General features: G+C 40.2%; 367 protein-coding genes, 8 tRNA genes, 2 other RNA genes and 8 pseudogenes (1 of these 385 cut by a window edge). 174 read left to right on the top strand and 211 right to left on the bottom strand.

The annotated features are described in order from the left end of the window. Positions 1-155: 155 nt before the first annotated feature. The 20 genes from C1A09_RS09675 to C1A09_RS09580 form a co-directional block, all read right to left on the bottom strand. Positions 156-1,133, bottom strand: a complete 978-nt coding sequence (locus C1A09_RS09675; RefSeq protein WP_101543420.1) for an MraY family glycosyltransferase — start codon at positions 1,131-1,133, stop codon at positions 156-158. Positions 1,134-1,146: 13 nt separating this feature from the next. Continuing rightward, positions 1,147-2,049 (bottom strand): NAD-dependent epimerase/dehydratase family protein, encoded by a 903-nt coding sequence (locus C1A09_RS09670; RefSeq protein ID WP_101543417.1) that lies wholly within the window; start codon positions 2,047-2,049, stop codon positions 1,147-1,149. Between the two features lie 3 nt (positions 2,050-2,052). After that, positions 2,053-3,231, bottom strand: coding sequence for a CDP-glycerol glycerophosphotransferase family protein (locus tag C1A09_RS09665; protein WP_101543414.1), 1,179 nt, complete (start codon positions 3,229-3,231; stop codon positions 2,053-2,055). 2 nt (positions 3,232-3,233) lie between these two features. Then, on the bottom strand, positions 3,234-5,051 hold the full coding sequence (locus tag C1A09_RS09660) for an aminotransferase class I/II-fold pyridoxal phosphate-dependent enzyme (RefSeq protein ID WP_101543411.1): 1,818 nt from the start codon (positions 5,049-5,051) through the stop codon (positions 3,234-3,236). Beyond that, on the bottom strand, positions 5,039-6,301 hold the full coding sequence (locus C1A09_RS09655; RefSeq protein WP_101543409.1) for a glycosyltransferase family 4 protein: 1,263 nt from the start codon (positions 6,299-6,301) through the stop codon (positions 5,039-5,041). Before C1A09_RS09655 ends, C1A09_RS09660 begins: the two co-directional genes overlap by 13 nt. Positions 6,302-6,850: 549 nt before the next feature. Next, positions 6,851-7,483, bottom strand: a complete 633-nt coding sequence (locus tag C1A09_RS16640) for a CatB-related O-acetyltransferase (protein WP_101543407.1) — start codon at positions 7,481-7,483, stop codon at positions 6,851-6,853. Between the two features lie 11 nt (positions 7,484-7,494). Next, positions 7,495-8,328 carry a motility associated factor glycosyltransferase family protein gene (locus tag C1A09_RS09645; RefSeq protein WP_101543405.1) on the bottom strand — a complete coding sequence of 278 codons (834 nt, stop codon included), beginning with the start codon at positions 8,326-8,328 and terminating at the stop codon, positions 7,495-7,497. 9 nt (positions 8,329-8,337) lie between these two features. Then, positions 8,338-9,531: a glycosyltransferase family 4 protein gene (locus C1A09_RS09640; protein ID WP_101543403.1), complete on the bottom strand. Its 1,194-nt coding sequence runs from the start codon at positions 9,529-9,531 to the stop codon at positions 8,338-8,340. 52 nt (positions 9,532-9,583) lie between these two features. Continuing rightward, complete coding sequence (locus C1A09_RS09635) at positions 9,584-10,828, bottom strand: O-antigen polymerase (protein ID WP_145998981.1); 1,245 nt, start codon at positions 10,826-10,828, stop codon at positions 9,584-9,586. A 264-nt stretch (positions 10,829-11,092) separates the two neighbouring features. Then, the gene (wzx, locus tag C1A09_RS09630; protein WP_101543399.1) at positions 11,093-12,466 is read right to left on the bottom strand and encodes an O-unit flippase-like protein; all 1,374 of its coding nucleotides are present in this window, start codon (positions 12,464-12,466) and stop codon (positions 11,093-11,095) included. Beyond that, positions 12,436-14,313: a hypothetical protein gene (locus tag C1A09_RS09625; protein WP_101543398.1), complete on the bottom strand. Its 1,878-nt coding sequence runs from the start codon at positions 14,311-14,313 to the stop codon at positions 12,436-12,438. The genes wzx and C1A09_RS09625 overlap by 31 nt, the downstream gene beginning before the upstream one ends. 155 nt (positions 14,314-14,468) lie before the next feature. Continuing rightward, positions 14,469-15,098, bottom strand: a complete 630-nt coding sequence (locus C1A09_RS09620; RefSeq protein ID WP_101543396.1) for a hypothetical protein — start codon at positions 15,096-15,098, stop codon at positions 14,469-14,471. After that, entirely contained in the window at positions 15,080-15,664 is a 585-nt protein-coding gene (locus C1A09_RS09615) for a YdcF family protein (protein ID WP_101543394.1), read from the bottom strand. Before C1A09_RS09615 ends, C1A09_RS09620 begins: the two co-directional genes overlap by 19 nt. Next, positions 15,664-16,725, bottom strand: a complete 1,062-nt coding sequence (locus tag C1A09_RS09610; RefSeq protein ID WP_101543392.1) for an N-acetylneuraminate synthase family protein — start codon at positions 16,723-16,725, stop codon at positions 15,664-15,666. The genes C1A09_RS09615 and C1A09_RS09610 overlap by 1 nt, the downstream gene beginning before the upstream one ends. Before the next feature lie 5 nt (positions 16,726-16,730). After that, positions 16,731-17,909 (bottom strand): DegT/DnrJ/EryC1/StrS family aminotransferase, encoded by a 1,179-nt coding sequence (locus tag C1A09_RS09605; protein WP_101543390.1) that lies wholly within the window; start codon positions 17,907-17,909, stop codon positions 16,731-16,733. Between the two features lie 2 nt (positions 17,910-17,911). Beyond that, positions 17,912-18,655, bottom strand: a complete 744-nt coding sequence (locus C1A09_RS09600) for a cytidylyltransferase domain-containing protein (RefSeq protein ID WP_101543388.1) — start codon at positions 18,653-18,655, stop codon at positions 17,912-17,914. After that, positions 18,652-19,674 carry a UDP-N-acetylglucosamine 4,6-dehydratase (inverting) gene (gene pseB / locus C1A09_RS09595; RefSeq protein ID WP_101543386.1) on the bottom strand — a complete coding sequence of 341 codons (1,023 nt, stop codon included), beginning with the start codon at positions 19,672-19,674 and terminating at the stop codon, positions 18,652-18,654. The genes C1A09_RS09600 and pseB overlap by 4 nt, the downstream gene beginning before the upstream one ends. A 164-nt stretch (positions 19,675-19,838) precedes the next feature. Then, a complete protein-coding gene (gmd, locus tag C1A09_RS09590; protein ID WP_101543484.1) occupies positions 19,839-20,915 on the bottom strand; it encodes a GDP-mannose 4,6-dehydratase in 1,077 nt (358 codons plus the stop codon). 22 nt (positions 20,916-20,937) lie between these two features. Next, positions 20,938-21,426, bottom strand: coding sequence for a UpxZ family transcription anti-terminator antagonist (locus C1A09_RS09585; protein WP_101543384.1), 489 nt, complete (start codon positions 21,424-21,426; stop codon positions 20,938-20,940). Between the two features lie 70 nt (positions 21,427-21,496). Continuing rightward, a complete protein-coding gene (locus C1A09_RS09580) occupies positions 21,497-22,033 on the bottom strand; it encodes a UpxY family transcription antiterminator (RefSeq protein WP_101543382.1) in 537 nt (178 codons plus the stop codon). A gap of 721 nt (positions 22,034-22,754) precedes the next feature. On the opposite strand from C1A09_RS09580, the gene C1A09_RS09575 reads away from it, so the two are divergent. The 4 genes from C1A09_RS09575 (at position 22,755) to rlmH (ending at position 25,202) form a co-directional block, all read left to right on the top strand. Beyond that, on the top strand, positions 22,755-22,970 hold the full coding sequence (locus C1A09_RS09575) for a hypothetical protein (protein WP_180949203.1): 216 nt from the start codon (positions 22,755-22,757) through the stop codon (positions 22,968-22,970). Positions 22,971-23,211: 241 nt separating this feature from the next. Continuing rightward, positions 23,212-23,562, top strand: a complete 351-nt coding sequence (locus tag C1A09_RS09570) for an SH3 beta-barrel fold-containing protein (RefSeq protein ID WP_101543378.1) — start codon at positions 23,212-23,214, stop codon at positions 23,560-23,562. A gap of 65 nt (positions 23,563-23,627) precedes the next feature. Beyond that, positions 23,628-24,518 (top strand): DUF4373 domain-containing protein, encoded by an 891-nt coding sequence (locus C1A09_RS09565; protein WP_101543376.1) that lies wholly within the window; start codon positions 23,628-23,630, stop codon positions 24,516-24,518. 210 nt (positions 24,519-24,728) lie between these two features. Then, the gene (rlmH, locus tag C1A09_RS09560; RefSeq protein WP_101543374.1) at positions 24,729-25,202 is read left to right on the top strand and encodes a 23S rRNA (pseudouridine(1915)-N(3))-methyltransferase RlmH; all 474 of its coding nucleotides are present in this window, start codon (positions 24,729-24,731) and stop codon (positions 25,200-25,202) included. A gap of 9 nt (positions 25,203-25,211) precedes the next feature. Here rlmH and C1A09_RS09555 read toward each other — a convergent pair whose 3' ends face one another. The 8 genes from C1A09_RS09555 to C1A09_RS09520 all read right to left on the bottom strand — a co-directional run bounded on the left by C1A09_RS09555 (position 25,212) and on the right by C1A09_RS09520 (position 35,322). Beyond that, positions 25,212-25,562 (bottom strand): MarR family winged helix-turn-helix transcriptional regulator, encoded by a 351-nt coding sequence (locus C1A09_RS09555; RefSeq protein WP_101543372.1) that lies wholly within the window; start codon positions 25,560-25,562, stop codon positions 25,212-25,214. Positions 25,563-25,569: 7 nt separating this feature from the next. Then, entirely contained in the window at positions 25,570-28,005 is a 2,436-nt protein-coding gene (locus C1A09_RS09550) for an FAD-dependent oxidoreductase (RefSeq protein WP_101543369.1), read from the bottom strand. Between the two features lie 110 nt (positions 28,006-28,115). Beyond that, a complete protein-coding gene (locus tag C1A09_RS09545) occupies positions 28,116-29,324 on the bottom strand; it encodes a clostripain-related cysteine peptidase (RefSeq protein ID WP_101543367.1) in 1,209 nt (402 codons plus the stop codon). A 21-nt stretch (positions 29,325-29,345) separates the two neighbouring features. After that, positions 29,346-29,741 carry a hypothetical protein gene (locus tag C1A09_RS09540; protein WP_101543365.1) on the bottom strand — a complete coding sequence of 132 codons (396 nt, stop codon included), beginning with the start codon at positions 29,739-29,741 and terminating at the stop codon, positions 29,346-29,348. A 187-nt stretch (positions 29,742-29,928) separates the two neighbouring features. Further along, a complete protein-coding gene (locus C1A09_RS09535) occupies positions 29,929-30,789 on the bottom strand; it encodes a sigma-70 family RNA polymerase sigma factor (RefSeq protein WP_002561589.1) in 861 nt (286 codons plus the stop codon). A gap of 328 nt (positions 30,790-31,117) precedes the next feature. Next, a complete protein-coding gene (locus C1A09_RS09530) occupies positions 31,118-32,665 on the bottom strand; it encodes a trypsin-like peptidase domain-containing protein (protein WP_101543363.1) in 1,548 nt (515 codons plus the stop codon). Positions 32,666-32,890: 225 nt separating this feature from the next. Then, complete coding sequence (locus tag C1A09_RS09525; protein WP_101543482.1) at positions 32,891-34,066, bottom strand: dipeptide epimerase; 1,176 nt, start codon at positions 34,064-34,066, stop codon at positions 32,891-32,893. Positions 34,067-34,119: 53 nt separating this feature from the next. Further along, the gene (locus C1A09_RS09520; protein ID WP_101543361.1) at positions 34,120-35,322 is read right to left on the bottom strand and encodes a C40 family peptidase; all 1,203 of its coding nucleotides are present in this window, start codon (positions 35,320-35,322) and stop codon (positions 34,120-34,122) included. A 194-nt stretch (positions 35,323-35,516) separates the two neighbouring features. Here C1A09_RS09520 and rnpB point away from each other — a divergent pair. Next, positions 35,517-35,932: RNase P RNA component class A (gene rnpB / locus C1A09_RS09515), an RNA gene on the top strand. A 30-nt stretch (positions 35,933-35,962) separates the two neighbouring features. Continuing rightward, entirely contained in the window at positions 35,963-37,282 is a 1,320-nt protein-coding gene (locus C1A09_RS09510; RefSeq protein WP_101543360.1) for a YihY/virulence factor BrkB family protein, read from the top strand. Positions 37,283-37,286: 4 nt separating this feature from the next. Here the strand turns inward: C1A09_RS09510 and C1A09_RS09505 are convergent, their stop codons facing one another. The 6 genes from C1A09_RS09505 to pstC all read right to left on the bottom strand — a co-directional run bounded on the left by C1A09_RS09505 (position 37,287) and on the right by pstC (position 42,349). Then, on the bottom strand, positions 37,287-37,826 hold the full coding sequence (locus tag C1A09_RS09505) for a nitroreductase family protein (protein WP_101543358.1): 540 nt from the start codon (positions 37,824-37,826) through the stop codon (positions 37,287-37,289). Between the two features lie 13 nt (positions 37,827-37,839). Further along, the gene (locus C1A09_RS09500; RefSeq protein WP_101543355.1) at positions 37,840-38,442 is read right to left on the bottom strand and encodes a riboflavin synthase; all 603 of its coding nucleotides are present in this window, start codon (positions 38,440-38,442) and stop codon (positions 37,840-37,842) included. Between the two features lie 353 nt (positions 38,443-38,795). Then, on the bottom strand, positions 38,796-39,491 hold the full coding sequence (gene phoU, locus C1A09_RS09495) for a phosphate signaling complex protein PhoU (RefSeq protein WP_101543353.1): 696 nt from the start codon (positions 39,489-39,491) through the stop codon (positions 38,796-38,798). Between the two features lie 48 nt (positions 39,492-39,539). Continuing rightward, entirely contained in the window at positions 39,540-40,295 is a 756-nt protein-coding gene (gene pstB, locus C1A09_RS09490; RefSeq protein ID WP_101543351.1) for a phosphate ABC transporter ATP-binding protein PstB, read from the bottom strand. 1 nt (position 40,296) lies between these two features. Further along, positions 40,297-41,157, bottom strand: coding sequence for a phosphate ABC transporter permease PstA (gene pstA, locus C1A09_RS09485; protein ID WP_101543349.1), 861 nt, complete (start codon positions 41,155-41,157; stop codon positions 40,297-40,299). A gap of 4 nt (positions 41,158-41,161) precedes the next feature. Continuing rightward, positions 41,162-42,349, bottom strand: coding sequence for a phosphate ABC transporter permease subunit PstC (pstC, locus tag C1A09_RS09480; protein WP_101543347.1), 1,188 nt, complete (start codon positions 42,347-42,349; stop codon positions 41,162-41,164). Between the two features lie 267 nt (positions 42,350-42,616). Between pstC and C1A09_RS09475 the strand changes: the two genes are divergently transcribed. From C1A09_RS09475 to C1A09_RS09460, 4 genes are all read left to right on the top strand, one after another. After that, positions 42,617-43,432, top strand: a complete 816-nt coding sequence (locus C1A09_RS09475; RefSeq protein WP_101543343.1) for a PstS family phosphate ABC transporter substrate-binding protein — start codon at positions 42,617-42,619, stop codon at positions 43,430-43,432. A 76-nt stretch (positions 43,433-43,508) separates the two neighbouring features. Next, a complete protein-coding gene (locus C1A09_RS09470) occupies positions 43,509-45,248 on the top strand; it encodes a glutamine--tRNA ligase/YqeY domain fusion protein (protein ID WP_101543340.1) in 1,740 nt (579 codons plus the stop codon). Positions 45,249-45,271: 23 nt separating this feature from the next. Further along, the gene (locus C1A09_RS09465) at positions 45,272-46,687 is read left to right on the top strand and encodes a tetratricopeptide repeat protein (protein WP_101543337.1); all 1,416 of its coding nucleotides are present in this window, start codon (positions 45,272-45,274) and stop codon (positions 46,685-46,687) included. Positions 46,688-46,705: 18 nt separating this feature from the next. Continuing rightward, positions 46,706-47,350 carry a DedA family protein gene (locus C1A09_RS09460; RefSeq protein ID WP_101543334.1) on the top strand — a complete coding sequence of 215 codons (645 nt, stop codon included), beginning with the start codon at positions 46,706-46,708 and terminating at the stop codon, positions 47,348-47,350. An 83-nt stretch (positions 47,351-47,433) separates the two neighbouring features. On the opposite strand, the gene tpx is transcribed toward C1A09_RS09460, so the two are convergent. Next, positions 47,434-47,937 (bottom strand): thiol peroxidase, encoded by a 504-nt coding sequence (gene tpx / locus C1A09_RS09455; protein WP_101543330.1) that lies wholly within the window; start codon positions 47,935-47,937, stop codon positions 47,434-47,436. Positions 47,938-48,064: 127 nt separating this feature from the next. On the opposite strand from tpx, the gene C1A09_RS09450 reads away from it, so the two are divergent. Next, positions 48,065-48,676 carry an HdeD family acid-resistance protein gene (locus C1A09_RS09450; protein WP_101543328.1) on the top strand — a complete coding sequence of 204 codons (612 nt, stop codon included), beginning with the start codon at positions 48,065-48,067 and terminating at the stop codon, positions 48,674-48,676. A 41-nt stretch (positions 48,677-48,717) separates the two neighbouring features. Here C1A09_RS09450 and C1A09_RS09445 read toward each other — a convergent pair whose 3' ends face one another. Then, positions 48,718-49,311, bottom strand: a complete 594-nt coding sequence (locus C1A09_RS09445) for a master DNA invertase Mpi family serine-type recombinase (protein WP_101543326.1) — start codon at positions 49,309-49,311, stop codon at positions 48,718-48,720. Between the two features lie 420 nt (positions 49,312-49,731). Between C1A09_RS09445 and C1A09_RS09440 the strand changes: the two genes are divergently transcribed. The 3 genes from C1A09_RS09440 to C1A09_RS09430 all read left to right on the top strand — a co-directional run bounded on the left by C1A09_RS09440 (position 49,732) and on the right by C1A09_RS09430 (position 51,980). Then, a complete protein-coding gene (locus tag C1A09_RS09440; RefSeq protein WP_018668061.1) occupies positions 49,732-50,196 on the top strand; it encodes a DUF4494 domain-containing protein in 465 nt (154 codons plus the stop codon). Between the two features lie 127 nt (positions 50,197-50,323). Next, positions 50,324-50,989 (top strand): YggS family pyridoxal phosphate-dependent enzyme, encoded by a 666-nt coding sequence (locus C1A09_RS09435; RefSeq protein WP_101543322.1) that lies wholly within the window; start codon positions 50,324-50,326, stop codon positions 50,987-50,989. A 13-nt stretch (positions 50,990-51,002) separates the two neighbouring features. Continuing rightward, a complete protein-coding gene (locus tag C1A09_RS09430; protein ID WP_101543318.1) occupies positions 51,003-51,980 on the top strand; it encodes a dihydroorotate dehydrogenase-like protein in 978 nt (325 codons plus the stop codon). A 91-nt stretch (positions 51,981-52,071) separates the two neighbouring features. Here the strand turns inward: C1A09_RS09430 and C1A09_RS09425 are convergent, their stop codons facing one another. Beyond that, complete coding sequence (locus C1A09_RS09425; protein ID WP_101543315.1) at positions 52,072-53,976, bottom strand: polysaccharide biosynthesis protein; 1,905 nt, start codon at positions 53,974-53,976, stop codon at positions 52,072-52,074. A gap of 77 nt (positions 53,977-54,053) precedes the next feature. Continuing rightward, complete coding sequence (locus C1A09_RS09420; protein WP_101543312.1) at positions 54,054-55,379, bottom strand: PhoH family protein; 1,326 nt, start codon at positions 55,377-55,379, stop codon at positions 54,054-54,056. A 94-nt stretch (positions 55,380-55,473) separates the two neighbouring features. Here C1A09_RS09420 and C1A09_RS09415 point away from each other — a divergent pair, with 94 nt between their 5' ends. Then, positions 55,474-56,727: a bifunctional folylpolyglutamate synthase/dihydrofolate synthase gene (locus tag C1A09_RS09415; RefSeq protein WP_101543310.1), complete on the top strand. Its 1,254-nt coding sequence runs from the start codon at positions 55,474-55,476 to the stop codon at positions 56,725-56,727. Here C1A09_RS09415 and C1A09_RS09410 read toward each other — a convergent pair. From C1A09_RS09410 to dnaN, 7 genes are all read right to left on the bottom strand, one after another. Continuing rightward, entirely contained in the window at positions 56,695-57,069 is a 375-nt protein-coding gene (locus C1A09_RS09410) for a RidA family protein (protein WP_101543308.1), read from the bottom strand. The genes C1A09_RS09415 and C1A09_RS09410 overlap by 33 nt on opposite strands. Positions 57,070-57,359: 290 nt before the next feature. Further along, positions 57,360-59,063, bottom strand: a complete 1,704-nt coding sequence (locus C1A09_RS09405) for a tetratricopeptide repeat protein (RefSeq protein ID WP_101543306.1) — start codon at positions 59,061-59,063, stop codon at positions 57,360-57,362. Positions 59,064-59,124: 61 nt separating this feature from the next. Then, positions 59,125-59,877, bottom strand: a complete 753-nt coding sequence (gene rlmB / locus C1A09_RS09400) for a 23S rRNA (guanosine(2251)-2'-O)-methyltransferase RlmB (RefSeq protein ID WP_101543304.1) — start codon at positions 59,875-59,877, stop codon at positions 59,125-59,127. 86 nt (positions 59,878-59,963) lie between these two features. Further along, positions 59,964-61,628: a DNA repair protein RecN gene (gene recN / locus C1A09_RS09395; protein WP_101543302.1), complete on the bottom strand. Its 1,665-nt coding sequence runs from the start codon at positions 61,626-61,628 to the stop codon at positions 59,964-59,966. Between the two features lie 34 nt (positions 61,629-61,662). Continuing rightward, complete coding sequence (gene coaBC / locus C1A09_RS09390) at positions 61,663-62,886, bottom strand: bifunctional phosphopantothenoylcysteine decarboxylase/phosphopantothenate--cysteine ligase CoaBC (RefSeq protein WP_101543300.1); 1,224 nt, start codon at positions 62,884-62,886, stop codon at positions 61,663-61,665. Positions 62,887-62,965: 79 nt separating this feature from the next. Beyond that, the gene (locus C1A09_RS09385; RefSeq protein WP_101543298.1) at positions 62,966-63,736 is read right to left on the bottom strand and encodes a 3'-5' exonuclease; all 771 of its coding nucleotides are present in this window, start codon (positions 63,734-63,736) and stop codon (positions 62,966-62,968) included. 161 nt (positions 63,737-63,897) lie between these two features. After that, positions 63,898-65,022: a DNA polymerase III subunit beta gene (gene dnaN, locus C1A09_RS09380; RefSeq protein WP_101543297.1), complete on the bottom strand. Its 1,125-nt coding sequence runs from the start codon at positions 65,020-65,022 to the stop codon at positions 63,898-63,900. 164 nt (positions 65,023-65,186) lie between these two features. Here dnaN and C1A09_RS09375 point away from each other — a divergent pair, with 164 nt between their 5' ends. Further along, positions 65,187-65,555: a DUF3127 domain-containing protein gene (locus C1A09_RS09375; RefSeq protein ID WP_101543295.1), complete on the top strand. Its 369-nt coding sequence runs from the start codon at positions 65,187-65,189 to the stop codon at positions 65,553-65,555. 42 nt (positions 65,556-65,597) lie between these two features. Here the strand turns inward: C1A09_RS09375 and C1A09_RS09370 are convergent, their stop codons facing one another. The 5 genes from C1A09_RS09370 to C1A09_RS09350 form a co-directional block, all read right to left on the bottom strand. Continuing rightward, positions 65,598-67,229, bottom strand: coding sequence for a DUF3352 domain-containing protein (locus C1A09_RS09370; RefSeq protein ID WP_101543479.1), 1,632 nt, complete (start codon positions 67,227-67,229; stop codon positions 65,598-65,600). A gap of 73 nt (positions 67,230-67,302) precedes the next feature. Beyond that, a complete protein-coding gene (locus tag C1A09_RS09365) occupies positions 67,303-68,067 on the bottom strand; it encodes an MBL fold metallo-hydrolase (protein WP_101543292.1) in 765 nt (254 codons plus the stop codon). Between the two features lie 23 nt (positions 68,068-68,090). Continuing rightward, positions 68,091-69,092 carry a UDP-N-acetylmuramate dehydrogenase gene (gene murB, locus C1A09_RS09360; protein WP_101543290.1) on the bottom strand — a complete coding sequence of 334 codons (1,002 nt, stop codon included), beginning with the start codon at positions 69,090-69,092 and terminating at the stop codon, positions 68,091-68,093. A gap of 24 nt (positions 69,093-69,116) precedes the next feature. After that, positions 69,117-69,965 carry a DUF4348 domain-containing protein gene (locus C1A09_RS09355; protein WP_101543288.1) on the bottom strand — a complete coding sequence of 283 codons (849 nt, stop codon included), beginning with the start codon at positions 69,963-69,965 and terminating at the stop codon, positions 69,117-69,119. Positions 69,966-69,984: 19 nt separating this feature from the next. Beyond that, positions 69,985-70,941: an NAD-dependent epimerase/dehydratase family protein gene (locus C1A09_RS09350; RefSeq protein ID WP_101543287.1), complete on the bottom strand. Its 957-nt coding sequence runs from the start codon at positions 70,939-70,941 to the stop codon at positions 69,985-69,987. 154 nt (positions 70,942-71,095) lie between these two features. Between C1A09_RS09350 and kbl the strand changes: the two genes are divergently transcribed. After that, complete coding sequence (kbl, locus tag C1A09_RS09340) at positions 71,096-72,283, top strand: glycine C-acetyltransferase (RefSeq protein WP_101543283.1); 1,188 nt, start codon at positions 71,096-71,098, stop codon at positions 72,281-72,283. Between the two features lie 91 nt (positions 72,284-72,374). Here the strand turns inward: kbl and C1A09_RS09335 are convergent, their stop codons facing one another. The 9 genes from C1A09_RS09335 to purU all read right to left on the bottom strand — a co-directional run bounded on the left by C1A09_RS09335 (position 72,375) and on the right by purU (position 80,638). Next, positions 72,375-72,857 carry a ferritin gene (locus C1A09_RS09335; protein ID WP_101543281.1) on the bottom strand — a complete coding sequence of 161 codons (483 nt, stop codon included), beginning with the start codon at positions 72,855-72,857 and terminating at the stop codon, positions 72,375-72,377. 706 nt (positions 72,858-73,563) lie between these two features. Beyond that, entirely contained in the window at positions 73,564-74,724 is a 1,161-nt protein-coding gene (lysA, locus tag C1A09_RS09330; protein WP_101543279.1) for a diaminopimelate decarboxylase, read from the bottom strand. Between the two features lie 158 nt (positions 74,725-74,882). Next, entirely contained in the window at positions 74,883-76,202 is a 1,320-nt protein-coding gene (locus tag C1A09_RS09325; protein ID WP_101543277.1) for an aspartate kinase, read from the bottom strand. Positions 76,203-76,237: 35 nt separating this feature from the next. Next, the gene (locus C1A09_RS09320) at positions 76,238-76,948 is read right to left on the bottom strand and encodes a cell division ATP-binding protein FtsE (protein ID WP_180949202.1); all 711 of its coding nucleotides are present in this window, start codon (positions 76,946-76,948) and stop codon (positions 76,238-76,240) included. Between the two features lie 19 nt (positions 76,949-76,967). Beyond that, positions 76,968-77,573 (bottom strand): bifunctional phosphoribosyl-AMP cyclohydrolase/phosphoribosyl-ATP diphosphatase HisIE, encoded by a 606-nt coding sequence (hisIE, locus tag C1A09_RS09315; protein WP_101543274.1) that lies wholly within the window; start codon positions 77,571-77,573, stop codon positions 76,968-76,970. A gap of 35 nt (positions 77,574-77,608) precedes the next feature. Beyond that, positions 77,609-78,364 (bottom strand): imidazole glycerol phosphate synthase subunit HisF, encoded by a 756-nt coding sequence (gene hisF / locus C1A09_RS09310; RefSeq protein ID WP_101543272.1) that lies wholly within the window; start codon positions 78,362-78,364, stop codon positions 77,609-77,611. A 38-nt stretch (positions 78,365-78,402) separates the two neighbouring features. Then, positions 78,403-79,122: a 1-(5-phosphoribosyl)-5-[(5-phosphoribosylamino)methylideneamino]imidazole-4-carboxamide isomerase gene (gene hisA, locus C1A09_RS09305; protein WP_101543270.1), complete on the bottom strand. Its 720-nt coding sequence runs from the start codon at positions 79,120-79,122 to the stop codon at positions 78,403-78,405. After that, positions 79,119-79,709 carry an imidazole glycerol phosphate synthase subunit HisH gene (gene hisH / locus C1A09_RS09300; RefSeq protein WP_101543268.1) on the bottom strand — a complete coding sequence of 197 codons (591 nt, stop codon included), beginning with the start codon at positions 79,707-79,709 and terminating at the stop codon, positions 79,119-79,121. The genes hisA and hisH overlap by 4 nt, the downstream gene beginning before the upstream one ends. 71 nt (positions 79,710-79,780) lie before the next feature. Further along, positions 79,781-80,638 (bottom strand): formyltetrahydrofolate deformylase, encoded by an 858-nt coding sequence (gene purU / locus C1A09_RS09295; protein WP_101543264.1) that lies wholly within the window; start codon positions 80,636-80,638, stop codon positions 79,781-79,783. A 358-nt stretch (positions 80,639-80,996) separates the two neighbouring features. Between purU and C1A09_RS09290 the strand changes: the two genes are divergently transcribed. Further along, positions 80,997-81,070: transfer RNA gene (locus C1A09_RS09290), tRNA-Asp, on the top strand. A gap of 42 nt (positions 81,071-81,112) precedes the next feature. Here the strand turns inward: C1A09_RS09290 and C1A09_RS09285 are convergent. Beyond that, positions 81,113-81,634: a hypothetical protein gene (locus C1A09_RS09285; protein WP_101543261.1), complete on the bottom strand. Its 522-nt coding sequence runs from the start codon at positions 81,632-81,634 to the stop codon at positions 81,113-81,115. Positions 81,635-81,866: 232 nt separating this feature from the next. Here C1A09_RS09285 and C1A09_RS09280 point away from each other — a divergent pair, with 232 nt between their 5' ends. Beyond that, positions 81,867-82,442, top strand: a complete 576-nt coding sequence (locus tag C1A09_RS09280) for a DUF4251 domain-containing protein (protein WP_101543257.1) — start codon at positions 81,867-81,869, stop codon at positions 82,440-82,442. A 188-nt stretch (positions 82,443-82,630) separates the two neighbouring features. Here C1A09_RS09280 and C1A09_RS09275 read toward each other — a convergent pair. Further along, positions 82,631-83,202 (bottom strand): annotated as a pseudogene (locus C1A09_RS09275) (MBL fold metallo-hydrolase); the annotation flags it as partial. A 121-nt stretch (positions 83,203-83,323) separates the two neighbouring features. On the opposite strand from C1A09_RS09275, the gene C1A09_RS09270 reads away from it, so the two are divergent. Further along, positions 83,324-84,235: a PfkB family carbohydrate kinase gene (locus C1A09_RS09270; RefSeq protein WP_245874995.1), complete on the top strand. Its 912-nt coding sequence runs from the start codon at positions 83,324-83,326 to the stop codon at positions 84,233-84,235. 316 nt (positions 84,236-84,551) lie between these two features. On the opposite strand, the gene C1A09_RS09265 is transcribed toward C1A09_RS09270, so the two are convergent. The 6 genes from C1A09_RS09265 to C1A09_RS09240 all read right to left on the bottom strand — a co-directional run bounded on the left by C1A09_RS09265 (position 84,552) and on the right by C1A09_RS09240 (position 91,525). Beyond that, a complete protein-coding gene (locus C1A09_RS09265) occupies positions 84,552-85,706 on the bottom strand; it encodes a PepSY-associated TM helix domain-containing protein (RefSeq protein WP_101543473.1) in 1,155 nt (384 codons plus the stop codon). Continuing rightward, entirely contained in the window at positions 85,706-87,112 is a 1,407-nt protein-coding gene (locus C1A09_RS09260) for a DUF4374 domain-containing protein (RefSeq protein WP_101543253.1), read from the bottom strand. The genes C1A09_RS09265 and C1A09_RS09260 overlap by 1 nt, the downstream gene beginning before the upstream one ends. 41 nt (positions 87,113-87,153) lie before the next feature. Further along, a complete protein-coding gene (locus C1A09_RS09255) occupies positions 87,154-89,445 on the bottom strand; it encodes a TonB-dependent receptor (protein WP_180949204.1) in 2,292 nt (763 codons plus the stop codon). Between the two features lie 233 nt (positions 89,446-89,678). Continuing rightward, entirely contained in the window at positions 89,679-90,134 is a 456-nt protein-coding gene (gene queF / locus C1A09_RS09250) for a preQ(1) synthase (RefSeq protein ID WP_101543470.1), read from the bottom strand. Positions 90,135-90,138: 4 nt separating this feature from the next. Next, positions 90,139-90,804: a 7-cyano-7-deazaguanine synthase QueC gene (queC, locus tag C1A09_RS09245; RefSeq protein ID WP_101543468.1), complete on the bottom strand. Its 666-nt coding sequence runs from the start codon at positions 90,802-90,804 to the stop codon at positions 90,139-90,141. A gap of 40 nt (positions 90,805-90,844) precedes the next feature. Then, the gene (locus tag C1A09_RS09240) at positions 90,845-91,525 is read right to left on the bottom strand and encodes a queuosine precursor transporter (protein ID WP_101543249.1); all 681 of its coding nucleotides are present in this window, start codon (positions 91,523-91,525) and stop codon (positions 90,845-90,847) included. A 234-nt stretch (positions 91,526-91,759) separates the two neighbouring features. Between C1A09_RS09240 and C1A09_RS09235 the strand changes: the two genes are divergently transcribed. Beyond that, positions 91,760-93,043: a porin gene (locus C1A09_RS09235; RefSeq protein ID WP_101543248.1), complete on the top strand. Its 1,284-nt coding sequence runs from the start codon at positions 91,760-91,762 to the stop codon at positions 93,041-93,043. 85 nt (positions 93,044-93,128) lie between these two features. Here C1A09_RS09235 and C1A09_RS09230 read toward each other — a convergent pair whose 3' ends face one another. After that, positions 93,129-94,454 carry an OmpP1/FadL family transporter gene (locus tag C1A09_RS09230; protein WP_101543247.1) on the bottom strand — a complete coding sequence of 442 codons (1,326 nt, stop codon included), beginning with the start codon at positions 94,452-94,454 and terminating at the stop codon, positions 93,129-93,131. 227 nt (positions 94,455-94,681) lie between these two features. On the opposite strand from C1A09_RS09230, the gene C1A09_RS09225 reads away from it, so the two are divergent. The 15 genes from C1A09_RS09225 (at position 94,682) to C1A09_RS09155 (ending at position 112,547) form a co-directional block, all read left to right on the top strand. Further along, a complete protein-coding gene (locus tag C1A09_RS09225; protein WP_101543246.1) occupies positions 94,682-95,683 on the top strand; it encodes a 2-hydroxyacid dehydrogenase in 1,002 nt (333 codons plus the stop codon). Positions 95,684-95,754: 71 nt separating this feature from the next. Continuing rightward, a complete protein-coding gene (locus C1A09_RS09220) occupies positions 95,755-96,459 on the top strand; it encodes a pirin family protein (protein WP_101543245.1) in 705 nt (234 codons plus the stop codon). A gap of 80 nt (positions 96,460-96,539) precedes the next feature. After that, on the top strand, positions 96,540-97,277 hold the full coding sequence (locus C1A09_RS09215) for an MBL fold metallo-hydrolase (protein WP_101543244.1): 738 nt from the start codon (positions 96,540-96,542) through the stop codon (positions 97,275-97,277). Between the two features lie 41 nt (positions 97,278-97,318). After that, positions 97,319-98,386, top strand: a complete 1,068-nt coding sequence (locus C1A09_RS09210) for a DUF4468 domain-containing protein (RefSeq protein ID WP_101543243.1) — start codon at positions 97,319-97,321, stop codon at positions 98,384-98,386. A 14-nt stretch (positions 98,387-98,400) separates the two neighbouring features. Further along, positions 98,401-98,778 (top strand): VOC family protein, encoded by a 378-nt coding sequence (locus C1A09_RS09205; protein WP_101543242.1) that lies wholly within the window; start codon positions 98,401-98,403, stop codon positions 98,776-98,778. 42 nt (positions 98,779-98,820) lie between these two features. After that, the gene (locus tag C1A09_RS09200) at positions 98,821-99,009 is read left to right on the top strand and encodes a hypothetical protein (protein WP_101543241.1); all 189 of its coding nucleotides are present in this window, start codon (positions 98,821-98,823) and stop codon (positions 99,007-99,009) included. Positions 99,010-99,250: 241 nt separating this feature from the next. Beyond that, positions 99,251-100,630: a DUF3575 domain-containing protein gene (locus C1A09_RS09195; RefSeq protein ID WP_101543240.1), complete on the top strand. Its 1,380-nt coding sequence runs from the start codon at positions 99,251-99,253 to the stop codon at positions 100,628-100,630. Further along, positions 100,627-101,967, top strand: a complete 1,341-nt coding sequence (locus C1A09_RS09190; RefSeq protein ID WP_101543239.1) for a hypothetical protein — start codon at positions 100,627-100,629, stop codon at positions 101,965-101,967. The genes C1A09_RS09195 and C1A09_RS09190 overlap by 4 nt, the downstream gene beginning before the upstream one ends. Continuing rightward, positions 101,964-103,460, top strand: a complete 1,497-nt coding sequence (locus C1A09_RS09185) for a hypothetical protein (protein WP_233519942.1) — start codon at positions 101,964-101,966, stop codon at positions 103,458-103,460. The genes C1A09_RS09190 and C1A09_RS09185 overlap by 4 nt, the downstream gene beginning before the upstream one ends. Before the next feature lie 36 nt (positions 103,461-103,496). Beyond that, positions 103,497-104,900 carry a fimbrillin family protein gene (locus tag C1A09_RS09180; RefSeq protein ID WP_101543237.1) on the top strand — a complete coding sequence of 468 codons (1,404 nt, stop codon included), beginning with the start codon at positions 103,497-103,499 and terminating at the stop codon, positions 104,898-104,900. A 380-nt stretch (positions 104,901-105,280) separates the two neighbouring features. After that, positions 105,281-106,561 carry a fimbrillin family protein gene (locus tag C1A09_RS09175; protein ID WP_101543236.1) on the top strand — a complete coding sequence of 427 codons (1,281 nt, stop codon included), beginning with the start codon at positions 105,281-105,283 and terminating at the stop codon, positions 106,559-106,561. A gap of 21 nt (positions 106,562-106,582) precedes the next feature. After that, positions 106,583-107,620: a fimbrillin family protein gene (locus C1A09_RS09170; protein WP_101543235.1), complete on the top strand. Its 1,038-nt coding sequence runs from the start codon at positions 106,583-106,585 to the stop codon at positions 107,618-107,620. A gap of 6 nt (positions 107,621-107,626) precedes the next feature. Beyond that, entirely contained in the window at positions 107,627-108,208 is a 582-nt protein-coding gene (locus tag C1A09_RS09165; RefSeq protein ID WP_233519940.1) for a DUF3575 domain-containing protein, read from the top strand. Between the two features lie 77 nt (positions 108,209-108,285). Next, entirely contained in the window at positions 108,286-110,559 is a 2,274-nt protein-coding gene (locus tag C1A09_RS09160; protein ID WP_245874993.1) for a hypothetical protein, read from the top strand. A gap of 23 nt (positions 110,560-110,582) precedes the next feature. Then, positions 110,583-112,547, top strand: coding sequence for an outer membrane insertion protein (locus C1A09_RS09155; RefSeq protein ID WP_245874991.1), 1,965 nt, complete (start codon positions 110,583-110,585; stop codon positions 112,545-112,547). A 12-nt stretch (positions 112,548-112,559) separates the two neighbouring features. On the opposite strand, the gene C1A09_RS09150 is transcribed toward C1A09_RS09155, so the two are convergent. Next, complete coding sequence (locus tag C1A09_RS09150) at positions 112,560-113,087, bottom strand: TlpA family protein disulfide reductase (protein ID WP_101543234.1); 528 nt, start codon at positions 113,085-113,087, stop codon at positions 112,560-112,562. A 190-nt stretch (positions 113,088-113,277) separates the two neighbouring features. Continuing rightward, positions 113,278-114,711: an aspartate ammonia-lyase gene (locus tag C1A09_RS09145; protein WP_101543233.1), complete on the bottom strand. Its 1,434-nt coding sequence runs from the start codon at positions 114,709-114,711 to the stop codon at positions 113,278-113,280. Positions 114,712-115,047: 336 nt separating this feature from the next. Here C1A09_RS09145 and C1A09_RS09140 point away from each other — a divergent pair, with 336 nt between their 5' ends. Genes C1A09_RS09140 through C1A09_RS09130 form a run of 3 tightly spaced genes read left to right on the top strand, consistent with a single transcriptional unit; the run spans position 115,048 to position 118,665 of the window. Then, on the top strand, positions 115,048-116,358 hold the full coding sequence (locus C1A09_RS09140) for an anaerobic C4-dicarboxylate transporter family protein (RefSeq protein WP_101543232.1): 1,311 nt from the start codon (positions 115,048-115,050) through the stop codon (positions 116,356-116,358). A gap of 42 nt (positions 116,359-116,400) precedes the next feature. After that, positions 116,401-117,462 carry an L-asparaginase 2 gene (gene ansB / locus C1A09_RS09135; protein WP_101543231.1) on the top strand — a complete coding sequence of 354 codons (1,062 nt, stop codon included), beginning with the start codon at positions 116,401-116,403 and terminating at the stop codon, positions 117,460-117,462. Between the two features lie 18 nt (positions 117,463-117,480). Continuing rightward, positions 117,481-118,665, top strand: a complete 1,185-nt coding sequence (locus C1A09_RS09130) for a porin (protein ID WP_101543462.1) — start codon at positions 117,481-117,483, stop codon at positions 118,663-118,665. Positions 118,666-118,745: 80 nt separating this feature from the next. Here C1A09_RS09130 and C1A09_RS09125 read toward each other — a convergent pair. From C1A09_RS09125 to feoB, 3 genes are all read right to left on the bottom strand, one after another. Beyond that, a tRNA-Cys gene (locus C1A09_RS09125) sits at positions 118,746-118,817 on the bottom strand. A 51-nt stretch (positions 118,818-118,868) separates the two neighbouring features. Further along, positions 118,869-119,084, bottom strand: coding sequence for a hypothetical protein (locus C1A09_RS16525; protein ID WP_101543230.1), 216 nt, complete (start codon positions 119,082-119,084; stop codon positions 118,869-118,871). Beyond that, the gene (gene feoB, locus C1A09_RS09115; RefSeq protein ID WP_101543229.1) at positions 119,081-121,552 is read right to left on the bottom strand and encodes a ferrous iron transport protein B; all 2,472 of its coding nucleotides are present in this window, start codon (positions 121,550-121,552) and stop codon (positions 119,081-119,083) included. Before feoB ends, C1A09_RS16525 begins: the two co-directional genes overlap by 4 nt. 147 nt (positions 121,553-121,699) lie before the next feature. On the opposite strand from feoB, the gene tilS reads away from it, so the two are divergent. Next, a complete protein-coding gene (gene tilS, locus C1A09_RS09110; RefSeq protein WP_101543228.1) occupies positions 121,700-122,980 on the top strand; it encodes a tRNA lysidine(34) synthetase TilS in 1,281 nt (426 codons plus the stop codon). Between the two features lie 164 nt (positions 122,981-123,144). Here the strand turns inward: tilS and C1A09_RS09105 are convergent, their stop codons facing one another. Beyond that, positions 123,145-123,978 carry a 4Fe-4S binding protein gene (locus C1A09_RS09105; protein WP_101543227.1) on the bottom strand — a complete coding sequence of 278 codons (834 nt, stop codon included), beginning with the start codon at positions 123,976-123,978 and terminating at the stop codon, positions 123,145-123,147. A 234-nt stretch (positions 123,979-124,212) separates the two neighbouring features. Between C1A09_RS09105 and rho the strand changes: the two genes are divergently transcribed. The 8 genes from rho (at position 124,213) to C1A09_RS09065 (ending at position 136,015) form a co-directional block, all read left to right on the top strand. After that, on the top strand, positions 124,213-126,180 hold the full coding sequence (gene rho, locus C1A09_RS09100; protein WP_101543226.1) for a transcription termination factor Rho: 1,968 nt from the start codon (positions 124,213-124,215) through the stop codon (positions 126,178-126,180). Positions 126,181-126,331: 151 nt separating this feature from the next. Then, entirely contained in the window at positions 126,332-128,149 is a 1,818-nt protein-coding gene (locus C1A09_RS09095) for a tetratricopeptide repeat-containing sensor histidine kinase (protein ID WP_233519946.1), read from the top strand. Further along, positions 128,146-130,101, top strand: coding sequence for a tetratricopeptide repeat-containing sensor histidine kinase (locus C1A09_RS09090; protein WP_101543224.1), 1,956 nt, complete (start codon positions 128,146-128,148; stop codon positions 130,099-130,101). The genes C1A09_RS09095 and C1A09_RS09090 overlap by 4 nt, the downstream gene beginning before the upstream one ends. 94 nt (positions 130,102-130,195) lie before the next feature. After that, complete coding sequence (ffh, locus tag C1A09_RS09085) at positions 130,196-131,518, top strand: signal recognition particle protein (protein ID WP_101543223.1); 1,323 nt, start codon at positions 130,196-130,198, stop codon at positions 131,516-131,518. Positions 131,519-131,927: 409 nt separating this feature from the next. Then, positions 131,928-132,821 (top strand): bifunctional methylenetetrahydrofolate dehydrogenase/methenyltetrahydrofolate cyclohydrolase FolD, encoded by an 894-nt coding sequence (gene folD / locus C1A09_RS09080; RefSeq protein ID WP_101543222.1) that lies wholly within the window; start codon positions 131,928-131,930, stop codon positions 132,819-132,821. Continuing rightward, positions 132,818-133,960: a CapA family protein gene (locus tag C1A09_RS09075; RefSeq protein WP_101543221.1), complete on the top strand. Its 1,143-nt coding sequence runs from the start codon at positions 132,818-132,820 to the stop codon at positions 133,958-133,960. Before folD ends, C1A09_RS09075 begins: the two co-directional genes overlap by 4 nt. Positions 133,961-134,050: 90 nt before the next feature. Continuing rightward, positions 134,051-134,124, top strand: a tRNA-His gene (locus C1A09_RS09070). 247 nt (positions 134,125-134,371) lie between these two features. Next, positions 134,372-136,015 (top strand): B12-binding domain-containing radical SAM protein, encoded by a 1,644-nt coding sequence (locus C1A09_RS09065; protein ID WP_101543220.1) that lies wholly within the window; start codon positions 134,372-134,374, stop codon positions 136,013-136,015. A gap of 306 nt (positions 136,016-136,321) precedes the next feature. On the opposite strand, the pseudogene rhuM reads toward C1A09_RS09065, so the two are convergent. From rhuM to C1A09_RS09010, 12 genes and pseudogenes are all read right to left on the bottom strand, one after another. After that, positions 136,322-136,542, bottom strand: a pseudogene (rhuM, locus tag C1A09_RS09060) (RhuM family protein); the annotation flags it as partial. A 50-nt stretch (positions 136,543-136,592) separates the two neighbouring features. Next, a complete protein-coding gene (locus tag C1A09_RS09055) occupies positions 136,593-137,588 on the bottom strand; it encodes an alpha/beta hydrolase (RefSeq protein WP_158557852.1) in 996 nt (331 codons plus the stop codon). Between the two features lie 106 nt (positions 137,589-137,694). Beyond that, positions 137,695-138,042, bottom strand: a complete 348-nt coding sequence (locus C1A09_RS09050; RefSeq protein WP_101543218.1) for a Spy/CpxP family protein refolding chaperone — start codon at positions 138,040-138,042, stop codon at positions 137,695-137,697. Positions 138,043-138,078: 36 nt separating this feature from the next. After that, complete coding sequence (locus C1A09_RS09045; protein ID WP_101543217.1) at positions 138,079-139,443, bottom strand: formylglycine-generating enzyme family protein; 1,365 nt, start codon at positions 139,441-139,443, stop codon at positions 138,079-138,081. A 22-nt stretch (positions 139,444-139,465) separates the two neighbouring features. Beyond that, on the bottom strand, positions 139,466-140,887 hold the full coding sequence (locus C1A09_RS09040) for a formylglycine-generating enzyme family protein (RefSeq protein WP_233519935.1): 1,422 nt from the start codon (positions 140,885-140,887) through the stop codon (positions 139,466-139,468). 9 nt (positions 140,888-140,896) lie between these two features. After that, positions 140,897-141,340: a hypothetical protein gene (locus C1A09_RS09035; RefSeq protein ID WP_101543215.1), complete on the bottom strand. Its 444-nt coding sequence runs from the start codon at positions 141,338-141,340 to the stop codon at positions 140,897-140,899. 21 nt (positions 141,341-141,361) lie between these two features. Next, complete coding sequence (locus C1A09_RS09030) at positions 141,362-141,691, bottom strand: hypothetical protein (RefSeq protein WP_101543214.1); 330 nt, start codon at positions 141,689-141,691, stop codon at positions 141,362-141,364. Positions 141,692-141,695: 4 nt separating this feature from the next. Further along, positions 141,696-142,241, bottom strand: a complete 546-nt coding sequence (locus C1A09_RS09025) for an RNA polymerase sigma factor (RefSeq protein ID WP_101543213.1) — start codon at positions 142,239-142,241, stop codon at positions 141,696-141,698. After that, a complete protein-coding gene (locus tag C1A09_RS16230; RefSeq protein WP_145998979.1) occupies positions 142,225-142,437 on the bottom strand; it encodes a hypothetical protein in 213 nt (70 codons plus the stop codon). The genes C1A09_RS09025 and C1A09_RS16230 overlap by 17 nt, the downstream gene beginning before the upstream one ends. A gap of 3 nt (positions 142,438-142,440) precedes the next feature. Then, positions 142,441-142,800, bottom strand: coding sequence for a hypothetical protein (locus tag C1A09_RS09020; protein ID WP_101543212.1), 360 nt, complete (start codon positions 142,798-142,800; stop codon positions 142,441-142,443). A 621-nt stretch (positions 142,801-143,421) separates the two neighbouring features. Continuing rightward, a pseudogene (locus tag C1A09_RS09015) lies at positions 143,422-144,177 on the bottom strand (phage integrase SAM-like domain and Arm DNA-binding domain-containing protein); the annotation flags it as partial. 274 nt (positions 144,178-144,451) lie between these two features. After that, positions 144,452-144,536, bottom strand: a tRNA-Ser gene (locus tag C1A09_RS09010). Positions 144,537-144,957: 421 nt separating this feature from the next. On the opposite strand from C1A09_RS09010, the gene pflB reads away from it, so the two are divergent. Then, a complete protein-coding gene (pflB, locus tag C1A09_RS09005; RefSeq protein ID WP_101543211.1) occupies positions 144,958-147,186 on the top strand; it encodes a formate C-acetyltransferase in 2,229 nt (742 codons plus the stop codon). A 129-nt stretch (positions 147,187-147,315) separates the two neighbouring features. Then, positions 147,316-148,041 (top strand): pyruvate formate-lyase-activating protein, encoded by a 726-nt coding sequence (gene pflA / locus C1A09_RS09000; protein WP_101543210.1) that lies wholly within the window; start codon positions 147,316-147,318, stop codon positions 148,039-148,041. 70 nt (positions 148,042-148,111) lie between these two features. Here the strand turns inward: pflA and C1A09_RS08995 are convergent, their stop codons facing one another. Both C1A09_RS08995 and C1A09_RS08990 read right to left on the bottom strand, forming a co-directional pair. Next, a complete protein-coding gene (locus tag C1A09_RS08995) occupies positions 148,112-149,431 on the bottom strand; it encodes an outer membrane beta-barrel protein (protein ID WP_101543209.1) in 1,320 nt (439 codons plus the stop codon). After that, a complete protein-coding gene (locus tag C1A09_RS08990) occupies positions 149,432-149,980 on the bottom strand; it encodes an RNA polymerase sigma factor (RefSeq protein ID WP_101543208.1) in 549 nt (182 codons plus the stop codon). A 176-nt stretch (positions 149,981-150,156) separates the two neighbouring features. Between C1A09_RS08990 and C1A09_RS08985 the strand changes: the two genes are divergently transcribed. The 8 genes from C1A09_RS08985 (at position 150,157) to C1A09_RS08950 (ending at position 162,449) form a co-directional block, all read left to right on the top strand. Continuing rightward, positions 150,157-150,861 (top strand): NigD1/NigD2 family lipoprotein, encoded by a 705-nt coding sequence (locus C1A09_RS08985; RefSeq protein WP_101543207.1) that lies wholly within the window; start codon positions 150,157-150,159, stop codon positions 150,859-150,861. A gap of 153 nt (positions 150,862-151,014) precedes the next feature. Next, positions 151,015-154,134 (top strand): ATP-binding protein, encoded by a 3,120-nt coding sequence (locus C1A09_RS08980; RefSeq protein ID WP_101543206.1) that lies wholly within the window; start codon positions 151,015-151,017, stop codon positions 154,132-154,134. 117 nt (positions 154,135-154,251) lie between these two features. Next, the gene (locus C1A09_RS08975; protein ID WP_101543205.1) at positions 154,252-155,304 is read left to right on the top strand and encodes an efflux RND transporter periplasmic adaptor subunit; all 1,053 of its coding nucleotides are present in this window, start codon (positions 154,252-154,254) and stop codon (positions 155,302-155,304) included. Next, entirely contained in the window at positions 155,301-158,333 is a 3,033-nt protein-coding gene (locus C1A09_RS08970; protein WP_101543204.1) for an efflux RND transporter permease subunit, read from the top strand. Before C1A09_RS08975 ends, C1A09_RS08970 begins: the two co-directional genes overlap by 4 nt. A gap of 2 nt (positions 158,334-158,335) precedes the next feature. Next, positions 158,336-159,622: a TolC family protein gene (locus C1A09_RS08965; RefSeq protein ID WP_101543203.1), complete on the top strand. Its 1,287-nt coding sequence runs from the start codon at positions 158,336-158,338 to the stop codon at positions 159,620-159,622. A gap of 46 nt (positions 159,623-159,668) precedes the next feature. After that, positions 159,669-160,694 carry a sensor histidine kinase gene (locus C1A09_RS08960; RefSeq protein WP_101543460.1) on the top strand — a complete coding sequence of 342 codons (1,026 nt, stop codon included), beginning with the start codon at positions 159,669-159,671 and terminating at the stop codon, positions 160,692-160,694. Continuing rightward, positions 160,687-161,460, top strand: coding sequence for a LytR/AlgR family response regulator transcription factor (locus C1A09_RS08955; RefSeq protein WP_101543202.1), 774 nt, complete (start codon positions 160,687-160,689; stop codon positions 161,458-161,460). The genes C1A09_RS08960 and C1A09_RS08955 overlap by 8 nt, the downstream gene beginning before the upstream one ends. A gap of 77 nt (positions 161,461-161,537) precedes the next feature. Beyond that, positions 161,538-162,449, top strand: a complete 912-nt coding sequence (locus C1A09_RS08950) for a DMT family transporter (RefSeq protein WP_101543201.1) — start codon at positions 161,538-161,540, stop codon at positions 162,447-162,449. 66 nt (positions 162,450-162,515) lie between these two features. Here the strand turns inward: C1A09_RS08950 and C1A09_RS08945 are convergent, their stop codons facing one another. The 3 genes from C1A09_RS08945 to C1A09_RS08935 all read right to left on the bottom strand — a co-directional run bounded on the left by C1A09_RS08945 (position 162,516) and on the right by C1A09_RS08935 (position 164,886). Continuing rightward, complete coding sequence (locus C1A09_RS08945) at positions 162,516-163,202, bottom strand: MIP family channel protein (RefSeq protein WP_101543200.1); 687 nt, start codon at positions 163,200-163,202, stop codon at positions 162,516-162,518. A gap of 81 nt (positions 163,203-163,283) precedes the next feature. Beyond that, positions 163,284-164,621 (bottom strand): hypothetical protein, encoded by a 1,338-nt coding sequence (locus C1A09_RS08940; protein ID WP_145998978.1) that lies wholly within the window; start codon positions 164,619-164,621, stop codon positions 163,284-163,286. Between the two features lie 177 nt (positions 164,622-164,798). Further along, positions 164,799-164,886, bottom strand: a tRNA-Ser gene (locus tag C1A09_RS08935). Between the two features lie 550 nt (positions 164,887-165,436). Between C1A09_RS08935 and C1A09_RS08930 the strand changes: the two genes are divergently transcribed. Together C1A09_RS08930 and C1A09_RS08925 are read left to right on the top strand one after the other, a co-directional pair. Further along, the gene (locus C1A09_RS08930; protein ID WP_245874989.1) at positions 165,437-168,472 is read left to right on the top strand and encodes a SusC/RagA family TonB-linked outer membrane protein; all 3,036 of its coding nucleotides are present in this window, start codon (positions 165,437-165,439) and stop codon (positions 168,470-168,472) included. A 22-nt stretch (positions 168,473-168,494) separates the two neighbouring features. Then, positions 168,495-170,099 (top strand): RagB/SusD family nutrient uptake outer membrane protein, encoded by a 1,605-nt coding sequence (locus C1A09_RS08925; protein WP_101543197.1) that lies wholly within the window; start codon positions 168,495-168,497, stop codon positions 170,097-170,099. A gap of 539 nt (positions 170,100-170,638) precedes the next feature. Here C1A09_RS08925 and C1A09_RS08920 read toward each other — a convergent pair. Further along, a tRNA-Ser gene (locus tag C1A09_RS08920) sits at positions 170,639-170,723 on the bottom strand. Positions 170,724-170,856: 133 nt separating this feature from the next. Between C1A09_RS08920 and C1A09_RS08915 the strand changes: the two genes are divergently transcribed. Together C1A09_RS08915 and C1A09_RS08910 are read left to right on the top strand one after the other, a co-directional pair. Then, positions 170,857-173,388: an endonuclease MutS2 gene (locus C1A09_RS08915; RefSeq protein ID WP_101543196.1), complete on the top strand. Its 2,532-nt coding sequence runs from the start codon at positions 170,857-170,859 to the stop codon at positions 173,386-173,388. 74 nt (positions 173,389-173,462) lie between these two features. Further along, positions 173,463-174,674 carry an L-serine ammonia-lyase gene (locus C1A09_RS08910; RefSeq protein WP_101543195.1) on the top strand — a complete coding sequence of 404 codons (1,212 nt, stop codon included), beginning with the start codon at positions 173,463-173,465 and terminating at the stop codon, positions 174,672-174,674. Between the two features lie 78 nt (positions 174,675-174,752). On the opposite strand, the gene C1A09_RS08905 is transcribed toward C1A09_RS08910, so the two are convergent. The 10 genes and pseudogenes from C1A09_RS08905 to C1A09_RS08865 form a co-directional block, all read right to left on the bottom strand. Further along, positions 174,753-175,250, bottom strand: a complete 498-nt coding sequence (locus C1A09_RS08905; RefSeq protein ID WP_101543194.1) for a PepSY-like domain-containing protein — start codon at positions 175,248-175,250, stop codon at positions 174,753-174,755. Positions 175,251-175,291: 41 nt separating this feature from the next. Continuing rightward, positions 175,292-175,732, bottom strand: coding sequence for a PepSY-like domain-containing protein (locus C1A09_RS08900; RefSeq protein ID WP_101543193.1), 441 nt, complete (start codon positions 175,730-175,732; stop codon positions 175,292-175,294). A gap of 89 nt (positions 175,733-175,821) precedes the next feature. Continuing rightward, positions 175,822-177,117, bottom strand: coding sequence for a sensor histidine kinase (locus C1A09_RS08895; protein WP_101543192.1), 1,296 nt, complete (start codon positions 177,115-177,117; stop codon positions 175,822-175,824). Next, positions 177,114-177,791, bottom strand: coding sequence for a response regulator transcription factor (locus tag C1A09_RS08890; protein WP_101543191.1), 678 nt, complete (start codon positions 177,789-177,791; stop codon positions 177,114-177,116). Before C1A09_RS08890 ends, C1A09_RS08895 begins: the two co-directional genes overlap by 4 nt. Positions 177,792-177,855: 64 nt before the next feature. Further along, the gene (locus C1A09_RS08885; RefSeq protein WP_101543190.1) at positions 177,856-178,407 is read right to left on the bottom strand and encodes a DUF4738 domain-containing protein; all 552 of its coding nucleotides are present in this window, start codon (positions 178,405-178,407) and stop codon (positions 177,856-177,858) included. 153 nt (positions 178,408-178,560) lie between these two features. Then, the gene (locus C1A09_RS08880) at positions 178,561-179,043 is read right to left on the bottom strand and encodes a DUF4890 domain-containing protein (protein WP_101543189.1); all 483 of its coding nucleotides are present in this window, start codon (positions 179,041-179,043) and stop codon (positions 178,561-178,563) included. 136 nt (positions 179,044-179,179) lie between these two features. Continuing rightward, complete coding sequence (locus tag C1A09_RS16225; protein WP_233519944.1) at positions 179,180-179,281, bottom strand: DUF4248 domain-containing protein; 102 nt, start codon at positions 179,279-179,281, stop codon at positions 179,180-179,182. Positions 179,282-179,634: 353 nt separating this feature from the next. After that, positions 179,635-179,791 (bottom strand): annotated as a pseudogene (locus C1A09_RS08875) (HU family DNA-binding protein); the annotation flags it as partial. Positions 179,792-179,992: 201 nt separating this feature from the next. After that, on the bottom strand, positions 179,993-180,679 hold the full coding sequence (locus tag C1A09_RS08870) for a potassium channel family protein (RefSeq protein ID WP_101543188.1): 687 nt from the start codon (positions 180,677-180,679) through the stop codon (positions 179,993-179,995). Positions 180,680-180,723: 44 nt separating this feature from the next. Next, complete coding sequence (locus C1A09_RS08865; protein ID WP_101543187.1) at positions 180,724-182,553, bottom strand: TrkH family potassium uptake protein; 1,830 nt, start codon at positions 182,551-182,553, stop codon at positions 180,724-180,726. A 137-nt stretch (positions 182,554-182,690) separates the two neighbouring features. Here C1A09_RS08865 and C1A09_RS08860 point away from each other — a divergent pair, with 137 nt between their 5' ends. Continuing rightward, positions 182,691-184,058 (top strand): TrpB-like pyridoxal phosphate-dependent enzyme, encoded by a 1,368-nt coding sequence (locus C1A09_RS08860; RefSeq protein ID WP_101543186.1) that lies wholly within the window; start codon positions 182,691-182,693, stop codon positions 184,056-184,058. Here C1A09_RS08860 and C1A09_RS08855 read toward each other — a convergent pair. The 8 genes and pseudogenes from C1A09_RS08855 to C1A09_RS08820 all read right to left on the bottom strand — a co-directional run bounded on the left by C1A09_RS08855 (position 184,055) and on the right by C1A09_RS08820 (position 191,748). After that, the gene (locus C1A09_RS08855; protein WP_101543185.1) at positions 184,055-185,632 is read right to left on the bottom strand and encodes a ClC family H(+)/Cl(-) exchange transporter; all 1,578 of its coding nucleotides are present in this window, start codon (positions 185,630-185,632) and stop codon (positions 184,055-184,057) included. The genes C1A09_RS08860 and C1A09_RS08855 overlap by 4 nt on opposite strands. A 68-nt stretch (positions 185,633-185,700) precedes the next feature. Beyond that, complete coding sequence (locus C1A09_RS08850) at positions 185,701-188,376, bottom strand: outer membrane beta-barrel protein (protein WP_101543184.1); 2,676 nt, start codon at positions 188,374-188,376, stop codon at positions 185,701-185,703. Between the two features lie 84 nt (positions 188,377-188,460). After that, the gene (locus C1A09_RS08845; protein WP_101543183.1) at positions 188,461-189,006 is read right to left on the bottom strand and encodes a hypothetical protein; all 546 of its coding nucleotides are present in this window, start codon (positions 189,004-189,006) and stop codon (positions 188,461-188,463) included. A 23-nt stretch (positions 189,007-189,029) separates the two neighbouring features. After that, positions 189,030-189,386 carry a hypothetical protein gene (locus C1A09_RS08840; protein WP_101543182.1) on the bottom strand — a complete coding sequence of 119 codons (357 nt, stop codon included), beginning with the start codon at positions 189,384-189,386 and terminating at the stop codon, positions 189,030-189,032. A 4-nt stretch (positions 189,387-189,390) separates the two neighbouring features. After that, positions 189,391-189,930 (bottom strand): RNA polymerase sigma factor, encoded by a 540-nt coding sequence (locus C1A09_RS08835; RefSeq protein WP_101543181.1) that lies wholly within the window; start codon positions 189,928-189,930, stop codon positions 189,391-189,393. 145 nt (positions 189,931-190,075) lie between these two features. Next, positions 190,076-190,252, bottom strand: a complete 177-nt coding sequence (locus C1A09_RS08830; protein WP_101543180.1) for a DUF4250 domain-containing protein — start codon at positions 190,250-190,252, stop codon at positions 190,076-190,078. A gap of 104 nt (positions 190,253-190,356) precedes the next feature. Then, positions 190,357-191,074 (bottom strand): annotated as a pseudogene (locus C1A09_RS16740) (hypothetical protein); the annotation flags it as partial. Positions 191,075-191,424: 350 nt separating this feature from the next. Next, entirely contained in the window at positions 191,425-191,748 is a 324-nt protein-coding gene (locus C1A09_RS08820) for a carboxypeptidase-like regulatory domain-containing protein (protein ID WP_180949201.1), read from the bottom strand. A gap of 215 nt (positions 191,749-191,963) precedes the next feature. Here C1A09_RS08820 and C1A09_RS08815 point away from each other — a divergent pair, with 215 nt between their 5' ends. The 6 genes from C1A09_RS08815 to C1A09_RS08785 all read left to right on the top strand — a co-directional run bounded on the left by C1A09_RS08815 (position 191,964) and on the right by C1A09_RS08785 (position 206,015). Further along, positions 191,964-193,196 (top strand): Cof-type HAD-IIB family hydrolase, encoded by a 1,233-nt coding sequence (locus C1A09_RS08815; protein WP_101543179.1) that lies wholly within the window; start codon positions 191,964-191,966, stop codon positions 193,194-193,196. 384 nt (positions 193,197-193,580) lie between these two features. Beyond that, positions 193,581-194,744 (top strand): IS4 family transposase, encoded by a 1,164-nt coding sequence (locus tag C1A09_RS08810; RefSeq protein ID WP_101543178.1) that lies wholly within the window; start codon positions 193,581-193,583, stop codon positions 194,742-194,744. 1,306 nt (positions 194,745-196,050) lie between these two features. Then, the gene (locus C1A09_RS08800; RefSeq protein ID WP_101543176.1) at positions 196,051-196,260 is read left to right on the top strand and encodes a helix-turn-helix domain-containing protein; all 210 of its coding nucleotides are present in this window, start codon (positions 196,051-196,053) and stop codon (positions 196,258-196,260) included. A gap of 73 nt (positions 196,261-196,333) precedes the next feature. Then, positions 196,334-199,672, top strand: coding sequence for a helicase-related protein (locus tag C1A09_RS08795; RefSeq protein WP_245874987.1), 3,339 nt, complete (start codon positions 196,334-196,336; stop codon positions 199,670-199,672). A gap of 12 nt (positions 199,673-199,684) precedes the next feature. Next, on the top strand, positions 199,685-202,708 hold the full coding sequence (locus C1A09_RS08790) for a DUF1156 domain-containing protein (protein WP_101543174.1): 3,024 nt from the start codon (positions 199,685-199,687) through the stop codon (positions 202,706-202,708). 16 nt (positions 202,709-202,724) lie between these two features. Continuing rightward, positions 202,725-206,015, top strand: coding sequence for a DUF499 family protein (locus C1A09_RS08785; protein WP_101543458.1), 3,291 nt, complete (start codon positions 202,725-202,727; stop codon positions 206,013-206,015). A 403-nt stretch (positions 206,016-206,418) separates the two neighbouring features. Here C1A09_RS08785 and dnaK read toward each other — a convergent pair whose 3' ends face one another. Continuing rightward, positions 206,419-208,338 carry a molecular chaperone DnaK gene (gene dnaK, locus C1A09_RS08780; RefSeq protein ID WP_101543173.1) on the bottom strand — a complete coding sequence of 640 codons (1,920 nt, stop codon included), beginning with the start codon at positions 208,336-208,338 and terminating at the stop codon, positions 206,419-206,421. Positions 208,339-208,665: 327 nt separating this feature from the next. Between dnaK and C1A09_RS08775 the strand changes: the two genes are divergently transcribed. Together C1A09_RS08775 and C1A09_RS08770 are read left to right on the top strand one after the other, a co-directional pair. Further along, positions 208,666-210,081, top strand: coding sequence for an MATE family efflux transporter (locus tag C1A09_RS08775; protein ID WP_101543456.1), 1,416 nt, complete (start codon positions 208,666-208,668; stop codon positions 210,079-210,081). Continuing rightward, entirely contained in the window at positions 210,044-210,619 is a 576-nt protein-coding gene (locus C1A09_RS08770; protein WP_101543172.1) for a Crp/Fnr family transcriptional regulator, read from the top strand. The genes C1A09_RS08775 and C1A09_RS08770 overlap by 38 nt, the downstream gene beginning before the upstream one ends. 84 nt (positions 210,620-210,703) lie before the next feature. On the opposite strand, the gene C1A09_RS08765 is transcribed toward C1A09_RS08770, so the two are convergent. Further along, on the bottom strand, positions 210,704-211,495 hold the full coding sequence (locus C1A09_RS08765) for an META domain-containing protein (RefSeq protein ID WP_101543171.1): 792 nt from the start codon (positions 211,493-211,495) through the stop codon (positions 210,704-210,706). Between the two features lie 268 nt (positions 211,496-211,763). Here C1A09_RS08765 and C1A09_RS08760 point away from each other — a divergent pair, with 268 nt between their 5' ends. From C1A09_RS08760 to recA, 3 genes are read left to right on the top strand one after another with little or no spacing between them, the layout of a single operon-like run. Next, complete coding sequence (locus tag C1A09_RS08760; RefSeq protein ID WP_101543170.1) at positions 211,764-212,957, top strand: saccharopine dehydrogenase family protein; 1,194 nt, start codon at positions 211,764-211,766, stop codon at positions 212,955-212,957. Next, complete coding sequence (gene bcp, locus C1A09_RS08755) at positions 212,954-213,403, top strand: thioredoxin-dependent thiol peroxidase (protein WP_180949200.1); 450 nt, start codon at positions 212,954-212,956, stop codon at positions 213,401-213,403. Before C1A09_RS08760 ends, bcp begins: the two co-directional genes overlap by 4 nt. Before the next feature lie 30 nt (positions 213,404-213,433). Continuing rightward, positions 213,434-214,471, top strand: coding sequence for a recombinase RecA (gene recA / locus C1A09_RS08750; protein WP_101543169.1), 1,038 nt, complete (start codon positions 213,434-213,436; stop codon positions 214,469-214,471). Positions 214,472-214,586: 115 nt separating this feature from the next. Here the strand turns inward: recA and C1A09_RS08745 are convergent. Continuing rightward, positions 214,587-215,108, bottom strand: a pseudogene (locus C1A09_RS08745) (DUF4252 domain-containing protein); the annotation flags it as partial. Between the two features lie 203 nt (positions 215,109-215,311). Then, a pseudogene (locus C1A09_RS08740) lies at positions 215,312-215,679 on the bottom strand (RNA polymerase sigma factor); the annotation flags it as partial. 328 nt (positions 215,680-216,007) lie between these two features. Between C1A09_RS08740 and C1A09_RS08735 the strand changes: the two are divergent. Continuing rightward, complete coding sequence (locus C1A09_RS08735) at positions 216,008-216,289, top strand: transcription termination/antitermination NusG family protein (protein ID WP_101543167.1); 282 nt, start codon at positions 216,008-216,010, stop codon at positions 216,287-216,289. A 9-nt stretch (positions 216,290-216,298) separates the two neighbouring features. On the opposite strand, the gene C1A09_RS08730 is transcribed toward C1A09_RS08735, so the two are convergent. The 3 genes from C1A09_RS08730 to C1A09_RS08720 form a co-directional block, all read right to left on the bottom strand. Beyond that, positions 216,299-217,375 carry a YeiH family protein gene (locus tag C1A09_RS08730; protein WP_101543166.1) on the bottom strand — a complete coding sequence of 359 codons (1,077 nt, stop codon included), beginning with the start codon at positions 217,373-217,375 and terminating at the stop codon, positions 216,299-216,301. Positions 217,376-217,492: 117 nt separating this feature from the next. Then, positions 217,493-218,389 (bottom strand): LysR substrate-binding domain-containing protein, encoded by an 897-nt coding sequence (locus C1A09_RS08725; protein ID WP_101543165.1) that lies wholly within the window; start codon positions 218,387-218,389, stop codon positions 217,493-217,495. Between the two features lie 32 nt (positions 218,390-218,421). After that, on the bottom strand, positions 218,422-219,030 hold the full coding sequence (locus tag C1A09_RS08720; protein WP_180949199.1) for a DUF6621 family protein: 609 nt from the start codon (positions 219,028-219,030) through the stop codon (positions 218,422-218,424). A gap of 191 nt (positions 219,031-219,221) precedes the next feature. Between C1A09_RS08720 and clpB the strand changes: the two genes are divergently transcribed. Continuing rightward, a complete protein-coding gene (gene clpB, locus C1A09_RS08715) occupies positions 219,222-221,816 on the top strand; it encodes an ATP-dependent chaperone ClpB (protein WP_101543163.1) in 2,595 nt (864 codons plus the stop codon). Between the two features lie 431 nt (positions 221,817-222,247). Here clpB and C1A09_RS08710 read toward each other — a convergent pair whose 3' ends face one another. Further along, positions 222,248-223,171, bottom strand: a complete 924-nt coding sequence (locus tag C1A09_RS08710; RefSeq protein ID WP_101543162.1) for a beta-propeller domain-containing protein — start codon at positions 223,169-223,171, stop codon at positions 222,248-222,250. Positions 223,172-223,175: 4 nt separating this feature from the next. After that, on the bottom strand, positions 223,176-226,466 hold the full coding sequence (locus C1A09_RS08705) for an SUMF1/EgtB/PvdO family nonheme iron enzyme (RefSeq protein ID WP_101543161.1): 3,291 nt from the start codon (positions 226,464-226,466) through the stop codon (positions 223,176-223,178). 151 nt (positions 226,467-226,617) lie between these two features. Here C1A09_RS08705 and C1A09_RS08700 point away from each other — a divergent pair, with 151 nt between their 5' ends. After that, complete coding sequence (locus C1A09_RS08700; protein ID WP_233519881.1) at positions 226,618-227,487, top strand: AraC family transcriptional regulator; 870 nt, start codon at positions 226,618-226,620, stop codon at positions 227,485-227,487. A 205-nt stretch (positions 227,488-227,692) separates the two neighbouring features. Here the strand turns inward: C1A09_RS08700 and C1A09_RS08695 are convergent, their stop codons facing one another. From C1A09_RS08695 to nusB, 5 genes are all read right to left on the bottom strand, one after another. Further along, positions 227,693-228,115, bottom strand: a complete 423-nt coding sequence (locus tag C1A09_RS08695) for a DUF5606 family protein (protein WP_101543450.1) — start codon at positions 228,113-228,115, stop codon at positions 227,693-227,695. A gap of 122 nt (positions 228,116-228,237) precedes the next feature. Continuing rightward, positions 228,238-228,831, bottom strand: a complete 594-nt coding sequence (coaE, locus tag C1A09_RS08690) for a dephospho-CoA kinase (protein WP_101543160.1) — start codon at positions 228,829-228,831, stop codon at positions 228,238-228,240. Continuing rightward, on the bottom strand, positions 228,821-229,837 hold the full coding sequence (locus C1A09_RS08685) for a CdaR family protein (protein WP_101543159.1): 1,017 nt from the start codon (positions 229,835-229,837) through the stop codon (positions 228,821-228,823). The genes coaE and C1A09_RS08685 overlap by 11 nt, the downstream gene beginning before the upstream one ends. A 16-nt stretch (positions 229,838-229,853) precedes the next feature. Continuing rightward, entirely contained in the window at positions 229,854-230,198 is a 345-nt protein-coding gene (gene yajC / locus C1A09_RS08680) for a preprotein translocase subunit YajC (RefSeq protein WP_101543158.1), read from the bottom strand. 38 nt (positions 230,199-230,236) lie between these two features. Beyond that, positions 230,237-231,163, bottom strand: coding sequence for a transcription antitermination factor NusB (nusB, locus tag C1A09_RS08675; protein ID WP_101543157.1), 927 nt, complete (start codon positions 231,161-231,163; stop codon positions 230,237-230,239). 209 nt (positions 231,164-231,372) lie between these two features. Here nusB and C1A09_RS08670 point away from each other — a divergent pair, with 209 nt between their 5' ends. The 5 genes from C1A09_RS08670 to C1A09_RS08650 all read left to right on the top strand — a co-directional run bounded on the left by C1A09_RS08670 (position 231,373) and on the right by C1A09_RS08650 (position 234,607). Then, entirely contained in the window at positions 231,373-231,777 is a 405-nt protein-coding gene (locus C1A09_RS08670; RefSeq protein ID WP_101543156.1) for a PUR family DNA/RNA-binding protein, read from the top strand. A gap of 136 nt (positions 231,778-231,913) precedes the next feature. Continuing rightward, on the top strand, positions 231,914-232,504 hold the full coding sequence (locus tag C1A09_RS08665; RefSeq protein ID WP_101543155.1) for a 50S ribosomal protein L25/general stress protein Ctc: 591 nt from the start codon (positions 231,914-231,916) through the stop codon (positions 232,502-232,504). A 119-nt stretch (positions 232,505-232,623) separates the two neighbouring features. Then, on the top strand, positions 232,624-233,187 hold the full coding sequence (gene pth / locus C1A09_RS08660) for an aminoacyl-tRNA hydrolase (protein ID WP_101543154.1): 564 nt from the start codon (positions 232,624-232,626) through the stop codon (positions 233,185-233,187). Next, complete coding sequence (locus tag C1A09_RS08655; protein WP_101543153.1) at positions 233,184-233,600, top strand: RNA-binding S4 domain-containing protein; 417 nt, start codon at positions 233,184-233,186, stop codon at positions 233,598-233,600. Before pth ends, C1A09_RS08655 begins: the two co-directional genes overlap by 4 nt. Before the next feature lie 20 nt (positions 233,601-233,620). Further along, positions 233,621-234,607: a Gfo/Idh/MocA family protein gene (locus tag C1A09_RS08650; RefSeq protein ID WP_101543152.1), complete on the top strand. Its 987-nt coding sequence runs from the start codon at positions 233,621-233,623 to the stop codon at positions 234,605-234,607. A gap of 101 nt (positions 234,608-234,708) precedes the next feature. Here C1A09_RS08650 and C1A09_RS08645 read toward each other — a convergent pair whose 3' ends face one another. The 3 genes from C1A09_RS08645 to C1A09_RS16340 all read right to left on the bottom strand — a co-directional run bounded on the left by C1A09_RS08645 (position 234,709) and on the right by C1A09_RS16340 (position 237,804). After that, complete coding sequence (locus C1A09_RS08645; RefSeq protein ID WP_101543151.1) at positions 234,709-235,134, bottom strand: HIT family protein; 426 nt, start codon at positions 235,132-235,134, stop codon at positions 234,709-234,711. Between the two features lie 57 nt (positions 235,135-235,191). After that, a complete protein-coding gene (locus tag C1A09_RS08640; RefSeq protein WP_101543150.1) occupies positions 235,192-237,459 on the bottom strand; it encodes a monovalent cation:proton antiporter family protein in 2,268 nt (755 codons plus the stop codon). A 207-nt stretch (positions 237,460-237,666) separates the two neighbouring features. After that, positions 237,667-237,804: a hypothetical protein gene (locus tag C1A09_RS16340; protein ID WP_180949198.1), complete on the bottom strand. Its 138-nt coding sequence runs from the start codon at positions 237,802-237,804 to the stop codon at positions 237,667-237,669. Between the two features lie 174 nt (positions 237,805-237,978). On the opposite strand from C1A09_RS16340, the gene mce reads away from it, so the two are divergent. The 7 genes from mce (at position 237,979) to C1A09_RS08605 (ending at position 246,037) form a co-directional block, all read left to right on the top strand. Then, complete coding sequence (gene mce / locus C1A09_RS08635; protein WP_101543149.1) at positions 237,979-238,392, top strand: methylmalonyl-CoA epimerase; 414 nt, start codon at positions 237,979-237,981, stop codon at positions 238,390-238,392. Between the two features lie 52 nt (positions 238,393-238,444). Beyond that, positions 238,445-239,998 carry an acyl-CoA carboxylase subunit beta gene (locus C1A09_RS08630; protein ID WP_101543148.1) on the top strand — a complete coding sequence of 518 codons (1,554 nt, stop codon included), beginning with the start codon at positions 238,445-238,447 and terminating at the stop codon, positions 239,996-239,998. Positions 239,999-240,015: 17 nt separating this feature from the next. Then, complete coding sequence (locus tag C1A09_RS08625; protein ID WP_101543147.1) at positions 240,016-240,948, top strand: OadG family transporter subunit; 933 nt, start codon at positions 240,016-240,018, stop codon at positions 240,946-240,948. A gap of 24 nt (positions 240,949-240,972) precedes the next feature. Further along, entirely contained in the window at positions 240,973-241,404 is a 432-nt protein-coding gene (locus C1A09_RS08620) for an acetyl-CoA carboxylase biotin carboxyl carrier protein (protein ID WP_101543448.1), read from the top strand. A gap of 1 nt (position 241,405) precedes the next feature. Continuing rightward, positions 241,406-242,566: a sodium ion-translocating decarboxylase subunit beta gene (locus C1A09_RS08615; protein ID WP_101543146.1), complete on the top strand. Its 1,161-nt coding sequence runs from the start codon at positions 241,406-241,408 to the stop codon at positions 242,564-242,566. 160 nt (positions 242,567-242,726) lie between these two features. After that, positions 242,727-244,079: a tetratricopeptide repeat protein gene (locus tag C1A09_RS08610; protein ID WP_101543145.1), complete on the top strand. Its 1,353-nt coding sequence runs from the start codon at positions 242,727-242,729 to the stop codon at positions 244,077-244,079. Positions 244,080-244,186: 107 nt separating this feature from the next. Beyond that, positions 244,187-246,037 carry a glycoside hydrolase family 13 protein gene (locus C1A09_RS08605; protein WP_101543144.1) on the top strand — a complete coding sequence of 617 codons (1,851 nt, stop codon included), beginning with the start codon at positions 244,187-244,189 and terminating at the stop codon, positions 246,035-246,037. An 80-nt stretch (positions 246,038-246,117) separates the two neighbouring features. Here the strand turns inward: C1A09_RS08605 and C1A09_RS08600 are convergent, their stop codons facing one another. Both C1A09_RS08600 and C1A09_RS08595 read right to left on the bottom strand, forming a co-directional pair. Then, positions 246,118-247,122: a class II fructose-bisphosphate aldolase gene (locus C1A09_RS08600; RefSeq protein WP_101543143.1), complete on the bottom strand. Its 1,005-nt coding sequence runs from the start codon at positions 247,120-247,122 to the stop codon at positions 246,118-246,120. A 302-nt stretch (positions 247,123-247,424) separates the two neighbouring features. After that, positions 247,425-248,432 (bottom strand): endonuclease/exonuclease/phosphatase family protein, encoded by a 1,008-nt coding sequence (locus C1A09_RS08595; RefSeq protein ID WP_101543142.1) that lies wholly within the window; start codon positions 248,430-248,432, stop codon positions 247,425-247,427. A 174-nt stretch (positions 248,433-248,606) separates the two neighbouring features. Between C1A09_RS08595 and C1A09_RS08590 the strand changes: the two genes are divergently transcribed. Beyond that, a complete protein-coding gene (locus C1A09_RS08590) occupies positions 248,607-248,858 on the top strand; it encodes a type B 50S ribosomal protein L31 (protein WP_005835945.1) in 252 nt (83 codons plus the stop codon). Between the two features lie 94 nt (positions 248,859-248,952). Here C1A09_RS08590 and gcvT read toward each other — a convergent pair whose 3' ends face one another. From gcvT to C1A09_RS08570, 4 genes are all read right to left on the bottom strand, one after another. Further along, positions 248,953-250,047 (bottom strand): glycine cleavage system aminomethyltransferase GcvT, encoded by a 1,095-nt coding sequence (gene gcvT, locus C1A09_RS08585; RefSeq protein WP_101543141.1) that lies wholly within the window; start codon positions 250,045-250,047, stop codon positions 248,953-248,955. A 25-nt stretch (positions 250,048-250,072) separates the two neighbouring features. Continuing rightward, a complete protein-coding gene (pepT, locus tag C1A09_RS08580) occupies positions 250,073-251,305 on the bottom strand; it encodes a peptidase T (RefSeq protein WP_101543140.1) in 1,233 nt (410 codons plus the stop codon). Positions 251,306-251,433: 128 nt separating this feature from the next. Continuing rightward, on the bottom strand, positions 251,434-252,843 hold the full coding sequence (locus C1A09_RS08575) for an amidophosphoribosyltransferase (RefSeq protein WP_101543139.1): 1,410 nt from the start codon (positions 252,841-252,843) through the stop codon (positions 251,434-251,436). Positions 252,844-252,975: 132 nt separating this feature from the next. Continuing rightward, the gene (locus C1A09_RS08570) at positions 252,976-255,138 is read right to left on the bottom strand and encodes a glycoside hydrolase family 97 protein (protein ID WP_101543138.1); all 2,163 of its coding nucleotides are present in this window, start codon (positions 255,136-255,138) and stop codon (positions 252,976-252,978) included. Positions 255,139-255,801: 663 nt separating this feature from the next. On the opposite strand from C1A09_RS08570, the gene crcB reads away from it, so the two are divergent. The 3 genes from crcB to eno all read left to right on the top strand — a co-directional run bounded on the left by crcB (position 255,802) and on the right by eno (position 258,238). Then, positions 255,802-256,173, top strand: a complete 372-nt coding sequence (crcB, locus tag C1A09_RS08565) for a fluoride efflux transporter CrcB (RefSeq protein WP_101543137.1) — start codon at positions 255,802-255,804, stop codon at positions 256,171-256,173. 73 nt (positions 256,174-256,246) lie between these two features. After that, complete coding sequence (locus C1A09_RS08560; protein WP_180949197.1) at positions 256,247-256,891, top strand: pentapeptide repeat-containing protein; 645 nt, start codon at positions 256,247-256,249, stop codon at positions 256,889-256,891. A gap of 66 nt (positions 256,892-256,957) precedes the next feature. Continuing rightward, positions 256,958-258,238: a phosphopyruvate hydratase gene (eno, locus tag C1A09_RS08555; RefSeq protein ID WP_101543135.1), complete on the top strand. Its 1,281-nt coding sequence runs from the start codon at positions 256,958-256,960 to the stop codon at positions 258,236-258,238. A 129-nt stretch (positions 258,239-258,367) separates the two neighbouring features. On the opposite strand, the gene C1A09_RS08550 is transcribed toward eno, so the two are convergent. Then, positions 258,368-258,441 (bottom strand) — tRNA-Thr (locus C1A09_RS08550). Positions 258,442-258,676: 235 nt separating this feature from the next. On the opposite strand from C1A09_RS08550, the gene C1A09_RS08545 reads away from it, so the two are divergent. From C1A09_RS08545 to C1A09_RS08520, 6 genes are read left to right on the top strand one after another with little or no spacing between them, the layout of a single operon-like run. Beyond that, positions 258,677-259,249, top strand: a complete 573-nt coding sequence (locus C1A09_RS08545) for a DUF4199 domain-containing protein (protein WP_101543134.1) — start codon at positions 258,677-258,679, stop codon at positions 259,247-259,249. Between the two features lie 23 nt (positions 259,250-259,272). Beyond that, positions 259,273-260,223 carry a glycosyltransferase family 2 protein gene (locus C1A09_RS08540; protein WP_101543133.1) on the top strand — a complete coding sequence of 317 codons (951 nt, stop codon included), beginning with the start codon at positions 259,273-259,275 and terminating at the stop codon, positions 260,221-260,223. A gap of 2 nt (positions 260,224-260,225) precedes the next feature. After that, on the top strand, positions 260,226-260,711 hold the full coding sequence (locus C1A09_RS08535) for a DUF6452 family protein (protein WP_101543132.1): 486 nt from the start codon (positions 260,226-260,228) through the stop codon (positions 260,709-260,711). Beyond that, positions 260,680-261,447, top strand: a complete 768-nt coding sequence (locus C1A09_RS08530; protein WP_101543131.1) for a DUF6048 family protein — start codon at positions 260,680-260,682, stop codon at positions 261,445-261,447. The genes C1A09_RS08535 and C1A09_RS08530 overlap by 32 nt, the downstream gene beginning before the upstream one ends. A 13-nt stretch (positions 261,448-261,460) precedes the next feature. Then, positions 261,461-262,042: a manganese efflux pump MntP gene (locus C1A09_RS08525; protein ID WP_101543130.1), complete on the top strand. Its 582-nt coding sequence runs from the start codon at positions 261,461-261,463 to the stop codon at positions 262,040-262,042. A gap of 22 nt (positions 262,043-262,064) precedes the next feature. Next, a complete protein-coding gene (locus tag C1A09_RS08520; RefSeq protein WP_101543129.1) occupies positions 262,065-263,087 on the top strand; it encodes an FAD:protein FMN transferase in 1,023 nt (340 codons plus the stop codon). A gap of 78 nt (positions 263,088-263,165) precedes the next feature. Here the strand turns inward: C1A09_RS08520 and C1A09_RS08515 are convergent, their stop codons facing one another. Next, the gene (locus C1A09_RS08515) at positions 263,166-263,534 is read right to left on the bottom strand and encodes a DMT family protein (RefSeq protein ID WP_101543128.1); all 369 of its coding nucleotides are present in this window, start codon (positions 263,532-263,534) and stop codon (positions 263,166-263,168) included. A 42-nt stretch (positions 263,535-263,576) separates the two neighbouring features. Next, complete coding sequence (locus tag C1A09_RS08510; RefSeq protein WP_101543127.1) at positions 263,577-264,341, bottom strand: PP-loop family protein; 765 nt, start codon at positions 264,339-264,341, stop codon at positions 263,577-263,579. Between the two features lie 169 nt (positions 264,342-264,510). Here C1A09_RS08510 and C1A09_RS08505 point away from each other — a divergent pair, with 169 nt between their 5' ends. From C1A09_RS08505 to C1A09_RS08445, 13 genes are all read left to right on the top strand, one after another. Next, positions 264,511-265,941, top strand: a complete 1,431-nt coding sequence (locus tag C1A09_RS08505) for a tetratricopeptide repeat protein (RefSeq protein WP_101543126.1) — start codon at positions 264,511-264,513, stop codon at positions 265,939-265,941. Positions 265,942-265,948: 7 nt separating this feature from the next. Beyond that, a complete protein-coding gene (locus tag C1A09_RS08500) occupies positions 265,949-266,419 on the top strand; it encodes an NfeD family protein (protein WP_101543125.1) in 471 nt (156 codons plus the stop codon). A gap of 41 nt (positions 266,420-266,460) precedes the next feature. After that, a complete protein-coding gene (gene floA, locus C1A09_RS08495; RefSeq protein ID WP_101543124.1) occupies positions 266,461-267,462 on the top strand; it encodes a flotillin-like protein FloA in 1,002 nt (333 codons plus the stop codon). A gap of 92 nt (positions 267,463-267,554) precedes the next feature. Then, the gene (locus C1A09_RS08490; protein WP_101543446.1) at positions 267,555-268,433 is read left to right on the top strand and encodes a nucleoside phosphorylase; all 879 of its coding nucleotides are present in this window, start codon (positions 267,555-267,557) and stop codon (positions 268,431-268,433) included. Between the two features lie 195 nt (positions 268,434-268,628). Then, on the top strand, positions 268,629-270,014 hold the full coding sequence (gene mnmE, locus C1A09_RS08485) for a tRNA uridine-5-carboxymethylaminomethyl(34) synthesis GTPase MnmE (protein ID WP_101543123.1): 1,386 nt from the start codon (positions 268,629-268,631) through the stop codon (positions 270,012-270,014). Between the two features lie 261 nt (positions 270,015-270,275). Continuing rightward, entirely contained in the window at positions 270,276-271,154 is an 879-nt protein-coding gene (locus tag C1A09_RS08480; RefSeq protein ID WP_010992345.1) for a helix-turn-helix domain-containing protein, read from the top strand. Between the two features lie 117 nt (positions 271,155-271,271). Beyond that, the gene (locus tag C1A09_RS08475) at positions 271,272-272,387 is read left to right on the top strand and encodes a tyrosine-type recombinase/integrase (RefSeq protein ID WP_022276607.1); all 1,116 of its coding nucleotides are present in this window, start codon (positions 271,272-271,274) and stop codon (positions 272,385-272,387) included. 169 nt (positions 272,388-272,556) lie between these two features. Further along, complete coding sequence (locus C1A09_RS08470) at positions 272,557-273,402, top strand: hypothetical protein (RefSeq protein ID WP_057097645.1); 846 nt, start codon at positions 272,557-272,559, stop codon at positions 273,400-273,402. Positions 273,403-273,501: 99 nt separating this feature from the next. Continuing rightward, a complete protein-coding gene (locus tag C1A09_RS08465; protein ID WP_032587042.1) occupies positions 273,502-273,876 on the top strand; it encodes a helix-turn-helix domain-containing protein in 375 nt (124 codons plus the stop codon). A 2-nt stretch (positions 273,877-273,878) separates the two neighbouring features. Further along, complete coding sequence (locus tag C1A09_RS08460; RefSeq protein ID WP_057097644.1) at positions 273,879-274,949, top strand: AAA family ATPase; 1,071 nt, start codon at positions 273,879-273,881, stop codon at positions 274,947-274,949. Between the two features lie 313 nt (positions 274,950-275,262). Continuing rightward, positions 275,263-275,682, top strand: a complete 420-nt coding sequence (locus C1A09_RS08455) for a plasmid mobilization protein (protein WP_057097643.1) — start codon at positions 275,263-275,265, stop codon at positions 275,680-275,682. Next, positions 275,679-276,890 (top strand): hypothetical protein, encoded by a 1,212-nt coding sequence (locus C1A09_RS08450; protein ID WP_057097642.1) that lies wholly within the window; start codon positions 275,679-275,681, stop codon positions 276,888-276,890. Before C1A09_RS08455 ends, C1A09_RS08450 begins: the two co-directional genes overlap by 4 nt. A gap of 4 nt (positions 276,891-276,894) precedes the next feature. Further along, positions 276,895-277,434 (top strand): hypothetical protein, encoded by a 540-nt coding sequence (locus C1A09_RS08445; protein ID WP_171030127.1) that lies wholly within the window; start codon positions 276,895-276,897, stop codon positions 277,432-277,434. Positions 277,435-277,554: 120 nt separating this feature from the next. On the opposite strand, the gene C1A09_RS08440 is transcribed toward C1A09_RS08445, so the two are convergent. From C1A09_RS08440 to C1A09_RS08365, 17 genes are all read right to left on the bottom strand, one after another. After that, positions 277,555-281,175, bottom strand: a complete 3,621-nt coding sequence (locus C1A09_RS08440; RefSeq protein ID WP_057097641.1) for a YobI family P-loop NTPase — start codon at positions 281,173-281,175, stop codon at positions 277,555-277,557. A gap of 53 nt (positions 281,176-281,228) precedes the next feature. Next, on the bottom strand, positions 281,229-283,049 hold the full coding sequence (locus C1A09_RS08435; protein WP_004300582.1) for a GmrSD restriction endonuclease domain-containing protein: 1,821 nt from the start codon (positions 283,047-283,049) through the stop codon (positions 281,229-281,231). A gap of 23 nt (positions 283,050-283,072) precedes the next feature. After that, positions 283,073-286,003: a type I restriction endonuclease subunit R gene (locus tag C1A09_RS08430; protein WP_057097710.1), complete on the bottom strand. Its 2,931-nt coding sequence runs from the start codon at positions 286,001-286,003 to the stop codon at positions 283,073-283,075. A 32-nt stretch (positions 286,004-286,035) separates the two neighbouring features. Beyond that, on the bottom strand, positions 286,036-287,127 hold the full coding sequence (locus C1A09_RS08425) for a restriction endonuclease subunit S (protein ID WP_101543122.1): 1,092 nt from the start codon (positions 287,125-287,127) through the stop codon (positions 286,036-286,038). Between the two features lies 1 nt (position 287,128). Continuing rightward, positions 287,129-288,112: a site-specific tyrosine recombinase/integron integrase gene (xerA, locus tag C1A09_RS08420; protein WP_057097640.1), complete on the bottom strand. Its 984-nt coding sequence runs from the start codon at positions 288,110-288,112 to the stop codon at positions 287,129-287,131. 58 nt (positions 288,113-288,170) lie between these two features. Next, on the bottom strand, positions 288,171-289,316 hold the full coding sequence (locus C1A09_RS08415; protein ID WP_057097639.1) for a restriction endonuclease subunit S: 1,146 nt from the start codon (positions 289,314-289,316) through the stop codon (positions 288,171-288,173). Further along, complete coding sequence (locus C1A09_RS08410; protein WP_057097638.1) at positions 289,309-290,841, bottom strand: type I restriction-modification system subunit M; 1,533 nt, start codon at positions 290,839-290,841, stop codon at positions 289,309-289,311. Before C1A09_RS08410 ends, C1A09_RS08415 begins: the two co-directional genes overlap by 8 nt. A gap of 5 nt (positions 290,842-290,846) precedes the next feature. Continuing rightward, positions 290,847-292,340, bottom strand: a complete 1,494-nt coding sequence (locus C1A09_RS08405; RefSeq protein ID WP_057097637.1) for a type I restriction-modification system subunit M — start codon at positions 292,338-292,340, stop codon at positions 290,847-290,849. Positions 292,341-292,376: 36 nt separating this feature from the next. Further along, on the bottom strand, positions 292,377-293,750 hold the full coding sequence (locus C1A09_RS08400; RefSeq protein WP_057097636.1) for an ATP-binding protein: 1,374 nt from the start codon (positions 293,748-293,750) through the stop codon (positions 292,377-292,379). A 119-nt stretch (positions 293,751-293,869) separates the two neighbouring features. Further along, the gene (locus C1A09_RS08395; protein ID WP_101543121.1) at positions 293,870-294,190 is read right to left on the bottom strand and encodes a helix-turn-helix domain-containing protein; all 321 of its coding nucleotides are present in this window, start codon (positions 294,188-294,190) and stop codon (positions 293,870-293,872) included. Between the two features lie 130 nt (positions 294,191-294,320). Continuing rightward, a complete protein-coding gene (locus C1A09_RS16515) occupies positions 294,321-294,614 on the bottom strand; it encodes a hypothetical protein (protein ID WP_245874985.1) in 294 nt (97 codons plus the stop codon). Between the two features lie 32 nt (positions 294,615-294,646). Beyond that, a complete protein-coding gene (locus C1A09_RS16510; protein ID WP_245874983.1) occupies positions 294,647-294,907 on the bottom strand; it encodes a hypothetical protein in 261 nt (86 codons plus the stop codon). Between the two features lie 241 nt (positions 294,908-295,148). Next, on the bottom strand, positions 295,149-297,572 hold the full coding sequence (locus C1A09_RS08385; RefSeq protein WP_057097634.1) for a GmrSD restriction endonuclease domain-containing protein: 2,424 nt from the start codon (positions 297,570-297,572) through the stop codon (positions 295,149-295,151). A gap of 8 nt (positions 297,573-297,580) precedes the next feature. Beyond that, a complete protein-coding gene (locus tag C1A09_RS08380; protein ID WP_057097633.1) occupies positions 297,581-299,578 on the bottom strand; it encodes a DUF262 domain-containing protein in 1,998 nt (665 codons plus the stop codon). Positions 299,579-299,600: 22 nt separating this feature from the next. Beyond that, entirely contained in the window at positions 299,601-300,680 is a 1,080-nt protein-coding gene (locus C1A09_RS08375; protein ID WP_049100254.1) for a type II toxin-antitoxin system HipA family toxin, read from the bottom strand. Between the two features lie 21 nt (positions 300,681-300,701). Continuing rightward, positions 300,702-304,976 carry an AAA family ATPase gene (locus C1A09_RS08370; RefSeq protein WP_101543120.1) on the bottom strand — a complete coding sequence of 1,425 codons (4,275 nt, stop codon included), beginning with the start codon at positions 304,974-304,976 and terminating at the stop codon, positions 300,702-300,704. Positions 304,977-305,084: 108 nt separating this feature from the next. After that, positions 305,085-305,402, bottom strand: coding sequence for a helix-turn-helix domain-containing protein (locus C1A09_RS08365; protein ID WP_008764677.1), 318 nt, complete (start codon positions 305,400-305,402; stop codon positions 305,085-305,087). A gap of 1,375 nt (positions 305,403-306,777) precedes the next feature. Here C1A09_RS08365 and C1A09_RS08355 point away from each other — a divergent pair. After that, a complete protein-coding gene (locus tag C1A09_RS08355; RefSeq protein WP_101543118.1) occupies positions 306,778-307,590 on the top strand; it encodes a TrmH family RNA methyltransferase in 813 nt (270 codons plus the stop codon). Here the strand turns inward: C1A09_RS08355 and C1A09_RS08350 are convergent. Beyond that, a complete protein-coding gene (locus C1A09_RS08350; protein WP_101543117.1) occupies positions 307,579-308,622 on the bottom strand; it encodes an alcohol dehydrogenase in 1,044 nt (347 codons plus the stop codon). The genes C1A09_RS08355 and C1A09_RS08350 overlap by 12 nt on opposite strands. Before the next feature lie 147 nt (positions 308,623-308,769). On the opposite strand from C1A09_RS08350, the gene C1A09_RS08345 reads away from it, so the two are divergent. Genes C1A09_RS08345 through C1A09_RS08330 form a run of 4 tightly spaced genes read left to right on the top strand, consistent with a single transcriptional unit; the run spans position 308,770 to position 311,466 of the window. After that, positions 308,770-308,991: a hypothetical protein gene (locus C1A09_RS08345; RefSeq protein ID WP_101543116.1), complete on the top strand. Its 222-nt coding sequence runs from the start codon at positions 308,770-308,772 to the stop codon at positions 308,989-308,991. A 6-nt stretch (positions 308,992-308,997) separates the two neighbouring features. Next, positions 308,998-310,623 carry an RluA family pseudouridine synthase gene (locus C1A09_RS08340; RefSeq protein ID WP_101543115.1) on the top strand — a complete coding sequence of 542 codons (1,626 nt, stop codon included), beginning with the start codon at positions 308,998-309,000 and terminating at the stop codon, positions 310,621-310,623. A gap of 11 nt (positions 310,624-310,634) precedes the next feature. Then, positions 310,635-311,069: a GNAT family N-acetyltransferase gene (locus C1A09_RS08335; RefSeq protein ID WP_101543114.1), complete on the top strand. Its 435-nt coding sequence runs from the start codon at positions 310,635-310,637 to the stop codon at positions 311,067-311,069. A gap of 7 nt (positions 311,070-311,076) precedes the next feature. Further along, positions 311,077-311,466, top strand: a complete 390-nt coding sequence (locus C1A09_RS08330; protein ID WP_101543113.1) for a VOC family protein — start codon at positions 311,077-311,079, stop codon at positions 311,464-311,466. A 30-nt stretch (positions 311,467-311,496) separates the two neighbouring features. Here C1A09_RS08330 and C1A09_RS08325 read toward each other — a convergent pair whose 3' ends face one another. From C1A09_RS08325 to C1A09_RS08310, 4 genes are all read right to left on the bottom strand, one after another. Further along, complete coding sequence (locus C1A09_RS08325) at positions 311,497-312,792, bottom strand: TIGR01777 family oxidoreductase (RefSeq protein WP_101543112.1); 1,296 nt, start codon at positions 312,790-312,792, stop codon at positions 311,497-311,499. Positions 312,793-312,874: 82 nt separating this feature from the next. Then, on the bottom strand, positions 312,875-313,708 hold the full coding sequence (gene nfo / locus C1A09_RS08320; protein WP_101543444.1) for a deoxyribonuclease IV: 834 nt from the start codon (positions 313,706-313,708) through the stop codon (positions 312,875-312,877). Between the two features lie 26 nt (positions 313,709-313,734). Continuing rightward, complete coding sequence (locus C1A09_RS08315) at positions 313,735-314,043, bottom strand: MGMT family protein (protein ID WP_101543111.1); 309 nt, start codon at positions 314,041-314,043, stop codon at positions 313,735-313,737. Positions 314,044-314,099: 56 nt separating this feature from the next. Further along, positions 314,100-314,582 (bottom strand): PepSY-like domain-containing protein, encoded by a 483-nt coding sequence (locus tag C1A09_RS08310; RefSeq protein ID WP_101543110.1) that lies wholly within the window; start codon positions 314,580-314,582, stop codon positions 314,100-314,102. A gap of 176 nt (positions 314,583-314,758) precedes the next feature. On the opposite strand from C1A09_RS08310, the gene C1A09_RS08305 reads away from it, so the two are divergent. Beyond that, positions 314,759-315,067, top strand: a complete 309-nt coding sequence (locus C1A09_RS08305; protein ID WP_101543442.1) for a nitrous oxide-stimulated promoter family protein — start codon at positions 314,759-314,761, stop codon at positions 315,065-315,067. Here C1A09_RS08305 and C1A09_RS08300 read toward each other — a convergent pair. Then, the gene (locus C1A09_RS08300) at positions 315,055-315,519 is read right to left on the bottom strand and encodes a MaoC family dehydratase (RefSeq protein ID WP_101543109.1); all 465 of its coding nucleotides are present in this window, start codon (positions 315,517-315,519) and stop codon (positions 315,055-315,057) included. The two genes, C1A09_RS08305 and C1A09_RS08300, sit on opposite strands and share 13 nt — an antisense overlap. A gap of 142 nt (positions 315,520-315,661) precedes the next feature. Here C1A09_RS08300 and C1A09_RS08295 point away from each other — a divergent pair, with 142 nt between their 5' ends. The 3 genes from C1A09_RS08295 (at position 315,662) to C1A09_RS08285 (ending at position 319,343) form a co-directional block, all read left to right on the top strand. Then, complete coding sequence (locus C1A09_RS08295) at positions 315,662-317,557, top strand: PAS domain-containing sensor histidine kinase (protein WP_101543108.1); 1,896 nt, start codon at positions 315,662-315,664, stop codon at positions 317,555-317,557. A 1-nt stretch (position 317,558) separates the two neighbouring features. After that, positions 317,559-318,281: an SDR family NAD(P)-dependent oxidoreductase gene (locus tag C1A09_RS08290; protein ID WP_101543107.1), complete on the top strand. Its 723-nt coding sequence runs from the start codon at positions 317,559-317,561 to the stop codon at positions 318,279-318,281. A gap of 84 nt (positions 318,282-318,365) precedes the next feature. Then, positions 318,366-319,343: a lytic transglycosylase domain-containing protein gene (locus C1A09_RS08285; RefSeq protein ID WP_101543106.1), complete on the top strand. Its 978-nt coding sequence runs from the start codon at positions 318,366-318,368 to the stop codon at positions 319,341-319,343. Between the two features lie 29 nt (positions 319,344-319,372). On the opposite strand, the gene C1A09_RS08280 is transcribed toward C1A09_RS08285, so the two are convergent. From C1A09_RS08280 to C1A09_RS08270, 3 genes are all read right to left on the bottom strand, one after another. After that, complete coding sequence (locus C1A09_RS08280) at positions 319,373-320,146, bottom strand: TIGR03915 family putative DNA repair protein (protein ID WP_101543105.1); 774 nt, start codon at positions 320,144-320,146, stop codon at positions 319,373-319,375. 173 nt (positions 320,147-320,319) lie between these two features. Then, entirely contained in the window at positions 320,320-321,585 is a 1,266-nt protein-coding gene (locus C1A09_RS08275; protein ID WP_101543104.1) for a putative DNA modification/repair radical SAM protein, read from the bottom strand. A 99-nt stretch (positions 321,586-321,684) separates the two neighbouring features. Then, positions 321,685-321,858 (bottom strand): BF3379 family histone-like protein, encoded by a 174-nt coding sequence (locus C1A09_RS08270; protein ID WP_101543103.1) that lies wholly within the window; start codon positions 321,856-321,858, stop codon positions 321,685-321,687. Between the two features lie 149 nt (positions 321,859-322,007). Between C1A09_RS08270 and C1A09_RS08265 the strand changes: the two genes are divergently transcribed. From C1A09_RS08265 to C1A09_RS08245, 5 genes are all read left to right on the top strand, one after another. Further along, positions 322,008-322,649, top strand: a complete 642-nt coding sequence (locus C1A09_RS08265; RefSeq protein WP_101543102.1) for an AlbA family DNA-binding domain-containing protein — start codon at positions 322,008-322,010, stop codon at positions 322,647-322,649. 102 nt (positions 322,650-322,751) lie between these two features. Beyond that, on the top strand, positions 322,752-323,378 hold the full coding sequence (locus tag C1A09_RS08260; protein WP_101543101.1) for a DUF8491 family protein: 627 nt from the start codon (positions 322,752-322,754) through the stop codon (positions 323,376-323,378). A gap of 126 nt (positions 323,379-323,504) precedes the next feature. Then, a complete protein-coding gene (locus C1A09_RS08255) occupies positions 323,505-325,601 on the top strand; it encodes a KamA family radical SAM protein (protein WP_101543100.1) in 2,097 nt (698 codons plus the stop codon). A 52-nt stretch (positions 325,602-325,653) separates the two neighbouring features. Continuing rightward, positions 325,654-326,229 (top strand): uracil-DNA glycosylase family protein, encoded by a 576-nt coding sequence (locus tag C1A09_RS08250; protein WP_101543099.1) that lies wholly within the window; start codon positions 325,654-325,656, stop codon positions 326,227-326,229. A gap of 75 nt (positions 326,230-326,304) precedes the next feature. Further along, positions 326,305-326,377: transfer RNA gene (locus C1A09_RS08245), tRNA-Trp, on the top strand. A gap of 39 nt (positions 326,378-326,416) precedes the next feature. Here C1A09_RS08245 and C1A09_RS08240 read toward each other — a convergent pair. Next, a complete protein-coding gene (locus C1A09_RS08240) occupies positions 326,417-326,962 on the bottom strand; it encodes a 7-carboxy-7-deazaguanine synthase QueE (RefSeq protein WP_101543098.1) in 546 nt (181 codons plus the stop codon). Further along, on the bottom strand, positions 326,949-327,281 hold the full coding sequence (gene queD, locus C1A09_RS08235; RefSeq protein WP_101543097.1) for a 6-carboxytetrahydropterin synthase QueD: 333 nt from the start codon (positions 327,279-327,281) through the stop codon (positions 326,949-326,951). The genes C1A09_RS08240 and queD overlap by 14 nt, the downstream gene beginning before the upstream one ends. 187 nt (positions 327,282-327,468) lie before the next feature. Between queD and C1A09_RS08230 the strand changes: the two genes are divergently transcribed. Next, entirely contained in the window at positions 327,469-327,828 is a 360-nt protein-coding gene (locus C1A09_RS08230; protein ID WP_101543096.1) for a YbaN family protein, read from the top strand. 11 nt (positions 327,829-327,839) lie between these two features. On the opposite strand, the gene C1A09_RS08225 is transcribed toward C1A09_RS08230, so the two are convergent. The 3 genes from C1A09_RS08225 to C1A09_RS08215 are packed head-to-tail and all read right to left on the bottom strand — an operon-like array spanning position 327,840 to position 329,364. After that, entirely contained in the window at positions 327,840-328,427 is a 588-nt protein-coding gene (locus C1A09_RS08225; RefSeq protein ID WP_101543095.1) for a phosphorylase family protein, read from the bottom strand. Between the two features lie 36 nt (positions 328,428-328,463). Continuing rightward, complete coding sequence (locus C1A09_RS08220; protein WP_101543094.1) at positions 328,464-328,748, bottom strand: winged helix-turn-helix domain-containing protein; 285 nt, start codon at positions 328,746-328,748, stop codon at positions 328,464-328,466. A 31-nt stretch (positions 328,749-328,779) separates the two neighbouring features. Continuing rightward, complete coding sequence (locus C1A09_RS08215; RefSeq protein ID WP_101543093.1) at positions 328,780-329,364, bottom strand: hypothetical protein; 585 nt, start codon at positions 329,362-329,364, stop codon at positions 328,780-328,782. A 1,348-nt stretch (positions 329,365-330,712) separates the two neighbouring features. On the opposite strand from C1A09_RS08215, the gene C1A09_RS08210 reads away from it, so the two are divergent. From C1A09_RS08210 to C1A09_RS08195, 4 genes are all read left to right on the top strand, one after another. After that, positions 330,713-331,006, top strand: coding sequence for a coiled-coil domain-containing protein (locus C1A09_RS08210; RefSeq protein ID WP_101543092.1), 294 nt, complete (start codon positions 330,713-330,715; stop codon positions 331,004-331,006). A 14-nt stretch (positions 331,007-331,020) separates the two neighbouring features. Continuing rightward, positions 331,021-331,308, top strand: a complete 288-nt coding sequence (locus tag C1A09_RS08205; protein WP_101543091.1) for a cell division protein ZapA — start codon at positions 331,021-331,023, stop codon at positions 331,306-331,308. Positions 331,309-331,441: 133 nt separating this feature from the next. After that, positions 331,442-332,980, top strand: coding sequence for a ribonuclease Y (gene rny / locus C1A09_RS08200; protein ID WP_101543090.1), 1,539 nt, complete (start codon positions 331,442-331,444; stop codon positions 332,978-332,980). 119 nt (positions 332,981-333,099) lie between these two features. After that, complete coding sequence (locus C1A09_RS08195) at positions 333,100-333,852, top strand: copper homeostasis protein CutC (protein WP_101543089.1); 753 nt, start codon at positions 333,100-333,102, stop codon at positions 333,850-333,852. A 33-nt stretch (positions 333,853-333,885) separates the two neighbouring features. On the opposite strand, the gene C1A09_RS08190 is transcribed toward C1A09_RS08195, so the two are convergent. Then, on the bottom strand, positions 333,886-336,570 hold the full coding sequence (locus C1A09_RS08190) for a transglutaminase family protein (RefSeq protein WP_101543088.1): 2,685 nt from the start codon (positions 336,568-336,570) through the stop codon (positions 333,886-333,888). A gap of 357 nt (positions 336,571-336,927) precedes the next feature. Between C1A09_RS08190 and C1A09_RS16335 the strand changes: the two genes are divergently transcribed. Next, positions 336,928-337,068, top strand: a complete 141-nt coding sequence (locus C1A09_RS16335; protein ID WP_180949196.1) for a hypothetical protein — start codon at positions 336,928-336,930, stop codon at positions 337,066-337,068. Positions 337,069-337,155: 87 nt separating this feature from the next. Here the strand turns inward: C1A09_RS16335 and C1A09_RS08185 are convergent, their stop codons facing one another. The 5 genes from C1A09_RS08185 to C1A09_RS08165 form a co-directional block, all read right to left on the bottom strand. Next, positions 337,156-337,530, bottom strand: coding sequence for a YccF domain-containing protein (locus C1A09_RS08185; protein WP_101543087.1), 375 nt, complete (start codon positions 337,528-337,530; stop codon positions 337,156-337,158). Positions 337,531-337,571: 41 nt separating this feature from the next. After that, positions 337,572-339,503 (bottom strand): heparinase II/III domain-containing protein, encoded by a 1,932-nt coding sequence (locus C1A09_RS08180; protein ID WP_180949195.1) that lies wholly within the window; start codon positions 339,501-339,503, stop codon positions 337,572-337,574. Positions 339,504-339,608: 105 nt separating this feature from the next. Then, the gene (dinB, locus tag C1A09_RS08175) at positions 339,609-340,700 is read right to left on the bottom strand and encodes a DNA polymerase IV (RefSeq protein ID WP_101543085.1); all 1,092 of its coding nucleotides are present in this window, start codon (positions 340,698-340,700) and stop codon (positions 339,609-339,611) included. Beyond that, positions 340,672-341,397, bottom strand: a complete 726-nt coding sequence (locus C1A09_RS08170; RefSeq protein WP_101543440.1) for a murein L,D-transpeptidase catalytic domain family protein — start codon at positions 341,395-341,397, stop codon at positions 340,672-340,674. Before C1A09_RS08170 ends, dinB begins: the two co-directional genes overlap by 29 nt. A gap of 83 nt (positions 341,398-341,480) precedes the next feature. Next, positions 341,481-342,533, bottom strand: a complete 1,053-nt coding sequence (locus tag C1A09_RS08165) for a L,D-transpeptidase (protein WP_101543084.1) — start codon at positions 342,531-342,533, stop codon at positions 341,481-341,483. A 199-nt stretch (positions 342,534-342,732) separates the two neighbouring features. On the opposite strand from C1A09_RS08165, the gene C1A09_RS08160 reads away from it, so the two are divergent. Both C1A09_RS08160 and C1A09_RS08155 read left to right on the top strand, forming a co-directional pair. Beyond that, positions 342,733-344,688 (top strand): heavy metal translocating P-type ATPase, encoded by a 1,956-nt coding sequence (locus C1A09_RS08160; protein WP_101543083.1) that lies wholly within the window; start codon positions 342,733-342,735, stop codon positions 344,686-344,688. 11 nt (positions 344,689-344,699) lie between these two features. Continuing rightward, complete coding sequence (locus C1A09_RS08155; protein WP_101543082.1) at positions 344,700-345,137, top strand: Fur family transcriptional regulator; 438 nt, start codon at positions 344,700-344,702, stop codon at positions 345,135-345,137. A gap of 628 nt (positions 345,138-345,765) precedes the next feature. Here the strand turns inward: C1A09_RS08155 and ssrA are convergent. After that, positions 345,766-346,164: a transfer-messenger RNA gene (ssrA, locus tag C1A09_RS08150) on the bottom strand. 274 nt (positions 346,165-346,438) lie between these two features. Here ssrA and C1A09_RS08145 point away from each other — a divergent pair. From C1A09_RS08145 to C1A09_RS08130, 4 genes are all read left to right on the top strand, one after another. Next, the gene (locus C1A09_RS08145; RefSeq protein WP_101543081.1) at positions 346,439-347,695 is read left to right on the top strand and encodes an energy transducer TonB; all 1,257 of its coding nucleotides are present in this window, start codon (positions 346,439-346,441) and stop codon (positions 347,693-347,695) included. A 100-nt stretch (positions 347,696-347,795) separates the two neighbouring features. After that, on the top strand, positions 347,796-350,630 hold the full coding sequence (locus C1A09_RS08140; RefSeq protein ID WP_101543438.1) for a beta-glucosidase: 2,835 nt from the start codon (positions 347,796-347,798) through the stop codon (positions 350,628-350,630). Between the two features lie 71 nt (positions 350,631-350,701). Beyond that, a complete protein-coding gene (locus tag C1A09_RS08135; RefSeq protein ID WP_101543080.1) occupies positions 350,702-351,823 on the top strand; it encodes a lactonase family protein in 1,122 nt (373 codons plus the stop codon). Between the two features lie 87 nt (positions 351,824-351,910). After that, entirely contained in the window at positions 351,911-352,978 is a 1,068-nt protein-coding gene (locus C1A09_RS08130; protein ID WP_101543079.1) for a DUF4831 family protein, read from the top strand. A gap of 79 nt (positions 352,979-353,057) precedes the next feature. On the opposite strand, the gene C1A09_RS08125 is transcribed toward C1A09_RS08130, so the two are convergent. The 15 genes from C1A09_RS08125 to C1A09_RS08055 form a co-directional block, all read right to left on the bottom strand. Further along, positions 353,058-353,408 carry a PqqD family protein gene (locus C1A09_RS08125; RefSeq protein ID WP_101543078.1) on the bottom strand — a complete coding sequence of 117 codons (351 nt, stop codon included), beginning with the start codon at positions 353,406-353,408 and terminating at the stop codon, positions 353,058-353,060. A 2-nt stretch (positions 353,409-353,410) separates the two neighbouring features. Then, positions 353,411-355,075 carry an MFS transporter gene (locus tag C1A09_RS08120; protein WP_101543077.1) on the bottom strand — a complete coding sequence of 555 codons (1,665 nt, stop codon included), beginning with the start codon at positions 355,073-355,075 and terminating at the stop codon, positions 353,411-353,413. 155 nt (positions 355,076-355,230) lie between these two features. After that, entirely contained in the window at positions 355,231-355,611 is a 381-nt protein-coding gene (gene secG / locus C1A09_RS08115; RefSeq protein WP_101543076.1) for a preprotein translocase subunit SecG, read from the bottom strand. A gap of 4 nt (positions 355,612-355,615) precedes the next feature. Further along, on the bottom strand, positions 355,616-356,431 hold the full coding sequence (locus tag C1A09_RS08110; RefSeq protein ID WP_101543075.1) for a DUF8458 domain-containing protein: 816 nt from the start codon (positions 356,429-356,431) through the stop codon (positions 355,616-355,618). Between the two features lie 9 nt (positions 356,432-356,440). Next, complete coding sequence (locus tag C1A09_RS08105) at positions 356,441-356,965, bottom strand: LptE family protein (RefSeq protein WP_101543074.1); 525 nt, start codon at positions 356,963-356,965, stop codon at positions 356,441-356,443. Further along, positions 356,952-358,202 carry a sigma-54 interaction domain-containing protein gene (locus C1A09_RS08100; protein WP_101543073.1) on the bottom strand — a complete coding sequence of 417 codons (1,251 nt, stop codon included), beginning with the start codon at positions 358,200-358,202 and terminating at the stop codon, positions 356,952-356,954. Before C1A09_RS08100 ends, C1A09_RS08105 begins: the two co-directional genes overlap by 14 nt. Position 358,203: 1 nt before the next feature. Further along, a complete protein-coding gene (pdxA, locus tag C1A09_RS08095) occupies positions 358,204-359,301 on the bottom strand; it encodes a 4-hydroxythreonine-4-phosphate dehydrogenase PdxA (protein ID WP_101543072.1) in 1,098 nt (365 codons plus the stop codon). Between the two features lie 2 nt (positions 359,302-359,303). Next, a complete protein-coding gene (locus C1A09_RS08090) occupies positions 359,304-360,362 on the bottom strand; it encodes a DUF4837 family protein (protein WP_101543071.1) in 1,059 nt (352 codons plus the stop codon). 70 nt (positions 360,363-360,432) lie between these two features. Further along, the gene (gene rlmN / locus C1A09_RS08085) at positions 360,433-361,473 is read right to left on the bottom strand and encodes a dual-specificity RNA methyltransferase RlmN (RefSeq protein ID WP_101543070.1); all 1,041 of its coding nucleotides are present in this window, start codon (positions 361,471-361,473) and stop codon (positions 360,433-360,435) included. Between the two features lie 269 nt (positions 361,474-361,742). Then, the gene (locus C1A09_RS08080) at positions 361,743-363,881 is read right to left on the bottom strand and encodes a peptidylprolyl isomerase (protein WP_101543069.1); all 2,139 of its coding nucleotides are present in this window, start codon (positions 363,879-363,881) and stop codon (positions 361,743-361,745) included. 122 nt (positions 363,882-364,003) lie between these two features. Further along, entirely contained in the window at positions 364,004-365,260 is a 1,257-nt protein-coding gene (locus C1A09_RS08075; protein WP_101543068.1) for a hemolysin family protein, read from the bottom strand. 4 nt (positions 365,261-365,264) lie between these two features. Then, the gene (lptC, locus tag C1A09_RS08070; RefSeq protein WP_101543067.1) at positions 365,265-365,894 is read right to left on the bottom strand and encodes an LPS export ABC transporter periplasmic protein LptC; all 630 of its coding nucleotides are present in this window, start codon (positions 365,892-365,894) and stop codon (positions 365,265-365,267) included. Between the two features lie 5 nt (positions 365,895-365,899). After that, a complete protein-coding gene (locus C1A09_RS08065) occupies positions 365,900-367,222 on the bottom strand; it encodes a tetratricopeptide repeat protein (protein ID WP_101543066.1) in 1,323 nt (440 codons plus the stop codon). Between the two features lie 38 nt (positions 367,223-367,260). Beyond that, the gene (bamG, locus tag C1A09_RS08060) at positions 367,261-368,523 is read right to left on the bottom strand and encodes a BamG family beta-barrel-assembly machinery protein (protein ID WP_101543065.1); all 1,263 of its coding nucleotides are present in this window, start codon (positions 368,521-368,523) and stop codon (positions 367,261-367,263) included. Then, on the bottom strand, positions 368,510-369,241 hold the full coding sequence (locus tag C1A09_RS08055) for a type III pantothenate kinase (RefSeq protein WP_101543064.1): 732 nt from the start codon (positions 369,239-369,241) through the stop codon (positions 368,510-368,512). Before C1A09_RS08055 ends, bamG begins: the two co-directional genes overlap by 14 nt. 308 nt (positions 369,242-369,549) lie before the next feature. On the opposite strand from C1A09_RS08055, the gene lnb reads away from it, so the two are divergent. From lnb to C1A09_RS08030, 5 genes are all read left to right on the top strand, one after another. Next, positions 369,550-370,782 (top strand): lipoprotein N-acyltransferase Lnb, encoded by a 1,233-nt coding sequence (lnb, locus tag C1A09_RS08050; RefSeq protein ID WP_101543063.1) that lies wholly within the window; start codon positions 369,550-369,552, stop codon positions 370,780-370,782. An 18-nt stretch (positions 370,783-370,800) separates the two neighbouring features. Further along, positions 370,801-372,369: an alkaline phosphatase family protein gene (locus C1A09_RS08045; RefSeq protein WP_101543062.1), complete on the top strand. Its 1,569-nt coding sequence runs from the start codon at positions 370,801-370,803 to the stop codon at positions 372,367-372,369. Between the two features lie 143 nt (positions 372,370-372,512). Next, positions 372,513-375,809 (top strand): preprotein translocase subunit SecA, encoded by a 3,297-nt coding sequence (gene secA, locus C1A09_RS08040; RefSeq protein ID WP_101543061.1) that lies wholly within the window; start codon positions 372,513-372,515, stop codon positions 375,807-375,809. Between the two features lie 113 nt (positions 375,810-375,922). Beyond that, positions 375,923-377,023 (top strand): DUF6340 family protein, encoded by a 1,101-nt coding sequence (locus C1A09_RS08035; RefSeq protein WP_101543436.1) that lies wholly within the window; start codon positions 375,923-375,925, stop codon positions 377,021-377,023. A 116-nt stretch (positions 377,024-377,139) separates the two neighbouring features. Continuing rightward, positions 377,140-377,586, top strand: a complete 447-nt coding sequence (locus C1A09_RS08030; RefSeq protein WP_101543060.1) for a hypothetical protein — start codon at positions 377,140-377,142, stop codon at positions 377,584-377,586. A 164-nt stretch (positions 377,587-377,750) separates the two neighbouring features. Here the strand turns inward: C1A09_RS08030 and C1A09_RS08025 are convergent, their stop codons facing one another. Continuing rightward, positions 377,751-380,384, bottom strand: a complete 2,634-nt coding sequence (locus C1A09_RS08025; protein ID WP_101543059.1) for a valine--tRNA ligase — start codon at positions 380,382-380,384, stop codon at positions 377,751-377,753. Positions 380,385-380,873: 489 nt separating this feature from the next. Here C1A09_RS08025 and C1A09_RS08020 point away from each other — a divergent pair, with 489 nt between their 5' ends. After that, positions 380,874-381,920, top strand: a complete 1,047-nt coding sequence (locus C1A09_RS08020) for a DUF3810 domain-containing protein (RefSeq protein WP_101543058.1) — start codon at positions 380,874-380,876, stop codon at positions 381,918-381,920. Positions 381,921-381,961: 41 nt separating this feature from the next. After that, entirely contained in the window at positions 381,962-382,756 is a 795-nt protein-coding gene (mazG, locus tag C1A09_RS08015; protein WP_101543433.1) for a nucleoside triphosphate pyrophosphohydrolase, read from the top strand. Positions 382,757-382,847: 91 nt separating this feature from the next. On the opposite strand, the gene C1A09_RS08010 is transcribed toward mazG, so the two are convergent. The 7 genes from C1A09_RS08010 to coaW all read right to left on the bottom strand — a co-directional run bounded on the left by C1A09_RS08010 (position 382,848) and on the right by coaW (position 389,052). Further along, complete coding sequence (locus C1A09_RS08010) at positions 382,848-383,312, bottom strand: hypothetical protein (protein WP_101543057.1); 465 nt, start codon at positions 383,310-383,312, stop codon at positions 382,848-382,850. A 30-nt stretch (positions 383,313-383,342) separates the two neighbouring features. Beyond that, positions 383,343-383,717, bottom strand: coding sequence for a hypothetical protein (locus C1A09_RS08005; RefSeq protein WP_101543056.1), 375 nt, complete (start codon positions 383,715-383,717; stop codon positions 383,343-383,345). Positions 383,718-383,765: 48 nt separating this feature from the next. Beyond that, positions 383,766-384,320 (bottom strand): RNA polymerase sigma factor, encoded by a 555-nt coding sequence (locus C1A09_RS08000; RefSeq protein ID WP_101543055.1) that lies wholly within the window; start codon positions 384,318-384,320, stop codon positions 383,766-383,768. A gap of 56 nt (positions 384,321-384,376) precedes the next feature. Beyond that, on the bottom strand, positions 384,377-385,291 hold the full coding sequence (locus tag C1A09_RS07995; RefSeq protein WP_101543054.1) for a ribonuclease Z: 915 nt from the start codon (positions 385,289-385,291) through the stop codon (positions 384,377-384,379). 30 nt (positions 385,292-385,321) lie between these two features. Next, positions 385,322-386,080, bottom strand: a complete 759-nt coding sequence (locus C1A09_RS07990) for a DUF8479 domain-containing protein (RefSeq protein WP_233519880.1) — start codon at positions 386,078-386,080, stop codon at positions 385,322-385,324. A 232-nt stretch (positions 386,081-386,312) separates the two neighbouring features. Further along, a complete protein-coding gene (gene rpsA, locus C1A09_RS07985) occupies positions 386,313-388,109 on the bottom strand; it encodes a 30S ribosomal protein S1 (RefSeq protein WP_101543052.1) in 1,797 nt (598 codons plus the stop codon). Between the two features lie 112 nt (positions 388,110-388,221). Continuing rightward, on the bottom strand, positions 388,222-389,052 hold the full coding sequence (gene coaW, locus C1A09_RS07980) for a type II pantothenate kinase (protein WP_101543051.1): 831 nt from the start codon (positions 389,050-389,052) through the stop codon (positions 388,222-388,224). A 123-nt stretch (positions 389,053-389,175) separates the two neighbouring features. On the opposite strand from coaW, the gene C1A09_RS07975 reads away from it, so the two are divergent. Further along, positions 389,176-389,616: a DUF6078 family protein gene (locus C1A09_RS07975; protein WP_101543050.1), complete on the top strand. Its 441-nt coding sequence runs from the start codon at positions 389,176-389,178 to the stop codon at positions 389,614-389,616. Positions 389,617-389,740: 124 nt separating this feature from the next. Here the strand turns inward: C1A09_RS07975 and C1A09_RS07970 are convergent, their stop codons facing one another. Beyond that, positions 389,741-391,984: a DUF5686 family protein gene (locus tag C1A09_RS07970; RefSeq protein WP_219618397.1), complete on the bottom strand. Its 2,244-nt coding sequence runs from the start codon at positions 391,982-391,984 to the stop codon at positions 389,741-389,743. Between the two features lie 248 nt (positions 391,985-392,232). Here C1A09_RS07970 and C1A09_RS07965 point away from each other — a divergent pair, with 248 nt between their 5' ends. Together C1A09_RS07965 and C1A09_RS07960 are read left to right on the top strand one after the other, a co-directional pair. Next, on the top strand, positions 392,233-394,422 hold the full coding sequence (locus C1A09_RS07965; RefSeq protein ID WP_101543049.1) for a glutamine synthetase III family protein: 2,190 nt from the start codon (positions 392,233-392,235) through the stop codon (positions 394,420-394,422). Positions 394,423-394,695: 273 nt separating this feature from the next. Further along, a complete protein-coding gene (locus C1A09_RS07960) occupies positions 394,696-395,397 on the top strand; it encodes a Crp/Fnr family transcriptional regulator (protein WP_101543048.1) in 702 nt (233 codons plus the stop codon). Positions 395,398-395,480: 83 nt separating this feature from the next. Here the strand turns inward: C1A09_RS07960 and trxB are convergent, their stop codons facing one another. Genes trxB through C1A09_RS07945 form a run of 3 tightly spaced genes read right to left on the bottom strand, consistent with a single transcriptional unit; the run spans position 395,481 to position 399,583 of the window. Further along, positions 395,481-396,416 (bottom strand): thioredoxin-disulfide reductase, encoded by a 936-nt coding sequence (trxB, locus tag C1A09_RS07955; RefSeq protein ID WP_101543047.1) that lies wholly within the window; start codon positions 396,414-396,416, stop codon positions 395,481-395,483. 29 nt (positions 396,417-396,445) lie between these two features. Further along, positions 396,446-397,078, bottom strand: a complete 633-nt coding sequence (gene lolA1 / locus C1A09_RS07950) for an outer membrane lipoprotein periplasmic chaperone LolA1 (protein WP_101543046.1) — start codon at positions 397,076-397,078, stop codon at positions 396,446-396,448. 21 nt (positions 397,079-397,099) lie between these two features. Continuing rightward, positions 397,100-399,583: a DNA translocase FtsK gene (locus C1A09_RS07945; RefSeq protein ID WP_101543045.1), complete on the bottom strand. Its 2,484-nt coding sequence runs from the start codon at positions 399,581-399,583 to the stop codon at positions 397,100-397,102. 183 nt (positions 399,584-399,766) lie between these two features. Here C1A09_RS07945 and C1A09_RS07940 point away from each other — a divergent pair, with 183 nt between their 5' ends. The 23 genes and pseudogenes from C1A09_RS07940 to C1A09_RS07830 all read left to right on the top strand — a co-directional run bounded on the left by C1A09_RS07940 (position 399,767) and on the right by C1A09_RS07830 (position 425,276). Then, a complete protein-coding gene (locus C1A09_RS07940; protein ID WP_101543044.1) occupies positions 399,767-400,399 on the top strand; it encodes a DUF5063 domain-containing protein in 633 nt (210 codons plus the stop codon). A gap of 10 nt (positions 400,400-400,409) precedes the next feature. After that, on the top strand, positions 400,410-401,054 hold the full coding sequence (locus C1A09_RS07935) for a 3'-5' exonuclease (protein WP_101543043.1): 645 nt from the start codon (positions 400,410-400,412) through the stop codon (positions 401,052-401,054). 16 nt (positions 401,055-401,070) lie between these two features. Beyond that, positions 401,071-402,252 carry a class I SAM-dependent rRNA methyltransferase gene (locus C1A09_RS07930; protein ID WP_101543042.1) on the top strand — a complete coding sequence of 394 codons (1,182 nt, stop codon included), beginning with the start codon at positions 401,071-401,073 and terminating at the stop codon, positions 402,250-402,252. 407 nt (positions 402,253-402,659) lie between these two features. Further along, positions 402,660-403,925, top strand: a complete 1,266-nt coding sequence (locus C1A09_RS07925) for an MFS transporter (RefSeq protein WP_101543041.1) — start codon at positions 402,660-402,662, stop codon at positions 403,923-403,925. Positions 403,926-403,932: 7 nt separating this feature from the next. After that, the gene (locus C1A09_RS07920; RefSeq protein WP_101543040.1) at positions 403,933-404,502 is read left to right on the top strand and encodes a bifunctional nuclease family protein; all 570 of its coding nucleotides are present in this window, start codon (positions 403,933-403,935) and stop codon (positions 404,500-404,502) included. Positions 404,503-404,514: 12 nt separating this feature from the next. Further along, entirely contained in the window at positions 404,515-405,213 is a 699-nt protein-coding gene (locus tag C1A09_RS07915; RefSeq protein ID WP_101543039.1) for a 16S rRNA (uracil(1498)-N(3))-methyltransferase, read from the top strand. Positions 405,214-405,236: 23 nt separating this feature from the next. Next, positions 405,237-406,790: a DUF4836 family protein gene (locus C1A09_RS07910; protein ID WP_101543038.1), complete on the top strand. Its 1,554-nt coding sequence runs from the start codon at positions 405,237-405,239 to the stop codon at positions 406,788-406,790. A 24-nt stretch (positions 406,791-406,814) separates the two neighbouring features. Beyond that, positions 406,815-407,459 carry an ATP-binding cassette domain-containing protein gene (locus C1A09_RS07905; RefSeq protein ID WP_101543037.1) on the top strand — a complete coding sequence of 215 codons (645 nt, stop codon included), beginning with the start codon at positions 406,815-406,817 and terminating at the stop codon, positions 407,457-407,459. A gap of 35 nt (positions 407,460-407,494) precedes the next feature. After that, a complete protein-coding gene (locus tag C1A09_RS07900; protein WP_101543036.1) occupies positions 407,495-408,709 on the top strand; it encodes a transporter in 1,215 nt (404 codons plus the stop codon). Positions 408,710-408,845: 136 nt separating this feature from the next. Then, the gene (locus C1A09_RS07895) at positions 408,846-409,742 is read left to right on the top strand and encodes a helix-turn-helix domain-containing protein (RefSeq protein WP_101543035.1); all 897 of its coding nucleotides are present in this window, start codon (positions 408,846-408,848) and stop codon (positions 409,740-409,742) included. 268 nt (positions 409,743-410,010) lie between these two features. Then, positions 410,011-410,931, top strand: a complete 921-nt coding sequence (gene miaA / locus C1A09_RS07890; RefSeq protein ID WP_101543034.1) for a tRNA (adenosine(37)-N6)-dimethylallyltransferase MiaA — start codon at positions 410,011-410,013, stop codon at positions 410,929-410,931. A 79-nt stretch (positions 410,932-411,010) separates the two neighbouring features. After that, positions 411,011-411,937, top strand: coding sequence for a diacylglycerol/lipid kinase family protein (locus tag C1A09_RS07885; protein ID WP_101543033.1), 927 nt, complete (start codon positions 411,011-411,013; stop codon positions 411,935-411,937). A gap of 88 nt (positions 411,938-412,025) precedes the next feature. Further along, a complete protein-coding gene (gene kdsA, locus C1A09_RS07880; protein WP_101543032.1) occupies positions 412,026-412,829 on the top strand; it encodes a 3-deoxy-8-phosphooctulonate synthase in 804 nt (267 codons plus the stop codon). A gap of 75 nt (positions 412,830-412,904) precedes the next feature. Then, entirely contained in the window at positions 412,905-415,730 is a 2,826-nt protein-coding gene (locus tag C1A09_RS07875) for a M16 family metallopeptidase (RefSeq protein WP_101543031.1), read from the top strand. An 81-nt stretch (positions 415,731-415,811) separates the two neighbouring features. Further along, positions 415,812-417,299 carry a DUF5687 family protein gene (locus C1A09_RS07870; RefSeq protein WP_101543030.1) on the top strand — a complete coding sequence of 496 codons (1,488 nt, stop codon included), beginning with the start codon at positions 415,812-415,814 and terminating at the stop codon, positions 417,297-417,299. 35 nt (positions 417,300-417,334) lie between these two features. After that, positions 417,335-418,144 (top strand): ABC transporter ATP-binding protein, encoded by an 810-nt coding sequence (locus tag C1A09_RS07865; protein WP_233519879.1) that lies wholly within the window; start codon positions 417,335-417,337, stop codon positions 418,142-418,144. Further along, positions 418,141-418,656, top strand: coding sequence for a C40 family peptidase (locus C1A09_RS07860; RefSeq protein WP_101543029.1), 516 nt, complete (start codon positions 418,141-418,143; stop codon positions 418,654-418,656). Before C1A09_RS07865 ends, C1A09_RS07860 begins: the two co-directional genes overlap by 4 nt. Before the next feature lie 84 nt (positions 418,657-418,740). Then, positions 418,741-419,625: a TraB/GumN family protein gene (locus C1A09_RS07855; RefSeq protein ID WP_101543028.1), complete on the top strand. Its 885-nt coding sequence runs from the start codon at positions 418,741-418,743 to the stop codon at positions 419,623-419,625. Between the two features lie 60 nt (positions 419,626-419,685). Beyond that, positions 419,686-420,318: pseudogene (locus tag C1A09_RS07850) on the top strand (HAD family hydrolase); the annotation flags it as partial. Between the two features lie 302 nt (positions 420,319-420,620). After that, positions 420,621-420,938 (top strand): 50S ribosomal protein L21, encoded by a 318-nt coding sequence (rplU, locus tag C1A09_RS07845; RefSeq protein WP_101543026.1) that lies wholly within the window; start codon positions 420,621-420,623, stop codon positions 420,936-420,938. A gap of 22 nt (positions 420,939-420,960) precedes the next feature. Then, complete coding sequence (gene rpmA / locus C1A09_RS07840; RefSeq protein ID WP_101543025.1) at positions 420,961-421,230, top strand: 50S ribosomal protein L27; 270 nt, start codon at positions 420,961-420,963, stop codon at positions 421,228-421,230. Positions 421,231-421,457: 227 nt separating this feature from the next. Then, complete coding sequence (gene serS, locus C1A09_RS07835; RefSeq protein WP_101543024.1) at positions 421,458-422,732, top strand: serine--tRNA ligase; 1,275 nt, start codon at positions 421,458-421,460, stop codon at positions 422,730-422,732. 231 nt (positions 422,733-422,963) lie between these two features. After that, complete coding sequence (locus tag C1A09_RS07830) at positions 422,964-425,276, top strand: bifunctional dihydroorotate dehydrogenase B NAD binding subunit/NADPH-dependent glutamate synthase (RefSeq protein WP_101543023.1); 2,313 nt, start codon at positions 422,964-422,966, stop codon at positions 425,274-425,276. 96 nt (positions 425,277-425,372) lie between these two features. Here C1A09_RS07830 and panD read toward each other — a convergent pair whose 3' ends face one another. Continuing rightward, positions 425,373-425,726, bottom strand: a complete 354-nt coding sequence (gene panD, locus C1A09_RS07825) for an aspartate 1-decarboxylase (RefSeq protein ID WP_101543022.1) — start codon at positions 425,724-425,726, stop codon at positions 425,373-425,375. Positions 425,727-425,750: 24 nt separating this feature from the next. Next, complete coding sequence (panC, locus tag C1A09_RS07820; RefSeq protein WP_101543021.1) at positions 425,751-426,596, bottom strand: pantoate--beta-alanine ligase; 846 nt, start codon at positions 426,594-426,596, stop codon at positions 425,751-425,753. A 247-nt stretch (positions 426,597-426,843) separates the two neighbouring features. On the opposite strand from panC, the gene C1A09_RS07815 reads away from it, so the two are divergent. Both C1A09_RS07815 and bamH read left to right on the top strand, forming a co-directional pair. Then, the gene (locus C1A09_RS07815) at positions 426,844-427,665 is read left to right on the top strand and encodes a glycogen/starch synthase (protein WP_101543020.1); all 822 of its coding nucleotides are present in this window, start codon (positions 426,844-426,846) and stop codon (positions 427,663-427,665) included. Positions 427,666-427,689: 24 nt separating this feature from the next. Continuing rightward, the gene (gene bamH / locus C1A09_RS07810; protein ID WP_101543019.1) at positions 427,690-429,249 is read left to right on the top strand and encodes a BamH family beta-barrel-assembly machinery protein; all 1,560 of its coding nucleotides are present in this window, start codon (positions 427,690-427,692) and stop codon (positions 429,247-429,249) included. Between the two features lie 85 nt (positions 429,250-429,334). On the opposite strand, the gene C1A09_RS07805 is transcribed toward bamH, so the two are convergent. From C1A09_RS07805 to C1A09_RS07795, 3 genes are read right to left on the bottom strand one after another with little or no spacing between them, the layout of a single operon-like run. Then, positions 429,335-430,741: a glycoside hydrolase family 57 protein gene (locus tag C1A09_RS07805; protein ID WP_101543018.1), complete on the bottom strand. Its 1,407-nt coding sequence runs from the start codon at positions 430,739-430,741 to the stop codon at positions 429,335-429,337. 17 nt (positions 430,742-430,758) lie between these two features. Further along, entirely contained in the window at positions 430,759-432,027 is a 1,269-nt protein-coding gene (locus C1A09_RS07800) for a glycosyltransferase family 4 protein (RefSeq protein WP_101543428.1), read from the bottom strand. A gap of 17 nt (positions 432,028-432,044) precedes the next feature. After that, positions 432,045-433,988 carry a glycogen debranching enzyme N-terminal domain-containing protein gene (locus C1A09_RS07795; protein WP_101543017.1) on the bottom strand — a complete coding sequence of 648 codons (1,944 nt, stop codon included), beginning with the start codon at positions 433,986-433,988 and terminating at the stop codon, positions 432,045-432,047. Positions 433,989-434,162: 174 nt separating this feature from the next. On the opposite strand from C1A09_RS07795, the gene C1A09_RS07790 reads away from it, so the two are divergent. Beyond that, entirely contained in the window at positions 434,163-434,837 is a 675-nt protein-coding gene (locus C1A09_RS07790; RefSeq protein WP_101543016.1) for a rhomboid family intramembrane serine protease, read from the top strand. Positions 434,838-435,176: 339 nt separating this feature from the next. Here the strand turns inward: C1A09_RS07790 and C1A09_RS16435 are convergent, their stop codons facing one another. The 5 genes from C1A09_RS16435 to C1A09_RS07765 form a co-directional block, all read right to left on the bottom strand. Further along, complete coding sequence (locus tag C1A09_RS16435; protein ID WP_145998977.1) at positions 435,177-435,854, bottom strand: hypothetical protein; 678 nt, start codon at positions 435,852-435,854, stop codon at positions 435,177-435,179. 53 nt (positions 435,855-435,907) lie between these two features. Then, positions 435,908-437,146 (bottom strand): glycoside hydrolase family 88 protein, encoded by a 1,239-nt coding sequence (locus C1A09_RS07780; RefSeq protein WP_180949194.1) that lies wholly within the window; start codon positions 437,144-437,146, stop codon positions 435,908-435,910. A gap of 11 nt (positions 437,147-437,157) precedes the next feature. After that, on the bottom strand, positions 437,158-438,015 hold the full coding sequence (locus C1A09_RS07775; RefSeq protein WP_101543014.1) for a glycoside hydrolase family 16 protein: 858 nt from the start codon (positions 438,013-438,015) through the stop codon (positions 437,158-437,160). An 81-nt stretch (positions 438,016-438,096) separates the two neighbouring features. Beyond that, positions 438,097-439,770 carry a RagB/SusD family nutrient uptake outer membrane protein gene (locus C1A09_RS07770; protein WP_101543013.1) on the bottom strand — a complete coding sequence of 558 codons (1,674 nt, stop codon included), beginning with the start codon at positions 439,768-439,770 and terminating at the stop codon, positions 438,097-438,099. A gap of 13 nt (positions 439,771-439,783) precedes the next feature. Then, positions 439,784-442,053, bottom strand: the 3' portion of a protein-coding gene (locus C1A09_RS07765; RefSeq protein WP_180949193.1) for a SusC/RagA family TonB-linked outer membrane protein. It continues 508 nt past the right edge of the window; only the last 2,270 of its 2,778 coding nucleotides appear in the window; the start codon falls outside the window, past its right edge; the stop codon is at positions 439,784-439,786.

The raw sequence follows: 442,053 nt of genomic DNA, 5'->3' as shown, positions 1-442,053 counted from the left end.
CATTTTTAATTAAACTACTTTTTCAATTCTCGTTTCGTTGATCAACGATGCAAAGGTGAGAAGATAGAAGGGCATAAACAAAGAAAACAGCCCAAAGAAGGCTGTTTTCTGAAAATGATTTATAATAGACTGATAAACTGCAAATTATCAGATTACTACTTTAAACATTTAAGATACTCCTCATGCAAATAGTAATATTTCCTCTTAAACCATACATACACAACACACAATACCGGCAATACCATCATAAAATAAATCCAATGATTCATCGGCAATAAAAGCAACCCGAACGAAACCACCGACTGTAAACACATATATATGATAGAAACCACCACATGCGGTATCTTCAACTCATTTGCCATCAACTGGTAGACATGCTTACGATGAGCCTCACCGATATTTTCATGCAATAAAATACGATGGATAATTGTCAGCACACTATCCACTCCATACACAGCCAACAGCAGGATATAAGTAAAGTCCCTCGTCAGCAAAATCAACTTGCCCAAAGCAAACAGGATAATGAATGCGATACCAACACTGCCCACATCACCGGCAAAGCACTTCGCTTTCTTACGGAAATTAAAGAAATTAAAAACCAGTACACCCAGCAATACCACTATCAAAAAGCTGTTCTCCACAAAACACAACTTTGAGTTCAAGTAGATCAATGGAAAAAGTACCGCCAAACTATATCCTCCTGTGATACCATTGATGCCATCCATAAAGTTGTACGCATTGATGATACCCACACACAAAATCAACGCAACCACAATCATCCACCAACTCTCAGGGTTCAGAATGCCAAAATCCTGGAACATCAACAACATGGCGACAAACTGTACCACCAGCCTGATCCGGTTCGACACACTATGGATATCATCTACGAAACTGATACCCGTAATGCCTGTCAAACCTGTCAAAAACCAAGGATAAACCACTCCAAAGAAAGCAGCCCAAATCCATACACTTGCCAAGAAGATGATACCCCCGCCACGGAGGGTGATACTCGTATGCGAACTTCTGAGATTCGGCTTGTCAATGATGTTACACTTATCGGCAATCTTAAAATAAAAAAGTTCCACCCCGAAGAGCAGAACTAAGATTATTAAATAGGTAATACAAATGTTCATAATTAGTAAATTCTTATATCTTATAATTCTCCAATACGTCCAATGGTTCCCAATTAAGTTCCTTACGTGCTTTCTCATTACTAAAAGTAAGAGATGTCGTTATTTTCTTCAGTTTTAAAGAATTGAAAGGAGCCCATTTCCCAAAGCAATCACCTACTAAAGCCATTAGTCTAGCAATCCCAAAAGGAATAGAAACAGGCAATCTTTTTTTACCAAGTTGACGACAAATGATCCATTCAAGCTGTCTGAATGAAGGCTGATTACTATCACAAACATTATATATACCTCCTTTTTCCACAAGTAGTGGAATCAAATTTGCAATATCCTGCACCATTAACACACTTTTTTTAGCTTTACCACCGGCAATACTCAGATATTTACCTGTTTTAATACCATCCACCATAGCACCAAGATTACCAGGAGCATTTGGTCCTGCTATGAGGGAAGGACGAATAATACTTAATATTACATTATTCTTTCCACACCAATCTTGAAGATATTCTTCAGCCATAAGTTTACTTATAGCATAAGGTGTATAACCATTAACAGGATGGTTTTCTGTAATATTTTCACCAAAATCACAACCATATACAGCTACAGTTGAGATAAATATCAATGCCCTTGGAATAGTATTAGCTTTCTCTAAGGAAGTGCAGAGATTTTTAGTACCTTGCAAATTTACATCATAAAATAACTTTTTATCAGTCTCCTTCTTAGGTATCACATGCGCTTTACCAGCAGCATGTAATACAACATCATATGTTGAGTTTAATATTGGTATTTCTTTAGCTAAATTTATTTTAATATCATCAATATCTGTCAGTCCTACCGTTGTAACCTCATATATTTTTTCTAAAAAAGGCTTCACATTCTTTCCCAAGAAGCCAGAAGCTCCTGTAAATAATAATTTTTCCATAACTTATTTACCAAACATATAATGCACACAAGCCTCTGTTGCATGTCCACCGATATTAGTAAATACATTCTTTACCATATCTCTTGTTTTCTTACTCTGCTCTTCATAGTTCATATTTTTAATGAGTTCAACTACATCATGTTCATCCTTTTGTACACCATTAGGCATATCTCTGCCCGGATCAAAGTAGAGACCACGCTTCTTACGATATATCTCAAGATCATAGGCAAAACATATAATGGGACGTTCAAGAATAGAGAAGTCACCGATACAAGCTGAATAGTCAGAAATCAAAATATCACTCACCTTATATATATCATTAATGTCAGGATAACTACTGAAATCCAAAATGAAATCGTTAAATTCAATACCAAGTAATTTATTGGTATAGGCATGAGTGCGTAACAGTAATATATAATTTTCTTTTAGTTCTTTCTCCCAATATTCTACATTGATAGGAGGCTTAATTTCATATGTAGTACCCATATCTGTACTATCACGCCAAGTAGGAGCATACATAACAATCTTCTTATCAAGAGATAACCCCATCTTCTTTTTCAGTTCAATAATTTCAGCTTTAGTTGTCGTATACAAGGTGTCGTTACGAGGTAAACCTGTAGGAATAAATGCTTCATCTCTAACCCCTAGTGCCTGTTTCAAAATTGAGCGATGATAATTGCTCTCATAACAACAAAAGTCCACATTACTCCAGTCATAATCCTTACGTCCCCCTGCATCATTACCTATACAGTTAAACGACACACCATGCCAAGTATTCATATACAACTGTTCCTTCTTTTTGAAGTGTAAACTACGCTCAATGTTCACACAAGCAATCCAATATTTAGCCTTCAACGCCATCTTAAAATAGGCCCATGTATCTGATTTTACCCTAATAGGATTACCGCGTAATTTTGTATGTTCCGGATCCTCCAGAACCCATACCATTTTCAGATGTTTAAGTTCAGAATGATTAATCATATATTCATAAATTGCCCGAGGACTATCATTATATTTACGAGTATGCCCACTAAATAACACCATATCATTATCAATAGAAATAAACTTACCACAAATACGTAAAATAAAACTGGCGACAATATTAAATATTCTATTAACGATATAATTATGTTTTAACCAATAATCTAGTCTGGCTCTTATCTTCCGCATTTTCCGTTCCATAATTATAGAGATTTAAATGCATTTACCAATGCATCATTATCTTTAGCATCACGTACAGCGATACGAATCATATTTTTACCTTTTAAGGCCTTCTTTGTACTACAATCCTTTATAAGAATATTGAAGCGATTTAAGAGTATTTGGGTTAACTCGCGAGAAGTAAATTTTTTTATATCCACCTCACACATTAGAAAATTAGCCTGACTTGGTATCACACGTAAATAAGTTACCCCCCTCAAACGTTCCACAAAACGTGTACGTTCAATGATAAATTTATTACAAGCCTTCTTATAGTCCTTTTCATATTTATTAAAAATTTGCATATAAAACTCTGCAAACGAATTGATATTCCAAATAGAAACATCTTTTTTTATACAATTGATAAGTTTCACATTGCTTGAAGCAAGTATACCAAGACGTAATCCAGGTACACCATAACTTTTTGAAATACTTTTCACAACAACAAGATTACTATATTTAGCAAGAATACTATTATGTAACAAACTACTATTCTCCCAATCTTCACTAAAATCTACAAAACTTTCATCAAGGATAAGCATTATGTTCTGTGTTTGGCACCATTCTACAAGTCTTAATACATCCACAAATGGAATAAAGTTACCAGATGGATTATCGGGGTTGATCACGAGCAATTGTTTAATAGCCTTATCACCATAAAACTCAATAAGATCTTGTACAGTATAACTGTAATCCCAACTCATCGGAACATACTGAACAATATCTTCTGTTTTCTTACGATGTGGATATTCTTCAAAAGTTGGATAAATTATACCGATTTTACCATCTTCACGTTCCATCAGACTCTTAATTAGTTCTGCAGCTCCATTACCAACAACAACATAATCCTGCCTAATATTAAAACATTTACTTGCCAACAGACAATTAACAAACATACCAGAGGGGTATCCAGTTAGTAAACGATCAAAGTTAGCCTGTAATTCGTCACGCATTCTAGATGGTGGAAAAAAAGGATTGACTAGATAACAAAAATCAAGCATATTTTCAAAACGCCAGTAACCACCATAACGTTTCATGTACTTACCAAGCTTTTCACTTTCATTTGCAAAAATGGTTTCCGCAATATCCTTATCCTGTATATCGTCAATCTCATACCAAGGCAAATTTCCAATAGGTTTTGCTTTTAGTTCATCAATATTATTGATAAGGGTAATTACACGAAGCACCTGTTCGTAATACTCATTATTTCCAAGGGCTTTTACGTATGCATCGAGAAAAGGTATGTACCTTTGTCGACAGAATTCCTTTGAGAACTTATATATGTTAACTGTTTTGTAATAGGAAGCAATATCTCCATAGCGAAACGCTTGCTTAGGAATGAAGTTCACAATATTGTTATCTTGATCTATTCGTACCATCGTACCATCCATCCAAGCCTCATACTTAGCTACCAATGCTAGATTTGGATATGAATCCTCTACCAACAAATCAAACATTTTGTCATCTACGATAAGATCGGACTCAATCAACAATGTGTCATCTTCCACCATTTGTTCCTTAGCAAGTGACAACGAATAGATATTATTAGTTTTATCATACACAGGATTATTGATGAATTCAATTTTTATTTTATCATTATAGCGCTCACCAATATAGTTAATCACATTTTGCCCTCTGTAACCAACCACAATAATTACCCTTGTTAAGTTCATCTTAGAGAGTTTCATCAAGAATCTATCAATCAGTTTTACACCATTTATGGAAAGCATACACTTCGTGTTATCTTTGGTATATTCACCAAGTCTACGCCCCATTCCAGCAGCTAAAATTATTGCTTGCATAAATTATTATTTCGTTTATTATATTCCTCTATCACTTCCACACAGGTATTCACTAAAATAGGAAGATTTACTTTTCTAGAAAAATACTGCATTGAATATTTAAAACCTCGTTTACCCATCTCTTGTAATTGTTTTTCTGAAAGAATATAAGCCATCTTCATACAACGAGCCACATCATTAGCATCTTCGGGCAGAGCGACCCATCCTGCCTTCGCATTAATCACACACTCGGCAGTATCACTCTCCTTGTCCACACTAGCCAATATAGGCTTGGCAGAGAACATATAGGCAGGTAACTTACTTGGAATGGATGATATCGCAAATCCCTTCTTCACTGGTAAACACAAAACATCTGCCTTATCTTGAATACTAGGTACCATACCAGCCGGCACATCCCAAAACTCAATGTTACAATTAGTATATCGCTTAGCCTTATCTATTAACGCCTCCTTTGCAGAACCAGAACCAGCTACCACCAGACGTGCATTAGACAATTGCGCAATCTTTAGTGCATCAAATAACACCTCAATACCTGCCAAAGGTCCCACATTACCTAAATACATAAAAGTAAAAGGAGCACAACAATTTAAATCTTCATTTAATGTTGCTTTCGCCTCTGTAAATGCAATAAACTCATCCTCGTTTTGCCAATTTCTGACTACTACAAACTTCTTTTTCGGTAGACAGCGTGTTACACTCAGTTGCTCTACCATCTTATCAGAAATAGTGTGAATTTTTGCAGCATGAACCAATGTATAACGGTCTATTGGTCCCAACAGTTTCATAACTAACCACTGTAACAACTTTATCTTTGGTAACTTTGAAGCTAAAGATTCAGGATATATGTCCTGAACAGGAGTGATGTATGGAATTCCATAACGACAAGCAACTTTCGCCACCATATTTACCCCCCATAGATGCCAAGCGTCATTAAATACAAAATCAATTTCATAATGATGCTTATCTATATAGTCTGCACAAATCTTTCCCATACTAATCGTCTCCTTATATCTTCCAAACAAAGAAGACTCTGCACAAATATATGAATCTATTTCAACCACCTTAAAAGGGAATTGACTATAGTTATAAATCGGCATCTTAAACCCTTTGGGACGTGTTGGCTTTGGACGCATTACCATCACATCATACCTTTTAGCTAATTCTGTTGCCAGTTGTGTCAATAAATTTGCTGAAACAATAGGTTCTGGATAAAATACTCCAGCAACCATTAATATTTTTTTTCTATTCATTTTATTTTTCCTCTAATACACGTTTCTTAAGGAATTTTGCAGGATACCGCGCCACTACCGTCCATGATCTAACATCTTTCAATACTAGCGAACGTATACCAACCACAACATAATCACCAATTGTCATTCCATATTTACAAAAACCTCAGCAGCACCCCAAGCGTATCCGCCGATTGTAATAGGAGCTGTAACTAATAATCTGAAATATAGCGGCTTGCCGTACAAAGTATCGTACCCTGTGAAATTGTAGTATAAGCCTTCATTGTTATTATGGCTACATTGTAACAATCCACTCTATGTACAATACATGCATATTTCTCCACTATGAGATTAACGGGATAATATATATATTCGCACCCGAATATATTTTAGTAGTTTTATCTACTTTAGCACTAAATAACCTTAACTAAAAGTGTATCCATCTCTACCCAATTCTACATGGTATCAGTTTTATTAGAGTCAAATTTACCACTTTCCACAACATCCTTAAAATCCGATGCTTATACGAGAAATAAGAAGTTCTATAATTATTATTAGACAGCATTAAATTTATATCCTTTCCAAAATATCATCTGAAATAGGTTTTTGAAATAACTCTATTACATCTTTAAGTTGTTCATCCGAACGATTCCACCACTTAGATGCAAGCAATATTTCTATTGTTCTTTCGTCAAACCGATATTTTATAACTCTTGCTGGAACACCTCCCACTATTGCATAAGGAGGAACATCTTTAGTAACAACAGCACCTGCGGCAACTATTGCTCCATCACCTATAATCACCCCCCCCATTACCATTACTCGACTACCAATCCAAACGTCATTACCTATTATAATCTTCTTATATGGATTACTAATAACATTTTCACTAATCCAACTATGCTTCGTACCATTATACTTCTCTGTAAACAAAGAAGAAGTTGATAAAAAGCTAAGGGTGTGAGTTCCCATTCCGATGGCAGTTTGTTCACCAGATATTGAGCAAAAATTACCGATTTCAGCACATATAATTCTCGCGTTTCTTCCAACATAAGAATATTTTCCAATCTTAGAACGAAAAATTTTTGTAAAACTGTAAATTTGTGCTCGTTTATCTATTTCCGATACATTATCAATCTGAACCAATAATGAAACAGCAGGATTAAAAATATTTTTTAAAAAACCAATCAAGTAAGCAATCATAAATAATCAATTTAGGCCCAAGGAAGCTCAACTCTTAAGTAAGCATCTATCAAACTTCCTTTGGTAGCATTATAGATTATCGCGCCTTTTCTATTAGCGAGGATTTGCAGCTTTTCATGATAATAAGCCGCGTGTGCATAACATAAGAGATCTTGTGAAAGACTTAAAGTTTTTTCTTCATCACTATCATTATAACAATGAAGAGGTTTTTGAGTGGTAAACGAATTAAAATCACAACCTAAAAGATATATCTCTTTATATCCAGCTAATATTGATATCAATATAGCAAAAGATACAACATTTCCTGAAACAGGCATTATTTTCGAAAGATCATAATCCTTATTCGGATGGAATTCACCTCTAAAAGTAGACATGAAATAAATTCTTTTCATATCATATTTCTTTAAGAATTCAGCATGATTAACCTTGGAATTGAAAATAAATATTGTACCTTTCTTCTGATATATATCCATTGCAGACATAACATTTTCCTGTTCTTTAGTAGTTTTTTCAACATCATCATCAATCCAAAGATAATAGGTAGGAATAAACGATGGATATTCATCAGCAAGTTTATAAAAATTATTTACAACCAACGAATCACCATCAATACTTGTCAAATCTACATTCTTTAAAGAAGGCCCCAAAGCGCAAATATACATTCTCTTACCCCCATTCTCTTTTTTGACTAATTCATTATTTTTCTTAATCACAGTATATAACGAATGATCCTTAAAAAAATAACTAACTCTTTTCCACAAGCCTAAAATATCTATTCCGAATGAAAGATAATTAAATTGTAAGTTTACCTTTCTAAATCTTTGATCATTATTTACATAAATCATATTTTATCTTTATTTATTATTTAACACCTTATTATAAAAAGCAGCATATTTATCTGTTACAAATTTCCAATCTACATCTTTACGTGACTTACGATCAGGATTTCCTCTTTGTATCCATTTGATCAAATCCTCTGAATCAAGATGATCTATATCCAAAATATAATACACATCAATATTATTAACATTTGTCGACACAGTGTTTTTAATTTTTTTATTTACAATAGTTCTTATTCCCGTAGAATAAGCTTCCATTTCACTTAATGCTTGTCCTTCCATTGAACTTAGATGAGCATAAATATCCGCAGCAGAATAAAATTTGAATAATTCATCACTATTGATACTACCAAAACATTTCACTTTCGACGATAAACCATGATTCTTAATGTAAGTCTCAATTAATACCCTATCAGGACCTTCTCCCAATAGCCAATATTGATAATCAAAATCTATATTCTCCAAAATCTTAATGAAATCCAACTGTCCCTTTCTTTTTTGTAAACTCGCAACAGTTATAAATACAACAGTACTCTCTTTTACATCCAATCGTTTACGCATCATAGCTCTTTGTTTAGAATCATAATGATACAGATTTGTATTAGTTCCATTAGGTATTATAGCAATTCTATTATTGGGAATATGTAACAACTTCTTCATATAATATTCACATTCTTGCGAAAGCCCTGTAAAATAATCACATTGCCTTACAGATGTCCTTAGAAAATCACCATATTTTTCATCTTTCGAATTAGGCCTATAAAATATACCATGCATGGTATTAATTATCGGGATATGTGTATTATTTGCAAAAAAAACTGCCGGAACTTCTGTTGTATGAACATGAATTATATCAGGCTTAATATTGGTTATATGTCGCCTAATATTTACTTTAAAAAATTCATATCGTAAAGGAGATACATGACATTCATTTATATACACCTTAAATTCCTTATATACTTTAAATGGATGAAATATAATATCTACAATAATATCAAAAAAGAGCCACTTAAAACCATTATATTGATTCAAAAAAGAAGACAACTTCTTCGCTTTTTTATTTGATATATTTGTGGAACTTATATATAAAATAATATCTTTAGTCATGTGTTGCATCATTTCATACGCAACTTTACAGACTCCTGTTGTATAAGATCCTCCAACTTCTTTGGGCAAAGGTGCAATCATTAAAACTTTAATTTTTCCCATAATAACTAAGTATTTATAGAAATATTAAGAATGTGAATACAGACAACTATTTTTACTTTTTTGTAACAAAAGATGAAATCATAAGCCAAATAATAATATCGAATACAGAAGAATATGACATGTAATAATATCCAAATAACCCATTAGTCGGAATTAAAACTACAATAAAAAAAAGCGTTAATTGCCTAAAAGAAATAGAATTTAGATTCTTCCTTTTTAGTAATATGTTCGATATGTTATAATAAACAAAAACAAAAAAGAACATAACTAATTTACCACTCATTGATAAAATCATTCCTAAGAATGTAGAAAAATTAGAAACCCCATGCCTATAATAGGACTCAACAACTTCACATTGTTCAAAATAGCCAGGCATCCCTAAAATCCAATAGGTAAAAGGGAATAAAGGAGAAAGAGAAAATGGAGCATCTGAATCTAATACATTGAAAAAATTACAAAATTGAATATAACTTGATCCTGCATAATATACCAAAGCGTCATATACACTACTTCCTGCTTCTTCTCCAAATCTAGATATTGAAACTGCAGCTAAATATATGATCAATAAAGTAAAAATAATACATCCATATAATACAAATTGTCTATATACTTTTATTGACATATGTCTTCTAAAGATAACAAAACTTAAGCAGAAAATCAAAAGCCATTGTATAAAACTACTACGATCTGCTATATATAAAGATTGTATTAGAGGTATTGAAGACCCCAAAAGAGTTATTATATTAAATCCCAAAGATTTATGTAATATAGCAACATTAAAAAAAAAGAATAAAATTAGTATAAAACTACTTTTGGCCAACAACGACATAATAGCAATAAAATATCTAAACCAACCTGTATAGTTACTCCAAATTGATTCAGCATTCCCATGATAAAAATCATCCCTTATTGCAGATAATGTCTGTGTAGTTATTATTTCAGATAATCTGTTATAAGAAACGACCAGCATCAAAATAAATATTCCAAAAAAAATCCAAACTATTAAATTATACCATTTTTCATTAATTGACTTAAATTCTTTTATTTTATTACTATTAAATTTTTTAAATGGATAAAAACAAATTGCTAAAAGAAAACAATAAACAAATGGAGCAAATAACCCTAATGGATATTTAAATATATCAAAATATCTATACAAGTTTAAGCTATCTACAAAGATGGAAAATAAAGACGACACTACATATAATAATATTAAAAAAGAGTATACATCTAAACCTCTTTTGATATAGTTTTTAATAAACAATATTCCAAAAAATATGAAAGGAAAATATATCATTATATTATAAGAGTCGTTAACATCTAATTTGACCTCTTGCCTAGGAAAAACAGTCTTAAGGCAATTTTCCTATAAATGAGGTCAATATATAAGCTAGTTTTATATTTATTACTACTTATTACCACAAACTTTATCACTTTTACAAAAAGGTTCTATTGAACCTCTTACTAGAAAAATTTCTACTTTATACCAGATTATAGTCATTTTTATAAAATAGTTACGAAAATCAGTTCTCCAGTAAAGGTAATACGCCAAAATTGGAAACTAATGATAAACTTTCGACAGACCATTTGTTTTTAGTATCTTATATACTATATAAGGCCATTTCCATGAATTATAAGGTAAAGATCCACAACAGAGAGCAAGTGGAAAAGAGATTATTCCTAAACCTGCTAAAGCAAAACTAATAGTTAATATTACAGAGATAATACCAGCAAATATTGATGCTTTAGTAAAAGGTATTCTATTGGATGTACTTATTAAAGTACAACAATTACCATGAGTAATTTCCATGAAATAAAACAACATATATAACAACAAGACGCTCAAAGAAGGCAACAGTACACTTGAATGTATAATGTAAGTAAGTATAAAATCACCCACAATTAATAACAAGAGACAACTCGGTATATAAATAAAATATCCAACTAGTTGTGATTTGATAAATAATTTCTTTATCCCTCTAATATCATAATTAATCCACATTGAACTAATCTTAGGAATATTTGTAGTGAGATATACTCTAGATAGTATTACAATAACCCCAAAAATTTGTAATGTTATACCCAATTGAGCCACTTCTGATAATGGAAGAAAGAAATTTGATAAAAAAACCCCAGCCTGAGACAATAAAAAAACTCCTATAGAAACTATTCCACTATTACGAGCATTCTTCCATATAATATTAAAATAGTTAACTGGTTTCTTATCAACAGTTTGCAAAATAGATTTCACATAATCGTCATAAAAATAATGATAACCCATCAAAATCATCACCAAAATATTGACAAGGTTTGCTACTACCAAGGACATCAAAGCAAAATCAAATATTATCAAGACAAATAATACTACAATATAACATGATTTACTGATAATTACTATATAATTAAATTCATGCATTTGCCCCCTACCGCGAACAAAAGAAAGAATCCAGCTATAATAAAAATAAAAAGCCGTTGTAGTCGCATACAATAACCAAGTTATCGCAAATTTAAAAGTTAACAGTTCTTTTGAAACTGCAAATCTGAAATAAAGACTTCCTATAACTATCATTATTATAAAAATAACAATTGAAAGTCGTTTATATATAGATTTACTGGTATATATTAAAGAGTACAATATATTACCATCAATTTCATTATTATTAGTCTTGGAGAAACCTTCCTTCAAAAGTTCATTTGCACCAGAAAAGACATAGGAGGCAAAACGCTGAAAAGATGAAGAAAATCCAAAATCCAACAAAGAAACTAAAGAAAAGATTGATAAAAATGTATACCATATACCTATCGTTTCTGTAGCCAATTTATTCAAGATAATCGGCAGTATCAACACCCCAGTACCATACTGAAAAAACTGTGTTAAATAGCTTAAGAATATGGTCGTTCTGCTTACAATAAATTGCGAAGTAACGGAATGCATCTTCTAAATATAAATTTAAATATGATAAATGGAATTTTACCAAAAGTCAACATCACAGCTCCATCAAACCAGGACAAATCTCTTTGTCGTATATGCTTTAACGATAATCTATCAATAAGTATCTTAGGGGTTAATTGAGACTCGGATGTATCAATACCAATCAAAGCCTTTAAATAATGTCTGTCAGGGGACTGTACGAAATTTACAAGGCTTTTTGTTGCATATTGAAACAAACTACCACTATTAATCAAAGCTATATTAGTAATAAATCTTTCTGCATATTTTTGACATATTCTTATATTAACATTACTAATAAAAGTAGATGCAGGCTCAACCTTATCATTATCATAATTTACAGCATATTTCTCCTCTGAAACTTTACAATATGAAGAAACCCTCGAAAACCCTGTCAATGAAAAGTAATGTTCCAATAGATACAATGTGTAAGAATAATACTTATAATTAGATTTATCCAAAAGATGATCTCCATAAATCAAAGCATCATAGTCAATATTGCCTTTCGGTATTATTCTATTATATGTCACTTCCATATAATAAGCAAAGCAGCTAGGATAGCCCGATGTATTAAGAATGTTATTAATCATACATTGGCATTTTCTTGTACCTCTCAAATCTACAATAGCAGATTTTACCGTTTTGTCTGCAAGTCCTTCCTGAATAAAATAATTCAGACACAGCTCCTTCTGTTTAGCAATTTCTTCATTTATATAATGTAATGTGTATCCATACTGCTGAAGTAAAGGAACAACCTGTTCGGCTGTCTGTATTTTACATATTAATTCCTTATTATCAATATGAAGATTATCTAGTTCCTCAAGAATTCCATTTTTACTTTTTCCTGCAAACAATAACATTAAGGATTCACTATTCAGTTGGTCTAAACCAGGATAATACAAAGATTTCCTAGAAACATGTAAATACTTAAGTTCTATATTCGGAAAATGACGATAAAATATCTTGGCAATTTGATACAATATATAACCATCTCTAGACAAAAAGTACAACTTTCTTATACCCCTTTTACTAGCATCTTGTAACACATGATATACGAATGGGACATAAAGCGGCGCTATCAAATCTGCGGCAAATTGAACATAAATACTGTCTTTTTCTTCAACCTGAATTGCATGTGAGATTGCAGCATTACAACTTAATGTATCATCATTCAGCCCTATGTCATTTTTACGATAGAAGGACTGTATTTTCGTATAACCAACTTTACGCCAATGACTTTTGATGCCCAATTTGATAGGCATTAAAACATCTGAAAAGAAATTATCACCAAAATGTTCCCAATGCTTAAATGAGATATTCTCTTTATCTGCTATATATTTGAAAAGTGATGCTTTTGCCTTGCTTTTACCAATCTCTCCTGATACAAATAATGTATCTCCTTCTTTAAATATATTGTATTTATACAATACTCTCTTCAAAAATGAGGAAGGTAAATACATATCTGAGATGAAAAGAATCCTACTTCCTTCTTGTCTTGCTTGAGAAATAATATTTTGTGCCTTTTTTATTGGAAATAAAACAGATTCTTCTATCTCCATTTCCAATTGTATTAAATCATCTTTCAACAAATTAGGAAAAACAGAAAAATCACATTTTTCATATATTTCTTGAATAGTGATATCATCCTTTCTTGAACATTTACGTGCTTCAATCTCACCTTGTATTCTTATATATCTGAAGTCTGAAATTTCAGATATAGAAGAATTACTCCCCAATGCTTTATATGCGAGTAAGGTAAAAACATTCTGAGGAGATCCACAAGAACGGCATAAACAAGTATCAAAAATATCAAAAGACACAAAATCTCTCATAAATAATAATCAAGTTCGCATATTAAAGAATCAGATAATAAATACTCACTAATATTCATAATATATTATAATTACAAGCAGAAAGATAAGACACCAACAAGTAAGAAGCGATAGCCATATGATGAATATTAACCAAATTCTATATAAGTTTATTATTAAATTTGTTCTATTGCTGCATAACAGCTCCTTAATGCCAAATGCCTATGAATACTAAAACCATTTTTATTCACCCCGTCCACATCATGATATTTTCCTACATAAATACGGTCACCATTATGATCTGTATCATGGCACCAAATAAAATCATGATGCCACAACAGTTCCTTGCGGGCATAGTAATAAGCAAAAAAGGTATAGACACACAAGATTACCCCTGGAAAGTTTATATGTTCTTTCAACAACTCTGAAGGCTGAACTGCACGGGAACTCTCGATAGCGTCTTTTTTCAATAAATACCAACGCAGATCCAAAGTATCATGAATAAACTTTTCATTCATATACCAGTCCTGATTATAAAAACAGGGCTCTGAGACATCAGGATTCATCCCAAAACATCTACGAAAATTAGCAATGGAAAGTTTTTTATCACCTAATTCAGGAATACCCAATATTAGAATATAGTGTTTCGAACAATTTTTCAAATCATCCAATGAGTAATGTACATCCGGAATTTGAATGGAGGATGACGGAAGTCCCATCCTTTCAAAAAGAGGCTTTAATTCATCCCAACCAATGAAATTTGAGCCAAACAGCTCTTGTGCCTGCTCTATTGTAGTTCTTTCCATTTTTGATAATCTATTGCTTCCGTATACGTCGCCAAATGACCTAAATGAGAATATTTTTCAATACGGACAAATTCTTGTTCTAAACGTTCAAACCGTACACCCCACTCAGTTTTTTTGAACCATCCCAAATTTCTTACAGGGGCATTGTAAAGGATAATACCGTTCTTTTTATCCAACACCTCACGCAAAAAAGTCAGATAAGCACGATACTGATGCTCATGACTAGCAACCAGAACCAAACGTTTCCACTTATTTGTTATCGCCATTCGCACCACTTCAACAGCCTGTTCTCTTGTATTCAATGATTTGTCTTCATGTATAACTACATCCACAGGAACACCTTCCTTCAATATATAAGGCAACACATCCGAGAAAGGGAAACTCCCGTATTCATAATCAGTAATATTACCACTAAACACTATTTTGGTGGCAATATTCTGATTATAAAGTTCTACAGCTTTCCGATAACGATTTAAACCGTCTCCTTCCAATAAAATAATTGCATCGGAGAATCTCAAAATATCATTATCAACGACTGCTATAAATCTTTCACGTTCGGTCATCATCAGAAATTATTCCAAAACAATGGTTGATCTTTTGCTATGTCCTCTTTACATTCTTTACCAATAATCATCGGTTTAAATTTTGGGGGTATACCTAAAGCGGGACGAAGTACATCTATATCTTCAGAGGTCATTATATGTCCCCTTTTAATATCCTGTTTTGCATACAAACAACGACGTTGGACATATACCGTCTCTCCTTCCTCAGCAACTACCTCTTTACGGGTACTCCCCATAGCGCATTCTACCTCACGAATAGAATCAACCATAAATCTAAACTCCTGAGGTTCCATCGAATGTGGATGATCTGGTCCCTTATCAGTCTTGTTTAAAGTAAAATGCTTTTCAATGACACGACCGCCGATAACTACAGACGCCAAAGCGACCACATGTCCAGGTGCATGATCCGAATATCCTGTCAAAACATTAAAGGCAGACTGATAGGTTTTCAAAACATTGACATTGGCACTTTCGATTTTGGACGGATAATTGGTTATGCATTGCATTAGTACCAAATCCTTATTCCCTGTAGCCTCAATCGTACGAACAGCTTCATCTATTTCAGACATGGTAGCATCACCCGTAGCTAACATCACAGGTTTTCCTTTACGGGCAATATAATCCAGCATTTCGAGCCAAGTGATATCACCTGAACCAATCTTAATAAAAGGTACATCCAAATCAACGCACAAATCAACTGCCTCCTTAAAGTAAGGAGAGGTGGAAAAATCGATGCCCACAGCCTTACAATAATCTGCTATTTCCTTATGCCATGCTACAGGAAACTCCGCATCCTTAAACACTTCACTGACAGTACGCCCCCAGGAGCCGTGTACACCTTTCAACTTCATGTGGGAAAAACCGCCCTCAGACACAATACGAGGAGTGGAAAAAGTTTGAAACTTTGCACAATCAGCCCCTGCTTCTTTAGCCGCATCAATCAATCGTTTAGCTTTTTCAATACTGCCGTCAAAATTCGCTCCTATTTCTGCGATGAAATAAGTGGGATAAGTATCACCTATAATCTTATTTCCAATCTTTATCTCTTTATTAAAAAATCCCATAGTTTTTATCTTGTAAATTGCTCAATAGTTTTATGAAGAATTTCCGCTTGTTTTTTAGCTTCATCCAAATTCCAATAGTTAGTTTTCAACTGCACCATACGTTTCTGTAGATATTCTGCATTCGGACATAGGTCAGCCTCGTACTTCTGCCAAACTCCAGGCATATGCTGTATCTGGTTCTGAAACAAAGGTTCATTATACGAGAGTTTCCAAGCAGCATAGTAGCCATCACCTCCGTTTGCCTGAAATAGGTCACGAAAGACATACCAATCCTTTTCCGGACAATCGGTATCCAATACCATACTATATGACCAGTATGAGTTAACACACCCTTCCGGCTCCGCCTGCCTTTTCAACAGCTTTTGGTTTTTAATAGCTTCATCATATATCCTGGCCACTTTAATACGATTATCGACCAATTCATCCACACGTTCCAACTGCCCCAGTGCACAAGCTGCCTGTAACTCTGACATACGATAATTGAATCCCAATGAAATATGCCGACTATACTGAGGATCTTGAATATTATTCCTCGTAATCTTCCCTTGTCTAGCACTTACACCAGCATAACCCAAACAATTAAAGCGACGGGCGTTGTCTGCCAATTCCTCTTTGTTGCAAAGAAGCATACCACCCTCACCGGCTGTCAAATGTTTGCTTGCCTGAAAACTAAAACTGGAAAAGTCACCAAATTCACCTACATATTTACCCTTATACTTCCCTAAATAACATTCCGCATTATCTTCAATAAGATACAAATTATAACGTTTACAAATATCCAGAATCTTATCATAGTCTGGAGCCAAACCAAAAAGAGAGACTGTCATAACAGCCTTAGTTTTGGAAGTGATTACTTTTTCTATACTTTCGGCAGAAATCTCAAACGTATCCAAATCACTGTCTGCAAACACTGGTATTGATCCGTTATGCAATACTCCAAAAGAAGTACTAGTCATGGTCAAAGCTGGTACAATCACTTCGTCACCAGACTTGATACCTAAAGCAGCTACTGCTGTATGTAAGGTGGCAGTACCGTTACAATGTCCAATTGCATAAGCCTGATTAAACTTTCTAGCAAAAGCAGCTTCCAACTTATTATTGAATACAGAATTTAAAGAAGTTGCAAAAGCGTTATCTAAAACCTGATTTACATAATCACGTTCCAATTGACTGATTCTTTCCATAATTATACTGATTTATACATTTCACTTCGAGCCACACCAGAATTCATTTTTTCTATTTCGGGATGTTCTTTAAGCAACTGAAGAATATCGTTCATGTGAAATATCTCTGTATCATTCTTGTACAAAGATGAATATATACGAGTTACCATCTGGAAATCTTTTTCTGTATCAACTGTCCAGCGCAAACAGGACAAATCCCCCCCTACATTAGAAAGATTTAACATTTTAAAGTCTTTCGGATGATGATAAATATACTGGGTCACATGCTCCCTTTCAAAGTCACTTGTAGAAAGTTTCTCCTCTTTTTCCAAAGTTATCTTAGTAAGCACTTCTATATCCAACCCTTCTGGATAAGAGGGAGGACAGTTGTTGCAAACAAAATCATATCCTCCTTCCTGCAACGTATTTACCGCTTCATCAATCAAATCTGGTTCTTTAAAGGGATCATCAGCTGTTATTCTGACAATTACGTCTGCCTTTGAATAAATAGCAGCTTCATAATAACGGTTCAGAACATCGTTCTCACTTCCTCGATAAACATCCACTCTATTTTCCTTAGCCCAATAGTATAGTTTATCGTCTAATGGACTATCAGTCGTTGCCAACACAATATGATCAAGTGAACGAGCATGTTTCAGGCGATTAACCACATGCCAAATAAACGGTTTGCCACATAAATCTGCAAACACTTTATTAGGGAAACGGGTTGAGCCACAACGTGCTTGAATAATAGCCACAACTTTCATTTTACTTCGAAATTCGGATCTACATATTTACGTATATTTTCACGCATGGACTCAACGGTTTCCCATTCAGTGTTATTATCAGAACTATAATGAAAACCTTCAGGTACAAGCATAGCATGATGGTGTTGAATATATTCTTCCCGATTATGCTTATCAGATACGGAGGGAAGAATCACATAATATCTACCCAAATCAATAGTATCAAGAGCATCGGTTACAGTAATCATCTCCTCGTGAAGTTTCTCTCCCGGGCGAATACCCACTTCCACTTGCGGCAAATTCGGAGCAATAGCAGTTGCCACATCTTTGATATGATAGGAAGGAATTTTAGGAATGAAAATTTCACCGCCCAAATGATGACCTATAGCATACATGACCAAAGCAACACCGGCTTCCAATGAGATATTGAAGCGGGTCATACGCATATCAGTAATGGGAATTTCTTTTGCACCATTGTCACGCTTATTGATAAAGAAAGGGATTACGGAACCGCGAGAACCCATAACATTACCATAACGCACCACAGAAAACTTTATATCTTTGGAACCACTGATATTATTAGCTGCCGTAAACAACTTATCAGATGTCAACTTCGTTGCTCCATAAAGATTGATAGGAGCACAAGCCTTGTCCGTAGATAACGCCACCACATGATGAACACCTGTTGTCAAAGCAGCTTTGATAACATTTTGCGCACCATGTACATTGGTTTTGATGCATTCTTCAGGATTATACTCAGCTGTATCTACCTGCTTGATAGCAGCGGCATGGATAATTACATCTACTCCTTCACAAGCACGGGTCAGGCGTTCGAGATCACGTACATCACCAATGAAATATCTCATCTGAGGATACTTATTCTCCGGATACTTCTGCTTTAGTTCGAACTGTTTTAGTTCATCACGAGAATAAATAATGATTTTCTTTACTTGCGGATAATCACACAGAATGGTTTCCACAAACTTCTTACCGAAGGAACCTGTTCCCCCTGTAATCAAGACGGATTTGTTATTAAGCATAATAATAAAATAATTTATTCTTAAAGCATATTTACACCTATCTCATACACATCTCCTGACATAAGTCCTCCTTTGTGACGGTTTATACTAAATAACTCAGTGTATGAAATTAAAGAGTAAAAGGGAGTTATTACTTCATCTGAGAATTTAAAAAATTCGAATTATCATTCTTTTGAATGAAGATATAATTGCTTCACAAACTCCATGTCATATTTTACCATAATTCGCACCAAATCTTGGAAACAAGTCTTTGTGGGATTCCAACCTAACAAAGTCCTTGCTTTCGTCGGATCGCCCAATAGCTGTTCTACTTCACAAGGTCGGAAGTATTTAGGATCAACCTCTACTATAACCTTACCAGATTTCGCATCAAGTCCTTTTTCATTCACACCTTCACCTTTCCATATAATGTCTACACCAACTTCTTTAAAAGCCAATGTAGTAAACTCACGTACAGTATGCATTTCACCTGTCGCTATTACAAAATCTTCCGGAACATTATACTGAAGCATCATCCACATACATTCTACATAATCTTTGGCATATCCCCAATCACGACGAGCATCCAAATTACCCAAATATAACTTATCTTGCATACCTTGAACTATACGAGCCACAGCAATAGTAATTTTTCTAGTTACAAAATTTTCACCTCTTCGTTCACTTTCATGATTGAATAATATTCCATTTACTGCGAACATATTATAACTTTCACGATAATTCTTAGTTATCCAAAAACCATATTGTTTGGCTACACCATAGGGACTACGAGGATAAAAAGGAGTTGTTTCTTTCTGAGGCACTTCCTGAACCTTTCCAAACAATTCAGAAGTAGAAGCTTGATAAAGCTTTGTCTTCTTCTCCAAATCGAGAATACGAACAGCTTCCAACATGCGGAGCGTACCCACGGCATCCGATTCTGCCGTATATTCGGGAACATCAAACGAAACTTTCACATGACTCTGTGCTGCCAAATTATAAATTTCATCAGGTTGAACTAACTGAATAATTCGGATGAGTGAACTACTGTCTGTCATATCTCCATAATGAAGATTTATCAAACGGTCTTTTTTCATGTCACGTACCCATTCATCCAAATAAAGATGTTCGATACGACCTGTATTGAAAGATGAGGAACGGCGAAGAATACCATGAACTTCATAACCTTTTTCGATTAAGAATTCAGCCAAAAATGAACCATCTTGACCAGTAATACCAGTAATTAATGCTACTTTTTTCATATTGTTGCTAAATTGCATTTTCCTATTCGTCAACATATTCCCACGGATAAGGATTATCCACCACATTCTGAAATTCCTCAACAGCTTCCTGCTGTTCGGGAGTGAGTGATTTCCCATCCCAACCGGCAATGATTTTACGGGCTTCATCGGCCAAGGGCTCATCATAGACCTCACCATAACAGGCGGTGAGAAGACGGAGTTTCAAGAGTGAAGCGGGAAGAGCCTCAAGAAGGTCCCAACAACGGTTCAGGACTGCCTGGACATGTCCCTGCTTTTCACCATGGTCGATGAAGGAAGCGTTGTAGCCCATCAGAAGGGCGAGACAGACATTAGCCTGTTCCTCGACAGTGGAACCTTGGAATACGGAATTGTACAAAGAGGTGGTCAGGCGATAAACCTCACCGTTACGACGGGAAAGGTCATCGCTGTAGACGGGACTGCCGTCCATACCCAAATACATCAGATCGTGCGCGGCACGCTGAAGCGTAAGTGTTTCTTCAGAAAGAGACATATTGTTTATGATTGATGTTTATTTATTAATTCCGGCTTGTTGGATGACCTGACCCGCAGTAGAATGCATGTCATGACACGACTTCTATCAGGTCGGGATGGACAGTGGCCATGGCAACGGCAATGACACCTTGTATTGCAATGACCACACGACGATCACGAGCGCCACGCACTTTCACATAAATTCCTTCCTGTCCCGCAAAATCTCCCCCAGTGATACGAACCCGTGTCCCTTTGGATAAATTCAACTCTTCAGGCTGAAAGTATAATAAATGATCATTGTAAGTGCCGGCCACTGCAATAAAACGTTGCATCTGGACATCGGGAACGATAATTTTCTGACCACTGCGGGTGTCGGTGATATATTGCAGGTATGCTACCTGGGACTTGACACGCTTCAAATCGGAAGGGCGAGCATGCACAAAAAGAAGATTGTGGATGACGGGCACTAGTACACGGATTTTCTTACCTTTCTTGATACATACCTTATATTGCATAGGAACAAAACATCCCAAATGTTCCTTCTCGAGCAGGCGAACGGCGTCCAACTCACGGCGGTAGGTGGCACGCATGGCATACCATAGTGCGGTCTCTTTATCTGCGTCCATTATAATGACCAATACGGATTATTTCAGAAAAGGGTATTCTCCTGGGGCTTTGAAACACTTGCATAAGCTTGAATTTCAATCACTTGCGGGCACTTTATGTAAAATACGGCAAGTATTGAGCCCCTCTTGCCAACTGAGTTTCTGTAACTGTACATTACCACATGGGTAAATTACTGTAAACAAACGAGTTGGAACGGAAAAACGTTTTTTAATCGTTCATTTAAAAAACGTCAGGATATTTCAATAAAAAGAGAGAAAAAAAACTGATAAAGAAATGGAAACCGGGGAGAATATTTTTAGATACATATATTGTTATATATCAATCATTTACAACGAAATATTAATTGCGATAAAAATATTTTTATTAAACATTTTGCACAGTTCGGAAATACCCCGTATCTTTGTGGACATTAAATGAACGTTTAAAAGACACCCCTGCATTTAGCACATACCATCCTATAATACAACATCTTACAAGATTTTTACAATAAAACAATCCCCCTTTTGTTGCGTATTCCGGCCATTAGCCGTAATTTCGTTATTAATGACACTTTATCCAACGGTAAATACCGGCATAAAGACTTTAAAAATGAAACAGAAAATCAAGAAAACAGCAAGTAAAAAAAACGGCTGTAAACAAAAAGAACAAGAGTAATGGAACTGTCAAACAAAAAGTTAGCGCAAGACCCGGACCCACACCGGGAGGGAATATCACAGGAGTATGCGGAGAACGGACGAGGATAGAGAGGGAATTCCTGGCCTCATTCCTTGCGGGGGACATGGGAGTGGACCCAAGTTATGGGACGGCAACGCTATGCAGGTTCCTCACCGGATTGAAAATTCTGGAAACCAGGAACGGGAAACCCTTGTCGTACAACACCATAAAGCAGGACATCACGGAAATAAGGAAGGAATTACTGCGGGAAAAAACCGGTAAGAAACCAAAGGAAAACAATAAAAAGAAATAACAAAAACAACCTATAGAACCGCCCGTAAATATCGGTGGACAACCTGTCACGAAAGGGACGTATCTTTGCAGCACTGTTGCAGGGATAAGGCCAAACCAAGAAAAGATGCCGCTTCTTCCAAAACAAGGCGGCATCTTTTTTTGTGTACTGCCAAACACCTGTTAAACAAGTATTAATTGACCGATTTATAAACAACTAAAAATTGAGAGAATGGCAATGAGTAAAAAGAAAGCCTCACTTCACGGGGCAAAGAGAAAACTCTGGAAAATACGTATCATGACGGAAAAGGGATACACGGAGAACTGTGCGGGATGGATGGTGCAGAGGGTCGAGGAACTCATCGACTACATGCAATACGGGTGCGCGTTGGTGGCGTACCACAGGCAGGACGGCACGTTCAAGTTGGTGAAGGCGACGCTGCTGCCCTACAGGGAAGCGTTCAGGAAAGAGTATGACATACTGAACGTGACGGGAACGGTGGTATACTGGGACATAGACTTGCAGGCATGGAGGAGCTTCCTGATAGAGAACTTCCTGGAGTGGAGACAGGTAGCCGGTTGAAAATGGAAAGACGAAAGTAACGGACCGGATTATAGAATGGAAAACAAAAAATAAAGAGTTGAAGTATGGCAATGAATTATGGGGGAATCATGTATTTCCCGTTGAATGTGAATTTCTTTGAGGACGGCCCCATCGAGTTGGTGGAAGCCAAATACGGGCTCGAGGGGGAAGCAGCGGTGATGAAGCTGCTGTGCAAGATGTACAAGGAAAAGGGATATTACCTCCCGTGGGGGGAAGAGCAATGCACGCTCTTCTCACATAAGACGGGGATTGAGGAAAAACGCATGGGGAGTATTGTAAATATCCTGGTGGAGAAAGGGTTCTTCGACAGGGAATGCTATGAGGAACAGCATGTACTGACTTCGGCGGGGATACAGAAGATATGGATGGAGGCCACCAAGCGGAGGAAAAGGGAGACGGGTTCCCTACCCTATCTGCTGGTTGAAAAGGACAACGGAGATAAAGGGGAGGATAATAACGCCAAGACCGAAAAGGAAGGCAACCAAACGGGAGAAGAAAACAAGCAGACCGGAGGGGGGAATAAACAGGGAAAAGGAAACGGATGCGCGCAAAATCAGAAAAATTGCATGCAGCATGAAGACAATACACCCGCAAATGAAGACAATCCGGGACAAAATAAAGTAAAGCAAAGTAAAGTAGAGGAAAGCATAGCAGTCAGGGAAGGAGGAAGTCCTGCAGGGAGTCCTTTCCTGACACCGCCGGGATATGCATACAACAGGCAGACCCATAACTATGACGGGCTGATGTTCACTCTGCAGCAAATGCGTATTACCAACCCGGAAGAGGTTAATGCAATACTCAGGCTGTCTGATTACGGAAGGCTGAGAGGGTATGTATGGCAGGTGATACACTCCACAAGATGGGGAGAAGTGATTGCCAAAGGGAAATACATGGTATCGGCACTCGTGAAGGAAAGGAAGAAAACGGGAAGTTAACATCATTACGGGAAGGAAGTTAACTTAATAAGTGTAAGGAAGTTAACTTAATAAATACTATCAAGTTAACTTAATAGACAGTAAGGAGTTAACTAATTACACATAGATAAGTTAACTTCATTCCGGTAATAGGATGGAGCAATTGAATATGCTTAAAAATGAAATTATCACAAGAAAGAACTATTTTTGCAGAAAAATAAGCAAAATCACATGAAAACGATCTTACTCGTCGTAGGACGAACCGTAGAGCAACACTTTATTACAGCTATCAATGACTATGTACAACGTACCAAACGATATCTTTCGTTTGAGATGGAGGTTATTCCTGAACTGAAAAATACTAAAAGCCTTTCTATGGAAGTACAGAAAGAAAAGGAAGGTGAATTGATATTGAAGGCGCTTCAGCCGGGAGATGTAGTGGTGTTGCTGGACGAGGGAGGAAAAGAAATGCGCTCCATAGAGTTTGCAGACTATATGAAGCGCAAGATGAATACCGTAAACAAACGGCTCGTTTTCGTCATTGGAGGGCCATACGGCTTCTCCCCCAAAGTATATGAAGCCGCACACGAGAAGATGTCTCTTTCACGTATGACGTTTTCACATCAGATGGTGCGGCTCATTTTCGTAGAACAGTTATACCGCGTCATGACGATACTGAATGGGGGGCCCTATCACCATGAATGAACCCAGATATCAAGAGACTATGGATTGCAATAAAGGAGGTATCGCAGGAGTATCACTCTTTATTGCCATAATACGCTCCTTGCCTTCGGGTGTCAACGCAAAATGCATCTGACGCTTGTCAATCTTACCTACTAAACGAGCGACCAGTTTCTTTTCCTCTACCGAACGAATAACTTTGGAAGTATTGGATGCCGATAAGCCCAACGCTTCCGCTATTTCACTGGAAGTCAGTTTGGGATGGTCGAGTAAAGTACAAAGTAACATTCCCTCGTTCAACGAAAGATCATAGCTATGCATAAATTGCGTTTCAAACTCAGCAATAGCCCGATAAATATCACGTATCCTACATAAAGTTTCCATATCATTCTTATATAAATAAATTTACGTTCGCTTTGTCCGCACGTTCCATATAGGTAGCTACCCCACCGATAGTAACATCATCAAGGAGCTCTTCGCGCCGGATGCCCATCATATCCATAGACATTTGACATGCTATAAATTCTACCCCTTGAGCCAATGCCTGTGAACGTAACGCTTCCAAAGAATCTATACCTTTCCTTTTCATCAGGAAACGCATCATCCGGCTACCCATGCCGAACATATTCATCTGCGACAGTTTCAACTTCAGAGAACTCGACGGAAGCATCATACCGAACATCTTTCCAAAAAAATCTTTCGCTACTTTGGGTTTCTGTACTTTTTTCAACACATTCAATCCCCAAAATGTGAAAAAGACCGTGACTTTCTGTCCCGTTGCGGCTGCACCGTTGGCAAGTACAAAAGTTGCCAATGCTTTATCCAAATCGTCACTGAACAAAATCAACGTTTTTCCCCGTCCTCCTGCAGAAGGCATACCGGATGAACAGACACAAGAGCTATCTCCTTTTTCGAGCAACACCGTGTAACGTCCTTTTTCCTCATATTTCTCTATCAGCTTATTTCCGGTGGTATCACACCAAGCAGAAGCATCACGGGCAAAACCGGCATCGGTTGCAACAATTTCCACACGTTCTCCTACAGATATAGAGTCCATTGCCTTTTTCACCTGCATAATGGGACCCGGACATTGCAGGCCACATGCATTAATCTTCAACGGTTCTTTAGTGGAGTTATTCGGAATTTTCGGCATAGAAACAGGAGAAACCTCAACTGTCTCCACCGGTGCCACTGCTGTGGAATAGGTTTTATAACCACCAATCAAATTCAGAGTGTTTTTATAGCCTCGTCCAATCAAAATCCGTTGTGCCAGATAGCCACGCAAACCGACAGCGCAAAACAATACAACCGGTCTATCTGCAGGTATTTCCGATAGGTGTTCACGCATCTCGTCCAGGGGAATATTGATCGCCCCTGGAATTGTACCGAATGAGAACTCCTCAGGAGTACGGGTATCGATCAACATCACTTCATTCTTTTTTGCTACCAGTTCGCGCCAGGAGATAACAGGCATGGCACCACTGATTATATTAGAAGCTACATATCCGGCAATGGCAATAGGATCCTTGGCAGATGAGAAAGGAGGTGCATAGGCATGTTCCGTTTCCATCAGATCATAAACTGTTCCACCATGTTTGATGAGCATGGCAATCTGGTCAATACGCTTATCAACCCCATCGTATCCTACACATTGCGCACCATAGATTTTACCGGTTTTGGGATGGAAAGTAAGTTTCAATGTCAATGGTAACGCATCGGGATAGTAACCGGCATGAGCGGCAGAATGAGTGACAGAACTTTGATATTCCATCCCCCATTGCTTGAGCCGCTTGGCGGCAAGTCCCGTTGATGCCACAGTCATATCAAAAACTTTAGCAATGGAGGTCCCAACAGCACCTTCGTATGAAACAGTATTACCGAATGCCATGTTATCGGCAACAATACGCCCCTGACGGTTAGCGGGGTTGGCCAGATAATTGAGCCATGGTTTTCCGGTCAACGGATGAGGGTATTCAATGGCATCACCTACGGCATAGATATCCTTTACAGAGGTTTCCAAATGTTCGTCTACCCAAATTCCGCCTGTTTCACCGAGTTTCAAACCGGCTTGTTGCGCTAATGCCGTCGCCGGACGTACACCGATAGAGAGTAATACCATATCGGCAGGAATTGTCTTGCCACTTTTCAGGAAAACAGTTATTCCTTTTTCTGTACGCTCGAAGTGTGTGACACCTTCTTCCAGATAAAGGGAAACGCCTTTTTGCGTCAAATGCTGATGGATATAGGTGGCCATGGAAAAATCGATAGGCGCCATGACCTGATTTCCCATTTCGACGACAGAGACGGTAACACCGGCATGGTGCAGGTTTTCAGCCATTTCCAATCCGATAAAACCTGCACCTACCACTACAGCACGTTTTACTTGCTTGTTTGTGATATAAGCCTTGATATGATCGGTATCTTCTACATTACGAAGAGTAAAAATACCCTCGGAATCAATACCTTCTAAAGGAGGTTTCACAGGATTGGCACCCGGAGAAAGCAAAAGCTTATCATAAGTCTCTTCATATTCTTGTCCGTCGGACTTACGAATAACCAAAGTTCTGTTTTCCGGATGAATAGCAATTACTTCGTTCTGTACACGTACATCAATACGAAAACGTTTGCCAAAGGATTCAGGGGTTTGTACCAACAATTTTTCCCGCTCGGTTATAACACCACCTATATAGTAAGGTAAACCACAATTGGCATAAGAAATGTACCTCCCCTTTTCTAATAAAAGGATTTCAGCCTGCTCATCCGCTCTTCTTAATCGGGCAGCAGCCGTTGCACCACCTGCCACACCACCAATAATTACATATTTCATACTTCTTTGTTTTAAATTTGATGATACAAAGGAAACAATATTTTCCAATATATAATAATTTCCATTGGAAAATAATGTTAAACAAGTAATTTACAATGAAATCAGGGATATTACCAATTCAGTTTGGAAAGGCCGGCAGCTTCATACCATGCAGTGGAGCGATAAGCAGTAGTGGCGGCAGATGTGGGGAAAACAGGAATATAATGAGACATACCACAGGTAGCTTCTTGGGGAAGGGGGAACATAGATTGTATGATACCGGAAAAATTTTTGGGGGTAGACCTCCAATAGATAATAACATCATCAGCAACAGAAGTCCATGCATTCATATCAGCCGAAAGGTATTGCATCAACTGCTTCATATCATAGTATCCTACGTACCCCGAACTATATTTGCTACGTTTATCATAATCAAACAAGTTGCCGTTTAAAAGCGTATTCCGCTCCACTTCGGTAAGGGTTTGTTTCGTCACGGACGCTAATTCTTCCAAAGCGGCACAATTTATTACAGAAACTGAAACCCCACCAGTCCAGTTGGAATTATCACTCGGAATAGCTCCTGTATATTTAGCTTCATAAGGTTCATAATAGGCTTTTCCTATCTCTATACCGACATTCGCTTCCTTAAACATAGCAGGTACAACCTTATCATAGGAGGCACCCGGTCCCGGTATCTCTGTTGGTGAACCAATGATATAATCAGTATACTTACGCAGTTCGTAAGCAACTTCTATTGACTGACCGAAACAGGCATCAAATAATATAAAATCCAGGTGAGGTACTGTTTCGAATACAGAAGCCATATCGGTTATATTCAGATAGTGAGTGCCATCTGTGGTATCTTGCCCTATCCAACGCGTAGAGACATTCTTCTTTACAGGCAGAGGACTGGGTATCCAACCTTCGCCATGCGACCAAATTATCAACCCGTAACTGTCAGCCGGATATTCCGAGAACGCACGTTGTATAACTTCCTGCATCACCGCGGCATCTGTAGATATCTGCTCTTCATATTCCCTGATCGCTTCTTTCTGTACTATTCCTTTCTTATTCTTGTAGATATGATAAAGCGCCGGAGTAGAATATTGTTCATCTGTATATATCAGAAGATTACAACCGGATGCATTGACCTGTTTCATCCCTTCCATCATTTCATTGATATCATCAGCAGAAAACTTCGATAAATTGTTATCCGCCATGATATACGCCAAAACAGTTCGCGTACCTTTCCCCTTTCCCGGTTCAGGATCATCATTATCACACGCGGACAGAAAAAATGTCAGCCCTAACAACAAAAAGAAACAGATACGCAACTTCATGGGAACAGGAGGAATAAAGAATTATTCTTCAGGTTTCTTAAAGGTGAATGACGCCGGATCAATAGCTTGTAGAGACAAGGTAGTCTTTTTATATTTTGCCTTTACTTTCGCGGCTTCTTTCTCTAGTTTAGTTTTGCTTTCGGCAAAATAAATCATACAAGTATAATCAGGTTTATTCAAATCATATTCCAGATAGTTCTTCAGCTGATAGCTGTACATCTCACGTCTAGGTAAAAAATTATTCTTATCCAAAGAAACACTGTCCAACTGCTGGATTTCAGTATAATACACTACTGTATCATTGAAAGATGCCGCTACCCCGAAAGCATAGACCGGTTTATGACCTCCTTTCATAGTGAAAGCCGAACACAAAGTGAATACAAGCGCTACTGCAAATACTATTTTTACGTACTTCATAATAATAATGTGTTAATGTGATGATGCGATAATGTGCTAATTGCTACGCCACAATACAGAATTACCAACCGAGCATTGACATATCAGCATATTAACTCGTTGCAAAGATAGAAAAAAAACCGGCTATCTTTAAAAGACAGACCGGTTTTTAGATTTCTTCTATTTGTCGAAAACTGATATTTCTTATTTATCCCAAATAAGATTTGAGCAATTTACTACGATTACTTTGTCTTAATCTTCTGATTGCTTTTTCCTTAATCTGGCGGACACGCTCACGTGTGAGACCGAATTTGTCGCCGATTTCTTCTAATGTCATTTCTTGTTGTCCGATACCGAAAAACATCTGTATGATTTCTTTTTCCCTATCGGTTAACGTAGAAAGAGCTCTATCAATTTCCCTCGCAAGAGACTCGTTCACCAAAGAGCGATCAGCCATAGGAGAATCGTCGTTGACCAACACATCCAAAAGACTGTTGTCTTCTCCTTCAACGAAAGGTGCGTCCACCGAAATATGACGTCCGGAAACCTTCAACGTATCAGAGATTTTGTCAACAGGGATTTCCAGTTCATCGGCAAGTTCCTCGGGAGACGGGCGACGCTCGTTTTCCTGCTCGAACTTAGAGAAGGCCTTGCTGATTTTGTTCAGCGAACCTACCTGGTTCAACGGAAGACGCACAATACGCGACTGCTCTGCCAAAGCTTGCAGAATGGACTGACGTATCCACCACACTGCATAACTGATGAACTTGAAACCACGTGTTTCATCGAATTTCTCAGCAGCCTTAATCAATCCTAAATTACCCTCATTAATCAAGTCGGGCAAACTCAAACCTTGATTCTGATACTGTTTGGCTACAGATACAACGAAACGCAGATTGGCACGTGTCAATTTCTCCAGTGCAACACGATCACCTTTACGGATGCGTTGAGCAAGCTCTACCTCTTCTTCAACCGTAATGAGGTCTTCACGTCCGATTTCCTGCAAATACTTGTCAAGAGAAGCGCTCTCTCTGTTAGTGATACTTTTTGTAATTTTTAATTGTCTCATTCTTCTAAAACAGATTTGGGTGACAAAGTTACGACAATTTATTTTGATACGAACAATCCTAGCCTAACTTTTTCACCTTATTTATATCTTAATCACCCATAACAAAAAGGATGCCGGCAAATGTTTTACCGGCATCCTCTCTTTTCGTCTTTGTTTGCGATTATTACAACCCTTTGGATTTACAATTGAATAATTTACAATTTGACGATGTACGATTTACGATTAAAGTTACCACATTATATTTTATACTAATACCTAATACTTTACACTTCATAAATCAAAACGAACTTCAATCATCAAATCGTAAATCATCAAATCGTAAAACTTTTTATTCCTGAGTCAAATCAACCGCAAAGTTACCACGTTTACCTGAAGGGAATATACCCGTGAGGAAGAGTACCTGATCGGGAGACTTCACAGCTGCCTTCATCACATTCTCCAAATCTTCTACGGTACGCATTTGCTGGCCGTTAGCTTTCAGGATAATAAACCCTTTACGGATACCGGCATCTGCCATTTTACCATTGGAAACACCGGTAACTTGCAAGCCATAACCTAAATTGAGTTGTTTTTTCAAATCATCGGATACGGGTTTGAATGCTGCACCAAGAATATCCATACCGGCATCTTTCACAACTTTCGTCGTACCTTGTTCGTTCTTCAATGTAACTTCTACAGTCTTTTCCTTCTTGTCACGCATCAGTTTAACTTTCACCTTGTCACCCGGACGATATTTAGCCAAAGCTTCCTGCAAATCGGCGAATTTATGGATAGCTTTATTGTCTATACCGATGATAACATCGTCTACCTTGATATCCGAACCGGCAGCAGAACCACCGTCAACAATTTCACGCACCCAAAGACCATCTACTACACCAAATCTCTTACGGGCATCGCTCTTTATCTCGCTCCATTTCTTACCATCTTTATCGGCAACCTGAGTATCACCCGGTTCTTCGGTAAGGGTAGTGACACTTACACCTAACTTAACACGTTGCACAGTACCGAATTGCTTGATATCGGCAACTACTTTTTTCATGATACTGGTAGGGATAGCAAATCCATAACCGGTATTAGAACCCGTCGGAGAAAACAAAGCTGCATTGATACCAATCAGCTCACCGGCTGCATTTACCAATGCACCGCCACTATTACCCTGATTGATGGCAGCATCTGTCTGAATATAAGATTCGATACTCTTGTCTCCCATACCCAAGGCACGTGCCTTTGCACTGACGATACCGGCAGTTACAGTAGAGGTCAAATTAAAAGGGTTACCTACTGCAAGTACCCACTCTCCTACTTTCAGAGCATCCGAATCACCAACCGGAATTGTCGGGAAATCATCACCTTCAATCTTAATCAAAGCCAAATCCGTTTCTTCATCCGTACCTATGATACGCCCTTTGAACTGACGGTTATCGTTCAAGGTTACACTGATTTCATCTGCACCGGCAATCACGTGATTGTTCGTTACGATATATCCGTCTTTAGAGATAATGACACCTGAACCGAAACCGGTACGTTCCGGAGTCTGTATCTGACGCTTCTGTGTACCGCCACGCCCGCCGAAGAAATCACCGAAGATATCTGCAAAAGGGTCTCTTACCTCTACTTCCTGTACTTTGGAAGCCTGAGTGGAGCGTATATGTACAACAGCATGAACTGAATTTTCTGCCGCTTGTGTCAAATCCACCGGTTGGGCATCGCTCGCACTATAAGAAGCCAAACGCACACTGGGGTTTTGCTCAAACATTTCGCTGAAAGCAGCGGGGCTTTCCTTTTGCAGCATCTTATAGGTGGTGACACCTGCTACCCCCGAACTGAGGATTACGATTGCTGCAACTCCAAGGATGTTTTTTGTTGTCTGTTTCATACTACTTCTATTCTTTTTAAACTGTTAATATTCGAGTTTTATTTAACATTTCGACGTTAAAATAACGACAAAAATCATTCAGTTATTCAGCTTGTCACTCTTTTTTGTTCTCTTTTAACAGTGGATATTTAGAGCTTAACAGCGATTAACGGCAGGGACTGACAAATTAGCATTTATGTACGATTACTGACATGTTAAAAGACTGACATTGAAGACATAAAAAAACTACTGTAATTTCACAACCCCAATACCCGGCAAATCGGGTAACGTTATTTTTCCTCTTACCACCTCCATACCTTTGAAACGATCATTGGCAATCAACAGACTACCATCCAAATCAGCAAAGTCTACAGCCGGAGAGAATTGTGAAGCCGCAGAAATGGCACAGGATGTTTCCGTCATACACCCCACCATCACTTTCATATCCAATGCACGTGCCAGAGTCACCATCTTCCAAGCTTCACGCATACCCGTACATTTCATCAGTTTGATATTGATGCCTGTAAAAGCACCTCTCAGAGCGACAATATCTTTCAACCGTTGGATAGACTCATCGGCAAACACCGGCAACGGGCTTTGCTGTGTCACCCAAGCAATATCATCCAGCTGTTCTTTCGGCATCGGCTGTTCTATCATGACAATACCTTTTTCTTTCAACCAATAAATCATGTCGAGAGCATGACGCTTATCTTTCCAGCCTTGGTTGGCATCAATGGCAATGGGTAGATCGGTGACCGAACGAATGGTTTCGATCATTTCCTTATCATTCTCCTGCCCCAACTTCACTTTGAGAATATTGAATTGTCCGGCGCATTCTTTTGTTTTTTCACGTACCACATCAGTGGTATCTATACCGATAGTAAAGGTAGTGGAAGGAGCTTTATCTTTATCCAACCCCCAGATTTTGTACCACGGCGCTTGCAATAGCTTACCCACAAGATCGTGCAGAGCAATATCTACCGCCGTTTTTGCGGCGGTATCACCCGGTGAAAGACTATCTATATAAGTAAGGATATCTTCCAGTTGAAAAGGATCTGAAAATTGTCCGATAAGATTCTGTACTCTTTTCAGGAAGGCCATCACGCTATCCATCGTACCCAATTCGCGTTGCAGATAGGGAGGCATGGAAGCTTCACCATACCCAATAATACCGTCATATTCTATTTCTACCTGCACATCGGGAGTAGTAGTTCGTGAGTAAGTGGCAACGGTAAATACATGGCGTAACTTCAATTCATAAGGGAAGAAACGTAATTTCATCTTGGGTATCACACCGGATTTACGGTTGATATTGAACCAAGCGGAACCTTTATTCTCTCCGGCAAAGATATTATGAATAACCATGCCGGAACCAAGTGCGGCAAAGACAGTGGTCTTCAGGAAATCTCTTCTGTTTTGCATAACATACATGTTCTTGATTGAATTATAAATAATAAATTAGGGACATAGCGTCCTCATTTATAATATTCATTAGTATCCGTTGTATTAAGCTCCACTTCCTTATTTATAAACGGCAATACGCGTGTTGCAAACAAAAGGCGATTGAGGTTGTATCCATCAAACAACTCATCAGCCGGGTCAAAACTACTAATATGCACATCACCTTGAGAATGAATGAAGCGTTTATTACCGATATACATTCCGACATGTATGATGCGTTCTTTGCGTTCAGGGGTTGCCTCACTTCCAAAGAAAACTAAATCTCCCGGTTGGAGGTTACTAAAATCGGAGGTTATATCGATATGTTCACCCACATATGCCTGCTGGGAAGCGTCACGGGGAATAATAATATCATGCATGAAAAGAATGGTACGTATGAAACCACTACAATCTACACCTTTGGAAGAAGTGCCCGCCCAAAGATAAGGTATCCCCATCAGGGTATGAGATGTACGAATGATGCTACCGGCATCCTGCTTCAAGCTAGCACGCCATTTGTTTTCGGGCATGGAAACAGATTTGGGGATATATCCTTCACGACCATCAGGATAAGCCACTTTATAGAAAGCACCTTTTGTTCCTTTCCATCTCAGTCGATTACCGGCTACCACATCAGAAACGGTTTGGGAGTCCCGATTGGGTTGGGAATATACAAAACCGTAATGCGAAGTTACTACGATTTTTTCCGCACTGTTCCAGACAGCCAGTTCCGCTTTGGTTACAGGATGAACTCCAACGCGATGAATCCACGCGATGTAATTGTCCGGTGTTTGAATACGATACCAACCATCACGTTGCAAGATACGTACCGGCATACCCATCAATCCCTGAGTCACCATTTCTGAAGAGAAGTCAGGCTTAATATGAAGATTGGAGACTGATATATTGAGAATACCATAGGTTTTGCTTTCTAATTCTTTTTCATCAGGAAGTAGTTGTAAACAATCCATCACTTTGTAATTTGCTTTCGCCAATCCATCAAGTAAAGCCGCTTTCGCCTCAGGAGAGGTTGTAACACCACGCAACATCACATTCTTTCCCGAAAAAGAATAGTCTACATCAAACAAAGCTACACGTTTGTCCGGTGCGAATTTATGTTTTAAACTGTCAGAAAGTTGAGCTACTTCCACAGGAATTATACGATCACCAACTTCTGATGCGACAGCAAAAAGGGAAATAAACAGTGATACAGTGAAAAAAAAGGATAGTTTTTTCATTAATTCAATTGATTTGGAGTTATTAGTATTAGCAAAGCTACAAATATACTCCGGAAGATATACATATTTTCAAGTATTTTAAACAATTAATAAAATCTAGACAACGATAACTCAGCAGGTAAGGAATTAACTCACGAATTATCCGAAAGTTTTTCGTCCTCTAATCTAAAATTGCTATCTTTGCATCCCATAAAGCAGTTGGTCGGTCTGTCGCTTGCGTCTCGTACGTATGAGGAAAGTCCGGGCAACATAGAGCATCCTACTTCCTAACAGAAAGCTGTCCGTGAGGGCAGAGTAACATAGAAGAAAATAACCGCCAGAGCTTTCGAGCCATGGTAAGGGTGAGAAGGTAGGGTAAGAGCCTACCAGTCTTGTGGTGACACAAGGGCTGTATGTCTTAGGAGTTGTAAGGTCATGTAAACCGGCGTAATGAGAGTTGCTCGCTCCATGTCGGAGGGTAGACCGCTAAAGCCTGTATGGTGACATGCGGCTCAGATAAATGACAGACACTTCTTTAATGAAGAATGTAATAATTAAGAATGAATAATTCCAAAGAAAGACATCTTTATGAACAGAAGAACAGAACCCGGCTTACAGACCGACTGCTTTTTCTTTTAAAGTAATTTGAATTTGCTTCACTATGAACCAGCGTATTGCAGCCCTTTGGAAGTTCCTGACTTACGACATTTGGCGTATCACGGAAGATGAAGTCAACAAAACGACCTTCTCCTTATATAATATTATCAAGACTGTTTATCTCTGCATCAACCGTTTCACGAAAGACCGGATTGTAAACAAAGCCTCTGCTTTGACCTACAGTACACTACTTGCCATTGTCCCTATTTTAGCCATCCTATTTGCCATTGCGCGTGGTTTCGGTTTTGATAATTTGATGGAAAATCAAATCATTATCGGCTTTGGCGGGCCGTCGGAAACAACGGAGATAATTTTCCAGTTCGTCAACTCTTATTTGTCGCAAACAAAAAGCGGAGTATTCATCGGAGTGGGTTTAATCATGTTGTTTTGGACAGTACTCAATCTGATTAACAACATGGAAATCACCTTTAACCGTATCTGGCAAGTAAAGAAAGCACGTAGCATGTATCGCAAAATTACCGACTATTCGTCCATGCTTCTGTTGATACCTATTCTATTGGTAGTATCCGGAGGTCTTTCCATATTCATGAGTACGATGTTGAAGAATGTAGAAGACTTTACCCTACTCGCCCCTATCGGAAAGTTCTTAATCCGCCTCATTCCTTTTGTGTTGACCTGGTTAATGTTTACTGCCCTGTACGTCTTTATGCCTAATACAAAAGTAAAACTGAAACATGCACTTATATCGGGTATCCTCGCCGGTACGGCACATCAGGCTTTCCAGTTCCTTTATATCAGTAGCCAGTTGTGGGTATCGCGTTATAACGCCATTTACGGTAGTTTCGCAGCTCTCCCCATGTTTCTGCTGTGGATGCAAATTTCCTGGACAATCTGTCTTTTCGGTGCAGAACTGACGTATGCCGGACAGAACATCAAGAACTTCAGTTTCGACAAAGATACACGTAATATCAGCCGTCGTTATCGCGATTTTATCTCCGTACTCATCATGTCACTCATAGCTAAACGCTTTGGAAAAGATAAACCACCCTATACCGCCGAAGAAATATCCGAAGAATGCCAGATACCTATACGCCTGACTAATCAAACTCTCTATGAGTTGCAGGAAATCAACCTGATACACGAAGTGGTAACTGATGAAAAGAGCGAAGATATTGCTTATCAACCATCTATGGATATCAATAAACTGAATGTGGCACTCCTTATAGACAGGCTGGATACACACGGTTCGGAAGACTTCAAGATCGATATAGATGAAGAATTCCACGGTCAATGGAATATTTTAATGAAAGCGCGGGAAGAATATTACAAAAGCGCCAGTCAGGTATTACTGAAGGACTTATAAAACCCTAATAGTGGTTATATGAAATAACTTTGTCTTTCGGTTTCCGTGACTTTTTCCGTTTTTCCTTCAACGGATATCCGATAGCTATATCGAGTAACAAACGTTTATGGACTGGAATGCCGGTGAGTTTCTTTATCTCTTTCTCATCGAACCAACCCATGATACAAGATCCTAACCCTTCATCCTCCGCCGCCAATGTAATATGCGCAGCAGCAATACCTATATCTATTAATGGAAAATATTTATCCTTGATTTTAGCACCCAGAAAAGCTGTGACGTTCATCGATTCTTCTACTACTAAAATATGGATAGGAGCCTCTTTGGCAAACTTATTCATTCCCAAACCAGCACTAGCCTTACCCACTTTGACAGAAAGTTCCGGATCTGTAATTACCACAAACCGCCAAGGTTGGGCATTACAAGCAGAAGGTGACAAACGGGCAGCCTCCAATATGCGTTCCAATTTCTCCATTTCTACAGAGCGAGACATATCGTAAGCACGATCGCTCTGCCGGGAGACGGCTAATTGCAAAAAATCGGTCATGAGACAAGTTTTTTTATTTATATTGAATCATCCGGCTGATATACTTACCAATAATATCGAACTCCAGATTTACCACACTACCTATCTTAAAAGTATGGAAATTAGTATGTTCAAAGGTATAGGGAATAATAGCGACCTGGAAAGTATCGTCCGTAGGATTACATACCGTCAGACTGACACCGTTTACCGTTACAGAGCCTTTGTCTACAGTTATATAACCTCGCGTTGCCATTTCCTTATCAAAAGCGTAACGGAAAGTAAAGTAATAACTACCTTCTGCATCCTTTATATCAATACATGTTGCAGTCTGGTCTACGTGTCCTTGTACGATATGCCCATCCAAACGACCGTTCATCATCATACTACGTTCAACATTCACTTTATCCCCTACTTTCAATAAGCCGAGATTGGAACGGTCTAAAGTCTCTTTCATGGCCGTCACTGTATAAGTGTCATCCGTCATGCTGACAACAGTCAGACATACACCATTATGAGAAACACTCTGGTCGATTTTTAATTCATTTACGAATGAGCACTTGAAAGTGAAGTGCACATTTTCCTGGTCTTTAACCATCGCCACCAACGTAGCACATTCTTCTACTATTCCGGAAAACATAACTTTATCTATGATTGAACTGTATTACAATTGAGAAAATCTTTTGGCAAAGATACGAAAAAGGGAATTACATATAAAGAAAAAAAGGAAGCTTTTCACAAAGCCTCCTTTTTCAGTTTTCAATAGGTATTAGTTTTTTTTTAAGGTAAAAAGATTGTTTTCAGGATAACGTTGCAAATATAGGCGCTTTTCGTGATACTAACCAAATTAAAAAACATGTCATATAACATCTTTTTGAAATTTCTTTTGATTTTATTATCATTTCAAAGCACTTTTCTACATCCGCAATCGTTTTCAGTGGACAAATATAGAGTTATTTTCCATGAAACACTAAAATTATCCTAAAAATCCACTTATTTTTCCTCATTCAAATAGCGTTCTTCTGTACGTCCACTATGTTTTAACACTTTTGCGTCAATAAAGAAGACTATTTCCTCTGCTATATTGGTGATATGGTCACCGGAACGCTCCAATTTACGGAATACACTCACTAAATTCAGGCAAGAGAGGGCACTTTCGGGATGCCTGTTAATATAATCAGCAAGGATAACAGTAGCATCAGCATTAATCTCATCCAACAGATTGTCTTTGGCAAATACTGATGTCGCTAATTCTTGACTCTCGTCCTGAAGTGACTTTTTAGCCAATTCGAGCATTGAAAGTACTTCGGCTATCATTTCTCCCAAACGGAGCTTCTGAACCAATTCACCATCCAACACAGGTTCTTTGCAGTTGAGAGCAAACCTGGCAATACCTTCCGCAAAGTCGCCTAAACGCTCCAAATTCGTATTAATCTTCAACATGGCGAGTACAAAACGCAGGTCGATGGCAACAGGATTATAGAGTGCTATGATGTCTTCCACATCACTATCTATCTTCAACTCGAAAGCGTTGACGCGACGTTCGCGTACCAATACTTGTTGCGCCAGTTCCCGGTCAAGAGTAAGTACGGCTTCTCCGGCACGATCAAGCTGATTATAAACCAAAGTCCACATTTCGTCTATTTCTTTTTTCAACAAGACGAGTTCCGATTCGATAAACTTTACCATAATTTTATATTTTAAGTTTGAATAATCACTATATCTTTTTCGGTGAATTTATCCAAAGCGTCCCGTGATATAATTCTGTGTTTCTACCTTTTCGGGATTTGTAAATATCTTCTTCGTATCACCAAATTCTACCATTTCTCCCATATAGAAAAAAGCAGTGCTGTCACTGACACGAGCCGCTTGTTGCATATTATGAGTGACAATGACAATGGTATATTTCTTTTTAAGCTCATGAATAAGTTCCTCCACTTTCGCTGTAGAGATAGGATCGAGTGCTGAAGCCGGTTCATCCATCAACAAGACAGAAGGAGCCACTGCCATGGCACGGGCTATACAAAGACGCTGCTGTTGTCCGCCGGACAAGGCGTATGCAGAAACTTTCAATTTATCTTTTACCTCATCCCACAGGGCGGCACCTCTCAAAGTTTCTTCTACCCGCTGACGGATAAAGGCTTTGTCAGTAATACCATTTACACGAAGCCCGTATGCCACATTTTCAAAAATACTTTTAGGAAAAGGATTTGGGCGTTGAAACACCATACCTACTTTTCTGCGTAGCTCGTCAACTTGTATCCCCTTCCCATAAATATTTCGTCCGTCAATACGGATCTCACCGGTCAAACGGGTATCAGGAATCAAGTCATTCATCCGATTGAGCAAACGAAGAAAGGTAGACTTACCACATCCTGAAGGACCGATAAAGGCAACCACGGATTTCTCTTCAATATCCATACTGATGCCCTTCAATGCATGAAAATCGCCATACCAGAAGTTTACATCACGTGTTTCTATTTTATTTATCATATCAGTTTGTTTTTATTTTCTTCTCAAAGTATTTTCGCAAAATATTGGCCAGAAGATTTACCAAAAGGATAATAACTATCAATACCAGAGCTGTGCCATATGCTATTGGAAGTTGGGCTTCCATATCCGTACCACTTGTAGAAATGACATACAAATGATAGGGTAATGCCATACACTGGTCAAAAACACTAGTGGGAAGTTGTGGTAAAAAATAGGCAGCACAAGTGAAAAGGATTGGTGCCGTTTCACCAGACACACGTCCTAAGGCCAAAATCAATCCAGTGATAATATTAGGCATACCCATAGGAAGAATGACGTGCCAGATAGTTTGTAATTTGGTAGCTCCCAAAGCACGGCTACCTTCACGCAAACTATCGGGAATAGCTTTCAAAGCTTCTTCTGTAGTACGGATAACCAATGGCAAACTTAACAAACCTAAAGTCAGCGAACCGGCCAAAATGCTATCCCCAAAATCCATATAATTGACGAACAGCGCCATACCGAACAAACCAAAAACAATAGAAGGAATACCACTCAGATTATTCGTCATCATGTGGATAAACCGTACTATCCATCCTTTGGGAGCATATTCGTTCATATAAATGCCACTCATCACTCCTACCGGAAAAGCAAATAGCGCACTCCCTATCATCAGGCAGAAAGTACCTACAATGGCTGGTAGAATACCTCCTCCAGTCATCCCATCTGCAGGGGCGGTAGTAAGGAAGTCCCAACTGACAACTCTGATACCCTTATACACTATGAAACCAAGAATAGCAAAGAGTATCAGCACTACACTCAGACTCAGCAAACGAAACAAGCCGAATGCTATGTTTTGTGAAAGATGTTTTCTATTTATCATACGCTTACTTTCTCTTGCCCGAAGATACAGCTTCTACCGTGAAGTTTATCAACAGACTGATAAAAAACAATACAACTCCCAAAAGGAACAATGCCTCGTAGTGCGCGCCACCGGCAGGGGCCTCACCCAGTTCGGCGGCAATCGTTGCAGGAATAGTTCGTAAAGGTTCCAAAATAGTATGAGGAATGACTGCTGCATTTCCCGTCACCATGAGTACTGCCATGGTTTCACCAACAGCACGCCCGATTCCAAGTACAACTCCTGATGTAATACCAGATATGGAATAAGGTATCACCACCTTATATATAGTCTGCCACTGTGAGGCTCCGAGAGCCAAACTGGCTTCACGCATGGCGCGGGGACAATTACGCATGGCATCTTCCGTCACCGTGATGATAGTTGGCAATGCCATTATCGCCAGTACGATACTCCCCGCCAATCCGCTCTCGCCTACCGGCAAGTTGAACACTTTCTGCAAAATAGGAACTATAACAATCAGCCCGAAGAAGCCATAAACAACGGAAGGTATACCGCTCAATAGTTCAATGATGGGTTTCATCATATTACGTATCTTCGAATTTGCCACTTCGGACATATAGATAGATACTGACAAACCAAAAGGCAATGCAAACAGAATAGCAAAGAAACTTACCCACAATGTACCCGTAATTAACGGCAGAAAGCCAAACAAAGGTGCAGGGGTTGCTGTAGGAAACCACTCGGCACCGGCAAAAACATCTTTCACCGAAATGGTATTATCTTTTAACAAATGAACAGAGTCGGGATGAATTATAAATTGCCCGGGAACAAAGGCTATGATTTCCGGAGTCTTTTCTACGAGTTCCGTGATGCAGGAGCCTGCATTCTCGTAGGATGCCCCTAACTGTTCTTCTGTATAATATTGTGTAATGTTTTCCAAACGAAAAAGCCGGATAGGGAGATCCTCCCCACCGACTTCCTTCCAGTTTGTTATCTCTTCGTCGAAAATATTTTTTATCTGGACAGGAGTTAGTTCAGAAACCTTATTCCCCTTATTTAAAGCCAACACATAACCTTCTTCAATAATACGGCTACTAAACAAACCCAACGCCTCTGAAAAAAGGAATAAGACGATAAGTACGATGGTAAGACTTGTTACAAAACCGCTACAAGCCAGAATACCTTCTATTATCTTCTCAAAAAGCTTTTTCATAATTACTTAATTGATTTTCTGATGCAAAGAAAACCGCTTGATGTTAAGGCGATGTGACTACCGTTTGAAAGAAACATTTCAAAAATGTTACATTTTCATTACAAGATCACATTGTTATGTTTTGTAAAACAAATGTAACATCAATTTGTTTTCTTTGCAAAACAAATACTGTTCAGGTTGTTAAGTATGAATAGAAACCAATCATTGAATTGAGATTTTATAAAAAAGCAAAAGAAATAGAATTATCAAATAGAAACGTTGAACATAATGAAAACTAAAATTATCATCCTCACTTTCATATTAGGAATAGTTTCTGCCGATATACAAGCGCAACGTATCAAAGGTAGCGACACAGTACTTCCCATCGCCCAACAGACAGCCGAACGGTTTATGATATTAAATCCTGATGCACGTGTCACTGTCACAGGTGGAGGAACAGGAGTAGGACTCTCTGCCCTACTGGACGGAACGACTGATATCGCCATGGCTTCACGGGGGATTAAGTTCAGTGAAAAGATGAAAGCCAAAACTGCCGGCGAAGAATTGGAGGAAGTACCCATAGCCTACGATGCCCTTGCAGTAGTGGTTCATCCTTCCAATCCGGTGAATCAGCTCACACGACAACAATTGGAAGATATATTCCGAGGGAAAATCACGAATTGGAAACAAGTAGGTGGTGATGACCGGAAAATTGTAGTTTATTCGCGAGAGACTTCTTCCGGTACTTACGAATTTTTTAAAGAAAGTGTACTGAAAAACAAGAACTATATGAGTAGCAGCCTTTCCATGCCGGCAACGGGTGCCATCATACAGTCAGTCAGCCAAACGATAGGCGCCATCGGATATGTGGGACTTGCATATATTTCTCCCCGCATCAAGACACTTGCCATTTCATACGACGGCAAACTTTATGCCACCCCTACCCTTGAAAATGCGATCAATAAATCATACCCTATCGTACGACCGCTGTACTATTATTATAACAAAAAAAATATCGAAAATATTACTCCGCTTTTACAGTTTGTACTATCTCCCGCAGGACAAGCAATCATCAAAAAGAGCGGATATATCCCCGTGAATTGAAAAATGAAGGATTTCATTTTGTCCTGCCCTCTATTTGCACTATCTTTGCCCCCACGTACGAATAATTGATAGCACTATGGCAGAAATTAAGAACGAAGAAACAGGTGAAAAGAAGAGCCTGAACTTCATTGAACAAATAGTAGAAAACGACTTGAAAGAAGGTAAAAACGGAGGTAAAGTACAGACACGTTTCCCGCCGGAACCTAATGGTTACCTTCACATAGGACACGCCAAGGCCATCTGCCTTGATTTTGGCATTGCAGCTGCACATGGTGGCATCTGTAATCTACGTTTCGATGATACTAACCCCACCAAGGAAGATGTGGAATATGTAGAAGCCATCAAAGAAGATATCCAATGGTTAGGCTATCAATGGGGTAACGAGTATTACGCTTCTGACTATTTTCAACAATTATGGGACTTTGCCATCCGTCTTATCAAAGAGGGTAAAGCCTATATAGACGAGCAGACATCCGAACAAATTGCCGCTCAAAAAGGTACTCCTACCCAACCGGGTGTGGAAAGCCCTTACCGCAACCGCCCTATCGAGGAAAACCTTGAACTGTTCCAAAAGATGAACAGCGGAGAAATTGAAGAAGGTGCCATGGTATTACGGGCCAAGATTGATATGGCAAGTCCTAATATGCACTTCCGTGACCCGATTATCTATCGTGTGGTAAATCATCCGCATCATCGTACGGGTACCACTTGGAAAGCATATCCGATGTATGATTTTGCCCACGGACAGAGTGACTTCTTTGAAGGTGTGACACACTCATTGTGCACGCTGGAGTTTGTCCCCCACCGTCCGCTATACGATCTTTTTGTAGATTGGGTAAAGGAAGGCAAGGATTTGAATGACAACCGCCCCCACCAGTATGAGTTCAATAAGTTAAACCTCAGTTATACGCTGATGAGTAAACGTAATCTATTGACACTGGTAAAAGAAGGTTTGGTAAAGGGTTGGGATGATCCCCGTATGCCGACTATCTGCGGTTTCCGACGTCGTGGCTATTCACCAGAGTCTATACATAAATTTATCGATAAAATAGGTTACACCACCTACGATGCCCTCAACGAATTTGCGTTGTTGGAAAGTGCAGTTCGCGAAGACTTAAATACCCGTGCCACCCGTATATCCGCCGTACTAAATCCGGTGAAGCTTATCATCACCAACTATCCCGAGGGACAGGTTGAGGAATTGGAAGCTATCAATAATCCGGAGCGTCCGGAAGAAGGTAACCACATCATAGAATTCAGCCGTGAATTGTGGATGGAACGCGATGATTTCATGGAAGATGCACCGAAGAAATATTTCCGTATGACTCCAGGGCAGGAAGTACGCCTTAAGAATGCTTATATCGTAAAATGTACAGGTTGCAAGAAGAACGACGCAGGAGAGATTGAAGAAGTGTATTGTGAATACGATGCAAATACCAAGAGTGGCATGCCAGAAGCTAACCGTAAGGTAAAAGGTACGCTTCACTGGGTAAGTTGCGCTCACTGCCTACAGGCCGAAGTACGTCTTTACGACCGTCTGTGGAAAGTGGAAAATCCACGCGATGAACTTGCTGCCATCCGTGAAGAAAAGAATTGTGATGCACTGACTGCCATGAAGGAAATGATTAACCCCGACTCTCTTCATGTATTACCTTGTTGCTACATAGAAAAATATGCTGCCGGTATGAAACCTCTTACCTACCTGCAATTTCAGCGTATCGGTTACTTCAATGTGGACCGCGAGTCTACACCGGAGAAAATGGTATTCAATCGTACAGTAAGTTTGAAAGATACTTGGGGCAAAATCAACAAATAAAGCATAAGGAGTAAAAAAAATAAATGAGTAAAAAAAACCTGCTGTCCGGTAGAGACAGGGAATTGCAAGAACTGGCGGAAAACTATGAAGCTGCCTGTGAAAACAATCAGCCTTTCTATGCGGATGCAGATGATTTTGCAGACTTGGCAGATTGGTATGCTGTCCATAATAAAGTACAACAAGCCAATGAAGTCGTAGAATACGGTTTAAACTTGCACCCTGGCAATACGGCATTGTTGGTAGAACAAGCTTATCTTTTAATGGATTCGCATAACAAAGATAAAGCTCAGGAAGTCATTGACCAGATTTCTGATAATTATTCACCTGAAGTAAAGGTTTTGAAAGCTAACCTCATGCTGAACGAAGGTAAAATAGATGATGCCGAGCAACTTCTTGACACGATAGAGGATAAGGAAGATTTGGCTAATATCGTGGACGTGGCCTATATGTACCTTGATATGGGATATCCTGAAAAAGCGTTGGAGTGGCTAAACCGTGGACTCGATAAATATGCGGAAAATGAAGCATTTACCGCTGTCACCGCTGACTGTTTCTATGCACAAGGATTGACAGAAAAAGCTGCTATCTTTTATAATAAGCTGATTGACAAGGATCCTTATTCGGCTTCTTATTGGCTGGGGCTGGCACGTTGTTACTTTGACCAGCAAATGTTCGACAAAGCTATTGAAGCATGCGACTATGCCATTGTCGCGGATGAAGAATTCGCAGATGCCTACATGATGAGAGGACATGCCTTTTACCAACTCGGAAATGAAGAAAGTGCATATGAGAATTATACTCTGGCAGAAAAACATCACGCTCTTTCTTCAGATTTCCTACATATGTTCATGGGGCTTAGTAAATTGGCTACCAATCAATGGGAAGAAGCATACAGTCACTTGGAACAAGCCCTAGAAATTCAGGAAGAAGATTCTCCTATTATGCCTTCACTCTATGCTCATACAGCACTCTGCCTTTTTAAATTAGGGAAAAAACGCAAGGCATCCCAGTACTTCAAAAAAGCTCATGAGTTAGGTCCGGAAGAGGTTGATCCTTATCTGCTGGAAGGCCGTGCTTTTATGGAAAATGGTGATTACGAAAAAGCTGTGAAGAAATGGGCTAAAGCCTTGAAAATTGCACCATACGCTGATACTTGGAATGAAATAGGGATGTACAGCATGGAAATGGGACAATTAAGCTACGCCAAACTAGCGTTTGAACGTGTCAAAGAGATGGAACCGGGTTTTGAAAAAATTAATGAAAGACTGGCTTCACTCTACGTACTCCTCAGAGATAAAGAGAACTTTATGAAGTACAACCAGCTTTGTAAACATCCGCTCGACCAGGAAGAGTTGAAAAAGATTGAGAAAGTACTGGAAGGGGAAGACAAAGATGAATTGGCAAAAATGATGAAGAATATTATAAGTGCAATACAATAAAAAAAGTAAATTCAAAAAATGGAATCATCAGCAGAACTCATCAAATGGGTATTAGAAAACCTGAACTATTGGGTAGTCACGCTTTTTATGGCTATTGAGAGCTCATTCATCCCATTTCCTTCAGAGGTAATTGTTCCACCAGCCGCATGGAAGTCTATGGCAGACGAGAGTATGAATATATTTCTGGTTATCATTTTTGCCACTATCGGTGCAGACTTGGGGGCATTGATTAATTATTATCTAGCCCGTTGGTTAGGTCGTCCTATTGTTTACAAATTTGCCAACAGCCGTTTGGGGCACATGTGTCTCATTGATGAAGAAAAGGTACACCATGCCGAGGAATACTTCAGAAAACACGGTGCGGCATCTACATTTTTGGGGCGTCTCATTCCGGCAGTACGCCAACTTATCAGTATTCCGGCAGGACTGGCCGGTATGAAGTTAGGTCCTTTCTTGCTATACACAACACTTGGTGCAGGAATATGGAATTCGATACTTGCACTGCTTGGTTATCTTATTTATCGTTTTACAGACCTAAAAACGACTAATGATGTCTACATCATGGCAACTAAATACAGCCATGAAATCGGTTATGCCATCATAATAATCGTAGTGTTGGTTATAACCTTTCTGGTGTATAAAGGGATGAAGAAAAAGAAATAAACTAGCGATGATATCAATACGAAAAAACGGTGAGCAGATTTATTTCTTACTCACCGTTTTTCATTATCGCATTAAGTCTAGTGTTATTTCTTTACCGCTTCAATAGCTTTATCATAATCAGGTTCCTGTGTAATTTCGGGAACAAGTTCCGTATAGGCAATCTTCCCATCTTTACCGATTACCACAACTGAACGTGCCAACAGACCTTTCAATGGACCATCGGCCATAAGTACCCCATAATTCTCATCAAAATCAGAGAAACGGAAATCGGACAATGGAATCACATTCTCAATGCCCTCTGTAGTACAAAAACGGGCATGTGCAAAAGGCAAATCTTTGGAGATAGCCAATACTACCGTATCGGATAAACCAGCAGCCAGTTTATTAAACTTACGTACTGAAGTTGCACATACGCCAGTATCCAAACTCGGAAAAATATTTAGGATTACATTTTTTCCGTTGAGTTCTTTCAGTGAAAACGAAGATAAATCCGTCTTTACCAATTCAAAGTCGGGCGCTGCTTTACCCACCTTTATAAATTCACCGATAACCTTTACCGGTTGACCTTTAAATTTTGTTGTAGCCATAGTTTTATCAAATTATATACCAATATAACAAATTAAACATAGGAAAAGTTCAACAAAAACTTTTTCTATAAATGAGTTGTTACTTCACTAATCAATTTATAACAATCATTTAAAATTAAAAATTCACATGAAAACTATTTTTGATGAAATGAAACAGGAAGTGAAAAATTGGTGGATTTCACTTATTCTCGGTATCCTGTATATCGTAGTGGCCTTGTGCCTAATGTTCGCCCCGCTCAGCGGGTATGCAATCCTGAGCGTTCTGTTCAGCATTTCCATGTTGTTCAGCGGTTTGCTGGAGATTTCCTTTGCTGTGAGCAACCGGCAACGGATATCAAGTTGGGGATGGTATCTGGCAGGAGGTATCATAGACATGATCTTGGGCTTCTATCTAATAGCTTATCCTCTATTGAGTATGGAAGTAATTCCATTTATCATCGCTTTCTGGTTAATGTTCCGGGGGTTCTCTTCTGTAGGTTATGCTATGGATTTAAAAAGATATGGAACCAAAGACTGGGGATGGTATATCGCATTCGGTATCCTTGCCATCATCTGTTCATTCATTATCCTGTGGCAACCGGCAGTAGGCGCTATCTATGCAGTTTATATGATTTCGTTTGCTTTCCTGATTATCGGTTTCTTCCGCATCATGCTCTCCTTTGAACTGAAAAACCTTCATAAACGAGTAACAGAAAAATACAAAATGGGAAAAGATGACAAAGAAATACCGGTTGTATAAAATTCAGGCGAATAATAATTCGCCCGAATAACAATCACGTTTTACCTTTTGTGCAGAAAGCGGAACATCGTTGTTCTAGACACTCCCATTTGTTTGGCGAGAGCAGAACAGGATGCTCCCCTTCTTCGTTCCATCATCACCAAACGCCGGTTATCGATGAGCATATTCATCTTTGGCGCATCCCCCTTTCTACGTCCCAGACATACCCCCTCTTTCTTTCTGCGTGCCAAAGCTTCTTTTGTACGCATAGAAATCAGATTACGTTCAATCTCCGCCATTAATCCAAAAGCAAATCCAAGTACTTTACTATTGATATCATTTTGAAAGATGTATCCTTCTTTGGTACTATACAATACCACTCTTTTCTTAATACAAGAATTAAGGATAGTCATAATCTCAAGTAATGTACGACTCAAACGCGAAATTTCAGTTACAATCAACGAATCACCGGGTTTCATACGATCCAGTACTCCCGACAATTTTCGATTCTTACTACTCACACTTCCACTGACTGTCTCAGTGTACCATTTGTCGATAATCAAACCGTTTCTATCTGCGAAACGTAAAATCTCTGCACGTTGGTTTTCCAGGAACTGTTTTTCCGTGCTCACTCTTAAATAAGCGACTACTGCCATAATTTTGTTGTTTTATTGGTTTTACGCCGCCAAAGAACGGTTATTCCGACAAAAACGCCAACGTATAGTCCCGTCGGATTATTCAGAACTAAGGATGTGTTTTTCGTTTACTCAATTTTGAATTAGGAAATATAATAAAAAAATAGGAATGATAGGTAATGCCTATCAGTATCAATTATGAATTAAACTTTAATACCCGGCACCCAACAAAAAGTTCTTCAAAAACATAATCTTCTTTTATACAGAAAAAGTATTTTTTCCTCTTTTTCATTTATCTTTGTACATTCATTCTTGATTTAAGAAAGAAGAAGATGCTTCGACAAGTTCAGCATGATAGATGGAACTGTCATTTTCAAGCAAGGAGAAGTAATCTTATATGTCAAAAAACAACAAACATTATTAATTAAAAATCAGAAGATTATGGCAATGCATACTTGGTTTGAGTGTAAAATCCGTTATGAGAAAACAATGGAAAACGGAATGAACAAGAAAGTTACCGAACCATATTTAGTAGATGCACTCAGCTTTACAGAAGCAGAAGCACGTATTATAGAAGAAATGACACCGTTTATCTCCGGTGAATTTACGGTATCGGATATCAAACGGGCTAATTACAGTGAGTTGTTCCCTTCAGAAGAAGATGCTGCCGACCGCTGGTTTAAATGCAAACTGGTGTTCATCACTTTGGACGAGAAGAGTGGGGCTGAAAAGAAAACATCTACCCAAGTACTTGTACAAGCTGCCGACTTGCGGGATGCAGTGAAGAAACTGGATGAGGGTATGAAGGGTACAATGGCTGATTATCAGATTGCATCGGTAGCTGAAACAGCCATCATGGATGTATACCCGTATAGTGCGGAACCTAATGACAAACCGGAAGTTTAAGAGCAGATATGAGGTATAAAGTATGAATTGCGATGTAGTGTATATGTATACCACACAATTTATGACTTAATACATCTTCACAACTTATACTTTATACTTCATCCCTCATGCTTTATACCTTAATAAGATGATCGCAGAGAATTTAAAACAAGTATTGAGCGAATTGCCTGAAGGGGTACGATTGGTTGCTGTTTCCAAATTTCACCCTAACGAGGCGATAGAGGAAGCCTATCGTGCCGGGCAACGTGTGTTCGGAGAGAGTAAGGTGCAGGAAATGACTGCCAAGTATGAGAGTCTGCCCAAAGATATTGAATGGCATTTCATAGGGCATCTGCAAACCAACAAGATTAAATATATCGTGCCATATGTAAGTCTGATTCATGGTATTGATTCCTATAAACTACTCACAGAAGTTAATAAACAGGCTGCGAAAGTAAACAGAACTATAAACTGTCTGTTACAACTACATATCGCTCAGGAAGAAACTAAATTCGGTTTCAGCTTTGACGAATGCAGGAAAATGCTGACAACCGGAGAGTGGAAAGAGCTCAAAAACATTCGGATATGTGGATTGATGGGTATGGCTACAAATACGGATAATACAGAACAAATCAAAGCTGAATTTTGTTCTATAAGTAACTTCTTCAATGAAGTAAAGTCCACGTGGTTCATCAACGAAAAGACTTTTTGTGAATTATCTATGGGAATGTCGCACGACTACCATGAAGCTATTGCCGCCGGAAGTACATTGGTACGCGTAGGAAGTAAGATTTTTGGAGAAAGAAACTATTAATAACCTAATTATCATGGCAACATTAGAAACTACTTTTGCCGGGTTAAAACTTAGAAACCCGATTATTATCAGCAGTTCCGGACTGACCGACAGTGCTGCGAAGAATCAAAGACTTTATGAGTCAGGTGCAGGAGCTATCGTACTAAAATCTCTTTTTGAAGAGCAAATCATGTTGGAAGCCGATTGGCTTGGTGATCCCAATATGTATCCGGAAGGCAGTGATTATCTGGTGGGATACATCCGTGAACATAAGCTGGGCGAATATCTGGAACTGATTAAGGAAAGCAAAAAGGTTTGCGATATTCCTATTATTGCCAGTATCAACTGCTATCAGAATAATGACTGGATTGAATTTGCCAAGAAAATAGAAGAAGCCGGTGCAGATGCCCTGGAAGTTAATATACTTGCCTTGCAAACTGACATACAATATGCATACGGTACTTTTGAACAACGCCATATTGATATACTCAGTCATATCAAAAAAACAATCAATATCCCCGTTATCATGAAATTGGGTGACAACCTGACTAATCCGATTGCGCTCATTGACCAGTTATACGCTAATGGAGCTGCAGCAGTGGTCATGTTCAACCGTTTTTACCAACCTGATATCGATATTGAAAAAATAGTTCAGACTTCAGGTAATGTATTCAGCAATGAAAGTGATTTAGCTAAATCTTTGCGCTGGATAGGTATTGCCTCAGCCGCTGTGGATAAACTGGACTATGCAGCATCAGGGGGTATACACAGCCCTGAAGGTGTTGTAAAAGCTATACTTGCAGGTGCATCAGCTGTGGAGATTTGTAGTGTACTATACCAAAATTCATACGGTACTATTAACGAAACTATCCATTTCTTAAATGACTGGATGGAACGTAAAGGCATGAAGAATATCAAACAATTTAAGGGAATGTTGAATGTAAACGACCTGAATGGTATAAATACATTCGAACGTACACAATTCTTGAAATATTTCTCATCACACAAATAAGAAGCAGACTAAAAAATAAAGCAACGCCCCGTAACATAATATTGTTACGGGGCGTTATATTTATAAGTGATTTCCTTATAATAACATCTTATCAATTCTTTTTATCCAACGCCTCGAAACAAGAATTTTTACTAATAAATTCGGGAACGATATCTTTCATAGCAGCCACAATCTTCATCTGATCATAAGTATAGCTGACATCAATCAATTTTTGGATACGTTCCTTCACTTCATCATAATCATACTCACGCACGGTGGCAATCATAATCTTCTCATGGTAGGTGGGTTTCGTAAGTTCCTTTACGTTAAGCAATTCTTCATACAACTTTTCACCATGGCGCAAACCTGTAAATTCAATCTTCACATCCATACGTCCCGAAAGACTAATCATCCGTTTAGCAAGTTCTACAATCTTCACCGGTTTACCCATATCAAAAATATAAATCTCTCCCCCATTCCCCATACTTCCGGCTTCAAGTACCAAGCGACAAGCCTCAGGAATAGTCATAAAATACCTTATAATTTCGGGATGAGTCACGGTCACAGGACCACCACGTTGTATCTGATCACGAAAACGAGGAATAACAGAACCATTAGAACCCAATACATTCCCAAAACGCGTAGTGATGAACTGAGTAGCATGTCTTCCCTCCTGTTGTAACTTCTTTGCCAATGACTGCACGTAGATTTCACAGATACGTTTGGAGCACCCCATCACATTGGTAGGATTTACCGCTTTATCCGTAGAAATCATTACAAATTTTTCCGCACCGTATTTCACAGCTAAATCAGCCACTGTACGTGTTCCAAAAACATTCACCTGAATGGATTCCGATACATTATCCTCCATCATCGGTACGTGCTTGTAGGCCGCGGCATGGAAAATATATTGCGGCTTAAACTCCTTGAAAATATCTTCCATACGAGTTGCATTGGAAATATCAGCAATGATAGTCGCAGCATCTATATCCCTCCAGCGATCTTGCAACTCCAAACGTATATCATGCAAAGGAGTTTCTGCCTGATCCACCAGAATTAGCTTATAAGGATTGAAAGAAGCTACCTGACGCATGATTTCGCTACCAATGGAACCGGCAGCACCGGTAATCATCACACGCTTACCTTCCAAATGGGAAGCAACTTTATGAATATCTATTTCAATGGGATTACGCTGCAAAAGATCTTCAATCTGTATTTCCTTCAACTGGGTACGATTCAACAACTGACCGTTCCACTCACTTAATGAAGGAGCGGTCAGCAGTTTAATATTGTGTGCCAACAAGCGGTCTGCCATATCAGACTTTTTCAACGCTTCCATCTTGGCAGGAGATACGATTATAGTATGAACATCACGATCTTCCAGATTGTCAATCAATGTATCGTCATTAGGATAGACCTTGACACCCATCATCACTTTATTAACCAGTTCCGACTCATCTGCTATAAAACCGCGTAAACGATAGTGGTTACGCAAATTGACACGCAATGACTTTGCAATATTTACTCCGGCTTCTTTAGCTCCATAAATAAAAACATTGGCACTATGTGAACCATCAAAATTCAAAGCTTCGAAAAATATCTTTACGACAACGCGAGAACATGCCATCATAGCAAAGCTGATAATATAGGACATAAACAATACCGTAGCAGGTGCAAATGTTATTCCCATAAAACTCTTAACCAGCACACTTGATATCAACAGCAAAGCGTAAGATACCGTAAGAGATACAAAAATACGCATGATATCGACAAACGATGAGAAGCGCAAAACATTAGAGTATGTACGAAATACCCTAAAAAAGATTAAATTGACAATGACAGTCCATACAATCGTTGTATCTATGGAAGATGATTCCATAAAAAGACTCCTAAAATCATATCGCAGCGCATAGGCCAATAAACTGGATACAACAATAATAAGTACATCAATCAATAGAACAGTCCATATCGGCAATACCTTCGCGGAAAGGTACCGATGAAAAAAGTTTCGCTTCATTTCGTTTGACAGTTTTTGTTTTAGGCATCGCAAAGATACACTATTTTTATCAAAGCGAATAAGAAATAGATAAAATTTTACATTAAATTACTTGCCAATTCACTCAACTGGCTACGTTCTCCTTTTACCAAATTTACATGAGCAAATAAATTTTGATCTCTCATACGGTCTATCATATAGACAAGTCCATTGGACTGGCTATCCAGATAAGGTTGGTCAATCTGCTGGATATCTCCCGTGAATACCATTTTAGTACCCTCTCCCGCACGTGTAATGATGGTTTTGATTTCGTGTGGAGTAAGATTTTGTGCTTCGTCAATAATACAATAAGTTTCGCTCAAACTACGTCCACGAATGAAAGCTAATGCTTCGATAACGAGTTGGTCACTTTTCTGCATATCTTCCAAACGTTTCACTTCACTTGAATTGGATGCAAACTGATGCTTGATGACATTCAAATTATCGAACAATGGTTGCATATAAGGAGCTACTTTTTCATTAGCATCACCGGGCAAGAAGCCTAAATCTTTATTGGAAAGAGCAACAATAGGTCGTGCCAACAAAATTTGTTTATAATCGGTCAATTTACCAAGCGCAGCAGCCAAAGCCAACAAAGTTTTACCAGTTCCCGCTTTCCCCGTAAGAGCAACCAATTTAATATTGGGGTCATTCAACACTTCAAAAGCAAAACTCTGTTCAGCATTACGAGGTTCAATCCCGTAATTCTTTGTCTTATTGACACGGCATACAGAATGAATAAAAGGATTATAACGCGCCAACACACTACTACGGTCACTCTTCAATACAAAACATTCATTAGGATGAAGAATATCTTTAAAGTCAAATTCACTGATATCCAACCCTTCCCTGGATGAATAGATACGATCTATCAAAGAAGGATCCACACCTTCAAACACTTCATTGGATTTTTCGAATATATCTACATTGATTACCTTATCATTTATATAGTCTTCACACAAAAGTCCGATAGAACGTGCTTTCATACGCAGATTGACATCTTTGGTGACAAGGATAGATTTCATTTTCGGTTTCTTTTCAGTGAGCCAATCTACAACCGACAATATCTGATGGTCGGGAATACGCTCAGGGAAAGAGTCGTGTACACGGGGAGAATCTACGGCACCGGCAACAACAAAAAGACGTCCTAACCCTTCACCCAACGGAGCACCTTTCGTAAAAAGACTATCGTCGGTAATCTGGTCGAGTTCACGAACAAACTCACGGGCATTGAAATTGATCTGTTCGTTGCCTTTCTTGAATTTGTCGAGCTCTTCAAGTACTACAATGGGAAGATAAATATCATTCTCCTGAAAATTCTTTAGACAGTTATAGTCGTGAAGGATAACGTTTGTATCAATCACAAAGTTTTTCTTTGTTCCCATACTCGTTAGATTTAAATTGTTTATATCTTTGTTGCTCCTAAGATAACAATTTAAAAGAAAGAAAAGATTGCTTTCTTGTTAATTTTCATAAAACATGGACTATCAGAACACTTTAACTTACTTATATAACAGTGTACCTATGTTCCAGCAAGTGGGTGGCTCTGCTTACAAAGAAGGATTGGAAAATACCAAGGTACTAGATGAACACTTCGGACATCCCCATCGCTCATTCCATAGTATTCACGTGGCAGGCACCAATGGTAAAGGTTCTTGTTCGCACACATTAGCGGCTATACTACAAGAAGCAGGTTACCGTGTAGGACTTTATACTTCTCCTCACCTTATAGATTTCCGCGAACGGATACGCATCAATGGACAACCTGTTCCGGAAGAATACGTCGTACGATTCGTAGAGAATGAACGTAGTTTCTTTGAACCGCTCCATCCTTCCTTCTTCGAACTGACCACCGCTATGGCATTCTGTTATTTCGCTGATGAGAAAGTAGATGTAGCCATCATTGAGGTAGGATTGGGAGGCCGACTGGATTGTACTAATATTATCCGGCCGGACTTGTGTATCATTACCAATATCAGTTTTGACCATACGCAATACTTAGGAAATACATTAGCCAAGATTGCAGGAGAGAAAGCAGGCATCATCAAAAGTGGTATTCCAGTAGTTATCGGAGAAACCACTCCTGAAACCAAACCTGTATTCCTGAACAAAGCGCGAGAGGTAAACGCACCGATTTTCCTCGCTGAAGAAAATGACCGTGAAGATTATCCCGGTGTGGAAAGCGAATTGAAAGGTTTGTATCAGAAGAAAAATACCCGTACTCTCCTCACTGCCCTACCTTTATTAAAAGAAGCAGGTTACCGTATCGATGAACAAATCGTACGCAACGGATTTGCCAGGGTTTGTGAATTGACGGGGTTGATGGGACGCTGGCAAAAGTTACAGGAATTTCCTACCCTGATTTGTGATACCGGTCATAATGTCGGAGGGATTACATATATCGTGGAACAATTGAAACAACAGCCTTACCGTCACTTACATATTATAATAGGTATGGTGAATGATAAAGATATCAGTGGCGTGCTGGCGTTACTGCCTCGGGATGCTACCTACTACTTCACCAAAGCCAGTGTAAAACGTGCGTTACCCGAAAATGAGTTGTATAAACTTGCTTCTTATGTAGGATTACAAGGAGATTGCTATCCGGATGTACCTTCTGCCGTACAGGCTGCACAAGAAAAAAGCCTCCCGGAAGATTTTATCTTTGTAGGAGGCAGCAGTTTTATTGTTGCGGATTTGTTAGCGAACCGCGATACACTCAATCTCCACTAAGGCATCCTTCGGAAGCGTTTTCACAGCAACAGCCGAACGAGCGGGAAAAGCACCGTCAAAATAAGTGGCATATACCTTGTTCATATCTGCAAACAAAGACATATCCGCCAGAAAAACGGTAGTCTTCACGATATTTGCCATGCTCAGTCCTGCTTCTTCCAGAATGTGCTTCACATTCTCTAAAGATTGACGGGCTTGTGCTTCGGCTCCTTCCGCCATCACTCCTGTCACCGCATCAATAGGTAACTGACCGGATACAAACACCATACCATTAGCTTCAATCGCTTGACTGTAGGGGCCTATTGCGCCCGGTGCCTTTTGGCTACAAATTACTTTCTTCATAATCTTTTTATTCTTTTATCGGTTCATATCAGGTATATCATATTTTTTTGACTACAGTAAAAAGCCAATATGCTATACCTCAAAAACATTTTTCACTATATTCAAAAAAAATCTGTCAATAGATGCAGTATTCATGAAATCCGTGCATTTACTATACAAATACACAAAAGAAATTTCACTCATAACCTGTTATACCTAGACTTAACTTTTATTTCAGTAGGGGGGAGTTTCCCCACATAAAGGCTCTGCTTGCGAAAACAGAGCCTTTATCTTTTTTATACTTTCTCTTCTTATTTGCAATGTTTTTGAATCAACTCATCAACATTAGGATCACCCAGTTCTTTCGCTTTGGCAAAATTTTCGCAAGCTTCTTGCTTCTTCTTCATCTGCAAGTGGGCAATTCCCATCAGACGATAAGCTTCGGCATATTTAGGATCTATTGCCAAAGCATCTTGCAAAGCCTTCAAGGCCGCTTCATTACGTCCTACACGCATATTAACTACTGCCAATTCGGCATAGTAGGTCAGTTCCTTCGGATTTAGCTCGATAGCTTTCGCCATATCATCCAACGCACGCTGGAACTGCTTTGCTTTCATAGCAGCTTGTTCGCGATAGTAATAGAATACATCATTCACGTTACCCTTCACGGCTTTATAATAAGCGTCATAATCAAGTATCGCTCCCCGGGCTTGATTTGCATCCATACGAACTCTCGCACGTTCCAATAAATAAGGCGCAGCTTCGGTGGTATACGGTTCTGTGAAACGTGACATGCAGCTATCCATCAGAGCTAACACATCTTGAACGGGAGCTTTCATCAGTTCTTTAGTCTTGGCAGTACTGAAAAAAGTAGCCGGCGATACCAGATTAGTTTGGTTTACCTTCTCATAGCACACAAGTGCTGCAGCATAATTCTGTTTGGCAAATTCGATATCGCCTTCCAACTGAACATAGACCGGAAGTTCCTCAATGGCTATTGCTTTCTTTATTTCCTCCAAAGCCTTATCATAGGACCAATCTTTATATACCTTTTCCGGCTGTCCCAGTATATAATTATAAATCAACTTGGCACGGTTATAATAAACATCATCCTTCTTATTTGCCACGTCCAAAGCCTTGTCCATATCAGCTACCACTTTAGCTATGGAAGCCTCATCTTGGGACACGTATATCTGCTGCGTGGCACGACGGACATAGCCATCCGCACTATTCGGATACTGAGCGACAAAATCATCCAGCAATTGGGAATATTTTTCAGGAGAAAGCTGTGAAGAAGCCATATAAAGGAAAACCAAAGCCGTTTCCTCGGTATCGGGTAAAGCTTTCTTGATGCCGATATTCTTCAAAGACATATCACTGAAGGAGAATGCATTCACAGCCTGTACCATTGCAAAATTAGCATCTACCGCATAACATATTGTGGCAGTATCTTTACCGGAGGATTTCTGAGTTAATGCAAACACCTGCCCTTCTTCAGTCATCACAGGACAACTTACCATCTTATCCTTCAGATGTACATTGAGCGTGTAATAATAGTATTTATCAGAAAACTTATCTTCCGCTTTCACCTGGCCGGAAGTATAAGAACGGTCTTTCTGTGTGGAATATGGAAGTATATACACAGTGGCATCAACAGGAGGATTTACAGTTGCCAAGGCCAGTGCGGGAACTTTTTTGGAAGTAATACCTACACGAAACTTGACAACATCATACATATCATTTGCTCCCATAATAGAAACTACCGGCATTTGCGTACCCTCCGAATTCATTACTATAGCGCGCTGCGCACCTTTGAAAAGTGTATAATCGGACAAAGCGACACCGTCTTCCGTGACGAAAAAACCGTTTCCGGTATTCAGTATTTTATCATTCTCATCGTATGTCACCACCGAAAAAACGGCGCGCTTGGCTTTTTCAACCCATTTGGGCGATTGAGCTACACTCCACTGAGCCAAGAGACAGAGGGCAAGCATCAAGAATACTTTTTTTCTCATATTTCATTCATTGTTATATCGTATATACACTTGAAGTAAATGTATCATGTATTTACATCATCTATTTCTCAGAGACCGTAATACGTTGTTTTACAGCTTCATAAATCAGAATACCAGCTGCAACAGACACATTAAGCGACTCTATGGAACCGAGCATGGGAATTTTCACCCACTCGTCACACAATGCCAGATTGTCGTATGAAACACCTTTATCCTCAGCCCCCATAATGATACACATGGGACCGGTATAATCTGCCTTTGTATAATCGTAATCTCCTTTTTCAGTAGCCGCCACAATATGGAAACCGCTATTTTTGAGATATTGCAAGGTGTCTTTCAGGTTCTGTTCACGACAAACGGGCAATGTATGCAACGCACCTGCCGAGGTCTTCATCGCATCAGCATTCACCGACACACTATTTTTGGCCGGAATTATCACCGCATCCACCGCCGCACATTCACACGTACGGGCAATGGCACCAAAATTACGGACATCCGTTATACCATCCAACATAACAAACAAGGGGTTCTTGCCTTGCTCGAAAAGGAACGGAACCAGATCTTCCGTCTTCTGGTAAGTAACGGCCGAGACAAAGGCTATCACTCCCTGATGGTTCTTACGTGTAATGCGGTTGATACGTTCTACCGGAACGCGTTGCACCGGAATTAAAGTTTCCTTTAAAGCAGCAAACAGCTCTTTGGATAAATCACTTTGGATATCTTTCTTAACCAATATTTTGTCTATCTCTTTCCCTGCTTGAATGGCTTCAATCACAGCGCGAACGCCGAAAATCATTTCACTTTTATCTGTCATCTTTTTACTTATGATTTTACTATTTACAACTTACGATTGGGATTATTTCTTAATACCAACTCCAATCTCTTTTCAACGATGAATTCTTAACTCTTGATTTTCAACAGAGCTTTCGCATTATTCAAAGCCGCTTCGGTCAAAGCAGCACCACTTAGCATGTGGGCTATTTCCTCTATCCGCTCTTCATCGGTCAAACAACGGATGTGACTATTTGTCTCTGTCTCATTATCTTGTTTGTACACTTTATAGTGAGCACGTCCACGCGCAGCAATCTGCGGCAGATGAGTAATACTGATAACCTGACGGTCATGATCACCCATTTCCTGCATGATATCTGCCATACGGTCGGCAATTTCACCGGAGACTCCGGTATCTATTTCATCGAACACAATAGTAGGCAGTTTCACCGCTCCGGCTATCATTGCCTTGACTGACAACATCACACGGGCTATTTCACCACCGGAAGCCACTGAGGAGATACTCTGCAAAGTTCCGTTCTTATTGGCGGAGAACAAAAAGTTCACTGTATCCGCACCATGCACACCCGGTTCTTTACGCACTCCTATTTCTACTTGGAAACGGACATTGGGCATGCCTAACGGCATCAGACGCGCCGCCATTTGCTTCTCAACTTCACAGGCTGCAGCAGTACGGGCTTTTGTCAATACGGCAGCTTGTTTTTTCACTTTATTATATAGAGATTCGCAACGGGCTTTCAGTTCTTCTATCCGCTCATCCGAAGACGTAATGTTAGAAAGTTTGGCTGCATATTCTTCTGACAAAGCCAACAACTCGCCTACCGTAGATACCCGGTGTTTCTGCTGCAACGAATAAATCAAATTAAGCCGGTCATTCACTTCATCCAGACGGACAGGATTAAACTCTATTTCTTCTCCCTTATCGGAAATTTCCTGGGAAATATCTTTTAATTCGATATAAGTACTTTCCAGCCGTTCGGCAAGTTCTTCTGCCGACGGATAGACTTTTTGTAAACCTTGCATCGTGTTCAGACACTCTTTTAAAGCAGAAAGCAATCCTCCTTCGTCCGACATCATAATTTGGTCGGCACGATACAAACCTGCTTTTATTTCTTCTGCATGACTCAAGGTATCGGCTTCCTGTTCCAGTTCCTCTTGCTCACCAGCAGTTAAATGTACCTCTTCCAACTGTTCCAACTGGAAACGGACATAATCTTCATCCGCCCTATCCTGCTCGGCTCGTGCAATCAGTTCTTCCAAATCCTGCTGCGTCTGCTTCCACTCCCGATAGAGAGACTGGTAGGCCGACAAGGCTTCTTCATCGTGCGCCAATATATCCAGCACATTGAGTTGGAAGCCTTCTTTGTTCAGCAACAGATTTTGGTGTTGTGAATGGACATCGATCAGTTGTTCACCCAGTTCCCTCATCTGCACCAATGAAGCGGGAGTATCGTTGATAAAAGCACGGCTCTTGCCCGAAGCATAAACTTCACGACGAAGAATACATTCGTCTTCATACTCCAGTTCATTCTCCTCAAAGAATGAACGCATGCCGTATGCGCCTATCTCGAAACGAGCTTCAATCACACATTTTGAAGCACCCAAACGGATGGATTTTACATCGGCACGTTGTCCCAGCAACAAACCGATGGCACCCAAAATAATAGATTTTCCGGCACCTGTTTCTCCTGTTATCACGGAGAAACCACTACCGAAGTTTATATCGAGTTTCTCGATAAGAGCGTAATTCTGTATGTAAAGTGAACACAACATGGCTACATTTACAATTTAATGATATACTAATTGATCATTTACTCTTCAGTACCTCTACCAGATGGTCTATGATGTCAGCAGCCACTTCAACTTTGGATTTCAAAGGGTAGTCCGTCTTACCTTTCCGGTCTATGATACTTACTTTATTGGTATCACAACGGAAACCCGCCCCCTTATCATTCAAAGAGTTGAGTACGATAAAATCCAGATTTTTCCGGTTCAGTTTATCTTCCGCATTATGCTGTTCATCATTTGTCTCAAGAGCAAAACCTACCAATACTTTCTCCGGATACAACGCTTTAAGATTTCCCAGATAAGCAGCTATATCCTGCGTAGGCTTCAGGTTCAATGTCATTTCACCTGTCTTTTCCCGTTTGATTTTCTGATCTGCCACCTGTTCCGGTGTATAGTCGGCTACAGCCGCGGTCAGGATAGCGGCATCCACATTGCCAAACAATGAAGTGACGGCATTGAACATCTGTTCTGCCGACTCCACATCCTGCCTCATAAAAACCGGATAATGTGTCTGCTGCTGGACAGGACCCGTCACCAATATAACCTTCGCGCCTCTGCCGGTACATTCATCGGCAAGTGCAAACCCCATCTTACCGGAAGAATAATTACCGATGAAACGTACCGGATCAATTTTCTCGTAAGTCGGTCCGGTAGTTATCAAAATGGTCTTTCCTAACAAATCACCTTCTGTCTTTGCGAAGTATTCTTCCAAACGACGGATAATAACCTCCGGTTCCTCCATTCGTCCTTTACCAACCAAGTGGCTTGCCAATTCGCCCGTACCCGGTTCAATGATATGATTTCCGTAAGAACGCAACATATCCAAATTCTTCTGTGTGGAGGGATGGGCATACATATCCAAATCCATGGCGGGAGCAACGAATACAGGAGCCTTTGCCGAAAGATAAGTGGTTATCAACATATTGTCGGCAATGCCATTTGCCATTTTTCCGATAGTAGAAGCGGTTGCAGGAGCTATCAACATGGCATCTGCCCACAGTCCCAAATCCACATGGCTGTTCCAAGTACCGTCACGTTGTGCAAAGAACTCGCTAATAACAGGTTTGCTGGTCAGGGCGGACAGAGTGATAGGTGTAATAAATTCCTTACCGGCAGGGGTTATTACAACTTGCACTTCTGCTCCCCGTTTTATCAGTCCGCGAATAATATAGCAGGCCTTGTATGCGGCGATGCTTCCTGTGATACCCAATACGATTTTCTTTCCTTTCAGAGTATTTGCCATGAAAATTATGTGATTACTAATTACTAATTGCGTGAACTGTCTTCAATTGATGTAAAAATGCTACCAAGATAAAAAATTGTCATTTTTGAGTCATCTCACGCAAACGGATCTTGGTCAGCACAGCTTTGGTGTTCAGTGTAAAGTCACTGTTCTGTATCCAACTATAATAACCGGGATCACGCTTCAACACCTCCGATACGGGTATACCTTTGTACTTGCCGAAGTTAAAGACTTCCACACCCTTTTCATCATAGACCATACGACCGGCAAAATCTACGTTTTTATTAAAACTGGAGTAATCTGCAAGGAAAGCTATATCATTCTGCAATTCCTCATAACGGTCAAGCTGTGACATCAGTACTTCGTAGGTAGCACGGGTATCGGCTTCCGCAGTGTGGGCATCTTCCAGGTTCTTACCGCAATAAAATTTGTAAGCGGCAGACAAAGTACGCTGTTCCATCTTATGGAAAATAACCTGCACATCCACAAATTTACGTTTAGATATATCAATATCCACATCGGCACGCAGAAACTCTTCGACCAGCACAGGGATATCGAAACGGTTGGAATTGAAACCGGCAAGGTCACATCCCTCAATGTCATTCGCTATGTTTCGCGCCACTTCCTTAAAAGTAGGACAATCTGCTATATCCTCGTCATAGATACCGTGAACGGCGGATGCCTCGGCAGGAATATGCATTTCGGGATTGATACGCATAGTCTTGGACTCCTCATTACCGTTGGGATATACCTTAAGATAACAAATTTCTACTATCCGGTCTGTATTGATATTGGTACCCGTAGTTTCCAAATCGAAAAAGACAATAGGGTTCTTCAAGTTTAATTTCATTATGTATTTCTTTATATAAGTTCACTGCAAGTACATGAAAACTTTGAAACCACAGATTACACAGATTAGCACAGATAAATCATATATTTGGAAAATAATCTGTGGAAATCTGTATAATCTGTGGTTCAATGAACTAATGTCCTTGTGATGATAAATTATTATTAATCATTCAGCATCATCGGCATCAACAGCATCAATAAATCTTCATTTTCTTCCTGCTCTACCGGAATGATGACACCGGCACGTGACGGATCGGCCAATTCGATAACAACTTCATCGGCAGAAATATTATTGAGAATATCAATCAGGAAAGTAGATTTAAAACCGATACTCATCGGATTACCCGCATATTGGCACATCAAACTTTCTTCAGCGGATGTAGAGAAATCGATATCCTGTGCCGAAATTACAATCTGGTTCTCTTGCATACGCAACTTGATAAGACTGCTTGCCTGTGAAGAAAAGATAGATACACGGCGCAATGCACCAACCAGTTGTTGGCGGTCTATCGTCACCTTATAAGGATTATTCTGCGGAATTACGGAATTATAGTTCGGATAACGTCCTTCAATCAGGCGGCACACCATTCGGTAGCTTGCCAACGTAAACACCGCATTACGTTCGTCAAACTCAACAACTACCGCACCTTGTTCCTTCGGCAACAGATTCTTCATCAATGAAGCCGGTTTCTTGGGAAGGATAAAAGCAGCACGTTCGTTACCTTTGGCAGCCAACGTTTTACAACGTACCAGCTTATGGCCGTCGGAAGCTACCATCGTAATATCTTCTGTCGTGATGTCAAAATAAATACCATTCATCACCGGACGAAGTTCGTCGTCAGCCGTAGCAAATACGGCGCGGTTGATACCTCCCAACAAAATCTGTGCATCCATTTCCACACGTACGGCATTTTCACCCAACATCGCTGATTGCGGAAATTCATCAGCATTCTGCCCCACCAGACTATATTTACCATTCTGATACTGTACTGTTATTTCCAATGATTCCGGATTAACGTCGAATGCCAACGGTTGCTCAGGAATTTCCTTCAAAGCGTCCAACAATGTCTTGGCAGTTACGGCAAAACGTCCGTCCATATCACTTTCGTTCACTTCAACCGTAGTAACCATGGTCGTTTCACTATCGGAAACAGTTACTGACAAAGTTCCATCCTGTAGTTCAAATAGAAAACAATCCAAAATAGGCAGCGCATTTTTTGAATTAATCACGCGGCTGATAGCCTGCAAATGGCTGGAGAGCGCAGTACTCGAAACGATAAATTTCATATATTCTGTATATTTAAGTTTTAATTTTATCCTTCTTGTTAACTAACGGACAAAGTTAAAAAAAGAATTCCCTATGACAAAGAAATAGCAAGAAAAAACAGTCGTTTATTCGTCTCATATTCCTAAAAAATTGTAACTTCGCCGCATCATTAAAAAAGAGAACAATGGAATTTACAGGAAAGATTATCGCTATACTCCAGCCCAGAGGTGGAGTTTCAAAGACGGGTAACGAATGGAAGGCACAGGAATACGTGATTGAAGATCATGGTCAATATCCCCGCAAAATGTGTTTCGATGTTTTCGGAGCAGACAAAATTGATCAATTCAACATCCAGATGGGTGAAGAATTGACCGTTTCTTTCGACGTAGATGCACGCCAATGGCAAGATCGCTGGTTCAACAGTATCCGTGCATGGAAAGTAGAACGCGTAAACGCCGCCGCACCTGCACCAGGCGCTCCTGTTCCACCGCCGGCACCAACTGCCGCACCGGAATTTCTGGCTGGAGACGTCAAGGACGACCTGCCGTTTTAACTGATAATTGAAAAAGGATAATATAGATTACATTATCCTTTTTCAGTTCTTATAAAGCAACACGATATTCGGATAAACCACTCCTTCCACACACGTAAACTGTACGGCAATCATAAAATGACGAAAGAATTTTGCCTGACGAAAAAAGAAATTAGGCACTAACCGTACATAAGTTTCAGGCTGGTCCATCATTTTCTCCATGTCCACCATCATTGCAAAGTTGTAAACCGGTGAAAGACTCCCTGCACTTTCTTCGTAAACTGAAGTTCCATCCAAAATTTCATTACTTTCTATCGCATCGATATAGGCCGAAAGACTCTGCGCATCTGGCGCCAACAGTAAGTTCCCCCGATAGAAGCAAGCATAAGTGTAAAGAGCGGATTTTGTAATACCTGTGAGTTGTGTCAACATCGTATTCCGAGGTAACAAATACTGCTGAAACCTTCTTGCGTGAGGATACAAGGCATATTTCGGCAAAGATTTAGGTACAGTCGGAGCATCTTCCTCTTTCGGAGTTACATACAATAAATTTTGCAGGCGATGCTCCGCCCTACTCTCATTTTTCACCGGAATACTCATCACCGCACAAGGATGGACATCCGTTGTATCTTTCGATTGAAAAAGACAGGACATGATATTTTCTCCAGCATATTCCTTAAAAAAATGCATCCACTCTTCATCTCTCTGCTTGATATAATCAGAATACGTGGCCTTTGCATATTCCTGCCGCGCAGTGAAGTTAAACATCGATTCCATATCCGAAATAGCCCACTGGTCGTAAAAGAAAGTAGATGCAGGCAACCATTCACCCGGAAAGCCTTCTATTGGTTTTTGTTTACGCAGCGCATTGATAAACGTCTGAGTACTATCCGTCCCATGGCTGACGCCCGAACAATAGATAGCCCCCTCATTAAACTTCATGTCAAATTCCGCCCAACTACCCAGATGAGTTTGAGCACGGATACCATCTGTATCTTTACCCATATCAACCTCCTTCATACGCATATAAACGGTGGCTGCCACATTACTATTCTTGCCGGCATGCATAGTACGAAAAGAAGAAACATCCATTAGTGATTTTTTAGAATGACGGGCATCGATAACCTGTTCTATCAAACGCTTTTGAAAACTGATGGCTAAGAAATCTTCAGTAAAATATGCAGCAAGAAAACGTCCGTCATTCATTGGATAGATACGTATTTCCTCGCCCCCGTAGTCGAAGTATTTAGAAGGGAATGTACTGGAACAATATTTCTGAATAAATGACTCAACCAACCCGTAATCGCCCGATCCCAAACTACAATACAACACTTGGTTCAAAGGTGTATCAGGCTCATGGAAACTTATAAGTACCTTATTCATCTGTTTACTAAGTCCATGCGGAATATCTCCAGCCAACGTATGCAGATAATTCTTCAGATAAACAAAAAGTTCGGATACATATAAGAAATGATTGTCCTTACTGCAATTCAGCTGATTGATATCTTCTACCAAATCTGATACCCGATCGGTTTCGAGTACAGCAACAGCATCCTGCGGAACTAAAGTATAAAGATTGAAATCTTTTTGATTATCTACTGCATTCAAGCGATAAAACGAATACACACCGAAACCCGTACATAATAAAAGTACGGATACAATGACTGCTATTCGTATAAGGAGTCGGAGCTTCATGGTATTCAATTCATCAACATCTGGCAAAAATAAACATTTCTACTAATAAAACAAAACAAATGTTTTAAAAAGTTTAGAAAACTATTTCAAGGCCATCATAAGCAAAATGAACATGAGACGGAAGTTGCTTACTGATTTCAGCATGCAGTCCGGCATGATGGCTCATGTGGATGAAGTAGGTTTCTTTCGCTCCAATCCGTTCCGCAGCTACCAGCGCCTCGGATATACTTTGATGTGTGGGATGCGGCTGAGGACGCAGAGCGTTCATTACGAGAACATCCAATCCTTTCAATTGTTCATAAGCTTCTTCGGGCATCGTGTGCATATCCGTGATATATCCCAAACATCCGCCAATACGATATCCCAATATCGGTAATTTACCATGCATCACACGCAAAGGCATCACCTCCGTATTATGAATATAAAATGATTTACCCGCCTCTACTTCCTGAAGATAAATACGAGGTACTCCCGGATATATTTTATCCACAAAACAATAGGGCATTCTTGCCCGCAAATGAGTAGCCGTATAAGTATCCGAATAAACAGGTATTTCCCCGAAACGGCAGAAAGGGCGCAAATCGTCCAAACCGCCCACATGGTCGTAATGCTCGTGTGTAATGAGCACACCGTCAATCTTCTCATAAGAAGAGGTACGCAACATCTGTTCCCTAAAATCGGGACCACAATCTATCAATATCACCGCATCATCCGTATGCAGCAGAGACGATGCACGCAAACGGTTATCACGAGGATCAGCAGAAGTACAAACAGGACACGTACAACCTATTTCCGGCACCCCGGTAGAAGTTCCGCTCCCTAATATTCTCAGTTTCATTGTTCATTATCAATTATCCATTATCAACTTTCAATCAGACAAACTTCCGGATAAATTTCAATACCAAACTTCGCTTTCACCGACACTCTCACAGCATCCGAAAGGGCTACCACATCTTTTCCTTCCGCCCCACCCAGATTGACCAGTACCAATGCCTGTTTATCATGAACGGCAGCAGATCCCAACGCCTTACCTTTCCAGCCACATTGATCTATCATCCACCCCGCAGGTATTTTCACACGGCCGGCATCCACATCATAATGGGGCATTGCCGGATATTGACGCAACAATTCCTCAAATCGGGCACGAGACACAATAGGATTCATGAAAAAACTCCCGGCATTACCCAGTATCTTCGGGTCGGGCAACTTGCTCTCACGGATATCGATAATCACTTTACGTAAAGTTTTCAGGTCAACTGCAGGATACTTCGCCAACTCCTGACGTATAGTACCGTAGTCCAACGTATACTGTTCTTTTTTACTCAATCGAAAATTGACATGGGTGACAAATACCGACTTCATTTCCGGACGTTTAAAAAGGCTTTTACGGTAAGCATACTCACATTCGTCCACACAATAAACACGTTTATCACCCTGAATGTTCACAGTCTCCACCGAAGCAATCAGGTCTTTCACCTCCACACCGTAAGCTCCGATATTCTGTACCGCACTCGCTCCTACCTCACCAGGTATCAACGAAAGATTTTCGGCACCATACCATCCGTGTTCCACACAGCAAGCCACAAAATCATCCCACACCACACCGGCTCCTACACGCACCGATACGCTGACTTCATCCTCCGCCGTTACTTCCACCCCATGTATACACGAATGTAGCACCGTACCTTTATAGTCGCCAACAAACAACAGATTACTGCCTTGCCCGATATGCAGAAAAGGAGAAGTAACATACCCATTATCAATCAGTTTTTTTAATTCTTCTACTGAACCATACTCCACAAAAGTGGCGGCTTTCACATCAAATCCAAATGTGTTAGGTATATTCTTTCTTCTGCAAATCATTATTAATCAAATTCTTTATTAAAATCAAATGCTTGTATCTTCATATTTATACATTTCCCATTCCCCTCCCCGTTTCCGGAAATAGAAAATGTTGGAATAACCATTGCCGATACCGTTCACTTTCAGGATTTTGGAGGTCGACCGGTCTTCGTTCTTTTGTCCGTAATTGATATTGGAAAGTCTATCAACAGGCATCAACGGGCGGAAAGCATACCACTGGTTTACATCAAGCGTAGTTTCCAGGATAGCAAATTCATCATCAGGATCTATGGTGATAAATTGCAATGGGTCACTAATGTGCCGGCTCTGATACAGGCTATCTGTAGCAAAACGGGTATAAAAGTCTACAAAATCTTCATTTTCCCCCTTTTCTATCCGGCGCAGATTGATTGCTTCAAGCATCCACATTCCTTTGATACGCTGAAAGTAGTACTTCTTCACCATACGGGTTTTGAGGTAAATCCATTCCACCTGTACAGATGTCAACGCCGTATCCCCCACCATATCCATATCGGCTTCCTTATCGAAAAGCAATGTATAATAGTTCTGTTTCGCAAACAGATAATCATGTTTCCAATACTTCTTTTCGATTTTCGATGGGGTATCAACGTTATAATAAGGCAAAGGAAAAACCGTCCTTTGCTTTTGCAAGGTATCGTCCGTAGCGTAGTTGAAGATAAAATCATCAAACAACTCGTCAGCTTCCAGCGGTTTCGGTTCTTCCTTTACCTCTACCTGTTGTAGTGTATCGACCTTATGATTGGCCGAATCCACCATTTCAGTAATAGTAGAGAAGGGATCCATTTTCACTTTACGGTTTCCACAAGAAACGCATAAAGCGAGTAACAAAAATCCCATTACTAATTTTTTCATCCTTTACGGACCTCTATGGTCACTTATTTAGTTTAGCTCTTAACTTCTCAAGCATGTCCACCGTCATAGATTCCAAATCAAACTCGGGTTTCCAATCCCACTCCTCGCGAGCGCAAGAGTCATCCAGACTGTCAGGCCAACTATCAGCAATCGATTGCTTCAGGGGATCGATGTTATATTCCATTTCAAAGCCGGGCACATGCTTCTTGATAGCTTGGTAAATTTCTTCCGGGTCAAAACTCATGGAAGCGATGTTGAATGCATTCCGGTGTTTCAAACGTGCCGGAGCAGCCTCCATCAGCGTAATAGCCGCATTCAGGGCATCAGGCATATACATCATATCCATATAGGTACCTGCCTTCACAGGACACACAAACTTCTCGCCTTTCACAGCCGAATAGAAAATATCCACTGCATAGTCGGTAGTACCGCCACCCGGAGGAGTTACATTGGAAATAATTCCCGGAAAACGCACCGCACGGGTATCCACGCCATATTTCGTATGGTAATAATCGCTCAACAATTCAGTAGTCACTTTTGTTACACCGTACATGGTACGTGGACGTTGAATAGTGTCTTGAGGTGTCTTCACATGTGGCGTAGACTCTCCAAACGAACCGATAGAACTCGGAGTGAACACAGCGCAACCATATTCGCGTGCCACTTCCAGCACATTCCATAGGCCATCTATACCGATTTTCCAAGCCATGGCGGGACGGCTTTCGGCTACAACCGAAAGCAATGCTGCCAGATTGTAAATTGTATCAATCTTGAATTGTCTTGCTACCACTTCAATAGACTGGCGATCCGTCACGTCGGCAATGGCCGAAGGTCCTGATGCTTTTAACTCCCCCTGAGGCATAGCACTCGGAATATATCCGGCTATAACATGATCATTACCATAACGTTTACGCAGTTCCAACGTGAGTTCCGAACCGATCTGTCCGGTGGCTCCAATTACCAAAATATTTTTCATTCGACTTATAAATAAGGTGTTTATAATTACTAAGGCGCAAATATACACACTTTTTTTTCATTTTTCTATCAAAAAGATATTGTTTATTCCAATAAAAATAGTGTCCTTTGCAGAGCATGTTATAAACATGTATCACCATTAAATATTAAATCCTATGTACGGTAAAATGAAAGACTACCTCAGCAACACACTTGCTGAAATTAAAGAGGCCGGACTCTACAAAGAAGAGCGCCTTATCGAGAGTGCACAACAAGCTGCTATCACAGTGAAAGGCAAAGAAGTTCTGAACTTCTGCGCAAACAATTATCTGGGTTTATCCAATCACCCCAACCTGATTGCCGCCGCTCAAAAGATGATGGATCGCCGCGGATACGGAATGTCCTCCGTACGCTTTATCTGCGGAACACAAGATATCCACAAGGAACTGGAAGCTGCCATTTCCGATTACTTCAAAACTGAAGACACTATTCTCTACGCCGCCTGTTTCGATGCCAACGGAGGCGTATTCGAACCGTTGTTCACCGACGAGGATGCCATCATTTCCGATTCATTGAACCACGCTTCCATCATCGACGGTGTACGTCTTTGCAAAGCAAAACGCTACCGTTATGCCAATGCCAACATGGAAGAACTGGAAAAATGCCTGCAAGAGGCCCAGGCACAGCGTTTCCGTATTATCGTAACGGACGGTGTATTCTCTATGGACGGTAATGTTGCCCCAATGGATAAGATATGCGATCTTGCCGAGAAATATGATGCATTGGTTATGGTGGACGAGTCTCACTCTGCCGGTGTGGTAGGTCCTACCGGACACGGCGTAAGCGAGCTGTATAAGACATACGGCCGTGTAGATATCTACACCGGAACTTTAGGAAAAGCCTTTGGCGGCGCCTTGGGTGGATTTACCACCGGTCGTAAGGAAATCATAGACCTTCTGCGTCAACGTAGCCGTCCATACCTGTTCTCCAATTCATTAGCTCCGGGCATCATCGGCGCCAGCCTTGAAGTATTCAGAATGCTGAAGGAGAGCAATGCATTGCACGACAAATTGATGGAGAACGTCAACTATTTCCGTGATAAGATGACTGCTGCCGGCTTCGACATCAAACCTACCCAAAGCGCCATCTGCGCCGTTATGCTATATGATGCCAAACTGTCTCAGATCTATGCCGCCCGCATGCAAGAAGAAGGTATCTACGTTACCGGCTTCTACTACCCCGTGGTTCCCAAAGATCAGGCACGCATCCGTGTACAGATTTCTGCCGGACACGAAAAAGAACATTTGGATAAGTGTATAGCGGCGTTTATCAAGGTAGGAAAAGAATTGGGAGTGCTGAAATAAACAAGAGTAATATAGATACACAAAGTGATAGGGTGATAAAACGATATTACTCTATCACTTTATCACCCTATCATTGTATCACTTTTTATTCTTATTTACGTTCGCCCAGTTTTGCGTCTATAAAGAAAATTCCGGCAGCACCGGCTTTTTTAATCATATCTACGATGCCGGCGGCAGTAGCTTCTTCTTCTACCTGTTCACGAACAAAACCCCACAAGAAATCTTGAGTGGCCTTATCTTTTTCAGCAGCGGCAATATCAACAAGATTATCAATCATTTTTGATACGCGGCATTCGTGCTCGTACACCTGTTCAAATACTTCCAACGGAGTACCGAAGTCGTTAGGAACAACATCAATCTTATCCAATTTGGCCTTGCCGCAACGCTTAATGATGTAAGATGCCATTTCGCAAGCGTGGTCTTTCTCCTCGGATGACTGCTTTCTCAACCAGGAAGCCATACCGCAATAACCTTCTTTCTCCATATAGAAAGACATTGCCAAATAAAGGTTAGATGACCACATCTCAGCCGTAATCTGCTCATTAATTGCATTCTGTAATTTTTCTGTTATCATAATTGTATTTATTAAGTAAATTGAAATGATTACAAATGTAACAAAGATGTCTTTAAATTGTTCGTTCTATAACATTTTTTACAGAAATAAATCTCTTCAATAATTAAGTAAGCACATCTTGTTCAAAACATAAAAAATGCAGTAAATGCAGAAAATGCAGTGTACTCCTTTCCTCACACACACGCGCACGCGTATATATATAATAGCTGCTATTCAACAGGAGTATCTCGGCAGGAGTATTTCATCAACTTTTACAGTAATGGTCTTCGCTTGCCGTTTCATATGTTTCCTCGTGTCCTGACAGGCGGCACAGCCGATCGTTCCCGACCATTTGTCTTCATCCGCATTAATAATGTACGCGCGTGTGTGTGAGGAAAGGAGTACACTGCATTTTCTGCATTTACTGCATTTTTTCGGAAAATAGAGTACTACTTCACGGTTCTAATGTAGAACATTAGAACTGCCAAGTAGAACATTAGAACCGTAGTGCTTAACCATCGTACCCTCTATACTTTCAGTCTTCTTCAGTCATTTATCCAACTATAACGAACCCTAACGAACAAAAACAGACAAAAACAGACAATCTTGCGTTTACCGTGCCGTATCTTCGCAACATGATTACAAAACAGTTGAGAATTCAAGAATTAAAATCCGAATGTACGATTATTCATCACAAATAGCAAGTATAGGGATAATCATTATCCTATTACACCAGTTCTTCCGAAGTATAGCCTTGCGGCAACTGGCGGCAATTATAACCCGAAGCCATAATCTCACCATATGCGCCGGCGGAACGGAGGGCGATAAGATCGCCACGCTGTGCGGCATTCAAGTCGACGGCTTTACCAAAAACGTCGGAGGACTCGCAAATAGGACCTACCACATCATAAGTCTGCACCGGAGCATCGGAGGTGATATTCTCTATCTTATGGAATGCCTGATAAAGAGCAGGACGGATCAGGTCTGTCATGCCGGCATCGAGAATAGCGAATTGCTTATTGGTACCCTGCTTCACATAGAGCACACGCGAAATGAGAGAACCGCATTGCCCCACTACCGCACGCCCCAATTCAAAATGAAGCGTCTGATAAGAGCGGAGTCTCAGATGCTCGGCATAGGTAGAGAAGTATTTTTTGAAATCGGGAACAGGCTGACGGTTGGGATGAGCATAATCTATACCGAGACCACCGCCTACATTGATGTGCCCGATACGGATGCGGCGCGCTTCAAATTTATCCTGCAACTCGTTGACACGATTACACAGGGCTACAAAATCGCCCATATCAAGAATTTGCGAACCGATGTGAAAGTGCAAACCGATGAACTTGATATTTCCCATTTCCTGAGCTACATCGATGACATGATCCATATCTTCCATACTGATACCGAACTTATTCTCCGCCAATCCGGTAGTGATGTTGGCATGGGTATGGGCACCGACATTGGGATTGATACGGAAAGCCACATTGGCAACTTTACCTTTGGCTGCCGCCAGTTCGTTAATGACTTCAAGTTCAGGAATGGACTCTACATTGAAACAAAAGATATCATAATCCAAACCCAAATTAATTTCCCAATCAGCTTTACCTACTCCGGCAAACACTATTTTTCCGGCAGGAAAACCAGCTTTAATAGCAGCACGGATTTCTCCACCACTCACACAATCGGCCCCCAAACCATTTTCGCGAATGATGGTGAGCACTTTAGGATTGGCATTGGCTTTCACCGCATAATGCACCGAATAATTTTCATACTTCGCAACCTCGGTACGAATACAAGAAAGGGTATCACGCAATACCTTTGTATCGTAATAATAGAAAGGGGTACTCAGTTCACGGAATTTATCAATAGGGAATGTTCCTTTCATATAACAGGATGTAATCTTTGTTTAGTAAAAAAGGGTGTGAAAGAAGTTATTTATAATTTCTTTCAGACACGGATTACACGGATTTCACAGTTTCTTTTCATTCTTTATCCATGTGAAATCTGCATACATAATCCGTGCCCGAAAGATCAAAAGATATTTTATTTTCCGTTGAACAACGCATCGCTCAACGACTGCAACGCTATTTTCTTATCACATTCGCGAATTAGGAAAGAAATATTGTAGTTACTACCGCCAAAGGAAATCATACGTACAGGTATGTTACGCATCGCATCGAGTGCTTTAGCCTCAAAACCTACATTTTCCCATTCAAGGTCACCTACCACACAAATGATGCACATATCCTTATCTACTGTCACAGTGCCATATTTCTTCAGATCATCCAAGATTTCATTCAGATGTTTGGTGTTATCGATAGATACGGATACTCCTACCTCGGAAGTACAAATCATGTCGATAGAGGTCTGGTAACTTTCAAAAATCTCGAACACCTTACGCAAAAATCCATGTGCCAGCAACATCCGGCTGGATTTAATTTTGATGGCAGTGATATTATCTTTAGCAGCTACCGCCTTGATTTTGCCCTTCTCCGTATCGTTCGAGATCAGTGTACCCGGAGCTTTAGGATCCATGGTGTTGAGCAAACGTACAGGGATATTGGCGTACTTGGCAGGCTGAATACAAGTGGGATGCAGGATTTTTGCGCCGAAGTATGCCAACTCCGCCGCTTCCTCAAAATGAAGATGACGTACGGGAGCCGTCTTGTCTACAATACGCGGATCATTGTTGTGCATACCATCAATGTCAGTCCAAATCTGAATTTCGGAAGCATTGATAGCCGCACCGATCAGAGAAGCGGTATAGTCGCTGCCACCACGTTGCAGATTATCTATCTCACCGTATGCATTACGGCAGATGTAACCTTGCGTGATGTAGATATCGGCATCGGGATGCAACTCAAGCTGAACCTGAAGTTTCTCCTTGATATATACAGGATCGGGTTCGGCATTCTTATCAGTACGCATGTACTCCAAAGCCGGAAGCAAGATTGACTTCACACCACATTCCTGTAAATAGTAGTTCATCATAGCGGTAGATATCAACTCACCCTGTGCCAATACTACTTTCTCCTCGAACAGTGTGAAGAGGTCTTTGGTATAAGAACGGATATAATCAAAATGAGATTTGATAAGTTCCAGACCTTTCTGTTTATACTCCGGTGTAGCATAGAGTTCGTCAACGTGCTGGCGGTATTTAGTCTCCAGCTTATTGATAATCTCGTTGGCACCCTCCGGATTTTTCTTGTACAGATAGTCCGAAATCTCAACCAATGTGTTTGTGGTACCCGACATGGCAGAGAGAACCACAATCTTACGTTCACCATCGGTAATCAATTTGGCCACTTCCTTCATTCGTTGAGCCGAACCTACTGAAGTACCTCCAAACTTTAAAACTTTCATTTTCGTTCCTGTATTAAAATGTTATATAAATTTATTTATTTTTCTTCTGCTGTTCCCGGTGTGGTATACATATCCGTTACATCCGTTATCTGATGGTCGGCACAACGGTATACCCGACCCGGATATTCCCAAAGCAACTGCATGTTATGGGTAGTCATGATCACCAACGAACCGGCAGCGCTCAAATAGTGCAATAGTTGGGTGATGGCAAATCCGGTTTCCACATCCAGATTTCCCGTAGGCTCATCGGCAAGAATAATCTCCGGAGAGTTGAGCACGGCACGGGCAATCACAATACGTTGCTGTTCTCCACCCGAAAGTTCGTTGGGATACTTATATCCCTTATTACCCATTCCCACCAACTGTAGCACTTCGTCAATACGATCTTTGACTTCCCCTTTGTTCTTCCAACCTGTAGCACGAAGTACAAATTCAAGATTATCGTACACCGTGCGATCGGTAAGCAACTGGAAGTCCTGAAATACGATGCCTAACTTGCGTCGCAACTCGGGAATATGCTTACGCTTGATGTGCAACATATCATAGTGCAACACACAGGCTTCGCCCGAAGCTATATCAAGTTCTCCATAAAAAGTTTTAAGCAAGCTCGTCTTGCCGGAACCAACCTTACCAATGAGATATACGAACTCTCCCTTGTGCAGTTCGAGATTCACACCGTTTAGTACACACAACTCCTGCTGGTGTATATCTACGTCTTTATATCTTATCAGCGTATCGTCCATCATGATAGATCTATACCTTAATTTAGTGTTTCTTCCAGTTTACGCTATGGCGTTCTTCCAACTCACGTGCCAGGTCTTCAATGCGATAACCTTTGGAAGTAAGCAACACAATAAGGTGGTAAAGCAAATCGGCACCTTCGTAAATCAAACGCTCGTCTGTACCATTGCAGGCCTCGATAACAGTCTCAACAGCCTCCTCGCCTACTTTCTGGGCCATCTTGTTGACACCCGACTGAAACAAACTGGTGGTATAAGACCCTTCGGGCATTTCACGGTGACGTTTTTCAATGAAATCCTGAAGAGTTTTCAGGAACATGACGGGTTGCTCGTTCTTCTCACCCCAACAAGTATCTGTACCGGTATGACAGACAGGTCCCACAGGATGTACCTGAATAAGTAATGTATCCTGGTCGCAATCCTCTTTCATGGAAACCACATTCAGAAAGTTGCCACTCTCCTCACCTTTCGTCCAAAGACGGTTTTTCGTACGGCTAAAGAAAGTCACTTTTCCGGTTTCTACCGTCTTATCGTATGCTTCCTGATTCATAAAACCCAACATCAGCACCTTAGCGGTGTCTGCATCTTGTATAATAGCCGGAATGAGTCCGTTCATTTTGTCAAAATCCATTTTATTTACGATTTAACTATTTACGATTTACTCTATTATTTTCTCATCGCAATTCCTTGGGCACAAAGATACGATTTTAAATCGGGAATTTTAATTTCTCCGAAGTGAAAAACACTGGCTGCCAAGGCAGCATCTGCTTTTCCTTGCAGAAAGACATCACGAAAGTGCTCTTTAGTACCTGCTCCACCTGACGCAATGACAGGGATGGAAAGTCTGTCGGCAAGGTTTGCCAGAGCTTCATTGGCATATCCTGTTTTTACACCGTCGTGGTTCATACTGGTAAAAAGAATTTCTCCTGCACCACGTTCCTGGGCTTCTTTTGTCCACGAAAAGAGTTCCTTATCCGTTTCCACACGACCGCCGTTCAGATAACACCACCACCCCTTTTCAGTCTGCATGGCATCTACCGCCAGCACGCAAACCTGAGAGCCGAAGTTCTTGGCTATCTCGTCTATCAACTCCGGACGACGAATAGCGGAAGAATTGACAGAGATTTTATCGGCACCGGCATTTAAAAGACGGTCTACATCGCCCAGTTCATGGATACCGCCCCCTACAGTAAAAGGAATACTTATATTGGCGGCAATACGCTTTACCAGTTCAGCAAAAGTTTTACGGCCTTCAAAACTGGCAGTGATATCCAAAAACACCAACTCATCGGCCCCTTGCTCGCTGTAGGCACGCGCCAATTCCACAGGATCACCTGCCTGACGCAGGTTCACGAAGTTGGTTCCTTTTACGGTCTGCCCATCTTTGATGTCAAGGCAGGGAATAATTCTCTTTGCTAACACTCTTAATTTATTTATCGTTTAAGATTATGATTTGTACATCATAAAAAGTCCTCTAAATCTTTAAAGGTGATACGTCCCTCGTACAAAGCCTTACCGAAGATCACGGCAGGCACTCCTGTATCCTGAAGTTTACGGATATCATCGGCACAACTCACTCCTCCACTGGCAATCAGGTAAAGGTCCGGATGTTTTTCCAATATCTCCTTATACAATGTAAGCGAAGGACCTTGAAGCATACCATCGCAACTGATATCAGTACAGATAACTTTGCGGATACCCTTGTTTACATAGTCTTTCAAAAAAGGGAACAACTCGCAGGGGCTTTCATCTTTCCAGCCATTAACGGCAATCTTATACTCTTTTACATCGGCACCAAGAATGATTTTTCCCGCACCAAAGCAATCGAGCCAATGGCAGAAGAGTCCGGGGTTCTTAACGGCTACACTGCCGCCCGTCACCATCTGCGCTCCGCTCTCAAAAGCTATTACCAAATCCTCATCGCTCTTTACCCCACCACCAAAATCTACTATCAAGGAAGTGCGGGAAGTAATCTGTTCCAACGTACGGTAGTTTACCACATGATGGGAGGCAGCGCCATCAAGATCAACCACATGAAGACGACGGATACCATGGTCTTCAAATTTCTTGGCCACTTCGACAGGGTTTTCATTATACACCTTCTTACTGTCATAATCACCTTGGGAAAGGCGTACACATTTTCCGTCGATGATGTCAATAGCGGGAATAAGTTCTATCATAGGTCCAGAAAGTTTTGTAATATATGTTCGCCTACACTCCCGCTTTTTTCGGGATGGAATTGCGTGGCATAATAATTATCCTTGTGCAAGGCAGCGCTGAACGGTAATATATAATCTGTGACGGCAGCCGTACAGTCATTGACAGGAACATAAAAACTATGGACAAAATAAACAAACTCTTCCTTTGTGAAACCTTCGAACAGTTCACTATTGGTCTTTTTCAATGTATTCCAACCCATATGAGGCACTTTGTCTTCATGCCGTCGGGAAACAAATCGCTTGACATCAACATCAAAAATACCAAGACAATCCACATCCCCTTCTTCTGAATGCCTGCACATCAACTGCATGCCCAAACAAATGCCCAAAACCGGTTGGCGCAATGTCTTTATCAGCACGTCCATACCACTGGAACGAAGAAAATTCATAGTTGTTTCCGCTTCACCCACACCTGGAAAGATTACCTTATCAGCGGCGCACAACACTGCCTCATCCGATGTAATCACAGCTTCTACCCCCAAACGTTTCAAAGCGTAATCGACCGAACGTATATTACCTGCATTATATTTAACGATTGCAACCCTCATTTTAACAATTAATCATCGATAATCAACAACTGATAATAAACAACAATGAATTATCCATTATCAGTTATCCATTAATTAAATATTACGGTTTTGTTCTTATAGGCTAAAACTTTACGTTCAATATGTTTCTGAACGGCACGCGAAAGCACTATTTTCTCCAGATCTTTGCCTTTATTCACCAAATCCTGTACCGTATCCTTATGAGTAATCCGAACTACATCTTGCTCAATGATAGGCCCGGCATCCAGTTCGGTAGTTACATAGTGACTGGTGGCACCGATAATCTTCACACCACGCTCAAAAGCTGCATGATAGGGTTTCGCTCCCACAAATGCAGGAAGGAAAGAGTGATGAATATTGATGATACGGTTGGGATAGGCATTAATCATCTGCCCCGAAATGACTTGCATATATCGCGCCAGCACAATGAAGTTTACTTTGTACTTAGCCAGAAGTTCCATTTCTTTCTGTTCTTGTTCCTCCTTGGTTTCTTTTGTTATCGGGAAAAGATAGAAAGGAATACCAAAACGCTCTGCCACATGTTGCAAATCGGGATGATTACTGATTATAAGAGGAATTTCCACATTCCATTCACCTGCAGTGTAACGCGCCAAAAGGTCGAACAGACAGTGGGACATCTTTGATACAAAGATAGCCATACGTGGTTTTACATCTGAGAAGTAAAGGCGGAAACTCATTCCGTATTTCTGAGCATACAATGTCGCAAAATAATCTTCTATTTTTTCCTGCGGCACCAGAAATTTCTCCAATTCCCACTCAATACGCATGAAAAAGATATTCTCCACATGGTCTACATATTGATCCAGATAGATAATATTACCCTTATTCACCGTTATAAAGTCTGTCACTTCTGCCAATATACCCGGCTTGTCGGGACAGTGAAGCAACAGTTTGGCTGTTTTCATCATCCTAAAATCTCTTTTTATCGTTATCTAATTACAACATTCTCGTTTTGAGTTCGCAAAAATAACGATTTATTGCAAAAGAACGAAGTTTTCGAGCAAGAAGTTTAAAAGAAGGCTTAAAAAGTTTCGTTTTCTTCAAAAAGTATCTTTCAGTTTCTATCGTGGTACACTTACATGCAATAGAAAAGGCAGTTTGCAATCACAAACTTTTTTTATTTTACAATATTCTCAGAATGAGACTATAAAACAAATACAGCTATTTTTCTTGAAAAAAAGTTCATCACAACTATTGCAGATTTCAAAGAAATACCTACCTTTGCAACCGCAATCGAGAGAGATGGCAATGATAAAATGAAATTATGGTGCGTTAGTTCAGTTGGTTAGAATACATGCCTGTCACGCATGGGGTCACGGGTTCGAGTCCCGTACGCACCGCTTAAAGCTCTGAAATTCAAAACAATTTCAGAGCTTTTTGGTTTATTCTTTATCTTTCAACGGAGAAATATAATCTTCCTTAATAAATTCATCATACACTTTTTTAGGATGATCGAACGGAGCAACGCCTATCCTATCCTCGTTAAAGTTCTGACGACGAAACTGTTTTAACTTTACATTATCTTCGGCATATTCCCTTAATTTCTTTTTCTCGCGCCCATACAGAGAACTATCCAATACTTCAGAATCCAACAGGCTTTCTTTAGGGGTAATTGAAGGTAACAGTTTCTGTTCCAACAACCCGCGATAAGCACCATTATACTCACACCAAACACAATCTCCAATCGTAAACAAACGGTACGTATAACTGGACCATGCTGTTTTAATATTAATCTCACGGGCATAAATCTCGACGGATGCTTCCGAGTCGTAATCCCTATCACGGATAACAACCACTTTCCTACCCGAGAGTTCTTCCTTTATAACAGTCGTCCATCTGTCACACTGCAGAATTTCATCAACAATGTCTGACAGCTTTTCTTTGATCTCAAATTGTATTCTCATAATCGTTGCCTGTGGGGCAGGACTTATTTAGTACCCCAATATTATAATTACGTTTCTAAGATAAGAAAAACAATAATAGAAAACAAGTTAAAACTTTTTTTTCCAAAACATTTTGATAGAATTTGATATAGAAGCGTAAACTCTTACATTTATTTAAGAATACTATTGCATACTTTTTACTTCCAGATTGTTAACTATCCAAAGAGTTTGAACCAATAAAAAAAGAACAATTATGAAACAAATTATTACATTATTAACATTTATATTAGTAAGTTTATCGACCGTGAGCTATGCACAAAGCAGTAGTGAAGTAAAACGTATAGAACGTAAAACACAGCGTGATGCTGAGAAGGCGCGTATCCAAGCCCAGGAAGAGCGTGCATATGCAATGGCTTCACAAGCATTGCACGATGGAAAGTTTGTGTTGGAGGCAGACCAGCTGGTTTTCAAAAGAGGACGAAGTGCATTTGTTTCATCAATCACAAATTTCGTAATGATGGATGATAATCACGCATCAATCCAAGTAGCTTCCAATAGTGCTATTGCCGGGCCTAACGGAATAGGTGGAATTACTGTAGACGGTAATGTAAGAGGATTAAAAATATCTACTGACAAAAAAGGAAATATGAACTGTAGTTTTAATGTACAAGGTGTTGGAATATCAGCGCAAGTCCATATTACATTGACTCGTGGCAGTAATAGCGCGTCAGCAAGAATTAGTCCGAACTTTCATTCCAATAATTTAACATTGAACGGTAATTTGGTACCATTATCTCAATCCAGTGTTTTCAAAGGACGTTCGTTTTAAAGGATTTATGTAGACAGAGATACTATAGTAGGCTCGGTGATATAGATAAGAGTATACACCTGAGAATGCTTATACAGCAGCCGAAGAAAAAAGTAAGCGATGAAAAAAAATATAATGAAACAATGAAAAAAAATAGTAGAAAATAATAAATGATAAATTAGCGGGGTAATCCCGCTAATTTTCTAAAATCAATTCCATCGGACCACCTCACCTATCATCGGCATCAGAACATCCAATAAACCTTTCTTTGCCAAGTCTATTACATTTTTTAGTGGTTCATTCCAAGGATGTCTCGCCAATGCATATTTAGAGTGATGAACAGTCAGTACTTTTTCAACATTCAAATCACGGGCAATTTGTCCCAAGTACTTTGGTAATGTATGGATATACTTCCAATCTTCATTATACTGTCCATTCTCCAGAATGGCTAAATTGATACCTGGAAACCTCTCATTCAAGACAGCATAATAATCAAGGTGATCCCAATGATCGTGTGTGATTAACAGATAATCAATGAAACAGGAACAGCTGTACAAAATACAGGATCTACAAGAATTCGCCTACCATCAATCTGAATAAAACAAGAAGAATGCCCAAACCATACGAGAACATTTTCATCCTCAGCAATCTTCTTAAGATCAGTTTTGATAACAGAAATCTCTTTATCAGGACGTATACTTTCCTCCTTCTTGAATAAGAAATCCCACATAGTACCCAAACGTCCTTTTCTCGAAGTCATCATCAAAGTAGGATGCAAATTATGGAGAATTTCATATTTCCAACCACTTTAATTCTGCACAAATGTAGCCTAACTTTTTTAGTTCACAAGTATACAAGATACAGATATTATTACAATAAATCATTATCTTCGCAGCCTAATTATGAGAAAAACAATTATGACAGAAGAAAAAGCAACAAAAGATATACATAGTTTATGTTGTATAGGGTATATCACTAAAGATAAGATTATTACCCCCCATAGTACAGTAGATATGCCAGGCGGTACTTCTTTCTATTTCGCCCATGCCATCAAACATCTAAATGCAGATGATTTTTTATTAGTAACCGCTTTGGCTGATGCTGATATGAATGTCATAGAGGAGATTAAAAAAGAAGGAATTGAAGTAAAAATCTTACCTAGCACTCATTCTGTATGCTTCGAAAATATATATGGAGAAAATCAGAATGAACGTACCCAACGCGTAACGGCCAAAGCCGACCCGTTTACAGTAGAGGGATTACAGAATATTAATGCAAAAATCATTCATTTAGGTAGCTTGTTAGCCGATGACTTTTCATTAGAGCTCATCAAGTTTTTATCAAAGAAAGGACTACTTTCTGTTGATGTACAAGGCTTTCTGCGAAAAGTAGACAATGAAAAAGTATTACCGGTAGACTGGTCTGAAAAAAGAGAAGCCCTTAAATATATTCATATATTGAAAGCCAACGAGTCCGAAATGGAAGTTCTCACGCATTGTTCCGATCCTAGGGAAGCTGCATTATTAATTGCGGATTGGGGAGTGAAAGAAGTATTGATCACATTGGGAGATAAAGGATCACTGATATACACTAAAGGGCAATTCTATGAAATACCTGCCTACCCTGCCATGCAAATAGTAGATGCAACGGGATGTGGTGACACTTATATGGTGGGATATCTATATATGCGTAATAGAGGTACCTCTTGTGAAGAAGCAGGATGTTTTGCAGCTGCCATGTGTACAATCAAACTTCAGTCACACGGACCATTCTGTGGTACAGAAGAAGAGATAAAGAGGATAATCGATAGATAATGGCAATGTACGTTGCATAAAAATATGAATATTTTTCATCATTAAACCCCAACCGCATAGTATGTTCCAAATAGGCAGCCTGTTCCTTTAACCGTTTCTTGACATTGATAGCAAAACATATTCATTTCCATAATCTCTATACATTTTAAAGTTTATACTTGCTTTTTCTTAGATGAAAGTTTTATCTTGCGCAAACGGTAACCTATGTTACATCGAATCACAAAAAAGTAAAAAGAAAATGGAAATTAACCAATAAACCTTGCTTATCTATTCATTTATTGCCATCATTCGGAAGATATCGTTATCATCATTTATTTTATTGTTCTGTTCCTGTCCTTTTATACAACATTTTACCGCGTCTCTGTCTCAACCGACGTAACCATAAATAATATCCGGTCAACGGAAGTGTACAACCTATTAAGGCTGCTATAAATGTTAGTATACGAGTAAACAGGCCTCCCCAATTTCCTACATGAACCGAATATATCCAACCACGAATTTTACTAACTTTATCCGTATCTTCATAGAATGTTGTTCCGATTATTTCTCCGTTATGCGGATTGAAAGTATAACGATCAGCAGCACGTTGATTTCCCAACCGATTGAAAGATACAGTCGCAGTACCTTTAGAGAAGGTGATTTGTTTATAATCTGGATTATGTGTTTTCAATTTGTCATACACTTTTTCCCAATTTGCATACAGTGTCAAACGCTGCCCTTCAGTATGCCCATATACACTGTTTGCCCGACTGTTTTCTTTATTCTTACTGTGGGGTTGCTTGGACAGCTCTACCCCCAATACTTTGTAAAAGCCCGTGCGATACCAAGAAAAAGACCATGTCAATCCTGTAATTGCCATTGCTAAAAGTAGAACAAGAGTATACATTCCCCCTACTACATGTAAGTCATACCAAAAACGTCGCCACCCCTTTCCTACTGTAATCTTTAGACTGTTTTTCAGTACCCTCTTTGTACGAGGCCACCAAATAACAATACCTGATATCAGAACAAACACAAACATCAATGTAGATGTGCCCACAACTACTTTCCCCACAAATATTCCACCATCCGGTTTCATACTATCCAGTAACCAACGATGCAATTTAAACATGGCAAGAAAAAACGGAGTACGTCCAGAACGACCTTTGACCTCACCCGTATATTGATCTACAGATAGGGAAGCTCGGTGTGGCTTCGACAGACTGACTTGATAAGTACGTTCCGGATCGGATGAAATACTAATGCCCGTTATAGAAACACTGTCCGGCAATATACCGGAAACTTTTGCCATCAGTTCATCCATCGGAATAGTCCGGGCTTTTACTTTCCGTACATAGTAAAGGTCACGATGACATAACTCCATTACTTCATTCTCGAATACCAACATGGCACCCGAAAAACATATTAAAGTTATTATCAATCCGAAGGGAACCGATAGCCACAAGTGTATGTTACGAAAAACTTTCTTCATCATTTACCGACCTGTACCAACTTACCTACTCCACTTACTTGAGTCGCCTCTACGCTAAGCCCCTTTGTCGCAGTAGCATTTACCGGATCAATTTTATAAATGGCGGGATTAGCATCTGTAGTAGTCACTGCTATATAAGCACTGCCATTTTCAGCATATAGTGTATTACCAAAAGAAGAAATCCGGTCAGCAGAAGGTAATCCATCCACATAAGTCAGTTTTTTAGAACCGGCTTTAAATATGGCAAGCTGATTGGCTGTAAACCCTGTCTGACTGAATGGACGATCATACATCAGCAACAAGAAATAATCTCCTGTTATATGCCAGCAACGCAAGAAAGATTTTCCATTTGTCTGTTCTTCGAGATTACAATAGTAATCATCAAAATTCTCACTCCCTGCGGGAATACGTACCACACCGGCAGGTAAAGTAGTTTGTTGACGAGGATCACCCATTGTCTTGGCATAGCTTGGAGAGAATACATATATATCTCCATTATCTGCAGCCCAGATAGTTTGATAATACTGAGACTTATAACGTCCGCAGGCATAACTGATTTTATTAGTCCTAATGAGTGATTTCTCTTTTAAAGTTTCATCTTTAAAGATAACCACCCAGCATTCGTCCGGATATTGTGTCCACTGTAGTTCATCCTTATTATAAGCACTGCTACCACTACCTCCAGATTCTGTTTTAACCAAATCTTCATTTCCCTTTTTCACCCATTTACCGTCTTCATACTTCACTCCATACTGGCTCAGCCCCATTGGTACAGCTACACTGAAAATCTTGTTATCGTGTTCCAGCAGACCAGCCAATGTCACATATTCACCATTGCCTAGAAAGTTTTCAGACAAATAAGATTTGTCTTGTGTATCATTCGTCGTAAATGTTTCAGCCATCACGTCCAAATAAGAGAGCAGAAAAACTTTCGGTACATATCCATTATTATCAGCCCATGCAGTAGGTCCGTCTCCTGAAGAAGAAGTCATGATATATTTACTATAAGTACCATAAGTAGTGAATCGTTTCACCGCAAACTCCTTAGAACGGGCCTGTAACTCATTCCGCACATTCATTATATAGGAGCGAGTTGTTCCTGCATTACCCTGATTATACGTTAAAGCATACAGATATTGTTTTTTATAAAACACCCATTGAGTAGCACCATCATTCACCAAACCATTGTTTACAGTAGTAATTGTTCCACCATCCAGTGTCTCGGAAGTCAACAGTACATTGGTACTATTACCTCCCGACGCTTCTACCGAAGATGCTATCACGTATTCTCCTTTACCTTCATTAGCACTACCATTACTTGGGTCATCAACATCTGTACAAGCTGTCAATACTACTCCGGCCATCGCAGTAGCGAAAAGTCCGGTCAATAAGAAATTTTTCTTCATTTGTTTTTACCTTTAAAATTAAACTAATATCACATCTATGATTAAAAAGACACACGTACTTTTCCATAAAAAGCCCGGCCTGCTTTCTGAAGGCTAAAGTTATCATACAACTTCTCGTTTGTCAGATTACGGCATTCCAATGCCACATTGTAGCGTCCGTCCATCAAACTGTAAGAAAGGGCTAAATTGTGTGAAAATTGGTTTGGGACCACATAGTCTCCCTTATTCGAGCCTATTTTAGACGAATAGTATGTGAAACTATGTAAGTATTGATTATCATATGATATCGTCAATACATTTCCTTGTTCCCCCAAATTACGCCAATAAAAAGTCACATCCGAATCGGCAAACATATAAGGTAAGTTCGGCATACGTTCACCATAAACCAAGTTATCCGTATTGCCGGATATGGATTTCTTCATATTATCACGCACATCCATCTGGGTAAAGTTTCCTCCCACACTCAGCCATTTCCCCAAAACATATCGGGCGGAGATACTATACCCTTTCGCCAATACCTTTCCGTAGTTTATATAAGTTGCAGCTTTTTTTCCACCACTCAAACCGGTTATGTTACGTTGGATATAGTCTTTTGTATTCCTATAGATCAATCCTCCTTCCAAATATACGGAGTGCTTGCCGAATACCTGGTTATAACTTAAATTGAAATTCAAATTGTCACTATTCTCTGGTTTGATACCCATATCTCCCATTTCAAGATCTTCATCGCCAAACATTTCTTCGACAGTGGGAAGACGATATGCCTTTTCGTAGGATAGCTTTGCCTGTAATCCCGATATAATGAAATAGGTTCCTGCCGCTCCATATCCCATGGAACTTATATTTCGAGTAGTACGGACATATTCACTCTGATTAGACGAGGTAGCTATAGGACCTGCCACAAACTGTTTATAGTACTTACCAAATACAGATAAATTCCAGTGCTCGGAAGGCATCAGACGATATGACAAACCGGAAATATTCTTACGCGTTTCCTTGGCAATAGACTCTGTCTGCTCTTCTTTGGCCAACAAAGAGGTATTGGTACGCTTAAAAGCATTCAGTACATGGTTGAAAGTCAACGTCTGTATCTTATTAATACGGTAATTTACGGTCATCGTACCACTCCAATTATTATTATCTGCCCGCGAATATAGGTTAGATTGTTCTCCCGGAGAATTCAACGGATATCTCTCTCCATACCAATTATATTTATAAGAAGCTGTATCCACATTGGTCGTCATATTCCTGTTATAGTTGGCAGTCAGTACCACATCAAGTCCTTTTATAAACAGATTACGCTTACTATATTCTAACGAAGGTATCAATGAATGAGCTTTACGATGTTTTTGTCCGTAAACAATATCTTGACGTACACCGGTCTGTATATCCTTATACATATTTGAATAAGTAAATCCCAACATCAACCGATCTGCCCATTTTTTATCTATAAATCCTAATTTTCCAATGATGGCTTCATTGTGATAAGTATCGTTAAAACGTTTCACCCGTAGCTTATTATCCTTGTCAATCGCTCCTGTAGTAAAATCCTCTACCGAAGCATTTATGTAATAATCATTGTCCGAATAATTTTGGAAAACATTAATCTCATACGCAAAACCATTCTTGAGGGTTTGCCCGAAATTAACATAAGATTTATGTGTGTTAAATGAACCATATGAATAAGAAGCATCCAGAAACCAACGACGACGTTTCTTGTTTGTTACAATATTGATAACTCCTCCGATGGCATCTGTTCCAAAACCTACAGGTACGACTCCCTTATAGATTTCAATACGATCTGCAAAGTTCACAGGGATATTATTAAGCCCGAAAGAGCTACCTACCCCTTCTTGAGGCACACCGTCAATAAACACTTTGACATGCTTTCCGCTAAAACCATCCAACATTAATTGCATATCCGAACCTACCCCACCCGATTCACGTAATTTCATACCTGGTGCTTTAGTCAAAGCGTCACTCAAATTTTTTGTTGTATTCTGTAATTCCTTCGTATCAACTGCCACTGCATTGAATGCAGATTTTTTTACCCGACTCACTCCATTAGAAATAACCACTACTTCATCCAATAATTGAGTTTCCGGAGTAATTGTTATATTTTGCTTGATTCTCTGACCAGCTGTCAAAATCACAGAATGTTCTACTGTTTTATAACCAATGGCAGAAATAATTAAGGTATAGTTACCAGCTGGAGCATTCAAATGATAAATACCTTCCTGATTAGTGGTTCCTCCATAATGGGTACCTTTTAAATAGACTGTAGCAAAGTCTACAATTTCTTTTTCTGTAGATATAATCCGCCCCGATATTATCCCATCATTCCGTTGGGCGCACACAGAAAAAGATATCCATAAAAAGAAAAATAAAAGAACGATTTTTAATGTAGCTGTTTTCAATTTACAATGTTTATTATATTGTTAATAATACCACTACAAAGGTCTATATAAAAAGAAAACCACACAATCGCTATATGCAGGTAAAAAAGATGCCGCAAATACTCTGATAAGTATATGCGGCAATCGCTATTTATAGGTAAAAATAAAAGTTATTCCCTACTCATCAAACGTTCTTCAGCCATCTTTTCAAACTTGGTTCCGGGACGTCCATAATTGGAGTATGGATAAATGGAAATTCCTCCACGAGGAGTAAACAGTCCGGTAACTTCGATGTATTTAGGATTCATTAAGCGAATAAGGTCTTTCATTATAATGTTTACGCAATCTTCGTGAAAAGCACCATGGTTACGAAAACTAAACAGATAAAGTTTCAGGCTCTTACTCTCCACCATCTTGACATCAGGAATATAACAAATACGTATTTCCGCAAAATCAGGTTGCCCGGTAATAGGACAAAGACTGGTAAACTCGGGGCAATTGAAGCGTACCCAATAATCGTTATCAGGATGTTTATTATCAAATGCTTCCAATACCTCAGGAGCGTAATTCTGTTTGTATTCTGTTTTTCTTCCCAAAAGGGAAAGTTGTTTTTTCAATTCAGTCATATTCTTATTGTTTTTTTTCATTTATCCCCCAATATCTCTCCAATCCTTCACGTCGCAACTTACATGCCGGACAATGCCCACAACCATCACCCGGAATACCATTATAGCATGTCAAGGTTTCATTACGAATAAGTTCAAGTACTCCCAATTCATCAGCCAGCGCCCAAGTTTCAGCTTTATCAATCCACATTAAAGGGGTATGAAGAACAAACTGTTCATCCATTGCGAGATTCAACGTAACATTCAGTGATTTGATAAAGGTATCACGACAATCAGGATAACCACTGAAATCTGTTTGAGACACTCCAGCCACAATGTGATTAATCCCATGTTCACGAGCATATACAGCAGCAATACTCAGAAAAAAAAGATTACGCCCCGGTACAAATGTATTCGGAAAACTATCAGCAGGCTTTTTCTGATCCATCACTATACTGGTATCTGTCAAAGCATTATGCCCTAACTGGCCGATAAAGGAAACATCCATTACCTTAAGCTCCACTCCTGCCTTACGGGCAATCTCCTTTGCCAATTCCACCTCCTTCTGATGTTTCTGTCCATAGAGAAAACTCAGCGCATATACTTCCTTGAATTCACGTTTCGCCCAGAACAAACAAGTAGTAGAGTCTTGCCCACCACTGAATACAACCAGCGCAGTTTCATTATTCATCTTATTCATTATATCAAATTAAATTCCGATTTTCAATTTCCTAAATATCTCCGATTTTCCATATCTTATAAGATACACCTTCATCGTAAACATCACTTCCATCTATCTTCTTAATTGCCTTTACTACCCGAATAGTCACAGGAAGAATCAACACTTCGTACATAGACTTCAAAACGATTTGGATACACATCATTAGCAGTAATTCACGTCCTGCAATGATACCACCGAAGGCTACCGGAAAAAAAATCAACGAATCAGCTGTTTCTCCCACTACCGTAGACCAAATAGCACGAGCTGAGAAATTACGTCCGCCACTTGCTATCTTCATCCGGCTCATCACGTATGCGTTCAAAAACGAACCTACCAGAAAAGCCGACAAACTGGCAATCACAATACGTGGCGCCATACCAAAAACAAAATTAAAGTGAACTGCTCCATCCCAGAAAGGAGCGGCAGGCAATGCTACAGCAATCAAACCAAGCATCACCACAAAAAAGTTCATGGCAAATCCACTCCAGATGATCAAACGTGCTTTACGAAATCCCCATACCTCAGCTATACAGTCATTGATGATATAGGAAATGGGGAATACCAAAAGACCAGCTGTTACAGTAATACCGAAAACCTGAATAACTTTGGTTTCAAGAAGGTTGGCTGCTATCAAACAGACATTAAACAAAATGCCCAACAGCATGAAAGGTACAGATACTTTTTGCTTCATATTCCTGTTTTTTACGTGGTGTTCTAGAATACACGACCGCTATTCACGGCATCATACTTATTTATGATTTAACTATTAACGATGTACGATCAAAGCTAATCTTTATATAACCTTATCTGCAATGAAGTACTCTCCAATCGTTAAATCGGTTACAAAGATACATTTTCTTTCAGTGACCACAAAACCATTTTAAAATTAAGTTGTTGAAAGCACATTCACCAAAACCTAACTTAAATGAAAACAATCTTAAAAACAGTGTTTCTATTATGCATTGCCGGGTTATCAACGTCCACAACCCATGCACAGAAAAAAGTGATTATCGAAGACGAATCTTCCAAGGGAGTTGTTCTGGTTACCATGGATAAAGCAGGCAACGAAATTATCCGTATCATGAACGAGTCACAATTACCCCACATTCATGAACCACAGGCCCCTCGTTTTCTGTTAATGGACAGAAAAGGAAAATTTGCCCTGGGTATCGGAGGTTATGTACGTGCTACTGCCGAATATGACTTCGGCGGCATTGTCGATGATATTGACTTTATTCCTGCTTTCATCCCCAATAGTAGCAAAATCAAAAATCAGTTCCAAATGGACGCCAATACTTCCACAATTTTCCTGAAATTAGTCGGGCACACCAAACTATTAGGAGATTTTATCGTTTATACTGCAGGTAATTTCCGAAATGGTTCCAACAAGGGTTTCCAACTACAAAATGCATACGTATCTTTCCGTGATATAACAGTAGGTTATACTTACGGCGGTTTTATGGACTTGGGTGCACTACCCTCCACCATTGACTTCCAAGGTCCCAACGGAGCAACATTCTATCGTACTACCCAATTAGCTTATACATACAAAGGTTTGAAAAACTTCCGTTTCAACGCATCAATTGAAATGCCTTCCGTGGATGGTACTACCAACAGTGATCTGAATATTAACCAACAACGCATGCCGGATTTTACCGCCTACGCACAGTATGGTTGGAATAATAGCAGCCACCTGCGTGTAGGTGCCCTTATTCGTAGTATGACATATACCAGTTCATTCTGTGACAAAGCATCTTCCGTTACAGGTTTCGGCGTACAGGCTTCTACTACATTCAATGTTGGCAAGAAATGGCAAGTATTTGGCCAAGCTACGTATGGAAAAGGTATCGGGCAATATCTGAACGATATCAGTAATCTGAATGTAGATATCGTTCCCGATCCTGATAAAGAAGGTAAGATGCAAGCACTGCCGATGTTAGGATGGTATGCGGGTTTACAATATAATGTCTGTCCGAAAGTTTTTCTTTCAAGTACTTATAGTATGTCCCGTCTTTACTCAGATAATGGTTATCCCGATGCAGTAGGTAGTACTTATCATTATGGACAATATTTTGTAGCCAACATGTTCTGGAATGTAACTTCCAACATGCAAGTCGGTGCAGAATACCTCCGTGGTTGGCGTAATAATTTCGACAACTCCACACATCATGCCAATCGCATAAATCTATTGGTACAGTATTCGTTCTAAAACGGATTAACAACGAGAAAGCCGCTTCAAAATAGTGTTTGAAGCGGCTTTCTCTCTATATAAAGGTCGGATTATGAAATAAATATCAGAAACGATAGTCTATACTAAGACCGAAAACTTTGTTAGTACGACTGTATACATTTGTACCGGACAATCCAGTGCCATTGTAATTTGTAGAGACTTTTGTATAATCGTCATAGTTGGTCCACATATAACCTACATTCAAATCAGCTCTTTCCGAAAGTTGCAATTTTGCACCTATACCCAAAGAGTAAGAATCACATGAGAAGCTGGTATCAGACTGATAATTATCAGACAGACCATAATCTGTAAACTGTAGCCCACCGCTCAGAGTCAATCTGCTGATTACATCCCATTCTATACCTGCCAGATACTCATTGGTTCCTTTAGTCAGATATTTTTGTTTACCATCAGCCATACCAGCGTTTTTATCATCGTAAAAGTGGTACTCTACCGATGCACGCAATACAGGAAGAAACTCATAGGCAACTGCTACTGAAAGCATGGCAGGAATATCGTTCGGAGTATTTACACCATGCTTGTAAGCCTCTAATTCACTTTCAGGAGCACCTATCATCCGGAACGAATTCAATTTAGTGTTATTTTCAATGTTCAGGTTAGCTTTGAACTCATATTTTGCACCAATATTCAGTTTGCCCAATTTAGCATCTAAACCGATGACCGGAGTAAATCCCCAACCGGTCTGGCTACAATCCAAATCGATACCAATAAGTTCGGTTCCAACAGGTATGGCTCCTCCGGACAAATCAACTGCAGCGCTGGCATTCAGTGCTCCTTTATAACCGCCACTGAAATAGTTCATACGACCACCAGCAAAAGCAGAAAGCCAATCTGTTATTTTATATGTCAAACCTAACTGTACGGAATAAATGTACTGTTTACCATCCATATAACTATTCAGCGAATAGGTCTTGCTCGGAATATTATTGCCAGCCAATCCTGCTATTACCATAGCATCGAACATAGAAAGACCGTCATCAAACGAAGCCTTTCCCCCACCACCTGTAATACCGAAAAAGCCGGAAATCGTCCAGTCTCCTTTCCTATAAGCAGCAAATACGCTGGGAATAACAGGCGCTGACGCTTTACCCTCATAATACTTATCCAAACCTAAAGCCTCACACGAAGCATCGATATTTCTTGTTTGAAAAGCACTCTGAATGCTCAAAGACGTATAAAAACCGTCTTTCGGTAAAAAGGCCAAACCCGCTGGATTAGACAAAGCAGCATCTACACTGGTAGTATTTGCGCCACGGGATAACATACGAAGAAATGCGGGGTGTTGATTTGTATTCGTCAGGAGGCCTCCTGCAAAAGTTGGAATTGAAACGATTAACATCACAATGCTAATCAAGGAAATTTTTCTCATCTAAATCTTTTTTAATTGTTTCGGGCGCAAAGGTACAATAATATTGCACATAAAAAACTTTTTTGTGCATTTTATTTATAATAGAAAGATAATTAATTGAAAACATCAATTGTTTCAAGAGAAACGTTTCTTCTTTGCGGATTGAAAACCATCTATTATTTCAATGAACTTTATCGTCTTTACATACGTTACTTTAAGAATAAGAAAATTTTAAAAATAAGAAAATCATGGCATATACTATTGCATTTTTCGGTAGCAAACCTTATGATGAGACTTCATTCAATGACAAAAACCAAGAATTCGGTTTTGAACTCCGTTATTATAAAGGACATCTAAATAAACATAACGTCATGTTGACACAAGGCATAGATGCTGTTTGTATCTTCGTAAACGATACTGCCGATACAGAAGTTATCCAGCAGTTGGCGGAAAATGGCGTTAAATTACTCGCCTTACGCTGTGCGGGATATAATAATGTAGATTTAAAAGCAGCTACCGAACATGGCATTACAGTAGTACGTGTACCTGCCTATTCGCCCTATGCAGTAGCAGAATATACCGTTGCCCTGATGTTGTCACTAAATCGCAAAATCCCCCGTGCCACATGGCGCACACGAGATGGAAATTTCTCTTTGCACGGTCTTCTGGGTTTTGATATGTATGGTAAAACGGCAGGTATCATCGGTACGGGTAAGATCGCCAAAAAATTAATCCATATCCTGCGTGGCTTCGGCATGAACATCCTTGCGTACGATTTATATCCTGACTATAACTTCGCCCGAGAAAACCAAGTAGTATATACCACGTTGGATGAGTTATATCATAACTCTGACATCATCTCCCTGCACTGTCCTCTGACGGAACAAACCAAATACCTCATCAACGATTATTCCATCAGTAAAATGAAAGACGGTGTTATGATTATCAACACCGGACGCGGACAATTAATTCATACCAACGCTCTGATTGAAGGATTGAAGAACAAAAAAATCGGTTCGGCAGGACTGGATGTATATGAGGAAGAAAGTGAATACTTCTATGAAGATCAATCAGACAAAATTATTGACGACGATACACTGGCACGCCTGCTTTCATTCAATAATGTCATTGTTACGTCCCATCAGGCCTTCTTCACACGTGAAGCGTTGGCAAACATCGCCTCTACCACTTTGCAGAATATCAAAGACTTTATAAACCATAAAAAGCTAGAGAATGAAGTTAAATTATAAAGCTCCGGCATCTTTTTATATCGGCCGATTGTTACGACTGATATAAAATAACCATTTTAAACCACAGAATTATGAAAAAAGTAATAGACAAGGCTGACAGCCGTGGACGTTCATTATACGACTGGCTTGACAGCCATCATACCTTTAGTTTTGATGAATATTACAACCCACGCCGCATGAACTTCGGAGCCCTGCGTGTATTGAACGATGATAGTGTAGCTCCGGGTAAAGGTTTCGGAACTCATCCTCACAAAAACATGGAAATTATCTCCATTCCGCTAAAAGGGAAACTAAAACATGGAGACAGTAAGCAAAACAGCCGTACCATTACCGTAGGTGACATTCAAACTATGAGTGCAGGCACAGGTATCTATCACAGTGAAGTGAATGGAAGCGAAACCGATCCGGTAGACTTCCTTCAAATTTGGATAATGCCGGAAAAACTGAATACACCTCCGGCTTATCAAGATTATGATATCCGCCCTTACCTACATAAAAATGAACTTACCCTCATCGTATCACCCGATGGCGATGCACCTGCCAAACTGCTTCAACAAACTTGGTTCTCTATCGGAGAAATAGAAGCCGGCAAAAAGTTAGGCTATCACATGCATCAATCCCATGCCGGAGTTTATATCTTCCTGATAGAAGGAGAAATCAAGATAGATGATACGGTGCTTTCCCGTCGCGACGGCATGGGTGTGTACGAGACAAACAGCTTTGAACTGGAAATTTTGAAAGATGCGCATATTCTCCTAATTGAAGTTCCTATGTAAGACTTTTACATAAAATAACAGTCTAAACCAGAAGTATGTGTAGCGTTTTTTGTAATATTGTACTATAATTCAACTCATAAATGAAACTTGATTACATTTATCATAGTGGTTTTGCGATTGAAGCGGAGGGAGTGACAGTCATTATCGATTACTATAAAGACTCGTCGGAAGAGGAGCCCGGCAAAGGAATCGTACATGATTATTTACTGGAGAAACCGGGTGTACTCTATGTACTCTCTTCTCATTTTCATCCTGATCACTTCAACCGCGAAGTTCTTTTATGGAAAACCCAACGACCCGATATTCATTATATCTTCTCTAAAGATATAATGAAGCATCGGCGCGCATCAGCAGAAGATGCTACCTATATCAATAAAGGTGACATCTATGAGGATGACAATATCCGTATTCAAGCTTTTGGTTCTACAGATGTAGGCATTTCTTTCCTGATAGACTTGCAAGATGTCCGCCTGTTTCATGCAGGTGACCTGAATAACTGGCATTGGAGTGAAGAATCTACCCCGCAGGAAATACACAAGGCCGAAAGTGATTTTCTTGCTGAGGTGAAGTTGTTGCAACAAACAGTTTCACAACTAGATGTAACCATGTTTCCGGTAGACGACCGTATGGGAAAAGATTATATGCGTGGCGCAGAACAATTCGTGGAACAAATAAAAAATACTATCTTTGTGCCTATGCATTTTAGCGAGAACTATCAGGGAGGGAACGCATTTCGTGTATTTGCTGAAAATCACGGTTGCCATTTCTTAACAATATCCCACCGGGGACAGGGTTTTGAGCTTCCTTTCCCGAAATAACATAAGTTTATAATTCATCACTAAAATAAAACATATCTATTATGAAAAATTTGACACAACTTCTTTTGGCATTGTTTTGCCTGTGTTTACCCACTATGCTCTATGCAGATCGTGACGACAGTAAATATTTAGCCGGAGCCGTTCCCGAAGTAGATGGTAAAGTAGTATTCAGTAAAGAATTCAGTATCCCTGGAATGTCTCAGGAAGAAATCTACAACCGTATGATGGAATGGCTGACTGGCCGGTTAGCTAAAAATGAAAATACCAGTCGCATCGTTTATACTGATGAGGAGAAAGGATTAATCGTGGGAACTGGCGATGAATGGATTGTATTTAGTTCCAGCGCTCTATCATTAGACCGAACTAAAATTAACTATTTTGCATCTATCATTGCTTTACCGGAAAAATGTATCCTCGAGATAGAAAAAATCCGTTTTAGTTATCGAGACGGAAAAGAGAAATATACAGCTGAAGAATGGATCACCGATAAATATGCTTTAAATAAAGCCAAAACCAAATTAGTACGTGGACTTGCCAAATGGCGTAGAAAAACGGTGGATTTTGTTGATGAGCTTTGTTTAAGTGCAGCTGAAGCTTTAAGTACCTCCACAGAAACAGTTCCGGTAGAAGAAAAAGTAGAAGAAAAGAAAGCAGAAAAAGCGATAGTAAACTCCGGAACAACGGTAATTATTCAAAAGAAAGTTATTCCTGCTACTCCACTTGTACCTGCTACTCCGGCTGCTCCTACCACCTCAGCTGAATATAAGGTTATTGCTCCCAGCAAGTTATCTGCTGACGCTATTCAAACAGGAGCCGGCAAACTGGTAATTGTTATCGGTAATGAACCGTTCAACATGACCATGATGACAGCCAACTCTGGTGGTTCATTGGGCAAAGTCAACGATAAACCTGTTGTCTTCAGTATCTTGTCACCCGACCAACCTTACGAACAAATGGAGAATGCTGAGAAGTATACTATACGTTTCTATCCTACCGGAAAAGACGAGCCATCCGTTATCTTAGAATGCAAGAAACTTCCTTCACCTGCCGCCATGGATGGAATGCCGAGAACCTACGTAGGTGAAATAATAAAAGCAACCATTAAATAAATTCCCATTACAGTATGGAAATAAAAAGTAAATTTGATCATTTCAATATCAACGTCACCAATCTGGAACGTAGCATTGCTTTCTACGAAAAAGCATTGGGGCTCAAGGAACACCACCGAAAAGAGTCGTCCGACGGCTCTTTTACGTTGGTTTATCTAACCGATGGTAACACAGGATTCCTATTAGAACTAACCTACTTGAAAGATCATCCGCAGAACTATGAGCTCGGAGAAAATGAAAGTCATCTCTGTTTCCGTGTAGCCGGTGACTACGAAACCGTGCATCAATATCACAAAGAAAATGGATGGGTATGTTTTGAAAATACTACCATGGGATTGTATTTCATCAATGATCCGGATGATTATTGGATTGAAATCCTCCCGGTAAAGTAACGGTGGCCTAATCATTAATTATCAACGATCAACCAATTCATAATGAGTATAGAAGAAGCAATGATGGGCGGTATTGTTTTCAAAGGTAAGAAAGACAAGCCTAAAGAAGAAAACAAAATAAAAACTAAAGCCAAAAAGAAGACCTACATCACCGGTCTGCACGGCTCTGGAGCCGCAAAGATGAAAGCAGAAATCCGTAAGAAACGTGCAAATCGGCATAAAGGAAAGTAAAAATATTTTTTTAATGGAAAAGTGTAAATTCTTAGAATAGGATTTACACTTTTCTTTTTATTACCTTAATAAATTTGTCACGGAAAACAGTGACAAATTTATTCAATCAACACACTTTTTTGCATATAGAACGTTAAAAAAAGCATTTCCCTCAAAAAAAGTTAATCTAAAGTTTTGCATATACTAATAAAGCATTTATTTTTGATGTCGCAAACGAACAAAAAAACTTATTTTAAAAAAAGTGATTTTATCACAATATAAGAAAAAAAGGCTCTACTTTTTTTTAACTAAAACTATAGTAGTATGCTTTCTTTTATCAATAACTTTGAACGACGTATATGCGCAAGTAACGAGCGGTAAAAAAGAAGATGCAAAAGCCGAAGTCATCTCTTTCAAGAACCGTTGGGGGATTAAAACAAACGCAGTCGACTGGTTATTGACAATACCTAATATTGGCGTAGAGTTTGATTTAGGTAATACCATCAGAAACAAGCGTACCATCAGCACCAATCTGAAATGGAACTGGAACACAAGCCAAAAATATAAACCGGCAATAGTATTCAATCTTTTTGACGTTCGTGTGGAATGGCGACAATATTTCCGCACTCGTCAACGTGGTGGAGTCACGAAAGATACCAACTTGATGACACGTCTCAAAGAGACTGTATTTACCACTCAACGTAAACAGCCCCGTCAAAATCGTGCCTATTATTGGGGAGTATATGCCAATGCTTCAAGCTATAATTTCAAGATAGGCAAGGAAGGTAAACAAGGTACCGCCTATGGTGCAGGTATCAGTGTTGGCTATACCGCTCCGCTTTATGGATACCGCAATCACTACATAGATTTAGAGTTAGGTGGTTCCATCGGTCTGCTCTATACATCATACGATGTTTATATCCATGACGTTGAAAGTAATTGTTATCCACACCTCACCGATAAAAGTAAAGGAGGACACCTTGTACCATTTCCTGTACCGACCGACTTACGTATTGCTTTTGTCTATCGCTTTATATCAGCTGGAGACAAATACAAAGAATCTATTTATCGCCGCATACAGATACGCAGCGAAAAACGCAATGCCATCAATGCTAAAATTAATGCAATGCGTCTACGTATTGACTCCATTGCCGATGCCATACGCAAGCAAGGCGGAAGTAGTCCTGACAGTTTACTTAACAAAGAAGAGTTGAAGCAATGGAAACTTATGCAGGAAGAACGTATACAGCAAGCAGAGAAAGAAGCTGCAGAGAAATTACGTAAACATGTAGCCGACTCATTAGGAATACAACTGTCCGACTCACTGAGTTCCGAACAAGAAAAAGTCCTGCGCAAAACTCTGAAAGAATACGAGGAAACCTTGAAACGGCAGGCCGTATTACAAGATACTGCCAAACAAATAAAACGGGCAGCCAAAGAAGCAGAAAAAGTAAAACGGAGAGCCAATAAGGAAAAAAATAAGAATAAGAATAAGGAAAAGAAAGAGGAAAAGAACAAAAACGGAAAGAATACAAAGCAAGAAGACGATGTATCCACTACAACGAATGAGGCTGTAAAACCAAAAGACGATACCATTTCTCCCATCGAAACAGGAACTAAAGAAAAGGAGGGCATGGAATGAAGCGACAGTATCTTACATATCTCCTGACGCTACTTTTCACGCTATGTGGAATATCAGCCTGTACCTCTGTAGAACTTTGTCCGGAAGTAGAACATCCGCACGTAGCAAATGTGCGTGCACGTTTCAATTGGAATAACGTCAATAAAGCAGATATTCCCGACGAAGTAAACATTGTGGCAAGTCGTATCATCAACACTTGGCGTACTCACGGTATAGCTGATACTTCTAAGGACCCCACTAAAGAAAACAATATCACCTATCAACAGAGCTCCTCCAAACTTTCAGAGAGTGAAGCAAATAGTAACCATACATTTTACTTGCGGGGTGGAGAATACAATATCTTCGCCATCAATAACCAGAAAATATCAGCCAATACTAAGAGAGAAGGTACAGTCCCTATATCTGAACCTGAAACAGCGGAAAGAACTGCTATTGAGATAGACAATTTAGAAAACTACATCAACAATACTCAAACCAGGGTAAACGAACTCTACCTACATATCAAAAGTATGGGGAACAAGAAACCTGACATCGTAAATGACAATGACCTGCCAGACTTCAATCCCAACTATGAATATTTGGAAAATATTACCACACCCATTTATCATGCCGTGAAGAAAGGGGTCAATGTCAATTCGGGACAAGAAACCATCATTGACTTCGATATGCAACGTATCAGTCTGAAGGTAAACATTACTTTCAAAATACAACTAAAAGCAAATAAAAATAGAGAAAAGATAGACATAGACGACATTGACTCCCCTATCGTAGAGTTATCCGGAATATGCGGACGTTTCAACATCAGCGAAGCCTATCTGGACACCACCAAGCTCTACCGCATGGCGTACAAGATAGTGAAACCGGAAAACGAGCAAGACATAGAACCTCGCACCGGAGAAGACGACACACAACAAGACTTTGTGAAAGAGTCAGAAGACACCTACCGTTGTACCGCCCGCTTCAACACACTGGGAGTAATTCCCAGCGGTAGCAAGAACCACCTCAACGGTCCGGGCATCGTACAGGTAGCCGTAAAGGTATGGTCCGACCTGCTGGACGACAAGGGCAACCAGGTATTAGACGAAACAGGAAGTCCCAAAAGAACTGGACGCTATATCTACGCCGGTATCAACATACGGGATGAACTGATAGCGGAACGCCTTGTCGAGATACGCAACGGCAAGACCTATATGCGCTACAGCAAAGATGACGTGAATGTAGAAGTGGATCTCCCACTGATCATAGAGAAAGACCAGATAGTACCCGACGACAATGGTATGGGTTGGATTCCCGCTGACCCAACTAATCCGGATGGAGACATTGACATTGAAATATGATAAACCGATTATCACCTACATATAGCCCACTCAATACAATGAGAATTCGTTTCTTATTGCCATTTGTACTGTTGCTGACCCTTTACAGTTGCGGCAACCTGTACACCGGTGACGAAACACCTGTCCTCCCCGATGAACCGGATTTTCCCGGTGACAAAAACGAGATACCTGTGATGGTGGCCTTCTGCGACCCTGTCTACAATGTATTGACACGTGGTACAGGAGTCATCGATCCCACCGACACCGACAACTACGGCAAACGAATGCAGAAAGGCCTGTTTTTCATCTATGCTTTCCGACGCGACAATGCCGGTGACAATGTCTATACCACCCACCGCCTTGACGACATAAATCAACGTTACTGTTTAGTAGACGGCAGTTGCGACGAACCTATGATGCAAGATGCCGCCAATCCCCAAAGGGACAAGAACGGTTACCCCTACCTCAGTCCCGAACAATGCAAGGAGCACGGCAAGCGTGCCCGTTATGCAGGAAACGGTTCGTTCGTCAACTGGATAAGTACCACCAATGCCCCTTACTACAGTACACAGCAACAACTCGACCCGTTCAATTTCTTCGCCTACTGCTATGACGATGCCCAGATAGGCGATGTGCAACGCACTACCGACCGCATCAGCTTCGACGTCACCGTAGACGGTTCGCAAGACTTGATGTGCGCCTCCGCAACCAACTTGGGCACACTGATCAGTGAGATTGAAAAGACTCCCGACAAGAACTACGGAGACTATCAGGAACTGGTAAACCGCCTGAAACAATTGCACCCCGACGAGTTGAAGACAGTAAAGACTTATTATTACAGTACCTATACCGCCTATTTCAATCTTTGGCCTATCATACGCATGCAACATCAGATGGCATACGTGAAAGTGAAGTTCCGTTCTGTATTGAATGGTGGAACTTCCGACTTTATACGTATTAAATCCGTACGGCTGGAAACAGTACACAAAGGAACTTTCACTGTAGCAGCTTATGATCTCAACCAACTCGGTGCCCACTTTCCCGAAAACGGTGAACGTGCGGAATTACTTGCCCGTGACCCCTCTGAAGGCGAAAACGGTGAAGCGGCCTGGCGGGTAAAGACCTGGACGAACGAAAACGGCACCCTCTACCACCCCAAGCACCCACCTGTGGAAGAGGGAGAAACGAACAAGCCTACCGAACTGGAAGGGGGAACCTTTCTGGCGCCACCGGGAAACAATGCCCGCCTCATCATAGAGACGGAGTACTACCGCGACGGGGATGAAAGCGTACCACCGGTAAAGGCGACTGTGACACATAACCTGAAAGACATCATCATTAACAAAGACAACACCGGTAACTTCCTGAACTACGGATTTATGCGTAGCCGGGAATACACCATCACCGCCAGCGTACACGGTTCGCAGGACATACGGATAGACGTACAACCCGTTTCGTGGGTAAACGGTGGAGATTTCGACATCGACATAGGAGAAGGAGAATTCGAGAATTAGATATCTTTTTTATTATTAATTTTAATTTATGTGATTATGAAAAAGCATTTTTTCTATGCAGCAATGGCTCTCGCAGTATTGAGCAGCTGTTCTAAGGACAATGATCCGGCGGTAGCTCCCAATCCGGATGACAACAACACCAAGCCGGCAGCCATCGAACTGGGCATCAACGCCCCGTCGGTAAGTGTAAACACCCGTTCCAGCGGTACGGTAGGCGGTATGACGGACCAAACCAATCTGTGGAAAGGGCAGACCTTGCATGTCGTGGCTTACGACAAAGGAACGACCAACAAGACAACAAACAGTGAAAGTACAACCGAACCGAAAGAGTATATCTTTAATAATCTGACTTTCAAGGCACCGACCCAGACATGGGATGGAACTCAATCAGGAAATGAACTGCAAGGCGGTAAAAGTATCTATATCCTAAAAGACCAAAGCACCATCCAAGCCGTATATTACAACCCTACCGGCAACATGGACTTCTACGGGTATCATATAGACGATTTATCAGCTAACCTTGACGACGCTACCAAAACTGTAACTGGAATTACCATTACAGGAGCCGAGGACTTGCTGGGTGCAAAAACCAAAGAAGTAAGCGAAGCCAATTATCCCGGTGTACAAGCAGGTGACATCACCGCATTCAATGCAGCCGATCCGGAAAGAGGCTTCAGCGCATGGGCTGCACGTAGAGGCATACAGCCTATTCTGGAGTTCAAGCACTTGCTCACCCGACTGACTTTCTCTGTTACCGCAGCAAAAGCCGACGCAGCAAAATACTATTGGGATGCAACAGCTGGCGGAGGTTCAGGCGCATGGGTAGAGAACAAATCAGCAGAAGCACAAGCTGAAGATCAATCCAGCACTGCCGTTGAAGTTGTAAGTATCGCCATCAAAAACGTCAAGACAGGTATGAATATTGTTCTTGACGGAGTAGAAGGGGGAAAAACATATCCGTATGCAGCCGCTATAACAGAATCAGCTACGTCAGATTTAGCTTTACAAGAACGTAGTGGAGATGCCATGCAAACCTTGACAGCCACCGCTCCCGTTGCTTTCGACGCTTCAGGTACAGACCACTCAAGTTCTTTCCCTGGAGGAGCCGGCACGTATTCAACCAAGACTCCGGTAGGAGAAAGCTTGATGATTCCGGAAGGAGACACTGAATTGACACTGGAAATCAAACTCCGGCAGAAAGTTGTCGATACAGAAGGATATCCCACTGGAGATAACAAAACTTACAAAATTAAAAACGGTACCGTAAATTATACATTGCCATTCAGCAGCGTTCAAAATAAAGTAGGAGAACAAACCGTATTCACAGCCGGATACTCTTACAACGTAAATATCAAAGTATTCTCTTTCGAAAGAATCGATATTACAGCAGAACTTGCTAAATGGGTATCAGGTGGCGACTTCGACATTGACGCCGAATAATCCCTGCCATTTTCCTGCATAGCACGGAAACTATTCATGTCACAACGGGCGTAGCCGGAGTCCCTCTTCTCCCTGCGCAATCAAGGGAGAAGAGAACTTCGTCCGCCCGATATGACAACACCCTTTTTCAAAGATAACAAGTATTCCCTATGGGGAAATGACGTTCTCCACCAACGGCAACTCCGTTCCCCCTAAAGGAAACGACGGTTTCTTACTGTGGGAACGACAGTTTCCCTCTATGGAAACGGAAGTTTCTCCTTAAGGAAACGGGAGTTTCCCTTCGAAGAAACGGGCGTTCCCTGCAAGAGGAAACGCGGGTTTCTATTAACAGAAGATAAAAAACACATGTTTTACGACTAATAAACTCATTACTCAAGATTATGAAAAAGAATATCTGGATATGGGCATTGGCAGCCACCACATTGACGACAGCCTGCTCGCAAGACAATGACCCCGTCGGTGAAGAACCGAAACAAAAAGTCACCGACAACGACTGGATAAGTCCGGACGGACAGGTAGTAATACAACTGGGCGGTACGGACAACACGGCAGCCGATGCAATCATCACACGTGCACCGATAAAGGATGACGGAAGCAACTTCTTCTACGACCTTTCCGGTTCCCTCACAAATCCCAACACCGTAGGTATCCTTGCACTGGCCTCGGACAAGGCAGGATGGAGCGATACAGACAATTACGGCATTTTGCTGAACAACATCGAAGGTATCGGCAGCACCGAGAAGAAATCGAAGGCAGACGGTGCCCAAAAAGACCAACTCAACAAAATCACGCTGAAAGGAAAAACGACATGGGGCGGCGTGTACTACTACCCAATGAAAATAAAATATAACTACGACTTCTACGGATATGCACCTTATGTGACAGGCGAAAGCGTGAGTGCAACAGATTCCAAGATTTCGTATACGAACTTCAATGGTTCACAGGATATCATGTTCTGCAAAGCTTCGGCACAGGACATACCGGCGGGCGCCATCTATACAGACGACTCCCAAACCATGAACACGGAGGTGTTGAAAGGTTATAACGCCAAATACATCCGCCAACTGAAGTACCACAAACAGCTGAACTCGGGTGGCAGTACCGGAAAAGAAGACTACCCCTGGATTCCCAACCTGGCCTTCGAACACCAACTGGTATGGTTGAAATTCTCCGTAGTAGTGGCTAAAAACCAAAGCGATGCCGACAAGGCCGCAGTTGCCGGACAACTAACGGTAAAGGACATCAAGCTGAAGGCCCATCCCACCACTGTGGATTTGGACTTACAGGCAGAAGATGCCAACAGACTGGTATGGGGATCCGGAACCCAAGACTTACCGATACTCAACCCCGACAACGATGCTGTTGTTACCGAAGCTTTTGTACCGGAACAAACAGAAACACCTACCATAAGAGGTTATCTGCTCGTGCAGCCACATACAACCTACACCGTAAGCCTGACCGTAGTTCCCAAAGCAAGCGACAATGGTGTACAGCCCGAAAGCCAGACATTCGATGTGGAACTGAAAAATGTTGGAAAAGGCTTCGAAAAAGGCAAGAGCTACAATATCCGCCTCGGCATCTACGCCCTGCAGGAAGTAGAAGCTACCGCTGAACTGATTCCTTGGGGTGCTGACGAAACAATCGACATTCCCGTAGAATAAAAGAGAACAAACTATCAAGTAATGAGTAAACAAATAGTAAACATATCCTCTCTCTTAAGTTTCATGCTCCTGTTGTCAGGATGCGGACAAGAAACTTCATTGGTTCCCCTCCCCGGTAACGGGGAGCAGGAACCGGTGGAGATTCGCTTGAACGCAAGTCTGGCAGAGATAAGTGTGGAGGTGACGCGCGCCGATGCCACTATGTTGATGCCCAATGGTAGTAGGATAGGTTTATACGGTATGCGAAATTCCGGCGACTTGCCAGGAAACAATCCCTACATCGATAACTGGGAGTTTGTTACAGACGCAGATGGAGCAATGAGTAATCCGGATCACGCCAAAGTCTACTTTCCTGCCGGAAGGGAACAGGCATTTCTCTATGCCTACAGCCCCTATACAACATCGGTAAAGGTGATGGCGGATGGTAAGGTAGGTATCCCCGTAAAAAGCGATCTTGCCGACAACCCTACTGAGAGTCCTTGGAATACCGAGCCTTGGACACATGCAGCCACCGACCTGCTCTATGCTTACGATGACCCTATTCATCACTACAGACTGCCCCTTCCCGATAATCCTCTCAATGAAAATGCCTATTTCATTTTCAAGCATGCTTTGGCAAAGCTGAACATTCTGGTATCTACCTCTTCTGCTACTGAAAGCTATCAGTTGAACTCCATCGCCGTGACCTTCAGTAACGGACAGTATGGCTACATGAACCTGACAGATGGTAAAATAACCCCCGAAGCTTCTTCAACAAAGACTTTTACCGTAGGTTATGATCCGTCACAAACCATAATCAGTAACACCACTGATCAAGCACAGTTTTCTCACATCGTAATTCCACCCGCCACGATTACCGATAATGCCATAGAAGAAATAAAAATAACCGCCAATGGTACGGAATACATCGTGTATGAAGCTACAAGCGGTCCCGTCATCACCTTGACAGCCGGTATGCAAAAAACATTACATATCAAGTTCAACCCTGATAATCAGGCCCATTCTTCATTGATAGATTGGGATAATGATGTAAATCAAGATATTGATTATAATAGATAGAAAGAAATGAAACCGAAACAGATCCTCCTCCGTTCCATGCAACTGGTGTTTGCCACGCTGCTCTTGCTCTGCGCCGCCCCTGCCCTGCATGCCCAGCAAATAGCGATAAAGACCAATGGACTGATGCTTGCCGCTATGGCACCCAATGCGGGTTGTGAATTTGTTGTGGGCGAACGAAGCAGTATCGACCTGTCCGCTTTCGGTTCTGTCAACATCTATGGCAACAAAGCCAAGATACTGGGGTTCCAACCCGAATACCGCTATTGGTTCAACGGTCGTCCCATGACTCGCGAATATGTAGGTATAGCAGCTCTGGGTACCACCTACGACATCACATGGGGAGAACAAGTTTATAAAGGTGACGCCTTTGGCGCAGGTATTACTTTTGGTTATGCACTCAATTTGAACAAACGTCTCAATGTGGAATTTTACGGAGGCTTCGGTGCCGTATACTTCAATCAGAAACAACATTACAAAACCGACAATCTGGACGATTATGTTGAAAACGGCGTGACGCAAGCCAACGCCAACGGATATAAACTGTTGCCAATAAAGCTGGGAGTGTCAATTTCGTACATACTAAAGTAACTGTAAATAGAACAGTGAGAGTTATGAGCTAAAAAATATAAAAGGATATGAAGGAATTGGGTAAAATTCTATTTTGTATGGCTATGGCTTTTGTTACGCTTCAAACAACGGTGGCGCAAGAAATCTCCATTGTTTCAGGTAAAGTACTGAACTTGCCCGAAGGCGAAAAGAAAGCACGGCCATTTCCCGTAACAGAAAAGGTATATGTATTCGCCTTCAATACGGTGGCTGCCGCACGCGACGCCTTGAAACAACTGGAAGGCGGAGGAGGTACTATGATGTCTGATGCTGATGCCGTGGCAGGAGCCGATGGATATTACGAGATACGCGTGGCCGAAACCGGTGCGCTCATCTTCCGCGTAGCGATGAAAAGCGAACTGCGCGAAGTGAACTACAAACAAACGATCGATCTTTCCATTGACGGTGGTATCGCCCTGGACGAGGTAGAAGTTGTAGCTGAAAGCAAGAAACCGCAACCCAAACCTGTAGCAGGCAAAATTGTAGGTAACAAACTCATTGTGGATAATTCCATTGGTATACCCAGCAACTACGGAGCACCCAACCGGCGGCTTATCATGCAACCATACGTAGTGGATTGCACTACGGAGGACACGGTAAGTTATATCGAACCTACCGTGATAGACGGTGAAGAATATGGCCTGACGCAAGACCGACGTATGGCCTATAATATGAAAAACGATAAACTCGCCGCCTTCATCAGCCAACGTCGTACCCTCAACGAAGAACGTTTCGACCTGACTGTGAAAGATTCAGTACCCATACCCGATCCAAGACGCATATACAGCGTACTCACCAAAGTGATCATTGCCGACTACACCCACCCCACCTATATGGACGAATGGAAACTGACGACTTGCAAGATAAAGCGTCCTCTACAATTTCTGGAATTCTCATTCCCCGACTTTGAACTAGACCCCGATAAATATAAAGAAACTCCCCGGCGCGAACGACGCAACACTGCCGGAAACATATCACTTACTTTCCTTGTGGGGAAGGCGGAACTTGATCCTGAAGACTCTACCAATATCGCCCAGATGCAGAAACTGCAAACCGATTTGATGAATATTGTCAATGGAGAAGGAACCACCCTGAAAGAATTCAAGATTACAGGTATATCTTCTCCCGAAGGACGTTATGCCAGTAACCTGGATCTTGCCCGAAGACGTACCGCATACGCCCTGCAGCAAATCACCTCCGTTATTCCACCCGAGAAATGGAAACGGGTATTTAAACATCCCAACGAAACACGCGTAGCCACTTGGGACGAAGTGGCGGACTTGCTGGAACAAGACAGTTTAAAGGCCGAAGCCGCCGACATCAGGGCGATCACTCAAAAATACAAAAATCCGGACGCACAGTTTGCAGCTGTATCACGACTCCCCTACTACGCCACCGTTATCAAAGACCGGTTACCTAAGTTGCGTACCGTCCAATACGAATACAAGCATGAGATCTTCCGTGAACTGAATCCTGACGAAATTCTGGAACGTTACAAAAATGACCCTGACTACCGGGACGGCAAGAAGTCGTTTACCCGCTACGAATACTGGCACCTCTTCCAGATGGTGAAAGATCCGAAAGAAGCGGAAAAGATATTCAGGCGTGCTTACAGGGAGACTATGGCTTACGACCTGAAAGGGCAAGAAAAGCCATGGATACTTGCCGCCAACAATCTTGCCGTGGCGCTTCTGCGGCGCGACACTTTCGACGTGGATGTACTGAAACCGCTGATAGACATCACCCGCAAAGTGAACATGATAGATACTTTCAACGACGGTATCAGTGTGATAAAGACAGAAGTAAACCCCGAAACAATCGTCGCCAACCAATTGGCAATGTACATACGTGCCTACAACTTTGAAGATGCCAGTATCCTGGCCGACAAATTGCCCGACACCGAACGTTTCCAGATGATCAAGGCTTTTGCCAACTGTCTGGGTGGATATTATGATTACCGGGGAGCAGCCAATATAAAAGAATCTGAAGAACGGAAAAAGGTATTCCAACAAGTAAAAAACTCCTCACCCATGAACAATGTCGTAATGTGTATGGCCATGGAGACAGACCCATACAACCGGGAAGCTGAAACAGCTCTGGACTCCATCCCCGACAGTTCACTGAAGCAATACTTGAAACTGGTACTTTTCATAAGAAGCAAGAAACTATACGAATGGAGTTACGACAATGCATTGGATTTTGACGAAGCGTGTAAAATACTGGACGCCATTATCCAGAAAGATAAGAAGTTCCACAAAATAGCTACCAATGACGGTGAAATCAGTAAGGAATTCATGGATTATTTTGAAGAGGGAGGATGGAAACTCTATTAAACGTGAAGATTGAAGTATAAGATATGAAACATAAAAACATATTGGGGAGGATGGGGAAACTAATCGCATTATTTTGCGGAATGTTGTTGACGGGAACAATACCCGCTGTTGCACAACAACCGAAAGAGCCGATATCACCGGAGAAGCAAAAACAACTGGAAACGCAATCCGAACAGCACCGTGACAGCACAAGTACGGACAATACCGGTTTCGACGCCACACAGGAAATATTTTCCAAACGTTACCGCCATCCCGATGCCGTACCTTTTGACACATTATGGAAAAACAATGTCTATATTTCCCTGTTCGGAGGTATGGATAAGATGGTACCGCGCGGTAGCGCCGACTTCAGTACAGGTCCCATCGGCGGCATTGCCGCTAACTGGCAGTTTGCACCCTCACACACTGTGAGAGCATCGCTACTTGCCGGGAATCTCGCCCGGAAAATAGACAACGAGACATTGCGGCGGTTCGGCTTGCAACTGGACTACTTGCTGAATGTAACCACTTATACAAGCGGTTATAATCCCGGACGCCTTTTTGAGTTCCTGACCGTGGCAGGTATCGGCTACCAATATTCCTCACTGGCAGGTAATGCGGAACATGTAGGTGAATTACATCTGGGCATACAACTGAAGCTGCACCCCACAGCGCAAGTAGACTTTTTTATAGAGCCACGTTTCACCGTTTTAAGTGACGGAATAGATCACTCTTTCCAAAAAAACTGGCATAAATATGATATGACCTACGGTGCCATAGTGGGCATGAATTACCGTTTCAAGGCATGGAAACCTTTCGGAAAAATACGTACACTTGAAGGAGATAAATTTCCAGATAACACATTCATCAGTTTCGCTGCCGGCGGACAAATACAGGCATCACGCTTAACTGACGAAATAGGGTTGACGAACTCCATCGGGCCACATTTCAGCCTGTCCGTGGGAAAGTGGCTGATACCTGCTTTTGGCCTAAGGTTATCTGGTTTTAAATCAGCCGATACATGGCATAAAAAGGTACTTGTAGCCACCGAAACCACTCCTCAAGAAGAATTCTATGAAATGTCAACGTATATGGGTGGACGTCTGGAAGGCATGTTGGATGCCACATATTTCTTCAATGGACGCCAAACCGACCCCAAGTTCTCTATAAATCTGCTGGCTGGTGGAGAACTGGGACTTATCAGAAAAGAAAGCGGATATCATCCCGCCAAAGGGGGATATACGGGTATCACGGGTGGCGTGCAGTTGAAGTACAAGCTGTTCAACGATGTATCGTTGTTCATAGAACCGCGTACCACAATGGCTTCATATTCTTTAAAAACCAATGAAAAAGTGGAGAACAGGTATTTGGCAAAGAAATATACGGATAATCTGTTCAATATCAATATAGGTATTGAAATACGCAGGTCGAATGAAGAAAGCCGGATGGCTCGTTCGCTATCTTTAGAAGACTTTAAACCTTCTTTCTTCGTCAGTGGTTCAGCAGGCTTTACCATCCCGGTGGAACCTAAACGTTACGAATTGAAACGTCATTTCAATTATCAGGCAATGTTGGCGGCAGGACGTATCTTCACTCCTATCTCATCGGCACGGGTGGCGGTAGATTTTAGTCCGTTGTCCGTAGACATGAAGGGGGGAGCAGCCAGTTACAATATGGTAAGCGGTAGTGTAGACTATCTGTTGAATTTAAGTAATCTGATGATGGGATTCGATGCCGAACGAAAGTACGACGTACAACTATTGGCGGGCTTGGTAGCTTCCATGAGGTTAGCTCCGTCAGACGAAGTGTCTGACGAAGACATGAATAAAAGCAAGTTATTCATGGGAGGAGAGTTGGGAGTACAGACATCTTACAAGGTCAGTTCCCGTTTCAAAGTCTTTCTGGAACCATTAATACGAATCTATGGTAAAAAACTGTTGAAACAAAGTAGTATCCAAGGTACCGACATCGTAATAGCGCTACGTGCAGGCACATGCTTCTCATTCTAAAGGAAGTATGCTTCATTTCAGCATCTCATCAATCTTCTTAACCAAAGAAGCAAATTCTTCAGGATTATACAGGCGGGTAAGAAAAACAATGCGGCCTTCCTTGTCAATCAGCACATTCCGGGTGATACCCGCTTTACGCAATGCATATTTGGCAAATATATCCGCTCCGGGATCCAGTCCCAAAGGATAAGTAATGCCGGTAGATTTACCAAAGGCAATCACTTTATCCAACGGCTCATCGCGGTCAATCCCGATCAAGGCGAAATTAGGGTTGGACTTATGCTTCTGCCAAATATCTTTTTCAATGAAAGGCATCTCTTTCCGGCAGACGCCACACCAACTGGCAGTAAATTGCAACATCACCACTTTTCCACGAAGCTCGGAGAGTTTCACAGTCTTGCCGTCGGTCAACTTTACGGTAAAATCGGGAGCCATCTGCCCCACTTTTACGATATAACCAGTATCGTCCGCCTCCTGGGCCATAACCGCCATGCTACACAATGCAAACAGGCAGAATACTAATAATCGGATTTGTTTCATTTGCTCAATCTTTAACGGTTTATTTCATAACGCAAAAGAAACGAATTAGGGGTAACAAAACAAATAGGATATAAACACTTTGCGAATATTTAACTTGTATACTTACAAAGAGGATGTCAAAAGTCCGATAACGCTATCAATATAGTAGCCTACTCAAACTTTTGACATCCTCTTTCTCCTTCCCAGATAATCAGATATTAGGTTTGATATCCAGCTTTACAGGCTTAATCATATTTTCTGGTTTCAGAATTGTATCCAGGTCTTCTTTTGAAAGTATATTATGCTCTAAAACCAGTTCGTAAACCCCTCTGCCGGTTTCAAGCGCTTCCTTGGCAATCTTAGTAGAGTTTTTATAACCGATAACAGGATTAAGCGCCGTAACTACACCGATACTGTCATGTACATGCCGGCGGCAAACTTCCTCATTGGCAGTGATGCCGTCAATGCAAAGAGTACGCAAAGTATCGAAACCGTTCATCAACAGATCGGCCGACTCAAAACAACATTGCGCCATAACGGGTTCCATAGCATTCAGCTCCATTTGCGCCGCTTCACCACTCATAGCTACGCAAAGATCATTTCCGATTACTTTGTAGTCTATCTGGTTCATTACTTCAGGGATAACCGGATTTACCTTGCCCGGCATAATGGAAGATCCCGGCTGCATGGCGGGAAGATTGATTTCTCCCAAACCGCAACGCGGGCCGGATGCAAGCAAGCGAAGGTCATTACATATCTTGTTCATCTTCACCGCCACCCTTCGCATCGCCGAAGAATAGCCGACAAGGCAAGACGTATCGGATGTGGCCCCCACCAAATCACCGGATAACTTAATCTTCAGTCCGGTAATCTTCTGCAAAGCCTCCACGCATTTTTCGGCATATCCGGGTTCTGCCGTAATTCCTGTACCGATGGCGGTAGCTCCCATATTAACGGTAAGAAACTCCTCTGCCGCAAAATTGAGGTTCTTTATTTCATCGCGCAAGATACTGGCAAATCCGTTAAATGTCTGTCCGAGAGTCATCGGCACGGCATCTTCCAACTGTGTACGCCCCATTTTGATGATATGCTTGAACTCTTCCGCTTTACGCTGGAATGCGTCGATCAGTTCCTCAAAATGTTTCATCAACTTGAGATGAGTATAATACATTCCTATATGTATAGCAGTGGGATATGCATCATTGGTAGACTGAGAGCGGTTTACATGGTCATTGGGTGAACAATACTGATACTCACCACGTTTATGTCCCATAAGTTCGAGAGCGCGATTGGCAATAACTTCATTGGCATTCATGTTGGTAGTGGTTCCGGCTCCTCCTTGAACCATGTCCACCGGAAACTGTTCGTGATGCTTGCCGTCGAGTATTTCCTTACAAGCTTTAAGAATGGCATCCCTTTGCTCACCGGTAAGCAAGCCAAGGTCGAAGTTTGCCATAGCCGCCCCCATCTTGGTGATGGCAAGAGCGTTGATAAATAATGGATATTCGTTCAGATGAAATTTACTAATACGAAAATTTTCGATACCCCTGAGGGTTTGCACTCCGTACATAGCATCTTCGGGTATTTCACGGCTACCGATTAAGTCACTCTCTGTACGTGTTCCTTTTAATAAGTTCTCTTCCATAATATATATTAATTAACAGTTATTCATTGTGTACTTCTAAATAATAACCAAAGGTAAAACAATTTGTTTTGTAAGCGATACGGCTTATCAATAAGTTAATAAACTTTAACCGTACAACAATCATACACATTATACTATATATATTGTGACAAAATGAAACATACACTCTAAAATTTCCCAAGGTCTTATTTTTGTAAAGAAAGACTTCATTTAGTAAATATACGCTAATTTCAGTAAACACTTTAACTTCTTTTTTTGTTATATAAAAGATAATTTCAGAACTTAGCCACCCGCAAAAACAATGTTGTCTTTGTATAATCTTAATTTGAAGAATATATGATATTACAATTACTATTCGTTCTAACAGCTATTATCATCGGTGCACGTTTGGGAGGTATAGGCCTTGGAGTGATGGGAGGCGTAGGTTTGGGGATACTTACCTTTGTATTCGGCCTGCAACCCACAGCACCGCCAATTGATGTGATGCTGATGATTGCCGCCGTTATTTCCGCGGCTTCCTGCATGCAGGCAGCCGGAGGACTTGACTATATGGTGAAGATAGCCGAAAAGCTGCTACGTAAAAATCCATCCCATGTCACCATCCTCAGCCCCATCGTAACTTACTTGTTTACCTTTGTCGCCGGAACGGGGCATGTAGCTTATTCCGTTCTTCCGGTGATTGCCGAAGTGGCGACGGAAACCAAAATACGCCCCGAACGCCCGTTGGGTATTGCGGTTATCGCTTCGCAGCAAGCCATTACGGCAAGTCCCATTTCTGCCGCTACGGTTGCGTTACTCGGTTTATTGGCAGGCTTCGACATTACATTATTCGATATATTGAAAATCACTATCCCGGCAACTATACTCGGCGTACTGGCAGGTGCATTGTGCTCCATGCGCGTAGGCAAGGAACTGGTAAATGATCCCGAATACCAGAAACGTCTGGCAGAAGGATATTTCGACGGTAAGAAAGTGAAGATTGACGATGTGAAAAACAAACGCCATGCCATGTTATCGGTACTTATATTCATCCTCGCTACCGTCTTTATCGTCCTTTTCGGCTCGCTCGAAGGCATGCGTCCCTCCTTCCTGATTGATGGAAAAGTGGTCACTCTGGGCATGTCTTCCATTATAGAAATTATCATGTTATCGGCGGCAGCCATTATTTTATTGGTAACCAGAACCGATGGTATCAAGGCAACGCAAGGTTCAGTGTTTCCTGCCGGAATGCAAGCCGTCATTGCCATTTTCGGTATCGCCTGGATGGGCGACACGTTTTTGAACGGCAATATGACTCAACTTACCGCATCTATTGAAGGCATTGTACGCCAAATGCCGTGGCTGTTTGGGGTCGCACTGTTTGTGATGTCCATCCTGTTATACAGCCAGGCGGCCACCATACGCGCGTTGGTACCGTTGGGCATTGCCCTGGGCATATCACCATACATGCTCATAGCCATGTTTCCGGCAGTAAACGGATATTTTTTCATCCCGAATTATCCTACTGTAGTGGCTGCCATCAATTTCGACCGTACCGGAACAACCCGGATCGGTAAATACGTACTGAACCACTCCTTTATGATGCCGGGCATGGTCGCTACGGTAGTTGCCATTGTTCTGGGATTGTTATTCATACAAATATTCTAACCAATATACTTCAACCTATTTTTTAATTTAAACAATTAAGTTATGAAAAAATTCAAAAGACTTAGTGTGGTAGCTGTAATGCTACTGTTTTCTGTAGCGGCAGTTTTCGCGCAGCAAAAGCCCAATATCCATATTCTTGCAACCGGTGGAACAATTGCCGGAACAGGAACGTCTGCCACTGCGACTAACTATACAGCCGGTCAGGTAGCCATCGGGACACTGCTGGACGCCGTACCCGAAATAAAGAATATCGCTAACGTTACAGGCGAGCAAATCGTTAAAATCGGTTCTCAAGACATGAATGATGAAGTCTGGCTTATCCTCGCAAAGAAGATTAACCAACTCTTGAAACGTTCGGATATCGATGGTATCGTTATTACTCACGGAACCGATACCATGGAAGAAACCGCTTATTTCCTTAACCTGACGGTCAAGAGTGATAAACCGGTCGTTCTGGTCGGAGCTATGCGTCCCTCTACAGCCCTTAGCGCCGACGGCCCCCTCAACTTATATAATGCCGTTGTGGTGGCGGGAGCAAAAGAGTCTAAAGGCAAAGGAGTTCTGGTAGCTATGAACGGAAGCGTGCTTGGCGCTACAAACGTGGTGAAGATGAATACCGTCGACGTACAAACGTTCCAGGCTCCTAATGCAGGTGCACTCGGTTATGTTTTGAACGGTAAGGTAACGTACAATATGTCATCCGTAAAGAAACATACCACCCAGTCCGTTTTCGATGTAACCAATCTGAACTCACTTCCCAAAGTAGGCATCGTCTATAGCTATTCAAATATTGAAGCCGACATGGTTACACCTATGTTGAGCAACGGCTATAAAGGTATCATTCATGCAGGAGTAGGCAACGGAAACATTCATAAGAATATATTTCCGGTTTTAATGGATGCGCGCAAAAAAGGTATCCTCGTTGTCCGTTCTTCAAGAGTGCCCACAGGACCGACTTCACTGGACGCCGAAGTGGACGACGCGAAATATCAGTTCGTAGCATCCCAGGAATTAAATCCCCAGAAATCACGCGTCCTGTTGATGCTTGCATTGACCAAGACCCATGACTGGAAGCAAATTCAGGAATATTTTAATGAATACTAAAATCGATATCCGGAAATGATGAAGAAACTAACATTCATACTCCTGATGGCAGGCTGCATACAGGGAATACATGCCCAGGATACGGAGAAAAGTGACAGGTTCCTTGGGAATAAAACCCTGTTTGAAGAACTTACTAATGTGGAAAAGAAACAGGATAAGTTTAACTTATTCCTCAACATGCAGGGAAGTTTCGATGCCAATTTCCGCGATGGCTTTGAACAAGGAGCCTTCAAAATGAGACAACTTCGTATCGAGGCGAAAGGTAATATCAACAGTTGGCTCTCGTATCGGTACCGGCAACGCCTGAACCGTTCGAATGACGGTAGCGGAAACATAGACAACCTACCTACCTCTATTGACTATGCAGGTATCGGAATAAAGTTAGGCAAAGGATTTTCCCTCTTTGCCGGTAAACAATGCACCGCCTACGGAGGTATAGAGTTCGATTTAAACCCCATCGACATATACGAGTATAGCGATATGATCGAGAATATGAGTAACTTCATGACCGGTTTGAATATCGGCTACGACATTACTCCCAGCCAACAACTGAACTTACAGATTTTGGATAGCCGCAACGGTTCCTTTAACAGTACCTATGGCATTGAGACGGTAGAAGGTGAAACTCCTCAACTGGAATCGGGCAAACTGCCGCTTGTCTATACCCTGAACTGGAATGGTAACTTTAATGACGTGTTCAAAACACGTTGGTCTGCTTCCGTCATGAACGAGGCAAAAGATAAATACCTCTATTATTATGCGCTGGGTAATGAGTTAAATCTGGACAAATTCAATATGTTCCTCGATTTCATGTATTCCAAAGAAGGGGTCGACCGTAAAGGAATTGTCACAAGGATGACAGGTAAAATGGATGGGCACAATGCTACCGATGCCGGTTATATGTCATTGGTAACCAAATTAAACTATCGCTTTTTACCTAAATGGAATGTCTTTGTAAAAGGAATGTACGAAACCGCCTCTCTTACCAAGAAACATGGAGATTTAGAGAAAGGGAAATACAGTACATCCTGGGGATACCTTGCCGGTGTAGAGTTTTATCCGATGGAAACCAACCTGCATTTCTTCCTGACTTACGTAGGACGTTCATATGACTTTACAGCCCGTGCCAAGGCACTGGGACAAGAGAATTATTCAACAAACAGAGTATCGGTTGGATTTATATACCAGTTACCTGTATTTTAATAGGACAGCTTTTCTTACAAGTTTATGTATATAAAAAAACTCCGGAATAACTTAATAAGCTATTCCGGAGTATTCTTTCGAGGTACCTGGCAGATTCGAACTGCCGTACACGGTTTTGCAGACCGCTGACTAAGCCACTCATCCAAGGTACCAGTATTTCTTGTTTGCGGATGCAAAGGTAGTACATTTTTTTAAACTACCAACTATCCACAGCAATTTTTCTTTGTTTCTTTTGGCTTTCCACTACACTCCGCACGTTTTTTATCGTACAATTGCTTTAATTCACAGCCGGTTACACAATTCTCGCATGGATTACGTTTTTCCTTTACTCGCCGAAAAAAAGAATAAATGCTCTGACCAATCCGAAAAGCGCATAACAGTAGCACCAATACAACTACCCAATTTTGCCAATTGCTCATATAAACAAACCTCCTATCTGATAAATAGTAAAAGATACTCCCCACGCCAATAAAGTAGTATATACGGCTGTAAACAATGCCCACTTCCAACTGCCCGATTCTCCCTTAATAGCCGCCAGCGTGGCAATACATGGAAAATATATCAATACAAACACCATGTAGCAAAAAGCGACCAGAGGGGTAATTGGAATACGTTGTCCCAAACTCACAGTGTCTACCTCAGCATCATCGGCATAAAGTACCCCGAGCGTACTTACCACCAATTCCTTAGCCCCCACACCGGATAGAATGCCAATACCCAGTTTCCAATCGAACCCCAAAGGTTCAATAACCGGCTCCACCGCCTTACCAATCTTACCTATATAGGAATTTTCCTGTTGCTCGGCAACATCTTCATAGGTATCATGATTGGGATAATAACCCAAAGCCCATATCACAACAGAAGCCACCATTATAATCCCTCCCATCTTACGCAGATACTGTGCACCTTTCTCCCATGTATGCCTGAAAATAGACTTAGAAGTCGGTATACGATAAGGAGGCAATTCCATAACAAATGGCGTATCGTCTCCTTTCACCAAAAAACGGCAAAAAAGGCGTGCCATAACCACAGCCAGCAAAATACCGATAGCATAAATTGTTAACAAAACCAGGCTGGCATTGTTCGGGAAAAAAGCTCCTACCAACAACAAGTAAATAGGCAGACGGGCACTGCATGACATCAATGGATTAATGAGCATAGTTACCAGACGACTCTTACGGTTCTCGATAGTCCGTGATGCCATAATTGCCGGAACATTACAACCAAATCCCATAATCAACGGTATGAAAGATTTACCATGTAACCCCATCTTATGCATTATCTTGTCCATAATAAAGGCAGCACGAGCCATATATCCCGAATCTTCCATCAGCGAGATAAAGAAATAGAGAATTAAGATGTTGGGTAAAAAAACAATAACACCACCTACACCACCTACAATACCATCGACCAACAAAGCCTTCAACGGTCCTTCGGACATATTATTACGGATTAAGTCTCCCAACTCTCCAACTAACCATTCAATACCTTGCATAGGATAATCACCTAAAATGAAAGTTCCTTCAAACATCAGATACAGGAAAAGAAAAAAGATAGGATATCCCCACACACGGTGCGTTACAATAGAATCTATAACACGGGTAACATGTGCCGTATCTTTATGATTATCGGTATACGTCTCACGTAATGCACCAGATATAAAACCATATTTGGCATCGGTTATAGCCTGCTCACTCTCTTCATTAATCACATTGCGGAGACGCAGTTCCTCCCGGTCGCGAACTTCAAGAATTTCTTTTCCATTGGAAAATTCCCGTACCACCTTCTCCAAATCTTCATCATTCTCCAAAAGTTTGATAGCCAGAAAACGGGTGGAGTATTTATGACGTATATTCTCGTTGACGCTGATGACACGCTTTACCGTATCGATGCTCCGTTCCAGTTCCGGTCCGTGATTGATATGGATATGGCGATAAAAGCCCCTCGGATGATCTTCTTCCTCTTTGTGAGTACCAAAATCATGGTCGGGAACATATTCTTTATGCCAGTTACGTAAATCGTTTAATATCTCAGCGCGTACCTTCCCTTTCTTGTCAAGGAAGTCGCCCCCTTCGTAAATACCGATAATTGCATGGAACAACTGCTCAATCCCCTTTCCGGTACGACTGACGGTAGGCAACATCGGAACCCCGAACAGTTGTCCCAACTTTACATAATCCAACGTATTGCCACTGGCGGTCAATTCATCGTACATATTAAGGGCAATCACCATACGCACATTCATATCAATCAATTGAGTCGTGAGGTAAAGATTACGTTCCAGATTAGAAGAATCGACTACATTGATGATAATATCCGGCGTCTCGTTAATGATATGCTGGCGAACATATATTTCCTCTGGCGAATAGGCTGAAAGAGAATAGGTACCGGGAAGATCGACAATGCGGAAATGATAACCCTGAAAGTCAAAGTAACCTTCTTTAGCATCTACAGTAACGCCACTATAATTGCCCACATGCTCGTGTGAACCGGAAGCAATATTAAACAGGGATGTTTTACCGCAATTCGGATTTCCAACCAAAGCTACATTAATGGTACGGCGTTTCCCCAGAGCAAGACGTTTCAATTCATCTTCTCCCAAAACCATGTCTTCACTTAATCCTTTATGATAATCCAGTTGCAGGTCCAGTTCCTTTATCTCATGCTCACTTATAATCTCTATCATTTCGGCTTCTTGCCGACGTAGGGATATCTCATATCCCATTACTCTATATTTGATAGGATCTCTTAACGGAGCATTCAACAAAACCTCCACGGTCTTTCCTTTGACAAACCCCATTTCCACAATACGTTTGCGGAAACCACCGTGTCCTAGCACTTTTACAATTACCCCTTTTTCACCGGTTTTCAATTCGGATAAACGCATAGTTTTCTGCCTTTCTATATTTTGGACGCAAAGATAAAAATTATGTTCGCACGCAACAAATAATTTAGAATGTTTTTAAATAAGAGAGTATAAGTGATTATCAGAAAGAATAATTTATCTTTGCAAAATAGAAATACATTTTAGCAAATGGAAATAAGAAAAGTAGCACAATATATTGAGCAAGAACGACTCTTCGACAAGAGAGATAAAATTCTCGTAGCACTAAGTGGAGGAGCAGACTCTGTGGCCTTGTTACGCTTATTACTATCACTAGAATATACCTGTGAAGCCGCCCATTGCAATTTCCATCTTCGTGGTACAGAGTCTGACAGAGATGAAGCATTTGTTCGCCATCTCTGTAAAGAATTGCAGGTAAATTTACACGTCATTCATTTTGATACGAAGAAAATTGCAGAAGAACGACATATCTCCATCGAAATGGCGGCACGCGAATTACGTTACAATTGGTTTGAGAAACTCAGGAAGGAGTGCCACGCGGCGGTTATCGCCGTTGCCCATCATCAAGACGATAGTGTTGAAACTTTCCTCTTGAACTTAATTCGTGGAACAGGTATCAACGGTCTGAAGGGAATACGTCCCCAAAATGGGCGTATTGTCCGACCTTTGCTTTGCACAGACCGCAAAGAAATCATGGGTTATCTGGAACACCTCCAACAAGGTTATGTAACAGACAGCACGAATTTACAAGACGAATACACCCGAAATAAAATCCGCCTGAACATACTGCCGTTAATGCAAGAAATCAATCCTTCAGTAAAAGAAAGTATTCTCACTACGACGGAACACTTGAACGATACCGCTACCATATATAAAAGAGGTATAGAAGAAGGAAAGTTACGGGTACAAAACTTGAAAGGTATCCATATCGAAACCCTAAAACAAGAACCCGCACCGGAAACATTACTGTTCGAAATACTCTATCCTCTCGGATTTAATCCGACCCAAGTGAAAGATATCTACCGTTCATTAGACGGACAACCGGGTAAATCATTCACCATTCCCGGATGGCGTGTAGTCAAAGACCGTGATTATCTACTTATTGAACCTTACAAACCAATCACCCAACCGATTCTTCAGATAGAAGAACATCCCTACACTCTGGATTTTGTAATCCCTCGTGACAAAGACATAGCTTGCTTTGATGCGGAAAAGCTGTTATCTCCTTTTTTGCTCAGATTATGGAAGCAAGGAGACGCCTTTGTCCCTTTCGGCATGAAAGGACGAAAAAAAATAAGCGACTACCTGACCGACCACAAATTCTCTCTCCTGCAAAAAGAACAGCAATGGGTACTTTGTTGTGGTGAAGATATCATCTGGCTGGTAGGCGAACGAACGGATAACCGCTTCCGTATAGATGAAAACACACATAGGGTGATAGTGATAAAAGTAATCAGTTCCGGCACCTGATTTATAATCTTTTATCATTGTATGAAGAAAATGATTTAACCATTGGTAATCAATACACAACGTAGGATATATTCAGTATATAACTAAATAAAATTCAATATACACCCCTATCTGCTACGTCCATTAAACGTAAACATCCTTATACATCTTTTTCAAAATGGTATTTACACGATGATCCGGTTCTCTTTGGGCTTTTTGAAGCAATCGGACAGCAATGCAGCAAACGGAGTATCGTATGTACGTGCCTTTTGCGGACATCCCTTCACACAAGCACAGCACTTGATACATTTCTCGACAAGCGTATTACATTCATCCCCTTTCAAAATAGCACCCGTAGGACAATGCTTCACACAATAACCACAATGTGTACAAAGTTCCGCATCCACTGCCGGAATGCGAGGCAAAGGTACACCGCTTTTTCTTAGTTTGATTACTTTACGCAGAAAACGGAAAAGGGGAAAAAACGGTTGGCGGGGACGTTGAATACGATTCACATCTACCGCATACAATCTCTCCATATCAACCGCAGCTTCTATTTTGATACGGATCTTTTTCCCGAAGTCTTCGGCATATTTCAAATCATCCACATCAGGGCGACCTGCCGCAACCGGATTTTTTCCGGTACTATAAGAATGCTCACCTATAAAAGTCGCTCCCGCTATCACTTTAAAACCACGTTCGGACACAAAAGCATCCAATTCTGCCAATGCTTTCTCGTAAGCACGATTACCATAAACTACCACCACTACGGCAGGAGCACCCGCCGCATGTATCTCTTTCAGACGTTCTAAAGCCAATGGAGCTACCTTTCCGCCATACACAGGAACAGTAATTACAACCAATGTATCCCGAGGGATTTCCAATTTATCAACAGCATGCAGAGTCAAGTCAGTACTTGTAACCTTAGAAAAGCCGATACCGCGAACAATTGTTTCGCCCACTTGTTTAGAAGTATGGGTAGGCGAAAAAGTAATCAAATGAGCTTCGTATATATTCATAATGTATTCTTGATGATGAAGCAAAGATAAACTTTTAAAATTAAAAAAATGACGATTTATTTATGAAAACAAAAATATTTATTACCTTTGCGCCATTGAAACATTCTGTTACTCCCTTACTGAGGTGAGAGGTTGTAGGTCAGATTTCCGGTTCAATAATAAATAATCCCTATTAAATCATATTTATAAGGTAAACTTGCCTAAATAAGTAAAAACCATTCACATATATACTGTATGTATAATATCATCCAATTAAACGACAAGAATTTGTCGGAATTGCAAACTATTGCCCAAGAATTGGGTATCAAAAAAACAGACTCATTGAAAAAAGAAGAACTCGTTTACAAGATACTCGATGAACAAGCTATTGCCGGAGCAACCAAAAAAGTAGCAGCCGACAAACTGAAAGAAGAACGCAAAGGGGAAAGACAAAAGCGTTCTCGTGTAACTGTAAAAAAAGAAGGAGCAGATAAAGTATTCTCAGCCAATAAAAACGGAGACCTCACTAAAGCTACCGAAACACCTGCTCCACAAGAACAACCCAAAGTAGCCGAAGTTAAAGTAGAGCCTGCTACAGTGGCTGTTACTTCTGTAGTAACAGAAACAGAACCGGTAGCTGTTCCTAAACGTAAACCGGGACGTCCACGTAAAGTCAAGCCCGAAGTAGTTGAAACAATAAAAGAGACTCCGACAGTTATAGAAAAAGACCCAAAAACTGAAATCGTAGAAAAAAAAGAAGAAAAAATTATCGTACCGGATGAGAGTCTTATCCTGGCAGAAATAGAAAATGATTTTATTCCTATCGAAGAGCTCCCCACCGAGAAAGTGGAATTACCTTCAGAACTCATCGGTAAATTTGAAGCTACCAAAGCTGAAATACCTGTACCTACAGAAGTACAACCTCAACGTCCCCGCCCTCGTCCTCGCGAAAACAACGCTTCATACAATAACAACAACAATAATAACCGGAACAACAATAACCAGCGTCCGGCTCAACAACGCCCGGTATTGCAAAACAATAACGATACTCACGCGATGCCCGAACGCAGACCGGTAGTGGAACGTGAAAAAGCATACGAATTTGATGATATACTCACTGGAACAGGTGTATTGGAAATTATGCAGGATGGTTACGGTTTTCTCCGTTCTTCCGACTATAACTACCTTTCTTCTCCGGATGATATTTATGTTTCTCAATCACAAATCAAGTTGTTCGGATTGAAAACCGGCGACGTAGTAGAAGGCGTTATCCGTCCGCCCAAGGAAGGTGAGAAATATTTCCCGTTGGTAAAAGTATCCAAAATAAATGGACGTGATCCGGCTTTTGTCCGTGACCGTGTACCCTTTGAACATCTTACGCCGCTTTTCCCGGATGAGAAATTCAAACTCTGTAAAGGTGGATATTCCGATTCACTGTCTGCACGTGTAGTAGATCTCTTTGCTCCTATCGGTAAAGGTCAACGCGCCCTGATTGTGGCCCAACCCAAAACCGGTAAGACTATCCTAATGAAAGATATAGCCAATGCCATCGCAGCTAATCATCCGGAAGTTTATATGATTATGTTGCTTATTGACGAACGTCCAGAAGAAGTTACCGACATGGCACGTACTGTTAATGCAGAAGTTATCGCCTCTACTTTTGACGAGCCTGCTGAACGCCACGTAAAAATTGCCGGTATTGTCTTGGAAAAGGCAAAAAGAATGGTGGAGTGCGGACATGATGTCGTTATATTCCTCGATTCTATCACCCGTCTAGCACGTGCTTACAACACGGTATCACCCGCTTCCGGTAAAGTTCTTTCCGGTGGTGTGGACGCCAATGCATTGCATAAACCCAAACGTTTCTTCGGTGCGGCACGTAACATTGAAGGCGGTGGTTCATTAACGATTCTGGCTACTGCCCTGATTGATACAGGTTCTAAAATGGATGAGGTTATCTTTGAGGAATTTAAAGGTACGGGCAACATGGAATTACAACTCGACCGTAATTTGTCTAACAAGCGTATATTCCCGGCTGTTAATATCGTTGCTTCCAGTACGCGTCGTGACGATTTACTACAAGACAAGCAAACATTAGACCGTATGTGGATTCTCCGCAAGTATCTTGCAGATATGAACCCGATAGAAGCAATGGACTTCGTAAAAGATCGTTTAGAAAAGACAAAAGACAACGACGAGTTCCTGATGAGCATGAACAGTTAAACTATAGAAATAATATCCTAAAAAAGAGCGGAATAGTTAATAACTTTTCGCTCTTTTTTTATTACTTTTGCCACTATTATAATATTTTCCTTTACAGACAAGAAAAGATAGCAAGGTGAAAATAATAAAAACAAATATAATTCTTATCTTAGTGCTACTTGGAACACCCTCATGGATCTTTTCTCAGGAAAAAGCAACGGGTAGCAGTCACCTTAACCTTGTGGCGGAATTAATAGATAATAATCTGGGATATTCACGGAAAGTATCTTCCGATGATATCATTAAATGGGAAAATGAAATAGTATCTATCTTCCAGAAAGAAAAAGATTATGAACGTATGTTCATTATGAAACAAATGGTAGTTTATGCCTACGGTTTCCAAGGTAAAATTACCGAGGCGTTGAAAAAAGCCAATGTCATGATGACAGAATCCAAACTGATGAATTATGATATCGGTATCGCACTTTCCCATTTTGCACTAGGAGATACTTATCTTCATGCCAGTATGGCTCCGGAAGCTGTAGAAGAATATGAAAACGCCATAAATATATTGTATAAAACTCCCCAGTCAGAAAAACTACAGGAAAGAATATTCATCCAACTGATACCTACTCTTATCAAATTAAAACGAATGAATGAAGCGGAAGCGTATCTGCAAAATATGGGAAGATTATATACTGATAAACAGTCAAATCCATTTATACATTATATATATCAGGCATATTATTACCTACAAACAGAAGACTTGAGTAAAGCCCATGAACATATCATAGATGCAAAGAAAGCCAACAACAAAAATCCTTTTTATTTCCATTCGTCCATATTGAAATACATGCAGGCCGAATATGCCCAAAAGACAGGAAATTATGAGAAAGCGATACAACTATATACAAGTTTAGCAGAAAAAACAAATAGTATAAACGTTTATAATAACTATATAAATCTCAGAAAATCAGCTGCTAAAATATACAAAGAATTAGGACATTACAAAGAAGCTTGTGAAATTTATCAAGTTATCAACGCTACACGTGACTCTATCAATGACCACTACTATACTTCACAAATCAACTTGCTACGTACAGTATACCAGGTAGACCGTTTAGGAGTAGCAAACCAAAATCAACGTAACCGCCTGTTATTCTATCTAATCATAGGTAGTATATTGATTTTGGTTGTCTTCATCATATTCGTTATTTATATAAGAAGAGCCAATAACCAGCTTGCCACTTCAAGGTTAAAGTTGAACGAGGCACGAAAGAATGCAGAAAATTCAATACGTACCAAAAGCTTGTTTCTCTCTAATATGAGCCATGAAATACGTACACCGTTAAATGCATTATCAGGTTTTTCATCCATATTGACAGATAATAATATAGATAAAGAGACCCGGCAGCAATGTAATGACATTATTCAGCAAAATTCAGCTTTACTCCTAAAGCTGATAGATGATGTAGTAGACCTATCAAGCCTTGAAAGAGGAAAAATACAATTTCGTCTTGGTATATATGACGCTGTATCGCTCTGCCGTAATGTTATTGATACTGTAGAAAAGATAAAGCAGACTTCCGCCACTGTTGTCTTTCAGACATCGTTAGAAAAGTTAGAACTCCATACAGACGAAGCACGCTTACAACAATTGTTAATTAACCTGCTTATTAATGCCACCAAGTTCACAACAGAAGGTAGTATTACCCTTGCATTGGAAATTGGTAACAATGATATGGCACAGTTCTCCATAACCGATACCGGATGTGGTATAGCCGCTGAAAAACAAGATAAAATCTTCAATCGCTTTGAAAAATTGGATGAGAATGCTCAAGGTAGCGGATTGGGACTGTCTATCTGTCAACTGATAGTGGAACATTTTGGAGGTAAAATTTGGATTGATAAAGAGTACAAAGACGGGGCACGCTTTGTATTTATCCATCCCATCCACCTCAATGAGAAAAAAGAGGAGACTATATCATGAAAAGGATAATATTTATAATTCTCTTTATTCTGCAAACATTGTTCGGATTAGCCGATTATCAGTTGGTTACCGACAGCCTGATCGAATCATTGCCAACAATGTCTCACGATAGCATACGCTTACAGGCGTTGGAGCAATTGACTCTTACTATGCAGAGTACACCGCAATCCTTAAAATTCGCCAGCGAATTATACAAAGAGGCTAAATTGCAGAAGAATAAACATTACCTCTGTAACGGTGCCTATTTTCATATCCTCTATTATTACAATAATAATGAAGAGCAAGACAGTATTGCCAAATGGGTCAGTATCATACAACCGATAGCTCAAAGCATTCAGTATTGGAAAGTTTATTTCAATTCCCAGAAGCTTCTTATAAACACTTATATATACAATAAACAATACGAATATGCGTTTAATGAAGCGTCTAAAATGCTGGAGAAAGCTCAAAATATTAAGAATGTGGATGGAGAAGTAGCTGCCTATCAATGTATGGTAAACATATATCATGAAACTAATCAGTGGACAGAAGAAGGAAAAATACTCAAAAAAATCTATAAACTATTACCTCAGATTACACATTCTGGTACGCAGGTCAACATTCTGTGCCAACTAGTCAACTTCAGTAATCAAAGAAAAAATTATACTGATATGAAAACATATCTGGATGACACAAAGAAAGTATTAGATGAAATGATACGTGTTAATCCTGAAATGCAACAAAGTCTGTATGATCAGTACTTATTTTTGGAAATATTTTATACCCATTTCTATATAGCGACAAACCACCCCACTCTTGCAGAAAAACATTATAAAAAAGCGCAAACTTATGTTACCCCACATACTTTCCTTCCCTACCATGCGACTTTCCAAAATATGTCCATTGATTATTGTCTCTACATGAAAGATTATAATACCGCCCTTGTATTGGCCGACAGTGTTATCCATTTGATGAAACAAAACGGGTTCGAAGAATCTGATTACGCTAAAGAGATTGGCTATAAAGCAAATGTACTAACAGCTATGGGGCGATATACTGAAGCATTACCACTTTATGAAAGAGCCATACAGATTGAAGACTCTATAAATACAGTAATATCCAACAAGCAACTAGAAGAGATCAAAGATAGCTACCATCTGAACCTGTTGATATTAGAGCGAGGAAAACTAAGAAGTTATGTACAGACTATCATCCTTGTAGTGGTAGGTGTGGTTCTTATATTATGCATCATCTATATGTTACGTATCAATCGTATACACAAAGAACTCCGTCTTTCGGAGAAAGAGACTAAAAATGCTACCCGTAAATCGGAAGAAGCAAATGAAATGAAAAGTCGTTTTCTTTCTAATATGAGTCACGCTATTCGTGTTCCTCTTAACAGTGTAGTAGGTTTTTCCCAACTAATGGTTACCGATACAAATATCAGTGAAGAAAACCGTAGAGAATATTCCGGTATTATCCAAGAAAACACAGAGAAGTTGATGTTATTGGTTAATAACGTTTTAGATCTTTCGCGTCTGGAAGCTGATATGATGAAATATCAACTGACAGATTATGATATTGTACAACTCTGCCACGATGTTATAGATAGTGTACAAATGCAAAATCCAAAACTCCATGTCAATTTCCAAAGTAATGTGAAAGAATGTATCATACAGACTGACTGTAATCGGATAATCCAGATGATAATCAGTATACTTACCGGCCCATCGACTACATACAACGAAGAACGGAACATAAACTTTATCTTAGACAAAAATTGCGAAAGGCTTTGTTTCAAAGTAATCAACAGTCCGCTGGCCGACAAGCAATATTCCGGACAGGAGGTTTCTATACGCCATGACATTAATCGATTACTATTAAAACATTTTGGAGGAAGTTATCAGATTATTGCAGACGCATCGGCAGGTCCTACCCTTCTTTTTACTTATCCGGTTCTAAATCTACAATAATATTCTGCTTCAAAAGAAAGCTAATACGGGGATTTTTTGTACTTTTGCGGCTCAATAAGAGTAATTTGTAATTTAGTAATTGTAATTAGATACTATGTTCGATAATTTAAGCGAAAGACTTGAGAGGTCGTTTAAAATTCTTAAAGGTGAAGGTAAAATTACCGAAATCAACGTAGCAGAAACGCTGAAAGATGTACGTAAAGCCCTTTTGGATGCTGACGTAAATTATAAAGTAGCCAAAAGTTTTACAGATACAGTAAAGGAAAAGGCTTTGGGGCAGAACGTACTTACTGCCGTTAAGCCCAGTCAGTTAATGGTGAAAATTGTACATGATGAACTGACTCTACTCATGGGCGGTGAAACTGCTGAAATTAATATTGATACCAAACCTGCAGTCATTTTGATGTCCGGTTTGCAAGGTTCAGGTAAAACAACTTTCTCCGGAAAGTTAGCTCGTATGCTGAAAAGTAAAAAGAACCGGAAGCCTTTATTGGTAGCTTGTGACGTATATCGTCCTGCTGCAATCGAACAATTACGTGTACTGGCCGAACAAATTGAAGTACCTATGTACTCCGAACCTGATAGTAAAGACCCGGTGGCTATTGCACAAAATGCCATCCAGGAGGCAAAAGCTAAAGGTTATGACCTCGTAATCGTCGATACCGCCGGTCGTCTGGCTGTAGATGAAGAGATGATGAACGAAATTGCGGCTATTAAAAAAGCGATCAATCCGAATGAAATTCTATTTGTCGTAGACTCCATGACTGGCCAGGATGCCGTAAATACGGCAAAGGAATTTAATGAACGACTGGATTTCAATGGTGTCGTATTGACAAAGTTGGATGGTGATACGCGTGGTGGTGCTGCTCTTTCCATCCGTTCAGTGGTCAATAAACCCATTAAATTCGTGGGTACTGGTGAAAAGTTAGATGCTATCGATCAGTTCCATCCCTCACGTATGGCCGACCGTATTTTGGGTATGGGTGATATTGTTTCTTTGGTAGAACGTGCACAAGAGCAATATGACGAAGAAGAGGCTAAACGCCTGCAAAAGAAAATTGCTAAAAATCAGTTTGATTTCAACGATTTCTTAAGTCAGATTGCCCAAATCAAAAAAATGGGTAATCTAAAAGAACTTGCTTCAATGATACCGGGTGTGGGTAAAGCGATCAAAGATATTGACATAGACGATAATGCCTTCAAGAGTATTGAAGCCATTATCCACTCTATGACTCCCGAAGAACGTAGTAATCCTGCAATATTAAATGGTTCACGCCGTCAGCGCATCGCCAAAGGTAGTGGAACGAATATTCAGGAAGTGAACCGTCTGCTGAAACAGTTCGACCAAACTCGTAAGATGATGAAGATGGTTACAGGTAGTAAGATGGGAAAAATGATGCCGAAGATGAAGAGATAATATCTTTTTATAGATAATAAAGGAGAAAGCATGTAAACTTTCTCCTTTTTTTATTATGCTACTTGGATGAATTGTATTACATTTGTTATTTCAATCACAAAATAGCATACATTATGAAAATGAGTTTTTTAGCAGTTACTATCAGTCTACTGGTAATATTTTGTGTATGCAATTCTGCATAAACACAACAACAAGCTGGTGCATATATAGTAAAAGAAGAATTAAGTAATTCTTCTGCAAATGTAAAGATGGCTTATATGATGCATTACGATGATAATAAGAATATTAACAACACTCTTATAGGAGACAACCAATTTATATTCGGCATCATCCTTAAACGTAATCTTCGTGGTGACAATATGATTCAAACTGTAACAGAAATAATGACAAATAAATAACAGAAAATAGTATGCAACTAATAGACGGAAAAACAATTTCAGAACAGGTAAAGCAGGAAATCGCTGCTGAAGTTGCCGAAATCGTAGCTAAAGGTGGCAAACGCCCCCATCTGGCCGCAATCCTTGTAGGACACGATGGCGGCAGTGAAACTTATGTTGCAGCCAAAGTAAAGGCTTGCGAAGTATGTGGATTTAAGTCTTCGCTCATTCGTTACGAATCTGATGTGACGGAAGAAGAGCTTTTGTCTAAAGTACGCGAACTTAATGAAGATCCCGACATTGACGGTTTCATTGTGCAATTACCTCTGCCCCAACATATTTCAGAACAGAAAGTGATCGAGACAATTGATTACCGCAAGGATGTTGATGGTTTCCATCCTATCAATGTGGGTCGTATGTCTATCGGACTACCTTGTTATGTATCCGCCACCCCCAATGGTATCCTCGAACTCTTGAAAAGATATAAGATAGAGACCTCCGGCAAAAAATGCGTAGTACTGGGACGTAGTAATATTGTGGGTAAACCTATGGCTGCCTTGATGATGCAAAAAGCTTACCCGGGAGATGCAACCGTAACCGTTTGCCATAGTCGTAGCAAAGATCTGGTAAAAGAGTGCCAAGAAGCAGATATTATTATTGCCGCCTTAGGGCAACCCAACTTCGTAAAGGCAGAAATGGTAAAAGAAGGTGCTGTGGTTATCGATGTTGGTACTACACGTGTACCGGATGCTACAAAAAAGTCTGGCTTTAAGCTGACAGGTGATGTCAAGTTTGATGAAGTCGCTCACAAATGCTCATTCATTACTCCTGTACCGGGTGGTGTAGGACCAATGACTATTGTTTCATTAATGAAAAATACTTTATTGGCAGGTAAGAAAGCAATTTACCAATCACAGAAGCAATGAAAGCGCTTGTCGTTTTTATTACTCTATTATATAGCGTAACCCTTTTTGCGCAGGAAAGGATTACGCTATTATTTGTTGGTGACTTAATGCAACATCAAGCTCAAATAGATGCAGCACGTACTTCTGATGGAAAGTATGACTATTCCCCTTGTTTCTCGCAGGTAAAAGAACAAATTTCAAGAGCAGATATCGCTATTGCCAACCTCGAAGTAACACTTGGAGGGAAACCTTATCATGGATATCCCTCCTTTAGTGCTCCTGATGAGTTTCTAAAGACAGCCAAAGATGCCGGTTTCGATATTTTTCTCACTGCCAATAATCATTGCCTAGACCGTGGTAAGAAAGGACTGGAACGTACTATCCGAATGCTTGATTCCCTTTCTGTACTACATGTTGGAACTTACAAAAACCTATCCGAACGAAAACAACATTATCCCCTTTTCATCTATAAGAAAAATTTCTGTATTGCTTTACTTAATTATACTTATGGTACGAATGGAATAAAAGTCTCCTCCCCGAACATCGTAAACTATATTGATAAAGAAATCATCCAACAGGATATTTCTAGTGCTAAAGCTAGAAAACCAGATGTAATTATTGCCTGTATGCATTGGGGAGAAGAATACCATTCACTCCCCAATAAAGAACAACGAGAACTTGCCGACTGGCTATTACAGCAGGGGGTAACACATATCATAGGTTCACATCCACATGTTATTCAACCCATGGAATTACGTACAAATGGCTTTCAACAACATGCAATAGTCTATTCATTAGGCAATTTCATTTCCAATATGAGCGCGACGAATACAGATGGTGGACTAATCTTTACCTTGGAACTTGAAAAATATCCACTCCCCCCACCTGTATATCCGAGATTTACCGACAAAAGTTATTCTCCATCCTTTGTATCCTCATTTATCTCTTTTCCCTTCCCTCGGGTCATACATTGCGGATATAATTTAGTTTGGACCGCACATCCCAACCTCACTAGGGAAAAAAATTATATTCTTTATCCTGTTAATTTTTCTTCAGACAGTTTACCATCTACGGTTCGTAACCACTTGAATATCTTTTTAAAAAACTCACGAAAACTATTACAACGATACAATATCGGAATTATAGAGAATAGCAAATAGCAAAAAACAAACAAAAATATTTGCCATATTCTTTGCAATATTAAAGATTATCTCTATCTTTGCACCGCATTTAAGAAATGCATAAATATGGTGACTGTAGTTCAGTTGGTTAGAGCGTCAGATTGTGGTTCTGAATGTCGAGGGTTCGAGTCCCTTCAGTCACCCCCCCAAAAAGAGGAAATTCAAAATGAATTTCCTCTTTTTTTTATGTACAAGGCTTTTACGTTATAGAGGTCATAGCCCCAAAAAGAAAAGAAGATATGTAGCGTAACATCTTCCTTACGTTACATATTTTTATTGTGTAATATATTGTTTTTCATTGCACTCGGTAAGTATTTCTTTAGCATCAAAGTGAAAGGAAACAAATCAAGAAAAATACTTTATCTTTGCAAAAATATAACTCAATCGGATATGAAAATTCTCTGGATAGACCTGAATAGTTCCTATGCTCATTCCTCATTAGCTCTCCCCGCATTGCATGCGCAGTTGGTAGACGATTCTTCCATTGAATGGAACGTCGTATCAGCTACAATCAATGAAAATATAGGTAGTATTGTAGAAGAAGCCTATCAATACAAGCCCGACATCCTCGCCGCAACAACTTGGCTTTTTAACCATGAACAACTATTACATATTACCTCAAGACTGAAAGTACTGTTACCCGAATCTTGTTTCGTTTTAGGAGGTCCTGAATTTCTTGGAGATAATGAAGAATTCCTACATAAAAATCCATTTATTAATTGTGTATTCAGAGGAGAAGGAGAAGAATCATTCCCAAAATGGTTGTCCCATTGGAATGAGCCACAACTATGGAACGACATTCCCGGCCTTTGTTATCTTGATTCAGAAAGAAAATACAAAGATAATGGCATAGCCCGTGTGTCGAACTTTTCAAATCTTACCCCCCCCGAAGCAAGTCGTTTTTTCAATTGGAGCAAACCTTTTGTGCAGCTCGAAACTACCCGAGGATGTTTCAACACTTGTGCTTTCTGTGTCAGCGGAGGAGAAAAACCAGTACGTACTTTATCTATTGAAAACATTCGTAAACGGCTCCAAATCATCCATCAACATGGGATAAAAAACGTACGGGTACTTGACCGTACATTTAATTACAACTCACATCGGGCAAAAAAGTTACTTCAGTTATTTCTTGATTTCCCTGATATTTGTTTTCATTTAGAGATACATCCTGCACTTCTCTCCCACGAGCTAAAAGAAGAATTGAGACAACTGCCCAAAGGACTTCTCCATCTTGAAGCCGGTATTCAAAGCCTCCGCGAACCGGTACTTCAACAAAGCCGTCGTATAGGTAAGCTATCTGATGCATTAGAGGGACTGAAATATCTTTGCTCATTACCCAATATGATAACCCATGCTGACCTTATAGCCGGCCTTCCATTGTATCATCTCAATGAAATCTTTGAGGATGTACGTACTCTCGCCAGATATAATGCCGGCGAAATACAACTGGAATCACTAAAACTACTTCCCGGTACAGAAATGAGAAAACGTGCAGAAGAACTTGGCATACAATATTCTCCCCTACCCCCATACGAAGTTTTACAAACACGAGAAATCAGTGTCAGCGAATTGCAAACTGCCCGGCAACTTTCCCGCTTACTAGATGGCTTCTATAATACAGCTGCCTGGCAAACTCTGACTCGCGAATTGATATTACACGATGAGAATTTCTTATATGACTTTCTCAACCATCTGATACGTACAAATCTCATTGATCAGCCTATGAGTCTCGAAAAACGTGGTCTTATTCTTTATGAGTATTGCAAACAGAACTATCCTAGTTACCAAACGATCGCTACTATCGCATGGATAGAAGCCGGTATGTCACTGAAGAAGCTCCCGGCAGAAAAGGTTAAAACCAAACATCAAGTTCCCCCAGAAAATTGGAATGTAATATATGGAGAATACAACAACAGTCTTCGTCTCTGTTTTCTACCCACTGATGAAGAAGCAGAAAATGGCTATTGGTTCGGTTTCGAATCAGAAATACAGAAAGCAAAACCTTCATTCAAAGCTTCAAAATTATCTTTATAAAGTATTAGGGACTATAACTAATTAAGTCATTATCAGGTTATTTATAAACAAATCGTTACCGTTTTTGTCCGGTAAGGAATAGGTAACAATTTAGCTACAATTTTTTTTCTAAAGATATATCCTTATCTTTCAAATATTTAAAAATCCATTTTCTTGGTATAGGTAATGGATTTGTAACGTGCTACCTTCTTCATCTTGCTTCAAATTGAAGTGGAATGATTAGCCAATAACAAAGGTAAGCAAAAATTCAGATTGTCCAATGTTGCCTTGATAAAAACAATTATGTCCATCCCCATACGACACACGTTATTTATTATCTTTCAACTTCTTGATTTCCTTATCAAAATCACTTTCCAATAAATCCATTTCACGTTTGCGATAGATAGCGAACTCTTTTTTGCTTTTTCAATCGCTTGTTTGTGCGAAATGTTTCCCTTGCCAATCAAAACTTTCCATTTATGAGCAATAATCTGATTATCTAAAGCCTCTATCCAGTCTTTCATCGTCATAGGATTTGTAGACAAAGCTATTATTATTTTCATATTGCCTGCCATTGACAGCATAACCTCAAATATTATCAATTGGGGAACAAGAATGGTAGTGCATTATATAAATACTCCGCTAAAGAACGAAACTCATGCCGAGCCCCTTCTTGTTCATGGAAAGTCAGATTGTTGACAGAAAACACGTCCGAGAGTTGTGCCATACCCTGAACTTGTGCCCAAATTCTATCGTATGCGACATCATCCGTTCCGCTGCAAGCCCATATATAAAAATCATTCTTCGATGAAGTGGCGGAACGAACAATGTTGGCAAAATATTCTGCTGTCTCAGTCGGATAATCCATTCCTGCAAAACGTCCTAATGACCAGCTATCAGAACTTATCGGCATAAAGTATTTGAAACAATCCGGCGTGTGTTCCAATGCATACCAAGTTGTTACAGCCCCCATTGAAAAGCCCCCGATAGCCCGATGTTCTCTTGACGCTTTTATTCCGACAATATCGGTGCTTTCAGTATATGTGTGATAACGACTCTCTACAATCGGAATCAAATCGTTTACCAGTTCTTGTGGTAGAGCCTCGCAATAGGGATCTGCATCAGGATAGTAATCAACAGGATTACCATAAACATAGCTTGTTGAGACAACGATAGTCGGAGCCATATCACCATTGCCTATCATGTGATCCAGCAATTTACATAACAACCTATTTTCATTTTGAAAGAAGGAAGCTGCCGTTTCGCCATGGCCGTGTACAAAATAAAATACATTATAACATTGGTCAGATACTTCCTCGTAACCATACGGTAAATAGATGTAGGCAGTATTCTTGCGCATTTCCCCATTTCCTTTCACGTAATTTTGGGTGTCATAATCAATTTGCACAACACTCCCTTTTAATGCAAATTCCTGATTATATTCAGACGGGACGGGTGTTGTTTTGTTCAAGAGTTCTGTATAATCAGATGAAACTCCAACTTCAGGTTCTTGCTCCGAAGGTATTATAGAATCCCCCTTGTCATTATCATTGCAAGCAACCATACATAAGCAAAGCAACAGGACTTTAATCATTATTCTAAATTGATACATTATACTTCGGTTTCAATGAGAATTGTGTCATTAGTCCGGACTCCCTATGCTAAGAAGTCCAGACCTTGAAACACACAATGACTAACTTTTATTCTTTAACCTTGTTACGTCTGTCTTTCTTCATTTCAGCAATCGCCTGTTCCGTCATTTGTTTGTAAATGGTTTGCTGTTCGGCAGTCAAGAGAAGAGAAATGTCTGCTGTCAATTTCTCCATGACTTCCCTACGTTTCTCACGGGGATATTTTTGCTTGTTGAAGTCTGCATACAATTCACGGATTTTTGTTTCCTGTTCATCGGTCAGTTTCAATTTTTCATCCATCTGCTTGATACGCTGTTCTGTCCGCTGCTGTGCGGTCATCTGACGGTTGTTGTCTTGTGCAGACACTTGAAGGACTGTAACAATGGCAATGGCCATAACTAAAAATATTCTTTTCATACTGAATTTTCTTTTACGGGTTGATTATTAAATTGATTATAACTTTGATTTCATGGATTTGGAGACATCTATCCTTACAATTCGAAAACCTACGTTGGCATAACCTTGCGTACCGACTCTTACATCATCCGATTTCTCGCTACGGCAATCGTCACGTTTGGAGTCCCAACTTCCTCCTTTGACGATATACTGCCCATCGGCATCGGTCGAGGTAGTCCATTCCCAGCAGTTTCCCCAAAAGTCAATGCCTCCACACGCTCCTGTGGATTGTTTGTAAGCATCCACTGCCGTCAATCCTGATTCAATATGGTTGGCGTTCATAGCCACATCTTTAGGCATATGTCCGGCACCGAGAATCCATTCTTCTTCGCTTGGCAAACGGTAGATGTGCTTCCGATCCTGCTTCGTAAGCCAATCGCAATAAGCCGTGGCATCGGCAATGGTGATATTTACCACCGGATAGTTTTCTTTACCTGCATCATAGGCAAATCGAGGATTAAATGCGGCATATTCGGCATTGGTTACCGGTACATAGCCGATATAGGCATTGGGAGCCGATGCACCGCGCAGTACCATCCACGCATCCTTCGGGTTCTCGTCCCTGCGAGGGTCTATAAAGCGCAGGAATTGCTGTTGTATGCGGGTATCTCTATTCTGCACCATCTCGTCCACAATACCTTGCATGTGTTCCACTATGCTGTAAGTCCGGGCTTCACGTTCCAGTTCACGGAGTTTATTTTTCTTTCTTGCCACTATTTTGTCGTAGCGCACACACATCTGGTCGAGTAACGCCTGTTTGTTGGCTTCCGTCGGATTCTTCCAGTATTGGACGAACAGGTTATGCGTCTTGGAATCCATTTTGGGACGTCCCTCTTCCACGAGTGGGGCATCGGGCTTGTCGAACTCCAATTCACTTTCCACCCAATCATCGGGACTGATAAATTCTCCCAAGTCCACTTTCTGATGCACACCGAAATAATGGGCCACAAGTCCGTCCCGGTAAATGGAGAGCCTGTATCCTCCGTAAAGGTCGCAAGGCAAGGTGGAAATGTAGTAGTCTTTTCCGGGTATAAATCCAGACTTATTGCTCGCACTATATGTAATGATAGTACTTGTATGTGCCATATCACCGATTGCTGTTTTTCCTTGAACATCCTTACAAATGGTTGCTACACCCGCCAATGGAAGTCCATCCACACTTTCCAGTTCTACCTTTATCACGCCTGTAAGCCGGAAATTGAATTTGATACCGCATCGGTTGGAGGGATCTCCCTCGTATCCATCCGCTTTATCCGTCTGGAGGGTTGAAACCACGATTTTATCTTCCTTGTCGCTGTCTTGTGCGGACACAGCGGTGGCCGTCACAATAGCAACAGCCATTGCTAAAAACAAATTTTTCATATTCGTATATTATTTTGGAGAATTAAATAGAATCAGTTCTTACGACTCTGAAACCGACATTGGCATATCCTTGTGTACCAATTCTTACGACATCGGATTTCTCGCTACGGCAATCGTCACGTTCAGAATCCCAACTGCCGCCTTTAATGATATACTGCCCGTTTGTATCCGTGGATGAAGTCCACTCCCAACAGTTGCCCCAAAAGTCAATGCCTCCACAAGCACCTGTTGTCTGACTGTAAGCATCCACAGGTGTCAGTCCCGTCTCCACACGGTCGGCGTTCATTACAACGTCCTTCGGCATATGCCCTGCACCGAGAATCCATTCCTCGTCGGTAGGCAGACGGTAGCTATGCGAATTATCCTGTGCCGTAAGCCAATCGCAATAAGCCGTGGCATCCGCAATCGTGATATTCACTACCGGATAGTTGTCCTGTCCGGCTTCATAGGTAAAATTTGGTTTGAAGGCTGCATATTCCGCATTGGTTACAGGGGCATAACCGATGTAGGCATTGGGGGCAGACGCACCGCGCAGTACCATCCACGCATCGTTGGGGTTGTCATCATTCCGGGGGTCTATAAGGCGCAGTAACTGCTGTTCGAGACGGATATCACGGTTCTCTACCATCTCATCCACAATCTCCTGCATTTCTTCCACCACATCCAAAGTTAAGGCTTCCCTCTCCAGTTCACGGAGCTTGGCTTTCTTGCGAGCTACTACCTTGTCGTAACGGATACCCATCTGATCCAATAACGCCTGCTTGTTTTCTTCCGTAGGATTTTGCTGATATTGACGGAGAAGTGCCGTTGTCGTGGCATCCAGTTCCGGTCGTTCTTCTTCCACGAGCGGTGCATCCGGATCGTCAAATTCCAGTTCATCCTCCTCCAAATCGACGGGACTTATGAACGAACCTGATTCTACGGTCTGGTGTACACCAAAATAATGTGCCACGAGTCCTTCCCGATAGATTGACAAGCGATAACCTCCATAAAGGTCGCAGGGTAAGGTAAAAATGTAGTAGTCTTTTCCGGCAGTCAGACCGTTTTCATCCGGGGCATTGAACACCAAAATGGAGTTGGCATTTTCCACTTCACCGACAAGTGTTTCCGCTGTTTCTCCCCATTGGATACCGACAGTTCCGGCCAAGGCATAACCATCTACACTTTCCAACTCTATTTTTGTGATTCCGGACAACTGAGAATTCAGTTTCAAGCCACTGGATATGCTGTGCAAATTCTGTGAACTTGGGAAATTCAACGCAGTAACCCCATTTTCATCATACCCGTCACTTCCTGCCACTTGTTCGGCAAGAACGGTCATGGTTGGATTTTCATTGCCGGACACCTCTTCCTGTTGGTCTATAATCTCTTCACTGTCACATGAAGACAAGGCTGACGCCATCAGAAACGACAGGCAAAATATGCCAAATACTTTTATTTTCATAATCTTGTCCTATTTATGGTTTCCTTTGTCTTTGGAACGGTTGAACAGCCTGTTCATCATTCCTCTTTCCAGTTCATATACTCTCTCTATTTGGCTGGGTGTTAAAAATTTGCAGTATTTCAAATAATACTTTTTCCTCAAGTCAAGTATCTTTTGGCTATGAGCAAACCTCTCATTCATTGCCTGTTCAGCCTCTTTATCCGAAAGATGAGAGGTATCTCTTTTAGGACGGGAGCCAAGTGCCCAAATATCTTTCTGGAACTGGCAGAAAGTCTCCACAAACTGCGTGGCTGTCGCGTCATCCATAGCCATCTCTTTGGCTATAAACCGGGCTTGGGTTTCGGCCAACTCTTCTCTGGTCATGCGCTGCCGTTCATTCTTTTGGGCATAAGCACTTGTGCTGATAGTTACCATTGCGATTGCAAGTGCAAGAACTTTAATGATATTCTTCATGTCTTTTTATTTTTTACTCGTTCAAAATTTCATAAATAAGTCATCCTGATAAGTTGCAAACAGGTAATCCTGATCACTACTGCTCAGATTGGAAAAAGCCTTTTCAACATCTTCAAAATCACTTCTTGAATTATCAGGCAATAAATTGAAGACAACCAATAGTGCAATACTTGCTGCCACAAGTCCTCCTGTCAAAGAATACCAAAGACGAAAATGATGTTTGGGTTTGGAAGGTAACATCTCCTGTCTTACAGTTTCCCATACGTTGTTTTCCATATCATCCAGAAAGCCATCGGGCGCGGTATAGGGAAGACGTTTACCTATGCGGTCGAAATCAAAATCTCTTTTCATACATCTAATTGTTAACATTCATATATTTGACAATCTTATCTTTGGCGATATGGTAGTTGGATTTTGCTCCATCTACTGTTGAACCGATGATTCCGGCAATCTCGTCATATCCCAATTCATTATAGTATCGCAGGTTAAAAGCCAGCTGTTGCTTGGTAGGCAAGGACAAAATGGCTTTTTGCAGCTTGACGGTTTCCAAATCACTGTAATCGACATATTCATCAGCCATCAGGCTGCTTAGTTCGCTGAAAGAGTCATCCAATGACACCAGTTCTTCTTTCTTATATTTCCCAAGCAGACGTAAGGCTTCGTTAGTAGCAATCCGATATACCCAAGAGCGAAAAGTACATTCACCTTTGAAATCGGATAAAGACCGGAACACCCTGACGAACGTTTCCTGCGTTGCATCCTGTGCGTCTTCATGAGCTACGACCAGTCTTCGGATATGCCAGTAAACTGCTTCCTTGTATTTCGCCATCAGATAACGGAAGCCTTTCTCCGGATCTTTAGCTGTCAGCCACACAAGTTCCTTGTCATCCTTTACGTTCATAATTTATCGGGTTTTCTATTGCTATATAAGTATCAGGTACATTCAACGAATCCGTACCTGTAGGCTGTTGGTAAAGAAGCATACAATGTCTGTGATGGTGATGATGGTGAGGGCGGGCCTTGCGCACGGTTACACAAGATTGTAGCAAACACATAGCGGTCATTCCCAATATCAGTAGTTTCCAATTCTTCTTCATATCCTATTGCCTTTTGATGTACACTTTCTTTTTTCCTCTGATTACAAGCCGTATGGGCTTTTTCTTATCCATGACAAAAGCGTCAAGTTCAGCTTCCGCCGATGCCATGCTAAGGTGTGTCATTTTTGCATATTGCCTGATAGTAAGGTGTTCATGCGTTTCCAGATAAGCTATAGCCATCGCCAATCGCTCCTTTGGGTTGAAACGGTTACTTACATGGGATATCACGTCAGGTTGAACTACAACAGTGACAACCCGGTTGGGACGATAATGCCGATGCCAATGTTGTGCATTTGCAGCTCCGCAAACCAATATCATCGCGATTAACAGTATTCCTGTTTTCCATTTTCTCGTTGTACACATAGTTATTGTATTATTTCGTTATACATTCATGTTCCACGAACCTTTTTATGAACTCATTCGAATGGGCGTTCTATATAAAAGACCTTGCAAAGAAATAAAAGTAAAATTGAGTCAGTGTTTTTCTTTGAAAAAAATCATAGTTTTGATAAAAACAAATGATATTACTTCTTGTAAAATGAGATTTTTATCGGATTGACTTAAGTTATTTCTTAATTCAGAAATTACTCATGACTTTCAATCATGTCATAGTAAAACATTTTTCACAGCATATTGTAGTTCATTTGCCCTATGTGAAGTTGCTGAACAGGTTCTGTTTGCTCAATGTTTCAGCCAGAGAATAACTCAGACTAGAATCTGTCATTTATTATGATAATTAGTAAAAATAAAATTCGACAACTATAAAGTTTATAGGAACTAACTATTAAAATTACGGCAAGAAAAAATAGCAGACAAACAAAAAACTCTATCTTTGCAGAGTGATAAAGCGTTCTTTAGACTTAATGCAAAACATGGCGAATATGTGCAGTTTGCTCGTTTCTAAATCGTTACCTATTCAAGAATAGGTATTCTCTAATTCTTTGTATATCAATCAGAAAGAAGAAGTCAAATGTCTTGCAACATGAAGCAGGAAAAAATAAACAAGTTCCTGACGTTTTCCAACCGTTCAGAAACCATCTTCTTTTTAAGGATGATTTTTATTTCATCCTCTGACAAGTAACCCCTATCCACTTTTTCCAAACGTATTTTATAACTGGCGAATGGGTCGCCTATCAAGATGCCATTATTACGGGCAATCAGGATAATACGTTTGAAAAACTGCATGAACTTAGCGGTCGTGTTATAACCACATTTACAGGTAGTACGCAAATATAACTCGAAGTCTGTAATGAACATCGGTGTTATTTCATTTATCGCAAAATCCGATACGTTATATTTGCTTTGGATGAACTCGGCAAGATGGCGGCGGGTCACTTCATATTTACGATAGGTAGCAATCGTCTTGGATATACCGACTAACTGCTTAACATCGTCATTGTTCTTTTTGAAAAGGGTAAGGACGGTTTCGTATTTCTCACTGTGTCCCAAAAATTCATTCTTCACCTTTTCGGCTGTTACATAATTGTCACGCCGTTGTTGTTCGTGGTAGATATTGCTTAAGGATGCTTTTATATCATCTAATAAAGCATTGATTTTACCTGTATCCTTACCTTTGGCTTTTCCTGCTGCGATATTCCAGCTATCAGGCAAAATGCTTTGTTTTGTGCTGAACTGGCAAAGTTTACCGTCAATGGTAATTCTTGCCATAATCATAACTTCACCGTTCTTTTTTTCAGAGCCTTTCTTTAAATAGAAAAGGACTTTAAATGTACTCTTCATAACCTCACATTTTTAAGTTGCAAAACCAATGATAACGCTTTAAATGTGAGATATTTAGACGGTGGACAAGTTCGGACTTTCTGCGGTCATTTTCGGACAAATCGTTACCGTTTTTGTCCGGTAGGGAATAGGTAACGATTTAGTAACGAAACTATGTCTTTTCAAGTCCTTTTGTTGTCTTGGAAACAAGACTTATAGGCAATAAAAAAACCTACAAATCGCTGATTTGTAGGTTTTTGTCCACTTACTGTCTTGTTTTGTCCAGTAGGTTCTGCGGAGAGACAGGGATTCGAACCCCGGGTGCCTCGCAGCACAACGGTTTTCAAGACCGCCGCAATCGACCACTCTGCCACCTCTCCAAAACTTCCTTCTCAAGAAGGCTTTCCGTTGAAAGCGGTGCAAAGGTAGTATTTCTTTTTTAATTCACAAATAATTTGGAATAAAATATTCCTGAAGCACCTCGATAAGTAAATTATAGACAAGAAGATATTATTCCTTTTATTACTATAATTTACATTTTCAGCTGTCAGATATTGGAGGAAGAAAAAAACACTTCAAACGAATAAATATTAGTGAGAAAACTATTAATTGTTAGTAATACTATATTAATTGATAACCTCCAGAAAAGTTATCTTTCACAGTATTTGTTACCTAATATTAGTTATTTTATGCTGTTCAACATAAAAATGAGTATTATCACTATGTAATTACGGAAATTTTTCCGTAATTTTGCACCTTCTAAGGATAACATTATCTAACCACCATCAAAAAAAGAATATTATGGAATTGAACAAAACCTTTATCGACGGGCTTTGGAGTAAAGAAATCAACGTCAGTGATTTCGTCAGTAAAAACATCGCACCCTACACTGGCGACGCTTCCTTTTTACAAGGGCCTACTGAGCGTACCAAATGTATTTGGGATCTCTGTGTAAAAGCTTTGGCAGAAGAAACTGCAAACAACGGTGTCCGTTCATTGGACTATACTACTGTATCGACTATCACATCACACAAAGCAGGTTATATAGATAAAGAAAACGAACTCATCGTCGGTTTACAGACTGATGAACTGCTAAAACGTGCTATCAAACCCTTCGGTGGTATCAATGTGGTGATGAAGGCTTGCCGTGAAAACGGAGTAGAAGTAGATGATAAAGTAAAAGAAATCTTTACTCATTATCGCAAGACGCACAATGACGGCGTATTTGATGCATATACTGAAGAAATTCGCTCTTTCCGTTCATTAGGCTTCCTTACAGGACTTCCCGATAATTATGCTCGTGGACGCATTATTGGTGACTATCGCCGTTTGGCTCTTTATGGCATCGACCGCCTTATCGAAGCAAAACAGGAAGATTTACATAACTTGACCGGTCCGATGACTGAAGCCCGTATCCGCTTGCGCGAAGAAGTATCAGAACAAATCAAAGCTTTGAAGGATATCAAAATAATGGGCGAATATTACGGTCTGGACCTCAGCCGTCCTGCTACATCTGCCCAAGAAGCCGTTCAATGGGTATATATGGCATATCTTGCAGCCGTAAAGGAACAAGATGGTGCCGCAATGTCTTTGGGTAACGTTTCTTCCTTCCTCGACATCTTTATCGAATACGACTTAGCTCATGGCAACATTGATGAAACTTTCGCTCAGGAATTGATCGACCAGTTCGTCATCAAACTGCGTATGGTACGCCATCTACGTATGCAATCGTATAACGATATTTTCGCTGGGGATCCGACTTGGGTAACTGAAGCTATCGGTGGACGTTTCAATGACGGACGTGTGAAAGTTACGAAAACTTCTTTCCGTTTCTTGCAGACATTATATAACCTCGGTCCTTCGCCCGAGCCTAACATGACTGTACTATGGAGTCCTGAATTACCGGAAGGGTTCAAAGATTTCTGCGCAAAGGTTTCAGTAGATACCAGCTCCATCCAATACGAAAACGACAACCTGATGCGTGAAGTACGTAACTGTGATGACTATGGCATTGCTTGTTGCGTATCCTACCAAGCTATCGGCAAACAAATACAGTTCTTCGGTGCACGTGCCAACCTTGCCAAAGCACTATTGCTGGCTATCAATGGCGGACGTTGCGAAAACACAGGAACTGTAATGGTGAAGGGTATTCCTGTTTTGACCAGCGATACATTGAAGTTCGAGGAAGTAATGGCCAATTACAAGAAGGTGCTGACAGAAATTGCCCGTGTCTATAACGAAGCAATGAATATTATCCACTATATGCACGATAAGTATTACTATGAAAAGGCTCAGATGGCATTTATAGATACTGATCCACGTATCAATCTGGCATACGGTGTGGCTGGACTTTCTATTGCTATCGATTCACTGTCTGCTATCAAGAATGCCAAAGTTACAGCCCGCCGCAACGAGATCGGTTTGACAGAAGGTTTCGACATCGAAGGTTCGTTCCCTTGTTTCGGTAATAATGATGACCGCGTAGACCATCTCGGTGTAGACTTGGTTTACTATTTCAGCGAAGAACTGAAAAAGTTGCCGGTATACAAGAACGCCCGTCCTACCCTGTCATTGCTGACTATCACTTCCAATGTAATGTACGGCAAGAAAACCGGTGCTACTCCCGACGGTCGTGCCAAAGGCGTGGCTTTTGCACCGGGTGCCAATCCGATGCACGGACGTGACAAGAACGGTGCTATCGCTTCATTGAGTTCAGTAGCCAAACTGCGTTACCGTGATTCACAAGACGGTATCAGCAACACGTTCTCTATCGTCCCGAAATCACTCGGTCCTACGGCAGAAGATCGTGTTGAAAACTTGGTAACGATGATGGACGGTTATTTCACAAAGGGTGCACACCACTTGAATGTAAATGTGTTGAACCGTGAAATGCTGGAAGATGCAATGGAACATCCTGAAAAGTATCCACAACTCACAATCCGTGTTTCTGGTTATGCTGTAAACTTTGTGAAACTGAGTCGCGAACATCAGCTGGAGGTTATCAGCCGCAGCTTCCACGAAAGCATGTAACAATTAAGTTGAGAGTATAATTCATCGGACACGGATCATGCGGATTTCTCGGATTGAATAAACACATCCGGAGTAAGACCGTGTAATCCGTGTCCTCTTTTAATACATTCATATTTATATGATACGATTATGATTAAAGTTCATTCATACGAATCGATGGGTACTTTCGACGGTCCCGGATTGCGACTTGTTGTTTTCCTGCAAGGTTGTCCCTTCCGCTGTCTATATTGTGCCAATCCGGATACGATAGATGTAAAAGGCGGCACCCCGACACCTGCCGATGAAATACTACAAATGGCAATCAGCCAAAAGGCATTTTTCGGAAAGAAGGGAGGGATCACATTTTCCGGTGGTGAGCCGACTTTGCAGGCAGAGGCGCTGATACCTCTATTCAAAGATTTACAATCCAATGGCATACATATTTGCCTGGACACCAATGGGGGGATCTGGAACGAAAAAATTGAAGAATTGCTTAAATTGACAGATCTAGTATTACTTGACATCAAAGAATTCAACCCCGAACGTCATCATATACTGACCGGTCGCAGTAACGAGCAAACGTTACGTACAGCTACTTGGCTGGAAACACACAATCGCCCTTTCTGGATACGTTATGTCTTAGTACCGGGATACAGCGATTTTGAGGAAGACATCCGTGCGTTGGGCGAACAGTTTGGAAAGTATCAAAACATACAACGGATAGAAATACTTCCTTATCATCGTTTAGGAGTACACAAATATGAAGTAATGGGTTGGAAATACCAACTAAAAGAAGTTAAGGAAAACACTCCTGGACAATTGGAAAAAGCAGAGAAACTATTCAAAGAATACTTTGAAAAGGTTATTGTTAACTAAAGGGGGAATTATTTATTACAATCTGTACGTTGTTAAAATCATTTTCCCCCTACAAGAATAACAAAAAGAATCAATACGTCAATCTTATTCCTCCCTGCAACGTAAAGTTACACGGATTGTCTTTTCGTATCGTCTGTACTTGCGAACCGTCATCAAAAAAGTAAGCCACTCCCGGTTCTACATACAAACCCACTCTATTACTTATGTTATATTGCGCACCGACAGCTCCCATCACTGAAAATTGTAGAGGTTTCACTGTTTCATCCTTACTGCCAATTTTTCCATATACGCACTTTTCCATGGCACCACCGGCAGCAACATACATCGTGAAAGACTTTTTATCTATAAAATTCCAATTTGCCCGTAAAGGTATACCGATATAATGTAACTTCTGATTCACCTTTTCCGAACTATCCTCATACTTGATATCCGAAGCAAGATAAGTGTATGTCAAACCTGTTTCCACAGAAAAACCTTTCACCAATCCTTTTCTTACGGAAAAGCCGAAACTCAATGGCTGCTTATGATCAATAGAGGCTATCCGAGTAGCACGTTTCTGTAGATATGGTAGCCCATCCTTAAAAATCAATTCCTCTCCCTCAGGAATAGCCAAAACTCCGTTAGCCGTTGAAGACAAGTCTATTTTTCCACCAAAACCACTACCGGGACTATTCTGTAGCATATTCTCTCCCATTGCATTGTCTCCCAAGGCCAATCCACCTGTATTACCTACTGACAAACCCACAGACCATCCACGCGATTTAGTACCCTTCTTTTCAACTGGTAAGAATAACTTATCTTTTCCATACGGACTACGGTGCATTACTTTTTCTTTTCTTCCCTTCTCCCTTTGCGACATAGCCGTCTCTTCTTTCCGGCCAACAGACTCTTCTACTACCTCTTCTTTATCTGCCTTCACCATATTTTCTACTGCCGGGACCTGTAAATCCATTTCTTCCTCCGTCTCATCCGCCACACTTACTTGCTGTGCCATCAAAGAACGACGCCCCATACCTGCCGATGATTTATTTTCACTGCTGTGGAAAGCTGGTTCCGATGAATTTGCCTGTACATCCGGCAACCGATTTTCCGGCAATTTATCAGGAAGCATAGCCAATGAAGGAACTGCCGCGTTGCGCACCTCATCCCCCACCGGACTTTGCAGTAACCATAAACTGATAGAAGATACAGCCACCAATAATACAGCCGCAGCAGCTACTGCCCACCGACGGAAAGGAATGATACGCCTTTTCTCTGCCAAAGGAGGTTTAGATACAGTCAATTCCTTCTCCAGCCGTTCCCATCCGGAAACAGGTAATGGTTCAGAATAGTCTTCTAACCGTTCTTTTATCTTTCGCATCCACAATTCATCTTCCATACGCTCTTTCATTTATCCATTCTTTTTCATCCACTCTCTCACCTTTACCGCCAAAGCAGCCTTAGCACGTGTCAACTGTGAAGCAGACGATTTCTCATTAATTCCCAACAATCGGGCTATCTCCTTATGAGATTTCTCTTCAAAAATATATAGGTTGAATACGGTACGGTAACCGGCAGGAAGTCCACTGATAAACTGCATCAATACTTTTTGAGGGATACTGTCCATTGACGACGCATCAGGTTCTTCATACACCTCGGGGACATCTTCCAACGCAGCCGACTGATTCATTACATCATTCTTCCGCAAATACTGCAAAACCGTATTCACCATCACACGCTCCATCCATGCCCGCAAAGACCCTTCTCCCCTCCAAGTGAATTTATCAAAGGAATCGTAAAGTTTCAAAAAACCGTCATGCATCAGATCCTGCGCCGTTTCACGATCACCCGCATAACGAAGGCAGACACCGAACATACGCCCTGCATAATGCTCATACAGTTCTTTGCGGGCAAGATTATCTCCTTGCCTACACCGTTCTGCCAGTTCCTGTTCTTCCATTCTTCCTTTTAACACGTGTTTATCCTATAAATGCAACGGGAACAAAAATACTGCATCAAAGAGATAAGAATTTCACACTTTGGTTTCTTTAACAATCTATTGTGCAGTATTTACATTTTGACTGCATTTTCTTCATACAAGAATTAAGACTGAATTAATTAACAAAACCTCTACTTATGAAGAAATTCAAAATAACTCTTAACGCATTTCTACTTTTAGTCATTACAATGCCCTTGTTGCAATCATGTCTGGATGATTGGGATGACAGAGAGCGTTCATCACTCACCATCGGTACAATAAGAATTATTGAAGGGAAGGATTATTATTTCTCCCTGGATGATGGAAGCAAGATGTATCCGAGCGATACTGCGTACATTAACAATTACGCATTGACAGAAGGTCAACGTGCATTTATTTACTTCAACCTGTTAGATGAAAAAATGGACGGTTATGACTATAACGCCCAAATAAACCACATCGAAAATATACTGACTAAAGATATCTACTCCATGCCGGAAGAAAAAGCCGATAGCATCGGTGATGACCGTATCAATGCAACAAACTTGTGGATTACGGGAGACTATCTGAATATTCAGTATCAACTATTTCATAATGACAATCCGGAGAAAAAGCACATGCTGAATTTGGTCATAAATGAAGCCTCTGATGGTAAAAATGATAAAGAGGGTTACATTACCCTTGAATTCCGCCATAATGCATATAAAGACGAACAACGTTTATTGGGTACCGGACTTGTTTCTTTCAAGTTAGACAAGATAGCCAACCAACTGGAAGGCAAAAAAGGACTAAATATCCGTGTCAGAAGCTTATATGATGGCGAGCGCTACATCACAGTAAATTTGAAGGACAAAGAAATGTAAACTGGCGGGAAGCACTCCTCCCTAACATTCCCCCAAAGCAGGACGATAAAACATATCGTCCTGCTTTGGATATATAAACATCCATAACCTTTTGCCTGTTCGACTATTTATATATACCTTTGTTTCAAAACACCAAAATTACCAAAGAACGACATGAAGGTTATCTATAAAGTAGCGTTTCTTATATTCTGCCTATTACTAAATACATCCTTTTCACAGGGGAAAGACACAGACAATAGTATTGATTATATACTCATCATCAATACCTATAATGATTCCAATCCATGGAGTACTCATCTCATCACCCCGATAGTCAACATGGTGGCTCGCAATAACAAGATTGGAATATACACAGCGCATTTAAAAATGCTTACGCAAGATACGAGCAAACTACAATCCTTCGAAGAAAACATATGTAACGAACTTTCCACCCATGTTCCGAGTCTTATCGTATTTATAGGAAGCGCAAGTTTCATTTTATGCGATGACCTGAACAGGGTGTGGCCTGATATCCCGATGGTTTTATGCGGTGAACGCGATTATACAGGTTCCAGAGACATTATCGGTATGGGACACGCTCTCAGCGAAGAACAACGTATCCCCCTTATCAATATGCAGGGAGAACTAAATATGACCATGATACACGCCAATATTTTTCTGGAAGAAAATATAAAGCTCATGAAACAGCTTATTCCCCAAATGAATAAAATTCTATATATTGGAGACGAGACCTATATCTGCCAGCAAAATGATTATGACCTGTCAAAAATAATCCGTGAGAAATATCCTACACTGGAATATAATTTTATTTCAGCCAAGGAAACCAGTACAGACAGCCTTTTCTGTATCCTGAACAAAATAGACACCCAAACTACCGGTGTCTTGTTTTCATCCTGGCTCCGTAAAAAAGACTTTGACGGAAATGCAATAATGACCACCAACTCCCACCGTATCATAGCCACTTCTCCCGTACCCTTATTTTCTTCCAAAACAATAGGAATTGACGAAGAAGGAGGAATAGTAGGTGGATACATTTACAATGAGGAAAATTACATCAATCATCTTCTCAATTCCATCAATGAGATATTACATGGGAAACAAGCCCGTGAAATACCTTTCTATCATGCCACTGATGCAGCCCCGACATTCAATTACCAATCACTGCTTCAACGTAATCTAGACCCCAAACGTTGCCCCCAAAATACGGTTTTCTACAATGCCCCTCCTACTTTTTGGGAAAAATATGAGTATATAATAATAGGAGCCACATGCATCATCATACTTTTGCTGCTTATTTTCCAATATCATCGTCTCCGCGTACTTGAAAGGATGAAGCGTATCCAGCAAAAAGAATTGCAAACTACCACAAAATATTATGGCCTTATCAATAATATGCCCATTCTTTATATATCCGAAGAACTGATAAAAAATGAAGAAGGTAAAATTATTGATACCAAATGTACTGATGTAAACAAACATTTTGAAGAAAAATTCTTCAAACGTAAAGATATCATCGGCAGACGGGGAAGTGAGATGTTCCCCGATTCCATGCCGCAATTCTTGCATTTTATGAATATAGCCCTGCAGGAAAAACGTTCCATCACATTCTCCTATTATTACAAAGATATTGACATCTTCTACGATATAGTAGTCAATGCCAACGGAAACGGGCGTTTTATGGATGTATTTTGTCTGGATAGTACAGAACTCCACAATACTCAAAAGCAACTTCGTTCTATCAACCATAAACTCTCAATGGCCCTCGAAGTAGCCAATATCGTTCCTTGGAAGTGGAATATACAGAACCACACTATTCTTTGCGATGTAAACAAACCGATTGAACTGAGTAATGCCAATGTAGAAATTAATGAAGAACAACTTTCAGTGGATGACAGCCAATATTTCTCCAAAATATACAAAGAAGATCTTCCTAAAGTAAAAAAAGCCTATGCCGACTTGATAGCCGGGCGTATCTCTAAAGTGAAAGAAGAATATCGTGTGATTAACCGCCTCAACGGCATCAAACATGTTGACTGGGTAGAAGCTCAGGCTGCCATAGAAAGCTATGATGAAAAAGGTAACCCTTTGACTTTAGTAGGATCTTCCTTAATCATCAACGAACGGAAGAAAATGGAGACGGACTTGATTTCAGCTAAAACCCGTGCAGAAGAGTCCAATCGGCTCAAATCCGCTTTCCTTGCCAATATGAGCCACGAAATCCGTACACCACTTAATGCTATCGTGGGTTTTTCCGGTATCTTGGCATCCACAGAAGCTGAAGAAGAAAAACAAGAATATATCAGTATCATTGAAAACAACAATACTCTGTTATTGCAACTCATCAGTGACATTCTTGATCTCTCTAAAATAGAGGCAGGTACTATGGAGTTTGTTTATTCTGATTTTGAATTGAACAAAGTAATGATAGAATTGGAAAGTTCACTCCGCCTGAAACTATCTGCCGAAAAAGAAGTAACCCTCTCCTTTGAAACCAAAATACCGGAATTACATATTCATGCCGAGCGAAATCGCTTGTCACAACTCATCATCAACTTAGTAACCAACGCTATCAAGTTTACCGAAAAAGGTAGTATCCGTTTCGGTTACGAAAAACGGGATAACAATACTCTCTTCTTTTATGTCTCCGATACAGGGTGTGGAATACCCGAAGGGAAGCAGGAAGACATCTTCGACCGCTTTGTCAAACTGAATACCTTTGCCCAAGGTACCGGATTGGGACTTTCCATCTGTAAAACCCTTGTCCAAAACATGGGTGGTGATATCGGGGTGAATTCCAAACCTGATGAAGGATCTACCTTCTGGTTTACTCTCCCTTATGTCCCGGTCACCGATTATCAACAGGAAGAGTTAAAAGTCGAACCGATAAAAATAAAGAAACAAAAAATTACTATTCTCGTCGCCGAAGACCATAATAGTAATTATCGCCTGATAGAATCGATTCTAAAGAAAGATTATGATCTGGTACATGCTTGGAATGGACAAGAAGCGGTAGAACTATTCAGAGAATATGATCCACAACTCATCTTAATGGATATCAACATGCCGGTGATGGATGGATATGAAGCAACCAAAGAGATACGTAAGTACTCCACTCAAATACCTATCATCGCCGTCACAGCTTTTGCATATGCTTCAGACGAGCAAAAGGTTATGGAAAATGGTTTTGACGCCTACATGGCAAAACCTATCAATGCCAACCAACTGAAAAATCAAGTAACAAATATGTTGAAACGGCACATCATCTTTATGTAACATTTGTATTTCATATCCCGTTTCACCTTTCTAGGTTTTCTATTTTCCGGGTTCAGAGATTTTTTTCCGATAAGGTTTCGATAGTCTCTCTAATTTTGGCGAAAATCAAAATGGGATATGAAAACAAAAAAACATTTCATTCTACTGTCCAGTCTTGTCCTTGTATTTAGTGCCTGCAATGGTAAGGATACGAAAAATGAACAAGACCTACAAGTTTATACAACAAAAGCCATTGCCTCCGTACAGGAGAGCCAAAAAGAATTTCCATTTATTGCCCAACCGTTCCGAACGTCTGAATTATCATTCAGAGTTAGCGGCCCCATCGACCATTTCGATGTATATGCCGGTAACCAATACCACCGGGGCAGTATTATCGCTGAAATAGACCCACGTGATTTCAAGATCAGAAAAGAACAGGCAGAAGCAGTCTATAATCAAGCCAAAGCTGAATTTGAGCGTATTCAAGTACTCTATCAAAAAGAAAATATCTCAGCCAGTGCCTATGAGAAAGCCAAAGCTGATTATATTTCAGCTAAAATGGCTTTTGAAACGGCAGTCAATGAATTGGAAGATACCCGTCTGACAGCTCCGTTCAACGGATATGTAAGCGAAGTCTACATTGAGAAATTCCAAGACGTCAAAGCCGCTCAACCTATACTTTCCCTAATAGATATCCATCAGTTGAGAATAGAGATTTATGTACCTCAAGAGATTGCTTACGCCACACGGTCACTGGACAACGTACAAATCCGTTTCGATGCTCTGCCCGATAAAATCTACCGTGCAAAAATCATTGAAATATCCAAAGGAACTACCCGTAATAATCTTTCATATCTGCTTACGGCTATGTTACCCAATGAAAACGGTGAACTGCTGGCAGGCATGTCCGGCAAAGCGATGCTGAGCATGCCGCAAACAGAGGGTGCTACCGGGGTCTGCATCCCCCAGGAAGCACTCTGCCACCGTCCTTCAATAGGTAATTACGTTTGGGTAATTACCTCTACCGCACAAGCCGAGCGTAGAAAAGTAACCATCGATAAACTTTTGCCGGAAGGTAAGGCTAAAATTTCAACCGGCCTGAACGAAGGGGAGACTATCGCTACAAGTGGACTCCGCTTCTTATCAGACGGTACAAAAGTAACCATCCTTACTAAACAGAAAAACTCATGAAACCGGTTAAATATTTTCTACAGAAGAAAGCAGTCACCACCCTGCTATTGATATTGGTCTTGGCAGGTGGACTGTTTTCGTACATCAAAATGGGGAAATTGGAAGACGCCCCTTTCACCATCAAGCAAGCATTGGTACTGACTCCATATCCGGGTGCTTCCCCTTCCGAAGTACAGTCACAGGTAACGGATGTAATCGAAGAGTCCATCCAATCTATGGGCGAGCTCTATTATCTCAAAACAGAAAATCGTGCCGGATTGTCAAAGATTACCGTCTTTGTAAAGAAAGAAATCCGTGCCGACGAAATGCAGCAACTGTGGGATAAACTGCGCCGGAAGGTAAACGATGTACAAAGTAAATTACCTGCCGGAGCAGGTCCATCCGTTGTCAATGATGACTTTGGTGACGTATTGGGCGTATTCTACGGGCTGACAGGTAATGGACACACCTATCGTGAACTGGAAGACCATGCTAAAATTATCAAAAACGAACTTCTGAAAATCAAAGATGTTGCGAAAGTTGAAATATATGGAACACAAACCCCTACAATAGATATCTCCATCAGTCCCTCTGTCATGGCACGCAGTGGCATCACTACAGCTGATATCATCCATGCTTTCGAAGCTCAAAACAAAGTGGTGGATGCCGGAGGAATAGATGTGGGTCCTAATCGTGTCCGTATAGAGTCTACGGGAAGTTTCTATTCATTGGATGATATCCGGAACCTGACTATCGTATCACATACAGGCGAACATTTCCGTCTGGCAGACATCACGCAGATTGAAGAAAGTTACCAGATTCCTGCTTCCAACCTGATGCGTATCAACGGACAGCCTGCCATAGGCATAGCAATTTCAACCGTGCCCACCGGTAATGTTGTGGATATGGCAGAAGCCGTCAAAATACGCATCGGCCAATTATCCAAAGATATGCCCGAAGGTTACGAACTGGTTTCCATTTACGATCAGGGTTATGAATCGGCAGTAGCCAACCAAGGTTTTATTCTAAATCTTATCATTTCCGTCCTGACCGTTGTCGCCATTCTTTTATTCTTCATCGGGTTCAAGAACGGGCTTCTGATAGGTAGTGGCCTGGTATTCTCCATCTTTGCCACTTTGATTGTAATGCTTTGTACAGACATTGCTTTACAGCGTATGTCTCTTGCCGCCATAATCATCGCCATGGGTATGTTGGTCGATAATGCGATTGTCGTCTCCGATTCCGCCTTAGTCAATATGCAACGGGGCATGAGGAAGCGTGTCGCCATCATGCGCGCTTGTTCCTCTACGGCACTACCGCTACTGGCAGCAACGGTTATCGCCATACTCACCTTCCTGCCTATTTATTATTCTCCTCACATCACAGGCGAATTATTATCTTCATTAGTAGTAGTTATCGGGGTTTCCCTAATGTTCAGTTGGGTGTTCGCATTGACGCAAACCCCTTTCTTCATTCAGGAGTTTGTACGTCGTCCCCGCCCCGAAGAACTGAAAACCGCACTTTTTGACGGGAAATACTACAATATGTTCCGCCGCACGTTACATAAGGTCATCAAGTATCGCTACGCCACTGTAGGCTGCCTGATACTATTACTGATACTTTCCGCATGGAGTTTCAAATTCATCCCGAAAGTGTTCGTACCGGCGTTGGATAAGCAATATTTCACCTTAGACGTATGGCTTCCCGAGGGTACCAATATCAATGAAACCGACAAGTTGGCCGAAGAGATGGCAGAGTATATCCGTCAACACGGACAAACGGAAATGGTATCTACCTATGTAGGCAGAACCCCTCCCCGTTACTACTTGTCCAATGTCTCATTCGGGCCACAATCCAACTATGCACAACTTTTGGTGAAGTGCCACACTTCCAAACAGTCACGCCAGCTCAATGCGATGTTGCAAGATTCCATCCGTTTGAAATTCCCCGAACCACTCATCAAGGTAAACAAATTCGAATTGAGTCCTTTGACGGAAGCTGTCATCGAAGCCCGTTTCCTGGGACCCGATCCTGCCGTACTGGACTCTCTAGTAGGACAGGCCATTGAGATCATGCGACGTAATCCCAAAGTGGCGGACGCCCGCAATGAATGGGGTAATATGTCATTGATGCTGCGCCCGGTTTACGATCCCGTAAAAGCCGGAGAACTGGGTATCACCAAAGCCCAAATGATGCAGTCCGTCAAATCCATCAGTGACGGAACGGTAATCGGTATTTACCGTGACAACGAGAAGAAAGTACCTGTCCTGTTGAAATCCGAAGGATATGATATCACGGATGCCACTTCCCTCGGCGACTTCTCCGTATGGAACGGTGAACGTTCCGCTCCGTTGTCACAAGTAACGGAACGTCTTGAGACGAGTTGGGAATTTCCACAGATACGTACCTATAACCGCCAGCTCAGTATGGCAGCTATGTGCGGCGTAAAACCCGGACATACCATGGCAGAGGTACATGGAGAAATCCGTAAGGAAATTGAAACCATGGCTTTACCCGAAGGTTATACTTTTTTCTGGGATTCTCAGTTCAAGGACCAAGCAGAAGCAATGCAGGCTATTGCCAAATTTTTTCCGCTGGCATTTCTCATGCTCATCGTAATATTGGTAGCTTTGTTCGGTAACTTCCGAGAACCGGTCATTATCCTGTGCGTCTTGCCGCTGTCACTTATCGGTGTTGCCATAGGCATGCTACTCACCGGTTTTGATTTCGGTTTCTTCCCCATAGCCGGATGGCTAGGATTGCTCGGCATGATTATCAAAAACGTGATTGTACTGATAGACGAAATCAATGTACAACGTCGTGAAGGAATAGTGCCCTATAAAGCAGTGATAGAAGCCACTGTTTCGCGTACGCGTCCGGTATTGATGGCAGCTACCACCACCATTCTGGGCATGATACCTCTACTCTTCGATATCGCCTTCGGTGGTATGGCGGCTACCATCATATTCGGTCTCACATTTGCCACACTACTGACCCTATTCGTCACTCCGGCATTATACGTCTTATTCTATAAAGTAAAAATAAAATAGGTATGAAACATATATATATTTTACTCTTTTTCTTCTTGTGTGTCCCGTCCGTATTTTCCCAGCAAAATTCTTTGCTGGAGAAATATCGGACTATGGCACTGGAGTATAATCACGATTTACAAGCAGCAGACAAGAATATCGCCTCCAGTATGGAGCTGATTAAATCTGCCAAAGCCGACTTAAAGCCTAAGCTTTCCGGTGAGGCCAATTTCCAATATACCGGAAATCCCATAGAATTGACCTTGAATCTCCCTCAAACCGGGCACCCTCTCACTTTTGAAGGGCGCGACATGAAATACGGTGCTTCTCTCTCACTGATGCAACCCCTTTATACCGGTGGACGTATCCTCGAAACGATTCGTCTGGCAAAGTATCAACAGTCCATGAACGTACATCAGGCAGAACTACTCCAATCATCTGTTTGTTACCAAACAGATATGCAATATTGGAATGCCGTAGCCCGCTTTGAGCTAATCCGCATCGCCACAGAATACCGTAATTCCGTAGCTTCACTGGTAAAAACCATCCGCGAACGTGTAGAGGTCGGCCTTGCAGACCCGCAAGACCTGCTTATGGCAGAAGTCAAATTAAATGAAGCCCAATACCAAGTATTACAGGCACAAAGCAATTTCGATACCGGACGCATGGCACTCAACTCACTGATAGGAGTTGAGCTCAAAGCTGAAACCCAGATAGAAGATACTGTTCCCAACATCTCTCTATCCGAGGACTTATTACTTACAGATGGCAGTAACCGTCCCGAAATAAGGATAGCCCATGACCAAATAAGGATAGCTGAAAGCACCGGTAAGCTCACAGACTCCAAATACAAACCTCAACTCTACATCGGTGCGGATGGTACTTATTCCTCCCCGGGTTATAATTTCAAAAGTGATCTCGATCCCAACTATGCCATTTATGCCAAGCTATCTGTTCCTCTTTTCGAATGGGGGAAACGCCGTAATGAGAAACGTGCTTCTTCCTGGAAAGTAGGTATGGCTAATGATTACCTGAATAAAATAACCGATAACGTTAATCTGGAAGTACAAACAGCTCATACTTCCTTATTACAAGCCATATCACAAGTATCTCTTACAGGTAATTCACTGGAAAAAGCCCGTGAAAACGAACGGAAAGCCCTGGAACGTTATGAAGAAGGAAAAACATCCGTCATCGATGTCATCGAGGCGCAAACCTACCGCCAGGCATCACAAATAAACTATGTACAAGCCAAAGTTTCTGCACAAGGATACTATTCCGACCTAATAAAAGCTTTGCATAAGTATTGATATCCCGCAAAATATTATAGATTTGTCAGGAAAAAGAAGAATGAATATGAAATGGAGTAATTTGATATACGGTATTCTGTTTTCAGGATTGGGAGCTTTCTCCTATTTCCTGTTGGTGAACTACACCAACCTGACCCCTCGTATAGCCGATGCACTTTACTCGCGTGGTGCATTCATTTTCTTTATCCTGGCTTTCAATGTATTGGGGTATGCCATGCTCCGTCTCAGTTCATGGGTCAACACACAATATGCCGTAAACCTCCGTTCCCGGTGGAAAATACCCGTTATTTATTTAGTGGTAATGCTATTGTTCCTGTTACTGAATTACAGCCTGCTTGTGTGCGCCAAGATACTGGCCGGAGTATCAGAGCCTTTTCTCTTTCCCAACAACGGGTGGCGACTATTGATAGTAGTCTGGTTGGTAGAGTTGGTTATACTAGGATTATTACTTGCCAACCGTTCCATCCAGAGCACTCTACGATTACAAAAAAAGACAGCCTTGTTACAATCCGAAAACGACACTGCTCGATACACTGCCCTACAAAACCAACTGAACCCGCATTTTTTGTTCAATAGCCTGAACACGCTTATTGCCGAAATAGAATACAATCCCGCTAATGCAGTACATTTCACTAAACACCTGTCCAGTGTTTACCGCTACGTATTGCAATGCCAAGATAAAAATTCAGTTACTCTCACCGAAGAAATGGAATTTATGCGTTCTTACCTTTTTCTGCACGAAGTTCGTTTAGGTAATTGCCTTATTTGTCAAAGCGATATTCCTGCCCAATATACGGATAGCGCATTACCTCCCCTCACTTTACAACTGTTGGTAGAAAATGTCATCAAACATAATTCTATCACACAAAGTAAACCGATGACTATCACTATCCATATCGAAAACAAATACCTGATAGTCAGTAATTCCATACATCCCAAAAAGAGTGTAGTCTCTTCAGGTGTAGGTCTGAAAAACCTTGCCAAGCGATGTAAGTTGATATCTGGTAAAGATATCATAATCGAAAACAAAGACGGAATATTTACCGTAAAAGTACCTTTATTATATGAATAAACAGAATATAGTCATCATTGAAGACGAAATACCCGCAGCACGCCTGTTACACTCCATGATTACCCGTTTGCGTCCGGAGTGGAACATTACCACTTTGCCGGGTAGCGTGGAAGAAGCCATCGACTGGTTTGCCGCTCATCCCCACCCCGACCTTATATTTCTGGATATCCAGCTTGCCGACGGGAATTCGTTTGATTTCCTCTCTGCGGCACATCCTACTTCTGCCATTATTTTCACTACCGCATACGATCTGTATGCCGTCCGTGCTTTTACTGTCAACAGTATCGATTATATACTGAAGCCCGTAGATGAACAACGCCTATCTGATGCCATCTTGAAATACGAAAGTCAGCAAGAAAAAAGCTGCATCCGTCCCGATGAATACCTGCCTATCCTTCTGGAAGCTCTTCAATCCAGAGAGAAACAATACCGTACTCGCTTTCTTATCTATGGCATAGATCGTTTCTGGTCTTTGCAAGTCAGTGACATCGCCTATTTTTATTCGGAAAATAAAGTGACTTTCGCCGTTACCCACAGTAATCAGGAACACATCATCGAGCTTTCACTCAACAAATTGATGGAGCAGCTCGATCCCGACCGCTTTTTCCGTGCCAATCGGCAAATCATCCTTTGTATTGATGCTATAGACCATGCAGAACCATATTTCAATGGAAAACTGTCCGTCACCGTCCGTCCACCATTCAAGGGTAAGATAACCATTAGCGAAGAAAAACTTTCCGCCTTCAAACGGTGGCTTAATTTCTAATTTAATGAGAAAGAGCACCTTTTTCATGAGAAAGACGTATCTTTGCAACTCATTTTGCAAAACTACTATCAATAAATATGAAAAAAGGACTTTTATACGCTATACTGGCGTCTATATTATGGGCTATTGTCAACCCGTTTATCAAGCAAGGACTAAGTTATGATTTTACCCCGATGAACTTCGCAGGTATCCGTTTCATCAGCGTAGGCATTTTGTTGTTCGCCTATACCTGGCACAAAGGGATGTGGCAGGAAATCAAGCAACATAAAAAACTGTTCCTCAACCTGATCTTCATTAACATGTTTATGGGTTACACCGCTTTTTATTTCGGTGTAGATTTCGTCAGTGGAGCCATATCCTCCATCATCATGGGCATGACCCCACTCATCAATGTTCTGTTAGCCCACCTTTTGGCAAGTGATGATAAATTGAACGGTCACAAGATAGTCAGCCTCATCGTCAGTCTCGTAGGGTTACTACTCATCGTAGGAATGGGAAGTGACGGTAAGCCTTTGGATTGGAAAGGTATCACAGGTATTGTCCTGTTACTTCTGAGTATTGTTTTTCAAGGATATTCCGCCATCTCCGTGTCCGAAGAGAAAGGGAAAGTAAATCCCATCTTCCTGAACGCCGTACAAATGTTCTTTGGCGGTGTCCTTATCTATGTTGTCGGACTCAGCACAGAAGGTTATCACACTTTTATCGGAAAACCTATCGGTTTCTATATCAGTCTCGGCATCCTGGTATTTATATCCGTGTTTGCCTTTAGTTTCTGGTTCATGGCACTCCAAAGCAAAGGAGCTAAAGTCAGCGATATCAACATGTGCCGTCTTATCAATCCGATACTCGGCGCTATATTAAGCTGGATGATGCTGGCGGACGAACATCCCACTTTCAGTACCGTGACAGGTATGATAATTATCGTTTGCTCACTGATTATTTATTTCAAAGGAACGGATATAGTGAGACATTTCGCTACAAAAAAATAAAACGTTTCTAATACTTTCATAATTTAGGAGCGGATTTTACTCCTAAATTATGAAAATATACTTTTTCTACTTTTTCTCCACTCCTGCCAGTATTTTCCACACAATAGCGCTTAAGGCAGCACCAACAAACGGAGCTACAATGAATAACCACAATTGAGAAAGAGCTGTACCTCCCTGAAACAATGCCGGGCCAATACTACGTGCAGGATTAACAGAAGTTCCTGTAATAGGAATACAGACTATGTGCACCAATACCAGAGTCAAACCTATCGCTAAACCAGCAAAAGCGCCTGCACCTTTCTTTTCATCCGTTGAACCAAGAACCACTAACACAAAAATAAATGTAAATACAGCCTCCGCAATAAAAGCCTGCAACATCATTCCATCAGTAAAGCCATTAGAACCTGTAGCAGTAGGCCCTCCATGACCTCCGGTTGAAACTAACGCAAAAAGAATGGCCGAACCGATGATTGCTCCAATTACCTGAAATATCATATACATAGCCGCATCTTTTCCTGTCATTCTCCCTGACAAGAAAACGCCCAATGTGATAGCCGGATTAATATGACAACCAGAAATTCCACCAATGGCATACGCCATAGCTACTACAGACAAACCAAAAGCGAAAGCAACTCCCAGAGTACCTACCCCTGCACTTACCGCCCCTGCCGCACTACCTGCAAATACCGCACTACCACATCCCATCAATACCAGAACCATGGTTCCAACCATTTCCGCAATGTACTTTTTCATATTATTAGTATTTTAATTAAACAAGATATTACAAATATAGATAATGAAAAGGATAAAAACAAGAAAACAATCTTGATACCGCTACATACAATTATAAAGCCACCATCCCAAGTATCCCCAGGCTATCTGTGCACCAAACCATTCCTCGCGTGATGCAAAACTATTTTCAGTCTTTTCTTGATAGAACTTTCCGGTAGTACTGCGTTGCATCATTTCCAACATTCGCTGATTTCTGGCCTTAGCCCAATCCATAGCTTTGACTGAAAGACCGGTATCCCAGCTAAAAATATGAGCCATAATATCCATCAACCAGTAATTTTCTTGCCGTCCTGTTCCCCAATCATTACCTTCAGGATAGTACATGAGAGAAGATGCATGCCCATCATCGGTCTTTTGATAGATAGTTTTACCATTGAACAATCGCTCGGTAAGAGTATGATAAAGAAGTTCTCCATTATAAACAGAAGACTGTAAAGGCTTACAACGTGCCAGATTATAAACCCAAGTATTTGTAGCATTGTGCATAAAAGCAACCATATAATCGGGATGAATAATAGAATGGTTGATCACCGTTCCATCAGGATTTACATTACTGCCTTGTAGAAAATCATTCAACTTAATACCATCTATCACTGTATCCCGATGAATATCGTCAGGTGTAGCATAAGCCGAAAGTTGAAGCTCTATATTCTTTTTCATCCACCGATTATAATTTGCCGCTTTAGGCATCATAGCTGTAGCTATAGTAAGTATGTTTGAATTCCACGCGTTTTCTTCTGCTTTTGTATCACCCTTAAAAATAATATTTCCAGCTTTATCGCGATAATAAGGAATATCATAGTTCAAGAAACGATCAGCTTCATGCACCATCATACGGCATACCAATTCACGATCGTCATCAGACAGCTTATCCCAAACCATCCAAGCTGCTTCGGCCACCTGAGAAGCCCATAATGCACTTTGCCATTGATCTCCCCATCCTTTTTCATTAGAATTCGCCTTATGCCTGTAAGCAACAGAACGAACCAGACGACAAAGTATATCCAACGCTCCCTTTTCAGTCACTCCTATTACTTTCGCATCATAAACTTTAAGTTTTATGCATACAGCCAACGTAAAGGCAGCATGAGAGATAGGACGAATGAAATGTTCGGTATTTCCTCCAAAATCCAAATATTGCCCCTTCTGATCGTTGAAATGTTTTACATCATTATACCACATATTCAACAAATACTTATTATTTTGCCGCAAAAGATATTTCACCTCTTTGGAAAAAGTATCTTGAGGTGATTTACATTGCCATACTTCAGGTGCAATAGGTATAACCTGATTTCTCAGAGAAGAATTATCTCCGGCACATACAATTTGTGGAGCCCAAAATGACATGCCCAAAAACAAAAAGAAAAGAATGTTTTTCATTGGATGATTATTTTTATGTGTTTTATTTCCGAAATCCATAAGAGCATTTATGTATATACTCTTCATCTATATACAAAAGTACAATTTTTCTTCATCAAAATCTATCTTAAGCCTAAAAAAAAAGAGACAAGAACCTTTATTACAGTTTCTTGTCTCAATTTTATCAGATTTATTTTGCGGAGAGACGGGGATTCGAACCCCGGATACCCTTTAGGGGTATACACGCTTTCCAGGCGTGCCTCTTCAACCACTCGAGCATCTCTCCTTGTTTTCGGAGCGCGAAAGTAAGACATCTTTTTGAGATATCCAAATCATCACTCCTTTTTTCCTAATAAAAGTCAGGCTTTTCCCATAAAACAGTACAGAAAGAACTAAGCCTCAACAGTCAACTTATTATGATCCGACATTTAAAACACCCGGATGTATTGCCCCAAAACATCCGGATGTTGTTGACGAAAACATCCCCATGTTGTAAGGTAAAACACCCGGATGTTTTAAGTGGCAAGTATAAAGTTTTAAGTTCAGAAAACATAATGATAATCGTTTAAATCTATGAACAACCACACCCCAGCCTTATTTGATACCTATCCGATATCTCTTAAATACGACTTCTATGACCAATTCCACACAAGTCTCCAGATTATTCCACACTCTCTTCCACAACTTCCACACTTTTTTCCACACTTTTCCACAACATCCCTATATGCCCTAACAGGATAAAACACTATTAATCAATATCATATATACATAATACCTACTTTCGGCACAGTTCTTGCTTTTTTCTCATACAGATTTTGTTTTAAAATATTACTAATATGAGAGAAAGAACACAAAGAAAAAGGATATGGGTAACGGGTATCTATATTCTATTATTCTTATCTACCCCCCTATCCGCACAAATGGCGTCACCCTTACAAGGGAATGTAGAAACAACCATCGAAAGTGCTGCTACCATCGATACGGGGGGCGAGTTAACTCCAGATGGTAAAAAAATTGTAAAAGGTTTCGTCAGTGATGAACATGGTGAAAGTATCATTGGTGCCACAGTAGTGGTGAAAGGGCATCCTGAAACAGGTACTGTAACCGATGTAGATGGAAAATTCACACTGGAAGTGGAACCCCGAAGTATTCTTGTCATCTCATACATCGGATACAATCCACAAGAGACGCGTGTAAGCCGTAAAACTCCGTTCTATAATATCATTCTAAAAGAGGATAACCAACTATTGGAAGAAGTGGTAGTGGTGGGTTATGGTACAGTGAAAAAAAGTGACCTGACCGGATCCGTATCCACTGTCGGTACGCGTAGTTTTGAAAGTCAGCCTGTGACCAATGTCTCACAAATCTTACAGGGACGTACATCTGGCGTAGAAGTTACTTCCACCAGCGGCATGCCCGGTTCAGGAGCCAAAGTACGTATCCGTGGTACCACATCTATCAACAAAAGTAGTGATCCGTTGTATGTAATCGACGGAATTATTTCGTCTAGTGGGCTGGACGGACTAAATCCTCAGGACATCCAGTCCATGGAAATCCTGAAAGATGCTTCGTCCACAGCCATTTATGGTTCGCGCGGAGCCAATGGTGTCATCCTCGTCACTACCCGAAGTGGAGAGGAAGGACGGGCCAGAGTGACTTTCGACGCTAAGATAGGATTGTCATCAGTACGGAAAGACTATGATTTACTCAATGCATACGAGTACGCCCAGGCATTAAATGACATCCGTGGTTCGCAGACCATCTCTCCAGAAGATATGGAAGCCTACCGCAATGGTACAAAAGGTATCAACTGGCTAGATTTAATGACCCGTACTGCCTTAAGCCAAGACTATAATGTAGGCATATCCGGTGGAACGGAAAAGGTGAAGTACCTCCTTTCGGGTAATGTGCTGGACCAACAGGCCGTCACCATCAACTCCAAATACAAGCGTTATGGTTTCCGCGCCAATATAAACGCCGACATTCGTCCGTGGCTCTCTTTGTCCGCCCGTCTGAATACAGCCATTATCCATCAAGAAAACGGTGCACCCAGCTGGTTCCACGTACTGAATTTTTCACCCACCATGGAATTACGTGATCCTGAAACAGGTATTTATAACAACGACCCCTACAATATCGGTACGGGAAATAATCCTTACGGTGTGGCAATGGAAAATTACAGCGATTCGTATAGTTATAATGTAAACGCCAACCTAAATCTACTCTTTAAAATTGCTAAAGGATTGACATTCAACATACAGGGAGGTTACGACTACGATCATAGTCCCTCTTACTCTTTCAGTTCCAAGTTGATAGCCCCCGGAGCCATCAACAGTATGAGTAACAGTAGCAGCCTGCACCGTTACTGGCAAAACACCAACAACTTGACTTACCAAGGACAGTGGGGTGACCATTCGCTGACTGCCACGGGAGTGTGGGAGATCAGCCGTACCATAGATACCGGTCTGAGTGCCAGTGGTTCGAACCTGAATAATGAAAGTGTAGGTTACTGGAATATAAGCAATGCCGCTGTACGAAGTGAAAGCAACTCATATACAGAAGCTTCGCTTGCATCGGGTATCATACGTGCCAGTTATGACTATAAGAAACGTTACTTCTTGACCGCCGCTCTCCGTGCCGACGGTTCGTCAAAGTTCCAAAAAGACCACCGCTGGGGATGGTTCCCTTCGGCTGCCGTGGCATGGGATGTAGCCAAAGAAAAATTTATGGCTAATCAAAAAATACTAAAACAACTGAAATTACGCGCCAGTTATGGTGTAACGGGTAACGAGGCCATTTCGGCATATAGTACGTTGGGAATGTTGTCGGGTACTAGCTATGGATGGGGTACCACCACCGGCTATACAGGTTACTGGGGTAACCAGTTTGCCACTCCCGAACTGACATGGGAAAAGACATATCAATATGACATAGGTCTGGACGTAAGCCTACTGGGCATAGACATTACAGTAGACTGGTTTAAAAAGCGCACAGTAGATCTACTTTTCCAAAAACAAGTACCTCGTTACAATGGTGGCGGATCGTATTGGGTGAACCAGGGCAAACTGAACAATACCGGTGTGGAATTTTCGTTCAGCACTTTTCCTGTCAAGAGTACTCTGGTATGGGAGACTTCTTTCAATGCTTCATATATAAAGAACGAAGTAATAGACCTGGCAGGTAACGACTTCGTACTGAGTGCCAATTATAGTGATCTGGGCGGAGCCATGCAAATCATGAAACCGGGTTATCCATTGGGATCATTCTACGTGTACCAATGGAAAGGATTTGATGAAAACGGAGCTAACCTCTATCAGAAAGCGGACGGTTCGTTGACCACAACCCCTACTTCAGCCGACCTTGTTATCAAAGGGCAATCCAGTCCGAAATGGACATTGGGATGGAACAACACTTTATCGTGGAAAAACTGGACACTGAATATATTCTTCAATGCAGCTACAGGATATAACCGATTAAATATAAGCCGTTTCACCACTGCTTCAATGAGTGGTGTGTCACGCTTCATCAGTCTTTGTGACGCTTACTTCCGGGGTTGGGATTATGTAGATAATAAAGCCGAAGCGCTCTACCCCAGTATCAGTAACACTGATAATAAAAGCTATGCCAATTCCGACTTCTGGCTGGAAGATGCCTCATTCGTGAAGCTGAAAAACATCAGCCTGTCTTATAACATCCCGCGCCGCGCGACCAAAATTGCCGGTATCCAACTAACAGTCAGCGCACAGGATGTATTTACCCTGACTAAATATAAGGGTATGGATCCTGAAGTTTATACCGGCTACGATGGCTTGGATTATGGTGCCTACCCTGTACCACGTACTTTTACCTTCGCTGTAAAACTTAGATTTTAATAACCTATAATAGCATACAGACATGAAAACAAATTTTCATCATATTAAAGCCACCCTACTGGCAACTGCTGTAGCTTTTAGTCTGACAGCCTGCGAGGACTTTTTCAACGAAAAGCCATACGGACAGCTTACTACCGAAGGTTTCTTCAGTAATAAAGAAGATTTGGCTGCCTCTCTCAACGCACTCTACTCTGTGGTAGCTACCTCACAAGCCCAGAATAATTATTGTGGCACAAACTTCTTGGCAGGTGACGATCTGTCTACTCATCCCGCCAGTAACAAACAGCCTTTGCGTGAACATGATCAATATAACGTGACGGACAACAATTCATGGCTCGTCAGTATGTGGGAACAGCGATACTTAGTAATCAAAGCTGCTAACTTTATTATTAATAATGCTGACCGTACCCCAGACACCAGTAAGGAAGAAATTACCCGCGCCATTGCCCAGGCACACTATTGGCGCGCCTATTCCTATTTTTATCTGGTAACTACATGGGGAGCCGTACCTGTAATGTTGGAAGAAGAAATCAATTACAATGCCACTCTTACTCCGGTTGAGGAGGTATACAAACTTATTCTGTCCGACCTGAAAATCGCCGAAGCCGGTTGTCCTGTAATGTATGATTCCGAACCTTATGCACGGAACGGAGTGAATATCGCTGTCAGCCAAGCAGCGGTGAAAGCTACTATGGCTTATGTGTATATGTGTATGGCCGGATGGCCACTCAACAAAGGAGCCGAATACTATAAACTGGCAGCGGATAAAGCCGAAGAGGTAATAAATGGTGTAGAGAATGGGACTTACTATTACCGCCTGTTGGACGAATACAACCAAGTATACTCCGTTCAGTGGAGCGCAGCCAATCCTGAAGTATTGCTCGGTATCTACTATAACCGCGACCGTACCCCACAGATGACTCCGTTGGCCGACTTCTTGTTAGACCAGAAACAAGCAGGTTGGGGTGATACTAATGGAGAGATCAAATTCTGGAAAGAGTTCCCCGAAGGTCCCCGCAAAGATGCCACTTATTTTCCTAAAATTATGTTGGCCGATGGTGAACTACACGATTGGTGGTACGACACCGATCCTCCTTCACGCGAAGTAGTGGCGCCGGTATTTATGAAAACCGTGGAAGGTACAGAACGAGGTACAGAGTTTGACTATACCAATCCTACCCCTCTGCCACAGTTTGGCGAAAAGACCATCCAAGTGATCCGCCTTTCACAAGTTTACTGCTGGTATGCCGAAGCTATCGGCCGTTCGGGACAAGTCACCTCTAAGGCGGTAGATGTGTTAAATCATGTGCGTAACCGTGCCGACGGCCAATTATCCAATCTTTACAGTATCTCCATGACTCCCGATGAGCTTGCCGAAGCTGCTTATAACGAACATGGTTGGGAGATAGCAGGATACTACTGGGCCGGACTGGCCACCCGTGCACGTGACATGTTCCGCATGTACCGTTTCAAAGATCATTTTGAATACCGTAAAGAAAACCCGATGATCGAAGTGGCTCCCGGCATTATGCGAAACGAAGCTGTATCTGTCAGTGGTACATGGGATGATAGCCGTATGTATTCACCCTACCCCTACGAAGATTCTATACTGAACCCCAATTTGTAAACCCAACATCCCCACGCCGGAAGAAGAGGCTGTTAAGCCTCTTCTTCCGGTACTTCAAATTATTGAGATCCGGTTATTTACCCATAAAATCAATGCTTCATATCGTATTCCGAAACAGATAGGACAGTATAAAACGGAGAATGGCGGCAAAAATCCGTCCACGGATGACCGTGTTGTGATTGTCTGCCCGAAACCGCTTGTTCCGGAAACCTCAAAAGGTATGAAGTTGGCTTGTAACTGCTATTTAAAAGAGGGTGTAGCTGCTATTTGTATTGGCGGTGGCAATGGATGAAGAATAGATGTGAAATTTTATAAATGCAAAAAATGCAGAGTTTTATTTCTCTCATTTACTTATTTTTGCTTATATTATGACTATTTTCATGGGTTGTTTTTCAGTAACGATTTAGTAACGGAACTTTGTCAAAAGTGGGCATTTTCATGTCTTTCGGTTGTCTGCCGACCAAATAGAAAAAGTCCCGTAAAACATTGATTTTACGGGACTTGTCTTAGATTGGCTACCTAATGTCTTTAGGTTTCAGCGGAGAGACAGGGATTCGAACCCCGGGTGCCTCGCAGCACAACGGTTTTCAAGACCGCCGCAATCGACCACTCTGCCACCTCTCCAAAACTTCCTTCTCAAGAAGGCTTTCCGTTGAAAGCGGTGCAAAGGTACAAATCATTTTTAATTCTGCAAACATACTTTCTCTTTTTTCGCGAATTAATTGTACTTTTGCCACATAATATATAGGCTATGCCCATGATATACCCGCAAAATTTTGAACAAAAGATAGGTTTCGATCAGATACGTCAATTGCTGAAGGAGAAATGTCTCAGCACACTTGGTGAAGAACGTGTGACTGATATGACATTCTCCGATCGTTTTAGTGAAGTAGAGGAACTTCTGGAACAAGTCACGGAGTTCGTTCGTATACTCAGAGAGGAAGACAACTTCCCCGCACAATATTTCTTCGACGTTCGCCCATCATTGAAGCGGATACGAGTAGAAGGAATGTATCTGGACGAACAAGAACTTTTCGATCTGCGACGTTCATTAGAAACGATACGCGACATTGTACGTTTTCTACAAAAGAATGATGACACGGAGGAAGAAAGCGCTTCTCCCTATCCTCGTCTGAAACGTCTGGCAGGAGATATTACTGTATTCCCACAACTCATTGGAAGAGTTAACGGCATCCTGTCTCCATATGGGAAAATTAAGGATAACGCTTCTACCGAATTGGCACGCATCCGTAGAGAACTGGCAAGTACGATGGGAAGTATATCACGTTCTTTGAACAGCATATTACGTAGTGCGCAGTCAGAAGGTGTTGTAGACAAAGACGTCACTCCCACCATGCGTGACGGGCGTCTGGTTATTCCTGTAGCTCCGGCTTTGAAAAGAAAGATAAAAGGTATAGTACACGATGAGTCGGCCAGTGGAAAAACCGTATTCATAGAGCCTGCCGAAGTGGTGGAAGCCAACAATCGTATCCGTGAACTAGAAGGAGACGAACGACGGGAAATAATCCGTATCCTGATGGAATTTTCCAATCAATTGCGTCCATTCATTCCCGATGTATTATTATCTTACGAGTTTCTTGCCGAGATAGATTTTATACGTGCCAAAGCACTGCTTGCCGAACAGATTACAGGCATAAAGCCAGCTTTTGAAAACAGGCAGGTACTGGACTGGACTATGGCCGTACATCCCCTGCTGCAACTCTCCCTAGCCAAACATGGTAAAAAGGTGGTACCACTGGATATAGAATTGCACGGGAAGCAACGTATCCTTATTATCTCCGGCCCTAATGCCGGCGGTAAGTCGGTCTGTCTAAAAACAGTCGGTTTGTTGCAATATATGTTGCAGTGCGGGTTACTCATTCCTATGCACGAACGTAGTCATACCGGCATATTCAGTAGTATCTTTATAGATATAGGCGACGAACAATCCATCGAGGATGATCTCAGTACCTATTCTTCACATCTTACCAATATGAAAATCATGATGAAGAGCTGCAATGAGCGCAGTCTCATCTTGATTGACGAATTTGGCGGTGGAACAGAACCGCAAATCGGTGGTGCCATTGCAGAAGCTGTTCTAAAACGTTTCAACGAAAAACAGACTTTCGGTGTCATCACTACTCACTACCAAAATCTGAAGCATTTTGCCGAAGACCATGAAGGAGTAGTAAACGGTGCCATGTTATACGATCGTCATCTAATGCAAGCTTTATTCCAACTCCAAATAGGTAATCCGGGTAGCTCGTTCGCTGTGGAGATTGCCCGTAAAATCGGTTTGCCGGAAGATGTCATTGCAGATGCTTCTGAAATCGTGGGTAGTGAATACATCAATGCAGACAAATATCTGCAAGATATTGTGCGCGACAAACGCTATTGGGAAGGTAAACGCCAAACAATCCGTCAGCGTGAAAAGCACATGGAAGAAACCATCGCCCGCTATCAGGAAGAAATGGAGGAGCTGCAGAAATCCCGTAAGGAAATTCTGAGAAAAGCCAAAGAAGAAGCCGAACAGCTGATACAGAACGCAAATGCCCGCATTGAAAATACCATCCGTACCATTAAAGAAGCACAAGCTGAAAAGGAAAAGACCCGTCAGGTACGTCAAGAACTGACCGATTTCCGTAAATCTATGGAAGATCTTGCCAGTAAAGAGCAAGAGGAAAAGTTAGCCCGCAAAATGGAGAAACTGAAAGAAAAACAGAACCGGAAAAAAGAAAAGAAAACAAACAAAGAGAAAGAGTTATCAACAGAAGCATTGGCTGAAAAGCAAGCACGTAAGGAAGCCGAACGCTTGGCTGCGATTATCCCCGGTTGTAGTGTCAAAATAAAAGGGCAAACTTCGATTGGTGAGGTAATGGAAATAAATGGGAAAAATGCGATTGTAGCTTTTGGAAGCATCAAGACTACCGTCAAACTGGATAGACTGGAACGTACCAACGCGCAACCTAAACAGGCAAATGCCTCTGCCAAAAACACCTTTATCAGTAGTCAGACGCAAGATAGCATGTACGAAAAGAAACTGCATTTTAAGCAAGATATTGATGTACGTGGCATGCGTGGGGATGAAGCATTACAGGCAATAACCTACTTTATAGATGATGCCATTCTTGTCGGAATGTCCCGCGTTCGTATTCTACACGGAACGGGTACGGGAATTCTACGTACTCTTATCCGCCAATATTTGCAGACTGTTCCCGGAGTGCGCCATTTTGCCGATGAACACATACAATTCGGAGGTGCAGGTATCACAGTAGTAGACTTTAGTTAAAGCGAAAAAGGGGAAAATTTGAAATGAAATAATAAAAACAATTTTAATCGTAAATCTTTAAATCGTAAATATATATGAAATCAATCAAAGAACTTTATCGCATCGGTACAGGTCCATCAAGTAGCCACACGATGGGTCCACGCAAGGCTGCCGAAATATTTTTGGAAAGACATCCTGAGGCCGCAGCATTCAAAGTTACATTATATGGTAGTCTTGCAGCTACCGGAAAAGGGCACATGACGAATATTGCCATCACTGAAACCTTGCAACCGGCAGCTCCGGTGGAAATTATATGGGAACCCAAAATTTTTCTCCCCTTTCATCCTAATGGAATGAAATTTGTTTCAGTAAATTCCGAAGGAAAAGAAACCGACCAATGGACAGTATTCAGCGTTGGTGGTGGTGCATTGGCTGAGGAAAACGACGGAGCTTCCTCCGTCAACACTCCCGATGTATACGATATGAACCACATGACTGAAATCTTACAATGGTGTGAACGTACCGGCAAAAGTTACTGGGAATACGTCAAGGAATGTGAGAACAGTGATATATGGGATTATTTACAAGAAGTATGGAAAACCATGCAATCTGCTGTAAAACGCGGATTGGAACAAGAAGGCGTATTACCCGGTCCGTTGAACCTACGACGCAAAGCTTCTACCTATTATATACGTGCCAGTGGATACAAATCTTCTCTTCAGTCGCGTGGACTGGTCTTTTCTTATGCACTTGCCGTAAGTGAAGAGAATGCTTCGGGAGGTGTCATCGTTACAGCTCCCACTTGTGGTTCGTGTGGTGTAATGCCCGCCGTACTGTACCATCTGGCAAAGAGTCGTGAATTTAGTGACATGCGTATTCTCCGCGCGCTGGCAACTGCCGGATTGGTAGGAAACATAGTAAAAACGAATGCTTCTATATCAGGAGCGGAAGTTGGTTGTCAGGGGGAAGTAGGTGTAGCATGTGCCATGGCCTCAGCAGCAGCCAACCAATTATTCGGTGGTAGTCCGGCACAAATAGAATATGCCGCCGAAATGGGATTGGAACATCATTTAGGTATGACCTGTGATCCTGTGTGCGGATTGGTACAAATACCATGTATCGAACGAAATGCCTACGCCGCCGCACGCGCTCTAGATGCTAACTTATATTCTTCTTTTACAGACGGCATGCACCGCGTATCATTCGATAAAGTAGTCGAAGTAATGAAAGAGACAGGGAATGACCTGCCGTCCCTATATAAAGAAACGAGTGAGGGAGGGTTGGCAAAAGATTATAAACCGATGTAATTATTTAATTGATAATGGATAGTTGATAACTACCATGCGGTGCACAGCACAATCTAACTATCCATTATCATTAAACAACTATTCCGTTACCGGCCAATGTGTATCATCTTTCCCCGTCACATCAATACTTTTCATCAGGTTACCCTCTTCCGAGAAAAATAACTGATATTCAGTTTTACCATTCTCTACCTCGATAACGTACTGAATAGGTTGTAACGGATATTCAAGCATATCAATATCCTCTCGTTTCCAAATAGCAAATTCACTACCATTGAAACCTGTCTGTACAGTTGCCGGAAGATCATTCCACCCAATAGAGATTTCGGTCAACTTCCAAGTGGCATTAACATCAAACCACACATCAAGTTCTTTGCCATCTGCCCAACAATCGGCAACAAAATAAACATCTTTCTTTTCCCAATCTATATCGGTAGCATTGGGATATTTTGCCTTCAGAGCATTCGAAATAGATTCCGGTACAGGAATACCATCATTCTTATCATCATCATCATCGCACGCACTGAATGCCAGTACAGCAACAAACATCATAGCTAATAATTGAATCTTTGTTTTCATTTTCCTTATTTAATTGAGATTAGACATAAAGTTCATTCATATTAGTCGTCCATACTGACGAATTTTCCTTTATTATTAAACTTCAAAGAATAGTCGTTACCCAACTCAACTTCTACACCATTACGTCCACGTTCTATCTTCGTGATAATTTCCTGCGGGAAATTAGTCTTTACGTATTCTTTCACGGAAACAGGAATTAATGCTCCGGGCACAGCAACCTTTTTACAATCAACCTCAGTCCAGTTGCCATTACTGTCAAAATCAATCTCTGTACGGTCAGTCAATAAAACTTCATACTTCTTGGATTGCAGAATATTCGTCTCAATCTTGATATGCGAAACCTGCGGTTTAGAGAAGTACTGGTTGATAAAATTACGTGCAGTCAACGGTAGTTGTTTGACATCCTGTGTGATAACATCTCCTGCAAATGCAAATTGAACAGCCGCAAGAGCCAGTACAATCATAGATAAAATTTTCTTCATAATCGTTATTTTTTAAAGTGTTACTAAATAATATGCGTATCATTCACACTGCAAATAACGACAAAGAATTAGGAAAGATTTGGGAATAATCAGAGTTTACGATATTTTTCAATATCTTTAACAAGAAGGAAACAGTGCATTCCTTCGTTCCATTCATAAGTAAGCTTCAAAGAAGCAGAACAAGCAATAGAACGTGCAATAGCAAGCCCAAGACCGGTAGAATCTTTCTTCCCCTCTGCAACACGATAAAAACGTCTAAACAGTTTCTCACCGTCCAAAGGCACATCTCCTGTATTCTTTATCCACAAAGAATCGGAAGTTGTCAAAATCCGTAATTCTCCCTTCTCACGATTGTGAAGCAACGAATTTTTCACTAAATTGGATACCAAAATCTGAGCCAAAGAATGATTACAACGAACCATAAAAGGTTGCGTTCCTCGTTCGCGTACAAGATGAACTTGTTTATGCTCGTATATATCCACCAAGTCCGGTAACAAGTTATCAAGTATCTCATCAATGGAAACATCCTCCATTTCGGTATATTGTCCGTTTTCGATACGAGAAAGCAACAGCAAAGATTTATTAAGTTTTATTGCCCTACCCAATGTATTATAGATATCATCCAACTCCTTCATCTGTTGTTCTGAAAGCTCTTCATTCTCTGCCAATAATTCTACTTTTCCACGAACAATAGCAAGCGGAGTCTGTAACTCATGCGAAGCATTCTCAATAAATTGCTTTTGCTCCTCATATGCTTTATAACTACGATTACCCATATCCACAGCTGCAACACTCAATTCACGAAACTCCCGTATTTTCGTCGGATTATCTAACAGTGGTACTTCCTTACCCGGCTGAATGCCATGTAACCAATCCAATAATCTGTGCAACGGGCGAAATACACTCTTCAACACCAACTGTATACCAATGGAAGTACAAATCAAAAATAACAGAAAGAGAACTCCGAGATACCATAACATAGCTTCAACCATATCATCCCGTTCCAAAATAGAAATCATCAGTTCCAACTCATAAAACTGCCCTCCGGGCATACGAAAGGCAGTTCTCATGACCCGTACCGGTTCATCTTCATCCTCAAGTTCAACATAAACCGTAGAATCGTAAAAAACTTCTCTATAATGAATACCTTCTTCTTCGGATATAGGACGGAATTTGTAGAAAGACATCAATGTTCCCTGTGTTTCAAGTACTGAAGGATCATTGAGTGCGTTATTTATCAATATCCTGGCATAGTTTTCCAAAGTATCATCGGTTTCATCAACCACTTCGTCCATGATGGTATAATAAAATAATATCCCCCATATCGCCATCAGCAAAAATAAAAGCAACGAAAGTTTACGATACGTGTAATATACCAACTTCATACTTCGGATAGTTTATAGCCGAAACCATAAACAGCTTTCAGTTCCACGGTAGCACCGGCCTGTTTCAGTTTCTTGCGCAAATTTTTCACTTGTGAATAAATAAAATCCAGAGAGTCTGCCTGATCAATATTATCACCCCATACCGTCTCAGCAAGGCTCATTTTATTAATAACCCGGTTGGGATTAACAACGAAATAATATAACAGATCAAACTCTTTGCGATTTAACTGTAAAGGAGTTCCTTTAACTTCAGCCTGACGCTTATCAGGATAAAGCAACAGATTTCCGACAGTCACCGTTAAGTCACCTTGCACTTGCCTACGCCGTATCAGAGACTTCACACGAGCATTCAGTTCTGCCAGATGAAAAGGTTTAGTAAGATAATCGTCAGCTCCCAACTCCAACCCGTCCACTTTGTCATCCAAAGAGTCTTTGGCAGAAATAATAAGCACACTATCACTGCGATGAAGACGTTTCAGTTCACGTAGCAAATCAAGACCGTTTCCACCAGGCAACATAATATCCAACAGAATACAGTCGTAATCGTAGTCGTTTATCTTATCCAATGCCGAAAAATAATCGGCGGCAGTCTCTACGACAAACTTTTCTTTCAAGAGCGAGGTACGGATAGTTTCCCGTAAATCCTGTTCATCTTCTACAATCAAGATTTTCATATTGGCAAAGATAAGTCAAAAAACTGGAAACAATCTGGAAAACAAAAAGAGAGGGAGTATAAATCTAATTAATACTGTCGGTTTCGTATAATTCTTGCATTAACTCCTCCTTTGCCATAGATATTTTACCATCAACAGTAACAGTCAGTCTGAGAGGAACATATAAATCTGACTGCGGATAGCAAATACTAGCCGCATATACAAAGCCTTGTGGAGTAACCTTATCATAAACCAATCCTTCCAAAATGGCATATTTCATAAATTTAGCATCTACCAGCGAAGCAAAACTCTCTTTCGTAAATACCTTATCTACAATCTGCTTACCGGCACAAGTGATACGCAGGGTAATTCGATTATCTATAAACTTCTCACCCTGGTCATTTTTTACAATAGGCAGGTTCTCATCCGGACGGCGCACTACAGAAGAATGATATTCTTTTCCTTTATAGGTAATTGCCACCTTCGTATCAGACACCTGCATACGTTCTGGACCATTAATTTCCGTACTGTCTTGCATCAAGACTTTCATATCGTCTTTTTCATTCTTCTTTTGAGAAGAACAAGCCGCAAACAACACAGCCATCACACAAGCCAACACATAAACCATTGTTCTCATTCGTTCATTTTTAGAAATTAACAGGGACAAAGAAACGAAAAGAGCGTGAAAAATACAAGGGAAAATGAAGCAAAAACGACAAAAGGGGGGTGACAAAAGTCTATACTACTTACCTTCGTCCCCCCCTTTACTTCATTATGTTATCCTAAAAACTCATTTTCTTCTGGAATTTTTTCTTCCAGATTCCATCTTGGCCTGTCTATCCTTCATATTTTTTGTATAAGCAGCATATTGGTCTTTAGTCATTATCTTTTGTAACTGTGTATCATAAGCAGTACGGGCTGTTTCCATTTCTTTACGATTTTTCTCCATTTCCGTCTTCATCTTTGTACGTTCTTCATCGGTCATCTGAGGTCTTCTACCTTCTTTCTTGCCAGACTTGTTGTTGTCCCCCCGTCCCATATCCGGCCTACGAGACATCGACATGTTACCCATTTTCTCCATCAACGCAAGATTGGCTTCCTGTAACTGTTTCTTCTGCGTATCATTTAAAGAATATTCTTTTACCATGCGTTCAGTCATACGTTCGGCACGAGTTTTTGGATCAGGCATTTTGTCACCACGGCGAACTTGCTGTGCCATCGCCATACCACCCATCAAGAAAGCAGTTACCAATAATAAAATTATCTTTTTCATTATTCTATTCCTTTTTAAATTAATACATTATATCAATTATAATTATTATGTTGCAACATATTTATGACAAAAAGAAAAGCGAGAAGTTTAATCAAACTTCCCGCTTTAACATAAAACAACAGAGTAAATTCATTTATTAAGGTTCATCCAAAAAATGCACGATAATTTCCACCTGTTTTGGCATAAAAGTTCGTATCCTGACGTTATATCCTGTATCGATCAAAGCATCTAACACCATCTTCATCACCCCACCCCGCGTGGCGCCATACCTATTTTAGTGACCATTGCATGTTAGCAAAACCTGCTTCCTTGTGATCACAATATAAAAATACAACAGGCAAAAACGACATGGTGCTTTAAATGGAGATTATCGGAGGATAAAAGATAACAGATAAACTGCTGGTAAATAAAAGAATGAAAAAAAGTTTCCTCAGTAATAACGTCCTGCTCAGTTTGTATGATATAGAGTGTGTAAAGTTGAAAAATGATTAGCTTTGGAGGTTAACATCGAAATCAAGAATAACCTGTTTGTAGCTGCACTCCATGATGTGGGAATACTCGATTGATGTAGGGATTTTTCTGTTAATATTCATCGAGTATGCTGCGACTGATTCCGTTAAATAGATAAACACGGTCTATAAATTCTTTTTCACCGATGGTTCCTTCGGTATAAAACGGGCATAAAGGGATTGTTGCCATTGATCTGGAGAATATCAGGTCTCTCAAAAAGGTCGTAATAAGCACTCATTATTTCTGAAGTTTAATTCTGCCACCGTCATTTTCAGTATTCTGCTCCCTGATGGCTAAAGGAAAAGATACCTAACACTAAATAGTTCTGTCATGGAGAAAGTTTCGTTCCACCATGGAAGAACGATTTAGCATTAGGCAACAAAGATATTAATCTTCCACAGGAAAAACAATAAAATCAGCTTAATTCGAAGAAGGTTTATCACAACGCTTTCCAGAACTTCTGGAAGTCCCGGTAACGTCCATAGCACACCAACTGGTCACCGACCTGAATTTGATCATCTTCCGGCAAAACATTCACTACATCATGCTCGGTAAAGGAGATGCCAAGACAGTTTTTCAAGGTTTCGGCTCGTTTCAAGGCAAGTAGTTTCAGATGAAAATCCTGGTCCAAATTCAGTTCATTCACCGTATAGCCCACAAATTTCTCGGGAACATTAAATTTCAAGACGTAATAGGTGGGAGATACACGGAAGGTTTCAATATCCGCACCAAACTCCAGCTTACGCACCAGGCCGCGGGCAGCATCTTCCTCCGGGGTAAGAATGCGCTCCAAACCAAAGGCTTCAAGTACCGAACGGTGTACAGAATCGATGGCGCGGGCATAAATGCGCCTCACATTTTTCTGCTTCAACAGGGCTACCACACGGATAGAAGCACCGAAATTCTCACCGATGGCGACAATCACGATATCCACACCATTCAACGGCAATACAGAAAGAGCTTGTTCGTCGGTAGCATCAATGACAAAGGCAGTAGCTATCTTTTCCTTTACATTGTCTACACGACTTGGGCTATTATCTACACCTATTACTTCATGTCCCAAAGCCGAGAGTTCTTCGGCAAGTACATGACCATAATTTCCTAAACCGATAATGATATATTTCATATAACTACAAATTATAAATTACGATGAGAGAAAGATTTAATAACTTAGTTGATAATGATTTGTCCACTCGGATAACGGTACTTCGTAAGTTTCTTCTGCTTGATGACACCCAGCATCAAAGTCAATAATCCCACACGACCGATAAACATCAGCAAGGCGACAAGCAACTTACTGGTATCGCATAAATAAGGAGTGGCATTCAGGCTGGAACCTACGGTACTGATGGCAGACACACACTCAAAGGTGATAGTCAGCAAAGAGAATTTCGGTTCCAACATGCTGATGATGAATATAAAGATAAAGAGTACACCGAATGACATCACTACTGTGGCATTAGAACGGCGGATAGAGTCGTAAGAAAGTTCTCGACCGAATACTTCCACCCTCTCCGTTCCGCGCAGCACCGCTATCAAATTCAAGACCACAACGGCAAAGGCATTTACTTTGATACCGCCGGCAGTAGACTGCGAGCCACCACCAACCCACATCAGAAATAGATAAATCATCAAGGTCTGTATGCTGAAACCGGCCAAATTGACACTGGAGAAACCTGCCGTACGAGGACAAGCGGCATTAAAAAAGGCTTGTGTCCATTTATCAGCCACAGACATACCGGCAAAAGAAGCATTCCACTCGAACAGTGCAATACTGACCGTACCAAGTACCAACAACAAGAAAGTAACGATCAATACTATGCGTGTATTCAGATTGTATAAATGATAAAAACGACGTCCGTCCCACTGCCAAGTCCGTAGACCTCTCCAGAAACGACGTAGATGATAAAGGATGATATCCTTAAAGTTAACCAATATCGGGAAACCGATGCCGCCCAATATGATAAGGAAAGATATATAAATATAGAATGGATTATGTCCGTTCATCACCAACGGATTGCCCAGATTGCCCGGTAATGTGGAAAATCCGGCGTTACAGAATGCCGATATGGAATGGAAAGCGGAGAACGCCAATTCTTCCTGTACATCCATCCCCATAGTTCCATGAATGTCTCCCCAAATGGCAAGCATACCAATTCCTTCGATAACCAGTGTAAAGCCAAGAATATAAACCAAAGTGGAAAGCAGTGAGTTCAAGGAATTGGAGCTCACCATATCACGCACCACCAACTGATTGTACAACGATGTATTGCCCATGAAGAACATGGCAAAAAAGCTTGTCAACGTCATCACCCCCAAACCGCCAATCTGAATGAGCAGAATAATAATGACAAAACCCGTAGGGGTAAATGTAGAAGCAACATCTACAGACACCAATCCCGTGACACATACCGCACTGGTAGAGACAAACAGAGAATCGACCCAAGAAATGCCATTGAAGGTAGAGCGGGGCAACATCAGCAATGCCGTACCTATAAATATGATTATCAAGAAACTGACCGCCAGAATAAGCGAAGGATTGGTACGTCGTCCCAGCAATCTGACCAGACCGTAAGACAGGTTCAGGAGAGAGAGTAACAATAATAAAACAAGATGATAAGGCTTGCCATTCAGAAAATCCCAGATAAACTGTACCGCCCCCTCCACTTCCGGACGATGAAAAATCACAGGAATCAATGTCAAGTAGAGCATGACAGTCAGTATCCAGGTTAATTTACTGAATGTCTGTCGGGTATCTTTATACTCCAACAAAAGGTGTAAAGATATATCCATCAGGAACACGATCCATACTCCATGATAGAGATGTTGCAATTGATTGGCCTCATCAGCAGAAATCATAAAGCCATGTTCATAAACCAGTCCGACAATCAACAGGATAGAAGCCAAATAAGTCAAAGCGGTAATGACACCCATTGTCAAACGAATGTACGGATATATCCACTTGTTCTTATATAAAAGAAATTTATGATAAATTTTCATTGGATATTTAGATTAATGAGACGCAACAAACTTAGCCAAATCTATCATCATACACAAAAAACAAAAGAAAAAAGAAATTGGTTTAAAAATAATGGTTACATTTGGGCTCAATAATTATTTTAAATGTTTTAACCACTATGAGTAATCAGACAAAAAGATTTATTCTTCCGGAAGACGAAATTCCACATTACTGGTATAATATACAGGCCGATATGGTGAACAAACCCATGCCGCCATTAAATCCCGCTACCAAACAGCCGTTGAAACCCGAAGACATGTATCCTATCTTTGCCGAAGAACTTTGCAGACAGGAATTAAATCAGAAGGATGCATGGATTGAGATACCGGAGGCTGTACGCGAAATGTATAAGTATTATCGCAGTACCCCGTTGGTACGTGCCTACGGACTGGAAAAAGCACTCGGCACGCCGGCACATATTTATTTCAAAAATGAAAGTGTCAGCCCGATGGGTTCACATAAGTTGAATTCGGCCATCCCGCAGGCTTATTACTGTAAACAAGAGGGAGTGACGAACGTTACCACCGAAACCGGAGCCGGCCAATGGGGCGCTTCATTGGCATACGCTGCCCGTCTTTTCGGGTTAGAAGCTGCCGTTTATCAGGTAAAAATCAGTTATGAGCAAAAGCCTTACCGTCGTAGTATCATGCAGACGTTCGGTGCACAAGTTACCCCTTCGCCCTCTATGTCTACCCGCGCGGGAAAAGATATATTGACAGCCCATCCCAATCATCAAGGCTCTTTGGGAACTGCCATTTCAGAAGCTATCGAACTGGCCCAGAATACTCCGAACTGTAAATATACATTAGGGTCAGTTCTGAGTCATGTCACTTTGCATCAAACGGTTATCGGACTGGAAGCAGAAAAGCAAATGGCTATGGCAGGTGAATATCCCGATACGATTATCGCCTGTTTCGGCGGTGGTTCCAATTTTGGCGGCATTGCCTTCCCGTTTATGCGCCACAATATCCTTGAAGGAAAGCAAACTCGTTTCGTAGCTGCCGAACCTGCCTCTTGCCCGAAGCTGACACGTGGTAAATTTCAGTATGATTTCGGGGATGAAGCCGGATATACACCATTGTTACCAATGTTTACACTGGGACATAACTTTGCTCCCGCTAATATCCATGCGGGCGGTTTGCGTTATCATGGTGCCGGTGTCATCGTATCCCAGTTGTTGAAGGATGGATTGATGGAAGCTATGGACATCAAGCAATTGGAATCATTTGACGCAGGTGTCCTGTTTGCACAAGTAGAAGGCATTATTCCGGCTCCGGAATCTTGCCATGCCATTGCGGCGGCTATCCGCGAAGCCAACCAATGCAAGGAGACAGGCGAAGAAAAGGTAATTCTGTTCAATCTCTCCGGACACGGACTCATCGACATGGCATCGTATGACAAGTATCTCTCCGGTGATTTGGTGAACTATTCACTGACCGATGATGATATCCAGAAAAATCTGGATGAAATCGGTAATCTTGCCTAATAGATATTAGCCATACTGACAAGCGGCTCATAGAGTTTCTCTATGTCCTGTGAATCCATTTCAATCTGTACCTGGTCTCCCGGAATTAATTGTGTTCCTGAGGGGACCAGATTTTTTCCATCCCGGTGTACATTGATGATGACACAGCGTTCGGGCAAGGAAAGCTCATCCACCAGTTTGCCATCCAGGTAAGAATCCGTCATTATTTCCACCGAAAGGGTATATCGCGCTTCTTCTTTGAAATCGGGAGCATGGATCATATCTTCGTATAAAATAACATTATAGGGACGCATTTGAAGCAGTTCCGTGAAATAGTAAGTTAACCCTCCCACTACTACCGAAGGATAGAACACTTCAAAATGTCCCGTTATTTCGGTTATCAGTACAATGGCTGTTAAAGGTGTACGTTCAATTGCCACCAGAAAGGCAGACATACTTATCAACATGACGTAACTTATATTTTCATATTGGATAATACCATATTTTACGCCTATCAACCCTATCACTTGTCCCATTAAACCACCCGTCACTAAGGTTGGAATAAAGTTACCGCCCGGAAGGCCCGAAGATTCGGAAAAAACGGAGAAACCAAAGTGTAACAACATTATAGCTATTACCCACATGATATCTGTACTGCCATTCTGTGCCTGCGCCAAGAGAAACTGTTCGCCACCTCCCGTCAGGTTTACCTGCATCAATGAAATGATGTAGGCTACCAATATCAGATAAAGTAACCGGATGTATCCCGGAGTGTTTGTTTTACCATATGCACGTTTGAAGGCAATCATAATCGACGAATAGATTTTCCCTGAAATGGAAACAATGACTGCCAATATCAGAAAATATTTCATCTGCACAAAGAAGGCTATTACAGGTTCGGTGACTTCTATCAGATGATAAGGGTTTACAGGAAAGACCAGACTCGCCACGGCACCTGCCACCACACCTGCAAGTAAAGTGGTTATAGCAGTTTTAGGCGCATCAAAACGTTCAATAGATTCAATGACGATCAATGACGATGCCAGGGGTGCCGAAAAAGCGGCAGCAAGCCCAGCTCCGGCCCCAGCGGCAAGAAGTTGTTTCCGTTCTCCTGTCAAAATGTGTGTCCATCGGGAAACAAGGCTGCCTACATACGAACCAATCTGCACGGAAGGTCCTTCACGTCCCAATGAGAGTCCGGCAGAAACAGCGAGGATACCACCGACAAACTTTGATATCATTTCTATAAACGGGTGTTTATAAGTGACACGTCCATTGATGGCACCACGTGTTTGCGGAATACCTCCACCACTGATAAGAGGCATCCTCTTAACCAGACAGGATACAAATATCAGAATTCCCCAGAAAAACAGGAACAAAGGTATATGCCAATACCAGACAGGATGAGAAGCGAAAAAATCACTGCGAATCTGCAGTAGATAAAATAAGAGATAATGATAGGGTACAGCAATAAGTCCAGTCAGCAATCCCACAATCATGCTGACAAAATACAAACGGGCATCCACTAATTTCAGTTTCCAGATATGCCAGCCACGAACTGTTTTCCAACCTTTTATTTTTTGAAATAACTTCATGAAACCTCTTTGTTTACTGCATAGTGCTTACAACAATTTAGCCCCAGTGAAGTTTTAAGGTAAAAGATTTATTTTCTTTTTCCCATTCTATTTAATCGCCATATTACGTGTAACATTGCATACGATCCTAGTGAATTGTAATCGGCATCACGAATAGCTGTTGCAGTAACAGTACGGACTAAAGAATTTTCCTGTCGCAAGACATCATAAACCTTCAATCGAAGCAAAAGTTGCTTTCGCTTCAGAAAAGACTTGGATAATTGGCAGTTCCAGATGATATTCTCACGACTATTACTTTCATAGCCATACCCCGAACGAATGAAATAAGTGGCCTCGGTAAACAATTCAAATTCCCAAGGCAAGTAAAATTGTATATCCCCACCTATCCGATAGTCGTATGTCTCAGTCCGGGTATCACGCACATTATTATGAGAATTATTACAAACCAATTCTCCCCGTGCAGTCACTTCACACAAAGTAGTACGATAAGTCAATTGTAATCGTTCGCGCATAGTAAGATGCTTGACGGTACTTTTAATAGGAGCTTCTTTGGAAAGATTAGTAAAACCGTTCTGGTTCCGAAAACGTATAAAAGAATAATTACGAAGTAATAAATTCTTACTAAAAACAGGTGTATTCAAAGAGAAAGAACCGGAAATATTCCAGTTCCCATTTTGATTGACAGGCTTTGTAATACGCCCACCAGTCTCATCATCATAGGTCACCATATTAGTGACATTATTCAACACATTCTCTGCCTGAAGAGCAAGTACCATGTTACGCTGATGTTTCACATTATAAGTACGATAATTCAAAGTGAACGTATTAGTATAGGAAGGTTTTAAATTCGGATTTCCCATACGGATATTCAGAGGATTGGATGCATCAGCCACAGGTTGCAGATCGGTAATTCTGGGCTGGCGACTCCTACCCCGATAAATAATTTGTAACTGAGTACGCTTCGAGTGTTTATAACGAAAATTGACTGTCGGAGAGAAATTAAAAACATTCTTCTCTATCTCATACCGTACTTTATTCTCTAGAAACGACTGGCTGACGGACTTTTGCGGTTCGAGATCAATACCGACATTGTAGCTATACTTTTTACGATTGGTACGGACACCAAGATTGAAAAGATGGGTACTATATTGGTTTTCAAAACAATTACTTGACAAGCTATCATAGTCAGCAACAAAGTCTTCCGTCTCATTATCCCAGTTATAGACAAAACGGTCTGAATTAGTAGTACGATTTTGATAGCTATATCGGAATTGCAAAAAATGCATCCAGGGTAATGGCTCGGAATATACCAGTTGCAACCGATAATTAGAGCCATCTTCACCTGTATTGATTTTCTGGTTTACTACTTTCTTTCTGCCATTCTTAAAATAGTGAGTAGTAGAAAAATTTTGACGCTTCACATCCGAAGAATTCAGACCATAATCGAATTTTAAGGCTATATTACGCCCTTTACGACTGAGTTTACGGCTCAGTTGTAACATCATTGTCAGATTATGACGTGAATTATAATTTTCATTAGAAGAATTTCGTTCATTCAACAGGACATCATTCTCCAATCCCCGCTGATGGCCACTTCCGGAACGGTCGTTGGAAGTATAGCGATATTGAGGACGAAAAATCAAGGTGGTCAGAGAATCGATTTTCCATTCCAAAGAGACATTAGCTACTACATTATTATTTTGGGAATAATTATTTCCTGTGCTCTCGGTGACAGAATTATTTTGTTTCAGAATATTATCTGTATGAGTCCGACTATTCTCTACATGATCTTTACCGCTATATTGGATATTTGAACGGAACTTCACATGTTGCCAATCATGACTCATATTCATACCTAAAGAACGAGATTTGGTCAATCCGGTTTGTCCGCGGGCATTACCACTCGCCGAAGCAGATTCCTGTTGTAATTCGGAAAATCCTTGATTGTTAGTGTTATTAAGATTACCGATGACAGTCAACTGAGAGTCATCACGAAAACGGTTCAAGGTATTGGCAACTTCATATCTCTCTTTAGTACCAGCACCTGCCATAAAATTGTTCATCCAACCGGTTTTCATCCCTTTCTTTACGGATAAATCGAGGATCATTTCTTCTTCTCCGTCATCCACTCCCGTTAGACGCTCCAAATCGGACTTACGTTCGTATGCTTTCAGTTTTTCCACCATTTCTACCGGTAGATTTTTCAGGGCTACTTTAGGATCATCAGAAAAGAATTCCTTGCCATCCACCAAAATCTTCTTCACTTCTTTACCATGAATCATCAATTTACCATCCGCATCAATTTCTCCGCCCGGAAGTTGTTTCACAAGTTCTTCGAGCATTGACCCCTCAGGAGTACGATAGGCTGAAGCATTGAAAACGGTAGTGTCCTGTTCGGTAACCGCCATCGGTGCTTTACCGACAATCACTGTTTCGCCTAGCAAAAAGCCGTCGGATGAAAGTGAAACAGTACCAATATCCAATGATGTTTTTTTAGAGAAATAAACTTCTTTATTCCAAGGGGAATATCCCACAAAAGTAACATTCAACAATAAAGATCGGACTTTGGAACGGGTAATAGAAATCTTAAAATATCCGTTATTATCCGTTGCAATACCTGCCACCAATACACTGTCCGGTAAAGACATTAACCGTACTGTAGCATAAGGAACAGGTTCCTGCGTTTCCTGATCAATAACACGTCCGGCAAAAAGAACTTTGCCGGACTGTGCATATACAGCCATTCCAGAGCACAAAACAATGCAAATCAGAATGTTCCGATAAATGAGATAAAAAAACGTGTTTGTGTCCAACTTTAAATCGTCAATTTATCTACGTTCTCTCTTCTTATCTTTCCCCTGTTTCACCATCTGCATTCTTCTACGATCAAACTCCTTTTTAAACTTATTGGCATTACTCTTTTCGGTCTGATAAATCTTCATAATCTGTTTAGGAGACAACATTTTACGAAACTCTTTATAATATCTCTCGCGTATATCCAAAATTTTACGACTCTGAGCAAAACGTGCTTCTATCTGCTGTTCCACCTCAGCATCAGTCAATATAGCATTGGACTTCGGCTTTATTCCTTCTTTTCCGATTTCTTGTATAACAGGCTTCGACTTATGATTTATCATCCGGCAATCTCGTAATTCCTTCAGATAGTTTTCATATACCGGTGCAAATTTAGTTGCAGTAGCATCATCCAACATCAAGGTTCTTATCATTTGATTAGCTTGTTTCTGCATCAACTGTTCTGGTGTAAAATGACGTCTTTTATCCACATTTCCCTGATTAGGGTTCTGAGCAGAAAGAGTGAACTGGCTACCTACTATGAGGAATGTCAAAAATACATAAATAAATCTTGTTTTCATAAGTTCTTACTTTAAATTCATTATTAGTTTAAAAATATATCACTTTCAGAGAAGCTGACGAGCTCTTCCAGCTCCTCGTCCGAGATTTCACGTATCCATTTTTCTGTAGATGTCACCGCTGTACAATTTTCGGTCTCCAGTATGTTCATACCAGAAATATCTCCGGCATCTTGCCAATGCCTGGAAGGAAAAAAGAAAAAGCCGGTCAACATAGCCGCAACAGCAATACTGGTGGAAATTATAGTCCATACACGACGCTTACGCTGATGGTTACCGTATGTATGTTTCCGCACATTACACTGCATTTCTTCAAAAAATCCTTCAGGAACACGATATGGTGTCCTCTTTCCTATATCATCAAAATCAAAATCTTTTTTCATAGTTTCAACCGTTTAATATGTATTCTTTTATTTTCTCTTTAGCATAATGATAATTCACTTTTAACGTATCAACCTTAGTATCCAATATCCGGGCAATCTCCTCATACTCGAGTTCATCATAATAACGAAGGTTAAAAACCACTCTTTGCTTCTCGGGTAACCTTAACAAAGCCTTCTGAAACCTCACCACCAATTCATTTTCATAATCTATATAATCGGAAGCCCTCAAACGATCAATCAGCATTTCCTGAACATCTTCCGTTGAGATGGTTTCCCTGTTTTTTCTATTATTCAATAACCGCAGACTTTCATTGGTTGCAATACGGTATATCCAAGTACTCAATGAACTTTCATTACGAAACTGTTCCCAATGACGATATACCTGAATAAAAACTTCTTGCAGTACATCCTGAGCATCTTCATGCAAAACCACCAAACGACGTATATAATGATAGATAGGCTCCTGAAAGTAATCCATCAACATTTTAAATCCACGTTCGCGATTAGAAATATATGTTTGCCGAACTTTATCTTCATTTATCATCTACTTTCGTATGTTTTATATCTTAGAAAGATAAAAAGACAGAAAGTTAAATACGAAAACGCCTATTTTGTGTTTATTAACAAAAAAAGCAGGAGCCGCATCTACGAAAGACACAGCCCCTGCTTTTTTATCAAAATCAGAATAATTACCAAAATCTATTCCGCCCAGGATTATATTCAAACCCCACGGTTTTCAACTTCCGGATAATTTCTTCTCTTTCTACATTCATATCCTCACAAAGTGCATCCAATGAAGGATAGAAATCACGCAATTTCATGTTAATGAAGCTATACAGCATCATCGGCTCTTCAGGTAATCTCATTATTCCAATCTTTTTAGTTAAACTAATACCAGGCGCAAAAATACAATAAAAAATGAAAATATAATTTGCGATACATCAATTAATAATATTTATAAGTTTGAAATTCAATCGAAAACATCTGTCCGTTCTATCTTCAATATCATCTTTTCAATAATATTATCGAACTCTTCTTCGAGTGGTATTACATTAAAATCTTCTCAAAAAGCTTCATCATACTAAAAATCGGTATCGGCAAGAATTGTACGAGTCGGTAACCGTTCTCCCCGATGGAAACGAAAAAGTACGTAATACCGCTTTGACATATTTAGGTTGTATTTCAAACCGTACTTGTAACAAAGCGCTATTCTCCGTATCAATATATAGCTCACCACAAAACAAGGGTTCTTTTATTCCCTTCCCTTATTCAAAATAAACCACATAAGCAATCTGGTCATCGATGGATACAATATCACCAGAGGTATACACATATAAACCACTATTCGGCTCAAAAGAAAGAAAATCAGGTATATTTTTCACAATATCGAGTTGTAGATAAGTCTCAACGCCTGATTTAATCTTGGCAATCAAGCTATCTGTACTTTCACGATTATCAATCCGACTCATTTTGAGAGGTTTTACCTGGTCTACAGCATCCGATTCCAATACCGGAGATTTATATACTTAAAAAACAGCTTCTGTCAAGCTCTGAAATTTATCCTTCAAACAAACACCTTCCCTATAAAAAGTTGTCAGATAGACCGATACGGATAAGTAGTTTCTCTTCCGAGACTCCATTATTTCACGAAGTAGTTTTTGAGGTTCCACTAGTCGAATGAGAACCTCCTACAAAGGAATGAGACTGCCGAATTCAGATATTTTACCTAATAGAGAATAAACCGTTATTCTCATTTTCGGTAACCGAACAATATATTCCAACATATCATCTCCATCCGCTTTCACGTTACCCGTAATAAAAAGCAATACAAATAAAGTCAGTATAAGTCGATACAGTTTCATATGTCTTTCCTTTACCACAGTTCCAACTATTGAGATAGTATCAATTTATTACCCTGGCGGATACACTTCAGGCCGAATGTCCAACAAACAAGTTCGGCCACCGATTCCGGAGGATTATTAAAAAACTCAACTGTCAGTTTCTTTTTGTTTAAAACTGGAGAAGACGTTTCTATCTGTCAAAAGGAAGATTCCTTATTAATAACACGTAACACATCTTCAAGAGTTTCATCCTTGAAACGAATATTGCTGACATAACGATCGAACATACCGGTTTCTGTAACTTTCAGAGAAAATATTCCATCCGCATTAGTCATTGTACCTATATTGGTTCCTACAACAGATACATTTACATTATCCAACTTCTTCCTATTATCTTTGTCTTTTACAACACCTGTAATAATAAAGTTATTTAACGCAGAATTCTGTGCATATAATAGAGTGGCTCCAACATATAAGAGTATCAGCAAACATCCCAAAGTAAACTCTACCAACTTTTTCATATAGCATAATTTTAAAGGTTTTCTACTACTATGAGCGCTGAAATGGAAAGAACCCTATAAAATCAGCAAAAAAAGTATTTGTTATACAACCGAACTTCGTTGATCAATCCTATTTAAGTAGTTTTTTCAGAAAGAATATTGTTTTTCTCAAAAAGAATTTCGGTCACAACTTTCATTTTAATAACTTTGTTATATAAACCAACAATTGAGTCGTCATGAAATACAAATTATTAGTTCTCGATGTAGACGGAACACTTCTCAATAACGCAAGAGAAATCAGTAACCGAACATTGGCTGCTTTGCTAAAGGTTCAGCAAATGGGTGTACGTATTGTATTAGCTTCCGGCAGACCGACCTACGGATTGATGCCATTGGCCAAAACCCTTGAATTAGGAAATTACGGAGGATTTATTCTTTCTTATAATGGATGTCAAATAATCAAAGCACAAAATGGAGAGATCTTGTTTGAAAGACGTATCAATCCTGAAATGTTACCTTATCTGGAAAAGAAAGCGCGAAAAAACAATTTTGCCATCTTCACCTACCATGATGATATTATCATAACAGATACTCCGGAGAATGAATACATCATCAGTGAAGCAGTACTAAACAACCAAAAAATAATTAAAGAAGACGAATTTTCCACGGCTGTAGACTTCCCCCCCTGCAAATGTATGCTGGTCAGTAATGATGAGGAAGCACTGATTGTCCTGGAAGATCATTGGAGAAGACAGTTGAACGGAACATTAGACGTTTTCCGTTCGGAACCTTATTTTCTGGAAGTAGTACCTTGTGGAATTGACAAAGCAAACACATTAGGAGCTTTAATGGAGAAACTAAATATAAAACGCGAAGAAGTGATCGCCATTGGAGATGGGGTTTGCGATGTGACAATGCTTCAACTGGCAGGTATGGGAATCGCTATGGGACATTCGCAAGATTCTGTAAAAGTTTGCGCCGACTATGTTACCGCATCAAACGAAGAAGACGGCGTTGCACAAGCTGTTGAGAAAATGATTTTAGCAGAAGTACATGCTGCTGAGATTCCCCTTGATGTACTGAATGCACGCGCACGCCATGCATTAATGGGAAACCTGGGTATTCAGTATACATATGCTTCTGAAGACCGTATAGAAGCAACCATGCCTGTTGACCAACGTACCCGCCAACCTTTTGGTATCTTGCATGGAGGTGCCACTTTGGCATTGGCAGAAACCGTTGCAGGACTTGGTTCCATGATAATTTGTCAACCCGATGAAATCGTCGTGGGAATGCAAGTCAGCGGTAATCACATATCCTCTGCACACGAAGGCGATACGGTACGTGCCATAGGAACTATTGTACACAAAGGCCGTTCATCACATGTATGGAATGTGGATGTATTTACCTCAACCAATAAACTGGTATCTTCCATAAGGGTAGTAAACAGTGTATTGAAAAAAGGATAAAATATTGTTTTTAATAGATATGCCTACAAAAAAACCGTCGTAAACATTTGCCTACGACGGTTTTCTTAAATCTATATTTACTTCCTTCCTCAAAAGTAACAATATCTGATTATCAATCACTTATACGACACACGTGACAATAATGGGATAAATATTTGATAAGTATATCGCAATATCGGCAACTGTTCGACTCCTGTAAATTCCAATAAATCAATTTTATAGACTTATTTATTCTATAATGGTTTCTAATATATTACACTACATTGCTGTCCCATTAAAATCTAAAAGAGTTCTTTGAAATATTTGAAATTTAGTTAGTTACAGCGATTTTTCGAGCGAACGGACTTGAATTTATAGCTTTGCATCAGATTAATCCGATAGCATATGTTCCAAGACAAATACGTTTTCGCTCAATTGGCTTCATTTCTGAATCGAAGTAAGTTTAACCGCATAGTCACCAAGTATGTTGGTGATAAATATGTGAAGCACTTCACCTGTTGGAATCAACTACATGCTTTGATGTTTGGTCAACTTTCTAATCGTGAAAGTCTGCGAGATTTGATAGTTGCCCTTGAAGCTCATCATTCCAAATGTTATCATTTAGGAATGGGTAAAAATGTATCAAAATCATCGCTGGCAAGAGCAAATCAAGATAGAGATTATCACATCTTTGAAGAATATGCTTACTACCTGGTTAGCGAAGCACGACAAAAGTGTGCTAATCATATTTTCAAACTTGGCGGTAACGTTTATGCTTTCGATTCGACAACTATTGACCTGTGCCTTTCAGTCTTTTGGTGGACAAAATTCCGCAAAAAGAAAGGTGGTATCAAAGTGCATACATTATATGATGTGGAAACACAGATTCCTGCATTCTTTCATATCACGGAAGCATCCATACATGATTCTAAAGTTATGATTGAAATTCCCTATGAATCAAGTTCTTATTACATCTTTGACCGCGGTTATAACAACTTCAAAATGCTGTATAAAATTCATCAAATTGAAGCCTACTTTGTTGTCAGAGCAAAAAAGAATTTTCAATACAAATCCATCCAATGGAAACGTAGGCTGCCTAAGAATGTGCTTTCAGACGCAAGTGTACTTCTGACTGGATTCTATCCTAAACAATATTACCCAGAGCCACTTAGACTGGTTAAATATTGGGATGAAGAACAAGAACGAGAGTTTACATTCATAACCAATGCGATGCATATATCTGCGCTTCAAGTTGCTGAACTTTATAAAAATCGCTGGCAGGTAGAGCTGTTTTTCAAATGGCTCAAGCAGCACCTTAAAATCAAAAGATTTTGGGGAACTACAGAGAATGCTGTTCGAATACAGATATATGCTGCTATATGCGCTTACTGTTTGGTGGCAATCATTCAACACGATATGCAGCTGGACAGAAGTACATATGAAATATTACAAATACTGAGCATCTCATTGACTGATAAGACTCATCTGAGAGACCTCTTTGATAAAACTAAATTTCAAAAGGACAAAGAACGATTCGGACCAAATGGGCCAAGTTTATTTAATTTTTAATTCGTCCCAATTTTAATGGGACACTAATAATCTTAACTAGCAAATTAGATAAATTTCGTAATTTATTAATTGAAAATGCAATAGGCGAAGTTGCAATAAAAAGTACCAGAGTCTATCGGATGTCTATTTGGCGAGTTCTTGAAAGTTATTTTTCAAAAAAGTTAGAGAATTCATATTTTATCAAACAACTTCCTGGCAGGAAGAGTAACGGGAATTCAGCACCTTTGTCAGTATGACCGTCGGATATTCGACTTAAACAAAAAATTTGTCTATAAATTTACCAAGTTGAATGTCTGTCTACAATGGTGTAATAACAGATTCAAAAAGTTATAAAAAGACATTAGAGTGTATACTTAATGGCGTGACAGATCCCGAAGTATTATTAGAACAGATACATAGACGTACTCTTAACCGTGTTGAACCGGATATTATAAAAGATGCACTAATCGGAATTGTCAATGAAACGGGTGGGGAGGTAATACGGCTGTTGAAGATGGAAATCGATTCAGCAAAGATACACAAGGTAGAATGCCTATTGAAAATTAATAAGCTTAGCAATAAGTACTTTTTAAAATAACTTACAAACAATCCCCTAGGGCAAACATTGGTCAGCTACTACTATTATTGCAGAACGCAAAGTGGATATGAAATTATCTCTCACGGCTTCCGCATTAGTCTCTTAGCAGGGATTTAGGCTCGTAATGAAGAAAGTGCCGATAAAATTAAATCCCGAAAGGTAATACATGGAAATAAATATCTTAGAAAGACACTGATAGGATGCATTTAAGACGCAAGTAACATCCGAGGGTATTTCTTCAATAAATTCTGTTATACCCAAGTTATACAAAATAAAAGTAAATATGGCTATTCTTTGTTCCATTCCCTGATTATAATTCATCTCTACCTATTTCGACACTACAATCTGATTAACTGGCAAAGCCACCCGTCGTTAATTCTCCCTGTCCGTCAGTTTATTGTTTTATTGTTTCATTGTGTCTTTATGTATTCATTTCCTTATTCGTCAGTTCGTGGCTAATTCTCTACTCATCCGTCACAACTTTCAACATCGAAGTGACCCTATCTATTAGATGGATATTACACTTTGCAGCTGAATATATCGTTATTTTCGTATAAAGAGTTTTCTAATCCCAATAGATAGTATATCAGACCTGTGATACCATGAAATAAGGATATTAAGTAGACACTTTACCACCTCTTTTTACCCTCCCAAGAGAAATAATCATCCTCTTTTCTCTTTTTATAGCAGATTGTTTTATATCTTTGTTTAACAATTAAGAATTTTGTGATGGACAAACCTATGAATCGGATAAAAGAAGTGCTTGAAGAAAAAGGTATCAAACAAACCTGGCTGGCAGAAAAACTTGGAAAAAGTTTCTGTATTGTCAATTCTTATGTTTACAATAGAAGACAGCCCAGTTTGGAAGTCTTATTTCAGATAGCAGAAGTCCTTCAAATGGACGTAAAAGATCTTATAAAATCCTCTAACAATGATTGAAGTCGGCAATATAATAAAGAATCTAATACCAACAGAAGCTGTTGTTGTTAACAAAATACAGAAATTAGGAACTATGTATTCGCTCAAATTTACAGGAGTAAATACGAATAAAAGCAGTTCCAAGGTGATTACAGAAGAACAGTTCAGTTCTTTAGAAGTATTGACATCTGATGGAGAGTTCAATTTCAAGGGCGATCCCGATAAATTTGTATTATTTGCAGAAGCAGAAAGAATAAATTCTGCTTATCAATTTGATCCTCTATTTGCCATCAATTGTAGTGTTGTAGATCCACTACCCCACCAAGTAGAAGCCGTATACAAATTTTTGCTTCCCCAACCTAAGATACGTTTTCTGCTGGCAGATGATACAGGTGCAGGAAAAACAATTATGGCAGGCTTATTATTAAAGGAACTATTAATGCGAAAGATCATTGAGCGTATACTTATTATCACCCCAGGCGGCCTGACCAAACAATGGCAAGAAGATGAAATGGGAGTAAAATTTAATATTCCGTTTACGCTTGTCAATAGAAGCATATTTAATGCTGACCCTACCATTTTTCGTTCGGCAAATAAAGTGGTAGCTTCTATTGATTTCATTTGTCGGGAGGATGTGTTGAACATTGTCAGCAATACAAACTGGGATATAGTCATCTTTGATGAAGCTCATAAGCTATCGGCTTATGAATATGGGCAAAAAACATATAAGTCAAAGCGATATGAAGCTGCACACTTACTTTCTCAACAATGTGAACATATCTTGCTGTTGACAGCTACCCCACATAGAGGAAGAACTGATACGTTCAAAAAACTTCTTCAATTATTAGACGAAGATATCTTTGCAACAGAGGATATTGCTGCCGACAGAGTAAAAGAATTAAGTAAAGATGGGCTGAATAAGTTTTTCATACGCCGATTAAAGGAGGACATGAAAGACTGGAATGGCAACAATCTATACAAGGATCGATATACCAGAACAGTATCTTTTCAATTGACACCAGAAGAGAAGCGACTCTATGACAATGTTACCAACTATCTGACCAAGCAGAAAGAAGAAGCAGCCGAAACAAGGAACATTCATGTATCTTTGGCTTTGGCTGTAATGCAACGACGATTAGTCAGTTCTATTTTTGCCATCAAAAACACATTATACAAACGTTGGATTGCGTTACAAGGCATAGTGGATGAAGTAGGCAAGAATCCTAACATATGGAAACAACGTCAGAAGTTAGAAGAACTGGATGTGGATAGCATCGACCAATACGATGACCTGGAAGACGATGAACGGGATGCGTTGGATGGTATCCTATCTGACCCTCGAAAATTCAAACTGTTCACCACTTCAAAAAGTTTAGCAGAGATACAGACCGAAGCTCAAGAAGTGAAACGTCTTTATGAGATGGCGAACAACCTGTACAATCAAAATCAAGAAGAAAAGAAATACATTGAGCTAAAAGAGCTCTTGAAAAGTCAGGGAGTTATCAATGGTGAAAAACTGGTTATTTTCACAGAGCACAAGGACACATTGCTCTATTTGAGAGAACGTTTAAGTAACAACGGCTATAAGGTAGCAGTCATTCATGGAGGCTTATCTGTCGATGAACGCCGCCAGGCACAATGGGATTTCATGTCTCCCGAAACCCAAATACTCATTGCGACCGATGCTGCTGGCGAAGGTATCAATCTTCAATTTTGTAGATTGCTAATAAATTGGGATATCCCTTGGAACCCTAATCGCTTAGAGCAACGCATGGGACGTATCCACCGCTATGGACAGAAGAATGATGTACTGGTCTTCAATATGGTGGCGGACAACACGCGGGAAGGGCAAGTATTGTCCCGTTTACTGATAAAGTTGGATATTATTCGTCAAAGCATGGGTGATGACCGCGTTTATGATGTTATTCAAGATGTACTGAAGGATGTTAGTCTGGATGCTATTATAACTTCCGTTTTTGATGGAAAAGAATCTTCTTTTGATCAGTTTATAGAACAGGATGAAATCATCATTGAGAAAGTATTCCGGAATAAGATAGAAGAACAACAAAAAGTAATCGCTCATAGTGAAGTCGATTATAAAGATGCTCGTATTCTCAAAGAACACTCTGACGAGAAACGATTGCAACCGATTTATATTCGTCTGTTTTTTGAAAGGACTTTCAGCTATTTAGGAGGCAAATATAGGATGATACATGACGGAATTTATCAAATAGAAAATATTCCGGATGTACTTTCCAAACGTCTAAAAGATGATTATAACATCTATGCTGAAAATATCAATAAATTATTGTTCTGTTTCGATAAGCACATATTCCTGGACTATCAGAACACCAATGCCATATTGGGTAAGGTACACTATATCAATCCGGGTAATGCTTTGTTTGATGCACTCATTGATTGTGTGCGCGATTCTTTCAGAGACGAAATGCTGAAAGGTACGATTCTCGTTTCACCGGAAGATACTGAAGACTATTTTGCTTTTTACGTTAAAAATCAAATCACAGATAACCGTCCTAACAAAGGAGACGACAGTATAGCTAATGAGCAGCTTAGTTTTGTCTATCAAACTAATAATGGAGTGTTTCATGCAACTTCACCGGCCAAGTTTCTGGATCTGCATGCACCCCTTCAATTTGCCAAGCAAATCACTCCTCCTGCTGTTATAGGTAATGAAGAAGTCACCGAATGGGCATTCGAGAATATCACCTTACCTCTGTTCACCTCTACGCAAGAGATTGTAGAATCAGATGCTACAAAGCGGAAAGAATATTTGCAGACTGCATTCAGTCAGATTATCATGGATTTGGACATAGAGATTAATGAATTGCAAGGTAAGGTGTTATTGGGAGATGTAAAAATACAGGAAAAGCTACTGCATAAGATGGAACGAAAAGCAGAACTACTTCGCAAAAAAGATGAACGCATACGCGAAATGGAGCAAATGGTTCAAATAAATCCCAAAGCTCCGGAAATATTGGGATGTGCTTATGTCGTCCCCCTCAGCCAAATGGAGTATGAGCAACATTACGGTATGAAAAGAGACGATGAAGTAGAAGCCATAGCTATGAACATGGCTATCGAATATGAAACAGCCAATGAATGGCAAGCGGAAGATGTTTCCAGCCAAAACTTAGGATATGATATCCGGAGCATCAACAAGTTGGATATTAAACGTTATATTGAGGTCAAAGGGCGTTCAGGGATCGATGGAGTTATGCTGTCGGAGAATGAAATGAACCGGTTGGCACAACTAGGAAACAGTGCATGGCTTTATATTGTAGTGAATTGCAAATCTAAACCACAATTGCACCGTATTCAAAACCCAGCCAAGAAGCTAATCTTTGAACGGAAAGATAAAGGAGTACAATACTACCTGCCACTGGATGAATGGAGAAATAAAACTGAAAAATAAGAAAACATAGATATGACAAAAGCAAAAAAACTAATAGAAGTAGCTATGCCGATTAAAGAAATATCGGCTGAGAGTGTACGTGATAAATCTATTCGTCACGGGCACATTTCTACTTTACATTTATGGTGGGCACGCCGTCCACTCCCTGTGTGCAGAGCTGTAATCTTTGCCAGTCTGGTACCAGACCCATTGGATGAACAATGTCCGCAGGCTTTCAAAGATGCTATACAGGAGTTGTTAGGAAACGATCCACTTTATGCACCTTATCCGGATATTCCATATACAGCGATATATGATCCAATGCCGGACAATCTGCGCAATCGTTTGCTAATGTTTATAGGAAAGTTTTCTCCAGTCTGTCAGGCTAATATGTTGAAAGGCAAAAATACAGCTTCGAAAGAGCAATTAAGTGAAGGTTGCCTGATAAAATGGGAAAGTAAGAACGATAAGGCTGTTTTGACAAAAGCAAGAAAGTTAATTTGGGTTGCATACAATGCAGGACAGAATCCTGATGCTTCTTTCATTTCATTAAGTCAATCATTTGATGTTGCCTATCAAGCTATTGAAGAAGCTGAAAACAATCTCTATAGTTGTATAGACCGTCATTTGGTAACTGATATCATAAAAGAAAAGGAGGCTGCGCTACAAACTGCAATTGATTGTTTTCAAAAACAGATGCCAAGTGTGTTTGATCCATTTGCGGGTGGAGGTGCTATACCTTTAGAGGCAGCACGTTTGGGATGTCGCAGCTATGGCAATGATATTAATCCGGTTGCCCATATCATTGAAAAAGGAAGTGTAGAGTTTCCTCAGAAATATGGTAAGCCCATAAGATATACAGAAGAGGAGTTTCGTCGTATTTATGGGAAAGAGGGTATAGATATGCTCATTGCCAAGGGAATTTCTATTAGTAACGGCATTATAAATATTCCCAACAGACTTTCTTTTGATGTGGAATACTATGCCAAACAATTGTTGGCTATGACAGAGAAAGAAGTAGGGTATTTATATCCTGCTGATGAAAATGGGAACAAACCAATCGCCTACTATTGGGCAAGAACTGCTACTTGCTCTAATCCAAGCTGTAAAGCGGAAGTTCCTTTATTAAAGCAATTCTATTTGGCGAATACGAAGTCTAAACAAATATATCTCAATCCAATAATTCATGAAACTGATATACGATTTGAGATTAAAGAAGGAGAATGTTCCATCAAAGAAGTGTGGAATCATAGAGGTAATTTGACTTGTCCCTGCTGTGGGAGTGTAACAACAGCAAACCAGTTGAAACAACAGTTTAAAAACAAGCAAACGGGAGAAAGATTATTGGCTATAATTACGGAATCCAAAGATGGAAAACTGTATAAGTCTCCTATTACTAAAGATACCATATATCTTGATATTAAAGCAAAAAGACCTACTGAGAGTATGCCAACAAAATATACACAGGCCTTTCCATCTTGTACATGGGGGTTTTCTCTTTGGGGAGACTTATTTTCCAATCGTCAACTTTATATGCTTCAGAGCTTCGTAAATAATTTTAGTCTTTTAAAAGACAATATTAAGGAAGGTCTGTATTTTCAAGCTCTTTATACTTATTTAGCGATATGGATAGACAGAATTGCATTAGCTAATACCGCTTTAGGAAGATGGCATACAAGTGGAGAAAAACTAGAACATCCATTTAATAGGCAAGCTATAGCTATGACATTTGACTATCCTGAATCTAATCCTTTTTGTTCAAGTTCTGGAAGCGCATTAAATCAGTTAGAATGGATTATTCGCTACTTAGAATCAGAAAGTAATATTTCATTTTCGGCCCAAGCTGCTAATGCTTCTAGTGGAGAGAAAGAACAATTCAGTGCCAAAACTTTAACAGCAGTAGTGACTGATCCCCCTTATTACGACGCAATTGGCTATGCGGATATATCAGATTTTTTTTATGTATGGCTTAAACAAACATTAAGTGATTTATATCCCATAAATTTTGCGACACCGCAAACTCCAAAATCAGAAGAATGCACAGCACTAAAGCATTACCATCATCACAGTGAAGCCAAAGCAAAATTGCATTTTGAAAATAAACTAACAACAATTTTTGATGCAATAGAGCTACAAACCTCAGATATAGTTAGCATAATGTTTGCTCATCAAAGCACAGAAGCATGGACAACACTGTGTAATTCAATTCTCAGTTCCCGAATGAATATTACAGGAAGCTGGCCTATGGATACAGAGCTAGCAAATCGTAGCCGCGGATTAGATAGTGCCGCACTTGAATCTTCTGTAACCGTTTCCTGTCGTCCTTCCGAACGTTCTGGTTATGGCAGCTTCAAACAAGTGAAACGAGCCATTGAAGAAAAAGTTAATAAAGAGGTAGAAAAACTTTATGGGTTAGGTTTCCGCGGCGCCGATCTATTAACAGCTTGCTTTGGACAAGCAGTAAGTGAATTTGGCAAATATGAAAAAGTAGAGAAAGCTGATGGAAGCGAAGTGACTGTAACAGAACTTTTAGAACTTGCAAAAACAGCAGCCTTCAATGCCTTACTCAGAGGTTTTGAAGGCGATGAATATACCAAATTCTACATTGGCTGGTTGCAAATGAACGGTATGGGAGAAACAGATTTTGATGATGCTGCGAAATTCACACGCATCGGAATGAATATAGATGTTAGCGACATATTCCATCATCATTTGCTTATTAAAGATGGGAATAAGCAACATTTAGCTTCCTACACAGAACGAATCACAGGCGAAATACAAGGCACTAACATCAATGATCCATTGATAGACCAAGTTCAACAAGCTATGATGCTATGGTCTAAAGAAAATCGTCCTAAACTATTGCGTCTTATTAAGCTGGTAGGTTCCGAAGCTAATAATAGTTTTTGGCGTGTATTGGCCTCCTTGAAAGAGTTACTACCCGATGGAGATGATATGGCACAAGTAAATGGTTTGCTTGCTAATAGTGAGGAGTTAATACAGTCTTGCCAGAAGGATATAACTGGTCAGGCTACACAAATGAATTTAGGATTTTAATAAATACAGAATGATTATGAATGATAATTTATCCAAAGCACTCAGTATTTTTATTGAAGCTATGCGTCCGTTCGTCGTGGGTTTCTTACTGGAGAAATTTAAGAATGAGCCTTGGGAAGGCGTACTCTTTGCACGTCTTAAACCGGACAAACAAAATACCTGGAATAAAGCTGTTCAGTCACTATCCGCAGATAGTGACCGTAAGCAACTGGTAGATTATAGCAATCTCTCAAGCTTTGCCATTGCCTTTAAACAAGAGCTAACCGATGAATTGGGAAGTAGCAAGGAGGCAAATAAACTTATCAGCTATCTGCAAGAGATACAGGAAGTACGTAATAAATGCAACCACTATCAGCCATTGGATGAAGACGAGATAGACAGAGCTTTTGGCACAATGAAATTAGTAGCCAAATTACTTCAGATGCCTGATTTAGTGAAAGAAATAGATACAATAAAAAATAGAGGTAATGAACCAACGATTCAAATAGAAACAGCTATCATCACAGAGACTTCTTCTACAGTTTCTTTCTCTGAAAACTCCCCTCTACCGGCCTGGTATACGAATGTATATCCTCATTATGACATCCGCAACGGCTCACTGGATGAGTCTGTTTTTGCAGCAAACCTTAGCGAAGTGGCTATGGGCATCGGACAAGAGGTGTATAGCAATCCGACTATGTTCTTTGAAAAGACCTATATCACAGCCGGATTGCGTGACATAGCCAACCGGGTTGTTCGGGCGTTGAATGGTGAAGAAACCGATAACCGAGTAATCTCCCTGCAGACTGGATTCGGAGGTGGTAAAACGCATACGTTGATCTCTTTATACCACATTACAAAAGCTGGAAAATCTCTACTCTCTTCAACTTATACTCAGCATATTTTAGATAGTAAAGTAGCTCCTCAGTTTGAGAATGCGCAAGTAGCAGTGTTTACCAATAACACCACTGATGTATCACAAGGCAGAACCACCGATAATGGAATCACTATTTATACTTTATGGGGAGAGTTGGCTTATCAATTAGGAGGTTTAGAAGGATACAACTTAATTAAAAAGAATGACATAGAACGAATTTCACCGGCAGCCAACTTATTCCGACCTATCCTGGAAAAGTCAGCTCCTGCTCTTATACTAATTGATGAGTTAGCGGACTATTGTAATAAAGCATCGGCAGTCATGATAGGAAAAGGAAGTCTATCTGACCAGACTATTGGTTTTATGCAAACACTGACTGAAATAGTATCTTCCGTACCTCGCTGCGTATTAATAGCCACATTACCCGGCAGTGCAGCAGAAGTTGCTTCATCAGCCATAGGGCAACAGATACTCACTGCTTTAGAAAACCGTATTGTCCGGGTTGGAACAAGTATTAAACCCGTCGAAGATGAAGAAATATTTGAAGTCGTTCGCCGTCGTTTATTCGACAACATTGGGAATCCACAAGTGATAGAGCTTGTTTTAAACCGTTACAAGAATACATATCATAATCGGCGTTCCGATTTACCCAATCAAGCCGACCGCATGGAATATATTAACAAGATGCGCAAATCTTATCCCTTCCATCCGGAATTGATTGATATGTTTCGTTTAAAATGGGGACAGGATTCTCGTTTCCAGCGTACTCGTGGAGTATTACGATTATTAGCATCCATCGTGAAGGATTTATGGACACGACGGGGATCATTAACCGGTACCCAAGCATTAATCCATACCTCGGATGTCAACCTTAGTAATCTGCCAACATTGACAGGTACTATAACCAGCCTGATGGGAAGTCAGTGGGAAACAGTGATTCATGCCGATGTTATAGGTACCTCAAGCAATGCTTATAAAATAGATAACGAAGATCCTAACAACAATATCGGTAAATATAACTTGACCCAAGGTATAGCCACTACCATATTAATGGCTTCATTGGGCAACTTGCAAAACAAAGGATTGACTATTGAAGAACTAAAACTATGTATTTTGAAACCTAGTGCATTCAATCATAGTGAAATAAATAGTGCATTAAACAAATTGGAACAAGTAGCTCATTATCTCTATTCCACTAATGTTGGTTCACGCAGTTATTGGTTTCAATCCAAACCTAATATCAATATTTTGGTAAATCAGGCTAAAGCTGAAATAAGCCAAGCGGATATTTCGGGGGAAATTATTAATCGACTAAATGTACAAACCCGTAATGTATCAAAAATCAAGGTACTGGTTAATCCAGCCAATGACATTCCTGAACAAAAAAGCCTTACATTGGTGATACTCGGCCCTGAATATGCAACACAACCCGGAAGTATAAATACCAAAACCAAAAAGCAAGTTGAGCAAATAGCCCAAAATAAAGGTAATAGTAGTCGAATATACAGAAATACTATATTATATTTGGCATGCTCTGAAATAGGTTTAGGTATGCTACATAGTAAGCTACTCGAGTATTTGGCTTGTACGAAAATACAAGCTGAATATAGTGGACAGATAGAACCAGAACAGAAGAAAGATATTTTGGAGCGTAAAGCCGAGTACGATAAGCAAGCAAATGCTTTACTTATTTCCGCTTATAATATTGTATGTAAATACTCTGTAAGCGAGGGGCTAGAGAAAATCGAGATTAAAGATTTTGCACAAGATTTTAACACGCAACTAAGTAGCAATCTTTTTAACAATATAAAAGAAGAAGAATGGCTGCTTGAAAAGTCAATTGGCCTCGGAACTTTACGCAGCAGTGGCTTATACCCTACAAAAGAGCAACCCATACAAGTTAACGACTTATATGAATCCTTTTTACGATTTGATGACAAACCCATGATTTGTGGAGTGGAAACTGTCAGTCAAAGTATCCAAAAGTATTGCGAGAATGGTGATTTTAATGTAGCTTGTGGTGAACAAGGAAACTACAATCGCATTTATCATCATGAATCTGTTCCATTCTTAGATGTTACCGATCCGCAATATTGGTTAGTGGATAAATCTATTAATAATCAACCAAAATCTGAAGAAAGTTCTACCGATGAACAGTCAAGTGCTTGGAATTCACCCACAGGAGAAAAATCGGAGCATACCCCCCCCTCCCAACCTGTAGACGAGTTACGGAAATTTAAATCCATTAAAGTCTCTGGAAAAGTACCAGTTGAGCGTTGGACCGATTTATTCTCCAGCTTTGTTGTTCCTCTCAAAAATAATGGTTTGGAAATAGAAATCTCTTTTAAGGCTAAAACCACAAGTTTAAATCCATTAGATGAATCGGCACAAATTTACAAAGTAGTAAAGGAATCGGCAATGCAATTAGGGCTCAATCTGGAAGAAGAATAGAATAAATAAAGTAAGAGCCATGAAATCTGTGACTCTTACTTTATTTTCGCTACTTATTATTGTACCCCTTTGGAATTAAGGGATGAATAATAAAACCGGACAAGCATCTACCAGTCAATCATATTTATTGTAAAAAACGCAAGTAAAGATACAATTCGTGCAGAGATAGATTATTCAATATTACCCAGAAAGACAACAAAGTGAGTATTAGAATTCAATATATATATATATATATGAAGATGTTAATTAAAAATCATATTTTCACATACTAAAGCGCGTGACAAATATAATGCAAACATATATAAATATAACATAATAAACAGAGGAAAAACACAAAATAAAAAGCGGTAAATCGATGATTTACCGCTTTTTATTTTATATACTACTTATTTCTTTATAAATATTACTTCACCTCCTCAAAGTCAGCATCCTGTACATTATCACCATGCTTGCTGTTATCCTGAGCACCACCTTGTTGTCCGGCATTCATATCAGGACCGGCTTGTGCACCACCCTGAGCACCACTCTGAGCATACATTTCAGCACTTGCAGCTTGGAAAGCCGTATTCAATTCTGCCATAGAAGAATCGATAGCAGTCAAATCCTGTGCCTTGTGGGCATCTTTCAACTTCTGCAAAGCAGCCTCAATCGGGGCTTTCTTATCAGCAGGCAACTTATCACCTAAATCCTTCAATTGATTTTCAGTAGTGAAGATCATTGAGTCTGCCTGATTCAACTTATCAATCTTTTCACGTTCTTTCTTATCTGCTTCAGCATTAGCTTCTGCTTCTGCTTTCATCTTTTCAATTTCTTCCTTGCTCAAGCCACTGGAAGCTTCGATACGGATTGCTTGTTCCTTACCGGTAGCTTTATCCTTGGCAGATACTTTCAAGATACCGTTGGCATCGATATCGAATGTTACCTCAATCTGAGGAACACCACGACGTGCCGGAGCGATACCTGTCAGGTTGAACTGACCGATTGACTTATTCTGGGCAGCCATAGGACGTTCACCTTGCAGTACGTGGATGGTAACTTCCGTCTGGTTATCGGCAGCTGTAGAGAATGTTTCACTCTTCTTGCACGGAATGGTTGTGTTAGCTTCAATCAACTTAGTCATTACACCACCCATTGTTTCAATACCCATTGACAACGGAGTAACGTCCAACAAAACAACACCCTTGATTTCATCCGTCAAAACAGCACCCTGTACGGCAGCACCTACAGCTACCACTTCATCAGGATTTACACCCTTGGAAGGAACTTTTCCGAAGAGCTCTTCAACCAATTTCTGTACAGCCGGAATACGGGAAGAACCACCAACAAGAATTACTTCATCAATATCAGCATTAGTCAGTCCCGCATCACTCATAGCTTTCTTGCAAGGTTCAAGACAAGCCTGGATTAAGTTGTGAGACAAAGCTTCGAACTTAGCACGAGTCAATGTCTTAACCAAGTGCTTGGGCACACCCCCTACCGGCATGATGTACGGTAAGTTGATTTCTGTACTGGTAGAAGAAGACAACTCAATCTTAGCCTTTTCTGCAGCTTCCTTCAGACGTTGCATAGCCATCGGATCTTGGGTCAAGTCTGCACCTTCGTCATTCTTGAATTCCTGAACCAACCAGTCAATAATTACCTGATCGAAGTCGTCACCGCCCAAGTGAGTGTCACCATTAGTTGACAAAACCTCGAATACACCACCACCGAATTCGAGAATAGAAATATCGAATGTACCACCACCAAGGTCGAAGACAGCAACCTTCATATCCTTGTGTGCTTTATCGATACCATAAGCCAAAGCGGCGGCAGTTGGTTCGTTCACGATACGTTTTACTTCCAGACCTGCAATCTGACCGGCTTCTTTAGTAGCCTGACGTTGAGAGTCAGAGAAATAAGCAGGAACAGTAATAACAGCTTCTGTCACTTCATGTCCCAGATAATCTTCGGCAGTTTTTTTCATTTTCTGCAAAATCATTGCAGAGAGCTCTTGCGGAGTATAAAGACGTCCGTCGATATCTACACGTGGAGTATTATTATCGCCTTTCACTACTTTGTAGGGCATGCGGGTTACTTCTTTCTGTACCTGATCCCAGTTTTCGCCCATCAGACGTTTGATAGAGGATACTGTACGAGTCGGATTTGTAATAGCCTGACGTTTGGCAGGATCACCTACTTTACGTTCGCCACCGTCAACGAATGCTACTACGGAAGGAGTAGTACGTTTGCCTTCACTGTTTGCAATTACTACAGGTTCGTTACCTTCAAAAACGGCAACACAAGAGTTTGTTGTACCTAAGTCAATACCAATAATTTTTCCCATGATCGTTATTATTTTATTATTATTATTCTTAAATCGGTGTCTGTCCCATCGGCAGACGCCAATAAAAAGACAAACGTCGTGCCAAATTGTTCAGGACACGCTCTAATTTATGTTTATGACAGTTTGTCTGTCAGTTTGGCAGAAGGAAGGCTGCATTTTCTGTCGGAAATTACCATTTGTTAATTTTCATTCCACACAAAAGCTCTACTTTTGCCGACCGATTAGTAAAAGAGAGAACAATACATGGGTAATAAATGTATGCAAGGAACTAGCCTTACCCCTTATAACGGAAATGATTGGTTTTCACATATTAATAAAACAAGAATTATGGAAAAGATGAGAGACAGTATCGACTTCAAGAACACGGACATTGCAACATTATTCCGCAAGTTATTGCTCCCTACTGTTTTGGGAATGATTTTTTCAGCATTGTTCGTCATTACGGACGGTATATTTGTCGGTAAAGGTATCGGGAGTGATGCCTTGGCAGCTGTCAATATCGTGGCACCGTTATGGCTGTTCTCCACGGGTGTCGGATTGATGTTCGGCGTAGGTGCATCCGTAGTGGCATCTATCCATTTGTCGCATGGCAAGGTTAAGGTGGCACGTATCAATATCACACAATCGGTTGTTATATCTTCCTTGCTGCTGATGTGTACTTCCACTATCTTCTGTATTTTTGCCCCGCAAGTAGTACAGCTACTAGGCGGTTCGGAACGGCTTACTCCTCTGGCAGTAGAGTATATGCTTTGGTTTGTCCCTTTCTCACTGTTCACGGCACTGCTCAATTCGGGAATGTTCTTTTTGAGACTCGACGGTTCACCCAATTATGCAATGATGTGTAATGTGGTAGCTGCCATCCTGAACATCATACTGGATTATCTGTTCATTTTCCCCTTTGACTGGGGAATGCTCGGAGCTGCGTTGGCAAGTGCCATAGGTACCACAGTAGGTGCCTTGATGATAGTATTCTATCTGATACGTCCCCAGTGCACACTTCGTTTCTATCCTGTAAAGCTCAGCCATAACAGCATGAAACTGATTGGACGTAATATTGGTTATATGTGCCGTTTGGGTTCTTCGGCTTTCTTGTGCGAGATAGCCATTGCCTGCATGATGTTCGTAGGTAACCAGGTATTCATCCACTATCTGAAAGAGGAAGGGGTGGCCGCATTCAGCATTGCCTGCTATTTTTTTCCTATTATATTCATGGTTTACAACGCTATTGCCCAATCGGCACAACCCATTATCAGTTATAACTACGGCCTACAACGGACACAACGGGTACGTCACACGTATTTGCTTGCCTTGAAAACCGCCATCATTTGCGGTACTTGTTTTGCACTGGTTACAATATTCTGCAGTAGCGACATTGTAGCTATGTTCATTGACCGCAGCTATCCAGCATACGACATTGCCGTAGAAGGATTGCCGCTATACGCTACGGGGTTCGTGTTTTTTGCCGCCAATATCGTTTCCATCGGATATTTCCAAAGTGTGGAACGTGCAAAGTATGCTACCGTGATTACCCTATTGCGCGGTTTCATCTTGCTGACCGCCTGTTTCTACGGCCTGCCTCTTTTGATAGGTAATACGGGTATTTGGCTGGCTACACCGCTGGCAGAATTACTGACTACCTTCTTTATACTGATCATTTATATATATAGCAAAAAGAAAAAGAAGGAAAATTCGCTATCTTTGTCGCATGGAAACCATGATAAAGAAATTCTGCAAGAAGTATAAGTTACCTGAAAAAAGCCTGTTCGAACTTCTGTTTCACATGAAAGAAGTAAATTTTTCCAAAGGGGAACTTATTGTTGAAACGGGAACGCGAAATTCTAACTTTTACCTTATAAAGAAAGGCATATGGCGTGGATACTATCTGGCGGAAGGTACAGAAAATTCCCTTTGGTTTGTCGGCCCGGGAGAAGCAGGGTTCTCCTCGTGGGGTTATGTAAATGGAGAAGTTTCTCAGATCAATATCGAGTCGGTAAATAATAGTACTGCATACTGTATATCCAAGACCGAACTAGAAACACTTTTCTCCCGTTCTATCGAGATGGCAAATATCGGCAGACAAATTTTTGAACGTGAAATTTTGTCTGTAGACATTTCGACACTCGCTTATGGCGCTCCACCAACAGCCAAAGAACGATATCTGACGCTGATGGAAGAAAACCCCGAATTATTGCAGGACGTACCGTTAAAGTATCTGGCATCTTATTTGTACATCACTCCGCAATCACTAAGCCGTATACGAGCCGGGTTAAGAAAAAAATAGTCGCTCGTCACAGAAAAGGCTCTTAACAGATATCATCTGCAAGAGCCTTTATTTAAAAAGAATATTTTTACAAGAAAATAATCCTTATTTTTTCACCAATACCATCACTAAATTATTATCGGCATCATAAAAGCCGATACCACCTCCCGCTAACTTACCAAAGGATTGAACAGAGTTCAAGGCTTGCATCACACGACTTTCTACTGTCATATCAGGGCATGCCATCATAGTACTGATGACCTGCGGGAAAAAGATGGAAGAGGGATTTTCGGCGTTCGTTTGGAAACCACCGTTGATTAAATTACACCCGGCATTGCCATGCAAACTCTTTTCTGAAATATTAAATTCAATAAACGGCTGTTTTTCCATACCTGTAGGAATAGCTACACCACCGGCTTCACTGATCATCCATTTTCCATTCAGTTCGGACAAACCCACTGCTGTTTCCTTTTTCTGTAGCACGATAATGGGGCGCTTTGATGAACCACACAGAGCGATATTCTCTTTGCCTAATTTCTTATACTTCTTTACTTGTCCCAAAGCAGTCAATATATTATTTTCTACCGTCATATCAGGACACGCCATCCGCGTACTGGCCAAAGCGCCAAGATCAATCATCCCAGGTTTTGCATTGACATCAAAAGAGCCCATCATGCGGTTACAGCCACTGTTACCAAACACCTTTCCAGTCTTTGTATCAAAACCTATATAAGGAAATTGTTGTCCCGGAGCGGGAACTACCGCAGTACCATTAATTTCAATAATATTCCATTCTCCACTAATAGAAGAAATCGTAGCGGCATTCTTGGTCGAAGCACAAGATGACAAGCCTAACAATACACTTGCCATACAAAGAGAAACAAATACTTTTTTCATTGTTATTCGTTGTTTAAGTTAATTTTTTCGAGGGCAAATATAGTGTAAACTACTTGCAGAAACAAATTTATTCGCATAATGATGATACGGAGACTATATTTGCAAACCTATATATATGTGAAATAACCAAAATATGAACAGTTTGTTTGAGAGTAGAACTACTTTCTCCAAAGTATTTAGTAAGAATTTAATGTATATCTGAGAATTAAATCCTATATTTGCTCACCAAAAAAATTAATTATATCAAATCTTTTGTAAGTAAGAAGAAATGGGTAAAGTTCTTATTATCGGTGCAGGCGGTGTAGGTACCGTCGTGGCACACAAAGTGGCTCAAAATCCTGATGTGTTTACTGAAATTATGATTGCCAGCCGTACTAAATCCAAATGTGACGCTGTTGTGAAAGCCATTGGTAACCCTGCCATCAAAACTGCCCGGGTAGATGCAGACAATGTGGATGAATTAGTGGCACTCTTCAATAGCTTCAAGCCTGAAATCGTTATAAATGTAGCCCTCCCCTATCAAGATCTCACCATCATGGAGGCCTGTCTGAAAAGTGGCGTTAATTATTTGGATACAGCCAATTATGAGCCTAAAGATGTAGCTCATTTCGAATACAGTTGGCAATGGGCTTATAAAAAGCGTTTTGAAGATGCCGGATTAACAGCTATTCTAGGATGTGGTTTCGATCCAGGAGTCAGTGGCGTTTATACAGCTTATGCAGCTAAACATTATTTTGACGAAATTCAATATTTGGATATTGTAGATTGTAATGCGGGCAATCATCATAAAGCATTTGCTACCAATTTCAATCCGGAAATTAATATTCGTGAGATTACACAAAACGGACGCTATTACGAAAATAACGAATGGATAACGACACAGCCATTAGAAATTCATAAAGATCTGACTTATCCTAATATAGGTCCGCGTGACTCTTATCTACTTTATCATGAAGAATTAGAATCTCTGGTAAAGAATTTTCCGACCATCAAACGCGCCCGTTTTTGGATGACTTTCGGACAAGAATACTTGACACATTTACGTGTTATCCAAAATATTGGTATGGCTCGTATAGACGAAGTAGATTACAACGGAGTAAAAATTGTTCCATTGCAATTCTTGAAGGCTGTTTTACCCAATCCTCAAGATTTAGGAGAAAATTACGAAGGTGAAACTTCCATCGGTTGCCGCATACGTGGGCTAAAAGATGGAAAAGAACGTACATATTACGTATACAATAATTGTAGTCACCAGGAAGCCTACAAAGAAACCGGCATGCAGGGAGTGAGCTACACTACCGGTGTACCTGCTATGATTGGTGCAATGATGTTCCTAAAAGGTATTTGGAAGAAACCGGGGGTGTGGAATGTAGAAGAATTCAATCCCGACCCATTTATGGAACAATTAAACAAACAAGGCTTACCGTGGCACGAAGTTATTGATGGAGATTTAGAGTTATGATAAATATAGGAGATAAAGCCCCTGAAATACTGGGTACTAACGAAAGAAGTAAAGAAATCCGCCTTAGTGACTATAAAGGGAAAAAAGTTGTACTGTACTTCTATCCTAAAGATATGACTTCCGGATGTACGGCTGAGGCATGTAACTTACGCGACAATTATTCAGAACTGCGACAAGCCGGATATGAAGTAATAGGAGTAAGTGTAGACAATGAAAAGTCGCATCAAAAATTTATTGAAAAAAACAATCTTCCTTTTACTTTAATTGCCGATACAGACAAAAAACTCGTAGAGCAATTCGGCGTATGGGGAGAAAAAAGTATGTATGGACGAAAATATATGGGAACCTTCCGTACGACTTTCATCATTAATGAGGAAGGGGTAATAGAACGTATCATTGGTCCGAAAGAAATAAAGACTAAGGAACACGCCTCACAAATTTTGTGACATGTAAATTGTTAAATCGAAAATATAAAGATGGCAAAAAAAGACGAATTGAATTTCGACAACGAAAATAAGGCAGCATCAAGTGAAAAGTTGAAAGCTTTACAAGCTGCCATGGACAAGATAGAAAAAAGCTTTGGTAAAGGTTCTATCATGAAAATGGGTGATGAAAAGATAGAAGATATCGAAGTAATCCCTACCGGTTCTATCGGGCTTAATGTAGCGTTGGGCGTAGGCGGATATCCTCGCGGACGTATCATCGAAATTTATGGTCCTGAATCTTCCGGTAAAACGACATTGGCAATCCACGCCATTGCTGAAGCACAAAAAGCCGGTGGTATAGCTGCATTTATCGATGCAGAACATGCATTCGACCGTTTCTATGCCGCTAAGTTAGGAGTTGACGTAGATAATCTGTTTATTTCACAGCCGGACAATGGTGAACAGGCATTGGAAATCGCTGAACAGCTAATACGTTCATCTGCTATTGATATTATCGTAGTAGACTCTGTAGCTGCTTTGACTCCTAAAGCCGAGATTGAAGGGGATATGGGCGAAAATAAGGTTGGATTGCAAGCTCGACTTATGTCACAAGCTTTACGCAAACTGACCTCAGCTGTCAGCAAAACTCGTACTACCTGTATATTCATCAACCAGTTGCGTGAAAAGATTGGTGTTATGTTTGGTAACCCGGAAACAACAACCGGTGGTAACGCTTTGAAATTTTATGCATCCGTACGACTTGATATCCGTGGAAGTCAGGCTATCAAAAACGGTGAAGAAGTACTGGGCAAACAGACCAAAGTAAAAGTAGTAAAAAACAAAGTAGCCCCCCCCTTCCGTAGAGCAGAATTCGATATTATGTTCGGTGAAGGAATATCCCGGACAGGTGAGATCGTAGATTTGGGTGTTGAAATGGGAATTATCAAGAAAAGTGGTTCTTGGTTCAGCTACAATGATACCAAATTAGCACAAGGACGTGATGCAACCAAACAGGTCATTGCTGATAATCCCGAACTGGCTGAAGAGTTGGAAGGACTTATTTTTGCAGAACTGAAAAAAGATAAATAACCACAAAACACAAATGGTGGACAATAAGCAATGATTGTCCACCATTTATTATTTTTTCTCCCTCATATCTTTTATTTCCAGGTTTTCCAATTGTTTATCAAATTAAACGCTTCCAGACTTTAGTATCAGCTAATTCTATACCTGGAATATGATAGACATTCCCATTCAATCTCGTATTTTGGTAGAGCATGATGTTCTGGATATCCTTTAAAGTCATTTCTCCCTCCAAATATACACATTTCAAAGTAGCGGTGCCATCAATAATTATTATCAACCCTTTTACTTTATCTCCTTTCCGGTTAATATAAAATTCAGAACTGGTAACTGTATTTTTCTGTTTTATCAACAACTCGTATTTGGAGTCGTATACCAATACACGAAATTCTTTCTTCAAATTGAGTTTTAAATTACTATCCATTGTAGAAAGTATGTATACACTATTCAATTGTCCGGCCACCTTACCTATATAGATATCTTTCGTAAAAAGATTTGGATTCATATCTATCATTGCCTACGAAATATATACGAATGATATTCCTTTCACATCATTATATGCATTAAACAAATCTTTCTGTGCCTGACATAATACAGGCAACATTAACAGTAAACCTGCCCAAATCATTTTCATTGTTCTCATACGTATTTCATCTTTTAAATTCTTTGATTACCTCCTTATTTATCTTTCTCACATCTTTCTGCGTTTCATTGACCTACTCTATACCGTTATTCGAGTTCGCAGAAACTTCCAACAGAGTAGCTTGAAGCACTTCGTAAGCATCCTGGATCCTGGGGATCAGAGAATGTATCTTCCGGAGTAGGTGGACACACATCATGTTTCCAGAGTGTAACTATACGTTGCCGCTGTTCTAGCAACTGGGTAATAATATGTCTTATTTGTCTTGCTTCATCTCGAAGTTCCAGATTATCTACCGGTTGAATATCATGTACAGCATTCAGTTCAACAGTCTGTCTATTTAATATATACTTACTCGAACGAAGTAAATCAAAATACATATTTTTTACCAAAGTAACACTGAATGCTTCAGAATTATTAATGACTGTCAGTCCCTCCCGTTTAACCCACAGTTTCAAGTAAGCCTCCTGTACTAAATCTTCCGCATCGGCTGCATTCTCCAATAGCTTATAAGCTACAAAATACAACTTACGATGATTAGGTAGGAACTCTTTTTTAAACTTTCAGCGTCCATGAACCTTTCTAATCTATTTATAATGCTTCTATTTGATAGACGTAAATAAAAGAATTTTGTTACACAAACAACAAAAATAAAGAAAAATATATGCCTTAAATATGAATTAATTATTCAATTTTTTATTTATTATATATTCACCTTTTATTTGTCAAATAAATAATTTTATAATACTTTTGTCTCAATAATCAAATAAGATTTAAAACCATGACACTGGTAACCTACATACTCATTGCAATTCCAGTTTGTATATTGGGAATTGCAATATGGACATATTGTGATTACCAAAAGTTTAAACGAAAAAAAGTATTACGCAAATAAACTAGCTATGACTGCTCAATATATAAAAGAAAACTTGGATAAACTACGTTCGTGGTATATCGTATTAACCAAACCGCATTCCGAACAAAAAACAAAGATTATATTAGAGAAGCAGGGTATAATTACGTATCTTCCATTTACTTCTATTCGTCGCCAATGGAAAGTGTCTACAAAAAAAATACACATCCCAGCTATGGCGAGATGTGTATTTATATATGCAACCAATGAGGAAATACAAATATTGAAAAAGCAATATCCTGTCCTTCCTTCGGAGGTCATTGTGAGATAATATCAATGATTAAACTAAACCAGGTACTAAATACTTAGTCAAAAGATAACCACCTACCACTAACCAAATGTAGAGTAAGAAAGCCAATACGAATGGTTTTGCTCCAGCCTGCTTGAACTTGTCTATACTTGTATCAGTACCTAATGCTGTCATTGCCATTGTAAGCATGAATGTGTCAATATATTCAATTGTTCCATTCAAAGGGATATCTTTCACGGTTTCTGCACCGCACAAATATTGTAAAAAAGAATTAAGACAGATTATACCAATAAATCCAAATGCAAACCATGGAATTGTAATTTTACTCTTAACTACTTTTCCATCAGCATCGTACTTTTTACGCCCAGCCAAAGCAAGACTCATAATAACCAATACAGGTGCCAACATCATAACACGAATCATTTTTGTAATCGTTGCCGGTCCGGCAATACCTAACATATCAGTTGGATCCATTGCATTGCCAGCACCGGCAACGTGAGCCACTTCATGCAATGTACTGCCTGTATAAATGGCTACTCCCATATCGCTCAACCCACTCAACATACCGGCACGATACATAATAGGATAAAGAAACATGGAAATTGTACCAAAAATCACAACGGTAGATACAGCAATAGCTGTTTTATGCCCCTCGCACTTTATGACAGGCTCCGCACCCAATACTGCAGCAGCTCCACAAATAGCACTACCGGTAGAGGTCATCAAAGCCGTATCTTTATCAAGTTTCAATAATTTACCCAATCCGATGCCAATAAAGATAGTACCTGCAACTATAATCGTATCAATTACGACAGCCGGTAAACCAACCTCTGCAACTTGGGTCAAGGTCAAACGGAAACCATATAAAACGATACCCGCACGCAAAATCTGTTTTGTACAAAACTTAATACCTGGTACCCAAGTTTCCGGCAAATGGTTCCGTAAACTGTTGGCATACAACATGCCTAAGATAATACCTACAATCAGAGGACTAAACGACAGACTTTTCACAAATGGAATTTCAGCAATATAGAAAGCTGAAAAAGAGAATAAGGCAATCAGTAAAATACCATGCATAGTATTGCCTCTGTTTCCGCGATTGAACATAGATCTTAATTTAGAGTTATAATATCAATTCTTTTACGGTCGCAAAGGTACGCTTTTCTATTACGTCATCCTATTTAAATCTTATTATGTATTATAACGGAAAGTAATAATACAATCTCACAATTTACTGTTATGATGCATCGCAAACTGCATAAACACCTGTGCTAATCCACTATCTTGTCCTTGTGGCTGTGCAAAACTGAAATCACGAAGCATCGGCATTCCCTTTATCTCAACAACCCGTAATTGCCCTGAATAGAGTTCACGAGTGATGGAACGGACAGAAACAATACCGAGACAATCAGTATGTTCTAAAAATAATTTAATACTTTCCGTACTTCCCAGATAGATCAACACTTGAAGGGAAGCTAACTTGATATTATGTTGAAGTAAAGCACGTTCAAAAACATCCAATGTACCCGAACCTCTTTCGCGAAGCACTAAAGGCAGGTTCAGCAATTCTTCCGGAGTAATCTCGTCTCCTACAGGAAGTTTACTTCCTGTACGAATTACAGCTACCAACTCATCTTCCAGAAACGTTGTATACTTTAGATTAGGCAAACGAAAAACGCCCTCCACCAATCCTAAGTCAATATTATGTTCCTGTAGGGCCGTTTCTATCTCTCTGGTATTACCATTTGTCAGCGACAGGCTGATATGGGGAAATTTCTTTATGAAACTAGCTAATAACGGGGGCAATACATATTGGGAAATTGTACTACTAGCACCTAGTTTCAACCCACCTTTATATTCGTTATGTAACAAATGCATTTCGTACTCCAACCTTTTGTAATCTTCCAAAATTCTCTCACAATGCTCCAGTAATAACTTTCCCGACTCCGTCAGACAAATTTTACTTCCCTGCCGGTCAAATAAACGAGTTTGATAAGTAGACTCTAACTCTTGTATATGTTTGGTTATAGCAGGTTGACTGATAAACAAATCTTGCGAGGCTTTGGTAAAACTCAAATTCTTCGCTACCGATTGAAACACTTTTAAACGGAAATCACTCACAGAAGTAGTAGATTAGAGATAATTAATAAAAATTACAATTCTTCACCCTTAATGCCCAAAGCTGTCATCAATGGATATCCTAACATTTTCCACAGATATCCTACCGGAGACACAGGTTCTTCCATTCTAAACTGAATAATATCTTTTTCAGACTCATTCCCCTCGGTCATCCTATCAATGTACTCTTTCAATATATCCTCAACATCTTCACCATATTCTTCATTAAAAGATACCACAACCATTTTCTCCACATCAGCGGAATTCAAGATTATTCGCAACAAATCAAGAAACAATTCACCCCGAGACACAAACCCCTCTGAAGGAACAGCCATAAAACTAAATTCACCCAATGAACCTCTGAAAGCAACTCCATCCAGCTCCTGTTTCACATCACATGGCATACAATGATATAACTCTTCCGATTCCTTATCATATAGCAACAATATTTGCACATCATTTTCACCCTCTTCTATACCAGCATCCATAGCCAAATACATCGCGAAAAGAGCTAAATCAATCTTCTGTAGCGAACGCTCTAGTTTACGTTCAAAATAATTCTTTAAATCATTTATTACAAAATTCAGATAAGCGACATCTATCACCATCACTGTTTCGGAAAGTTTTATCTTGTTATCTTCCATAACCATACTCTTTATTGAGGGAGTAAAGGTACGAAAAGTTTTTCAGATAAAAACTATTTGCTGTAAATCAGCCATTTTGACATTCATTCTCTTCTCTTAACTGAAATTTTGGCGTAAATCTACCGTTGGCAAATCTTTTGCGCCCATTAAGGTGTTATTGAGAAAGTAAAAAATAGAAAGGAGAACAAAATATGAACTTTAACAATTTTACCATTAAAGCGCAAGAGGCTGTACAAGAAGCAGTAAATTTGGTACAAAGCCGAGGGCAACAAGCTATCGAGCCTGTACATCTGCTTCAAAGCGTAATGAAAGTAGGTGAAAACGTCACCAACTTCATCTTTCAGAAACTAGGCATGAACGGCCAACAGATAGCTCTTATTCTTGACAAGCAGATAGATTCACTACCAAAAGTTACAGGTGGAGAACCGTATTTGAGCCGCGAGACCAACGAAGTCCTTCAAAAGGCTACCCAATACTCGAAAGATATGGGTGACGAATTTGTTTCGTTGGAACCTATAATATTGGCATTACTGAACGTGAAAAGTACCACTTCCACCATTCTGAAAGATGCAGGAATGACGGAGAAAGAGTTACGGGAAGCAATCAATGAGTTACGAAAAGGTGAGAAGGTAACTTCCCAATCCAGTGAGGATACTTATCAGTCTTTAGAAAAATATGCCATCAATTTGAATGAAGCCGCCCGAAACGGTAAACTTGATCCAGTCATTGGACGTGATGAAGAAATCCGTCGTGTATTACAAATTCTAAGTCGACGTACCAAGAATAATCCCATATTAATAGGCGAACCGGGTACAGGTAAGACTGCTATTGTAGAGGGACTAGCACACCGTATTCTACGTGGTGATGTACCCGATAACTTAAAGAATAAACAAGTCTATTCATTGGATATGGGTGCATTGGTAGCAGGAGCCAAATACAAAGGCGAATTTGAGGAACGTCTGAAAGCAGTAGTCAACGAGGTAAAAAAATCGGAGGGAGATATCATCTTATTTATTGATGAAATCCACACGTTAGTGGGTGCAGGTAAGGGTGAAGGCGCCATGGATGCCGCCAATATCTTAAAACCGGCTTTGGCACGTGGTGAACTGAGAAGTATCGGTGCCACTACCCTTGATGAATATCAAAAGTATTTTGAAAAGGACAAAGCACTGGAACGCCGTTTCCAAATCGTGATGGTAAATGAACCGGACACATTGAGTACTATTTCTATTCTGCGTGGTTTGAAAGAACGTTACGAAAACCATCACCATGTACGAATTAAAGATGATGCCATCATTGCTGCCGTAGAGTTAAGTAACCGTTACATTACCGACCGTTTTCTGCCGGATAAAGCCATCGACCTGATGGATGAAGCCGCTGCCAAATTACGTATGGAAGTTGATTCCGTGCCGGAAGAATTGGACGAGATTTCTCGCAAAATTAAGCAGTTGGAAATTGAACGTGAAGCCATCAAGCGCGAAAATGATAAACCGAAATTGGAACAAATCGGTAAAGAACTTGCTGAACTAAAAGAACAAGAAAATTCACATAAAGCCAAATGGCAAAGCGAAAAGACTTTGGTCAACAAGATTCAGCAAAACAAGATTGAAATAGAAAATCTGAAGTTTGAGGCCGAAAAAGCTGAACGTGAAGGCGATTATGGAAAGGTTGCCGAAATCCGTTACGGTAAATTACAAGCATTGAATCAAGAGATTGAGGACACTCAACAGAAACTTCATAAAATGCAGGGTGACAAAGCCATGATTAAAGAAGAAGTTGATGCAGAAGACATTGCTGATGTAGTATCCCGTTGGACAGGCATACCTGTCAGCAAAATGCTGCAAAGCGAAAAAGAAAAGCTGCTTAACTTAGAAGAAGAATTACATGAACGAGTTATCGGTCAAGACGAAGCAATTGAAGCTGTTTCTGATGCAGTACGTCGTAGCCGTGCAGGTTTGCAAGACCCGAAACGTCCGATTGGTTCATTCCTGTTCTTGGGTACTACCGGTGTAGGTAAGACAGAATTAGCTAAAGCCTTAGCTGAATTTTTGTTTGACGATGAAACCATGATGACACGTATTGACATGAGCGAGTACCAAGAGAAACATAGTGTTTCCCGCTTGGTAGGAGCTCCTCCGGGATATGTCGGTTATGACGAAGGGGGACAATTGACTGAAGCTGTACGCCGTAAACCCTATTCTGTCGTTCTATTCGATGAAATTGAAAAAGCACATCCCGATGTATTCAACATCTTGTTGCAGGTATTGGATGACGGACGTTTGACTGACAATAAAGGACGTACGGTAAATTTCAAGAACACTATTATTATTATGACCTCCAATATGGGTAGCGGATACATTCAAAGCCAAATGGAAAAATTAAACAGCTCCAACAAGGAAGAGATTGTAGAAGAAACCAAGAAGGAAGTAATGAATATGCTGAAGAAAAACATTCGACCTGAATTCCTAAACCGTATTGACGAAACTATCATGTTCCTGCCATTGACGGAAACGGAAATCAAACAAATTGTAGCTCTTCAAATCAAGAGTGTACAGAAAATGTTAGCAGGCAATGGTGTGGACTTAGTATTAACTGATTCTGCCATAGACTTTTTAGCCAATGCAGGATTTGATCCTGAATTCGGTGCTCGTCCGGTAAAACGTGCCATACAACACTATTTATTGAATGATTTATCCAAAAAGTTATTGGCACAGGAAGTAGACCGTAACAAACCTATTGTAGTGGAAGCCAATACAGCAAAGAACAGATTGATATTCAAAAATTAAGGTACACAACAAGAAGTTAACATCATTGGTTATAAGAAGTTAACTAAATACATAATAACAAGTTAACTAAATACGAACAAGGAAGTTAACTTATTATGATGTACAATGTTAACTTCTATAACAGCATAAAAAACACTTCAAGAAAAGTACGAACGGCTTTTCATATTATCCGGGGTTATCCAATTATCTTTATTGGATAGCCCTATTTTCATTATATACCTACAAGTTATATCCATATTCAAAAAAAGTCACACGATTTCTGCTCTATTTTTCGGTTTCATGTTTATTGTTCAACAACACAATCAAAAAGAAAAGATCCCGAGAAACACTTTGTATAGCGATTAACTATACGGATATTTCTCGAACGACCGATATGACCGCTTAAGTCCATAAAGCACCACTTGACATGACTGAAGAAAAACGTAAAAAACTCAAGGCAACGGATAAACTGCAGAAATATTTTTTACCTCACCATGATCGTTCAACGTCCACCTTATCCTGTTTTTATGATCAATCTCAACAAGTTTGGGCTGAGATTTATCTCCGCTGTGCCCGTTCCAGTTACATATCAAAATTCGTCCTTTACGATAAACGCAAGATTCCGCAACGAAGAGTAAGGATACCCCCCGGATATCATCTGATGAAATTGTGCGAACTACCTGCCAGATATTAGTGTCCACTTCTACCAATTTATGTCCGTCACCACAGGCAACAAGCAACTTTCCATCTTTCAGTTGCTTAATGCTAAACAGAGTTCCACCTATTTGTACTTGATTGATAATCTTTCCAGTAGCATCAATTTCTATCAAATTTCCAGTAGCAAATAAAGGAACCAGATACGTACCGTATCTGGTTTTTTCTATTTGCCTGAACTGGTTATGTACGCGCTTAATACCGGTTTCAAATTGTATTTCTTTTAATGGATTACCCTGGCTATCCAATTCGACAATACGCGCAGGATGCCCACAGATAGCAAGTAAATAACCGCCGGAATTGAGTTGAGTAGCGGTAAACAACTCTTCTTCACGTACCTTCACTTCATAGTCCCACACAATTTGTTGTGAAGGAGTGATGAGTCTGGCTCCCGAAGTATAGGCATACAGAATGTTTTTTTCTTTGGTCAACTCCACATCATTACAGTCTTCTCCTTTCCCTAAAAGATGTTCCCAGTCCAGACAACCGGTTCGTTTATCCACCACAGCCACTTTATTCCACCCGCATCCTGCAATCAACAACTTCTCTTTTCCATATTTCCGAAAAAAGGAAAACGAAGTATCTTGCCCCTGTATTTGTATGGAACAGGCATACAAGTACAGAAGGCATATAAAGAAAAATAGATAGTTACGTCTTTTCATACAATCATTCTGTCATTACAACCCGGAAACCAACATTATATACTTTTTGATAATCACGATAAGGAAGGCGGAATGAAGAAGTGTTACGGAAGGGGCGATCATACCACGAACCACCACGGGCTACACGCTTTTCGCCAGTAATAGCCACATCATTCCGTCCATCATCTGCCCGATAAGGATAGGGTTTATAAACAGAACGAGTCCACTCCCAAACATTGCCGTGCATATCATATACCCCCCACGGATTAGCGATGTATCTTCCTACCTCTTCAGATATGAATCCACCATCATTATAGGTAGTATCACGTGGAATCCAATCATCGTATTGGTTGGGATTGGGTATGATTCGTGCACTTTCATAGAACTTATAAGCAGTACAGGCAGCAAATTCTTTTAAACGGATGTCACCCATGTTGGCATAAGGAGAGAAATCTACTCCCAAATTACCAAACCAAAAATCGGTATTACTTCCTGCACGACACGCCCACTCCCACTGCGCTTCGTCAGGCAAGGAAAAATGCATACCCGTCTTTTTAGACAACCATTCACAAAATTCCATCGCCTGTTTCCACGAAACACGGACCGCCGGCTGTTCTTCACCGTTCATAGAGTATCCTCTACGTCCGAACTGATAACCATGACGATGTTCATCACGACTGTCGTGCGTGGGATCGAAAGCACGAAACTGACGATTGGTAATCTCAAACTGCCCTATCCAGAAAGGCTTCTCGATAGTAACGGCGGTTTGTGGCATTTCATCTGTCTGACGAGTACTTCCCATGATGAATTTACCAGCAGGTACTTTGATGAGTTTCAAGTTTATACCTTTGGATATTTCTAAAGTCATCTGATAGTCATTCATCTGGTTAGATTGCATATTCAGTACTTGTTTTCCCGGTATTGGCCACCCCTTAAGCAAAGTATCACCTTTTTCTACCATAACTTTTACAGGAGCCCGGAATTCAATATCATCCGGTATCTCAGGAAGCCACTCCAAGTCCTGTTCCGGTGCACCGAACATATCACGATACAAGGCACGGAGTTCACGGCTTTGCTTGGTTCTGTCGTAAGTTGCAATATCACTGCGTCTTCCATGGAACGGCGCATTAAAATCAATCCAACAAGCCAATTTGGTAATAGAAACTGAATCAAGTTTCACATTATGATGACCTTTATTAAGTAACTGTATCAACTCTGTCTGGTCGGCATGTACATCCATGGGAACAAGCATATGCATATCACTTTCAATACCAGGACGACGTACATAACGATGAAGGTCGACATAGGATTTAGTAAAATGTCCGCCATAGGAGGAACTGGCTCTACCTGAGATCTGAGAACTCCAGTCAGTAATCCATTTGTCTCCTTTCAAATAGGGACGACCATTATTTTCACTGTCATGGCATCCTACGCAATAACGATCCAGAACAGGTTGTACCTCATGGCGATAACTAAATCCACGTTCCCTTCCCTGCCATTGCAGTATGGATTGAGGAGCTTTGTCGGACACTTTCGTTTTACGTGGAATGACAATCATATTACGATCTTCGTGACAACCTATACAAGAGAGTACTTCACCTGGCATAGCCGTAAACCAACTACGCATCACTTGTAGAGCTTTTCCTTCAGCATCAAGCGGCTGAATAAAGAGTGGAGTATTGGCAGGTACTTTAAATAGAGCTGAACCGTCTTCTTCTATATCGGCTTCACCTACAATACGTTTGATATCCCATGGTCCATCCATGCCGATGGTTCCCAACAGCCCGCCCTGCTTCCAGGGGCTGAAGTCGTAAGTACCGATACGAAGTTTCTTCACACTGCCACGGGGAATATCTTTCAGCCCGCCACCGATATAAATGTCCTGAATGAAAATAGTAGCATCTTTAGCTTCCGGTGTCACCATATTGGGAATAACAGGAGGGGTACGACGTTTCTCAACCAATACCGGAGACAAATAAGCCACCTCTTCTTCTTCTGTAATAAGTGTCATATTATCGAAAGTGTCTACCAGATAAATTCCCCATAACGAATTGGGGGTAGCTTTCATTGCAACAAGATAATAAGTATCATTCAATGGCCAAGGATGTAGAAAGCGCGGCCAACATCCATCTGCCTGACGATCTCTGATTTCGGCTTGTACTTTCCGACCCGAATAGGGAATTTCACCGATAACGCCGTCCACTTCTTGTCGCCCTTTACTGGTATCAATGAGAATGAGCCGTCCACTACGAGGTATACTGTGATGCCCTGTAACAATACCCACCATTGCCGACGAACTTCCGGGAATGGGACGTGCATCGAAGTAAGATGTAGGAAAATAGGAATTGGAACCGTAATAAGCACGTTGATTTGTACCGTCAGGATTCATTGTGAACATGATACGTGAGTTTGAATGTGGAATATCGGCATATTCCCAACGTTGGTACAAAATCATCCCATTATCCATAACTACCGGTCCCCAATTGCTATCCTGATCATAAGTAAGTTGGCGAGTATCTCCGGTAGCAGGATCATAACGAAAAAGTCCGCACATATGGCTTCCTCCGTCCGTACAAGGCAATCCTAGGAATGTACCGGTAGAACAAAAGATATAACTCCCATCAGGGGCATAACACCCATCAAAGGAATCGAAATCACGATAACTTTCGGGAGTAAGTTGTTTGGTTGCCCCATCTTTCAGGTTCAACTCGAACAAATGCCAGTGATTATTGGTACCTATGGAAGAATACATCAACCTTTCACCATCAAAATGAGGCTCCGGATCGGAAATGATAACCCCTTCAGTTGGTCTATACAATGTTTTATATTGTATTTTCCCCGGAATGATATTCAATGAAACGAATTCATTATTCCAGTCCTTCGAAGGATGGGGGATTGCAAAGTTATTATGAAAATTAGCCGGAACAATTCCCAAATCACCCCGAATAGCAGTACGTGCCTTATTGCCCAATATACGACGGATAGCAACAATCTGTTTTCCCTTTATCAACGGATTGGCCAATAAAGTTGCATCCAACGTATTCAATATTTCTTCTGCTTGCCGGATTGCTTTTTTGTCACCTTTTGTTATTCCTTCAATCAGAGATACTCGATTATCCTCAAGTGCCTTGATAGCTTCCTCCCAACCTTTGGCAGGTTGATAAGCAAATTTATGTGTCTGCTGAAGCGAACGGACAGTGGCCCGGAATTTCTCCGGCTGATAAAATTTCAAACGATATTCCAATCCTTGTGAAAAAACGGAAGAAGTAATGCTACCTAATAACAACAGATAAATGAATAAACAAAAGTGTCTCATAGTATTACGTGTTTTATATTATTGATTTTGCAAAAATAAACGATATAACGCTTTCTACTGACATAAAAGTTTGTGCAAAACTTTGCAAAAAACGATATTTCCAATCGGAATAATCATATTTTTGCTAAATTATCAGTTTATTACCCGGAATATGAAGATACTAAACGAAAAAAACACACTCTCTTTACAAATGCTTTATGCAGGTTATCATATGGCTGGTAAGGAATGGTGTTACAAGAATGTCATCAGTCCTTTTTCCCGCATGTATCTGATTGACGAAGGAGAAGCGGCAGTGTATATGAACAAAAAAAAGTATTATATATCAGCAGGAGAATTATTCATTATCCCAAAATTCACTTTTCACATGTACGAGTGCGACAATTTCATGAATCATTATTATATATGCTTTTTTGACCAACTGATAGGCGGACAAAGTCTATTCGATAATACTCAAATCCATTACCAACTTCCGGCAAACGAAATGGACCGTATGCTCATGCTCCGTTTCATAGAACTGAACCCCAACTGCGCTATACAAAATCCCGATCCCAAGACTTATGACAACATACCGGATATCTATACGATAAATCAAAATAAAGTGAATTATAATCTGAGTCAGGAAATAGAAAGTAACGGTATTTTATTACAGTTGTTTTCCCGTTTTCTTGGAAATACACAATTATTGGAATCTAAATCACGGAATCAATATGAACGACTAACGGATATCTTCAGTTATATTGATAATCATTTATATCAGAATATTCATGTCAGCGATTTGGCAGAACAAATGTGCTTGAGTTCTGATCATTTTACCCGCATATTCAAACAAGTAAGCGGCATGAGCCCCATTCAATACATACAGGCGAAACGGATAGAGCGTGCTCAAACACTATTACTGGCGTCCCGGTTGAGCATCAAAGAAATTGCTGAAACTGTAGGTATACCCAACCTTTCACAATTTTCAAAGTTATTCACCAAAGAAACAGGACATTCTCCACGGGAATACAGAGACAATATCTGACTTAGCAAAAGATATCATAATTCTCCCAAAAGATACTTGAGGTTTTATCTTCTTCTTGTATAATACAATAATTCCAAATACAAATTACACGGATTTCGCTATTTTTATTTATTCTGCGAAATCCGTGTAATCCAATCTAAAAAGAGTACGTCAAGAGTTTCCGGACATTCACTCTCCGTTTTTTATCATATTTCAAAACTAACGTTTATTCCGCTGTCTCTGTTTCTTCTTTATCGGCAACATCTTCAAAGTCAATACCACTTGCCACAAGCAGATTATACCATGAAATCAATTTTTTGATATCCGACGGATAAACACGATCACGATCGAAAGCAGGTAACACCTCTGCCAAATAAGAGCGTAAGTCATCGGCTGTAGCTTTCTTTAGATCCATAGTTACAACAGCCCCATTTTCTTTCTGCTTTACAGAAAGCAATACATCTTTCAAAGGTACATCTTCAGTATCTGTATACATAGCAATATCGCCTAAAGAAATAATTTTCTCATTACCGTAAGCAGGAAAACGTTTCTTGTCCACAAGCGATTCTACAATCAACATATTCTTTCCCTGAGAAATAAGTTTATACAATCCCGGTTTACCGGAGATAGACAAAATAGTCTTCAACATAGTATATTCTTTTTTGTAATTAGTAGTTATTTTTTCGGTGAGCAAAGATAATGCAAGCCAAAGACAATACAAAATAAGCTCACCTATTTTTATTGTGAAAGCGATGTCTACCTTATCTAAAGTTAGGAATTATTTTGAGACAGCGAAGTGATTAACTCCAAAACCTGAGGAATTAACGGTGTTTCACCATCATTCATTATCACAAAATCAGCCAACATACGTTTTCTTTCATCATTCATTTGGCTACAAATACGTTTTTCTACCAATTCGCGTGTAGAAGCATCCCGCTCTATTGCACGTTGCAAACGTATCTCCTCAGGAGCATATACCATCACAACCGTATCCACTTCCACCGAAAAACCGGCTTCAATCAGAATTGCAGATTCTATACCTAATATCGAAAATTCATTCCGCTGCCGTATCCATTGACGAAAGTCATCCTTTACCCGGGGATGAATGATATCATTCACCTGTCTGGCATGTTCCGCATCCCCAAATAAATAAGTGGCGAGCAAAGGCTTATTTAGCTCACTGTTCCTATACACCTCTTCCCCCAGTAAAGCTTTCAATTCCTGCCGGATACGAATATCCGTTGTCATTAACCGTTTAGTTTCAATATCTGATATATAGACAGGAACTCCCATTATCTCCAACAAATGGGATACCACACTTTTTCCACTACCGATACCACCGGTAACACCTATCTTAATTGACATATTTGGGAGAAACTTGTTCTATAAGAAAATCGACCTGCTCCGGATTAAAACGTATCTGGCTTACACCTTCAGGAATATTTCTCAACCTTACAGTATATTTATCCGAACCAAGACGCAGAAGTTCTTCATAAGAAACATTAAGATGGAAATCGCTTGCCGTAATCCGACGAAAATTGCTAAGCCCAACCTGGAAAGTAACTTGAACTTTCGAAGGAAAAGCACGAAGTACCTTATCCGCAGGAAAATTTATACCACGCAGAGGTACCTCAACAGTCTTCTCCGTATAAATATCCACAGGGAGTATCATTTCAATAGAAGCGGGAACAAACTTGACTCCTTTCCGAGTAAGCAAAGGCACTTGCTGTTTCAAAGTATCTGAAATATTTTCTAATTTCATCTGACGCGTATAAGCGGCAGTTATCGTATCTAGTACCCCAGCAGGAGCATATACCAGAACAGAATCCGGTTTAAAAATCGTATCGGATAGATAATACTGGCGTCCTGCACTTACACTACCTTGCAACCTCACCGGTACCAGTTTAGATACCCCCGTTGAATAAATATATTCCAATGTATCGGGCTTCATCGAAACCAAACGGGTAGAAACATTCAATTGACTAAGAACTTTCTTTTCAAACTCCGATGCATATACACGTACATGGTTATTGCTTCCGTTATAATCAGAGAACTCAAGAGTTATCGGATAAAAACTTTTACCTAACATATAATTAAGTAATACAGTTCCTTTATCTTTTACCTTTATACGTAGTTCAGCAGCTGGCTCCGACGTAATAACTGTGTTATTAGGCACTCCCTTAAGACGAACGGGAATAGAAAATTCAGTTTCATAGTCATTGTTCAAAGTTTGCAATAACCAAAATCCTCCGGCAACAACGAAAAAAAATAAAAAAACAAAGAACTCTCTACTCTTTTCACTGAGCAGAAAGTTCTTTATTTTTCGAGTTATATTCAAATAAATATGTTTTATGTTCCTACGTTCAAACATAGGCCTTCATCCCTATTTATTTAGCAGCCTGGCTACTGTTTGCATCAGCAGCTGCGGCAAAAATAGAATTTTTATCAATATGGATCTTAACGTTAGAAGCAATCTCAAGCACTACATCATTATCATTGATTTCTTTGATGATACCATGAATACCACCAGCAGTAATAACTTTTTGATTTACCTGAAGAGATTTGCGGAAATTTGCAATTTCTTTCTGCTTTTTATTCTGTGGACGAATCATAAAGAAATACATAATAACAAACATTGCTATTAACATTATCCACATCATGCTACCACCACCTGCGCCCATACCTGGAGCTGCTCCAGAAGTTTGCAAGAAGAATACAGTCATTAAATTCATAAATGTTCAGTTTTAATTTTTATTATTCAACAAAGGTATCAGTTTTTAGCCAACTTGCCCTCTTTTTTCAATTCCTTAACTATTCCATCCAAAGTACCGTTAACGAAGCTACCACTCTTTGACGTACTATATACTTTAGCAATATCTACATATTCATTTAACGAAACACTGACCGGAATGTTCGGAAAGCTCAAAATTTCCGCTAATGCACATTGCATAATTATTACATCCATAAAAGCGACACGATCCAAATCCCAATTACGTGTATTTTCACTGATAAGATGACGATAATAATCGCTATTCAAAATAGCACGGCGGAACAAACGACGAGCAAATTCCTGATCTTCATCATCTTTGAACTCAGGCAATAACTCTTGATTGGCTCCATTCTTTTCTTCAAAACGCTTAATCGTTTTCAGCACAAAAGTATCTACAATCTCCTTATCATCATTCCAATAAAGACTTTGATCTTCAAGTAATACATCCAATGCTTCATTACCAAAAATATACGTCTTATATATCTTTCTCCACAATTCACGGTCAACTTCATAAGACTTATCCGAAGAAGCCATGTATTCCTTATATATATCAGAAGCAACTATTTCTTCATACAACCCTTTGACAAAATCTTCATCATTGGCCCAAGTACGTTTTTGGTTAGTGATAAAATCCATTAACTGCTTATTCACTTCCAATTGAGAAATAAACTTGTTTTCTACAAATCTCATGTTAGGATACAGCTCCTCGGCCGTAGGAGCTAATTTAGCTTTTGCCGCATCAATGCGCTTTTGTGCGTAGTTCGTCAAAGCTATCATCAACATAAGCAAGTAGTTGTAAAGATCATAAGCCTTGGACAGGCTAAAGAATAATTCCTTCTCCGCTGAGTCTAAATTTTTACTACCGTTCTGATAATAAGCATATACAATCTGTATAATCTTAAGACGAATAAGAACTCTGTTAATCATAATTATAAAGTAAATACTGGTGTTTTAACGAGTTGCAAAAGTATGCATTTTTAATGAGTTTACATAAATAAATCACATTTTTTAATGTAGATAAGCATTATCCGAGCTTTTTCTTTTGACAGTTTAAAAAAAATCGTCAATTTTGGACCCGATAAGCAAAGCCATAAATGACGAGCTACAAGTTAACATCAAATTGAGACCTATATTATATGGAAGACTTTAAGAAGAAAACCGGAATGGATATGAACGACAAAGAGATTGTATTTTCCCAATCCATTAAGGCCGGCAAACGCATCTATTATTTAGACGTAAAGAAGAACAGGAAGGATGAAATGTTCCTTGCTATTACTGAAAGTAAAAAGGTGATAATGGGTGAAGGAGACGATTCCCTGGTAAGTTTTGAAAAACACAAGATTTTTTTGTATAAAGAAGATTTTGATAAATTCATGAATGGTCTGCAACAAGCTATCAGCTTTATCCAAGAGCAACAAGGTTGCTATGCTCGAGATAATGATAGCGAAAGAAAAACAAGTAGTGAACCATCGGAAATAGCAAACAAAGAAGGAAAAGAATCTCCATTGACCGGCGAAATCAAAATTGATATTGATTTTTAAGAGCCAACCCTTTGATAATTCAAAAAGAAGCTGTAATTTTGCACCGCTTTTTGCAACATCGTGTGGTTAATCGCATCGTGTGATGGTGAATTAAGCAAAAACATACTTAATTTAGAGTAACACAATTTTTAAAGAAATGAAATCAATTGAAATCAAAGGAACTGCAAGAACTATTGCAGAACGTTCTTCAGAACAAGCTAGAGCTTTGAAAGCTATTCGTAAAGACAACGGTGTACCTTGTGTACTCTACGGAGCAGGTGAAAATATACATTTCACAGTACCGGCAGAAGGATTGCGTAACTTGGTTTATACTCCGCACATCTATGTAGTAGACTTGGTTATCGATGGTAAAAAAGTAAACGCTATCATGAAAGATATCCAATTCCATCCGGTAAAGGATACTATCCTGCACGTTGACTTCTATCAAATTGATGAAGCTAAACCTATCGTAATGGAAGTTCCGGTACAGTTGGAAGGTTTGGCTGAAGGTGTAAAAGCCGGTGGTAAATTGACTCTGCAAATGCGTAAATTGAAAGTAAAAGCTTTGTATAACGTAATTCCTGAGAAATTATCAGTTAATGTTTCTCACTTAGGCCTAGGTAAGACTGTAAAGGTCGGTGAATTAAGCTATGAAGGTTTAGAATTACTGAATGCCAAAGAAGCTGTTGTATGCGCAGTTAAGTTGACTCGTGCGGCAAGAGGTGCTGCTGCAGCTGCTGCAAATTAATCAGTACTTCTTTAGTAAGAAAATATTCGGAACGCGGATTAACGCAGGTGACGCAGATTTTATATCCGCGGACTACTGCGGTAATTCGCGTTCTTTATTAAATCACAAATCATTATATAATGAAATATTTAATTGTGGGATTGGGTAATATAGGACCGGAATATCATGAAACTCGCCATAATATTGGTTTTATGGTAGTAGATGCATTAGCAAAAGCAGCAGGTACAACTTTTATTGACGGACGTTATGGTTTTACTACTACCATATCCATCAAAGGTCGCCAACTATTGTTATTGAAACCTTCTACTTTTATGAACCTTAGCGGTAATGCCGTACGCTATTGGATGCAAAAAGAAAATATTCCGTTAGAGAATGTATTGATAGTAGTAGATGACCTGGCATTACCTTTTGGTACATTACGCCTGAAAGGTAAGGGAAGTGATGCCGGACACAACGGCCTCAGACATATCGCTGCAACCTTAGGAACACAAAGTTATGCTCGCTTACGTTTTGGTATCGGTAACGAATTTCCTCGTGGAGGACAGATTGACTATGTACTCGGACACTTTACTGACGAGGATTTAAAAACAATGAATGAATGTCTGGAAACTGCCGGTGAAATCATAAAAAGTTTTTGTTTGGCAGGAATTGATATCACAATGAATCAGTTTAATAAGAAATGAGTGAAGCAAGAATAGATAAATGGATGTGGGCTGTACGTATATTCAAAACTCGTACTATAGCTGCCGAAGCTTGTAAAAAAGGACGTATAAGCATTAACGGTACACTAGCCAAAGCTGCCCGTATGATAAAACCGGGAGATGTAATACAAGTACGGAAACCACCTATCACTTATTCTTTCAAAGTGTTACAGCCCATTGAAAAACGCGTGGGAGCCAAACTTGTTACCGAAATGATGGAAAATGTAACCACTCCTGATCAATATGAGCTATTGGAAATGAGTCATGTCAGTGGTTTCGTTAACCGAGCAAAGGGAACTGGACGCCCCACTAAGAAAGATCGACGCACTCTGGATGAGTTCACTACTCCGGAATTTATAGATGACTTTGATTTCGACTTCGACTTTGAAGAATAATACTCAAATAGTATCAAATTATGAGCGAAAAAATAATAAAATGGGGATTTATCGGTTGCGGAGAAGTGACCAAATATAAAAGTGGACCTGCCTTCCAGAAAATAGACCATTCCGAAGTAGTAGCAGTGATGAGTCGAGACGTCTCTAAAGCCAAAGCATATGCCAAAGAAAGAGATATTGCTAAATGGTATGACGATGCGCAAGAATTGATTGATGACGAAGAAGTAAATGCCGTATACATCGCTACCCCTCCCTCTTCACATGCGACATACGCTATTATGGCAATGAAAGCGGGAAAACCGGTATACATAGAAAAGCCAATGGCTGTTACCTACGAAGAATGTTGCCGTATAAACCGTATTTCACAAGAGACCGGAGTACCCTGTTTCGTGGCTTACTATCGTCGTTATCTTCCTTATTTTCAAAAAGTCAAATCTTTAGTAGAAGAAAATGCGATAGGAAATATTATCAATATTCAGATCCGTTTCGCCCAACCTCCACGAGACCTAGATTACAATAAAGAGAACTTACCTTGGCGTGTACAACCTGATATTGCGGGAGGCGGTTATTTTTACGATCTCGCTCCTCATCAGATAGATATCTTACAAGACATGTTCGGTTGTATACTCAAAGCCAATGGATACAAGAGTAATCGCGGTGGACTTTATCCGGCAGAAGACACATTGAGCGCCTGTTTCCAATTTGATAATGGATTAGTTGGTAGTGGTTCATGGTGTTTTGTCGCCCACGAATCAGCCCGTGAAGACCGTATCGAAATTATAGGCGATAAAGGTATGATTTGTTTCTCTGTATTTACCTACGATCCTATTGCGCTACATACAGAAAGAGGAAGAGAAGAAATTCCCGTAGAAAATCCAATATACGTTCAGCAACCACTTATTCAGGCTGTAGTAGACCATCTACTAGGAAAATCCGTTTGCAGTTGCGACGGCGAAAGCGCTACTCTGACAAATTGGGTAATGGATAAGATACTAGGAAAACTATAAATTAGGTATAAACTATAAAGCATTAATCACTATACCATAATTCCATATAGTTTATACCTTATAGTTTATACCTTATAGTTTATACTTGACTTTACACCTAATCAAAGATTTCTTTTTATCGCTTCGATCAGTTCCTCATACTCCTTATCCGTCAGATATACCTTTCCCGGATTCATTTGGAAAACGCTCCCATAATCAGGACCATCTACATATTTCGGAGCCAAATGGAAATGGAGATGAGAAAGCTTATCTGAATAAGCGCCGTAATTGATTTTTTCCGGGTTAAATGCTTTTTGCATAGCACGTGTCACAAGGACCACATCAGCCATAAAAGCATTACGTTCTTCGTCACTTAATTCATTTAGGTCATTAACATGATCTTTGTAAGCCACCAAGCAACGTCCACGATAAGTTTGTTCCTTAAAAAGGAAAACACGCGACACACTCAACTGCGCAATCTCAATCATCAGATTGTGCAATGTTTCATTATTCTGACAATACAGACATTCTTTCGGATCACTTTTCATAATATTCTTTTTATTAACGTTTATGTTTACGAAACAAATATAACTTTTTCCACTGTATTACATGTCTACTATTTCATCATTTTTACCAACTAATTGATATACATCATCATTTTCGCCAACTATCCAAACGACATCACCTTCTACAAAAGGCTCATGAGGATCAGGGGCATGTAGAGTTTCTTCTCCTCTTTCCACACCGGCTATCAAGCAATGATATTTTTCGCGAATACCGACTTCCTTCAACGTTTTACCCAAGAATGGCGAGTTCTCATCTATTCGAAATTGACGTAATATCATCGCACTTTTCTCTACCACATCCGTATCCATTGAAGAAACCTTACCCATTTCATCACCAAATACATTCAATTCTTCATCTGTGGCAATAACTTGAATTTTATCCTGAGGGAAAAGGCGTACAGAAGCCCCTGGAATATTAATTCGTTTCCGCCCACGAAGAATAGATACGACATGCACACCATATTTTTTACCAAAATTCAATTCTGCTAATGTTTTACCTGCCCAAGCCGATTCGCCGAGAATTTCATAATCGGTCAGATGTAAATCACGAGAAAGCAGACGTCCTGCATACTCTGGTTTTTTCTCTCCCAAGTACTCTGCACGCATATCCCTAGAACGCAAATTCTGAAAGAAAGTCCGTTCTATCATTATAGATTGTTTTTTCAATTGACGAGAAAGTATCATTACAATAACCAACAACACCGCAACTCCTAAGACCAAACCAACAGAGACCTTAAACAGTCCGCCAATAACAAACATTACAAATGAGACCGCCAACAAGATACGTAGTACAATTGTAGCCACCAAAGGGGCGCGATTTCCCCTGTTATCATGCCAAAGTGTAACAAACTCTACCGAATGATTCTTTTTAATCATAATGGCACGAAGGAAAGGAGCAATAAACAAAATAATAATAAAAGCAGCCAACAATGAGCCCCACACTCCGGGCAACGCATCATGGCACAACGGCACCAAAAAACGGAAGGCAATGGCTATCACTGCCACACTTATAATAGAATAGACCATCGTGATACGTACCAAAGCAAATATCAGTCTCTTCCACAAACTCTCATGATTCATTGTCTGCGTTCCAGAAGCATAGCGCATCAGGAACTTCCGCCATTTCTGCGGCAAATGTACATCAACAAAGTTCGATGCCGGCTCCGCTAAACGGATCATATATGGAGTAAGAAAAGTGGTAATTACAGATACCGCTACCACAATAGGATATAAGAAATGACTTGTAACACGCAAAGATACTCCCAAAGAAGCAATAATAAAAGCAAATTCACCAATTTGCGTCAAACTGAACCCACATTGCATGGCTGTCTTCAACGGTTGTCCAGCCAATAGTACACCTAAAGTCCCGAATAATGACTGTCCAATAATTACAGCCAATGTTATGACGACAATAGGACCTGCATACTCTACTATCATAGCCGGATCTACCATCATCCCCACCGACACAAAGAAAATGGCACCGAACAGATCTTTCACTGGTTTTACCAAATGTTCTATACTTTCCGCTTCCACCGTCTCTGCTAGAATAGACCCCATAATGAAGGCACCAAACGCCGCAGAGAAACCGGTATGTGCCGCCATGACAACCATTCCGAAACAAAGCCCCAACGAAACGATCAACAACGTTTCTTCGCTCATCAGTTTACGGCATCTCTTCAAGAAAACAGGGATCAGATAAATCCCCACTACAAACCAAAGGATAAGGAAAAACAGCAGTTTTGCAATACTACCTAACATTTCCGTACCCTCAAAGTTATTACTCACAGCCATGGTAGACAGCATGACCATCAAGACTATCGCAAGTATATCTTCCAAAATCAGCACGCTCAACACCAATCCCGTGAATTGTTTCTTACGCATTCCCAGGTCATCAAATGCCTTATAAATGATGGTTGTGGAAGACATAGCGATCATACCTCCCAAAAAGATACAGTCCATCCGCTTCCAGCCAAAAGAGGTTCCAACCGTTATTCCCAGCAATATCATACAAAATATAATAGTACAAGCTGCGATAATAGCCGCTCCTCCCACCTTGACTATTTTCTTGAAACTGAACTCCAACCCCAAGGCAAACAAAAGGAAGATAACGCCAATATCCGCCCAAGTCTGTATATTTGCCGTATCCATCACCGAAGGGGTATATGCCATGTGCGGACTGGCAAGAAAACCTGCCACGACATATCCCAAGACCAACGGTTGTTTCAATTTCTTAAACAGTAGCGTCATTATTCCGGCGCAAATCAATATCAAAGCCAAATCGGCTATCAAAGGAGCTAAATGTGACATAATATTTGCTCAAATGTATTTTTGGTAACAAAGATACAACAAATAGAAGTAAAATTTTATATCACTTCAAAAGTTAACCGATTATTGGCATAAAAAAAGATTATAAATCTAAAAAACTTTTTTACCTAGCCTTATATTCCTAATGTTTCCTGTATTTCAATTTTTTGTTCATCCATCAAATTCTTCAGATAAGCCTCATACAAATACTTACCTATAGAAGAATTCACAAGTTTCACAAGCTGTTCCATGATAAAAAATAGAGAAATCAGACTTAACGTCATCTACATTTTTATCGGATAAGTCACGGTCACTAAATTGGTCGATAGCCACCAATACCTCCATCATCTGTTTATTCTAAAAAGTATTGCCTACATAAACACGAAATGTCCACAATGAAAGACAGACAAATTACAGCACATTTAATTGACGAAAAATTTCTTTATTTAATTAGAAATACCTTATTTTGTACGATTTTATATTTTGGCATGAAAGACGATACCAACATTAATAAATAAAGTTATGAAGATTTCACACATTGAACATTTGGGCATTGCCGTAAAAAGCATTGAAGAGGCTCTGCCATACTACGAAAACGTATTAGGCTTGAAATGCTACAACATTGAAACTGTAGAGGATCAAAAAGTAAAAACCGCTTTTCTGAAAGTGGGTGACGTAAAGATCGAGTTGCTGGAACCGACTTCTCCCGAAAGCACCATTGCCAAATTTATCGAAAAAAACAATGGTAACGGTGGTATGCACCATCTGGCATTCGCTGTGGAAGATGGAGTAGCCAATGCGCTTGTTGAAGTGGAAGAAAAAGGTATACGCCTCATTGATAAAGCACCTCGTAAAGGTGCCGAGGGTTTAAACATCGCTTTCTTACATCCTAAATCAACTTTGGGTGTATTGACTGAACTTTGCGAAAAGCCGTAAACGACAGGTAATATTAATCGGAATAGTTAATAATTAAATCGGAAATAATAAGATGAGTAATCAACTTGAGAAAATTAAAGAGCTTATAGACCGCCGTACGGCAGCACGTCTGGGTGGTGGTGAAAAAGCGATAGCCAAGCAACACGAGAAAGGAAAATATACAGCTCGCGAACGTATAGCTATGCTTCTTGACGAAGGTAGTTTTGAAGAAATGGATATGTTCGTTGAACATAGGTGTACAAACTTTGGAATGGAAAAGAAACACTATCCCGGTGATGGTGTGGTTACCGGATGCGGTACTATCGGAGGACGTCTGGTTTACATTTTTGCTCAAGACTTCACTGTATCTGCTGGTTCTTTGTCAGAAACCATGTCCCTGAAGATTTGCCATATTATGGACAAAGCCATGAAGATGGGAGCGCCTTGTATTGGATTAAATGATTCAGGTGGTGCACGCATCCAGGAGGGTATCAATGCTTTAGCTGGTTATGCCGAGATTTTCCAACGTAACATTCTTGCTTCAGGTGTTATTCCGCAAATCTCTGGTATATTTGGTCCTTGTGCCGGTGGTGCCGTTTATTCTCCAGCTTTGACTGATTTCACATTGATGATGGAAGGAACTTCTTACATGTTCCTCACAGGCCCAAAAGTTGTGAAAACTGTAACGGGTGAAGACGTCAGCCAAGAAAACCTGGGTGGTGCAAGCGTTCACTCTACAAAATCAGGTGTCACTCATTTTACAGCTCAAACCGAAGAAGAAGGTTTAGCACTTATCCGTAAGTTGTTGGGTTACATTCCACAAAACAACCTAGAAGAGGCTCCATACACAGATTGTACAGACCCAATTGATCGTTTAGAAGATTCTCTGAACGATATTATTCCTGATAACCCGAATAAGCCTTACGATATGTACGAAGTTATTGGCGCTATCGTAGACAACGGTGAATTCCTCGAAATCCAGAAAGATTATTCCAAAAACATTATTATTGGTTTTGCACGTTTCAACGGTCAGTCCGTGGGTATTGTAGCCAACCAGCCTAAATATTTGGCAGGTGTTTTGGACAGTAATGCATCACGTAAAGGTGCACGTTTTGTTCGTTTTTGCGATGCTTTCAATATTCCTATTGTGTCATTGGTAGATGTACCAGGATTCCTTCCGGGAACAGGTCAGGAATATAATGGTGTTATTCTGCACGGTGCCAAATTGTTGTATGCTTACGGTGAAGCTACCGTACCTAAAGTTACTATCACTTTACGCAAGTCCTACGGTGGTTCACACATCGTGATGAGCTGTAAGCAACTCCGTGGCGACATGAACTATGCATGGCCTACTGCTGAAATAGCTGTTATGGGTGGTGCAGGCGCTGTAGAAGTTCTGTACGCACGTGAAGCCAAAGAGCAAGAAAATCCAGCTCAGTTTTTGGCAGAAAAAGAGGCCGAATACACTAAGCTGTTCGCTAATCCTTACAATGCGGCTAAATATGGTTATATTGATGATGTCATTGAACCACGTAATACACGTTTCCGTATCATTCGTGCCTTGCAACAACTACAAACCAAGAAACTGACTAACCCGGCTAAAAAGCACGGAAATATTCCTCTTTAATTCAAAAACTTAAATTTATGAATAAAACAAAAATTGGAATATTCCTTTCATTGATGCTAGTGTTGGGGTTCTGTTCTTCTTGTGGAGAAAAGAAATCGAACGCCAAACTGTTGTTGAATGAAGTGCTAATCGATAATGAAAGTAACTTTCAGGATGACTACGGTGTACACAGCGCATGGATTGAAATATTCAATAAATCGTATGGTAGTGCCGACCTTGCAGGCTGCTATTTGAAGTTCAGTAGTCAACCTGGTGATACCGCTACATATTTCATCCCGAAAGGTGACGTACTGACATTGATAAAACCCCGTCAGCATGCATTGTTCTGGGCTGACGAGGAACCTAATCGTGGAACTTTCCATACCAATTTCAAGTTAGATACTTTGAATGCCAACTGGATTGGTTTGTATGACTCCGGTAAAAAATTGCTTGACCAGATAACAGTACCTGTCGGCTTATTAAAAGCTAATCAGTCTTATGCCCGTATCAGTGACGCATCCGAAGAATGGGAAGTAAAAGGAGAAAGTGCTGACAAATACGTTACCCCAAGTACCAACAACCAAACCATCAACAGTAATGCCAAGATGGAAAAGTTTGAGGAACATGACAGTGCCGGGATTGGTATGGCTATCTCTGCCATGAGTGTAGTATTCTGCGGATTGATTCTTCTTTATATCTCTTTCAAAATTGTGGGTAAAATATCTGTCAACCTCAGTAAGCGTAACGCCATGAGAGTAAAAGGTATCACTAATAAACAAGAAGCCAAAGAGAAACAATTAGGAGAAGCTCCGGGTGAAGTATTTGCCGCCATTGCAATGGCTATGCACGAGATGCAAAGCAATGTACACGATGTGGAAGACACAGTCCTTACTATTACTCGTGTAAAACGTAGCTATTCACCATGGAGTTCCAAAATTTACACATTGCGTGAAACTCCTCAGAGAAAGTAAAGTCACCCTTTAAAAAATAAAATGATGAAAGAATATAAATATAAAATTAACGGTAACGTATATAAGGTTACCATTGGAGATATTGAAGACAATATCGCTCACGTAGAAGTGAACGGTACTCCTTATAATGTTGAAATGGAAAAAGCTCCTAAAGTAGTTGTTAAACCTGTGGTACGTCCAGCGGTTACAGCTCCGGCAGTACCTCCAACTTCGGTAGTAAAACCGGCTACAGCCTCTACCGGAAAATCTGGTGTGAAGTCTCCATTGCCAGGTGTTATCCTTGATATCAAGGTTAATGTCGGTGATACCGTGAAAAAAGGTCAGGTCATCATCATTCTGGAAGCCATGAAAATGGAAAACAACATCAATGCCGATAAAGACGGAAAGATTACCGCCATCAATGTTAATAAAGGAGATTCTGTTCTCGAAGGTACCGACCTCGTAATTATTGAATAATATGGGAGAATTTATCACATTTTTAGGAAACAACCTTGCCGACTTTTGGACCTATACGGGCTTTGCCAATGCAACAGGCGGACACGTGATAATGCTTCTGGTAGGTTTGTTTTTCATATACTTGGCAGTTGCCAAGGAATTTGAACCGATGTTATTGATTCCGATCGGTTTCGGTATGTTGATCGGCAATATTCCTTTCAATATGGACGCCGGATTAAAAGTTGGTATCTATGAAGAAGGGTCTGTACTCAACATTTTATATCAAGGAGTGACTTCCGGTTGGTATCCTCCACTCATTTTTTTGGGTATCGGTGCCATGACGGATTTCTCCGCATTGATATCGAATCCCAAATTGATGTTGATCGGTGCAGCCGCACAGTTTGGTATTTTCGGTGCTTACATGACAGCTTTGGCTATCGGGTTCGATCCGATGCAAGCCGGTGCTATCGGTATCATCGGTGGTGCCGACGGTCCAACAGCTATCTTCCTTTCATCTAAGTTAGCTCCTAATCTGATGGGGGCCATCGCGGTATCGGCTTACTCATATATGGCCCTGGTACCAGTGATACAACCTCCTATCATGCGTCTGCTCACCACCAAGCACGAACGCCTTATTCGTATGAAACCGCCGCGTGTTGTTTCTCATACAGAAAAAGTAATGTTCCCGATAATCGGTTTGTTACTCACCTGTTTTCTCGTTCCGTCCGGTTTGCCCTTGCTTGGTATGTTATTCTTTGGTAATTTACTGAAAGAAAGTGGTGTAACCCGTCGTTTAGCAAATACAGCCAGTGGTCCACTAATTGATACAATCACAATTTTGCTAGGTCTTACAGTAGGTGCTTCGACCCAAGCATCTGAATTCTTGACTACAGATTCATTATGGATTTTCGGTTTGGGTGCCTTCTCGTTCATCGTTGCTACAGCTTCCGGTGTACTCTTCGTGAAGATATTCAACATCTTCCTGAAGAAAGGTAACAAGATTAATCCATTAATTGGTAATGCCGGTGTATCCGCCGTACCCGATTCCGCACGTATCTCTCAGATAGTAGGTTTGGAATATGATCCGACAAACTATCTGTTGATGCATGCTATGGGTCCAAATGTAGCAGGTGTTATCGGTTCTGCAGTAGCCGCCGGTATTTTGCTAGGATTCTTGATGTAATTCATTCTGAATTAAAAAATCTCAATATGAAACGCTCTTCTATTATGGAAGAGCGTTTTTTTATCCGTTAATCTATTTAAAAATACCTACGATAATTTCGTAAACACATTCTTTTTAGTAACTTGCACCCATATTAGCAATTCATTAAAGTTTATATGGCATGAAAAAACTTTTTATCTCTCTAGGATTATGTGTTTGCTGTTCTTTCCTGATAGCACAAAACACAAACCCAATTCAAGATGCAATGGTAAACTACGATTACGAAACCGCCTTATCACTTATTAATCAAGAAGAGCCTACCATCCCTTTGCTTTACCAAAAAGGGAGAGCCCTCAAAGGATTGGGCAACAACTTGGAAGCACTTGAAGTATTTCGAAAAATAGTAGTACAGGACTCTTTAAATCCACGTGCATACATTGAGGTAGCCGAATGTTATAAAAGCCTGGCTAAACAAAATCAAGCATTGGATTATTACCAAAAAGCACTCATCCTGAACCCTGACAACAAATATACACGTATTCAATATATCAACTTATTGCTAAATTTACAAAAATATCAGGAAGCATTGGGAGAAAGTAGTTTATTAACCGAAAAAGACAGTTCTGCCATCGCACTACATTTACAGGCACAAAGTTTTGAGGGAACCAATCAGCCACTTCCAGCTGCAGGTTGCTACTCAATCATTCAAGAAAAATATCCGGATGATTTTCTATCAGCAGCCAAACTAGGTAGTCTCTTTATAGGAGGGAAATATTATGATGAAGCAATCGAAACTACTGAAAAATACCGAAAGATAGACTCTACAAATATTGCTGTAAACCGTCAAAATGCGCTGGCTTACTGTTTGAAAAAAGACTACTCTACCGCTATACAACGCTATGAATATCTAGTAAACCAAGGAGACAGTTCATTCCATACCTGTTATTACTTAGGTATCAGTTATTATGCAAAAGAGAACTATTATGGTGCACATGACATGTTAGAGATAGCCAGAAAATATGACCCTCAAAATGTCAATCTATTATATTATCTGGGACGCTCTTGCGCCAAAACATCATGGAAGGAACAAGGGGTCGCTTATCTGCAAGATGCCATAGAACTTTCCGTACCTAAGGATAGTAGTATGATACGACTTTATATAGGAATGACAGACTGCTATAAAATGGCGTTCATGTTTAAAGAGCAGATACAATCCATTAAAGAACGTTATGAAAAATATGACCGGAACAATCATAAACTGCTTTACGACCTTGCTTTTGTCTACTATTATAGCTTAAAAGATACTCCAAATGCTATACGCAGCCTGGAAGCCTTCTTAAAAACACGTTCTTTACAGAACAAAGAACAGGAACCTGAAACAGATGATGCAGGAAATGTCATTCTATGCACAACCAATTATTATAATGCCGCAGAAGCCTGGTTAAAAGATATCAGGGAACATAAAAAAACAGAAGACTTCTTCAAGGGTAAAGTACCTGAGAAAAAAAATAATCTTAAAACTACCAACAGATAGTGAAAACGTTTGCATAAAGTATATAAATGATTATGACGGAGAAGGTTCAACTTTCTCCGTTATTTGTTTTACATTAGTACGAAATAAATAACCGAAAAGTTACTATCATGAAAAAGTCATTTTTTATTCTAGGAGTATTCCTACTTTCTCTTAGCACGTATGCAGCCATAAACATTAACAAGATCGACCCTCCGTTTTGGTATGCCGGTATGCATAATCCCGAGCTTCAACTAATGGTATATGGTGAAGGTATCGGCAATGCTTCGGTATCTGTTAACTATCCCGGTGTCTTCTTGAGCAGTACCGTCAAGTTGGAAAGCGATAATTATCTGTTGGTCTATCTAAAACTGGACAAAGACGTAAAGCCGGGTAAGATGACATTGACCTTTACACAAGGTAAAAAGAAACTGGTCAAAGAATATGAGTTGAAAATCCGCACAAAGAAAGGATGTGAACACAAAGGTTTCGATGCATCCGACGCACTTTATCTGTTAATGCCCGACCGCTTTGCCAATGGTAATCCAGAAAACGACCATATTGAAGGTATGATGGATAGTAAGGTGGATCGTAACAATCCTAATGCACGCCATGGTGGAGACTTAGCCGGTATTGAAAAGCATCTAGACTATTTTACAGACCTTGGTGTCACTGCTCTCTGGTTTACCCCGGTACTGGAAAATAATATGAGCGGAGGATCTTACCATGGATATGCCACTACCGATTATTACAAGGTAGACCCACGCTTCGGTACCAATGAAGAATATAAACTACTGATAGAGAAAGCTCATGCCCGTGACATTAAAATTGTAATGGATATGATTTTCAACCATTGTGGTGTAGACCACATTTGGATAAAAGATATGCCGAGTAAGGATTGGTTTAACAATCCTAACCATGAAACAAACTTTGTACAGACTTCTTTCAAATTGACTCCACATGTAGATCCATATGCATCAAAGTATGATTTTGACCAAATGAATAACGGTTGGTTTGTTACCGCTATGCCTGACCTTAACCAGAAGAACCCGCATGTATATCGTTATCTTGTCCAAAATAGTTTCTGGTGGATTGAATATGCCAATATAGATGGTATCCGCATGGATACATATCCATATGCCGACTATGATGCCATGAGTAACTGGATGAAGGAATTGAATGAGGAATATCCTAATTATAATACTGTGGGCGAAACCTGGGTAACCGAACCGGCTTATACAGCTTGGTGGCAAAAAGACTCTAAGTTGTCTGCCCCAAAGAACAGTAATCTGAAAACCGTAATGGACTTCAGCTTTTTCGATAAAATCAATACAGCCAAGAACGAACAGACCGAAACTTGGTTCAAAGGACTTGATCGTGTATACAATAGTTTTGTATACGATTTCCTCTATCCTAACCCGGCTTCCGTATTGGCCTTCATCGAAAACCACGACACCGACCGTTTCCTTGGCGACGGTGATAATCTGCCAATGCTGAAACAAGCCTCCACCCTATTGCTTACTACCCGTCGTATTCCGCAACTCTATTATGGTACGGAAATCATGATGAACGGTGTAAAGAGTAAAAGTGACGGTTATGTACGCAAGGACTTCCCCGGTGGATGGGATGACGATAAAGAGACTGTTTTTACAGCTGCGGGACGTAGCAAATTACAAAATGATTGTTATAACTTCTACAAAACTCTTTTGAATTGGCGTAAAGGTAATGACGTTATTGCCAAAGGCAGTATGACGCAATTTATGGTACAAAACGGAGTATATGCTTATGCCAGACAATACGAAGGTAAAACTGTATTTGTAATGCTCAATGGAACAGACACTTCAACCACTGTATCTCTGAAGTTCTACAAAGAAATTTTGAAAGATACCAAACAAGGAAAAGATATTCTAAGTGGCCAAATAATCACCTTTGGAAAAGAATTGAAGATGCAACCACGGGAATCCCTAGTAATCGAGCTTTAATAGTATCTTAACTCATAAGAAACAGCCCCTGCAATATCTGGTTATTGCAGGGGCTACTTTATTCAATTTAATCTGGTAACTTATTCAGCCAATTTATTATCTGAACCAAGCACGTTGATGATTTTATGCTTATACAGCTTCTCCATATTGTCACGAGCCGGACCCAGATACTTACGCGGGTCAAATTCAGCCGGTTTCTCTGCAAATACCTTACGGACAGCAGCAGTCATAGCCAAACGAGAGTCTGAATCGATGTTAATCTTACAAACAGCAGACTTAGCAGCCTTACGCAACTGTTCTTCAGGAATACCTACAGCAGCCTCCAGTTTACCGCCATACTTATTAATTGTATCAACTTCTTCCTGAGGAACTGAAGACGATCCGTGAAGCACGATGGGGAATCCCGGAAGTTTCTCCATGACAGCATCCAATACAGCGAATTCCAATGGAGGAGGAACCAGACGACCGGTAGCAGGGTCTACGTGACATTGTTCCGGTTTGAACTTATATGCACCGTGAGAAGTACCGATAGAAATAGCCAAAGAATCGCAACCTGTACGAGTAGCAAAGTCAATCACTTCTTCAGGATTGGTATATGTATGGTGTTCTGCAGAAACTTCATCTTCTACACCGGCCAACACGCCAAGTTCACCCTCTACCGTTACATCAAATTGATGAGCATAGTCAACAACCTTCTTAGTCAAAGCAACGTTCTCTTCGTAAGGAAGATGTGAACCGTCGATCATTACCGATGAAAAGCCGGAGTCGATACAGCTTTTACATGTTTCAAAAGTATCTCCATGGTCAAGGTGAAGAACGATTTCAGGATGTTTACAACCCAATTCTTTTGCATATTCTACAGCACCCTGAGCCATGTAACGCAACAAAGTAGCATTAGCATACTGACGGGCACCCTTAGAAACTTGGAGGATAACCGGAGACTTTGTCTCTACGGCAGCCTTAATGATAGCCTGCATTTGTTCCATATTGTTGAAGTTGAATGCAGGGATTGCATATCCACCTTTAATAGCACGAGCAAACATCTCTCTTGTGTTTACAAGGCCTAAATCTTTGTAATTAACCATTTTGTTTAAAGTTTATTGTTAGTGAATAAAAATTCTACGCAAAAGTAAGCATAATCCTTTAAAAAGAAGGTCGGGAAAAGAATAAAATATCTATATTTATCTGTCAACGCTATTCTATTTTAAAGCTATTGACTATAATCAGCAGAATATTGTAATCTCTATATTACAAACTCTTTTTCATTTTCATGTCCCTTACTCATCTTTTACGTATTCATTTACAAAAACAAAAAACCGGAAAGCAAGTTTACTTTCCGGTAGCTATTTACACATTATTATATGTTCATTTTTTCATGATCACATATCTATTTTCTCAGATAAATGATTGTCGGCAAATGATCGCTATAACCATTCAACCATGTCCGCCCTCCATGTGTACGCAAAGGAGAACCTTTATACTTTCCATCTTGCTGTATAAGATAATCACGGATAAACACTTCATTATGATCATAGCGTAATCCTTTTTTTACTTTCAACAATGGTTTTGACATAACAATCTGGTCGAACAAATTCCATTTACCTCGATAAAGTAACGTTCCTACCCCTTTATCTTCCAACGTTTCCCACCAAGGGTTGTAAAATTCACCCTTTTTCACTTGCTTTACATACTTACGTGCACCCAACTCCTGCATGCTTTCATCCATAGGATCATCGTTCATATCCCCCATCACGATAAGCTTCAGTTTCTTATCTTTGCGCATCAACGAATCTTTCAACGCTTTCACTTGTTTGGCAGCATGTACGCGCACCGGTGATTGAGCCCCGCGTGAAGGCCAGTGATTGACTATAAAACAAACGCGCTCACCCGCCAACAGACCGTCTACAATCAGAAAGCCACGCGTCAAATGTACAGTATCCCCCTGATAAGGAGTTGAAAGTACCAGTTGGGAATTTGTTACAGTGAACTGTTCCGGATCATACAACAATGCACAGTCAATACCACGTTTATCGAGACCTTCATAATGAACGAATTTATAGTTGGAGATAGCTGATTGGCTCACCAAATCAGTCAATACATGACAGTTTTCAACTTCTGCGACACCAATCACGGCAGGACCTTCGGGTACTAAATTCCGCGAAAGAGAACTTAATACTTTAGAGAGATTTTGCAATTTTGCTTCATATTTCTTTGCTGTCCACTTATAACTTCCGTCCGGAAGAAATTCATAATCGTTCTTACCATTATCGTGAATAGTATCAAACAGGTTTTCAAGATTATAAAAAGCGACACTGTACAAATTACGTTCGGAGTTCTGCGCTCCCAATGTTACCATACAAAGGCAGAAAAAGAATAAAATTAGTAGTTTCTTCATAAATCAACAAAATTAGTACGTTGCAAAAATCAGAAATAAAAAAGTATAAACCTATTTTTTTCTGAAACTTTTTTCTATTTCGGAGAAATACATTATCTTTGCACCCTGAAAAAGACCATTACACTATTTATTACCAAAATAGTAACAGAATATAAATTATAAACAAATATTGAAATGAAAAAAGGTATTCATCCTGAAAATTACCGTCCGGTAGTATTTAAAGATATGTCAAATGGTGACGTGTTCTTGTCTCGTTCTACTTGTAATACGAAAGAGACTATCGAATTCGAAGGTGAAACTTATCCGTTGGTAAAGTTGGAAATTTCTAGTACTTCTCACCCTTTCTACACTGGTAAGTCTAAATTGGTTGACACTGCCGGTCGTGTTGATAAGTTTATGAGCCGTTACGGTAACCGTAAGAAATAATTCGGTTTTCGATAACTGAAAAAAGGGAGTTTTTTGAAAGACTCCCTTTCTTATTTACATCGCCCATGCTTCTGATTTACATACATTTATCACTTCAGTCATTAAGTTTACGGAACGGCGGTTTCACCACTACAGCTTTCAGTTTACGTCCACGCATATCGACAAAGATTTCAGTACCTACCTTACTATATTCAGGCTTCACATACCCCATTCCAATGCCAATCTTACGCGTAGGAGACATTGTACCGGAAGTAACGCCCCCAATAGACACACCCTCAGCATTATACAATTCATAGCCATGACGAGGGATACCACGGTCTATCATTTCAAAACCAACCAACTTACGTATTGTACCCGCAGCTTTCTGCTTCTCAAGCATCAACCGGTTAGTAAAATTCTTTCCATCCACAAACTTAGTTATCCATCCGAGTCCAGCTTCTATAGGCGAAGTAGTATCATCAAGATCATTGCCATAAAGACAAAATCCCATTTCAAGACGGAGCGTATCGCGAGCACCCAATCCGATAGGTTTAATACCGAACTCCGTTCCAGCTTCAAACACAGCATTCCATATTTTCATGGCTGCTTCAGGATAAAAATACAGTTCAAAACCGCCTGCCCCCGTATAACCTGTATTAGAAATTATCACATCCTTTTCACCTGCAAATTCACCATGCGTAAAAGTATAATATGGCATTTCAAACAAATTTATGGAAGTAAGTTTTTGCAAGGTAAGAATAGCTTTAGGTCCTTGTACTGCAAGCTGTGCCATACGATCGGAAGCATTCTCCAGTTCAGCACCGTCAATATTATGAGAAAGACACCAATTCCAGTCTTTTTCAATATTAGAGGCATTCACAACAAGGAGATATTTCTCCGGTTCATAATGATAGACAAGCAAATCATCTACTATACCACCGTCTTCATTAGGAAAACAAGTATATTGTACCTTTCCAGGAGTAAGAACCGCTACATTATTGGAAGTTATTTTCTGAAGGAACTCCAGCGCATGTGGTCCTTTCACCCAAAATTCGCCCATGTGGGAAACATCAAAAACACCTACACTATGGCAAACCGTAAGATGTTCATCAATAATACCGGAATATTCGATAGGCATATTATAGCCTGCAAATTCGTGCATCTTAGCACCGAGTGAGATGTGCTTCTCTGTAAAGGGAGTGGTTTTCATGGTTATTATATTTTAAGTTTAAGAATTACAAAGAGGATTTAGCAGCAACCAGCTCAGCAATTTTAACAATAACTTTCATTGCTTTTTCCATGCTTTGGATGGGAACGAATTCATATCTTCCATGAAAGTTCAATCCACCGGCAAAAATATTGGGACAAGGCAATCCTTTAAAAGAAAGCTGGGCACCATCCGTACCACCACGAATAGCTTTTACATGAGGTTCTACTCCTACAGCTTCCATGGACTTGAAAGCAATATCAATAATATGCATCACCGGCTCAATCTTCTCACGCATATTGTAGTATTGATCACGGAGCTCAAGCAAGGCAGTGCCTTCACCGTATTCCGCATTGATTTTACGAACAAGATGTTCCATTTCTTTTTTACGCCCTTCAAAACGGGTACGATCATGATCGCGAATGATATAAGAGACAGTAGTTTGTTCCACACCACCAGTAATACCGACCAAATGGTAGAAGCCCTCATATCCTTCGGTATGTTCAGGTGTCTCGTGACTGGGCAACATGGCAATAAAACGATTGGCCAGACGAATAGAATTTATCATCTTATGCTTAGCATAACCCGGATGTACATTACGTCCCTTGATAGTAATTTTAGCAGCGGCAGCGTTGAAGTTCTCAAATTCCAGTTCACCTACTTCACCTCCGTCCATCGTATAGGCCCATTCACAACCAAACTTCGCGACATCAAATTTATGAGCACCTTCACCGATTTCTTCATCAGGATTGAAACCGATACGTATCTTTCCATGTTTAATTTCGGGATGTTCCTGCAAATAAACAATGGCCGAAACAATTTCAGCAATACCAGCTTTGTCATCGGCACCAAGTAGAGTTTTTCCATTAGTCACAATGAGATCTTCCCCTTTATGATCAAGCAATTCAGGAAATTGTGATGGAGAAAGGATAACTTTTTCTTCTGCACAAAGCACGATATCCTTACCATCATAATTTTCGACAATACGAGGCGATACATTTTTACCACTCATATCAGGACTTGTATCCATATGAGCAATAAAACCAATAGCAGGCACAGATTTATCCGTATTGGCAGGAAGGGTAGCAAACAAATAACCGTTCTCATCCAACGTTATATCTTCCAAATCTAAAGATGTCAATTCTTCTTTGAGATACTTGGCAAATAGCATTTGTCCGGGAGTACTTGGAGTAAGCCCTGTCAGTTCATCAGACTGGGTATCAAAACTTACATACTTTAAAAAACGTTCTACTAAAGTCATATTATTTACAATTTAACTATTTACAATCAAAATTGGTTCATTTTTATATTGCTGTAAAGGTAAAAAAAGGGGCGTGAATTGCCAAGCAATTCACGCCCCTTTTTATTCATAAACGACTATTTTGTCACTTAAAAATGACTGCTACCGTCAAAGCAATGTGTACAAAGCTTACATTTAGGCAAGCCGATAGCCTCAACCAATGTCTCCAAAGTATTGAATTTTAAAGAAGAAAGACCAAAACGTTCACGGATCACTTCTACCATCCGCTCATATTCAGGCGAACCGGTGGTAGCATATTTTTCAAGATTTTTATTCTCGTCACCTTCCAACTCTTTGATAACACGACGGGTTATCAATTCAAGATCACCCTTAGAAGCCGTAAAACCGACAAATGGACAACTGTATATCAACGGAGGACATGCAATACGAATATGTACCTCTTTGGCACCATATTCATAGAGTACTTTCACATTATCCCTTAACTGCGTACCACGTACAATAGAATCGTCACAAAACAGCAAACGCTTGCCTTCAAGCATAGCACGATTAGGTATAAGTTTCATCTTGGCTACCAACGAACGCATTTCCTGTTTGCTGGGGGTAAAACTACGGGGCCAAGTCGGCGTATATTTAGATATAGCACGATGATAAGGTACCCCCTTTCCTTCAGCATAACCTAGGGCCATACCTACACCGGAATCTGGAATGCCACAAGCACAATCCACTTCAGAATCATCACTCTGTCCCATTTTGTAACCCGAAGTAAAACGAACATCTTCTACATTCTTACCTTCATAACAAGACGTAGGAAAACCGTAATAAACCCACAAAAACGAGCAAATCTGCATTTCTTCATCAGGTTTACGTATCTGCTCCACCCCATCAGAACGCAAACGGACGATTTCACCCGGTCCCAAATAACGATCTATTTCATAACCAAGATTAGGAAAACTGCTTGACTCACTTGTTGCAGCATAAGCACCTTCTTTTTTACCAATAACAATAGGTGTACGTCCCCATTGATCACGAGCAGCTATAATACCATCTTCCGTAAGCAACAACATGGAACAAGACCCCTTGATATGCTTAAATACGTTTTCTATTCCTTCCACAAACGTCTTGCCTTGAATAAGGAGCAATGCGATAAGCTCTGTTTGATTAGTCTTTCCGGAACTTAATTCGGCAAAGTGCATATTCTGTGCTAACAAATCAGTTTCCAGTTCCTGCAAATTCACAATTTTAGCCACCGTCACGATAGCAAATCTACCCAAATGAGAGTTCAGAATAAGGGGTTGAGGATCTGTATCGCTGATAATTCCAATACCGGCATTTCCTTTGAACTTATCCAGTTCGTCTTCAAACTTTGTGCGGAAATAAGTACTTTCCAAATTATGGATGGAACGCGTAAATACTGCACTTACTGCATCGTATGTTGCTAATCCACCGCGTTTTGTCCCTAAATGCGAATTATAATCCGTGCCGTAAAACAAGTCTGCCACGCAACTTACCTTGGCGACTGTTCCGAAAAAACCTCCCATAAGTTCTTTGTGTTATTAGTTATTTTATTAACGAGTGCAAAGGTACAAAGAAGTTTCCATAAAAAACTCCCCATAGAACTAAAATCTGTGGGGAGCCAACTAATGCCTAATCAAAAACTCTTTTTACCTTGATCATTTCCATTTCTTCACAGTCCTTTTATCAGCAGGAGTAGCTTCAATCAAACTTAAAGCAAAACCACCGCTACGGGCTTCTCTTACAGACATCCTTGTTTTATGAGTCACAAGCCCTTTCTTTATTTGATAAGATGTAGGATTATCTTTGTAGTCTGCATCTTTACCATCTGCATATAAGGTAGCAACATACTGCTTACCCGGCTCAAGGAAATCAAGAGTAAAGTTGGCCACACGTGCATTCTCATCTGTAATACCACCCACGAACCAGTTACCGGTTCCCTTTGCTTTACGAGCTACGGTGATGTAGTCGCCAGGTTCTGCTTCAATATACTTACTATCATCCCAGTCTACAGCTACATCTTTAATGAACTGGAAAGCATCCATATGCTTCTCATAGTTTTCCACCAAATCAGCAGCCATCTGTAATGGGCTATAGAGAGTAACATATAGAGCCATTTGTTTGACAAGGGTCGTTTGTACCTGCCCGTGAGGTCTGTCACCCATAAAATCCAATTTCGTATCGAAAATACCCGGAGTATAGTCCATCGGGCCACCAATCAGGCGATTAAACGGCAGCAAAGTAGTATGGAACGGTTTACTGCCACCGAATGCTTCATATTCAGTGCCACGGGCAGATTCATTGCCAATCAGATTAGGAAATGTACGGCATAAACCAGTAGGACGTACAGCCTCATGTCCATTTACACAAATCTTGTAGTCAGCCGCTTTCTTCACTGCATAGAGATAGTGATTATTCATCCATTGTCCGTAATGATGTTCACCGCGAGGAATGATATCTCCCACATAACCACTCTTTACGGCATTATATCCATTATCCACCATGAACTGATAGGCTTTGTCTATGTGACGTTCATAATTGCGTACAGAAGAAGAAGTTTCATGGTGCATCATCAGTTTCACGCCTTTATTCTTAGCGTATGCATTCAACATCTTGACATCAAAATCGGGATAAGGAGTCACGAAATCGAATACATAATCTTTTGATTTTCCAAACCAATCTTCCCAGCCTTCGTTCCATCCTTCTACCAATACTTGGTCAAAACCGTGTTCGGCAGCAAAGTCAATATATCTCTTTACATTTTCATTATTAGCACCATGACGGCCATTGGGCTTGGTTTCCAAATAATCAGTCTCACCCAATTTAACGGAAGGCAAATCATCTGTATAAGCCCAAGTACTTTTACCTGCAATCATTTCCCACCAAACACCGACATATTTCACCGGTTTAATCCAAGAAACATCTTCATAGGCACAAGGCTCATTCAAGTTCAGAGTAATCTTAGAAGCAAGGATATCACGAGCATCATCGCTAACGATAACCGTACGCCACGGCGATTTACAAGGAGCTTGCAAATATCCCTTATCACCCACCGCATCAGGAGTAAGCCAAGACTCAAAAACAAAATTCTTATCATCCAAATTCAAGTGCATACAAGAATAATCAACCAAAGCAGCCTCGTGGAGATTGATATACAGACCATCGGCCGTTTTCATCTGTAAAGAAGTCTGAACTCCCGTAGGAGAGAATTGTGTCTGTGAAGAGTTTTCAGTAATAGCCCCTTTCATCAGGCCACGAATTTCAGATAATTTGGATTCAGTATAATCATATTCTTGAGTATCGTAATCGCCCGGTATCCAGAATGCCGTATGGTCACCGGTCATGGCAAACTGAGAATGTTCTTCCTTGATAACGAAGTAATTCAAGTTCTTTTGTAAAGGAAATTCATAACGGAAACCAAGTCCGTCATCAAAAAGACGAAAACGAATAATCATATTACGATCCTGAGCTTTTTGCTTCAGAGTCACAGCCAGTTCATTGTAGTGATTACGGATTTTCTTAACTTCGCCCCATACCGGTTCCCACGTTTCATCAAGCGTAACGGTCTTGACATCAGCCAGAGTAAATCCATTCATCAGTCCCGGATCATTTTTCAGTTCCAGACCAAGTTTAGAAGGATTGATTACAGCTTTTCCTTTATAGAAAAGTGCATAGACAGGTTCGCCTTGATCGTTTACCGAAAAGTTCAGTTGAAGTTGTCCGTTGGGAGAGGTAATACTCTCTGCCATTGCCGTACTGCTTATAAACAATACAAGCAGAAAGCAGGCCAATTTAGTACAAATTACTTTCATGTTTTTCATGTTATGGTTTAAAATAATGTTCGTGATGCAAATATAAGTAGGAAAGAAACAATATCAGAAGTAATAAAGTGAAAAGATATCCGATTTGTCGGCAAACGTTTGCATAAGACATAAAAGTACAAAAAAAGGCTATCTATCACAGACAGCCAATCTTTTTGTTAACCTTAAATCTAATACTATGAAAAACACAATGCAAATGTACGAACTTTTGGAAAATCTCCAAATTTCAAGAAACAATAGCCTCGTCTTATAACATGGTTTAGCAAAACCATAAATAAGTTAACAATTAACATAATAAATAAAGGCTTTAACAAACACATTTTAATCACCGCTTCTTTTGATCAGACAACAAGACAAGCAACTCTCTATACAAACATAAACTGTATAAGATATAAAATCTGTTTAGAGGTAAGACAAACTTAGAACGAAGATTTCGTTTCCATAAATGAAATCTTCGTTCTAAGTTTATAAGAGTACGAAAGATACTCTATATAGGTACGAAAAACGTTTATATCGGTATTGAGTCAAAAGTTATATATTATAACTACCCACTGCTTAAAAAGTATCTTTAGCCAATTCACATTACAAATAAATTCAACTGTTATTGAAAAAAATCCCTCCATCTTCATTACCTTTGCAATCAGAAAATCATTCAAACAATCTATGAGTAAAATACTGATATGCATATTTCTTGGCGGTGGTACAGGTAGCTTGTTGCGCTATTGCATGCAAATGGCGCTACACGAACGAATAGTACCCTACGCTTTTCCGTGGGCAACGTTCACCGTCAATATTCTTGGCAGTTTCCTTATCGGACTATTTTATGCCTGGTCGGCTCGTTTCAACTTGTCCACTGAAATACGTATGTTGCTCACTACCGGTTTATGCGGCGGTTTCACCACTTTCTCCACTTTCAGCAATGACGGACTGATAATGTTGAAACAAGGATTTTATGGTGAGTTTTTCCTATATATCTTATTAAGTGTCCTATTGAGCATTATGGCAGCTTTTACAGGAGGAGTCCTAGGGCGTTGAACAGGCTACACCGATTTATTTCTAAACAATCCGATACTCAAAAAAAATGCCAAAATCAAACAGACTCCACATCATGCCCCCTGTACGGATTGTCCCTCCCACTTTGGAAGGACAAATCAAAAGCGATAAGTCCTTGAAAGAGTGGCTCGAAAGGGAAGAAACCGTCAGAGGTATCCATTTCAGCCAACAGGCGGAGAAAGATATTAATTGTTCTTATAAGACTATTAAAAATTGTACTTTCAGCCACATCCAGTTTAATGCCTGCAAATTGAAATCGACCCATTTCACGGATGTATGTTTTGAAAATTGTGATTTATCCAATATTTCTTTTGTTGAGAGTTCCTTGTTTCGCGTTGAGTTCGTTTCTTGCAAGCTGGTGGGTACCAATCTATCAGAAAGTACCTTGAACCATCTTTTTATGAAAGATTGCAACGCCCACTACCTTAACCTCTCCATGAGCAAGATCAACCAGGCACATTTCTCTACCTGTGATTTACGTAACAGCGACATAAACGATTGTAAACTGACCTCCATCGCCTTTAGTAATTGCGAACTAATTGAGACTGAGTTTTCACACACTCCGCTAAAAGGTATTGACTTGAGCGATTCGCATATAGAAGGTATTCGTGTCAATCTTCCCGACATACGTGGAGCTATCGTCAACACAATGCAAGCCATGGATCTGACTTCCTTATTGGGAATTGTAATAAAAGTCTGAGCAGCTAAACAATTTTCCGTTTTCGTTTGTTATAAGCGTAGAATTCATACTAAAAAATAAAACAATATGAAAATAGAAAAGATTATCGGACGCGAAATTCTTGATTCAAGAGGTAACCCAACCGTTGAGGTTGATGTAATATTAGAATCGGGATTTATGGGCCGCGCATCTGTCCCATCTGGCGCATCTACCGGTGAGCATGAAGCATTGGAACTACGTGATGGTGATAAAAATCGTTATGGTGGCAAAGGTGTTCTGAAAGCTGTAAACAATATAAATGATATCATTGCTCCTGAAATAGTCGGTATGTCTGCCCTCGACCAAATGGGCATTGATCATGCCATGTTGGCCCTGGATGGTACAAAAACGAAATCAAACCTCGGCGCGAATGCTATACTTGGCGTATCACTGGCTGTTGCCAAAGCTGCGGCTGCTTATCTTGACATGCCTCTCTACCGCTATATAGGTGGAACAAATACATATGTGATGCCGGTTCCTATGATGAACATCATCAATGGTGGTTCACATAGTGACGCTCCTATTGCCTTTCAGGAATTTATGATACGTCCTATAGGTGCAAAATCGTTCCATGAAGGGTTACGTATCGGAGCCGAAGTATTCCATGCGCTGAAGAAAGTCCTGAAAGACCGAGGGCTTAGTACTGCCGTAGGTGATGAAGGAGGGTTTGCACCTGCATTGGATGGTACGGAAGATGCCTTGAACTCGATTATTGCAGCTATCAAGACAGCAGGCTACCAACCGGGTAAGGATGTAATGATTGCCATGGACTGCGCCTCTTCCGAATTCTACCATGACGGTATTTACGATTATACTAAGTTTGAAGGTGAAAAGGGCAAGAAACGTACCGCCGATGAACAGATAGATTATCTGGAAGAATTGATTAATAATTATCCGATCGACTCTATCGAAGACGGTATGAGTGAAAATGACTGGAAAGGTTGGGAAAAACTGACCCAACGTATTGGCAACCGTTGTCAGTTGGTAGGTGATGATCTCTTCGTTACTAACGTAGATTTCCTTGCTATGGGTATTGAAAAAGGTTGCGCCAATTCTATCTTGATTAAGGTAAACCAAATCGGTTCTCTGACAGAGACTTTGAATGCCATTGAAATGGCTCATCGCCACGGCTATACCACTGTTACCTCCCACCGTTCCGGTGAAACAGAAGATGCAACGATTGCCGATATTGCAGTCGCCACCAACAGCGGACAAATCAAAACTGGTTCATTGAGCCGTTCAGACCGTATGGCCAAATACAATCAACTACTGCGCATCGAAGAAGAGCTTGGCAGTAATGCAGCATATGGGTATACAAGAATAAAATAAGTGCATTTTTGAAGGTTAGTAGATAAACATGTGTTAGTGAAAAGTAAGAGGTGGCAGCTCCTTCGGATCTGCCACCTCTTTTTGTTGATAAAAAAAGAGAAATACAATTTCTAATACATCTCTTTTCTGAGCCTCTTGTCGGATTCGAACCAACGACCCCGAGATTACAAATCACGTGCTCTGGCCAACTGAGCTAAAGAGGCAGGGGTGGGTAAGCTTACTATATCGCGCCGCTACAACCAACTACCTTTGCTGCGATCAAGCCCTGGAGGATTTGAAGGGAGCTGGCCGTATAGGACTTACCCATGTTTGCGGGTGCAAAGGTAGGCATTTTTTTTAAACCTGCAATACCCTACTCCAACTTTTTTCAACTTTAACAGGTAGACAAAGCGTTACAACCAATATTATTTATAACTTTGCAGCATATTTCTTAGAAAAATGACAGAAAATAAAGGTTACATGCAAAGATATGCAATGCTGTTCGGTACATATATGGGAGGATACTGGATTTTAAAATTCGTTCTGTTTCCTTTAGGTTTGACAGTACCGTTTCTATCTTTCCTTTTCGTGGGACTTACTCTATGTGTTCCTTTTATGGGATATTATTACACACGAATGTATCGCAATCAGGTATGCGGAGGCGGCATCAGCTTCCTGCACGCGTGGGTATTCACGGTTTTTATGTATATGTTTGCTGCACTGCTGACTGCTGTGGCACATTATATCTATTTCCGTTTCATCGATCATGGCTTTGTAATCAATGCCTACGAAGCGCAGATAGACATTCTCGCCCAAAGCAACATTCCCGAAATGAAAGTTTATACCGATGTATTCCGAGATACTTTAAATATGGCAAGATCTCTCACTCCGATAGATATAACCATGCAATTGGTTTCATGGAATGTTTTCTGTGGTTCATTATTGGGCATCCCTACAGCGTTGTTTGTTATGAGACGTAAGAAAAATGAATTACGAAAAAATGACAATAATAATAACCTATTTCAATTGTAAACCATAAAATCATTAATAAACAGATGGATATTTCAGTTGTCGTTCCTTTGTATAATGAAGAAGAATCACTTCCGGAACTGTTCACATGGATTGACCGGGTGATGAAAACCAATGGTTTCTCATACGAAGTGATTTTCATCAATGACGGAAGTACCGATCGTTCCTGGCAGGTAATTGAAGAATTACAAGCTAAATCTGAAAAAATACGGGGTATCAAGTTCCGTCGCAATTATGGTAAGTCACCGGCACTTTATTGTGGCTTTGAGCAAGCTCAAGGTGACGTGGTAATTACAATGGATGCTGACTTGCAAGATAGCCCGGATGAAATACCGGAACTTTACCGCATGATTATGCAGGACGGCTATGATCTGGTATCCGGCTGGAAACAAAAACGGTATGACCCGTTGTCAAAGACATTGCCCACCAAGCTGTTTAATGCAACCGCCCGTAAAGTATCCGGTATCAAGAACCTGCACGACTTTAACTGTGGACTGAAAGCTTACAGGAAAGAAGTCGTAAAAAATATCGAAGTATACGGTGAAATGCACCGCTACATTCCCTATTTAGCGAAGAATGCCGGTTTCAGTAAGATAGGTGAGAAAGTAGTACATCATCAAGCACGTAAATACGGGAAAACTAAATTTGGCCTGAACCGTTTTGTCAATGGCTACCTGGATCTGATTTCACTCTGGTTTTTGTCTGCTTTCGGTGTAAAACCTATGCATTTTTTTGGTCTATTGGGTTCATTGATGTTCGTGCTCGGTTTCATATCCGTCGTTATTGTAGGTGCTAGCAAACTGTATCACATGTACAATGGATTACCCTATCGGCTCGTCACAGACTCTCCTTATTTTTATTTGTCACTGACATCCATGATTATCGGTACACAATTATTCGTTGCCGGTTTCCTCGGTGAGTTGATTTCACGTAACGCCCCCGAACGTAACAAGTATCAAATCGAGAAAATGATTTAACAATGAAAAGATTAATCAGATTTATCATATTCGGAGCTATCCTATACCCTATGCTGAGTGTAGTCGTATCATGTTCAGAAGAAGCGGATTGTTCTATGGCAACACGTGCCATGATGCAATGTTACCTCTATACTATCGACAAAGAAACAGATGTAGTATCCAAAGATACTCTTGATTCACTAACGATAACTGCATACGGTACAGATTCTATCATTATCAATAACCAGAAAAAGGTAAAAGACTTGTCATTACCGTTAAGATATACAGCCGATTCAACCGTACTTATATTCCATTACAGCAAAACATTGACGGATACGGTCATCATTTACCAGACCAACACGCCCTATTTCCTGTCAATGGATTGCGGATATCAGATGAAACAGTCTATCAACAGAGTAAAATGTAGTTATCACAAATTAGACTCCGTCTATCTTTTAAATAAAGAAGCCAGTATTTATGGGACAGAAAATCTTAAACTATTCTATTAGTCTGGCACTTTGTTTGCTGATGTCTTTCCCGTTATGGGCACAGAACCGAAACACTTCCTCCTCTCCAAAGAGCGTACCGCCTCCTACGGAAAAGAAGGACGCGAAGGAAGAAGTGTATTATCCGCTCTACAATGGTGTTTCTGTTGGTGTGGATTTATGGGGACTGGGTAGTAAAGTTATAGGAGGTGACTTTTTGAGTTCGGAAGTAGTATTGGATGTTAACCTTAAAAATAGATTTTTTCCTATTGCAGAAATTGGATATGGTTCAACAGATACCTGGAGCGACAAAGGTATACATTACAAAAGCGGAGCGCCCTATTTCCGTATCGGAATGGACTATAATGCATTGTTCAAGAAGAAGTTTCAACATAAGTTACTTGTCGGACTACGTTATGGTGTAAGTAGCTTTAAATATGATATAGAGTCGCTTGCCATAAATGACCCTGCATATGGTGGAAGTATAGGTAATCCTAATCTGGAAGATAATATCTGGGGAAGCAGCATGCCCTTCAACTACAAAGGAATGAAAGGTTCCATGCAATGGCTTGAATTTTGTGTCGGTATAAGGGCGCATATATGGAAAGAGTTGTACATGGGATGGGCTATCCGTTTTAAATTTCGTATGTCATCTTCCACCTATGAACATGGTGACCCTTGGTATGTACCAGGATATGGAAAATATAGCGGAAACACAATGGGAGTGACTTACACCATAACGTATAAACTACCATTCTAAAATAAATCAGACAATGACTAACTTAGAAATCTGGCTGCTTGCCGTGGGACTTGCGATGGATTGTTTTGCAGTTTCCATAGCCAGCGGAATTATCATGAAACGTATTCAGATGCGATCAATGTTGACAATGGCATTTTTTTTCGGTCTCTTCCAAGCCCTTATGCCTTTGTTAGGATGGATTTGCGCCAGCACTTTCAGTCATTTGATAGAGAGTATAGACCACTGGATTGCGTTCGGAATTCTGGCCTTCCTAGGCGGACGTATGATAAAAGAATCCTTTAAAGATGATAACTGTAAACACGAGTATGACCCTACCCAATTAAAAGTAGTTCTAGCTTTGGCAGTAGCTACCAGCATTGATGCATTGGCAATAGGTGTATCATTCGCTTTTCTTGGTATCAAAGGAATATCGGGCATACTTTCTCCCATCGGCGTCATTGGCTTCGTTTCATTTATCTTGTCTATGATAGGTCTATTCTTCGGAATACGCTTTGGTTGCGGCATTGCTCGCAAATTACATGCAGAATTATGGGGAGGAATTATTCTTGTCCTTATCGGAACAAAAATATTAATTGAGCATTTATTCTTTAACTAACTTTTCCTCAGATATTACAATTATGGATAAGAAAGTACAACGAAATTTTTTATGGATTGCCCTATTGGCATTGGGTACAATTTGGATACTTGCGCGCCACAACCACATGGTTCCTTATCAGACTACCAGTGGATTGATTTTTGGCACGATTTATAACATCACTTATCAATATGATGGAAATCTGAAAGATGAAATCGAAACTGAGCTCAAACGTTTCGATGGTTCTCTATCCCCTTTTAACGATACGGCAACCATTACCCGTATCAACCGTAATGAAAACATCGTTGCCGATACTTTCTTTATCAATGTATTCCGTCGAAGTATGGAGATATCCAAAGAAACGAACGGTGCTTTCGATATAACGGTAGCCCCCTTAGCAAATGCATGGGGGTTCGGTTTCAAAAAAGGTAGATTTCCTGATTCTATTATGATAGACAGCTTGCTAGATATTACCGGATACGCCAAAGTTGTACTGACTGAAGAAGGAAAAGTAATGAAACAAGACCCGCGTATCATGCTTTCTTGCAGCGCTGTGGCTAAAGGATATGCGGTGGATATCATCGCACAACTCCTACAGGAAAAAGGTATCCATAATTTTATGGTAGATATAGGCGGGGAAGTTGTAGTCCATGGAAAAAATCCGAAAAACAATCTCTGGCGTATCGGTATCAATAAACCGATTGACGATTCACTGGCCATAAATCAAGAATTACAAACTGTGCTGGAAGTCACCAATGTAGGTATAGCTACCTCCGGTAATTACCGTAATTACTATTACAAAGACGGAAAGAAATATGCCCATACCATTGACCCGCGTACGGGTTATCCGATTCAACACAACATCTTGTCCGCCACCGTCATTGCCAAGGACTGTATGAGTGCCGACGCATACGCCACAGCATTTATGGTGATGGGATTAAAAGAAGCCGAACGCTTTGCTGATGCACATCCGGATATTGATGCTTGTTTTATTTACACCAATAAGAAAGGAGAACTCCAAACGTTCTTCACGAAAGGGATGGAAAAGTATACAGGGAAAAAATAGGAGTTTATTTGATTTATGATTTGACGAGGTGCGAGGTACAATTGAAACTACTCATGAAACCATAAATCAAATAAATTGTCATTTATAAAACACGAAGTACACCGCCAGTACTAAACATACAAAGGCTACAAAGTGATTCCAATGCAGTGCTTCTCCTTTGAAGAGTACCGTTGTAAATATCGTAAAGATAATCAACGTAATAACCTCTTGAATAACCTTTAGTTGCATGAGTGAAAACGGACCGCCATTGCCTATAAAGCCAATCCGGTTCGCCGGAATTTGAAAAGAATACTCCGCTAAGGCAATTCCCCATGAAAACAATATGACAGCATAAAGAGGCCAATTAGATATAACTTTCATTTCCTGTAACTTCAAATGCCCATACCACGCAAACGTCATAAAGACGTTAGACACTATCAATAACAAAATGGTATAAAATACTTTCATATTAATAATTTATAGTTAATGTTTAATGATTTATAGTATAGACTATTCCATTTCTGTTTTAGAAACATGAGAGATAGGTAACAATTCTTCCTGAATATTACTCATACTTCCCCACAAACTATAGCGTGCTTCCGGATTCATCTCCTCCAATTGACGCAATATCCCTTTCATCGTACTACGGCTTGATTGCGTCTCATATGGGCAGTTTTTTACCTGTTTCCGATATCCCCTCATCTGCGCCAATTCAATCAAATCAGTCTCATGTACCAGACACATAGGCCGGATGACCGTCATATCAAATTTCTTCATAACCAGACGAGGCGGCATCGAACTGAATGCTCCTTGATAAGTAATGTTCATCAACAAGGTCTCCAGAATATCATCCATGTGGTGTCCCAACGCAATTTTATTACATCCCTGTTCCTTAGCAACTGTAAACAAGGCCTTGCGTCTATTCCAGGAACAAAGAAAACAAGGAGACTTACGAATGTCGGTACTTGCATTGAACTCCGTTTCATATACCAAAAAAGATACTCCCCACGACTCCGCATATTTTCTCAAATACTCCACATCACTCTGATAAGGAATATTCCGCATCACCACATGAACCGCCATTATCGAAAACTTCGGCTTGAAAATACGGGCACGCCGTGCAAGCAGTTCTACCAGTGCCAATGAATCTTTGCCACCAGAAAGTCCGATAAGGATTTTATCTCCATCTTCTATCAGGCCATATTCTACTACCCCTTTCATTAATCTCTTTTCAATGCGGCGTAGCGTCTTTTCCTCTTCTGTATATTTTGTCATTCAGTTCTACTCATATTAATATTTATTCACATAATCTGTAATGAACAGCTGCAAAAATAACTGAAAAGTATGATTTAAAGAAGAATTAACATAATAGAATTATGGAATACGGTATTATTCACGATTAATTTGTATTTTTGAACTTCTGAAAAATCAAGCAAATTATCGTATGAAAAAAATATATATTCTATTTCTGCTCTTCTGTATTTTTGCAATAGGTGCTTCGGCACAAACTTTGGCACAAGCCAAAGCGCTCTATGATAAAAGACAATATGAGCAAGCCAAACCCGCTTTCAAGAAATTCGTTAAATCACAACCCTCCAATGGGAACTACAACTTGTGGTATGGCGTTTGTTGCCTGAAAACCGGGGAACCAGAAATTGCCGTGAAACATCTGGAAAATGCGGTAAAAAGGCGTACTCCAAGTGGCCAGTTTTATCTGGCACAGGCATATAATGACATTTATCGTTTCGAGGATGCTGTTCAAAACTATGAAGAATATATCACTGATCTCACTAAGAGAAAACGATCTACCGACGAAGCAGAAAAACTTCTTGAAAAGAGCAAAACCAACCTCCGTATGTTAAAAGGAGTGGAACAGGTTTGTTTCATTGATAGTTTTGTAGTAGACAAAAAGAATTTTCTCGATGCTTACAAAATCAGTCCGGAGTCGGGCAAACTATTCATGTACGATGAATATTTCCAAACACCCAATGGAAAGGGCGGTACTGTTTATGAAACAGAACTGGGTAATAAAAACTATTATAGTAGATTCCAGAAAGACAGCACATTAAGCATTCTATCCAGTAACAAAATGCAGGGAGAATGGAGTAAAGGAAATCCATTGCCCGGTAGTATCAATGAAGCGATAAATGCCAATTATCCATATGTATTGACGGACGGTGTCACTATCTATTATGCAGCGGATGGTCCCGGTTCCATAGGAGGATATGACATCTTTGTCACACGATATAATACAAATACAGACAGTTATCTGACTCCAGAAAATGTAGGTATGCCTTTCAATTCTCCATATAACGACTATATGTATGTCATTGACGAATTCAACAACCTTGGTTGGTTTGCTTCTGACCGTTATCAGCCCGAAGGAAAAGTTTGTATCTATGTGTTCATCCCTAACTCCTCCAAACAGGTATATAATTATGAAAACATAGATAACAACAAACTAATTCAGCTTGCTCAAATTCATTCAATAAAAGATACTTGGACTGACTCCAAAGCAGTGAAAGAAGCGCAACAACGTTTAAAAGAAATTTTCCAACAGAAACCTCAAGTAAAGAAAACTCATGATTTTGAGTTTGTGATTGACGACGAACACGTTTATCACGAAGCAGATGATTTTCGTTCTCCACAGGCTAAAACTTTTTTCGAAAAATATTTTCAATTGGAAAAGAGTTATAACCAACAACAAAATAAACTTACAGATTTGCGTAACCAATATATCCGTGCAACTAAGAGTGAAAAGGAAAAGATGGCTCCTGCCATCCTTGACCTCGAAAAACGGGTACGACAGCTTGCCGTCGAAACAGAACAAGCAGGTGTAAAGGCACGTAATCAAGAGAAGCAAACCTTTAAATAGTATAACTATGAACATACTTATTATCGTAGTACTGGTCATTGCAGCAGTCATTCTGTTTTTAGTGGAATTATTTATAATTCCGGGTATCAGTATTGCAGGTATCCTGGCAGGTGGATGTATCATTTATGCCAACTATTATGCCTTTGCCTACATGGGACCGGTAGCAGGTTTCATTACTCTCGCCGTATCGGTTATCGCCTGCATCGGATCATTGGTATGGTTTATGCGCTCCAAAACTTTGGACAAGATAGCATTAAAAAAGAATATCACCTCGAAAGTAGACCGTAGTGCAGAAAATAAAGTTAAAATTGGAGATACCGGTATCACTACTACCCGGCTTGCACTTATCGGTTATGCTGAAATCAACGGTGACATCGTAGAAGTGAAATCTACAGACGGATTTATGAATGAGAAAACTCCGGTGATCGTAAACCGTATTACAGATGGAATTATCTTGGTAGAAAAGTTCAAACCCTGAGAAGTAAATATTTTATATTAAATAATTAATAACTAAATCACATGGATCCAAGCACAATGTATCTGACCGCCTTCCTTATCATAGGAGGTATCATTTTTCTGGTACTGTTTTTCCATTATGTACCATTTTTCCTATGGCTGTCTGCCAAAGTCTCAGGAGTTAACATATCATTGGTACAACTATTCCTCATGCGTATCCGTAATGTACCTCCTTACATCATCGTGCCGGGTCTGATTGAAGCGCACAAAGCCGGCTTGAGCAACATAACCCGTGACGAACTGGAGGCTCACTACCTTGCCGGCGGTCACGTTGAAAAGGTAGTGCACGCACTGGTATCAGCTTCCAAAGCCAACATCGAACTGCCGTTTCAGATGGCTACTGCTATTGACCTTGCCGGCCGTGATGTGTTTGAGGCTGTACAGATGTCAGTAAACCCGAAAGTTATTGATACGCCTCCTGTTACCGCAGTTGCAAAAGACGGTATCCAGCTGATAGCCAAAGCGCGTGTAACGGTACGTGCCAATATCCGTCAACTGGTGGGTGGTGCAGGTGAAGATACTATCCTCGCCCGTGTAGGCGAAGGTATCGTATCTTCCATCGGTTCTTCCGAAAATCATAAGTCAGTATTGGAAAATCCAGATTCTATTTCTAAACTTGTGCTCCGCAAAGGTCTGGATGCCGGTACCGCTTTTGAAATCTTATCCATTGATATCGCCGACATTGATATAGGTAAAAATATCGGTGCTGCCTTGCAAATAGATCAAGCGAATGCTGACAAGAATATTGCACAGGCAAAAGCCGAAGAACGTCGTGCTATGGCAGTTGCCAGTGAGCAGGAAATGAAAGCCAAAGCACAGGAAGCCCGAGCCAAAGTAATCGAAGCAGAAGCAGAAGTACCTAAGGCCATGGCAGAAGCTTTCCGTAGCGGGAATCTGGGTATCATGGATTATTATCGGATGAAAAATATTGAAGCCGATACTTCCATGCGTGAAAATATTGCCAAACCGACCACCGGTCCTTCTACACAACCGCTAAGTAAATAAACCGGTAAACAAACTTATAGAAACGTCGGAACCGGTGAACAGAAACCGCATTCCGGCGTTTTTTTATAAACCAACGAATTAAAACTATGGATATGAAAAAGTATTTTGCATCTTCCGAACTGATTATCAATGAAGACGGTTCAGTTTTCCATCTCCACGTCAAACCTGAATGGCTGGCAGATAAGGTTATCTTAGTAGGTGATCCCGGACGAGTAGCATTAGTCGCTTCTCATTTCGATACTAAAGAATGTGAGGTAGAAAGCCGTGAATTCAAGACCATCACCGGTACTTACAAAGGCAAACGTATCACGGTTGTTTCCACAGGTATCGGCTGTGACAATATCGACATTGTGATGAATGAACTGGATGCTTTGGCAAACATTGATTTCAAGACTCGCGAAGAGAAACCGCAACTACGCCAACTGGAACTGGTACGCATCGGCACGTGTGGCGGTTTACAACCATATACTCCGGTAGGAACCTTCGTATGTTCCACAAAATCCATTGGTTTTGATGGTCTTCTGAATTTCTATGCCGGGCGTAATTCGGTGTGTGATCTTCCCTTTGAACGTGCATTCCTGAATTACATGGGATGGTCGGGCAACATGTGTGCCCCCGCCCCATACGTCATCGATGCCAATGCTGAATTGATAGACCGCATTGCGCAAGAGGATATGGTACGTGGCGTAACAATTGCTGCCGGCGGTTTCTTCGGTCCTCAAGGACGTGAACTCCGCGTGCCATTGGCTGATCCACATCAAAATGACAAGATTGAAAAATTTGAATATAACGGCTGCCACATCACAAACTTTGAAATGGAAAGTTCTGCCTTGGCAGGACTTAGCCGCTTAATGGGACACAAAGCTATGACCGTATGCATGGTAATCGCAAACCGCCTGATAAAAGAAGCTAATACAGGATATAAAAATACGATCGACCATCTTATTCAGAAAGTACTCGATCGTATTTAAACACCTTGCGACAAAGTCTATACCGTTTTCCTCAGATGGCCCCTAATGAATAAGACTTAGTAATAATCTCATTCATACTGCCTTCCATGCCTATTGGTTTATATAAGGTTACGATAAAAGCCAATAACTGACACAGGCATAAATTTATTTTGTAAGGAAACTATTATCTTTTTCAAATAAAACAAGCTGAAAATCATGAACCAAGATACTATTTGTGCCATAGCCACCGCTCAAGGAGGAGCCATCGGATGTATTCGTGTATCCGGCCCGGAAGCCATCGAAATTACTTCCCGCATCTTCACTCCTGCCGCAATGGGCAAGAAGCTGAAAGATAGCAAACCTTATACCCTCACCTTCGGACGAATCCATGAAGGATCCGAAATTATTGATGAAGTACTTGTCAGCTTGTTTCGCGCCCCTCATTCCTATACGGGAGAAAACAGCACAGAAATTACCTGCCACGGTTCAGTCTATATCCTGCAAAAAGTTTTGCAATTACTCATTACCAATGGTTGCCGTATGGCACAACCGGGTGAATATACCCAGCGTGCATTCCTCAACGGGAAAATGGATTTAAGTCAAGCAGAAGCCGTTGCCGACCTTATCGCTTCATCCTCCGCTGCCACCCATCGTCTCGCCATGAGCCAAATGCGTGGTGGTTTCAGTAAAGAACTTACTTCCTTGCGTGATCAGTTACTACATTTCACCTCTCTCATCGAACTTGAACTGGATTTCAGCGACCACGAGGAACTGGAATTTGCCGATCGTTCAGAGCTTTGCCGGTTAGCGGACAACATTGAAAAAGTTATTTCTCGATTGGCAGATTCTTTCAGTGTAGGCAATGCTATCAAGAACGGTGTTCCTGTAGCCATCATCGGTGAAACAAATGCAGGCAAATCTACTTTACTCAATGTCTTGCTCAATGAAGAAAAAGCCATTGTCAGCGATATTCATGGCACTACCCGTGATGTGATAGAAGATACAGTTAATATAGGCGGTATCACTTTCCGATTTATTGATACGGCAGGTATCCGCGAAACTAATGATACGATCGAAAACCTTGGTATCGAACGTACATTCCAGAAACTGGAGCAAGCTGAAATCGTCCTCTGGATGATAGATGCCACAGATGTGACTACCCAGATCGTACAATTATCCCAACAAATACTTCCTCGTTGTGAAGGCAAGCAACTGATCCTTGTATGTAACAAAGCCGACTTAGTATCAGACATCCAAAACTTCCCCCCCATAGACTTCCCTGATAACGTAAAGTCTATCGTCATTTCAGCAAAAAAGCGTGAGCATATCGAAGAACTTCAACAACTGTTGATAGCTGCCGCCAACCTTCCTACAGTCACCTCAAACGATGTCATCGTTACCAATATCCGCCACTACGAGGCATTGACAAATGCACTAGAAGCAATTCACAGAGTTCAGGAAGGCTTAGCCAACAATCTTTCCGGAGATTTCGTTTCTCAAGACATCCGGGAATGCATATTCCATTTGAGTGATATTGCAGGGGAGGTAACAAATGATATGGTGTTAGGGAATATATTTGAACATTTCTGCATCGGCAAATGATGGCTTGGAAACAGCCGTAACCAACTATAATCATTTAGAATAAAGTCGCTGTATATCAGCGACTTTTCTATTTTAACACTTTCCAGTCCGTATTTGGAGATAACGGTTTTTATCCATATTTTTCTATCATATTTCTACCGCGACAGAAATTCACGGTTAGCCCGAATGTCACAGTGACGCATTAGTTGACGTGTGTTGACAATGGTTTACATGTGTAGACAAAAAGGGAAATAAAAAAACAGAGAAAATGATATAGGAAATATGGAAGTAAAGAGAATTTGTCAATGGTGCGGAAAACCATTCATCGCACAGAAAACAACGACCTGTTATTGTAGCCCTCAATGCTCGAAGCGAGGTTACAAACATCGTATCAAGGAGCGCAAAATGGAACTGCGCCATATTCAAGAAATGCAGGAGCTGCGCTCCAGTCTGGAGAAGCAGGAATATTTCACTTTCTCGCAGGCTGCCCGATTGATGGGCGTAAGCCGTCAGTACATTTATAAATTAGTCAAAGAGGATAAACTTAGAGCATCCCGAATTAGCGGAAGAATGGCTTTGGTAAGGCGTGCAGACATAGAGTTAATGCTCAAAAGCAAACCTTACGAACGACTGGTTGCAAAAAACGACTTCAACATCTCCGAGTATTACACCGCCGAAGAGATTGCGGAAAAATATAAAGTCAACGCCAAATGGGTGTGGACTTACACACGGCAACATAAAGTGCCGAAGGTGAGAATACGCCAGTTCAACTATTACAGCAAGAAACATATCGATGCCGCCTTTGCCAAATACGAGGTGGATTCCGACCTTACCGAATGGTACACACCGGAAGAGATTCAGGAGAAGTACGGCATGACACGTGTCGCCATCCGTTCGCAAGTGTATCGGAACAACATTCCCTCCAAGAAAGAGCATGGGCAGATATTCTACTCAAAGCTCCACTTCGACCTCTCGAAGAGTTCCGAACAGGAGAGCAAGGCGGAATACTACACCGTCAAGGAGGCGATGGAGAAATTCAAACTCTCTCGTGATTCAGTTTACGGTATTCTGCAATTCCATCAGATCAACCGTGAGAAGAACGGACGATTCGTCAGATTCCTGAAAGTGGAGTTTGACCGGGTAATGGGTGTCCGCAAATAGTCTAATTTATGGCTATCCGTAAATTATTCAAAAAATTAATCCCTGCTGTAGGTAATCTGCATGATTACATTATAGAGTTTCGCCGACGAATTAATAATAACCATAAAATATAACATTATGCATGAATGCAAGACTGTGACATTAAGGACACGTCCGCTAAAAGGCAGGATGATGTCTTTCTATCTGGATTATTATCCGGGATATCGAGACAAAGAGACAATGAAAGTTATCCGTCATGAATCGCTTGGTATTTATATCTATGCCAATCCGAGAAACAAACGTGAACAGAATTTCAACGAGGTAATGACCGAGAAAGCCGAAGCTATCCGTTGCCGCAGGTTCGAGTCGGTAGTCAATGAACGGTATGACTTCTTTGACAAGTACAAACTCAAGGCAGACTTTCTGGAGTATTATCGCAAGCAGCTCCGTAAGCATGACCAGAAATGGGAGTTTGTCTATCTGCATTTCAATAACTTCGTACATGGCAAATGCACCTTTGAAGAGATTGACATCGACCTCTGTAACAAGTTTCGGGAATATCTGCTGAGTGCCAAGAAGCTAAGGCGTAATGGACGTATCACACGGAACTCCGCATCAGGATATTGGTCTACTTTCAGAGGTTTCCTGAAAATACTCTACCGTAATGGGATGATAAAGACCAATGTCAATGACTTCTTGGAAAAGATAGAGACAGAAGATGTAATGAAAGAGGCCCTGTCTGTTGAGGAACTGTACAAATTGGCCGAGACACCTTGTAAGAAGCCTATTCTGAAAACGGCATCGCTGTTTTCCTGTATGACCAGCTTGCGTATCAGTGATATTCTCTCGCTATGTTGGGAAGACATCGTGGACTATTCTGCCGGTGGGAAATGCGTACACATCATTACGCAGAAGAACAAAGCGGAAGACATCATTCCCATCAGCGAAGAAGCATTGGGATTGATAGGTTATAGTTCTGAAAAGAAAGGTTTGGTATTCAAGGGACTTATGCGTAGTTGGACGCAAATACCGATGAAAGAATGGATTCGTTCTGCCGGAATTACCAAGAACATAACATTTCATTCATACCGGAGAACATTTGCAACGCTACAAGCAGCTGCCGGGACGGACATCCGTACCATACAGAGCATCATGGCGCACAAGAGTATCACCACCACGCAAAGGTATATCAAAGTCGTGGATGCCAACAAACGTGAAGCCAGTAAGAAAATTACCCTGACACGACAAGACTGACAGCTGCTTTGTCCCCGATTTCTGCGGTCAGAGTATGATTTTAGGTGAAAAATCATACTCTGACCGTGATATTTAGCATGATACGTGGTAACTATCAATCTTTTTATTGCAACTATCTGGAATATCGATTATATCTTTAGCGCAAAACGATTCCAAATACTTGCAGACCATGACGAATAAAAAACAAATTCAGACTAAAAAGATAAGTTTTATCCTCGCACTGTCCGTTATCATTTATGCGGCCATAGACACTTATCTTTTCCTTTGCCATGACATCAATATCATGCGCATAACGACTCCTGTCATCCTTAAACTGGTAATAGCTATCATATTGTGCGGACTCCTGCACAAATTTTTCTATAAATGGCTGACAAAAAATCCTATCAACTTCTCTTTTGGCGAGCCATCTACCCCTATTGTAAAATCAGAGAACGCCATAGAATCTATGGATGCTACTGAAACACTGTCTATCGAGCAATCGATGGGTTTGGCTGAACAGGAGTGTCCTCCGTCCCAACAGTCAAATCAAAATACTGTAAACTCTGATTGTCCGCAAGATTCTCATTTGAATAAATATGATTCCATATTGGTGGAACTCAAAAAGAAAGAAATTGAAAGGCAAGCGGAAATTATGGATGCGATTCGGGAATACGTAACCGTCAAGACTGCCCCCTATCTCTCCAAAGAGGATATTGCCACCCTCATTTCCAATATAGAGCATATGGCTTACGGTCAACCTGAGTCATATAAACCGATTCGTTCCAATATAGACAATCCGCTGAGGTCGCCGGGGCTTCGCCATTTGGCATGGAATGTCGGTGAACGCTTGGGAGTGCCCTTAGCGAAAAGAGCCGTTTTTATCAAGAAATCATTTCCATACGAACTCGTAAACGCGACCCTTGAATATCTTAAACTTAATTTACGGGATAATGTCTCAAGCCAGATTCCCATTGATGTACCAGATAAAGGCGACTATCGCTTCCATTTAGATGTAGATAATGATGACTCGCAATAAAAAAAATATGCAGACGAAATAATTAATCCGGTCTGTATTGTTCTGCAAGGTTTCATTGAGTTGGTTCGCAGCATGTTAAACGATTAAAATAGTCATAATATGGAAAAAGACCAACTGACATTCAACGACCTGCCGACTGTGGTAGGCGAACTATGCGACAGAATCGCAAGTATGGAAATCCTGCTTACGGAGAAACTTTCCAAGCAGTACGAAACCAAAGAGAACACGCACGTCCCCATGACCGTACAGGAGGCTTGCAACTATCTTAAAATGCCGTTGTCGACCTTTTATTACAAGGTCAAGAAGGACGATATTCCGGTTATAAAACAAGGAAAGCATCTCTACATCTATCGTGACGAACTGGATAGATGGCTGGAATCTTCCCGGAAGAATCCAGTTCCGCAAAGTTTCGAGGACGAGAATGAGTCCTTGCTCGCCTCCCATCGCCGTAAACCGAACTCTAAAAACTGGTAGCGATGGAAAAGACGGACACTATTATTCTTTCTCCGGAAGAATTGGCCGCTTATATGGCGGAGTCAACAATAAGCGTAACAAGTACATACGAACACTCCCCGGTGATTCTGATGGTGGACGATACTGTTATCGGAACATTGGGAAACTTCAGCGCTTCCATCGGGAAAGCCAAAAGCAAGAAAACTTTCAACGTTTCAGCCATTGTCGCATCGGCATTGAGTGGCAGCACCGTTCTTCATTACCGGTCTATGTTCCCTGAGAATAAGCGGAAGATTCTATATATAGACACAGAGCAGGGGCGGTATCATTGCCAACAGGTATTGAAACGCATCTTACGTTTGGCCGACTTGCCGGAATACAAGAATCCGGATAATCTGATTATGCTGGCTCTGCGCAAGTTTTCCCCTAAACTACGTCTGGCGATAGTCGAACAGGCCATTGGCACAATACCGGATTTGGGATTGGTCATCATAGATGGCATTCGTGATTTCCTTTACGACATCAATTCCTCCAGCGAATCCACCGACATCATCTCCAAATTCATGCAGTGGACGGATGACAGGCAAATCCATATCCATACCGTCTTGCATCAGAACAAGAATGATGAACATGCCCGTGGTCACATCGGCACGGAACTCAACAACAAAGCAGAAACCATCATGCAGGTCGAAGTGGACAAAGAGGACAAGACTGTAAGCGTGGTCGAAGCCGTCCATATCCGTGACCGTGAGTTTGAGCCTTTCGCCTTCCGCATAAACGAGGAAGCCATGCCCGAACCAGTAGAGTCCTATCTGCCAAAAGAGAAGAAGACCGGACGACCAACCAAAGGACCGTTCGATCCAGACAAGGAGATTCCAAAGAATGTACATCGTCCAGCATTGGATGCCGTTTTTGCCAATGGCAACATCAACAATTACGATGATTATATAGAACGCTTGAAAGAGGGTTACGGATTACAGGGTATAAAACTCGGTTATAACAAGGCGGTAAAGGTCGCAACATTGCTCAGCGACAAACAAATGGTTATAAAAGAAGGGAAAGATTATGCCTTCAATCCAGAATACCATTATTGAGTTCAACTTTACTTTATTGTTGGGGCGTATATATAAGAATAAAGCAAAGTCGGAGGAAGACATCATGTGAGATATTCATATTCTCCCCTCTTTTAGAGACTCGTATCATCCTATGTTTCCTATCCGAGTGCCAGTTCACTATACACATCCGATATGGCTTGCCGTGAAGCATCAACAGGTAACTGTTGCGAGATATGCCAAGGTATAACCTCACTGCGTTACGGTTGTACATTGGCGCTCTCGTCTGCTCAGTTCCCTCGCCGATGCGGTACTCGCAAGCTCGCACCTATTCAACCATTATAAAACGATTCAAATGAAAGAAGATATTAACAATACATCGGACTCCTCGAAAGAAACCAGAAGTGTCTTTATCGGAGCTAAAGTCACTCCTACTCAGAAGGAGCATATAAAATCACTGGCCGGACAATGCGGCATGACCGTAAGTGACTACATATTATCACGTGCGTATAACTTCAAGCCCAAAGCGAGGCTCACGAAAGAAGAAGCGGTATTGTTACAGAATCTGGACGATTGTCGGTCAGACCTCGTAAAATACACCTCCGCCCTACACGGAATGTCCACAAAGCAACGCATGGTAATGTTCAATCAGATTCCGTTCATGGTCGGCTGGCTTAAGGAACTTGGCAATGTGGCCGAAAATATCTGCCAGTTCCTGAATGCAGTAAAAGAGAAGAATAAAATTCCGTCCAACCCTAAATCCGAAGAAGAATGATTGCGAAAGCCAAAGCCATATCGCACGGCATAAACGACCTCCGTTACATTACCGGCGAATCACAGCATAAGAAGCATCCGGAGAAAATTTATCGGGTATTGGACAATCTGTTGCCCTCAGAACCGGACGCTATGGGGATATGGAACTCCATGCAGTTGACCCTATCCCAACATCGACCGATAAAGAACTCCGTTATCAGAATCGAGTTGAGCCCATCGCCCGAACATACCCAATTCTATGACATCGAAGATTGGCAAAAGCTCTGGCAGGAATTCGCCGAGGAGTTCGACAAACAAGTGATTACCGGCAAGGATGGAAAAGTCCGTTCCTGTCCGACCAATTTGGCGGGTAGCAAATACTCGGTTTGGCTTCATACGGAATCTAAAGGCGAAGTTCCCCACCTTCATACTGCGGTTTGCCGTTTGGATGAAGACGGCAATATCAACAACGACCACAACATTCATCTTCGGGCGCAACGTGCTGCAGAGCGAGTGGCAAAGAAACGAGGCTGGACGACTGCGGCACAAATCAGAAATCGAAACATTCCACAAGTGAACCGAGACTGCATGAATGTATTGAAAGCAATGCCATCGTGGTCATGGGATGAGTACAAGAATGCTCTTATACGGAAAGGTTATACCGTCCATGAAAGAGAGGACAAGAAAGGTATTCTTCGTGGATATGCCCTCATGGATGGAAACACCAAATACAAGGCTTCAGAATTGGGAATCGGCAGAAACCTGATGGTCTCAAAACTTCCTGCGACATGGAAGAAACTACACCATCAGCCAGCTACCGTCATTAGAAATAATACTCCCCAAACCGTTCAACAGGCAGCGATACATAAGGTTAATCCTATTGACTATACCCAATATCTCACATATAGTCAGGATATGATTTCCTATACCCTCAGCCATGAAGGCAAAGATTACAAATTCTATATCCCCAAAAAAGTACTTGACTGCTTCAATGACGAGTTCGATTACAGGTTCGTTTCCAACTGTCAGGAACTTACCGATATGGCGGTAGCTTTTTTTGTCGGGTTGCTTGAAACGCCGAATGTTGCAACCGGAGGTGGTGGCGGAGGTTCGCAAAGCGAGCTTCCGTGGAGAGACAAGGACGAAGACGACTTACAATGGGCACACAGATGCGCTCGTGCTGCCAGTCGTTCGTTAGGAAAGAAACCGAAAACAGGATTAAAACGATAAGTCTATGAAGCCAAACCTGAAAAAGAAATTCGATTTTTCCGTAGAAATGAGTGAAGCGGAATCCATAAAAGCCACTCCCAAGAATGAATATCTGGAGGAAGAAAAGCGGTTACTCGATATCAACGCAAGGGAACTTGCCAGCCTGAATGACAACGTGTTCAAGTTGAGAACAGAAGTTGAAAATCTGTCCGGCTCTATACGTGAGTGCAAACCTATCATTTCTAAAGAAATGCAGAAATTAGCAGTAGAATTCGGTGCGACCCTTCTATGCAATTTTCTCAACCAGATTGAGAGCAAATGTAAGGAAGCCGAGCGGAGAATAAAGAAAGCCGACAATGCCATCCCCATCCCAAATACGGCATTCTACATTTTGATTATCATTGTAGTTGCTCTATCTTCCTTTTTCATGTGCATGATAGTGGCTAATGCAGCGATTTTGCATTCCGGATTGATTTGGAAAGCAGTTATCTGCTGTATTCTCATTGCCGTTTTAGGAATTGGTATAGCGTTAATAGTACAGAAGTTTTTGGATAGAGGTAAATAAACGAAAAGTCTCAATCGGATAGGATTACTATTGGTTGAGACTTTATTTTATTCGTTATCAAACAATCCCTTTTCTTTCCATAACTTTAGTTATAAATTCCTCTATTCTCTTGCATTTGATTTAGTGATTACGTTTATGACTTACACGAAGTTTATCATCATCTTCTCTATATGATGAGATATATCCAATAGTTTTTAGCTTCCCTAAAAGCATTTCATTCATGTGATTATTTTCTATAGTAGCCTTTTTTGATTTATCTGTAATACTTCGATAAGAATCGCCTAAAGACTCTATTAATTCTGTCACAATGTCAAAATCATCTCTATACTTTTCAACCAAGTCTATCAAAAAAGACAATCGCTCTGGCAAATTAGTAGAGGCGACCAAAATGTTCTTCTCTATGTCATAATCAAATTTTTCAATATTGTTTTTCAACACAGGAAGAGTAATATTTGCCAATTCGTTATCCCACACAATATGAGGAAGAAAATGTTGAACTACACTTAGAGCTTTTTCACCGATTACTCTTGGATTTTTCATAAGATGCTTGTATAGCCTCATATCTGTAGGCAACTCCTCTATTTCTATAATACACTCATCCAAATACTTATCTACATAATAAGTAAGTACATCACTATGATTGTCTCTAATTGTTGTCGTATAATATGTGCTATATGGAAGCATATCAGCACAAAGTAACGACTTAAAATGAGCGTTATCTACACTGTTAATATCCGCATCCTTAAATGTAACTCCATCAAAGATTTTGACAAGTTTATCGTATACCAAAATTTCAAAATCTGATGTCAATAAAGCACTGTGTGCCAGTAGTTCTTTCTGAGTATCATCCAATTCAGATATATCTGTTAATTCATCAATATGTTTGGTAATGAATATTCGCAAACTGGAAATCATTACATTATTCTGACTCTCATAAAATGCATATATCTCAGGCCATGCTGGTATAACTATATCAACTTCAATAGCGAACTCCCACTGTATATTGTTAACATCGGAAAGAGAAACTTTATTCTGTTGCCCAGAAAGGTATTTGCGTTTTGTGTCCTCTGTTATATCCTCAGAATTAATAATTTCAAGAATAATTCCCACACTCTCTTTTTTTGCCGTATCTGTAATAAATACATTATTTAGTGCATTGTCAAAACATTCATCTATATAATCTGATATAGATTTAGCTGATTTACAGCTCCTCAGTATTGTAACATTTAAAGGATAATTATCCAATGTTTCCACCCTCTCATTTCGATAATGAACAAATGCGCATACAACATTTTCTGGTGTCAACATATATGCTTTGTTTTCTACAACATACTCAAGCAAACACCTAGACTCTGCATCTATATCTGTAAAAATCAGTTTTCCATTCGACACTATTTGTTTGATTGTATCAAAACCTATGAGATCTACTCTATGAGATATAAATGCGAAGTGTTTATTCAACCAGTTACGACTTTCTTTGGTGGAATGGTTCAATTCGAGGAATCGTAACCAAGACTCGAATAATTCATCGGAATTCTGTTTCACGAAGATCTTCCATAATCCATCAACGATACTGCCCAAATGGTTGAAAAGCGAGCTTGAATCTTCAACTGATTTATAGAAGTCAATCAAAAAGTCCCACTTTTTATTATGCATAATAACTTGTGCTATCGAATGAAGTTTTGAGTTATTTGCTTCTTCAAGATGCTGACAAATACAATCGACCACCTGAATATTCAATATACTTACATCGTTGTAACATTTATCAGGAATGTTTTTTACGCACTGCCCTACTTTATCTATATGATAGTCATACGGCAAACTATGCCGAAGTTTTAATTCAAGGATAAAATCATGGTCGTGCTTATTAATTGACTTACCAAAAAAGAAAGATATATAATCAAAGTAATCTTCATTTATAAGTCCTTCTTTCAAGAAAACTTCAAGCATTTTAGAGACATTGAGTTCACTAAAAATTTTATGCGTCTGCATATCAACATCCAGCAACAGTTCTTGTATTGGAGTAGCATAATGATTATTACGAGATAATTCTAGTATTTTGATTTGTTCACGATATCTTTTTTCCCCTTCTCGCAAGGCTTCTAATCGCTCATGGTAGGTAAAGGTAGAATTAACTATTTTCTCTATTTGACTGAATTGAATATTGCAACTATCTTCAGATGTATCATAATAATATCTAACACCATAATATGTGTTAGTTTGATGCCTCTTAAAACATTGATATCGAAATGAGGATTGCGATATAAAGGAATTAAATAACGTTTCATTTTCTGCGATATCTTCAAGAGGTATAAAATTGTTTTCGACAAAAAACAAAAAGGCATTATTTTCATTTTGTTTTGATAATTTTCTACGATACCCTTCAATATAAATCAGCCTTAATTCTTTTTCTTGTATGGCATGTGTCGCTTCTAAAGATTGAAGTTTTTTAGTTATTCCATTAATACGCTCGTCAATCTGTCTATTGCGCTCAACCAATAATTCACTTTTCTTATGCAAACAATCATACAAAACACCCTTTCCTTTATGCAGATCAGCAAAATCTTTTGGATGGTAGTTTTTATATACAATCATTGCAAGAAGTTTGTTTTGATCAAGTTTCTCATCAAGTTTTTCTCTATATTGGGCATATTCATTGACAATATTCTTCAGTAATCTCATATCGTCAATGAAAAAAGCCAAACTGTCTATTACCTCGACATTAAGATCTGAATAGCCTTTTATCTCTAGTTCCTCTTTCAGTTTGTCTGCCGAGTTTGAAGAATTGATTATTGGGATTACAGTTGTGATATAATCAAAGAATTTAGTACGTTCTTCATCAAAAAACATATCATCTTTAACCGCATAAATGAACGTAACTTTACGCCCCACAGAGTTTGACTGATTCAAGAGTTGATTTACCTCTCTTAACTTAAGAAAAATATCCGTATTATCAAATCTATCTAAATCTTCTATAATCACAACATTATAATCAGTAACCTCAAAGAAATAGACAATCTCATCCATGTGCTTATTGAAAACGGATGTATCTTCTTTGTTTTCTTTTAATTCAATCTCTCCATTCTTTAGATTTAACTTATTCAGTTTACTATTACTCAATGATTTGACAGTCTTTTGAACGAATATTATTGTTGCAACAAATATATATGATAGAGCAAAAATATCAGACCATTTATTTAATACTGGATTACTTAAGCGATTGCAAATCCAATCCACCTCCAAAAATGATGGTTCAAATACAATAATTAAGGCAACAATATAAAATATTATTGCAAAAGATAAAGCATATTGAGCCCAAGTTGATTTATGATAAATCCTTTTTAATCTGGAGTTATAAAGCGTCTCTTGTTTTTCTTTATAAATAAGTTGTTGAAGAATGCTGTATTCAATACGATTATTCATCGTATCAATATCTATTTTATTCTTTTTATCATCTAATGGTGACTTTAGTGTAGCAAGAGATATTGAAAGATATTTGTATTTACGATAGTCTTTCATCAAAGAGCGAAGAATGGAACTCTTACCGGATCCATAAGGACCAGTAAGAGCAATGTTCAAGATGTCTTTCTCTTCTAGTTTTCGTGCAAGATTCAAAACACTCCTATACTGCTTCTTATCACTTTCACTATCACGATTAAGCAGAGCAGGAGTTAATGATACTTGTTTATCATCCTCCATCGAATTATTTGCACATATTTTCTTCCAAAATCTCCAGTTCATTTATTTTCAGCTATTTATTAATCATATTTTTCTAGTTTGTTACAGATTGCTATCTATATTAAAGCAACACCAAATTCACGGATTGTTTCTTCGCTATCTCTTCCTGAGACAGATTTGCCTGTCGCTTGCTCTATTCTGTCAAGCAATTGTTTTGCTCGATCTATGAAATAAGCATTGAAATCATCTAATGCAAGATGAGCATAACTTACCTTATGTGACTCTATAGCTTCCTGTATCTCAACTTGTTTTAATCCCTTATTTGCCATAGTTCCAATATAGGTACTTGGTGCATGTCCTCCTATTGAACGATTGGAAGATGCATAAATTGGAGTCTTATTAATGACTGAATTCCATTTTATACGTGGAAGGTTATTTTTCTCGCAATAAGTTTGAGGGAATATATGATGAATATCAGCATCTTCATCAATGTAAGATGCTATATCCATACGATGACCTGTCATAAAATCAAGTGGTGAATCTTGTAAGATAAGTGCCATAACACCTTTGTACGCTGCACTATTCCTAGTCTGCATGGTCAATAAACGAGTTGGTTGTATATTGGAACGATATACAGTCTCTGGCATTTCACCACCTTCCATCCAACGGAATACGCCCATTATATCAGTTGCAAATCTAGCTTCATTGGCACCCCCATATAGTTCACCCATTACGCCACACCAATACCAACGAGACAATAATTCCTGTTTGCTTCCAAGATGCAACATTTTTTTATTTTCGTTGTCGTATGCAAAGATTGCAGCAAGTGGAATAAGTTGTGACGAATATGGAAGATCTCTGGAACGGAAAATCCCCTGATGTACTAAGAAATCAGCTGCATCACAGAAACCTTTAATCAAAGCGTCATGATACTTCAAATAATCTTTCAATTCAAGCCTAAGAATGTCTTTTTTCTTACATGTTACAGCCACACGCTCATCATCACCTGAAACCACTCTTTTATAATATGATACCAAAAGAGTCATTGCTGCCAAAAAATTAGCACCAGTGATTTCTTTCAATAGCTCGCCATTTACTTTTTGAGCAAAAATATGACGAATGGTCTCCCAATCTTTTCTCAATTCATGTCCTTCAGCAGCAAATGTAGCTGTGACGAGTTCGAAAACCGTAAGAGGTACACCACCAGTGTTTACATTCTCAAAAATCTGGCAGACAGCTTCTTTCGGGGTTTCTTTATCAAGCTGAATTATAGGTATGTTATACTCTAAAATTGGGCGAAGAATCTGCTGTGAGAAATCACGGAATAAATTTCTATACTCTCTATCACCTTTGTAATAGTCTTCCATATCATAATGCCAATCTTCCGTATCATTATGAGAAAACGTAATATTCAAGGGAAACATCAGGTTCTCAAATTCTTTCTCTCTTGTGGATAAGTCCAGCGTTACATCACGACCAATATTTGTTGTAAGCTGTTTCTTCTCTGATACAGATATGATTGCTTCCAATCTGTCCGCAGTAGAGTCTAGACATTTACGAATATCTAGATAATAATAGCGTTTGATAATTGTATCTCGATTGGTCTCTAATCGAGTATTAGTTGCTTTCTTACTTTTCAAGACCTGATATAAAGTTGTGAGTCGCTGTTGTCCATCGAGCACAAGCCACTCAGGTGTAACTTCTGATATAGAATCCACACCTTCAAATGTGCGATACTTAAAACGGATATGCTCACCACCATTAGCCAAAAACATCGCTGCACCCATTGGGAAGCCAGATGTGATACTTTCTATTAGTTTACATATCTTCGTGTCATCCCAAACCCAACTACGTTGAAAGTCGGGTAATTGAGCCTTACCTTCTTCAACCATTTTTAGAAGGTCATCAAGTTTCTTATCGTGTGATTCAACAGCCATAACAAATTTATTTTATCAACCAATTAATAATACATTTCAATATACTGATAAGCCTTATCAAAAACTTCTTGATCTTTAATCTGGTAGTTAACCCACAGAATAGAACGTAGTTTCTTTTTTATCTCTCGCTGAGCTGTAATGCTTTTAAAAGCATCTTTAAACTTACGTACAATAGCTACCACATTTTCATCAATATCAGCAACAACCCGTTCTACAATGATAGGTGTATCCTCAGTTCTAATTGATTCAAACAACTCCGTAAGAGCAGCTTTAGCTTGTTCCCTCTTGTCAAGAGGTTGATTTGAGTTTTTTTCTTCCTCAAGCACTTCTTTAGCAAGGGTGAGCAATCCTCGGAGGAAATCAATACTAGTTATAAGATTTTCCTCCATATGACGGCGCAGTTCATCCAACTTCTCAGCAAATGCCTTGTAATTAGGGTCTCCATGATGCTCTCCTAACCTCAAACGAAGCATTTTTTCCACTTCCAATATCTTTTTAGGATTGTCTTTGGCTTGCTCCAACACCATATCAATTACATCTCCATCTACCACAAGATCCTCAAGTGGAGTCCCAATATCAATTGTATCAATGTTACGATGAATGATTTCAATGGTTTTAGCACCCAATAAAGTCCATATGAGTGAACCTCCGGTACTAACAGGACGTACACTTTGATATACCTGAGCCAGCCAAGTATAATCCGCCTGAAAAACAGCCAGCATTGCATCCGGGCTTACTGTTTCCCAAGCTTTAGCCAATCGTGAAAAATGTTTTGCAAAATTCGTTTTTGTAGACTCATCAAGTAAACATTGCTGAGCAGCCTGCAAACCTTCCCAACCACCGATTGTCCGGTCTACACCAGGGAAAAAGTCAATACACTCTTGCAAAAATTGAGGTATCAACACTTTTATCTCATCAATATTTTTTACAACTGTTTTTACCGTCTCTTCATCAAAAGCAAGGCTCTTGGCTACATTATCAAATACACCAACAAAATCTACAATCAGACCACATTTCTTATCAACATTGTACTTTCTATTCGTACGGCAAATAGCTTGTAACAACGTATGATCCTTCATTGGTTTATCAAGATACATACATTGCAAAATCGGAGCATCAAAACCTGTTAACAGCTTTGAAGTGACAATCACCATTTTAATCGGTGACAATGGATCACGGAATTGATCAAGAAGTTTTCTTTCTTGTTCTCTATCACGACGGTATGTCTTATACTCATCAGCTTTATCACCAGCCGTATGCATAACGATAGTGGTTGCATCTTCCGTACCCAAAAGAGCATCAATCGTTTTCTTATATTTCACACAGCAGTCTCGATTATATACCACAACTTGGGCTTTCATGCCACTGGGCTCTACATACTCTTTGAAGTGATTTACAATATAACGTGCGACATCGTTAATTCGCTTCTCTGCTGTAAAAAATGCTTCAACAGAAGTTCGTTTTACTAATTCGTTCTTTTCGTCCTCGGATATTTGATCGGTCAGTTCATCAAATTCTTCTTGTAATTGAGTTTCGTTAAGATGCATCTCTACCGGCACTGTTTGGAAATTCAATTCAAGCGTAGCTCCATCTTCAACAGAATTTTGGAAAGTGTATTTTGAAATATATCCACCTTTCTCTAAATCCTCATCAGCACCAAACGATTGAAAAGTATTCTTATCTCGTTTGTTGATAGGCGTTCCGGTAAGACCAAAGAAAAATGCATTAGGTAGTGCATTGCGCATTTTTTGTCCTAAATCCTTTTCCTGAGTTCGGTGTGCTTCATCTACCAATAAAATGATATTATCTCTTTCATTCAGTACACTATCAACATCTCCGAACTTGAAAATTGTCGTTATCAGAATCTTGCGCTGATCCTGCTTGAAAAATGCAACTAACTCATCTTTTGTCTTTGCAGATTCTATATTAGGAATATCAGCACGAGTAAAATCGCCCGTTATCTGATCTTCCAAATCAATACGGTCATCAACGATAACAACTGTGGGAGCATGTAATTCGTTCTGCAAACGTAATTTTTGGGCAGCAAATACCATCAACCATGATTTTCCCGAACCTTGGAAATGCCAAATAAGACCTTTCTTCGGACCTTGTTTCTCTCGATATGTATTTAAGACACGCTGAACAATAGCTTCACCTCCTAGATATTGTTGATAACGGCAAACTATTTTTATTTTTTTGCCTGATGATGTTCCTGTAAAAACACTATAGTAACGATATATGTCAAGTAGTCGGTTTGGTTGAACTAACCCCATTACATTACTTTTAACCGACTCTATTGTGCCATGCTGACGACCTTCATCTTTAAACCAAGGCCCCCATTTGTCAACAGGTGCACAGATACCGGCATATTGAAGTTCTTTGCCTTCAGTAGCAAAGGTCAATATATTCGGAACAAACATTTCTGGAATGCTTTTTTCATAATGCAGCATATCGATGGCTCCGTCAGCCCATGTTATCTGAGGGCGAACAGGAGATTTTGCTTCACCAACACAAATCGGAATTCCATTTATCAGATAAACCAAGTCCAAACGTTTACCTCCACCAACAGAGCTACGTGGAAATTCCCATTGATTGGTTACGACACAATAATCTTCGACCGCATCTTCGCTAAAGAATCTGATAGGTATATATTCACCATCCTTTCCAAAAGGCTCTGTGTTTTCATTAAATAGCAATGTACGAAAACGATCATTGGCAGTCACCAATTCATCATAATTACCTCCACAAGTAATAGCAGCACGGAGTTTATAAATAACTTGCTCCGCTTGTTGATGTGTTATCGGATTCAACCTAATAAGAGCTTCCAATAGCCATGATTCAACAAGGACAGAATCAGAACTACGAGGTATATCCTGTGACTTTACATACTGCCAACCACTTTGGGTTGCAGCTTCTATGAGCATTTGCTCCACTGTATTGTCTTCGTTAAACATATCTATGATTTTCATTGTTATCAATTTAATAATTAAGCGATTTTCCCTAATTCGTCACTTTGTATGTCATTCAAATATACTAAAGCTTTTTGAATGACAGATTTTGATTTATCGGCTTGTTTGAGGACCTCAACAAACAAGATTTGTTCATCCATACTAGGAACAGGAACTTTCATTTTCTTGATATCTGAGAATACGATATCAACTTGATTTGTAGAACCAGTTACATATTGCCTGTATATTTCTGCTTGCGTATCATTTAAAGAAAGGTACGTATTAAGCACTTCTGGAAGAATCACTGCTCTATCTGTTGACAAGGCAATCACATGTCCGTCATTTATGTAGGTATTATTATCTGAAGGACAAATAAATACACAACATCGTCCAAGAGTACCATTTCCAGTTGCATTCAAGAGAACATCTCCTGATTCAAGTATTCTCTTCCTAACTGGGATTTCCTCGTTGTGGTATTTTATATTCCCCAAACGTTGACCATCCCAATGGATACATGCTTGATTAATCACTAAGACAGAAGAAGATTCAACATATTTTGGCGTTATTCCCTTACTCATGATTGGACAAACCGATTCAAGAGTTTGCTTATTATGAGTATTATAATACATCTCGATAAATTGCGATTTGAAATCGCCAAATTTTGATTTATCGGCCTGTTCAACAATAGAACCAAATCGAGTTTGTTCTTCCATTGATGGAATTTTAATCCAGAGATTAAGAAGATCAACCTTTGTTGTACTAGGAAGAGTTGTACCTTTGTTCAGCACATTGAAATCTATTGTTTTGCAATGCCAATAGAAATAAACGTAATGAAGGACTTTTTCATCAGGAACTGCTCCAAATGCAGTATCAACGTTCCAATACTTTTCTCTTATTAGCAAAGGCTTGTCAATAGTACCTTTTCTCCCTAACAATATAGAATTAGCAGGAGATAGATAATCTGAGGCCCTTGCCATCTCGCCACCAGTTCCATAGACAGGATAGCCCCCATCCTCAACTTGGATTGATTTATAATCCTTGCCGTTAATTATTTCGACGACTTCTTTCCATTGACGGCTATGATCACTCCTCATGTGAGTATCCCCAAACATCTCGATAAATTGCGACATACTAACCAATAAATTTACGGTGAGACATTTTTACATTTGTCTGATTCACCATAGCATATTGCAATGTTGTATCAAGACTTTGATGCCCTAAGAGATGCTGGACCTGCTCTATAGGCATACCTTTATCTATCGCCATTGTTGCCAACGTACGGCGAAATTTATGAGGATGCACCTTAGGAATATTCAATTCACGCCCCAAACGACGTAAACGTATTTCCACACCACTTATCTGTAAGCGATCGTAAGGTGCTAATAACGAAACAAACAAGGCAGGATTGTCATCTATCCGTTCTGCCAAATAACGTTGTAAATGTATCTTTGTACGAGCATCGAAATAAACTCGACGTTGCTTATCTCCTTTACCGGTAACGATACATTCCCTATTTTCAAAATCTATATCGTTCCTATTAAGTTTGACCAACTCACCGACACGCATACCAGTAGAAGCTAACAAATCTATCAAGGCTAAATCGCGAATACCTTCGCAATGATCTCGCATTTGTTCCAAGGCTTCATCGGAGTATGTTTCTTTGACTGTTTTCCCGACTTTTACTTTATGAATCCGACGTACTGGGCTCTTGACAATATAATCCTCATCCTCAAGCCATGCAAAGAAGCTCGATAAGATGCGACGTATATTGTCTACCGTAACCTTTGTAGCACCGCTTGTCTGCTGATAATCATTTAAGTAATTACGCAAGTCATCAGTAGTGATATGGCGAATATTTTTTTCTATTTTCCTGATAGCATTGCTTAATGTACTTCGATAGTAGTGCATCGACTTATCCGAACATCCTTCAACTCTTTTAGCCGATAAAAAACTATCTATCAATTCACTATTACCGCTGCACTCTTCATTGTTTTTAGACGACACGTTGATATCACGAAAGGCATAATCTAGCACCTTTCGTAATTGACTCATTTGCTCGTTGTTTAAAACTCCCAGCATAGCCTGCTCTATGTCATTAATCAGATTTTCTATCATATTATTAATAAAATTAGTTATCCAATTAAGCCGCAGCTATCAACGTATCTCTCTTATTCTATCCGTTTATTAAACTCTTTATGACTTTATCGATATTTTCAATGCACTGCTTCAATTCAAATTTTGATTTGTCGGCTTGTTTATATATTGCTTCAAAACGCCTTTGTTCCTCTATCGCAGGTAATCCAACCATAAAATGGTCCAGATATGAAGCACTAACTCTTTTCTGCCCGCCTGTTCCAGACATATTTTTTGCAGCACGCTCACGAAATATAGGCATTCGTGTTAATGCTAACAGCCAATAGGGACTAGATATTCCGTTAATTGGCCGCAATACATGAAATTCTGTAGATCCCATTCCTATACCATTTGTAAGTCCATGTACAATAGCTCCTTTGCCATTCTCCATACAAGGTGTAATCTTGGCAAACAAGACATCATTATTCTCAAAATATGTAAAGCCTTTTTTTACTTTTCCATATTCTTCATCAGTCATATCTACCAAATATCCATCCTCACTTACCGCCGGCATAGGAATAAAAGAGACTTTATCGGTGTCGCAAAGAGCAATGTTAGGACGTCTTGGATTTAGAATACAACATTCTCCTAATCTTTTCAACTCATTCTTCTGATTTAAAGAAAGAGGATTCCCAAACATCTCGATAAATTGCGATTTCACCATTTCATCAGTGGCAACAAGTAGTTTCTTATAAGCCTCCTTCAATCGATAGGCTGCCCATAATTTATCAACAAGAACTTTTTGTTCCTCTAATGGAGGTAATTCAAACTCAAAATCAGCCAAATCAGAAAATAACACATAAGGATTTGTAGAACCTTTTGATTTAGCTATCGACCAAGTCGTAAAATCCTTTGATAGCATAATGAACGGCAACAAACGTTGCTCAAATGCATGAGGATCTTTCGTTTCAAAAACAAAAGTAGTATTAGCACATACTCCTTCAAAATCAGCAACTGCTATTTTCTTTAGATATGTTCTTCTTGAACCATACAAAATCTGACCTGGTTTAAATACACGAATAAAAGCAGGTCCAACATCATCTGTTGTAAAACATCCTTTCCTATGTATGGTTAAATCCTCCGAATCCATATGATCGCCTGCAACATAGTATTCATACGGATTATTTAGACGATCTATATTTATCTTCACATCTTTAACGACATCTCCAAACTTTACCCTACTCATATTTTAGCATACTTAAAAGATTAGCAACTTCGATATGCATTGATCTTGAAGCCTCAATCCATTTTGGGAGTGATTCATCCAAAATGTATATTTCATTTGTTCCTTTTTGCTTGACATAACTTTGTATACTAAGCAAACTCTTATTATTGTCTATATCATATATATCAGCAACTTTTGCAAAATATTCTATATCCTCAAAATTTTCATAAGCAGAAATAATTTTCTGGATGTGAGTATTTTCTAAATAACTTTCAGCATTCTTTCTTGATACCTCTCCTTTTGCGTCAATAAAAATAACTTTACCTTTATGACTATCTTCTTTTCTATTTTTGCAGATAATAATACAAGCCTCCATAGAAGCATTAAAAAATAGATTAGGACCAAGTCCAATTACGCAATCTACAATATCTATTTCAACTAATTTTTTGCGCAACTCATATTCTTCATCACGAAATAGTACACCATGGGGAAACAATATAGCACACCTACCAGTATTTCTATCCATCGAAGCAATAATATGTTGAAAAAATGCATAATCAGCTCTTCCTTGCGGAGGCGTTCCCAAGAAATTACGTCCCCACTTATCATTCATGAATTTTTCACGATTCCATTCTTTGATTGAATAAGGAGGATTTGCCAGAACAATGTCGAACTTACGAAGATGGCTGCCATCCAAGAATGCAGGATGCTCCAACGTATCTGCACATGCAATCGAAAAATCTTCAACTCCATTCAAATAAAGATTCATTCGTGCAATAGAAGAAGTCAAGCCATTCACCTCTTGTCCGAACACCTGTACACTCTGCCACTCTGCACCTTTGTTGCGAAGATAGTCTAAACATTTAACCAACATACCCCCGGAACCACAAGTTGGGTCATAAATGCTTTCATTCGGTTGTGGCTGCAGTATCTCAGCCATAAGTTGAACGACTGTTCTATTCGTATAGAACTCCTGAGCAGTATTTCCGGCATCATCGGCAAACTTTCCAACAAGGTATTCGTATGCCTGCCCCATCTCATCGGCAGGACAAGCCTTTAGGCTCAACGTATATTTAGAAAAATCCTCAATCAACGAAGTAATGATATTATCAGGCATCTTCGCCTTATTGGTCCAGCCATCCTTAGGTCCGAAAATACCTTCTAATCCTCCGATTTTTCTACCATCCATTTCCTTAGCAGGATTGGCTTGCTCAATGGCAATAAATGCTTCGACTAATTTATTACCAACATTTTCCGTCACCTCACGAACATCTCTCCAGTGCGCACCATCAGGAATACGGATGGGGAGATCTTCTACTTGCATACCTGCATACTCAACTCCTCCTTCACATACAAAACCTTCAAACTGTTCATCATAAACATCGGAAATGCGTTTGAAAAAAAGCAAAGGGAAAATATACTCTTTATATCCAGCCGCATCAATCTGGCCACGCAAATGAGTGGCAGCTGCCCAAAGAAAACCTTTAAGTTCATCGAGCGTAATAGGGTCGTCCGGATGACGATATTGTTTTACTTTTTCTGCCATATTGATTATGCGTTAATGAGTAATGAAAATTCTTTCTCCAATCGCTTCACATCTTCGTATGCTTGTTTGAACTCAGCCAACACTTCCACATAAGGACGAATTTCCTCCTTGTGGTAAACCACATAGCGATTGGGCGAAAGATTATACTCTTTATCTCTTATCTCCTGCAATGTAACGATTCGAGAATAGTCCTCTTCATCGGAGTAATTTTGATAAAGTGAATATAACCTATCTATATCATTCTCTTCTAAAATATTCTGCGCTCTCTTTTGAGTTAGAATTTTGGAACCATCTATCATCAAAATCCGTCCGGAATGATGAGCCGGTTTCATCCTTCGTATTATCAAGAAACACGGAGATAGTCCAGTTCCATAAAACAATTTATCTCCTAATGTAACAACGGCTTCTATCAAATCACTTTCCACTAATTGCTTCCGTATTTCTGCTTCTTGATTTCCACGAAACAGAATGCCTTGTGGCATTACAACAGCCATACGCCCCTTGCCAGAGGACATAGAACATATCATATGCTGAATCCACGCATAGTCACCACAACTATCACTCGGTGTGCCATAGATATTGCGCTTATATTTATCTGAACTCCATTCCGTTGCTCCCCAATTTTCAAGAGAAAATGGAGGGTTTGCTATAACACAATCGAATTTGGCGATATTACCACCTTGAAGAATTTTTGGGTCTCTCAATGTGTCGCCTTGCATTACATTAAAATCAGATGCACCATGCAGGAATAGATTCATTTTAGCAATGGCCGCATTCACAACATTCTTCTCTTGTCCGAATATACTTCCACAGCAAAGAGAATCATCGTGCATATATCGTATAGCTTCGATAAGCATTCCTCCACTACCACAAGCAGGATCATATACAGTTTCCCCCGGTTGCGGATCAAGAATATGCACTAATAATCTCACAACAGAACGAGGAGTATAAAACTCTCCGGCCTGGGCCTTACTGTCATCAGCAAACTTCTTTAATAGTATCTCGTAGGCATCACCCATTAAATCTGCAGGATAATCCTTATTACCAAGTTTTCGTTTTGATAGATGTTCTATCAGGTCACGAATCTTACTGTCATTGAGAATTGCCTTATTAGTCCATTTCTGAGATGAAAACATAGATAGCACCCCATACAATGTATCTGGGTTTGCTATCTCTATCTGTCTCATAGCACCAACTATGGCTGCTCCAAGATTTTCTGTACGTTCTCGGACTTCTTGCCAATGACAACCATCAGGAATAACAAAACGATGTTGCTCTGGCAGAGATGCATACTCCTTATCACCACCACTTGATATTAAAGCTTCTTCTGTTTCTTCATCATAAACATCAGATATCCGCTTGTAATAAAGCAAAGGCGTGATATAATCTTTAAAATTATCCTGGCTTACAGGACCGCGTATTATATTACAGGCCTCAAACAAGAAATTATATAAGTCCTGTGCGCCTGTAAGCTCTTTATTTATTGTTTTTTTTGCCATCTAATAACTCTGTCAAATAGTGAATTTGAGATTCCTTTATTTCATTAACTCAACAACATCTTCCGGCAACACCACATTCTCGGAATCACCTTTCGGAGCGTTCTTAAGGAACAGCACCGGAACGATGGTGTAGTTCTTGGCAAACGGCAGCAGATTAGCTTTGCGGAGAAGTGCAGCAGTTAGCTGTTTACCATTCTCCCTTATTGTCCACTTGCATTCGCCAACCAGCAGATACTTTTTGTCAAGCGATTCGGCCATAACATCGAACTCGACTTGTTCCGGCTTCTTGTCCTCATTGAGAACAGAACCCCACCAGCGTTTTACCTTGCCATAAACCACTCCATTGACAAGATTTCCTGTTACGGCATCCCGACATAATTTTTCCCATTGCATACTCACATACTCCGATAAATGAGCAGTCAAAGCCTGTTCTATTGGCAAACGACGACCAAGCTCGATGAACGAACGATTAGGTACGACAAACTGATAATAAAATGCCATAAACGGATCGGCTATCTTGTAAAGACTCTTTTTCGCATTCTTTTCATCAATCCCAAACGGAACATCTTTCTCCAAAAATCCGAGATCAATAAGTTTCTTCAATGGACGCGACAGGTTGGTTGCAGGCTCATTGCATCTTGCGGCAATCTCAGAAAGCCGATTTGCACCAGTACCGATATAAGACATTATCGTCGAAGTCTTAACAATATCCTTTACATCGTCCTGAAACAATTTTATCGGTTCTTCGTAAAGAGTTCCATTTACAGAAAGGATATTGTGCCACAAAGCATCATTAAGTGAATTTTGGTTTTCCCTTAGTTCCCAATAACGCGGCACACCTCCCCAAACAGCATATTCTTCAATGGCATTCATCGCATCAAGGCTCAAAGCCTCTTGAATATATGGCAAACGTATCGGTGCAAGTTTCATGATCTCATCAGCACGACCATAGAGAGGTGCAGTAGAATCAAGAAACAATCCATACATCATATTTTGTGACGAACCGCAAAGCACAAGATTATACTTCAACTGCTTTTCATCAACCAGTTTTTGTAGCACAGACGGCAGTTCAGAAGATTGCTCTACAAGATACGGAAACTCATCCAAACATAAAGTAAAACGCTTGTCTGTTCGATAATTGACCGCACGAAACATAGATTCCCAATCCGGATATGTCAGTTTGTCGAAATCCGGGAACACTTGTGCTATTACTTTTGCAAGCAATACTCTCTGATGTTGCCCTTCAGAACGGTCAGCAAGGAAGTAAACATCATTTTCTGACAACACTCTTTTAATGAGCGTTGACTTACCCAGCCGTCTGCGACCGTACATCACGACTAGCGAGGATTTCTCTCTCGCAAGAGCATCTTTCAGTCGTGCTGCTTCATCTATTCTATCAACGAATTTCATACGCCTTATTTATTATGCAATACAAACATAATGTTTTTATAGCATAACGCAAAATTTTGAGCCATGTTTTTTATTCCAACAGAAGAATTTGCAACTTATGTACTAGGAGAATATGCACTCTATTCCTTTTTTGAAGCTCGCCTCCTTGTCTTCAGACTCAAATCCTGCAAAGCTTTTCCCAGTTTGTCTTCTTTGGCCAGCCACAGGATATCATCGTCAAGCTGCAAGGCATACAGCACTCGCAAGTAGATTCCGATTGCTACTGTTGATGCACCTTTCTCTATTCGGGACACAGTCAACGGAGAGCAAGTAGCACGTTCTGCAATCTGAGCCACACTCAAATTTCTGCGTAAACGAGCTAATTTAATCTGTTCTCCCACAACCGACATTTTCTGCTCCAATTTTCGGGGCAGTTTGGTTCCCATTGTATTCTTTGTCATATCTTTATCTATTTAAGGTGCAAAGCGACCGTGTCGATAACTTTACCATAGTCAATCTATCATATAATATGCAAAGATGACACTTTTGATTTGCTTAATGATATATTACACATACAATATCTGACATTTTTCAGTCAACATCGGAAAAAATCCAGTCTTTAGACGCATATTCCTTTTCAAACTCTGCCAAATCTTCCTTTATACGCTCACGAAAATTCTCTTCGCTATCATCGCCACTCATCATCCAATCTACGCGAGTTGCATATATCTCTGCTATACGAATTTGCCGATATGCCTCCTTCGTTACATTTATCGTTTCATCTGACAGTTCCAATACATCAGCATCATCTGGATAGCGGTCATAATAACAATGATGAATCGAGTATAATACCGGAATTCGTTCACCGTCAGAAGTACCAGACATATATCGCGTTGTTGATTGGAATATTACTCCATCTACGAAAAATGCTGCTCTGAATATTTTTGTTCTGCCTTGACGATAGTTTTATCTGTCAGAAGAAAAGATTCCGCATCTTCATAACTGGCAAAACCCATATAGCTATGGTATGAAACAAAGCTATCTTTCTCGTAAATAGTCCAATAATCTTTATGTATCTTCTCCGGCTTTGGTTGTAAAGCTCTCGCAATATCACGCTCGATAGAATTAGCTATCTCTCCGAAGGCAATCATATGCCGATTAAAATATCCGCCACTCATGGTTATTTCTACTTCATTAAATCCACATTTTCCTTGTTTTTAAACTCAAGTTCTGTAAAACTTTCTCTAAAATTGTCTTCTTTGGCAAGCCTTAGAATCTCATCACCAAGTTGAAAAGTACACCGTATGCAAAGATAGATTTCAATTGCCTCCGTCATACGCCTTTCTATATTTGCCAAATAACCTCAGAAGTTTTTCATATAGCTTCTTATAGCACCTTCAACCTTGAATCCCGTATTTTCTATAATATTGCCTCTAAAAAATCAAGTGCAGTCTGTACACGGTCTTTGCCAGGGAGATCAAGAAGCACAATGCCGTCAAAGCTGAATTTTTTTTCAACATCCCTAAAACCAACTGTATGCTCTTCTGCGTCTGAAATAGTTTCAAAACGATCTCCAAACTTTCTAGTAACTTTCTGTCTTTTGTCCCTTATGCCAATCTCCCAACCTTTTGGATAGCATTCCATATACATGGCATCAGATTCCGAACCCTCAGTCCTTATGTACAAAGCACCGTGTTCCGCATTGTCACTCCAATCACTGAGTTCGTATTCATGACTCCCCCCACTTTCATATAGTTTACGCACTGTGTATGCATATGGGTCAGTATTATATCCCTGCCATGGTTTCGTTTTTGGAGATTTAATGGTCCATACAGTAAATTCATTATCTGCATCATGCCTGAAATAGTGGCGCATCACACCTTCTTTATTTGCTTCTACAAATTCTTTATAGTTCACCATATAATAGGCCATGCTGTCATAAGAATAACGTATAGGGCTATCATCGTTCATCAAATGCGTAAAAGCTTCAACTGCATTATCAAAACCTCTATCATCTTTACCTATTGTGAGGAGATAATCCCATCTTCCCGTCATACCGAAAAACCAGCAGTCCACATATGGCCTGATCCCATTGAAACCGCAGCCTACAAGGCTTTGGACCCTTTCAGTATCGCTCATAGCCCAGAAACCATAGAATCTCTTTATGTAGCTTTCTGTATCAGTACAACTTATTATAGAAGGCATTAAAAGTCCGAATGAATAATAAAGAGGACGACACGTGGACAGTTCCCTGATAATATCAAAATTCGGCTTATCATATAATCTGCATTTGACGCGCTCATCCTCAAGAGATTTTTCAGTTGTTCCCAGTAGGGTTTCAAACATATTCGTTGCAGTAGAGAGTTTACGCGAAATATTGTCAGCCTCATGGAAATCCGCTAAACGGGCATTCGCTCCAACAGAATATCCGTTGGTAAGACGCTGTCTTCTTCCTCTGACCCAACCAGTCATTACCCTCAAGTAGTCTGTAGAAGCAACTATGTCAGAATCTGGCAAAAGTTCCTCAGAATGGGAAAGCATCCACTGAAAGAAACTCCACAAGATAATCTGAAATGCAATATCCATATCAGTTCCCATTTCTAGACATGTTGAGACAAGGTCTATATTATAGTCAAACAGATTGACCTTATGTCTCTCCTCCTCTTTCTCCAGACGTGCAGTAGAAGATGTTGCAATAAAATAACGCGACATGAAAGTACCAAAATCCTCGTACCTCTTGTAGATACCTACAAGCAGATCAAGAATCCTGAACAGCTTTATCACATTCTCCTTATCCTTATACACTTCAAGCCTTGAACGGTCTATTTCATATGTATAAAGATCCTTCATATTTTTCAGTCCACTGTTTTTATAAACAGTCTCTGCATCCGGCATAGTGGCAAACATGAGGAATTGCGACACATAGTCAAGCAGGTTCATGAACCATTCATCAATGGACGGATACAAGATCTTCTTCTTTTCCTCCTCGCTTTTTGCCTGCCAGCGGCTATACGCCTTCGGCCAGAGCATATCACACCAGTCATGTTCGATTGAATATTCAAAGTATTCTTTCAAGGTAGGCGTATCCGGCATTCCCGGAATATCACCGAACTGATATTTTACGTTCTTGAAATTGATTCCCAGAAAATCTTCGAATTCCGCTTTCCAGTTTTCGAATGGAGTAAGCAATTTACCTCTGGCGTTCATCTTGACATACAAGTCGTCATTTAGGTCTAAATTCTCCATATCAAGGTTCTCAAACTCAAACGGTGAATCATTGAAGAATGTATCTGCCATATCCTCTATATGGTCTTTATACGGTTCCGATCCAAGCACAAAATCAGCCTTATCAAGAAATTCAAGCATGGAATTTATGGAAGAATCCAACTTCCATGATTCAGAGAACCATCCTGGAACATTTTTTATGTAATCCGATATGGAAGGTACATACTTTTCCGGCAGTTTGAATTCATGCATAAGCTTGCAGAACTGCTCTGTTGACGGACGTGATGTATATGTAAGCGGCTTCAGGCAACCGGAATATTTAAGGCCACACTTCTGGTTCAGCAACCAGCCTATAAGAGCAAGTGTAGTTAGCCTCTGCTGCCCGTCCACCGGTTGGAAATATGGTTCAGACGTTTTTGTCATATCCGTTGATCCATATATGAAATGCAATTCACACGTTTCCCGGTTCAGTAAGGCATCAAGCAGTTTTTTGATGAACTTGTCACGCTTTTCGAAGTTTACATCTGCTCCCTGTACGTAGTCACGTTGGATTATAGGAATAGCTACACCGTTTCTGGCGGCGAACTTATTGTATTTTTCTGTATTCTTGTTGAGCATATTCTCGTTTATTTTGAGGTGTAATAATTATATACTTCTTCAATAACTCTAAAATAGTTGTTCCTGTCTTCCGGACGCCATAAACGCATATCACCAGGAGAGCATCTGGAATACTCTTTACAAAACACCTTGCGTGTTGACGGAGGTGCATAAGTACCATTTGGGGTAGACGGATCAGAAATGTCACACCTGTCATGGCGGTCCATAAGAATGGAGCGTTTCCTGTCCAATAGATAATTCTGTAAGGCCGAGTTTGTCTCTTTGTCAACCAGGGCCAGATTTCTAATACTATGCATCTCATTCTGGTTTATCCCGGCCAGGTCACCGAAAAATCCGTCTAGGATTCTGGCATTGCGCTCTAGTTCGTTGTGGTTGTAATCATCAAAATAGTTTTTCTTGTCAGATGTCAAAGTCTTCAAAACGCTAATGGCCTTCTCTACTTCCGCTCTCTTCACAGCTACCCGTGAATTCAGGTCCATGGAGTCAGAATTCTGGCCATCAGTCGCCTCGTTCTGTAGCAAGGTGCGTAATTCAGCATCATCAAGTTTTTTGAAATCCTCACTTCTCCTTTCAAACCACATTCTGAAATCCTGGTAATTGATATCAGAGGTAATGTTTTGCGGATGGATATGTTCAAGCGATGTCACATTGAATATCTCAAATAAATGAAACGCAAACCGCTTTTCTTCCGCATTGTCATTTATCGCTTCTTGAACATTAAGCACTTTCAACACTTTTATTATGGCTTCGTTGTGTTCATCATACCTGAGGCCTTCAAGAGTAATATCCTTCCCCAGTCTGACAAGTCTGCCCACCTCCTTCTCCAGTTTGTCGGTAAATTGCGGTCTATCAATTGGAGTTCCGTTTTCATCTACTGATAGTTTATAGATATACTCTACAAAATCTCTGCGTTTCCGTTGCTTCCCGATTTGCAGTATACGGCAGAGCCCTATCAGATGATACCAATGCCTGTTGGAATACCAGTTGCATACAAGATTGAAAATTGTCTGGATCCTTTTCCATACATCTTCTACCGTATTACTGTTATTGTCATTCCTCCTAAGATATTCATTGATTACCTGATAATTGAAGTCATCTCTGAAATCTTTGGACTCCTTGCGTTCCACGGGTCTGTTGCCGTCTACGTTGCTCATTTCATTATTCAGTCTGTCTGCTACAAAATCAAGGACAAGTTCCATGTGGGACAATGTGCCGTCATTCGATTCGGCGAGCATAGACCATAAATAAGGATTCTGTAATGCATGTTCCATTGAGTCCCACTCAAGCGCTCTGCGATATGATGCGCCCCTGCTATAATGCCCAGATGAATTTGTATTCCTTTCCTGCAGCAACAAAGCCTTGACAAGCTCCGTCGAGGTCAGCGGTATCTTTCCATAGTTAAGTTCACGGAAAGCCTTGTGTGCTTCCCTGCTGTTGATTTCGTACCATATTACTCGGACATCGTTTTGTTCCTCATCCCCATCCGGCATCATTGCAAAGATATCTCGAATTTTTCCTTTATATCTATCATGTCCATCTCTTGAAAACCACACTACAATTGTAGAGTATGCTTTTTTCACATAGAAATTGTCTATGTTATCAATAAACTTCTTATCATCCTCCATGAATTCAAGTTTGTCCAGATATCCATTCTGGACATCTCTACTGGGAAGAGAAAATGTATATACCGGATATTCATAATCACTGTTTTTCGACAAATAATGCATGAGGATATATATCGTTGTAAGGCGTTGCTGACCATCGACTACAAAATACGTATCGGCATTTTCGGGATGTCTTACTACTGTAATGGGCTGAAGGCAATAGTATGGTTCATGGCCTTCATTATTACGATTCCTTTTTGTCTTCAGAGATTTTACAAAATCCAACAGGTCATCAAGAAGTTCCTCTACTTGACGTGATTCCCAACGATATCCACGTTGGTACGGCGGTATAATGAAATGCATTTCTAGCAATTCATGAAACGGTTTTAGTACAAGAGACATATACTATGGTTTTTAATAGTTATTACAAAATTATTACTTCAATACTCTTCAAAATCTCAATAGCTTTTTTCTCGTTCAAGCCAGCTTTAACCGCAACGGCTATAATATCTTCTTTCGTTGGCTCAATTTTGTCATTAATTGAAGTTGTTCGGAAGCCATTTATGCCATCACTTGGCAAAAGGTCGAATGCCGGAGCAAAATGCCAATCGCCATCACGATAGATGAAAGCAAAATTCTTGGCGTGGTCATCTTTGTTATCAATCAAGTAGTTGAATACCATAAGACGATACACTTTCCACATTTCCGCCACGCTATGCGTCAAAACTGCGCATACTTGAAAGATATGAGTATAGTCTATGCTTGGCAAACGATAGTCCGCCCCGATTAGTCCAGCTACACTAACAACATGCAATTTGCCGCTTGGGGTACGGTCAAAACGCTCAACTCCGAAATATTTTTCCTCAAACAATCGTGTTTCTGGCATTTCAATTCCGCATTTCTTTGCAAGAAGCGAATAATTGTACTCATCAACACCGATACGTTTTGAATCTCTCTTCGCACGAAACTTAACCATCCATTCTTTATCTTCAAAGCGAGTGAATATTTTCGGACGGGCACCACCGGGAGAACCGCCTCTATATTGAAACTCCTCGATTCCCTCACCTGTATAATCTTCACTATCAAGAATCTGTTCAGCGTTCAATGCCAACTTCTCGAAATCCGCATACTCTTGTTTTGATACAACACTTTTGTCAGGACGAAACTCCAACGCACCACGTCCAGTCGAACCGACCAATGCAAGACGGTCAAGCAATGATAATGTATGGGGATTTATTCCATTCTGTTGCAAATATCTATCAAGAATCAACACCCCCCAACCGTCAGGCAAGCAATCATCAAAAACACCGAATTCGCCTTCAAACGGACGAGGTTTTGCTATAAATACCCCGCTGCGTAATGGCAATTCAAATGGAGATATAGAGAAGCCTGTATTGAGCCATTCAGCCGAATACTCAAATGCACATAATCCCTCTTTGGTCAAAGCCAAACGACCGACCAAACGATTATCATAAATGACTTCTATCTGTTTTATGCTATTCATGTTTTTTTCCTCTTTTAAAAGTTATGACAATAGAGAAACCGCATTTTTCAAAACCCTATTATCACGATAAATGTATTCATCAAATAAATCAAGTATCTCATTCATAGCATCCTCATTCTCATCCTGACTCAGTTTTTTATATATCTCAAGTAAAATTTCAACTATTTCATCATCGACCATATTTACACCATCTATGTCAGAATACCTCTGAGAGGAGATGAATTTATAAGACTGGACGGGATAAACTGGAATACATTTCTTTACATATTCTAGCTGATTATATATTTCTCTATCCTTCTTACCCATATTGGTCTTGACAATACCGCAGTACCAGTCAAAAGCCTCAATTGGGAGGGAATTACAATACCATAAGTACGCATTTACAACTTTTTCCCTATTGTCCATTGCATATCGTTCTAGATACTTCATGCTTAAATCTCGGTATTCAGCATACACATATGACTTCATGGCAATCTCAACGATTTTTGCTACAATATCCTCATTATCAACAGCAAGTATTTTCTCAAGTCGATCTTCACATTCCTCTGAATTCTGTCCCCCTACCGCACCATAAAAATATATCTGAACGAGTAATTCATGGCTTGAAAAATCATGCTCAATACAATTGATATAATTACTTACTACATCATTCTTATGGTAAAAGCACCATTGTATTGCATTTGCTCGAATATATAATGCTTCGGGGCCCATACCAGAAAGAAGAGGTTTCAGCATCCGGAAATATAGTTCTTCATCAAAATAGCTTTCCGTATTAAGGTAATAAAGTGGCATAGTTTTCACACAGTCGTGCAAGATCGAACAGCAATTGGTGAAGAACTCGTAAATTTCCAATCTACGCGACGGTATCGTACACATATGCACTAATAATTCAGCAGCACGACCTTGATACGAATTCATACCCCTTGTAAGTAAGTCAGATGCTCGCCTACTCATATCCATGTTTCTATCCTCATCTATAACTAAACTATCATTCTCAGCAAAAGAATCAATAGTAAGAGTTTTGCATAACTGCATGATTCCATCAATATGCCTATTTTCCTCTTTAATATAGTACTCAACAATTTGGCTAAACGTATAGCTATCTAACTTGGCAAACACTTCTGTGATGTACAGCTCCGCCAAATTCCAAAGAGAATTAGGATTGATTCCGCCAGCAAGAAGACCTTCAAGACCGGCAACTTTATACATATCCGAAATATCAGCCATAGTGCTTATTTCCAATACAAAATCGTAAAACTTATTAGGCTCAGAGGTCACACACTTTTTAAAAGCATCAGCATGTTCTCTTAGGCTGATAGGATTTCTACCTTCACGCCATTTATATTCTCCAAGTTTCAGAAATGAACTCAGCCAGTTCGAAATCGGCCATCTTCCATATTTTTCACTACTTACAACACCACCACAAAAATGTCCTACAATAACAGAATGATCAGGCTTTTCAACTTCATATCGTCTTCCAAATCTGCGCATAAGTTCTTGATAACATCTCTTCATTTCCGGAATCATAAGGTCTTCTGGCAATGTATTGCATATCAGTACCCATTTGTTCCACCATAAATGAGGACATAGGAATCGACTCCACTTTCTTGCAGCATCGTATTTAAAATCGAATTCAGACTTATAAGATAACAATAATCTCTGATACAACTCTGCATCGTTTTCGTTCAATGTATCATACCAAGCTCTAAGCATTTTCAAAAAGAAAAACTCTACATCTCCGTGAAGATATCTTTCGATTTCCTCACTGTTCTCCAAGAGAGGACGAATCAAATTATCATACAATTTTGGAGCTACTGCCATAGCAGTAAAAGCCATAGATAATGTTGTCTCATTTTTCAGTGACAAAAGGTCTATAACGAGTGGGCGCACAATAGTTTCATCTGGCGAATAGCGAATCAAAAGGTCTTCGTATATCTTCAGCAGTTTTCCGTTACTAGTCTCCATATCAATCCTGTAGAATGCTTTTGTTGTTGAAAAACCATAATAGCCATTTTGCGCTGTTTTATATACCGTTTTGCAAATGCAATTGTGCAGTACTCTGAGCATTTCCTTCGAGTATTCAATAGACAGTTTGGGGCATAATACTTTCGCCAACTCATATTGATCATGTTTATTACATGAGTCTTCAGACATAAAACAATCTATAATCAGTTTCTCTGTCTCCTCCAAAGCAAATTTACTGTTGCTTTGAATTGCATCCTGAATTATATTGATGACAAAAAAAGCGTTTTGTGATTTTGTTTCAGCGTATGCTTTGAGAACACAAGATTGACCATAGTCGTTATGTTCTCTCAAATTATATGCAATAGCTAATAATCTTGATTCCTGATCTTGTATTTGATTAATCATACCATACACATCTTCTGGATTACGGAAAGCATAGCGGGATAAACATACCATGATTGGGAAAAACACTTCATCGGTCTTCCTGAGTTCAGGCATCATTCTGTTCAAAATATTTCGGATAGTTGGAAACCAACTTATTGAACTTACTCCTCGAAGGAAATATCCCAACATTTTTCTATCTTTCTGATAGACCTCGGTAATAAGAAGTTTTTCACCACAGGATGGATTATTTACAAAAGCTAATACCGATAATGTTAATAGTTTTAGATGAAGTCTAATATCCGAATCCATGAGGATACTACGAGCTTCTTCAACGAATTTGATGATATCATGCCCCCGTTTAAAATCAAGAACGGCCTTAACCATTGATCTCATTTCCAAGCCCTGAATCTCTTTTTTGATATCAGTTGCAAACAGACTATTATTTTCAGAATAATGACGGGCAAGAGTATATTCATAGAAAGATTGATGGAAGAATGAAACAGCACATCCCTCACGCCGGATAAGACCATTGCTTGCCAGATACTCGTAAGCTTGTTTCTGACTGGAGGTTGGTGCAAACTGAGGATTCAAGGTTCCAGCCTTACGTATTGTTTCAGCAATCTTATACATCAACTGTTCCCTTATTTCCACATCATATTGTGAGGATGAATCCAAAATGATAGTGTCCCATAGGGCATCGTAAAGTTCTATCTGACTATTGAAGTTTATTCTTGATTTATTCCGCTGAAACAAAATAGAAAATGAATTCAGAACCTGAACTGTTCTGAGTATTTTAGCCGTCACACAATCTACTTTCTTGCTAAGCCCTTCTTCCAGTTTATCAAGTGCCATGGCAACCTCCTCATCGGACAGTTCTCCTATCTCAATAATTGTGGATTTATCCTTAAGGCTATTTAAAATAGAATCATATTCAAGATCATATTTACGACACGAAACAACAGCTTTAACATTAGTCCAATCTTCCAGTGATGATAGTACTGCCATCATCATATTTAAGTGTGTTCTATCGTTAGTGAGAGATTGAGACAGTGCATCGATTTGATCTATAATCAGAATCACGTTCTCAGCTGATGCACTGTAATATGCCAATGTATCACGCAATTCGCCTAAAGTGATAGGATTACCATTATCATCAATAGAATCAGCTTTAATGCATAAATACTTGATACCATCATTCCGGTTCTTAGAAATCAGTTCTTTTAATACAGCTGACTTACCTACTCCGGCATCACCTGCAAGAAGACAAATGGATTTCTCATTTCTGCTGATATCTTTCGTAATCCATTGCATTACTTCATCAACCTGATACCTATATATATGGGAATCTTTTACACCGTGTAATTCAGAGGAAATGAGATTAAAGCACATCCTTTGTTTTGAAGCAAACTGATCTGCCAATTTTCGGTCATCCTTAATGGAATCCATTTTCTTTTTATATAGTTCACGCCAAAGTTCAATAGTTTCTTTTACATTGTTTTCTGAGCATTTTTCACTATCAAGAAAATGATATCTTGCTGTATTTTGTATGTGATCTGACTTATTTCTAAATTCTTCTATTGAAGTTTCGCTAATATTTCTCCAATAAATTTTTTTGTGCTCATAATCACAAGCAATAAATAAGACAAGTTCACCTTTATGTCGTTCTGCATATGCATAAATCGACTGAGGAATGTCATAATATACATCCCCATTTTTCTCTGGATAAGTAAGATGTTTAACTTGAACCACAACCTTTTCTCTTGCGGTACCATCAGGACACAGAATATCAAGATATCCATCAATATTCGGCAAGGTACCGCCTTCTTGAAGCTGAGAACAGTCAACCAAGTCATCCGGAAAGATATCTTTCAAAAACCGAATTGAACGGCTATCCAATTTACTGGATTCAGTAACATTAACATTTGGAATTAGTTCCCTATCGCTCATAATTAAAGGCCATTTTCTTGAATATATTTTAGAAAATTGCTCGTTGTCCTCAACAAGGCCAAACGACCGACCAAACGATTGTCATAAATGATTTCTATCTGCTTTATGCTATTCATTTTTCTTCCCTCTTTTACGTATAACACTTTGCTCATTCAATACATCATCTAATGACTGATATTGCTTCTGCGCAAAAAGAGCATCAAAATCAGAAAGCGCATTCAAAGCAAAGCCTACTTGAAGCAATCCTCTTAATGAAATCTCTCCCGTCTGCTCAAATCTGCGATAAGTAGCAAACTTGACTCCTGCTCTTGCTGCCAATCCTTCTTGAGTTAAGTCCAATTCAAGTCTCCGAACCTTGACTCTTGCTGCAATTTGCAAAGCAATATCACTGGGACTTGAAACATTAAAAGCTATTATATTATTCATAGTTTACATATCTGCCAATCAACAAACAAAATATTATTCAATACAAAAATAAGACTTATTCCTGAATATACCACCAAATTCAGAATTTATTTGCACCTCAAAATGAAAATCAACTTTACTTTATCTCCGTATTCATATATACGTACATTAAAGTAAAGCTAACAGAGGGAGAGAAAAAAAATGGCTTCGCCAAAGCCGAACCGAACTATATCTGCCGACTTTCTTTTTTTGGCTGCAAAAGACACAGAAATCCTGCTCACAAAACAGACATGATTCGAGCTATTGTAAGACACAAGAGCCAACCCCAAAATCCGTAAAACCATCTCTGATTTTGCAACTCGAATCGGCGAAATAATCACCGATATGCCTTATCTTCGCGAACCGGAGGTTTCGGAGCAAAAGAGAGCCATTTTTCTCTTTTTCCCTTCGTTTGAAGACAAACTAAGGTTAAAAACGTTAAATCTTCGATTTTCGGCAAAAAAAACAAGTAAATTTTTGAGCAGTCTATCTTTTAAGCCGTAAACTATTGATAATCAATTAGCATAATATGCTGCATCGAAAACCAGTAAAAATTTAACAGGGAAACACATCTGTTTCAGCAATCCCCAAAGAGAGTAACCTCGGTATTACTTACACGTTTTTGACACTTTGCACTTTCTGCATTCTGAGAATCGCATATTTTCACCCGTTGGCAGACGTAAGCGAAAATATGCAAACGAAAATCCGTATCTTCTTCATAAATAGCAAAATACAGAAATATGTACAACTCAAATAAACGGGAAACAGTCGACTGTCCATACGAAAATGTTCTTTTCACGGAAGAAAAAGAGCGTTCCCAGTAGAAATATTCATTTTTCCTATGAGGGAAGTTAACATCCATCACGCCAGAAGTTAACAACTCTCGCGTAAGAAATTAATATCCCTCACGTGGGAAGTTAACATCTCTCGCACGGAAAATGTAAAGCCGATGGGTATTCGGTAAAAACATTGTATATTCATGCACAAAATCATACGCTTTCGGAGTTTACGGGAAGTGTGTATGTCAGTAAAAGGAGCGATTTAGAAACAGGAATCGCCTCATAAGTACTATTTTAAAATCAATTTGACAAATAGATATGCCAAGTTTATAATCTCGGGGAAATCTGTCCGGTTCTCCGTGAAGCCTTACATTTATTTTGATATTTGACAAGCTGCCCGAAACGGCAAGTTATCTGAACAATTACTCTTTGCCAACAAAAATCCATCGAACATCATGGGATAGGAATGATGACAGGACATCAAATCAAGCATCCTCCCAAAGATTATGTAAAAGACGAAACATTCAGAACAAAAGTTTCTACCTTTGCCAAAAAATAATAAAAACACTGTAACAACCATGCCCATCATCCAAATATCTTCCCTCTCCCACCCCGGAGTAGAAATATTCAGCACCCTCACTGAAGCGCAATTACGTAACCGTATAGAGCCTTCAAAAGGTATCTTTATTGCAGAAAGTCCTAAGGTTATCACTGTGGCTTTAGAAGCAGGATATGAACCTCTTGCTCTTTTATGCGAAAAAAAGCATATCACCGGAGATGCCGCCACTATCATTGGACGATGTGGAGACATACCTGTATATACGGGTGACAGAGAATTACTTGCCACACTCACCGGCTATACTCTCACACGGGGTGTTCTGTGCGCCATGCGCCGTCCGCAGCCACGCAACATTGAGGAAGTATGCCGAGATGCGCGCCGCATCGTGGTGGTGGATGGCGTGGTGGATACTACCAATATCGGTGCTATCTTTCGCTCGGCCGCTGCTTTGGGGATAGATGCGGTACTGCTCACACCTACCTCGTGCGACCCACTGAACCGCCGTGCAGTAAGAGTATCCATGGGATCGGTATTTCTTGTTCCGTGGACTTGGATGGAAGGTCCACTCAACCGCCTGAATGATTTGGGATTTCGTACAGCTGCCATGGCACTTACCGACAATTCAATCTCCATAGACCATCCCGCGCTGGCAAAAGAAACCAAACTTGCCATTATAATGGGGACTGAAGGAGACGGGCTCGCACACGAAACAATAGCCGGGGCAGACTACGTGGTTCGTATTCCGATGGCACACGGAGTTGATTCACTCAATGTGGCGGCAGCTGCCGCTGTAGCGTTTTGGGAACTCCGTACACGAGGATCAGGTAAATAAACCTTCTATGGCAACTTTAATAACTCCTTCCTGCCTGTTTTCAAAGATGTGATACGCCTTCTCTATTTCGTTCAAAGGAAAACGATGGGTAATGAGAGGGGTAGTGTCAATCTTGCCTTCACCGATCAGACGGAGGATTTCCGCGCAATCGCAACCATCCACTCCACCGGTTTTGAAGGTCAGATTTTTACCATACATATCAGGCAAAGGAAGAAGTTGCGGTTTATCGTAGAGTGCCACGACGGTGACCACAGCATTGGGCCGGGCACATTCCCAAGCTAAACGGAAAGTATCTTCAGTACCCGCCACTTCCAACACGACATCGGCTCCGCCATGTTCGCTGTTTTGAAACACAAACTCCTTGCAGTTTTCCGGTCCCGTCACCTGTACATCAGGATAGTGTTCACGGACAAAACGAATTCTTTCGGGAGACTTCTCGCAGACAATAATGCGTTTAGGTTGCTTCAACAGGACACAAAGCAAAGTACAAATACCCGTAGGACCGGCACCGATGACAAGAACCGTATCCTCTCCGGAAATTTCTGAGATACGGGCTGCCCAGAAGCCAGTTGCCAGTACATCACCCACAAAAAGCGCTTGTTCATCGCTCACTGTATCCGGAATGCGGTTCAAGCCTTGGTCGGCATAAGGAACTCTGACGTACTCTGCCTGACCGCCATCAATGCGACAACCTAAAGCCCAACCGCCATCAGGATCCGTACAATTATTTACATATCCATGACGGCAGAAAAAACATCCACCGCAGAAAGTCTCAACATTTACAGTTACCCTGTCACCGCATTTTATTGAAGTAACGTCCTGCCCCACTTGCTCTACGATACCCACCATTTCGTGTCCGACCGTAATTCCCGGAACCGCACGGGGCACACTACCATGCTTAATATGGAGGTCGCTGGTACAGATACTGCCCAGTGTTACACGCACAATCGCATCACGCGAGTCTTTCAGTTCTGGTACCGGTTTCTGCAACAATTCAAATTTTCCGTGTTCAATGTATGTATATGCTAACATAATATTTTACCTCCGATTAATCATTCATCCTATTACAAAGAAACAAATATAGATATTTTATGAATTGGCAGAACAATAAATGGCAAGATTTCTGTAACTTTGCATAATTGATAACTCTACAATATCTATTCCCAAAGCAGTTATTTTATGGCAGATAATTATCTTGAAAATCAATATGAAAAATACCAGGCACGCAAAGCTGCTTGGGAAAGAGAACGTAAATATGGCAATCATAGTAAAAAGAAAAAGGTGTTGCACCATCCACGGTTAGAGGAAAATATTAATGAGGAGATCATATCCGGATCAGAAGAAGAGAGCGAGAATATTTTTCACATCAATACAGACAATGACTATTCCATTGATGATTGAATACCCATGTTACACCACTTCCATACTCCGATAGCAGACATCCCCCTACCCGAGAAATTTACATACCCGTTCTGTTACACGCCTCATCCGCTTTGTGTATTGGCTGCGAAAGAGGTGCAAGATTATCTTTCACACCAACAAGCGTGGAAAGAGGAATTGAAATTGGGTAAAATGTTCGGAGTATTGGTAGTACAGACTAAAGAAGGAGAAACCGGTTACCTTGCTGCTTTTTCAGGTATTCTGGCAGGAAAGAACATACATCCTTTTTTTGTTCCGCCGATATATGATTTACTATGTCCGGAGGGCTTTTTCAAGATTGAGGAAGAAAAGATATCCCAAATCAATGTGCATATCAGGGAACTGGAAGAAGAGGAAGAATACAAAGAGTTGACCGGACAGCTTTCCGTATTGGAGCTAAAGGCGCAAGAAGCATTGAGTAGAACGAAACAACAGATGAAAGCCGCCAAAGAGAAACGGGAAGAACGAAGAAAAGCAACTATTCTCTCAAAGGAAGAAGAAGCGGTATTGATACGGGAAAGTCAGTTTCAGAAAGCAGAATACAAACGGCAGGAACGTTTTTGGAAAGAAGAAACCGGTAAGCTGCAAAGGCAGGTTGATGACCGGAAATGCCGGATACAGCGGTTGAAAACAGAACGTAAAACACGTTCTGCCGCTCTGCAGCAACAATTATTTGAACAATTCAAGATGCTCAATTTCCTGGGAGAGTCTAAAGACTTATGTGAAATCTTTGAACAGACCGTTCATAAAACACCCCCTGCCGGAGCTGGAGAATGCGCCGCTCCCAAACTGTTGCAACAAGCCTATCTGCATGACTGGAAACCGATTGCAATGGCTGAATTCTGGTGGGGAGCGTCTCCTAAAACAGAAATACGCTACCACGGACATTACTATCCGGCATGCAAAGGGAAGTGTGAACCCATCTTACAGCATATGCTGCAAGGACTTGAGGTGGACGAAAACCCTATGCTGAAAAGTATGCAAAGTATAACGGAAAAACTTGAGGTGGTGTATGAAGACGAATGGCTGGTGGTTGTCAACAAACCGGCAGGAATGTTATCGGTACCCGGAAAAAAAGAGACAGTTTCGGTTTACAGCATAATGCGTAAACAATATCCCGCAGCAGATGGACCTATGATAGTCCACCGTCTTGATATGGCCACATCCGGTTTACTGATAATTGCCAAAAGCAAACGTGTACATCAAAATCTGCAAGCGCAATTCAAAAGCCGTCTCGTTAAGAAACGTTACATTGCTTTGCTCGAAGGGAAGATTTCCGAAAATAAAGGCACTATTGAACTTCCGCTCTGTCTTAATCCGCTGGACCGTCCACGACAGATGGTACATACAGAATACGGGAAACCGGCTGTCACTGATTTCCAGGTATTGGAACGCAGAGATAAGTATACCCGTGTCGCTTTCTATCCACGTACGGGGCGTACTCATCAACTTAGGGTACATGCCGCCCATCCCCTTGGTTTACACTGTCCCATCATGGGCGATGAACTTTACGGAAGAAAGGCCGAACGGCTGTACCTGCATGCCGAAGCACTGGAGTTTGTACATCCTGTGACAGAAGAAGCTATTAAGATAACTCAAAAAGCCGATTTTTAATATCAAAATCTATGATAACCCAACCTACTCCAAAGGATTACGACGAACTGCTGGCGTTATGGGAAGCTTCCGTCCGAAGTACCCATCATTTCCTTACCGAAGAGAATATACTTTTTTATAAATCTTTGATACGGGAGGAATATTTTCCTACCGTAGATTTATATATCATTCGTAATCGGGAAGGAAAGATAACCGCCTTTATGGGATTGAGTGACGAACTCATTGAAATGTTGTTTGTGCACCCTGATGAACAAGGTAAAGGATATGGAAAACGGTTGATGAAGTACGCTATCCACAATAAGCATATTTATAAGGTGGACGTCAATGAGCAAAATGAACAAGCTCTCCAATTTTATCTGTATTTAGGTTTCGAAGTGGCAAGCAGGGATGCAACAGATTCGACAGGTAATCCTTTTCCTATCTTACATTTACAAATTCAAATTTAATAATCGTATGAGAATACATCATTTAGCAATCTGGACTTTCCGTTTGGAAGCAATGAAAGAGTTCTATACCCGATACTTCAAGGGTATCAGTAATGAAAAGTATATCAATCCGAAAAAAGGATTCGAATCTTACTTTATCCGGTTTGAAGGAGGAATTGATTTGGAATTAATGAGCCGCCCCGATGTACAGAATACTCCGGTTGAAGAAAACAGATTAGGACTGACTCATTTCGCATTCTCGTTTGACAGTAAAGAGGACATATTACAACAAACTGAAATGCTGCGTTCGGCTGGATATACTATTGCAGGTGAACCTCGCACTTCGGGTGACGGATACCTTGAGAGTGTTGTACTTGATCCTGACGGCAACCGGATAGAATGTGTATTTAAGGTTTAAATATATCCCAAGCTATAAAAAGATTCTACATTAGTCATGTAAGAAGTGCAGTTTCCGTATATTATATCCTCTCCTTTGGGCTGAAGCAATCAATTTACCTTTGATATCTTCAGCCAGATGGGGATTACGACTCAATATCCAAAGATATTTATCGGAACTGCTACCTACCAAGGCATAGCTATAGTTCTCCTTATCCAATTCCAGAACATAATAATCGGAATAGAACCAAAGGAAAAAAGAGACTTTCAACTTACCGGGTTGTTTTTCATCGGGACGGTAAGCATGTCCCACAGCACGTTTCTTCACTCCATTTTTAAGACCTGCATTTTCTACCCGTATCTTTCCGTCGGATGACAGGGAATAAGTGGCTGTTACATCGGTCATTCCTTGTTCAAAGGAGTTATCATAACGGGCTATTTCATACCAAAGTCCCATATAACGGGCAACATCCAAAGAAGGTACCGTCCGTGTATCCGGCAGTTTCAATAATGACTCAATGGTAGGCACGGAAAATGTGAAACCGGCTTCAAGCAAGCGGGAAGGCGAAACCGTCTGTCCATTCAGCAGGACACTGCTCATTTCACCCAAGAGAGAATGAAAAACCCAACCCGGCACAGGCACGGTTGCCCAAGCATGGTAGGCTATCGCCAATGCATGCGCCAGATGTTTCTGCGATATAAATTGTGGGGCTACTACATTATAAACACCTTGCGTATCTTTATGCTCTATTAAAAAAGTGACGGCACGGCATACATCCTGTATACTCACCCAAGGAAAAGTCTGCTTGCCCGAACCGATTACGGCAGAGAACTTTGTATGAATTAAAGGTAAAACCATCTGTTGCATAGCACCGCCATCCGGTGCAAGAACAACTCCCAAACGAGTGATGACCATACGGACATCAGATGGACACTTTTGAGCCTCCGCTTCCCACTCACGGCACAGTGAAGCCAAGAAACCCTCGGCAATCATGTCATCCTGCTCGCTATAGTATCCCCGTGAAGGATAATAACCGACGGCCGACACAGACAACATCACTTCAGGCCGTTTCTGCGCCGCCTTCATAGCTTTTACCAATCGGGAAGTCACTCCGATACGGCTATGACGTAGTTCACATTTGTATTTGGGAGTCCAACGCCGGTTGATAGAAGCACCTGCCAAATTAACAAGTGCATCACATCCTTCCAAAGATTCTACCAATTGCTGGAAAGCATCTTCCTGCAAAAATCCCCTTCCGATAGGAATAACCTGGTGATGATGCTCTGTCAGATATTCCATGAGATGCGTCCCTATAAAGCCGGATGCTCCGCTTATTGCAACTTTCATAACTCTAATTTTATTATTATAACGAAAGGAGCTCCTCTTTAGTTCGCGTCAACTCAATATCAAAACTACAATTGAATAATCTTTACTCAAAACTACGTAATAATTTAATTTCTTCCGCCCAAAGTGTTTCGTCCGGAGTCTCCAGAACAATGGGCAAGTCATTAAAACGTTCGTCTTTCATAAAGCGTTTGAAAAAATCTATACCAATCAATCCTTTTCCGATGCTATCATGACGGTCTACCCTGCTTCCTAAGGCTTTCTTGGAATCATTTAAATGGATACCACGAAGATAATTGAAACCAACGATGGTATTAAAGTCATCAAAAACCTTATCATAGTCGTTCACAATGTCATATCCCGCCGTATAAGTGTGACAGGTATCAAGGCAAACGCCCACCCGCGATTTATCTTCCACACGATCAATGATATACTTTAATTGCCAAAATTCATTACCTACATTACTGCCTTGCCCAGCTGTATTCTCTATTACGGCCGTCACATTTTGTGTTTTGTCCAAAGTAATATTTATAGATTCTGCCACCTTGTCCAAACATGCTTCCACTGAAATCTTATTGAGATGGCTACCTGGATGAAAATTTAATAATCTCAACCCCAATTCCTCACAACGTTGCATCTCATCTAAAAAAGCGGCACGGCTTTTTATCAGGCCTTCCTCTTCGGGATGTCCCAGGTTTATCAAATAACTGTCATGTGGCAGAATATAATAGGCATCAAAATCATACTTCGCACAATTCTCTTTAAATAAAGAGATATTTTCTGGCATCAAAGGCTTTGCCACCCATTGGCGTTGATTCTTGGTAAACAGGGCGAAAGCATTCGCTCCAATTTCGTGGGCATTGACAGGAGCCAACTCCACACCTCCGCTTACACTTACATGTGCACCGATATATTTCATAACCATACTATTTTAGAATTCAACAATTATTCCTCTATAAATTTCCATTGAGAAACTTTCATGTCCACCATTCCACTCTTGCGGAACTGTACACCTTCACTTTCCAGCAAAGCCCTTTGTTCTACCCAAAACGGTACCAACCTTCCCTGACTGTTCACTACCCTGTGACAGGGCAGATGCAACTCCGAAGGTACATCATGCATGACATGTCCTACCATACGCGAACACTGAGGTCTACCTATAAGAAAGGCAACCTGCCCGTAGGTTACTACCTTTCCGGACGGAATGGCAGCAACCACATTGTATACTTCCTGTTGAAAAGCACCTTTGTCCATGAAAAACTTTTTTCAGGACAAAGATATAATTTATTTAGCAGGTAACTGAATGTCGTCTATAAGAAAGTACTTGCTCCAAGAATATTATGCAAGTAAGTGACATTCCGGTCATTTATTATTCCTCCATCAGGAGTAAATAATATCTGATATTTCGTCTGTACATTCGGCATTCCTATCTCTACGGCAACAATCGACTGCCATTTAGGGAACTGTACCCACGTTACATTCTGTACTTCACCACCAGCAAACTGACTGGCGGCAAAAGCATTGAATACCGCTGCCGGTACCTCATCCATCGTTACCCAATCGGTTTGCTTCATCACCCATTGGGCATCCGAGTTGAACCATACTCTGGTATCAAAAGCATTCATCATAAAATCCGCTACATAATAATTTCCATCCTGCGACCAGGCGATATCATTAGCAGCAGGATACATTTTTTTTAGAGCATTCTGTACATTGACAGGTGTATAACCGGCAAATACCGAAACTGATGTAAAGAACATTGACAGCAGAAAAGATAATTTCAATTTATTCATGACCAAACAATTTATCATTAGTCTGTTATCAACAGCATTCCAATGATTTTGTTTGGCTCATTCAATACCATTAAAAAGGAAATTTCACGTCTATAAAGATAAAATTATCGTTTTTCTCCATTATTCCACTATCTTTGTTCTGAAAATAAACTCTGTTATAAATGACGGTCAAATCCATGTCACGCGTTCAACGAGAACAACAGACGATAGAACAAATGATTACCCTTTATTGCAGAAAGAAAGAGGGTAATAAAGAGTTATGTTCCCAATGTAAGGAATTAATAGAATATGCGCATACAAGATTATCCCGCTGTCCTTTTGGAGAAAAAAAGTCAACCTGCAGACTGTGCACCATTCATTGCTATAAACCCGAAATGAAAGAACAGATGCGGAAAGTGATGCGGTTTACCGGGCCAAGAATGCTGCTATACCATCCTATAGCAGCACTCCGGCATTTATGGCAAGAACATTTTCAATTGAAATAGTATAAGAAAACAGCTACTCCTTCGAGTGCTTTCTTCTTCTCGCCTTGAATTTCAATGGCAAATTTGATTTCTGCCTTTGCCACTCCCCGTAGGTTGGACAAAGATTGTAAAGTTGCTACCAGACGGATACTCTGTCCAGACAATACCGCTTGACCGAATTTCATTTTATCCATACCATAGTTAATCATCATCTTCAGGTTATTTACCTCAATAATCTGATTCCACAAATGAGGCAACATAGATAGGGTAAGATAACCATGAGCAATGGTACTCTTGAAAGGACTCTCCACATGGGCACGTTCCGGATCAACATGAATCCACTGATGATCCAATGTTGCATCGGCAAAAAGATTGATACGCTCCTGAGTAAGTTGCACATACTCAGAAATACCAAGTTGCTGACCTATTAACTTTTCAAAATCTTCATACGAGTTGATAATTACTTTTTCCATATATTTTTTGTTTTATTTAATAAATAGTGTCATAAACCGTGACAAAGATACATTTCTATCTCCCATTTCTTTTCATTTCTACGGATTATTTCTATTTTTGTAACCATATACATCTGTATTAATTTATCAGAAATACTTCTGTATGAACGCTAAATTAGATTATAACTTACTATCAGAAATAATACTTAATGCCAACATAGGCTGTTGGGAAGCAGACTTACAAAATGCAAACTATATCTGTTCCGAATATATTTCCAGCCTATTGGGTTTAAAAGAAGACGGGGTTATCAGTTTCGAAGACTTCAATAAACGAATTCTGAAAGAGGAACATCCTCTTACTACAGTTCATTCTTTTAACAACGCACAACAGTCGAAAGAGATTGTATATCTACTTGATACGATCAAAGGCCCTATGTGGATACGTAGTAAAGTTTGTATGCAGAAAACAGATGAAAACGGGAACTGCAAGATTTATGGTATAGCCGAAGTACAAGACGGTCCCAACATGTCATCTGCCTCACAAGTACTGCAACAACAGGAACGATTATTACACAACATTTATAAGAATTTGCCGGTAGGCATCGAACTCTATAACATCCAGGGGATACTGATAGACTTGAATGACAAGGAGTTGGAAATGTTTCATCTAGAACAGAAGGAAGACTTGCTGGGTATCAATATCTTCGAAAATCCCGTCTTCCCAAACGAAATGAAAGAAAAGCTGAAGAAACATGAAAATGCAGACTTTACTTTTCGTTATGACTTCTCTCAAATAGGAACTTACTATAATTCAAAAAAGAAAACAGGCACGATAGATTTGGTAACTAAGGTAACCACGTTGTACGATGAGCATCATATTCCAACCAACTATCTGCTGATTAATGCAGATAAAACCGAAACGACTGTAGCCTACAACAAAATTCAGGAGTTCGAAAGTTTCTTCGAACTGATAGGCAATTATGCCAAAGTGGGATATGCCCACTACAACCTGCTTACCCAAGAAGGGAATGCCCAACAAAGTTGGTATATCAACATCGGTGAAAAAGAAAAGACACCGCTATCCGAAATTATCGGAACATACGGTCATATTCACCCCGAAGACCGCCATTGTATACTCGGCTTTCTGGATAATGCAAAAAAAGGGACAGAGAACAAATTCAACAAAGAGATACGCGTTCTCAGAGAAGACGGCAGTTATTCATGGACGCATGTCAATCTGATAGTGAAAACATACGCTCCCGAACGGAACAATATAGAACTAATCTGCATCAACTACGATATCACCCACCTGAAAAACACGGAATTCATGTTGATACAAGCCAAGGAAAAAGCAGAAGAAGCGGATCGCCTGAAGTCGGCTTTCCTCGCCAATATGAGCCACGAAATACGCACACCGTTGAATGCAATTATCGGATTTTCCAGCCTGCTCCCTTACGTGGACGATGCCAACGAACGCGACCAATATATTTCACTAATTAACCGTAACAACGATCTGCTACTGAACATTATCAACGATGTACTGGACTTGTCGAAAATAGAATCCGGCCACATTGAACTACATCCTACCTGGTTCAATCTGTCGGAACTGATCGACGAAAGTTGTGCCGAGTATAAACAAAACGCTCCGGCAGGTGTAGAAATCAGAACCCGTTATCCGGCAAATGCCTACTTAATAGAACAAGACTTGATGCGTATTAAACAAGTGCTGAACAATCTTATTTCGAACGCATTGAAGAATACGACCGTCGGCTACATCGAAGTTTCCTATAAGATAGACCGATCTGAAGCAAAAATCAACATTACCGACACTGGACGCGGAATCCCCCAGGACAAACTCGACACAATATTCGAACGGTTCGAGAAGGTAAACTCCTTCATACAAGGAGCCGGACTGGGTCTGTCTATTTGTAAGTCCATCATGGAAAGAATGGACGGAAGCATCGGAGTTACATCTACCGTAGGGACAGGCAGTACATTTACCATCACATTCCCATGCCAAGTGCAACCAGCCGGACGACAGAAACAAAAAAAATTATAGAATGAAAGCCATTATCATAGGAGCCACCTCAGGGATCGGCCAAGAAGTTGCCAGATTATTAGTAAAACAAGGTTGGCATATAGGAGTTTCAGGAAGACGGGAAGAGGCATTACGAGATTTTCAACGGATTGCTCCCCGACAAATTGAAATACAACCATTGGATATTACCCGTGAAGATGCCCTTCTACACCTTCAAACATTGATAGAAAAATTAGGAGGGATGGATTTGTTTCTCCTCAGTTCAGGTATAGGCAGTCAGAACCCTACTTTGCAACCAGAGGTCGAGATTAACACGGCACGTACCAACGTAGAAGGTTTTATCAGGATGACTACCGCCGCTTTCAATTATTTCAAGGCAAAAGGAGGAGGGCACATTGCAGTAATCAGTTCCATAGCCGGTACCAAAGGCTTAGGTATAGCCCCCGCCTATTCTGCTACCAAACGTTTCCAAAATACTTATATCGACGCCCTTGCACAACTTACTCATATGGAACATCTGAATATCCGCTTTACGGATATACGTCCCGGTTTCGTTGCTACAGATTTATTGAAGAACGGGAATTATCCGATGTTGATGCAAACAGACCGTGTAGCCCGCTACATCGTGAAAGCACTGGATAGGAAAAAACGTATAACCATCATTGACGGAAGATACCGGACACTCGTTTTTTTCTGGCGCCTCATTCCACGCTGGTTATGGGAACGGTTTCCTATAAAGAATTAAAAGTGGCATCACCTCTTGCAACCTATTTGCACAATTAATATGAATATCGTACCTTAGACGGCAGAACCAACAAAAAACAGGATAATGAAAAAGAATTCCATCCATATATTGGCTACCGCTGCCATTGCTCTTTGTGTAGGTACTACTCTTCCATTTCTGTTGAGTAATACACAACTCAATGAGCAAGAATCCATAAAATCAGAAGTTCCCTATTGTGTTACTCCCCCTACTGTTCCCGATAAAATTTCTTTTGCTGGACAAGTAATAACCTTCAAGCGTTATGATCATCGCGAAAGAATGGACAGAGAGTTGATGTCATTTACTTATATGCACTCCACAACCATGCTTACCGTGAAACGTGCCAATCGGTATTTTCCAATAATCGAGCCCATACTGAAAGCCAACGGTGTTCCCGACGATTTCAAATATCTCGCCGTCATCGAGAGTAATCTGAATACACTTGCCCGCAGTCCGGCAGGTGCAGTGGGTTTATGGCAATTTATGCCCACTACCGGAAGGGAGTTCGGATTGGAAGTCAATGCCAATATCGACGAACGCTATCACGTTGAAAAAGCCACGCTGGCTGCCTGTAAATATTTAAAACAAGCCTACACTAAATATAACAACTGGCTCTGCGTTGCCGCTGCCTATAATGGTGGACAGGGACGCATCTCTTCGGAACTGCAGAAGCAACTTGCCTCACAAGCAGTTGACCTTTGGCTGGTAGAAGAAACTTCACGTTATATGTTCCGGCTACTTGCTGCCAAAGCAGTCATCAACAACCCTCAACGATATGGATTTCTGCTGAAACGTGAACATTTATATCCACCTATTCCTTACCGAAAAGTAACGGTGACTACCGGTATCAGTAATCTTGCCGAATATGCCCGTCAACAAGGTATCACGTTTGCCCAACTGAAAGATGCCAATCCTTGGTTACGTCAACATGAACTACAGAATAAAAGCGGTCGTATGTATGAACTGAAAATACCATCGCAAGCGGGAATGTACTATGACCCGAAACAGACGGTACCCCATAACAAGAATTGGGTGATTAACTAAAAAAGGATTTTTTCTTATCAGACAATAATTTAATCCTGTTTTTCCGTCAAAAACTTCCAATAACGCACCGGCATATCCTGCCGGTGTTTTCGTGGATTAAGACGTTCTTTGATGCAAATAGCCTTGAAGTAGGTTTTCCATAACTGCTGAAAAAGCTTTTCATCCTTGTCCATCAAACTTTCATCCAACATTCCCGTTACAAAATGTCCTTCACGGGTATCTTCATCGAAAGTAACCATACGGATTTCCTTCAAGTCATAATAATAACCATATGCACGTTTGACGTCATAAATCAACCATCGTTGGTCGGCAAAACGGTTACGAAAATGTTCAACAGCAAGTGGAAGAGCATTGAATTGAGGTTCCAATGCCGCAAAAAAAGTACCGTCCGCCGCTTTCTGAAAACGAACGAACTGTAACATGCGTATCCGTTCCCAATCCACCTTTTTCCATATCTTAGAGAGTTCCAATACGTCAGGATCGGCAAAATTCGTTTCAATGGAACGGGGGGTATCAATGGCTTTACGGATGTAACGAAACAATAACATGGGTACCTCAGGCAGTTCGGAAAGCCAACTCTGCGTAAGACAGGCCAAAGCACCGGACGAAAGTTTCTTCTGTAATCCCCGCCATACTCGTCCCGCTTTCCCTTCATCGGTAATCACCGTGAAAACTTCATCATGGAACAAAGGCAGTAGCTCTCCTTCCGGCTGTAATACATCCGGGAAAATACGACGTGCATAGGCTTCGAAAACAGAAGTCAGCAAACCTTCAAACGTATTATCAAAAACAAATATCACCATACATTCATTACAAAAGAGATAAAAGCAGAAACATCGATCGACATACCTCCATTCAATCGTATACTAAATGTCACTCATGCGTATACCCATTGTCTCTTGCCCAAACGCCATTAGTTATCAGTAGCATACATATCATACATAAATTATGACAATCTTCATACCCGGCATCAGTTTTAATCCTCTCCGAAATCAAGTGTCAGTTGACGGTCGTCAGCCTTTTTCTTGGGTTTCTGTATCAACAAGTTACGTACCCCCTGTGGGGTCAATTCATTGACTGTGCACATAGGTAGCTCATTACAAGTAATGAAGTATTGCGCTTTCTTCATCACCACCCCTATTTTCTTTAACTGATAAAAACCTAATTTGGAAAAACGACGTGATGCCACTATCAGGCGGGCGGACTTCACACCGATACCCGGAATACGAAGTAACATTTCATAATCAGCCCTGTTCACATCCATCGGAAAGTGTTCGGGATGGCGCAGCGCCCACGATAGTTTAGGATCAATCTCCAAATCAAGATCAGGATAAATGTCATCAACTATCTCTTCTACCTTGAACTGGTAGAAACGCATCAACCAGTCCGCCTGATAAAGGCGATTTTCACGTACCAAAGGCGGTTGTTTCAAAGCAGGCAGACGAGTATCGTATGTATTTACCGATACATAACCGGAATAATAAACGCGCTTCATCGAAGGACCTTTATAGAGAGCGGACGAAAGAAAGAGAATATCCTTATCGGTTTCAGAGGTAGCTCCCACTATCATTTGCGTACTTTGTCCGGCAGGGGCAAAACGAGGCGCATGACGATGTTTTTTACGTTCTTCCGAACTCTCCAATACTCCTTGTTGGATATAACGCATCGGCAGATATACACTCTTATGATCTTTCTCGGGTGCAAGGCGTTTCAAGTTTTCTTCTTTCGGTATTTCCACATTGACACTGAGACGGTCAGCATATAATCCTGCCTCATTCACCAATTCACGGCTTGCGCCGGGAATACTTTTCAGATGAATATATCCATTGAAACGATGTATGGTCCGCAAGTCTTTTGCCACGCGCACCAGCCGTTCCATGGTATAATCGGGATTGCGTATCACACCGCTACTAAGAAACAAGCCTTCGATATAATTACGGCGATAAAACTCCATTGTCAAGTCTACAAGTTCACTGACCGAAAGTGTGGCACGCGGTAAGTCGTTGCTACGACGGTTGATACAATACGCACAGTCATAAATACAGTAATTGGTCAGCATCACCTTCAACAAAGAGATACAACGACCATCCTCGGCAAAACTGTGGCAGATTCCCCATCCACCCACGGTATTACCTACCATACCTGCCTTGTTGGAGCGCACAGTACCACTGGAAGAACAAGATACATCATACTTTGCCGACTCTGCCAGTATCTTTAGTTTATTAAGTACGTTTTCATCCATATTACTCGTGCCAAATGTAATAATAATACCAATATAAACAAAAAAAGACCGCCTATCGTGGCAGTCTTTCACAGCATTAAATCTGCGTTTTTTCTTTACTTACTTAGCAGCAGCCAAAGATGCTTTGCGGAATTCTTTCATTGCTTTTTCGATTTCCAAAGAAGCCTTACGTGCACGAGTACCGGCTGCCTTGTTACCATTTTCCAACTGTGCATTTGCATCTTTCGCAAATGCTGCATACAATTCTGCAACTTTTTCAACTAATTCTTTCATAATCCTTTTTTAATTACTTCGTTAATAATGTCCGACAAAAATACACTCTTTCTTGAAATAAATACAGAAAAACGATATTTTTTTTGAAATATTGCCCAAATTCGGCGCAAAAAAAAGCTCTTACACGTTTTTTATCTACTTTTGCAGACATGAAAACGTTTACAGATGCCGAATACATACATGCTCTCATAGCCGAAGGAGAGCATCAGCAACAGGATTTCAAATTCGAAATATCCGATGCACGGAAGATTGCCAAAACGTTATCTGCTTTCTCAAATACTGACGGCGGACGGTTACTCATTGGAGTAAAAGATAACGGAAAAATTGCAGGTGTACGCTCAGATGAAGAACAATATATGATAGAAGCCGCCGCACAAATCTACTGCCGTCCGGAGGTCAATTACAGTATGTGTACTTATCAGGTAGAAGGGCGTAGTGTATTAGTTATACAAGTTGCCGAAAGTGACCGTAAGCCAGTATATGCTAAAGATGAAACCGGAAAGTATTTGGCCTATCTCCGTATCAAAGATGAAAATATCCTGGCTACTCCTGTACATCTACGTGTATGGCAACAAAGTAAAAGTCCTAAAGGTGAACTGATGGAATATACGGAACGTGAACAACTGTTGCTCAACTTACTGGAAGAAAACGACCAGTTATCATTGAACCGTTATTGCCGTCTTGCCCATCTTTCTCGCCGTGCGGCAGAACACCTTCTTGCAAAATTTGTCCGTTACGACATTGTGGAGACAGTATTCGAAGGACATAAGTTCCATTTCAAACTAAAGTAAATTACAAGTTACGAATTTTGGTGTAAACCAACTTATTTAGTACTTTTGCATCCGCAACTGCATGGCGGTTCGTAGTTTGTAATTCGTAAATTATAATTCATCATGGGTATATTTACCAAATTATTTAGAAAGAATACCGAAGGAGTTCCTTCAAGGAACGTGGAAGATTTCGTGTCTTTAACACGTGTTTACTTCCAGTCAGTGATAGCTGCCAATCTGGGCATCACCAATATCCGTTTTGTGCCGGATGTAGCCAATTTCAAACGTTTATTCAAAATCCCTACTCAGGGAGGACGCTTGGGACAAGCTGAAAAAACGGCTTCCCGCAAAATGTTGATGCAGGACTATGGTATCAGCGAAAACTTTTTTAAAGAAATCGATATCTCTGTAAAGAAACATTGCCGGACTCAAAATGATGTACAAGGGTATCTCTTCATGTATCAAGGATTTTCCAATGACTTAATGATGTTGATGGGTAACCTTATGCAATGGAAATTCCGTGTGCCTTCTATCTTTAAAGGTGCACTACGCAGCATGACTGCAAAAACCGTACATGATGTATGTACCAAGACTGTTTGGAAAAAAGACGATGTACACAAAACAGCAGCTACGGTACGCCAATACAAAGAACGCCTGGGATACTCCGAAGAATGGATGTCGGAATATGTATATAATGTGGTGATGTTGGCTAAAAAAGAACCGAAGAATAAAGAAATGGAAAAGAAATAATCCCTTATCTATTCTGTTAGTAAAACAAAAAGAACCATAAAGTATTCCACAAGGTAAAAGGCGAGGTAGAAAGACCTCGCCTTTTTTTATTATTTTTATAGGATAATAATAAAAAAACAACTGCTTATGAAACAAAAGAAAATGCTTGCACTCACTCTTTCACAACTGGAACAACTTTATCGGCACGAACTCCCTGAGTTGGTATGTATTGCCACCCAAAGCGACAATGCGGAAACTTTCAGAACCAGCCTTTCGAAATATATTGCCGTACATCCGGAAATGAACAGTGAGGCCGGTAAGCAAATTCGACTCTTGATTGAATTTGACGGACAAGAAGTATATGAGCTTTCTACCGAAAGACAATTGACTATATCAACTTTATCAACTCTCTATTCTTTCCTTATCGGTACTATGGAGGAAGAAACCGAAACAGATTTGTTCATTGATCTATTCCAGCTATTCAAATTCCTCCAACAACCCGCCGTTACTCTGCCCTCACCACAGAAGATCAAAACACTCACTGAACGTTGGGCAACCGGCCTGGATGAGGAAGTACAGCAAGTACGTATCAAAAACAAAGAACGCATCATGCATGCGTTGGTACAAAAGATTGAACATCGCAAAAATCCGACTTCCCGTTTCAACTTCCCCAAAGGAATCAGTTACGAAGAGAAATTCCGATTGGTGGGTGAATGGTGGAATGATTTCCGCTTTCACCTTGCCATGGCAGTTAAAAGTCCGGCCGAACTGAATTGTTTCCTCGGCAATTCCCTTTCTGCCGAAACCATGTATTTGCTTTCGAAGGCGCGCAAGAAAGGAATGCCTTTCTTTGCCACCCCTTACTACTTATCACTATTGAATTGCAACGGTAACGGATATAACGATGATGCCTTACGTAGTTATATCCTTTATTCTCCCCAATTGGTCGAAACCTACGGACAAATACGTGCCTGGGAACGGGAAGACATCGTGGAACCTGGCAAACCTAATGCCGCAGGTTGGCTACTGCCCGACGGGCACAATATCCACCGCCGCTACCCGGAAGTGGCCATTCTCATACCTGACACCATGGGGCGTGCCTGTGGCGGTCTTTGTGCATCTTGCCAGCGCATGTACGATTTCCAAAGTAAGCGTCTCAATTTTGAATTTGATACTTTGCGACCCAAAGAAACATGGGAAAAGAAACTGCGCCGTTTGATGGCATATTTTGAAGAAGACACACAGCTACGCGACATTCTTATTACAGGAGGTGATGCCCTGATGAGCCAGAACAAGACGTTACACCATATTCTGGAAGCAGTTTATCGTATGGCTGTACGTAAACGGAAAGCTAATTTGGAACGTCCGGAAGGAGAAAAATATGCAGAACTGCAACGCATTCGCCTCGGCTCACGCTTACCGGCTTACCTGCCGATGCGCATCAATGATGAACTGGTGGAAATTCTACGAGAGTTCAAAGAAAAAGCATCAACCATCGGTATCCGGCAATTTATTATCCAAACCCATTTCCAAACGCCCTTAGAAGTAACTCCCGAGGCTGCAGAAGGAATACGTAAATTATTATCGGCAGGCTGGCTCATCGATAATCAATTAGTGTATAACGTAGCTGCGTCACGCCGGGGACACACGACACGCCTGCGTCAAGTACTCAATCAATTGGGAATAATCGGTTATTATACATTTTCCGTCAAAGGCTTTGAGGAAAATCATGCGGTGTTCGCTCCAAACAGTCGTTCTGTACAGGAACAAATGGAAGAAAAACGTTTCGGGAAATTATCCAGAGAAGATGCCCATAATCTATCCGTTGCACTTGAAACATCACAAGATCCGGCTGCCTGTATCCGGCATTTTCTGAAAATCAACCATTTACCGTTTCTAGCCACCGACAGAAACGTACTCAATCTGCCTGCCATCGGCAAAAGTATGACTTTCGACATGGTAGGTATCACCCCGGAAGGTAAACGTATTCTACGTTTCGGTCATGACGGTACCCGACGTCACAGTCCGATTATCAATCGGATGGGAGAAGTCTATATCGTCGAAAATAAGTCTATCGCCTCGTATCTGCGCCAACTTCAAGCTATGGGTGAAGATGTAGAAGAATATGCCACTATCTGGAATTATACAGAAGGTAAAACCGAATCTCGTTTCAATCTTTATGAATATCCGGATTTTCCTTTCCGGATAACCGAAAGGATGAGTAATTTGGAGATAGCGGGATAACATTTCTAAAATATTCCGTACTTTTGCAGATAAAAACCAACCACAGGAAAGTATGGAGATAGAACAACATCCCTTGCAGCCTTTCCTCCCCGGCAATGCCCGTCTGTTGATGCTGGGGAGTTTCCCGCCACAAAAAAAACGGTGGTCTATGGAATTTTATTATCCGAATTGGAACAACGACATGTGGCGTATTGTAGGACTTCTCTTTTTTGGCGATAAAGATCATTTTGTTGATAAAACTCATAAAGCATTTTGTAAAGAATACCTCATCAGTTTCTTACAAGAAAAAGGGATTGCCCTGTTCGATACAGCCTCTGCCATCCGGCGCCTGCAGGACAATGCTTCGGATAAGTTCCTAGAAGTGGTGCAACCTACGGATGTCTCTGCCTTGCTGCATCAACTACCGGAATGCAGGGCAATCGTCACTACGGGACAGAAGGCGACCGATACTCTTTGTGAGCAATTCTCTTTGAAAGAGCCCAAAGTAGGAAACTATACGGAATTTATTTTTGAAGAGCGCCCTATGCGTCTCTACCGGATGCCCTCTTCATCCAGAGCTTATCCACTTTCTTTAGAAAAAAAAGCTGCTGCGTATCGCATTATGTATCAGGACTTACAAATGCTGTAAGTAACTTCTACCATAAAATATGCGCACCGGTTACTTGTATATTTGAAAGTTTCCATTACCTTTGCAGCCGCAAACACGGGAGTAGCTCAGTTGGTAGAGCACCGGTCTCCAAAACCGGGTGTCGGGAGTTCGAGCCTCTCCTCCCGTGCAAAAAGAGCTGTAAGCATCTGCTTACAGCTCTTTTTTATTACCGAATATCTATCAGTTTATGTGTCTGCAAACTCAACCGCCATTTTGGATGCCGCATTACACAATCCACCGTCTGGCCGGTATTACTGCAAGAACAAGGCTGTAAAAAGAAATGTTCGGCAGGAAGTAATTCATAAACTCCGATATCCTGCCCCTCATAAACAACCTTCACTTCATCCATACGGGTAATTCCCAATTTTACCCCCTGTTTTGGTGAGCAAGTCACCCAATCTATATTATCCGGCAACGGACGGGTTCCATTTGTTTCAATACAGACATATTTGCCTACCCGGTGCAAACGATCTATAAAACCACTGTCAATCCAAAGAGAGGGTTCACCACCGGTCAATATCACCATCACCGCAGGGTACTTTTTCACTTCCGCCAATATTTCATCATCGGACATCAAAACCCCTTCCTCATGCCGGGTATCACAAAAAGAACATTTTAAATTGCAACCGGAAAAACGGATAAAAACCGCCGGAGTACCCGTATGGTATCCCTCACCTTGAAGACTATAAAATATTTCGTTAATCTTCCTCATAGATGGCGATGTTTGACTCAGACTCCTGAACTTCTACTTTATAGCAAGTAGGTATCTGTTCGCATATCCAACGGGCTATGTTTTCTGCCGTAGGATTAAAAGGAAGCACTTCATTGATATTACGATGATCCAATTTTTCTTTTACTACCTGCTTGATGTAGCTGAAGTCTACGACCATTCCGTCACCATTCAATTCCTTGGAACGACAGAAAACTGTGATTATCCAATTGTGACCATGTAGATTTTCACATTTACTCTGATAGGAAAGTGCCAGGCTGTGGGCAGCCGATACTTCCATACGCTTAATAACTGTATACATACTCTTAATACGCTAATTAATACACTATATAATTATAACCCTGCATCTAATGTCACCTCGATGCAACTGCAAAAATAGAAAAAACTCGTGATTTATCCGTAAGCCTTTTATTTATTCATATACATTCAAAAACCTTAAAAATAAGCTTTCATACCGCAAACATAGTTATTTTTTCTATTTTTGCGATATGAAAGTCCTTTATATTCTGCTTGGAACTCTTTCCTTACTATTAGGCATCATCGGCATCTTTCTTCCGTTGCTGCCTACCACACCATTTCTGCTACTCACAGCGGCACTTTATGTACGAAGTTCGTCGCGCCTATACGATTGGTTACTGAGCCAGAAATATCTGGGTCCTTACATACGCAATTTCCGAGAAAACAAAGCGATTCCACTGAAAGCTAAAATCATATCCGTTTCTCTCATTTGGACAACAATGCTATATTGCATATTTTTTATATTACCCTATTGGTGGCTGAAGGTAATGTTACTACTCATTGCCACGGGAACAACATATCATATTTTGTCGTTCAAGACACTAAAATAAACGGACTATATTTACGATCTCACTACTCCCCCAATTTCTTCAAAAAAACGTCCCAGTCCTTTTCTTGCATCAGCAAGTTTATCTTCCCAATGCTTCACGGAATTTTGCCCGATAATATCCGTCACATACTTCACTGAAATAAACGGCACATTCTTAGCACGGCACACTAATGCTTGCGCATAGGCTTCCATATCGACAACATCACCTTTTACATCCGATAATTCTGTCAAGAAGGTATCTCCCGTGTTACATATCCCCCCACCTTTCCAGTGTAAACAATAACCTTTCTGCACCAACAAGCCGGCTGACTCAATCTCATATTCCACACCAAGATCCACCAGCTTCTGCATGTCACGGTCTATGAAATGACGGCATACCAATATATCTCCTACCTGATGATGAATACTCCCCGCCGTACCCACATTAATAACCAAATCCGGTTGTCCATGACTGATTGCTTCCGAAAGGTAAAACGCAGATTTAGCCTTTCCCACTCCAGTACGGAGATAACCGATTTGTACCTCGTCTTCCCCTATCAAACCGGGAAACTTCAGTTCCGTAAATTCGCCCTGAACGGCATAAGTAACCAAAATTCTCATACTTTCTATTCTTTATCTCATTACTTTCCAAAATAATTATTTCATGATATAACTCTTCAACGCTTCAACATACTCTTCAAAAGCATCTACTCCTTGCGGAGTAATCTTACAAATCGTACAGGGCATCTTCCCCTTGAATGTCTTGGTCACCTCCACATACCCCGCCTTGCCAAGTTTATCTATCTGTACACTGAGATTTCCGGCTGTCGCTCCCGTCTGATGGCGGATATAGACAAAATCAGCCTCTTCGACACTGATAAGCAACGACATCACCGCAAGCCGCAGTTCAGAATGGAGCAAAGGATTCAGTTCTTTAAACATAACAATTGTTTTCTTTCCATATTCTACCTTATCATACCATTGCTTTCCTCGCCTTACCATTCAAATAATATCCCGGTATAATCATCATAAAGACAAAAGCAAATGCGAAAATCAAAATCTGATTCAAACCATGCACACAAACACATCCAGCCGAGGCCAATGCACCCAAGGTTCCACACACCGTCACCACTTTCATCTTTATGATAAGCCCTGTCAGCGCTGTTCCCATCCCCATCATCAGTAAAATGACAAAGAGTACAGACATACTCCAAAAGATGATAGACACACACGACACAAAGAATGCCCCTATACCAAATACCATCCATACATATCCTACTACGCGATCCATATAGGTGAACACTAACTTCTCCTGATTACGTGTGGCCCACAATGTAAAGGGAAGGGCTACCGCAGGAAGCAAAAACCACAGCCATTGCCAATTGTAATCTCCCGTCTCTTTCAGCAAGAACCAAACCAACAAAGATATGATTATTGTCGTATAGCCCCATATTAAAAAAGGAGCTCCAGCATTCTTTGCCATCCTCTGTTTCGTGTTTTGAATCATTTGAGCGATGAGTTCTAAACTCTCTTTCTCATTCAGTCTTTTATCTTCCATAGTTCACTTTTTATTTTTCCACATCATAGGTGTTCTGTATCAAAAAAAACATCAATGCCCAATTACCAATAAGCAAATACAAAAAACAAGTTTCCATTTTTCATCGCATTAAATTAAACAAATCAAGAAATGATCCACCGTTTTCACAAGCATACTTTTTTAAAACCATATATACTAAAAAACACATCCAGGGTTCGGATTCCGATACAAAGATAAGTAGTTTATTTTATAAACCAAACTATTCAATAAATTAATTTATTGAATAATCAAATAAAGACTCTCTTTTAATCAGGAAATGAGATAAGTGGATACAGTAGAGATTTAATGGGGAAATGCACCTGTTTCAGCAATCCTAAAGAAAACAGCCTCAGCATTACTTGCGTACGTTTTTGACACTTTGCACTTTCCGCATCCCGAGAACAGCGTATTTTCACCCGTTGGCAGGTGCAAGCGGAAATATGCGAACGAAAATCCGTATCTTCCTAATGAATAGCGAAATACAGAAATATATACAACCCTAATAGACGGGAAATAGTCGTTTATCCATGTAAAAGCGCTCTTTTTGCGGAAGAAAAAGAGTGTTTTCAGAAGAAATCTTCATCTTTCTCATGAGGGAAGTCAACATCCCTCACGACGGAAGTTAATATCTCTCGCACGGGAAGTTAATATCCCTCGCGCCGGAAGTTAATATCCTACCTTTGGGAAACACGAAATCAGTGGGCATTCGGTAAAAGAGTTGCATATTTATGCATTAAATCGTACAATCCCGAACTTTTCGAGAAACGGGCATGTCAGTAAAACAAGTGGTTAGCAAACAAAAAGCGGATGATAAGTAATGTTTTGAGATCAATTTGTCAAATTGATCTCAAAACATATGACCTCAGGCATTTCGTTCGTCCGGTTAAAAATTCCGTGAACACCCATATCTTCTGTAATGAATACGGCTCAAAAGAATTTATCAAGTATATCAAACCAATTACCACTACATATCTACTACCCCGATGTCTCCGATAAACGACCTATCACACAAACATAAATTTCATACGATACAAAATTCCTTTAGAAACAAGACTAATTAAAACAAAGGCACGAAAGGTACTTCAAGCATAAAGGATGTTTATATCAGCATACAGAAGAAGATGGATTTATTCACTACTATACCGGTTATAAGATAAATAGGATTTATATCAATGAAGAATGAAAAACTTTTTGTATTGAAAAAAAACGGTAAAGAAATGAAGAAATAAAGAAAAAAACGCAATAATCGGACATTATAGAGATATTTTCCTTGAAAAGCTTTTGTAATCTACAACTAAATTGTATTTTTGTGTACAATTTTGGTGTAGTAATGACAGACGAAGAAAAGAAGCTATTAAGTACCTTTGAAGCCAGATTGCGACATTTAATCTATCTGCATGATGAATTAAAGCGCGAAAATGCTGAACTTAAGCAACTTCTCGAAGATAAAGAGGAAGAATACAAGAAGGTACAGGCGGAATATAAAGAGCTGGAGTTGAGCTACACGAACCTAAAAACAGCTACGACAATCAGCCTTAACGGCAGTGACGTAAAAGAGACGAAGCTGCGATTGTCCAAATTAGTGCGTGAAGTCGATAAATGCATCGCCTTGTTAAATGAATAAAGGAAAATAGATGTATGAACGATAAGATAAAGATAAACCTGCAAATGGCAGGAGCTTCCTACCCCCTTACAATTAAACGTGAGGATGAGGAAATGGTAAGAGAAGCAGCCAAACAGGTAGATATCCGGCTCAATGCGTATCGGGAACATTATCAGAATATATCTCCGGAGAGAATTATAGCCATGGTGGCTTATCAATTTGCCTTGGAGAACCTACAATTGAAGGAACGTAATGATACCGAACCATATACGGATAAAATAAAAGAACTGACGGAAGTATTGGAATCTTATTTTAAAGAATAACAAATAATCTATCTTCTGTTTGGGTTGACTTAAAGAGATAATATTCGCGCACTGTACAAAAGTCTTGTCCATGAATGGATACAGACTTTTATGCAGTGTTTTTTATTTATATACTTAAAAACAAATTAATAAAATGACAGTAGTTACAATAGTAGTATCCATTGCCTGCCTCATCGCCGGAGGATTTGCTTCTTATTTGTTCTTCAAGCACGGTTTGAAGTCCAAGTACGACAGTATCCTGAAAGAAGCCGAAACAGAAGCGGAAGTGATTAAAAAGAATAAGTTGCTGGAAGTAAAGGAAAAATTCCTGAACAAGAAAGCAGACTTGGAAAAAGAAGTAGCCATCCGTAACCAAAAGATACAACAAGCGGAAAACAAGCTGAAACAACGTGAACTGGTATTGAACCAGCGCCAGGAAGAAATTCAGCGTAAAAAAATGGAAGCTGAAGCTGTCAAGGAAAATCTGGAAGCCCAATTGGTAATCGTTGACAAGAAGAAAGAAGAATTGGAACATTTACAGCGCCAAGAGATAGAGAAACTGGAAGCTATTTCCGGGCTGTCTGCCGAAGAAGCAAAAGAACGCATGGTAGAGTCTTTGAAAGAAGAGGCAAAAACGCAAGCTCAATCTTTCATCAACGATATTATGGATGATGCCAAACTAACGGCAAGCAAAGAAGCAAAACGCATCGTAATACAGTCTATCCAACGTGTAGCCACTGAAACAGCTATCGAGAACTCTGTAACAGTATTCCACATTGAATCGGACGAAATCAAGGGACGTATTATCGGTCGTGAAGGACGTAATATCCGTGCTTTGGAAGCTGCTACCGGCGTTGAAATCGTAGTAGACGATACTCCGGAAGCAATTGTATTATCTGCTTTCGATCCGGTTCGTCGTGAAATAGCCCGTTTGGCATTGCATCAGCTTGTTACGGACGGACGTATCCATCCGGCACGTATCGAAGAAGTGGTAGCCAAAGTGCGTAAGCAGGTGGAGGAAGAAATCATTGAAACCGGTAAACGTACTACCATCGACTTGGGTATCCACGGCTTGCATCCTGAACTTATCCGTATCATCGGTAAGATGAAATATCGTTCTTCATACGGTCAGAACTTGTTGCAACATGCTCGTGAAACGGCCAACCTTTGTGCCGTGATGGCATCGGAACTGGGACTGAACCCAAAGAAAGCAAAACGTGCAGGATTGTTGCATGATATAGGTAAAGTGCCCGACGAAGAACCGGAATTGCCGCACGCACTCTACGGCATGAAGCTGGCAGAAAAGTTCAAGGAAAAGCCTGACATTTGTAATGCTATCGGCGCTCACCACGATGAAGTGGAAATGAATACCCTGCTTGCTCCTATCGTACAGGTCTGTGATGCTATCTCAGGTGCACGTCCGGGAGCACGTCGCGAAATCGTAGAAGCCTACATCAAACGTTTGAATGACCTTGAGCAGTTGGCAATGTCTTATCCGGGCGTAACGAAAACATACGCCATCCAGGCGGGACGCGAATTGCGTGTGATTGTCGGTGCAGACAAGATTGACGATAAAGCAACCGAGAACCTTTCAGGAGAAATAGCCAAGAAAATTCAGGATGAAATGACTTATCCGGGTCAGGTGAAGATTACCGTTATCCGTGAAACACGTGCGGTAAGTTACGCGAAGTAAAAAAATGTTCTAAATAATAGACGGAAAAGGGTGGATATAAATTCACCCTTTTTTATTTATTACAGAAGATGCAAAGGTCGCATAGTTTCGTTATTTTTGCACAAAAGAATTTATGATATATGGAAGATTATCTATTTGAAATCTGCGCCAACTCCGTGGAAAGTTGCATTGCCGCACAGGCGGGCGGCGCCAATCGTGTAGAGTTATGTGCCGGTATTCCTGAAGGAGGAACAACGCCTTCATACGGTGATATAATCATAGCCCGGAAAGTTTTAACTACAACGAAACTACATGTTATTATCCGCCCTCGCGGCGGTGATTTTCTTTATTCACCGCTTGAGCAACGTATCATGTTGAAAGACATCGACAATGCACGCCGGCTAGGTGCCGACGGAGTGGTTTTCGGTTGTCTTACGGCAGAGGGTGATATAGATATCACACTTATGGAACAATTGATAGAAGTAGCAGGAGACATGTCCGTAACGTTTCATCGTGCTTTTGATGTATGCCGTAACCCACATAAAGCTATAGAAGATATTATCAGTTTAGGTTGTAACCGTATCCTTACTTCCGGACAACAACCTACGGCGGAACAAGGTATTATGCTATTGAAAGAGCTTAAGAAACAAGCAGCAGGACGTATCACATTATTGGCTGGTTGTGGAGTGAATGAAACAAACATTGCACATATTGCCAAAGAAACAGGTATTCACGAGTTCCATTTTTCAGCAAGAGAGACATTAAAAAGTGGAATGAAATACCACAATGAAATTGTCTCTATGGGAGGAACGATCCATATTGATGAGTACAAACGGAATGTAACAACAGCGGAAAGGGTAAAAAGAACGATTGAAAATTGCAAAACTAGATAATAAATTAGGGGCGTAACGCCCCTAATTTATTATCTATAATCCCTTCACCACCTTCATCAACTGCTCACCCAATCCAATGGTATATCCTTGTGAGACAAACACGACTCGATTGAATGTATCGGCTATGATAAATATCGGCAAGTTGTCTTTGTGTCTCAGCTTCATAGCTTCGGTTATCTGGCCGGAAACACCATCCGTATCTATACCATATATAATGGTAGAGGGAAAATCGGGGAAAGCATCCTTTACAAACTTCTTGGATTGTGTCTCATTTGGGAAAAGCAATACCATCTTCCGACCCCATTTTTCCAAATCCGTTTTGAAAGCAGCAATATCACGCATGGCATGATTGGTGGGTTCTTGATTGACACCCAATATCCCCACTACAAAATAGCCACGTCCACAAGCCTGCAACAAACTCTGTTTAGAAGAAGTATCTGGAGTGAAGTCGTCGGACAACGGAGTGAAGAGAGATTCTGAATTGAAATTCCCGATAACCTGTATCTCATCTTCACTTTCGCGCATTGCCAACTTGACACGAGTGGTTTGTCCTGGCATCACACGGAATGATGTAACTTTGGAAAGTACCCCACCACTAGCAAGACGCGTACCTGTTACCAAAACATAATCACCAGGATCCAGTTCAGTTCCTTTCTTCAATAAATTACTCCATGTGGCACCACCACCCATGTCGATATCACCCTCATCATATGTAAGCAACTGCAAATTACCTTGAGAAGTTATTTTTGATATTGTAAAATGAGAATAATATTTAGGATCATCTAACAACTTGATCGGAGAATACTCAGCAACAAGCTTACCTTTCTGATGCGACTGTTTCTCGGACAATGTTTTATCAAAACTTACATCTATCGCACCTTCATCCGTCATCAGCTGCACCTTCCCAGTCACTTCATCTATACGGGCAGGAATACCCATACTGCGCGCCATGGAAACGAAAAAGATATCACGACTATGCTTATCTGCCATACGTGACTTCCATACCCCCTCGGGAGAGATAGGAGCCCCTCCTAAGTTACAATCTTTGTTCATCCGGATATTCTCTGCCACCCATGCCACCAACTTCATCGGTTCCGCCACGTATGCTTCGGTCTCTTCCTTCGGGACAACTTTACCAAAGAAAGCCTTGTAGGGAGTCAACATTTCATTGCTCACACGCGGATTACGAACATATTTACGGAAATATTCGGCATTCGTACGTACACGAGACAGCATGTGATCTATCAACACTTCCAGACTGACATCACGAAGATCTTTCGCCGATATCCGTTGCAATAGATCAATGCCACCTTTCTTGGATTTATCAGAACGCAAACGTGCCATAAAATCACAAAGAATTCCATGATTACCGCGGGAAGCAACTAAAAGTTTGGATACCGCATCCTCATCCAGTTTATATCGTTTCGCAAAATCACGAGCAGACTTTTCCGACATGAATGTAGCTACATATACGTTACGGACAGAATCCTCATGAGCCAGCCTTTTATCATTCTCAGCACGCTGTTCCGGCGTTATTTCAGGAAGATTTGCACTCTCCACAGGAGGTACAATATCAAAATCTGCCGCAAAAACATCTCCTTCTTTTTTATCAAGCTTCACCACCAGTTCCGTTTGCTTACCGAAGGCAAGCTTGGCAAAGCCGAAATGTCCGTTCTTCGACGCCCACACCAGCATATCGCCTTTACCGGCAGTAAGCCCACAAGTACCATCGATACCTGTATGCTTAGTAGCCACGGTATAAAACTCGGCATAATTATATAACTTAAATTCCACCTGTGCATCAGGAACCGGCTTGCCCTCTTCATCCACTACGTTTACCGTAGCTTTGGCAGTAGGAGCATAATTATCAATTACATTGATTTCCGTATAATTAGGATTGACGGACATCACTTCCTCTACCCCTTCATAGCGTCCGAAAACTTTAGTATGCATCAACATACCTCTGCTGGCAGGAGCATTGAACCAACCCAAATTCAGGACGGGTTCCGGTTCACAAGCTCCAAGAAAATACCATTTACCATCGGCCCATGCTTCGACCCAGGCATGATTATCATCCGTATGTGCCCATCGGGGAGTATAAACCTGCCTTGCCGGAATACCTACCGAACGAAGAGCGGCAACCAAAAACGTAGATTCTTCACCACAACGCCCGTAAGCTGTACGAACCGTTGCCAGCGGAGAACTTGTACGTGAATCGGAAGGAGTGTATATAGCCTTCTCATGACACCAATGGTTCACTTCCAAAATAGCATCGTATAGAGACAGAGACTTTACCCGGTCTTTCAGTTCTTTATAGAACACCACCCGTGCACTATCCAAAGACTCATTATTCACTCGTACCGGAAGCACAAAGTGGCGAAATAACTCTTCGGGAATTGTTCTCCCCCAAGGCATTTCACGGGCAGTCTGCTGCGAAGCACGAACATTCATCAAATGAAACTCTCCAGGATAGTCCGCAATATCCGCCAAAGGCATATAGGCATAGAGAAATTCCAGTGCTTCCCGTTCGTACGTAGACATATCGGTATCGAATATGGCAAACATATCATTACCCTGCGGCATTGATGTTTTTTTCTGTTGGAAGTCTTGTTCCACTCGTTGGCGATAAGATGTATCCGTCATAAAATGGGATTTGCCACAAGAGACAAGAATACATATCAAACAGCCTATCCCAAAGAGTCGTATAGCTCGTTTCATAAGCAAATATTATTAAGGTTGAGCTACAAATTTAGAAAATATATTTGAAAGTCTATTTGAAATGTATCATCAAAGTTGTGTCTACAAAGAAAGTAAAATATTATTTCTTCCAGGTGGAGAAAACCATTACACCTTAATTATATAGTAATTATTTTGCAAAGGCATGTAACATATTTGCAATATACAGATTGCAAAATCGAGAATTTTCTAAGAAAATGAAGAAAGAAATGCATATTTTTATGTTATAGAACATGTTTTTCGTAAACTTTTCGTATCTTTGCAACGTTAATAAGAGAAAACAATAAAAGATGTATAAACCGCTTTCCGAAACGCGGAAGGCAAAAAAAGAAGATGATTATGAAAAAGAATGCTAATGAAATTTTTATGTTACAGTACCGTATCAAACGCTATCAAGCAATGGGAAACGGGACTATGTGCCAAGCTTTAAATGGCAAACTCCAAAAACTGCTTGCAAAGCAAGCTAATGCTACCATGTAAAAAACACCTTTAAATAAAATGAATGAGGGCGGAGAACTGAAAAGTTTCCCGCCCTCTTCTTCTTTTAAAACCACAATCCAATCTTTGTCAGATAGTTACAATATCTTTTCCAAAGGGTGCTAATGCCAGTGATGCCAGTTTGAAATGTTGTAAACCAAAAGGAATACCGATAATCGTGATACAAAGAAATGCGCCAAAGCACAGATGAGACAGACAAATCCAAATGCCACCGAACAAAATCCACACTACATTCATCAACACATAGAGGCACCCGCTCGCACGTTCTCCACTACGTACCTCTTTTCCAAAAGGCCATAAAGCAAGTCCTGCCATTTTCAATGTTTGTATTCCGAAAGGTATTCCGACAATAGTAATCATCATCAGTAAACTGGACATTACATATTCTATTGCAGTAAAAATTCCTCCGAATACAAGCCACAAAATATTCATTAAACACCCCATAGGCTTCTGTTTTTATTGTATAGGTACAAAGATAATATTATTTATTTGATAACAAACTTATAACTTCCTGTCGTCCGTATTTCTTTATCTTTAAAAACTATACGATAAATCTCTCCGCCCCACACTCTTGAAAGGCGAATATCTTTCAACTCTATCGTTTCAAGAGAAACCGAAAGATTACGAGGATAATCTATAACCACTTTTTGTCCTTGCGCTTCAATAGATACCTTTCCGGGTACGGAGATACCAACCTTTCCCCAAGTAAGGAAATTTATTTGATTAGGTATTTTACCCGATTTTAACGAAAAATCATCAGTAACAGTAAGTTGTCTATCTCCGAGGGAATAAGAACGGATCCAACGATTTATCGCAGCTTCCTCCGGATAAGCCTTTGCAATATTTGCAGAGAAGAAACGCCTGCCCGGCCGACAAATAACATCCGTTGCCTTATACTGCTGTCCATAACTTTGAGGAATACCGTTTATCACCGGTAAATTATGATAATTACTTTGCATCGTCCATATAGTATACCGTTCTTTACCAAATGTTTGCCGAGTATACGTGCCTACACCGGCATCAATCAGTATAGGAGTCGTGTTTACATAAAGAGAGAAACTGCCCACATCATTATGATTATGGCTTTCATTGTTAAAGCCTCCCTTAGCAGCCAAAAACCATCCCTCTTTATTTGTCAGATAACAAAATTCCGTTTCCGGATACCAGGTACAAGGAGGAACATCATGACTTGCCACCGTTTTTTCCAATTCATTACAGAAAAGTAAGGTCTGGAAAGAACGGAATGTATCACCACCCAACTGAACAGAAGAACGCCTTCCTTTCATCAGGTAGGCAGCAAAATGCATCATTTCATCACTACCCACCGCACGGCCGTAACGATATATCAATTGAGCGTCTCCCCCACCCTTGGCCGAAGCATCGGCAAAATTGGCCACCCAACCATTACCGATATACGAACGACTAATATATTCACCCATTCTCCGAATCATCGGTTCCTGAAACAAAGATACTTTGCCGGCTGTTCCATCGAAAAGAATTTGGAGATAATCATACAACTTACCGGCAGCATGTTGCCAATAAGAAGGTCCTTCCTCACAAGCCCCATCCTCCTTCACAAAGTTTATGAATTTATCCACTGATTGCATGGTACGCCACACGCCTTTCGTCAATTTATCCAGATCATTCTCCAACAATAAAAAGCACTGCAAGACATTGGAATTACACCAAGGGTTCCAATTATTGATAACAATACCCGGTTTCCAGTTAAAAGCCAGCCACCATTCACTGTCATTATTCATATACGCATCAAGAATACGTTCCTGCAGAGTCTGCCGAAGGTAAATTGAAATAGAAGGATTTACCTTATCAAAAGACTCATGAAAATAATAATATACCCAGGAAAGCATAGCTCCATAACCACCGGCCGAGAGATCAATTACCTGTTCTCTGAAATCAGGAAGAGAACGATGGTTGCTTTGCCTGGACAGATGAGCGGAATATACCCAAGAAGTTATTTCACAACTCAAATAAACACCGTTAATCAACTGGTCTATAAAACGCCCTTTGCCTTCAGCCAATTCCGCAAACATCAGGGAATTGATGGCACTGCGGTTTTTGTTAAGACGATCTTGCATCACATAGCGGTTACCAGTACGTTCAAACTCCAGATAATCGGTAGCCCGAACCAACAACCATTCATAATTCAAAAGTTTTTCTCCCTCACGGATAAGGGCAGTTTTATACTTTTCACCCAATAAAGCATCCCATCCGGCACGATCATTATAAGCAGGATAAGGTATCCACGACTGATTCTTCATCAGTATTTGTTTCAATTGTTCTTCACTGCCAACAGCTTTTTGCAACATATCCCGTTCAGTATATGCACGGACGGAAATTGTCAACATGAAAAGCAAACAAAAGACGAGAGAAATGCGGTAAATCGTGTTTTTCTTCATGATAATTACAATTAGATAATTTATTTTGTGTTGGGACAAAGATATAATCTTTTTGGAAATCATCCTATTTCAACCCTATACAGTTTGATATATTTCTCTTCAAACTTATATCCAATCGCTGAATTCAAAACTCAACTGCTCCCACCCCTTTCCTTTTTCATCATTTTCTTCACGTGGATTGGATACGGAAAGACCTATCAGGCGAATGGGATGATGTTCGTAGTCTACCCCCCTCAATAACTCTTTTGCCAGCGGCAAGATGGCGTCGAGCGTAGTCAATTCCTTCACCTGCGTGATGCTACGTGTTATCTGATTGAAATCGTGGAACTTTATTTTCAACGTCAACGTATTTCCTTTGAAATTCTTCTGCTCCAGTCGCCTCACCAACTCTACAGCCACATGATACAACTCGATAATTACAGACGAACGCTGATTTATATCCTTCTCCAGGGTATGTTCACAGCCAATTGACTTACGTATACGAACCGCTTCCACCGGGCGTAGATCTATTCCACGGGCAAAATCATAATATATGCTCCCCACTTTTCCAAATTCGCGCATCAACATTTCCAGCGAACGTGTGCGTAGCTGTTCTCCATTATGGATACCTAAAGCATGCATCTTCTTTGCCGTAACCGGTCCCACTCCCCAAAAGTTTTCAATCGGGAGACGGGCGATAAATTCCAAAGCCTGATCGGGATGAATGGTACACAATCCGTCTGGTTTACGATAGTCTGAAGCAATCTTCGCTAAGAACTTGTTATAAGATACACCGGCAGAAGCTACCAAATTTAACTCTTCCCTTATTTCCCGTTTAATTTCTTTGGCAATATCCACAGCCAATGGAATAGCAAGTTTATTCTCCGTGACATCCAGAAAAGCCTCATCCAAAGAGATAGGTTCAATTATATCCGTATATTCATGGAAAATTTCATGTATTTGACGAGACACGGATTTGTATTTTTCCATACGCCCCGGAATAAAAATGAGTTGCGGACAGAGACGTTTGGCTTTCTGCGAAGACATAGCGGAACGCACTCCAAAACGACGAGCTTCGTAACTGGCAGCCGCTACCACTCCCCGCTGTTCCGCATGGCCCACGGCAACGGGCTTGCCCCGCAATTCCGGATTGTCGCGCTGTTCTACGGAAGCGTAGAAAGCATCCATATCAATATGTATAATCTTTCGTTCGGTCATCCTCCTGCAACACCGAGCTATGAGCCAGATAATCGGGTGTTTCTGCGTAAATATACATCACACTTCCACCTTTTATGGCATCAATGATGGGACGTGATAATTTTTGAGGAACAGCCGGGCAACCAAAACTTCTGCCTAAACGTCCACCTTTATTTACTACCGAAGGATCGGCATAGACAGCTCCATGCATCACAATGGAACGCTCACGGGCACGGTCATTAATTCCTTTCTCCAGACCATTCAAAATGAGCGAATATCCATTTTTCCCCTGATAAGTAGATTCTGTGAGATAAAAGCCGAGTGAACTTTTATAGGAACCATATTCATTGGAAAAAGAAGTAGCATAATTGTCACCGCTGTTCTTTCCATGTGAAACTACCGATGAAAAAAGTAATTTACGTTGCTTCATGTCGATAACGAACAAACGCTTTTCAGTGGAAGGGCGAGAAAAGTCAATCAGTGTAAGTATATCCTTCCGGCGATTTTCTATCTTATAGTACCCAATCACAGCCTGCCGAAAAGCTTTCCACTTAATCACCCCCTCCAACCGCATGGAACGGTATAAGTCTGCATAAGCCTCCATCTTATTCATAGCGGTGGTATCAGGTTCGTTTGTCGTACGGACCGATGACTTGCCATCCATAAACAGGACACAAGGAACAAACAAGAATAAAACTGATAATAAAAAACGCAGCATAGTATCCAACTGAAAATAACGGTGGCAAAAATACGTCTTTTCTACCATACGCCTATCACACAGATAGTTAAAAAAGTCAAGTATCACTCAATAACCACCACCAAGGAACGTTCTACAGGTGCCCAGTCAAAAACGAACTTGGCATGAGAGGTGGCATTCCGCACACACATGTGCGAGCGGGGGACAGTACCCAAGGACCAACTATATTCTATCATCGATGTACGAGGAACATTGACTGGCACACCGTGGATATAAGCACCATTCGTAAAACGACTTGCATACGGAGCATAACCACCAGTCGTAGTAGAACCGTCCTTGAGAAATATCATGCGTTCCTTCTTTTGTTGCACCAGATACATTCCCAAAGGAGTTTCCTGCCCGTATGGCGGTGCATGCCGCCCGGTAGTCGCAGGGTTCATGCTTCGTATCTTCCACTTACCTTTTCCCACCTGTTCCAACGTAGTAATATTCTGGTCCAAACGGTCGACAAAAACGACACGATCAAAAACCGTACTATCCGCCAACCGCTTTAAATATCGGCGTGGCGCCAACCAATCCTCCTCTAATGTCACAGGATGTATGCGGTCAAAATTCCCCTCCTCTCTTATCAAGTATGCCAAAGTTCCATCCCGCCCATAACGTTCGGGCACTAACGTATCGGCAGGAAGATAGAGCGGTACCGATTGATAACGTTCTACTCCCAACGTATCAGCCACACGACGATAAGCATCCCGTACAAACTTCTTTACCAACGGGGCCTCCCGATTCTGATTTTTATAATTTTGCAACACTACCCATTTCACAGAATCTCGCTGCATATTCTCAATGTATGCCAGACAATTACGAATAACATCCCATTTAAAAGAACGTACGGTATCTTTATAAGGATAAGTATCTTCCAGTGTATATTTATCATAAAGAAATTCTTTGGTAAGGGAAATATCAGCGGCAGTCAACAACTTTTCACGGAAAGGAACTTCCATCCGGACAGTATCCATATGAGCGGTATCAGCAAGAAGGGTATCTGTAAAAATAGAATCCTGTACAACCATCATCGAAGAGATTTCCTGTCGATTATTACACCCGACAAGCATCAAGTAAACTACCATACAGACAAAAATAACGAATTGTTTCATAATCTCAACAAATCCATCTTTGTGGACAAAGATATAATATATTTTGAATTTAATAACGACTCCACCCCTGTAATTGTTGACACACATAGAGTTTTCTTTCTGATGAATGAAAAGAAATTAACAAGCAGCAAATTCACTTTGCAACCAAGTTGCATATCTTTTCCCCTTATCTTTGCATCAGAAATAAAAAAAGAGATTTATGGGACATCATAATTGCAAATGTTGTTGTACTCACAAACGGGAACAAGTAAAAGAAACCACCGTTAAATATGATCTCCTGAAAAGTTATTGGAGAATATTACTCTCGACTGTCCTGCTATTCAGCGGAATTGTATTGGACGCTACGGATGCCGCTTTCTTCCGCGAAAGATATATTCCTCTCCTTTGGTATATACTGGCATATCTACCTGTGGGATTACCAGTACTGAAAGAAGCCTGGGAAAGTATTCGAGACAAAGATATTTTCAGTGAATTCACACTTATGTCCATCGCCACGCTTGGGGCTTTCTACATCGGAGAGTACCCTGAAGGGGTTGCTGTAATGCTATTTTACTCTCTGGGAGAGCTTTTTCAAGAGAAAGCAGTCAGTAAAGCCAAACGGAATATCAGCGCCTTGCTGGACGTCAGACCGGAAACAGCCACTCTAATCAGAGGTAAAGAAATCATTGTGGTAAATCCCCGGAAAGTACAAGTCGGCGAAATTATCGAAGTAAAAACAGGAGAACGCGTTCCGCTGGATGGAACAATGTTAACCGAATTCGGTTCATTCAACACATCAGCCCTGACGGGCGAAAGCGTTCCCTGTAACATCCGGAAGGGTGAAGAGGTACTTGCCGGAATGATTGTAACGAATAAAGTCATCAGACTGGAAGTGACCAGACCTTTTGAGAAAAGTACTCTCTCCCGCATCCTTGAGATGGTACAGAACGCCACCGAACGTAAAGCTCCTGCGGAACTTTTCATCCGTAAGTTTGCCCGTATCTACACGCCAGTAGTGACCGGGCTGGCCATACTTATCGTACTACTCCCCTTCGTTTACTCTCTAACAAACATACAATTTACATTTATCTTCAATGATTGGTTGTACAGAGCACTCGTTTTCCTTGTAATTTCCTGTCCCTGTGCACTGGTGGTAAGCATTCCGCTGGGATATTTTGGAGGTATCGGTGCAGCATCCCGTTTGGGTATCCTGTTCAAAGGAGGCAATTACCTGGATGCCATAACCAAGATCAATACTGTGGTATTCGACAAAACCGGCACTCTGACCCAAGGAACATTTGAAGTACAATTCTGCCGACAAGCACCGGACATATCCGAAGAAAGACTAATACAGCTCATAGCCTCAGTGGAACGGAACAGTACGCATCCCATAGCAAAAGCCGTTGTCAACTATGCCATACAACGAAACGTTACACCCATTACCATAACAGAAGTTACAGAGATTGCCGGTTACGGACTGGAAACCACTCTCAATGGAGAACGTATTTTGGTGGGAAACACCCGTTTACTTTCCAAATCCGGTGTAAATTATCCGCAAGAGTTACAAACCATTGTCGGAACAGTGGTGGTCTGTGCTATCGGAAACCGGTATGCAGGTTACTTATTATTATCTGATACCCTCAAAGAAGATGCCAATAAAGCAATAAAAGATCTGAAAGCATTAAATATCAATAATATTCAGATATTATCGGGAGATAAACAAGCCATTGTCACTAACTTTGCAGAAAAACTGGGAATAGCGCAGGCTTACGGCAATTTATTACCCGACGAAAAGGTGAAACATATTGAAGAGCTTCTCCGGAATGCCAATCATCAAGTAGCTTTTGTAGGCGACGGCATCAATGACGCTCCTGTCCTCGCCCTTAGTAATGTAGGTATTGCCATGGGAGGGCTCGGTAGTGATGCTGCCATAGAAACGGCAGATATCGTGATACAGACCGACCAGCCGTCCAAAGTTGCGACTGCCATCCACGCAGGCAGGCAAACCCGAAAAGTCATATGGCAAAACATTTCCCTGGCTTTTGGGGTTAAGTTACTGGTACTCATTTTGGGAGCAGGTGGATTGGCAACTCTTTGGGAAGCTGTCTTTGCCGATGTCGGTGTCGCTCTCATTGCCATAGTAAACGCCATACGTATACAAAAACTAATTAAATAAAGAGATTGAATATGGAAGAAAATATATATCTGGATTTACTGGAAAAGCGTGAAATACAACCTACAGCCAACCGGTTGCTGGTGCTAAAAGCCATGATGCAGGCCAGTCGCTCCGTATCCTTGCTCGATCTGGAAAATATACTTGATACGGTTGATAAATCCACCATCTTCCGTACCATCACTCTATTTCTGTCCCGCCATCTGATACATAGTATCGACGACGGTACCGGCTCCCTGAAGTATGCCGTATGTGGCGAAAGTTGTTCGTGCGAAGTAGAAGACTTGCATACCCACTTCCATTGCAAAAAATGTAACAAAACTTTCTGTTTTAAGAATATACCTACTCCAATAGTTCAGATGCCTAAAGGATTTACACTGGACAGTATCAATTATGTGTTGAAGGGGCTTTGTCCGGAATGTGCGGCGAAAAACTCAAATACTTTTCCATAGTCAGTGTTGGGCAAGTCGCGGCGGCAAGAGACAGTAGAGATATAGCGGGGAAATACATCTGTTTCAGCAATCCCCGAAAAGAACCGCCCCGGCATTGCCTGTGTTCGTTTCTTGACACTTTGCATTTTCTGCATCCCGAGAATTGCGTATTTCCACCCATTGACAGGTGCAAGCAAAAATATGTGGGCGAAAATCCATATCTTACTCATGGATAGTAAAATACAAAAATATGTACAACTCCAATAAACGGAAAATAGCCGGTTGTCCATATAAAAACGTTCTTTTTGCAGGAGAAAAAGAGTGTCCCCAGGAAAAATATTCATTTTTTTCATGAGGGAAGTTAACATCCCTCACGCCGGAAGTTGACATCTCTCACATGGGAAGTTAATATCTCTCGCGTGGGAAGTTAATATCCCGTCTTCGGGAAGCGTGAAACTAGTGAATATTCGGTAAAAACGCCGCATATTTATGCGTTAAATCGTGTATTTTCAGACTTTTCGAAAAGTGGACGTGTCAGCAAAACGGGCGATCCGGAGACAAAAAGTATCTTCCGTGATGAATACAGTATCAAAAGAACTTACCTAAAAAAAGAAAAACCGCCGGATAAACCAACGGTTTCAAAATTCATTCGTGGAGCTGGAGGGAATCGAACCCTCGTCCAAACGAGGAAATCATAAGCTTTCTACATGCTTATCTTTGCCTAAATTTTCGTGTAACGACAGAACCAAAGCCATCAACCGTTACCTTATCCTCTAAAGTTTCATCCGTACTTCAAGGCAAGCACGAACTATCCCCGATTTAACTGCACCACTGGATCGGAATGCTTCGGAGCAACAGCTTCCGAGTGATGTCACGTCCCAGCACCTGGTGCCGGGATTAAGCTTCAATCTACTATACTTCGATTAAGCAGCGAGAGCGTAATTGTTTTCGCCAGATAAAATTTTGAAGACTGAGATTAAAGTGCAAATCAACGACGCACTGCATGCTTACTCACCATTTCTGCCCGCTGTCAAATCCAGTCAACCCCATGAGTCTTATAATGGAATGATTTTAAAAGATTGCGATGTTTATTTCTAAGCCGGGGGATGAAAAAGGAATAAATAATACATTATTTTTCATGCCCTATCGCTTTCTTTAGCGCAAAGATACAAAATCTTTCATTCAAGCTTCAATTATCAACAAATATTTTTTTTCATCATAACCATGTAAACATGACTAAATGCAGAAAAGAAAAAATATTATCTGCAGTTTTTTTATTTCTTTTTTTCCGTAAATTTGTATCATTACATAAAAAACGCACTATGAACAAGTATCATCTGATAATTTTGTCGCTTTTTCTTTCTTCCTGCAAAATGAATGAAAAAGGAGATACTCCCCACCGTCCAGACTTTATCGGAGGTACCCATCTTGACGTTTTTCAAATGAAGGGAGACACTACTACCACACATAAAAAGTTGGAAAAAATATCAGGAAACGGACAATTCAAAATAGAAGCAACTAACCGCATCAATTATTCTCAAAAACAACTGATAGCTATCCAAGATGAATTGAGTAAACGTTTCCAAGACCTGGAAAATGAAAGTACCAAAAATAATGTTACAGGATTTGGAGTCGGTTTACACTACATAGATATCGACTTGATAGTGAATACTCCCGAAAAACAAAAAGAGTTCAGAGAAAAAATCATGGACTCGCCTGCATTCCGCTTCAACGGACCGGCTATTCCTGTCATCAACGAAAAGACCGGAGTAAACGATACACTCGGCATTTATCTCCGTCCCGAATATTCCGCATATTCGACAGACAGTCATAAAATTAAATTTATTCTCTATAATAATAGTGGTGTAACTATTAAGTGCGGCGAACACTATTACATCACTTATCAGGATGAGAATGGTATATGGAGAGAACTGCCTATCAACTCACTTGCCATTGACATAGCCTATGGCATCAACCATAAAGGAAGTTTTCCTTTTGAAGCATCTCTTTACCCCGACGTCCATCCCAACAGACCGGGACATTATCGCTTCTTTTATAGAGTTTGGATAGGGCGGAGACAGATACTCATGATGAGCGAATTCCAACTGACAGACAAAAGGCGAGAATGGGAACAAGCCTCCAAAACACCTATTCCTCCCAAAATGTTTCAAGACGCTTCCGAACAACAAGTAAGATTACTGAAAAAAGAATACGACGAAGCAGTGTATGATGTAGTAGAAGTGATGCCGGAATTTCCCGGAGGAATGCCGGAACTCCTTAAATTCGTAGATAAAAGCCTGCAATATCCTCAAGCTACAACAGAGAACAGTAAAAAAGAAAGAGTCATCGTTCAGGTTATAATAGATAAAGACGGTTCTGTAACAGAACCTGTCATCCTCCGTCATGTCAATCCGGAATTAGATAAAGAAGCACTTCGCATAATAAGCTTGATGCCCAAATGGAAACCCGGCACACAACATGGAAAGGCTGTAAAAGTGAAATATACATTTCCCATAACTTTCGTTCCAGTAAAAAGTGGAAACAAGAAAGAAGAAATACCTATATCAATAGAGGAGTAATGGACAAATAGTACTGATACTACGGACAATTTTATACTTTTCCATAGCTGCAAAATCACTATCTTTGACACCCGAAGAAATTATTGAAACAAACTATACCATGAGAAAATTAATTGTAGCGACTTTGCTACTTGGTAGTGGCGCCATGCTATCAGCGCAAAAAACTACGAAAATACCGGCTGTGTACAAACCGGTAAAGAGTGAGATGTATCGTAAAGGTTGGATAGACTTCAACAAAAACGGAGTAAAGGATGTGTACGAAGACCCCACCGCTCCACTTGATGCACGTATCGAAGACTTATTACAACAGATGACACTTGAGGAAAAGACTTGCCAAATGGTTACTCTCTACGGATACAAGCGTGTATTGAAAGATGATCTTCCCACCCCCGAATGGAAACAAAAGCTCTGGAAAGACGGTATCGGTGCCATAGACGAGCACCTGAACGGCTTCCAGCAGTGGGGACTTCCTCCATCGGACAATGAAAACGTATGGCCAGCCTCGCGCCATGCATGGGCGCTGAACGAGGTACAACGTTTCTTTGTAGAAGATACGCGTCTCGGCATTCCTGTGGACTTCACCAACGAAGGTATCCGTGGTGTGGAAAGTTACCGGGCTACCAACTTCCCCACACAATTAGGACTGGGACATACGTGGAACAGGAAACTGATTCACAAGGTTGGACTTATCACCGGACGGGAAGCACGTATGCTGGGATATACCAATGTCTATGCTCCTATCCTCGACGTAGGTCGCGACCAGCGTTGGGGACGTTACGAGGAAGTGTATGGCGAGTCTCCTTATCTGGTTGCCGAACTGGGCATCGAAATGGTACGCGGTATGCAACATAACCACCAGGTAGCAGCAACCGGCAAGCACTTTGCCGCATACAGCAACAACAAGGGTGCCCGTGAAGGCATGGCACGTCTTGATCCGCAGATTTCACCTCGTGAGGTGGAAAATATTCATCTTTATCCTTTCAAACGAGTAATCAAGGAAGCGGGGTTACTGGGTGTAATGAGCTCGTACAATGATTACGACGGCATTCCTATTCAAGGAAGCTTCTACTGGCTCACTACCCGCCTGCGCAAGGAAATGGGATTCCGTGGTTATGTGGTGTCGGATAGTGATGCGGTAGAATACCTCTATACCAAACATGGCACTGCCAAAGATATGAAAGAAGCGGTACGCCAAAGTGTGGAAGCCGGACTAAATGTACGTTGTACTTTCCGCTCACCAGATTCATACGTACTTCCGCTTCGTGAACTGGTGAAGGAAGGTGGACTGAGTGAAGAGGTCATCAATGACCGCGTACGTGACATTCTCCGCGTGAAGTTCCTTGTCGGACTGTTTGACACTCCTTACCAGACCGATCTTGCAGGTGCGGACAAGGAAGTAGAAAAAGAAGAAAACGAAGCTGTCGCTTTGCAGGCATCCCGTGAATCCATCGTTTTGCTGAAGAATGCAGACAATCTCTTACCGCTGGACATCAATTCCATAAAAAAGATTGCCGTATGCGGTCCTAATGCTAACGAAGAGGGGTATGCACTAACGCATTATGGTCCACTTGCCGTAGATGTAACCACCGTTCTGGAAGGTATTCAGGATAAGATGAAGGACAAAGCCAAAGTGCTCTACACAAAAGGTTGCGATCTAGTGGATGCCAATTGGCCGGAAAGCGAGATAATAGAATATCCGTTGACCGCCGACGAACAAACCGAGATAGATAAAGCCGTTGAAAATGCACGGCAGGCCGATGTGGCGGTAGTGGTGCTTGGAGGCGGACAACGTACTTGCGGTGAAAACAAATCGCGCAGTAGCCTGGAACTTCCAGGACGTCAGTTGAAGTTACTCCAAGCTGTACAAGCCACAGGGAAACCGGTAGTGTTGGTACTCATCAACGGCCGCCCGCTTTCCATCAACTGGGCAAATAAGTTCGTACCCGCCATTCTCGAGACATGGTATCCCGGCTCCAAGGGGGGGATAGCCATTGCCGATATTCTGTTTGGAGATTACAATCCGGGTGGTAAACTGACGGTTACTTTCCCGAAGAGTGTGGGACAAATTCCTTTTAACTTCCCCTGTAAGCCTTCTTCACAGATTGACGGAGGGAAAAACCCGGGACCTGACGGAAATATGTCACGCGTCAACGGGGCACTCTATCCCTTCGGATACGGTTTGAGTTACACCACCTTTAACTATTCCGACTTGGAAATCAGTCCTAAAGTCATCACTCCCGACCAGCAGGCAATCGTACGTCTGAAAGTTACCAATACCGGCAAACGCGCCGGTGATGAAGTAGTACAATTATACACGCGTGATGTACTGAGCAGTGTTACTACTTACGAAAAGAATCTCGCCGGCTTTGAACGCGTTCATCTGGAACCGGGTGAAACCAAGGAAGTAACTTTCACCATAGACCGAAAACATTTGGAGCTGTTGGATGCCGATATGAAATGGGTAGTGGAACCGGGAGACTTCACCCTGATGGCGGGCGCTTCTTCCGAAGATATTCGCTTGAGTGGAACTTTAAAAGTAGTAGATTATCAAGAGCGAATCCGGGAATTAGAAACACAAAAGCCGATTAGTCCTGTAACCGCCAATACTAATCAAGAAAGTGCAGGAAATGTACTCGACGGAAAAATCAATACCATCTGGCAAGGAAATAAGGGAGATTATATTACCTTTGCCTTAAAGAATGGAGCTAAAGTAAATAACGTTTCTATCACTTTCGTGCGTGACAACGAACTGCCTGCTGACTTTGAAATACAACTCTCTGGCGGAGGCGGACAATTCCTGACAGTTTATTCAGGTACTGTAAGTGAGTACGGTAAACCTATCTCCTATCCATTCAAAGGAACTACTGCCAGCGATCTACGTATTGTACTGAATGATGACAAAGTGGGGATCGCAGAAGTAAAATATAACAATTAACCGATTAGTGTCTAGTGATTAGCGGTATGCCGTGTATTACTGACCGCTAATCACTAAATATTTATCACTCGATGAAAACACTTCTTTTCTGTATGCTCGGACTAAGTATAACCGCTTGTGCTTCCAAGGATGCGAAGAATGGTAATAAGGACGAGCTCTCTATGCTGATAGGAACTTATACCAATGGTACAAGTAAAGGTATTTATAGTTTTCGTTTTAATCAGGAAACGGGTACTACAACGCCGCTCGACTCTGTGGAAATACCTAATCCTTCCTATCTTATCCCTTCGGAAGACGGAAAGTTTGTCTATGCTGTCAGTGAAATAAACGATAATACAGCTGCACTGAATGCCTTTGCATTCAATCGGGAGACAGGAGAACTCTGCCTGCTAAATACCGAACCGACACTTGGCGCCGACCCTTGTTATGTTTCGACCAACGGAAAAGAAGTATTGACTGCTAATTATAGTGGTGGTAGCATGTCCATCTTTCCTCTACGGAAAGATGGAACCATAGCTTCTGTTGATACTCTTTTTGAAGGTACAGCATCAGGTCCAGACACGACTCGACAAGTGACGCCACATATTCATTGTGCCATTTTTTCACCGGATGGTAAGTATATCTTCGCTACAGACTTCAGTTCCGATCGCATTTTGCGTTTTGTTCTACATCCTAAAGATATTGTACCTCACCTATCTGCCGAAACGACTGATGTCGCACCTGGTTCCGGTCCAAGACATCTGATATTCAGCCCGAATGGAAAATTCGCATATCTGATTAATGAACTCTCTGGAAAGGTTATTGCTTTCAGTTATGAGGATGGAAAACTGGAACAAATACAATCTATTGTCGCTGATACAACAGCTGCCCGTGGAAGTGGGGATATTCACCTCAGCCCTGATGGTAAATATCTATATGCCAGCAATCGTTTGCAAGCTGATGGTATTGCTATCTTTGCTGTCAATACAGAAAATGGAACGTTGGCAAAAGTAGGATATCAGTTAACAGGTATACATCCCAGACATTTCAACATTACCCCAAATGGTAAATATCTGTTGGTGGCTTGTCGTGACAGTAATGTCATTCAAGTGTACGAACGCGACAAAAATACAGGAGTCTTGAAAGATATACAAAAAGATATCATTGTAGACAAACCTGTCTGTGTACAATTTGTTCCGCCTTTTAACCATTAGTTAATCTTTCGTAAATGAGTTTCCGGGAATAAAGAACTTCGTTAACTTTGTTTCTTAAATTCATCGTTTTAAACAGATTGGAACATTATGAAGAAAAAAATAATATGGCTTGCAGGCCTTTTAATAGCTACAAACAGTTATGCCCAGACAGATGTCACAGTGGGTGTAATGCGTGGCAAGGACTACGGAGTGACTTATATCCTGCCAAAAACTGAAATAGAAGTAATCATTGAGACAACAAAGCATACTTATACTCCTGGGGAATTTTGTAAATATGCCGACCGCTATCTGCGCATGGGTAGTGTATCTGCCGATCCCGAGATACATTGGACTATTGACAAGATTGAAACTCACGTAGCAGGTATACCAGACAAAAAGAATGTCTACTTTGTGAAATTGAAGGACAAAACAGTAGCACCGCTCATGGAGCTTACGGAAAACGGCATCATACGTTCCATCAATATGCCACTCAGCGAACGTAACAAAGTACAATCTCCCCAAGCAACTGATACCGAAGTACAAGACAATATCGATCCTAGAAGATTTCTGACAGAAGAAATATTGATGGCAAGTTCCAGAGCTAAAATGGCCGAATTGGTAGCCAAAGAGATTTACAATATCCGCGAGAGTAAAAATGCCTTTCTACGCGGCGAAGCTGATAATATGCCGCAAGATGGTGCACAACTCAAAATTATGCTTGATAATCTGAATTTACAGGAACGTGCCATGACAGAAATGTTCTCTGGTCAGATAAAGAAAGAAACAAAAACCTTCACCATCCGGTTGACGCCCAAAGAAATGGATAATGAAATCGTTTTCCGCTTTTCAAAACGCTTGGGTATAGTTGCTAATGATGATTTAGCAGGTGAACCGTATTATATCAGTATAAGTGATTTAAAGACACCCACCCTTCCAGTAGACGATGGTAAGAAAAAAATGGACGGTATAGCCTATAATGTTCCGGGCAGGGCACACGTAACATTGACAGACAATAACAATAAACGTCTGTTTGACGGAGAACTACCTATTACCCAGTTCGGTACAATCGAATACCTTGCACCAGTATTGTTCAACAAGAATTCAACCGTAAAAGTATTATTTGATACAGCGACAGGAGGATTGATAAAAGTAGATAGAGAAGAAGGAAAATTTTAGTGAACTAAATCCTTAAAAGTTAAAAGATATGAGGCTGCGCAACTAAAGTCATATTTTACATTGCGCAGCCTCATATCTTTTAATTTTTAATTCTTAATTGAATAAATCCATCCTTTTGTAGTTGCATTACATAAGTAGCGACACGTGAAGGATAAGTCTTTTCATCTTGAAAGTATCCGGCAAGCATGGAAATAATCTCCTGTACAGTCCGTTGTCCATCTATTGAACGCCACACCACCGAACCGTGTTCTTCCAACCGGACATGGATATTGGGAGACATACCTTTCGGCAACAAGAAACGACGCATCCATTCATATTTAAATCGGGGAAAGGTGAGTACTGCGCATTCACCTTTCCACTCGGTGGTAATATGTTCACATTGAACTGGAACTGCATCAAGTAGATTAATTTTTCCTTTTATATCCAACATACTTACCCCTTGATATTAGGTTCCTCCAAACCAAGTCCTTTCTTTTTATCGACCACTTTAAGTACTAAACCTAATATCAAAGCAGCAACACCGAGACAAGCAAGCATTACTAATGGTGCAGTGTAGTTATACGAAACAGCAGCTTCTTCTGAAGTGATCAGTCCACTGTTCAAGTCGGCTACAAGTTGTGTATTGGTTTTATCAAGCACTTTACCAATAAGAAGAGGAAAGAGCCAAAGACCAATATTCTGAACCCAAAAGATAAGCGCATAAGCACTACCGATAATTTTGGCGTCGACCAGCTTTGGAACACTGGGCCATAAAGAAGCAGGTACCAAAGAAAAACTCGCTCCAAGAACCAATATAGTAAGATAAGCTATGACAATACCACCAATTGCATTATCTCTAAATATCGGAAGCACAAACGCAAAGGTAAGATGACAAAGAATAAGTAACAAAGAACCGATTACAAGCATAGAAGCAGCTTTACCTTTATGATCGACATAGTTACCAAGTATCGGAGTAATACCCACGGCAAGTAAAGGAAATACAGCAAATACCGTCTCTGCGCTCTGACGCATATATCCCATATAACAGAATACGACCAATAATATACTGGCAAGAGTAAGTAAACTGTATTTCAAACTTACTTTCTTCATAAAGTTACTCGCAAAAGAAGCACCAGCAACAACAAGCATTATACAATATTGAATGATTGTTACCGTATTAGTAGCCCAAAAAGAGTCAGCAGGAACTTCCTTGAATACTAAGTTACACTGTAACATATTTACTGCATACTTCTGAAAAGGGAATATAGCAGAATAATAAAGTACACAAAGAAGGGCTACCAACCAAAAGCCACTACTTGACAGAATTGTACCAAGATCGCTAATCTTAAATGGATCATCTTTCTCTTCAGCTTCACCGGTTTGAGCATCAAGCTTCTTGTCCAGAAAGAAATAAACAATAAACATAATGAGCGCTATGAACAACAGAACAACTCCAAATGCCACCGAACGTGAAACATCAATAACTCCTCCCAATCTAGCAAAAACTGGAGAGAATATCATACAAGTAGCAACCCCCAAACGAGCAAGAGCCATTTCTGACCCCATGGCAAGAGCCATCTCACGTCCTTTAAACCATTTGACAATACCACGAGAAACTGTAATACCGGCCATCTCAACACCACAACCAAAGATCATAAAACCAATTGCTGCAAACTTAGCCGACGCAGGCATACCTTTATAGAACGGAGAAATACCCAACTCATCAAATCCAGGAATATAATTCAGATTATTAGTGAACCAAGTATGAAGTCCACTTCCCTGAAAACTATCAGTCACCGCATACCAATTAATAGTAGCACCAACAAGCATTACGGCACCCGAAAGAATTGCAGTAAAACGTACCCCCATTTTATCGAGGATAATACCAGCAAAGATAAGAAAAAACACAAATACATTAAGGAATGTCTCAGAACCTTGCATCGTACCAAACGCAGTTGAGTCCCAGCCACGCGTAGACTGCATCAAATCCTTAATAGGTGAAAGTATGTCCATAAAAATATATGAACAGAACATAGCAAAAGCTAAAAGCAGTAACACCGTCCAACGCATACCTGCAGAATCGCGCAGTGTTTGATGAATTTTGTCAGTAGTTGTCATTTTAAATAGTATGTTATAGTAGTAAATAGATTCTGAATATAAGTACAAAATTAGCTAAATATAAGTTATATCCGCACATATTCAAAAAAAACAGCGGAACTGGGCAACTTATTATTGCGCAATTCCGCTGGATATGAATACAAATTAATCTATGATTAATTTTCCGCAGAGTCAGAGCCGTTTGTTGTTGCAGGAGCTGTTGTTGCAGGAGTTTCAGCCTGCGGAGCAGTAGTACCTACCGGCATATTATACGGATTTGTTTTTTCTTCTTGCTGGGCTTGTTCCATAATTACATCACCACTCTTATGAGAAGCACTTGGAACTACATAAGCAGAAGCAATGCTCATCACTACCATAAATGCAGCAAATCCCCATGTAGCTTTTTCTAAAAAGTCAGTAGTCTTGCGCACACCCATGATTTGATTGGATGAAGAGAACCCCGAAGCCAAACCACCGCCTTTGGAATTCTGGATCAACACAATGAAACACATCAACAAGGATGCAATCACCATTAAAATAATTAATAAGAAGTACATTTTGTTATTTTGATTTAGCGTTAATAATCAATTTCTCTAAAAATCTGATTTGGTCTGCAAAGTAAGCATTTTTTTTTGGATAATTCAAGCTTAATTTTTTAATTATTTCAAGGGCTTTATCATATCTGCGCTGTTTAACATAGATTTTAGCCAAAGTCTCCGTAAAACAGCTATCGTCTATACTGTTTTCTTCTGTATCCCCCAATGTAAGTTCATCTCCTACGATTTCTGCCAAAGGCATCTTGCTTTCATTGATGAGATTCTCATCTTTCTCTAATCTATAAGGTACAGGTTTCTCAAAAGCAGGTACTTCCATAGTTTCACTCTTTTGGATAAAACCGTCTATTAACTCATGCCCCCGCAATTTAGGGATATCTGTTTCCAAAATTATTTCTCCTATCCGCCCGTCATCCTGCATCAAGAAAGATGTATAGTCCATCGTATAATCCAGTTCCATGGGTTGTGAATGTTCTTCCGGAACAGTGGCCAAAAAAGCGTCGATCAAGGATAGTGTACGATCTACACTCGGTTCTTCCTCCAAAACTTTGGAAGACAACAAAGAAGATGTCTTGGACTTCAGAGTATACCGGTCACCCTCTATCAAATAGAACAGTACACGACGATCGGCTACATACAGCACCGCCTTGCGTAACTCCGTACCGAAGTTGATATCATGTAACAAATACAGGTTCTTGAGGAACAACAACCTAACTGATTGGAAATAAGGATAACGAGCTACTAAAGTACGTAGTTCGTACAAGGTGTCTCTATTCAACGTTTCAGGATATGATATCCATTGTTGCAGGTGTGCAGAAGTCATTTTCTTCGATTACCAATTAGCTACAGTTGCATTAAATATCTGTTCTGTAATATCCTTAATCATTTTGGTTATTAAGCCGTCCTGCACATCGGTCAATAGCAGTGACGAATCGTATGTCTGGAAGGCAGAAAACTGCTGCTCAAAGTCTTCTTCGTGATTGGTATTATTCACAAAGCGCACATTAACAGTCATGGTAACCTTCACTTTGGAAGAGAATCCATCAGCAGCAACAGCCTCATTATATTGATTGTAACCAGTTATTTCACCATCTATTTCCAAGTCACCGTTGGAGTTTACCAATTGTAAACGAGTTTGTTGGATAAACATATCCTTCAACTTCTGGTTAAATTCAGTAGCCATGGGAACATAAACATACTCCGCACGATTGGGAAATTCCGCAATGGAAATAGTCTTCACCTTACTGTAATCAATAGAACTTATCGGAGCAAGTCCCATAGAAATACGGCAAGAATATACCACAAACACCAGACTCACCAAAGAAACAACCAGTGTTATTTTTTTAATCCAATCCATATTCTTTTATCTTTCTGTATAGTGTGCGCTCAGAGATATTTAAATCCTTTGCGGCACTTTTGCGCTTTCCATGATGTTTTTCAAGGGCTTTACGTATCATTTCTTTTTCCACCTCATCCAGAGAAAGCGATTCTTCTACATATTCCTCCGTATCCTGAATATCATCATCCACTTCGGAAACAGACTTCGCCGACGGATGAATAATAGTCGGCACTACAGCCGGTACCGAAGCTACCACAGGAGGTGTTGGAGTAAGGTACGTAGTAGGAGTAACCGAGGAAGTTCCCACAGAAGAGCCACGTTCCTGCATAATCTCATGTACCAGTTTTTTTAATTCAGTAACGTCATGCCTCATATCAAACAATACCTGATAAAGTATCTCCCGCTCACTTTCAAAACCTTTGTTTTCTTTCATACCTAGTAAAGCGGGAAAACGTTGTACATTATTCTGAACAGGTAAATATCCTTTCAAAATAGAAGCACTTATTTCACGATTAGTTTCAATAATAGAAATCTGCTCCGTGATATTCTTCAACTGACGCACATTTCCAGGCCAAGAGTATGCTAACAACATCTGCTTAGCATCTTCTGCAAGCTGAATGGCAGGCATCCGATACTTCTCGGCAAAGTCGGAAGCAAATTTACGGAATAACAACACAACATCCTCTCCGCGCTCACGCAATGGCGGTACCTGAATAGGAACTGTATTCAGACGATAATATAAATCTTCGCGAAAACGACCGTCAGCAATGGCTTGTGCCAAATTTACATTGGTAGCAGCAACAATACGTACATTTGTTTTCTCCACTTTAGAGGAACCCACCTTGATGAATTCTCCTGATTCAAGAACACGAAGCAAACGTGCCTGAGTGGGCAGAGGTAACTCCCCTACCTCATCTAGAAAAATAGTACCACCATTAGCTTCACCGAAATAACCCTTACGTTCACCGATGGCACCGGTAAATGCCCCTTTTTCGTGCCCGAAAAGTTCTGAGTCAATCGTCCCTTCAGGAATGGCACCACAATTGACAGCTATATACTGCCCATGCTTTCTTCGGCTGAATTGATGGATAATCTGCGGAAAGCTTTCTTTACCCACACCACTCTCCCCAGTAATCAATACCGACAAGTCAGTAGGAGCTACCTGAATGGCAATATCAATAGCACGCATCAATGTCTCGTTATTACCAATGATACCAAATCGTAATTTTACTTGTTGTATTTCCGCTTTCGTCATACTACAAATCTTCTTCTACACTATCGAGTTTCAGTTTATCACTGTCATCACGTTTCTCATAATACTGTTTTCGCAGTGGATTGGCATGTGCCACTTTTTCACGCTGACGGTTACGGAACACATCAATAGCCACATAAACAGCCTGACGAAAAGAATCTTCAGATGCTAACCCCTTTCCGGCAATATCGTATGCCGTACCATGAGCTGGCGAAGTACGTACTACCGGTAGTCCAGCAGTATAGTTTACCCCTTCATCCATAGCTAAAGCTTTAAATGGAGCCAATCCCTGGTCATGATACATTGCCAACACACCATCAAAATGGGCAAAATTACCAGCACCCATAAACCCATCGGCAGGATAAGGGCCATAACAAAGTATACCTTTAGCCGCCATTTCCTGAATAGCTGGAATAATTATTTCTTGTTCTTCCGTTCCGAGCAACCCTTCATCACCTGCATGCGGATTTAAAGAAAGTACCGCAATACGCGGCGTACCGATACCAAAATCTTGCTTCAAAGAATGATTAAAAATAGCCAACTTCTCCTGTATCAATTCCTTGGTAATGGTAGATGCAATCTCTCTTACAGGAATATGTCCCGTTACCAATGCTACACGGAAATCATCTTTCATCAATATCATCAAAGCCTTCTCTCCATTCCCCAGTTTCCCTTCAATATATTCCGTATGACCGGGAAATGAAAATTCATTCGACTGAATAGTATGCTTGTTGATGGGAGCTGTCACAATCACATCTACCAATCCTTCTTTATACTCCTCTATTGCCTTCTCAAGAGCGTCAAGTGCAGCTTTACCAGCCTCAAAGTCAGGCTTAGAGAACTCAACTTTCACTTCATCATCTGTACAATTTACCACATTCAGGCGATTGTTGGCTGCTTCCGATGCCGAGTTGACGATACTAAAGTTCGTAGGTAAATCAAGAGATTTACGATGATAAGCGGCAACCTTAGGCGAACCATAAATAATAGGTGTACACAACTCTAACATAGTAGGATCTGAGAATACTTTCAAAATAACTTCATATCCCACTCCATTAATATCTCCTTGCGTAATGCCTACCCTTATTTTATTATCTTCCATTCTTATTTTATAATTTTAGTAGTATCTTGTTTCGTTACTCCCAATGGTATTTCAGCTCCCCCATGTTTACTGTTAGGTAATTTCAAAGTATACAATGAAGCTTCCATCTGACGTACCAAGTTACGTTTTAATTTATCAGGTGAATACACAAATATTTCAGATACGATAATACGCTGGTTGGACTTATCCAAACGAGCGTGTGAAACATATGGACCGCCCATATAATCCCCCTTTACACGCCACAATCCACGAGCTTCAAGCGCATAATCACCCTGTACGGAAATAGGACGTACATCGGTCATCAAAGAATCTGTTTCCATATACATACCCTCTCTTGCCCCAGGGATATTCACTTTCATAACGGAGTCACGCTTCTGAACAAAATATTCTTTGGTAAATGTATCCTTATCTGTATAGGGATAAGAGTAGATTACAAAATTCTGATCGCCAGTAGCAGCATTAGTACCTGCCCAGAAAAAGTTTTCACCTTGTTTAGTAGAAGTCAGTTCACCGGGTACCCATACGTCACAGTCGAACATACTCTTTACCTTTGTAGAAATATAGTCACTATGCTTATCTTTCAAAACAGAAATTTGACGATTCATCTCGGCATGAGTAAAGAAATCAATAATAACCTGCTTATTTTCCTCTACAAACTTCTCGAATGAAGCTTCGTCCGGTGCCTGAATAGTCAAGATTAACTGAGGCGCAGCATATACATCCTTTGCATATTTGAACTTAGGTTGCGTATAGAGATCTTTATTCACTTCTACAATAATAATGTTACGAATCAACTTCAACGTTGAGTCATAATTTGCAGGAGAAGTATACATGATACGGAATGAACGTTCAGATTGAGGTAATCCCGGCACATCCGTATCAAGCACATCATAAAGGGCACGACCGGCAGGACGTTCCCATAATCCAGGATCAACCACTACCAGAATTTCATACGCACGACCACTGGAAGTCGGAGTAAACACCCCCTTTTTACCGTTACCACACGCTGAAAACAACGTCATAACGAAAACCATACTTAAATAAAACAGGCGTTTCTTCATATCTCTATGTTTTTTAGTTTCTTACAAAGCTACGAAAAAATCGTATATACAAACCGCTAAAGTTAATAATTTATATTAATTCTTCTTTATTCTCCTCTTGCCTAGCTGTAGACAACATACCGCATGCAGCAAATATATCTTCTCCGCGAGATGCGCGAATTGTGGTGAAAAGTCCGCGGGAAGTCAAATAATCACGGAAAGTTATCATCGTTTCCATATTAGCGCCTTCCAAATCTACTCCTGGAATAGCATGAAAACGTATCAAATTTACTCTGCAATCTACACCACGCAACAACTTCAACAACTCCTTAGCATAAAGCAACGAATCGTTCACTCCTTTAAAAACAATATATTCGAAAGATAGTCTGCGTTGTTTGCTAAAATCATAGTTTCTTAACAAATCTACTATTTCAATAATAGAAAAAGCTTTTTCTGCAGGCATCAATTCACGACGTTGCAATACTATTGGAGAATGAAGACTGATTGCCAAATGGCAGTCTGTTTCTTCAATAAAACGTTGTAACCCTTTACGAAGACCGACAGAAGAGAGTGTGATACGTTTCGGACTCCAACCATAGCCATAGGATGAAGTCATAATTTCCAATGCTTTCAACACTTCATCCAAATTATCCAATGGTTCTCCCATTCCCATCATCACAACATTTGTTAGATTATCTCGCTCCGGCAAAGAACTTATCTGATTTATGATTTGGTTGGCAGTCAGATTAGTTATAAAACCTTGCTTACCTGTCATACAGAATTTACAGTTCATTTTGCATCCCACTTGCGAAGAAACACATAATGTAGCACGATCATCATCGGGAATATAAACAGTTTCTACAAAGTGACTACTTCCCACTCGATAAAGGTATTTCACTGTACCATCTACCGACCGCATTTCATCCACCGGAGCTGCAATACCTACCTCATACTGTTCTTTTAACAGTTCCCGATGTTTTAACGACAAATTTGTCATATCATCAACGGAAGCCACTTTCTTATCGTACAGCCACTCTGCAATCTGTTTAGCAGCAAACCTAGGCATTCCCAGTTTTTTTACTACTGCTTGCAATTCGATAAGGGTTAGTCCTAAGAGGGATTGTTTCTGCATATAATCTATCTTTTAGTTTTCAACACATACGATCTGTCATTCTGAAGAATCTATTCCCTTAATGTACGCATTAGAAGATTTTTTCAGCTATACTTAAAATGACAGACAAAATAACAGAATATAAAAGTCCTGTATCTTCTATGGTGAATTAAATGCAAAGGTAGAAATAAAGTTGCATAAAGGCAAAGCGATGCAGTATTTTGATAATAAAAAAGCCGTCCGACGTATTCGGACGGCTTTTTACTATGCTATTTTATTCAACTCACTTTTTAAAAGAACAGATAACGATTATCTTTCACATCTGCATTCAGATACAAGTCGTTAATAAACTGACTTGCCATACGTACATGCATACTTTCCAAAGTACTTTCTTCTGTCTCCTGATTAAATGTCTCATTCAACTTCTCTTTTGCATATGGTTGAAGAACGAATACACCACCATTACCCTTGATAGGAGCGCTCAGTTTATTTAATTCTGCAATAGACGCATAAGCACCTACTAAAGGCTCACTACTACGCAATACCGGGACATATGCCGGAGCTGCGAAAGTAACGTGTTTTACAGAATCACTAACTGCATTAGCCATATTTTTATATTGATCAAATGAAACAGCACCTACAGCCTTCATATCAGCCATAATTATTTCAGCTTTCTTATCACGAAGAATCTCATTTCTCAACTGGTCTTTTACTAAAGCCAACGGACGATAACCTTCTGGAACAATATTTGCAACACCTACTACCATCATATGATCACTTTCGCCACATTCGTACAGACCTGAAATTTCACCTATTTTAGCAGAGAACGCCCATTTCAAAGCATCTTTTGTACCCTTCACACCACCAATGCCATGTTCTGAACTATAAAGATCAGTTCTATCCAATAATTTATAACCTGCATCTTCCGCATTAGCACTCATCTTATCCAATGTATTATTGACAGCAATAAACTGGCTAAAATCATTATACGCCTTATTATAAGTCTCCTTACTAAATTCAACCGGACGTTTGATAACAGCCACTTTATATTTATCCTTAACAGCTTTCTTGTTAGTAACCTGCAAGATAACATTTGCTTGCCCTAAAGCTAGATTAACCAACTCATTCTGAGCCAAACTTGTAATAGTCTTCACATATTTCAAATTGTCACCATCAATCTGCGCACCCTCATAATTAGCAGAAGAAATCCAGGCAGGTTCGCCGGTTTGACCGTATTTTTTAGCAACTTCTGCAAAGCTTGCACCATCCTTGATAGCACCAAAAATAGAATCTGCCAAAGCTTTAGTTTTGTCAGCATTATCAGCTACAACCTGAATTTGACGATATTCGATAGAGTCTGCCAAAGCAGCAAAAGCCAACTTTTTGAAAGAGTTGATAGTATTGTCGGATACATTGTAGTAGGGACCAAACACACCGCCTACCGTCACAGAATCCAAACGTGCAACCACATCAGCAGGCAAAGATTTTGTTGTATAGAACAAATCAACATACGGAGTAACAGATCCAGTTGAACGAATAAAAGTAGTATAATCTTCATTATTACTACTCATCTGAGTTGTATATTCCTCTACTTCTTCCTGAATAGCAGCCTTATCCTCAGGGCTTGCTGTTACTTGTACATCAATAAATTTAATATTACGAGTTTCCACATATTGTCTGAATTGTTCTTTTTTCTTATCGTATGCCTCTTTCAAGTCCGCTTCCTTAATAACAATTGTAGAATCTACAATAGAAGAATAAGGAATAGCAGCCAACAATAAATCGGATTGATCTACCCTTGCATCGAATGCATCTTGTGCTTCAACCGGATTTGAGAACAATGACTTAATAACCAATGCTTGATATTTTTCCTGCAAACGGGCCTGCACAAGTGATTTTTCGATGAAAGACCAGAACTTATACATAGAGTTATAATATTCTGCATATTGAGCAGGCATCTGAGCCTGATTCATCTTAGAATAATCCACCAAAAACTTCTTTAACATATCCTTATCAAAAGCTCCAGTCTGCGGGTTACGGAACGGAGTCTGCTGCAACATCGGATGTATACCTGCATCAATAATAGCTTGAATTTCTGCCTTAGAAACAGTTAGGCCCAACTTTTCAGCCTCGTTCTCAATCAATTTATTGTTAACGTATGATCTCCATACTTCATCTTTGATTTGGTTAGTCTGTTCATCACTCAATGCGTTCAAACCGCTGGAGAATTTTACGACTTCCGTATATTCTTCTACCAACGCCTGGAAATCCTGAGCGGAAATTGTTTCCCCGTTCACTTCACCTACATCTTGTGATTGATGTGGCTGAAGTACTTTCCACGCGTCTCCCGCGATGAAGGCAAACAGCGCCAAACCAATAACAATCACCAATAAAGGCCCTTTAGACCGAATGTTTTGTAATGTTGCCATTTTAGTTAATATGATTTATTTGTTTATTATTATTTTCCATTCATGTTCATTTTAGCGCACGAAGATACAAAAAATGCTAATACGCATCTATTTATTCTCTAAAAATTTATACCTAAACGAGATTATTCAACGACTTTCAACCGCACCAACTCTATTTTTGTTGCTGTTACTTTGATTATTTTGAACTGATATTGGTCTACCACAACTACCTCATGCAATTTTGGAAAACTCTGATAACGATTCAAAATTAATCCACTTACTGTCAGATATTCATCTGACTCCGGTAATTCCAATCCAAAAGTCTCGTTCACTTTTTCTATTTCCAGACGTGCTGAAAGTACATATTCGTGTTCACCAATCTGTTTACAAACATACGACGTGTTATCATGTTCATCTTCAATATCTCCAAAAATTTCTTCCACCAAATCTTCCAAAGAGACGATACCAGATGTCCCCCCAAATTCATCAACTACAACTGCAATTGTCTTTTTCTGCTGCATAAAAAGTTTCATCAACTTATGTGCCGCCATCGTTTCGGGTACAATAGGAACTTCCTTGACATTATTCCGCCAATCTACCGGATTGCGAAACATTTCAGAGGAATGAATATAACCTATTACATTATCTATGTTTCCATCATAAACAATAATCTTAGAAATACCCGACTCCACAAACAAGCTTTTCAAGTCTTCCAGCGAAACCGTAACATCCACTGCCACCACTTCTGTACGAGGCACAATACAATCGCGTATCTTAACATTGGAGAAATCGAGAGCATTCTGAAAGATTTTCACCTCCGCATCCAATTCTTCCTCATTAGCGGCATTCTCAATACCCGTTTGAACAAAATAGTCCAAATCAACTTTACCAAAAGCCTTAGCAGACGCTTCCTTGTTTATCTTCATACCCAGCAGCCGCAGGAAAAGATAAGAAATACCCGAAGCAAACTTCGATATGGGAAACAGAATGACATAACAAATAAATAAAGGTATAGCACAAACCCTCAACATTAAATTGGGATTGATTTTAAACAAAGTCTTGGGCAGAAACTCTCCTGTTACCAAAATAATAAACGTAGAAATAATAGTCTGCACCAGTACAAGCACAAAATGATTTGAGATAACTCCTGCCAAAAGATTAACTTCAATTATCTGTGCCATCAAAATACCATAAATGACCAATGCAATATTATTTCCCACCAACATAGTAGAAATAAAATTGTTCGGATTGCGAAAAAAACAAACCAGAATATTTGAAATAACCCCCGGTTTCCGTTCCATCTCAAAACGTAGTTTATCAACAGAAACAAAAGCAATCTCCATTCCAGAAAAGAAAGCGGAAAAAGCCATCGTCATCAACAAGTAAATAATCGTATCCATTCTGCTATTTGATGCTATCGTTCTGCAAAGTATCCATTGGAGCTGTATTTTCCTCATCTACATAAAAGATACCCTCCGTCTTAAAAAAGCGATATTTATTCAACTGCTCATCCGATTCAAAACCTATGGCATAAATAACCTGATCAGGTTGTTCAATACGTACCCTTTTATCAGAATATACCTTATGTTTATTCTGATCCCAATATAGTAGTTCCGTATCGAATTTCTCACCTTTCAAATTCTGGATGTGAACATTTCCCATCAACTTCCATAGCCGTTCCTTATCATAATGATAAGCAGTGTCAGCTTTTATACTGGCTTCCACTTGAAACAAAGAATCAAATTTCTCTAGGTATATTCCTTTTTCAAATGCCCAATAAGAAGGTGATTTACGATCAAAAATCAACCATTCTTCCGTATTAACCCTGTAACGGGTAACTCCCGAGTCTGAAACCAATGTCGTCACCCCCCGAGTATCCATTACAGGTAATGAATCACGTTCAGTAATCGCAGCACCCAAGTCTTTTTTTCCTCCCGAACAGGAAGAAAATAAAAGAAACATAACCATTGCCGTAAGGACAATGGTTATGCTCATATTTTTAAGATTGACAACGTTATCGAGTTGTAACAACATATTCTCTATCGAATGGTTGTAGACTCACCTATCCAACCGCCAATAGTGATACGATCACCGGCTTTATAACCTAACATAAAGAGGTCTTTAGCTTGCGGAGTATGACGTGCATACGTTGATATTAATTCGTTTACTTTATCCGTCACACTCGGATCAACGGCTTTAGCACGTTGCAACTTGTCAATAACCACAAAATACGTACACTTATTTAATGCAGGTTCGTCACTCCAATTAGGATTAGCTCCATACATTTGCGCCAGCAAAATATAGGGTTCACCATAACTTTCATTAAAGTTAATAGCTTTTTGAGCATATGTCCTTGCCTGAGACAACTTCTTGGCCTGCCATAAAGCTGCAGCAGTAGCATATGCCATTTCTGCTTTCTTTTTGCTGTCAGTTTCCATATTCAGAGCCTCATCAAAAAACTTCACAGCATTATCAAAATCATTTTTCTTATAGTACATATATGCTACACCAACAGCTGCGTCAGCAGTCGGATTCACAGCATACAAATATTCAGAAGCCTTGAAGTAAACTTCACTATCATTACACTTTTGCATCTTTAAAATAGCAATGGTTTTCTTCAAAAAAGCAGAATCAGTTTTATTAGCTTCTACTTTCGGCCCATAAATATTCTGTAATGATTCGCAATCGGCAACACCACTATTAATAAACATTGCTACCAAATTATCCTTAATTGCCTGCAAATTAGCTTTTGTAGCAGGTTTAGTTTCTGCTGCAATAGCCTCATCAGCATATTGAGAAGCATTAATATAATCCTGGAAGAACTGATCGGTGAAATTATTATCAGCTTTTACTTTTTGCATAGAAACATCCAAAAAGTAGTGAAGTACAGCACCTTTAGAACCAGCCTTCTCAGCTTCTATTGATTCTTTTAACCATTGATAAGCTTGATCCAAATCTGGTTGCGGGGCATATTGAATATAGTCTACCGCTTTTGCGCCCAAAGCATCTGCAACACTCGGTACGCCTTTCATACCTTTCTGAATAAATTCAGGAATGTATTTCATTCTCAAATCATATACATTCATCAATTCATCAAAGTATTTCTTGTAATCAGCAGAATTTCTATCTTTAATCTGATTCAGAAAACCTACTAAAATCTTTTGAGCATCAGTAAAAGTATAATATCTCAATGTTGGACAATCTTTCAGCACAGCCATACAAGGAGCATATGCATCTTTAAAATTACCGGCTTTCACCGCCTCATGAGAAATACTACTGTTTGCATTACAATCATTTTGTGCGAAAGCGCTGTTTACTCCACCCGAAAGGAGTAAAATAGCTACAAGCGTTTTAATTTTCATTGTATCTAAATTTTAGTTGTTATATTGTCTATTCACCATTAATCAACTCTACGTTTAAAGAACCAACGTTCATTAAAAGTCACTCCAATGCAGATACGCAATGTATTTTCATTCACAAAAGTCGCGTTCGTCCCTTCTGTTCTTACGTATTGTGCCGAAAGACTCAACACAGAACGTGTACGCGGAATAGGTAGTCCAAAACCGGCAGTAAGACCATATTCGTTAGCTGCACGTTCTCCTTTTATTTTATAATAAGGTTGAGAATAATAAGCTCCCAAACGATATTTCACATGAGCAAAATAACTTCTCCCCAACGGATTTGGAAGAAATTCCGCACCTACGGATATTTTCGTACGATTACAGAAAGCATCATCTTCATTCATATAAGTCACCGATCCCCAATTCTGATACATAAAATCAGCACCTACCGTCAATCGATTGTCGTACGTATACGTAAGACCAACTCCAAGTGTCATGGGTGTTCCACAAATCACAGTTGTATCTCTTACTGTTATAGTAGACCCCGTATTGGAGTTACCCAATTGGTCTTGAAAATATGTATTATTACTCAAGTCATGTCCCGGTGTAAAAACTGCTCCCACCGTTATTTCATTTTTTTTGCCAAACTGATGTGTATACTGTGCACCAAGATCTAGTTTATAACTCTTTATTGCCACATTAGATACTGTTGTCAGTGGCATAATTGATGAATTAGACGGAAATTGTTCCGCCAAAGTTCGTGTTACATCTCCCCAAAGATACGAAATATTCGCACCTACGGAAAGATTTTTAAATATTTTAAAACCTGCCCCTAAATAAAGTTGATGCAAACCACCTTCGCCAGAATATGTCACTGTATTCGAACTAGTCTCCACTTTTGAATTCTCACGATATTCCCCCAAACTATAACCCACATTCGAATATGGTAATAACCCTAAACTCATAGCAGCCCATTTACCCAAACGGAATTGCATAGTAATATAGTCGAAACTGGAATTTTTGGCGTTTTTCTTCACTTTCCCATCGCTAAAATTAGTATTTTGCAATGAGATACCTCCGTCGAAAATAAATGTAAGTGAATCAATCGCCGTATAGGAAGCCGGATTCACGAAATTAGTCTGAAATTTATCTCGCAACCCGTATGCAATACCACCCATGGCCTTGCTATTACCTGAACCTTGGTCTGCTAACTGTCCATATCCATATCGTGTATAAGGAGAGTTTGTATTATTTTGAGCGAAGATCGCTCCGGACACTATTATTAGCAAGAACACCAAGAGTGTTTGTCTATATCCTATCATTATTATAGTTTAAAATTCTATTTAATCCTTTCAACACTAAAAATCTGTCTGCAAAGATGATACTTTTTAAGTTTGTATCAAAAGAAAAATCATCACCGCCCGTTAAAAAAACCAAAACTTCAGCATATTTATGCTTCATAGCCATAATGTAACCTGAAATTTCATGTTCAATACCTTTCAATACCCCTTCGCGAATAGCCGTATCAGTATTCTTACCTATTGATACCCGTTCCCCCTCAGCTGATACCAGCGGAAGCCTTCCTGTAAACTGATGCAAGGCCCTGAAACGCATCTGCATGCCCGGAGAGATATTTCCTCCATGATAACGACCAGTAGCATCAATAAACTCGTATGTAATACAAGTACCGGCGTCAATCACCAGAATATTTTTATCGGGAAATTGTTCATTCGCTCCCACAACAGCAGCTATACGGTCATAGCCCAGCGTCAGTGGAGTTTCATAAAGGTTTTCTATCGGAAGCGACGTTTTTTCATCTAACCAAAGTACTGGAACAGACAATAATTCCAATTGTATCAAAGCTTGTTTGCCAAGATCTATGACGGTAGCCACAATCGCTCTTTCAAATATATATTTACAACAAAAAGCGGATAACTTTTCTAACGTTTTATTAGAATCATATATCACTTCCTGCAATGTATTTCCATTGAACGCCGCAATCTTAGCCACCGTATTTCCTATATCAATAATGAGATTCACTGTCTTATTTTTATCTTTGAGGGGACAAAGGTAGTGTTTTATTATAATAAAGGAGCTATTTTCTATCTAACTTTCTACAAAGACTCTGCAATGACTATATTTAAAACCTTCACATTTACAAAAAATAAAAAATCATATTTCAAAATTCATTATAAGACAAAACAATTTCTATAATTGTATATTAGTATCATCAGATTTAATCAGATTACCCATTCGACAGACTCAAGTGTCTCAAAATAACAATAACAGAAAACTTTTAAGATGAATAAATTCTTGCTATTCCAGAGATTTTCCATAAGTTTGCAGCCATGAAACAGCATTTAATTTTTATCATATACCTGTTCGCCTTCCTAACCTGTTCTTCTGTAAGTGTTACTCAGACAGGTATTCAAGAGATAGATACGCCCGATTCTACCCGTATCAGTTTGCTGACATGTGCTCCAGGGGGGGAAATTTATTTTCTTTTCGGACATACCGCTATTCGATATGAAAATTACACGCGGGACATTGACGTTATCTTCAATTATGGAATATTTAACTTCGACGCTCCTCATTTCATTCTCCGCTTTGCTTTAGGAAATACGGATTACCAGCTTGGAGTGACCGACTATAATCACTTTACCCGTGAATATAACTCACAGGGACGTGACGTATGGCAGCAGGTACTGAACCTCACTCCTCGGGAAAAAGAGAAGTTGATCTCTTTGCTGGAAGAGAACTACCGTCCAGAAAACCGTGTTTATCGCTACAACTTCTTTTACGATAATTGTGCGACCCGTCCACGCGATCAGATAGAAAAAGCCATTGATGGTGTTTTACAATATGCTGACAATATGACCGATAATGATACAGGAGTCACTTTTCGAGATTTACTACATAAATATAGCGAAGGGCATTTATGGTCGCGTTTCGGAATGGACATGTGCATGGGTAGCCAGGCCGACAAACCAATCAATCGTAAGTTGATGATGTTTGTACCATTCTATTTGCAAGAATATTTCAATACAGCCCGGATTATAGACAAAAAAGGACAGATACGCCCACTAGTCTCTTCTGAAGAAAAAATTGTGGTAACGGGGAAAAATGCTATTGATTTCCAATCGGGAGGTATCACGCCAATGCAATCGGCACTATTGTTATTCATCATAGTTACAGTTGCTACTATTTATGGTCTTCGTCAGCAGAGAACTTTATGGGGTATTGACCTCATACTCTTTTTTTCTGCTGGAATAGCAGGATGTATTCTTGCATTCCTCACTTTCCTTTCACAACATCCGGCAGTCAGCCCCAATTATCTGCTATTCGTCTTTCATCCATTGCATTTATTTTGTTTACCATGGATAATAAATAAAATAAGAAAAAGACAAAGAAGTTGGTATATGCAAGCCAACCTTATAGTTTTAACACTTTTTATACTGCTTTGGGCAATAATACCACAAAAATTTCCAATAGCAATATTACCTTTGGCACTTTGTTTGCTGATACGTTCAGGAAACAACTTAATTCTCACCTCTCGTTCCTCTAAAAAAAATGAAAAATAGTTTTATTTGGATATTTCGATGAAAAAAGGACTGATAACCTCTATACTCGCATTAACATTCAGCGGTTTGCAAGCCCAACCGTTACCTGTTGTTCCTAAATTGGTGGTAACTCTAACCATCGACCAGTTACGCACCGATTATATGGAGGCGTTCTCGTCCCTTTACGGAGAAAAAGGGTTTAAGAGATTAATACGTGAAGGTAAAGTGTTCCGTCAGGTAAAATTTCCTTTCTCCGGAATCGATCGTGCTTCAGCAATTGCTACTATTTATACTGGTACCACACCATCAATGAATGGAATCATAGCTAAACATTGGCTCGATTCCAAAACTTTACGTCCCAAGAATTGTGTAGATGATCCTGAATTTATGGGTAACTACACCGATGAGAACTCCTCTCCTTCACAGTTATTGACCTCTACTGTAACCGATGAGCTGAAAATAGCGACAAGAAACGCAGCTCTGGTATATTCCGTAGCTCCTTTTCGTGATGCTGCCATTCTTTCTGCCGGACATGCCGGAAATGGTGCTTTTTGGCTAAACAACAAAACGGGAAAATGGTGTGGATCTACCTATTACGGTGAATTTCCGTGGTGGGGTAGCCAGTACAATGATCAACAGTCCCTCGACTTTCGTATCAAAGAAATAGAATGGAATCCCATCTATCCTATCACAAATTATACGTTCCTACCAGAATGGCGAACTTCTCCCTTTAAGTATAAATTTGAAATTGAAAAAGAAAACAAATTCAGACGGTTAATAACCAGCCCACTTGTGAATGATGAAATCAATCGTTTTGCCGAGGAAATTTTAGACAAAAGCACTATCGGTAAAGATGATATTACTGACTTGTTGGCGCTGACCTATTACGCAGGAAACTATAATCATCGTAGCATACAAGAATGTGCTATGGAAATGCAAGATACATATGCCCGTCTAGATCGTAGTATTGCCAACTTGTTGGATATGCTGGAACGCAAAGTGGGTTTGCAGAATATACTTTTATGTATCACTTCTACCGGATATGCTGATCCAGAAGGTGCTGATGTAGGGATATATCGTGTTCCTGGTGGAGAATTCTACCTAAACCGGTGTGCTACTCTATTGAATATGTACCTGATGGCAACTTACGGTGAAGGACAATATGTAGAAGGATTTTACGACCGACAAATATATCTCAATCATAAGTTAATAGAGAATAAGCAATTAAACCTTGCCAAACTGCAAGAGAAGTCTGCCGAATTTTTAGTTCAGTTCAGCGGTGTAAATAAAGTATATTCTGCTTATCGGTTGTTATTGGGATCTTGGTCGCCAGAAATAGAACATATACGCAATGGCTTCCACCGCAAGCGTTCTGGTGATTTACTCATCGAAGTACTCCCTGGTTGGACCATCATGCAGGAAAACAGTACTGACAATCGCGTAGTACGTGCTGCAGATATACCAGTACCGCTTATCCTCATGGGCAGAGGTATCAAATCTGAAACTACCCATCTCCCAGTCAGTGCAGATCACATCGCACCGACCTTGACAAATTTCATGCGTATTCGGGCGCCAAACGCCTGTATAGCAACTGCGCTCAATTATTAGAATCGTGATTATCCGTATAATCCATGCTGAATATTCAGAGCGCAATCCTCTAAAATAATCAGTGCAAATCTGTATAATCTGTATAGAAATCAGTAACTTTGTACACTCATAAGATTGAATAATATTAAAAACAATTATATAAAATGGGATTTAATGAAATTTTAAGCTCGATTTTCGGCAATAAATCCACTCGCGATATGAAAGAAATCAAACCGTGGGTAGACAAAATTAAAGCCGCTTATCCTGAAGTTGCCAAACTTGACAATGACGCCCTACGCGCCAAAACAGAAGAACTGAAAGCCTATATCCGTGATGCCGCTACTGAACAGCGTACCAAAGTAGAAGAGCTGAAGTCCAGTGTTGAAAGTATTGAATTGGAAGATCGTGAAGAAGTATTTGCTCAGATAGATAAAATAGAGAAAGAAATTCTCGATATTTATGAAAAAGCTCTTGACGATGTGTTACCTGTAGCTTTCTCCATTGTGAAGGAAACAGCTAAACGTTTCGCAGAGAATGAGGAAATCATAGTAACTGCCACTGAATTTGACCGTCAACTCGCTACGACCAAAGATTTTGTACGTATCGATGGTGATAAGGCCATCTACCAGAATCATTGGATGGCCGGCGGTAATGATACAGTATGGAATATGGTACATTATGATGTACAGTTATTTGGTGGTGTAGTATTACACAAAGGTAAAATTGCTGAAATGGCAACAGGTGAAGGTAAAACTTTGGTAGCTACCTTACCGGTATTTCTCAATGCACTGACCGGAAACGGTGTACATGTAGTAACTGTGAATGATTATTTGGCTAAACGTGACTCCGAATGGATGGGACCGTTGTATATGTTTCACGGTTTGAGTGTAGACTGTATTGACAAGCATCAACCCAACTCTGATGCACGTCGCCAAGCCTATTTGGCAGATATTACATTCGGTACGAACAATGAATTTGGTTTCGACTATTTGCGCGATAATATGGCTATCAGTCCCAAAGACCTTGTACAACGCCAGCATAATTATGCAATCGTCGATGAGGTCGACTCTGTATTAATTGATGATGCCCGTACTCCGTTAATTATTTCCGGTCCAGTACCTAAAGGCGACGATCAACTCTTTGAACAACTCCGTCCACTGGTAGAAAGACTAGTGGAAGCTCAAAAGAAACTGGCTACGCAATATCTTGCAGATGCCAAGCGTCTCATCGCTTCAGATAATAAGAAAGATATAGAAGAAGGGTTCCTTGCTCTGTATCGTAGCCACAAGTGTTTGCCGAAGAATAAGGCATTGATTAAGTTCCTGAGTGAACAAGGTATCAAAGCAGGTATGCTTAAGACTGAGGAAATCTACATGGAACAGAATAATAAACGCATGCATGAAGTTACCGATCCGCTGTACTTCGTCATTGATGAAAAGTTGAACAGTGTAGATCTGACAGATAAGGGTGTGGACTTGATTAGTGGTAATTCCGAAGATCCAACTTTCTTCGTATTACCGGACATCACTGCTCAACTTTCCGAACTGGAAAATGAGAAAGAGCTGACAGATGAACAACGTCTGGAAAAGAAAGACGAACTAATGACAAACTTTGCCATCAAATCAGAACGTGTACACACTATCAATCAGTTATTGAAGGCTTATACCATGTTTGAGAAAGATGACGAATATGTAGTAATCGATGGTCAGGTGAAGATTGTAGATGAACAGACTGGACGTATCATGGAAGGCCGTCGTTATTCCGATGGTTTGCATCAGGCTATTGAGGCCAAGGAAGGTGTTAAAGTGGAAGCTGCGACACAAACGTTCGCAACAATCACACTACAGAACTATTTCCGCATGTATCATAAGTTGTCCGGTATGACTGGTACTGCCGAGACGGAAGCAGGTGAGCTCTGGGACATCTATAAGCTCGATGTAGTCGTTATCCCGACAAATCGTCCCATTGCCCGCAATGATATGAACGACCGTGTTTACAAAACAAAACGCGAAAAATATAAAGCTGTTATTGAGGAAATTGAAAAGATGGTAGCAGCCGGACGCCCAGTATTGGTAGGTACTACCTCCGTTGAAATCTCTGAAATGCTGAGTAAGATGTTGACTATGCGTAAGATTGAGCACAATGTATTAAATGCGAAGTTACATCAAAAAGAAGCGGATATCGTAGCAAAAGCCGGTTTAAGTTGTGCGGTAACCATCGCTACCAACATGGCAGGTCGTGGTACCGATATCAAGTTAAGTCCAGAAGTAAAGGCTGCGGGTGGTCTTGCCATCATCGGTACAGAACGTCACGAGTCACGTCGTGTAGACCGTCAGTTGCGTGGTCGTGCCGGACGACAGGGTGACCCGGGATCATCTGTATTCTTCGTTTCTCTGGAAGATGATCTGATGCGTCTATTCTCTTCCGACCGTATTGCCAGTGTAATGGATAGGCTCGGTTTCAAGGAAGGCGAAATGATTGAACATAGTATGATCTCCAAATCTATCGAACGTGCACAGAAGAAAGTGGAAGAAAACAATTTTGGTATCCGTAAACGTTTGTTGGAATATGACGACGTTATGAACAAGCAACGTACCGTAGTTTATACCAAGCGCCGCCATGCCTTGATGGGCGAACGTATCGGTATGGATATCGTAAATATGATTTGGGATCGTTGTGCCAATGCTATCGAAACTCCGACATACGAGGATTGCAAAATGGATCTGTTGCAAACACTGGCAATGGAAACTCCGTTTACAGAAGAAGAATTCCGTAACGAGAAAAAAGAAAAACTGGCTGATAGAGCATTCGATTCTGCTATGGAACTTTTCAAACGTAAAACTGAGCGTATGGCACAGATTGCCTATCCAGTTATCAAACAAGTTTACGAAAACCAAGGGCATATGTACGAAAATATTCTTATCCCTATCACAGACGGTAAGCGTATGTACAATATTTCCTGTAACCTAAAGGCTGCTTACGACAGTGAATGTAAGGAAGTGGTAAAATCATTTGAAAAATCCATTCTGTTACATGTTATCGATGAGGCTTGGAAAGAAAATCTGCGTGAACTGGATGAGCTGAAACATTCCGTACAAAATGCCAGCTATGAACAGAAAGACCCATTGTTGATCTATAAGTTGGAGTCTGTAAATCTGTTTGATGTCATGGTTGATAAGATTAACAACCAAACAGTTTCTATCCTGATGCGTGGACAAATACCAGTACAGGAGCCTCAAGAAATCCGTCAGGCAACACCGGAACAACGTCAAGACTTAAGTAAGTATCGCGAACAGAAACAAGACTTGAGTGATCCGAACCAACAGGCAGCTGCACAACAAGACACACGTGAACAAGTGAAACGCGAACCTATCCGTGCGGAAAAAACAGTAGGACGTAATGACCCTTGTCCTTGCGGAAGTGGTAAGAAATATAAGAACTGCCACGGAAAGAATGCATAAACAGCTAATCGGCCAATCACTAATAAAAGCCTTGAACGGTTAAAAACTGTTCGAGGCTTTTTGTTATCCGAGTAAAAAGATTACTTTTGCTTTTAGAACAAAGAATGAAGACTATGACCAAATATTCTTATTACCTGCTATTGTTCAGCTTATTGCTTTTTAGTGGATGTCAAAGTGTAGAACAACTTTCAATCGACTACATGCTCCCTGCAGAGGTTAGTTTCCCTGAAACCCTGAAACGGGTTGCTATTGTTAACAACATGCCCGAAGTACCGGACAATAAACTTATAGCTAGCGAAGAAGATAAAAAGAAGAGTGAAACAGAGATAGCACGAAAAGTGGACTACTACAATGGTGACGCTACTATTACCACCGAAGCATTGGCAAATGCACTTGCTGCAGAAAATTACTTCAATGAAATTGTAATCTGCGACTCGGCATTGCGCGCCAAGGATATCACCCCCCGCGAAAACACCTTGACTAAGGATGAAGTAAATGAATTAACTCAAAGTCTTGATGTAGATTTCTTAATAGCATTAGAGAATATACAAATGCATTCTATCCGTAGAATAAATTTTATACCTGATATAGGAGCATATTATGGTACCATAGACATGAAGGTTTATCCTACCATAAAGGTTTACTTACCCAATCGCAAAGGTCCTATGGTGGTTGTCAATAGTAATGATAGTATTTTCTGGGATGCAATAGGAGGTACGGAGACTTTTGTGCTTACACATCTTATCAGTGAGAAGGATATGTTAAAAGAGGCTTCAGAGTTTGCAGGAACAGTTCCGGTAAAGCATCTTCTTCCACATTGGGAAACAGCCAACCGGTATATGTTTACTGGGGGATCTGTAAACATGCGTGATGCCGCTGTTTATGTCAAGGAAAAACAATGGAATAAAGCTATTGAGTTATGGAAACAAACCTATCAAACTAAAAAAGGTAAACAGAAAATGCGAGCTGCCTATAATCTGGCTTTAGGTTATGAAATGCAGGACAGTATAGAAATTGCTACTGACTGGGCCTTAAAAGCTCAAGTTGAAGCACGTAAGATAGATGAAATAGACAAACGTGACTCGTCACAATTGGGAGTAGGAGACTTCCCTAATTATATGTTTACTACTTTATATGTAACCGAGTTGAAGATAAGAAAGGAAGGAATATCACGTCTGAATATGCAAATGCAACGATTTAATAATGATTTTTGATCAAATGTGCTGTTTGAAGAAAGATTGATAGTCACTTCCACATTTTTTTCATCATTCATTACTCATTATTCATTATTTTCCCTACCTTTGAACATCCTTAAGAAAGAAAAGTAATTATGAAAGTCGGTCAATCAGTATTATCTATCCTCGAAGTTACCATAAAACAAGCAATCAGCAAGTATACTTGTGGTTGTGAGCAATCTATTGTCACAGATATTCATATCCAAGCCAATCAAAGTACCGGTGAATTTACCATTCTCGATGATGAAGATGAAGAATTAGCAAATACTACCATCGAGGAATGGATGTCTTATGAAGGGGATGATTTTTATGAAAGTCTGGAGCGTGCCCTGAGTAACCTTCTTTGTAACCTGAAAAATAATGGTCTTTTTGATAAATTGACTATCATGAAACCTTTCTCTTTTGTTTTGGTAGACGAAGATAAAGAGACCATTACCGAACTCTTGTTGATGGATGATGACACGTTATTGGTAAACGAGGAGCTCCTGAAGGGTCTGGATGAAGAACTGGACACTTTCCTGAAAGAGTTATTAGAAAAATAGATATCAAATTCAATATATTGTAGTCCTTGTAGTATAAAAATTGCAAGGACTATTTTTGTATATTAATACTCCTAGAAGATATACTTTATTTAGTATCCTATAATAAAAAGAGTCCGAACTTAAGAATCCGGACTCTTTTCATATCTATTTAAAAAATACAAAAATCAGATTTTCTTCAGAGCAGCAATACTTTCCTTTAAAGAATTGATGATACTTTCAGCATCCGCTTGTTTTTTGCGTTCCAACTCAAGGACAGCAGCAGGTGCATTATTTACAAACTTTTCATTACTCAATTTCTTCATGACTCCCTGTAAGAAACTTTCCTTATGTTTCAACTCAGCTTCCATACGGGCTATTTCAGCCTCCACATCAATCATATTACCTAAAGGAACTGCATATTCCGTTGTCCCAACCATAAATGAAGCGGCACCGTCTGATTTATTTTCTACTACATCAATGACCGAAAGATTACACATCTTCATTATAACAGAATTAAAGACAACAACTGGATTTTCACCAACAATCTGCAACTCCAACGTTTCTTTCTGAGCGATGTTCTTCTGTAAACGAATGGAACGAACACTACTGATAATCTCCTTTACTACCTCAAATTGCTGTTCAATGGTCTCATCCATCTTGATAGTAGAAGAAATAGGGCTTACCATCAAGCTCTCACCTTCCTTACGGTCTGAAATATGCTGCCACAACTCTTCCGTAATAAACGGCATGAAAGGATGCAACAGATGTAGTAAATTATCAAAGTAAGCAATAGTCGTTTCATATACCTTCTTACTGATAGGTTGACCATAAACGGGCTTAATCATTTCCAAATACCAGGAAGAGAACTCATCCCAGAACAATTTATAAACAGCCATCAATGCTTCACTCAAACGATACTTGCTGAACAAATCCGCTACTTCAGCAGCTACTGCACTTTGTTTAGTCTCGAACCAACGCATTGCCAGTTCCGCAGACTCGGGCACTACAACCTCCACACTTACTTCCCATCCCTTAATCAAGCGGAATGCATTCCATATCTTATTGCAGAAATTACGTCCTTGTTCACAAAGCGCATCATCAAAAAGAATATCATTACCGGCAGGAGCCGAAAGCATCATTCCCATACGCACACCATCAGCGCCAAATCTTTCAATCAGTTCCAATGGATCAGGAGAGTTTCCGAGTGACTTAGACATTTTGCGTCCCTGTTTGTCACGAACGATACCTGTGAAGTACACATTTTTGAACGGCATTTTACCCTCATACTCATAACCCGCCATAATCATTCGGGCTACCCAGAAAAAGATGATATCCGGTCCTGTTACCAAATCACTGGTAGGATAATAATAGTTGATTTCTTCATTATCCGGGTTATTGATACCATCAAATAGGGAAATAGGCCACAACCAAGAAGAGAACCAAGTATCCAAGCAATCCTCATCCTGACGCAAGTCAGCTTTAGTCAGAGCATTATTACCCGTTTTTTCTTTTGCCAGTTTCAAAGCTTCTTCAATAGAAGTGGCTACTACATAACCACCCTCCGGGAGGAAATAAGCAGGAATACGATGTCCCCACCACAACTGGCGGCTGATACACCAATCCTTAATATTCTCCATCCAGTATTTATAAGTATTCTTATATTTAGCAGGATAGAATTTCAGTTCATCATTCATCACCGGTGGCAACGCCATATCTGCAAAATGTTGCATCTTCAGGAACCACTGCATAGAGAGCTTTGGTTCGATAGCTACATTAGTACGTTCAGAAAAGCCTACTTTATTGGTATAAGCTTCCACTTTCTCCAATAATCCGGCAGCAGCAAGATCTTTCTCAATCTGTTCACGTACATCGAACCGATCCATACCGACATATAAACCGGCTACTTCACTAAGTGTACCGTTATCATTAAAAATGTCAATACTAGGCAAATTATATTTCTCGCCCAACATATAGTCATTCACATCATGGGCAGGAGTTACTTTCAAACAACCTGTACCAAACTCAATATCTACATAATCATCTTCAATAACCGGAATAACACGACCCACCAAAGGTACAATAACTTTCTTACCTTTCAACCAGGTATTTTTCGGGTCATTAGGATTGATACACATGGCAGTATCTCCCATAATAGTCTCGGGACGAGTAGTGGCCACTACTGCATAACGTCCTTCGGGATCATCCTCTACCATATACTTCAGATAATATAGCTTACTGTGTTCTTCCTTATAGATAACCTCCTCATCAGAAAGGGCAGTCAAAGCTTTCGGATCCCAATTTACCATACGGACCCCCCGATAAATCAGCCCTTTATTATACAAATCGACAAATACCTTGAGTACACTTTCGCTACGTTTTTCGTCCATTGTAAAAGCGGTACGATCCCAATCACAGGAAGCACCCAGTTTACGAAGTTGTTTCAAAATGATACCGCCATGTTCATCTGTCCATTCCCAAGCATGTTTCAGAAATTCATCACGGGTAAGATCTGTTTTCTTGATTCCCTGTGCTGCCAGTTTATTTACAACCTTTGCTTCAGTAGCGATAGAAGCATGGTCTGTACCCGGTACCCAACAAGCATTCTTACCTTCCATACGCGCACGGCGAACCAGAATATCTTGAATGGTATTATTAAGCATGTGTCCCATGTGCAACACGCCAGTGACGTTAGGAGGAGGAATAACGATGGTGTAAGGCTCACGACCATCGGGTTTCGAACTAAATAATTTGTGGTCCAACCAATATTGATACCACTTTCCCTCCACGTCAGCGGGGTTGTACTTACTTGCTAATTCCATATTATAAAATCTCTATAATTAATTTATTGCGAATAATGGGCACAAAATTAATGAATTAAAATTTAAATCTTGCTACCCTCAGGTTGTTTCTGCTCATGGAAAGACAATTTCTAACCTTCAGAAAGAGTCACGCCATAAAAAATAACAGGCATAAATACCCAATTTCCTAACATCCAAGAGAAAATTTCACCATATTCAATACAGGTAAAAATCTCTACAAAGAAACATCACATTATTTTTCAATAAGGCCTATAGCAAAAGAAAGTCTCCTCTAACACAACTCAACAATACCAAGTCAACCAAAGTCATGCAAAACACAATTTCTACAATAACATTCTATTTCGTTTTATTCAACCATAAATAATAATTACAATACTTGATGTCGTTGACTCCATCGATTGATTAACAGATTTTTCGCAAAAATAGAGCTATTTTTCTATGTAACGTTTAATTATTGCATATTTTTGTCCATACTAAACAATATCCAGAATGAGATGTAAGCTAAAAATCAGATATGTAATATTAAGTGTACTATTGTTTATTACATGGGGCACACAACTCATTCCGTTTTTTGGAGAATTTTATGCTAAATCTGCATATCCAACCATCTCCTACTGTCTATCTGCATTTTCTAATTTGTTTCCATTTGCCATTGGTGATTTATTCATTTTTCTCAGTATAGCCGGAATTATCCTATATCCTATTTACGCGCGTTGCCATCTGAAGAAGATATGGAAACATATTCTGTTGAACAATTTTGAGTATCTATTGTGGGTATATGTATGGTTTTATCTGGCATGGGGATTGAACTATTCACAACCAAATTTTTACGAACGGACAGGTATTCCCTATACCGCCTATACTCCCGAAAATTTTCGGAAATTTATAGATACATACATTGCCAACCTGAACGCTTCCTATACCGATATAACTTCCATCAACGAACCACTTGTTTGCAAAGAATGTGTTCGAAGCTATAACTATATCAGTGATACACTGGGCATACATCGTCCTCCCCATCAATCACCGCGTGTCAAAACTATGTTCTTCACCCCGTTGATTTCCAAGGTGGGTGTCACCGGTAGTATGGGACCTTTTTTTTGCGAATTCACGCTGAACGGAGACTTGTTACCTTCACAATACCCCGCCACCTACAGTCACGAACTGGCACATCTGTTGGGTATCACCAGCGAAGCAGAAGCCAATTTTTACGCCTATCAGGTCTGTACTCGTTCAGAAGTCCAGAGCATTCGTTTCAGTGGTTATTTCTCTATTCTCTCGCATGTATTAAGTAATGCCCATCAATTGATGAATAAAGAAGAATATACGGAACTTCTGAACCGTATACGTCCTGAAATCATCGAGCTGGCAAGAACTAATCAAAAATATTGGATGGAGAAGTATAGCCCTATTATTGGAGATATTCAGAATTGGATATACGACTTGTATCTGAAAGGAAATAAAATAAAAAGTGGACGAAAGAATTATTCCGAAGTAATAGGATTACTTATTTCCTATGAGAACCGAAAACAATAATTAAAGTAAAGTATTGAATATTGATCACTAAATATAATTATATCATGTCTACAAGAAAAGAACAAATGGAAGCCTTTGGACGCTTCCTTGACATACTCGATGAATTACGCGAGAAATGTCCCTGGGATCGCAAACAGACGAACGAAAGCCTGCGCCCCAATACCATTGAAGAAACCTACGAACTTTGCGACGCCTTGATGCGTAATGACAAAAGTGATATCTGTAAAGAGCTGGGTGATGTGTTACTTCACGTGGCTTTCTATGCCAAGATCGGCTCGGAAACGGGTGATTTCGATATAAAAGATGTATGCGACCTCCTTTGTGAGAAACTTATCTTCCGCCATCCGCATGTATTCGGTGATGTAAAAGCCGAAACAGCCGGACAGGTTTCTGAAAATTGGGAACAACTGAAACTGAAAGAAAAAGGTGGCAACAAAACCGTTTTAAGTGGTGTACCCACCTCCCTACCGTCACTCATCAAGGCTTATCGTATCCAAGACAAAGCACGTAATGTCGGCTTCGATTGGGAAGAGCGCGAACAAGTATGGGATAAGGTAAAAGAAGAGATACAAGAATTTCAAACAGAAGTAGTCCACATGGATAAAGACAAAGCAGAAGCAGAATTTGGTGATGTCATGTTCAGTCTTATCAATGCTGCACGTCTCTATAAAATCAATCCGGATAATGCATTGGAGAGGACCAATCAAAAATTCATCCATCGTTTCAACTATGTAGAAGCACATAGCATCAAAGAAGGTAAAAACTTGCACGACATGACGCTGGAGGAAATGGATAAACTATGGAATGAAGCAAAAATTTTAGAAACCCCAAAATAGATTACCTGTTCACACTAAACAAATAATCTATTTTACTTCAACACATCATCTGTTTCATTATAGATGATGTGTTGTTTTATTTCCTGTCCGACTACCGTTTCGGAGCTCTATCTTTTCCCCCACCACGCTGCATTCCTTTCAGCAAATCCCGATGAAAACGCATCTCAGCCTTTTGAACCAAATAGAGTTTCTTGGCAGAAAGTACTCTCTTGAATTTATCGAAATAAGTCTTTTCTAAACGATCGGAAGCGATACGGGCATCGTATACTCCTTCCATTATTTCCGCATATTGGGCTTCAGTAGTCTTTTCATTTTTTCCCTTGCGGATTAATTCCCAAGCTTTATCATTCAGCTCTTTCTTCTTATCCTGCAACTCAAAATACATCGGGAAAAATTTGACAGCCTCTTCTTTTGTCAATCCCGCTTTCTCCATAATATACGCCTTTTGTTTAGCACGGAATTCCGTAGGAGACAAATGCTGGTCACACCCATCAGCAGCCCACAGCACAGGGGCAAGACTACATACTATAACAAATAAAACAATCAGTTTTTTCATTTCTTCTTAATCAGTTAAGTTGTAAGTACATCATTCTGTTTCAGAGTCTGCCAGATAGACATATAATGAATAATCGTCCATCATGGAATTATCCACAGCGATGTTGATGTATTCCATTTCCATTTCCGTATCATCCGCAGCCATACGATCTCCTGCAGTATCAACCGGAGTATGATTTGAAGAAGCAACGCGGATAATCAGCGCCGCACCTACAAACATAGCAGCCATATAAGCCCACGGCTTCACTCTATCCCACATCGTAGGTACCTTTTCCTTAACAATGACCTTCTCTTTTTCGGGAAGCCGGTCCATAATCTCCGAAGTAAGATTTTCAAAATATCCGTCGGGAACATTAAAAACATTTCCCGTCCCCACTTTCTTCAATATATTATCCTCTTCTTTCATAAGCTCTTCTCCTCTCTGTTTAATTAGACAACTTTTCACATTAAAGGTTTAATCTTCTTCTCCCAAAAACTTCTCTATTTTCTTCACGGCATGATGATAAGAAGCCTTCAAAGCTCCCACAGATGTTCCAAAGATTTCCGACATCTGCTCATACTTCATTTCCTGATAATATTTCAGGTTAAACACCATACGTTGTTTCTCCGGCAAGGTAAGCAAAGCTCTTTGTAAAGTTTTCTGCACCTTGTCTCCCGAAAAATAGGGATCACTCTCTAATTTTTGAAGAACATCAGCTTCAGGATCATCCAATGAAACTGTAGCCGTAGCTCGCTGTTTATTCAAAAATGTAAGGCACTCATTCAAAGCAATACGATAGAGCCAGGTGGAGAGTTTTGCCTCCGCCCGGAAATAATCAATATTCATCCATGCTTTAATAAAAGTATTCTGAAGCAAATCATTGGCATCTTCATGAGAAAATACCAACCGACGAATTTGCCAGTACAGCTGTTCGCTATACTGCGCCACAATCATCTCAAATCCCCGCTTCTGTGTACTTTCATCTTGCAAAAGTGCCAACACTTCACGTTCGTTATAGGAAGGGTTCATACAAATCTATTCACATTTATGTCTTTTTAGACAGACAAAGATACTAAAAGTTTAATTTATACCGATATACAAAGCGTTTCTTTGGCAAGTTGTGTATTTGGGAAAATAGCGGAAGCTTCTTCCAGCAGAATACTTTCGTCCTCATAGCGTGCAGAAAAGTGTCCAATAAGTAACTTTTTCACTCCAGCTTCACGGGCAATCTCTGCTGCCTGTGCAGCCGTTGTATGAAAGGTCTCCTTTGCACGTGGAGTATCTTCATCGGCAAACGTTGCTTCATGAAACAGCAAATCCACTCCTCTTATCTGTTCCACAATGGAAGGCAAAAAAATGGTATCCGAACAATAAGCATAACTGCGAGGAAGTACTGCAGGACGAGTCAAACGCGTATTGGCTATAATCTCTCCTTCGGGAGTTACATAATCGGCCCCATTCTTAATACGATTTAACTCGTATACAGGTACTTGGTAAAAGTCTATCATATCACGCAAGATATGATTAGGACGTTGCTTTTCAGCAAACAGAAAACCACAACAAGGTAGTCTGTGACGCAAAGGAATAGTAGTTACGGTTAATGAACGATCTTCATAAATCACCATCTGTTCTTTAGTTTCGAACTCATGGAAAAGGATTTTATATGTCATTTGATGATTGAAGTAGCTCAACATGGGAGCCATTAATCCTTCCAATCCTTTGGGAGAATAAATATGCAATTCTGCCGTACGTCCCAACAGATTGAGCGTAGAAACCAATCCCAACAGGCCAAAACAATGATCGCCATGTAGATGGGATATAAAAATAGTATTCAACCGTGAAAACTTCAAGCGTGACTTGCGAAACTGCAATTGCGCCCCTTCCCCACAATCAATCATAAACAATTTATCGCGTACATTCACTATTTGTGATGTAGGGAAATGCCGGGTTGTGGGCAACGCCGACCCACAACCCAAAATGTGTAATTCAAATTTTTCCATTAACGAAGACAGAACAATCCTTATCCCGATTTAAAAAAGCGCCTTTATCTCCGAAACCTCAAATATACATTCCATAATTTGGCCGGAAATATCACCCTTATATCGATAAATCAATCTTTTATTATCTTTTATACATGCTTCCAAGAACATTTTTATAGCCGGTTCAGATATATTTAAAGAACCTTTAATATTTTGTTTCATTTGTCCCTCATTGCCTTTCAAAACATTCAGATCAACAGCTTCTTCATCAATCGTATAGTTATAAACCACATTGTCCGATTCTATTGTCAATTTGTCAAGAGTAGTGGCTTCATCCACTTTCATCGGACACGAAACATTCGTTACTTTCACCAACTCTTCCAACTTTTGACGGTCACTTTCTTCCTGACTCATATCCTGGTCCAGGATTTTTTTTAAATCTTCCGTATTCAAATAGCATTCTACCTCTTTTCCCGTAGTTTTCCCTTTATATATAAATTTAATTCCAGATTGGGAAGCAACCACCAATTCCAGCATTTTCTTGATTTCACCTTTTGGATTGTTGAACATAGCAGACACTCCCGACTTCATGGCATCAGGTGTCTTTCCCAGAGCTTCCAAATTGATATAATCTTCATTCATCGACATGGAATACACTACATCTGCACCATCGAAATCAATACTTGTCACTTCACCTGCCACTCCCACACTAATAGGACATTGTTTACCGGCTACTTCTATTGCTAATTTAAGTTTGGATTTTTGACTGCAACTAGTAAGCAACATTAGTGACAAACAAGTTAACAGCATAATTTTACCTGAGATTCTGATGATGTTTTGCATAGTGAATTAAAATTAAGTTATTGATTTATCTTCTTTAAGAGACCTAAGAAAAAATCTTCTTTACGATTTCTTACCTTGCAAAGATAAACATAAAATAAAGAAACATCCCCTATTCCATAAAATTCTACCGGCATAAAAAACAAGAAAGGGCGCTTGTTCTGTACAAGCGCCCCTACCTTATTATCTATATATAAAAGAATTATTTCTTTCCAGCTTCCATCTGTTCTTTCAAAGCAGCCAAAGCGTCGATATCACCCAAAGTAGTAGAAGCAGCTTGATTTTGGATTGAAGAAGCAGCTTCTTCCCTCTTACTACCGGTTGACTTTTTAGAAGCCTTCTTTTCTGCTCTTTCTTCTGCCTTGGCAGCATCTTCGAAGATACGGCTGTGAGAAAGAATGATACGCTTAGCATCCTTGTTAAACTCGATAACTTTGAATTCAAGTTTCTCATCCAACTGAGCTTGTGAACCATCTTCCTTAACGAGGTGTTTCGGAGTAGCGAAACCTTCTACACCATAAGGCAAGGCAACTACAGCACCCTTATCCAGCATTTCGATAATAGTACCTTCGTGTACAGAACCTACTGTAAATACAGTTTCAAATACGTCCCAAGGATTTTCTTCAAGCTGCTTGTGACCAAGACTCAAACGACGGTTTTCTTTGTCAATTTCCAGAACCTGTACGTCGATATCTGCACCAATCTGAGTAAATTCAGAAGGATGTTTAACCTTCTTCGTCCAAGACAGGTCAGAGATATGAATCAAACCGTCTACACCTTCTTCGATTTCTACGAATACGCCGAAGTTAGTGAAGTTACGTACCTTAGCTGTATGTTTAGAGCCAATAGGATACTTTTCTTCAATAGTTTCCCAAGGATCAGCCTTCAGTTGTTTAATACCGAGAGACATCTTACGTTCTTCACGATCCAAAGTCAACACTACAGCTTCAACTTCGTCACCTACCTTCATAAAGTCTTGTGCAGAACGCAAGTGCTGGCTCCAAGACATTTCAGATACGTGGATCAGACCTTCAACACCGGCAGCAATTTCAATGAATGCTCCATAGTCAGCCATAACAACTACTTTGCCCTTTACGTGATCACCTACCTTCAAGTCAGGATCAAGAGCATCCCAAGGATGAGGAGTAAGTTGTTTCAAACCAAGAGCGATACGTTTCTTCTCGTCGTCGAAGTCGAGGATAACAACGTTGAGTTTCTGGTCGAGTTCAACCACTTCTTTCGGATCGCTGACACGGCCCCAAGAAAGGTCAGTAATGTGGATCAAACCATCTACGCCACCCAGGTCGATAAATACACCATAGGAAGTGATATTCTTAACGGTACCTTCGAGAACCTGTCCTTTTTCGAGTTTACCGATGATTTCTTTCTTCTGTTGTTCCAGTTCAGCCTCGATAAGAGCTTTGTGAGAAACAACCACATTCTTGAATTCCTGATTGATCTTAACAACCTTGAATTCCATAGTTTTGCCAACGAATACATCGTAATCGCGGATAGGTTTCACATCAATTTGAGAACCCGGCAAGAAAGCCTCGATGCCGAATACGTCTACAATCATACCACCCTTGGTGCGGCACTTGATGTAACCCTTAATAATTTCTTCGTTTTCCAAAGCAGCGTTCACACGATCCCAAGAACGAGTAGCACGGGCTTTACGGTGAGACAGAACCAGCTGTCCTTTTTTGTCTTCCTGGTTTTCGATGTATACTTCTACAGTATCACCAATCTTCAAATCAGGATTGTAACGGAATTCATTCAAAGGAATGATACCGTCTGATTTGTAACCGATGTTCACAACTACTTCACGCTTGTTCATTGCGATTACGGTTCCGTCAACTACCTCGCGGTCGTTAACCTTGTTCAGCGTGTTGTCATACGCTTTTTCCAAGTCTTCGTGACTTGCTGTTGTTACGGCTTCGCCATTTTCGTAAGCATCCCAATTGAAATCTTCAATGGGAGCAACATTTTTTAAATTTTCCATTAATAAATAAATTGTTTAACTCGTTAATTAAGTGAGACTTTATGTTGACTCATATTAAATCGGGCGCAAAGATAGAAGTATTTTCTTGAATGGCAAAATAATCTATGAAATATCACATTATCACCTTATTTATATATGCCAACGCCGCCCCTATCGCAGTACGGTACTCAGCATAAAGAGGAATATGAAAGCGAACGTGATAAATATCTTCCATTTTTGGAAAGACTTCCCTACACTGGGGCAACTGAGCCAGGTTACCGATTAAAACAAAATCTTTGATAGGGCTGTTCAATGCGGCAAGTACAGCCGCTCCACCGATGGTTTGCAATACCATATAAATAACTCCACATGCAATATCTTCCTGAGAAGCATTACTGTCTGTTTTTCCAAACAAGGAAGCGGTAGCATTAACAGGCAAATCGGGCAAGGCTTTGTTGCAAATATCTCCAATCTGTAAATTCACACGGGTCACATCCCCCCGGGAAGCTAATTCCGCCACCTGATGAATATCATGTGTTTTCAGTAATAACCGCGAAAGTCCTTGTAACGTTCCGCCACCAATTCCCATACCTCCAATATGCTGAATTTCATCGCCGTCAACACGTACAAACGACGTTCCCGTTCCCATACTGACCACTATCAACTGATCTATATCCATTGCATGGCGTGCCCCCAAAGCATTAGCTATAAATTCATCCGTCTTACGAGTAGGAAGCCCGTAGAGCGAACTGTCAATAAAAGCACTACCCACACCGGTCAGCATCACCTGCTCCACATCGGACAGATTAATACCTTTATCATATATATATTTCCCGAATGCTCCGAACAAAGACGTCACCGGGTCGGTAGCCGTAATAAACATAGGAGATTCAATTTGTCCCCCATTGATGCCCACTATTTTTGTAGTACTGCCACCTACATCTATACCGATTACAATTCCCATAGCCAATCATTGTATTTGCGGCAAAGGTACAAAAATAGACTGCTCTAATAGAATTCTATCATAAATAATATACGAATACCCAAAAGAAAGAGTACTTTTACACAATTTATAAAATTAAAAATCATGGCAGAAACGAATAACTTCAACCCAACCAAAGTACCCACCGACTACGCATTATGTCTCAACCGCAAGTGCCCACTGGCATCCAGTTGTTTACGTCAACTAGTAGAACAATGCGTCACAAATACATCTGAGTTCTGGACTATCGTCAGCCCTAAACGCATTGCTTCGCAGCAGGGTGACTGTGCTTATTATCGCAGCTCCGTCAAAGTACAGTTTGCTAAAGGATTCGTCGATATTTTAGGAAATTTACCGAACAAACAGACTAAATACGTCATTGCCCGCCTGATTAATCTATTTAGCAGAAGGACTTACTATCGCATACGCAAAGGCGAACGCCTGCTCTCTCCCGATGAACAGCAGAAAGTATTGGCTATTTTCAAAGAATACGGTGCAAACGGTTCTTTGGAGTTTGATTCATACGTGAAAGACTATTGTTGGTAGTTTGTGCCAATAGGGTGGCACAGTTGTGCCATAGAATTGGCATCATCGTGCCAATTTAATGGCATCGTTGTGCCACTTCATTGGCACAAACCGGTTACCATACTTCACTGATAATGATTAATACCTATCGGTTAAAGAGTTCAAAAGTAAATTTGACGCCCACTTCCTGATACTTCCAATTAGCGAAACTGGCAAATACTCCGAAATCAAAGACGTGTGTACCAATGCCATAACCCACTTCCAAATAAGGATTTAGGTGAGGAACAACCAATGCATTGAGATAAAGACGTTCATTCAATACATATTGAGTGTATTTCTTCAGATGCCGGAGCAGCAGAAACGGTGCTTCGTATGTGACATGTCCGCGAACGTACTTACGTGAAGAGTTATACCAACGTCCGTCGAGCAATTGGAATACCCCGCCGATTTCATCGTTCCAACCTACGGGCAGATTAGAACGGGCAAGGTTGGCAAAATCAACAAAGTAAAGTTCCTTTTGATTGGTAAACGCCCCCCACCCAAAGCGGAAGTAGAGATCGCGCATCAACCCCAAAGGCACATTATGCTGAAAATCGACTTCAATGCGCTCATACTTCCCTGTACTATTAAGGACACCACTGATGCCACGCTCCCAGTCTACCGAGACGGTAGGATACTTGGAATAGAGATTAATCTTACGGTCACCATTCATATAATAGTACTGCCCGGGAGTCCACGTCAGACGTACACGGGGAGCAAAACTGTTATAAGTATGACGGAATTTCTTCAGAATATCAGGGTCGAAACCCGGATAGACAGGAGAAGTTTTTGCAGAAACGATATTCGGCATATCCGGAAAAACAATTACAAACTTGGAACGCTCCACCTCAGTACGCCTATGCATAGAGAGCCCGACATCCAAAGTCAGGCCATTAACTATTTCCCAACTATGACGTATCTGCAAATATAAGTCCTTAAAATAGTCCAGATGAATTTGGTCAAAGTCAAAGATACTGTCCGGTATAGCTTTCAAATCATCCAGCACATCACTGCTATAAATACGGTTACCGTTACCCACACTGACATGCAAGGCAGCACGTTTACGAGGCCAGTAATCGAAATCGGAATTGATGGACCAGTAGAACTCTTTCCGTTTAAAATTATATCCCAATTTAGGAACAATACGGAGCAAACGGTCTCCCGTGAATATACGATTGTATTTGAACTCTTGACGGTAAGAGAAACCATTACTACCACTATAACTCAACAAAAGTGGATTGATGAGCGGAGAGCAACGCACACTTCCCATCTTGGCAAGATCTACCGTATAACGACTGATCAATGCATCGCCAATCTCCCCCCAGAATTCAAGTCGTTTATTCTTCGGCTTCTTTTTATAGAGAAAGGTATCACGCCGCAAAAAAAAGTCTTCGTACAAAGTTTCCTCGTGCGGAGAAAGCGGTATCGGGCGCAATATATTAAAAGAAGTGGTATCACGCCGAAAAGCATTTGTATCGCAACGCAACGTATAAGAGTCGGACAAATCATAACGACTCTTCTTATTTTCCTTTTTCCTAATATTGGAAGGGTCGTGCTGATGAATATCTTTATAATCAAGCACCGCCATATAACTACCCTCTATCACATTTCCAAAGAAACGGAACGTTACATCTATATTATAATGTTTGGGAAGAAATTCGTCGATAGCTCCCACTTCCCCCATGCGTACCAAATTATTAAAACGAAGCATTTCATTGCGCCCTGCAAAACGTATCTCACGTATGCTCCACACATTATCGCTTACCACCATATAACCACCTACCAACTGAAAACTTTTACTTTTCGGCATAAAACGAATGCGATACTGCCGTTTGTGTGTCTCCCCCATAATGGAGTCTACATAATAAGTATAGTATTTTTTCGCATTGGTGGCCAGCGGAGAAAGCAGCTTGTCATATAATAATGTAGAGGAATATATATTAATATGGAAATATTCGGGCAAACGCCCATCCCACTCCCAAAATTCAGAAGAAGTACCGACACTTGCCTTCACCTTCTGGTCGTAAATATTGGGAGCGGTGAAGTGCAAGTCACTGTAGGTTTCCATCATATATTCTCTTACGCCCTTCTGAATACGGAACATAGAAGGAATAAAACGGATAAGATGGTTCTTTTTGCGTATATTCACCCAACCTTTGATATATAGTTCCGCCCGGTAATCATCAATAATACGTTCATAGAAAGGAGCAAAGAAGATTACCTTGTCCATGATGGAGTCTGCAAATGCCCTTTGTGCGACGTATGACTCGGGAACAGACGAAGCTCTTACCTTCTGAAAATCCGAAAGCAAGAAACAGAGCACAATCCATATACATATCAAATGTTTCAACCGCAATTTCTCCTTATAGACAGGGACAAATATAGAAAAAAAGTAATTATCTCCGTATTATTTCAACTTCATTTTATGATAGAGGGAAAGAAGCTTAAAAACACGTTTTTGGAAAAAGATAGGCTTTTTTAAGGGGGTATATTCAAAAAAAACATCAAAAATATAAAGAATACCCCCAAAAAAACAGGGGGTGGTTCAAAAAAAACATGTATTTTTGCGCCCATCAATCAACAAAAGAAAAGACTAATATGTCAAAAATGCGTTTTTTTGCTTTACAAGAGCTTGCCAACAGGCGCCCTCTTGAAGTCACTACCCCTTCAAACAAGTTGTCCGATTACTACGGCAGCCATGTTTTTGACCGTAAGAAAATGCAGGAATATCTGCCTAAAGAAGCTTACAAGGCCGTGATAGATGCTATTGAAAAAGGTACTCCCATCAGCCGGGAAATGGCAGACTTGATAGCTAACGGTATGAAAAGTTGGGCTAAATCCCTGAACGTAACTCACTACACGCACTGGTTTCAACCTTTGACGGATGGAACAGCCGAAAAACATGACGGCTTCATCGAATTCGGAGAAGGTATGGATGTTATCGAACGCTTCTCGGGCAAATTGCTCATCCAGCAAGAACCGGATGCTTCTTCTTTCCCAAACGGAGGTATCCGGAATACATTCGAAGCGCGTGGATATACCGCATGGGATGTTTCTTCCCCTGCCTTTGTTGTTGACTCTACTCTTTGTATTCCTACTATTTTTATTTCTTATACAGGCGAAGCGCTTGATTATAAAACGCCATTGCTGAAAGCTCTCGCTGCCGTAGACAAGGCGGCAACGGATGTGTGCCAGCTTTTCGACAAGAATGTGACCCGTGTCTATACCAATCTAGGTTGGGAACAGGAATATTTTTTAGTAGACTCAGCACTATATAATGCTCGTCCTGACCTTTGTTTGACGGGACGTACTTTAATGGGACACTCTTCTGCAAAAGACCAGCAGTTGGAAGACCATTATTTCGGCTCTATCCCTCCACGTGTCACGGCTTTTATGAAAGAGCTGGAAATAGAATGCCATAAGTTGGGTATTCCTGTTAAGACACGCCATAATGAGGTTGCTCCCAACCAGTTCGAGTTGGCTCCTATTTTTGAAAACGCCAATCTTGCCAATGATCATAACCAGTTGGTGATGGACTTGATGAAACGCATTGCACGCAAACATAACTTTGCGGTATTGTTACACGAAAAACCATATAGCGGAGTCAACGGTTCGGGTAAGCATAATAATTGGTCGCTCTGTACTGATACAGGTGTTAATCTTTTTGCTCCCGGTAGGAATCCAAAAGGCAATATGCTTTTCCTCACTTTCCTGGTGAATGCCTTGATGATGGTTTACAAAAATCAGGATTTATTACGCGCTTCTATCATGAGCGCAGGTAACAGCCACCGTTTAGGCGCCAACGAGGCGCCCCCCGCCATTCTTTCTATTTTCCTAGGCAAACAGTTGTCTTCTATCCTTGATGAGATAGCCCGCCAGGTGAGTAACAGTAAGATGACAGCTGAAGAAAAGACTACACTCAAACTGGGTATAGGCCGTATTCCAGAAATTCTACTGGATACTACAGACCGTAACCGTACTTCTCCGTTTGCTTTCACCGGTAACCGTTTTGAATTCCGTGCGGCCGGTTCATCTTCCAACTGTGCTGCCGCCATGATTGCCATCAATGCAGCAATGGCCAACCAACTTAATGAATTTAAAGCTTCTATCGAAAAACTGATGGAAGAAGGTGTCGGTAAAGATGAAGCTATCTTCCGTATACTCAAAGAGACTATTATTGCTTCGGAACCTATTCGTTTTGAGGGTGACGGCTATTCTGAACAATGGAAACAAGAGGCAGCCAGACGTGGTCTGACTAACATTTGCCATGTTCCGGAAGCCTTGATGCGCTACACCGATAACCAGGCACGTTCTGTCCTCATCGGTGAACATATCTTCAATGAAACGGAATTAGCATGTCGCCTGGAGGTAGAACTCGAAAAATACACTATGAAAGTACAGATTGAAAGCCGTGTGTTGGGAGATCTTGCTATCAACCACATTGTGCCGACCGCTGTCATCTACCAAAACCGTCTGTTGGAGAACTTACGTGGATTACGTGAAACATTCTCGCCCGAAGAATACGAAATTTTGAGTGCTGACCGCATCGAATTGGTACGTGAAATCTCCAAACGGGTAACGGCAATCAAGACACTGGTGCGTAATATGACCGAAGCCCGAAAAGTTGCTAATCACATGGACAACTACAAGGATAGGGCTTTTGCCTATGAAGAAACAGTACGTCCGTATCTGGAAAGTATCCGTGAACACATTGACAATCTTGAAATGGAGATTGATGATGAGATATGGCCGCTTCCGAAATACAGGGAATTACTGTTTACAAAATGATAATTTAGGGATGTAATATCCCTGCAAGATATTCTTTCGGATGATAGTATTTTTTAGGTACGGAGATTGTAAATAATATACTTCCCCCCCCCCAAAAAAATACTATCATTCGTTTGATCTGCTTAATCCATTTCTAAAGAATTAAAACCACACATAAATTTTCTTTTATTTCCTCCCCTTTTCCCCTCCCTCTTGCATCTTTTTACCACAATTGTGTTATTTTTAATTTTTTCTTTATACATTTGTGCTGTACAACACAGTTTTGTAGCAGTTATGGTAAAAATGAATTTATCAGATATAAATGTTCCGGAGTTAATACCTGATATATGGTTACCCCTGAATAATGAGCAACGAGAGTTTCTCGCCAATCATTTCACGCTCCAGAATTATAAGAAAAACGAGATCATCCATTGTGAAGGTGAAACACCTACTTATCTGATGTGCCTGTTAAGTGGAAAAGTCAAGATATTTAAAGATGGTGTGGGTGGAAGAAGCCAAATTATCCGTATGATTAAACCTGCCGAATACTTTGGATATCGTCCTTATTTTGCAAAAGCTGATTATGTTACTGCAGCTTGCGCTTTCGAACCTTCACTGGTATGTTTGATACCGATGACGGCAATTATGACGTTGTTATCACAAAACAATGATTTGGCTATGTTTTTTATCAAACAACTATCCGTCGATTTAGGAATAGCTGATGAACGTACTGTCAACCTCACGCAGAAACATATCCGTGGACGACTGGCTGAGTCGTTGCTTTTCCTTAAAGAGAGTTATGGTTTGGAGGAAGATGGTTCTACGTTAAGTATCTATCTTTCACGTGAAGACCTTGCCAATCTATCCAATATGACAACTTCCAATGCCATCCGTACTCTGTCACAATTTGCAACAGAACGATTAATCACTATCGATGGAAGAAAAATCAAGATTATCGATGAAGAAAAACTGAAGAAGATAAGTAAGATAGGATGAAATAATTAAAAATAAAGAAGAAAGGCCGCGCAATAGTTGAAAATTAACTATTGCGCGGCTTTTCTTCTTTTATTCCTTCTTCTCTAACCGAGCAAATATCTTTCCGCTTCTATTGCAGCCATACATCCCGTTGCCGCTGCGGTAATAGCTTGACGGTAATGAGGGTCGGCAACATCTCCTGCGGCAAACACACCTGGTATATTTGTACGAGGAGTACCTGGTTCGGTAATGATATATCCCACTTCATCCGTATGGATATAAGGCTTAAAGATATCCGAATTAGGCTTATGGCCGATGGCCAGGAAGAAACCGTCAACAGGTAAATCATAACGTTCTTCATCAGATTCTCCCATACGCTTTACCAAATGTATACCTTCCACACCATTCTCTCCATACAAACCTACAGCATTGTGTTCAAACAGAACAACGATTTTCTCATTGTTCATTACACGCTCCTGCATAATTTTAGAAGCGCGCAAAAATGGCTTACGAACAATCAGGTAAACCTTACTTGCCAATCCGGCCAGGTAAGTTGCTTCTTCACAAGCTGTATCTCCACCACCTACTACTGCTACTATTTTTTTACGATAGAAGAAACCGTCACAAGTGGCACAAGCGCTCACACCCATACCGGCATATTTCTTTTCATCTTCCAATCCCAAATATTTTGCAGTAGCACCTGTAGCGATGATAACAGTTTCCGCTTCAATATTTTTTTCTTCATCAATAGTCACTATATAAGGCTTTTTGCTCAAATCTGAGGCCGTTGCTACTCCATAACGTAAGTCTGCACCGAAACGCTCAGCCTGCTTACGCAAGTCTTCCATCATTTGCGTACCACTGATTGCTTCTGGATAACCAGGAAAGTTTTCAATGTCCGTAGTTGTAGTCAATTGTCCTCCCGGCTGCATACCTTCATATAGCACTGGAGAGAGGTTAGCGCGCGCTGCATAGATAGCAGCAGTATAACCGGCAGGACCGGAACCGATAATCAAGCATTTAACTTTTTCTGTTTCCATATTTATTTAATTTATAGTTATCTTTTAAGTCATCTTAGATCAATCACCTCTATTGTGGGATATGCCTTCTTATCAAACACAAATAGGTTGTCAGGATAAGTCTGCCCAGTCTGATATGCATTGATGAACACTACTACCGCATCCTTGTTTCCTCGCTGAACCATGCTGATTTTCAATGGGTGCAACGTATTCTTCTCTACATATAGTATAAGGCATTGAATCTCCTGATTGCGTTTTGTAGCTGTCATCACTATCTTATAAATCTTATCATCTTGCGAACCTCCGACTTTTCCAAGCTTCAGGTGATAATCCTTATTATATAAAGAAAGCCATGCGTATGGATTGATACTTTGCAATTCTTCAGGAGTCGGTTCCGACACATTGACTTCGTCACTGGAAGAAAGATAACTCCACTGAGTATGCCCGTCGAACCATGTAGTCACCCCTTCCGTCTCCAAAAGGAATTTATCGCCTTTCAAACGAATCGCACCTTTATAATCTCCTTCCGGGCTACGAACAGAAAAAACAATCTTTACTCCCCCTGCCTCACGGAACGTATCCGCCACACGGTCGAGCAAAGCCATTGCTTCGGACTGCTGCGCCAACGTCGGTAAAGCGAGACAGAATACCCACACAACAAATAAAAGACGACAGATTTTCATATAAATTCAAACATTGATTGATTATAAATTGTTCAGCCGCATTTCCAAATCATTCTCATCTACACAGAATACCTCACGCGCCTTGCTACCCTGTGCAGGACCTACAATTCCTGCTTTCTCCAACTGATCCATAATACGTCCCGCACGATTATATCCAATGGCAAACTTACGCTGTATAAGCGAAGTAGAACCTTGTTGATGAATTACAATCAACCGGGCCGCATCTTCAAACAATGGATCAAGCTTTCCCATATCGACATCACCCAAATCGTTACCAGCATTCTCGTCTACATATTCAGGCAAATAGAAAGCAGTAGGATACCCTTGTTGGCGGGCGATATATTTCGTAATCTCAGCTACTTCGGGAGTATCGATGAACGCACACTGCACACGAACAGGGTCTGCACCTTGCAAGAACAACATATCTCCCCGACCAATCAATTGGTTGGCTCCCGGACGATCAAGAATGGTACGTGAGTCTACCATAGCCGACACGCGGAAAGCAATACGCGCCGGGAAGTTTGCTTTAATCGTACCTGTAATAATATTCGTTGTCGGACGTTGCGTAGCGATAATCATGTGAATACCCACCGCACGTGCCAACTGCGCAATACGTGCAATCGGTAGTTCCACATCCTTACCGGCCGTCATAATCAGATCACCGAATTCATCGATCACAACTACGATATACGGCATAAACCGGTGACCCTTCTCCGGATTCAACTGACGGTTTATAAATTTCTCATTATACTCCTTGATATTACGCACATGTGCCGCTTTCAACAAATCGTAACGAGCATCCATTTCTACACAGATAGAGTTCAGAGTTTGTACAACCTTAGTAACATCTGTAATAATGGCATCTTCACCGTCAGGCAATTTGGCAAGGAAATGATGTTCTATAACCGAATAAATACTGAATTCTACCTTCTTCGGGTCTACTAACACAAATTTTAGTTCTGCCGGATGCTTTTTATATAATAAAGAAGTGATTATGGTATTCAAACCGACAGACTTACCTTGTCCTGTGGCACCAGCAACAAGCACATGCGGCATCTTGCATAAGTCCACCATAAATACCTCGTTAGTAATAGTCTTACCCAACGCAATAGGTAAATCGTAGGTAGATTCTTGAAATTTCTTGCTACCGATGATACTTTGTCCCGACACAATCTTAGGATTGGAATTAGGAACTTCAATGCCAATCGTACCCTTTCCCGGTATCGGAGCTATAATACGTATACCCAATGCAGAAAGACTAAGAGCAATATCATCTTCCAAACCACGGATTTTAGAGATACGTACCCCTTGTTCCGGCGTTATTTCATAAAGTGTGACAGTAGGACCGACTGTCGCTTTAATAGTGCTAATTTCAATACCAAAACTACGTAGAGTATTGATAATCTTATCTTTATTGGCATTTTGTTCGGCCATATCAATCGTTGGTTCGGCATTATCATAGTGTTTCATCAAGTCAATAGTAGGGAAATGATAATTCTCCAAATCCAAGCGCGGATTATACGGTTCCTTTTCAGGACCTTGATATTCTTCCTCCTCAGTGGTTTCTACCTCAAAGGTAGGTTCTTTCATTTCCGAATGTGATTGTACGGAAGATACTAACTCTGGAGATGATGTTTCAATCGTCATAAAAACATCATCATCCGGCTTAACAGCCCCCACTTTGTCATTCGGCAAGTCACTCAAATCAAGCGTTATTTCATTTGAAACCTCTGTTTCCTCCTCTTCTTCAATATCATTCTTTTCATTTTTAACTTCCGGAATTTCCACGATAGTCGACTCTTTCTTCCCTTTCGCAATCCAAGACTCCGTAAATTCTTCCGGAGTTTCCCCTTCTTCAATTTCTTTTTTCTCCTTCTTCAAAAAGTTAAACGTAAACAGTTTACGTAACCAGATAATGGTACGTGTACTCAGATAAATCAGGAAAAAGATAGCCGTAATAAGTAATATCATCCACACACCGGGTACACCTACTTGAGATACCAACCAATTGCTGACGTTATATCCATGCATACCACCCAGATAGAGAAAGGAATCTTTATATTGATCAACAAATACAAAGCCAAAGAATATCGAGAACCATACCAATAATAATGAACATCCAATGAACCATTTCCATAACCGTACCACACGTACCCGCATCAACTTCAAGCCTGCTACGGCCAAAAATATCAAGATAAAAAAGGAAGAAACTCCAAAGCAATCATTTATCAGATAGCTTGCCAACTGCGCACCACGCGAACCGGCATAATTTTTCACACCATTATTCGTTGAAATCAATTCCTGCGCATTGCCGGAGTCTATAATACTCTGATCTGCCGCTCCTGTAAAAAAGAACGACGAAAAAGCCAATAACAAATAAACTGAAAAAATAACCAATACCAAACCGATTATAAAATGAACTGTTTCGTTCTTAAAAACAGCAATTATCTTTCCGAAGAAAGACAACGACCGCTCCGTATCTTTAATTGTATTTTTCTTTACCATAAATCCTATGCTATTAATATCTGTATAATGTCGCAAAAGTAACAAAAAAAAGCGTATGCAGTAATGCTTTCAAACCTTTTTCGTACCTTTGCTTTGCGAAAATAGGTTGCACTTCAGCAAAATGCAAATAAATTTGCTTCTGCACTCGGTTTGCACTATCTTTGCGTTTTAAATCAAGAAGATATGAAAAAAGAAAGCCAAGTGATATTCGACCGTAACGTGATAGAGTTCGTAACCGTAGCTGCCGAGTTCTGCAAGTTTCTGGAACAAGCAGAAATGATGAAACGTCCTGTATTCGTCGATACATCTTTAAAAATACTCCCACTACTTTATCTCAAGGCATCCATGCTGCCTAAATGTGAAATCATCGGTGACGAAGCTCCCGAAAACTATGTTACTGAAGAAACCTACGAGATACTTCGCATAAATCTTGCCAGTCTTTTGGCCGATAAAGACGATTATCTGGATGTTTTCGTATCGGATATGAAATATAGCGATCAGCCTATTAAGAAAAATATATCAGAAGACCTGGCAGATATCTACCAGGATATTAAAGATTTTATTTTTGTATTCCAGTTGGGATTGAACGAAACGATGAATGACTCTCTCGCTACTTGTCAAGAAAATTTCGCCTTATATTGGGGACAGAAACTAGTGAACACACTGCGAGCCCTACATGATGTGAGATACAACCAAACAGATGATGAAGAAGAACAGGAGGAAGAAGAAACTGAAGAGTTCGGGAATTCAGAAAATGAATGCTGTCATGATGATGATTGCCACTGTCACGAACACGATTATCACCATCATCACTAAACATTAAATTATGGTTATCAAAAGAAGTATAAATAAAGAAGAACTGAAGGATATGCCCAAAGCTATCTTCCCGGGTCAGATACATGTCGTACAAACCCCGCTGGAAGCAGAAAAAGCTGTGGCTTACCTGAAGACTTGTCCTCTACTGGGAATTGACAGTGAGACACGTCCATCCTTCACCAAAGGACAATCTCACAAGGTTGCTTTGTTGCAGATCTCATCGGAAGAACATTGTTTCCTCTTCCGCTTGAACCTAACAGGATTAACTCTACCTGTCATTATGTTGCTTGAAAACCCCAATGTAATTAAAGTAGGGTTATCTTTACGAGATGACTTCATGATGTTACACAAACGAGCTCCTTTTGAACAACATTCCTGCATAGAGTTACAAGAATACGTCCGCACTTTCGGTATACAAGATAAAAGCTTACAAAAGATATATGCCATTCTTTTTGCGGAAAAAATATCCAAGAGCCAACGTCTCTCCAATTGGGAAGCGGAAGTGCTGACGCAACCCCAGCAACAATATGCTGCAACTGATGCCTGGGCTTGTATCAATATATACAACCGCTTACAGGAGTTGAAACGTACCGGAGATTTTGAATTGGCTCCGGAAGTTGAAAAAGAAGAAGTGATAACAACAGAAAAAGGATAAACAATACAATATAATCATGCACAAAGTATATCTCAAATCCGGCAAAGAAGAATCATTAAAACGTTTTCATCCTTGGGTGTTTTCAGGTGCTATTGCACATTTTGATGGAGAACCCGAAGAAGGAGAAATAGTTGAAATCTATACGGCCAAAAAAGAATTTATAGCCAAAGGACATTTTCAAATTGGCAGTATTGCAGTCCGTGTACTTAGTTTCAATCAGAAAGAAACGATTGATGCCGACTTTTGGAGACATAAATTACAGATTGCTTACGAAATGCGCCGCAGTATCGGCATTGCAGAAAATCCAGTGAATAATACTTATCGCATGGTACACGGTGAAGGCGACAATCTGCCGGGACTCGTCATTGACATCTATGCACGTACCGCTGTGATGCAAGCACATTCTGCTGGAATGCATCTTGACCGTATGGTTATTGCCGGAGCACTTAGCGAAGTAATGGGCGATAAAATTGACAATATCTACTATAAATCCGAAACAACTCTCCCTTTCAAAGCCGACCTGTATCCAGAGAATGGTTTCCTGAAAGGTGGAAGTTCAGATAACATCGCCATGGAATATGGTTTAAAATTCCATATTGATTGGCTGAAAGGACAAAAAACAGGTTTTTTTGTAGACCAACGCGAAAATCGTTCTTTACTAGAACGTTATGCTAAAGGTCGCAGTATACTGAATATGTTCTGCTATACCGGAGGTTTCTCTGTGTATGCAATGCGTGGAGATGCCAAGTTAGTACACTCCGTAGACAGTTCCGCCAAAGCCATTGACCTGACAAACAAGAATATAGAACTGAATTTTCCCGGTGATACGCGCCATGCCGCCTATGCAGAAGATGCTTTCAAATATCTGGATCGTATAGGCGATCAATACGATCTTATCATACTTGACCCGCCCGCTTTTGCCAAACATAGAGATGCTCTGCGCAATGCTTTACAAGGTTATCGTAAACTCAATGTCAAAGCTTTCGAAAAAATCAAACCGGGTGGTATACTCTTCACCTTTTCCTGTTCACAAGCGGTCAGTAAAGAAAACTTCCGAACGGCTGTATTTACGGCTGCTGCCATGTCAGGACGCAACGTTCGCATCTTGCACCAGTTGACACAACCTGCCGATCATCCAGTGAATATCTATCATCCCGAAGGTGAATATTTAAAAGGTCTCGTACTATATGTAGAATAACACAACAAATATAAACAAATAAAATGTTGCTGTAAAACGTGTCATCTGTTTACCCTAAATCCATCCTATTTTTCATGTAAAACTGAGAAAATATCTAATATGCCAAATATAAAAAAAGTTAATAAAAGATGGTTCGCCGCCCAAATATTATGTTATATAACATAAACCATTTATCTTTGCACTGTGTTTTTCATGGTATTAGATTTAAGGTTAATAAAGATTGGCTGTCTGGGATAGATAGCCTTCTTTTTTATATCCCCCTTACAAACACTTTTTTCACTCCTCTCTTTTCCCCCTTTCCGATAAAATACCTACATTTGCAAGGTTTCACTACAGATTACGCGGATTGACACAGATTATATCTAATATTATATCCGACATTATTGTCTAACATAAAGAAAAACATTATGAGCATTAAAGTTCGTTTAATCATCATGAACTTCCTGCAATTTGCAGTATGGGGAGCATATCTCACATCTATGGGTAGCTATTTGGTTAATGTCGGTCTTGCAGAACATATCGGCATGTTCTACGCTATGCAGGGCATCGTTTCTTTATTCATGCCTGCTATCCTTGGCATCATTGCCGATCGATGGATACCAGCACAGAAGCTATTAAGTTTCAGCCATTTCACTGCTGCATTGTTCATGGCGATTGCCGGATACTATGGAATGACCAAAGGAGCCGATGTAAACTTCGGTACATTATTCTCATTCTACTCATTAAGTGTTGCTTTTTATATGCCGACATTAGCTTTGTCCAATTCCGTAGCATACACTGCTTTAGACAAGGCAGGACTGGATACTATCAAAACCTTTCCACCTATCCGTATTTTCGGAACCATCGGTTTCATTTGTTCTATGTGGGTGGTAGATTTGTTGGGACTACAAAACAACTATGGCCAGTTCTTTGCCTGTGCACTCATCGGTGTGTTCTATGGTGTATATGCACTGACTCTTCCAGATTGCCCAGTTAGTAAGAGTGACAAAGCAAAATCAATGGTAGAAGCTTTAGGGTTACGCGCTTTCACGTTGTTCAAACAAAAGAAGATGGCTATTTTTTTTATTTTCTCCATGCTATTAGGAGTATCCTTACAAATTACCAACGGGTATGCCAATCCATACATCAGTAGTTTCGGAGATATCCTCGAGTATGCCAATACATTTGGTGTACAACATGCCAATATTCTGATTTCATTGTCACAGGTATCCGAAACTCTCTGCATTCTGTTGATACCTTACTCTCTGAAACGGTTTGGTATCAAATATGTAATGTTAATTGCCATGTTGGCATGGGTGTTGCGTTTCGGTCTGTTCGGGGCCGGTAATCCAGGTAACGGAGTATGGATGTTTATTCTTTCCATGATTGTATATGGTGTTGCATTTGATTTTTTCAACATATCCGGTTCCTTGTTTGTTGATAGAGAAACAGACAGGGAAATTCGTTCCAGCGCACAAGGTCTGTTTGTAATCATGACAAATGGTTTCGGTGCTACTATCGGCACATTAGGTGCACAGGCTGTAGTTAATTATTTTGTAGACTTCAACAGTGAAGCTCCACAGATAGTACAATGGCAGTCAGCATGGTATACATTTGCAGCTTATGCATTGGTAGTAGCAGTGGTATTTGCATTTGTGTTCAAATACAAACATCGTCCGGAGGATATAAAGTAAAGAATAAATGAACAAAAAGAAGATTGAACTACAAGTATTGAACATTTCTAACAGTCAGGCGCAAGTAGGTGCTTATGCCATGGTTTTGGGTGAAGTGAACGGCTTACGTAAGTTGCCCGTCATTATCGGTGCCTCAGAAGCACAAATAATGGTCATTGAAATGAAAGGAATTGTTCCTCCACGCCCATTAACACACAATTTATTTGCTTCAGTACTCGAGGTACTGGGAGTGAAATTAATGCGTGTCCTTATTTATAAAGTAGATAATGGGGTTTTCTATTCTTATCTTTATTTGAAGGCTGAAGAAACAATCCTTCGTGTAGATGCCCGTACCAGTGATGCAGTAACACTTGCCTTACGCATGAATGCTCCTATTCTGATCTATGAGGATATTCTTGAAGCCGAACGTGTGAAAACAGAAGCAGATATTACACCTATCACTCAAGAATTGGATATGAAGCCCTCTTCAAAAGAAGAAATGCTAAAGAAATTAAAAAACGCTCTTCAAAAGGCCGTAGATGAGGAAGACTATGAGCGAGCTGCACAATTAAGAGATTTAATCAATCAACAAAAATAAAAGAGTCAAAAAATGCACGTATTCTACACTCCTGATATACAAAATCATACAGAGTTACCCGATGAAGAAGTTACCCATGCTGTTCGTGTACTACGGTTGCAAGTCGGTGACAGAGTGACACTTACTGACGGAAAAGGGAATTTTTATCGTGCCGAAATCAGTACTGTTACCAATAAACGTTGTCTCGTCAACATCCTAGAAATTATTCCTCAAGAAACTTTGTGGAGTGGACATCTACACATAGCCATGGCACCTACCAAGAATATGGATCGTACGGAATGGTTTGCAGAGAAAGCAACTGAAATAGGTTTCGACGAACTGACTTTCTTGAATTGCCGTTTTTCCGAACGTAAAGTCATCAAAACAGAACGTATCGCCAAAATACTGGTATCCGCTATCAAACAATCGCTCAAGGCGCGTCTACCTAAACTAAATGAAATGACAGATTTCAATAAATTTATTACTCAACCATTCAGTGGCCAAAAATTTATAGCTCATTGCTATGAAGGAGAAAAACCACTGTTGAAAGATATTTTGCATCCGGGTGAAGATGCCCTTGTACTTATTGGTCCCGAAGGAGATTTCAGCGAAGAAGAAGTGAAAAATGCTATTAAAAACGGGTTTATTCCCATCAGTTTGGGACGTTCTCGGCTACGTACCGAAACTGCTGCTCTTGTAGCATGCCATATCTTAAATCTACAAAATCAATAACACTCATTAAAACAATTATGAATATGAAAAAAAGTCTATTATCCCACCTCTTGGTACTGGCAATACTGATTGTGTTTGTAAGCGCTTGTTCAAAGAAAGCGGAGTACACCAATGTTATTCCGGCTGACGCTTCGGTAGTGGCCATTAACGTGAAAACGTTGGCTGAAAAAGCCGGAGTAAAAGACAAAGAAAACAAAGAGGTACTAACAAAATTGACGGATGCACTGAAAAGTGGTATGAAAGCCGATACCTATCAACAATTGGAGGCGATAATGAAAGATCCTTCCAAATCGGGAGTAGACATCAATGTACCTATTTATATATTTACCTCTCCTTCATTGAACACTACTGTCGCAGGGGTACTTAAAGTAACCAATGAGAAGGATCTTCATATATTTCTCAAAGCAATGGAGAAAGAACAAGTTTGTACTGCAATAGAAAAAGCCGACAACTACAGCTTCGTAAAAATAGACAACCAGACTCTGATAGCCTTTACGCCCTCTACTCTACTAATTGTAAGCTATAACAATAATTCTCAATTGGAGAAAGTCAAAAAAGACATCAGTACTTTACTAAAACAGACGGAAACAAGCAGTATCAGCAGTAAACCGACATTCTTAAAGATGCAAAAACAGAGTGGTGATATCAATTTCCTTGTTTCTTTTTCAAGCATTTTTGGTGAATACTTCAAACAGATAAATTATGCTATGCCAAAAGACATTGACCTAAAAGGCCTGACTCTCATTGGAAATCTTTCTTTTGAAAAGGGGAAAATCTCACTAGATGCAGAGAACTATACTGAAAACGTAGAACTGAAAACGATACTTGAAAAACAAGCGAAGAGTACTCTCCCCATTGAAAACACATTTTTGAAATATTTCCCAAAATCAACGTTGGCACTAGTCAGTATGGGTATCAATGGTGAAGAGTTTTACAAATTATTACAAGAAAACGAAACCTTCCGCAATAATTTTTCAATATCGAAAGCTGCTGAAGTAAAAGATTTATTCAGTATTTTCCAAAAGGATATTACCATAGGGCTTGTCAACATAACAATGAGTAATAATGCTCCTACTTTCCTAGCATACGCCAGTGTAAATAACGACAGTTCTTTACAAGCTCTGTACGAGAAAAAAGATGAACTGAAATTAGGGAATAAAGAAGATATCGTAAAACTGGGTGAAAATGAATATGTTTACAAATCACGCTCCATCAATATTTTCTTCGGTATACATGACAAGCAGCTGTATGCCACTAATGATGAATTGTTATACAAGAATATCTGTAAACCGATTGATCCATCTGCCAAAGACACTGGATACGCTTCTGTTATCAAAGGAAAGCATTCTGCCTTTATTGTCAACGTAGAGGCAATTCTCGCTCTGCCGATAGTGAAAATGTTAACAAGCTATGGTGGTAAGGAATATGCGATTTATTATGCTCTTGCCGATAAGATTTCTTATTTGGACATAACCGGTAAAAACATGAAGTCTAATCTCACCCTGCAACTAAAAGATAAAGAAGTAAATGCTTTGAAACAAATAGTGGATTTTATTAAAGAGTTTGCAGGAATGTAGTCAATAATAAACGTTTAATGATTAATGAATAGCATTCACTTACGGCAAACACTACCTCAAGTGTTTGCCGACCGTGATGTCATTACTTCCGACGTATGGCATCAAGATATTGTTTTCAGTAAAGGAAAACATTATTTAATTGAAGCAGCCTCGGGTACAGGTAAATCTTCCCTTTGCAGCTATATCTATGGATACCGACGAGATTATCAGGGTATCATAAACTTCGACGAACGAAATATTCGCTCTCTCTCCATCAATGAATGGGTAGATATACGCAAGTATTCGCTCAGTATTCTTTTTCAGGAGTTACGTATCTTTCCCGAATTGACAGCCCTTGAAAATATACAGTTAAAAAATCAAATAACCAACTACAAAAAAAAGAAAGAAATCCTCACCTTTTTTGAAACTCTTGGTATCACCAATAAAATAAACGAAAAAGTCGGTAAACTCTCCTTTGGACAACAACAACGTATCGCCTTTATCCGCTGTCTCTGTCAACCTTTCGATTTCATTTTTTTGGATGAACCTATTAGTCATTTGGATGACAAGAACAGTGCAATTATGAGCAAATTACTCGTAGAGGAAGCAGAAAAACAGAAGGCAGGAATAATTGTAACTTCAATAGGAAAACATTTGGAGATGAATTACGATAGAGTATTACAATTATAAATAAGAATTTATTTAATAAAGAACATCACTATACAATGAATAAACTCGTTTGGAAGCTTCTCCGCCAACATATCAGTCTTGGACAACTATCAGGTTTTTTTCTTGCTAATCTTTTCGGTATGATGATTGTACTACTTAGCATACAATTCTACCGAGATATCCTTCCTATCTTCACGCAAGGTGACAGTTTTATAAAAAAAGATTACATTATTGTTACCAAGAGAATCAGTACTCTCAGTAGTTTGGCTGGAAAAAATAATACCTTCTCCAAAGATGAAATTAATGAGTTGAAAGAACAATTCTTTACTCGTAATGTGGGAGCATTCACTCCTTCTCTTTTTAAAGTATCCGCTGGATTGAGTATGCAAAAAACTGGTATTCATCTCTCTACAGAAATGTTCTTTGAAGCTGTACCCGACGAATATGTAGATGTCAGTTTGGATAAATGGATTTTCGATAAAGACTCAAAAATTATTCCCATCATAATTCCCCGTAATTATTTGAACCTTTACAACTTTGGTTTCGCTCAAAGCCGTAGTCTCCCTAAATTGTCGGAAGGCGTGATGAGCCTGATGCAAATGGATATCATAATGCACGGCAATGAACATGTAGAACAGTACAAAGGTAATATCGTCGGATTTTCTAACCGATTGAATACGATTCTTGTTCCCCAATCATTCATAAACTGGGCAAACAAAACTTTTGCTCCTGAAAGAGAAGCGTACCCATCACGTCTCATCATAGAAGTAAAAAATCCAACTGATACAGCTATCGCCCAATACTTTCAAAAAAAGAATTATGAAACGGAAGGTGATAAACTGGATGCAGGTAAAACTACATACTTCTTACGCCTTATCACCGGTATTGTTATGGGGATAGGATTGTTCATCAGTGTTCTGTCATTCTACATTCTGATGCTTAGCATTTTCCTGTTACTCCAGAAGAATACGATAAAATTGGAAAATCTATTATTAATAGGATACAGCCCTAATCGTGTATCACTTCCTTATAACATCCTCACTGTAGGCCTCAATCTATTAGTCTTACTGTTGTCCATTGGTGGAGTGACATGGATACGTATCTATTATACTGAGACAATTCGTGCTCTATTTCCTCAACTGGAAACTGGATCATCATTACCCTGCATCATTACAGGTTGTATCCTATTCCTCATTGTATCGCTACTGAACATGACTATGATACGAAAGAAAACTATAAATATATGGAAAGGAAAAACAATTCATGTCTGAAAAACATACAGTATCCATTTTAACAATTTATATAAATTACAGATATATATACCATTATTACAGATTGACGACATACACACTATTCTATATACGAAAAAAACATTAACTTTGTCGTAACCTTAAGATATATAAGAATATGGAAGAATTAATTAGACTCGATCATGTATGTCAGTACAATGAACTTGTGGGTGTTGAAACTCTGCACCCATTGATTAGTGTAGTTGATTGGTCCAAATGCGCTCCTATGTTACATCACCGCCAACGTTTTGGTTTTTATGCCGTTTTCTTGAAAGAAATTAAATGCGGTGACATGCGTTACGGACGAAATTTTTACGATTATCAAGAAGGCACACTCGTGTTCTTGGCTCCTGGGCAAATTGTTGGAATTTCTAATAACGGAGAAGTATTCCAACCTAAAGGTTATGCACTGATTTTCCATCCCGATTTGCTTCGGGGTACTTCTCTTGCACGCAAAATACACGAATATACTTTCTTTTCATATGAATCGAACGAAGCTTTACACTTATCCGAACAAGAACGTAGAACATTCCTGGAATGCCTACATAATATTGAAGAGGAACTACAACATTCCATTGATAAGCATAGCAAGAACTTGATCGTTAACAATATCGAGTTACTACTTAATTACTGCATGCGCTTTTACGATCGCCAGTTCATTACGCGTAGTAATATCAACAAGGATATTCTAACGAAATTCGAACATTTATTGAACGACTACTTCCTGTCTGATAAGCCACAGGAAATCGGTTTACCATCTGTACAGTATTGTGCAGATCAGTTACATCTTTCCCCTAATTATTTCGGAGATTTAATAAAGAAAGAAACCGGTAATTCTCCTCAAGAACATATCCAATTAAAACTGATTGCTACAGCCAAAGAAAGAATATTCGACACTAGTAAATCTATCAGTGAAGTAGCATACGATTTAGGATTTAAATATCCCCAACACTTCACACGATTGTTTAAAAAGGTAGTGGGATGTTCACCAAATGAATATAGACAGATGAATTAAATTTCTTCAGGGAAAAAAAGCTAAACACACCTATATTCAATGAAAAAACTTGACTCTAGGATATAAAAAAAGGAGTACCGCTGTACTCCAACCTTTGTTAACCTTAAATCTAATACTATGAAAAACACATTGCAAATTTATGTACTTTTGAGATTTCCACAAATTATACAAAAGGAAAAACATGTTTTATAACACCTTTTAAGAAGTAAGTATCTCCTTTTCACTTCCTTTTTCATACCTTTGTATTCAAATTAACAAAATCTCAGATATGTCTAACTATGATTTAATCACCATATTGGGTCCTACCGCTTCAGGGAAAACTCTGTTTGCCGCTGAACTTGCTGCCGAGTTGGATACAGAGATTATTAGTGCCGACTCCCGGCAAATCTATCGAGGCATGGATCTCGGTACAGGGAAAGACATTGCCGACTATACCGTAAACGGAAGACTAATCCCTTATCATCTGATTAACATTGCTGATCCGGGCTATAAGTACAACGTTTTTGAGTACCAACGTGACTTTCTGGATGCATACAAAACGATTAAACAAAAAGGTTGCCTGCCCGTTCTATGTGGAGGAACCGGAATGTATATGGAATCCGTACTAAAAGGTTACAAATTACTACCCGTACCCGAAAATCCAGAGCTACGTTCCAATTTATTGGGTAAGTCTTTGGAAGAGTTGACTAGAATTCTGAAAAGTTACAAGAGTCTACATAATACCACGGACGTAGATACTGCTAAACGTGCTATCCGCGCCATTGAAATTGAGGAATATTATGCACATACTCCAGTGGACGAATGCTCGTTTCCACAACTGGATAGCCTCATCATTGGTATGGATATTGATCGAGAACTGCGTCGCAAGAAGATAACCAAACGTTTACGACAACGACTGGATGAAGGTATGGTAGATGAAGTACGCCGATTGTTAGAACAAGGTATTCAACCAGACGATCTTATTTATTACGGACTGGAATACAAATATTTGACACTTTATGTCATCGGTCAACTGACCTACAACGAAATGTTCAGTCAACTGGAAATCGCCATCCATCAGTTTGCCAAACGCCAAATGACTTGGTTTCGGGGAATGGAAAGGCGAGGTTTTACTATCCATTGGATAGATACCCGACTGCCAATGCGAGAAAAGATTGCTTTTGTAAAGGCAAAACTCAAAGAGATTTAGTACTTTTGTCAATTGAGAATTGGCACTTAACAAGTATAAAGTATTTTCAATCGTAAATCGTCAAATCGTAAATTAACTCATGAGCGTAGAACCCGAAAAGTGGGGTGTGATATATAACCCTAAAGCCGGAACACGAAAGGTGCAGAAACGGTGGAAAGAGATTAAAGAATATATGGACAGTAAGGGCGTATCCTACGACTACGTGCAATCCGAAGGGTTTGGTTCGGTAGAGCGTTTGGCGGGTATACTTGCCAATAACGGCTACCGTACCATCGTCATTGTGGGGGGTGACGGTGCTTTGAATGACGCTATCAACGGTATCATGCTTTCCAATGCGAAAGATAAGGAAAATATAGCAATCGGAATTATCCCAAACGGTATAGGTAATGATTTTGCTGACTATTGGGAAATGAGTTCTGAATACAAGAAAGCGGTAGATTGTATCATCAACAACCGACGTAGGAAGATAGACGTCGGTACATGCTATTATTACGATGGCGAAAAGCATCTGACACGTTATTTTCTGAATGCTATTAATATTGGGCTCGGTGCACGTATCGTAAAAATTACCGATCAGTGCAAACGTTTTTGGGGTGTGAAATTTCTCTCCTATTTCATGGCATTACTTTCTATTATTTTTGAACGGAAATTATATCGTATGCACCTGAAAATAAACGGAGAACATATACGTGGACGCATCATGACGGTTTGCATCGGAAGTGCATGGGGATATGGGCAGGCACCAAGTGCTGTTCCATATAATGGTTGGTTAGACGTTTCCGTAATCTATCGACCAGAACTGCTACAACTTTGGTCGGGTCTATGGATGCTTATCCAAGGCCGAATTCTAAACCATAAAGTCGTGATGCCCTATCGTACACAAAAGGTTAAAGTGCTTCGCGCACAAAGTGCTTCTGTCGATTTGGATGGACGTATCCTCGACCGGCACTTTCCACTGGACATCGGGGTAATGCACGAAGCAATAACACTCATTATTCCAAACTGACCGGTATAACACTGGAACATTTTTTCGGCATGATTGTATTTAATAATATAAATCAACTTCCTATTTACACATTAAATAAAAACAAAATATGATTGAACTGAAAAATAATCCTGCCGGCAACTTCTTTCTTTTGGCAGGTCCTTGCGTCATCGAAGGAGAAGAAATGGCAATGCGCATAGCAGAACGTATAGTAACCATCACCGATAAGCTACAAATTCCATACGTATTTAAAGGTTCCTACCGTAAAGCCAATCGCTCGCGTTTAGACTCTTTCATGGGTATCGGTGATGAAAAAGCTTTGAAGATATTAAAAAAAGTACACGATACATTCGGGGTTCCCACTGTAACGGATATCCATGCCGCAGAAGAGGCTACGATAGCAGCAGAGTATGTAGATGTATTACAAATTCCGGCATTTCTTTGCCGTCAAACAGACTTGTTGATAGCCGCAGCCAAAACGGGTAAGATTATCAATATCAAAAAAGGACAGTTTCTCTCTCCTTTTGCTATGCGCTTTGCAGCGGATAAAGTGGTGGAAGCAGGAAACAAGAATGTAATGCTCACAGAACGTGGTACAACATTCGGTTATCAAGATCTAGTAATTGATTATCGTGGTATTCCTGAAATGCAATCTTTTGGATTTCCTGTTATTTTGGACGCAACTCACTCACTTCAACAACCTAATCAAACCAGTGGAGTCACCGGCGGTATGCCTCAGTTGATTGAAACTATTGCTAAAGCTGGTATTGCAGTGGGTGTAGACGGCTTGTTCATCGAAACTCACGAAAATCCTGCAGTAGCAAAAAGTGATGGTGCTAACATGTTGAAACTCGACATGCTAGAAAATCTTTTGACTAAGTTGGTTCATATCCGCAAAGCCATCAAAGAATAAATTATCCATTATATTGTGATTTATTATTCCGGTATCCGACATATAAGTCAAAGAACATTTAATTATATAACTATAATGAAACATTTATTACACAGTTTATGGATTGTAGCGCTAATAATTTGCTGCAACTTCCAACAAGTATTTGCCCAGCAAATGCCACCTATCCCCATTGATAAAAATGTACGCATAGGTAAATTAGACAACGGATTGACGTATTATATCCGTAAGAACAGTCTTCCTGCCAACCGAGCAGATTTCTATATTGCCCAGAAAGTAGGTTCCATTCAGGAAGAAGAAAGTCAACGAGGTCTTGCCCATTTTCTAGAACATATGTGTTTCAATGGAACGACCCACTTCCCGGGTGACGCTTTGAAACAATATCTGGAACGTATTGGTGTGAAATTCGGTGAAAACCTGAATGCCTATACTTCCGTGGACGAAACCGTATACAATATCTCCAATGTTCCTGTAACCACTCCAGGTGCCATTGATTCTTGTTTGCTGATTTTGCACGACTGGAGTAATGATCTTACTCTCGATCCAAAAGAAATCGACAAAGAACGTGGAGTTATCAATGAAGAATGGCGTACCCGCATGAGTGCTATCCAACGTTTCCAGGAAAAGATGTTACCTGTAATGTTTGAAGGAACCAAGTATGCACACTGTTTTCCTATCGGAACAATGGAAGTGGTAATGAACTTCAAACCTCAGACCTTGAGAGATTATTATGAAAAATGGTATCGTCCTGATTTACAAGGTATCGTTGTAGTAGGCGATATAGACGTGGATGTTATTGAAGCTCAAATCAAGAAGATGTTCTCTGACATTCCAGCACAACCCAATGCTGCCAAGCGTGAATATTATCCCGTGAATGATAATAAAGAGCCGATCGTTATCATCTATAAGGATAAAGAACAGCCTAATGTCCAGGCGTTGGTTTTCAACAAACACGAGAATACCCCTGATACCGAAAAGACTAATATGGGATATCTATTGCAAGACTATGCAATTACTCTCATTAACAATATGCTGAATGCACGTTTGAACGAATTGGTACAAACAGCCAATCCACCTTATATCTACGCTACTACTTATGATGACAATTTTTTTGTTGCTAAAACAAAGGACGCATTTACCGGTATCGTAGTTTGTAAGGAAGATGCCATAGAAAATGGTATTGCCACCCTACTTCGCGAGACCGAGCGTGCACGCCAGTTCGGATTTACCGAAACTGAATACAACCGTGCCCGCGCTGAATACCTACGTCAATTGGAATCTGCTTTCAATGAACGCGACAAACGTAAGAATGAGGAATATGTAAACAAATATGTCCGTCATTTCCTTGATAATGAGCCCATTCCTGGTATCGAGAACGAATATGCTATCATTAACCAAATTGCCCCTGCCATCCCTGTAGCTGCATTAAACCAAATGATGCAGGAACTTGTAACCGACAGCAACCAGGTAGTTGCCATTCTCGCTCCTGAGAAAGAAGGATTGAAAATACCTTCGGAAGATGTAATCAAACAAATACTGAAAGATGTAAAAGCTGAGAAGTTGACTGCATATGTAGACAAGGTATCTGATGAACCATTGATGAAAGAAACTCCGAAAGGTGGTAAAATCATATCCGAAAAGAAGGATGATATATTCGGTACTACAACCTTAACACTCTCTAATGGTGTTAAGGTTATTATCAAGAAGACTGACTTCAAGGCTGATGAAATCCGTATGAAAGGTGTCAGTTTAGGTGGTAGCTCTTTGTTCCCAAATTCAGAAATTATCAATATCAACGGTTTAGATGCTGTAAGCGTAGGTGGTTTAGGAAATTTTAGTACTGTGAATCTCGAAAAAGTATTGGCTGGTAAGAAAGCCTCTGTCAGCTATGGTATCGGTGACAAGACAGAGACCATTCATGGCAATTGTTCTCCAAAAGATTTTGAGACCATGATGCAGTTGACTTATTTGACATTTACCGCTCCACGCCGTGATGATGAGGCATTCGCTTCGTATAAAAATCGTAGTAAAGCAGCATTGCTTAATATGGAAATGAATCCACAAATAGCTTTCAGCGACTCTATTCAAGCTGGTATCTATATGAAACACCCCAGACAAGTGAGAATTAAAGCCGACATGATTGACAAGATGGACTATGATAAAATTCTGTCAATGTACAATGACCGTTACAAAGATGCCAGCGACTTTACTTTCATTTTTGTAGGAAATGTAGACGTTGAGCAGATGAAACCGCTGATTGTTCAATACTTAGGATCACTACCTGCCATCAATCGTAAGGAAACTTTCAAAGATAATAAAGTTGAAATACGCCAAGGTACCTACAAAAACGAATTTATCCGTAAACAAGAGACAGCCAAAGCTTCTAACTTTGTTTTGATTAGTGGTAACTGCGAATACAATTTGAAAAATGACATTTTGCTAGATATGACTAGCCAAATCCTTGACCTGATTTACACAGCCAAAGTACGCGAAGATGAAGGTGGTACATACGGTGTATATGTAGGCGGGCAATTGAGAAAGTATCCGACAGAGAAGGCTGTTTTGCAAATAATCTTCGATACTGCCCCTGCTAAAAGAGACAAATTAATGAAGATCATCTTTGATGAACTTAATAATTTTGCCAAAGCAGGTTCTACTGAAGAAAACCTGAACAAAGTAAAAGAGTTCATGCTAAAAAAACATGCTGAAGACCTGAAAGAAAACAATTATTGGTTAAGTGGTATTGACGAATATTTATTCACCGGTATGGATCGCATTAAAAATTACGAACAAATTGTAAACAGCATTACTATGAAAAACATTCAGAAATTTGCTGACGATCTACTCAAACAGAAAAACGAGATTGAAGTATCAATGATCAGTCCTGAAGCAGAAAGCAAATAATAGCTTATAACTTTAAAAGGCTGCGTTGTTTGAAAAAAGCAGCGTGGTCTTTTTTATATACATTCTAATCATTTATATACAATGAGCCTATTTTTAGAATTACGCAAACATGGTAAACTGGCAGCCAAACGAAATCCGATGTACGAAAAGAATAAGTTCGGCAAATTCTGGATGTATTTCATGGCTATCTTTTGGGCCGGTTATCTGATGTTCTTCGGAACAACCTTTGCTTTTGCTTTCGACGGTGGTGCTACGGAAGCCTATCACGTATTAAACAGTGGACTAATATTTGTTTTGGTTCTAGACTTTATGATACGCTTTCCTTTTCAAAAGACACCGACACAAGAAGTAAAGCCCTATCTGCTGCTTCCCATAAGGCGGAATCGTCTTATTGACTTTTTATTAATACGCTCCGGCCTGAATGGATTTAACCTGATATGGTTGTTTTTTTTCGTACCATTCGCTATCGTCACCATCACTAAATTCTATGGTATCATGGGGGTACTGGCCTACTGTACAGGCATCTGGTTACTGATGATTTTCAATAATTACTGGTTCCTGTTATGTCGTACCCTGATGAATGAACGTATTTGGTGGATAACATTACCAATTGTTGTATATGGAGGTATAGCAGCAGGATTATTCATACCGGAACATAGTTCGTTATTTGACTTTTCGGTAAGTCTCGGAGAGGGATTCATTACCGGAAACTTACTGTCATTCGTCGGAGTACTGGTAATTATAGCCTTAATGTGGTTCATTAATCGTGTATTGATGATTGGTCTGATCTACGATGAAATCAATAAAGTAGAAGATACGAAAGTAAAACATGTATCGGAATATAAATTTCTGGATCGTTATGGCGAAATAGGTGAATATATGCGTTTGGAACTGAAAATGTTGTTACGTAACAAGGTTTGCAAGACAGCCTTACGCACGGTGTTTATCGTAGTAATCGCTTTTAGCTGCATCCTTAGTTTCACAGAAGTGTATGACGGACAAGGAATGAAGAACTTTATCATGGTATATAATTTTGTTATCTTCGGCATTTTATTTCTTTCCAGTCTGATGAGCTACGAAGGTAATTACATCGATGGTTTGATGAGCCGTAAGGAATCAATATATACATTACTCCGTGCCAAATACATATTATATAGCGTTGCCATACTTATTCCTATGGTGTTAATGATACCTGCCATGGTCACGGGAAAACTCCTCGTATTGAGCTGCTTTGCCTGGGCCATATTTGTAGCCGGATGTGTCTACTTCTGCCTGTTCCAACTAGCTGTATATAATAATAAGACGGTAAATCTGAATGCCAAAATGACCAATCGCCATAATATGGGATCTGGATTGCAGAACCTGATAGCAGGTGCAGCTTTCGGTATCCCCCTGCTTATGAACTTTATATTGAATGCCTTTTTCGGTCCCACCGTTACCGCATGCATCCTGATTGTAATAGGCACAGGGTTTATCCTGACTTCCCGTTTCTGGCTGATGAATGTATATCATCGCTTCATGAAACGCCGTTACAAAAATATGGAAGGTTTCAGAGACAGTAGGCAATAAGAAAAGTAATAAATCATTAAACAATAAATTTCAAAATGATACGGATTAATAATCTTCAAAAGAACTTCGGCAACAAAAAAGCCGTTGATATTGAGAAATATACAATCAACCAAGGTGACATGCTTGGGTTAGTGGGAAATAACGGAGCTGGAAAAACTACCCTCTTCCGTCTGATACTGGATTTATTGAAAGCTGACAATGGAAATGTTACAATTAATAATATAGATGTTAGCAAGAGTGAAGATTGGAAAAACTTTACCGGTGCTTTCATCGACGATGGTTTTCTGATAGACTATCTCACACCTGAAGAATATTTCTATTTTATTGGAAAAATGTACGGATTGAAAAAGGAAGAAGTGGATGAACGTATCGCTCCTTTTGAACGCTTTATGAACAACGAAGTAATAGGACAAAAAAAATTCATCCGTAATTTTTCTGCCGGGAATAAACAGAAAATCGGTATTATATCTGCCATGCTCCATCATCCACAACTGCTTATCTTGGATGAACCATTCAACTTTCTCGACCCTAGTTCCCAATCCATCATCAAGCATCTGCTGAAGAAATACAATGAGGAACATGAAGCAACTGTCATCATCTCCAGCCACAACTTGAACCACACGGTAGACGTTTGCCCGCGTATCGCTCTGCTGGAACATGGTATTATTATCCGTGATATTCAGAATGAGAACAATTCGGCGGAGAAAGAATTGGAAGCTTATTTCAACGTCGATGTAGAAAAAGAAATTGCAGAAGAGCTGAATGAAACAGAAAAACTGAACGAAACAGAAAAAACTTTTGAAGCAACAGGTTCTGTTGAAGTACCTAAAAATATGGAAGAATGAAAAGAGTCCTTTCCTATATAGTTATCCTCACCGGATTGTTGACCGGCTTAAGTTCCTGCCACTCTTCCGCTCCACGCCTTGACTACAAAGCATTGGCACAAGCCTCCATACGCTTAGGTATAGATATCGGATTGGAAGACAATCATAAGTTGTATATTGATGCTGCCAAATGGATAGGTACTCCTTATCGTGTTGGTGGCAATACCAAGCATGGTACAGACTGTTCGGGATTTACATCGCAACTCTATAAAGAAGTGTATCGTACGCGTCTGTCGAGAAGTACAAATGGACAATTACAAGAAAGCCATAAAATCTCCCGCAGCAATTTGCGCGAGGGAGATTTGATATTCTTTACCAGCCGCAATTCTCACAAAAAGGTAGCGCATGTAGGCATCTACCTTAAAGACGGAAAGTTTATCCATGCCAGTACCAGCCAAGGAGTAATTGTCAGCAGCCTTAAAGAAAAATATTATATACAATATTGGCTTTGCGGAGGAAGAATCAATTCATAATACACTGATTTTTCTTTATTGTGTGATTATCTTTATTCTTTTCCGACTTATATACTAAAATTAACCCTATAAGAAAGAAAAACAATGAAGAAAATTTCAGGGATATTCCTGTTTATCTGCATTGCATTAAACAGTAGCGCACAACTCTTGTGGAAAATATCCGGTAACGGATTGGAAAAGCCTTCTTACATTTTCGGCACACACCATCTGGCGCCACTCAGTATCAAAGACAGCATTACCAGCATGGCACAAGTCATCAACGAAACCAATCAGGTTTATGGTGAAATAATAATGTCTGAAACGAACACACCAGCCTTCATGCAGGAAGCACAAAGAATGATGAAGATGCCAACAGATACGACTCTACAAAGCTTGTTTACCTCTGAACAATACGAATTACTCGGCAAAATTGTTAAAGAATACCTGATGACAGATATTTCGATGCTGGCACAAGTCAAGCCCACGATTATTAACCTACAATTAGAAGTCGTCTTCAGTTTGAAGTATTTTAAAGACTCCAATCTACAACAATCAATAGATGCTTACTTTCAACAACAAGCCCAACAGAACGGCAAAAAGGTCGGTGGATTGGAAACTACCCGATCACAGCTGGATATGCTATTCAACAGACAAACATTACAACGTCAGGCCCAACTTTTATATTGTGCCATCAGCCATATCGAAAAGACCATAGAACAAAACAAAAAAATTGTAAATTACTATAAAGCCCAAGACTTAGATAGTATATTATGTCTCATGGAAGAAAAAGAAGGAAGTTCCTGCGACCCTCTTCCGAACGAAATGGAAATATTGCTTGACAAGCGTAATAAAGCATGGACAAAGAAAATGCCGATAATAATGAAAGAAGCTCCTACTCTTTTCGTTGTAGGTGGAGGACATTTGCCCGGAAACAACGGGGTATTGAATTTACTGAAGCAGCAAGGTTATATCATAGCTCCTATGAAATAAATCTTCTAATAAATATAAAATACCGATTAATTCATATCTTTGCAAACAAAATAGCCTGCAATGAATTATACGACTTATCTTTTCGACTTTGATTACACTCTCGCTGATTCATCACGCGGTATTGTCACTTGTTTCCGGATTGTACTTACGCGACACGGATATATGGAAGTGACAGATGACGAAATAAAGCGTACTATCGGTAAAACCTTGGAAGATTCTTTTTCTATTCTCACCGGAGTGACGGATTCTACACAACTAGCAGGCTTCAAAGAAGAATACCGTAAAGAAGCTGATACACATATGACCGTAAATACAGTCCTTTTTCTTGAGACTAAGTCTGTATTGGTGGCATTGAGAGATTCGGGGGCACGTATAGGTATTATATCTACTAAATATCGTTATCGTATCAAAGAACTGTTAGATCAACATTTCCCTTCCAACTTTATAGACATCATAGTGGGTGGTGAAGATGTAAAAGCCGCTAAACCATCACCCGAAGGTCTATTATTTGCCATCAAACAATTACATGTCACCAAAGCCGAAACACTATACATCGGTGACAGTACGGTAGATGCCCAAACCGCTAAGTCCGCTGATGTAGACTTTGTAGGTGTACTACATGGTATGACTACAGCCGAGGAATTACAGCAATATCCTCATAAGAAAATAATGAATAGTCTGGAAGAGTTGTTGGAAAAGGAACCCCTAACCGAGCAAAGAACTCAAGTAAAAAATTCCAAGCCAAACCAGAACCTTAAAAAAGTAATTTTAATTTTGACCTTTATCTCTATATTCCTAGCTATAATAGCTATTTATATATTCAAACCATTTTTATAGTAGACCGTTATTTTATCAATAAAAACGAGAAAAAACATTTGCACATTTCAAATAAAAGAGGTAATTTTGTGCCCGATTATTCCGCACCGGGTTTAATTAAGTGTTTTCTAAGTGATTAGAGACCACCCGACGGAGCTAACTTATACATTAATATAAGAATGTACGCAATTGTAGAAATCAACGGTCAGCAATTCAAAGCTGAAGCTGGCAAGAAGCTATTTGTACACCACATTCAAGAAGCAGAAAACGGTGCAACAGTAGAATTTGAAAAGGTTCTTTTAGTAGACAAAGATGGTGCTATCACTGTAGGTGCTCCTACTGTAGAAGGTGCAAAAGTTGTTTGTCAGGTAGTATCTAACATGGTTAAAGGTGAAAAAGTACTTATCTTCCACAAAAAAAGAAGAAAAGGTTATCGTAAGTTGAATGGTCATCGTCAACAATTCACAGAGTTAACAATTACAGAAGTAGTAGCTTAATCAATTTAAAAAGTAAGAAGAAATGGCACATAAAAAAGGTGTCGGTAGTTCTAAGAACGGCCGCGAATCAGCAAGTAAGAGATTAGGCGTTAAGATATTTGGTGGCGAAGCTTGTAAAGCAGGTAACATCATCGTTCGTCAAAGAGGTACTGAATTCCATCCGGGTAACAATATCGGTATGGGTAAGGACCATACTCTTTTCGCTTTAGTAGACGGAACTGTACAGTTCAAAGTAAGCAAGGAAGATAGACGTTATGTATCTGTAATTCCTGCAGAAAGCGCAGAAGCATAAGTTTCCGTAACAGACAAAAGAAAACGGGATGCAATCTTGAAGATTGTATCCCGTTTTCTTTTGTCCCTATATTCATATTCCCTCCCAAACAAATCCATTCAAATACTCATAATACATCAATAAGGCTATAAACAAATAATTTATCTCAATATCGGAATATAGCTTCTCTTATTTTTATATATCTTTGTGGTCGCAAAACGGAGTATTATAAAAAACAAGTATAAGATATGCTTACCATCAAACAAATTACAGAAAACACCGACGCGGTAATTCGCGGACTGGAGAAAAAGCACTTCAAGAATGCTCAGGAAACCATTGAAAAAGTGCTGGAAACTAACAATAAAAGACGCAATACTCAAACAATCTTAGATAAAAATCTATCGGAGGTAAACGTACTTTCCAAATCCATAGGACAGTTAATGAAAGAAGGCAAGAAAGAAGAGGCAGAAGTTGCCAAAAATCGTGTTGCCGAACTGAAAGAGAGCAATAAAACTTTGCAAACCGAAATGGATGGAGCTGCAACCGATTTACAGAACTTGCTTTATACCATCCCTAATATTCCATACGACAGTGTACCCGAAGGTATCGGTGCGGAAGACAATGTCATAGAGAAAATGGGAGGTATGGAAACAGAACTTCCCAAAGATGCGTTACCCCATTGGGAGTTGGCCAAGAAATATGATCTGATAGACTTTGACCTAGGTGTAAAAATTACAGGGGCAGGTTTTCCTGTTTATAAAGGTAAAGGGGCACAGTTACAACGTGCACTCATCAACTTCTTTCTGGACGAGGCTCGTAAATCCGGTTACACGGAAATTATGCCGCCTACCGTAGTAAATGCAGCTTCCGGTTATGGTACAGGCCAGCTTCCTGACAAAGAAGGCCAGATGTATCATTGCGAAGTAGACGACCTATATTTAATTCCGACCGCAGAAGTTCCTGTTACCAACATATATCGTGATGTAATCTTGGACGAAAAGCAATTGCCGATCAAGAACTGTGCATACACTCAATGTTTCCGTCGCGAAGCAGGCTCTTACGGAAAAGATGTACGCGGATTGAACCGTCTGCACGAATTTTCCAAAGTAGAATTAGTACGTATCGACAAACCGGAACATTCCAAACAATCCCATCAGGAAATGCTTGACCATGTTGAGGGTTTGCTCCAGAAATTAGAATTACCCTACCGTATCCTCCGCCTTTGTGGTGGTGATATGAGTTTCACTGCAGCCCTTTGTTTCGACTTTGAGGTTTATTCCGAAGCTCAGAAACGCTGGTTAGAAGTTAGCTCCGTATCCAATTTCGATACTTATCAAGCTAACCGTCTGAAATGTCGTTATCGTACAGCAGAAAAGAAAACAGAACTTTGCCACACATTGAATGGTTCTGCATTAGCTCTGCCACGTATCGTAGCCGCGTTGCTTGAAAACAATCAAACTCCGGAAGGTATCCGTATCCCGAAAGCATTAGTTCCATATATGGGATTTGAAATGATTGATTAGAAGAATTCAACCTGTCATATTTTAGACGCGAGTTATACAAAATAAAAATACAGTCTTAATAAAAGAAGTCTGTAAATTTTGTATAGTTCGCGTTTTATTTTATTACTACATTCCTCCCCGACCCATTCTTTTTCCCTTCACATTTTTTGTTATTACCAAATAAGCCGTATCTTTGCAAAATCTATCAATCTGAAAGAAATAACGTAATTATACCAACAAAATTATTAGATAATGAATAAAATCATTAACAAAGAACATTTTTCAGAAAAGGTCTTTAAATTAGTAATTGAAGCACCGCTAATCGCCAAATCACGCAAAGCAGGACACTTTGTCATCGTACGTGTAGGCGAAAAAGGTGAACGTATGCCGTTGACAATTGCAGCTGCCGACTCGGTAAAAGGAACTATCACTTTGGTTGTTCAAGAAGTAGGATTGTCATCTACCCGTCTATGTGAGCTGAATGAGGGTGATTACATAACAGACGTTGTTGGTCCGCTGGGACAAGCTACGCATATCGAAAACTTCGGAACCGTAGTTTGTGCCGGAGGTGGTGTAGGCGTGGCACCGATGCTTCCTATCGTACAAGCATTAAAAGCTGCCGGCAATCGGGTAATCACAGTATTGGCAGGCCGGAACAAGGAACTGATTATCCTTGAAAAAGAAATGCGTGAAAGTTCTGACGAGGTAATCATCATGACCGATGACGGTTCTTACGGCCGTAAAGGTTTAGTAACCGAAGGTATAGAAGACGTTATCAAACGCGAAAAGGTTGATAAATGTTTCGCTATCGGCCCTGCCATTATGATGAAGTTCGTTTGTTTACTAACTAAGAAATATGAAATTCCTACAGAAGTATCACTGAATACAATCATGGTAGACGGTACGGGGATGTGTGGCGCCTGTCGTATCACCGTAGGTGGAAAGACCAAGTTTGTTTGTGTGGATGGTCCTGAATTTGACGGACATCAGGTTGATTTTGACGAAATGTTAAAACGTATGGGAGCTTTCAAGAGCATCGAGCGTGAAGAAATGCACAAACTGGAAGAAGAGCCACAATCTACCTGCCAGATTACCGGAGAAGCGCTGCAAACTATTGACGACAAAAGCCGCAATGCAACCTGGCGTCAAGAGTTACGCAAATCAATGAAACCCAAAGAACGTACGGCTATACCCCGTGTTGAAATGAACGAACTGGATGCAGAATATCGCTCACACAGTCGTAAAGAAGAAGTAAATCAAGGATTGACAGAAGAACAGGCCTTAACAGAAGCCAAACGTTGTTTGGATTGCGCCAACCCAGGTTGTATGGAAGGATGCCCTGTCGGTATTGATATTCCTCGCTTTATCAAAAACATCGAACGTGGCGAGTTCCTTAAAGCAGCCCAAACACTGAAAGAGACAAGTGCATTGCCTGCTGTTTGTGGTCGTGTTTGCCCGCAAGAGAAGCAGTGCGAATCTAAATGTATCCATCTGAAGATGAACGAAAAACCGGTAGCTATCGGTTATCTGGAACGTTTCGCTGCCGATTATGAACGGGAAAGCGGACAAATCTCCATACCGGAAATCAAGGAGAAAAATGGTATCAAAGTAGCTGTAGTCGGTTCAGGACCTGCCGGTCTGTCTTTTGCCGGAGATATGGCAAAATATGGATATGATGTTACCGTATTCGAGGCATTGCACGAAATCGGCGGTGTTCTGAAATACGGTATTCCCGAATTCCGTTTGCCCAATAAGATTGTAGACGTTGAAATCAATAATCTCGCCCAAATGGGTGTAAAGTTCGTCAAGGATTGTATCATCGGCAAAACAGTGAGTGTGGAACAACTTGAAGAAGAAGATTTCAAAGGTGTTTTTGTCGCTTCAGGCGCAGGATTACCTAATTTTATGAATATTCCCGGCGAGAATTCCATAAACATCCTGTCTTCCAACGAATATCTGACACGTGTCAATCTGATGGATGCCGCCAGCGAAGACTCTGACACTCCCGTTCCCTTCGGAAGACGTGTAGCTGTTATCGGTGGCGGTAACACAGCAATGGACTCCGTACGTACTGCACGACGTCTCGGTGCAGAACGTGCCATGATTATCTACCGCCGTTCAGAAGAAGAAATGCCAGCACGAATCGAAGAAGTAAAACATGCTAAAGAGGAAGGTGTAGAGTTCCTGACACTGCATAATCCGATAGAATACATTGCGGATGAACAAGGGAAAGTAAAACAAGTCGTTTTACAAAAAATGGAACTTGGCGAACCGGATGCATCTGGACGCCGTAGTCCTGTGCCTATCCCGGGAGCAACTGAAACTGTTGATATCGATCTTGCCATTGTCAGCGTAGGCGTATCACCCAACCCGATTGTACCAAGTTCTATTAAAGGTCTGGAGTTAGGGCGTAAAGGAACAATTGCCGTGAACGACAATATGCAATCATCCATTCCGACAATTTATGCAGGTGGTGACATTGTCCGTGGTGGCGCAACTGTAATCCTTGCCATGGGTGACGGACGAAAAGCTGCTGCCGCAATGAATAAGCAATTAAAGAAATAAACAACAAAAGCGTATATCCCTCTATACAAACAAAAACCCCGCCTGCTACACTCTTGTACAGACGGGGTTTCTTTTTTGTATATTTCTCCAAAGACTTTACTTCACCACCTTATTTGTTACCGGATCTGGGAAAATCACTGTCGGTTTAAACGATTTGGCTTCTTCAAAATCCATCAATGCATAAGACATGATAATAACGATATCATCCGGTTGAACCTTACGAGCTGCAGCACCATTCAAACAAATCTTACCCGAACCGCGTTCACCTTTAATTATATATGTTTCAAAACGTTCGCCATTATTATTGTCGGCAATGTAAACCTTTTCACCGGCAATCATATTGGCTGCATCCATCAAATCCTCATCAATCGTGATGCTACCCATATAATTCAGGTTAGCTTCCGTGACGCGGGCACAGTGAATTTTCGACTTCAACACTTCAATCATCATAAGATTAGCTCTTTTTGAGGGTTATTATTCTTTATATTTGATATTATCAATCAAACGAACATCTCCACAGAACACCGTGATACATCCCACAGCATAAGTAGTATCTTCCCAATTGGCAATTCTCTGCAAAGTATTGCCATCCACCAATTCGAAATACTCCAATCGCAAACCGGGAGCGGCCGCAATGGCATCTTCCACAAACTTCTGTGTCTCAGCCACCGTATGCGAAGTCGCAAAGGTACGACTTTCAAATAAAGTCTGCGATATTTTTAAAGCATTTTTACGTTCTTCAGTAGACAAAAGGGCATTGCGGCTACTCAAAGCCAAACCATCCTTCTCACGAACAATAGGACAACCCACAATCTCCAAAGGAAATTTCATCTGGCGAACCATTTCACGGATAATAGCCAATTGTTGAAAATCCTTCTCTCCGAAATATGCGCGATCGGGACGCACCGCATCAAACAGTTTACTCACAATCTGGCAAACTCCATTGAAATGTCCGGGACGAAATATTCCCTCCATCACTGTATCTAACGGAGCGTAACTGAACTGTCTGGTATCCGGTTCCGGATACATCTCCTCAGCAGAAGGCGCAAAGACAAAAGCGGTTCCACATTCTTCCAATAAACGGCAATCAGCTTCCAATGTACGAGGATACTTCACCAAATCATTCTTGTCATTAAACTGAGTCGGGTTTACAAAAACACTTACCACAGCGACGTCATTCTCTGCCACACAACGTTTCACCAATGAGGCATGACCGGCATGCAAGGCTCCCATCGTAGGTACCAGACCTACCTTTTTACCCTGGGCTCTCAAAGTCGAAAGTCCGGCCTGCAAGTCCTTGATAGTATGTACTATTTTCATTTTAAATTGGTTGTATAATAACTTAGTTATTTGCAAAAGCGGTGCAAAATAAACCATTATTTACCATATAAAGAAGAAATATCATAAATTTATGCAAAAGTTAGTACTTGCGAAAGTAATCGCCCTTCCTCATTTATACCTGATAAACAAGCGGTTAACAATTCATAAGGAATTATAAGCAAGGTCTGCTTGCTTTATTGCCCGATTTTTTTTATATCTTTGCAGAATAATTGAGAACATTGTTATTATGACAAAAGCGAACAAGGTATTATTTATAACACAAGAAATTACCCCTTACGTTTCAGAAACCGAAATGTCCCTTGTGGGCAGAAATCTGCCTCAGGCAATTCAAGAAAAAGGCAGAGAAATCAGAACATTTATGCCCAAATGGGGAAACATCAATGAACGCAGAAACCAGCTGCATGAAGTGATACGTCTCTCCGGCATGAATCTTATCATCGATGATACCGACCACCCGCTGATTATTAAAGTAGCTTCCATTCAATCTGCACGTATGCAGGTCTATTTCATTGATAATGATGACTATTTCCAGAACCGCCTGCAGGTTACCGATGAAAATGGTGTTGAATATGAAGACAATGACGCGCGTGCCATCTTCTACGCTCGTGGCGTTCTGGAAACGGTAAAAAAACTCCGTTGGTGTCCGGATGTTATCCACTGCCATGGTTGGATGACGGCTTTAGCCCCCTTGTACATCAAGAAAGCCTATAAAGATGAACCTTCTTTCAGAGATGCAAAAGTTATCTTTTCGCTCTACGATAATGATTTCAAGCAATCTTTCCATCCTGATTTTACCAGTAAATTGATGCTGAAAGGTATTACCAAGAAAGATATTGCCAATTTGAAAGAACCGATTAACTATACCGCTCTCTGCAAACTAGCTATTGACTTCTCTGACGGTGTAATTCAGCAAAGCGAACATATCAACGAAGAAGTCCTGGAATACGCCCGCAAATCAGGAAAATTAATTTTGGATTATCAATCTCCCGAGAATTTCGCAGATGCCTGCAACGACTTCTACGACAAGATTGGGGAAATAGAACAATAATAAATTGATTCAAGACAAAAAATTATGAAAGTAAGATATCTGGGAATATTGCTTTTGGCATTCCTGACTCTCTTTAGTTGTGATGACAACACCGGAACACTGGGCATGGGTATGTTACCCGATTCAGATGGTATTAAAGCGGAAACTACAACTTTTAATGTAATAACCAACTCCTATCCCGCAGGGAGAGTCTATGCCAAAACGAGTACCGGTTATGTAGGAAAGTTCACCGATACTTCTGCTGATAAGTTTGGCAATTACGAAGCCAGTTTCCTTACTGAGTTGAACTGTACGGACAACTTCACATTTCCGGAAGTATATAATGACAAGACTCATACGGGTATCATGGCCGGTGATACAGTCGTTTCCATCCAATTGGCAATTTACTATTCAACCTGGTTTGGAGATTCGCTGAATGCATGTAGAATTGGCGTATATGAACTGGATAGTAAACTTGATAAAAATCGTTATACCGATATTGACCCGACAGAATATTACGGCAACAAAGAAGTCAAGCCTAATTTTAAAACGGGTTATTTCAATCTGCATAAAGCATATACGGCATACGACACGTCCGTGCCCGACTCCGTAAGAAATGCGACAGATTCAAACAAGAATAAGATTTTCTACCCTAATATCACACTTCCATTAGATACCGTATACGGCAATGAGATATTACATCTGAGCAGAAAGCATCCTGAATATTTTGCCAATTCGGAGGCTTTTATCAACAACGTATTGAAAGGTGTATATATCAAAACCGATTATGGTGACGGAACAATCCTTTATGTAGATCAAGTAGCTTTGCAGATGCAATTCCGTTTTCACTATGTAGACGACTCCGGTGCAAAACTTCTGAAAAAAGACGGAACGGATTCGTTATATTATAGTATGGCTACTGTATTTGCTTCCACAAAAGAAGTAATTCAAGCCAATCAATTTAAAAATTCAGATTTACTTGAGGAACGAATAAAGGAAGAGGGGCATACTTATCTTAAATCTCCTGCCGGAATATTCACGCAAGCTACCATGCCTTACGATCAGATACATGATGCACTTACGAACGACACGCTTAATGCCGTGAAACTGACTTTCACTAATTACAATCAAGAAACCAGTAATAAGTTTAGTATGAGTGCCCCGGAAACTGTCCTATTACTCCGCAAGAAAGATTTAGCTACCTTCTTTGAGGATAATAAGCTCACAGACAATATAACTTCATTTATTGCTACTCACAATAATGTTGCAACCAACCAATATACGTTTAGGAATATTGCCCGTTTAGTAACAACCTGTATCAACGAAAAGAAAGCAGCTAAACAAACAGCAAAAGAAAAAGCCGGTGCCGCTTGGGACGAAGAGAAGTGGGAAAAAGAAGTATGGGCAGTGGAAAATAAGGATTGGGATAAAGTATTGCTTGTTCCTGTCAGTGTAACTTACGATACATCCAACCAAAGTAATCCAACAATGACTGGAATTCAAAATGATTTAAAACCCGCTTACACCAAATTACAAGGAGGAAATCCGGAAAAAGGGGGTAGTTATCTGGAACTAGAAGTTACCTATACAAGTTTCAACAAATAATTCTCATATCCTCATCATCAATAAAAAAGTCTCCCGCCCTTAAAAATGGAGCGGGAGACTTTTTTATTGCATAATCACGACTTTCTTATGCCTCTTTCTTTGCAGCCTGTTTCTTTGCTACCGGCTTCTTCGTTGCAGGTTTCTTTGCAACAGTAACCTTTGCCGGTGCTTTAGTTTCTTTTTTCTTTTCCGTTACCTTCTCTTTATCCAACTTACTCTGGGCCTTTTCCAGTTCTTTATGTAACTCTTCGATTTCATCACCCTGATTTTTGATAGTAGTCAACAAAGCATTCAATTCTTCATTATCAATATCCACCGGATAAAGAGAATCAACCCGTTTGATGAAATCACCCAAAATATTCATATAATTAGTAAAGGCATCGTAAGGAGATTCATAAATGCCACGATTTAAACCTACACCACTATTCTTGGTCGTCATGAAACGGAAATTATTACTTGCCTGCAAATAATCCCAGTCTTGCTTGATACGGCGGTCATCGCAGAGATGTACACGTTCAGCCACACTATATAATTTATTGAAAGCTTCACGTTGCATTACGTTACCCAACCAACAACTGGTATCTCTTTCTTCGTCCACCCAAGACATCGGATACGGCACATCCAATGCAGAAACCGACTTCAACTTCGTAACAATCTCTGTCGGAGTAGAGAACGTAATGCCCTTTTCCTTAGCACATACCGGCAATGCTTTCAAGAACTCCAGGATATTGGAAGACAAAGGCTGAGACATACCCAGTGCACAAAGTTCCATAAAAATATTAATGACCTGTTCTTCCTGGGGTAATGCATCAATCCAACTGATATACTTATCGGCAAACAAAGGATATTCGTTCCATTCAGAATTGGAGAAACGCAAACTGATATCATCGGACAACTTGAAATCGCGCAACAACAACTTCAAATTAGAATTCATATTACAATGATATACATAATGCGGGCTCTTCCAACCCAACACATGCTTGGCACCTTCAGTCAGCATACCTTTGAACCCCATACTGGCCACGACAGCTCCAATTTCATCATTATAAATCAAACTGGAGTTACGGAATACCTTCGGAGCCTTGCCAAACATTTGCTTCATCTTTGCACTCTGACGCATCACTTCTTCCTTGAAACAATCTTCGTTAGCCAAAGAAGAAAGGCCGTGAGAATAAGGTTCAGCCAAGAATTCGCAACAGCCCGTATCGTTCAGCTGATGCAACAAGTCAACAACAGCAGGAGCATGAATCTCAAGCTGTTCCAATGCTACACCAGAAATTGACAAAGCAACTTTAAACGCACCTCCCGAATTCTTCACCATCTCGATAAGCGTACTCAGAGCAGGTATGTAAGAACGTTCAGCAACTTCATTGATGCTGGTTTCGTTGGTATAATCATCATAATAATAATGATTAGTACCTATATCAAAGAAACGATAACGTTTCAGATGTATAATTTGATGTATTTCAAAATAAAGACAGATCGTTCTCATTTTCAATTATTGTTTTGTTATTTACCATAGTTTCTTAACACATCCTCATAGAGGGCACGGATTTTCAGACCGACTTTTTCCCAAGTAATTCCATCCACTTCTTTTTTACCTTCCTCCTGTAGATAATGGAAGAGAGACGGATTGTTACAGATGGAGTAGATAGCATCCGCCATAGCGTGAATATCCCAATAATCGGTCTTAATCACCTTATCAAGGATCTCACCACACCCCGACTGTTTAGATATGATCGAAGGAGTTCCACATTGCATAGCTTCCAGTGGAGCAATACCGAAAGGTTCGGAGACAGAAGGCATAACGAATACATCACTATTCTTATAAACTTCATATACTTGTTTACCTTTCATAAAACCCGGGAAATGGAAACGATCGGCAATACCTCTCTCAGCAGCCAAATTAATCATGGCGTCGAGCATATCGCCCGAACCCGCCATTACAAAACGGATATTACGTGTACGTTGCAACACCATTGCAGCAGCTTCCACAAAATACTCCGGTCCTTTCTGCATAGTGATACGTCCAAGGAATGTCACTACCTTCTCTTTAGAATGTTCCGGACGAGGAATATCCTGATATTCCTGTGAAAGCGGATAAACAGCGTTATGCATGGCAAACACCTTTCTCGGATCCTGATGATACTCATTGATAACCGTACGGCGGGTCAGTTCGGATACGCACATAATGCAGTCGGCATAATCCATACCATTTTTCTCCATAGAGTAAACCGTAGGATTGACTTTTCCACGTGAACGGTCAAAATCTGTAGCATGAACATGTATGCAGAGCGGTTTACCACTCACCATCTTGGCATGTACGCCGGCAGGATACGTCAACCAGTCGTGAGCATGAATGATATCAAACTCCTGTTGGCGCGCCACAACCCCGGCAACTACAGAGAAATTATTAATTTCCTCATGCAGGTTTCCCGGATAACCACCGGCAAACTCCATACAACCAAGATCATTGACGTGCATATAAGAAAAATCAGCATAAATATGATCACGCAGAGAATAATAGTCTTCCGGCGTCATGCAGTTACACAAACGCGATTGCAGATAATTATAATCAGGATCACGCCAAACGATAGGTACCTGGCTCATACTGATTATCTTCAGGAACTTTTCTTCATCTCCACAAGGCTTGGGCATACAAAACGTAATATCCATATCACCCTGCAAACTCAGTCCTTTAGTAATACCGTAAGAGGCAACTGCAAGACCACCATATATTTTGGGAGGAAATTCCCATCCAAACATTAAAACTTTCATCTTCATTCCCTCCTCTCTTATGAATTATAATACTTAGATAACAACTTCAAAATACGTAGTATTTCTGCTATATTCATGGCAAACGACACTGCCCCACGTCCTTTGAAAGGAGGATTGCCATCGAACAGTTCTGGAAGCGAACTTATGCAGTGACTGGTCATTTCATCTTCAAATCCAATCAAGTAACGTTCTACAAAAGAAATACCGCTCATCTTATAAATACGCAAATAGGCCTCCATATAAAATCCCATCAGCCACGGCCAGGCCGTACCCTGATGATAAGCGTAATCCCGTTGAATTTGGGGACCGACATAATTCGGATTATATCCACCACTCTTAGGACTCAACGTACGCAAACCTTTCGGTGTGAGCAATTCTTTCGTCACGATATCGAGCACTTGCTTCTTCTGTGCCCTATCCAACGGAGAATAATCGAAAGCAACGGCAAATATCATATTCGGACGAACACTCCAATCCATCATATAACCATCTACATAGTCAAACAGATAACCGTATTCATTACGGAAGACCTCCACAAATGATTTTCCGGTAATCTCAGCCTGCGCATCCAGTTCATCTGCAAGAATTGTGTTTTCACCTTCACGTACCATATCTGCAACGAAGCGCAAAGCATTATACCACAGAGCATTCACCTCTACAATATATCCGGTGCGAGGAATTACCGGACGCCCGTTAGCTGTAGAATTCATCCATGTTACGGCTTTCTCCGTTCCATTGGTATAAAGCAAACCGTTCTCATGCAAGAAAAGGTTATCATGTTTGCGACCACGAATATAATCCATGATATCTTCCAGCAACTTGCCATATTTCAGGCGGCATTGGCTACGGGAAGTTTCCTTCGCATACTGCTGCAACGCCCATAAGGCCCATAGCAATACATCAGGATGCTCCATTTCATAAATCTTATATCCTACCGGTTTGTCTTCTATGAAATCACGTATAGCCTTTTCCGCTGTTTTCATAACATCTTCAAACTCATCTTGTTCGTCTACAGCCAGAGTTAAACCCGGCAGGGAGATAAACAAGTCACGGGCACGACATTTAAACCAGGGATATCCCGCAAGTATATAATGCTCCTCACCTTGTTTGTTGTGGAACTGATGCGCAGAATTTTTTAAACAGTGGTAAAAGCTGTCACGCGGTGTCCGGTCGGCCACTTCCGCTTCAAACGTCTGTTTCAACTTGCGTGGGGAAGTTTCGGAAATACCGGCAGAGAAGACGATGCTTTCACCTTTCTTGATATCTACCTCAAAGTAACCGGGCACATACAGATCTTCATTGAAATCATACCCGCGTTCCTGTTCTTTAGGATATTCGATGCCCCGATACCAGTTGGGTTCAAAATGGAACTCATTCTTTTTATTCAACTGCATAAAAAGTTCCGGATATCCGGGGTACATACACGTCTTAATACCATTTTCCACTTCTTGATAATCACGGCTTGCCTGAGCATTTTCGTGCGTATATTCGCGTACACTGCGGAAAGCCAGGAAGGGCCGGAACCGGAGGGTTGTTGCAGAATGAGCGTCGACCAAGGTATAACGTATCAAAATCCGGTTCTCATGATGTACAAAGATTTTCTCTTTACGGAGGATAACACCTCCTACACGGTAAGTTGTAGCCGGGATTTGTTCACAATCGAATTCGCGGATATATTTATGTCCGTTCGGACTAAAATGATTTCCTTGATACTTATGTAATCCCAGATTAAACTCCGCACCGTGCTGAATTACCGTTTCATCCAAAGAAGACAGCAGCACATGGTTTTCATCATCCAGGTTTGGTACAGGTATCACCAACAAACCGTGATATTTGCGTGTGTTACAATCTACAATTGTTGTACAATGATAAGCACCCGATTTATTAGTCCGAAGTATCTCCCTTGGCAAAGATTCTTCCAGATTAATCATCAGGGTCTTGTCAAATCGTAAATAACTCATAGTTGTGCATTATTTAAAGGTTAATTATTCAGGTCATTGTGCGCTACAAACCCTGTAGCGATGCCCAAAAATACGAATTAAAGCCTACACGCAAAATAAAAAGTCAGTTTTTTTTCGTTTTTCAAATAAATAATTCGTAGCATTGTGCGAAAATAATTAATCCTTGTACAATATATGAAGCATGACCTTCAACGAATAGTTCTGGCAGCGGTCATTCCGCTTTTTCTGCTCCTCATCTTATATATACTGAAATTTATGGAAATAGGTATGGACTGGGATTTTACCCGATTAGGAGTATATCCTATGGAGAAGCGCGGAGTGTTCGGAATTTTTGCACACCCGCTTGTCCATAGCAGTTTCAGACATCTTTTTGCCAACACAATCCCATTGTTTTTTCTGTCTTGGTGCCTGTTTTACTTTTACCGTCACCTCGCACCTTACATTTTTTTTACCATCTGGACAGGTTGCGGGCTTCTTACTTTTCTTATAGGCAAACCCGGATGGCATATCGGTGCAAGCGGTATCATCTACGGGCTGGCGTTTTTTCTGTTTTTCAGCGGGTTATTGCGTAAACATGTTCCACTCATAGCCATATCCCTTCTGATTACTTTCCTTTATGGAGGATTGGTGTGGAACATGTTTCCACAGTTCGCCAAAGTGACCACCTCCTGGGAAGGGCATCTCAGCGGAGCGATAGCCGGCACCCTTTGCGCACTGGCATTCATGGGACACGGGCCTCGACGTCCCGATCCTTTTGCAGACGAAGAGGATGAAGAAAACAATGAAAACGAATCTTCCGGAAAAGAAGAGTCCGATAATGGGTTGAAAGGAGACAATAACGTTGAATAGCCTATTTGTCTTTTAAGATTAATCTGTTCTCCATAAGTGGACACTCCCGTTCCCATTAAGAGAAACGGTAGTTCCCATTGATAGAAACGGCAGTTTCCATGGTAGGGAACGAGCGTTTCCATTAAGGGAAATTGTCGTTCCCCACAATAGGAAACGAGTGTTCCCATTAGGGGAAACGGACTCAATCAATGACAAAAATGGGAAAGGCCTCACGGTCTCTCCCACTCCACGTTCGTTTATCAAATCTATCCAGTGTTTGATAATAAGGTTAGAAGTCTTGTAGTGTTAATCTAATTATTAAATCTATTATAATTGCCTAATGAAAACTGATACTATATTCTATTTATTACTTCGCTTCTTCAAATATAACTTATAGTTTTCCTGTACATATTTTTCGTCATCATACGTCCAATTCTCATTACGATATCCGATAGCCTTATATAGCTTACCCAAATACTCATCTTCTTTTTGCTTCCCTCTCTTGGTAAAGAAGCATTTAAAGTACATGTCCGGACGGTTCTGTTTGGAAACGTAGATTCCAGTACAATATGGATACTTTCCCTGATAAGGTTGTTCCAAAGGAATTGTGCAAACATGAACAGAGTCGGCATTGAAGAACTTCTTGGCGTCGTCACTACTCAAGATAATGACACGCTCCTCGAATTCACGAACAGCACTCTCCTGCAATATACCGTCTTTTCCTATACATCCCAAATCTCCATATATCAACCGCTTGATATTTATCATTTTAATTTTATTCTTAGGAAAATAGGTAAGTCCTATTTCCGGATACATAATCATACAATCGGCATCTTTCGATCTGAAAATGAAATTGTAGCTTAGAGTAGAAGATTTTTTTCCACATGGACTCCAATAGATAGATGTATGTAAATCCGTAAATCCTTTCGGACGTTTCCATGAGATATCATATACTTTAGACAGATAGTCGGAATAAACAGAAAAAAACAATCTGCCATTTTGAGCGCAAACATGTTCTATTACATTTACAAACAGCAACAGAAATACTATTTTTGATAATTTTCTCCAGATACGATGCATCGTCAATCTGATTACCTCTTATTCTTTCTATTATTATACCTCAACAGTGCTTCCAGATAATAATAATCCGCATATACCAAAGGAACATCTATCTCACTTGAATGAGGGATGCTGCCTACACTGTGCATTAAAACAAAGTTGCAATTTGTACCTGGCTCCGCCAAGTATGCCGGAGAAGACAAACTTTTCAATATGTGTTCTGCAGCTTGTTCATACTTTCCTCCGCCGTCCACATAATCTGCCAATTCCAAGAATGCAGAAGCTGCAATTGCCGCTGCCGATGCATCACGGGGAATTATCTTGAAAGCCTGCGGATCATAATTCCAATCGGGTACATAACCGTCTTGACCGGCATTAAAATCCCAATATGGTACTCCGTCTTCGGGTAAATTAGGATGGTTCAACCAGAAGTCGGCGGCATGTATCGCCATATTCAGGAAATCATGTCTTTGAGTCTCACGATAAGCCATTGTATAACCATAAATAGCCCATGCCTGTCCGCGCGCCCATGTTGAATTATCAGAAAATCCCTGACAAGTGGCCTGGTGAAGCACTCTGCCAGTTGTTTCGTCATAATTAACCACATGATAGGTACTGTAGTCTTTACGGAAATGGTTAAGGGCTGTCGTTTCAGCATGCTTGTTGGCAATCCTGGCATAAATAGAATCACCGGTTACCTTGGAAGCAAAATAGAGCAACTCCAGGTTCATCATATTATCTATAATCACCGGGTAAAACCACTCATCCTTTCCGTTCCAAGCCTTCCGGTAATTCCATGACTCGATGCAACCTATCTTTTCATTGAAACGGGTACATAACGAACGGGCAGATTCCAACAAAATCTCTTTGTATGCCTCATTACCTGTCAATCTATAACCATTTCCAAAACTACAATACATTAAAAAGCCTATATCATGATGATTGGTTTGTGTCTTCAAGGATTCAAGCGCTTCCGTCCATTTCACAGCGGCATCCTTCCATTTTTTGTCGTCCTCATACTCATACATATACCATAGACATCCCGGATAGAAACCTTCGGTCCAATCATTTTTATGGGTAACCCTCAAGTTTCCATTACGATCTATTGTACGGGGATACCCGGTAGGTTCGGGAAGTTCACTCAATTGTGCGGATAACTGTTGCTCCGCCCTTGCAAAGCCATTCACTACGAAATCGGCTTCTTGCTTGTTCCCCTTACACGAAAAAAGGAATGCCCCCAAGCATACAATGCTCATCAATCTTATTCTCATAATTTCTTTCATTATTTATCATTAGTCCATACCCGAACATAATCAAAACGGGCTTCACTTAGCCAAGAGTCAGCAGGCTTTCCCTTAAAGTCACCCTGACCGCTAAAAGTTGCCACTGTGGATAAATAAAGAAATTCTTCCACCCGAGGAACCCACTTTTCATCAAACTCAGCCATAAATTCTCCGTCATAGTATATCTTTACACTCTTCTCATTCCATAAAACACCCCACACATGATATCCTTGAAACACACCGGGAGTAGCATAGCGGAAGTTCTTCTCTTGATGGTCGGCACCATAACCGTCTATATGGATAGTAGAAATCACCTCATCTGCCAGATACGCAGACTCGAAGACATCAATTTCAGCACCGTCATTACCTGTACCATCGACTTTACTCATTGAATTGCTTTGCAACCAGAAGGCAGTCAGAGCCGCCGAGTTCATGTCCGCCAATTTAATCCGCGCTTCTGCATAACCATATTTCATGTAATACTTTCCATTGGAATAGACGGAACTGCAATGCATCACATCTTCACCTACCTTTGTCACTTTCAAGACCAAGTCTCCATCAGCCTCTACCACATTCTCCGGTTTGAAAAACCATTCCTTAATACCTAAGTTCGGACGCGAACCTCTCGATTCATCCTTAATTACCCATTTATTGAAATCGACTCTGTTGTCATTGAACTCATCGCTGAAAGCCAACTTCCACCCTTTACCGATCAGAGTATTGACGGGAAGAGCATCCGAAGGAGTATCCACATCCACCCAAGGGGAAGTAGCCGACGCTTCCTCTCCGTGAGTATCGTTTCCACAAGAAATAACTATACAACATCCTATAAAGAGTGTACTCCAAAATAACTTCATAAATAATAATCAAATTAAGTTATAAAAAAACCACACCGGGACAACAGTTTACCGGTGTGGTCATTTTCTATTCTACATATATCAATTCCAACCCGGATTTTGCTTCAGATTACCATTCTTGAACAACTCTGTATTAGCAATCGGATAGAAGTATAACTTGTCTTCTATGGTACGAGATTCTAATGTCGCTTTCTTATAAGATATCTCGTCACCATTCTTCGTGATCTTTACAGCATAGATGTCCTTCGATTCATCCAACTCTTTCCAGCGGCGCAAATCCCAGAAACGATGTCCCTCGAAAGCCAGTTCCACACGGCGTTCATTCTTCACACGTTTCAAGAAATCGGTTGCAGACAAGTTGCCCGGCAAAGGCGGCATCTTTACACCTGTTCTACCACGCACTGCATTGACAGCCTCCAATGCACTCATGGCGCAATTGGCAGTTGTACGGTTAATATCTCCATAAGCATTGACCATAGCCTCCGCATAGTTCAGCAATACTTCAGCATAACGGAACAAAATCCAGTTATGATTAGTACTTGCCGAAGCTGAACCGGCATCAAAAGTAATACTCTTATCTACATACTTGCGCAAATAATAACCGGTAGTAGTGGCATTGGTCAAAGGAAGTCCGTTAGCGCCCCCTTCCCATATTTCTACGGCCTTGGTCGACGGCCATGCCATTCCGTTGTGAACAATTGTCAGATAAAAACGCGGATCTCTGTCTTTATAAGGGTTCGCACGCATGGCAGCATTGTTCCAATCGAAAGCGGTACCATTATTCATTTCAAAAGCACTTGCCAGGTTCTCCGTCGGACAAGTAGTGGTATTTCCACCAGTCACCCCTTTCGGGAAGTTGGCACTTTCAAAAGACGAACTTGTTCCGGTGGCACGTACCAAAATGACCTCTTTACTGTTGTAATTGGTCGCCCCAAACAGATTGGAGAATGATGCGTCCAAGTCAACCCCCAACTCTGATTTCTGTCCGATTATTTCATAGGCAGCTTCTGCAGCAGCTACCCATTTGCTATTATCGTTGCTTGTGTTATAAAGCGGACTTGCCGCATAGAGGGCTGCACGCGCTTTCAATGCCAAAGCTGTGGCTCTTGTTGCGTGTCCCTTTTCCGCTCCCGGCATATTAGCATAACTAACCGGAAGTTTACCGGCTATCGCGGCACATTCGGAGATTATAAAATCAAGAATTTGTCCGGCTGTAGCAGGCTCGGCAGCATTGGCCTCATCCATAGTCATCACTTTGGTTATTAAAGGCACATTCTGATACCGTCTTACCAATTCAAAGTAGAAGTAAGCACGCAAAAAGCGGATTTCATTTTCAAAGTTTGGATAGTTCACCATCCAGTCTTCGTAGTCATCACTATTTTCCCAAGTCTCAAACTTCAAACCTGTCAGGTTCTCCAGATAAAAATTTGCATCATGGATACCATTGTAATAAGTACTGAACTTATCATCTACCGTATAGTTGGCCGACCATGTGCCATTCACGAAACGTTGGATATCAGATGTTTCATAAATATGTACGGCATCATCCGTAGCTGCATCCAGCATAGCACCGTCAATATTACAAAAGTTTGAAGGCAGATAGCCGTAGGTATTCGTTACAAATTGCTTAACACGATTATAGCTTCCTCGGATCTCTTCCAAAGAGTAATAATCCGATTCATTGCAGTCCATAAAGTCACAGGACGTCAATAAACCTGCAAAGAGTAGTATTGTAAAAATTTTCTTTAATTTCATACGATTCAAAGTTTTAGAAAGATAAATTAAATCCGAAAGTATACTGAGTCATCGTAGGATGTTCTGCACCGATAGATTCCGGATCACGAAGATCAAGATTATCAATGCTGAACAAATCGTGTGCACGGGCAAAAAGCTTAGCACCCCCTAAGAAGCCAGTTTTCTTGAGCAATCTGGACGGGAAATTATAATACACCTCCAGTGTTCTCAATTTCAGATAAGAAGCATCGGCCACCCACATCGAATTCGTACTGTAGTTATTATCTGAACCGGAATAAGTCAGACGCGGTAATGTTCCGGTCGGGTTTGTTTCGCTCCAGCGATTTTCCCAATAATAGGTAGAAATTGTATTATTACTTACGATAGGACGGTAAAGACTCGGTGTGTTCAATATTTGGCTATAATTACCCACTCCCTGGAACAACGCATAAACACCGAAACCTTTATATTCAGCTCCTAAATCGAATGAATAATAAATCTCAGGACAAGTAGAATTATATCCCAACGGCACCTGGTCGTATGAGTCAACCCGGTTATCTCCATTCTGATCTTTGAACATCAAGTCACCCGGACGTACACTACCCAAATATTGTTTCACTTCGCGATTATCAATTTCTTCTTGCGACTGATATATTCCTACAACTTCATATCCATAAATCTGCCCGATAGGACGTCCTGTACGTTTCAGATAATCATAAGGACGATATTCCTCATTCTGATTGATAATTTCATTGCGCGCAAAAGTAAATTGTCCGCCCAGATGATAAGAGAAATCACCTAATTTATCATCCCAGTTCAAAGCTACTTCTACTCCTTTATTATCTACAACACCATCGTTGATACTGGGAACAGACATACCGAATGTCTGAGAAATGGCACCACTGCCGGCTACCAGAATATCCGTGCGATGATCGTAGAAAGCATCCAAAGTCAAAGAAAGTTTATTCCACGCTCTGAAATCTATACCAACATTCAGTTTATGAGATTTTTCATAAGTCATATTATCAATACCTAATTGAGTAAACTTCATACCACTTGAAGAACTTGGGTTGGTAGTCCAGAAATAGTATGAGTTACCACTGCCATAAATATCCTGGAAAAGATTAACACCATAGTCCGCACGTCCGGAAATACCATAAGACGCTCTTACTTTCAACAGGTTCAACCAGTCATTCTTCATGAAGTCTTCTTCAGAAAGAACCCATCCGGCACCTACTGCCGGGAAAATTCCCCAACGTTTATCCGGATCAAGGATACTGGAAGCCGAACCGGACATTGTGAAGTCCAACAAATAGCGGTTGTCGTAAGCATAGTGTACGCTACCCACTATGTCCATAAAAGCACGTCCTGTATTCTGGTCTTTCGAGTTCTTCTTATCCATTGAATAAAGTAAAGTAGCATTCAGGTTATGCTTGTTCCATTGCTTCATATAATTAGTATATGCCTCCAAATTGAAGTGGGTCGTTACAGAACCTACACTCTTTGAAAAAGAAAGTGTTCCTTCATTTCGAAGTGTTGTATACCCTTTTTCACCAGTTGTCAAATCAATAGTGGCTGCTTCATAACCGAAGTTCTTCGTATTGTTATCCCAATAGGAAGCCGTATTGTCGATACCAACTTTGAAACCGGCCGACCATCCGGGAAGAATGGCAGACAAATCTTGTTTCAAATGCATATCGGCATACATGGCACGAGTTTGTGAACGGGCATATCCTCTGCCCGCAATCAAACCGACCGGGTTGTTGCTATAAGTTGTTGTACCCCCATAAATGCCTCTATCTGTCTTGACAGGGAAAGCGCCTGACGGAACCTGATACAATGCGGAGAAAATATTCCCTGTCGACTCTCCGGGACGATTATGCTCAGAGAAATTACCCAACAAGTTCAACTGTACGGTAGTGGTAGGAGTCACCGTAATATCCAGATTTGTACGGATATTCAAACGTGAATACTTAAATTGAGTAGAATAACCATCGGTTTCTTCCGTAGGTTTCAGAATACCGCGATTATCCAAAAAGTTCAACATTGTATAATAACGTACAAACTTACCACCCCCTTGTGCAGAGAAGTTCACATTATCTCCATAACTCATATTTCTCAATGATTCATCCATCCAGTCTACATTCGGGTAAACACTCGGATATGTCTGGTTTTTGAAAGCATCGAGTTCGGCCGAAGAATAACGAGGATCAAGTCCGTCATTTTTCATAGCCTCATTCAAGGCATTGGCATACGTATAACCATCTACAAAATCCGGTAAGTATTTAGGAGTAGCCATATTGA

The sequence above is a fragment of the Bacteroides cutis genome (assembly GCF_900241005.1).
Lineage (GTDB): Bacteria > Bacteroidota > Bacteroidia > Bacteroidales > Bacteroidaceae > Bacteroides > Bacteroides cutis.
This window is presented reverse-complemented; position numbering and strand designations above follow the sequence as displayed.

Coding starts and splice junctions, on each gene's coding strand:
- C1A09_RS09145 (WP_101543233.1), bottom strand. CDS start 114,711: ATGGAAGAGAACTTATTAAAAGGAACACGTACAGAGAGTGACTTAATC.
- C1A09_RS08990 (WP_101543208.1), bottom strand. CDS start 149,980: ATGGAAGAACAGGAACTGGCAGAACGGTGTAGGCAAGGAGATAATCTT.
- C1A09_RS08930 (WP_245874989.1), top strand. CDS start 165,437: ATGAGAGAAAGAACACAAAGAAAAAGGATATGGGTAACGGGTATCTAT.
- tilS (WP_101543228.1), top strand. CDS start 121,700: ATGGAAATAAGAAAAGTAGCACAATATATTGAGCAAGAACGACTCTTC.
- C1A09_RS08380 (WP_057097633.1), bottom strand. CDS start 299,578: ATGTCTCTTGTACTAAAACCGTTTCATGAATTGCTAGAAATGCATTTC.
- C1A09_RS09385 (WP_101543298.1), bottom strand. CDS start 63,736: ATGAAATTAAACTTGAAGAACCCTATTGTCTTTTTCGATTTGGAAACT.
- C1A09_RS08000 (WP_101543055.1), bottom strand. CDS start 384,320: ATGAACCCTTCCTATAACGAACGTGAAGTGTTGGCACTTTTGCAAGAT.
- coaBC (WP_101543300.1), bottom strand. CDS start 62,886: ATGGCAAATACTCTGAAAGGAAAGAAAATCGTATTGGGTATCACAGGA.
- C1A09_RS08355 (WP_101543118.1), top strand. CDS start 306,778: ATGCCCATCATCCAAATATCTTCCCTCTCCCACCCCGGAGTAGAAATA.
- dinB (WP_101543085.1), bottom strand. CDS start 340,700: ATGACCGAACGAAAGATTATACATATTGATATGGATGCTTTCTACGCT.
- C1A09_RS08365 (WP_008764677.1), bottom strand. CDS start 305,402: ATGAATAATATAATAGCTTTTAATGTTTCAAGTCCCAGTGATATTGCT.
- C1A09_RS08840 (WP_101543182.1), bottom strand. CDS start 189,386: ATGAAAAAAGATTTTGATTTTGATGATATAGGAAAGAGGACACCATAT.
- C1A09_RS08590 (WP_005835945.1), top strand. CDS start 248,607: ATGAAAAAAGGTATTCATCCTGAAAATTACCGTCCGGTAGTATTTAAA.
- C1A09_RS08335 (WP_101543114.1), top strand. CDS start 310,635: ATGATAACCCAACCTACTCCAAAGGATTACGACGAACTGCTGGCGTTA.
- rlmH (WP_101543374.1), top strand. CDS start 24,729: ATGAAAACGATCTTACTCGTCGTAGGACGAACCGTAGAGCAACACTTT.
- C1A09_RS09205 (WP_101543242.1), top strand. CDS start 98,401: ATGGAAATAAAAAGTAAATTTGATCATTTCAATATCAACGTCACCAAT.
- C1A09_RS08080 (WP_101543069.1), bottom strand. CDS start 363,881: ATGGCAACATTACAAAACATTCGGTCTAAAGGGCCTTTATTGGTGATT.
- C1A09_RS08520 (WP_101543129.1), top strand. CDS start 262,065: ATGGATAAGAAAGTACAACGAAATTTTTTATGGATTGCCCTATTGGCA.
- C1A09_RS08640 (WP_101543150.1), bottom strand. CDS start 237,459: ATGTCACATTTAGCTCCTTTGATAGCCGATTTGGCTTTGATATTGATT.
- C1A09_RS09265 (WP_101543473.1), bottom strand. CDS start 85,706: ATGAAGAAAGTTTTTCGTAACATACACTTGTGGCTATCGGTTCCCTTC.
- C1A09_RS07775 (WP_101543014.1), bottom strand. CDS start 438,015: ATGAAGTTATTTTGGAGTACACTCTTTATAGGATGTTGTATAGTTATT.
- C1A09_RS08540 (WP_101543133.1), top strand. CDS start 259,273: ATGGATATTTCAGTTGTCGTTCCTTTGTATAATGAAGAAGAATCACTT.
- C1A09_RS09365 (WP_101543292.1), bottom strand. CDS start 68,067: ATGAAACTGAGAATATTAGGGAGCGGAACTTCTACCGGGGTGCCGGAA.
- C1A09_RS07965 (WP_101543049.1), top strand. CDS start 392,233: ATGTCAAAAATGCGTTTTTTTGCTTTACAAGAGCTTGCCAACAGGCGC.
- C1A09_RS08605 (WP_101543144.1), top strand. CDS start 244,187: ATGAAAAAGTCATTTTTTATTCTAGGAGTATTCCTACTTTCTCTTAGC.
- C1A09_RS08925 (WP_101543197.1), top strand. CDS start 168,495: ATGAAAACAAATTTTCATCATATTAAAGCCACCCTACTGGCAACTGCT.
- C1A09_RS09580 (WP_101543382.1), bottom strand. CDS start 22,033: ATGGACGCAGATAAAGAGACCGCACTATGGTATGCCATGCGTGCCACC.
- pdxA (WP_101543072.1), bottom strand. CDS start 359,301: ATGGAAGATAATAAAATAAGGGTAGGCATTACGCAAGGAGATATTAAT.
- C1A09_RS09050 (WP_101543218.1), bottom strand. CDS start 138,042: ATGAAAAGAATATTTTTAGTTATGGCCATTGCCATTGTTACAGTCCTT.
- C1A09_RS09140 (WP_101543232.1), top strand. CDS start 115,048: ATGATATTACAATTACTATTCGTTCTAACAGCTATTATCATCGGTGCA.
- C1A09_RS09225 (WP_101543246.1), top strand. CDS start 94,682: ATGGCATATACTATTGCATTTTTCGGTAGCAAACCTTATGATGAGACT.
- C1A09_RS08545 (WP_101543134.1), top strand. CDS start 258,677: ATGACAGAAAATAAAGGTTACATGCAAAGATATGCAATGCTGTTCGGT.
- panD (WP_101543022.1), bottom strand. CDS start 425,726: ATGATGATTGAAGTGTTGAAGTCGAAAATTCACTGTGCCCGCGTCACG.
- C1A09_RS07930 (WP_101543042.1), top strand. CDS start 401,071: ATGCACAAAGTATATCTCAAATCCGGCAAAGAAGAATCATTAAAACGT.
- trxB (WP_101543047.1), bottom strand. CDS start 396,416: ATGGAAACAGAAAAAGTTAAATGCTTGATTATCGGTTCCGGTCCTGCC.
- C1A09_RS08480 (WP_010992345.1), top strand. CDS start 270,276: ATGGAAGTAAAGAGAATTTGTCAATGGTGCGGAAAACCATTCATCGCA.
- C1A09_RS08230 (WP_101543096.1), top strand. CDS start 327,469: ATGAAAGTCCTTTATATTCTGCTTGGAACTCTTTCCTTACTATTAGGC.
- C1A09_RS09505 (WP_101543358.1), bottom strand. CDS start 37,826: ATGACCGATTTTTTGCAATTAGCCGTCTCCCGGCAGAGCGATCGTGCT.
- tpx (WP_101543330.1), bottom strand. CDS start 47,937: ATGGCTACAACAAAATTTAAAGGTCAACCGGTAAAGGTTATCGGTGAA.
- C1A09_RS16640 (WP_101543407.1), bottom strand. CDS start 7,483: ATGATTGCTTACTTGATTGGTTTTTTAAAAAATATTTTTAATCCTGCT.
- C1A09_RS08695 (WP_101543450.1), bottom strand. CDS start 228,115: ATGTTGAAGACTATTTTGTCTATCTCCGGTAAACCGGGATTGTATAAA.
- C1A09_RS09335 (WP_101543281.1), bottom strand. CDS start 72,857: ATGATAACAGAAAAATTACAGAATGCAATTAATGAGCAGATTACGGCT.
- C1A09_RS08165 (WP_101543084.1), bottom strand. CDS start 342,533: ATGAAACAATTCGTTATTTTTGTCTGTATGGTAGTTTACTTGATGCTT.
- C1A09_RS08255 (WP_101543100.1), top strand. CDS start 323,505: ATGAAACAAAAGAAAATGCTTGCACTCACTCTTTCACAACTGGAACAA.
- C1A09_RS08530 (WP_101543131.1), top strand. CDS start 260,680: ATGGGACAGAAAATCTTAAACTATTCTATTAGTCTGGCACTTTGTTTG.
- C1A09_RS07990 (WP_233519880.1), bottom strand. CDS start 386,080: ATGCTGTTAACTTGTTTGTCACTAATGTTGCTTACTAGTTGCAGTCAA.
- C1A09_RS08460 (WP_057097644.1), top strand. CDS start 273,879: ATGGAAAAGACGGACACTATTATTCTTTCTCCGGAAGAATTGGCCGCT.
- C1A09_RS08505 (WP_101543126.1), top strand. CDS start 264,511: ATGAAAAAAATATATATTCTATTTCTGCTCTTCTGTATTTTTGCAATA.
- C1A09_RS08985 (WP_101543207.1), top strand. CDS start 150,157: ATGAAGAAATTCAAAATAACTCTTAACGCATTTCTACTTTTAGTCATT.
- C1A09_RS08890 (WP_101543191.1), bottom strand. CDS start 177,791: ATGAAAATCTTGATTGTAGAAGATGAACAGGATTTACGGGAAACTATC.
- C1A09_RS09470 (WP_101543340.1), top strand. CDS start 43,509: ATGGCAGAAATTAAGAACGAAGAAACAGGTGAAAAGAAGAGCCTGAAC.
- C1A09_RS16335 (WP_180949196.1), top strand. CDS start 336,928: ATGAAAAAGAATGCTAATGAAATTTTTATGTTACAGTACCGTATCAAA.
- C1A09_RS08195 (WP_101543089.1), top strand. CDS start 333,100: ATGGAAGATTATCTATTTGAAATCTGCGCCAACTCCGTGGAAAGTTGC.
- rpsA (WP_101543052.1), bottom strand. CDS start 388,109: ATGGAAAATTTAAAAAATGTTGCTCCCATTGAAGATTTCAATTGGGAT.
- C1A09_RS08735 (WP_101543167.1), top strand. CDS start 216,008: ATGACTGCTCAATATATAAAAGAAAACTTGGATAAACTACGTTCGTGG.
- ffh (WP_101543223.1), top strand. CDS start 130,196: ATGTTCGATAATTTAAGCGAAAGACTTGAGAGGTCGTTTAAAATTCTT.
- C1A09_RS08265 (WP_101543102.1), top strand. CDS start 322,008: ATGAAAACGTTTACAGATGCCGAATACATACATGCTCTCATAGCCGAA.
- C1A09_RS08905 (WP_101543194.1), bottom strand. CDS start 175,250: ATGAAAACAAAGATTCAATTATTAGCTATGATGTTTGTTGCTGTACTG.
- C1A09_RS09155 (WP_245874991.1), top strand. CDS start 110,583: ATGAAACATAAAAACATATTGGGGAGGATGGGGAAACTAATCGCATTA.
- miaA (WP_101543034.1), top strand. CDS start 410,011: ATGTCTAACTATGATTTAATCACCATATTGGGTCCTACCGCTTCAGGG.
- C1A09_RS09555 (WP_101543372.1), bottom strand. CDS start 25,562: ATGGAAACTTTATGTAGGATACGTGATATTTATCGGGCTATTGCTGAG.
- C1A09_RS09355 (WP_101543288.1), bottom strand. CDS start 69,965: ATGAAAAAATTAGTAATGGGATTTTTGTTACTCGCTTTATGCGTTTCT.
- C1A09_RS08035 (WP_101543436.1), top strand. CDS start 375,923: ATGACCAAATATTCTTATTACCTGCTATTGTTCAGCTTATTGCTTTTT.
- C1A09_RS08595 (WP_101543142.1), bottom strand. CDS start 248,432: ATGAAGAAACTACTAATTTTATTCTTTTTCTGCCTTTGTATGGTAACA.
- pth (WP_101543154.1), top strand. CDS start 232,624: ATGAAATATTTAATTGTGGGATTGGGTAATATAGGACCGGAATATCAT.
- C1A09_RS08835 (WP_101543181.1), bottom strand. CDS start 189,930: ATGATAAATGAAGATAAAGTTCGGCAAACATATATTTCTAATCGCGAA.
- C1A09_RS09280 (WP_101543257.1), top strand. CDS start 81,867: ATGAAACAAATTATTACATTATTAACATTTATATTAGTAAGTTTATCG.
- C1A09_RS07940 (WP_101543044.1), top strand. CDS start 399,767: ATGAAAAAAGAAAGCCAAGTGATATTCGACCGTAACGTGATAGAGTTC.
- C1A09_RS09370 (WP_101543479.1), bottom strand. CDS start 67,229: ATGAAGCTCCGACTCCTTATACGAATAGCAGTCATTGTATCCGTACTT.
- C1A09_RS08140 (WP_101543438.1), top strand. CDS start 347,796: ATGAGAAAATTAATTGTAGCGACTTTGCTACTTGGTAGTGGCGCCATG.
- C1A09_RS07885 (WP_101543033.1), top strand. CDS start 411,011: ATGAGCGTAGAACCCGAAAAGTGGGGTGTGATATATAACCCTAAAGCC.
- xerA (WP_057097640.1), bottom strand. CDS start 288,112: ATGATAGAAAATCTGATTAATGACATAGAGCAGGCTATGCTGGGAGTT.
- pflB (WP_101543211.1), top strand. CDS start 144,958: ATGGAATTGAACAAAACCTTTATCGACGGGCTTTGGAGTAAAGAAATC.
- rny (WP_101543090.1), top strand. CDS start 331,442: ATGACAGTAGTTACAATAGTAGTATCCATTGCCTGCCTCATCGCCGGA.
- C1A09_RS07870 (WP_101543030.1), top strand. CDS start 415,812: ATGAGCCTATTTTTAGAATTACGCAAACATGGTAAACTGGCAGCCAAA.
- C1A09_RS09405 (WP_101543306.1), bottom strand. CDS start 59,063: ATGAGAAAAAAAGTATTCTTGATGCTTGCCCTCTGTCTCTTGGCTCAG.
- C1A09_RS09270 (WP_245874995.1), top strand. CDS start 83,324: ATGAGAAAAACAATTATGACAGAAGAAAAAGCAACAAAAGATATACAT.
- rho (WP_101543226.1), top strand. CDS start 124,213: ATGTATAATATCATCCAATTAAACGACAAGAATTTGTCGGAATTGCAA.
- C1A09_RS09675 (WP_101543420.1), bottom strand. CDS start 1,133: ATGAACATTTGTATTACCTATTTAATAATCTTAGTTCTGCTCTTCGGG.
- C1A09_RS08025 (WP_101543059.1), bottom strand. CDS start 380,384: ATGGAATTAGCAAGTAAGTACAACCCCGCTGACGTGGAGGGAAAGTGG.
- C1A09_RS09600 (WP_101543388.1), bottom strand. CDS start 18,655: ATGAAAGTTGTGGCTATTATTCAAGCACGTTGTGGCTCAACCCGTTTC.
- C1A09_RS08325 (WP_101543112.1), bottom strand. CDS start 312,792: ATGAAAGTTGCAATAAGCGGAGCATCCGGCTTTATAGGGACGCATCTC.
- murB (WP_101543290.1), bottom strand. CDS start 69,092: ATGATTTGCAGAAGAAAGAATATACCTAACACATTTGGATTTGATGTG.
- C1A09_RS08240 (WP_101543098.1), bottom strand. CDS start 326,962: ATGAGGAAGATTAACGAAATATTTTATAGTCTTCAAGGTGAGGGATAC.
- C1A09_RS08670 (WP_101543156.1), top strand. CDS start 231,373: ATGGAAGACTTTAAGAAGAAAACCGGAATGGATATGAACGACAAAGAG.
- C1A09_RS08385 (WP_057097634.1), bottom strand. CDS start 297,572: ATGCTCAACAAGAATACAGAAAAATACAATAAGTTCGCCGCCAGAAAC.
- C1A09_RS16515 (WP_245874985.1), bottom strand. CDS start 294,614: ATGTCTGGTACTTCTGACGGTGAACGAATTCCGGTATTATACTCGATT.
- C1A09_RS08705 (WP_101543161.1), bottom strand. CDS start 226,466: ATGAGACACTTTTGTTTATTCATTTATCTGTTGTTATTAGGTAGCATT.
- C1A09_RS07910 (WP_101543038.1), top strand. CDS start 405,237: ATGAAAAAAAGTCTATTATCCCACCTCTTGGTACTGGCAATACTGATT.
- C1A09_RS09350 (WP_101543287.1), bottom strand. CDS start 70,941: ATGAAAAATATTTTGGTAATTGGAGCCACCGGACAGATCGGTTCGGAA.
- C1A09_RS07900 (WP_101543036.1), top strand. CDS start 407,495: ATGAATAAACTCGTTTGGAAGCTTCTCCGCCAACATATCAGTCTTGGA.
- C1A09_RS09285 (WP_101543261.1), bottom strand. CDS start 81,634: ATGAGAATACAATTTGAGATCAAAGAAAAGCTGTCAGACATTGTTGAT.
- C1A09_RS09165 (WP_233519940.1), top strand. CDS start 107,627: ATGAAACCGAAACAGATCCTCCTCCGTTCCATGCAACTGGTGTTTGCC.
- C1A09_RS07770 (WP_101543013.1), bottom strand. CDS start 439,770: ATGAAATTAAAGAAAATTTTTACAATACTACTCTTTGCAGGTTTATTG.
- C1A09_RS09450 (WP_101543328.1), top strand. CDS start 48,065: ATGAAAACTATTTTTGATGAAATGAAACAGGAAGTGAAAAATTGGTGG.
- C1A09_RS08170 (WP_101543440.1), bottom strand. CDS start 341,397: ATGCTGCGTTTTTTATTATCAGTTTTATTCTTGTTTGTTCCTTGTGTC.
- C1A09_RS09090 (WP_101543224.1), top strand. CDS start 128,146: ATGAAAAGGATAATATTTATAATTCTCTTTATTCTGCAAACATTGTTC.
- C1A09_RS08210 (WP_101543092.1), top strand. CDS start 330,713: ATGACAGACGAAGAAAAGAAGCTATTAAGTACCTTTGAAGCCAGATTG.
- secA (WP_101543061.1), top strand. CDS start 372,513: ATGGGATTTAATGAAATTTTAAGCTCGATTTTCGGCAATAAATCCACT.
- C1A09_RS09065 (WP_101543220.1), top strand. CDS start 134,372: ATGAAAATTCTCTGGATAGACCTGAATAGTTCCTATGCTCATTCCTCA.
- C1A09_RS09180 (WP_101543237.1), top strand. CDS start 103,497: ATGAAAAAGCATTTTTTCTATGCAGCAATGGCTCTCGCAGTATTGAGC.
- C1A09_RS08820 (WP_180949201.1), bottom strand. CDS start 191,748: ATGAAAAAGTTGGTAGAGTTTACTTTGGGATGTTTGCTGATACTCTTA.
- C1A09_RS08980 (WP_101543206.1), top strand. CDS start 151,015: ATGAAGGTTATCTATAAAGTAGCGTTTCTTATATTCTGCCTATTACTA.
- bamH (WP_101543019.1), top strand. CDS start 427,690: ATGAAAGTAAGATATCTGGGAATATTGCTTTTGGCATTCCTGACTCTC.
- C1A09_RS08630 (WP_101543148.1), top strand. CDS start 238,445: ATGAGTAATCAACTTGAGAAAATTAAAGAGCTTATAGACCGCCGTACG.
- C1A09_RS09645 (WP_101543405.1), bottom strand. CDS start 8,328: ATGATTTATGTAAATAATGATCAAAGATTTAGAAAGGTAAACTTACAA.
- C1A09_RS08575 (WP_101543139.1), bottom strand. CDS start 252,843: ATGGGAGGTTTTTTCGGAACAGTCGCCAAGGTAAGTTGCGTGGCAGAC.
- C1A09_RS08470 (WP_057097645.1), top strand. CDS start 272,557: ATGACGAATAAAAAACAAATTCAGACTAAAAAGATAAGTTTTATCCTC.
- C1A09_RS08340 (WP_101543115.1), top strand. CDS start 308,998: ATGTTACACCACTTCCATACTCCGATAGCAGACATCCCCCTACCCGAG.
- C1A09_RS08770 (WP_101543172.1), top strand. CDS start 210,044: ATGGAAACCATGATAAAGAAATTCTGCAAGAAGTATAAGTTACCTGAA.
- C1A09_RS09665 (WP_101543414.1), bottom strand. CDS start 3,231: ATGGAACGGAAAATGCGGAAGATAAGAGCCAGACTAGATTATTGGTTA.
- C1A09_RS08895 (WP_101543192.1), bottom strand. CDS start 177,117: ATGAAGTTGGTATATTACACGTATCGTAAACTTTCGTTGCTTTTATTT.
- C1A09_RS07925 (WP_101543041.1), top strand. CDS start 402,660: ATGAGCATTAAAGTTCGTTTAATCATCATGAACTTCCTGCAATTTGCA.
- C1A09_RS08600 (WP_101543143.1), bottom strand. CDS start 247,122: ATGGTTAATTACAAAGATTTAGGCCTTGTAAACACAAGAGAGATGTTT.
- C1A09_RS09500 (WP_101543355.1), bottom strand. CDS start 38,442: ATGTTTTCCGGAATAGTAGAAGAATGTGCTACGTTGGTGGCGATGGTT.
- C1A09_RS08075 (WP_101543068.1), bottom strand. CDS start 365,260: ATGGATACGATTATTTACTTGTTGATGACGATGGCTTTTTCCGCTTTC.
- C1A09_RS08110 (WP_101543075.1), bottom strand. CDS start 356,431: ATGACTTCTGCACACCTGCAACAATGGATATCATATCCTGAAACGTTG.
- C1A09_RS09520 (WP_101543361.1), bottom strand. CDS start 35,322: ATGAAAAAACTATCCTTTTTTTTCACTGTATCACTGTTTATTTCCCTT.
- gmd (WP_101543484.1), bottom strand. CDS start 20,915: ATGAAAAAAGTAGCATTAATTACTGGTATTACTGGTCAAGATGGTTCA.
- feoB (WP_101543229.1), bottom strand. CDS start 121,552: ATGCGTTTATCCGAATTGAAAACCGGTGAAAAAGGGGTAATTGTAAAA.
- C1A09_RS07915 (WP_101543039.1), top strand. CDS start 404,515: ATGCACGTATTCTACACTCCTGATATACAAAATCATACAGAGTTACCC.
- C1A09_RS08220 (WP_101543094.1), bottom strand. CDS start 328,748: ATGTTTAAAGAACTGAATCCTTTGCTCCATTCTGAACTGCGGCTTGCG.
- C1A09_RS08700 (WP_233519881.1), top strand. CDS start 226,618: ATGAAGATACTAAACGAAAAAAACACACTCTCTTTACAAATGCTTTAT.
- C1A09_RS07860 (WP_101543029.1), top strand. CDS start 418,141: ATGAAAAGAGTCCTTTCCTATATAGTTATCCTCACCGGATTGTTGACC.
- C1A09_RS09035 (WP_101543215.1), bottom strand. CDS start 141,340: ATGAAGAATATCATTAAAGTTCTTGCACTTGCAATCGCAATGGTAACT.
- C1A09_RS08100 (WP_101543073.1), bottom strand. CDS start 358,202: ATGACGAAAGCGGAAATACAACAAGTAAAATTACGATTTGGTATCATT.
- C1A09_RS08855 (WP_101543185.1), bottom strand. CDS start 185,632: ATGAAGTTATTTCAAAAAATAAAAGGTTGGAAAACAGTTCGTGGCTGG.
- C1A09_RS09235 (WP_101543248.1), top strand. CDS start 91,760: ATGAAAACAATCTTAAAAACAGTGTTTCTATTATGCATTGCCGGGTTA.
- C1A09_RS08965 (WP_101543203.1), top strand. CDS start 158,336: ATGAAACATATATATATTTTACTCTTTTTCTTCTTGTGTGTCCCGTCC.
- C1A09_RS08615 (WP_101543146.1), top strand. CDS start 241,406: ATGGGAGAATTTATCACATTTTTAGGAAACAACCTTGCCGACTTTTGG.
- C1A09_RS08710 (WP_101543162.1), bottom strand. CDS start 223,171: ATGAAAAGACGTAACTATCTATTTTTCTTTATATGCCTTCTGTACTTG.
- C1A09_RS09375 (WP_101543295.1), top strand. CDS start 65,187: ATGGAATTTACAGGAAAGATTATCGCTATACTCCAGCCCAGAGGTGGA.
- C1A09_RS09545 (WP_101543367.1), bottom strand. CDS start 29,324: ATGAAGTTGCGTATCTGTTTCTTTTTGTTGTTAGGGCTGACATTTTTT.
- C1A09_RS08525 (WP_101543130.1), top strand. CDS start 261,461: ATGACTAACTTAGAAATCTGGCTGCTTGCCGTGGGACTTGCGATGGAT.
- clpB (WP_101543163.1), top strand. CDS start 219,222: ATGAACTTTAACAATTTTACCATTAAAGCGCAAGAGGCTGTACAAGAA.
- C1A09_RS09410 (WP_101543308.1), bottom strand. CDS start 57,069: ATGAAGAAAGTAATTTGTAGCCAAAAGGCACCGGGCGCAATAGGCCCC.
- lolA1 (WP_101543046.1), bottom strand. CDS start 397,078: ATGAAAATCTGTCGTCTTTTATTTGTTGTGTGGGTATTCTGTCTCGCT.
- C1A09_RS08135 (WP_101543080.1), top strand. CDS start 350,702: ATGAAAACACTTCTTTTCTGTATGCTCGGACTAAGTATAACCGCTTGT.
- C1A09_RS09610 (WP_101543392.1), bottom strand. CDS start 16,725: ATGGGATTTTTTAATAAAGAGATAAAGATTGGAAATAAGATTATAGGT.
- C1A09_RS08250 (WP_101543099.1), top strand. CDS start 325,654: ATGGAGATAGAACAACATCCCTTGCAGCCTTTCCTCCCCGGCAATGCC.
- C1A09_RS07795 (WP_101543017.1), bottom strand. CDS start 433,988: ATGAGTTATTTACGATTTGACAAGACCCTGATGATTAATCTGGAAGAA.
- C1A09_RS08950 (WP_101543201.1), top strand. CDS start 161,538: ATGAAAAAAGGACTTTTATACGCTATACTGGCGTCTATATTATGGGCT.
- kbl (WP_101543283.1), top strand. CDS start 71,096: ATGTACGGTAAAATGAAAGACTACCTCAGCAACACACTTGCTGAAATT.
- C1A09_RS08280 (WP_101543105.1), bottom strand. CDS start 320,146: ATGGTGATATTTGTTTTTGATAATACGTTTGAAGGTTTGCTGACTTCT.
- C1A09_RS08945 (WP_101543200.1), bottom strand. CDS start 163,202: ATGAAAAAGTACATTGCGGAAATGGTTGGAACCATGGTTCTGGTATTG.
- C1A09_RS08665 (WP_101543155.1), top strand. CDS start 231,914: ATGAAATCAATTGAAATCAAAGGAACTGCAAGAACTATTGCAGAACGT.
- hisA (WP_101543270.1), bottom strand. CDS start 79,122: ATGATAGAACTTATTCCCGCTATTGACATCATCGACGGAAAATGTGTA.
- pflA (WP_101543210.1), top strand. CDS start 147,316: ATGATTAAAGTTCATTCATACGAATCGATGGGTACTTTCGACGGTCCC.
- C1A09_RS09445 (WP_101543326.1), bottom strand. CDS start 49,311: ATGGCAGTAGTCGCTTATTTAAGAGTGAGCACGGAAAAACAGTTCCTG.
- C1A09_RS09175 (WP_101543236.1), top strand. CDS start 105,281: ATGAAAAAGAATATCTGGATATGGGCATTGGCAGCCACCACATTGACG.
- rlmN (WP_101543070.1), bottom strand. CDS start 361,473: ATGCAGAAACAATCCCTCTTAGGACTAACCCTTATCGAATTGCAAGCA.
- C1A09_RS08215 (WP_101543093.1), bottom strand. CDS start 329,364: ATGGAAGATAAAAGACTGAATGAGAAAGAGAGTTTAGAACTCATCGCT.
- rplU (WP_101543026.1), top strand. CDS start 420,621: ATGTACGCAATTGTAGAAATCAACGGTCAGCAATTCAAAGCTGAAGCT.
- C1A09_RS09075 (WP_101543221.1), top strand. CDS start 132,818: ATGAAAGCGCTTGTCGTTTTTATTACTCTATTATATAGCGTAACCCTT.
- C1A09_RS08375 (WP_049100254.1), bottom strand. CDS start 300,680: ATGAATAGCATAAAACAGATAGAAGTCATTTATGATAATCGTTTGGTC.
- C1A09_RS08260 (WP_101543101.1), top strand. CDS start 322,752: ATGGGTATATTTACCAAATTATTTAGAAAGAATACCGAAGGAGTTCCT.
- C1A09_RS07875 (WP_101543031.1), top strand. CDS start 412,905: ATGAAACATTTATTACACAGTTTATGGATTGTAGCGCTAATAATTTGC.
- wzx (WP_101543399.1), bottom strand. CDS start 12,466: ATGCATTCCGTTACTTCGCAATTTATTGTAAGCAGAACGACCATATTC.
- C1A09_RS08105 (WP_101543074.1), bottom strand. CDS start 356,965: ATGGATTGGATTAAAAAAATAACACTGGTTGTTTCTTTGGTGAGTCTG.
- rpmA (WP_101543025.1), top strand. CDS start 420,961: ATGGCACATAAAAAAGGTGTCGGTAGTTCTAAGAACGGCCGCGAATCA.
- C1A09_RS08500 (WP_101543125.1), top strand. CDS start 265,949: ATGAACATACTTATTATCGTAGTACTGGTCATTGCAGCAGTCATTCTG.
- C1A09_RS08330 (WP_101543113.1), top strand. CDS start 311,077: ATGAGAATACATCATTTAGCAATCTGGACTTTCCGTTTGGAAGCAATG.
- C1A09_RS08730 (WP_101543166.1), bottom strand. CDS start 217,375: ATGTTCAATCGCGGAAACAGAGGCAATACTATGCATGGTATTTTACTG.
- C1A09_RS08370 (WP_101543120.1), bottom strand. CDS start 304,976: ATGAGCGATAGGGAACTAATTCCAAATGTTAATGTTACTGAATCCAGT.
- C1A09_RS09440 (WP_018668061.1), top strand. CDS start 49,732: ATGGCAATGCATACTTGGTTTGAGTGTAAAATCCGTTATGAGAAAACA.
- C1A09_RS09460 (WP_101543334.1), top strand. CDS start 46,706: ATGGAATCATCAGCAGAACTCATCAAATGGGTATTAGAAAACCTGAAC.
- C1A09_RS09260 (WP_101543253.1), bottom strand. CDS start 87,112: ATGAAGAAAAATTTCTTATTGACCGGACTTTTCGCTACTGCGATGGCC.
- C1A09_RS09620 (WP_101543396.1), bottom strand. CDS start 15,098: ATGGAAAGAACTACAATAGAGCAGGCACAAGAGCTGTTTGGCTCAAAT.
- C1A09_RS08160 (WP_101543083.1), top strand. CDS start 342,733: ATGGGACATCATAATTGCAAATGTTGTTGTACTCACAAACGGGAACAA.
- C1A09_RS08435 (WP_004300582.1), bottom strand. CDS start 283,049: ATGGCTGTTGAATCACACGATAAGAAACTTGATGACCTTCTAAAAATG.
- recA (WP_101543169.1), top strand. CDS start 213,434: ATGGCAAAAAAAGACGAATTGAATTTCGACAACGAAAATAAGGCAGCA.
- C1A09_RS08205 (WP_101543091.1), top strand. CDS start 331,021: ATGAACGATAAGATAAAGATAAACCTGCAAATGGCAGGAGCTTCCTAC.
- eno (WP_101543135.1), top strand. CDS start 256,958: ATGAAAATAGAAAAGATTATCGGACGCGAAATTCTTGATTCAAGAGGT.
- C1A09_RS07805 (WP_101543018.1), bottom strand. CDS start 430,741: ATGAGAACGATCTGTCTTTATTTTGAAATACATCAAATTATACATCTG.
- C1A09_RS09570 (WP_101543378.1), top strand. CDS start 23,212: ATGGCAATGAGTAAAAAGAAAGCCTCACTTCACGGGGCAAAGAGAAAA.
- C1A09_RS08305 (WP_101543442.1), top strand. CDS start 314,759: ATGTCACGCGTTCAACGAGAACAACAGACGATAGAACAAATGATTACC.
- hisH (WP_101543268.1), bottom strand. CDS start 79,709: ATGAGGGTTGCAATCGTTAAATATAATGCAGGTAATATACGTTCGGTC.
- C1A09_RS08645 (WP_101543151.1), bottom strand. CDS start 235,134: ATGAAAAGTGATCCGAAAGAATGTCTGTATTGTCAGAATAATGAAACA.
- dnaN (WP_101543297.1), bottom strand. CDS start 65,022: ATGAAATTTATCGTTTCGAGTACTGCGCTCTCCAGCCATTTGCAGGCT.
- pstA (WP_101543349.1), bottom strand. CDS start 41,157: ATGATAAATAGAAAACATCTTTCACAAAACATAGCATTCGGCTTGTTT.
- C1A09_RS08010 (WP_101543057.1), bottom strand. CDS start 383,312: ATGAAAAAACTGATTGTTTTATTTGTTATAGTATGTAGTCTTGCCCCT.
- hisIE (WP_101543274.1), bottom strand. CDS start 77,573: ATGGATTTTGACAAAATGAACGGACTCATTCCGGCTATTATACAAGAT.
- C1A09_RS09130 (WP_101543462.1), top strand. CDS start 117,481: ATGAAGAAACTAACATTCATACTCCTGATGGCAGGCTGCATACAGGGA.
- C1A09_RS08995 (WP_101543209.1), bottom strand. CDS start 149,431: ATGAAAGAGCGTATGGAAGATGAATTGTGGATGCGAAAGATAAAAGAA.
- queC (WP_101543468.1), bottom strand. CDS start 90,804: ATGAATAATGAAACTGCGCTGGTTGTATTCAGTGGTGGGCAAGACTCT.
- bcp (WP_180949200.1), top strand. CDS start 212,954: ATGATAAATATAGGAGATAAAGCCCCTGAAATACTGGGTACTAACGAA.
- C1A09_RS08685 (WP_101543159.1), bottom strand. CDS start 229,837: ATGTTTGAACGTAGGAACATAAAACATATTTATTTGAATATAACTCGA.
- lptC (WP_101543067.1), bottom strand. CDS start 365,894: ATGTTGTTACAACTCGATAACGTTGTCAATCTTAAAAATATGAGCATA.
- C1A09_RS09210 (WP_101543243.1), top strand. CDS start 97,319: ATGAAAAATTTGACACAACTTCTTTTGGCATTGTTTTGCCTGTGTTTA.
- C1A09_RS08785 (WP_101543458.1), top strand. CDS start 202,725: ATGAATGATAATTTATCCAAAGCACTCAGTATTTTTATTGAAGCTATG.
- folD (WP_101543222.1), top strand. CDS start 131,928: ATGCAACTAATAGACGGAAAAACAATTTCAGAACAGGTAAAGCAGGAA.
- dnaK (WP_101543173.1), bottom strand. CDS start 208,338: ATGGGAAAAATTATTGGTATTGACTTAGGTACAACAAACTCTTGTGTT.
- C1A09_RS09575 (WP_180949203.1), top strand. CDS start 22,755: ATGCGGAGAACGGACGAGGATAGAGAGGGAATTCCTGGCCTCATTCCT.
- mnmE (WP_101543123.1), top strand. CDS start 268,629: ATGAACCAAGATACTATTTGTGCCATAGCCACCGCTCAAGGAGGAGCC.
- C1A09_RS09550 (WP_101543369.1), bottom strand. CDS start 28,005: ATGAAATATGTAATTATTGGTGGTGTGGCAGGTGGTGCAACGGCTGCT.
- C1A09_RS08295 (WP_101543108.1), top strand. CDS start 315,662: ATGAACGCTAAATTAGATTATAACTTACTATCAGAAATAATACTTAAT.
- C1A09_RS09625 (WP_101543398.1), bottom strand. CDS start 14,313: ATGAGAGATTTTGTGTCTTTTGATATTTTTGATACTTGTTTATGCCGT.
- coaW (WP_101543051.1), bottom strand. CDS start 389,052: ATGGGAATTGTAATCGGTATAGATGTAGGTGGCAGTACTACAAAAATA.
- C1A09_RS08300 (WP_101543109.1), bottom strand. CDS start 315,519: ATGGAAAAAGTAATTATCAACTCGTATGAAGATTTTGAAAAGTTAATA.
- C1A09_RS08450 (WP_057097642.1), top strand. CDS start 275,679: ATGATTGCGAAAGCCAAAGCCATATCGCACGGCATAAACGACCTCCGT.
- C1A09_RS09420 (WP_101543312.1), bottom strand. CDS start 55,379: ATGGGAACAAAGAAAAACTTTGTGATTGATACAAACGTTATCCTTCAC.
- bamG (WP_101543065.1), bottom strand. CDS start 368,523: ATGATAGGATATAGACAAACACTCTTGGTGTTCTTGCTAATAATAGTG.
- yajC (WP_101543158.1), bottom strand. CDS start 230,198: ATGAATTTAATGACTGTATTCTTCTTGCAAACTTCTGGAGCAGCTCCA.
- coaE (WP_101543160.1), bottom strand. CDS start 228,831: ATGTCAATTAAGATAGGTGTTACCGGTGGTATCGGTAGTGGAAAAAGT.
- C1A09_RS09525 (WP_101543482.1), bottom strand. CDS start 34,066: ATGCAAAACAGAAGAGATTTCCTGAAGACCACTGTCTTTGCCGCACTT.
- C1A09_RS07815 (WP_101543020.1), top strand. CDS start 426,844: ATGACAAAAGCGAACAAGGTATTATTTATAACACAAGAAATTACCCCT.
- C1A09_RS07935 (WP_101543043.1), top strand. CDS start 400,410: ATGGTTATCAAAAGAAGTATAAATAAAGAAGAACTGAAGGATATGCCC.
- C1A09_RS08125 (WP_101543078.1), bottom strand. CDS start 353,408: ATGTTGGATATAAAAGGAAAAATTAATCTACTTGATGCAGTTCCAGTT.
- nusB (WP_101543157.1), bottom strand. CDS start 231,163: ATGATTAACAGAGTTCTTATTCGTCTTAAGATTATACAGATTGTATAT.
- crcB (WP_101543137.1), top strand. CDS start 255,802: ATGAGTAAAATACTGATATGCATATTTCTTGGCGGTGGTACAGGTAGC.
- C1A09_RS08815 (WP_101543179.1), top strand. CDS start 191,964: ATGAAATACAAATTATTAGTTCTCGATGTAGACGGAACACTTCTCAAT.
- C1A09_RS16510 (WP_245874983.1), bottom strand. CDS start 294,907: ATGAGTGGCGGATATTTTAATCGGCATATGATTGCCTTCGGAGAGATA.
- C1A09_RS08830 (WP_101543180.1), bottom strand. CDS start 190,252: ATGAGATTACCTGAAGAGCCGATGATGCTGTATAGCTTCATTAACATG.
- C1A09_RS08775 (WP_101543456.1), top strand. CDS start 208,666: ATGGAAAAGATGAGAGACAGTATCGACTTCAAGAACACGGACATTGCA.
- serS (WP_101543024.1), top strand. CDS start 421,458: ATGCTTACCATCAAACAAATTACAGAAAACACCGACGCGGTAATTCGC.
- C1A09_RS08975 (WP_101543205.1), top strand. CDS start 154,252: ATGAAAACAAAAAAACATTTCATTCTACTGTCCAGTCTTGTCCTTGTA.
- C1A09_RS09640 (WP_101543403.1), bottom strand. CDS start 9,531: ATGGGAAAAATTAAAGTTTTAATGATTGCACCTTTGCCCAAAGAAGTT.
- C1A09_RS09585 (WP_101543384.1), bottom strand. CDS start 21,426: ATGTCTCTTTCTGAAGAAACACTTACGCTTCAGCGTGCCGCGCACGAT.
- phoU (WP_101543353.1), bottom strand. CDS start 39,491: ATGGTAAAGTTTATCGAATCGGAACTCGTCTTGTTGAAAAAAGAAATA.
- C1A09_RS07790 (WP_101543016.1), top strand. CDS start 434,163: ATGAAGCATGACCTTCAACGAATAGTTCTGGCAGCGGTCATTCCGCTT.
- C1A09_RS08870 (WP_101543188.1), bottom strand. CDS start 180,679: ATGAAATATATCATTATCGGTTTAGGAAATTATGGTCATGTACTTGCC.
- C1A09_RS08490 (WP_101543446.1), top strand. CDS start 267,555: ATGAAAAAGTATTTTGCATCTTCCGAACTGATTATCAATGAAGACGGT.
- pseB (WP_101543386.1), bottom strand. CDS start 19,674: ATGCTTAATAACAAATCCGTCTTGATTACAGGGGGAACAGGTTCCTTC.
- C1A09_RS07855 (WP_101543028.1), top strand. CDS start 418,741: ATGAAGAAAATTTCAGGGATATTCCTGTTTATCTGCATTGCATTAAAC.
- C1A09_RS09435 (WP_101543322.1), top strand. CDS start 50,324: ATGATCGCAGAGAATTTAAAACAAGTATTGAGCGAATTGCCTGAAGGG.
- C1A09_RS09240 (WP_101543249.1), bottom strand. CDS start 91,525: ATGAAGCAAAAAGTATCTGTACCTTTCATGCTGTTGGGCATTTTGTTT.
- C1A09_RS08275 (WP_101543104.1), bottom strand. CDS start 321,585: ATGGATGAAAACGTACTTAATAAACTAAAGATACTGGCAGAGTCGGCA.
- C1A09_RS08225 (WP_101543095.1), bottom strand. CDS start 328,427: ATGAGAATTTTGGTTACTTATGCCGTTCAGGGCGAATTTACGGAACTG.
- C1A09_RS08910 (WP_101543195.1), top strand. CDS start 173,463: ATGAAATCAATCAAAGAACTTTATCGCATCGGTACAGGTCCATCAAGT.
- C1A09_RS08185 (WP_101543087.1), bottom strand. CDS start 337,530: ATGGGGTGTTTAATGAATATTTTGTGGCTTGTATTCGGAGGAATTTTT.
- C1A09_RS08560 (WP_180949197.1), top strand. CDS start 256,247: ATGCCCCCTGTACGGATTGTCCCTCCCACTTTGGAAGGACAAATCAAA.
- purU (WP_101543264.1), bottom strand. CDS start 80,638: ATGATGAAAACAGCCAAACTGTTGCTTCACTGTCCCGACAAGCCGGGT.
- C1A09_RS08090 (WP_101543071.1), bottom strand. CDS start 360,362: ATGAAGAAACGCCTGTTTTATTTAAGTATGGTTTTCGTTATGACGTTG.
- C1A09_RS08625 (WP_101543147.1), top strand. CDS start 240,016: ATGAATAAAACAAAAATTGGAATATTCCTTTCATTGATGCTAGTGTTG.
- C1A09_RS09215 (WP_101543244.1), top strand. CDS start 96,540: ATGAAACTTGATTACATTTATCATAGTGGTTTTGCGATTGAAGCGGAG.
- C1A09_RS08395 (WP_101543121.1), bottom strand. CDS start 294,190: ATGACAAAGAATACAATGGGAACCAAACTGCCCCGAAAATTGGAGCAG.
- rlmB (WP_101543304.1), bottom strand. CDS start 59,877: ATGACAGATAAAAGTGAAATGATTTTCGGCGTTCGCGCTGTGATTGAA.
- C1A09_RS07995 (WP_101543054.1), bottom strand. CDS start 385,291: ATGGAAAAATTTGAATTACACATTTTGGGTTGTGGGTCGGCGTTGCCC.
- C1A09_RS08400 (WP_057097636.1), bottom strand. CDS start 293,750: ATGAAATTCGTTGATAGAATAGATGAAGCAGCACGACTGAAAGATGCT.
- C1A09_RS09190 (WP_101543239.1), top strand. CDS start 100,627: ATGAAGCGACAGTATCTTACATATCTCCTGACGCTACTTTTCACGCTA.
- C1A09_RS08535 (WP_101543132.1), top strand. CDS start 260,226: ATGAAAAGATTAATCAGATTTATCATATTCGGAGCTATCCTATACCCT.
- pstC (WP_101543347.1), bottom strand. CDS start 42,349: ATGAAAAAGCTTTTTGAGAAGATAATAGAAGGTATTCTGGCTTGTAGC.
- C1A09_RS08720 (WP_180949199.1), bottom strand. CDS start 219,030: ATGGAAGATAACAAGATAAAACTTTCCGAAACAGTGATGGTGATAGAT.
- C1A09_RS08900 (WP_101543193.1), bottom strand. CDS start 175,732: ATGAAGAAAATTTTATCTATGATTGTACTGGCTCTTGCGGCTGTTCAA.
- C1A09_RS16225 (WP_233519944.1), bottom strand. CDS start 179,281: ATGGTGTTAGATGCTTTGATCGATACAGGATATAACGTCAGGATACGA.
- C1A09_RS09615 (WP_101543394.1), bottom strand. CDS start 15,664: ATGATGACCGAACGTGAAAGATTTATAGCAGTCGTTGATAATGATATT.
- C1A09_RS16340 (WP_180949198.1), bottom strand. CDS start 237,804: ATGATGGAGGTATTGGTGGCTATCGACCAATTTAGTGACCGTGACTTA.
- lysA (WP_101543279.1), bottom strand. CDS start 74,724: ATGAAAGGAACATTCCCTATTGATAAATTCCGTGAACTGAGTACCCCT.
- C1A09_RS08800 (WP_101543176.1), top strand. CDS start 196,051: ATGGACAAACCTATGAATCGGATAAAAGAAGTGCTTGAAGAAAAAGGT.
- floA (WP_101543124.1), top strand. CDS start 266,461: ATGGATCCAAGCACAATGTATCTGACCGCCTTCCTTATCATAGGAGGT.
- C1A09_RS08810 (WP_101543178.1), top strand. CDS start 193,581: ATGTTCCAAGACAAATACGTTTTCGCTCAATTGGCTTCATTTCTGAAT.
- C1A09_RS09635 (WP_145998981.1), bottom strand. CDS start 10,828: ATGATATATTTTCCTTTCATATTTTTTGGAATATTGTTTATTAAAAAC.
- C1A09_RS08345 (WP_101543116.1), top strand. CDS start 308,770: ATGGCAGATAATTATCTTGAAAATCAATATGAAAAATACCAGGCACGC.
- C1A09_RS08415 (WP_057097639.1), bottom strand. CDS start 289,316: ATGAGTAGGGTAAAGTTTGGAGATGTCGTTAAAGATGTGAAGATAAAT.
- nfo (WP_101543444.1), bottom strand. CDS start 313,708: ATGAAATATATCGGTGCACATGTAAGTGTAAGCGGAGGTGTGGAGTTG.
- C1A09_RS09425 (WP_101543315.1), bottom strand. CDS start 53,976: ATGAAGCGAAACTTTTTTCATCGGTACCTTTCCGCGAAGGTATTGCCG.
- C1A09_RS08765 (WP_101543171.1), bottom strand. CDS start 211,495: ATGAAAAAAGTATTTGTTTCTCTTTGTATGGCAAGTGTATTGTTAGGC.
- C1A09_RS08790 (WP_101543174.1), top strand. CDS start 199,685: ATGACAAAAGCAAAAAAACTAATAGAAGTAGCTATGCCGATTAAAGAA.
- C1A09_RS08610 (WP_101543145.1), top strand. CDS start 242,727: ATGAAAAAACTTTTTATCTCTCTAGGATTATGTGTTTGCTGTTCTTTC.
- C1A09_RS08655 (WP_101543153.1), top strand. CDS start 233,184: ATGAGTGAAGCAAGAATAGATAAATGGATGTGGGCTGTACGTATATTC.
- C1A09_RS08430 (WP_057097710.1), bottom strand. CDS start 286,003: ATGTTTAACGAAGACAATACAGTGGAGCAAATGCTCATAGAAGCTGCA.
- C1A09_RS07975 (WP_101543050.1), top strand. CDS start 389,176: ATGGCAGAAACGAATAACTTCAACCCAACCAAAGTACCCACCGACTAC.
- C1A09_RS08455 (WP_057097643.1), top strand. CDS start 275,263: ATGAAAGAAGATATTAACAATACATCGGACTCCTCGAAAGAAACCAGA.
- C1A09_RS07865 (WP_233519879.1), top strand. CDS start 417,335: ATGATACGGATTAATAATCTTCAAAAGAACTTCGGCAACAAAAAAGCC.
- C1A09_RS09220 (WP_101543245.1), top strand. CDS start 95,755: ATGAAAAAAGTAATAGACAAGGCTGACAGCCGTGGACGTTCATTATAC.
- panC (WP_101543021.1), bottom strand. CDS start 426,596: ATGAAAATAGTACATACTATCAAGGACTTGCAGGCCGGACTTTCGACT.
- C1A09_RS09025 (WP_101543213.1), bottom strand. CDS start 142,241: ATGAACGTAAAGGATGACAAGGAACTTGTGTGGCTGACAGCTAAAGAT.
- C1A09_RS08845 (WP_101543183.1), bottom strand. CDS start 189,006: ATGAAAACAAGATTTATTTATGTATTTTTGACATTCCTCATAGTAGGT.
- C1A09_RS08880 (WP_101543189.1), bottom strand. CDS start 179,043: ATGAAAAAGATAATTTTATTATTGGTAACTGCTTTCTTGATGGGTGGT.
- C1A09_RS09185 (WP_233519942.1), top strand. CDS start 101,964: ATGATAAACCGATTATCACCTACATATAGCCCACTCAATACAATGAGA.
- C1A09_RS09150 (WP_101543234.1), bottom strand. CDS start 113,087: ATGAAACAAATCCGATTATTAGTATTCTGCCTGTTTGCATTGTGTAGC.
- C1A09_RS07920 (WP_101543040.1), top strand. CDS start 403,933: ATGAACAAAAAGAAGATTGAACTACAAGTATTGAACATTTCTAACAGT.
- C1A09_RS08620 (WP_101543448.1), top strand. CDS start 240,973: ATGAAAGAATATAAATATAAAATTAACGGTAACGTATATAAGGTTACC.
- C1A09_RS09105 (WP_101543227.1), bottom strand. CDS start 123,978: ATGAATATATACGAAGCTCATTTGATTACTTTTTCGCCTACCCATACT.
- pstB (WP_101543351.1), bottom strand. CDS start 40,295: ATGATAAATAAAATAGAAACACGTGATGTAAACTTCTGGTATGGCGAT.
- C1A09_RS08465 (WP_032587042.1), top strand. CDS start 273,502: ATGGAAAAAGACCAACTGACATTCAACGACCTGCCGACTGTGGTAGGC.
- C1A09_RS08005 (WP_101543056.1), bottom strand. CDS start 383,717: ATGAAAGAAGAGGATAATATATTGAAGAAAGTGGGGACGGGAAATGTT.
- C1A09_RS09510 (WP_101543360.1), top strand. CDS start 35,963: ATGAACCAGCGTATTGCAGCCCTTTGGAAGTTCCTGACTTACGACATT.
- C1A09_RS08915 (WP_101543196.1), top strand. CDS start 170,857: ATGATATACCCGCAAAATTTTGAACAAAAGATAGGTTTCGATCAGATA.
- kdsA (WP_101543032.1), top strand. CDS start 412,026: ATGATTGAACTGAAAAATAATCCTGCCGGCAACTTCTTTCTTTTGGCA.
- ansB (WP_101543231.1), top strand. CDS start 116,401: ATGAAAAAATTCAAAAGACTTAGTGTGGTAGCTGTAATGCTACTGTTT.
- C1A09_RS08440 (WP_057097641.1), bottom strand. CDS start 281,175: ATGAACTGGAGATTTTGGAAGAAAATATGTGCAAATAATTCGATGGAG.
- C1A09_RS08865 (WP_101543187.1), bottom strand. CDS start 182,553: ATGAAAATTTATCATAAATTTCTTTTATATAAGAACAAGTGGATATAT.
- gcvT (WP_101543141.1), bottom strand. CDS start 250,047: ATGAAAACCACTCCCTTTACAGAGAAGCACATCTCACTCGGTGCTAAG.
- C1A09_RS07780 (WP_180949194.1), bottom strand. CDS start 437,146: ATGAGAATAAGATTGATGAGCATTGTATGCTTGGGGGCATTCCTTTTT.
- C1A09_RS09660 (WP_101543411.1), bottom strand. CDS start 5,051: ATGCAAGCAATAATTTTAGCTGCTGGAATGGGGCGTAGACTTGGTGAA.
- C1A09_RS08970 (WP_101543204.1), top strand. CDS start 155,301: ATGAAACCGGTTAAATATTTTCTACAGAAGAAAGCAGTCACCACCCTG.
- C1A09_RS08760 (WP_101543170.1), top strand. CDS start 211,764: ATGGGTAAAGTTCTTATTATCGGTGCAGGCGGTGTAGGTACCGTCGTG.
- C1A09_RS08180 (WP_180949195.1), bottom strand. CDS start 339,503: ATGAAGAAAAACACGATTTACCGCATTTCTCTCGTCTTTTGTTTGCTT.
- pepT (WP_101543140.1), bottom strand. CDS start 251,305: ATGACTTTAGTAGAACGTTTTTTAAAGTATGTAAGTTTTGATACCCAG.
- recN (WP_101543302.1), bottom strand. CDS start 61,628: ATGTTGTGTTCACTTTACATACAGAATTACGCTCTTATCGAGAAACTC.
- C1A09_RS08350 (WP_101543117.1), bottom strand. CDS start 308,622: ATGTTAGCATATACATACATTGAACACGGAAAATTTGAATTGTTGCAG.
- C1A09_RS08850 (WP_101543184.1), bottom strand. CDS start 188,376: ATGGCTGTATATGCACAGTCCGGCAAAGTTCTTTTTGCCGGACGTGTT.
- C1A09_RS08285 (WP_101543106.1), top strand. CDS start 318,366: ATGAAAAAGAATTCCATCCATATATTGGCTACCGCTGCCATTGCTCTT.
- C1A09_RS09320 (WP_180949202.1), bottom strand. CDS start 76,948: ATGATGGACGATACGCTGATAAGATATAAAGACGTAGATATACACCAG.
- C1A09_RS08940 (WP_145998978.1), bottom strand. CDS start 164,621: ATGAAAAACATTCTTTTCTTTTTGTTTTTGGGCATGTCATTTTGGGCT.
- C1A09_RS09055 (WP_158557852.1), bottom strand. CDS start 137,588: ATGATTAAAGTCCTGTTGCTTTGCTTATGTATGGTTGCTTGCAATGAT.
- C1A09_RS08860 (WP_101543186.1), top strand. CDS start 182,691: ATGAGTAATCAGACAAAAAGATTTATTCTTCCGGAAGACGAAATTCCA.
- C1A09_RS09325 (WP_101543277.1), bottom strand. CDS start 76,202: ATGAAAGTTTTAAAGTTTGGAGGTACTTCAGTAGGTTCGGCTCAACGA.
- C1A09_RS08155 (WP_101543082.1), top strand. CDS start 344,700: ATGGAAGAAAATATATATCTGGATTTACTGGAAAAGCGTGAAATACAA.
- C1A09_RS08885 (WP_101543190.1), bottom strand. CDS start 178,407: ATGAGAACAATGGTTTATGTGTTGGCTTGTGTGATGGCTGTGTTGTTT.
- C1A09_RS09465 (WP_101543337.1), top strand. CDS start 45,272: ATGAGTAAAAAAAACCTGCTGTCCGGTAGAGACAGGGAATTGCAAGAA.
- C1A09_RS08410 (WP_057097638.1), bottom strand. CDS start 290,841: ATGGCAGAAAAAGTAAAACAATATCGTCATCCGGACGACCCTATTACG.
- C1A09_RS16525 (WP_101543230.1), bottom strand. CDS start 119,084: ATGAGCAATTGGCAAAATTGGGTAGTTGTATTGGTGCTACTGTTATGC.
- C1A09_RS09020 (WP_101543212.1), bottom strand. CDS start 142,800: ATGTGTACAACGAGAAAATGGAAAACAGGAATACTGTTAATCGCGATG.
- C1A09_RS08955 (WP_101543202.1), top strand. CDS start 160,687: ATGAATAAACAGAATATAGTCATCATTGAAGACGAAATACCCGCAGCA.
- C1A09_RS09605 (WP_101543390.1), bottom strand. CDS start 17,909: ATGGAAAGAATCAGTCAATTGGAACGTGATTATGTAAATCAGGTTTTA.
- C1A09_RS09535 (WP_002561589.1), bottom strand. CDS start 30,789: ATGAGACAATTAAAAATTACAAAAAGTATCACTAACAGAGAGAGCGCT.
- C1A09_RS08405 (WP_057097637.1), bottom strand. CDS start 292,340: ATGGCAAAAAAAACAATAAATAAAGAGCTTACAGGCGCACAGGACTTA.
- C1A09_RS08510 (WP_101543127.1), bottom strand. CDS start 264,341: ATGACAAAATATACAGAAGAGGAAAAGACGCTACGCCGCATTGAAAAG.
- C1A09_RS08570 (WP_101543138.1), bottom strand. CDS start 255,138: ATGAAAAACATGAAAGTAATTTGTACTAAATTGGCCTGCTTTCTGCTT.
- C1A09_RS08425 (WP_101543122.1), bottom strand. CDS start 287,127: ATGTCGCAATTTATCGAGATGTTTGGGGATACTCACATGAGGAGTGAT.
- C1A09_RS08045 (WP_101543062.1), top strand. CDS start 370,801: ATGAAAAAAGGACTGATAACCTCTATACTCGCATTAACATTCAGCGGT.
- C1A09_RS09430 (WP_101543318.1), top strand. CDS start 51,003: ATGGCAACATTAGAAACTACTTTTGCCGGGTTAAAACTTAGAAACCCG.
- C1A09_RS08445 (WP_171030127.1), top strand. CDS start 276,895: ATGAAGCCAAACCTGAAAAAGAAATTCGATTTTTCCGTAGAAATGAGT.
- C1A09_RS09170 (WP_101543235.1), top strand. CDS start 106,583: ATGAGTAAACAAATAGTAAACATATCCTCTCTCTTAAGTTTCATGCTC.
- C1A09_RS09200 (WP_101543241.1), top strand. CDS start 98,821: ATGAGTATAGAAGAAGCAATGATGGGCGGTATTGTTTTCAAAGGTAAG.
- C1A09_RS09040 (WP_233519935.1), bottom strand. CDS start 140,887: ATGAAAATAAAAGTATTTGGCATATTTTGCCTGTCGTTTCTGATGGCG.
- C1A09_RS08120 (WP_101543077.1), bottom strand. CDS start 355,075: ATGACAACTACTGACAAAATTCATCAAACACTGCGCGATTCTGCAGGT.
- C1A09_RS08290 (WP_101543107.1), top strand. CDS start 317,559: ATGAAAGCCATTATCATAGGAGCCACCTCAGGGATCGGCCAAGAAGTT.
- C1A09_RS08020 (WP_101543058.1), top strand. CDS start 380,874: ATGAGATGTAAGCTAAAAATCAGATATGTAATATTAAGTGTACTATTG.
- C1A09_RS09655 (WP_101543409.1), bottom strand. CDS start 6,301: ATGAATAGAAAAAAAATATTAATGGTTGCTGGAGTATTTTATCCAGAA.
- C1A09_RS07895 (WP_101543035.1), top strand. CDS start 408,846: ATGGAAGAATTAATTAGACTCGATCATGTATGTCAGTACAATGAACTT.
- C1A09_RS08030 (WP_101543060.1), top strand. CDS start 377,140: ATGAAAGTCGGTCAATCAGTATTATCTATCCTCGAAGTTACCATAAAA.
- C1A09_RS09565 (WP_101543376.1), top strand. CDS start 23,628: ATGGCAATGAATTATGGGGGAATCATGTATTTCCCGTTGAATGTGAAT.
- C1A09_RS08475 (WP_022276607.1), top strand. CDS start 271,272: ATGCATGAATGCAAGACTGTGACATTAAGGACACGTCCGCTAAAAGGC.
- C1A09_RS09160 (WP_245874993.1), top strand. CDS start 108,286: ATGGCTATGGCTTTTGTTACGCTTCAAACAACGGTGGCGCAAGAAATC.
- mce (WP_101543149.1), top strand. CDS start 237,979: ATGAAGATTTCACACATTGAACATTTGGGCATTGCCGTAAAAAGCATT.
- C1A09_RS08190 (WP_101543088.1), bottom strand. CDS start 336,570: ATGAAACGAGCTATACGACTCTTTGGGATAGGCTGTTTGATATGTATT.
- C1A09_RS08145 (WP_101543081.1), top strand. CDS start 346,439: ATGAACAAGTATCATCTGATAATTTTGTCGCTTTTTCTTTCTTCCTGC.
- C1A09_RS09415 (WP_101543310.1), top strand. CDS start 55,474: ATGGACTATCAGAACACTTTAACTTACTTATATAACAGTGTACCTATG.
- C1A09_RS07830 (WP_101543023.1), top strand. CDS start 422,964: ATGAATAAAATCATTAACAAAGAACATTTTTCAGAAAAGGTCTTTAAA.
- C1A09_RS09540 (WP_101543365.1), bottom strand. CDS start 29,741: ATGAAGTACGTAAAAATAGTATTTGCAGTAGCGCTTGTATTCACTTTG.
- C1A09_RS08270 (WP_101543103.1), bottom strand. CDS start 321,858: ATGAAAGAATTAGTTGAAAAAGTTGCAGAATTGTATGCAGCATTTGCG.
- queD (WP_101543097.1), bottom strand. CDS start 327,281: ATGTATACAGTTATTAAGCGTATGGAAGTATCGGCTGCCCACAGCCTG.
- C1A09_RS08795 (WP_245874987.1), top strand. CDS start 196,334: ATGTATTCGCTCAAATTTACAGGAGTAAATACGAATAAAAGCAGTTCC.
- C1A09_RS08130 (WP_101543079.1), top strand. CDS start 351,911: ATGAAGAAAAAAATAATATGGCTTGCAGGCCTTTTAATAGCTACAAAC.
- lnb (WP_101543063.1), top strand. CDS start 369,550: ATGAAACAGCATTTAATTTTTATCATATACCTGTTCGCCTTCCTAACC.
- C1A09_RS08515 (WP_101543128.1), bottom strand. CDS start 263,534: ATGAAAGTATTTTATACCATTTTGTTATTGATAGTGTCTAACGTCTTT.
- C1A09_RS09670 (WP_101543417.1), bottom strand. CDS start 2,049: ATGGAAAAATTATTATTTACAGGAGCTTCTGGCTTCTTGGGAAAGAAT.
- C1A09_RS07905 (WP_101543037.1), top strand. CDS start 406,815: ATGAATAGCATTCACTTACGGCAAACACTACCTCAAGTGTTTGCCGAC.
- C1A09_RS08650 (WP_101543152.1), top strand. CDS start 233,621: ATGAGCGAAAAAATAATAAAATGGGGATTTATCGGTTGCGGAGAAGTG.
- C1A09_RS09230 (WP_101543247.1), bottom strand. CDS start 94,454: ATGAGAAAAATTTCCTTGATTAGCATTGTGATGTTAATCGTTTCAATT.
- C1A09_RS16230 (WP_145998979.1), bottom strand. CDS start 142,437: ATGAAGAAGAATTGGAAACTACTGATATTGGGAATGACCGCTATGTGT.
- C1A09_RS09475 (WP_101543343.1), top strand. CDS start 42,617: ATGAAAACTAAAATTATCATCCTCACTTTCATATTAGGAATAGTTTCT.
- C1A09_RS07800 (WP_101543428.1), bottom strand. CDS start 432,027: ATGAAAGTTTTAATGTTTGGATGGGAATTTCCTCCCAAAATATATGGT.
- C1A09_RS09530 (WP_101543363.1), bottom strand. CDS start 32,665: ATGAAACAGACAACAAAAAACATCCTTGGAGTTGCAGCAATCGTAATC.
- C1A09_RS09045 (WP_101543217.1), bottom strand. CDS start 139,443: ATGAAAAATTTGTTTTTAGCAATGGCTGTTGCTATTGTGACGGCCACC.
- queF (WP_101543470.1), bottom strand. CDS start 90,134: ATGACTGAATTGAAAAAACAACTTTCCCTTTTGGGAAGAAAAACAGAA.
- C1A09_RS08960 (WP_101543460.1), top strand. CDS start 159,669: ATGAAATGGAGTAATTTGATATACGGTATTCTGTTTTCAGGATTGGGA.
- secG (WP_101543076.1), bottom strand. CDS start 355,611: ATGTACTTCTTATTAATTATTTTAATGGTGATTGCATCCTTGTTGATG.
- C1A09_RS08065 (WP_101543066.1), bottom strand. CDS start 367,222: ATGAAAATTAAAACGCTTGTAGCTATTTTACTCCTTTCGGGTGGAGTA.
- C1A09_RS09030 (WP_101543214.1), bottom strand. CDS start 141,691: ATGAAAAGAGATTTTGATTTCGACCGCATAGGTAAACGTCTTCCCTAT.
- C1A09_RS08310 (WP_101543110.1), bottom strand. CDS start 314,582: ATGAATAAATTGAAATTATCTTTTCTGCTGTCAATGTTCTTTACATCA.
- C1A09_RS08315 (WP_101543111.1), bottom strand. CDS start 314,043: ATGGACAAAGGTGCTTTTCAACAGGAAGTATACAATGTGGTTGCTGCC.
- C1A09_RS07960 (WP_101543048.1), top strand. CDS start 394,696: ATGGTAAAAATGAATTTATCAGATATAAATGTTCCGGAGTTAATACCT.
- C1A09_RS07945 (WP_101543045.1), bottom strand. CDS start 399,583: ATGGTAAAGAAAAATACAATTAAAGATACGGAGCGGTCGTTGTCTTTC.